The organism is Undibacterium sp. TJN25 (assembly GCF_049339885.1).
In the GTDB taxonomy this organism is placed as follows: domain Bacteria; phylum Pseudomonadota; class Gammaproteobacteria; order Burkholderiales; family Burkholderiaceae_D; genus Undibacterium.
The window spans coordinates 456167-798823 of the sequence record NZ_JBMPPM010000001.1 but is presented as its reverse complement, the minus strand read 5'-3'; the positions used below and the strand labels follow the sequence as shown (position 1 = coordinate 798823).

Genomic DNA, 342657 nt, shown 5'->3' with positions numbered 1-342657 from the left:
CCGAAATCTGCACCAGCACGCCGGACGCAAAGTTCTGCAGGCCCTGCAGCGCCATCAGCTCGGTGCTGGCATTGATGATCAGTTCCAGGCCGCGGCGGCTGGCCGAGATGGCGCAGATCTGCTCATACGAGCGGATGGCTGAGGTGACGGCGGTATAGAGTTTGGTGCGGGTCAGTTCCGACTTGGTCTTGTAGTCGTTGATGTCGTAATCACGGATGGCGTCGATTTCCGGCGCATAACCGGGCTGGCCGGTGCGCAGGATGATGCGCACGTCCGACATGCCCAGGGTTTTGCGGATATGGCTGACCAGTTGCAGGCCGGCGTCTTCCTGTTCCATGACCACGTCCAGCAGGATGATGGCGATGTCGGTTTCCTGCTGCAGGATGTCGCGCGCTTCGGCGGCGGAGTAGGCGTGCAGGAAACTTAAGGCGCGGTGCTGGATTTCCAGGCTGCCCAGCGCAAAGGTCGTCGCCGAATGCACGTCGGGATCGTCGTCTATTATCATGATCCGCCATGTGAGCTGTGGCTTTGCGGCTACCGTAAGATCACTTGCTTCCGGTTCGTCCAGGAAAACGAGATCGTCTTCCGAAGAGTGGATCATTGCGTTCATCTGATGTACGACTCCATAAATGGACTTATCTTTCTTTTCACAGATGCTGACGAAAAATTAATGAGCATTCATTTTTTTATTTGGCGCAGCTAGGCGCGCGCAGCTTTGCCTGACTCCATCGGCATATAGCTGGTACGGAAGAGTATAAAACAAGATTACCAAAAGAAAACACCAGAAAACAAACGTTACACAGATAAATAGGGAATTAATCCCTTATTTCCCCGGCTTTGTTGGATTGCTGTATTGTCTTTGGCGTATCGGCCCTCCCATCGCTGTTAGAATTGTGGGAATCCTGCTAATTTTGGCTGTCTTCTATACTTATTTTATGTCCGGCAATACTTTTGGAACCCTTTTTACCGTAACGACCTTTGGCGAATCGCACGGCCCTGCCATCGGCTGCGTTGTTGATGGCTGCCCTCCGGGAATGGAATTGTCCGCAGCAGATATCCAGGCTGATCTGGACCGGCGCAAGCCCGGCACGTCGCGCCATGTGACGCAACGCCAGGAGCCCGATGCAGTGGAAATCCTCTCCGGGATTTATGAGGGGAAGACCACCGGCACGCCAATCGCCCTGCTGATTCGCAATACCGACCAGCGCAGTAAAGACTATGGAAACATTGTAGAAACTTTCCGTCCGGGACATGCCGACTATACGTACTGGCATAAATACGGCATCCGCGATCCACGCGGCGGCGGACGTTCTTCGGCACGGCTGACGGCGCCAGTGGTAGGCGCGGCGGCGATTGCGAAGAAGTGGCTGCACCAGCAATACGGCACCGTATTCACGGGCGGCATGAGCCAGTTGGGCGAGATAGCCATTCCTTTCCAGTCCTGGGATCACACCAAGGACAATCCTTTTTTTGCGCCTACCGCAGATGCTGCGCTGATTGCCGAGCTGGAAGCCTATATGGATGCGCTGCGCAAGGATGGCGATTCGATAGGTGCGAAGATCGATGTGGTCGCCAGCAATGTACCCGTCGGCCTGGGCGAGCCTATCTACGACAAACTGGATGCCGACATTGCGTATGCGATGATGGGCATCAATGCAGTAAAGGGCGTGGAGATCGGCGCCGGTTTCAAATCGGTCGTGCAGAGAGGATCCGAACACGGTGATGAAATTACGCCGGATGGTTTCATCGGAAACAACGCCGGCGGCGTGCTGGGTGGCATTTCAACCGGCCAGGACATTACGGTGTCGATTGCCATCAAGCCCACCTCGTCCATCCGCACGCCGCGCCGTTCCATCGACAAGAATGGCAATCCGGTCATGGTGGAAACTTTCGGCCGCCATGACCCTTGCGTCGGCATACGTGCCACACCCATCGCAGAGGCGATGCTGGCGCTGGTGCTGATGGACCACGCATTACGGCACCGCGCCCAATGCGGCGATGTCAAGCCGGGCTAGGCGCCGGAGTTGTCAGTATCGATGCAGGCCGGGTGACAGCAAGTTAACCCGGCACGCCTGCCCCATTTTGGTTCGGGCGGCACAAAATAGCGCAAATGCCCTCTGAATAAAAAGCGGCGAAAACGACATGCCGTTCCAATTTTCTGATGAAAATTTGGTATCTGATAGCCTTCCTGATTTTTTATCTTGAAAAAATGTGCAAGCACTTGGCGTTGATGCGTATTCCCGCGCCGCACAATTGTGGCATAATCAAATGCTAAATTCGAACTTATGCACTACTTACGCACTATTTCAGGCTGCAGATCATGCTTAAAACGCTTTACGACAAACTTTGGGAATCCCATGTAGTGCACGCCGATGAAGACGGCACTTCCATCCTGTATATAGACAGGCACCTGCTGCACGAAGTCACTAGCCCGCAAGCCTTCGAAGGCCTGAAGCTGGCTAACCGCATGCCATGGCGCAATTCGGCGAACCTGATGGTGGCCGATCACAATGTCCCTACCACCAATCGCATCAACGGCATTGAAGACGCGACCTCGCGCTTGCAAGTGGAAACGCTGGATGCCAATGCCAAAACCTACGACCTGACGTACTTCAGCATGGCCGACAAGCGCCAGGGCATCGTCCATGTGATTGGACCGGAACAGGGTGCGACTTTACCCGGCATGACCGTAGTGTGCGGCGATTCGCACACATCCACGCACGGCGCATTCGCGTGCCTGGCGCACGGTATAGGTACGTCGGAAGTGGAGCACGTGCTGGCAACGCAAACGCTGCTCGCGAAAAAATCCAAGGCAATGCTGGTGCAGGTGGATGGCGTAATGCCGGCTGGCGTAACGGCCAAAGATATCGTGCTGGCCATCATCGGCAAGATAGGCACTGCGGGCGGTACCGGATACGCGATTGAGTTTGCCGGCTCCACGATACGCAGCCTGTCCATGGAAGGCCGGATGACGGTCTGCAATATGGCGATTGAAGCCGGTGCTCGCGCCGGCATGATTGCCGTGGACCAGACCACGATAGATTATGTCAAAGGCCGCCCGTTCTCGCCTGTTGGCCCGCACTGGGACAGGGCAGTCGAATACTGGCGTACGCTGCATACCGATGCCGGCGCCAGGTTTGATATGGTTGTAACGCTGGATGCAGCCGAAATCACGCCGCAAGTCACCTGGGGCACATCACCAGAAATGGTGGTGTCCATTGACGGCCGCGTGCCCGATCCCGACAAGGAAAAGGATGCCGTCAAGCGCGATGCGATGGAAAAGGCGCTGGTCTACATGGCGCTGAAGCCGAATACCGCCATCTCCGATATCCGTATCGACAAGGTGTTCATCGGCTCCTGCACTAATTCACGCATAGAAGACTTGCGCGCCGCAGCCGCTGTCGTGCGCGGCAAGTTCCGCGCGTCCAACGTCAAGCTGGCGATGGTGGTGCCGGGCTCCGGCCTGGTCAAGGACCAGGCGGAGCGTGAAGGCCTGGACCGCATCTTCCGCGATGCCGGTTTCGAATGGCGCGAACCCGGCTGCTCAATGTGCCTGGCGATGAACGCCGACAGGCTGGAGCCTGGCGAGCGCTGTGCGTCCACGTCCAACCGCAATTTCGAGGGACGGCAAGGGCAGGGTGGACGCACGCACCTGGTGTCGCCGGCAATGGCAGCCGCTGCGGGCATCGCCGGCCACTTTGTGGACGTGCGCGGCCTGCGCTGATGTGCAAGCTGGAAGCGTAGCGTAAAGCAGCATAAAAACAGATTGATAAAAATAGGAATTAGCATGAAAAAGCTCTGGATTCTGGGATTGTGTGCATTTGTCCTGTCCGCCTGCAACACAGTGCAAGGCATAGGCAAGGACGTCAAACGTGCCGGCGAAGCGGTTGAGAACGTCGGCAAAAAATAAAGTGTGAGCATGGAAAAATTTACTGTACTTGATGGTCTCGTTGCCCCGATGGATCGGGCAAATGTGGATACAGACGCCATCATTCCCAAACAATTCCTGAAGTCGATACAGCGTTCCGGTTTCGGCCCCAATCTGTTCGACGAATGGCGCTATCTGGATCACGGCGAACCCGGCATAGACAACAGCAAGCGTCCGCTGAACCCGGATTTCGTGCTGAACCAGCCGCGCTATCAGGGGGCATCCATCCTGCTGGCGCGCAAGAATTTTGGCTGCGGCTCCTCGCGCGAACACGCGCCGTGGGCCTTGGACCAGTTCGGCTTTCGCTCGGTGATCGCCCCCAGTTTTGCGGATATCTTCTTCAATAACTGTTTCAAGAACGGCTTGCTGCCTATCGTGCTGACGGAACAGCAGATCGACAGCCTGTTCAACCAGGTAAAGGCTTTCCCAGGCTTCCGGCTGATCGTCGACCTGGAAAAACAGATTGTGACGACCACGGACGGCAGCGCTGCCTATCCGTTTGAGGTGGACACCTTCCGCAAATACTGTCTGCTCAACGGCCTGGACGATATTGGGCTGACGCTACGCCAGGCGGACAAGATACGCGCATTTGAAGAGCGCCACCTTGCGACGCAACCGTGGCTCGCCAATACGATCTGATGGTTCGGTTAGTTCTTTTCCCTGCAGTCTATATTTGAAGTCTACATAAATGAAAATCGCAATTTTGCCGGGCGACGGCATCGGTCCGGAAATTATCGAACAAGCCATCAAGGTATTGAATACCCTCGGCGAATCCTTTGAAATGGAAAGCGCGCCTGTCGGCGGAGCCGGCTATGCGGCACACGGACATCCTTTGCCGGAAGCCACGCTGAAGCTGGCGCAGCAGGCAGACGCCGTTCTGTTCGGCGCGGTGGGCGACTGGAAATACGATACGCTGGAGCGTTCTCTGCGTCCGGAGCAGGCTATCCTGGGTCTGCGCAAGAATCTGGGCCTGTTTGCCAACCTGCGCCCCGCGATCCTGTATCCGGAACTGGCCGGCGCTTCCACGCTGAAGCCGGAAGTGGTGTCCGGTCTCGACATTTTGATCATCCGCGAACTGACGGGCGATATCTATTTCGGCCAGCCTCGCGGCGTGCGCGAGGCACCGGATGGTCCTTTCAAGGGACAGCGCGAAGGCTTCGATACGATGCGTTATGCGGAGGGTGAAATCCGCCGCATCGCCCATGTGGCTTTCCAAGCCGCGCAAAAGCGCAGCAAGCGCCTGACCAGCGTCGACAAGGCCAATGTGCTGGAAACTTTCCAGTTCTGGAAAGATATCGTCACCGATGTGCACAAGGAATATCCGGATGTAGAACTGGACCACATGTATGTCGACAATGCGGCCATGCAGCTGGTGCGCGCGCCGAAGAAATTCGACGTCATGGTCACCGGCAATATGTTCGGTGACATCCTGTCCGATGCGGCAGCGATGCTGACTGGCTCTATCGGCATGCTGCCTTCGGCATCGCTGGATGCCAACAACAAAGGCTTGTACGAACCTTCGCACGGTTCGGCGCCTGATATTGCCGGCAAGGGCGTTGCCAACCCGCTGGCAACCATTCTGTCTGCCGCGATGATGCTGCGTTATTCTCTGGGCAAGGCAGAGCAGGCAGACCGCATAGAAAACGCGGTCAAGAAAGTATTGGCGCAAGGCCTGCGCACGCCGGACATCTATGAGGCGGGCACGACCAAGGTCGGCACTGCTGAAATGGGCGAGGCCGTTGTCCGGGCATTGAGTTAGATTTTATGGTGGGCAGGGCCGTCTTGCGAACGTTTAGGGAAAGATGATGAAACTAGTAGGTCTGGTAGGTTGGCGTGGAATGGTGGGTTCGGTACTGCTGCAGCGCATGCAGGAAGAAGGTGATTTCGATCATATTGAGCCCGTGTTTTTTTCAACTTCCAATACAGGCGGTACAGCGCCTGCAATGGCGAAGAATGAAAAGACATTGAAAGACGCGAATGATATTGATGCATTGAAGAAGTGCGACATTATTATTACCTGCCAGGGCGGCGACTACACGACGGAAATTTTCCCGAAATTGCGTGCAGCAGGCTGGAACGGCTACTGGATCGATGCCGCCTCCACGCTGCGCATGAAAGATGACGCCATCATCGTGCTGGACCCGGTCAACCTGGACGTGATCAAGACCGCGCTCAGCCGCGGCGTGAAGAACTACATCGGCGGGAATTGCACGGTGTCCTGCATGCTGATGGGCCTGGGCGGCCTGTTCCAGCACAATCTGGTGGACTGGATGTCTTCCATGACTTACCAGGCAGCGTCCGGCGGCGGTGCGCAGCACATGCGTGAGCTGCTGACTCAGTTCGGTAGCATCAATGCCGAAGTAAAGGCGCTGCTGGACAACCCGGCTGCCGCCATCCTGGAAATAGACCGCAAGGTGCTGGCAAAACAGCATGCACTAACTGCCGATGAAACCAAACAGTTCGGCGTGCCGCTGGCCGGCAACCTGATCCCATGGATAGACAAGGACCTGGGCAACGGCGTTTCCAAGGAAGAATGGAAAGCCGGCGCCGAAACCAACAAGATCCTGGGCAAGGGCGAAGGCTTCGGCAGTGCCGCGATTCCGGTGGACGGCTTGTGCATCCGTATCGGCGCGATGCGTTGCCATTCGCAGGCGTTGACCATCAAGCTGAAAAAAGATGTGCCGCTGGATGAAATCAACGACATTATCGCCAGCAACAACCAGTGGGTCAAAGTAGTGCCGAACGACCGTGAGTCGTCGATGAAAGACCTGACTCCGGCAGCGGTTACCGGCAGTCTGACCATACCGGTAGGGCGTTTGCGCAAGATGCAGATGGGCGGAGAATACCTGTCCGCCTTTACCGTGGGCGACCAGTTGCTGTGGGGCGCTGCTGAACCCCTGCGTCGTATGCTGCGTATTCTGATAGCAGATTAATAATCGGCAAGCGGGATATTTGTGTAGAAAGGAGTGATTCGTCACTCCTTTTTTGTTTTTAAGCACCGTTATTTACCGGAAATGCGACAAACAAGGGGCAGAAAGGCTTTTAGCCCTCTACTTTTCATTGTCAAACGGCAACAAGGATTTATACTATAGGCAGAACCCATTCCAACAATTGCCTTCAGCGGAAATTGTTGAAATGAGTTCACGCTGGCGGCGCCCTGGATAAGCAGGTCCTTAATCTATTTACCATAGTGGCAAATAGGGTTAAGCTTGCAGGGCTAAGTAGCTGATGTTATCTTGAAACAGGCGTTGCTTGGCCTTTCATGACAGTTGATGATCGGGCTTTCGCGGGTAACGTACGTCAAGAAGACGATAATGTAAGCGTGATGCATACGTGGGTAAGGACTCACATGGATATGCGACACATGACCCCGACGACGTTCACGAGACAGGTTTGGTGATAAATCTGGTATTAATGTGTGATGTGGTCGCCGTACTTAACAGGTATTCGAGTATCTCTATTTCCCAAACATGTCCTATAAAATGCATAACTATAAACGCTCGCCATCAATGTTGTCGGGGCGCAAAGCGCTGGGAGCCGCAGTCGCTTCCGCACTGTTGCTGCTCGCCACAGGCGCAAATGCTACTGGTCTAGGACGCCTGACGGTACTTTCTCCTCTTGGACAGCCCTTGCGCGCAGAGATAGAACTCACGTCGCCCAGCAAGGAAGATGTTGGTTCACTGGTTCCCAAGCTGGCTTCGGTGGAAGCGTTCCGCCAGGCCAATATCGACTTTAATCCTGCATTGACGTCGCTGCGTTTTGTGGTCGAGCAGCGTGGTTCTGGCTATGTGATCAGGGTCAGCTCTGCGCAAGCCATGAACGAGCCGTTTGTGGATTTGCTGTTGGAGCTCAATTCCAGCAACGGCAAACTGCTGCGCGAATATACCTTCTTGCTGGATCCTGCCGACCTGCGCAACAGCCAGTCGGCGCAGATTGCCAATCCGGTCAGCATTGCAAACAGCGGCAATAGCGGCAATAGTAACAACGCGCCTTCACAAGCGGCAATCTCCCAGGCCCAGGCCGCCCTGCAGGCAAGGTCGGCCACGCCGCCGCCCGCAGCAGCACCTGCTCCCGTGTCATCCAGAAGGCCTGCGACCAGAACGCAAGAAGCTGCACCAGCCAAAGCCGCCGGTGACTATCAGGTCAAGGGCGGCGATACCCTGAGCAAGATTGCCGGAAGCCACCGGCCGGAAGGCGTTTCGCTGGACCAGATGCTGGTCAGCCTGTACCGTGCCAATCCGCAGGCTTTTGCCGGCAATAACATGAACCGCCTGAAAGCAGGCCAGATCCTCAGCATGCCGGATACGGATACTGCCCGTTCTGCAGGTGCGGACGAAGCGCACTCTGTCGTGATGGCGCATGCTGCTGATTTCAGCGCCTACCGCAACAAGCTGGCAGGGCAGGTCGCCACTGCACCCGCAGAAAAAGCGACTGCCACGCGGCAGGGCGCAAGCGGCACCATTACCGCCAAGGTCAAGGAATTGCCGACGGCGACGAATGAAGCCGCCGACAAGCTGAAGCTGTCCAAAGCCAACCCCAATGCCACAGCCGCAGCAAAAGCAGGCACAGGCAAACCGCTGGCGGAAGAAGACAGACTGGCCAAGGACAAGGCCGTGGCCGATGCCAATGCCCGCGTGAAAGAACTGGAAAAGAACGTCGGCGATCTGCAAAAAATACTGGAAGTCAAAGACAAGGATCTGGCAGCCAAACAGGCGGCAGCCAATGCCAAGCCAGAGGCGAAGCCTGAAGCTAAGCCGGAACTTAAAGCCGATGCGAAAGTCGACGCCAAACCGGCGCCTGAAGCTGCTCCTGCATCCGCGCCTGCTACCGCTGCAGCCCCTGCAGCCGCTCCGGCGCCTGTTGCTGCCAGCGATGCAGCAGCGCCCGCAAAACCAAAACGCAAGGCCCTGCCGCCACCGCCGCCACCTGAGCCTGGCTTTTTTGACGGCCTGATGGACAATCCGCTGTTGCTGCCCCTGGGCGGCCTCGTGGTGGCGCTGTTGGGTGGCTACGGCATTTTCACCAGCCGCCGCAAGAAAAAACTGCAGCAGTTTGAAGACAGCATCCTCACTGGCTCCAGCATGAAGGCGAACTCCATGTTCGGCTCCACCGGCGGCCAGAGCGTGGACACCAACAATAGCGTCTTTAATTCCAATTTCGCGCCCTCAGCCAGCCAGCTGGATGCCAATGAAGTGGACCCAGTCGCCGAGGCGGATGTCTACATCGCTTACGGCCGGGATACGCAGGCAGAAGAAATCCTGAAAGAAGCGCTGCGTACCCAGCCGGACAGGCATGCGGTACGCGTCAAGCTGCTGGAGATTTATTCCAACCGCAAAGATACCAAATCGTTTGAACGCCTGGCCAGCGAGCTGTATGGCATGACAGGCGGCAAGGGTGAGGAATGGGCTCAGGCGGCGTCCATGGGCATCGCGCTGGAACCGGGCAATCCTCTGTATGCCGGCGGCAAGGCGCCTGATGCGCTGTCCACTGCGGCAGGCCTGGGTTCTTCCACCCAGCCGATAGACGACCTGGATCCGGAAGCCTTGCTGGCGAACTCGTTGTCGCAAGACATGCTGGAATCCATCAGCATCATCGATACGGCCGCCAAGGAAGACCATGGACATGGCCACTCCGGCGACGCCACCGGACATCTGGGCGCAGCGCCGGCGATGGATATCGGTCCGCTGGATTTCGATCTGGACATCCCGACTGAATCGGCCCCTGAGCATGCGCCGGTGATAGAGGATGCGCCACGCATTCCTGAACCCACCAGCGCGCCAGCCAAACTGGCGGACGAGCATGCAGCGCAGAACGCGCTGGTAGATTTCGAATCTATCGATTTCGATCTGGGCACGGAAGAGCCGCATGCGAAGGCCGAGTCTGCGCCAGCGCATCTGGACCTGCCGGAAAGCCATGCATTCAACCTTGACGCACCAAAGGCGGAGCATGGCAACTCGCTGGACATGGAGCCCTTTGACTTGGCTTTGCCAGCCGAACACGGCAATGAAATTGCCTTCGAGTCTTCGCATGTGCCGGCGGCAACTCCGGCGCCGCATATCGATGCAATGCCGGAAATCCCTGATCTGCCGGACCTGGATCATTCCATGTCCCATGCCCATCATGACGAAGCGCCAAAAGCGGAGCATGCTCCGGCCAATTATGATTTCGACTTGTCAGGCATCGACCTGAACCTGGATTCGGACGAGCACAAGCCCGCAGCGGGAGCCGAGTCCGACGGACAGGCTTATAATGCGGAAATGGCGACCAAGCTGGATCTGGCCGTGGCTTACCATGAAATCGGCGACAAGGAAGGTGCACGCGAATTGCTGGACGAGGTGCTGAAAGGCGGCACGTCCGATCAGGTGCATAAGGCGCAAACAATGCTGGCACAACTGGGATAATCCGACGATGTAGTGCCAACGGGCGCCGCTTTTGCAGGCGCCCGTTTTATTTGGCGCGCCCGCTATGGCGATATCCGTGCCGACCCGACTTACCGGCCCGATAACTGATTTTAATAATGGAATTGAATTGAAGCGTATTGTTTTAGGTGTCCAATACAACGGCAGCCCCTGGAGCGGCTGGCAGACCCAGCCCAGCGGCAATACCGTGCAGGATACGCTGGAGCGCGCGCTGGCGGCATTTGCCAAGATGCCGGTCGCGACGACCTGTGCCGGCCGCACCGACGCCGGCGTGCATGCGCTGGAGCAGGTCGTGCATTTTGATACGACGCTGGAACGGGAAATGTATTCCTGGGTGAATGGCGTCAATGCCTTCCTGCCGGCATCGATTGCAGTGCAATGGGCCAAGGAAGTACCGCATGAAGCAAAAGAGGATGGCGAACATGACAGCCATACCGATTTCCATGCCCGCTTCAGCGCCTTTGCCCGCACCTACCATTACGTGCTGCACAATGCCGCCGTCCGTTCGCCCGTCTGGGCCGAAAAAGCGGGCTGGGTATTCCGGCCGCTGGAGGTGGACAGGATGCGGGAGGGTGCAAGCCACCTGATAGGCGAGCACGATTTTACGGTATTCCGCGCCGCCTCCTGCCAGGCCAAGTCCCCGGTCAAGCACATGTACGACATCCGGATCCACCGGCGGGGCGACCTGATCGTGCTCAGCCTGAGCGCCAGCGCCTTCCTGCACCACATGGTGCGCAATATCGTCGGTTCCCTGATCTTTGTCGGTAGCGGACGCAGGGAGCCTGTGTGGATGCGGGAACTGCTGGAAAGCAAGGACCGCAGCCTGTCGGCCCCCACCTTCATGCCGGATGGCCTCTACCTTGCCAGCATAGGCTACGACAAGAAGTGGGCCTTGCCGCAGATGAACCCGGATCTGGGCTTCTTTCCCGGGTTTGCGGGGTTTACGGGATTTGCGGACGATCAGTAGGCTTGCAGAAGCTTTCGAACTCGCTGAAGTTCTATTAGTAGCCGTAAAGAAATATTTAAATGGCAAGCCCCAAATGTGGCCCTGCCGGAGTGTTGCTGATTTGCACAGGAAACAGCGAATAGTGCCGTTAATCCACGCTTATTGCCAAGCTGGCAAGCATGTTTTATCGGCTTTCCCCTCTGAAATCCGGTAAAATGACGCTTTTGCATAACCCAAAATGAGGCGCTCGCCTGGGGATGTCTGCCCGGCACGGAGCGCCTTTTTTGTAATTAAACTTTTCATCGCATTATTCTCGGTATTAATGAACAACATCCGCAACTTCTCGATTATTGCCCACATTGACCACGGTAAATCCACGCTCGCCGACCGCATCATTCAGCTGTGCGGCGGCCTCGCTGACCGCGAGATGGAAGCCCAGGTGCTGGATTCAATGGACATTGAGCGCGAGCGTGGCATTACGATCAAGGCGCAGACGGCAGCCCTGTCTTATAAGGCGCGCGATGGCCAGGTCTATAACCTGAACCTGATTGATACCCCCGGCCATGTCGACTTCAGCTATGAAGTCAGCCGTTCGCTGTCAGCCTGCGAAGGTGCGCTGCTGGTCGTGGATGCATCGCAAGGTGTGGAAGCGCAGACCGTGGCCAACTGCTATACGGCAATCGACCTCGGCGTGGAAGTGGTGCCGGTACTGAACAAGATCGACCTGCCGTCCGCCGATCCGGAAAATGCGATCAACGAGATTGAAGAAGTCATCGGCATCGATGCCGGCGACGCCGTGCACTGCTCCGCCAAAACCGGCCTGGGCGTGCAGGACGTGCTGGAATCGCTGATCCTCAAGGTGCCGCCTCCGCAGGGCGACCCGACGGCGCCGCTGCAGGCGCTGATCGTCGATTCCTGGTTTGATAACTATGTCGGCGTGGTCATGCTGGTGCGTATAAAGAACGGTACTTTGCGTCCCAAGGACAAGATACTGTTCATGGCGACCGGCGCCCAGCATCAGGTTGAAAGCGTCGGCGTATTCACGCCCAAGTCGCTGACCCGCGACGAACTTTCCGCCGGCCAGGTAGGCTTCATCATCGCTGGCATCAAGGAACTGAAGGCCGCCAAGGTAGGTGACACTATCACCATCGTCGGCAAGGCCGCTGCAGAACCCTTGCCCGGCTTCAAGGAAGTGCAGCCACAGGTGTTTGCGGGCCTGTTCCCGGTGGAAGCCAACCAATACGACGCGTTGCGCGACTCGCTGGAAAAACTGAAACTGAATGATGCCGCGCTGATGTATGAGCCGGAAGTGTCGCAGGCGCTGGGCTTCGGCTTCCGCTGTGGCTTCCTCGGACTGCTGCATATGGAGATCGTGCAGGAGCGCCTGGAGCGCGAGTTCGACATGGACCTGATCACCACTGCGCCTACGGTGATCTACGAAGTGGTCATGGCCGACGGCAGCATCCTGATGGTGGATAACCCCTCCAAGATGCCGGATCCTTCCAAGGTGCAAGAAATCCGCGAGCCTATCGTCACCGTTAACCTGTACATGCCGCAAGAGTATGTCGGCTCCGTCATCACGCTGTGTACCTCCAAGCGCGGCGTACAGCTGGACATGAACTACCACGGCAGGCAGGTCAAGCTGACCTATGAAATGCCGATGGCCGAGATCGTGCTGGATTTCTTTGACCGCCTCAAATCCACGTCGCGCGGCTATGCCTCGATGGACTATGAGTTCAAGGAATACCGTGCTGCCGACGTAGTCAAGGTCGACATGCTGATCAACAGCGAAAAAGTGGATGCGCTGGCGATCATCGTGCATCGGGCCAACAGCCAGTACCGCGGCCGCGCAGTGGCCGCCAAGATGCGTGAACTGATTCCGCGCCAGATGTTCGATGTGGCGATTCAGGCTGCAATTGGTGCGAACATTATCTCGCGTGAGAATGTCAAAGCATTGCGTAAGAACGTGTTGGCAAAATGTTATGGTGGCGATATCAGCCGTAAGCGCAAACTGCTGGAGAAGCAAAAGGCAGGTAAGAAGCGGATGAAGCAGGTCGGCTCGGTAGAGATTCCGCAAGAAGCGTTTCTGGCAATTTTACAAGTGGAAGATAAATGAATTTTCAGACAATTTTAGGCAATTTTGCATTAATCCTGTTTGTATTGACCGTTATTACCGGCGTCATCTGGTTCCTCGATACTTTTTTCCTGTCGAAGCAGCGCCGTCTGGCTGCCGACAAGGCCTTGGCGGATTTTGATGCGCGTAACGAGAAATTGACGTCCGAAGGCATCCGTTTGCAGCAGGGCGGCCGTGTCGAACTGGAAGCAACGATGCTGAAGCAGCCTGTATGGATAGAATACTCCGGCAGTTTCTTCCCGGTGATCGCGCTGGTGTTCTTCCTGCGTTCTTTCCTGTGGGAACCGTTCAAGATACCTTCCAGCTCCATGCTGCCGACTTTGTACGTCGGCGACCTGATCCTGGTCAACAAATACGCTTATGGCATCCGCCTGCCGGTATTGAACAAAAAGGTCATAGAAGTTGGTAATCCGCAACGTGGCGATGTGATGGTGTTCAAATACCCACGAAATCCAACGCTGGACTATATTAAGCGTGTTGTCGGTGTTCCAGGTGATAAAATAGTATATAAAAACAAGCGTTTAACCGTGAATGGTAAAGAGATTTCTTACCAGGCGATGCCGGACTTCCTGGATGATGAGCGTCTCAGCTATTCACAACAGTTCAAGGAAGACCTGACGGGTGTGCAGCACAGGATATTGAACAACGAGGCGGCGCCGACGTATGTGAATAATCCTTATGATTTCCCTCGCCGTGATTTGTGCAACTACAACGCGGAAGGGTTTGCATGTACCGTCCCTGAAGGCAATTACTTCATGATGGGCGATAACCGCGATAACAGCGAAGACAGCCGTTACTGGGGTTTCGTTCCTGACCAGAATATCGTAGGCAAGGCTTTCTTCATCTGGATGAATCTGGGTGATCTCAAACGCATAGGCAGTTTTCAATAATTCATCTTACAGGATCGTATATGTTGAAAAGCAGGTTGAACAATAATGCAGCACATCCGTCCCGCCAGCAGGGCATGTCCCTGATCGGCCTGATCCTGACGCTGGGCATACTCGGCGTGCTGGTCATGATAGGCGCCAAGGTAGCGCCGACCGTCATTGAATTCATCGGCATCAAAAAAGCGATCGTGACCGCCAAAGCCGCCGGAACCACGCCGCGCGAGATCATGGATTCTTTCGACAAGCAGGCCGATGTCGGCTACCTGGAGTCGATCAAGGGCAAAGACCTCGTCATTACCAAGGGCGACAGTGGCTTTGAGGTCAGCTTTGCGTACCAGAAAAAAATACCGCTGGTCGGCCCGGCAAGCCTGGTGATGGATTACGAAGGCACTACCGCAAAATCCGGCGTAGCTGCCAAAATGAAGGAGCAGTAAATCTTAGTTATGGATGATCAATTATTGCAAAAAAGGCTAGGCCATGTTTTCAAGGATGCTGCGTTACTGCAGCAGGCCCTGACGCATCGCAGTCACAGCGTTTTGCATAACGAACGCCTGGAATTTCTCGGCGATTCGATACTCAATTGTGTGGTCGCTTCTTTGTTGTTTGAAAGCTTTGCAACGATAGATGAAGGCGACCTGTCGCGCGTGCGCGCAAACCTGGTCAAGCAGCAGTCGCTATACGAAATCGCCCAGCGAATAGAATTGTCGCAATTCCTGCGCCTGGGCGAAGGGGAGCTGAAGTCCGGCGGCTTCCGCCGTCCTTCCATCCTGGCCGATACGCTGGAAGCGCTGTTTGGCGCAATCTTCCTGGATGCCGGCTTCGATGTGGCGCGCGAGGTGATACGCGGGCTGTATGCGCCGGTGCTGGTGTCGGTAGATCCTACCACGCTGGGCAAGGATGCCAAGACGCTGCTGCAGGAATTTCTGCAAAGTAAAAAAATCGCCTTGCCGCAATACAATGTTGTGGCGACCCATGGAGCGGCGCATAATCAGGAATTCGAGATCGAATGCCTGGTTCCCAAACTGGAAATCCAGGTCTTCGGCACCGGCGGCAGCCGCCGCGCAGGAGAGCAGGCCGCCGCCAAGCTGGCACTGGAAACCGCGCTGGCCATGCTGGCAAAAACGCCGGCTGCGGCACGCAAGAGCAAGCAGCGCACTGCCCAGCTGAAACTGGCCGGCATCGCCACCGTGCAGACGGATGCAGTAAAAGAGACATCGAAAGAATCAAAAGACACCGGCAAGGATGCCAAAGAGTCTAAAGACGCAGGCAAGGACGGCAAGGATAATAAGCCCGCCGGCCCGCCGAAGCAGAAATCCCTGCTGGAGCCAGCAGCATTGGCAACGTCGGCCACATCAGCCACATCGGCCCCCGCTGCTGCAACCGCAGGCAGCGACAACGCAACACAGCAGCACACTACGCATACAACGCAACCGAAGACAGCATGACCGAGCCAACAACAGCAGTAACAGATTCCAATGACGACTTCCGATGCGGCTATATTGCCATCGTAGGGCGGCCTAATGTTGGCAAGTCCACCTTGATGAACGCGCTGATCGGCGCCAAGGTCAGCATCACGTCGCGCAAGGCGCAGACCACGCGCCACCGCATCACCGGCATACAGACCAAGGACAACACGCAGTATGTGTATGTGGATACGCCTGGCTTCCAGACCCGCCATTCCAATCCGCTGAACCGCACGCTGAACCGCACGGTGACCAATACGCTGACGGCATCCGACGTCATCCTGTTCCTCATCGAAGCCGGTACCTTCGGCGCAGCCGACCAGCAGGTGATAGACTTGTTGCCCAAGGACGTTCCCTGCATCCTGGTCATCAACAAATCTGACCGCGTCAAGGACAAGGCCGTGATGATGCCGTTTGCGCAAAAGATCATGGACCTGTTTCCGTTCGCTGCCGTGGTGCCGGTGTCGGCAACACTGGGCTTCCAGCTGGATAGCCTGGAAGGCGAGATCAAGAAGTACTTGCCGAATAACCCACCCATCTTTGCCGAAGACGACATCACCGACCGCAGCGAAAAATTCCTGGCGGCGGAAATCGTGCGCGAGAAGCTGTTCCGCTTTGTCGGCGACGAGCTGCCTTACACCAGCACCGTGCTGATAGAAAAATTCGAGCAGGAAGGCAATCTGCGCCGTGTGTTTATTGCCATCCTGGTGGACCGCAGCACACATAAATCCATGGTTATCGGCAACAAGGGTGCGCGCCTGAAAGATATCTCCACGCAGTCGCGCCAGGATATGGAAAAGCTGTTCGGCGGACCCGTATACCTGGAAATCTGGGTCAAGGTAAAATCCGGCTGGGCAGACAATGAAGCCGGCCTGCGTGCCTACGGCTACGAATAGTACCAACAGTACCAACAGTACAAATAGCAAAAGAGGGATTCATACTCCACATGACTGAACATGCAGTCGAACTGGATACCAAAGAGCCGGCCTTGCCAGAAGAGAGCGTCAATGCGACGCTGACCCGGCTTTCTCCCGGCCTGCCCGAGAAGCTGGCAGGCAACCGCAAGCCCGCCGCCAAAAAAGCCACGAGGCCCGCAGCGCCAAGGCCTGCCAGGCCGCCGGCAAAAGAAATTCGCATCGCCGGCCAGCCCGGGTTTGTGCTGCACTCCTACCCGTATAAAGAAACCAGCCTGATCATCGACGTGTTCAGCCGCGACCACGGCCGTGTGGCACTGGTGGCCAAAGGCGCCAAGCGTCCGCATTCCAAGCTGCGCAGCGTGCTGCAAACCTTCCAGCCGCTGACACTGGGCTGGACCGGCAAATCCGAAGTGCGCACGTTGATCGACGCCGAATGGGTAGGCGGCATGCTGCCGCTGGAAAAATCCGCGCTGCTGTGCGGTTTCTACCTGAACGAGCTGCTGATCAAGTTCATGGTGCGCGACGACCCGCATCCGGCGCTGTTCGACCATTATGTTTCCACGCTGAACCAGCTCGCGCATAATGAACCGGCCTCTATCGTGCTACGCCAGTTCGAGCTGGCGCTGCTGCGCGAATCCGGCCTGGTCGGCAACCTGACGCTGTGTACGCTGACACGCAGGACCGTGTTTGCGCAAGAATACTACGTGATAGACCCGGAGCTGGGCGCGCGTCCGGCCCGCGCCGCAGATACAGCACCGCGCATACTTGGAAAAACCCTGACCGACATGCATATAGGGAATTACCAGGATGCCGTCACGCAGTCGCAGAGCAAGCTGCTGATGCGTTACCTGCTGGCGCACCATCTGCACGGCGCTCAGTTGAATACACGACAAATTCTGATCGATTTACAGAACCTATGAATATTCATCAGCAAAGCCAACTGATCGACCTTGGCGTCAATATCGACCACGTGGCAACGCTGCGCAATGCGCGCGGCACGTCTTATCCCGACCCGCTGCAAGCTGCATTGATGGCCGAAGAAGCAGGCGCCGACTGCATTACGCTGCACATGCGCGAAGACCGCCGCCATATCAAGGACGCTGACGTGGAGCGCATCCGTCCGCAGCTCGTCACCAGGATGAACCTGGAAGCCGCCGTCACCACCGAGATGGTCGATTTCGCCTGCAAGATCAGGCCACAGGATGTCTGCCTGGTGCCGGAGCGCCGTGAAGAAGTGACGACCGAAGGCGGGTTGGACGTGGTCAAGTATTTTGCGCAGGTGCAGTCCGCCGTGCGGCAATTGCAGGCACAGGGCATCAGGGTCAGCCTGTTCATTGATGCCGATGCGCAGCAGATCCAGGCCGCCGCCGAATCCGGCGCGCCGGTGATAGAAATCCACACCGGCCGCTATGCAGATGCCCATGATGCAGCAGAGCAGGCGCGTGAGCTGGAGCGGGTGAAGCAGGGCACGCTGGAAGGCGTGCGGCGCGGCCTGAAAGTCAATGCCGGCCACGGCCTGCATTACACCAACGTGCAGGCGATTGCCGCTATCCACGATATCGGCGAACTCAATATCGGCCACGCCATCGTCGCGCAGGCGGTGTTCGTCGGCTGGAAAAAAGCCGTCAGCGACATGAAGGCGCTGATGACGCATTCCCGCCTGCTGGCCGATGTAAGAGCGTGAAGGCCGCAGCATGATCTACGGCATAGGCACCGACATCATCCAGATCTCGCGCATAGAGGCAGCGCTGTCTCGCAACGGCGACCGCTTCGCCGCGAAGATACTCGGCGTGGAAGAACTGGCAAAATACCACAGCCGCAAGGCCAAGGTGGAAGCGCGGGGCATCCGCTTCCTGGCGACGCGCTTTGCGGCCAAGGAAGCCTTTTCCAAGGCCATAGGCATGGGTATGCGCATGCCCATGACATGGCGCGCAATGCAGACGCTGAACGCGCCCAGCGGCCAGCCCATTGCCGTCACCAGTGGCAAGCTGCAGGAGTGGATGACGGCGCAAGGCCTGAGCGCGCGCGTATCCATCACCGATGAGACTGACTATGCGGTGGCCTTCGTCATCGTTGAAAAAAACGTCGCCGGCGCCGCGGGATGATGTAAGCAGTGCGCAATCCGGATTTCTCAAGCCATGTCTGAACCAACTCAAGCCGACGCGCGCGCGGTGGTGCTGGAGACCGTCTCCAAGCTGCCCAACCTGCCCGGTGTCTACCGCTATTTCGATACCGACAACAATGTGCTGTATGTTGGCAAGGCACGCGACCTCAAGAAGCGCGTCTCCAGCTATTTCCAGAAAACCCTGACCAGCCCGCGCATCGCGATGATGGTGGAGCGCATTGCGCGCCTGGAAACCACGGTCACCCGCAGCGAAGCCGAAGCGCTGATCCTGGAAAACAACCTGATCAAGGCGCTGCGCCCGCGCTACAACATCCTGTTCCGCGACGACAAGTCCTACCCCTACCTGAAGATCACCGGCCAGGACGTGCCGCGCATGACCTATTACCGAGGCGCGGTAGACAAGAAGAACCAGTATTTCGGGCCTTTCCCCAGTGCCTGGGCGGTCAAGGAATCGATGCAGATTTTGCAGAAGGTCTTCCTGCTGCGCACCTGCGAAGACAGCGTATATTCCAACCGCACTCGGCCCTGCCTGCTGCACCAGATCCACCGCTGCAGCGCGCCCTGCGTGGGCATCATCTCGCAGGAAGACTACCGGGCAGACGTGGATAACGCCTCCAAATTCCTGCGCGGCCGCCAGTCTGAAGTCATGCAGGATCTGGAGAGCAAAATGCTGGCTTATGCCGGCGACCTCAAGTTTGAAAAAGCCGCGCTGGTGCGCAACCAGATGTCCGCGCTGTCGCGCGTGCTGCACCAGCAGAGCATGGAAACCGCAGGCGATGCCGATATCGACATCATCGCCGTCATCGTGGAGGGAGGGCGCGCCTGCGTCAACCTCGCCATGGTGCGCGGTGGCCGCCACCTGGGCGACCGCGCGTATTTTCCTACCCATGTGGACGACGCACAGCTGGCGGCCGAAGATTCCATCGAATCCGAAGTGCTGCAAGCTTTCCTGGCGCAGCACTACGCCGAGCAGTTCATCCCTTCCACGCTGGTGCTGAACGTAGAACTGGATGCACCGGACCTGATGCTGGCGCTGGCGGCCCAATGCGGCCACAGGATCAACCTTTCCTTCCAGCCGCAGGAGCAGCGCCGCGCCTGGCTGGAAATGGCAGTGAAGGGCGCGCAGATATCGCTGGCGCGCATGCAATCCGAGCAGGGTTCGCAGCAGGCCCGCACCCGCGCGCTGGTGAGCGTGCTGGAGCTCGATATCGAAGACATCGAGGCATTGCGCGTCGAATGCTTCGACATCAGCCACACGCAGGGCGAAGCCACGCAGGCATCCTGCGTCGTGTTCCACCACCACAGCATGCAGAACGGCGAATACCGCCGCTATAACATCAACGATATCACGCCCGGCGACGATTACGCCGCCATGCGCCAGGTGCTGTTCCGCCGCTACGAGAAAGTCGCCAATGGCGACGGCGTCATGCCTGACATCGTGCTCATCGACGGTGGCAAGGGCCAGGTGGAAATGGCGCGCCAGGTGTTTGTGGAACTGGGCCTGGACATCAGCCTCATCGTCGGCGTGGCCAAAGGGGAGGGCCGCAAGGTCGGCCTGGAAACCCTGGTCTTTGTGGATGGCCGCGCGGAGAAAGAACTGGGCAAGGAATCTGCCGCGCTGATGCTGATCGCGCAGATCCGCGATGAGGCCCACCGCTTTGCCATCACCGGCATGCGCGCCAAGCGCGCCAAGGCGCGCCAGACCTCGCAGCTGGAAGAGATAGAGGGCATAGGCCCCAAGCGCCGCCAGAGGCTGCTGGTGCGCTTTGGCGGCCTCAAAGGCGTGGCAGATGCCAGCGTGGAAGACCTGCTGTCGGTGGAGGGCATCTCGCGCCAGCTGGCCGAAGAAATCTACAAGCGGCTGCGCTAGCGTGGGCAGGTCGGCGGGCTTATGTCGGCTGATGCGGGCCTAAATCGGCGATACAGATTAAAATCCCGTGCTGCGGGCTTAGCAAATATAATGTGCGTAACCGATTTTAAATAAAAAAAATGCCTTTCAACTTCCCCATTCTGCTGACCTGGCTGCGCGTCGCGCTCATCCCCCTGGTAGTCGGCGTGTTCTACCTGCCCAGAGAATGGCTCAGCCCCTATGAGCAGGGAGTGGCATCCACCATCATCTTCATCGTCGCCGCCATCACCGACTGGTTCGACGGCTTCCTGGCCCGCCGCTGGAACCAGACATCGTCCTTCGGCGCCTTCCTGGACCCGGTGGCCGACAAGCTGATGGTGGCCGGCGCGCTATTGATCCTTACCGAGCTGGATCGCGTCAACGCCGTCGTCGCCTTCGTCATCATCGGCCGTGAAATCACCATCTCCGCGCTGCGCGAATGGATGGCGCAGATCGGCGCCTCCAAATCGGTGGCTGTCAATTCGCTCGGTAAAATCAAGACCGCTGCGCAAATGATCGCCATCCCCATGTTGCTCTACTACGACACGCTGTTCGGCGTCATCGACACCGCGTACTGGGGCGCTTGGCTGCTGCTGGTGGCCGCTGTGTTGACCGTGTGGTCCATGCTGTATTACCTGCGCAAGGCATGGCCGCTGATCAAGGAAATCACGGAAAAAAATAATTAGTACCAAATTCTTGACAACATAAACAGGTGTTATATAATGTGCGCCTGTTGTTGATGCGGGAGTAGCTCAGTTGGTAGAGCGCAACCTTGCCAAGGTTGAGGTCGAGAGTTCGAGACTCTTCTCCCGCTCCAGTTTTTTGGCGTAGTATGCAGGTCCAGTAGTAAAAATTGCGGGAGTAGCTCAGTTGGTAGAGCGCAACCTTGCCAAGGTTGAGGTCGAGAGTTCGAGACTCTTCTCCCGCTCCAGTTTTTGGCGTAGTATTGCAGGTCTAGCAGTAAAAAATGCGGGAGTAGCTCAGTTGGTAGAGCGCAACCTTGCCAAGGTTGAGGTCGAGAGTTCGAGACTCTTCTCCCGCTCCAGATTGCAAAGGGAAGCTGGTCGCTTCCCTTTTTATTTAGTTAAAATTTTTACCGCGTTTTAAGCGTAGAGGTTCCGGCTGTTTCAGCAAGAACAAATAATCTGCTTTAAAATAGCAACCCTTGGCGGGGTAGCAAAGCGGTTATGCAGCGGCCTGCAAAGCCGTGTAGATCGGTTCGACTCCGTTCCCCGCCTCCAGATTACAAAAAGCGCTACCGGCGCTTTTTTTCAGCTTCAACCGGCAGCGTTTATACAATGTCACCGGTCGTAGGCAAAGTGCCCGAGTGGTGAAACTGGTAGACACATCGGACTTAAAATCCGCCGCTTCGTTAATAGCGGGCGTGCCGGTTCGATTCCGGCCTCGGGCACCAGTTAAAAGTTTCTTTAGTATAAAATATTGAAAGCCGCGTTTCTCTTTGAGAGCGCGGCTTTTTGTTTGTGGGTATTTTGGCGTTGAGCAATGAAAAAAAATCATCGTTTTATAACTTACTATCTACGCTTAGCCTATTTTTCCTTCCTTCTCACTTAGTTCATAATAGCCATCCCATATACCAGGAGATACCTATGACAACAACCCCAGTCGATGCCTCAGCCATCACCACGCTGGACGTACGCGATTTTTTAATCGACAAGCAAACCTCCGAATTTTGCAGCGCCTGCGGCTCAGATCAACTAAGGCTGATGGACACGTGGCCTGATGTGATGGTGAGCCTGCGTATGGACCGGTTGCATACTTCCGCGCCGAAAGTGAAGGAAGAAGTGCTGCCGGTGGCGGTCGTCGCTTGCCAGAAGTGCGGCTGCTTCCGCCTGCACGCGGTGGCTGCGATTGTGGAGTGGAAGCGCAGCAGGCCTCGGTAGGAAATGATGTTGTATGCCTGGCCGCGATAGGCTGTGCGGCTTCCAAACGATGCTAGGATAGAGGCCTGCTTTAGTTAAAACAATAAAACGATATGGCCCGCCTCAATCTTAGCTTCCCGCCCGACCAGTTCTACTATTCCACCACGCTCACCGTCCGCGTGACCGACATCAACAGTGCCAACCATCTCGGCAATGACTCGATGATTTCGATGATCTCTGAAGCGCGTGCCTTGTTCATGTTTGAATTCGGCATCGGCGAAACCGCCAGCGGCGGGCGGCTGCCGGGCATTATCGTTACTGACCTGGCGACGATGTACAAGGCGGAGGCACATGCGCGCGACCAGCTGCTGTTTGAGGTCGGCGTGATGGACTTCAACAAGTACGGTGGCGACATCATCTTTCGCATCAGCCGCCCGGCGGACAATACGCTGGTGGCGATGGCAAAGTCCGGGTTTGTCTGCTACGCGTATAAAACCGGCAAGGTCGTGCCCATGCCGGAAGAAATCTACAATAAATTCCCCCGGTTGAATTGGGTGGAATGATAGTTGGTGGAGTGGCTACAGCTGGTTGTTGACCAATACCTCGTATTGTTTGACGATGGTGGAGTCGCCACCCCAGCCTACGCTGCAACCGCCAAAATTGGCGCGGATCTTCCCGGGATGCAGGCCGCTCTGGCCCGGTACCGCTGCTCTGCACATGAACAATTCCTCTTTCACTGGAGGGATGTCCATGCCACCGAGTACTGCTCCGCTGGGGATGGCGCCATTGATGGAGTTGGCCCATCTGTAGTTCGCGGCCATCAGCACCTGGTAAGTGGCAACCTGCCTTTCTTTGCCGCCGAAGGTGACGTCGCAGCCCTGGAAGCTGTTTCTGATTTTGCCTGGATGTATGCCGCCTTCCACTTCCGCGCGGCAAATATACAGCAGGTATTTGATGCCTTTTATCGTTTCTATGCCGGCCTGATAGGCGCCATCCGGAATTGCCCCATTCTTCGCATCCGTCCATGTTCCAGAGATCTGATGCGTGGGGTGAGGGCTGTTCATTGCGACCTGGTTTGTTTGCGTATACTTTCCTGTGAACCCATCGACGAATTGCTGCCAGCGACCGGTCGTCTGCACGGGAGTCTGCGTTGGTAATTCTTGTGCATGGGCTTCGCTGATAAAAAAGGATGCGATGGCGGCGATGGGGGCACTTGCCTTTTCCGGCAGCTTCTGGGGGCTGCCAGCCACCCAATACGCAATCAGCGCCGGTGCACCTATTCCCATCTGAAATAATTTGATGGCCTTGCTTTCGTCCGCATTGAGCCATCCAACAATGCCTCCCAAGATAAACAAGGCAACATACCGCACGGTTGCTCCAAAAATATTTGTGGGAGTCAAGGTAGAAATCGCACCGTCAAACGTGGTGAGTAACAATAAAATCGGCAATAGTGCTCCCGTGCCGGCGATCAAGAATCTTTGATGTGTCAACATACATTTCCCCTGAGAATGTGCAGCGCCTATACTGCTACCTGCCACCCTGCGAAAAGGCGATACAAGTCCCTGCCTTGTAAAAAGCATTTGTAACAGCGCTCGTTATTGATTTGGCCTGCCAGAATAGTGTAAATATTGTAATTATTATCGAAAGAATAATAGGTTAACTTTTTATCAAATACAAATCTAAAAGACGGTATTTTTTTGTTTTGTTGCACATCGCAACTTGATGTCGTCAGCCAAGTACGATTGCGACTATCATGGGTGCTTGTTTCAGCCTACTCAGCCCCCTCAGAATTGCCATGGACGCCAAGACCGCACAAGTTTTCAACGACACTTACTTTCCCAAGATCAAGCAGCTGATCCTCAACAAGCTGCCGGCGACAATCGTGGCGGAAGACCTGGACGGCAAGGCGCACGAAGCCAAGGTGGTGTACCTGCACGGCGGGCCGGCGGAAAACAGCAAATACGATTGCCCTATCGCGCTGACCATCTTTTGGAACCCGCATACCATACGCGAGCTGGTCAAACATCCGGGCAACCGCATGCGCCGCTTCGAGCGGCATATTGCGAAGTTCCTCAAAAACATAGAGACCTATACCGAGGTGGATTTTTCCACGGCATCGCAGCTGAGCCGCGAGACCCTGGGCCTTCCCGGCCCGGATTTCGACGACGAATAACACGCCGCTCAACAAGCCGCTTGCTGTCTGCGGCGGGAGCGACTGTACGCCAGCAAACAGAGCGGTTTCCCTGCCGGTGCTATCGTGGACGCTATTTCTTCAGGAGAAAAACCATGAGCAGACAGCCCGCCGAATCCTTCAAAGGCTACGACATTTTTACCATCGCCTTGCCCACCAGGGACGGCAGGTGGACGGCCACCACCGAAGTGCAGAAGCAAGGCGCAGACGGACTGGAAACCTGGCAGCACTTCACCGGCCCGTTTGAGGCCGCCACCGATGCCGATGCGCGCAATGCGGCCTTGCATGAGGCAGAGCGCAAGATTGTGGATATCATTGCCAACCCTGTTGGCGGTGACCGGTAAGACCTGCAACACCATCCCGGCAGCCATAAAAAAACCCGCGCGAGGCGGGTTAAAGAGGGTGCTGCAGGGGAATCAATATGAACTGTCGGGCTCAGGGTGGATGGCATGTTCCACCATCTCGGCATACAGGTTCAGCAACGCATCGTCTGCATAGGCTTCTTCAGAGTCGGGGTCCTTGGCAAGCGCCTCAGGAACGACGCTTTTTCTCCATGCGTCAGGGTCCGGCTTTTCGGTTTTTTCTGAGCTGGCCATAGTTGCGTTGCTTTCAAAATCAGTAGATCTATATTACTGCGCTACGGCAAAAAATTTAACGCCAGAAATTCCCGTTTGGATGTAGGAAGAATCTTACGTTTGTTGAATGGTGGCTGTCCTGGCCGATGAGCTGTTTCGCCTGTGTCCAATTGCCGGCAGGTATAATGCTGGGTTTGTGGATGCGGCGCTACGCACATCCACATGTCAGTTCAACAAGCTAACAAGAGAGTTCACGGTATGGTCGGGAAAGACTCGTTTGCTGCGACAATGATGTCGCTGCTGCAAGAGAAGTTAAAAACGCTGTTCGTCAGCCGCGCGCAACGCAAGAAAGAGGCGGACGAGTATGCCGCCGTATGCGTGGAAGCCTGGCGCATCGCGCGCGATACGGCGGCCGAACTCAGGCAGCTTGCCGGCCAGTGCCGCGCGGCGCTGGAGGGCGGCAGCTTTGCCTATGATTCCGCCAAGGTGGCGGCCATCCGCGACGCCATTACTACGCTGAAGGGTAAGAACTGCCCGCCGGAACTGAAGCTGACGATCAGTGACCTGGAGGCGATGATTGCGTGGAGCACTTTGTGCGAGCAGAAGATGTCTGCCCCGGCAGTCAGCGCAGCGGATCGCGGCGCCGCCGTTGCGGAAGCGGAAGAGAAACGCTCGCATGCCGAACAGGTAGAGGCGCAACTGGTAGTGAATGCACGTCTGGCTACCGCCGAGGCGGATAAGTTCGTCGGCTGGTAGATGCCGGCACACGCCGGCTTTACCGGCGCGTGCAAATGCGCGTGCTGCAAAACGAACTGTAAAAAATGCTGATGTTCGCTCCGTGATAAGATTTTCAAAACACTACGGAGGCGTTTATGCGGACAGAGCAGATCAAGGGGCATGATATCGAGGTGTCCGGCGTGCGGGTTGCCAACAGCCCGAACTGGACTGCGCATCTCACCATCTACGGCGCGGGCACCAATCCCATGCACCGCAATAATATCTTTCCTTGCCAGCAGGTGTGCGTGGAGGAAGTGTTCAACAGCGAGCAGGCAGCGCAGGAAGCGGCGCTAACGGTCGCAAAGGGCATGCTGAAGTCTTGATTGAAAAAGAGCCGGCATGCATGCCCGCTCTTTGTCCGGTGGCTGGAAACGCTATTTCTTTATCTTGCGGTGCCGGTCTGCCGATTCGCGCAATATTGTGTAATTCCAGTCGTAGATATTGGCATCGCCGCCGGTGGCGGTGGTCACGCGGAAAACATCCCGGTCTTCTTTTTGCCGCTGGCCCTTGGCTTCAAACTTCTGTGCCGCATCGCGGTGGTCGTAGACATCCAGATCAACTTCATTGCCTTCCAGTGCGGACGGGGACAATACCGCCAGAATGGTTTTCGGCGTGAACTCGACTACATAGGTCGGGGGTTTTAATAAGCTCATGATTTCCTCGTTCGCTGGTAATGCTTTTGGGAGGCATGGACAAGTGCAAGGCAAGGTACTCGTCCTGCTGAACTATTCTACGCCGCGCATGCCGGGCTGGAATAATTAATTGGACGCCTGTGGAAGCCGCGCCCGTTGAAGCGCCGAAGAAGCTTGATAATAAAATAACCGGGGCTTCCGGCGGATTGCGGCAGCAGGCCGATGGCCGCTGCCGCTCCCTTGCAAGACGCCCCTTGCGCAGTGCTTTCCCCGCTTAAGAAGCAGGGCGCTTCATCTGGCAGGACGTTGGCTGGCTTGCCACAAAGGCATCGATCTTTTGTGTTGTTTTCCAGCCATAGCCGGTGTTTTCCTGATCGTACTTCACGTCCTTGCCGTTGGTCTTGGTCCAGGTGGTGATGTAGATGGGCTGCTGCGCCTGGTGATCGGATTTGCGCATTTCCACTTCTCCGTTCAGGCTTTTCACTTTCATGCCTTCCATCGCAAACGCGGTTTTAACCGGATCGGTAGAGCCGGTATCCTTGATGGCCTTGGACAGCATGGCGATAACGCTGTGGCTGGACATCAGCCAGTAGTCTTCGTTGTATTTTTTCTTGAAGGCTTCAGCAATCTCGTGGCCGGCATAGGTCTCGTTGTTGATGTTCCAGTTGCTGACGTTTTTGACGCGGTCCACGCCGGCAGCGCCCATCGCGGTCGGTACGCCGGTGGTGTAGGCGGTATAGGTGTAGAAATTGGCCTTGAGGTCGGCATCCTTGGCCGCCTTGATCAGCAGCGCCAGGTCATTGCCCCAGTTGCCGGTGATGACGGAATCGGCGCCTGCCGCCTTGATTTTGGCAACGTAAGGCGAGAAGTCCTTGACGGTGGCGATAGGGTGCAGGTCATCGCCGACGATCTGGATATCAGGCCGTTTGCGCTTCAGGTAATCCTTGGCCGCGCGGCTGACCTGGTGGCCCAGTGCGTAATTCTGGCCGATGATATACACCTTCTTGATGCCCTGGTCTTTGGCCATGAAGCTGGTCAGCGCTTCCATGCGCATGTCGGAATTGGGTTCAAAGCGAAAGTGCCAGAAGCTGCACCTGGCATTGGTCAGGTCCGGGTCCAGCGCCGCAAAATCCAGGAACACCAGTTCCTTGCCGGGATTGCGTTCATTGTATTTGTTGATGCCTTCTATCAGCGCAAACGCCACGCCGGAACCACCGCCCTGGGTGACATAGCGGTAGCCCTGGTCGATGGCGTTCTTGAGCTGCGTGGCGGAATCCTGCGGGCTGCCCTTGCCGTCAAAGCCGACCACTTCTATGGTGTTGTTGCCGGCCCACTTTTGCTGGTTTGCCAGATCGGCAACCATCTGGAAGTTTTTAAGGGCCGTCTGGCCGGGTGGGGCAAATGCGCCGGACAGCGCATCGATAAACGCGATTTTGACAGTCTCGGCCTGTGCCTGGCCTGCAAGGCCCAGCGCAGTAAAGGACAGTACGGTGCTTATTTTTTTCAAACGATGTTTCATTCGGGTGTCTCCATTCATTTTATAAGATTTATAAACCGATAAACATATTCGACAGCATTGCCACATTTTTAAGCGACGTATTGAATATATCGCAAGGAAAGTGAATTCACTAGCAATTTCCTCCTGAGCGTGGCTGCTGTATCATCCTTGCCTGTGTATAAATAAAGCCTTGGCGCCGGCCAGCCCCTCTGTGAGGAAGCCTTAGCTGAGGTACACTTTCAGAACTTTAATTTTTTAGGCAACAAACGCCCGCATGCGCTGCAGATCCGGCAATCCATGCAAGCGAAGGGCGTTTAAGACCCCATAGAATCATGCAGACCGAAGCTACCAAAGTTGTAGAATTTGAACGCCCGCAAATGGACAGCGGCACCAGCTGCGTCGCCAATGCCTGGGCCAAGGTTCCCGTCGTTTCCACTGCGGTGGAAAAAGAAGCGCTGAAGCTGCGCATCAAGCAACTGCTGCGCGAACAGAATGCGGTGCTGGTGGCCCACTATTATGTGGATGCCGATATCCAGGACCTGGCGGAAGAAACCGGCGGCTGCGTTTCCGATTCGCTGGAAATGGCGCGCTTCGGCCGCGATCATCCGGCCAAGACGCTGGTCGTCGCCGGTGTGCGCTTCATGGGTGAGACGGCAAAAATCCTCAGCCCCGAAAAACGCATTCTTATGCCGGACCTGGACGCCACCTGTTCGCTGGACCTGGGCTGCCCGGCCGATGAATTCAGTGCGTTTTGCGATGCGCATCCTGACCGCACCGTGGTCGTGTATGCGAACACCAGCGCCGCCGTCAAGGCGCGCGCCGACTGGATGGTGACTTCCAGTATCGGCCTGGACATCGTCGCCGAACTGCATGCGCAAGGCAAAAAAATCCTGTGGGCGCCGGACAAGCACCTGGGCGCCTACATCCAGAAGCAGACCGGCGCCGATATGCTGCTGTGGCAGGGTTCCTGCCTCGTGCACGACGAATTCAAGTCGATAGAACTGGAAACGCTGAAGGAAGAATATCCGAACGCCAAGGTGCTGGTGCATCCGGAATCGCCGGCCTCGGTCGTCGCGCTGGCGGATGTGGTCGGTTCCACCACGCAGATGATCAACGCGGCCAAGAACATGGACGCGAAGGAATTCATCGTCGCAACCGATAACGGTATCCTGCACAAGATGCAGATGGCGGCGCCGGACAAGAAATTCATCGTCGCACCGACTGCCGGCAACAGCGCCACCTGCAAGAGCTGCGCGCATTGCCCATGGATGGCGATGAACAGCCTGGTCAATCTGGCGCAGGTGCTGGAGAGCGGCGCCAATGAAATCCATGTCGACCCTGAAACCGGCAAGAAGGCAACGGTCTGCATAGACCGCATGCTGGATTTTGCGGCACAGAAAAAAGCCAATGTGCGCCCCAGCGGCGACCTGGCGCAAGAACAAAAACTGTTTTCCGGTATAGGCCCTGCATGAGTACTAACAATCAAGATTTCACCTCCACGCTGACCAATCCGTTTGCTCCTTTCGATGCGCCGCTGGTTGCGGCGTTTGAACGCAATATTGCCGATGCGCTGGCGGAAGATGTGGGTAGCGGCGACCTCACCGGCAAGCTGGTGCCTGCGGACGAATGGGTGAACGCCCAGGTTATCGTGCGCGAGCAGGCCGTGCTGTGCGGCGCTCCGTGGTTCGAGGCGGTGATGAAGCGTATGGACTCCGGTATCCGTATCCACTGGCACTATGCAGAGGGCGCGCTGATGGCGGCCGACACGGTGGTGTGCAAGATAGAAGCGCCCGCGCGCGCCTTGCTGACCGCGGAACGCAATTCACTGAACTTCCTGCAACTGCTGTCCGGCGTCGCCAGCGCCACGCGCCGCTATGTGCAGATCATAGAAGGCACCCGCGCCGCCATCCTGGACACCCGCAAGACCATGCCGGGTTTGCGGCTGGCGCAAAAATACGCAGTGCGCGTAGGCGGCGGCAAGAACCAGCGCCTGGCCTTGTATGACGGCATCCTGATCAAGGAAAACCACATCGCCGCCGCGGGTGGCGTCACCGCCGCGATGCAGGCCGCGCTGGCCCTGAATGCCGGCGTCAGCATACAGATAGAGGTAGAGAATCTGAAAGAGCTGGACGACGCGCTGCAAGCCGGCGCTACTTCCGTGCTACTGGATAATTTCACGACGGACATGATGCGCGAAGCGGTAGCGCTGACCGCAGGGCGCGCGGTACTGGAAGCCTCGGGCGGCGTCGATGCGACAACGGTCAGGGCAATTGCCGAGACAGGCGTGGACAGGATATCGATAGGCAGCCTGACCAAGGATGTGAAGGCGACGGATTTTTCCTTGCGCATTGTGTAATGCTTACCTTGAGGCCCGTAGGGTGTGATAGCGAGGCGTATCGCACCATAGGCCCTCAAAAAATACGCTACTTGTTTCGACGAATATTGAAGATTCGTAGCTAGTGGTGCGATACGCTTCGCTACCACACCCTACGCATCGTTATGCCAATCGTTGATCGTCCCTGAAAAAAAGAGCGCCTCGAAAATTCCGGGCGCTCTTTTGTTTTTGTCTTGCCTTATTTCTTCCGCTTTGGCGACAGCACCGTTGCCAGTGCCTTGGGCAAGGTATCCGGGTAATCGCGGCTGAAGTGCAGGCCGCGGCTTTCGCGGCGGGACAGTGCACTGTTGACGATCAGCGATGCGACTTCCACCAGGTTGCGCAGTTCCAGCAGGTTGTTGGAAATGCGGAAATTGGCGTAGTACTCGTCTATCTCTTCCTTCAGCAGGCGTATGCGGTGCTTGGCCCTTTCCAGGCGTTTGGTCGTACGCACGATGCCGACGTAGTTCCACATGAAGCGGCGCAACTCATCCCAGTTGTGGGCGATGACGACTTCTTCATCCGCATCCGACACGCGGCTTTCATCCCAGGAGGGCAGCTTGCGGGATTCGACATGCGGCTGGCTCTCTATATGCTGTGCCGCAGCCTTGCCGACCACCAGGCATTCCAGCAGCGAATTGCTGGCCAGGCGGTTGGCGCCGTGCAGGCCGGTGTAGGCGGTTTCCCCTACCGCATACAGGCCGGGCAGATCGGTCCTGCCGGTGGTGTCGGTAACGATGCCGCCGCAGGTGAAATGCACCGCAGGCACCACAGGGATAGCCTGCTTGGTGATGTCTATGCCCAGCTCCAGGCATTTGGCGTAGATGGTGGGGAAATGCTCTTTCAGGAATTCCGGCGACTGGTGGCTGATGTCCAGTTCCACATAATCCAGGCCGCGTTTTTTCATTTCAAAGTCGATGGCGCGGGCGACCACATCGCGCGGCGCCAGTTCCATCCTGTCGTCATGCGCAGCCATGAAACGAGTGCCTGCCGCATTGCCTGCTTCGGCCGGCAATTTCAGCACGCCGCCTTCGCCGCGCACCGCTTCCGTGATCAGGAAGGATTTGGCGTAGGGATGATACAGGCAGGTAGGGTGGAACTGCATGAACTCCATGTTCGCTACGCGGCAACCTGCGCGCCACGCCATTGCAATGCCGTCGCCGGTGGCTGTGTCCGGGTTGGTGGTGTACAGGTACACCTTGCCGGCGCCGCCGGTGGCCATCACCGTATGCTGCGCAGCCACGGTATGCACCTTGCCGGTTTTGACGTCCTGTACATACAGGCCTTCGCAACGCGGTACGCTGGTCTGCTCGCCCAGTTTGGCGGACGTGATGACGTCGATGGCGTAGTGGTGTTCCAGCAGCGTGATGTTTGGATGCGAGCGTACTTTTTCTTCCAGCGTGACCTGCACCGCATGGCCGGTGGCGTCTGCTGCATGGATGATGCGGCGCTGGCTATGGCCGCCTTCGCGCGTCAGGTGGAAGCCCAGCTCCGCGCTGTCGTCGCGCGTGAAGGGCACGCCTTGCTCGATCAGCCAGTCTATCGCCTCGCGGCCGTGTTCGATGATGAAACGGGTAGCGCCTTCGTCGCACAATCCGCCGCCGGCGATCAGCGTGTCGGAGATATGCTGGTCATGGCTATCGCCGGAATCCAGCACCGCCGCAATCCCGCCCTGCGCCCAGTTGCTGGCGCCATCGAGCAATTCTTTCTTGGAGATGACGGCAACCTTGCGGGTCTTTGCCAGATGCAGCGCCACGGATAAACCAGCCAGGCCGCTACCTACTATTGCCACGTCGAATTTCATGTTCATATAATTTTTGATATGCATTGGCTATCGGGGACGGGGCGCTTGTTTTGTTAACATGAACGCATGTTTTTGCAGCCGTCCTGCGATGTGCCCACGGTGGGCTTGCCGAAATGATCCTAAACTATAGACTATTTTCAGCTCGGGCACTTTGATTGATATGTTTTGTCTCTTGCTTGATTGGAGCCGGGTGAGGGGTGTTTGATGATTTGCGTACGTGGAATTGCTTGGTTTTTTTGTATTTTTTAGATTGCTGACCGGGGGTAGCCCGGCGGCTACTCACTTTATTTTGCTTCGCCAAAATAAAGTAAGCAAACAAAAGGCGACCGCAAGCCTCGTCCCTTCGGGATTCCCGATTATGCGGTACAAAAAATGGGAAACGGGCGAAACTTACCTTCGGCTCAGACACACCCGTTTCTGATCCATTTTCTGTATCGCACAATCGGCGAGGCTCCAAGCGGTTTAACGTCAAGAGCAACTACAACGGCAACGTCAAAAACAGCAGCAACCAGATTCTCCTGTGTCGAATAGAACTTGTTCCGCAAAATTTGGCAGGCTTGGTGTGGATGTCGGGGGGATGTTCTTGATGCGGCGGCCGGGATTGTTGTTGACTTGCCTTTCGCTGGAGATGCAGCAAAATGTGATGGCGCTCAGCGCCATCACCCGAAGGGCAAGTCTGCGGTCGTCTTTTTTTTGCTTATTTATTCTTGGGACTGCCTAGGTGACAAAGCAAGAAAAAGTAAGTGACCGCCGCGGGCGGCCCCTGGCTTGCTTCCAAGAAGAGTAAACATGACTTTAGGGAAGACCGTGACGGCTACCCTAAAGCGTAGCCAAATTTATTTGGCTACCACCACCGGCTTCACAGTCGCCGCAGCCTGCTTGGCAATAACACGCGCAGCATCGGTATCCGCTGCCACCGCCAATGCCACCCCCATCCTGCGGCGCGCAAACGACTCAGGCTTGCCGAACAGGCGGATATCCACACCTGGGGTTTGCAGCGCTTCTGCGACGCCTTCAAAGGCAATTGCTTTCGCATCGTGCTGGCCGTAGATGACGGCGGAGGCTGCGGGGGTTTTCAGGGCGACATTGACGGGCAAGCCGAGGATGGCCTTGGCGTGCAGTTCGAATTCGTTCTGTACCTGGCTTGCCATTGTCACCATGCCGGTGTCGTGCGGGCGGGGGCTGACTTCGGAGAACCAGACCATGTCGTCCTTGACGAACAGTTCCACGCCGAACAGGCCGAGGCCGCCGAGGTCGTCGGTCACTTTCTTGGCGATGTCGCGTGCGCGTTCCAGCGCCTTGCTGTGCATTGCCTGCGGCTGCCAGGATTCTACGTAGTCGCCTTGCACCTGTACATGGCCTATCGGGTCGCAGAAATGGGTTTCCACCTGGCCGTCCTTGCCGATGGCGCGCACGGTCAATTGAGTGATTTCATAGTCGAAATCGATGAAGCCTTCGACGATGACGCGGCCGGAGTTGACGCGGCCGCCGGCAGCGGCGTAGTTCCACGCGGCTTCCACTTCGTCGGCGCTGTCGATCTTGGACTGGCCCTTGCCTGACGAGGACATCACCGGCTTGATGATGTTGGGGAAGCCGATTTCGGCGCAGGCAGTCTTCAGTTCGTCCAGGCTATCGGCAAAGCGGTAGGGGGAGGTCGGTAGCGACAGCGTTTCGGCGGCCAGGCGGCGGATTCCTTCCCGGTTCATCGTCAGCCAGGCGGCGCGTGCTGTAGGTATGACACGGACCTTGCCGGCATTTTCCAGCTCTACCAGCATCGGCGTGGCGATCGCTTCTATCTCGGGTACGACCAGGTCGGGCTGTTCCAGCTCGATCAGCTTTGCCAGTGCGGCGCCGTCCGTCATGTCGATGACATGGGCGCGGTGCGCTACCTGGTGGCCGGGGGCGTTTTCATAGCGGTCCACCGCGATGACTTCAACGCCCAGGCGCTGCAGTGAAATAATCACTTCCTTGCCTAATTCGCCGGAGCCCAGCAGCATTACCTTGGTGGCGGTATGGGATAGCGGCGTGCCGAGTCGTTTTATCGTATTCATGGTCATTAATTTGCGTGGTTTGATGAAATCGGGATGCGCCTGCGCGGGGAAGGCGGCTGCATGGGCGGTGCAATATTCTGGAAATGCTGTATTTCAGCGCGAGCCGGTACAGGATTTTACTTCAGTATCGAGCGGTATTGAGCCCGCAGCAGCTGGAAGTAGCCGGACGCAGGCGCTGAAATGGATAGGCGAAATTATACTTTCGATTTAATATGAAAAACCGGGATACATTGTAATGAAAGTGCGCAAAGCGCTTGACATGGGGCTTTGCCGCTTGATTTAATACTGGCTGCAGATTTTCTGCTTGCCGTGATGGATGCTCGACCAATAAAATAATCGGAAACATCGTCGCGAAGTCAAACTTGAGTGAGGGGGACGTAAGTGAATAAAACTGAATTGATCGATCACATTGCGAAAACTGCGGACATATCCAAAGCAGCATCGGCACGTGCGCTGGACGCGGTGATCGGTGCGGTAAAAACGACATTGAAGAAAAATGGCACCGTGACTTTGGTGGGTTTTGGCACCTTTTCCGTAGGTAAACGTGCCGCTCGTACAGGCCGTAATCCACGTACCGGCGATGCAATTAAGATCAAAGCCGCGAAAGTTCCTAAATTTAGGCCTGGCAAAGCTTTGAAAGATGCGGTAAACTAATGAACTTCGTGGTGCGGTGACAAGCACCACCTTGTTGTCAGTGGTATGAGTGGGGCGCTTAGCTCAGTTGGTAGAGCGGAGCCCTTACAAGGCTTAGGTCGGGAGTTCGAGCCTCTCAGCGCCCACCATTAAACTGGACAGCATAAATGCAGGATCTTAGGAGTGGTAGTTCAGCTGGTTAGAATACCGGCCTGTCACGCCGGGGGTCGCGGGTTCGAGTCCCGTCCACTCCGCCAAGAATACAAATGCCCGCGCAAGCGGGCGTTTTTATTTCAGCCCGAATAAATGCCCGCTCGCGGGCATCATGCTGCGGAGGGGAGAAAGCCGCCTGCGCGGCTTTCGGCGGGAGTCGAAGGGAATCGCTTGCAAGCGATTCAGCGGCCTGCAAAATGTAGGCGAGTCCCGTCCACTCCGCCAAGAATACAAATGCCCGCGCAAGCGGGCGTTTTTATTTCAACTCGAATAAATGCCCGGTGATGCGGGCATTTATGCTCCAGCCGGCTGAATTTTCTGCGAATCTAATTTAGTTGCGCCTTCAACTCGTCGGCAGCAGATTTCAGTATTTCCCGCGACAGCTTGTCGTCATTCACTGCACGCGCCATCGATACCGCCCCTACCAATGCGGACAGCGCGGCAATCGCCTTCATTCTTTTCGATTTTTCTTTTTCACCCGGGATCAGCGCGGTCAGCAGGTCCAGGTAAGTGCCTACCTGTTGCGTATAGGCGGTACGTGCGCGTTCACTGCTGCGTGCCACGTCGGCGGCCATGGTGGTGACGGCGCAACTGTTTGCGATGCCATCACGGTGCGCGAGGCTGAGGTAGCCGTCTATGACGGCATTTAATGGGGCTTGTTTGATTTGCGCGATGGCAGCAACGGCCTGGCTGCCGTCTTGCAGTGCGCGTTCCACGGCTTCGGCCACGAGTTCTTCGCGCGAATCGAAGTGGCGGTAGAAGCCGCCGTGCGTCAGGCCGGCATCCTTCATCAGGTCGGCGACGCCGATGCCATCTACGCCTGTTTCCCTGAAGCGGTCGGCGGCGACACGCACGATGCGTTCATGGCTCTTGGCTTTGTCTGCCTTGGAATGGCCCATGCAAAAATCCTCCATTTTTGGGCTTGACAATGAGGATTATATTCGACATCATCATTCATGTGGATGATGATCGTCATGCACGATTCCATAGAGTAATGCATCGTCGCACACTATAAAAATGCCGCAGCCCGAACTAGCTCCGCTGACGGCGACAGCAGGGGAGGCAGTCATGAACTTCACCCAGCTTAGCGCAGCGACCTTCTCAGTTTCATTCTTGTTTCACCACTTATTCCAAGGAGCTCTACCATGCCGATGATCGACGTCTATGCTGCTGCAGACCTGTTTCCAGCCGGGGCTGACCGGGAATTAGGAGAAGCCCTTACCTTGGCCGTGCTGCGCGCCGAGGGAGTTGCGACTCCCGGTCCCTTTCACTTGAACAATACGGCGGTCTATCTTCATCGCATGGATGCGGCCAGGGTGCAGACCGCATCGACGGCGCAAGCGAGAACCGTACGGATACAAATCATCACGCCGCCGGGCTCCCTCAACCGGGACGGCCAGAAGCAGATCGTCAAGGAAGCGACCGAGATTGTGACCAGGATATCCGGTGATGCAAGCCAGGCCGGCCGAACCTGGGTGTTGTTGACCGAGGCGGCTGAAGGCGGCTGGGGACTGGCGGGCACCGCTTTTGGGAAAGAGGAATTTGCGGCGCTGGCAGCGAAGGCAAAGGCCGCAAGCGCAAGCTAGGCAACATCTTCCTTTTGCCGTTGGGAGTGCGCATCCCTGACGTGTGTCGCCTTCATTTGATAAAAAAGCCTTCCATTGCTTGCAGTGGAAGGCTTTTTTTGAGAGATGGACGTCTACCTTTCGGTCATTTCCTTGACCAGGTCCTTGGCATTGTAGATATTATCCAGCGCCTCCAGGATGCCGTTGCTGTGTACCGCGACGGCGCGGTTGATGCTGGGGTCGAACCAGAATGCGCCTCCCAGCGAATGGATATTACCGTCGAAGATCAGGCCGACGATTTCACCATTTTTATTGATCATGGGGCTGCCGGAGTTGCCGCCTATGATGTCATTGTCCGTGACAAAATTCAGCCGCTGCGCCTGGTTGAGCTTGCCCTTGGCGGCATGCCAGGACGATGGCAGCGCAAAGGGCTCGGCCCCGGTCTCGCGTGCAAAGGCTCCCGCAAAGTCTGTGAAGGCAGGGATTTTGCGGCCGGCCTCATTCCATCCCTTGACCTGGCCGTAGGAGAGCCTGAGGCTGAAAGTGGCATCGGGGTAGGCGCCGGTTCCCGATTGGGCAAACAGTGCCTGCGCGATCAGCTCGGTATTTTTTTGCACGACGGATTCCACTTCCTGCTCGTATTGCTTGCGGATGGCTCTTGCCTGCGCGTCGATGGAGATGGCCAGCTTGATGAAGGGATCGTCCGATTTGGCAATGGCGTCCTTGCCACCTGTCCATAGCGCCTTGCGCACGGCGGGATCGTTCAGGGTCGAGCGCTTGATCAGGTCACTGGCAAGCTGTTCCGGCGATGCAGTGCCGAGTATCTGTTTGACGAAGGCGTCATCCGGTCCCAGTTTTTCACGCATCTTGGTCAGTGCAAAGACGAGTTTGACTTTTTCAAATTCGGGATAGATAGGCGCGGTCGATAAAATCTGTTCCTCCAGCTCCGGCAGCCGCGCGTCCGAGTATTCCGGCAGGCGTTCTGCATTCGGCTTGGCCTTCTCGTCTGCGGCGCGCACCAGGTCGCGCGCATGGTAGAAGTATTCGCTCATCAAGGCACGGCCGCCTTCGATATTGCTCATGCGGACGGTCAGGGCCCGGTATTTATTTTGCGCCTTTTCTATCGCCGTCCACGCGCCGCCTGTTTTGGATTGCAGCGCTGGCTTGGAGGTGATGAACTTGCGCAATGCGTTTTCTTCGTCCTGCTTCTTTTTCATGAAGGCGGGATCAAGCAGGGTCTGCAGTTGGCCGTACAGAGCCTTGTAGCTGTTCTCCACACTGAACAGCGTGCCTTCGGCCGTACGTGCCGCCTCCGGGCTGGAAGTGCGGTACTGTTCTATCACGCCGCGTAGTTCCGCCAGCCGCAGCAGCCCGTCCACCAGCCGGATGTCGCGCAGGCTCAGCAATTGGGCGACCGTCAATTGGCGCTGCGTGGAACCGGGGTGGCCGGTCACAAAAACCAGTTCGTTCTCCTCTGCGCCGTTTTTGCTGAACGGGAAAAAGTTCTTTACCTGGGCCGGCTTGCCGTTTTCATAAACGCGCACCAGGGACATATCGAGGTTGTAGCGCGGGAACATGAAATTGTCCGGATCGCCTCCGAAGAAGGCGGCCGCTCTTTCCGGCGCCCATACCAGGCGCACGTCGGCATAGCGATGGTATTTATAGATATGGTAGCGGCCGCCATGGTACAGGTCGACCAGGTCGCAGCGCGTGGCCGATTTGTCACCGCCCACGCAGGCGGAGGTGAGCTTGGCGCGCACCGCATTCTGCGCGTCTTTATAAGCATTACCATCCAGGCCGGCGGTGGCTTTCTTCACCTGCTCGGTAACGTCCTGTATGTCTTCCAGTCGATTGACTTCCATTGCGGGACACTGCACTTCCGTTTCCCTGCTTTTGCTCAGAAAGCCGTCTGCCATGTAGTTCTTCTGGGCCGTTGATATCTGTTCTATGCACTCGGAAGCGCAATGGTGATTTGTCATCACGAGCCCGTCCTTGGAAACGAAGGAACCGGAGCAGCCCAGGGCCAGCCGCGCAGAACCGAGCATCACATTCTTGACCCATTCGCCGGTAGGCTTGTAGGCATATTGCGATTGCAGCTTCGCAAGCGGTAAATTATCCAGCGTCCACATGCCTTCCGCGGCACTGGAAAAATGCGGCAGCGTGAAGGCGAGAAGCGCAAGCGAGGAAATGAGGGCAGCTTTGAAGGAGCGGTAGTTTTTCATGTTTTACCTGATGTAAAAATCGAAAACAGGGCGCAGCCGGAAGATCCGGCATGCTGTCGCTTGTGATGGGCGGAACTGGTGCTGAAGACGTCGGACGGGGGATTTTTGCTGGAATGATGTTGTTCCCGGCGCGGCACCTTGCATATTACAAGCTCATATTAAAAACGCAATATCGAAATGCATCCGGTGGCGAGTGTTTTGACAGGTGTTGCAGGGCACGCTGCAGAGTTCTAAAAAAGAGATGCAAGACGTTGCATAAAAGATATTCTTCGTGCTGCTTTTTTGCTTTTATCAGTGTAAGAAGGCAGGAAACACTGCTAAAATCGCTGATCGTTTAGCAGTGGTAACAGAATCAACAATAAATTTCTGTTGCTTTCAATTAGTAGTGCTACTAAGTCTTTGATTGTATTGATGATTTTTCGGAGGTGAAGGCGTTTCAGCATCTTCCAGGCTCATCAAAAAATCAAAAAGGCGAACGCGAGTTCGCCTTTTTTCATATTAAGTAGCCTGAGCTTTTCCTATTATAGTGATCGGTCGAACATGTTTGAGTATATCCGTACACACCAGCGCTTGATGCAGTTCCTGTTGCTGCTCATTATTTTCCCGTCTTTCGTGGCCGGCGGCGTATTCAGCTATAAATCCTTCCAGGATGACGGCGGCGTGGCATCGGTCGGCGGCAAATCCATCTCGCGGCAAGAGTTTGACAATGCCCAGCGCGAGCAGATAGACCGTCTGCGCCAGACGTATGGCCCGCAGTTTGATACCAAGATGCTCAATACGCCGGAAGCGCGCCGGAGCATCCTGGACAACCTGATTGCCCAGCGCGCCTTGAGCGCCGAAGTCGCCAAGAATCACCTGAGCGTCACCGACCAGGTGCTGCAGCAAAATATCCTGTCCACGCCCGGCCTGGTAAAAGCCGATGGCAGCTTCGATGCAGAACGCTACAGGAGCATCCTGGCGTCGCAAGGCATGAGCACTGCGGGTTACGAACAGCGCCTGCGCCAGGATCTCGTGTACCAGCAACTGGTGAATGCCGTGCAGGGCAGCGCCTTCGTGCCGAAAACCGTTGCCACGCAGCTGTCCGCGCTCAATGAACAGGAGCGTGACGTACAGGCACTGGTATTCAGGGCTGCCGACTATACTGCCAAGGTCAAAATCACCGACGACATGCTGAAGGCGTACTACGACAAAAACCCGGCGATGTTTGAAATTCCGGAATCCATCAAGGCTGAATATGTCGTACTGAGCAGCGATGCGCTGGCGGCCCAGACCGATGTCAGCGATGCGGACGTGCAGTCGTTTTATGAGCAGAACAAAAAGAACTACACGACGGACGAACTACGCCGCGCCAGCCATATCCTGATCGAAGTGAAAAAGGATGCCAGCGACAAGGACAAGGCCGCCGCCAAAGCCAAGGCAGAAAGCCTGCTGGCGGAAGTGCGTAAAAATCCTGCCTCGTTTGCCAAGCTTGCCAAGGAAAACTCTTCCGACACCGGCTCCGCAGAGCGCGGTGGCGACCTGGATTTCTTCGGCAAGGGCGCCATGGTCAAGCCGTTTGAAGAAGCGGTCAACAAATTGAAAACCGGTGAAATCAGCGATGTCGTGCAATCCGAATTCGGCTACCACATCATCCAGCTGACTGCGATCAAACCGGCCGGCACCAAATCGCTGGAAGAAGTGAAGCCTGCCATCGTCGCGGAAGTCAAAAAGCAGAAAGCGGCCAAAGCCTACGCCGAAGCCGCAGAGACTTTCACCAACACCGTGTATGAACAGGCGGACAGCCTGAAGCCGGTTGCCGACAAGCTGAAGCTGAAAGTGGAAACGGTTTCCGGCCTGACCCGCAAACCGAATCCGGCCATCCAGCCTACGGTGCCGACGAATAACCAGAAGTTCCTGACAGCAATTTTCGGCGACTCCGCAGTGAAGAAAAAGCTGAATACCGATGCAGTCGAAGTTGCGCCAGCAACGCTGATTTCCGGTCACGTGGTGGAATATAAAGCGGCTTCCAAGCGTCCATTTGAAGAAGTGAAGGCGATGATCACTGCCACCGTCACGCAGACCGAAGCGCTGGCGATGGCCAAGAAAGAAGGCGAAGCAAAACTGCAGGCATTGAAAGCCGCCGACAGCACTGCCGGTTTTTCTGAAGCCAAGACCATCTCCCGCCTGAAGACTCAGGAAGTGCCCGGCCCGGTGGCGACGGAACTGTTCAAGGCGGATGTGCAAAAACTGCCGGCCTTCGTCGGCATGGATGCGCCGGGCAACGGCTATGCGATCTACCGCATCGGCAAGGTGAGCCCAGGTACGCCTGACGACACGCGCCGCGCAGCGGAGCGCACGCAGCTGGACAATGCGCAGGCGCAGACCGAGATGTTCTCTTATGTGGAGAACCTGAAGAAAAAAGCCAAGGTCACGATCAACCAGGCTGCGGTAGAAGCAGCCCCGGCAACTGGAGCCGAGCAGTAATCGTCGTCTAAGTTCTGCCAGAACGGCACCGGTTTCCGGTGCCGTTTTTATTTTGGCGTTCCGCTTTGCTGCGGGCGCATGGCCCCTGCATTCCATCGACTCTTTCCGCTTCCTGTGCGGTGCTTTCTGCGCTTTGTCGCAAGCCGGATGCATCTCCAGGGCCGCCATATTACATTGCCAGCATCGCCTATCCGTTGACTCTTTTCAGGGAGACAAGATGCTTGAAATGCGCCATATAGTAAAAACATTTGGAAAAAATGTTACCGCGGTCGATGATGTGTCATTGAGCTTGTCGCAGGGGGTAGTCGGCCTGATCGGACATAATGGCGCAGGCAAGACCACGCTGATGCAGATGATTGCGACACTGACACGGCCTACCGGCGGCCAAATCCTGTTCCAGGGTGTCGATATCGTCAAAAAACCGGAGGCCATCCGTCGCCGTATCGGCTACCTGCCGCAGGATTTTGGCGTCTATCCTAACTTGAGCGCCATGGAGTTCATGCAGTATTTTGCCGCGCTCAAGCATGTGCGCGATCCGGCGCGAATCCGCCATCTGCTGGAAATGGTCAATTTGCATGAACAGGCCCACAGGCCAGCCTCGACGTTCTCCGGCGGTATGCGACGCCGTCTCGGCATTGCCCAGGCGCTGTTGAACGACCCTGATATCCTGATCGTGGATGAACCTACCGCAGGCCTGGATCCCGAGGAGCGCCTGCGTTTTCGCCACCTGCTGTCCGAACTGGGTTTCAGGAAACTCGTCATCATGTCCACGCATATCGTGTCGGACGTGGAAAGCATGGCCAGCCGGCTTGCCATCATGCGGCAAGGCAAGCTGATAGCATTTGAGACACCGGACGGCATCGTGCAGCAAGCGCGCGGCAGGATATGGGCAGCCCAGGTCGGCAACGACAATTATGATGCCTTGCGCGCCAGGGTGCACGTCTTGCACGCGCAGCGCCAGGGTGGGGTAGTGAACGTACGCATAGCGCATCCGCACCTACCCTGTGACGGTGCACAGCCGGCGGAGCCCAGCCTGGAAGAAGCGCTGATGGAGCAGCGTTATGCGTTGAATCAAACGCCGGAGCTGGCGGCATGAACCGCCATGCGATAGCGGTCCTGGCGATGAACGAGGCCAGGCTGAGGCTACGCCGCGTCAGCACGCTGCTGGTGCTGCTGACGGTCATTGTGATTTTCTGGAGTATCGCCCCCAACCCCGGCATCAGCAGGTTCACGCTGATATCGGTGGAGCATGCGCGCGTTTATTACACGAGCTCAGCTTTGGCGATGGCCACTGCGAAACTGTTCGCGGTGTTTTTCGGCCTGGCGGGGTTCTACCTGCTACGCGGCCGTATGACGGAAGACCTGCGCAGCGGTGTCGGCAGTGTCATCGCGGCCTCCCGGACCGGCAACGGCCTGTTCCTGTTTGGCCGCTGGCTGGGCGGTGTCATGTATCTAGGTGCCCTCGCTGCGGCCCTGCTGGTCAATATCCTGGTTTTCCATAGCTTGCGTGGCGATGGGCCTGTGCAGCCCTGGATTTATCTGCAGACTTACCTGCTCTTCCTGGTGCCGGTGATTTTTTTTGCCGCCAGTTGTTCCATCTTGTTTGACAGTGTTGCTGCATTGATGGGCAAGGCCGGCGACGTCATCTATTTTTTCCTCTGGACACTCCAGTTTCCCTTGCTGGATCACCTCCTGGCCACTGCCGATAGCCAATTTTCTTCATGGATGATCTTCGATATCTCCGGTGCCGGAATGTCGCTCGTCATGCTGAGCATGAAACTGGGCCTACCCATTTCCGCGATTTCCAAAGGCGTCACGACCTATTCGCGGGAACTGCAAGCCATATCCTTGCCTGCTGTTTTATGGGGCGGAGCCATGCGAATGAGCCGGTGCGCGACGGCTGCCCTGGCCTTGCTGCCGCTGTTGCCGGCTGTCGTCCTGTTTCACCGTTTTTCGCCAGACAGGGTGAAGGCCGGCAGCGCGCGGCATTGGGGATCGCCTTTACGGCACATCAACCGCTGGCTGCAGCCTTTATCGCGTCTTATCGGTTTTTGGCCAAGGCTGGCGGCATCGCTGCCGGGCATCTGGGGCCAGGCGGTTGCCGATGCTGCGTTATGCCTGCTTGGTTCACCTGTTGCCATCGCCGCTCTGCTTTTATCATTGGGAGCGTCGCTGACTGTCCGTGCGGACAGTTTACCGCAGGTGCTGGTGGCGTCGATTGCTGTCTGGGGAGTGTTGATCAGCGATATCAGTGCCCGCGATTTTCAAGCGAATACGGAAGGCCTCAGCGGTGTGGCCCCGGGCGGCATGCTGCAGAGGCATCTGCGGCATGTGATGGCAGCTTGCCTGCTGGGCTTGCTGTACACGGGAGTTATTGCCGTACGCTGGCTTTTCCTTGACCCTGTGCGTGCCGCCACACTGGCGGCTGGTATCCTGAGCATCAGCGCCCTGGCCACCTTGCTGGGATGCTGTTCCCGCAGCGCGCGCGTCTTCCTGCTATTGTTTTTATTCTGGCTGTATGTCGCAAACAATGCACCTGCGGCGCCGATGCTGGATGTGGTGGGATTTAACGGCTTCGCCAACGCCAGGTCCATATTCACGCAACTGGGTATTGCTGTCGCAGCGGGCAGCATGGGCTTGTATTGCAGCCGGATTCGCTCGGGCTGAGATCGCATTTCGGCTCCGGCAACAAAAAAACGGGCAACCAGGGTTGCCCGTTTTTGCTGCGGCAAAGATCAGGCCGCTTTACGGTCCAGCAATGGCAGGTTTTCTACGCCGTCGATCAGGATCTTGCGTGGTTTCAGTGCTTCAGGCACTTCACGCACGAGTTCGATATTCAACAGGCCGTTGTCGAGCTGGGCGGCGGTCACGCGCAGGTGGTCTGCCAGCTGGAAGCTGTGCTCGAAATCACGCGCTGCGATACCGCGGTGCAGGAAGTTGCGCTGGCCTTCTTCTTTTTGCTTGCGGCCCACAATTTTCAGTGTGCTGCGTTCGGTTTCGATTTCCAGTTCGGAACGGTCAAAGCCGGCTACTGCCATCGTGATGCGATACTTGTCTTCGCTGATCAGTTCGATGTTGTAAGGAGGGTAGCTGGGCTGTGCATCGGCGCGCTGTGCATCGTTGAACAATTGGGCCAGGCGATCAAAGCCGATAGCGGAGCGATAGAGTGGGGAAAAGTCATAAGTACGCATAGTAATATCCTCGTTCATTAAGCGATATGGTTAAGGGCATGCATTGGGGGTGAATCGCGCGATTCACGCCGTTGCGGCCGTCTGGCAGACCTCGTTGAGCATCTGCTGGTACCGATATACGATCATTGAATGGCTTTTCAAGGCTTTTTTTTAAAAGAAATTTGTCATTAAATTTTCATCGCATAGCTAGTAAAATGTCATCCTGACGCGATGGGGATGGTTCCCGGAAATACAAGCCGCTCAGGCCTTGATGGCAAAATAGTAAATAAAAAAGTAAATAAAAATAGTAAAAATAGCTTGAAGGAAACTTGGTGGCAAAACTTTATTTCAGGTATTCGGCGATGAATGCCGGCAAGTCGACAGCGATGCTGCAGGTGGCGCATAACTATGAAGAACAGGGGCAGACCGTCAAGCTGTACACCGCAGCAATCGACAACCGCTACGGCGGCGGCAAGGTAACGTCACGGCTGGGGCCGCAGCGTGATGCTGAAGTATTCGATGCTTCGTTCGATTTCCAGCAGGAAGTGCCCAAGGTCAGCTGCGTGCTGATCGATGAGGCGCAGTTCCTCACATCGGCCCAGGTCAAGCAGCTGCACCAACTGGCGCAGGTCAAGGGTGTGCCCGTCATCTGCTACGGGCTGCGCAGCGACTTCATGGGCGATCCGTTTGAAGGCGCGGCTTACCTGCTGGCGCTCGCGGACGACATAGAGGAATTGAAAAATATCTGCTCCTGCGGCAAGAAGGCGACGATGAATATCCGCGTCAATGCCGAAGGCAGGCGAGTCACCGTGGGCGAGCAGATCAGCATAGGCGGCAACGACCGTTACCGACATGTATGCGGCCGCTGTTTCTACTCTTCCTGATCCTTTCCATACTGCCGCACGCTCACACTGAATAACCACATGACAAAAAAAATCCTGTTATTGAGCGTATCGGCAGGCGCCGGCCACATGCGGGCCGCAGAAGCCATCCGCGCCAGCGCCGGCACTGCAGATGTGGAAATTACCCACCTTGATGCGATGGATTTTGTGACGGCAGCTTTCCGCAAGCTCTATACCGATTTCTATATCAAGCTGGTCAACAAGGCCCCGGGACTGTGGGGCTATCTGTACAACATGACGCACGAAGCCCAGGCCGACAGCACGCTGGAAAGGCTGCGCCGGCAGCTGGAGCGCATGAACGCCAGGGCACTGATGCGCGAGATCAAGGCTTTCCGGCCTGATGCCATCATCTGCACCCATTTCCTGCCCGCCGAGATGCTGTCCCGGCTGATACGTAAGGGCGAGCTGCATTGTCCGGTGTGGGTGCAGGTCACTGACTTCGATCTGCACAGGATGTGGGTACATGAGCACATGAGCGGCTATTTCGCCGCAAACGACGAGGTTGCTTTCCGCATGCGTTCGCAGGGCATCGCAGCGGACACGGTCCACGTCACCGGCATTCCCATCATGCCCGCGTTCGGGCTGGCGCCGGACCGCGCTGCCTGCGCGCGCGAGTTCGGGCTCGATCCCCAACGCCGCACTTTCCTGCTGATGGGCGGCGGCGCCGGTGTCGGCAGCATGGATACCATTGCCGCGCGCCTGCTGAGCATAGAGGGTGATTTCCAGCTGATCGTGCTGACCGGTAAAAACACGGCCTTGCTGGCCGATTTGGCAGAGATGGCAAAGGCCTGGCCGGGCCGCTTGTTCCCGCAGGGTTTTACACGGCAGGTGGAACGCCTGATGGCCTGCGCCGACCTGGTCGTCACCAAGCCCGGCGGGCTGACCAGCTCTGAATGCCTGGCGATGGGTTTGCCGATGATCGTCAATGCGCCCATTCCAGGCCAGGAAGAGCGCAACGCGGATTTTCTGCTGGAACAGGGCGTTGCGCTGAAAGCCTTTGACGAAGTGACGCTGGAATACCGCATCCGCTACCTGCTGCAGCATCCGGCCAAGCTGGACGACATGGCCGATAAGGCCCGGCAACTGGGCCGGGCGCATGCGGCAAAAGACGTACTGGACATCGTATTGACGGGATTGACGCCAGGACTGAGAGCGTCATCCCACCCACCCGTGTAGCCACATTGAACCGCTTCATCCGCCAGGAAACCCATGAATAAACCGCATCGCTTGTTGCCTCTTATGATGACCCTGGTATGGGTCATCCTGTTGGGACTGTTCTTTGCCCAGACGGAAATACAGATAGAAGGATCGTCGGGCTGGGCCACCAGCCTGCCCACCTGGCGCATAGAAAAACACTGGCTGCTGGACATGTTCTGGGGCGGCAGGGCCATGACCGGCTACCACGCCTGGGTATTTCCCTTCATCGCGATGTTTTTCCATTTTCCGTTTTTCTTCCTGCATCAATGGACATGGAAACTGCAGGCCCGCGCACTGGCCAGCATCATGCTTTTCTGGATTACAGAAGACTTCCTGTGGTTCGTCATGAACCCCGCCTTCGGCCTGGCGCGCTTCAATCCGGTGGATGCCAGTTGGCATAAGCATTGGCTGCTCTACGCGCCTACCGACTACTGGATATTCGGCGTTATGGCGGCACTGCTGTTCTGGTTTTCTTTTAGCGGAAACGACAGGGCGTCGAACCGTAATTTCATGCGGTAGCGGACAAGGGATCCGTAAACTGCAGGGTGCGATACGCTCTGCTATCAGACCCTGCATTTTGCATACACGATGTCCGGCATTCTCAATGCGACATCAGAATCGGCACGGTCATGCTCTCCATGACGGTCCGTGTCACGCCGCCCATGATCATCTCCCTGAAGCGGGAATGCCCATATCCGCCCATCACGATCAGATCGCTGTCCAGATCATGCGCCAGCGATAGTAAGGCGTTGCCGACGTCGGTAGAGGTCTTGTGCACCGATACCTGTACCTTGACGCCGTGGCGGCTCAGGAACAATGCGATGTCCGCGCCGGGTTGCTCGCCGTGTGCATCGGACGCGGCGTTTGGGTTAAAGATTGCCACCTGCACCAGCTCGGCGCGCTTCAGCAGTGGAATGGCATCGGTGACGGCGCGGGTGGATTCACGGCTGGCATCCCATGCAACCAGCGGGCGCCTGGCGACGGAGGTAAAGTCTTCTACATAGGGAACGATCAGCACCGGCCGGCCGGAGTGCATCACCAGGTACTCGGCAAAATCCGGCAACACCGAAGGGGAAGGTTCATTACGGCTGGCTTGCCCTACCACTACCAGGTCGCAATAACGGGCCAGCAGGCCTATGCCTCCGCCCGCTTCGTCATGTGCCACCATGCCTTCATACGAAGGAGCATCCAGCTCCTGCATGCGCTGCGTAAAACCGGTGACGGAGCGTGCGGCACGCTCGCTCAGGAACTGCAGGTGCGTCGCCAGGTTGGGGTCGGCGCTGCTGATATTGCCGTCCTGGTAGATGAAGCGCGATACGCCGGTGACGGCGGTACCGATCAAGTGGGCTCCCTCGTCCCTGGCAATGTCCGCTGCGATCCTGGCCCTGAAATCGGAGCGGATGGATTCATCTACATGCACGAGTACGGTCTTGTAAGACATGCTTGCCCCCTGAGGTTACGGTGTGTCTGATTTTCCTTAAGCCGCTGCCGATTTTCCTTACGCCGCTGCCTTGACGGCTTCTTTCTGCTCACTTTTCACACGATGTACCAGCACCGGGATATGGCAATTCGACAGTACCTTGGTAGTGACGCTGCCCAGCAGGAACTGGCCCAGCCCGCTGCGGCCATGCGAGCCCATGAAGATCAGGTCGCAACCGTATTCCTGCGCAGTGTGGACGATTTCCTTGGCCGGTGTGTCGTTAAACTGGATGACCTGCTGGAAGCCCACACCTTGCCGCGATGCGGCGTCCTGTATCGGATGCAGGTAGGTGTCGCCCAGCACGCGCATGGCGGCCTGGTATTCCTGCTCGCTTGGCGTGTTGGGCGGGATGATATCCACGTAAATCGGATACTGGTAATTGGCCGCGACAAATACACCGACGACATCGGCGTTGAGTTGTTTGGCAAAATCGATGCCGGCCTGCACGCAGCTGTTTGACAAGTCGGAACCATCAGTTGGAATGAGGATGCGTTTGTACATGATGCTTGCTCCTTCTCAAAGCGTAAAAAGAGGGCCGGCCCGGAGACTGCTTATGCGTGTGTTTGCAACAACGAAATCAATAACGGGAAAACACGTGTCAAAACTGGTATGGGGCCGGTGCCGCAACGCTGATAGTTTGCCAGGTAATAATAGGAAATATTGAGCAAAATGTCAGTGATTTCTGCGGCGAAAGTAAAACGGCGCAGCAAACGGAATTTGGCTACGCTATGGGCAGCATGCGCTGTATGGAGGGGGCGGTCTGTACGCTAGCCCGCATTAGTTGCGCAGCGAAAGCGAAAGGCGGCAGGAGTTGCCGCCGGAGGGGAAGGCCGATCAGCAGGCTGGATAATTGACGGTTACTACATGCACGGCCAGGCCGCCTAGCGAAGTTTCCTTGTACTTGTCCATCATGTCGGCGCCGGTCTGGCGCATGGTTTCGATTACCTGGTCCAGGCTGACATGGTGGGTGCCGTCGCTGCGCAGCGCCAGCGACGCCGCGGTAATCGCCTTTACGGCGCCCATGCCGTTGCGTTCTATGCAGGGTATCTGCACCAGCCCGCCTATCGGGTCGCAGGTCATGCCCAGATGGTGCTCTATGCCGATTTCGGCAGCGGATTCTATCTGTTCATTGCTGCCGCCCAGGGCCGCCGTCAGGCCGGCAGCGGCCATTGCGCAGGCAACGCCGACTTCGCCCTGGCATCCGATTTCAGCGCCGGAAATGGACGCATTACGCTTGCACAGCATGCCGATGGCGGACGCCACCAGCAGGAAGTCGCGTATGCCTTTTTCCGGGTCGCTGGGCTTGCAGTCTTCGGCGTAGTAACGCAGTACCGCCGGTATGATGCCCGCGGCGCCATTGGTGGGCGCGGTGACGACGCGGCCGCCGGCCGCATTTTCTTCATTGACGGCCATGGCATACAGGCTGACCCTGTGCATGCCGTCATGCGGCAGTTCATCCTTGTTTTCATTGGCGGTCTGCCACAGCTTGGCGGCGCGGCGCTTGACGTGCAGCCCGCCCGGCAATTCGCCCGATATTTGCAGGCCGCGTGCAATGCAACCCTTCATCACCGCCCAGAGCCGGTCCAGGCCGGCATCCAGTTCCGCATCGCTGCAATGCCTATTTTCATTCGCGCGCAGCATCTGCGCAATGCTGAGGCCGCTACGCTTGCCGTGCGCCAGCAGTTCTTCCATTTGGGCAAAAGGGTAGGGGACCTGGACTTGCGGCACTTCGGCGCCGGTTTTTGAGGTTTCCAGTTCTTCCTCGGCATAGATGAAGCCGCCGCCGGTGGAGTAGAACACGCGTTCACAGATGCTGCCGTCATTGCGGGTCAGCGTGAAACGCATGCCGTTTGGGTGACCCGGCAGCACTTCCTGCTTGTGCCACAGCAAGTCGGAGGCGATATTGAATTTGATGCTGTATTCGCCCAGCAAGTGCAGGATGCCGCTGTTTGCCAGCGCGGCCAGTTTGCCGTCCACGCTGTCGGGCACCAGGTCTTGCGGGGTTTCCCCCATCAGGCCGAGCAGGATGGCCTTGTCGGTGGCGTGGCCGTGGCCGGTCAGCGCCAGAGAACCGTAGAGTGCTACCTGCACCTTGTCTGCCTTGAAGAGCTCCGGGCATTCAAGCAGGAAGCGGCGTGCGGCCAGCATGGGGCCGACCGTATGAGAGCTGGAGGGACCTACGCCAATCTTGAATAAATCAAATACACGCATGTCCATACAGTTCTCGTCTCTAATAATAATGGTAAATCAGGCCGCCCGGTTCACTGCTCCTTGCTCCACCCTGATGTTGGCAAGCATGTCGGTCACCATCTGTTCCAGGCCTATCTGCGCCTGCCAGTTCCACTCGGCGCGGGCGACGCTGTCGTCCAGGCTGTCGGGCCAGCTGTCGGCGATATCCTGGCGGCTATCCGGCGAGTAGTGTATGTCAAAGGACGGCAAATTTTGTTTGATTGCAAGTGCCAATTCCCGTGGATTAAAGCTTAATCCGGCGACATTGTAGGCAGAACGTACCGTTAATTTGGCGGCAGGGGCGGCCATCAGCGAAATCGTTGCGCGGATCGCATCCGGCATGTAGATCATCGGCAGTGTGGTCTCTGCGTTCAGGAAGCAGGAATAGGCTTCACCCCGTAATGCAGCATGGAAAATCGCAATCGCATAATCGGTCGTGCCGCCGCCCGGAGGCGATTTGTAGCTGATGATGCCCGGGTAGCGGATGCTGCGCACATCCACGCCATATTTCTGGAAATAGTATTCGCACAGGCGCTCGCCGGCCAGCTTGCTGATGCCGTAGATGGTGTTCGGATCCATGACCGTCAGTTGCGGCGTTTGCTCGGCCGGCGTGCTCGGGCCGAAAGCGGCGATCGAAGAAGGCCAGAACACTTTCAGGGGTTTGCCTTCCAGGCCGCGTATCCGCGCAAGTTCCAGGATGTTGAGCAGGCCGTCCATGTTCAGCGTCCAGGCTTTCAGCGGCGCCTGTTCGCCAGTGGCCGACAGCATGGCCGCCAGCTGGTATACCTGCGTAATCTGATACTGCTCCGCGATCTGCGCCAGGCGGCTATTGTCCAGCACGTCTACCACTTCATAGATCTTCGCGCCGTACAGGCTGCGCGGGCTGATGTCGGCGGCGACGACATTGTCCGCGCCGTGTTGTGCGGCCAGTGCATCGACCAGTTCGCTGCCGATTTGGCCATTGGCGCCGATGACTAAAATACGTTCCATGCTGCTTTCCTTATTTCAACAAATTTAATTCGCGGCCGGCCTGCGCAAATGCGGCCAGTGCAGTATTCAATTGTTCAGTGCTGTGCGCGGCAGACAGCTGCACGCGTACGCGGGCCTGGCCCATTGGCACGACCGGGTAGAAGAAGCCGGTGACCAGCACGCCCAGTTCATACAGGCGGGCAGCAAATTTCTGCGCGACGGGTGCGTCGAACAGCATGACCGGCACCACCGGATGCGTGCCCGGCTTGATCGTAAACCCCAGCGCTTCAATTTCACGGCGGAAGTGCGCAGTGTTGGCATGCAGGCGGTCGCGCAATTCTGTCGATGAAGACAGGCGCTGCAAGACTGACAGCGAAGCGCCGGCGATGGAGGGCGCCAGCGTATTGGAGAACAGGTAAGGGCGGGACTTCTGGCGCAAGGTGTCGATGACTTCCTTGCGCGCCGCGGTAAACCCGCCCATTGCGCCGCCCAGGGCCTTGCCCAGCGTGCCGGTGATGATGTCGATGCGGCCCATCACTTGATGATGTTCGTGCGTGCCGCGGCCGGTGGCTCCCATGAAACCGGATGCGTGGCATTCGTCTATCATCACCAGCGCGCCGTATTTGTCGGCCAGGTCGCAGATCTTGTCCAGTTGGGCAATGGTGCCGTCCATCGAGAATACGCCATCAGTCACGATGACTTTATGGCGCTTGCCCGCGGCTGCCTGCAGCTGCACTTCCAGGTCGGCCATGTCGTTATGTACATAGCGGTAGCGCGCCGCCTTGCACAGGCGGATGCCATCGATGATGGAGGCATGGTTCAATGCGTCGGAGATGATGGCGTCCTGTTCGTCGAACAGTGGCTCGAAAACACCGCCGTTGGCATCGAATGCCGCTGCATACAGGATGGTGTCTTCCATGCCCAGGAATTCGGAAATCGCTTTTTCCAGTTGCTTGTGCACGGTTTGCGTGCCGCAGATAAAGCGCACCGACGACAGGCCGTAGCCGAATTCTTCCGTCGCCTTGATCGAGGCTTGCACCATCGATTCGTCGCCGGACAGGCCGAGATAGTTATTGGCGCACATATTGATCAGCTTGCGGCCGTCGTCACAGGTGACTTCCGCGCCCTGGCGGGAGGCAATGACGCGTTCCGGCTTGTACAGGCCCTGCTCGCGCAGGGTGTCGAGGTTGCCGGCCAGGCCGGAGAAAAATGCCTGCTTGGAATTGGGTGTGCTCATTACGTGCTCCTCCGTTGATGATTTGTGCAAATCCGCTCAGACATGCTACAACAATCTGGTAACATGGATTTTTTTACAAACCATTGAATAATTCGATATTGAGAACTAAAGTTCAATATATCGAATTTTATCTATGCTTATTAAACTATGCAAGGAAATTTATGAAGAAAGCGGTTGCCAACACCCCGCCTGAAGTCGGTGCAACCTTGCAGAGAATGCGGCTGGAACGCGGCTTGACGCTGGAAGACCTGTCGCGCACGGCGGGCGTGTCCAAGTCCATGCTGTCTCAGATTGAGAGGGAAAAAGCCAACCCGACGATTGCGGTGACCTGGCGGCTGGCCAATGCATTGGGCGTCAATATTGCAGAACTGCTGTCGTCGGAAGTGCGCAAGGTGGATGCCATACGTATGCTGGAGCCGCATGAAACGCCAACCTTGCCGGGCGGGCATTCCGGCTATGTGCTGCGCATCCTGGGGCCGATGGAGCTTGCCGGCAAATATGAGTGGTATGAGTTGACGCTGTCGCCGAACGGAGAACTGGTGTCCAGCCCGCATGACCCGGGGGCGACCGAGCACCTGACGCTGCTGCACGGCGCCATGGAAGTGGAAGTGGATGGCGTGAAAAAGAAACTGAAGGTCGGTGGCACTGCCCGTTATGAAGCTGACAAGAATCATGCGATTCGCAATACGGGCAAGACGGAAGCCCGCGCGCTGATGGTGGTGATTCACCGCTGAGTGGCAGTGGGCGCCTTGCCCTGTCAATTCTGTCGGGTTTTATTGTAGGCCTTGTCCGTGAACGCGGCCAAGGCCTTTGTTTTTTGCCGTTTGCCGGTTTTATTATTCGTTTCAAGATTGATTAGTATAACTACTTATTGCGGTTTAAATAACATTAAGAAATGTTGCCGCATGTGAAGAAAGTGGTTGTCAAGCGCGTTTTTCTCAAACACAATGCGATGAAATAATTCTTGAAAGCATTGCCCAGGCAAATAGTTTTGCGGGGATAGATGCTTGAATTCAGTTTTATTTGAACCAAGCCCGGCACGCAACCAGCATCCACAAGGCAGCGGCACGGCAGAACCATCCCAAAACTACACGAGGCATATTCCAATGTCACAGTCGCAATACTCCTTACTCTCGAAAGAGCGGACCATCGCTGGCGAAGGCTTCAACCGGTGGCTGGTGCCGCCTGCAGCGCTCGCCATTCACCTTTGCATCGGCATGGCCTACGGTTTTTCCGTATTCTGGCTGCCCTTATCCAAGGCCATAGGCCTGGACAAGCCCGTAGCATGTGCCAAGGAAATGGGTATCTTTGAAGAGCTGTTCGCTACCAATTGCGACTGGAAAGTTTCCACGCTGGGCCTGATGTACACGCTGTTCTTCATTTTCCTGGGCTGCTCCGCGGCCCTGTTCGGCGGCTGGCTGGAACGTGCGGGTCCACGTAAAGCCGGTTTCGTTTCGGCTTTGTGCTGGTGCGGCGGCCTGGTCATTTCCGCTTTGGGCGTGTATGTGCATCAGGCCTGGCTGTTGTGGGTCGGCGGCGGCGTGATCGGCGGCATAGGCTTGGGTCTCGGTTATATTTCGCCGGTATCGACACTGATCAAATGGTTCCCGGACAAGCGCGGCATGGCGACCGGCATGGCGATCATGGGTTTTGGCGGTGGCGCGATGATTGGTGCGCCATTGGCTGACTGGCTGATGCGCCACTTTGCAACGCCAACTTCTGTTGGTGTATGGGAAACTTTCCTGTGTATGGCGGCAATTTACTTCGTCTTCATGATGGCCGGCGCATTCGGTTACCGCGTTCCTGCTTCAGGCTGGAAACCAGCCGGCTGGACTCCTCCTGCTTCGCAAGGAAGCAATGCAATGATCACCAGCAGGCACGTGCATCTGAGCAAAGCCTGGAAAACACCTCAGTTCTGGCTGATCTGGTCTGTGCTGGTGCTGAACGTTTCGGCGGGTATCGGTATCCTGGGCATGGCTTCTCCTTTGTTGCAGGAAGTATTTGCAGGCAAACTGCTGGGCCTGAATATTGCCTTCAATGACCTGACGGCTGCGCAAAAAACACAGATCGCTACGATTGCTGCGGGTTTTACTGGTTTGCTGTCGTTGTTCAACATTGGTGGCCGTTTCTTCTGGGCGACTTGTTCCGACTACATTGGCCGCAAGGGAACCTACTTCATCTTTTTTGTGCTGGGCGCAATCCTGTACGCATCGATACCGTCAACGGCCCAATCAGGTAGCCAAGGCCTGTTCGTACTCTTCTTTTGCATTATCCTGTCGATGTATGGCGGCGGCTTCTCAACGGTGCCGGCTTACCTGGCAGATATGTTCGGTTCGCAGATGGTCGGTGCGATTCATGGCCGTCTGCTGACGGCATGGGCGACGGCAGGTATTCTCGGTCCTGTGCTGATTACCTACATCCGTGAATCCAAATTGGCGGCCGGTGTTGCCAAGGCAGATGTCTATAACGAAACCATGTATATCCTGGCCGGCATGCTGGTGCTGGGTTTTATCTGCAATCTGCTGGTGCGCCCCGTGAAAGACAGCGTGTTCATGACGGATGAAGAGCTGGCAGCAGAGCGTAAACTGGCGCATGACCGTGTTACAGCTTCGTCCACCGATGCTGCCGGTGTTGCCGTTGCAGGCACGCCTACCAGCCCGGTACTGGTCATGTTTGCCTGGTTGGCAGTAGGTATTCCGATGCTGATCGGTATCTCGATCACGCTGCAAAAAGCGGTGATCCTGTTTAAATAAAAACAGTGGTGCAGGCATCGCAAAGAGACCGCTTCGTGCGGTCTTTTTTTTTCGGCGATTTATTTTCCTGGCGGAATCAAATATGCTTTATTCAGCTTATTGAGCTCGCCTGTCCATGGTGTTAGGCTAGCGCGCATACAGGTATACGGGGCAATTCATCATGAGTAAAAAGACCATACAGATTTACGACCGGCCCGCAGGCGGCTGGGGTGCGCTGAAAAGCGTTGCGCAGCAGATTTTTGAACAGGGCATCCCCGGAAAAGGAGCGCGCACGCTGCTGTCGGCCAACCAGCCGGATGGCTTCGATTGTCCCGGCTGTGCCTGGCCAGACCAGGACCATACGTCCACTTTTGAATTTTGCGAGAACGGCGCCAAGGCCGTGGCGGCCGAGTCTACTGCCCGCCGCGCGACGCCGGACCTGATTTCGCAGCACACCGTCAAATACCTGGCCGAACAGCCAGACTACTGGCTGGAAAACCTGGGCCGCCTGACGCAGCCCATGCAGTACGACCAGACGACGGATAAATATAAAATTATCTCGTGGGAACAGGCGTTTGAACTGGTGGCAGACAAGCTGAATGCGCTGCCGTCGCCCAATGACGCCATTTTCTATACATCCGGCCGCACAAGCAATGAAGCGGCATTCCTGTACCAGTTGTTCGTGCGCGAATTCGGCACCAATAATTTTCCCGACTGCTCCAATATGTGCCATGAGCCTTCCGGCTTTGCGATGAAGCAGGCGGTCGGCATCGGCAAGGGTACGGTGCTGCTGTCGGATTTCCATATCGCCGAGGGCATATTCATTTTCGGCCAGAATCCCGGCACCAACCATCCGCGCATGCTGGGCGAACTGCGCGCAGCGTCCAAGCGCGGCGCATCGATTGTGTCGTTCAACCCGCTACGCGAGCGCGGCCTGGAAAAATTCCAGAACCCGCAAAACGCGATAGAGATGATCGCCGATACCGCGACGCCGATTTCTTCCGACTACTACCAGGTCAAAGTCGGCGGCGACCTGGCGACGGTCAAGGGCATCATCAAGTGCACGCTGGAAGCGGACCAGGCTGCGCAGATCGCCGGCCAGCCGCGCATTATCGACGTTGATTTCATCGCCGAACACACCGCCAATTTCGATGCTTTCGCGGCGGACGTGCTGGCGGAGTCGTGGGATGTGATCGTCACCGAATCCGGCCTGACACGCGAGCAGATCCAGCGCGCGGCCGACATCTACATGGAATCCAAGAGCGTCATCGCCTGCTGGGGCATGGGCATCACGCAGCACAAGCATTCCGTGGCCACGATACAGATGATCGTCAACATGCTGCTGCTGCGCGGCAATATCGGCCGTCCCGGCGCCGGGCCTTGCCCTGTGCGCGGCCACAGCAATGTGCAGGGCGACCGCACCATGGGCATCTACGAAAAACCCGCGCCGGCCTTTCTGGATCGGCTGGGTCAGGTCTTTGATTTTGCGCCGCCGCGCGATGACGGCTTTGATACCGTCGGCGCCATTGAGGCAATGCTGTTGGAATCGAACAAGGTGTTCTTTGCGATGGGCGGCAATTTTGCTACCGCGACGCCGGATACCGACGCCACCCACAGGGCGCTGCGCAACTGTGCATTGACCGTGCATGTTGCCACCAAGCTGAACCGCAGCCATCTGGTACACGGCCGCGAAGCGCTGATCCTGCCTTGCCTGGGCCGTACCGAAATCGACATGCAGGAAACCGGGCCGCAAGCGGTCAGCGTTGAAGACTCGATGAGCATGGTGCATCTGTCCTCCGGCATCAATGCGCCGGCGTCCAAGCACCTGCTGTCGGAACCGATGATCGTTGCGCGGCTGGCGGCGGCAACGCTAAAAAACCGCAGCAAGACGCAGTGGATGTGGCTGGTCGCCGATTACGACAGGATACGCGACAAGATTGCCGCGGTATTTGACGATTTTGCCGACTTCAACAAGCGCGTTAAAGTACCGGGCGGTTTCCACCTGCGCAATACCGCGGCGGAGCGCGTGTGGAATACAGCCACTAAAAAAGCCAATTTCAACGCACACCGCGTGCCTACCGATCTGCCCATCCATCTGGCCAGGCAAAAAAATACCCGTCCGGTATTCAACCTGTCGACGATGCGTTCGCACGACCAGTACAACACCACGATCTACGGCATGAACGACCGCTATCGCGGCGTGTTCGGTGAACGTCGTGTACTGTTCATCAACAAGGCGGATATCCAGACGCTAGGGTTGAGCGCGGGTAGCTGGGTGGACGTGCAGACGTTGAGCGATGACGGCATTCATCGCGAAGCCAAGCGTTTCATGCTGGTGGAATATAATATTCCGCAAGGATGCCTGGCATCTTATTTCCCTGAAACCAATAACCTGGTGCCGTTGTCCAGCTTTGCCGATTTTGCGCGCACGCCGACTTCCAAGTCGGTGCCCGTCGTATTGACCCCGCACAAGCAGGAAGAGCCGGCACTGGCAGTGCATTGAATACATGACGGCCCTGGATGAATGACAGCGTACAGTTGCTGGCGCAAGCCTTGCTGGAGGAGCTCGCAGGCCATGCCGAGCCGGTTTCCGCCGCGCGCGTGACAAAAAAGCTGGGCGTGCGCATGAGCAGCCTGCTACGCTGCCTTGCCTACCTGGGTGACGACCAGATAGGCGGGCAGGCCGGTCCGGGCTGGGTAAGCCTGGTGCAGGATGGCGACAGGGCCATGCTGGAGTTGACCGCAAAGGGCCGCGCAGCATACGGAGCGCCAACCGCTGGAGAGCAGCCATGACAATCACCGATAGCGATGCGCTTGAGCTTCCCGGCTACCGCGAGGTTGCCGTAGTACGCCATCAGTGGCCGGATGCAAATGTTGCTGGTACTGCTGCCGGCGTTTCTAATACCGGGCCGGTACAGGTCACTACCGATCAGGTGGCGGAGGAAGTGCCGGTGGCGCTGGTCTTCAACGGCATCTCGCACGCAGTGATGATGCTGACGCCGCAAAACCTGGAAGACTTTGCCACAGGCTTCAGCCTGTCCGAAAGCATTATCGACAACCCCTCCCAGATCTACGATATTGAATGCATCGCTGCGCCCGAGGCCGGCGGTATAGAAATACAGCTGACAATCGCGTCGGAATGTTTTGTCCGGCTCAAGGACAAGCGCCGGCAACTGGCGGGCCGCACCGGCTGTGGCGTCTGCGGGCTGGAAAGCCTGACAGCGCTGGATTTGTCGCTGCCGCATCAGGCAGGGCAGTTGCTGGTCACTCCGCAGGCATTGCAAAAAGCCTTCGCCGCGATGCAGGGCCTGCAGGAAATCAATGCGGTCACCGGCGCCACGCATGCGGCAGCCTGGGCCGACACCCAGGGCAATGTGCTGCTGCTGCGCGAGGATGTCGGCCGCCACAATGCGCTGGACAAGCTGATAGGCGCACTGGCCACGGCCAAGACGCCGCGGGTTCCAGGGTTTGCGATCATGAGCAGTCGCGCCAGCTATGAGCTGGTGCAAAAGGCAGCGCGCGCCAATATGAGCATGCTGGCAACGATTTCGGCGCCGACCAGCCTGGCCATCAGCATGGCGCAAGAGGCTGGCATCAGCCTGCTGGGGTTTGTCCGCCGCAGCAATTTTGTCATTTATACGCATCCCGAGCGCATTGCCGCCCATTAGGCTGGTGTGACGCTATCCTCAGGCGGTTTGCAGGTGCGCAAAATAAACACACCAAATAAACACACTAAATCAGTTTGTAAAAACCCAATTTTTACGGGTTTTGTGCGGGAAGGGCGATATATAATAAGGAACTACTCCTTACTTCCCTTGCTGATTTATCACCATGCACTATGTATCCACCCGCGGCCATACCGCAGAGCAAAATTTTTCCGAAATCCTGTTAGGCGGCCTGGCACCTGATGGCGGGCTGTACTTGCCGGCGCGTTATCCCCAGGTCAGCGCTGAAGAGCTGGATGCATGGCGCAAACTGCCGTATGCCGACCTGGCTTTTGCCGTGGTCAGCAAATTCGCGACCGATATTCCCGCCGCAGACTTGAAAGCGATCACCGACAAGACCTATACCGCCGACGTATATCGGAATACGCGTGCCGGTGAAGATGCCGCGCAAGTCACGCCGCTGCGCGTGCTGGAAGACGGGAAAAACGGCAAGCTGATACTGCAGGGCCTGTCCAACGGCCCCACACTGGCCTTCAAGGACATGGCGATGCAGTTGCTGGGCAACCTGTTTGAATACACGCTGGCCAGGCAACAGGCCGAACTGAATATCTTCGGCGCCACCTCCGGCGACACGGGCAGCGCCGCGGAATATGCAATGCGCGGCAAGAAGGGCATACGCGTCTTCATGCTGTCGCCGCACAAGAAGATGAGTGCTTTCCAGACCGCGCAGATGTTCAGCCTGCAAGACCCGAATATTTTCAATATTGCCGTCGATGGCGTCTTTGATGATTGCCAGGACATGGTGAAAGCGGTTTCCAATGACCTGGAATTCAAGGCCAGGCAAAAAATAGGCACCGTCAATTCCATCAACTGGGCGCGCGTAGTGGCGCAGGTCGTGTATTACTTCCGGGGTTACCTGAGTGCGACCACATCCAATGAACAGAAGGTGTCGTTCACCGTGCCTTCGGGGAATTTCGGCAATATCTGCGCCGGCCATATTGCTCGCATGATGGGCCTGCCCATCGACAAGCTGGTGGTGGCCACCAATGAAAACGATGTGCTGGACGAGTTTTTCAGCAGCGGTGTTTATCGGGTGCGCAAATCGGCCGAGACTTACCACACGACCAGCCCGTCCATGGATATTTCCAAGGCGTCCAACTTTGAGCGCTTCATCTATGATCTGCTGGACGGCGATGCGGCGCGGGTAGCGGCGCTGTTCAGGAAAGTGGAAACTGAAGGCGGCTTCGACCTGTCCGGCAAGGCCGGCAGCGATGGCGATGAATTTGCAAAAATAGGCCGCTTCGGTTTTATTTCCGGCAAGTCCGTGCATGCAGATCGCCTGGATACGATACGCCGGGTCAAGGCGGAATACGGCATCACGATTGATACCCACACGGCGGACGGCATCAAGGTCGCACAGGAACATCTGGTGCAGGGCGTGCCCATGATCGTGCTGGAAACGGCCTTGCCCGCCAAGTTTAATGAAACCATACGCGAGGCGCTGGGCCACGATGCCGAGCGTCCCGCAGGTTTTGAAAATATTGAGGCGCTGCCGCAGCGGTTTGAGGTGATGACAGCCGATGTGAGCAAGATGAAAGACTACATCAGCAGCCACACAGGCCTGTAGAAAAATGTGAGGCGGCCCGCGCCGGGCTGCCTCGCCTTATCTATATCTTGTCGCCTACGGACAGGATTTTCTCTGCATGGGGAAGTCCACCGCGCGTTCGCGGCCGTCCGACAGGCCCTCTATGCGCCCCAGCAGGCTGCCGTCCTCTTTCAGCTGGTAGATCACCCTTTGCGGAAAATCCTTTTGCGGATTTTCGAAGACCGCTTTTTTGCCTTGCAGTGAAATCATGGGAAAGCTGGCTTCGGGCTTGCGGGATGGCTTTGCAATAAACACCAGTGAGTCTCCTTGCTGCTGTATCCGCATGAATTCAAATGCTACGGTATTGCCCTGTGCCACTGTGCGTCCCACGCCCAGCAAACTGCCTCCCGCAGGCGCCAGCCAATGTTCTTCCGAGCCTGCTTCCCCACCGGTGCTTTGCCAGCAGCCGCTGAGCCAGTCCAGGTCTCCCACAGTTGCGGCGTGGGCGGCACGGGCGGCGTGGCATAAGGCAATGGCGCATAGCGATAGCACAATACAGAGGCGGCGCATGGGTGTCCTCGTTTTGTCATTAAAAGAATAAGGGAATTCTGCACCCGTTTGCCGGATTAGACAATTGCATCAGCTTGCTGCCGGGCTGTATCAGCCTTTTTTCAGCCAGGGGCCGAGTGTCTGTCCTAGCGCTTCTTCGCTGTAGCCGTGCAGCACCTGGTCGCCAACCACAATGATGGGTACGCCGCCGGCGCCGAGCTTTTTATAACCGTTATAGCCTTCGGTGGTTTTTTCCACGTCCAGTTCGGTATAGCGTATGCCGTTCTGTTCAAGGTATCTGCGCGTCGCGGCGCAATAGCCGCACCAGCTGGCGCCGTACAGGATCACCTCCGGCTGGACCGTATTCGCCGCAGTCATTTCCGATATTTCTGACGCATGCCGCAACGACCTGGCCTTGATGAGGGGCCTGGCAACCACGACCGTTACCGCCAGTATGCCCAGCAACACTGCCAGCTTCAGTTTTCCGCCGGATGTGCCTGCAGTGCCTGTAGAGATAGCCGGCTTGCCGTATTTGCCATAGCTGGCATCCGCTTCGCCGCCTGCCTTGCTATAGGCAACCTCGCAGGACGGGCATTGCCATTCAGGGGCGCTGTCTGTCGTCTTGCGGATATAGCTGCATTTAGGGCAAATTTGCGGCATGGGTTTTTATACAAATAAGGTGGTCAAACAATGATAGCGCACTTTTTTGGTAAAAATTACTGTACAGGAATTTTTATGGGGCTTAGTGCCGTGTCTGAGCCGGTGGCGCGCGGTAGGCCTTGGGCGGTTCTTCATGGAAATTGCCCCATACCCGGCGGAACTGCCGGGCAGAGCCGAAGCCGGATGCCTGCGCCACCCTGTCCATTGACCACCCGGTTTGCATCAGCAGTTTGCTGGCCAAGGACAGCCGCAGGCCGGTCAGGTACTCCTGCACCGAGATGCCGGCGTGCGTCTTGAACAGGCGCGTCAGGTGGCGTGAACTGGTGCAGGCGATGTCAGCCAGTTCTGGCAGGCTCCACGGGTGGGCAGGATCCTTGGTCACTGCATCCTGTACCCTGTGCACCACCGGGTGGATGTGGTTCCTGTGCATGACCCAGGGTGACAATTGCGGGTCCGAGCCGGCACGGCGCATATAGACCAGCATATTGCGCGCCACTGCGGCGGCAATTGCTGCGCCCGCCAGCTGGCTGATCAGGTGCAGCGCCAGGTCGATGCCGGCCGTGACGCCGGCACTGGTGCTGACCATGCCGTGCTCGACGAAGATGCGGTTTTCTTCGACGCGGATGGAGCTGTCTATCTGCGCCAAGTCTTTGCAGTGGTCATGGTGGGTCGTCGCTGAACGGCCGGAGAGCAGGCCGGCGTGCGCCGCCAGCAGTGCGCCGGAGCAGATGCAGACCAGCCGGTTGCCCGGGCCGACCTGCGCGCGCAGCCAGCGTATCGCCAGCAGGTCTTCCGGCTGGTCGTAAGGAAACTCCATGCCAACCAGCCCCGGTAGCACCAGGATCGCATCTGGCTCCAACTGCTGCGGCAAGGGCTGCAGATCGCCGAGCTGCAGGCCCACGGAAGTGCGTATCTGCGGCAACGGGCTGATGAATTTCAGGTCAAACTGGATCTCATGCTGGTAGCGATTGGCGAACAGCAGTGCATCCGCCGGACCTGCCATATCCAGCAGCAGCGTATTGGGCATCAGCAGGAAATAGACGGTATATCTTTTTGCGTCAGGCTTCATTGCACCTTGTTTCCGAGTAATCTCGTTCAGATTCAGGCTGGTGCGCGCCGCAGTTGCGCCAGTATTCTGGGGCCGAACACATTGATCAGCAGGCCGCCCATGACGACCGCTGCGCCTAGCAGTTGCAGCGGTTGCAGAGCCTCTCCCAGCAGTACCCAGGCGGCAGTCAGCCCGATCACGGGCACCAGCAGCGTCAACGGCGCCACCATGTGCGTGGGCAAGGTGGACAGCAGCTTGCCCCATAGCGTATAGCCGGTCAGCGTAGCGGCAAACGCCAGGTAAACAATGGCCAGCACCGACGGCAGGCTGATGTGAATTAAGCTGTCGGCAATCGTGGCCGCCCCTTCAAAATACAGGGACAGCAGAAAGAAAGGAATAATGGGAATCAGCGCGCTCCATGCGACCAGGCTTAGCAGCGAAGTAGCGCCTATCTTCTTGTTGACGACATTGCCGCAAGCCCAGGACGCTGCTGCCAGCAGCGTCAGGATAAAGCCGAGCAAAGTCACCTGGCCAGTTGAACTGCTGATGCTGGCGCTGCCCAGCAACAGCAACCCTAAGCTGGCCACCAGCATGCCCAGCAGGTTGGACGGCCTCAGCCTGTCGCCGAATGCCATCGCCGAAAAGCCGACTGTGAAGAATGCCTGCGCCTGCAATACGAGCGAAGCGAGGCCGGCGGGCATGCCCACCGCCATGGCTGAAAACAGAAAGGCAAACTGGCCCAGGCTGATCGTCAGTGCGTAGGCCATCAGCCATTTCAACTGTACCTTGGGGCGCGGCAAGAACAGGATCGCAGGAAATGCCACCATTGAAAAACGCAGCGCACCCAGCAGAAGGGGAGGAACTCCCTTCAGGCCGATCTTTATGACCACGAAATTCATGCCCCACAGAAAAATAACGATCAGCGCGGTCACCAGTTGGCGCGGCGACAGGGAGTGGGGGACATTTGTGGACATGGACAATATTCTGGCAAAGTAGCTCGGTGCAGAGCGGTAAAGTGTTTACCGGCTGGCCGGAAAGCAATCGGGATTGAATGTTCTTTTTTGCGACGGTGGGTTGTTCGTCAGCTTGGACGCCGGGCGTATCGGCCGCGGCGCAAAGTTGCCGCCGCAATTCGGGCAGACGCCCCGCAGTACATTATCCACGCAATCTACGCAGAACGTGCATTCAAACGTGCATATCCGCGCATCCGCGGAATCAGGCGGCAGGTCGCGGTCGCAGCATTCACATCCGGGTCGGAGTTCGAGCATGGTGATATCCTTATCAAGATCAAGAGAGGCTACATGGAGTTAGCTTAAAGGATACCAGTTCCGGAATGAGCAGGATGCCGCGCGGCGGACACGATGCGGTCATTTCAGGACATTATATAAGCTTCCGGAAGCCCACGCTGCAGCGCAAGGTGCGATTGCGTAATCAGTCTTATCTGCTGAGGGGCAGTGCGCTTGCTGCTGCCGATATACAATAAGCCACATAGTGTGAAAATATTGCAAAATACTGCCAAACCACGGATAGACCCAAACCATGAATGAAAAAAAGCCGATGCTGAGCGTCGCCGAAGCACTGGATACGCTGCTGGCAGCCGTGCGTCCTGTAACAGACACGGAAACCGTACCGACCCTCTCGGCCTTCGGCCGCATCCTGGCGCAAACGCAGGTATCGCAACTGCATGTGCCGCCTGCCGATAATACGCAGATGGACGGTTATGCCGTGCGCGCTGCCGATTGCGCCGGCGGCCAGGCGCGCCTGCGGGTATCGCAGCGCATCCCGGCCGGCTACGTAGGCCAGCCGCTGGAAGCAGGCACGGTGGCTCGCATCTTTACCGGCGCGATGATACCGGCAGGCGCTGATGCAGTAGTCATGCAGGAGCAATGCACGCTGGAAAAATCCGAAGGCGCCGACAGCGTCATCGTCAACCACGTACCGGAATCCGGTGAATGGATCCGCCGCCAGGGCGAGGACATCCGCGCGGGCGCGGCTATCCTGCCTGCGGGAACGCGTTTACGCGGGCAGGAGCTGGGCCTGGCGGCTTCCGTCGGTCTGGCGAGCCTGCCAGTGGTGCGCAAGCTGCGTGTCGCGGTATTTTTCACAGGCGACGAACTGGCCATGCCGGGCGACCCTTTAAAGCCTGGCGCCATCTATAATTCCAACCGGTTTACGCTGACGGGTTTGCTGCAGGGCATAGGCTGCGAGATCACCGACTACGGCATCGTGCCCGACAACCTGGAGGCCACGCGCGATACCTTGCGCCGCGCTGCGCAGCAGCATGACCTGATCATTACGTCGGGCGGCGTGTCGGTCGGCGAGGAAGACCACGTCAAACCCGCCGTGGAAGCGGAAGGCAGGCTGAACATGTGGCAGATCGCCGTCAAACCGGGCAAGCCGCTGGCTTTTGGCGAGGTCGGTTCAGCGTTCTTCCTGGGTTTGCCGGGCAACCCTGTGGCCAGCTTCGTCACTTTCCTGCTGTTCGTGCGGCCCTTCATCCTGCGCATGCAGGGCGTTGCCGGCGTGGCGCCGTTGTCCTATACCCTGAGGGCGGATTTCGACTGGAGCAAGCCGGACCGCCGCAATGAGTTCCTGCGGGCCAGGCTGAACAAGGACGGCGGCCTGGACCTGTTTCAAAACCAGAGTTCCGGCGTGCTGACCTCCACCGTATGGGGCGACGGCCTGATCGACCTGGCCCCGGGCAAGACCATTGTGTCAGGAGATATGGTGCGCTTCCTGCCTTTTGCAGAATTGCTGTCGTAGGTGCAGATTGAATTACAAGTATGGGTATTGGAAGAGTAAATGAAACTGGAATTGCGTTTTTTTGCCAGCGTGCGGGAAAAAGTTGGGACTTCGGCGGAACAGGCCAGCTTGTCTGCGCAGATAAAAACGGTCGGCGACGTGCGCGCCTGGCTGGTCGCGCGCGGCGGCGCCTGGGCCGAAGCGCTGGCGGAAGGCCGCGCGCTGCGCATGGCCTATAACCAGGAAATGTGCAGTGCCGATACGCCTGTCGCCGATGGCGGCGAACTCGCTTTTTTTCCACCGGTCACCGGCGGTTAGGAGCTATATGCCGATCTCCGTTCAGACTGAAGATTTCGATGTCAGCACAGAAATAGCCCGGCTGCGCGCCGGCAAGCCTGCCATAGGTGCGGTCGTCAGCTTTGTCGGCGTGGTGCGCGACATGAATGAAGGCCAGGATGTGCACGTAATGGAACTGGAACACTATCCTGGCATGACCGAAAAAGCGCTGGAAGGCATCGTGCAGCAGGCGCACGGGCGCTGGACATTGCAGGATTGCCTGGTGATCCACCGGGTAGGCGCCTTGCAACCGCTGGACCAGATCGTGCTGGTAGCGGTGGCATCCGCCCACCGCGGCGAGGCGTTCGCGGCGTGCGAATTCATCATGGATTACCTGAAGACGCAGGCGCCGTTCTGGAAGAAAGAACAGACGCCGCAAGGCGCGCGCTGGGTCGATGCCCGCGAACACGATGACAAGGCGCTGGCCAAATGGGGCATGACATCGGTCAATGCTGCCCAGGGCAAGAGCGTTCCTTAGCCGGCATTGCCATGCCCGCGCCGTAACCTATAACGATAGAAAGCCTGTTATGTCAGACCAACTCGACACCCCCCTGTTTCCTGCGATAGAGCCTTACCGCACAGGCACGCTGCAGGTGGATGATCTCCATACGCTGTACTGGGAAGAGTGCGGCAATCCGGATGGCGTGCCTGTACTGTTCCTGCACGGCGGCCCTGGTGGCGGCCTGTCGCCCAGCCACCGGCGCTTTTTTGATCCTCAGCATTACCGCATCGTGCTGTTCGACCAGCGCGGCGCAGGCAAGTCTACGCCGCTGGGCGAGTACCACAACAACACGACCGGCCTGCTGGTGTCCGATATAGAAAAAATCCGCGAGATGCTGGGTATTGCGCAATGGCTGGTGTTCGGCGGCTCCTGGGGCTCGACGCTGGCGCTGGCCTATGGCGAAGCACATGCGGAGCGTTGCCTGGGTTTCGTGTTGCGCGGTATCTTCCTGTGCACCAAGGCAGAGGTGGACTGGTTCGTCAACGGCATGGGCTGGTTTTACCCGGAGGTGCACCAGCGTTTTGCCGAAGCGATTCCTGCCGAAGAGCGCGGCGACCTGCTGCAGGCCTACGTCAAACGCCTGTTCTGCGACGATGCAGCGGTGTACACCGAAGCCGCGCGCAACTGGAGCCGTTATGAAGGCAGCTGCCTGTTCCTTAAGCCGCAGGCGCAGGCAATAGAGGATTTTGAATCAGATGCCGTCAGCCTCGGGCTGGGCCGGCTGGAAGCGCACTACATGGTGAATGCAGCCTTCATGGAAGAAGACCAACTGATCCGCAATATCGGCAAGATCAGGCACTTACCTGCTGTAATCGTGCAAGGCCGCTACGACGTGATCTGCCCGCCTGCCAGTGCCTACCGTCTGCACCAGGCGTGGCCGGAGGCGCGTTTTCACCTGATAGGCGACGCCGGCCATGCCGCGATGGAGCCTGGCATTGCCGCTGCGCTGGTGGCAGCGACCGAGCAGTTTAAAAAGAATACTGCCTTTGAATGAACGCGGTGCCTTATATACGCCAAAAAGCTTGCGATACTGTTCCGCAAGCTTTTTTTTTACGTTAATTCAGCATGTAGGAAGCCGTCGCGCTGCGCTCGCTTCCCGGTATGACCAGGTCTACGCCCCAGTCCGCTTCCCTGGCCGCGGCTTGCAACAGGCTGCAAAAACCGTGCATCAGGCTTTCCGGCAGCGTGATTTCAAAGGCGTCTTCTCCGGCAGGGAAGAATTGCAGGCAAATCGGCGCACCGGCAACTATATTGAAGTTGATGGTCTGGATCAGCAAGGGGGCTTCGCCGCGCGGGAAGGTTTGCGCGCCGGCTTCGTAGGGGTTGGCAAAGCCGCCGTCTTCCCGCATCTGTTTCAGCAGGGACTCGTGTTCCATCTGGACAATGTCGGCGCTGGCATGCGCTGCTTCCGGCTTGTTCAGCACGACCTGGGTCGCCAGCGCTTGCAGCGTGGTCGGCCATAGCTGGAGCAGCAGCCTCCGGGTGATGTGCGCCTGGATTTCCTGTTTTTCCTTGCCTTCGCCTGCTTCCCCAAAGGAAAACCGGGCGAGGATGCGGTCCTGTTCGGCCTGGTAGGTAACTTGTATTTGTAATAATTCCATCGTCATTGCCGGTAAACTTGATCTGGATCAGGTTTACCGCATGTCCTATTCTTGAAAATGTCGTTCACCGCCCCAATTTTCTGACGTAATAACCCATTCTTCAGGAGCATTTGATGCGTCTCGATAAGCTAACAACAAAATTGCAGGAAGCATTGGCCGATGCGCAAAGCTATGCGGTCGGCAATGATAACCAATACATAGAACCTGTGCACATTTTACTGGCTCTGCTGAACCAGGAAGATGGGGGCGCGCGGTCGATTTTACAGAGGGCCGGAGTGAATGTAGGCGGTCTTACGTCGGCATTAAAGCTGGCGCAGGAGCGCCTGCCCAAGGTCACCGGCACTGACGGCCAGGTGCAGGTAGGGCGCGAATTGAGCAATTTGCTCAATCTTGCTGACAAGGAAGCGCAAAAGCGCGGCGACGAGTTTCTCGCCAGCGAGATGCTGTTGCTGGCGCTGGCCGACGACAAATCCGATGCCGGCAAGCTGGCCAGGGAAAACGGCCTGACCCGTAAATCGCTGGAGGCGGCGATTTCCGCAGTGCGCGGTGGCGCCAGCGTCAATTCGCAGGAGGCTGAAGGCCAGCGCGAAGCATTGAAAAAATACACGCTGGACCTGACCGAGCGCGCCCGCCTGGGTAAGCTGGATCCGGTGATAGGCCGCGACGATGAAATCCGCCGCGCGATCCAGGTCTTGCAACGGCGCAGCAAAAACAACCCTGTGCTGATAGGCGAACCCGGCGTCGGCAAGACCGCAATCGTCGAGGGCCTGGCGCAACGTATCGTCAACGGCGAAGTGCCGGACAGCCTTAAATCCAAACGCGTGCTGTCGCTGGACATGGCGGCGCTGCTGGCCGGCGCCAAGTTCCGCGGCGAGTTTGAAGAGCGGCTGAAAGCAGTGCTGAAAGAAATTGCGCTGGACGAAGGACAGACCATCGTTTTCATCGACGAGCTGCACACGATGGTGGGTGCAGGTAAGGCCGAGGGCGCGATGGATGCCGGCAATATGCTCAAGCCTGCACTGGCGCGCGGCGAACTGCATTGCGTGGGCGCGACCACGCTGGACGAATACCGCAAGTACATAGAGAAAGACGCCGCACTGGAACGCCGCTTCCAGAAAATCATCGTGGACGAGCCGAGCGTGGAAGCCACGATTGCGATCCTGCGCGGCCTGCAGGAAAAATATGAGGTCCACCATGGCGTGGACATTACCGATCCGGCGATTATCGCAGCGGCGGAATTGTCGCATCGTTACATCACCGACCGTTTTCTGCCGGACAAGGCAATTGACCTGATCGATGAAGCCGCGTCCAAGATCAAGATAGAAATCGATTCCAAGCCTGAGGTAATGGATAAGCTGGACCGTCGCCTGATCCAGCTGAAAATCGAAAGGGAGGCCGTCAAGCGTGAAAAAGACGAAGGCTCAAAAAAACGCCTGGTGCTGATCGAGGAAGAAATCACACGCCTGTCGCGCGAGTATGCGGACCTGGAAGAAATCTGGAAATCGGAAAAAGCGACGGTGCAGGGCAGTGCGCATATCCGCGAGGAAATCGAAAAAATCCGCTTGCAGATGGACGACGCCAAACGCAAGGGCGACTGGCAGACCATGTCAGAGCTGCAGTACGGCCGCATGCCTGAACTGGAAGCCCAGTTGAAGCAGGCGGACGATACGCAACATAGCGGCGGCAAGATGAAGCTGCTGCGTACGCAGGTCGGTGCGGAAGAAATTGCCGAAATCGTCTCGCGCGCCACCGGCATACCCGTGTCGCGCATGATGCAGGGCGAGCGCGAGAAACTGCTGCAGATGGAAGATGCATTGCATAAGCGCGTCGTCGGCCAGCATGAAGCCATTGTTGCCGTGTCGGACGCCATCCGCCGTTCGCGCGCCGGCCTCAGCGACCCGGGCAGGCCTTACGGTTCCTTCCTGTTTTTGGGGCCGACCGGTGTGGGTAAAACCGAACTGACCAAGGCATTGGCAGGCTTCCTGTTCGATACTGAAGATGCGCTGATCCGTATCGACATGAGCGAGTTCATGGAGAAGCACTCGGTCGCCCGCCTGATCGGCGCGCCGCCCGGCTACGTTGGCTATGAAGAGGGCGGTTACCTGACGGAAGCGGTACGCCGCAAGCCTTATAGCGTGATCCTGCTGGACGAGGTGGAAAAAGCGCATCACGACGTGTTCAACGTACTGTTGCAGGTGCTGGACGATGGCCGCATGACGGACGGGCAAGGGCGCACGGTGGACTTCAAAAACACCGTGATCGTGATGACGTCCAATCTCGGTTCGCACCAGATCCAGGCAATGGAAGGCAGCGATCCGGCGGTGATCAAGATGGCGGTGATGGGAGAAGTGAAAAACCACTTCCGTCCCGAATTCATCAACCGTATCGACGAGATCGTCGTGTTCCATGCGCTGGATACGAAGAATATCGGCGCAATTGCCAGGATACAGCTGGATGTGCTGGGCAAACGCCTGGAGCAGATGGAAATGGGCTTGCAGGTATCGGATGCGGCGCTGCAAAAAATCGCAGAGGCGGGTTTCGATCCGGTCTATGGTGCGCGCCCCCTGAAACGCGCGATCCAGCAGGAAATCGAAAGTCCCTTGTCCAAACTGATCTTGCAAGGCAAGTTTGGTCCCAAGGATGTCATTTCGGTGAATGCATCCGGTGGCGAGCTGGTTTTCACCAAAGCCTAGTAGCAGCGGTAACGATAGTGGTAGTGCGGGAAGCCGGCCTCAGTGCCGGCTTCTTTGTTTATCTGCGCTTCATATTTATTTATTTTGGTAAAACGCCGACGGCGACTTGCCGAAGGTTTTCTTGAACATGGCTGAAAATGCCGATTGGCTGGTGTAGCCGAGTTCGCTGGCGACCCGTGACAACGGCAGGCCGCTGGCGATCAGCGAGGTTGCCCTGGTCAGCCGCATCTGCTGGCGCCACTGGCCGAAACTCAAGCCCAGGTCCTGTTCAAACAGCCGCGACAGCGTTCGTGCAGAAGCGCCAACCTGCTGCGCAAAATCTTCCAGCGTCAGTGTGGAGGATGGCTCGGCGATCAGGCTTTCGCACAGGCTTTTCAGGCGCTTGTCGCGCGGCATTGCCAGGTGCATGGGCAAGGTTTCCGCATGTACGAGCTCATCCAGGATGACCTGCACCAGATGATCCTCCCGAGGGCCCGGCTCATCCAGGCTTTCTACGCTATGTATCAGCTCCCGCAGCAGCGGCGAGACTTCCAGCACTATGCAATGTTCGATCGGAAAAGGGATGTAGCCGGCATAGGTGTATAGCGCGCGCAGCTGGGCAGTCTCCATCGTGCGGATCTCATGCACCATGTTCGGCGGTATCCATATCGCGCGCAGCGGCGGCACGAACCAGGTGCTGTTGTCGGCGATTACGTGCAGCATGCCGTCGCGTGCATAGGTCAGCTGGCCCCACGGATGGCTATGCGGCTTTAACACCTGATGGGCGATCAGGTCACGCGCCACCAGCCTCAGTTTGCGCTCTGCACTCGGCGTGGTATTGGACGGCGGCGGGTCGGTATGCTTGAGCGGAACGAGGGGCATGGCAGGTTTGCGATAAATGATATGCCTTTATCTTAAAACAGACGCGCGGAATTTGCTTGTTTCTTGTGAAAAGCTAAGAATTTATCTGCAAGGCGAGATTGCACTCCATACAGAAAATGTCTCTCTTACAGGCTCCATGGCTAAGTCAGCTGCCAATTTGATAATATAGAGCCAATGCTGTTTCATTCAAACTGTGCAAAGGCCTATCATGAGCTTCTTTACCTGCGATATTTGCGATGCCAACGAAGACAAGCTGGCAAGCGGCGAACTTAGAGCGCTACCGCCCATCTTCACGAAGTTCGGCCGGCAGCAAAAATTCTTTGGACCTGCCGTCACGCTGAAAGTATTTGAGGAAAATGCGTTGGTCAGGAGCAAGCTGGAAAGCCCGGGCAATGGCCAGGTGCTGGTTATCGACGGCGGCGGTAGTTTCCGCTGTGCGCTGGTGGGCGGCAATCTCGCGAGTCTGGCACAGCAGAACGGCTGGGCCGGGATTATCGTGAACGGTTGCGTGCGTGATACGGAAGAACTGAATGCCTGCAATATCGGCATCAGGGCACTGGCTTCCTTCCCCGTGCGCAGCGCCAAACGCGCCAGCGGCGAGCAAGATGTGCGCATCAGCATTGCCGGCGTAGCGATCAAACCAGGTGACTGGATTTATGCCGATGCCGACGGGGTGCTGGCGGCATCGGAAAACCTGCTGAAATAAAGCCTGTCAGCTGGTGCGCTGGCGTCAGATAAGTTCTATGCTCGGCAGGCTCAGATAGCTGCTTTCGCGTATCGTCCGCACAAAGTCCGTCAGATAGGATTTGCCTGACATCTCGCCCAGGCTGGCCGCATACAGCTTGCCGGTCAGGCCTTCCCGGGTAATACGTTTCTGCATTACATAATCACGGTTCACGTAGTTTTGCGCCGCCCAAACCGGCAAGGTGGCAATGCCGCGCCGGCTGGCGACCAGCTGCAGCATCGCCACCGTCAGTTCGGTTGTCCTGCGGGCAGCGGCATCCACGCCGGCCGGTTTCAGCACCTGCCGCACCACATCCAGCATATCGTCCGGCACCGGGTAGGTAATCAGCGTGTCGGTGGCAAAATCCTGCGCTTCCAGATAATCCCTCGCGGCCAGCGGATGGTCCTTGGCCAGCAACGCAACAATTTCAAAGCGAAACAGAGGATGGTAATCCACCGTTTCAGCATGGTCGATCTCGGACACGATCGCCACATCCGCCCGGTGCCCGTACAGCAGGCCCACGGGGTCGGCCTGGAAGCCGGACACTATGTCCAGTTCCACCTCCGGCCAGCGCTGGCGGAACACATCCATGGCTGGCATCAGCCAGTCAAAGCAGGTATGGCATTCCACCGCGATACGCAGTTGGCCGGCTTCTCCTTGCGCCATGCGCGCCAGGTCGCGCTCTGCATTGGCGATCTGCGGCAATATGCCATCTGCCAGTTGCAGCAGGCGTTCACCGGCTGGGGTAAAGCGTATCGGCGTGGATTTTCTTTCAAATAGCACCGTACCGTGGTGATCTTCCAGTAATTTGATCTGATGCGATAGCGCAGACTGGGTCACGTTCAGCAACGTGGCCGCGCGCAGCAGGTTGCCTGCCTCACGCAACGCGTGCAGGGTTTTCAGGTGGCGAAGCTCCAGGATGGAGTGCATGGAAATATCTCTATAATGACTATTAGTAAAATTCAAGTTGATTCTTAAAATTTATCGTTTGAATCATAGTGGATGATGACCGATGATGGCAAGCATTAAAAAGCACGCAATTATCAGAACCTGCAGACAGCCCGCAGGTCGTCAACATCGGAGAAAAGCATGGCATTGGCACATATATTGGGATTTCCGCGCATAGGCGCACAACGCGAGCTGAAATTTGCGCAAGAGGCGTTCTGGCGCGGCGACTTGACTGAAGCCGCACTGCGCGATGTAGGCGCCGACCTGCGCTCACGCCACTGGAGTTTGCAAAAAAAGGCTGGCCTGGATGCCGTCAGCGTTGGCGATTTTGCATGGTACGACCAGGTGTTGAACACGCTGGCCTTGCTGGGCGGCGTGCCTGCGCGCTTTGGATTTGATCCTAAAAACCTGTCGCTATCCGAGTATTTCACGCTGGCGCGCGGCAATCCCCAGCATTTCGCGATGGAAATGACCAAATGGTTCGATACCAACTATCACTACCTGGTGCCGGAATGGACTGCGGATACCCGTTTTGACGGCGGCGTGGACTGGCTGTTCGAAGAACTGGCCGAAGCACAGGCGCAGGGCCATAAGGCCAAGCTGACGCTGATCGGCCCGGTAAGCCTGCTTTATCTGGGCAAGATCAAGAGCGGCCTGGGTCATAAGCTGGACCTGCTTCCGCAACTCCTTCCCGCCTACCGTAAAGTGCTGGCCCGCCTGCAGGCCGCGGGTGTCGAATGGGTACAGATCGACGAACCCGTGCTGACGCTGGAACTGGATGCAAAATGGAAAACGGCGTTTACTCCTGCCTATGCAGAATTGGCGCAAGAGGCGCCCAAGATTTTGCTGGCGACCTATTTTGAATCGGTGGCCGGCCATGCAGAGCTGTTGCATCACCTGCCCGTGGACGGCGTGCACCTGGACCTGGTCAGGTCGCCGGCACAATTGGAGCCGCTGCTGGCGCACTGGCCGCAAGGACGGGTACTATCCGCCGGCGTGGTAGACGGGCGCAATATCTGGCGCACCGACCTGTCGGAAGTATTGAAACAATTGCAGCCGCTAAAGCAGCAACTGGGCGAGCAACTATGGATAGCATCCAGTTGCTCACTGCTGCATGTGCCTGTTGACCTGTCTTTCGAAACATCGCTGGATACAGAGGTAAAAAGCTGGCTGGCCTTTGCCACTCAAAAGCTGGATGAAATCGTTGCATTGAAACAGGCGCTGAACGGCCAGGCTGCGCAGGTGCTGCCGCAATTCACGGCATCGCAGGTAGCGACGCACAGCCGCAGCGTGTCCAGCCGCATCCACAATCCCTTGGTCAAAAAGAGGGTGGATGAGCTGACGCCGGCCGATGCACAGCGCAACAACGCCTTCAGCGAGCGTATCGCCAGGCAACAGGCACGCTTCAACCTGCCTTTGTTTCCTACCACAACCATAGGCTCCTTTCCGCAGACCAAGGCTATACGCCAGGCGCGCGCGGCGCACAAGCGTGGCGATCTCGGCTATTTGGATTACCTGGATGCGATGCGCGAAGAAATCCGCATTGTCGTCGAGAAGCAGGAGCAACTGGATATCGACGTGCTGGTCCACGGCGAACCGGAGCGCAACGACATGGTCGAGTATTTCGGCGAACAGCTGTGGGGTTATGGCTTTACGCTGAATGGCTGGGTGCAGAGCTATGGTTCACGTTGCGTGAAACCGCCGTTCATCTATGGCGACGTATACCGGCCGGAAGCCATGACGGTAGGCTGGAGCCAGTTTGCGCAAAGCCTGACCTCCAGGCCGATGAAGGGCATGCTGACCGGGCCGGTGACGATGCTGCAATGGTCGTTTGTGCGTGACGACCAGCCGCGCGAAACCACGGCGCTGCAAATTGCACTGGCGCTGCGTGACGAAGTCTGTGATCTGGAAAAGGCCGGCATAGGCATGATACAGATCGATGAACCGGCCTTTCGCGAGGGCCTGCCGCTGAAATCCGGCGACTGGCCGCATTACCTGGACTGGGCAGTGCGCGCGTTCAAGGTATGCGCTTCCGGCGTTGCGGATGAAACCCAGATCCATACCCACATGTGCTATTCCGAGTTCAACGACATCCTGCCGTGGATTGCGGCAATGGACGCCGATGTGATCACGATAGAGACGTCACGTTCGGACATGGAGCTGCTGGATGGTTTCGGCGAATTCGCTTACCCGAACGAGATCGGCCCCGGTGTCTACGATATCCACTCGCCACGCGTGCCGCGTGTGCCGGAAATGCAAAGGCTGCTGCAAAAGGCCAGGGGCGTCATACCAGACCGCCGCTTATGGGTGAACCCCGATTGCGGCCTGAAAACCCGCGATTGGCCGGAAACGATAGCAGCGCTGGAAAATATGGTGCAGGCAGCCAAGCTGCTGCGCGCATCTGTCAGCGAGCATGAGGAGCACGAGGGCAATTGCTGCTGAGCCTGACGAAGGAAAAATGTGGCCTGGATTGCGTCACACGCCATCCAGGCCGCACGATATCCAGGCCGCACGATAATATGCATGCTCCGGGAGGAGCGGTTGCCGGCCGGGTTCGTCTGAATGGTCCGGGCAAGAGGATTTGAACCTCCGACCCCCTGCTCCCGAAGCAGGTGCGCTACCAGGCTGCGCTATGCCCGGACTGGCTCGGCAATGAAACCAGACTTAGTGATTTATTAGTATATCTTTCTCTGCGGCGGCTTGCCAAGAGGCGGCTGATGGGGAGTGCCGGCAACAAGAAAGAGTGAAGCAGTGTAAGGCACGCAGTATAATTATTGCATGCCTAATTTTACACACTCCAGGTTCCCGCGACTTCCTTTGCAAGGGGGCCGGTCATGTGGATAGATACCCATTGCCATCTTGATGCGTCCGAGTTCGGCGGCAACTCGCTGGGCGTTGCTGACAATGCGGCGCAGAACGAGGTTTCTGCCATCGTGATACCGGCTGTTTCGCCGGCCAATTTTTTCACAGTGGCCGAACTGGCGCGGCAGCGCAGCAGCTGCTTCTACGCGCTGGGCATACATCCGATCTGCGTCCCCGCAGCCGTGGAAGCCGATCTGGATACCATGCGTACAGCCATCACTGCTGCGCTGGAGAATCCGCAGGCGCATCCCCGTTTTATCGGCATAGGCGAAATCGGCCTCGATTTTTTTCTGCCGGAGCTCACCACTGTCCCCATGCGGGAAAAGCAGGAGCATTTCTATACCGAGCAGCTGAAGATGGCGCGTGATTTCGATTTGCCGGTGCTGCTGCACGTACGCCGTTCCCAAGACATCATCCTCAAGTATCTGCGCCGCATCAAGGTGGCGGGCGGCATCGCGCATGCATTCAACGGCAGCGACCAGCAGGCGCAGACTTTTATCGATCTCGGTTTCAAACTCGGCTTTGGCGGTGCGATGACCTTTAGCCGCGCGCTGCAGATCAGGCGGCTCGCCACGCAACTGCCGCTGGAAGCCCTCGTGCTGGAAACCGATTCTCCCGACATATCTCCCAGCTGGCTGCATCCCGCCACCAATACGCCTGCCGAAATACCGCGCATAGGTGCCATACTTGCTGAATTGCGCGGCCTGACGGTGGAGCAGGTAGCCCGGCAGACCACCGCTAACGCGCACCGCATTTTGCCGCGCCTGCTGTCTGCGTGATGCGCGGGACCGATGCGTAGCGCCATTGTTGCCTTCGTGCTGGGCGTCGTGGTCTTGCAACAGCAGGCGGCGCTGCTGCAATGGCCCTGGCTGGGTTTGCTGCTGGTGCTGGCGCTAGTGCTTCTGGCCATCAGCATCAAGTATTTTCACCAAGGGTATTTTCATGGGCATATCAGGCTGGCGCTAAGGTTTGCCGGCGCCGGTATCGCCGGTTTTATCTGGGCCAGCGCCTTTGCGCATGCCTATCTGTCGCAGGAGTTGCCGGCCGAATGGGAAGGTCGCGATGTGACCGTCATCGGCACTGTCGATAGCTTGCCGCACCTGTTCCCACAGGGAGTGCGCTTCAATTTCGCCGTGGAGCAGGTGCTTGCCCAGGGACGCAGCCTGCCTGTGCTGCCACCCAAGCTGTCGCTCGCCTGGTATTCCAGCTTCGGCAGCCAGGAGTTCGGCCCCATCGGCAATGTGCAGCCCGGCGAGCGCTGGCAATTGACGGTGCGCCTGAAACGGCCGCATGGCAACGCGAATGCATACGGATTCGATTACGAAGCCTGGCTGCTGGAGCAGAATCTGCGTGCCACCGGCACAGTCCGTTCCGACGAGAATAATCCGCTGAAAAACCAGCGGTTGGCGGTCTTTGTATGGAGCTTTGGCAATACCGTGGAACGGAGCCGCGCGTGGCTGCGCCAGCGCATCAGCGCGGCGCTGCCGGACAAGCCTTATGCCGGCGTGCTGGTTGCGCTGGTGGTGGGGGACCAGCGCGATGTGTCTCAATCCGACTGGAAGGTATTCAATCGCACAGGCATAGGTCACCTGATTTCTATTTCAGGCCTCCACATTACGATGATCGCGGGCTTGTTTGCCGGCCTGGTGTACTGGCTATGGCGGCGTTCTTTTTTCACACGCGCGCAATTGCCCTTGCTGCTGCCTGCGCAAAAGGCGGCTGCCATTGCCGGCGCGCTGATGGCTTTTGTGTATGTCGCGCTGGCAGGTTTCGGCGTACCCGCGCAAAGGACGCTGTATATGCTGATCGTCATCGCTGTGGCACTGTGGTTTGGCCGTCTGACGAGCGTGTCGCATGTGCTGTGCCTGGCGCTGGGTATCGTTGTCCTGCTGGACCCCTGGGCGGTATTGTGGCCCGGTTTCTGGCTGTCTTTCGGCGCGGTGGGCGTCATCCTGTTTGCGGGGGTAGGGCGGGTTCAGTATTCTCACAAGCTTGCTCAGCGAAACAAATGGCGCACCGCCTGGAATGCCGCCAGCCACACGCAATATGTGGTGACACTGGGCCTGGTGCCGCTGACCTTGCTGCTGTTCGGCCAGATTTCGTTGATCAGCCCGATCGCCAATGCGATTGCGATACCGCTGGTCAGCTTTGTTGTCACGCCGCTGGCGCTGGCGGGTAGCTTTGCACCTGCGCCGCTGTCCGGCTGGCTGCTGCAACTGGCGCATGCCTGTGTTGCCGCACTGGCCGCCAGCCTGGAATATCTGAGCAAATTGGCCTACTCGGTATGGACGACGCCTATCCCGGCCACGTGGATGTTCTTGGTTGCGATGCTGGGCACCTTGTGGCTGCTGGCGCCGCGCGGCTGGCCGTCGCGCTGGATAGGGCTGCTGTGCTGGTTGCCTTTGCTGTGCAACCAGCCCACGCATCCTGGGCAAGGGCAGATGACGGTGACCGCCTTCGATGTCGGCCAGGGCATGGCGCTGCTGGTGGAGACCTCGCAGCACAGGCTGCTGTACGATACCGGCCCCTATTATTCGCCGGAGTCAGACGGCGGCAATCGCGTGATCCTGCCTTATCTGGATGCGCGCGGCATAGGCAGGCTGGACGCCATTGTGATTTCGCACAACGACAATGATCACTCGGGCGGCGCGTTGTCCATCTTCCAGCACCTGAAGGTCGACAAGGTGATGTCCTCGCTGGCGGCGGACAGCCCCATTGTTGCGGCTGCGCCCAGCCACCAGCGATGCGAATCTGGCCAGGCTTGGGAGTGGGATGGCGTGCATTTTGAGATATTGCATCCCGATGCCGCCGGTTACGACAATGAAAAACTGAAACCGAATGCGCGCAGCTGCACGCTAAAAATCACGCTGGGCACCCATTCCATGCTGCTGCCCGGCGACATAGAAGCGCCGCAGGAGCAGGCACTGTTGGGCAGCTCCGCAGATAAATTGCATGCCACCGTGCTGCTGGCGCCGCATCATGGCAGCGGCACTTCCTCCACCTTGCCTTTCCTGCAGGCGGTCCAGCCGGAGCTGGCGATATTTCAGGTCGGATACCGTAATCGTTTCCGGCACCCAAAAACCGAAATCTTCGCGCGCTACGGCGATTTGGGAATCAATCGCCTGAGAACCGACGAATCCGGTGCAATCACATTGCAATTCGGGTCCGGTCTGGAATTTTACGGATATCGCCAGGAGCATGCGCGGTATTGGTATGGACGTTAGCCGGCAATGGCGGCGTTGCCAGGCTCGGCAGGATGCAGGGTCGATGCGGCAAACAAGAAAATATCCGGAGAGATTGTTGTTACTGGCTCGCTCCGGCATCGGCGGATAAACTCTTCCAGATCGAGTTGGCGATCGGGTTCGTGCTGTTGCGCAGGCGGTAGAGGCAAATATCGAATCCGACGCGCATGCTGGCATCGCCAACCACCATCAAACGGCCTTGCTTCCATTCATCCTGTATCAGCCGCTGCGGCAGCCATGCCAGGCCGACGCCGCGCTTTGCCATTTCCAGTATCGATTCATAAGAGTCCGCCTGATAGACGCTGCGCAGCGACAATTTGCGGGGCAGTTCAGACAAATGCTTGGCGAGTACGCCGCGCAAGATCAGTGATGGCGCATAGGCGAGCCAGGGCGTGGGGATACCTCCGGCATGGGAAATGCGAAATTGTGGTTTCCCCTTGGAATCGGGCGCACTGACCGGCACCAGCACTTCTCGCTCAATGGTCAGGGATTCAAAGTGTTTCGGATCGATCAGCAGACGTATTGCCGGACTGGAGTAGCTGACCAGCAGGTCGACATCCCCGGCCGACAGGCGCATGATGGCTTCCTGGCCGCCGCTCGTGCTGACAGAGACTGAAAACGGCCCGAACCGTTTGTGGATGGATTCGTACCAGTCGGGAAGAAAGGTCGTTGCGAGCGTACGGCCTGTCGCGACCCTGAGAGTCTCTTCCTGCCGGAAGGAGGTCTCTTTCAATTGCGAGCGTGTTGCATTGAGAATGTCCAGCGAATGGACTGCTGCGTCGAGAAAAAGAGTGCCGGCAGAGGTCAGGGACACCGGTTGCTTGCGTTCTATCAGTGCAGTGCCTACCCATTCTTCCAGCGAGCGGATACGCCTCCCGAATGCCGGATGCGTGACAAAACGATTCTCCGCTGCACGGGAAAAGCTGCGTGTGCGGGCCAGTTCAACAAAATCTTCAAGCCATGACAGCTGCATTTTGACATCCTCTGGTTGAAATCATTTTATCAAGCAAATATTGTACCCTTTACTTTGGCTTATAAATCCCGGCCTCAAGAATCATGTCGCCGCTTCGCACAAAGTACGTGGCCTTATCCTCCAGTTCGTTTGAATCTGGATTGCTGTACCGATAGCTGACCCAGCCTTTCCCCTTGCTCTTCGCTATTTCTACAATCTCTTTTCGATAGTATTTTCCATCGGCGTCGGGGAATACCATCATGTTTTTTCCGACAACGCGCGGATTGATGGGATGTGCGAGCGTGGTTCCGTCCAAGGCTCGCAAAGCCAGATAGACATCTCCCCTGATAAAAGCGGGATTTTTGTTATTCACTTCCCTGATGAGGGCCTCTTTTCCGTTTTTTTGCAGGTAGGCCAGACCCTTGTCGACGATAGCAACTGCATCGTCAGCCTTACCCGCTGCAAGTGCGGATACGGAAAAAATAAAGCATGCAGCCGACAGCATCAGTTTGAAAAATTTCATGGGTGCGCTCTTTCTCAGTGAGGGGCAATCAATGCCCTGGCAAAGATATCTGGAATTCGCCGCATCCGGTCAATGGCAGACTTCCCGTGCACCGTGGCGGCGCAGGGGGCGTTTGCAAGGGTATTGCGATGCGGGATTTGTCGGTTTTAAAAGAAATGACGCACGCCGACGTCGAATACCTTGTCTGTCGCGCCGGCAGTTGCGACTTTATATTTTGCCGCGCCGTCATTACGCAACTGGCCGTAGCTTGTATATAAAGCCGTGCGTTTGGACAGGTCGTAGATGTAACCGACGGCGATCTGGGTGGCATCGGCATTCGCCAAAGCCTTGTCTGTTTTACGGATGTAGGAGAATACGATTGTTCCCGTGTCGCCGGCGCTTGCTGTCAGGCCCAGAAGGAGGTCGCGCTGGTTCAGTTTGCCTGTAGTGCCGAGTATGACTCCCTTTTCTTTCGCATAGGCTGCATACAGCCTGGCCCAGCCGAAATGGTAGTTCCCGCCCAGCAAAGTCATCTCGGTGCTGCCGGTATCGCCGGCATTTCTGATGTTCTGGTGCGTGACGACGACGTCGACAGGTCCTTGTTGGTACCCCAGGTATCCTGCCACCGTGCGGTTTGCAGCGGTATTTCCTGCGACTTCGCCAAAGCCATATTGCAATTCACTTCTGAAACCATTGGCAGCATAGCTGTAGGTCAGGAGATTGTCGGTGCGGCTGCCGTTGAAGCTGATCAGGCGTGAGGAGTCTCCGACCATGCCGATTTTGAACGGATCGAAAGTGGCATTATTTGCGTAAACCGGATTGACCTGGCGGCCCATCCGCACGGTCCCGAAAGAGCTGGACAAGCCGACGAAGGACTGGCGATTGAAAAATTTTGCAGCATCGGCCTGCGCGCCGCTGTCTACGCTAAACCCGCTTTCTATTTGAAACAGGGCGGCCATGCCGCCGCCCAGATCTTCCAAGCCCTTAAAGCCCAGCCTGCTACTGTTCAAAATGCCGCTATCCAGCCGGGTAACTGAGGTACTGCCGTTGTTCTCATGGCTTATTCCGGCGTCGACAACGCCGTAGATAGTGACGTTGGATTGGGCTTGGGCTGCACCTGCGGCGGAGCCCAGTATGGCTAATGCGATGAGGCGATTCTTCATTTTCCTTGGTCCTTGTTGAATTATTCTGATGGAGACTTTATGTGAATCATGCGAAGCGAACGGCCATGGTCCACGCTGCAGAGAGCGGCTGGATCGGCGAGAGGGAAGGGAATGTTTTCTAGGACATTTTCATATCTCCATCAGATTGAAAATCCAGGATTTTGGCCAGGCGCATGACGGTGACGCCCGGCGCAAGATGGCGCAAGGAAGGCTGGACAATGACGCAGTTGTCATAGGGAGAGGAAATTTCCACATCGCCATCTTTCGCAATGACGGTACCGGCCCGTTCTATCAGTTCAAGGCCATGAAAATTCCTGGCGAACTCAAAATTCATCGTCTGCGCGACGACAGGCTGTGTTACCTGAAGCAGGCGTTGCTTGACAGGGAAGGGTTGCGTGAGGAAGTGGGAGAGGCCCATGATGTCGGCAACCCCTGTAGCAGCGAGGAAGCGGCAAGCGGTGTCCAGTGCAACATCCCTGCTGCGCGACGAAAAATGCTGCCCAGTTTCGATCAGCAGCGAATTTTTGGGGCTGTCGATATCTCCGAAGCCGCCATAGTCGCGCATACGCTTTCCGTTGGGATGGCCCGCATCGGCGATGACATGGGCTGGCAGCCCAATCTGCGAGGCGAACCGGATTCCTTTTTCTAAAGGGCCGCACATCATCATCGGCGGAGATTCTTCATGCATGGAATGTATGTCCAGCAAATAATCGACGTCGTCGATGATTGGCCTCAATTCCCGCGCTCGCCGCAACTCCAGCGTTTCGTCTGAACTATCCAGCCGCGATTCCGACCACACGCGGTTCATGTCTTCGTCAATAAAGCGGGTCGCATCGACATTGTTCCTGTCAAACCTGCGGTACGCCTCCACATTGGAAAATCCAAGCGTAATGCGGCCTTTTAGCGGCCTCAGTTTCATGCGAAGCAGGGCATCGACGGCAATGGCGCCGCTTACTTCGTTTCCGTGCGAAAGTGCCATGACCATGACGTGGGGGCCGGCGATGCCGCTGTCAAAGGAATGGATATAGTCAACGCCTGTATTGCCATGCCGCCATAGCGTTATGTCGGGGAATGTTACTTCGATCGGATAAGCTTGCAATCCAGCGCGAATCTGTTCTAGATTTTTCATTGATACAACTCCAAAATTAAACCAAAGGAATGCCCGGCCCCGAGGACTGAGCGAGGTAAAATTTTTTTGGAAGCCAGGGCGAGGTGAAGCGAATTAAATCGGTGAGTTGCGCTTCATGCGTTGCCCCAGAATCAGCACAGCGGTGACACTGATGATGGATGTGCCTATGACATAAAAGCTGGGGGCCAGCTTGCTTTCCGTGGCAGCAATCATCCATGTGACCAGCAGGGGGGCAAAGCCGCCGAATAGCGTGACTGAAAAGTTATAGCTGAGCGCGAGCCCTGTCCCGCGTGTGCTGGTCGGGAAAATGTCGGACAGCATCGCCGGTATGGGGCCGAGACAGGCGGCAATGAGCAGGCCGACCAGACACTGCACGGCAATCAGCGTGGTGAACGTAGGCCATGTGTTCAATATCAGGAATAAGGGATATGAGGTGCAGCCGACAAGCAGCAAAGCGATGGACAATACTTTGAATCGTCCGTAGCGGTCAGACAGCATGCCGAAGAGCGGGGCGCTCAGCATCAAGATAACGCCGGTCATCATCGCACCCAGGAAAGAGGATGTGGCAGGGATATGCAACTGCTTCAAAGCATAGGTCGGCATATACAGTTTATGCACGTAGTTGAACGCAGTGGCGCCAGATACAACGCCTATGCCCAGCAGCAGATTGATGCCATCCCTTGCCAGCACAACGCGCAGCGGTGAATTTTCCAGTTTCCTGGTTTTTGTTTTCTGGAATTCAGGCGTCTCATCGATCTGATTGCGTATATACAGTCCCACGGGGCCTACGAGCAAACCGAAGCCGAAGGCAACGCGCCAGCCCCAGTCATTTAACTGGCTATCCGTTAACGCGTAGCTGAGCAGGGCGCTGATACCGGCTGCGAGTACGGTGGCCAGGCCTTGGGTTGAAAGCTGCCAGCTTGCGAAAAACCCTCGCCGCTTTCCGTCCGCATGTTCGACCATGAAGGCCGTCGCCGCGCCAAATTCACCTCCTGTAGAAAAACCCTGCAGCATTCGGGCGACGATAATAATCAGGGGGGATGCTATGCCGATTTGGGAATAGGTCGGTGCAAACGCGATCATTGCCGTTCCCAGCATCATGATGGAGATCGACAGGGTAAGGGAGGGCTTGCGCCCCGCGCGGTCGGCGTACGAGCCCAGGACGATGGCGCCCAGCGGCCGCATGACGAAAGAGATGCCGAATGTGCCAACACTCAGCAGTAGGGACGTGGTTTCATTTTCTACGGGAAAAAATAATTTTCCGATGACGACCGCAAAGTATCCGTATATGAGCAAGTCATAAAATTCAAGTGCATTGCCAATGCTGGCGGCGCAAATTTCCTTCCAGGGGTGGCGTGGTGCAGCAGCCGTTAAGCTGATTGATGCATCCAGTGATTGAAGCTGTGCTGACATGTAAATTCTCCAGTGTTTTTATTGCGTTCCGGTGGAACTGCGGCGGCGCATCGACGACGCGTTTGCTAAATTGCGGATTCTTTTTGGTGATCCTCACGGCGGAACTCATCTTTATTGCGGTCAGCCGCAAGCCGCTGTGCGAGATCGATATAAATGAATTCTGAAGCTCGGATCGAGTATAGATAGACGGAATTTTTGCCTTGTGCCGTTTCGGCACGAGCTGGTGCCATCTCGTGCCGGAAGCAGGCCTGGGACGTGGTGCGTGGGATGTTTTATGTGCTGTCTGGCATTCTCTCCACAGAGAGAACATCGTGTGGATACAGGCGTGGCAGAGCGAGGAGAGAGGGCCTCGCGCGGAGGACGGCGGCCGAGAGCCTTGTCCATGGAAAATCCGGATGTTTGTGGTTTTAAAACAAAATCCGAACGGTATTTGAAGAAGGTGACATCAAAAATGCCGCGCATTGCGCCACCCAAGGGAATCGACGAATGGATCAAAGCGTAAATTTGCCGTGCCGGTATTTTTGGAATAAATCACTTAAGGAGCGGCGAACCCGGTGCAATCACATTACAATTCGGGTCCGGTCTGGAGTTTTACGGATATCGCCAGGAGCATGCGCGGTATTGGTATGGCCGTTGACGGCGCCTGTTGCCGGACCCGAATGAACAGCTAGGCTACCCAAATTTATGTCATCAGATTCAGTCATACCCCCAGCGAGGCCCGTTCTGCACTTTGCACATGCCAACAGCTTTCCCGCCGGGACCTACCGCGTTTTCTTTGAACACCTGTCGCCTTACTACGATGTGCAGGCGCTGGAAATACATGGCCATAATCCAGCCTATCCGGTCACTGACGGCTGGCAGCACCTGGTGAAGGAGCTTATTGATACTCTGGCGGCACGCTATAGCGAACCCGTCATCCTGGTAGGGCATTCTTTGGGCGGCATCCTGTCGCTGATGGCCGCCAAGGCGCGGCCCGATTTGGTGCGTTGCGTGGTAATGCTGGATTCGCCGGTGGTCGGCGGCTGGAAGGCGCTGGCGCTGAGATTGTTCAAGCGACTGGGCCTTGACCAGAAGTTTTCACCGGCGCAGTTTTCGGTCAAGCGCAGGAATGTGTGGAAAAGCGCTGAGGCCGCGTTCGAGCATTTTGCGGCCAAGGAGATGTTTGCAATCTGGCCGCCGGAAGTGCTGCGCGACTATATCCATGCCGGCGTCGTGCCGCATCCCGAAGGCGTTACGCTGAAATTCACGCGCGAGATAGAGACGGCGATTTACCTTTGCCTGCCGGACACCCTGGGTGCTGTACTGCGCAAGCCGTTCCCTGTGCCGATAGGTTTTGTCGGAGGAATCGAGTCGGTGGAATGCCGGCAGGCGGGCCTGGAGGCAACAAAAAAACTGGTGGGCGATAATTTCGTCCAGATAACGGGTGGCCACCTGATACCGATGGAGGTGCCTGCGGCAACTGCCGCCGCTACCCACGCGATGATACAAAAGCTCATTTGAGGATTAAACCTATGCAAGCAAACAACCCAATTTTTTCAGCGGTATTGGCAGCCGCGCTGGCGCCGGCCAGTTTGCCGACTCTGGCGCAATCGGTTTTGCCGTCCGTGGAGGAATACCGGGATGTGCAGGCCAAGGGCATTTCAGTGTGGCAACTGACGGTGGAGAACGATAGCCTGCTGTTTAACGACAAGGATGGTTTCTATACCAGTGGCGTGCAGTTGGGGCAGCGTAGCGTGCTCAATACGCAGAGCAACTCCACCAGCTATGGCTGGCGCATAGGTCAGGAACTGTACACGGCATCCGACACCAAGCTGCTGCCGTCGCAGCTGTCGCCGCGCGACCATCCGTATGCCGGCTGGCTGTTCGGCGGCGTGTATAAGGAGATAGCGGATGCAAGCGGCAGCAGCACGCGCATTGGCCTGGACTTCGGCTGCCTGGGGCCTTGCGCCGGCGGCTACTGGGCGCAGACGCATTTGCACCGCCTGCTGCACCAGCCCCTGCCGCAGGGGTGGAGCACGCAGCTGGGCAATGAATGGGGCGCCGTACTGTCCGGCGAATGGTCACCGGTGCGTTGGGCTCCGGCCTCTTACCTGGACATTACGCCGCGCTTCAAGGGCCGTTTCGGCAATATCTTTACCGATGCCTCCTTCGGCCTGACCCTGCGGGCAGGAGCGCTGGACCGCCTGCCGGAGCAGCCGGCCAGCTACGCGTTTTTCCGGGCAGAGGCAAAGGCGGTAGCATATACCGCGACGATACAGGGTGGCTACTTCGCCAACGAGCATACCGGCGTAGACCCGAAAAGAGGTGTTGGCGAGCTGGAGCTGGGGTATGTGTGGCGCGGTGAACGTTTTGGTGCGAATGTGTCAGTCATCCGCCGGAGCGATGAAATCCGCCAGCTGACGAATGCAGAGGGAGCTCAAAATTTTGCCAAAATACAATTTTTCTATGCCATGTAAATAAATGGACAAGCAAGGCGCCGGAGCGGCGCTTTGCAATAAAAACGGGCAGGAAATCTGGAAAAAGGGTCGGAAAAATTGTGAGGGGGATACGCTTTGGTGTATAATTCGAATTTCCCGCTTGTGCCGTCTGGCACCTTCTGCAATGACTAAGTTTGTGTTCGTTACCGGGGGCGTAGTCTCCTCTCTGGGCAAAGGCATTGCCGCCGCCTCCCTCGCTGCGATTTTAGAGTCGCGCGGCCTTAAAGTCACCATGCTCAAGCTTGATCCCTATATCAATGTGGATCCCGGCACGATGAGTCCTTTCCAGCATGGTGAAGTATTCGTTACCGATGACGGCGCCGAGACTGACCTGGATCTGGGTCACTATGAGCGTTTCATCACGGCCAAAATGCGCAAGGTGAACAACTTCACCACCGGACAGATTTATGAGTCCGTGATCCGCAAGGAACGCCGTGGCGAATACCTGGGCAAGACCGTACAGGTCATCCCTCACATCACCAATGAAATCCAGGATTACATCCATCGCGGCGCCAACGGTTTTGACGTGGCGCTGGTGGAAATCGGCGGTACGGTCGGCGATATCGAATCCCTGCCTTTCCTGGAAGCGGCGCGCCAGCTGAGCCTGCGCGCGGGTCGCAATGCGGCGGCTTTCGTGCATCTGACGCTGGTGCCTTACCTGGCTTCTGCTGGCGAACTGAAAACCAAGCCTACCCAGCATAGTGTGCAGAAATTGCGTGAAATCGGCATTTCGCCGGATGCCTTGCTGTGTCGTGCTGACCGTCCTATCCCCGACGACGAGCGCGCGAAGATTTCACTGTTCTCCAATGTGCCTGAAGACGGCGTGATCTCGGTATGGGATGCGGATACTATCTACAAGATTCCGCAGATGCTGCATGACCAGGGCCTGGATGCGATCGTTTGCGACAAGCTCGGCCTGTCGCCGAAACCGGCGAACCTGGAAATGTGGGACAAGCTGATCTATGCACTGGAAAATCCGAAAGAAGAAGTGACGATAGGCATGGTCGGCAAATATGTCGATCTGACCGAATCCTACAAGTCGCTGACGGAAGCGCTGCGCCACGCCGGCATCCATACAGAAAGCCGCGTCAACATCGAGTACGTCGATTCCGAAGAGATCGAAGCGCACGGCACCAAGGCCTTGGAAAAGTACGATGCCATCCTGGTGCCTGGCGGTTTTGGCAAGCGCGGCGTGGAAGGCAAGATTGTTGCCGCCCGTTTTGCACGTGAAAACAAGATCCCTTACCTCGGCATCTGCCTGGGCATGCAGGTCGCGCTGATCGAATATGCGCGCAACAAGGCCAGGTTGACCGTGGCCAATTCCACCGAGTTCGACCAGGAAACCGAACAGCCCGTTGTCGCGCTGATCAACGAATGGCAAAACCATGACGGCAAGGTAGAAACCCGCGATGAGAATTCCGACCTGGGCGGCACCATGCGCCTGGGCGCGCAGACTTGCGCCGTCAAGCCGGGCACGCTGGCGTCTGAAATCTATGGCAACGTGGTAACCGAACGTCATCGTCACCGCTATGAAGCCAACAACCATTACCTCGGACGTGTCGAGCAGGCCGGCCTGATCGTGTCTGCGCGCACGCCGACAGAAGACTTGTGCGAAATCATGGAACTGCCGCGCGATGTACATCCATGGTACCTGGGTGTGCAATACCACCCGGAATTCAAGTCGACGCCACGTGACGGCCATCCGCTGTTTATCTCATTTGCCAAGGCCGCACTGGCGCACAAGCACGCAATCGCCGACGCCGCCGCAACCGGAAATAAATCATGAAACTTTGTGGATTCGAGGTTGGCCTGGACCAGCCCTTCTTCCTGATAGCAGGGCCTTGCGTGATCGAGTCGCGCCAGATGGCGCTCGACACGGCCGGCGTGCTGAAGGAAATGACCAGCGAACTGGGTATTCCTTTTATCTACAAATCTTCGTTCGACAAGGCCAACCGTTCTTCCGGTTCCTCTTTCCGCGGCCTCGGCATGGAAAAAGGATTGGAAATCCTGGCCGACGTCAAAAAACAAATCCAGGTGCCGGTACTGACCGATATCCATGAAATCGACGAGATCAAGCCGGTCGCCGCCGTAGTTGATGTATTGCAGACGCCGGCTTTCCTGTGCCGCCAGACCGATTTCATCAAGGCTTGCGCGCAGTCCGGCAAGCCGGTCAATATCAAGAAGGGCCAGTTCCTGGCGCCACACGACATGATCAATGTCATCGCCAAGGCGAGGGCGGCAGCGCAAGAAGTCGGCCTGCCGGAAGACTTGTTCATGGCGTGCGAGCGCGGCGTTTCCTTCGGCTACAACAATCTCGTGTCCGACATGCGTTCGCTGGCGATCATGCGTGAAACCAATTGCCCGGTTGTATTCGATGCGACGCATTCGGTGCAGTTGCCGGGCGGCCAAGGGACTTCCTCCGGCGGTCAGCGCGAGTTTGTGCCTGTGCTGGCACGCGCAGCGGTGGCGGTGGGTATTTCCGGCCTGTTCATGGAAACCCATCCGAATCCTGCCGAAGCCAAATCCGACGGTCCAAATGCGGTGCCGCTGGGCCGTATGAAAGAATTGCTATCCACGCTGATAGAGCTGGATCGCGTGGTAAAGAAAAACGGTTTCCTGGAATCCAGTTTCGCATAAGAACTGCAAGGACAGGCGGCCGGTATGCCGGCACACGCATGTCCGGTATTCGGTAGCGGATACGGTGGAACTGGCGCCGGATAGTAAGATGCCCGGATACGCTGCTGCTGACGTAGTGCCGCGTACGGAAAAACTGCAAGCAAGCGCCTGATCATCGCAGGCGCTGGTACAAACATAAGAATTTATTATTGCATTGTTTAGGAGAATTGAATGAGCGCTATCGTTGATATTATCGGCCGTGAAATTATTGATTCACGCGGCAATCCGACAGTCGAATGCGACGTCCTGCTGGAATCCGGTGTGATGGGACGCGCCTCCGTGCCTTCCGGCGCATCGACAGGCTCGCGCGAAGCGATCGAACTGCGCGACGGCGATAAGTCTCGTTACCTGGGCAAGGGCGTACTGAAAGCCTGTGAACACATCAACACCGAAATCGCTGAAGCCATCATGGGCCTGGATGCCAATGAACAGGCTTTCCTCGACCGCACGCTGATTGACCTGGACGGCACTGAAAACAAGAGCCGACTGGGCGCCAATGCCATGCTGGCAGTGTCGATGGCAGTTGCCAAGGCTGCGGCCGAAGAAGCCGGCCTGCCGCTGTACCGCTACTTCGGCGGCTCCGGTGCTATGCAGTTGCCTGTGCCGATGATGAACGTCATCAACGGCGGCGCCCATGCCGACAATAACCTGGATATCCAGGAATTCATGATCATCCCGGTCGGCGCACCGACTTTCCGCGAAGCAGTGCGTTACGGCGCTGAGGTATTCCACGCACTGAAAAAAATCCTGCATGACAAAGGCCTGACAACTGCCGTGGGCGACGAAGGCGGCTTTGCTCCTTCCGTGGAAAACCATGAAGAAGCGATCAAGCTGATCATCCAGGCGATAGAAGCCGCAGGCTACGAGCCAGGCACGCAGATTGCGCTGGGCCTGGATTGCGCCGCCAGCGAATTCTACAAAGACGGCAAATACCACCTGGAAGGCGAGGGCCTGACACTGTCATCCGCCGACTTCACCAACCTGCTGGCAACCTGGGTCGACAAATACCCCATCATCTCCATCGAAGATGCGATGGCGGAGAACGACTGGGACGGCTGGGCTACCTTGACTGAAGTGCTGGGCAAGAAGGTGCAGCTGGTCGGCGACGACCTGTTCGTCACCAATACCAAGATCCTGCGCGAAGGCATACAAAAAGGCGTTGCCAATTCCATCCTGATCAAGATCAACCAGATCGGCACGCTGACTGAAACATTCGCGGCCATCGAAATGGCCAAGCGTGCCGGCTACACTGCCGTGATTTCTCACCGTTCCGGCGAAACCGAAGACAGCACCATTGCCGACATCGCCGTGGGTACCAATGCGCTGCAGATCAAGACCGGCTCCTTGTCCCGTTCCGACCGTATGGCAAAATACAACCAATTATTGCGCATCGAAGAAGACCTGGGCGAAATCGCCAGCTACCCAGGACGCGAAGCGTTTTATAATTTGAAGTAAGTTTCATTCAAAAGGGGGAACGCAGTTCCCCCTTTTTTTGAGTTTCCTTGGTTTACTGCATACGTGGTTGTTGAATGCGTCTGATTGCGCTGGCACTTGCTACCTTGTTGTTGATGATTCAATACCCCCTCTGGCTGGGCAAGGGAGGGTGGCTGCGCGTATGGGAGCTGGACAAGCAGGTGTCGCAGGTGCAAAGCCATAACGAAGGCCTGAAAGACCGCAATAGCAAGCTCGAATCAGAAGTGGAAGACCTGAAGACCGGCACCGGCGCTGTAGAAGAGCGAGCGCGCTTTGAGCTCGGCATGATCAAGAAAGACGAAATTTTTGTGCAGATACTGGATGCCGGCACGGCATCGCAGGCCAGTGCTCCGGTTACTCCGCAAGCCGCTGGAAATGTACCCAAACCCATAAAAGAAAATGCCGCAAGGTGAACATTGCGGCATCTTGTCAATTTTCCGTATTTATTATTTAGTGCTTGCTGTCGCCCGGGGTCGTAGTCGCTTCGACTAGGGTTGTTGCCACAAACAGCTGCGCACAATCCACCTTGTCAAAGCCATAGTGCTTGCCGCAGAAGTCGCAGTTGATATCCAGCTTGCCGAGTTCATTGATGGCGGTATTGACTTCTTCCTCGCCCAGCATTTTCAGCATATTGCCGACTTTCTCGCGTGAGCAATTGCAGCGGAAGCTGGGGTGCTGGGGATCGAATACGCGTATGGTTTCTTCCCAGAACAGGCGGTGCAGCAAGGTGTCTATGTCTGTCTCCAGCAGCTCCGTCTGTTTCAAGGTGCTGCCCAGCGTTACTGCGCGGTTCCAGGCTTCGGTTTCGTCTTCCACTTTGGATTCGGTGCCGCCAGTTTTCGGCAACTTTTGCAGCAGCATGCCGCGCGAAATCTTGTCGTCCGATGCCAGCCACAGTTTGGTGTCCAGCTGTTCGGAGCGCATCATATAATTTTCGATGATGATCGCGATCGTATCGCCGTCCAGCGGCACAATGCCCTGGTAGGCTTGCTGTCCCGGCAGCTTGTTGTTCGGGTCCAGCGTAATGACAAAGCGGCCGTTACCGTGCGCATGCACCAGTTCCGACAGGCCCGCGTTATCCGGCACCACTGCATCCGGCGCCAGCTTTGCAGTAGCGCGTATGTGCAGTTCTGCATCGCATTCCACGACGAGCAGCTTGATAGGGCCATCGCCATGAATCTGCATGACCATGGTACCGTCGAACTTCAGGTTGGCGCTCAGCAGCGCCGAAGCAGCAACAAGCTCGCCCAGGATGGTTTTCACCGCCTGAGGATATTGTTGATGCGACAGTATCTGTTGCCAGGTGTCGGAAATTTCCACCAGCTCGCCGCGGACTCCTGCGTGTTCGAACATGAATTTTTGTAAGGTATCTGTCATTGTATATCTATCACTATCAGCCGATTTTCTTTAACTGGGTCTTGAATTCCTGACCGCGCCGTACGTAACTTTGGGTGTTTCCCCGAATTCGCAAGGCGTCTTCGTCAGTTAAAGTGCGTATGGCCTTGGCCGGAGAGCCGACAATCAGCGAATTATCTGGAAATTCCTTGCCCTCTGTCACCAATGCGCCGGCGCCGACCAGGCAATTCCGGCCGATTTTGGCGCCATTCAGGATGACAGCCTGAATACCTATCAGCGAACCTTCACCGATAGTGCAGCCGTGCAGCATGGCCTGGTGGCCCACGGTGACGTTTTTGCCGACCGTTAAAGGAAAGCCGGGGTCGGTATGCAATGTGCAACTTTCCTGCACATTGCTGTTCTCGCCGATGGTGATCAACTCATTATCGCCGCGCAAGGTCACACCGAACCAGATGCTGGCATTGGCCTCTATTTTGACCCTGCCGATAATGGTGGCGGAGTCGGTAATATAGGCCGTGGAGTCGATTTCCGGGACTAACTCGCCTAATTGGTATATGGCCATGGGTTTCTTCCGTAAAATAGGGGTCTCTGTATTAACCCCGTATTTTAACGCCCCTGGTATGAACGCACAGTCTTCCGTAGCAAATTCCTCATTCAACCTGGTTTCTGGTTCCGCCACGGCACCAAAGCCGGGTATGTCCGGCGAACTGCGCCAGATGGCGCTGCACTGGCTGGCGCAGCCGCTCGCCAGGGCCAAGGCTGACGGCGTGCGCGCGCTGAGTGAGAGCTGGCTGCGCGGCGAGCTCAGCCTGGAGGTAGAAGCCGTGATTGCAGAGCCTGAGGGCGTTCCCGGCAGGCCGGACAAGCCTGACTTGGTCGCGCCGCTGGATGTCAAGCGCAGGGCAATGAATACCGTGGAAGGGCGTGCCGCCCTGATCCACGCGCTGGCGCACATAGAATTCAATGCAATCAACTTGGCGCTGGATGCGCTGTGGCGCTTCCCCGGCATGCCGGCCGCCTATTACAGCGACTGGCTGCAGGTGGCACAGGAAGAGGCTTACCATTTCAGCTTGCTGGCCGAGCACCTTGTAGTACTGGGCTTCCAGTACGGCGATTTCTCAGCGCACAACAGCCTGTGGGAATTGACCGAGAGGACCTCCGCCGACGTATTGGCCAGAATGGCGCTGGTGCCGCGTACGATGGAGGCGCGCGGCCTGGATGCCACGCCTGCGGTGCGCGCCAAGCTGGCACAAGCCGGAGATGCCGCCGCCGCGGCAATACTGGATATCATCCTGCGCGACGAGATCGGCCATGTGGGCATCGGCAATCACTGGTTCGCCTGGCTGTGCGAACGGCGTTCGCTGGATCCGCTGGAGGCCTACGAGGCGTTGGCCAGGCAGTACAGGGCGCCGCAGATGCGGCCGCCGTTCAATATCGAGGCCAGGCGTGCCGCCGGGTTCAGCGAGGCGGAGCTGAAGGCGCTGCAGGCAGGTTAAGGCACAGAGTCGATCAGGGCATGGGGCATTTGCCTAAAGAAGCGAAAAATCCAGTCGTAACCAGAATGATAGTTCTAATGGCAGTTTTTATCCGGAGCAACGCATGAGTGGTCATTTGAAACGGAACGCGGCAGGTTTAATTGCCATACTTGCATTATCGCTCTCCTTACCGGCGAGTGCGCAGTATCAGGAGGCGATGCCGGCAGATACCGTCAAGCCTGCCGTGCCGGCTGTGCAGGTCATGCCCGAACCGGCAATGGAGCCCGAGCCGCCCAAGCCGGTGCTGCCGCCCTACAAAAAGAAAATAGTCGCCAGTGCGTTCAATATCGACGCACCGGGGCAGGTGGAGGACATCAACGACATCGCCAACGGCCTTCCGAGGGAGTTGCTGGACCGCTTGCAGCGCTCCGGAAAATTCCTGGTCAGGCGCGCTGATTCCTTTCTCGGGACCGGCGTGCGTGGGGAGACGCCATCGCTGAAAATGATACGCGAACTGGCCGATACCAACGACAGCCAGTTCGTGCTGTCGGGCACGATCAGGAATGCCGAACGCTCGGTGGAGAAAAAATACCTGGGATTGTGGAATACCAACCAGCGCGATATCGATATCGAGCTGACGCTGTACGACGGCGGTAGCGGTAGCCTGATCGCGACCCACAGGGTGGAAAAACGGGTGAAGGATGATGTGCTGGTCGGGCGCGAAAAAACTTTCGGCAGCAAGAATTTTTTTTCCACCAAACTGGGCAAGGCAATTGATGGCATGCTGGATGAATTGGCCGACGAAGTGGACATGGATCTGGGCCAGATTCCCTTATCGGCCAAGGTGCTGCGCGTCAATAACGGCCAGGTCATGCTGGATGCGGGGGCGAGTTCTGCGATAGCGGCCGGCGATGTGCTGGCGGTCTATCGCGTGAAGAATGAGATGCCGTTGACGACTGCGCAGCAAGCAGTGTTCGGCATGCCGGAAATGCGGGTCGGCACCGTTGCCATCGCCCAGGTGCAGCCACTGTTTTCTGTCGGCCAGCTGTCTGCGGATGCCCGGTCCGGCGACGTCAGGCCGGGTGACATTGTGCGTTCCGAGCCTCGCATGGAAGTGCAGGGGCAATAATAACAAGGAACTGCGAAGGGGCTGCGCCCCTTGCCGTCTCTTGCTGCGCTTTATTTGCCAGATCAGCCTGCTTCCCTGGCCCTTTCTTCTTCGCGCAGCCGTAATATCCGCCTTTGCACCTTGCCGGTGGTCGTCATCGGCAAGGCATCGATAAACTCAATTTCCTTCGGATACTCATAGGGCGCCAGCTTGCCGCGCACATGAGCCTGCAATTCAGCGATCAGTTGTTCGCTGCCCTGGTAGCCTGCGCTCAGTACCACATACGCTTTAACCAGGTTGCCGCGTTCCCTGTCCGGCTTGGGCACGACGGCGACATTGACGACGGCCGGATGCTTGACGAGGCAGTTTTCAATTTCAGAAGGGCCTATGCGATAGCCGGCTGCCTTGAACATATCGTCGGCGCGCCCCTGGTACCACAGGTAGCCGTCTTCATCGCGTACTGCCAGGTCGCCTGTGCGGCACCAGTCCCCGGTAAACTTGTTACGCGTGGCTTCCGGATTTTTCCAGTAGCCAAGGAAGAATACCGGGTCGGGCGTTCCGTGGATGTCCTTCATCTGCATGGCCACTTCGCCGCTCTCGCCGGGGCCGACTTCGTTACCGTCGTCGTCGATGACCGACACGCGATGACCGGGGTAGGGACGGCCCATGCTGCCCGGTTTTGCCGGCCATTGCTGCACGCTGTTGCCGACGATGTAGTTCATCTCGGTCTGGCCGAACATCTCATTCGGCGTAACGCCCAGCGCCGACTGGCACCAGCTGAATACCGCGTCGCCGACCGCTTCCCCGGCGCTCATGATTGCACGCAGGCTGAGCTTGTAGCTGCTGCGCGGTTCCGGACAAGCCTTCATCATCATCTTCAGCGCAGTGGGAAACAGGAAGGTATTGGTCACTGCATATTTCTGCATCAGGTAGAACGCGGTGTCGGCGGAAAACCTCCCTTGATAACCAACGATGGGTTTGCCGAAATATAGCGTCGGCAGCAGCGCATCCATCAAGCCGCCGGTCCATGCCCAGTCGGCCGGCGACCAGAACACGTCGTTCGCCTGCGGGAACCAGTTCTGCGAAGCGACGAAACCTGTGAGGTTGCCGATGACGGCTGATTGAGGCAGCAGCGCGCCCTTGGGAGCGCCCGTCGTACCGCTGGTGTAGATCAGGATGGCCGGGTCACTGCCTTTAGTTGCCACGGCTTCGAAGGCCGGCGGCATGCCATCCAGGCCTTGCCGCCAGTCCACTGCGTTTTCCAGCGTGCAATCCAGCGTGATGATGCTTGTTACCGTGGGACAGGCCGCACGAATTTGCCGGAAAGCTTCCACGCCGCTCTGGTCCACGATCAGCGCAACAGCTTCACTATGCTGCAGCCGGTATTCCAGCGCCTCCGGCCCAAACAGGAAAGACAGGGGCATCGCGATTGCGCCCAGTTGCAGGCAGGCCATCATCGCCACGGCGGTTTCCGGCCGCTGCGGCAAAATGCTGGCGACCACGTCGCCGCGTTTGACGCCTTGCTTGTGCAACAGGCCCGACAGGCGGTTTGCCTGCTGCTGCAATTGCGCATAGCTGAGGCTGGCGGTCTTGCCGTCTGCATCTTCGAAATAGACGGCGATGTTGGACGCCGTGGCGGGATCGTCTGCCCAGCGGTGGCAGCATACCTGCGCAATATTGAAGTCTGCCGGTACCTCCCACCGGAAGCCCTGGTACAAGGCATTGTAATTGTCAGTGGGTGCAGATATCTGTCTGGTCATCGTGTCTCCGGTATAATTATCGAACGGTCGTTCTATTGTCTGTGCAAAAAACTACAAATATAAAATAAAAATGCGGTGCCGCGCTTTGCCTTCCGCCGGGCTGCACCTGCCGTCTAACATGTCTAGCCTATTATGAAACCATCTCGCTCAGAATTTATCACGGTCCGCGGACTCCAATACCATATTCGTCACTGGGGTGATGAAAATTCACCGAAGATCTTCATGATGCACGGCTGGATGGATGTGTCGGCGTCGTTCCAGTTCGTCGTCGACTGCCTGAAAGGGGGCTGGCATGTAATTGCCGGCGACTGGCGCGGTTTCGGGTTGACCGACGTGCCGTCCGGCGATTGTTACTGGGCGCCCGATTACCTGGGCGACCTGGATGCCATCTTGCGGCATTTTTCACCGGACGAGCCGGTGAATTTGTTGGGTCACAGCATGGGTGGCAATGTTGTCAGCCTGTATGCTGGCATCAGGCCCGAGCGCATCAGCAAGCTGATCAACCTGGAGGGTTTCGGCATGCCGGGGACGCATCCCAAGCAGGCGCCGAACCGCTACCGAAAATGGCTGGACGAGTTGCGCGAGCAGCCTGCGCTGCGCACGTATCCGAACCAGGCCGCCGTTGCCGGACGCCTGCAAAAGACCAATCCACGCCTTTCCGATGAACGCGCAGCCTTTCTTTCTTCGCACTGGGCGCGCCAGAATGATGCCGGCGACTGGGAAATCCTGGGTGATCCGGCGCACAAGCTGTCCAATCCCTTGCTATACCAGGTGGACGAGACCACGGCTTGCTGGGCAAAAATCACGGCGCCGGTATTGTGGGTGGAGGCCAACGACACCGACGTGTGGCGCTGGATGGGACCCAAGGAAGAAGCGCGTATAGAAATAGACCGGCGCATCGCCTATCTCGCCAATGTCAAGACGGCAATGATCATGGAGGCAGGCCACATGCTGCACCACGACCAGCCCGAAGTGCTGGCGCAACTGGTGGAAGATTTCCTGACCGGCAAATAAGCACACGCGGCAGCCAGACACCGGGGGAGGGGCGTTTCTGGGGTACACTTGAGGGATCCGTTTCCTTCTTTCCCACAGACCATGAGTGACAAACCTTCCTACGGCTTTACCACCACCATCCTGCATAGCGACCGCCAGAAGAACATAGAGCACGGCTCGCTGCATAAACCCATCCACACCTCGGTTGCGTTCGGCTACAAGGATGCACGCGAACTGGCCGCGGTCTTCCAGGGCAAGCAGCCCGGCTACCGTTATGGCCGCCAGGGCAACCCTACCGTATCGGCGCTGGAAGACAAGATCACCAGAATGGAGGATGGCTACGCCACCATCTGTTTCGCCACCGGCATGGCGGCGATCGGCGCGATTTGCCAGGCATTGCTGCGCGCGGGCGATCATGTAGTGTCGTCTGCCTTCCTGTTCGGCAATACCAACAGCTTATGGCAGACCATGGGCAATGTCGGCGTTGACGTATCATTTGTCGATGCGACCGACGTTGCCAATGTAGAAGCTGCGATCACGCCGGCAACCCGCATCGTTTTTGTCGAAACCATCGCCAATCCGCGCACGCAGGTAGCAGACCTGAAGCGCATAGGCGAGCTGTGCCGCGCACGGGGTATCCTGTATGTGGTGGACAATACGATGACCTCGCCTTACCTGTTCCGCCCCAAGCAAGTAGGTGCTGGCCTGGTCGTCAATGCCTTGACCAAGTCGATTGCGGGCCACGGCAACGTGCTCGGCGGCGCGCTGACCGATACCGGTGTGTACGACTGGAACGCTTATCCGCATATTGTAGAAAACTACAAGAAATTTCCCGTCATCCAGTGGGGCATGGCACAGCTGCGTGCCAAGGCGCTGCGCGACTTCGGCGGCTCACTGGGGCCCGAAGCGGCACACCATATCGCCGTTGGGGCGGAAACCATGGCATTGCGCCTGCAACGCGAATGCACGAATGCACAGGCGGTAGCGGAACTGCTTCAGGCGGACGACAGGGTAGCAGCGGTGCACTACCCAGGCTTGCCGGGACATCCGCAGCACCACATCGCAAAAGAATTGTTCCGTTCCTATGGCGCTCTGCTCAGTTTTGAGCTGCGCGACGATATAGACTGCTTCGACTTCCTGAATCGCATGAAGCTTGCCATTCCCGCCAGCAACCTGGGCGACACGCGCACCCTTGTGATTCCGGTTGCACACACCATCTTCTATGAGATGGGCGCAGAGCGCCGTGCCAGCATGGGCATCGCCGAATCGCTGATACGGGTGTCGATCGGACTGGAAGATACCGAAGACCTGCTGGAAGATTTCCGCCAGGCGCTGGCCGGTTAGTGTAGATAACGGATTATTGAGCCGGAAGGGCGGAAATCTTGGGACTTTCCTTGGTGGTGTCTTGGCGCATGACGATGCGCGACTGGCGTGCGGGCGAACTGCGCTTCCTGCTGGTGGCGCTGATGATTGCGGTGGCGTCTCTGTCTTCCGTGGGTTTCTTCGTCGATCGCCTGCGCACGGGCTTGAATCGCGATGCGCACCAGCTGCTGGGTGCCGATCTTGTTATCAGTGCAGACCAGCCTGTCAATCCTGCATGGCGCGGCGAGGCGGAAAAGCGCGGCCTGTCGCTGGCGGAGACCGTGGTATTCCCCAGCATGGCGATTGCAGGCGAGGGCGAGGCATCGGCAACCAAGCTGGTGTCGATCAAGGCCGTCAGTTCCGGCTATCCCTTGCGCGGCAACCTGAAGCTGGACCAGGGCAATAAAGAAGTCAGCACCACGCAGACGCCCTCCACCGGTACCGTGTGGGTGGACCCCGCCATGCTGCCCGGCTTGAACTTGAAAGTCGGCGCGCAGCTGAAACTGGGCGACAAGCTGTTCAATGTTGCACAGGTGATTGCCAATGAGCCTGACCGCGGCGCATCCTTCATGAACTTCATGCCCCGCGTGATGATCTCCACGCAGGATCTGGCAGCCACCAACCTCATCCAGAACGGATCGCGCGTCACTTATCGCCTGCTGGTCGCCGGGCCTGCAAAGGCGGCACAGGATTTCCAGAAATGGCTGCAGGACACGATAGACAAGGATGATGTCAAAGGCGTGCGGCTGGAATCTCTGGATACCGGCCGCCCGGAAATGCGCGCAACGCTGGAAAGGGCAGAGCAGTTCCTGTCGCTGGTCAGCCTGTTGTCGGCCTTGCTGGCGGCGGTTGCCGTGGCAATGGCGGCGCGCCGTTTCATGCTGCGGCATCTGGATGCCTGCGCGATGCTGCGCTGCCTGGGCCTGACGCAAAACCAGGTGACCACGATGTACCTGGCTGAATTCTTCATGATAGGCATAGCCGGCAGCGTAGCCGGCGTAGTGCTGGGGTTTGCCGGACACTATGTGCTGCTGGAGTGGCTGGGCAAGCTGGTGTCCAACGATCTGCCTGGCGCCAGCTGGCTGCCTGCATGGCAGGGCATTGCCACCGGCCTGCTATTGCTGGTCGGCTTTGCGTTGCCGCCGATACTGCAGCTGCGCAATGTGCCGCATAACCGTGTGATACGGCGCGAGCAGGATGCGCCCAAACCGCTGACGCTGGCGACCTACGGTCTTGGCATGGTGATGTTTACCGGCTTGCTGTTATGGCAGGCAGGGGATATCAAGCTCGGTTTGCTGACCGCCGCGGGCTTCCTGCTGGGGCTCCTGGTTTTTGCCTTGATCTCCTGGGGCGCGGTGGCATCGCTGAAACGGCTGCGCAATCTATTCAGCCACGCGTCCTGGCGCTTTGCCGTCACGGCCTTGCAGCGCCGGCCTGGCGCTACCGTGATCCAGATCGTATCGCTGGCGCTGGGACTGATGGCCTTGCTGCTGCTGACGGTCGTGCGCTCCGACCTGGTGGCGGCATGGCAGCAGGCAACGCCCAAGGACGCGCCTAACCAGTTCGTCATCAATATCCAGCCGGACCAGAAGGACGATATCGCGGCGCGGCTGGCGCCGCTGGCCAAGCCCTTGCTGTTCCCGATGATACGCGGCAGGCTGGTGCAGGTGAATGACAAGCTCATCACCGGCGATACTTATGAAGAGGACCGCGCCAAGCGTTTGGTGGACCGGGAGTTCAACCTGTCCACGATGGCGGACATGCCGGCGTCGAATACGCTGGTCGCCGGTAAATGGTACAGCGACCGCGTCGGCGATGCGGAAGCCTCGGTAGAAGAGGGTATTGCCAAGACGCTCAAGCTGAAGCTGGGCGACAAGCTCAGTTTTGACGTAGCAGGTCAGAGCGTCAGCGCCACTGTCACCAGTTTGCGCAAGCTGGACTGGGGTTCGATGCGGGTGAATTTCTTCGTCATCATCAATCCGAAGGCCATGCGCGATATGCCGCAAACCTGGATTACCGCCTTCCGCCTGCCTGAAGGACAGATGAATTTCGTCAACCAGCTGACGCGCGATTATCCCAACCTGACCGTGGTTGATGTCGGTGCATTGCTCAAGCAGCTGCAAAGCGTGATGGATCAGGTGACGACTGCCGTGGAGTTCCTGTTCCTGTTTACGCTGGCATCCGGCGTACTGGTGCTGTATGCGGCGCTGGCCGGCTCACAGGACATACGGATGCGGGAAGCCGCATTGCTGCGTGCACTGGGCGCGACACGCAAACAGCTGTCGCAGGCGCAGTGGATAGAATTCCTGCTGGTGGGAGGCCTGGCCGGCATACTGGCTGCTGGCGGCGCATCGGCCATAGGCTGGGCGCTGGCGCAGTTCGTCTTCCATTTTGAATGGAGTTTCGGCGCGCTGGTATGGGTAGCCGGCCTAGCGGTTGGCGCCGGCTGTGCGTTGATCGGCGGTTGGGTAGGGCTGCGCAATGTGTTGAACCAGCCGCCCCTGCTGAGCCTGCGCGAGAATTAAAAAACAAAAAACTTTGGATATTTGCATGACCACGGAAAATACCCCGGAAACAAATGAAGCACAGGAAACCACGCTGTTCGAAGTGATAGGCGGCGCCGATAAATTGCGCGAGATGGTGGACAGGTTTTATGACCTGATGGAGCTGGAACCGGAGTTTGCCGGCATACGCGCGCTGCACCCGCCAACGATGGAGGGATCGCGTGACAAGCTGTACTGGTTCCTGTCCGGCTGGATGGGCGGCCCCAGCCTGTACATAGAAAAATTCGGTCATCCGCGCCTGCGTGCGCGGCATCTGCCTTATGCGATTGCCAGCAACGAGCGCGACCAGTGGCTGCGCTGCATGGCCTGGGCCATGCAGGATGTGAACATTGAGGCTGGGTTGCAGCAAAGGCTGCTGCAATCTTTCTATGAGACCGCCGACTGGATGCGCAACAAGCAGAGCTGAGGCACAGCAAAAATCATAATAAAAACGGATACCACGCCTATCATGAACACTATAGAAATTATCATCGTTGTGCTGTTGCTGGCGCTGCTGGTCATCGGCATCCTGCTGTTGCAGCGCAGCCGCGGTGGCGATAAGCAGGAGCAACTGCAGGCGCAGTTGCAGGGCCTGCAGGATTTCCTGAAGCAGGATCAGCAGTTGCAGCAGCAGGCGCAGGAGCGCTCCGAGAGATCGCTGCGCGAGCAGGTACAGACGACGGCGCAATCCACGCGCCAGGAACTGGGCGGAAATTTTTCCCAGCTACAGCAAAACCTGGCGGCCCAACTGACCAGCGTTGCGACCTTGCAGGGCAACCAGATCGAAGCCTTCTCGCAGCAACTGGTGAAGCTCAATGAAACCAACGCGCAGCAGCTTGAGCAGGTTCGGCAGGCGCTGATCCAGCAAAGCCAGAGCGCGCGCGAAGAGCAGGCGCTGAGCCTGAAGCGCTTTGCCGATACCATCAACCAGACGCTGGCAACGCTGACAGAATCGAATGCGCAACGTATGGGCGAGGTGCGCGCGACGCTGGAAGAAAAAATCCAGGCGCTGCAGGCAGACAATGCCAGCAAGCTGGAAGAGATGCGCAAGACGGTCGATGAGAAGCTGCATGCGACGCTGGAGCAGCGTCTGGGCGAATCCTTCAAGCAGGTGTCGGAGCGGCTGGAAAAAGTGCATCAGGGCCTGGGCGAGATGCAGCAGTTGGCGATTGGCGTCGGCGACCTGAAGCGGGTGCTGACCAACGTAAAAACCCGCGGCACCTGGGGCGAGGTGCAGCTGGAAATGGTGCTGGAACAGATGCTGACCCCGGAACAGTATGCCAAGAACGTAGAGACGATACCCGGCACCGGCGAGAGGGTGGAATTTGCGATCAAGCTGCCCGGCAAGGAAGACGGCAAGGCGCCGGTCTGGATGCCTATCGACGCCAAATTCCCCAAAGAACAATACGAGCGCCTGATGGACGCTGCCGAGCGCGCAGACGCAGACGGGGTGGCACTGGCCGGCAAGGAGCTGGAAAGGGCTGTCCGCGGCGAAGCCAAAACCATCTCCGAGAAATATATCTCGCCGCCGCTGACGACCGACTTTGCGATACTGTTCCTGCCGACCGAAGGCCTGTATGCCGAAGTCATGCGCCGTCCCGGCCTGGCCGATGACTTGCAGCGTAATTGCCGCGTCAGTATTGCCGGGCCGTCCACCCTGTCGGCCATCCTGAATAGCTTACAGATGGGTTTCCGCACACTGATACTGGAAAAGCGTTCTTCCGAAGTGTGGCAGGTGCTGGGGGCGGTAAAGACAGAATTCGGCAAATTCGGCGATGTACTGGCCGCCACCAAGGTGGCGCTGGAGCGTGCCGCCAAAAACATCGACAATGCCGAAGTGCGCACCCGCCAGATGACACGCAAGCTGAAGTCGGTGGAAGCGTTGCCGACGGAAGCGGCACAAAACCTGCTGGGCGTAGACCCCGCGGATTTGCTGGGGGATGCCGGCGAACCGGATCTGCTTAGCTGATATCTCAGGCATTAATAAAAAAAGGGCCGGTCGGCCCTTTTTTATACTTTCAGGAAGTATTCCTGAATTATTTTTTCTTGTCGGCTTTCGGTTTTTGCTTGGCAATGATCATGTCCTTGATGCCGTTGTAGACATCTTCAGGAATGATTTTTTTGTTCAGCAGGTCGTCCTTGCCATTGTACGGGCGGCCCTTGATGATAGCGTCGGAGCGCACGTCGCCGATCTTCGGCAGGCCTGACAATTCTTTCTTGCTGGCGCTGTTGATATCGAGCAGTTCCGTTTTTGCGGAAGCAGAGGCAGAGGCAGCTGGTGCTGCTGCTTTCTTGGCCGCATCGGCTGCATGGGCGGCGCCCGAGAATGTCAAGGACATCGCCAGAGCCAGCAGCATGGATTGTAATAGCCTGTTCATCTTTACTCCCTATGGTTTAACGCCCTGGCGGCAGCGCCGTTTGCCCAGTGCGGCAGTTCACAAAAATCCGGACTACTTCTGAATCTGAAAAACGATCAGCGCATACCATGCTGTTTCCTGGCTCCTGGCTGCGCTGATATGGAACCAGCGCAGCTACTGCCGGCAATTATTGCTCGGTAGCGGAGGTGATCAACACAGGGGTGACCGGTACATCGGTGAAGGTGCTTTGAGTCGATGTAGGGACTACGCGAATCTTGTCGACTACGTCCATACCGCTGGTGACCGTGCCAAAGACTGCATAGCCATCCACGCCTGCGTTGGTCGCATCCAGTGTCGGGTTATCGACTGTGTTGATGAAAAATTGCGATGTGGCCGAAATGATGACGCTGGTGCGTGCCATGGCCACCGAGCCGCGGACGTTTTTCAGGCCGTTGCCGGATTCCAGCACGATAGGGGCGAACAATACAGGTGTGGCTGGAATTGCCAGTGCCGAAGTGTAGCCGCCGCCCTGGATGACAAAATTGCTGATCACACGGTGGAAGATGGTATTCGGGTAGTAGTTGTTTTCCACATAGTCGAGGAAGTTATCTACCGAGATAGGCGCCTTGCTTGGGTCCAGCTGCATGACGATGGTGCCCATCGATGTGCCCATCGTGACTTGCGGTTGCTGTGCGGGTGCAGGGATAGTCAGCACGCCGGAATAGATGATGGAGTTATCGCTGGCCGTGATTTTCAATACGACGGTGCCTACGGCGATCATCTTGCACGTAAATACGCGCTGGGTATCGGTGGCGGTGCCGACTTCGGTCATGCCTGTGCAGCCGAAATTGAAGACGTTGATGCCTTTGGTCAGGTTTTGACCGGTAATCGTCAACTGGGTATTTTTGCGATAGACGATCTGGTCGGTTTTGATGCTCAGTACCGAAGCCAAGGGACCGGATGGCGTGGAATTACCGCCGCCGCCGCAACCAGCCAACAGGGCCGCCGCTGTTACCGCGCTTGCGAGCCAAACGAATGCTTTCAATATTTTCTCCTGAATACACATTGCAATTATTGCAAATGACATTGTTGAATAGATTACCCTACCCTGTACCGACAGAGCGGCCAGGGAGATACCTCTAGTATATCGTTACTGGAAGGTTTAGGGTCTTTGTATAGCCAAATTGAAATGTAAATTCGGATATCAGCTTTGTTTTCGCGGCAAGAGGCCGCTACGCAGTATCCGCAGGCTTACAGCAAGCCGTCAAACAGCACTACCTGGACCAGGTCGCCTGCAGCGACATCGGCCTGGGCATCTCCCAGTACAAGAATGCAATTGGCCTGCGTCATCGAGCGTAAGATGCCCGAACCTTGGGAGCCTGTGATACGGACTTCCAGATTGCCGTCCGCCGCTGTCGACAGTATGCCGCGCTGGTATTCCGTGCGGCCGGGACGCTTGCGTATCGCCGCTGCCGACCTGACGCCGACCAGCGGCAGTGGTGCAGGGCTGGCGCCGGCCATGTGTAGCAGTGCATCGCGCACAAAAAAATAAAAACTGATCATGACGGCGACGGGGTTGCCCGGCAGGCCGAACAGGTAGGCGCTTTTCCTGGCAGATCCGGCGCCGGCATTGACTTTACCGAATGCCATTGGTCTTCCGGGCCGCATATTGATGCCCCAGAACGCCACGTCCCCCATTTCCGCCATCATCGGCTTGGTGTAGTCTGCCATGCCTACCGATACGCCGCCCGACGTGATGACGGCATCGGCGCTCAGGCAGGCATTCTCGAAAGCGGCACGCAGCAAGACCGGATCATCCGGGATGACACCCATATCGATGATGTCGCATCCCAGCCGGCTCAGCATGCCGTACAGCGTGTAGCGGTTGCTGTCGTAGACGCAGCCTTCATCCAGCGTTTCGCCGACGGAGCGCAATTCATCGCCGGTCGAAAAAAAAGCAACACGCAGGCGGCGCTGCACAATGACCTCGGCAATGCCCAGCGAGGCAAGCAGCCCCAGTTCAGCGGCGCGCAGCATCTTGCCTTTGGCCAGTGCAATCTTGCCCATTGCCAGGTCTTCGCCTTTGAAACGGCGGTTAGCGCCGGGCCTGATCCTGCCTGGCAAAATAGTAATTGCCGCATCGCCGGCGTGCTGCACCAGTTCTTGCGGGATGACGGTATCCAGCCCCGCAGGCATCACTGCGCCTGTCATGATGTGCACGCATTCGCCGCGCTCCGCTATGCCCTGGAAGGCTTTTCCGGCAAGAGCGATGCCGGTTACGCTGAGCACCGCAGGCGCGTTATCCGGCAAATCCGCGCTGCGTAGTGCATAGCCGTCCATGGCAGAGTTGTCGTAGGCCGGGACGTCGATGCCGGAAACGACGTCCTCTGCCAGAATCCGGCCCAGAGCGTCGCGTACCGCCAGTTTTTCCGGCACATGTAACGGCTGGATGAATTGACGGATGATCTGTTGCGCCTGCTTCGCAGACAGCGCATCGGCGTCATAGCCGGGCAGGCCGGCGAGCAGCGTGGTCAAATCGGCGGGAGAGTGGGGAGCAGTTTCAGGCATCAGATTCAAGTTGGCGCAATTCTTCCAGGGTATTGATATTATAAAACGCCGTTTCATTCTTGAAGGCAACTTGTATTGTAGTGAGCGATGCATGCCAGGCGCCGACCTTCCTGCCACCTTGTGCGAGGAAAACATCAAGCGAGGGCAGCACGCTGCTTCTCATCAGCGAAATTACCCGGTGAACCTGGGCTTCCTTGCCGTCTCCGGTCATTGCCACGGCGATGTCGGCCTGCTGTTCCAGCAGCGCCTGCGCCAGTCTTTGAACAAGGTCTGAAGGCAGGAAAGGGGAGTCGCAGGGCGCGCTGAGCAGGAATTCGGTGGCGCATTGCCTGAGGCCGGTTTGCAGACCGGCCAGGGGGCCCTCGAAACCGGCAAGCTGGTCGGCGCACAAGACCGCTTCGCCGTGCCCCAGCCCATCACTGATAGCCTGATAGGCGGCCCCATTCCGGTTGGCGCTGATGACGAATGCGCCGACCTGCGGAGCAAGATTTTGCATCACATGGAAGGCCAGCGGTTCGCCGCGGAACAATTGCAGGCCCTTGTCCACGTCGCCCATGCGGGAGCCGCGGCCTCCGGCCAGTAGCAGTCCGGTAATCTGCCCTGAGAGGATTGCTGCCGGTTTATCCATGCAGTACGCCTCAGCCGCCTATGTACGACATTTCGACTTTTTTAAGACGCTCTGTCTGCTCGCCTGCCGCAGTGTGCGCGCTGCGCAATTCGGAGTAGCGGTCGCTGCGGGCGCGCCAGATCTGCGCGACGACGGTGGAAATGGCCTGGTCGGAATAGCTTGCATCCGGGCCGCGCAGCAGGCTGCGCAAATCGTGGCCGCCGGTGGCGAACAGGCAGGTATACAGTTTGCCTTCGGTGGATAGCCTGGCGCGTGTGCAGTCCTGGCAGAATGACTGCGTGACGCTGGAAATGACGCCGATCTCGCCGCCATCGGCATAACGCCAGCGCTCGGCAGTCTCGCCTGTGTAATTGGCCTCTACCCGTTGCAGACCCATGCCGGCAGCGTTCAGCCGGCGAATGATGTCGGCGGAAGGGATAACCTCATCCATTTTCCAGCCGTTGGATGCGCCCACGTCCATGTATTCGATAAAACGCAGGACGTGCGGCGTCTCTTTGAAATAACGCGCCATCGGCACGATTTCCTGGTCGTTCAGGCCGGCCTTGACGACCATGTTGATCTTGACCGGACCGAGACCCGCCTGCTGGGCTGCTGCGATGCCGTCCAAAACGTCATCCACCGGAAAATCAACATCGTTCATTTTGCGGAAGGTGGCGTCATCCAGAGAATCCAGCGACACCGTCACCCTTGTCAATCCGGCGTCTTTGAGTGACTGTGCTTTTCTCGCCAGCAGCGAGGCATTGGTGGTCAGCGTCAGGTCCAGGTCGTCGCCATCTGCGGTCTTGATGCGGCTCAACATGCCGACCAGCTTTTCGATGTTTTTGCGCAGCAGCGGCTCGCCGCCGGTCAGCCTGATCTTGGTAACGCCATGCGCGACGAAGATGTTGGCGATGCGCGTGATTTCCTCGAAAGACAATAGCGAATTGTGCGGAAGGAAATGGTAATCCTTGTCAAAAACAGACTTGGGCATGCAATACACGCAACGGAAGTTGCAGCGGTCGGTGACTGAGATGCGCAGATCGCGCAGGGGTCTCGCGCGGGTGTCCAGCAGCTTGCCGTCCGGCGTTTCCAGCATGCCGGGCAGCGCCAGACTTCGTTCCCGCTGCCGGTGATCTACCAGCGGGATGAATTTTTCACTCATGTTTTATCCAGGAAATAGCTTTTTTACAAATGCTATTTTAATTTTCTATGCGAATACGATACCACGAGACAGCTTGTTCCGCTGAAGGATGCCACGCACGGGAAGCCGGAAACTGCTCGTCGCCTTATGATAAAAAACCGGCTGCATCGCAAGGATGCAGCCGGTTTTGATGATGCCGTTTAGCGATGGATTAGTGCTTTGTTTCCACCAATACCAGCGGCTCATCGGATTGCGTCGGGACCGGCTTGCGTTCACGCGGCACGCGCTGTGATACAGGTGCAGTAGCAGCCGCTTCCTGCGCGGCACGCAGCTTGGCAGGATCGGTGCTGGCCAGCACCAGGCCTGCGGAGGCCAGCACGACGCTCAGGTCTTCAGCCGGCGCTGCCGGTTTTGCAGCAACAGGTGCTGCAGCATGCGCTTTTGCTTCCACTGCATCGAACAGGGTTGCCTGCGTAGGCGCCGCAACAGGCGCCGGCTCTGCGACTACCGGCGCAACTGGTGCAACTGGCGTAACAGACGCAGCTTGTGGAGCAGGTGCAGGCGTTTCAGCAGCGACGACATGCGCAGCGGCAGAGGCGGGAGCAGTTTCCGTTACAACCGGTACGGCTACCGCAGCTTCAGCATGCGGCGCTTCCGGTGCGGCAGTCGTTGGCGCTATCGCAGCCGCTTCGGCAACGACAACTTCAGTCACTTCTGCTGCAACTGGTTCCGCTACGTGGGCAACGACAGGAGCCGGCGCCGCAATTTCAGCAGCATGTGGAGCTGTTACCGGGGCGGCTGCTTCGGCAGGCGCTGCCGGTGCAGCCGGTGTAACCAAGGGAGCAGCTTGCACTGGAGCTGTAGGCGGCGTTGCCCATTCTGCAAACGTCAGAGGTGCAGGTTCTGCTGTGCCGGTTTGCGCAGGCGCATCCACCGGATTTGCCGTGAACTGTGCTGCTTCCGCTACAGGAACAAAGGCGGCTGCCTGTTCAGGCTGGTCCGAACCTTCTGTCGCTGCATCGCCGGTTTCCGTGCCGTCGCGGTCGCGACGGTTACGGTTGCGGCCACCACGGCGGCGGCGGCGGCGGCGTTCGTCGCCTCCTTCTCCACTGTCGTTGTCGGCGCCAACATTGAGGTTGTCGGCAATTTCAGCATCGTCGGTGCTAGTTTCGTCCGATGGCATTGTGTTTTTCAACAACGCATCTTCCGACTTGGCCTCTGCTGCTGTACCGGTGCCGTCCTTGCGCTCTTCGCGCTGGCGTTGCTGGCGTTCGCGGCGGCCTTCCTGCTGACCCTGGCCTTCACGCTCTTCACGCGGCGGGCGGGGTTGCTTAGGCTGGCGTGGCGCCTGCTCGGCTACCTGTGCGGGTTTGGCTTGATCTTCCTTGTCGGCGCGTTCTGTGCGTTCGCCACGTTCGGTGCGCTCACCGCGCTCCGCACGTTCGGTGCGTTCCGGGCGATTGCCGCTACCACTACCGCTGCCGGTAGCTGGGCGTTCTTCACGTTCCTCGCGTCCGCCGCGGCCGTTACGGCTGCGGTTACGCTGGCCACGGCCGTTTTTGTCGCTGCGCTCACGCGACTGGGCCGGTTTTTCTTCCTTGACAGGTTCTGCAACCGGCGCCGGTGCTGCCGGTGCGCCTTTGAAGAAGCCGAACAGCTTGGCGAAGAAGCCTTGCGATTCAGTCGTGACTACCGGGGCAGGAGTCGCCACTGGGGCTGGCACTTCCTTGCGCTCCACGATAGGAGCCTGGTCCGGAGTAATGCTCTTGACCATGGCTTCCTGGCGCGGCTTGACGTCTTCTTTCTGGCGCTTGCTGTAGCCAATGTCGGTATCAGCCTGCTCAGCCATTGCATAGCTGACGTGGGCTTCTTCCAGGCGTGGATCGTCGTGTTTCAGGCGTTCCAGTTTGTAGTGCGGTGTTTCCAGATGCTTGTTCGGGATCAGGATCACGGTCACGCGGTGGCGGTTTTCGATTTTCAGGATCTCGCCGCGTTTTTCGTTCAGCAGGAAAGCAGCAACATCCACCGGCACCTGCACGTGGATCGCGGCTGAATTTTCCTTCATGGCTTCTTCCTGGATGATGCGCAGGACTTGCAGTGCGGAGGATTCTGTATCGCGAATATGGCCGGTGCCGTTGCAGCGAGGGCAAGTCACGTGGCTGCCTTCGGACAGCGAAGGGCGCAGGCGCTGGCGCGACAATTCCATCAGGCCGAAACGGGAAATCTTGCCCATCTGTACACGTGCACGGTCGTAGCGCAGTGCATCTTTCAGGCGGGTTTCCACTTCGCGCTGGTTCTTGGCGTTTTCCATGTCGATGAAATCGATCACGATCAAACCGCCCAGATCGCGCAAGCGCAACTGGCGTGCCACTTCTTCAGCCGCTTCGCAATTGGTGTTGAAGGCCGTGGTTTCAATGTCAGAGCCGCGGGTCGCGCGCGCCGAGTTGACGTCCACGGACACCAGCGCTTCGGTATGGTCGATGACGATCGCGCCGCCGGAAGGCAAAGGCACCGTGCGTGAATACGCGGTTTCAATCTGATGTTCGATCTGGAAGCGGGAGAACAGCGGCACGTCGTCGCTGTAGCGCTTCACGCGGTGCACCATGTCCGGCATCACATGGCTCATGAACTGCTGGGCCTGTTCGTAGATGTCGTCGGTGTCGATCAGGATTTCGCCGATATCGGGCTGGAAGTAGTCGCGAATGGCGCGGATGACCAGTGAGGATTCCTGGTAGATCAGGAAAGCGCCTGCGGCAGACTTGCCGGCGCCTTCAATCGCGCGCCACAGTTGCATCAGGTAGTTCAGATCCCATTGTAATTCGTCAACATTGCGGCCTATGCCGGCAGTGCGGGCAATCACCGACATGCCGCCCGGCAGGTCCAGCTTGTCCATGGTTTCGCGCAGTTCCTGGCGGTCTTCGCCTTCCACACGGCGCGATACGCCGCCACCGCGTGGGTTATTCGGCATGAGCACGAGGTAACGGCCGGCCAGGGAGATAAACGAAGTCAGTGCGGCGCCTTTATTGCCGCGCTCTTCCTTCTCCACCTGGACCATGATTTCCTGGCCTTCGCGCAGCGCATCCTTGATGGAGGCATTGCGGACATCGATGCCTTCCTTGAAGTAGGTGCGGGCAACTTCCTTGAAAGGAAGGAAGCCGTGACGTTCTTCGCCGTAGTTGACGAAACAGGCTTCCAGCGAAGGTTCGATGCGGGTAATGACGCCTTTGTAGATATTGGATTTGCGCAGCTCGCGGCCGGCAGTTTCGATATCGATGTCGATGAGCTTTTGCCCATTGACGATGGCTACGCGCAGTTCTTCTTGCTGCGTAGCATTAAACAGCATACGTTTCATGTTTTACTCCGTGACCTTCTGGTCATCTTGTGCTGCCTTCTTTTAGACGGAAAGCAGCTGGCTTACGTGGGGATGTATGCGCGGACGGAGTGTTTGACGGGGCGGGAAATGCCTGAGGCGCAACAGGATGACATATAACGCTCTTATTTCAGTATGAGCGCCTCTGTATCCCTCAGTTGCAGCGCGGGGCGCGGATGGTTTTACGGTCTGCCGAGTGCACATGTCCCCCGCGTTGTACTGGTCCGATTATGCCGAACACAACGCCAGGCGATGCGCAACTTGTACGCTGGGTAACGCATATTTATTATATGAGCGTTCCCAGCTAAATCGATAAACCGCTTTAAAACCATCAACCGGCAAGCATACCTTTTGTTCCCGGTATCTCTTGCCAGACTTATCCTTACAATTCAAACATTCTGATCCAGCTTCCTTTGCACAGTCCGATAACGACATTTGGCCGCTACCTTGACGCGCATCAGGACGCTGCATACACATCTTTTCCATCGAATTTGCAAATTGGCGAGGCCGACAGATACGCCCCTGTGTAGAATAGACGTTTATTCATACACCTGCTCCAGCAAATTGCTGAAGCGAAAACGATTATATATTCAAAATGAAGGACTTAGCGATAAATAATGGGAAACCGGCTCAAAAGAACGCCCCCAGCCAGCCTTCACAAGTACAAGCCCAGGTTCAGTTAGTTACCATTTCAGAAGAAGAAGCCGGCCAGCGGATTGATAATTATTTACTACGTATCTGCAAAGGTGTTCCTAAAAGCCATATTTACCGCGTATTGCGCTCCGGCGAAGTGAGGGTCAACAAGGGCCGGATAGACCAGCTGTACCGGCTGGTGGAAGGCGACATCGTGCGTATTCCGCCTATCCGCATCGCCGAAAGTGCAAACCACAACGCTCCCGCCGCCGAATTTGCCATCCTGTTCGAGGATGCCCACCTGCTTGTCATTGACAAGCCTGCCGGCACCGCTGTACATGGCGGCTCCGGCGTCAGTTTCGGCGTCATCGAGCAGTTGCGCGCGTCCAGGCCGGACGCCAAGTTCCTGGAGCTGGTGCACAGGCTGGATCGCGAAACCTCCGGTGTTTTGTTGTTGGCCAAGAAACGTTCGGCGCTGACCAACCTGCATGAGCAGATGCGTGACGGCATCACCGACAAACGCTACCTGACGCTGGTGCACGGCGAATGGAACAATGCGCGCCAGCACGTCAAGCTGCCCCTGCATAAGTATACGACAGCGGACGGTGAGCGCAGGGTCAGGGTGCAGGCAGACGGTATGGCGTCGCACACCGTATTTACTCTGCAAAAGAAATACGGCGAGTTCGCCTTGCTGGAAGCCGAGCTGAAAACCGGCCGCACCCACCAGATTCGCGTGCACCTGTCCGCCAGCGGTTTCCCGATTGCCGGAGACGACAAATATGGCGACTTCGCGCTGAACCGCGCCTTGCTGAAACCCGGTTCGCACCGGGGAGCACTGAAACGGATGTTCCTGCATGCGCACCAGATCAGTTTTACCCATCCCGACTCGGGAAAAACCATTACCCTGAACGCGGCTTTGCCGGCAGATTGCGAGAAGTTTCTAATCAGCCTGCTGCCAACGTCAAAAACTTAATTTTTTGTTAATATTGCAAAATTAAGGGTAAAATAGATTCATTAAGGATAGTGGACAGCCTGCAGCGTGGCAAAACTGCCTTGCGGGACTGTGAAAACAATATATGGCAAAAAAACAATTTGATTTTATCGTTTTCGACTGGGACGGCACGCTGATGGACAGCACGGCCACCATCGTCAAGTGTATACAGGCGTCTGCCAGGGATCTGGGCCTGCCGGTACCGGACGATAAGGCAGCATCTTACGTCATCGGCCTGGGCCTCAGCGAGGCCTTGCAGATCGCGATGCCGGACCTGGATGCCAAATACTACCCGCGTATTGTGGAGCGTTATCGCTACCATTATCTTGCGAAAGACCACGAGTTGCCGCTTTTCCCCGGCGTACGCGAAATGCTGGAAGAACTCTCGCAGGAAGGTTATTTCCTTGCGGTGGCCACCGGCAAGAGCCGCGTGGGCCTGAACCGCGCGCTGCATTCGGCTAATCTGCTGTCGATGTTTGATGCGACACGCTGCGCCGATGAAACCTTTTCCAAGCCGCATCCCGCGATGCTGCAGGAGCTGACGCGCGAACTGGGGCAAGACATGCGCCGCACGGTGATGATAGGCGACACTACCCATGACTTGCAGATGGCGGTGAATGCCGGCGCGGCCGGAGTTGCGGTCGAGTATGGCGCGCACGACGTGCCTGCGCTGCAAGGGCTGAACCCGGTTTTTTCCGCGAAGACCGTGGCCGAGCTGCATGGCTGGCTGGCTGAAAACGCCTGATCGGAATCAAGAATGACAGAAATTTCTATTTGCGCATCGGTGGAAGTGGAAGAGGGAGGACGCGGCGTGCGTTTCCCTGTCACCGCCGGCAGCGACGATGCCACCGGTTTTGTCATCCGCTACGACGGCCAGGTGCATGGCTACCTGAACCGCTGTGCGCACGTGCCGGTGGAACTAGACTGGAATCCGGGCGAATTTTTCGAGTCCAGCGGCCTGTACATCATGTGCGCCACGCACGGCGCTATCTACATGCCGGACACCGGCTATTGCTCCGGCGGCCCCTGCCGCGGCGCCCGCCTGAGGAAGATCAGCATTATCGAGAAAGACGGCCAGGTGTCATGGCAGCCCGACGAATTTGTTAAACCCGTAATGGCGTAGGCCGCAAAGGCAAGCATGAACGACAACCACACTGAACAAGCTGCTACCTCCAAGCCGGGCTGGGAACGCGAGCTGCTGGAAAAGCTGGCGACCGACGCGCTGAAAGAACAAAAGCTGCGCCGTCGCTGGGGCATCTTTTTTAAAGGAGCCTTCCTGCTGCTGGTTCTGTTCGGCCTATATGAATTCAGCATATACGGCAATTCGGATACAGAAAACCTGGGGCGCCATACCGCATTGATAGAAATCAACGGGACGATAGACTCTGACAGCAGCGGCAGTTCCCGCGTCGTCGTGCCGGCGCTGGACCGTGCGTTTGCCGATGCAGGTTCGGTCGGCGTTGTCATGCACATTAATAGTCCCGGCGGCAGCCCGGTACAGGCCGGCATTATCAGCGATGAGATGTTGCGGTTACGCAAAGCCTATCCGCAGAAGAAGCTGTATGTCGTCGTCGATGAGATGTGCGCGTCCGGCGGATACTATATCGCTGCCTCGGCAGACCAGATCTATGTCAATAAGGCCAGTATCGTCGGCTCCATCGGCGTGCTGATGGACGGCTTCGGCTTCACCGGTCTGATGGACAAAGTTGGCGTCGAGCGCCGGCTGATGACGGCTGGGGAAAACAAGGGCTTCATGGATCCGTTTTCCCCGCAGTCGGACAAGCAGAAGGCTTTTTCGCAGGCCATGCTGAACGATATCCACCAGCAGTTCATAGAGACAGTGCGCAAGGGCCGCGGCCAGCGCCTGAAAGAAACGCCGGAAACCTTTACCGGCCTGTTCTGGATCGGTTCCAAAGCGGTTGACATGGGGCTGGCCGACGGCTTTGGCACGATAGATACGGTTGCCCGCGACATCGTCAAGGCGGAAGACATTGTTGACTATACGCAAAAGGAAGGCTTGCCTGAACGGGTACTGAAGAAGTTTGGCGCCTCCATCGGCAGTGGCGCCATCTCTTCCTTATGGAAGGGTAGTGCGCCGATATTGCGCTAAAGTTCTGCGGGATCCGGTGTAAATCATTAAGCACGGATCGCATTGATGCAGGGATATTATTTATTTAATTTTTTAAATCCCTAGCGGCTGATGGATAGTTATATTTATCTTCCTGTATCGTAGGCGTTGGCCTATATTGAACCCGTAACTGGTTCAAAAGAAGGAGGTTCATATACTGGAAATTCAAGCTCGTTATGACGAATTGAGTGAGCTGGTAGCGTCTGGTGTACCGGTTATTAGTGATGTGCGAAATTAAAATTCGAGCAGGATGCTTTCCGCGACTTAAGCCCGCGGACCCGAGGTCTCTTAGATGCCTCATCATGTCGCTAACACAAGGGCAAAAAAGACGGTGGTGCAATGCCACCGTCTTTTTATGGGTAAACGCTTTTCACATGGTCGGTGCGGGTTCTGCTGCGACGTATCCGTCTTCCATTTTGCACAGCGTTTTTGCGCTCAGTAAAAAATCCTCGTTTGCGATACCTGTCTGATCTAACAGTACTGCATGAGCGGACTGGATGAAATTTTTATGGATGGAGCGCAGGTAGGCCGGATCATAGTGTTTTTCCAAAAGCTCCCTGACCAGTTCATGCACGAGACCGTTATTGGCCAGCTGTTTCCAGCCCTGGATTTTTTCCTTGCCGTGCAGCGCCTGCAGGCAGTCCAGCTGCTGATTCAGGTCTTCGGTATCCTGCACAAAGTGGGCATAGTCTTCCATCAGCAATTGCACCCTCTGCTCCGTCGGCAGGCAAAGGGCGATGCAGGGAGACTTGCGCATTGCTTCCATGATGGCATCCGGCACCCTCAGCTTGCCAACCTTTTTGCTCTCTGCTTCCACAAATACAGGCTGCATGGCATCAAAGCCGCGCAGTGTCTGCCAGATGCCGCTTTCAAATTTCTTTTGTGATGGCTGCGGCTGGCTGGGCAGGCTGCCCAGCACCGAGCCGCGATGCGCCGCCAGTTGTTCCAGGTCCAGTACCTGTGCGCCTTGTGCGGCGAGCGTCTGCAACAGCCGGCTCTTGCCGCTGCCGGTGGGGCCGCAGATCACACGCCACCGAAAGCGTGCCGCCAGTTCCGGCAGCACATCATTGACGTGCGTGCGGAAATTTTTATAACCGCCTTCGAGCTGAGCCACCGGCCAGCCTATGCGCGCGAGGATCAGCGCCATCGCGCCACTGCGATTGCCGCCGCGCCAGCAATAGATCAGCGGGGTCCAGTCCTTGGGCTTGTCCAGAAACAGCGTTTCTATGTGCTGTGCGATATTCTTGGCAATCAGCGCTGCGCCGATTTTTTTTGCCTCAAATGAATTGACCTGCTTGTAGATCGTGCCGACGCGTACGCGCTGCTCATCATCCAGCACCGGGCAATTGATGGCGCCGGGGATGTGGTCTTCGGCATATTCGGCCGGACTGCGTACATCTATGATGCTGTCGAAATTCGCAAGACGCGGCAGCAACTCTTTAAAACCAAGTATTTCAGGGTATTTCATATTTGGAGCACTTCACATAAAACTCATTTCGATTTGTTCTGCAATAAGGTCTGCAGATGGGGCCAGACATTGTCCAGTATGCGTGGATGCGCCTGCGCCAGCATGTGGATGCGGTCAGCCTGGAACAGTTCCGGCTTGTCCGCGACACCCTCCAGCAGGAAGGGCACCAGCTCGGTTTTGGTTTCCCTGGCTACCCGTGCATAGATGGAAAAAAACTTTTCGGTATAGTCGCGACCGTAGTTCGGCGGAATCTGCATGCCGACCAGCAGGACCTTTGCCTTTGCCGCCTTGGACATGGCGATCATGTCGCGAAAATTGGTTTCCGATGCGCTCAGCGCCAGGCCGCGCAATGCGTCGTTGCCGCCGAGTTCAATGATGACGATGTCCGGATGCTGCTTGCTCAGCAGTGCCGGCAGTCTGGTTTTGCCGCCGCTGGTCGTCTCGCCGCTGATGCTCGCGTTAATGACGGAGGCGGCGATATTTTTCTGCTTCAGGCGCTGCTCAAGCAAAGCGACCCAGCCGGTGCCGCGCGCAAGCCCGTATTCAGCGGACAGGCTGTCGCCTAGCACAAGCACGGTTTTTGATGCAGAATGAGCGGCCGAACCGAATAAAACGATTGTGATTGACAGTATCAGCCCGCATATGCGCCTGACCACACTTTTTTGATTAAAGACCAGCATGAACCTTCCTTTGGAATCTTCAGAATTGAAACGCATTGCAATCGGGGTACAGCATTTATCCAAACGCGTCGCCGACGCCACCGGCGAACTGACGATTCTGCACGAGATCGATTTTACCGCGCAAGCCGGTGAAACGCTTGCGATAGTTGGCGCATCGGGGTCCGGCAAATCTACCTTGCTGGGTATACTGGCCGGCCTGGATACACCGAGCCATGGCAAGGTGTTGCTGGATGGAGTAGATATTTTTGCACTGGACGAGGACGGCAGGGCCATTTTTCGGAAGGAGAAGCTGGGCTTTGTATTTCAGTCCTTCCAGCTGCTGATGCACCTGAATGCGGTGGAAAACGTGATGCTGCCGCTGGAGCTGCGCGGCGACAAACAAGCCCGCGAGAAGGCGGAAGACATGCTGGACCGTGTTGGTTTGTCCAGCCGATTGAAGCATTATCCCAAATATTTATCCGGCGGCGAGCAGCAGAGGGTGGCGCTGGCGCGCGCTTTTGTTACTGAGCCGCCGCTGCTGTTTGCCGACGAGCCTACCGGCAGCCTGGATGCCGCCACCGGCGAATCCGTTATCCAATTGATGTTTGCACTCAATCGCGAGCGCGGTTCCACGCTGGTGCTGGTAACGCATGACCTGTCGATTGCAGCACGATGCGGGCGCACGCTGACGATCACGGCGGGGCGGCTGCACCAGGATTGAGGAAGCACCATCTGGCTGCATCAATTTGCATCAATAAACATCTGCCGCGCCAGAACTATCCGCCAGCATCTCATTCAGGCAATTTCTGACGGCCTGGATCAATTCCGCTGACGTAACCCCTATCGGGCCAATTCCATGAGCAACCAGCTTGTCTGCCGCCAGGCCGTGCAGGCAGACCGCCAGGGCTGCGACCTCCGCGGCGTTGGCGTTGCGTGCCAGCAGCGATCCGCAGATGCCTGCCAGTATATCGCCGGTACCTGCAGTCGCCAGCGCCGGATTGCCGGTATGGTTGATGACGACATTGCCATTTTCGTCTGCAATCACGCTGCCTGAGCCCTTCAGCACGACGGTAGCTTTGAAACGGCTGGCCAGCGTGCGTGCCGCATGCAGGCGGTCTGCCTGGATTTCGGCGCTGGTGCTGCCCAGCAGGCGGGCAGCTTCCAGCGGGTGAGGGGTCAGGATGGTCGAATGTGCCGCATCGGCGCGCGCGACCAGCAGGTCTTGCAAGCCGCTATCTGCCGCCACAAGGTTCAGCGCATCGGCATCGACAACCAGTTTTTTCGCTTGCCTTAGCGCTTTTTCGAGTACCTGTTTCGCCTCTGGCGATTGCCCCAGTCCAGGACCAATGACGACTGCTGCGGCGGAAAAGTCCGCGTCGCCTGCGCGGCGAAACATCAATTCAGGGTTCTGGCTATCATAAGCCGGAGGTTCCGCGACAAATCCGATAAAGGTGCGGCCGGCACCGCAATGCGCCGCGGCGCGTGCCGACAGCAGTACCGCACCGGCCATTCCTTCGGCGCCGCCGACGATCAGCACGTCGCCGAAACTACCCTTGTTGGAGTTGTGCAGGCGTGGCGCTAGCATCGCCGCAAACATCATTTGGTGGCTGAGTTGCGCCTTCGGCGCTTGCCGGAACTGCTTGTCTATCGCCAGGTCGGCGACCTCCACCAGGCCGGCATAGTCGCGCCCCGAACCCGTATGCAGCCCGGGTTTGTTACCGATGAAGGTCAGTGTATGGGTCGCCGAGACCGCGATGCCTTGCTGGCCGACGATCTGGCCGGTATCTGCGTTCAGGCCACTGGGCACGTCCAGTGACAGTACCGGGAAGCGGTATAGCGCGGACAATCTGTTCAATTGCTGCACCACGTCGTGCAAGGCGCCGCTGATTGGACGCGACAGGCCTATGCCAAACAGCCCGTCAATCGCCAGCGCCCATTGCTCCGGCCTGGCCTGTCCGAGATAGTCGGCGCCGAAGAACTGTACATTGCTGGACAGTGCGCGCTGGTGGCATTTTTGCGCATCGGCTGAAAAATTTCCTATATCTGCGCAGAGCATGACAGACACTGCGTAGCCGTCATCGGCCAGCAAGTGTGCCGTTTCCAGCGCATCTCCGCCATTGTCGCCGGGACCTGCCAGCACCAGTACGCTGGCCGGCAGCCTGTGCAGCAGGCTGCGTGCAAATACTGCCGCGGCAGCGCCGGCGCGGCGCATCAGTGTTTCAGGCGGCAGGCTCGCCGCTGCTGCTTTTTCCATCGCGCGAATCTGCTGGACGGAGTACAGCGCATTTTTCGACAGGAAGGATGTAGGTGCCATGAAACACTCCAGTAGAGGTCGGCGCTAACGCGGAGGAATGACTGCGTGAGGCGGCTGCAGCGAAAGCGACTGCATCGCCTCTATGCCTTGCCTGAACATGGTTTCTATCGGCAGCATCAGGTAGGGCAGCACCAGCCCCACCATCAGGAAACCCACGCCTATCGTGATAGGGAAACCGATGCCGAACAGGTTAAGCTGGGGAGCGGCACGGGTCAATATACCCAGTGCAATATTGGTGATCAGCAGTGCGGCAACGATGGGCAGCGACAGTTGCATGCCGTAGATGAAAATCTGTTCGCCCCAGATCGCCAGCCGCTGGAAGCTGAAGCCCATCGTCAGCGATGTGGAAATAGGGATGCTGGTAAAGCTTTCCACCAGTGCCGACAGCATGGATAGGTGCACGTTCATCGTGACGAACAGCAGCGTCGCCACGAGCACCAGGAACTGGCTGATCGCATTGGTACGGCCCTGGGTTTGTGGATCAAAGAAGCTGGCAAAGCCCAGGCCCATCGTGAGGCCTATTACTTCCCCCGCCATCTCCAGGCCGCCAAAGACGACGCGTATGACAAAACCCATGGCCACGCCGATTACAAGCTGCTGCCCCAGTATCATCATGCCGGTCAGCGACAAGGGATCTCCGGCAGCCAGCGGAGGCATGCTGGGCGCCACAATCAGCGCCAGCATGACGCCCAAGATCAGCTTGACCTCGACCGGCACCGTCGTATTGCCGAACGGCGGGGCGATTGCGATGAGCCCCAGTATCCTGGTCAGGGGCCAGATAAAGGACGATACCAGCCCGATCAGTTCATTGCTGGTGATGTTGATCATGATGAGCCCGGATGCATGGAGGCGCTATTGATCCGCCGCGTCCAGGCTAGCTGGCCAGCGTTGGGATACCGGCAAACACCTGCCGCATATAGTCGAGCAGGACGGTCAGCATCCATGGGCCGGCAATGATCAGTGTGATGAAAATACCCACCAGCTTGGGAATAAAGGACAGAGTGGTTTCATTGATCTGCGTTGCTGCCTGGAAGATGCTGACGATCAGGCCGATGCCCAGCGCCACCAGCAGTAAAGGAGCAGACACCATCAGGGTTACTTCCATGGCCTGGCGGCCAAGCGTCATTACGCTGTCGGGGGTCATTTTTTGATCTTTCTAATAAAAACTTTGTGCCAGTGAACCGATCAGCAGTTGCCAGCCGTCTACCAGCACAAACAGCATCAGCTTAAAGGGCAGCGAGACGGTAGCCGGCGACACCATCATCATCCCCATCGACATCAGCACACTGGCGACCACCATGTCGATGATCAGGAAGGGAATGAAAATGGCGAAGCTGATCTGGAATGCCGTCTTCAGCTCGCTGGTGATGAAAGCGGGAATCAGGATACGCAGCGGTATGGCTTCCGGCCCCTGCAGCTGCGGCGTATTGGACAGTTTCACGTACAGCGCCAGGTCGGTCTGCCGGGTCTGCTTGATCATGAACTGTTTCAACGGCTCAACACCTTTTTCCATGGCCTCCTGCATCGTTATCTTGTTGTCTGAAAACGGTTGATAGGCATCGGCATAAATCTTGTCGAATACCGGTCCCATGACAAACAGGGTCAGGAACAAGGCCAGTCCCACCAGCACCTGGTTGGGCGGCGCAGACTGCGTGCCCAGTGCCTGCCTCAGCAAGGACAATACGATGATGATGCGCGTGAAGCTGGTCATCATCATCAGCACTGCCGGGATAAAGGACAGGGACGTCAGGAACAGCAGCGTCTGTATCGTCAGCGAATAATTCTGTCCGCCGCCGGCTGCCGGCGTGCTGGTGATGGCAGACAAGCCGCCAGTCGCCTGTGCGAAAGCATGGCCGGGGAAGGCGAGTGCGGCCAGGACGATCATGCAAGCGAGGGACGGCAGCATGCCTTTAGCAAAAATGCGCGATGTTTTCATACTTGGTTTACTGCTGTGGCCCGTTGCGTTTATCCATCGTGCGCCGCAGCCAGGTGGAGAACTGGTTCACCGGCTGGGTATCATCCTGCTGGTCAGCCAGGCTCGCTTGCCGCGGCATGGTAGACAGGGTATTGATCTGGGTCGCAGTGACGCCGACAACAATCCACTGGTCCGCAACTTCCACGACCATGATGCGTTCGCGGTTGCCGACGCTGACGCCGCCGACCACCTTGACCGGCACCTTGTTGCCGGATACTGCGGGTCCGATTTTTTTGAATGACCAGGCAGCCACTGCCATCAATGCCAGTACGGCTATCAGGCCCAGGAAAATCTGCAACAGGCCGGTGGTCGGAGAGACCGCCGCCTGCGAGGCCGCCGCCTGTTCTGCTGCAAATGCCGTGCCGGTAGAAAAAATAAATAATGCAGGAAATAAAAGTCGCGTCATTTGTTCAGTTTGCGTATGCGTTCAGCCGGCGTGACGATATCTGTCAGGCGGATACCGAATTTATCGTTGACCACGACGACTTCGCCTTGGGCGATCAGGCAGCCGTTGACGAGAACGTCCATCGGTTCGCCTGCCAGCCCGTCCAGTTCAACAACGGAACCCTGCGCCAGTTGCAGCAGGTTCTTGATGGCGATCTTGGTCCGGCCGAGTTCCACCGTCAGCTGGACAGGGATGTCCAGGATGAAGTCAATATCGTTGTGCGTCTCGGTCGTGCTGCTCTTGCCGCTGAATTCCTTGAAGATGGTCGCAGCGGCAGGAGGCGGTGCTGCGATGGCAGCTTCCGCCTTGGCCTGTTCCGCGATGGCAGCACCCCAATCATCTTCGCTGATAGGTGCGTCGCTATTGTCATCCATGATTTTCTCCTTGTGCTATGTCCTGTACGCTGGAACTGATCAGTTTTTCCACGCGCAGTGCATATTGTCCGTTGAATACGCCGTATTTGCATTCCATCACCGGCGTGCCGTCCACCTTGGCAGAAACGATTTCCGGTATCGACATGGGGATGATATCGCCTTCCTTCATGTTCAGGATATCTCCCAGCGTCACCCTGGTCGTACCAAGGTCGGCGACGATTTCCACTTCGGCGATCTGTATCTGTTGCGTCATCAGGCGCACCCAGCGCTTGTCCACTTCCAGGGTTTCTCCCTGCAGGCTGGATGTCAGCAGATCCCTGATCGGTTCTATCATCGCATACGGCATGCAGATGTGCATTTCGCCGCTGACCGGGCCCAGTTCTATCGTGAACGTTGTCGATACCACGACCTCGTTCGGCGTTGCAATATTGGCGAACTGCGTGTTCATCTCGGAGCGTATGTATTCAAACTCGACCGGGTACACAGGTTCCCAGGATTTAGAGTACGTCTCAAAGATGATTTCCAGTATGCGCTGGATGATCCTCTGTTCCGTTTGCGTGAAATCACGGCCTTCGACGCGGGTATGGAAGCGGCCGTCGCCGCCGAACAGGTTATCCACCAGCAAAAACACCAGGCCCGGATCCATGACGATCAGCGCGGTGCCGCGCAGGGGCTTCATGTGCGCCAGATTCAGGTTGGTGGGGACTACCAGGTTGCGAATGAATTCGCTGTATTTGGACACGCGTACAGTGCCTACCGATACTTCAGCGCTGCGACGCAGGAAATTGAACAGGCCTATGCGCAGCAGCCTGGCAAAGCGTTCGTTGATGATCTCCAGCGTCGGCATGCGGCCACGGACGATACGCTCTTGCGTTGCAAGATTGTAGGGGCGGACGCCGGAAGTGTCTTCCGGTCCCGCCGAGTCGTCCTGGTCTCCCGTGACACCCTTTAAAAGGGCATCGACTTCTTCCTGGGAGAGAAAATTATCAGCCATGGTTTACTGTACTACAAACGAGGTAAAGAAGACGCCGGTGATCTTTTGCGGCTCGCCCTTGGGAATGAAGGGCAGGGAAGTCTGGTCCACGATCTCGTCGATCAGTTTCGCCTTGCCTTCGCTGGTCAGTATGTCCGTCGAATCCTTGCTGGACAGCAGCATCAGCAAACGGCTGCGGACCTGCGGCATATTCAATTTGATCAGGTTCGACGTTTCTTCATCCGGCACCTGCAGCGTCATTGTGACCTGCAGGTATTTGTCCCCGCCTTCGGACTGCAGGTTGACGGTAAATGGCTCCATCGGCAGGAATACCGGCGCTTTGGCGGGTTCTGCCTTGTGTTCTTTTTCTTTATGTTCGCCGCCGCCTTTTTTAGACAGGAACATGGCGGCGCCGCCACCCGCGCCAGCCAGCAGCACAACCACGGCGGCAATGATGATGATCAGCTTCTTTTTTGAACCGCCGGCAGGTGCATCTCCGGCCGCTGCTGCTTTTGCTGGTGCTTTTGACATAATCTTCCTTATTGCTTGGCACGGAAATACCTTGCTTCATATTACCGTTGATTGCCTTATATTATCTTTACAATCGCGCGCAACATCTGTGAAAAAGAAAGGTAAATGCAGTGTTTTTCCCCTGTTGCAGACGTCAGGCACAATCGGCGGGTCCGGAATCGCAAGGATTCCGGCAAATGCTGATGCGGTGAGCGTATTTTACATGCTACTCAGCCTGGCGAGCCAGGCTGGGCGCTGCTTATGCGCAATCAGGGCAGGGAATAGCAACAGCGGCCACAAAGGGCGGCCGCAGCCATCAGGCAAAAGTGTCCACCATCCCCAGTTTGCCGGTACGGACGGTTGTGCTTGCGGTTGTGCCGGAAACCGACGAGATCGGGCCTGTATCAGGTCCCGATAGGCCGTGGCTGGAGCGGCGAGAATTGGAAGGGGTATTGCCGGAGAACTGGCCACCCTGGTTGGAGGATTGCGTACTGACCGAGAAGCCGGACAATTGCACGCCAGCATCGCTCATCATTTGCCTCAGCTTGGGCATGGCGGATTCAAGCGCGTCCCTGACTTCCGGCTGCGCCGTGACAAAGGTGGCAGTGGCCTTGTCGTTATTGACGCTCAGTACTACCTGCATGGGCCCGAGGTCGGGCGGATTCAGCGTCAATTCGGCTGTCTGCTTGCCTCCGGCCACCATCCATACGACTTTTTGGCCCACGGCCTGGTCCCAGCCGGGACTGCCTACACGCGGCGACAGGTGTTCGGCATCGGCGGCCGAGTTGGCCTGGGTGGCGGTAGCCGCCAGTTGCTGCGCAAAGTTTTGCTGTACCGGGGCCACGGCAGCGGCGCCATCCTGCATCAGTGCCTTGGAGGCTGCCAGGTCTTGTGCGGCCTGCAATTTCTGGTCTGCGCCTGCTACTGCTTCTGCCGGGGCGCGCAGTTGCGCATCCTTGGCGGCGTTCGCACTGGCATCTTTTGCTGCGGCGACATCCACCGGTTTCGTGGTGTCGGCCTTGTCTTTCACATCGCCCTTGTCGGTGGGCAATGCGTTGGCCAGTTTCTTGCCGGCCAGGTCTGCATCGGTCTTGAAGTCGGGCGTTTTTGCCTTCAGTGTCTTGGCATCGGCGGCGTCTGCAGTTACGTCCGGGCCTATCTTGGCATCCAGCTGTTTGGACTTGTCCAGCATGGCGCTGTTGATTGCGCCGGCGACTGCAGATAGATCCACTTTCTTGTCATCGCCTTTACCCGCTGCGGCGGCATTGCCGGCCGTCAGTTTTCCTAGGTTTTCCACCAGTGCAATGATCTGGCCTGCTGGCGTCTGGTCGCCGGAGCCGGCGGCCTGAGTGCTGTCGGCATCGTCGTCCTTGTCCTTGGCATCCTTGGGCTTGTCGGTTTTGCTGCCGGTCGCTTGCGCCGGCTTGTCCGGCGCCTTGCTGTCTACCTGGTTGTTTGCGCTGTTGTCGTTATTGTTGTTAACATTATTGTTGTTATTGGCGCTGTTGTTAGCGCTGCTATTGTTGTTGACATTGTTCTGGTTGGAAGCGGGGGCCGGATTGTTTTTCGGGCTTGACACTTCATTGGACAGGAACTGGTTGAACGATGGTCCCGTCACGTCGCTGGAGGATGATTTAGAGGTGGCGGCGGCAGGCAGCAGGTCTGCTTGGGGGAGTAGAGGGTTAGCGCGCATGGTGTCACCAATTCATTTCTTCAGCGTTTATAAAAAAAAGACCGCGATGCATGTTCGTCCATCGCTTTTTGATCCCGTTTTGTTTCTTTGTTCTGTAAAGAGACTTCAGCCCTGGTTTGCAGCGTGCCGTAAGACAGCCTTTTTCTTTCATGGTCCTGCCACAGCTTGCGGGCCATCTGTATCCGGTTTTCTGCATCCTTGACGACCTGTTTCTGGCCATCAATGGCGCTATCCAGCTTTCTGATAAAAGACTGGAAATTATGATATTGCGTGATGCTCAGGCCTTTGGCAGCGCCGGCCTGGAAGCGTGCATCATAGTCATCCCGGTACTGCACCAGCAAAGCCAGTTTTTTTTGTGTTTCCTCATGCGCCCGGATGGCGTTGCCAAGTCGTTTGGCGGCGTCATCAGTATTCTTTTCTTCTATCTCAATCAGGGTATTGAGAGGGGATTTTTGCGTCATGATGGGTCAATTATAGTAAGTGGTGCCGATTTTCATCCGTTGAATAGAGCGGCAAGTCCCGCCAAGCTCTCCGGAATGGCCGATTTTTCCAATATGTCTTGTTGCAGGAAAGAAACGATGTTCGGGTGTAGGCGTATCGCTTCGTCGAGCAGGGGATCCGACCCCGGCGAATAGGCGCCGACGCTGATCAGGTCACGGCTGCGTTCATAGCGAGAATATAACTGCTTCAGGCGCCGCGACAACTGCTGGTGCTCGGGCGTCGTAATGCTGTGCATTGCGCGGCTGATGGATTGCTCTATGTCGATGGCAGGATAATGCCCGCTCTCGGCCAGATTGCGGTTCAGCACGATATGGCCGTCCAGGATCGCCCTGGCAGAATCGGCAATAGGATCCTGCTGATCATCACCTTCGGTCAGCACGGTATAAAACGCGGTGATCGAACCGCCGCCTTCTTTGCCGTTGCCGGCGCGCTCTACCAGAATAGGTAATTTAGCAAACACGGAAGGCGGATAACCTTTGGTGGCGGGAGGTTCGCCGATGGCGAGTGCAATTTCCCTTTGCGCCATCGCATAGCGGGTCAGCGAATCCATGATCAACAGCACGTTCTTGCCCTGGTCGCGGAAGTATTCCGCAATCGTCGTGGCGTAGGCGGCCCCCTGCAAACGCATCAGCGGCGGCGCATCGGCCGGGGCGGCTACCACCACCGACCGCGCCAGGCCTTCCTTGCCGAGAATCTGCTCGATAAACTCTTTCACCTCGCGGCCGCGTTCGCCAATCAGGCCCACCACGATCACGTCCGCCGTGGTATACCGCGCCATCATGCCCAGCAGCACGCTCTTGCCGACGCCGGAACCCGCAAACAGCCCCAGCCGCTGGCCGCGGCCAACGGTCAGCATGCTGTTGATGGCGCGCACGCCCACATCCAGCGTGTCAACGATAGGCGCGCGTTCCAGTGGATTGTAGACGCGGGCGCCCAGAGGCGCCGATTCAGTCGCGGTGATCGGCCCCAGCGTATCAAGGGGCCGGCCGTTACCGTCCAGCACGCGGCCCAGCAGCTCGTAGCCGACCGGTAGATGGCGGGTGCGGTCGCTCGGCCTGCGTTTTGGATGCTTGGGGTTTTCCAGTTGCACTACTTCGGCCGGGAACACCGGGGTGCCGGGGGTGACGCCCTCCAGGTCGCTATGCGGCATCAGGAACAGGCGGTCGCCGTCAAAGCCAACGACTTCCGCATCGATCTTCAGGCCGCTTTGCAAATGGACCGAGCAGGCGCTGCCGACTGGCAGCTTGAGTCCTACAGCCTCCATCACCAGCCCGGTCACCTTGGTGACACGGCCCGCCACCTGCAGCGACTGCACATGCGGCACCTGCTCTATGCCGAGCTTCAGCAATGATTTCCACGGGTGGATTGGGTCGGCCAGCATGGGCAGCTCAGGCTTTCGGGGCGAGGTGTTTTTTCATCGCGTCGCTCAGCCGGTGCCAGCGGGTAGAGAAGCTGGCGTCGACCAGGTTCTGCGCTGTTTCCAGCTTGCAGCCGCCGCGTTCCATGTGGCTGTCCGTCACGATGCGCCAGCCGTCCTTGTCCAGTTCATCGGCCATGCGGTTTCGGATAATGTCGGCGTCGTCGGGATGGAGGATAAGCTGGGCGGGGCGCTGCACCGAAGGCAGGCTTTCCACCGCTTCGCGCACGACAGGCAGGATCAGTTCTGGATCAAGTTCCAGGCTGGTTCGCAGCATGGCCTCGGACAGGTCCAGGGCCAATTTGAATACGTCCTGCGCCACCAGTGCATTGACGGAAGCGACCTGTTCCGCGAACTGGTGTGCAATGCCGCGCACGGTTTCAAGTTCCGCATTGATCAATTCCGTGCCGGAAGCGAGGCCTTCCCGGTGTCCGTCTTCCTGGCCCTGTTGCAGGCCCTGTGTATACGCTTCCTTGTAGCCCGCGGCATAGCCTTCCTTGCGCGCCTGCTCGCGAGCCTTGTGAATTTCTTCATGCTGTGTCTTGGCGGCCGTGGCGACCGCCAGCGTCCTTTCCGCTACCTGGGAAGGGCGCTCGTCTCCAAAAGACGCCATCTCCCAGCGTTGAAACGCCGACATCTGGCCTTTTGGAATGGTGCTATCAGACATAGGCATCTTCGCCTTTTGCTCCCAGCATGATCTGTCCTTCGTCGGCCAGCCTGCGCACGATCAGCAGAATCTGCTTTTGCTGCGCTTCCACTTCGGACAGTCGCACCGGCCCCTTGGATTCCAGGTCTTCGCGCATCATTTCTGCGGCACGCTGCGACATGTTCTTGAATATCTTGTCGCGCATGTCCTGGTTGGCGCCTTTCAGTGCAACAATCAGCGAATCGGACTGCACTTCGCGAAGCAGCAACTGTATGCCGCGGTCGTCGATTTCCAGAATATTGTCGAAGACGAACATTTCGTCCATGATTTTTTCTGCCATATCGCCATCGTACTTGCGCAGGTTTTCCATCACGGAAGCTTCGTTTTCGCCGCTCATGAAGTTCAGGATTTCCGCTGCCGCGCGCACGCCGCCTATGGTTTTCTTTTTCAGGCTTTCATTGCCGGTCAGCAGCTTGGTCAATACGTCATTCAGTTCACGCAGCGCGGTCGGCTGTATGCCGTCCAGCGTGGCAATACGCAATATCACGTCGTTGCGCAGGCGCTCGGTAAACTGGTTCAGGATTTCACACGCCTGATCCCGTTCCAGATGGACCAGGATGGTGGCGATAATCTGCGGGTGTTCATTCTTGATCAGCTCCGCCACGGAAGGGGAGTCCATCCATTTCAGGCTTTCTATGCCGCTGGCGTCCTTGCCGCCCAGAATGCGGTTCAGCAGCGATGCCGCCTTGTCGTCGCCCAGGGCCTTGGTCAATACGTTGCGGATGTATTCGTCGGAGTCCAGGCCTACCGACGAACTGAGGTTGGCTTCGGCCTTGAACTCTTCCAGCACCTTGGCGATGTTTTCGTGCGGGATGGCGCCGATCACGGCCATGGCTGCACCGATCTTCTGCACTTCGCGCGGGCCCAGGTATTTCATTACCTCCGCTGCGCCGTCCTCGCCGAGCGCAAGCATCAGGGTCGCTGCTTTTTGTACGCCATCGTCACTCATTGCTCACCCATTTCTTGATCACATTGGCCACGATCTTAGGATCATTCTTGGCCAGGTCTATCGCCATCTGCAGGTCGGTCTCATACGGCGACATATGTTTGACCAGGTTGCCGTCGGCGTCCCTGGTCAGGTTGACGACTGCGCCTTCTTCGTCTTCCTCGCCCATGATGCCGGAAGCGGCCCGTTCTGCCTGTTCCTCTTCCAGTCTGGCTTTTTCCGCGGCCGCCGCTTCTGCTTCGGCGGCCTTCCTGTCACGTTCTTCCCTGCCGGACAGTTTATACAATAATGGCTTCAGGTAAGCAAAGAATAAATACCCCAGGACAATAGCCACCAGCAGATACTTGCCCACTTCCTTCATCAGGTCCCAGAACCACACCTGTTTCCAGAATGGTAATTCCACTATAGAATCTTTTTCCGCGCTGGCAAATGGACTGTTGACAACATTTACCGTATCGCCGCGATCTTTATTGAATCCCATTGCCTCTTTAACAAGATCGGTGATTTCAGTTTTTTCTTGCTCGGTTAAAGGTATGTTGGTGACCTTGCCGTTTTTATCGACGTCGCGCTTGTAGTTGATGACCACGCCCACTGTCAGGCGCTTGATGCCGCCCATAGGCTGTTGCGTATAGCGTATGGTCTTGTCTACCTCATAATTCACCGTAGAATCTTTTTGCACCAATGCCGTATTGGAGGCGGCGGTTGCGCTGGCTGCTCCGCTGGCCGTGATCGGTGCGATGGCGGGCACCGGCGGCTGGTTGGACAAGGAACCGGGGATGCCGGACGGATTCTGGTTCTTGTTGAAGCTTTCGCTCGACTGCTGGCTGCGGATTGCCTGCGGTTCGGGCGGAGAATTGGGGCGGTAGCTTTCCGCTGCCTGCTCGCTGCGCGAAAAATCGACATCGGCAGTTGCCTCCGCGTGCACATTGTTCGGGCCGACGATGGGCGCGACGATGGATTCCACGCGCTTGATGATGTTCTGCTGTATATCCTGCACATATTTCAGCTGGGACGGGTCCAGGATGTTGGGGCCGTTCTGCTTGGCTGGATCGGACAGCAGGTTGCCATTCTGGTCGACGATGGTGACGTTCTTCGGCGTCAGTTCCGGCACGCTGCTGGCCACCAGGTGCACGATGGCGGAAACCTGCTGCTGGTCCATGATCCTGCCGGGGAACATGTTCAGCAATACGGAAGCAGTCGGCTTTTGCTGGTCGCGGATGAATACCGAAGATTTTGGAATCGCGAGATGCACGCGGGCAGACTGCACGGAGGACACGGATTCTATCGACCGCGCCAGTTCGCCTTCCAGTGCGCGCTGGAAATTGACCTGCTCAAGAAACTGGGAAATACCCAGTTTCTGGTTTTCCATCAACTCAAAGCCGACATTGCCGCCCTTGGGCAAGCCTATTGCCGCCAGTTTCAGCCTGGCGTCATGCACCTGGTTGGCCGGCACCAGAATTGCCGTGCCGCTTTCCGAATACTTGTATGGCACATTCATCGTTTGCAATTGCGCAACAATGGCGCCGCCATCACGGTCATTGAAGTTGGAAAACAGCACTTTGTAATCCGGTTGCTGTCCCCATAGCCATACTCCCACCATGGCGGCCACGACGAGGGCAGCGCCCAGCGACATCAGCGCTGTCCTGACGGCGGGCGTTTGCGGAATGCCCAGTATCCTCGGCGGCGCGGCCGGATCTTCCAGTACGGTTTCTTCAGCGATTGCCATGATTTGCCTCGTGCTTCATAGGGAGAGTGTGCTGCATTTGTGTGTCCAGTCCGGGGTTTTTTCCTTGATACGAATTGTGAAGTTTATTTGGAAAAATCAATTGCGAGAGCAAACTCGTTTTTGCCCTTCTTATCGGGGCTAGCCCCGCGGGAGCCGGTGCTAATGTGATGGCGTGGAGTAAACCGGTCGGATGTGTTGCCTGTTTGCCCGTCCGGCAAGCAGTAAAGACCGTAAAAGATGATCAAGAGGTAAGAAAATGGGTGGAATTGATACGAGCAGGATAGACGCCATGGTGGCCCAGCTAAGGGCTGCGTCGGCAAAAATGGAGGGCGGAATTCAGAATCCGGTCTCGCCCGCCACCGACGCCCCGGCAAAGCTGGATTTTGCCGATGCGCTGAAAGCTTCGCTGGACCAGGTCAACGGCATGGATGCCGAGGCCAGCAAGATAGGGCAAAAATTTACAATGGGCGACGACAAGGTCAGCCTGTCGGACGTGATGATTTCCATGCAAAAGGCCAGCATTGCATTCCAGACCACGGTACAGGTACGTAACAAGCTGGTGTCTGCTTATCACGACATCATGAATATGCAGATATGAGTTCGCAAGCCGGCCTTAGCGTATGCCGGTCATCTTCGCATTACGCTCGCGTTCCAGCTTCATGATATAGCGCTGTATGCTCGCCAGCATGGAGTTGGACAGATCGGTGAACTGGCAGCCCAGCCTGCGGTTCGTCTTGCCGTTCAGTAGAATCAGGTCCTGGGAGTTCCTCACCTGCAAGGTTACATCGATCAGGCCGATGGTGGGTAAATCGATCTTGCAGCTCTTGTATTCGGTGCCTATTGCGCAGTCGACTATCTTGCGGTCATCCAGAATCGCCACGCCGCCGCAGCTGATATCCACCAGCGACAGTTTCACCACCTCGGTATGATGCTCATCCTCTATCGTCATCTGGCAGCGTATCGGATTGGAAAGCGGCGTGTTGATGCGATAGTATTCACGCCTTTGCAGGCGGATCAGGCTGGTCGGTATGCCAAACTGCAGCGCTGGACGGTTTTCAAAATCGGTGCGCTGCACGCCGGTGGAGGAAAACTGGATGCTGATCCTGTCCAGCAAGCCTTCAAATGATACCCGCGGCGCTTCGACGATACGCTGATTGGCCAACTGGCCGGGGGCGCTATCGATGACGACGGTGTTGTTTCCGTCGTCCAGATCCAGGATGGACGTGATGAACACTTCCGAGCCGCCGTTGATCATCATGCTGATCAGCTGGTTGGCTTCTTTCAGGCCGCGCAATAGCGATATGATTTCACGCCGGGAATCGACCTGGAATGCACTTTGGTTCTCGGTACCCAGCACTGGAGGAGCAGATTGCATATACGTTTGTCGTGACCTGAAAATGGAATAAGAAGAAGAGGTTAGGGCCCCGGATTGCCGGAAATGCCAGATTTCTCTCTCTCAATATGGTATAGCCAAGCGAGCAGTTCTGCAACCGCGCGATACAGTGCCGGCGGAATATCCTTGTCCAGCTCTACCTGCATCAGCAGCGATACCAGTTCCTTGGACTGATGGACGAATACCCCGTGTTCCCTGGCCTTGGCAATGATGGTTTCTGCAATCAGGCCGCGCCCTTTCGCGACGACCTTGGGCGTGGTGGCGCCTCCCTGGTAGGCGAGGGCGACCGCGCTCTGCATTTTCTGCCTTTGCTCTGTCTCAGACTTAGGTTTGTTCATCCTTCTTCACCGAAAAGCTGTCCAGTTGCGCGCCCGCCTGTTTCAGCGCTTCCGCTAATGTTACAGCATGTTCCTGCAATGCGGCGGCAGAGGAGTCAGAATCGGTACGGACGAAGATCTGCACGTGTTCTCCGTGCAGGTTGATCGTGGCGGCGATGGCGCCCAGATGCGGCAATTCAAACCGGACAGTGCTTTGCCAGGATTGCTCGGCTTCCGCCTGCTCGGTTTTTTTGCCGGAATAATTGCGGCTCACTTCCCACTCCATGCGCTGTCCGGGCAGCAGGTTGCCCTGCCAGACGATGCGCTGCTGTTCCAGCGTGTTCAGTTGCTGGTTCACGATTTGCGTCATCTCGGTATTCTTGGTGAGGCCCGCAGAACTCAGGTCGGCATCGTTGCCAGAGGATTTGCCGATCTGGGCCTGCGGTTCGCGCATCAGGTCGCTGAGCGGGCGCTTGCCCTCTGCCCAGTCGGCGATGTGGGATTCGTAGAACAGGCCGCTGGAAGAAATCGTCTGTTTCAGCGTATCGGCCATTTTGTCGGGCTGCGCCATGGCCTCGGCTGTCGCGGCCAATGGTGTTTTGCCCACCAGAGAATTCGGCACGTTCTGCTGCTGTGCCGCATGCAGAATCTGGTCTATCAGTTTGCCGGCTGTGCTCAGGCTGGTGGGAGTACTGGTGCCGTGCCCGTCCGTGGAATTCTGGCCGGCCTCCGCCTTTGACTCTACAAGCTGGTTGGATTTGACTGCCTCTGTGCGTCCCTGCGCCGTTTCCAGCAGATAGCCGCCTACCGCGTTTTGCTTGGCTCCCGGCAGAGGGTTTGCGGCGTTGTCGGAATCGGAGGCATGCAGTGCAGCCTCCGGCACTTCCTGGCGTGTTAGTGCGACGGTGGTGCCGGCACCGTCGCCGGAATCCAGCAAGAAAGTAGGGCGGGGATTGGTGGTAATTAGCGTCAGCGGCACGGAGGTGCCGGGTTTGCTGTCACCAGGCAGCGCCATGCGCGCGGTGGCTCCGTTGAGGCGTACGACAAAGGTGCCGTCATTGAGGCGGGAGATAATATCGCCCTGTATCTGCTTTCCCACCACTAGCTGGGAAAGCCGGGAAACGACATCCTGCCGCGTTTCCCCTACTTGTGCTGCCGCGTTCGGAGCCTCAACCGAGGCCAGAGGTCTGACAGACGTGTCAACCCGGGGCAGCATGCCGGCTAGCCGATACGGTTGCTACCGTAGGCATTCGCGAGTTTGCGCGCGGTTCCGTTGGTGTGCATCATGGCGCTCAGCTGCTCCATCCAGGGTTCTGTTATAGTGCGGATTTCCCTGTCGTCAGCCAGTATTTTCTGGATGAGCTTGATCTTTTTTTCCTTGCTCTGCGGCGGCAGCGCTTCCTGCGTATCTTTCTGCTTCAGTGTCTGGATGTGCTCAGCGCAGTTAATTTCAAGATTGCTGAATCTTTCCCAGTCCTGCGATTTTGCTGCGACCAGCATCTGGTCGGTGATCATGGAGACGACTTCGTACACGGAAATGATTTGTTCGCTATTCATCATTGTCAAACACTCACAAAAGAATTTTTATTAGGGGCAAGTGCATCGTAAGCCGATAGTTTCGGCGCAGCAGGCGCATCGGTTGCCGCCGGAGTATTCGCCTCGCTGTTTCCGGCCGGGCCGGAGCCTATCGCATCCCACGCGGTTTTCAAGTCCAGCAAAAGGGTGTGCACCTCTTCCAGCATCTTGACGTTGTTTTTCAGATTGGCTTCAAGCAGGCGCTGGCTCATGTATTCATAGAGCGCGTCCAGGCTTTCGGCGATATTGCCGCCGGCCTTCTTGTCCAGGCTGGCACGCAGGCCGCCGTCAATGATCAGGATGGCCTTGGAAATGGCCATGCCTTTTTCCGGAATATTGCCGTCCGCCATATTCTGCATTGCTGTCTTGATCGCGACCAGCGCACCTTCAAACAGCATGACTATCAGCTTGTGCGGACTGGCAGAAGCAACGCCGGTCTCCATTCCCACTTTTGCATAAGCGTTCGCACCATTACGTACCGAACCAAACATCTAAATCTCCTTGTATACCCTGATAACTTACGCGCAGCCTAGTTTGCAGCGATCTTGGCCAGTTGCTGCGTTAAAAAGTTGGACGTTGTCTGCATGCTGCTCAGTGACACGTTCAGCGCCGTATATTGCGCCGTCAGGCGTTTCTGGGTTGCCGCCAGTTGCGTATTCAGATCGTCGCTGGCTTTGTTGATGGACTTGATCGACGCATTGATGGAATCGTTGGCCGATTTGATCGCCCCATTGGTGCCGATATAAGTGTCCATCAGCGAACTGAACATCGACGCATAGCCGGAAGAGTAATTCACTGTGCCGCGGTCACCGATCACGCCGCCGGTGATATCCACCTTGATGCCGGCCGCAGGTCCGCCGTCCGCACCGGTCAGCGTGGTGCCGCTGCCGGCGGCGGGCGCGCCGCCTATCGTTCCCTGCACATCGGTGCCGGCGGTTTCTGTTGTCGTTCCAAACAGGTTGGTAGCAGCGGAACCGGAGACGCTGACCTTGGAAGCCGATCCGTATTTATTGGACGTAATGGTAAATACGCCATTGTTTTGCGATACCGACACATTGATACCGGCGCCGGAGAAGGTGCTGTTGCCGTTGATCAGTGATTGCAGTTGTGTCGCCAGGCTGCTGGCCGTATACGGCGTGCCGGACGGCGTCAGATTAATGGATGCCGTGGTGCCGTTGATGGTCAGGTTCAGCGTATTGTTGCCGCTGTTGATACTCAATCCGGCGGCGGTGCTGCCCACGACAGAGCCCTGGGTCGCCAGCGCGGTGATGTTGATGGCATTGCTGCCGACAGGCGAGGTATTGCCCGCACTGACGAATTTTACCAGGCTGTCGGTGGTGCTGCCGGAGCTGGCCAGCAATTTTTGAACGTCGCCCGGTGTGTTTTTCAGTGCAGTAGCAAGTTTGCTTGAATCCAGTGCCAGTGTGCCATCATCCTGGAAAGTGATCCCAATCTGGCTCATATTGGTCAGGCTGCCGTTCAGGCCCGGAACATTCGTCGTAAATATTTTTCGGATGGAGTTCTGGATATTCCTGGTGGTGGCATCACCGACCAGAGGGCCGCCACCGGTCGGCGCGGTACCCAGGCCGCCGCTTTGCGTGCCGGGCTGCATCAGGCCGGTGATCGTGGTGTTCAGGTCATTGTATGCCTTCACAAAGGCGTTGACGCTAGTAGTCACGCTGCTGGTATCGGCCGACAAATTCAGCGAACTGGTGCCTATTTTTGTCGCAGTTACCGTCACACCCGGAATGCCGGTTATGTCATTGGTCGGGCTGGTAACATCGATGCCGCTGAGGTTGGCCTTGGCATCCTGCCCCACTATTTTTTGCGACAGGTTTTGTGTGCCGGTAGGGTCATAAGCCAGCAAGTTCTGGATGTCGGCGTCGCCTGACACCTGAATCTTCATGCTGGAAGTCTGGCCAGTGGTGGTAGACGTCAGCACCAGGCGATTCGGAGAGGTCGAGCCGTCGGAAACAATGGAGGCGGTGACGCCCAGGCCGGCCTTGTTGATGGCGTCCTTGATGCCTTGCAGCGAATTGTTTGAACTGTCGATGGTAATCGTGCCGGCACCCTTGGTGCCGTCTTCGGTAAAGCTGGCGCCGCTATATGTGCCGTCCGTGCCTAGCGTGCCGCCGGTGATGCTGCCGAACTCAAAGGTAACGGTGGTCGCGGCGCCTGACCCTATGGTCGCGGTCGTGCTTGCCCGCCCTGCAGCAGCCAGGCTCTGCGCCTGCGCCAGCTGCGAGATGCTGATATTGTAATTGCCCGCGCTTGCACCTGCACCTGCGGACGCCGACAGAACCGTTGAGTCTGAGGCCGTCGCGGACAGGGTATTGAACTTGGAAGAATCGCCCAAGCTGGTCAGCGTGCTCTGGAAGGCGCTCAAGGCGCCGCTCAAGCTGCCGTACGCAGTTAATTTGGCTGTATAGGATGCTTCTTTGATTTGCAGCAATTGCAATGGCTGCGCCTCGACAGTCATCAACTGACTGACGATGCTGTTGACATCAATAGCACCTGTGGTTGCGGTAACGCTCACGAAAGCCTCCGACTAAAACTGTACTGTATCTGATAGCGGGCTATTCCAAAGCGACCTTAAGAGGGGAGAATTACCTGCTATTTGTAGATTCAATAAATGAAAGGAATCAAGCTTTTTGCTTGATTAAAAGACCCTGCAATTTGTCCAGCGCCTTGGATATTTCCAATGCCTCTTTGCTCGGCATCTGGCGTATGACATCCCCGGTTTTTTGGTCGACTACCTTGACTATAGCCCGATCGGCATCCGAGTCAAATGAAAATTCGAGGTCCTGCGAGAAAGACGACTGCAGCATCGTATTGATGCTCTTGACCGCTTCGTTGACTTGCGCCGTGGAAGGGACAGGGGAGGGTTGCTGGATATTGGTGTCCGCTACCGCCGGCTCTGCTGCTGCCTTGACTGATACAGCCGGCGCAGAACTGTCCGCACCGTAAAGACCGAGGTTGGCGACGCGTGCCGCGACGGAGCCTGCTCCACCAGTAGATGATATATCCATGATTTCTCCTTCTATGGCAATAAGCCCGGCAGAAATAATTTCTGCCGGGACTTATTTTCCAGATAATACTCTTATTAACGCAACAGCGCCAATACACCGTTAGGCAGCGAGTTTGCCTGCGCCAACATGGCTGTACCAGCTTGTTGCAAGATCTGACCACGTGTCAGGTTGGCTGTTTCCGCTGCAAAATCTGTATCCTGAATACGGCTGCGGGAAGCAGACAAGTTTTCAGAAGTAGTTTGCAGGTTGGTAACAGCGCTACCGAAACGTGATTGCAACGCACCGAATGTCGCACGTTGACCATCAACTGCTGCCAGCGCGGAATCGATGACTTTCAGTGCATCGGTAGCGCCTTTGGCGGAGGTAACGTCGATGTTCGATACAGTATTCAATGTTGCAGAAGCAGCAGTGAAGTCGGTGGCACCGGTGATATTGCCGATTGTAAAGCCTTTGTCCGAATTCATTACGACGTGACCCAGCGATACAGAAGTGGTGCCGCCATTTGCTACCGCAGCGTCAGCAGCACCTTGCGCATTGCCGCTCGCATCCAGATTCTGGTTGTCGAATACGGCTGTTGCAGCAGTACTGTTATTAGTCAGTGAAATATTGTTACCGCTTGAGTTAGTCAGGATCAGCGCATTGTTTGCCGCATTCAATTTTGCAGTCACGCCAGTTTTGGAGGACGCATCATTGATTGCAGAAACTGCTGTTGCCAGACCACTTGCATCGGCATTTGCGCCAACGGTGAAAGTAACGTTGGCTGCAGTTGTATTGTCTGAAGTAATCGCCAGAGAATAAGATTGCGCTGCAGTAAATGTTACTTGTGTGTCGGTTTGTGCTGTTGCGCTTACACCAGTACTGTCGGAGACGCTGTTGATGGAGGTTGCAACGGATTTTGCTGTATCTGTCGCAGAAACAGCGATTGTTTTTGTCGCAAGGCCTTGAATATCGAAGCTACCCGGAGCAAATGCTGCGGTTGCGCTAGCAGCCACGCCGTCGGTGGAATACTCGTTGTTACCATAGCTGTTAGTACGGAAGTTGGCCGTAGTAGCAGTGATAGTCTGACCTGCATTGGCGCCAACCTGAAAGGATGTGGTGCCGAAGCTGCCGTCCAGCAGGTTCAAGCCGTTAAACTGTGTTGTCTGTGCAGTACGGTCCATTTCGGAGATCAGCTGGCCAACCTCTTTCTGGATCGCAGCGCGGTCAGTTGCAGTGTTGGAGCCGTTGGCGGATTGCACGGCCAGTTCACGGATACGCTGCAAGTTGTCGCCTGTTGTTGCCAACGCGCCCTCGGCGGTTTGCATCAGCGAGATACCGTCGTTTGCATTGCGGCTAGCCTGGGACAGGCCGTTGATCTGTGCTGTAAAGCGGTCGGCGATCGCCAAGCCTGCAGCATCGTCTTTCGCACTGTTAATACGCAGACCGGAAGACAGACGCTGGATCGATGTATTCAGCGACGCTTGGGATGTCGTCAAGTTACGTTGAGCATTGAGGGACGAGATATTGGTATTAATTACTGAAGCCATGTGATTCTCCTTACCGAAGTCATTAAATTTGGCGGAACACGCCTTAAACTTTGGTCTGCCTCATGAAGCTAAGACAATCGGACCGCCGTTGCTAAGTGATATCGGACGGTCTCAGAAAATGTTTAACTAGTTTCTATAGATAAATATTTTTTTTTGGCCTTCAATTTGGAATGATTACATCGTTCTACGGCGATAAAAAAAATTACTTTAGGGTGAATTTAACTATATTTTTTTCAGATTATTTTGTCAGTTTAGAAAGAAAAAACATAAAAAATTATTTAAGTATTTATTTATATCCATCAAAAATGATGTTTTTGTTTTTTTGGGCAAGCAACGTTGTGCCAAAAAATCTTAAATTATTTGATAATCAATCAACAAAATTTCAATGAGGCAATGTTTGTTAAAGATCTGAGATAAATGTAATGGGTAAATAGGCAAGGAATAGTCGGTCTTTTTAAAGTATTGCCTTTGGGAAAATAAAATATTGTTTACAGGCAATAAATTTAAGATTGTCAGAATAAATGAAAATGTTGTATCAAATTAACTTATTCCTAAGGCCTCCTATGTTACAAAATCTATCGCGACTTTTTCTCGTTGGTGCATTCGCTGTTGCCGGAAGTAGTCAGGCAACTGTTATCGACTTTAATGTAAATAAAACTTATCACGCCAGTGGTTCGTATCAAGAAGATGGATTTCAAATTTCTGCCACTGACAATGGCGCAAATAAGGACCAAACACTTGTTTTCTGGGGCAATATCGCAGCAGGCTACAACGCAGACCATGCTGGAAATACGCTGACCAACAACTATGCTGGGGCAACACTTGTACTCAGTAAGTCCGATGGAAGCAACTTCTCGTTTGGTTCCATCGATATAACTGATGGAACCAATTCAAATGCAACCGGAAACGTTATCTTTAATTTTTTATTTGGTGATGGATCGACTAGTCAATCAACTGTGGCATTGGACAACAATATAGGCCTTCAAACTTTCGTTTTTAATCTGACAAACTTGTCCGCAGTATCGTGGACTCCTTTGACTACGATTGCAAAACGGGCCCAAGTGGATAATATAGTTTTAGATACTGTGCCCCAAAATACTGTGCCCGAGCCTGCAACCGCCGCTCTTTTTGGGCTAGGTTTGCTAGGCGTTGGTGTGGCATCTCGCAAGTCAAAATCTATAATTTCGCAATAGCCGTAGCGGTTGGTGGTTAATGATTTACGGAAAATTTAAAACCTAAGTCTTTGTAATCACTTAGGTTTTTTTTATTTCTAGATACGTATATTTATCGCAGTACATCACGCACCTTATTAAACGCGGTCAGATAGTGCTCGACATTGGGGTTGTCATTGATAGCCATTTTCAAGGCATCGCTTACCACCGCTTCATGCTCGAACTGGTTCAGGCGCGTGGAAGACCAGGCGCAGGCGAAGGTGCTGTAGGCCCATACCTTCCAGTTGCTGTTGCTCTTCAGTAGCAGCGAGGCAATGCGTTCCATCAGGAATACCTTGCGTTCTATATCTTCGTAGTTAGTTTTGTGGCAAAGCAGCTGCTTCAACTCGCTGTCCGGCCCTTCGCAGATCTGGAACATCGGTTCGTTGATCGATAGCCAGTCGCGCCAGAACGCCGGGCGGGCGACGAAAAAATTGCTGAAGACGATATGCCGGGAATCCATGATGCTGCCAGCCAGCCTGTGGGGTTTGCCGATGGCTGCCAGGAAGACTTCGCCGGCCTTGGTGAAGCCGGGGTCGAATAGCTCATTCTGCTCAAATACATTCAGAAAAAAGGCGCCCATATCTGGCTGGGGGCTGAAAGTAATGACGTCGGTGCCGGCTGGCGCCGACTGGATGAAGCTGACCGTCTGCGCGTGGCTGAGCCCGGTTTTTGCGCGGAACTTGGGTGAGAAGAAGCCGTAATAGCATTCTTCATCCAGTGCTTCGCTCAGCAGGAAGTTCCTGATTGGATAGTATTCGCGCCAGTCGGCGCGTGGATTATCGGTGATGTTCAGCACGCCATAACCGGCCTCCATGTTGGCGAGGATCTGTTCGTTATAGGCGATCTGGTAAAGCTTGACTTGGCGCATGGATATGATCTGGTGATGACAGGTTGCCGGCCAGGGTTCAGGCCGGCTGTTTTAATTCGGCGACAAACTTGGCGATGACGGTATCAAAGTCGGCGACGAACTTGGGCGTGCTGAATGCGGCGCTGTTCTGTTTTGCCGCTTTCAGGATTTCGGCGCTCTTCAATTGCTGTGCCGCGCTGTTCGCAAAGGCAACCGCTTTCGCTTCATATTCTGCGGACGTATGGGCGATCAGGTCCGGCAGGCCTACCGAGCGCAGGATGCTGCCGGCCATGCGCGAGGTATAACTGCGTCCTGACAGTGTGACCAGGGGTAAGCCCACCCATAAGGCATCGTTGGCTGTAGTACCGGCATTGTACGGAAAGGTGTCGAGGAACAGGTCGGCGGAACAGAAGCGCGACAGGTAGTCGGTCGGAGCCACGCGGCCGGCGAAATACAGGCGATCCGGATCGATGCCATGCGCCTGTGCCGCATTGCGCATATTCTGTTCCGACCACTGGTTGTCTTTCAGCAGCCACAGCACACTGTCGGGCACCTGGCGCAGAATACGCATCCAGGATTCGAATATCTCCGGAATAATCTTGTAGTTATTGTTAAAGGCGCAGAAGACGAATTTATCTTCCGGCAGGCCATAGTGTGCCTTGCGTTTCTCACTCGAATATTCACGCTGGTCGTCGCTGACCTGGTAGCAATCCGGCATGTACAGAGGTTTTTCGGTGAAGTGCTGCGCCAGTTCGGGAGGATAGATGAAATCGTCGGCAATCACGTAATCCACATAGGGGAGGGCAGAGGTGCCCGGATAGCCGAGGTAGGCAATCTGCACGGGCGCCGCGCCGCGGGCCACGATATTCGGCCTGGTGCCGGCAGTCAGCCCCTGCAGGTCGAACAGGATATCGATTTCCTGGTTGCGGATCAGCTGGGCGGCATTTTCGTCGCTGACGGCAGCGATGTCGTAGTAGCGGTCAAACGCAGAAAAAATCCTTTGCTGGAAAGGTGTGCCGTCGCGGTTGCTCCAGCCGAAGCCGACCACTTCGTACTTGTTCCTGTCCAGCAGTTCAAAGAACCTGACGGTGAGCAGGGACAGCGCGTGCAGGCAAAAGTCGCCCGACAGGAAACCTATACGCAATTTTGGGTGGTGCGGATACAGCTGGCCGAAAGGCGCCATGCGCGGCACGTTGATGACGTTTTTGGCGACATAGCCGCGTGCGGTATCCAGCAGGCGCGCAGGATCGTCAGTCAGGCCCAGCAAGGCCAGTGGCGATGCGGCCTGCGACATCTCCTCAACGGAAATACCCGGCAGACGGCGCAGGCTCGGCCACTTGCATTGCTTTTGCCGCAGGTGTATCCAGTGGTATAGCGCGGCGGGTTGTTCCTGGTTCAGTTCCAGGCTGCGCCTCAGCACATCTTCACCTTCGTCGTATTCCTTGAACTTGTCCAGCAGCCTGCCCAGACCATTGAGCAGCATGATGTGGATCTGGTTGTTCTGCGCTTCTTTCAATGCTGGCTGCTCCAGCGATGCGCGCCATTGCTTGATGGTTTCCTGGAAATGCCCCTGGCGTTCCAGATGTACGCCGATGTTGTATTGCGCCTGGAAAAAATCGGGTTTCAAATGCGCTGCCTGGCGGAATGCGGCAACTGCTTCGGAAGAGCTGCCTACTTCGCCGAGCAACACGCCCAGGTTGAAATAAGCCGCGTGCTCCAGCGCACGGTCCGGATGTTTCAGCCACGCGCGATACAGGTCTATTGCCTTGACCTGCTGTTTTTGCTGGATCAGCTGTTCGGCCACCGGAATGATTTTGATGAGATCAAGCTTGCCTTGCAGGGCCAGCTCCATCATTTCGTCGTACGCAGTTTGTTCGGGATTGGACATTTTCTATTTTTCTGGCTGTTTTACCGGTTTACTGGCGGCATTGCTCCAGCGTCGCCAGTCGGTTCGGGCGTGCTGTGATTTTGCAAAATGGAAAGCCGAAACGCAAGCAGAAATATCGCTTTGTGCGATTTATTTACCCGTCTGCGGCAAAAAGGGGCATAAAAAAAGCGGCAAGACTTTTCAGTCTTGCCGCCTCTATCTGTAGTGCCGGATTACTTGACGTGGCTTGGCACCAGGATGCCGTGGTTAGCCGTATTCAAGATACCTTGCGCTGCGCCTGTCCCGCCTGCCAACAGTGCTGGCGTGCCGGATGCATTCACCTGGTTGCCATTGGCATCGAAGTTTTTCATCACATCGACGATCGTAGCGACGTTGGCTGCTGTGGAAGCATTGCTTCCTGTGCTGCCGCTGCCCAGGGAACCAACGCCTGGCAAGTTACCCGATGCTGCGGAGTCATCGAAGGAGCCGATGGCTTGCGACAGGCTGCTGACGTTGGACTTCAAGTCCGCAGGTTTCTGGTTCTTGTCTGCAACAAACCAGACGTCGCCCATTGCATGCGTTTTGCCGTCGGCTGTTTCGTAGCTCGATACCAGACCCAGCCAGTTGCCGTTATCCTTGACCGAGGTTTTGGATGCGTCAAGATTCAGCTTGGTGATGCCCAGGTCGGACAGGGAGGAAAGTTCCCCGGCTTCGCTGACGCCATCCGAATTCTTGTCTACCCATACCTTCAGTTCGCCGAATGCGGCATCCTTGCTGGAAATCACGTTGTCGTGGTTGCTGTCCAGTTCGCTCAGTGCTGCATAACCGTCTGCCGCCTTGCCGCCGGAAGCGGTGTTGGTTGCATTACCAAACAATTCCGAACCGTCGTTGATGACGCCGTCGTTGTTGCGATCCAGTACCAGCAGGCCGTCGCTGGAAGATACCCAGCCGGTGTTGACCTTGTTACCGCTTGCAAACAGGTCAAACTCCACACCGGACGCGATACTTTGCGTTTTGATGCCGTCGCCGTTCAGGTCCAGGATGATAGGCGATGTCACTTTCAGGTGAGAGATCTGGGCTGTCGTGAATGCCGGGATCTGGTCACTTGTCAGCGCCATGGTCTGAGTCGATGTCAGGGCTTCAACCTGTGCAGTCGTCAATGCAACGATCTGGTCGGTTGTCAGGTGGCTGACTTGCGATGTCGTCATGTGGTTGATGGCGCTGGTTGTCAATGCCTTGATGTCATTGGTTTCCATCGCTTGCAGCTGATCTGTCGTCAAGGCAGCAACCTGTGCAGTCCTCATCGCGGCAACTTGCGCAGTCGTCAATGCGACGATCTGGTCGGTTGACAGCGCTTTGGACACCTGGTCGGTCGTCAGTGCGCCGATTTCAGCAGTCGTCAACGCAGCGATTTGGGCCGTAGTGAAGCCTTTGGAAATCTGGTCAGTCGTCAACGCAGCCACGGCAACCGTGCTCAGCGCAGCCACATCGCGTGTTTCCAGTGCAGCGACCTGATCCGTGGTCAGAGCAACAACCTGGGCTGTTTTCAGCGCAGCAACCTGTGCTGTCGTCAAGGCAACAATCTGGTCGGTGGTCAGCGCTTTGGAGATCTGATCAGTCGACAAGGCGCCTACTTCGGCCGTTGTCAGCGCGGCGATTTGCGATGTTGTCAGGCCTTTCGAGATCTGGTCTGTCGTCAATGCGGCAACGTTGGCAGAACCCAGAGCAGCGACATCGCGTGTTTCCAGCGCAGCGACCTGGTCAGTCGTCAACGAGGCGACCTGGGCTGTCTTCAGCGCGCCGACCTGTGCTGTCGTTAGGGCGACAACCTGGTCGGTCGTCAGACCTTTGGATACCTGGTCGGTCGTCAATGCAGCAATCGCAGCAGTCGTCATCGCAGCCAGGTCACGTGTTTCCAGTGCGGCCACTTCGTCTGTTGTCAATGCTACGACCTGGGTTGTTTTCAGTCCTGCTACCTGTGCAGTAGTCAAAGCAACGATCTGATCCGTGGTCAGACCTTTGGAGATCTGGTCCGTGGTCATGGCGTTGATCTGGCCGGTGGTCATGGCAGCAACCTGTGCAGCGCTCAGACCTTTGGAGATCTGGTCGGTGGTCAAGGCAGCAACAGCGGCAGTGCTCAAGGCGGCAACATCGCGTGTTTCCAGTGCGGCGACCTGATCTGTCGTCAGCGAGGCAACCTGTGCTGTTTTCAGAGCAGCAACCTGGGTCGTGCTCAGGGCAACAACCTGGTCGGTAGTCAGACCTTTGGAAACCTGATCCGTCGTGAACGCGGCAACTTCAGCTGTCGTGAACGCGGCAACTTGCGCTGTGGTCAGACCGGCGGAAATCTGGTCGGTCGTCAGAGCAGCAACGTTGGCGGAGCCCAGGGCAGCGACGTCACGAGTTTCCAGCGCATGTACCTGGTCGGTGCTCAATGCAGCAACTTGCGCTGTTTTCAGCGCGCCGACCTGGCCGGTCGTCAAGGCAACAACCTGATCGGTTGTCAGGCCTTTGGAAACCTGGTCTGTGGTCAACGCGGCGATGGCAGCAGTGCTCAGGGAAGCCAGATCGCGTGTTTCGAGTGCAGCGACTTGATCCGTTGTCAGTGCAACGACCTGGCTGGTTTTGATGCCGGCTACTTGTGCAGTCGTCAACGCAACGATCTGGTCGGTGGTCAGGCCTTTGGATATCTGGTCTGTGGTCAGTGCGTTGATTTCACCCGTCGTCATCGCGGCGATTTGCGCAGCGCTCAGGCCTTGGGAAATCTGGTCTGTCGTCAGCGCGGCAACGTTAGCGGTGCCCAGAGCGGCAACGTCGCGTGTTTCCAGAGCGTGCACCTGGTCAGTCGTCAAGGCAGCAACCTGTGCTGTTTTCAACGCGCCGACTTGTGCTGTGCTCAGTGCAACGACTTGATCAGTGGTCAAACCTTTGGAGATCTGGTCTGTGGTCAACGCGGCGATGGCAGCTGTGCTCAGTACGGCCAGGTCGCGGGTTTCAAGCGCTGCGATCTGGTCGGTCGACAGGGCAACAACCTGGGCTGTTTTCAGTGCGCCGACTTGTGCTGTTGTCAGAGCAACAACCTGGTCAGTTGTCAGGCCTTTGGAGATCTGGTCTGTCGTCAGGGCGCCGATTTGCGCGCTTGTCATCGCAGCCACTTGCGCAGTGCTCAGACCTTTGGAGATCTGGTCTGTGGTCAGGGCAGCGACAGCGGCAGTGCTCAGTGCGGCAACGTCGCGAGTTTCCAGCGCGGCAACCTGGTCTGTCGACAATGCAACTACCTGGGCTGTTTTCAATGCGGCCACTTGTGCTGTGCTCAGTGCAACGACTTGATCTGTCGTCAGGCCTTTGGAAATCTGGTCAGTCGTCAGGGCAGCCACTTCAGCTGTCGTGAAGGCTGCGACTTGCGCTGCTGTCAAACCTTGTGAAATCTGGTCAGTGGACAGCGCCGCAACGTTGGCGGAACCCAGAGCGGCGACATCGCGTGTTTCCAAAGCATGAACCTGGTCTGTGCTCAACGCGGCAATCTGCGCGGTTTTCAGCGCGCCGACTTGTGCAGTGGACAGGGCGACAACCTGGTCGGTCGTCAGGCCTTTGGAGATCTGGTCTGTCGTCAACGCAGCGATGGCGGCTGTGCTCAGTACGGCCAGGTCGCGTGTTTCAATTGCAGCGATCTGGTCAGTGGACAAGGCAACAACCTGTGCAGTTTTCAGTGCGCCAACTTGTGCTGTTGTCAGGGCAACGATCTGGTCAGTGGTCAGGCCTTTGGAGATCTGGTCTGTGGTCAGCGCTGCGATTTCCGCGCTCGTCAGTGCGGCGACTTGCGCGGCGCTCAGGCCTTGAGAGATCTGGTCTGTGGTCAGCGCGGCGATGTTTGCAGTACCCAAAGCAGCCACATCACGTGTTTCCAGCGCATGGATTTGGTCAGTGGACAAGGCAGCGATTTGCAAGGTTTTCAGTGCGCTGACCTGGGCTGTAGACAAGGCAACAACTTGGTCTGTCGTCAGGCCTTTGGAGATCTGGTCAGTGGTCAGTGCTGCAATTGAGGCAGAACTCAGTGCAGCGATATCGCGAGTTTCCAGCGCAGCGATTTGGTCGGTAGACAGTGCAACTACCTGAGTTGTTTTCAGGCCGGCTACCTGTGCAGTTGTCAGGGCAACGATCTGGTCCGTGGTCAGACCTTTGGAAATCTGGTCTGTCGTCATTGCATTGATCTGGCCGGTTGTCATGGCAGCAACCTGTGCAGCGCTCAGACCTTTGGAGATCTGGTCGGTGGTCAGGGCAGCAACGGCGGCAGTGCTTAGCGCGGCAACATCGCGTGTTTCCAGTGCGGCAACCTGGTCGGTCGTCAGCGAAACAACTTGCGCGGTTTTCAGTGCAGCGACCTGGGCGCTACTCAAGGCAACGACCTGGTCTGTCGTCAAACCTTTGGATATCTGGTCTGTGCTCAGCGCAGCAACTTCAGCAGTTGTGAACGCGGCAACTTGCGCTGTGGTCAGACCGGCGGAAATCTGGTCGGTCGTCAGAGCAGCAACGTTGGCGGAGCCCAGGGCAGCGACGTCACGTGTTTCCAGCGCATGTACCTGGTCGGTGCTCAATGCAGCAACCTGCGCTGTTTTCAGTGCGCCGACCTGGCCGGTCGTCAAGGCAACAACCTGGTCGGTTGTCAGGCCTTTGGAAACCTGGTCTGTGGTCAATGCGGCGATGGCAGCAGTGCTCAGGGAAGCCAGATCGCGTGTTTCGAGTGCAGCAACTTGATCCGTTGTCAGGGCAACGACCTGGCTGGTTTTGATGCCGGCTACTTGTGCAGTCGTCAACGCAACGATCTGGTCGGTGGTCAGGCCTTTGGAGATCTGGTCTGTAGTCAGTGCATTGATTTCACCCGTCGTCATCGCGGCGATTTGCGCAGCGCTCAGGCCCTGGGAAATCTGGTCTGTCGTCAGCGCGGCAACGTTGACTGTGCCCAGAGCGGCAACGTCGCGCGTTTCCAGCGCGTGCACCTGGTCAGTCGTCAAGGCGGCAACCTGTGCTGTTTTCAGTGCGCCGACCTGGCCTGTCGTCAATGCGACGACCTGGTCTGTCGTCAGGCCTTTGGAAATCTGGTCAGTAGTCAGTGCGTTGATTGCGGCCGTGGTCAACGCGGCGAGGTCACGCGTTTCCAGTGCAGCGATCTGGTCAGTTGTCAGTGCGACGACCTGGCTGGTTTTGATGCCGGCTACTTGTGCAGTCGTCAATGCAACAACCTGATCAGTTGTCAGGCCTTTGGAGATCTGGTCTGTCGTCAGCGCATTGATTTCAGCGGTAGTCATTGCGGCGACTTGCGCAGTGCTCAGGCCTTTGGAAATCTGGTCCGTCGTCAGCGCAGCAACGTTGACTGTGCCCAGGGCGGCAACATCGCGAGTTTCCAGCGCGGCTATCTGGTCTGTTGTCAGTGCAATAATTTGCGCAGTTTTCAGTGCCGCGACTTGTGCCGTGGTCAGGCCAACAACCTGGTCGGTTGTCAGTCCTTTGGAAATCTGGTCGGAAGTCAGTGCCGAAATGGCAGAGGTAGAGAATGATGCGAGGTCGCGTGTTTCGAAGGCTGGAATCTGGTCGGTAGTAAAGGCAACGATCTGGCTCGTTTTGAATGCGCCTACCTGTGCAGTAGTCAGAGCGATGATCTGGTCGCTGGACAAGGCCACGATATCATCTGTGGACGCACCTGCAATCTGAGCTGTTGTGAGCGCAGCGATTTGCGCGGTGGTCAAGCTTGAAAAAATGGAACTCATATTACAACCTCCGAAGAGCTACCTGTTTAATTAATATTTCCAGACCAAACCGGCATCAGTACATCGATGTCGGATTAATACGGAATTTGAATTTATTTGCGACAGTAAAATAAGGCGACCGAAAATCTTTTTTTCTTAAATGAAATTACAGTAGTTTTTTTCTGAGATTTTCATCAAGAAAGCCGTCAAAATTTGTACTTTGATCGGCCTCTGGACATTTAACGGCAGGAAATTTTAAATGTTTAGGGCAATTGTAAAAAAAATTTCCGTATGGAATTATTAATTTACGCAGCAATTGCCCTGTTTTGATGCGGGGGAGGGGATTTAAGGCTCGCGCAGGCCTTCATCGAGGGCCTTGGTGAGGGGCCATAGCAGATAAGACAAGACTGAACGCTTGCCCACGACAATTTCTGCCGACAAGGTCATGCCGGGAAGCAGCCTCGCTTTTTCGGACATTTTTTTCAGACCCGTTTTTTCTATGCCGAGGCGACTTAAGTAATAAGCATCAAGGCCTTGCGCTTGCGTGCCCTCGCGCTTGAAGGCGTCCTGACTGATCGTGCGAACCTGCGCCGCCAGCGTGCCATGCTGCTGGAAAGGGAAGGCATCCAGCTTCAGATGTACCTGATCACTCAGTTTGACGTAGCCCACGTCGACCGAATCTATCTGGATTTCCGCTTCCAGCTCCGTGCCCAGGGGCACCAGCGTAAACAGCGGCTCTGCTTCCCTGATGACGGAACCTAAAGACAATTTGCCAATATCGAGTACGACGGCATCGGAAGGCGCAAGCAGTGTGATCAACTTGTTACGCCGGTCCGCTTTATTGAGCTGCTCGGTAACGGAACTGCGATCTCGGGTCGTGGTCAGCAGGTCTTCCATGGCTTTTTGCCGCCAGCTTTTTTCAAATGCAGCTTTTTCGGCGGTAGCGCCCGCCAGTTCGCTCTTGATTTCATTTTCGCGATTCTTGGTGTTGAGCATATCCCGCTCCACTTCCAGGCGCTTGTCCTGCGCCGCGAGGTAGTTGGCCCTTGCGCCATATTGTTGTTCAACCAGTTTTTGCTGCATGGCTTCCATCTCGCGCAGATATTGCACGCGGGATTCCAGTAGTTGCTGGTCTTTACGGTTGGTTTCCAGCGATGCGCGCAGGCGGGCGATGGTTTCTTCCTGCCTTGTCAGTTGCGCCTGGTAATTTGCCTGACGCTCTACCAGTAGACGTCCTTGCAGCTGGGTATCCGCATTTGCTCCATCCTTGTTTATATTCTTGGCGCCGCCGAGTTCCGCTTCCAAATTCCTGGACTGGGTATCCAGGCTGCTCAGGCGGTTGCGCAGTTCCGCCTGGTCGGCCCCGGAGAATGTGGAGTCCAGCACGGCCAGCACTTGGCCTTTCTTTACCACTTGTCCCACCTGTACATTGATGCTCTGGATGGTCGATGTTTCCAGCGGCTGCACGATGATATTGGAAGAGGGCGTGGTCAGGCGACCGCGCGCAACGATGACTTTCTCCACCTTGGCAAATGTCGCAAACAGCAGAAAGCTGATCAGTGCCGTTACCAGCACCAGCAGGGTCGAGCGCGCAAAGCGCGGCAAAGGGCGCCGTTCTATTTCATCGGCGTCAGGCAGAAATTCGACAATGGTGGGGTCGGCAGCCTTTTTGCCGGACGGCCCGGCTACAGGTGGCTTGTTTGTTGGTTCCATAGATGTGCGTAAGTAGAGCTACTGAGCAGCAATTCCGAGTGGCGGCCGCTGTCGACCAGTTTGCCTTGCTGCATGACCAGGATGGCATCGGCGTTGACCAGTGTGGACAGGCGGTGCGAAATCATGATGACGGTCCTGCCCACGGCAATGCGGGACAGGTTGTTGATAAAGATCGCTTCGCTTTCAGGATCCAGCGCGCTAGCTGCCTCATCCAGGATCAGCACCGGCGGGTTGGACAGCAGCGAGCGGGCAATGGACAGCCTTTGCTTCTGGCCGCCGCTCAGGTTGGCCGCGTTTTCTTCCAGCGGCGTATCGTAACCCTGCGGCATCCTTTCGATGAACTCGTCTGCGCCCGCGGCCTGCGCCACGGCGACGATTTCTTCAAATGTGGCGTCCGGCTTGGTGGCCGAAATGTTATCGCGGATTGTTCCTCGGAACAGGAAGTTTTCCTGTAATACCACGCCTACCTGCTTGCGCAGATGCGAGAGATCGATTTCACGGGAGTCGATACCGTCAAAGCGGATGATGCCTTCCTGTACAGGATACAAACCCTGGATCATCTTGGTCAGCGTGGTCTTGCCTGAGCCGCTGCGCCCCACGATACCGATCACCGTGCCGGCCTTGATGGTGAACCGGGTCCTGTCCAGTGCCGTATTGGTGGCGCCGGGATAGCGGAAGGTGACGTCGTCGAAGCTGATTTCCCCTTTGAATTGCGGCCGCAGGCCGCCGGCGCCGGCGCGTCCTTCCGGCGCGCGGTTCATCACCTCGCCCAGCATGCGTACCGACAGTGCAGTTTCCTGATATTCATTGACCACGCTGACAATCTGCACCAGCGGCGACACTACGCGGCCGGAGATCATCTGGAACGCGATCAGCGCGCCCACCGTCATCGTGCCGTCAAAGACCGCCTGCGCGCCGAGGATAATAATCAGTACCGGCAGCAGCTTGCCCAGGAAATCCGTAATGGCATTGGCGCTGATGGAAATCTGCCCTACCTTGAAGTGGCTGCTGATCGCATCCGCTGAACGCTGGTCCCAGTTACGCCTCTGGATAGGCTCGATGGCCAGCGATTTCACTGTGCGCATGCCGTGGATGGTTTCCACCAGCATGCCCTGGCGCCGGCCCTCCGCTGTATACATCTTGTTCAGGCGGCGCTGGTAGGTCGGCACCAGGATCGCCACCACGCCGCCTATCATGACGGTAAAAGCCAGCGTGATGCCGGCCAGCGGCACTGAATAGGTAAACAACAAGGGCAGGAACAGGAATAGCGCGGTTGCATCCAGCGCGATGAAGAACAGGCGACCGGTCAGGAACTGGCGGATACGCTCAAGTTGCTGCATGTGCCGGGTCACCACGCCTGCCGTGGTGGTTTCGAAATAATCAATGGGCAAGGAGAGCAGGTGGCCGAATACGCGCCGCGTCAGGTGCATATCTATCTTGTTGGTAGCGGCCAGGCTCAGATACTGCCGCAGGAAGCCGAAGGTGGCATCAAATACAAGCGCAATGATGATGCCCACGCCCAGTACCCACAGGGTGGAGTTGCTTTGGTGGACCAGCACCTTGTCCAGCACCAGCTGGAAGAAGATAGGGGAGGCCAGCGCCAGCACGTGCATGCACAGCGCGGCTATGATGATGTCCCTGAAGGCCGCTTTCTGCTTCAGGATTTCAGGAATGAACCAGCGCAGGCCGAACGGCTGCGTCGGATCCGTCAATGAATGTTGCCGCTTCATCAGCACTACTTCGCCGTTCCAGCGGCTACAGAACTGGGCTTTGTCGATCAGGATGACGGTCGCGCGGTCGGATTTGGGGTCGAGCAGAGCAACTTTACCGTCGTCTTCCTTGCGCACACCGACGATGATGACGCCTTCTCCGTTGGCCAGGCGGGCCAGAATGGGGAACACGCCCGTCTGGCCAATCAGGGTTTGCCAGCTGAATTGTTCCGTCCTGGCTTTCAGGCCGATGTCACTCGCAATGCGTTCCAGCATTGCCGCGGGCGGGTCCTCGGCCAGTGCGTAATCGTCTATTAGCCGCTCAGGGTTGATCTGCAAACCGTGATGCTGCGCAATCGCGGTCAGGCATTGGATTACCGTGTGAGGGAATTTTTCTTGCATCGATAGTGATAAAAATGGTGTAAGTAGAGATGCAGGCCCAAATGTCCGTGTTATCTATTTTGTCTATCTGGTCCGTTATGGTCGGCATTCAGGCAAATCAAGTCGAATAGTACAGCTTACGGCGCGCAATGTTATCGAAGAAAGCATGCAATATCAGGCTCTATTCGTTTTTCTCTGCGGTATCGGCAGGATTTGTTGTATTGCGTCGGGCGGGACTGTCGATTCTTATTCAAGCCTGATCATGGTTTTAGCTGGTGCAAGCATCTGCCGCTGTACGGTAGCCGCATCATAATGGCAAGTTTATTGGTATAGTTTCCTTGCGGTAATAAATTTTACCATGAGCAGTGCGTGTAACGCCACTGTGGAAGTCCAGCACATGATAACGGCATGATTCCGTGCAGCATTAATTGTTGGCGCATACGGTTGTTGCAGATGAGTCCCGGTCGTCCGCTATTCCGCCTTGACGACGCGGTTCTTGCCGGAGTTTTTGGCTTCGTACATTGCCTTGTCCGCGCGTTTGACGACAGATTCCTGGGTTTCCGATGGTTCCCGCAAGGCGACGCCTGCGCTGAAGGTAATCAGCAAGCGTTCATGGTTGACCATGAAAAAGTGCTTGGTCAGTTCGCGCTGCACCCTGGTCATGGCCTGTGCGGCCTCTTCCAGGTCGGTTTCCGGCATCACGATCAGGAACTCTTCGCCGCCGTAGCGGGCGATGACGTCGATGGAGCGCAAGGTCTGCTTGACGATGCGCACCAGATGCACAAGCGCCTCGTCCCCGGCGGTGTGGCCGTGGGTATCGTTGAGTTTCTTGAAGTTGTCCAGGTCCAGCATCGCGGCGCACAGCGGCGTGCCGCGACGGTCTGCGCGGTCGGCTTCGCGGTCGAAGACGTCATCCAGCCCACGCCGGTTCAGGCTGCCGGTCAGCTCGTCCTCGCGCACCAGCTCGCTCATGTGCGCCAGCTTGTCTTCCAGTTCCTTGATCCGGTCCTCGGCCTCTTTCACTTCTTTTTGCGCCGACAGCATCATGTCGCGCGAGCGTATTGCTTCCGACTGCACCAGCTTGGTCTCGTCCAGTATCGCTCCGACAAGCTTGCCGACTTCCGCGCCATCCCTGGCCTGGCTGATTTTTTGCGAAAGGCCATCCATCCTCGTGTGGTAATTGCCGGCGCTGTTGGCAATCACTTCCAGTCTGTCGATGAAAGTTGCCATCATGTTCTTGACGGAAGATTGTGACTCCGCAATGCTGTTTTTCAGCACACCCTGCTTGTAGATCACGTCTTTCAGGCTACGAGTGGCATCCTGCAGCGCGCGGTGGTCAATGGGGCCGGAAATCAGATTTTGCACGACCTCGATCTGTCCGCGCAGCCAGTTGTCGCGGTCCAGCAGTTCGTGCACATTGGACAGCAGCAGGCTGAACAGGCGCAGCAGCAATTCCTGCTGCTCGGCACTGTCGCCGCTTTTCAGTTCGATCTGGAAGCACAGCTGTTTCAGCCGCGATGCGACCTGGCTCATGCTGTTTTCGTTGGTCGCTTCCCTGACAGCGGTGCCCAGCGCTTCTGCATCTGCCGCCAGCTTCGGTGAACTTTGCAACAGCGACACCACTGCCAGCGATAGTGTGCGGTACAGCGAATCCTTCAGGATACGTACCAGCGGATCATCCTCGCCGAAACTGTCCACCAGCGAAATGCCGGAGCTCTGTGAAGGGGGGGGGGCCAGCGGCTCTATGTCGTCTACCAGGCTGCCTATCCTGGATACCGGTTTTGCGGAAAGTTTTTCCACCAGCTGGTTCAGCGCCTTACCATAATCTTCCCATTCCCGGGACTTGACGGCGCGGTTCAGGCGCTGGCTGAACATGGAAATTTCAGGCGGCGACTTTTGCAGGCTGGAGGCGAAGGCGCTCAGCATGGCTTCGGCTTCGGAAATCTGCAGTGCAGCGATCTGCGCTTTTTTTGCTTCTTCATCCGGTTCGCCGGAAATCTCCAGATAGAGCTTGCGGTAGGAGTCCGGCGTCGGCGCGATCCGATCAAGCGCCAGGCGACGGAAGGTTTCCCTTGCGATATCGGTAGGGCTTTTGAACTGCGGATTTGAATTATTTGACATGGTGCAGAAGGCTGATGTTAGGAGGCAGGAACTGGGGTTTGCCCATTTCATACAGGGAAGCATCCTTCCCGGCTGCGATCAGCGTGCACCCGGCGTGCCGGCACAGGATGAGGCTTGAAATCCCTGTGCCGTAACACGCCCTTACGCGCATCACGAATCAATTTTCGATTCTAGATGCTTTTCGTGGGGCAAGACAAACATTATTCGACCAATTGATTCTTTATTGCATAGTGTGTCAATTCCGCGTTGTGCCGTAGCTTCATCTTGAGCAGGACCCTAGCGCGGTACTCACTGACAGTTTTAACAGAAAGTGACAATTCCTTGGCAATATCGCTGACGGTTTTGCCGGACGCAATCATGGTCATCGTCTGAAATTCCCGGTCCGACAGGCTCTTGTGCAGCGCGCCTTCGTGGGGCTGGTTCAGGTTGTTGGCCAGTTCCTGCGCCAGCTGGGTGCTGACGTATTTGAGGCCGGCCGCCACCTGGCGTATTGCTTCCAGGATTTCCCCGGCGCTTGCCTGCTTGTTCAGATAGCCGGACGCGCCGGCCTTGTGAGAGCGTATTGCATACTGTTCTTCACTGTGGATGGAAAACATCAATACCGCGATGGCGGGGGCTTCCTTCTTGATCTGTTTCAGCACTTCAATGCCGTTGCGGTCGGGCAACGAGATGTCCAGCAATATCACGTCGCAATCGAGATGCCGTACGGCCTTGATTGCTTCCAGTCCGGTTTCCGCTTCGCCTGCCAGGATAACGTCCGTCGTGCTGCCAATGATTTGTTTGAGTCCTTCCCTCACTACCGCGTGATCGTCAACGATCAGCAGCTTGATTGCAGCGCTGTCAGTCATGCATATACCTTGAAAATAATGGGCGTTGTTGGTTGAATAGTATTTTGCCCTTGAGCCCCATATTCTATAAGGCTTTAGCACAGGAGCGGCGGGCAAAGTTGTTATTAACTGTTTAAGATGTTGCAAAACCCTACAGCGTAGCGCCGGCGGAGTATATTCCCCGCTCCAAGCATGTTTGCGACCAACAGCAACAGTTATTAAATCGCCACCCTCGTTGCAAAATATAGCCCGGCCTTAAAGTGCCGGCTCCGCTACAATACCGTGATGAATAAAGCATTTGTCAAGGAAACCGAGCAGGATGACGACGACCAGGATGCCGCCCTTCCTGAGATACCCGCCGGTGTTAAAAATTACATGACCCCCGAGGGTTACGACAGGATGAAGACCGAGCTGCTTCAACTGATCGACACCGACCGCCCTGAGGTCGTCAAGATCGTATCGTGGGCAGCCTCCAATGGCGACCGCTCCGAAAATGGCGACTATATCTACGGCAAGCGCCGCCTGCGCGAGATAGACCGGCGCATCCGCTTCCTCACCAAACGGCTGGACCTGGCTGAAGTGGTGGACCCGCGCGTACACCACGGCTCTGACCAGATTTTTTTTGGCGCCACCGTGCGCTATGAGAACCAGCAGGGTGAGGAAATGACGATCACGATTACCGGCGTGGACGAGTTCGATCCCCTCAAAGGCAAGATCAGCTGGATCTCGCCGGTGGCGCGTGCATTGACCAAGGCCAGAACGGGCGATACGGTGGTGTTGCAGACGCCTGCGGGTGAGGATGAGCTTTATATTCTTGACGTGACTTATCCGGAATAGGGCAGGCTTGACAGGCTTAAGCCGGCTTGCGTACCCAGCTTCAGGCTACAGGCAGTAGACGCTACAGGTTCAACTAAGCCGCACGCCGTGGTCGCGCACGATCTTGGATACGCCGGCCAGATGCTTGATGTTGCGCATCAACCGGGCCAGGTGCAGGCGGTCGTCTACCTGTATCGTGAAGTGGATATTGGTCATGTCGTTGGCGTCGCCGTCTTCCATGTTGACATGGCTGATATTGACATCCGATTCGCCGATCTCGGCGGCGATGCGCGCCAGCGCGCCGCGCTCATTGTTGACGGTGACGGTGATGCGGGTGTCGAAGCGGCGGTTCAGGTCCTCGCCCCAGCTGACATCGATCCAGCGGTCAGGCTCTTTGACTTGCAGGCGTTTTGCGTTTTCGCAGGTATCCACATGTACTACCAGGCCCTGGTCACGCTTCAGTTGGCCGATGATGCCGTCGCCGGGGATCGGCATGCAGCATGGCGCCAGCTGTACGGACACGCCTTCGCTGCCGTAGATAATGACCGGATCACGTTTTGCATATGCCTTGCTGTCGCCGCCGGTATGCTGGAAAGGGATGGATGGAGAATCGTCTTCCACCAGGTCCAGGATGTGGCGCGCCACCAGTGCCGCCATGCGCTTGCCTATGCCAATGTCGGTATGGATTTCCTCCAGCGATTTGGCGCTGGATTCATTGAGCAGCTTGTCCACCAGCGCTTCCGGCAATTCCGGATTCAGGTTCACGGCCACCAGCGCCTGTGCCAGCAGATGCTTGCCCAGTTCGGTGGACTCATTCAGGTTGATGGTGCGCAGGTAATGCCGTATCGCCGAGCGCGCCTTGCCGGTGCGTACATAGGTCAGCCAGTTCGGGGTAGGGCGCGAACTGGGCGACGTAATAATCTCGATGATGTCGCCGTTTTTCAACTCGGAGCGTAGCGGTACCGGCTCGTTGTTGATGCGTGTTGCAATGGCCTGGTCGCCGATATCGGTATGGATGGTATAGGCGAAATCAAGCGCCGTGGCGCCGCGCGGCAATGCAATGATTTTTGACTTGGGCGTGAACACATAGACCGAGTCCGGGAACAGGTCCACCTTCACGTGCTCCAGGAACTCAGCTGAATCGCCGGTCTGCTTTTGTATGTCCAGCAGCGATTGCAGCCATGCGTGCGTGCGCTGCTGCAGGTCGGTCAGGCTGCCTTCTTCGTTCTTGTAAAGCCAGTGCGCGGCAACGCCGGATTCGGCCACATGGTGCATGTCCTGTGTGCGGATCTGGAATTCCACCGGCGTGCCGTAAGGGCCGATCAGCGTCGTATGCAGCGACTGGTAGCCGTTGGTTTTCGGGATCGCGATATAGTCCTTGAACTTGCCCGGCATGGGCTTGTACAGCGCATGCAGCGTACCCAGCGCGTAATAGCTGTTCTGGAAGTTGTCGACCACGATACGGAAGCCGTACACGTCCAGCACCTGGGAAAAGCTCAGCTTCTTGTCGTGCATCTTGCGGTAGATGCCGTACAGCGTTTTTTCGCGGCCATAGACCTGTGCGCTCAGTCCGGCGCCTTCCAGCGCAGTCTTGACGGCATCCATGATCTTGTTGACTACTTCGCGCCGGTTGCCGCGCGCCGCTTTTACCGCCTTGGCAAGCGTACGGTAGCGCAGGGGATAGATATGCGAGAACGCCAGGTCCTGCAGTTCCCGGTAAATATTGTTCAGGCCCAGCCGGTGCGCAATGGGGACATACACTTCCATCGTTTCGCGCGAAATGCGGCGCTGCTTGTCTGGCGCCATTGCGCCCAGCGTGCGCATATTGTGCAGGCGGTCTGCCAGCTTGACGAGGATCACGCGCACGTCGCGCGCCATGGCCAGCAGCATCTTGCGGAAATTTTCCGCCTGCGCTTCGATCTGGCTCTGGAATTCGATTTTTTCCAGTTTGGAGAGGCCATCCACCAGCGTGGCGACAGGGGCGCCGAAACGCTCTATCAGCTCCTCTTTCTTCACATCCTGGTCTTCCATCACGTCATGCAGCAGCGCTGCCATGATGGCCTGGACATCCAGCTTCCATTCCGCGCAGATTTCAGCAACGGCGATTGGATGCGAGATATAGGGCTCGCCGGATTTGCGGACCTGCCCCAGATGCATTTCATCTGAGAAGCGATAGGCTTCCTTGACTAGTTTCAGGTCACCGGGGGAGAGGTACTCGGAAAGGCGGTTGGTCAGGTCAGTAATCGACGCGACGCAGGAATTGATCACGCGCGCATTGCCTGCTTCAGGGGCGGGCGGTGCTGCAGGAGGAAGTTTTTTTTTGCTTGCAGTAGGGCGCGAGGCTTGAGGCTCAGGAGCGGCTGTGAGAGAAGAATTGGTGTCTGTCATATTCATTCTGTCTGTTTCCCAGCCGCTTCACGGTAGTAAAGATACTCAGAATTAAACAGGAACTTTTTTCAGCATCTCAATACCGATTTTGCCTTCGGCGATCTCGCGCAGGGCTACTACAGTTGGTTTGTCTTTGGAATCAACCTTAGGAGTATGGCCTTGCAGCAGTTGCCGGGCGCGGTAAGTGGCGCACAAAGTGAGCTGGAAACGATTAGGGATTTGCTTCAAAGAATCTTCAATTGTAATGCGGGCCATGTGTTTTCCTTAGTACGATGCAGCGTTGCGGCTATAAAAATGCTTCAAAATGTTTGCGATGCAGTTTCCGTTCCAGCGCTGTTTCAGCGCGCTGTCGCGGCTTACTGGGGGTTGGCGTGGATGCCCAGTTGGGCAAACAGCTCGGCATTGCGGGTGGCTTGTTGCGTAAAACGGCAGCGAGTCGCCTTGACAACTGCATTCAATTCTGACAATGCAGTCGCAAACTCTTGATTAATAATAACATATTCGAACTCCGGCGCGTGCGCCATTTCACCGCCGGCCGCCAGAATGCGCCGGGTGATGACGTGCGGCTCATCCTGTCCGCGCTTTTTCAGCCTGTCTTCCAGTGCCGGGATAGACGGCGGTAAAATAAAAATGCCTACCGCGTTCGGGAACTGTTTCTTCACCTGCTGCGCGCCTTGCCAGTCTATCTCCAGCAGTATATCGGTACCGGCCTTCATCTGCTGCTCAATGATGATGCGCGAGGTGCCATAGTAGTTGCCGTGCACTTCGGCGGATTCCAGGAACTCGCCCTGCGTCTTGCGCGCCAAAAAATCGTCGACAGTCGTGAAATGGTACTCACGGCCGTTTTCCTCGCCCGGCCTTGGCGGACGGGTGGTGTAGGAAATGGACAGGCGTATCGCCGGTTCCTGCGCCAGCAGCGCGTTGACCAATGTCGATTTACCCGCACCGGATGGCGCAGCAACCATAAACAGGCTGCCGGCGGTAGGAGATGAAATCAGCATATATCCTCTAGGGTAGGGGTTGGTCGTATGTTGCGCTTGGCGCGGAGGAGATATTCTCCGCTGTCGCCGGACCTACCCTTATCGGGTATTTGTATCCGGCGATATAAAATGCAAGGGCGCGAGTATAAGGAAATGCGCGGTTTTATTCAAGATTTTGTACTTGCTCGCGCATCTGCTCTATCAGCAGCTTCAGTTCCATCGATGCGTCCGCCAGGTCTTTGGCGGCAGCCTTGGAGCCCAGCGTATTGGCCTCGCGGTTCAGTTCCTGCATCATGAAGTCCAGGCGTTTGCCTACCATGCCGCCTTTTTTCAGGATGTGGCGGGTCTCGGTCAGGTGGGCGGACAGGCGGGCCAGTTCTTCGGCCACGTCAATGCGGATGCCGTACATCGTCACTTCCTGGCGGATGCGGTCCAGCGCTTCTTCGCGCGTGATGGTCTGCGCTGCATTGCTGTTGGCGCCATTTTGCAGCGCCAGGCCCAGTGCTTCTTCCAGGCGGGAAGTGGCTTTTTGCTGAAACTGCTGTACCACCTGCGGCACCAGCGGCGTAATGCGCTGCACAATCGCTTCCATAGCGACGATGCGGCTGATCAGTGTCTGTTCCAGCGCGGCGCCTTCACGCTCGCGGCTGACGACAAAGGCATCCAGCGTGCTATTAATTGTCGAAGTGATGCTTGATTGCAACATTTCTTCATTTATTTCGGCTTCCTCGACGACACCGGGCCAGCGCAGCAGCTCATTGACCGATAATGGCGTTGCAGTCAGGAATTGCTTGGTCACATGGGCTTGCAGGTCAGCGATCTGCGCCAGCACCTCTGCATTGAGCGATTTCATGGCACCGCTATTATTTTTTTTGCCAAAACTGAAGCGGCATTCCACCTTGCCTCGGGTCAGCTTGCGTGAAATGGCCTCGCGAAACAGCGGCTCTATCGACCTGAAATCGTCATTGATGCGAAATTGCAGGTCCAGGAAGCGGGAATTGACGCTCTTGATCTCGATGGTGATCGTGCCTGCATCGGTTTCCTGGGTCGTGGCGGCATAGCCGGTCATGCTGTTAATGGTCAATTGAATTCCTTGTTGGGTCTATGTGCAAAGTGATAACCCCGAGGGTACGATAAGCTTTAAATCCGGCGCAAGTAGTTTCCGCAATTCCGGCGAATGTCGTAGGATCGCTCATCAGGGTGCGATGGGGTGGAAGAGATATCCTTTACAAACGCATCAATAATCAACACAATCCACTGTAAACGTGGATATAGGACGATATGGCTGCACAAAATAACGCTCCCTTGCCGGATGGCCTGGAAATCGCTGGATACCGCATTGTAAAGAAAATTGCATCCGGCGGGTTCAGTATTGTCTATCTTGCTTCGGATGAAGACGGCAATGCCGTCGCCATCAAGGAATATCTTCCCAGCTCCCTGGCCTTGCGCCAGCAGGGCGAGCTGGTGCCGGCAATTTCTCCCGAGAACCTGCCGGTATACCGCATCGGCCTGAAATGTTTTTTTGAAGAAGGCAGGGCGCTGGCCAGGATTTCGCATCCCAACGTCGTCAGCGTTATCAACTTCTTCCGCGCCAATGAAACGGTGTATATGGTCATGGCCTATGAATCCGGCCGTTCGCTGCAGGAGCATATCCTGCGCCGCCGCGATAAGGGCGAGAAGCCGCTGGTGTCGGAGCGCTTCATCCGCCGCATGTTTAACCAGGTGATGAACGGCCTGCGCGAAGTGCATACGAATAAACTGCTGCACCTGGACCTGAAGCCGGCCAATATCTACCTGCGCCTGGACGGCACGCCCATCCTGCTGGATTTCGGCGCGGCGCGGCAGACGTTGAAGACCGACCTGCCCAAGCTGTACCCCATGTATACCCCCGGTTTTGCCGCGCCGGAGCTATATGTGAAGAACGGCAACCTGGGCCCATGGACCGACATCTACAGCATAGGCGCCTCCATCTTTGCCTGCATGGTCGGCGCACCGCCGCAGCCTTCCGACCAGCGCAAGAATGGCGACAAGATGGACGTGCACTATCGCAAGCTGGAAGGCCTGTATTCTGAAGAGCTGATCGAAGTTGTGCGCTGGTGCCTGAAAATCGATCCGCTGGAACGCCCGCAAAGCGTATTCGCGCTGCAAAAGGCGCTGGTCACCGCGCAGCCGCAGCCGAAGAAGGAGCTGAGCCTGGTGGAAAAAGCGACACAAAAGATCAGTGCGCTGTTTGCCCGCAAGAAGGATCTCAAGGACAGCACGACCATACAAGAACATACGCTCAACTAGGCCGCTGCCTGCTGGGTTTTTCCGGAACTACTATTTTCAATGCGTTTCTCTGTCTATCAAGAAAGCCACATCGGCGGCCGCAAGGTCAACCAGGACCGCATGGGCTACAGCTTCACCCGTGACGCCATCCTGCTGTTGCTGGCCGACGGCATGGGCGGGCATATCATGGGTGAAATGGCTGCTGCGATTGCGATGCAGACCATAGGCAGCCTGTTCCAGCAGCAGGCGCAGCCGATGATAGGCCGCCCGGAACGCTTCATGGAAGACAGTTTCCTGTCCGCCCACCAGGAAATCCACCGTTACCGGCAGATGAACGGCTTGCCGGAAACGCCGCGCACCACCATCGTTGCCTGCCTGATCCAGAACGGCCATGCCTACTGGGCGCATTGCGGCGATTCGCGGCTGTATTGGATACGCAACGGCCAGATCCTGCTGCGCACCAAGGACCACTCGCGCATAGAAACCCTGATTGCGCAGGGCAAGGTGGACGCTTCCGAGCGCCATACCCATCCGGACCGCAACAAGCTGTTCAACTGCCTGGGCGCGCCGAATGCGCCTATCGTGGAGCTGTCGCGCCGCGCGACCTTGCAGCCGGGCGATGTCATCATGCTGTGTTCAGACGGACTGTGGGCCGTACTGCCCGACCACATGCTGGCACAGCGCCTGCACGACCACACAATAGTGCGCGCCGTGCCCGAACTGATACGCTCGGCGGCAGACATTGCCGGCAAGCAGAGCGACAACGTCACCGCGCTGGCGCTGATGTGGGAAGGCGATGACAATATCGACGATTCGTCGGTCATCTCCACGAACACACTGCCGATAGGCTCGGTCACCACCACCATACAGGCGCCGATGGCAGAGGGCGAAACAGCGGCCGCCGCTGCCGAAGCCGATATCTTCGACGACGCCGAAATAGAAAAAGCCATTGCGGAAATCCGCAGTGCAATCCATAAGTCATCCCGTATTACCACCACCAAGAGTTAGGCCCCATCATGTCTCACACCAACCGCCCCAGCGGGCGCGCCGCGGATGCGCTGCGCCCGGTCGTCATCAGCCGTCACTTCACCAAACACGCGGAAGGCTCGGTGCTGATAGAATTCGGCGACACGCAGGTGATCTGCACCGCCAGCATAGAAGAGAAAGTGCCCGGCTTCCTGAAGGGCAAGGGGCAGGGCTGGATGACGGCGGAATACGGCATGCTGCCGCGCTCCACGCATACCCGCATGGACAGGGAGGCGGCCAAGGGCAAGCAGTCCGGCCGCACACAGGAAATCCAGCGCCTGATAGGCCGCTCGCTGCGCGCTGCGTTTGACCTGGAAGCTTTCGGCGAACGCACGCTGCATATCGATTGCGACGTGATCCAGGCAGACGGCGGCACCCGTACGGCGTCCATTTCCGGTGCGATGGTCGCAGCCTATGACGCGTTTGCCCAGCTGGTGGCGCGCGGCGTGATCCCCGCTGTGCCGGTGCGCCATTTCGTGGCGGCGATTTCGGTCGGGGTGTATCAGGGCGAGCCTGTGCTGGATCTGGATTACCCGGAAGATTCCGCCTGCGATACCGACATGAACGTCGTGATGACCGAAGACGGCCATTTTGTCGAAGTGCAGGGCACCGCCGAAGGCGTCGCCTTCGACCGCGCGACGATGAACCGCCTGTTGGATCTGGCGCAGGAAGGCATTGCCGATATCATCGCCCTGCAGAAACAGGTGCTGGGCCTGTCGTAAGAAAAAAAGAGGAAAGTAGCCTGGATGGAGCGCAGCGCAATCCGGGATGTGTACCAATCACCCGATTGCCGCTGCAAAAACCGCAGCAGCTTCCCGGATTGCGCTGCGCTCCATCCAGGCTACGGAAACAGTAGCAGCAGTAATAACAGCCGTAAAACATCATGACCCAAAAAATAGTCCTCGCCTCCGGCAACCAGGGCAAGCTGAAAGAGTTTTTCCAGATATTGGCCCCGCTTGGTCTGGAAGTGCATTCGCAGGCCGAGTTCAATGTGCCTGAATGCCCGGAACCCCACATCACCTTTATTGAAAACGCGTTGGAAAAGGCGCGCCATGCGTCGCGGCTGACCGGCCTGCCGGCGCTCGCCGATGATTCCGGCGTCTGCGTCAATGCCTTGCAGGGCGCCCCCGGCGTATTTTCCGCGCGCTTTGCCGGCGAACCGAAGTCCGACGCCCGCAATAATGCACACATGATTGCCAGCCTGGCGACGCATAGCGACCGTTCGGCGTATTATTACTGCGTGCTGGTGTATGTGCGTTCCGCCAGCGACCCGCAGCCGGTCATCGCCGACGGCGTGTGGCGCGGTGAAATGATCGATACGCCGCGCGGTGCGGGCGGCTTCGGCTATGATCCGTATTTTTTGATACCGTCGCTGGGCAAGACCGCGGCGGAACTGACGCCGGAACAGAAGAACCAGATGTCGCACCGTGGCCAGGCGCTGCGCGCCTTAGTAGAAAAATTGAAATGATACCCATCAAACCGGTCGCCGATTTTGCGGCCAGCAGCAAATCCATCGACAGTATTGCGCAAGACGTCACCGCCAATTACCTGGGGCCGGGCAGCCTGAACCTGACGGCGCTGCCGCCGCTGTCGCTGTATATCCATTTTCCGTGGTGCGTTAAAAAATGCCCATATTGCGATTTCAATTCGCACGAAGTCAAAAGCAGTTTCGATGAAGATGCCTACTTGGCTGCCGTGCGCGCCGACCTGGAGCATGCCTTGCCGCTGGTATGGGGGCGCAAGATCTACACCATCTTTATCGGCGGCGGCACCCCCAGCCTGATGTCTGCCGCTGGCCTGGACCGGCTGCTGTCGGATGTGCGCACCTTGCTGCCCATCGATCTGGATGCAGAGATCACGATGGAAGCCAATCCCGGCACCTTCGAGACCGACAAGTTCCGCTCCTACCGCGATAGCGGCATCAACCGGCTGTCCATCGGCATACAAAGCTTCAACTCGACGCACCTGAGCGCGCTGGGCCGCATCCATAATGGCGACGAGGCGCTGAAGGCGATAGACATCGCCAAAAAATACTTTGACAACTTCAACCTGGACCTGATGTTTGCCTTGCCCGGCCAGACGCTGGAACAGGCGCAGCAGGACGTGGAGACGGCCATCTCGCTGCTGCCGCCGCACCTGTCGCTATACCACCTGACGCTGGAGCCGAATACCTACTTCGCCAAATACCCGCCGGTGATTCCCGATGACGACCTCAGCGCGGAAATGCAAGACCTGATCCAGAGCAAAATGTCCGCCGCCGGCTACGTCAACTATGAAGTGTCGGCCTACGCCAAGCCGGGCCGCGAATCGCGGCATAACCTCAATTACTGGAACTTCGGCGACTACCTCGGCATCGGCGCGGGCGCGCATTCCAAGCTGTCGTTCCCGCACCGTGTCATCCGCCAGGCGCGCTATAAACAGCCCAAGGCCTTTATCGATGCGGCAATGCTCGGCAATCCGGTGCAGGAATCGGTAGAGATCAGCCGCAGCGAAATGGGCTTTGAGTTCATGCTCAACGCGCTGCGCCTGAACGGCGGTTTCGCCGCCAACCTGTTCCATGAGCGCACCGGCCTGCTGCTTAATAATATCGAAAAAGAGCTGACGCTGGCCGAGCAGAAGGGCTTGCTCTACAGGGACTATCAGCGCATCCAGCCGACTGAACTGGGCCGCCGCTTTCTTAATGATTTACAGCAACTTTTCTTAAAAGCTGACTAGTTGGCATTAAGTGTCGCTATTTTCCCTCACAGTAAAAATTTGTTGAGTAATTCATGCAGGATTCGTTAATATAGTTCAAGTATTTCCTGAATTCATGTTGCAATTGAATAATTTTCAACATAACATCCTTGGGCGAAATCCAACTTACGCATCATATTAAAAAATGGATATCCTAGAATTGAGTAGTACAACGGTGCCGGTTGCTGCGTTATTGCCCGTAGTTAATATCAAGCAGCAGCTGGTCGCCTTATGTCCCAATCTGAACGTCAGCTCCACGGAAGAGATGCTGCAACTGCTGCAGCAATTTAAAGAGGTCGATTTTTTCGACAAGCTGTCCGACGTTTCCCTTTTGCTGTCCATCGCCGACCCGATGATTCTGCCGCCCGATCTGGACGGCCGCGTCTCCGCGTCGCGCCTGATGTTTTGCATTTCCGAACAAAGCTGCGCCAATCCCGAAGTGCAGGCCAAGCTCAAGTATTTGCTGAGCCTGGGTTACCGCATCCTGGTGGGCGACCTGGCTTCCAAGACCGAGCTGAGCTGGAACGGTTCCAAAACCGTTGCCGTCGATTGCAGCACCGGCGTGCCTTTTTACGTAAAGCCGCTGCTAAGTGGCCTCAACGGCGGCTTGCACTGGGCCAAACAGATTGCCAGCCCCGCGCAGTTGCAGGATGCGATCGGGGCAGGCTTCAAGATATTTTCCGGCGACTATGCATTTGCGCCGCCGCCCAAAGCCGCCAGCACGGATGCCGGCGCCCGCGCCAGGCTGCTGAAGCTGCTGGGCCTGGTGTCGCGCGATGCCGAGTCGCGCGAATTGGAAGAACTTTTCAAGCAGGATGCCAAACTGTCCTTCAGCCTGTTCAAGCTGGTCAGCTCCGCTGCATTTGCGCAGACCGTTAAGGTTTCCAGCTTCGGGCAGGCCATTAACCTGCTGGGCCGCCGCCAGTTGCAGCGCTGGCTGCAGCTGCTGCTGTATGCGCGCCAGAACGAGCAGGGGGTGGGGCTTAATCCGCTGATGCCGCGTGCGGCGTTTCGCGCCAGCCTGATGGAATCCATTTGCCAGAAAAATGGTTGCAGCAAAGATGAGCAGGACGCCGCCTTCATGGTCGGCATGTTCTCGCTCCTGCATGTATTGTTCGGCCTGCCTTTGCAGGAAGTGCTGCAGCCGCTGAACCTGATGGATGATGTGCTGAGTGCCTTGCTGGAACGAAGAGGCCAGCTGGGCGCCATCCTCAGCCTGGTGGAAGCTTCCGACACCGCCACGCCCAACGGCAGCATGCAGGAACGCCTGCACGATACCGGGCTGGATATTGAAGACTATTATCGCTGCGTGACCTCGGCCTACGAGTGGGTCAACCAGGTCTGCCAGGATATGTAACATGACATACCGTTCAGGAGTGTACGACCTTAGTCTGGGTGCAGAGCTTGGCGAGGCAATATTATGCCTGCAGGGCGATGCGCTGGATGCCGCCTTGAGCAGCATCGCCAGGAATGCGCTGAAAAGCCCGGAGGGCGGCTATTTCCGCCATTCCGATGAGGCACCGGGGCGGGGCGACGATAGCCAGCTGATCCGTTCAGTGCTGCCCAATACCTGCTTTGTGCTGTCCGGCAAAAAGGGCGGCTATACCGAGCAGGATCGCGCCAGGCTGGCAGTGCTGGCCGATCTTACGGTAAGATTGTTCGCCACCAAGGCAGAGCTGGGCAAGCGCCTGAACGAATCGGCGCAAACGCAACTGCAACAGCAGTCGCAGATACTGGAACAGATGCAGGATTCCGTCATCACCATGGACCTGGCTGGCTTCATCGTCAGCTGGAATCGCGGCGCCGAAAAGCTGTTTGGCTATTCGGCCGGCGAAGCCATTGGCAAGAACATTCTGTTCCTGTATGAAGACGAAGAGTTGGATGGCCTGAAGCTGTTCGACATGTTCCTGGAGCAGGGCGGGCGCGAGATGGAAGTGCGCCGCCGCAAAAAATCCGGCCAGATATTCTGGGCCAGCCTGACGTTGTCGCCGCTGTGCGATGCGCAGAAAGAACCGATAGGCATTATCGGCTATCTGCGCGACATCACCGAGCGCAAACAGGCAGAAGAACGCATCAACCACCTGGCCTACTACGACCTGCTGACTGGCCTGCCTAATCGAACGCTGTTCAAGAAGCTGGTGGACAAGGCCCTGGTGCAGTTTCAGCGCAACTCTTCGCTGGGCTCGCTGCTGTTCATCGACCTGAACCGCTTCAAGCCCATCAACGATACGCTGGGCCACCACATAGGCGACATGCTGCTCAAGCAGGTGGCAGAACGCCTGCGCAGCACGCTGCGCGAGAATGACGTGGTCGCCCGCCTGGGCAGCGACGAGTTCGCCATCGCGCTGCTGGACATTAACCAGCATTACCATGCAGGCCTGGTTGCACAGAAGCTGCTGTCCGCGCTGGATGAAGAATTCATTATCGAAGGCCACGAGCTGCGGATAGGCGCCAGCATAGGCATCAGCGTCTATCCGCAAGATGGCCAGGATGCAGACAATTTGATCCGCCGCGCCGATATCGCCATGTTCAAGGCCAAGCGCAGCGGCGAGGGCATAGGCGGCGGTTACGTTTTCTATAACCAGGAAATGAACCACACTATTGCCGGCCGCCTGCATACGGAATCTGCGCTGCGCCGCGCACTGGAACGCAAAGAATTTTCACTGGTGTACCAGCCCAAGATCGATATTGCCAGCGGCAGGATTATCGGCGCCGAAGCGCTGCTGCGCTGGCTGCATCCGGAGAAGGGCATGATTTCGCCGGCGGACTTCATCCCCATCGCCGAAGAAACCGGCCTCATCCTGCAAATAGACGCCTGGGTGCTGGAAACAGCCTGTGCGCAGGCGCGCAAGTGGCGCGATCTGGGCCAGGATGCTTTCCGCGTTGCCGTCAATGTCTCCGCCAAGGAATTCACCGCATCGCTGCCGGAGAGGGTAGGCGAGGTGCTGAGCCGCCATAACATCGGGCCGCAATGGCTGGAGCTGGAAATTACCGAAAGCATGCTGATGAACAGCGCACAGGGCGTGCTCGGCATCATGGATGAAATCACCAGCCTGGGCGTGACCCTGTCGCTGGACGACTTCGGCACCGGCTATTCCAGCCTGTCCTACCTGAAGCGCTTCCCGATAGATACGCTGAAGATAGACCGCTCTTTCATCCAGGGCATTCCCGAAGATGTCAATGATTGCGCCATCGCCAGTGCCATCATCAGCATGGCCAAGCAACTGAAACACAAGGTCATCGCCGAAGGCGTGGAAAACCCGGAACAGTTGACGTTCCTGAAAAACGCCGGCTGCGACGAAGTGCAGGGCTTCATGTTCTCGCACCCCGTCAGCGCCGCCAAGTTTGAGGAAATGCTGGTAAAAGACTACCGCTTTGCCTTGTAGGCCGTAGAGCCCAGGTAGCTATTCCCGTCGTCGTGGAATTTGCTGCGCGGAATGGATAGCAGCAAATTCCAGCCGCAAAAGTGCGCAGAAGCAGCAAATTTGCAGTATACTCATGGGCTCGGAAGCTGAAGCGATAGAAATATTGCTTCTACAACCGAAAAGGAAGTGTGGCCGAGTGGTTGAAGGCACCAGTCTTGAAAACTGGCGACGGTGTGAGCCGTTCGTGAGTTCGAATCTCACCGCTTCCGCCAAATTCCCAAATGCCCGCGTCGCGGGCATTTTCATTTCCGGAAGCAGAAAGCCACCTGCGCAGCTTTCGGGGGAGATTCGAAGGGAATCGCTTGCAAGCGATTCCGCGGCCTGCAGCATGTAGGCGAATCTCACCGCTTCCGCCATCAATTCTTAATTAAGCTATTGATATTCAAGGGCTTTTTTATTTTATGTGACGCTTTATGCGGCTGTCTTTTTTCTCGCAGGATTCGATAAAATCGTCATAGTTGCGGAGACGTCTCCGCAACTCGCCTGTTTTTCGTTAGCGAGTTGGGTTGACCTTTTCGCCAAAACGCCGGTAGACGAGCTTGGTGATTTGCTCTTTTGTGTGCCTTGGCAGCTTGCTTGCGTCGCTCAGATTGTCGATCCAGACTCCGCGATCACTTGATAGCTGACAATGTCTCATCCAGCCAGTCATATGCGCGAGCATAGGCAAGGCGGCTCGCACCCATTTGGCAATGCGCTCCCGCACCCTCGGCGTCAGTGAACTTGATCATGGCTTTAGGGCAGGTAAGATGATCATAGAGTTGTTGCGCTTGCCCCTGAAAGAACAGATCTTTCTCAGCCTGAAGCACCAGTGTCGGACACTGAATCTGCTCGGCAATCCCATCGCGCAGATGGTAATCCATGTTCGCAGCCATGAACGCACGCGGACTGTTCACGCCGAACGAGTACATGCCGTGCGTGAAGTACCATCGCGCGACACTATTGGTCTTCATTATCTGTTCCAATATTGCATCGAGCTCCGGCGCGTTCTGTGCGAAAAGCGTGGCTTGCGCAGCCTCGCGCTTCTCCGCTGGAATCAATTCAAGCATCGTGGCGCCCATATCGTAGACGCCGTCATCCGAGATGCACGCAGCCAGGCGATGCTCGAAAGCGGCCGCGCGCGGTGAGAAATAGCCGCCGAGGCTTTCGCAATGCAAGGCAATCCGCTTGGGGTCGACTTCCTTACGCGTGAGGGCATAGTCGACGACCGGCGTAACGACCGACTCCCAGTTGGGTCGAAAATGCAATCCCTGACTATGGACCGATGAATATTGCCCGGGCCCATCGACTACCAGGACGTTGAAGCCTCGCTCGACCGCTGCGCGGGCGCCGTTCCAGTGCATTTCTTCGGGAGATCCATCGAAGCCGTTAAACATCAGCAAGGTCTTGCGCGGCTTCTCCGAAGTGTCGGCGTTATGGAAATAGCCGGTCAAGGTCGTGCCCTCGAAAGGAATCTGCACGGGCTCTATCACGGGCGTGAAAAGGGCTGCTGCTTCGCGATAACAAGCGGTACTCCGCTCGAAGGCACGCTTCACACGCGGATCGTCGGCGTGGGCGTGCAGGAAGAATTCGGCGCTGCGATAGTAGCTACTGCAGCGCAGATAGTTGTCGCGGGCGCTGATCTTATGACCCTTCTTGAGTTGAGCTGCCGCTTCGTCCGCGAGGCGGTCGGCAAATGTGCTGTGCGCGTCATACCAGCTGTCGTAGTCACCCGATTTTATTTGCTTGGCGATGGCGATGACCTCCCCGAAGAGCGCGCCACCGTATTCTGCGGCGCCGAACAGTCGTTCGATCTCGAACCAGAATTGTGGATCGTCTTTGAACAGCAAAGCCTCAGTACCTGTGTTTGCGGGCGCCTCGGCTTGAGAGATTTCTTTGCGATTCATTTTGATGCTCCTTATTGAAGTTTGAACGTATGAGAAGTGGCGATGCATTGTGTATAGGCGTGCGTCAAACGCCCAACTGAACCCGATTCCATTCCTGGCGGATGATGCTGACGCTCATCGAAACGATTTGGCACACGATCTCTTGTCCTTCGTGCTGCAGATCGCGGTCGGGTGCCGCCGTGCGCAGGAGCACGAACATCCCGTCGATGATTTCGAGTAATTGCTGGTGCTGCGGCTCGGTGGGATTGGTCATGAGCCGTATCTTGTTCGCCGAATAAATGAGCTTCCCGTACACCTGCAGAAACTCTGATTCGGTCTTGATCACGATCCGGCCATCGTGAATGATCTTTTCCCGCCCTTGGCCTACGATCGCGACTTCTGAGCAGAAATGCGCGATGGCATCTCTGAACTCGTCGATCCACCGTTGCCGGTTGCCAGACCGAACCGTCGCGTTGATCTGGGAACGGGTGGCATAGATTGTCACCAATGGTCCGGCGACCGAAGCGATGAGTGCAGTTAGTGCGCTGACGAAGCTGATAAGATTGATGCCTGACATTGGTGCCTCCCTAAGTCGATGTATCCTGGGTCAGTTCTTCGCAAAATGGGCAATGTCGTTTGCAGTGTCACGCGCGATATCCGAACAAATGACCGGTAGAATTTCGATGCCGTGGCAGGCACCCATTACCTGGCGGCAGCGGGCCGACACGCCGTTATTCAAGAGCAGCCTGTAGAAAGCGATGCCTTCATCGCGGAAGGGATCGCACTCGTAGACGGTGATGATGACGGGCGGTAGCCCCTCGACATCGTCCCGCTGAGCGAAAGCAGGCCACGCGAGAGGGTTGCGCGCCTCGAAAGCTTCAATGCCGTAGGCCATAGTGGCGCGGTTGTTCTGCACTGAGATGAAGATCCCGTCATTCTCGGTCGAGGACGGATATTGCGGCAAGGGCCACGCCCCGGCGATAAAGGGACACATCGCATAGATGCCTTGGATCAGGGCAAGGTCGCCGTCGCGCTTGAGCTTCATGCCGAGAGCCAGGCCAAGATTAGCGCCTCCGCTTTCTCCAGCCACGGTAATACGGGTGGGGTCGATGCCGAGCGCCGCAGCATTGGCCTGGACCCACTTGAGACCCGAAACGCAGTCGTTCAGGCCAGCAGGAAAAGGCGCGATTTCAGGCGTGGCACCGGCATGCACCGAGTTGCGGAATTCCACCATGGCCACTGCCACGCCGCAAGCAGCGATCATGCGTCCCCAGGCCTTGTAATTACCTGTGTAGCAAGTGCTGAACGCCATGCGCCCGCCGTGAATGTAGTAGACGCAGGGCAGTGCTTCCTCACTATCCGGGCGGATAAGCTGGATTTGAACAATATTGCCGTCGGGTGTCGACGTGAAAGTCTCTGTATGCACGGTAAGACCGGAGGACGGGGCGAGTTCTTCGCTGTCCATGCTGTCGAAAAACGCGATCTGTTGGGCATAGATCGCGCGGCCCTTTTCGGAAAGTTCTTGTGCCAGCAGTTCCTCGCGGCTGCTGACATTGGGTTGCGGCATTCCGGTGGTTTGCCTGCAAAGAACGCCTTGATGCGAGGATCGAGGCGGAGGTCAGTGTCCATCTTTGAAGTCATTTGGAGCTCCAATCTTTGAATAGGGAGAAGTAGGTGATCGTTTGGTTAAGGGTACTTAGAGGGCGGGATCAACCAGCGCGCCATAGATGATTGAGCGCGAAATCCCGCGGATATCGGCGACGGGGTACGGGCGCCCCGTCATGGCGTTACCCGCACTTTCTTGTTGAACCATACCGACGACGATCATGTCGTTGACCGGATCGACCCAGAACCAGGTGCCATGGACGCCGCCCCAGTAGAAGCTGCCTTTTCCAATAGCGCCGCCGTTGAAATCCGCATGTGCCGGATCAAGCACGAGGCCTACGCCCATCCCGTAGCCGATGCCGGTGAATGGTTGGTCGAAATGCATTGATACACCCGCCGGCAGTAGATTGCTGATCATCAGCTTGACGGAGCTTGGCGAGAGAATACGGACGCCATCGAGTTGCCCGCCATTGGACAGCATCTGCGCGAAACGCATGTAGTCCTGGGCGGTGGAGTAAAGTCCGGCGATCGATAGCAGGTACTTTGGCTTAACCCCGGGGGCATTCCCGACGAGGGTAGGGAAGGCTGACTGGTCGGCGGCGAGTTTTAGGTTGAGGTTCTCGTCCAGCGTGTAGCGCGGCGCAATTCGCTCGCGCTGGCTCTCCGGGACGCCGAAGCCGGTGTCCTTCATGCCCAGCGGAATAAAGATGCGCCGCTCGAGAAACGTGTCTAGGTCTTCGCCGGCAATGCGGCGAATGATGGCACCCCATACCTCCTGTTGTAGACCGTAGCGGAATTCCGTACCTGGCTGGGACTCTAGAGGCAGCTTGGCCAACTTGGCGATCATGTCGTCGGCGGTGCCGCTCCAGAGCCCGGCGGCGGCATACAACTCATCCACCTTTATGTTGGTGCTGCCGACGGCGGGGCCAAAGGCGAATCCGGCAGAGGACGCCATCACATGACGCAAGGTCATCGGCCGATCAAGCGGTATCAGATCGTCGTTCTTCATCACCTTTAGGTCGGCGAACTCAGGAATGAACTTGGTGACCGGATCGTCGAGCTGCCACTTGCCCTCTTCATAGAGCAGCAGCATTGCCACGGCGATGATCGGCTTGGTCATTGAGGCGATGCGGAAGATCGCGTCTTCACGCAGCGGCTCCTTGCTTCCGAGCACCTGAAGGCCTGAGCGCTGGAACTTCACCAGCTTGCCATGGCGGGCGACCATGACACTGATTGCGGCATAATGGCCGGCGTCGATTTCCGCCTGCATTGCGGCGTCCAAGCGAGCCAGGCGTTCAGAGGAGAAGCCGACCGAGGTTGCAGTGGCCACCGGCAGTGGCGTCGCCATGCTGGCGCTGACGTCGGGGAAAAGCGAGCGGCCTTCCAATCCAGGTATTTCATTTGATTCGGTATTGTTCGTATTGCTCATGAGAGGCATCCTGGGGTTGATTTGCTTCATCGGCTTTCGCCGGGCAAGAGGGCCATCGACGCCCCGCTCGCGGCGAGTCCAGGATGGCTACATAAGGTGGATAATATTCGTACTACGTGGTACGATGTTATTTTGCAGTGCTAGGAAAGCGCTGTCAACAAAAATCGTACTAAGTGGTACGAATATTTTATGATAGAAAAAAAATTGCCCCCTTCCAGCCGCCGTGAGCAAAACAAAGCCGAACGGCGGGCCGCCATCGTCGAGATCGCGTCCCGCTGCTTTCGGGAGATTGGGTATGGAGGCACCACTATGTCGGCGATCGCCCAGGAGATGGGCGGCTCCAAGGGTACGCTCTGGAGCTACTTTAGTACAAAGGAGGAACTTTTGGCCGCAGTCATCGATAGTGCCACCGCCGCATTTCATTCTTTCCTGGCGACAGCATTGGACCCTGAGAAAGACATACGTGCAGTGCTGACCAGCTTTTGCGAGACCATGTTTGAAAGAATTTCCAGGCCGGAAGCTATCGGCTTGCAGCGCCTTGTCATATCTCAAGCGGAACGCTTTCCGGAGATCGGGCGCCTTTTTTACGAACGCGCGCCCGCTTTCAACCAGGCGGCGTTGACCCAGTTCTTCAGCCGCCACATGGAGAAAGGCAATATTCGACCTGACGATCCCAGTGACGCCTCGCGCATGCTGCTCGATATGTGCACCGCGGGCTATCACGACCGTGTGCTCTACGGCCTCGAGCCCCAGAATAAAGCGATAGAACAGAGAGAAGCGGCGCGCGTGGTCAAACAATTTCTGCGCTGCTACGCTTCAGAAAAGGTATAGCCTCAGAATTTTTCTGAATCAACGGACGCAATCTCAAGAACGTTTCACATGACAGGGCTGCAGAAAGACCGCGAATCTCGAGGAACTCATTGATGCGCGTTCCTGTAATTACGCACCATCTTGTCCGAGATGTCTTTTGGATAGCAGAGCGGAGAACGTTCTCTCGGCGGCCATATGCACTTCGGCCACCGAAAGAACGCCGTTCTTCATCGTGTTGTGGATTTGCGCTGAAATTTAATCCACTTACAGTCCGTGTTAGACCGAGTACTGAGCTAGTACAAGTACATATAAATGGAGAATATTTACTTGGAACGTAAGGCCACGTTAGATAGCTGGAAGACGCACGTCATTCATCGTAGCGAATTCTTTCACAATGTCAGCAATGCAACTTAAGAAAATCTCTTGAGTATCCGTTCTAATTGTTCTGGCATATTTGCCAAGTGCGTCTTTGGTTTTTGACTCCCGAAGCCACGCTAAGGTGGCACCCAATATGTCCGGCTCTTCCTGGGTTAAGGATTCAATTTCGAGTCAAGCTTTGCTTTAATCATGCGCCTTCCATGGCACCAGCCGGCGCTCCAGCCTGCGCATGAGCAGATCGAATAGATATGCGACGATGCCGATGAGGATGATGCCCATTACCACGATGTCGGTGCGCAAGAAGTTCGAGGCATTCAATACCAGTTGCCCGACGCCGGCCGTGGCCGCCACCATTTCAGCTGCGACCAAGGTGGTCCAGCCGAAGCCGATGGCAATCCTCAATCCGGTCAGGATATCTGGCAGTGCCGCCGGCAAGATCACATGGCGCAATAGTTGCCAGCGGCTGGCGCCCATTGACAGCGCCGCATGTAGCTGCTCGGATGGCACCTTGACGACGCCGGCACGGGTAGCTACTGCGATGGGCGCAAAACAGGCCAGGTAAATCAGCAAAATTTTAGCTGTCTCGTCGATGCCGAACCAGATCACGATCAAGGGCAGATAGGCTAGCGGCGGCAAGGGACGATAAAATTCGAGCAGCGGGTCGAAGATGCCTCGTACGACGCGGCTGGTGCCCATCAGCAAGCCCAGCGGCACGGCACTGATCGCGGCCAGCAGGAAAGCGCCAAACACGCGTGCCAGGCTCCAGGCGAGATGCTGGAGCAAGGGCAGGCCGCCTTGTATGTTGCCGGTCCAGGCTTGTACAGCGGCATCCCATACCGCCGCAGGAGAAGGCAAAAACAAGGGAGCCACCCAGGCTCGTGCAGTGATGGTCCACCAGCCTAGCAGCAGGATGATGATGGTAGCGACGGTGATGCCCAGGGTTTTGCCGCTGCCCGGGCGAGGATATACCCTGGCTGCCGGCAGAGGCAACTTAGGCGGCAGGGATGCGGGCGTTGCAGCTTCGGTCCAGGCGGTATCCGGGACAACAGGTAAGGATGGCGCAGAAGTCATTGTGGTGTTCAGTCAGGGTGGTGCACAAGCTGCAGCAGGCGTTCGCGCCAGGCAATGAAATCCGGAGATGACTTGACCGCGCGGGCATCGCCCGAGGTTAGATAGTCGCGTGAAAACGGCAGCTCGAACTGGTGGGCGATGCGGCCGGGACGCGGAGACATGACGATCACGCGCGAGCCCAGAAACAGCGCTTCTTCAACGCTATGGGTGATGAAGAAGATGGTTTTTTTGCTGCGTTGCCAGACGTTGACGAGGAGCTCCTGGATCGACTCGCGCGTCAGGGCATCCAGCGCACCCATCGGTTCATCCATGAGCAGCACACGCGGATCGTTGGCCAGTGCGCGGGCTATGCCGACTCGCTGCTGCATGCCGCCGGATAGCTGATATACCGGCGCGGAGGCAAATTGCTCCAGTCCGACCAGGCGCAGCTTGTCCAGGGCAATCGCGCTGCTCCGGTTGCGTGCCATACCGCGAAAGCGTAATCCCAGCGCGACATTGTCGACGACGTTCAACCACGGCAGCAGGGCATTTTTTTGAAAGACCACGCCCAGTTCAGGGCCGGGGCCGGTGATCGCCACATCGTCGAGCAAGACCTCGCCTTGCGACGCCTGTATGAAACCGGCCAGGCAATTGAGCAAGGTAGTCTTGCCGCAGCCGGATGGGCCGAGTGCGACCACGAACTCTCCCGGCACAATGCTCAAGTCAACATTGGACAAGGCTATCTCGTCATTGCTTGTGGCGCCGGCAAAACGGACAGACAGCCCGCGTATGTCGAGCCGGCCGCTGCTTTGCGCAGCCGACTCGCTTATTGTGCTGCGGCCTTGCGTACCCATGTTGCATTGACTCCTGTGCTGTAGTCCGGCAAGACCGTCTGGATGGTGCCCTGGGTTTTCAGGAAGGCTGCTGTCGCCGCCAGCGATTTGGCAGCACCACCACCCAGCCATTGCGCGGAAGCCTGCTGCTGCAGGGTTGGAAACTCATACAGTGCAAGGCTGGCGGGAACTTCGGCAGCTTCGGCGCCAGACCATTTTGCAACTGCTTTGATCTGCACTGAATCAGCCGTCCAGGCTACCTTGTGGCTGCGATAATCGTCGTCCGTGGCGGCCAGTAGCTTCACCAGTTCGGTCAGGAAGGCGTCGTTCTGGCGGGCGAAGTCCTGGCTCACGACAATGCCGTCGAAGGTTGCGGTACCGGTCTGTTTGGCGATTTCGCCGGAGGTGATCAAAACCTGTCCGCTTTTCTTCACTTTAGCCAGTACTGGATCCCAGATGAAGGTCGCATCAATGTCGCCGCGCTCCCATGCAGCGGCAATTTCGGGAGGGCGCAGATTAAGAATCTTGACGCCGCGAGGATCAACGTTGGCATGTTCCAGCGCCAGCAAAGCATGGAAATGCGAAGTCGAGACGAACGGCACGGCGATGCGTTTGCCTTTCAGGTCGGCCAGCGTTTTGATGCCGCTGCCATTGCGCACCACCAGCGCCTCGGCGTCATTGATATTGTCCAGAATCCAGAACAATTGGATGTTCAAACCTTGCGACAAGCCGGAGGCAATCGGCGCCGAACCTGCTTCACCTATCTGTACCGAACCGGATGCAAGTGCGCGAATAACGTCAGCGCCGCTGGCAAGTTTGCGGAAAGTCACCTTGTAGCCGGTCTTTTTTTCCAGGTTCTGTACCTCCTGGGCGTAGCGCCAAGGCACCACCATATCCTGATACGCGATCACGACTTCTTTGCTTGCGGCCATAGAGTTCCCCGTGAGGATAAGGCTGGCGGCGAGGGCAAGTGCATGCAGAGTTTTTTTCATATAGGTGATGACCAAGTGGATAGTCGGCCAAGTATAGAAGTCAACTTTGCATCACAAAACGAATTATTTCGACTATGCATATGCGTGTGTTGAGCGATTCGGCAAATGCGGTAGCGATTAAGAGTTTGCGGTAGGAGGGACGAGCGGCGGCGGTTGAGGGCGGCAAAGGTAAACCGCAGCGGTGTGCCATGCTGCGGACAGCAAGCATGCAGTGCTCATCGTTTTTGCAAAAAAATGCAGGGTGGCAGGAAGACACTCGCCGCCCTCTAAAAAAAACCTCAGACCGGATTTTTCGCCAGCAGTGACCAGGTATGAAGTGCAATCTGTTCATCTTCCTGCGAAGGAATGACCTGGACCGTGCAGCGAGGCAAAGAACCATTGGCGGGGCTGTTTTCCGCACCGCCGCGTGCTTCAGCCTTTTCAACCCCGGCCCAGGCCAGCGCTGCACATACAGTTTTGCGCACGGCGGCATCATGCTCGCCGATGCCGCCGGTAAAAACAAGCAACTCCACGCCGCCAAGCGCTGCCATCATGGCGGCGATCTGTTTTTGTACCGAATAGCAAAACATCTGTATCGCCAGCTGCGCATCGACGCTGGAGGTAGCGGCAAGATGCAGCTTTCGCATGTCGCTGCCGATGCCGGAAATTCCCAGCAGGCCGCTTTTGTGGTCGAGCAGGTCTTCCAGCTTCTCTGCATCGAATTTTTTCTCCCGCATCAGGTAAACCAGAATACCGGGATCGAGGTCGCCGCTGCGGGTGCCCATGATGATACCGCCTGTGGGTGTGAGCCCCATGCTGGTATCTACCGATTTTCCGTCTCTGACGGCGGTAATGCTGGCGCCGTTGCCGAGATGGGCGATGATCATGCGCTGCGGCAGTGCTTCTCCCAGCTGGCGTACGATAGATTCGCAGGAAAGGCCGTGGAACCCATAGCGCTGTATGCCTTCTTTGCCCAACTCGGCAGGGAGGGGCAGGGTTTTCGCCAGTTCCGGCATGTCTGCATGGAAGGCAGTATCGAAGCATGCTATTTGCGGTAGATCGCCGAAATAATCTTTTGCATGGCGGACGGCCGATAGCGCGGCCGGGGCGTGCAGCGGTGCAAAGGCGGCAGCGGTCTCCAGCTGCCGCAGGCTTGTTTCGTCGATGATGCAATGCTGCCGTAATGCCGGCCCGCCGTGGACGATACGGTGGCCTATAGCATCCGACGCCGGCAGGCCGGAGTCATTCATCAGTACCGCTATCCTGGCGATGGCTTCCAGCTGGCTGGCAAACGCGGCGCTTTCGGAAACGATTGCCTTGCCACGCGCATCGGTTGCGCTGAACTTGCCGTGCTGGCCGCCTATTTGTTCTGCGGTGCCGGAAATGAGCGCGGTGACGGCATGCTCTTGCACGCGGTACAGCCCGAACTTGAGCGACGATGAACCGCTATTTAGCGCCAGCACATGCAGTGCCTGGCCCGCTTGCTTTGCCGGCGTATGTCCACTCACGGCGTCCATCGCCAGTCCCGGACTTCCGGCATGTCTTCACCATGCTCACTGATATACAGCTTGTGCTGTTCCATGCTGGTCCAGTAGCGCGCTGTGGCTTTTTCTACTTCGCTGCTCAAACGCGGTATGCGCTGGATGGCGTCCAGCGCGAGCTGGTAGCGGTCCAGGTTATTCAGCACCACCATGTCGAAGGGTGTCGTGGTCGTTCCTTCCTCCTTGTAGCCGCGCACGTGGATGTTGTGATGGTTTCTTCTGCGGTAGGTCAGCTTGTGGATCATGCTGGGGTAGCCGTGGAAGGCAAAGATCACCGGTTTGTCGGTTGTGAACAGACTGTCGAAATCCTGCTCTTCCAGGCCGTGCGGATGTTCCTGCTGCGGTTGCAGCACCATCAGGTCCACGACATTGACGACGCGAATGCGGATGTCAGGCACGTAGCTGCGCAGCAGCGTCACCGCGGCCAGGGTTTCCAGCGTGGGGATGTCTCCTGCACAGGCCATCACCACGTCAGGGTCGCCGGCATCGTTGCTGGCCCAATCCCATGTACCGGCGCCTGCGGTGCAATGGCGGACGGCGGCATCCATGTCCAGCCATTGCCATTCCGGCTGCTTGCCGGCGACGATGACGTTGATGTAGTTGCGGCTGCGCAGGCAATGGTCCATGACGGACAGCAGGCAATTGGCATCCGGCGGAAGATAGATGCGTACGATTTCCGATTTTTTATTGGCGACGAGGTCGATAAAACCCGGGTCCTGGTGGGAGAAGCCGTTATGGTCCTGGCGCCAGACGTGCGACGTCAGCAGATAGTTCAATGAGGCGATGGGTTTGCGCCATGGAATGGTTTTGCTGGCCTTCAGCCATTTCGCATGCTGGTTGACCATGGAATCGACAATATGGATGAAGGCTTCGTAGCAGGAAAACAGTCCATGCCGCCCGGTCAGCAAATAACCTTCCAGCCAGCCTTCGCACAGGTGCTCGCTCAGCACTTCCATGACGCGGCCGTCGATGCTGAGGTTGACGTCTACGTCATTCACTTCGGCCATCCATTCCTTGCCGGTGACTTCAAACACTGCCTCCAGCCGGTTTGACGCAGTTTCATCCGGCCCGAACAGGCGGAAATTGTTTTTATGCAGATTGAGCTTCATCACGTCGCGCAGGAATTTGCCGGTGACGCGGGTAGCCTCTGCTTCCACAGTCCCCGGCTGCGGCACGGGAACGGCATAGTCGTGAAAACGCGGCATGGCCAGCGGCTGCAGCAAGGCGCCGCCGTTGGCATGCGGATTGGAGCCCATGCGGCGCTGGCCCGTGGGCGCGAGCTCTGCGAACTCTTCGCGGAACTTGCCGTGCTCGTCGAACAGTTCTTCGGGGCGGTAGCTCCTGAGCCAGTCATCCAGCAGCTGCAGATGTTCGGGTTTCTTAAAATCCGCAATCGGCACCTGGTGTGCGCGCCAGGTGCCTTCCACTGGCAAACCGTCGACAAACTTGGGGCCGGTCCATCCTTTGGGCGTCTGGAACACGATCATCGGCCAGCGCGGGCGTTCTATTGTCTCCGCGGCGCCGTGGCTGCGTGCCTGGCGCTGTATTTCGTGTATCTTTGCCAGGATGATATCGAGCGTGCCCGCGAGGGACTGATGCACGATATGGGGATCGCTGCCTTCGACAAAATGTGGCTCATAGCCGTACCCGCGCATCAGTTCCGTCAGTTCCTGGCGGCTGATACGCGCCAGCACGGTCGGGTTGGCGATCTTGAAACCGTTCAGGTGCAGGATGGGAAGCACAGCACCGTCGCGTGCCGGATTGAGAAACTTGTTTGAATGCCAGCTTGTGGCGAGTGCCCCTGTTTCTGCTTCGCCGTCGCCAATGACGCAGGCGACGATCAGGTCTGGATTGTCGAACGTGGCGCCGTATGCATGGGCGAGCGAATATCCAAGTTCGCCACCTTCATGGATGGAGCCGGGTGTCTCCGGCGCCACATGGCTGGGAATGCCGTAGGGCCAGGAAAACTGGCGGAAGAGCCTGCTCAGTCCATTGCGGCTGCGCTCTATTGCCGGGTAATGCTCGGTGTAGGAACCTTCCAGATACGTATGCGCAACGATGCCTGGGCCCCCGTGGCCCGGACCTATGACGTACATCATGTTCAGATCATTCTGTTTGATGAGCCTGTTCAGATGGACATACAAGAAGTTCAACCCCGGCGTGGTGCCCCAGTGTCCCAGCAGCCGGGTTTTGACATGCTCCAGCGTGAGCGGGCTCTCTAACAGCGGATTTGCCTGTAGGTAAATCTGGCCCACCGACAGGTAATTTGCTGCTCGCCAATAGGCGTTCATTTTTGACAGGAGGTCGGGCGACAGTGGCGTGGTCATGGGGGGGCTTTCCGGTTTTTGCAGTGCGGGGACGTTGCGGCGATTCCTGGATAATTCCTTATGATGGGTATAAGAAATTAAACAAAGCCGGCTGGGAGGGTTCAGGCGTCGAAAGTGAAATTTGCGCCGAAGTCGTGATTGATACTAACGCGGTACGTCAAATGCACTGTGCGTCAGCGCACATAGGGCGCTATATAAGTGCGTTGCATCAGCACGTTACATTTGCACGTTACATCAATGCAAGGCTTGAATGTTTAGCGAGATGCAGTCACCGGCACCGGGTTCGCCGGTTATAGAAGGATAATCTGAGTGGCCTTGTACGCCAGGGCGTACGTCACCGAACAGACCTTGGTCACATAGGAGCTCACCCTCGTCTGAAGCACACGCGATGCTTCGCACATTCCAAAACAAAGGCATGCAATGAATTCGGATCTATTACTGAAATTTCACCGGGGCCAGGAATTTACAAAGAAGGGGGCTGCCCACGTCCATTGCATCGTTCATGGATTTTTTCCTGAAGACCTTTGTTATCTGGTCGAGTACACCAACTCGGGAAACCAGAACAAGATCTCGGAGCATTTGCTGATGCAGCTTTATCATCCGTCAACTGCAGGAGAAAGGCTGAATGCCGCGGGCCACCTTTGCGAAAACATAGGCAAGAATGCCTATACAGAAGAGGATGGCGAACGTATCGTCAAGCTGGACGATCGCGGCAGGAAGGATGGCTGACTGAAAGCCAGCCCGGTTCAGCGGCTATGTTCAGTTCAGCAAGGTCTCAATCTGCGCTACCGGAATCGCGCCAGGCACGCGCTTGCCGCTTGCAAATACCAGTGTCGGCGTGCCGTTGATGCCGAGTTTTTTGCCAAGCTCCACAGTGCGGTCCACGGGAGTGGTGCAATTTGCGGCCGCCAGCTCTCCACCCTTCATGGCAGTATCCCAGGCTTTTGCGCGATTTGGCGCACACCAGATGCTGACGGAGCGCGTATAGGCATTCGGGTGCAGGGACACGATAGGGAACAGATAGGTATAGATGGTCACGTTATTGAGTGACGCCAGTTCATTTTCCAGGCGCTTGCAGTAAGGGCAGTCCGGGTCGGAAAATATCGCCAGCTTGCGCTTGCCGTTACCCTTGACAGTGACGATGGCGTCGCGCGTGGGCAGCGTGGAAAAATCGATCTTGTTCAGCTGTTCGGTACGTGCTTCGGTCAGGTTGAGTTTTTTGTCGATATCGACCAGATTGCCTTCCATCAGGTAGCGCATGGAGGAGTCCACATAGAGCACATTGCGCCCTGTGACAACTTCATAGATTTCCGACTGGTCTATCTTGGAAACGCTGTCTACTTTGATGCCTGGCGATAGTATCTGGAGCCGTGCGGTGATCTTGGCTGTTTCAGCGGGAGTGACGGCGGCTGCCCAACTATTTGTAGCCAACACCATGGATGCCAGGCTGAGGAGGATGCTTGCGGTTTTTTTTAACATGTCGTTCTTCATTTTCATTTAATGCCTGGCCGCTGTGGCTTCCGGCTTAGGTCTATTGATACTGTTTATCTTGTTTTGAATCTTGTGTCATTCTTTATCTAATCTGCGCATTCTTTTGCATCATGCCGGCAAACTTGTCCAGTGCATCGCTGAGCGACGCAATCGAGAACCCGCCTATATGCAGATCGACCATATGCTTGCCGCCGTCATAAAAGAGCGTGGTCGGCAGCGCTGACGAGCCTACTGCCCGCGGTATCTGCCCTGCCGGGTCAAGCACGACATTGTCGATGTCAAGGTGAGTATCGCTGATGAACTGCTTCGCTGCCGCGATATCCGTATCCTGATTGACGAAGATGAATACCATGTCCTTGTGCCGGCGCTGCGCTTCCGCCAGTGCGGGCATTTCGCGCCTGCACGGCGGGCACCAGCTGGCCCACAGGTTGACGATAACAGGTTTTCCGTTTGCTAGTGCGGCGAGTGTCGTGGCCTTGCCTTCCAGCGTGTTCAGGCTGAACGCCGACAGCTCCGTATCCTTGGAGACAGCGGGAATGCGCGATGCCCCTGCCATGTCCCACACTATGAAGGCAGCAAGCAGGCCAATGGCCAGCGGGGCGACGAGTTCATGGCGTTTCCAGCAACGCCAGGCGCCGAAGGCGAGGCCTGCGGCGACGCCTGCCCATGTGTGAAAGCCGCCGTCACGGATATCCAGCATTGATAGCGGAGAGGCAAGGTAGAGTGGAAACCAGATGGCAACGAACACGATACGCGCTGCTACCAGGCCGGCCAGCGTCATTTCCAGCAGCACGTCCAGGATGCCGATTTTTTTAGGCTTTCCCACAATGTGGCCGACGCCGGCTGCAAGCAGTAGTGATCCCAGCATCAGCAAATGGGTGGCAGAGACGGCGAAGAAACCTAAAGAGATGCTATGCATATTGATATCGTTGTTCCTGCTTGCCTGCATCCATCCTGTCGAGCAGGCAGGTGCGGTAACTTGGTCTTGTTTAGTTTTGCGTAATTTTATTGCAAGGCCTGGTTCACCAGGCCAGTGATTCCTTCGAGGGGTTTCGCCAGTTCATGCTGCAGGCGATGGCGCTCGATCAGATATTCCGGTGCGTTGTAGCTGACCCATACTTTTCCTTTTTCGTCTTGCCAGGCCAGCACTTTCAGAGGCAAGTCCAGTGCGGCGGTGGGCATGGCCTGCATAATAGGCGTTCCACCTTTTGGATTCCCGAACAGTAAATGCCGGGAATCCTATCCAGCCCGGCCTGCCGGGCATCGGCGGCAAAATCAATGTTTGCAAAAATCAGCATGCCTTTTGATCTCGTTGCTGCTTCCAGGCGCCGAATCGTTTCTTCCACCGAGAATCTGCTTTGAAAGCTCTCGATTCCGTTGTTTTGTGCATTTGAAAACATCGGTACTCCCAGAAGTAGCAAATCAATAAAATGCGCTTCATTTTTTGCGTCCCTCCTTTAGAGGGAGTTCAGGAGATAAGTTCCCTGAAAAAATGATCCTTAGCCTGATCTCATGCGCTGGTCACTGTCAGTTCATTGCAAAAAATGTCGAAAACCTTGCAGATCACAAAGACAAGGATACAATCGCTCACGGTATTTTTCCTGGCGGCGTCGCTACCTTGGCCCGCATGCCTTTCACCTGTAGCGCAATTTCACGGATGCGATGAAGGAGACGCAGAATGAAAAAAGTTCTTAGGCTGACGGTTTTGCTGGGCTTTGCAACTATCTGCATGGCGATATTTCCTTCCACCGCGCTGGCGACGTTTTCCATTGTCGCATGCAGCAAGGACGGCAGTTGTGGGGTGGCGGTAGCAACCAATAATCTCGCCGTTGGCGCCAGCGTCAGTTATGCCAGGGCGGGAGTCGGCGCAATGGTGACGCAGTTTGAAACCAATCCGGAATACGGGCCGAAAGGCTTGCAGTTGTTATCTGCAGGCGCATCGCCGGAGGATGCCGTCAAGACGCTGCTGGCGGGCGATGGCAATTTTGACGGGACGACGATAGCAGAGCGGCAGGTCGGCATGGCGGATGTCCGTGGGCGTTCTTTTGCATACACCGGCGAGCAAGCATCCAGGGCCCGTTGGGCCGGGGCGCGGCATGGAGACGGCTATTCCATACAGGGTAACGGCCTGACCTCTGAAAAAGTGATCTCCGCGATGGAGAAGGTATTCCTGGCTTCCGGCGGAACGCTTGCCGAGAGGCTGATGGCCAGCCTGGAAGCAGGGCAGGCTGCCGGTGGACAGACCATAGGCAAGCTGTCTGCGGCGCTGTTGCTGAAAACGCCCGACGGCGTCTGGCAGGACATCGACCTGCGCGTGGATGGCGCAGCAGAACCCATCAGGGATCTGCACCGGCTGATGGATCAGCATTACGCTTTCGACGCCATCCTCCGCGCGGAGCGACAGGTGAAAAAGGGCATGCTGCCAGAGGCCAGGCTGTCGATCGCAGAAGCACTGCACCGTAGCGGCCAATGGGACCGTATCTGGCGGCGCGCAGCGCGGCTCGCGATGGGCATGGGGGATACCGGCAGGGCCCTGGATTATCTGGGTGTGTTTACTGCCATTAACCCGGTCTGGGCAAAGGAAGAATTGCAGGACGAAATTTACAGGCCGCTTTACCAGAATGCCCTGTTTGCCTCATGGGCGGCAAAACTAGGCGCTGAAAAAGCGACTCCCACCCCCTAGACTGCATCCCGTTGTTCAAATAGCGTGGCCGGCGTTGAGGTATTTTGTTTCAAAAACAATTTTTAGTAAGATATTGTTAAAACAATAATCACGTTGTTGCACATCGACCCACATGCCATGATAATAAGACTTTCTGCATAAATTCTAAGTAAATCCTATGAGAATTGCCGTACTTGACGACGATAGCAGCATCCTGGAACTGGCTTGCAGCATCCTGAACAATGCCGGCCATACTGCGCATCCCTTCTCGCGCGGACAGGACATGCTGACTTCTTTGAAGCGGGAGAGCTACGACCTGCTGGTGCTTGATCTGCAAGTGCCGGATCTGAGCGGAGGGGAGATACTGCAATGGGTGAGGGAAAAGCTTTCCCCTACCTTGCCCATCCTGGTGCTGACCAACCGCTCCGCTGAGGAAGATGTCGTCGCCAACCTGGTGGCAGGTGCCGATGACTATATGATCAAGCCGATGCGTTCGCATGAACTTGTCGCGCGCGTGCAGGCCCTGCTGCGCCGCGCCTATCCGCGCAATACAATAGCGGAACGCACGGAATTCGGTATTTATCGTTTTGAGTCGGGTTCGGGCAAAATCAGCGTCAACGGCGTGCTAGTGGAAATGACGCAGAAGGAATACGATCTGACGCTGCTGTTCTTCCGCAACCTGGACCGTGCGCTGTCGCGTGCGTATATTCTTGAAGCAATCTGGTCACGGGAAGGTGATGTGCCCTCACGCACGCTGGATACGCATATCTCACGGATCCGCGGCAAACTGGAGCTGCGTCCGGAAAACGGCTACCGCCTGACCCCGGTCTATAGCTACGGCTATCGCCTGGAAGAAGTCAGCAAGGACTAGGTCACCGTAATAATCGCTTGTGTCTTTCGCATTGCCGCAATGCCGACGCAAGATGCGAATGCAAGTCTGGTATTGAAAAGCTTCCCAGCGACGCAGCGCGCAAGAGATCAGGTACGAATGCCAGCGTCTGTATTTGTTTCAGGAAGATGCACTACAGGACGCACAAACCTTACAAAAACTCTGATCGTGAAGATGCGGGTCTAGGCTGCTGTGGCTTACGCGGCCGGGTCAGCCAAGCCTGCTCGGGGATCATCGTCAGAGCCAGGAGGATTCTTCCACCGCACCTATCGCCCGGAAAGCGGGCTTGCAAAACAGATAGCCCTGCATCAGGCTGATGCCGGCCTGAAACAGGAAATCCCGTTCCGCTGTTGTTTCTATGCCTTCCGCCAGCACTTCCACGCCTAGTTCGCTGCAGATGGCCGCGATACCTTTGACGATGCTCTGCTTGGCTGCGTTCCGGTCTATACCGCGCACCAGTTGCATGTCCACCTTGATCACGTGAGGTCGGAATTCCGATAGCAAACTCAATCCCGCATAGCCGGCGCCAAAATCATCAATCGCCGTATGAAAACCCAGACGCTTATATTCTTGAAAAATTTCCACCAGGTGAGGCCTGTCTTCAATCTGCTCGCATTCATTGACTTCAAAGATTATTTTCTCGATGGGGAAATTCAGTTCCCTGGCGGCGTTCAGCGTGCTGCGGATACAGGTTTCCGGCCGGTATACCGCATTGGGCATGAAGTTGATCGACAGGCGTTCCTGCATCCCCAGTCTTGCAGCGCCCTGGATGGCCTTGATACGGCATGCCTGGTCAAAGCGGTAGAGATTGGCTTTTGTCAGATGCGCTAGGACGGAACTAGATGGTTCTCCATGCGGTCCGCGCACCAGCGCTTCGTGCGCATAGATACGACGGTTTTGCAGGTCCACAATGGGCTGATAGGCAAATTCAAAATCGAAGCCCAGTTCTTCACGCTGCCTGCATTGCACGCATCCTTCCGGAGTTTGCGTTTGCTCATGCTGGTTGCGCTTGATGGAATACATTCAGATTCCTTTGTCTGTTGTTGATTTATACGCCGCACGGTGCAGACCGGTTCTGCTGCGGTGCCAGGTGAATTGATGATAAGCGATTTAATTCGGGTGCCCAAGGCGCGGCTCGCGCTCTGCCTGTCCTCCTACGTTTTGCTGCAGCCCAGTCCTACGAAAATCCAACAGCGCTATCGTTTTTCAGCGATAGCATGGTGTTCCGGGCGAGAGCCAGGGTTGAGATAAATTATTTACTTCAAAGGAGAAGACCATGACCAGCCGCATAGGAAACAAGCATATAGCGCAGCACCGGGGCAAGCAGGAAAGAAAGGAAATCAGGAAAACCAATATTGCCAGCGAGGCAGTCAGAAGGGCGGCTGCTCAGCTTAAGTATCGCAACTCGGTAAAGGGGCAACCGCCCGTGTAGCGGTGACGCAAAACGATTAAGCGACGCTGACGAGGATGAACAAGCGGCATTGAACAATGCCGCGCCGTCTTTTTGTGGTGTTTCTGTATATCCACAATAGACTAAAAAAACGGGAATTTGCTCGATTTTTATCCTTATATCGGATCAGATTGAACGCACCTTCACAAAGGCGTGCGCGATGGTGTTCTAATGCGGTTTGTCCAGACAAATTCCCGCAAAATTTAAGAACCTATGCCATGAATGCCAAGCCACCCCGCGTTTCTTTCTTTCGACAACCCGGTCGTGTTATTGCGACGGTATTGCTGACGGTATTGCTTGTGCTGTCGGCGATGCTTGCATTTGCATCGATCTACAGCATGGCGTACCAGAGCGAGGACAGGCTGCAGGCTAAACCGGAGGGCGGCTCCTACGTGCCTGCCGGCGATACCCGCATATTTGTACAGAGCATGGGTGCAAGGGACGCGCCTGCCGTGGTGTTTATTCATGGCACCGGTGCGTGGAGCGAGATCTGGCGCTCATCGATGAAACTGGCCGCACAGCAGGGCTACCACGCGGTGGCCATCGACCTGCCGCCTTTCGGCTATTCGGTGCCGCCGGCTTCGGGTAAATACGACAAGGGCGCCCAGGCGCAACGCATCCTGGCGGCGCTGGACAGCATGGGTATCCAAAAAGCGGTATTCGTGTCGCATTCCATAGGCTCTGCACCGTTGATGGAGGCCTTGCTGCGCGAACCGCAGCGGGTGGACAAGCTGATCCTGGTATGCGCTGCATTGGGCCTGGACAGCCCGCAGACCGATGGTGCAGACACCGGCTTGCAGTCGGCGTTGCGCCGGCAATGGCTGGCGCAACCGCTGAGCGCGGCACTGCTGACCAATCCGGCTTTTACCAGTACGCTGATGAAATCCTTTGTGTCGGAAAAAGAAAAAGTCACGCCGGCATGGGTGGAAACTTACCAGAAGCCGCTGTCGCTATCCGGCACCTATCAGGCGGTTGCACTATGGCTGCCGGAGTTGCTGGCCGCACGCGGCACGTGGCGGAGCGACAGGCTGGAGTCTTACCTGGCCATTCGCTTCCCGGTGCAGTTGATCTGGGGGCAGGAGGATACGATCACCCCCTTGGCGCAGGCAGAGCATTTGCGCACGTTGATCCCCGGCGCCCAACTTTCAGTGATTCCCCGTTCTGGCCACGTGCCCATGGTGGAAGAGCCGGAAGCATTTCAAAAGGTGCTTGGTTTTTCGCTGGGCGAGCGCCGGTAAAATTTGCCGCAGATATTACGCACCCCCTGAGTTAGATTCTCCCCGGATATTGGCTATATCACAATATAAGAACAAGTCAGTAGAGTGTTGTATGATTTTTATGACATTCAAAAATAACAATGGTATCGTGGCTTTGCCTGTGCAACACTAGCTCAATGCTGCGCTGTAGGCCGGGCTGGACCTCGTCATTACATACAACAGGATCGCCTGCTCATCTGCGGGGCCGCAGGCAGAATCCCACAGAAATAAAACAAGACTTGTTGCACAGCGGATAGGTGCAAGTAGGGGAGAGGTCATGCAAGATAAACCAGGCGGCGGAGCCGCCGGCACGGCGCCCGGCGTGCGCGGCTGGCCGCTTAAAATTGAGCTCGCGCTATTCGGCACGCTGATTTTTGTGCTCGGCATCAGTATGCTGTCATGGTTTGTCGTTGACGGCTTGCGCAAGGATTTCGAGCATGTGGTGGCGGAGGAGCAGGGCACTGCCGCCAGCTACGTAGCGCGTACCATAGACCGCGAACTGGCCCAGAGGGTGAAGGCATTGCAAGTCATCGCCGACCACGCCGGCGGCATGCTGCGCGACAATCCACAATTGCTGTCCGCCTATCTGGATGACAAACCTGTGGCCAGGCAAATCTTCAGCCGCGATATGTATGCTATTTCCAGGGAAGGGATACGGGTAGCGGAAACGCCTGAACGCGGGTTTGTCGGCACCAGTTATGTCACCTCGGCTTATTTCAAGGAAGTGATGGCAACGGGCAAGCCGGTTGTCATGCCCATCGTCGGCCGTTTCTCCAAACGCCCTGTGCTGGTGGTGGCCGTACCGATTCTGGACCAGGACGGCGCCATCAGCGGCGTGCTGTGCGGCTCTGAATTGATCGATGCGGGCAGTCCGTTTTATTTTGCCGGTGAAGTACGCAATGGCGCAACGGGCGGCTTTCATGTGGTGTCGCTCAAGGAAGGGATCATCGTCACCAGCACGGATGCCGCCCGGGCTTTGCAGCCGGTGCCTGCCAAGGGAAAGAACCTCTTGTTCGACCGCCGCTTGCAAGGCTACATGGGACCCGGTGTCGTGGTGGACACCACGGGGCTGGAAATACTCAGCACGGCCAGCAGAACAGCGTCAGTGGACTGGCTGGTGATTGCCTACCTGCCCACGGCTGAGGCCTTCGTTCCATTGCGCGGGGTGGCCAGGCGTATCTATGGCGGGGCTGTGGCTGTGTCGCTGCTGGGCGGCCTGCTGATATGGCTGCTTGTCAGGCGCAAGCTGGCGCCGCTGGAATATGCGGCGGTACAGATGGGTATGCAGGGTGAGGAGGATGCCGCCATTCAGCCGCTGCCGGTGGCCGGCAGCAGTGAAGTCCGCTTGCTGCTCACTAATTTCAACCGCCTGCAGGCACATGTACAGTATCAACAGGACATTATCCGCCGTGAGCGCGACCAGCTGGAACAAACCATGGCGGAACGCGAAGAAGCGGTGGAGGCATTGCACCGCAGCGATTCCAGTTTTCGCAGCATGCTTGATTCCATGCTGGAAGGCTGCCAGATTGTCGGCTTCGACTGGCGCTACCGCTATATCAACGACGCGGCGCAAAAACAGAACGGCGTGCCTACCGGGCAATTGCTGGGCCGGGTTGTCATGGACTGCTGGCCGGGATTCAACGAGACCGAAATCTTTGCAATGGAAAAGAACTGCATGGACCAGCGCGTCATGCAGCGCGGGCAGTTCGAATTCACTTATCCTGATGGCCGCAAGGGCTGGTTCCGCGTCATTATCCAGCCTGTGCCTGAGGGTATCGTCATTTTTTCCGAGGACATTTCCGAGCGCATGCAGGCAGAGGATGACCTGCGCATTGCCGCTGCCGCATTTGAATCGCAGGAAGGCATGGTGGTTACTGACGCGAATAACGTGATCCTGCGGGTCAACAAAGCCTTTACCAAGATGACCGGTTATACCGCGGAAGACGTCGTCGGCAAGACGCCGGACATGTTCCAGTCTGACCGCTACAGCGACGATGCGCACTACCGCGCCAAATGGGAAATTATCCGCCGCACCGGAACCTGGCAGGGCGAAGCCTGGAACAGGCGCAAGAACGGCGAAGCCTATCCCCAGTGGCTGACGATTTCCGCGGTGAAGGACAGCCGCAACGTCGTCACCCATTATGTGCGTACGCAGTTCGACATTTCCGATAAAAAGAAAGCCGAAAACCGTATCCAGGAGCTGGCGTTTTTCGACCAGCTCACCGGCCTGCCCAACCGCACACTACTGATGGACAGGCTCAGGCAGGCAATGACAGCCGCACACCGCAACAACAGTTTCGGCGCACTGACCTTTATCGATCTGGACGATTTCAAGATGCTCAACGATACCTTCGGCCATGACATAGGCGACCTGCTGCTGAGGCAGGTGGCGCAGCGGCTGACGACGTGCGTGCGCGAGGGCGATACCGTGGCCAGGCTGGGCGGCGACGAATTCGTGGTGGTGTTGGCAGGGCTTGGAGAAAATGAAAAAGACGCTGCCGCCAGCACGGAAAAAATTATCGGCAAGATACTTGGCGTGCTACAGCAGACGTATGAACTGGGCGACGTGCTGCATCAGAATACCGCGAGCATAGGCGTAACGCTGTTCGGCGGCGAAATAGTCACGGTCGACAGCCTGATGAAACAAGCCGATCTGGCGATGTACCGGTCCAAAAATTCTGGACGCAACGCCTTCCGCTTTTTCAATCCGGGCATGCAGACTGCTGCGGTGGAGCGGTCCGCATTGGTGAGCGACCTGCGCAAGGCGATTGACGGCAAACAGTTTCTGCTGCATTACCAGGCCCAGGTGGTCAGCGGTAGCGGCATCATTGGTGCCGAGGCGCTGGTGCGCTGGATACATCCGCAGCGCGGATTGGTTCCTCCTGCTGAATTTATTCCTCTGGCCGAGGAAACCGGCCTGATACTTCCGCTGGGCCTGTGGGTGCTGGAAACAGCCTGTGTACAACTGGCTGTGTGGGGCCAGCGGGAAGACACGGCACACCTGAGCATTGCAGTGAACGTCAGTGCGCGCCAGTTCGGCAGGCCCGATTTTGTCGAGCAGGTGCTGGCGGTGCTAAGGGACACTGGCGCCAATCCGAAATGCCTGAAGCTGGAGCTGACGGAATCGCTGCTGGTGGAGAATGTTGAGGATACGATAGAGAAAATGTTTGCGCTGAAGGCCAAGGGGGTCGGTTTTTCCCTCGACGATTTCGGCACCGGCTATTCGTCGCTGTCTTATCTGAAAAAATTGCCGTTGGACCAGCTGAAAATCGACCAGTCGTTTGTGCGCGATGTGCTGATAGACCCCAACGATGCCGCCATTGCCAGGACCATCGTTGCGCTGGCCCAGAGCCTGGGACTGGGTGTCATTGCGGAAGGGGTTGAAACTGCAGCGCAGCGCGATTTCCTGGCGGCTGCAGGCTGCCATTGCTATCAGGGATACTTCTTTAGCCGACCTGTTCCGCTGGAAGAGTTTGAACAGCTGGCCCTGCTGAAAGAGCCTTACGCGGATGTGCAGGTGTAGTTCTGCTTGGCGGCTTTACTGAGCGAGGCCGCCATGCAGCGTGTGCTGCTGATCTTAAAACTCTTCCCATTGGCCGTTGTCGGCAGATGCCGCCATTGCGGCTGGCGCAGCTGCTACGCGGTGTATCGGCAACACTTTGGCAGGAGCACGCCTGACGGCGTTTTGCGGGGCTGCAACGCGTCTTGCTGCGGCTACCGGCGTAGTCCGGCCGGCTTGCCTGGCTGCTATTGGACTTGCCGCGGCCAGTCCGTCCATTTTAAACACGCTGACCAGCTCGGCCAGCTTGGCTGCCTGGTCCTGCAGCGACTCTGCCGCTGCGGCAGCTTCTTCCACCAGCGCAGCATTTTGCTGCGTGACCTGGTCCATCTGCAGGACAGCCTGATTGATTTGTTCTATGCCTGCCGTCTGCTCCTGGCCGGCGGCGGTAATCTCGGTGATGATGTCACTGACACGCTTGACGCTGTTCACGACTTCATTCATCGTGGCGCCCGCCTGGTCTACCAGCCTGGAGCCGGCATCTACTTTTTCGACGGAATCGTTGATCAGCAGCTTGATCTCTTTCGCTGCAGAAGCGGAACGCTGCGCCAAGTTGCGCACCTCGCTGGCCACGACAGCAAAGCCGCGGCCCTGTTCGCCGGCGCGGGCTGCTTCCACTGCCGCGTTCAACGCCAGGATATTGGTCTGGAAGGCGATGCCGTCAATGACGCTGATGATGTCGACGATTTTTTTGGACGATTCGTTGATGGAGCCCATGGTGTTGACCACTTCGCCGACTACCGAGCCGCCTTTGGAGGCGATGTCTGACGCATTGGATGCCAGCTGGTTGGCCTGGCGCGCATTGTCTGCGTTGTGTTTGACGGTGCTGGTCAGTTCTTCCATCGATGACGCGGTTTCTTCCAGCGAGCTCGCTTGTTCTTCCGTACGTGAAGACAGGTCGAGATTGCCGGCGGCGATTTCTTCCGAAGCGATTGCTATCGTGTCGGTGCCGGCGCGGACCTGGCTGACGATATTGACCAGGCTGGCGTTCATTTCCTTTAAAGCCTGCAATAACTGGCCAGTCTCGTCGGTCGAATCTATTTCTATCTTGCTGGTCAGGTCGCCGGATGCAACCGTTTGTGCGATCTTCACCGCACGGCCTATGGGGCGCGTAATGGAGCGGGTTGCCAGCCATGCAAGCAGGCCGCCGGCCGCAAGGGCTATCAAGGTGCATGTGGCCAGGAATTTGACAGCGAATTGGTATCCCTGGTTGACGTCATCCACGGCTGCCTGGTTTTGTTCCTCCTGCAGAGTAATCATGCCTTGTATGGTTTCAAACCACTTGTCCTGAACCGGCTGCACGGACTGGCGCAGGTATTCCGGCGCTTCTTCGGCCTTGCCGGAGTCGATAAGCTTGATCAGGTTGTCGAACAGGGGACGCACCTTTTCACGGTCTTGTTTAAGCTCTGTAAAAATTTGCCTGGCTTTGTCCGTGTGGACGAGAGCGCCGATCTTGTCAAATGATTCGTCGTAGTCTTTATTTGCCCCGGTAATCCGCCCCAGCATCTTCTGGCGCACGGCAGGGTCCTGGTAGATGATGTAATTACGCACGGACCTGGCAACCAGGTTGAGATCGCCGCGCAGATTATTGGCAAGCGCGATCTTGGTATTATTTTCTTTCGTAATGGCGTCGATATTTCTCTTTGCGTCCGCCAGTGAATGCCAGCCGGTGTAAGCAACCGCCAGCAACAGCACAAGGATTGCCCCGAAAGCCAGGCCCAGGCGCGGGCCGATCTTGATATTGTTGAGATTCATTTTTTTTCCTGGGTCTTGAATTGCGAAATCTGGATGTGCCTGGGACTAGGTCTTTGCCGCAAACTCGAATGGAGGGCATTTTTAGCGCATTCTTGCAAGGATACGCGCAAATTTCCCGATGGCAATTACTCTTTTGGGGAAATTAACTTTTCTCTACATTCCTGTGGCGTAGCGGTTGCACATACGGCAAATGCCATGTTGGAATTGCAAATTAATACGTAAAATTAAAGCACTTTTTAAGCAGCCAGACTTATGCATGCGCTTTGTCCACCAAGACCTCCCGCAATAAATTGAGGCAGCAGGGATTTAATCGGGCTGAATTTTCCAATATATTTCAATTCACTAAACAAATGCGGAGGCGTCAATGCAGATCAAATTTTCTAGCGTAACGGTTGCGGACCAAGAGCAGGCGCTGCAATTTTATACGATGGTCCTCGGTTTCCGAAAAATGGCTGACATCCCTATGGGTCCATACCGCTGGCTGACAGTAAGCTCGCCCGAGGGCGTTGACGAGGTTGAGCTGGTGCTTGAACCGATGGGATTCCCGCCTGCGCTTGACTATCAGAAGGCGCTGTTCGAGGCTGGAATTCCCGCAACGGCCTTTATCTCCAAAGATATCCACGCGGAATATCAGCGGCTCAAGAATGTGGGCGTCGTCTTTCGCGGTGAGCCTGTGAGCATGGGGCCGGTGACTGTAGTACTGTTCGAGGATACCTGCGGTAACCTGATCAGTCTGGTTCAGCCGAATGCCTAAATCTACAGGCTTTATGCTGATGCTCACATACATGAGTGCCTTCAGTTTTTCTTTGGAGGAGACTGTTGCCCGGCAGAATATTTGTTTCATTTTCTGATATCCGCAACAATTTGTTACCGCGATTTTTCAGCGCGATTTATTTGGTATAGTCGATTTCTTTTTACATGCCTATTGGATCGTGATGAACCCATTCGACAAGGCTAAAGCCAAATACGAAGAACAACAAAAGCAAAAAATTACGGAACGCCAGTCTGCTGCAAAAGCCGCCGAAGCAGCCAGCCAGGCCTTTGTGGAAAAATTTGAACCCGTGCTGGACAGACTGGAGAAGTTGTTTGAACCGTCAATGGAAGGATTGGTCAACGCGGGCTACCAGCCCGTTATAGAACGCAAGCTGAGCCCTACTACCATGGTGGAAACCGCGCTGGTATTTACATCCGGCGAGCCGGATCCGGTGTATGGTTATCCCAACCAGTACAGGATAGCGATTGCAGTGAGGGGCAATTATTCAACGCAGATTTCCTGCGAGATGGGGCGGGCAGAACCGGGAGAGCAGGATCCCCGGCTGGTAAAGCGCCATCTGGTGCGGCCGTCTGCGCTACCGCCTTTCAAACTGCCAGAGTTTGAGCCGAGCTTCATCGAAAAGCTGGAGCGAATTTTCAGCAAGATACTGCAACTGGAACCGCCGAAAAAAAAAGAGTACAGCTCAGGCTAGTGTTAAGCGCACGCGTTTCGGACAGTTAGATAATGCGGTGATGGCCGACTAATTTGGTGGGGGGCGTTTACAGGCGCCATACTTCGTAGACTTCTTTTTTGCCGGAGAGCCAGGCGCGGCGGAAGGGCCCCTGGATTGCGCTGAACCACGGCTGGATCGCGGCTAAGATGTCGTGGTCTGCGGTCTTGGTGCGGCCATTGGTATAGCAAACCAGTTCCACGGGGTAATCAGTGCGGTATTTTTTGCTGAGTTTTTTGCGGACTATCCTGATGGAAGGGTCGGAGGCGGCAGGTTCTGCGGAATCGCCGCCTGCAAGGGTATGGGCGATATTGGCGGCCAGCATGGGGTCGCATATTTCCACCAGCTCAAACGCCACCTTGCCTTCGCCGTCGAGGATGCACAGGATGTCCGGCTCGGAGTCGCCGCTGCGTTTTTCTATGCTGGCGCCGACGACGGGCAGACCGGCCCTTTGCGCAAAATCGCGGAACACCGTCAGCTCGACTACGCCCTTGTCTTGCTCTGTTCTCACATTGTCCCCTGAGTGAAATCCCAGTATATGGTGCGCCGGGGTAATACACAAAGGCTTGCTTCCCATTTATGGGGTTCAGTTCATGTGACGGGCTTTATTTGTTGGCCGGACCTAATCTCATTTTTCCTGCCGTCTGCGTACGGTGGCAATACACAAGATACCTAGGGCAAGCATGGCCAGTGATGTCGGCTCGGGAACGGTCGCGGTACTATTGCCTACGAAGACATTATCCAATATGGGAAAGCCTTGTGCGGTGGAGAAAGAAACACTTGAAAATGGAGTATCGGAAATAAAACCGTAGAAAGTCCAGTTAGCAAATGAGCCCGTGCCTAGGAGGAAAGACTGATCGTTAACGGTAACGATGATATCTTGCCCAAAATCATCGTCGGTTGGTCCCACCGTGCCAAAAAGGGCGCTGAATGCCGTAGTAGGGGCAAAAGAGAGAGTGGTATCAACGGTGGGGGAGTTGGCAAAATTCAGTACCGCCCCCGTGTTCCAGTTGTAACCGCCGCCGTCAAAATCCGGATCAACGATAAAGGTACTGGCGCCAAAGCTAAGATTGCCTAAGGTAGTATCTGATACATTGACAAAACTGGCAGGCGCTGCATAACCCTCAAATGTTTCCGTAGTTCCGGCGGGAGCCGCTGCCTGGAACTGGCCTGAGTCCTGATATAAGACAACAGAGGCATAAGACGGGTTCGTCAATATGGCTAGGCTTGTAAGTAATAGGCAGGCAAGGTGTTTCATATTGTATTCTCCCGGTAAACGCCTACAAAAAAGCAGCACTTATCGTGCCAGCATTTGCGAATCTCTGCCAAATCAAGGGCTTACAATCGCGTCGCAGCATTCTTTTATGGGCGTGTAAATTTGCTCGACATTTTTTGTTGCAAGTAGGATTTTTTACTCTGAAATTATGTCTATTTTGCAGCGTGAGCGACACCCGATCCCGTGAGGTTTCATGCTGTTAAAACAGGATATAATCTGGCGTTGCAGCAACGAATTTCGTCGTTGCGGATTGTTGGCAAGTCGTCCAGCGGAGCAGTTCTGGTTGCTCGCAATTTCACTATTGCCCTGTCTCCATACAGAATGTGTTCAAGCGTGTACTTTGGCGAATTTGCACGCGTGCGGTGTGCTCAATAAATACTGCAGATTATCAGTCAATCAAGGCGTCTATTCATGTCACCCGTTGGAAAAGCATTTCATTCCATTAAATATCTGTTTGCCTGCAGCCTGCTGCTGGCCGGCTGCAAAAGCGTGGAAACACCGCCGGTGCAAGTGGCCGCTGCGCCGCTGCCTGTGCCCGTTGTCAAGCAGGTGCGCAATGTCAGGATAGGTCTGGCGCTGGGTGGCGGTGCGGCGCGCGGGTTTGCGCATATCGGCGTGATCAAGGTGCTGGAAGCGCAGGGCATCGTACCCGATATCGTCGTCGGCACCAGTGCCGGCAGCCTGGTTGGCGCGCTCTATGCGGCCGGCAATAACGGCTTCGTGCTGCAGAAGATGGCACTGGACATGGATGAGGCAACAATCTCGGATTGGTCCGTGCCGCTGTTTTCCAAATCCAGCGGCGTGCTGAAGGGCGATGGTCTGCAGAATTACGTGAACAAGATGGTGGCAAATGCGCCGATAGAGAAATTAAAGAAACCTTTCGGCGCAGTGGCGACGGATCTGAACAGCGGCCAGCCCATCCTGTTCCGGCGCGGAAACACTGGCATTGCGGTGCGCGCTTCATCCGCGGTGCCGGGTGTATTCCAGCCGGTAAAAATAGGCGACAGGCAGTATGTGGATGGCGGCCTGGTATCGCCGGTGCCGGTGCGTTTTGCGCGCGAGATGGGGGCGGATTTTGTGATCGCCGTTAATATCTCGTCCCAGCCGGAAGGGCAGACTGCCGGCAGTTCCATGGATGTGCTGATGCAGACTTTTACCATCATGGGCCAGACGATGAACAATTTCGAACTGAAAAATGCCGACATTGTCATCAAGCCTGAACTTGCAGGTATGAAAGGCAGTGATTTTGCCGGGCGTAACCTGGCAATACTGGCAGGAGAAAAAGCGATGACAGCGGCCTTGCCCGAACTACGGCAAAAGATCAAGGCGATGCAGGAGCATTGAAGCGTTGCCGGCGCAGGCCGGCGGGAATGAGGTGGAGTATTGCCTACAGCTGAAAACGGTAGTGTGAGGAAGCCAATTCCTGCCTGACGCCTGCTTTTTACTTTTTATCCGTGTCGTTCTTGCCGTCGTCTTCGATCCGGCGGGCGCCGTTGAAGCGTTTCTTCCAGTAAGCGATATCCATGCTCTCTATGCGCACCTGGCCGCCGGCGGAAGGGGAGTGGATGAATTTATTGTCGCCGAGATAAATGCCGACATGCGAAAAGCCGCGCTTCAGCGTATTGTAAAAAACCAGGTCGCCGGGCTGCAGGTCTTTCTGTTCTATCTTCTCGCCGACCTTGCTGATCTCGGCCGAAGTCCTCGGCAATTCCGCCGCAATGACATCCTTGAATACATAACGCACGAAACCGCTGCAATCGAGGCCATTCTCAGGTGTATTACCGCCGCGCTTGTAGTTGATGCCCAGCAGGCCCATGGCTTTCGAGCTCAGTTCGGATGCGCGTTCTTTCAGTTCCTGGAGTTTGGTGTAGGCGGTGGAAGATTCGGGAAAGGGATTGTCGGCGCTCCAACTTGGGTTGCAAAAACCAATCTGCAATAGCGCAGCCAGAACAATAAGCCTGGCTTTCCGATGATGTCTGGAAACGGGTGTTAGCATCTTTGCACCTGGTTGGAAAAACTGGACCACTGTAAATGAACTTAAAATGAATGTCAAAACCTTGCTTGTAAAAAATTGTTCGTTTCATTAACGATTTTATATTTTCTCCTATGAAAAAACGGCGGCCTGATTTGATGGCAGATTTTTAATAAAAATGGATCTGCCATATCGTTATCTTTATCCGGTGAGGCCGCGCTTTTGAAAATACCGCTTTGCGATGTGCAAGAGTTGCAACGGTGGCCGGGAATGATATGCTGCGGGCTGTGATGAAATCAGGGAAATAGTGAATGGATGATTTATCTCCATGCATCGAAGCCACGGCGCTGCAAGACCAGACTGCCGAATTGATTGATGCCGGACGTTATGACGATGCGCTGCGCTCCATTGCGGTGGGCGTGGGCTCTTTTTATACCAGGCCTGATGTCATCGGCTATTCGCTATATTTGTTCGGCTACGACAAGCTGGTATTGCGGCTGGGCGAGGCAATGCGCGATACCAGTGTGTCCCCGGAGCCGGTGGCGCGTGGCGGCTACCTGGTGATCCTGAGCGAGTTCTACAATGCCGGCGGCCATTCTCGGGTGGCGGAAGACCTGGTGTCGGTGCTCGGTGGCGCAGTGGTCGTGCTGACCGACCTGTTCGGTTCTTATCAGAGCGGACGGCTGAAAGTTGCCGATGCGGCTGCGCGCATGCCCAAGGCGATGGTGCACCGGCTGGAGACCCCCAGCTTTGCCGGCAAGGTGAAAGAATTGCAAGCCGTATTCAATGCGGTGAGGCCGGAATGCGTGCTGATCCTGTCCCACCATCCGGACCCCTTGCCTTACGTGGCAGCGGCAAGCCTGCCGGAGACGGTACGCAAGGTATTCTTCCATCATTGCGACCATCAGCCCTCCGTCGGCTGTACGCTACCCGGATACGCGCATGTGGATTTTACCGAGCACCTGCAAGGGATCTGCCAAAGCAATCTGGGTCGTCCTACTGTGCACGTCCCTTTGTATGTAGCGGACCGCGGCGTCAAAACCTTCACTCGGCCCACGCTGGAAACCCTGACCGTGGTGTCCTCCGGCTCTGCCAATAAATACAAGCGGGATAGCGCTCTGGCCTACCAGCATGTCGTCGCCGAAATATTGTCGGTGACAGGTGGTAGCTACTGGCATATAGGCCATCTCGATGACGCCTGGCTGGGGCTGATCAGCCAGGCTCTGCTGGCGCGCGGCATTGCCGTCAGCAGGTTCTGCTATCTGCCGCATGTGCCTTCGCTGTGGGACAGCATGAAAGAAATAGACGGGCACGTGTTCCTGGGGTCGTTTCCGATACCGGGCGGGCGCGGTTCCATCGAAGCGCAGGGTTGCGGCTATCCGGCTATTTATTACGCCAACGACGACAGGGCGCCACTGCTGAGGCACGCGGATATTTTTGCCAACAAGGAGCTGGGCTGGAGCAATATCCCCGAGCTGGTGGCGGCATTGCGGAAGGTTGTTGACGACCATGAGGCTCAGGTAAGGCTGGCGCGCGATTATTATGAAAAGCAGTATGGCTACCCCGTATTCCTGCAAAGGCTGCATCTCGCATTGTCGGGTTCCTGATCCGTATTGCACGCCTGCCATGGCGGCGCGCGTAAATATAGTCAAAACACTTGTGATATCCAGGGCAACTGGCTTCACGTACAATTCATTCCTATTTATAACGAGGTCAAAATGCAAACAAAACCTGTCCTGACGCTGGAAGATGTCAAAAAAATCGCCGCCGCTGCGGAAGCTGAAGCCAAGGCCAATAACTGGGCAGTTGTGATTGCCGTGGTCGACGATGGCGGTCACCTGATGTGGTTGCAGCGCCTGGACGGCGTCGCGCCGATTTCCGCGCACATCGCGCCTGCCAAGGCGACGACAGCGGCGCTGGGCCGCCGTGAATCCAAGATCTATGAAGACGTCATCAATAACGGCCGTTTCTCTTTCCTGAGCGCTCCTTACCTGGAAGGCATGCTGGAAGGCGGCGTACCCATCGTCGTTGATGGCCAGTGCGTAGGCGCGGTCGGCGTTTCCGGCGTGAAATCGGCGGAAGACGCGCAGATTGCCAAAGCCGGCATCGCTGCACTGGGCCTGTAATATTTTAGTGGCTACCCTGGCAGGTATTTATCTATAAATATCTGCCGTCATACTATTAGCAGATATCTGCTGTCATAAAACCGCGCTCCTGCCCGCTATTGTTTATATTGTTTAGCAATATCGGGCATGCGCCGGAGCCGGTGTTTCTCCCCCGCTTCATCCCAGTAGGGCAGCACGGTTGTCAACGCCGCCACGCTCTCGTAAGAACTGCCTTGGAAAATGCTTTCCTCAGGCGATTGAGCGTCAATTTTCAGGCTCCAGAATTTGCCTGATGGGCCATTTTGCGCTACAATCTGAAGGTTTAACTAATTTACCTCCCGCCGTAGCGCATACACTATCCACATTGCCCCATAAAATCGTTTCTTCCTGCGCGGAGCCCGTTTGTTAAAACGCCGTGCATCAAGCACAACGATCATCTTGGTGCGACGCAGCGGCGGTAACAATACAGGAGTTACCCTTGCTGCCATTTCCGCAGTCTTTGCCCCATTCACTCCGGCTGGGGCAGGACACACCAGCCATCCTTGCTCTCGCTGACGGGACACTATTTTCCGGTTTTTCCATTGGCGCTACGGGCCATACGATAGGTGAGGTAGTTTTCAATACCTCCATGACCGGCTATCAGGAAATCCTGACCGATCCTAGTTACAGCTCCCAGATCGTCACACTGACTTATCCGCATATCGGCAATACCGGCGTCAATTCTGAAGACGTTGAATCCGACAAAATCCATGCAGCCGGCCTGATCATTAAAGACCTGCCGATGCTGGTATCGAATTTCCGCTCCGAACAATCCCTGTCCGATTACCTGATTTCGCAGAACATCGTCGCTATTGCCGGCATCGACACCCGCAAGCTGACGCGTATCCTGCGTGAAAAAGGCGCCCAGGGCGGCGCCATCCTGACAGGCGACGACGCCGACAAGGCGCTGGAACTGGCGAAATCCTTCCCCGGTTTGTCCGGCATGGATCTGGCGAAAGTGGTCTCTGCCAGCAAATCGTACGAGTGGACGGAAACGGAATGGGTATTGGGCCAGGGCTACGGCCAGCTTGGCGATCCGAAGTTCCACGTGGTGGCATTTGATTATGGCGTCAAGCGCAATATCCTGCGCATGCTGACGCAGCGCGGCTGCAAGGTAACCGTGTTGCCGGCGCAGGCCAGTGCGGCAGATGCGCTGGCGCTGAACCCGGACGGCATATTTTTGTCCAACGGCCCCGGCGATCCGGAGCCTTGCGACTACGCCATTGCCGCGACCAAAGAATTGATAGAAAAAGGCATCCCTACCTTCGGCATCTGCCTGGGTCACCAGATCATGGCGCTGGCCTCCGGCGCGAAGACCTTGAAAATGAAGTTCGGCCACCACGGCGCCAACCATCCGGTGCAAGACCTGGATACCAGGCAGGTGCTGATCACGTCGCAAAACCACGGTTTTGCGGTGGATGCCGCAACCCTGCCGGACAATTGCAGGGTGACGCATGTGTCGCTGTTCGATAATTCCCTGCAAGGCTTTGCCCGTACGGACAAGCCGGCATTCTGCTTCCAGGGTCACCCGGAAGCCTCGCCCGGTCCGCACGATATCGGTTACCTGTTTGACCGTTTCACAGGTTTGATGAATCAGGCAAAGTTGGAGAAAAATAAAAATGCCTAAGCGTAATGATATAAAAAGTATTCTGATTATTGGCGCAGGCCCGATCATCATCGGGCAGGCATGCGAATTCGACTATTCCGGCGCACAGGCCTGCAAGGCCCTGCGTGAAGAAGGTTATAAAGTCATCCTGGTCAACAGCAATCCGGCCACGATCATGACTGATCCTGAAATGGCCGATGTGACCTACATCGAACCGATTACCTGGCAAGTGGTGGAACGCATCATCGCCAAGGAAAAACCGGATGCTATTTTGCCGACGATGGGCGGCCAGACTGCGCTGAACTGCGCGCTGGACCTGCACCGCAACGGTGTGCTGGACAAGTACAAGGTGGAGCTGATCGGCGCGACGCCTGAGGCCATCGACAAGGCAGAAGACCGCTCCAAGTTCAAGGATGCGATGACCAAGATCGGCCTGGGTTCCGCGCGTTCCGGCGTAGCGCATACGCTGGACGAATCCTGGGTGGTGCAGAAAGAACTGGGCTTCCCGGTCATCATCCGTCCGTCGTTCACGATGGGTGGCACCGGCGGCGGGATTGCCTACAATGAAGAAGAGTTTGAAACCATCTGCAAACGCGGCCTGGAAGCATCGCCTACCAGCGAATTGCTGATCGAAGAATCTCTGCTGGGCTGGAAAGAGTATGAGATGGAAGTCGTGCGCGATAAGGCGGACAACTGCATCATCGTGTGCTCGATTGAGAATCTGGATCCGATGGGCGTGCACACCGGCGATTCGATCACGGTAGCGCCGGCGCAGACACTGACCGACAAGGAATACCAGATCATGCGCAACGCCTCGCTGGCGGTGCTGCGTGAAATCGGCGTGGATACGGGCGGCTCCAACGTGCAGTTCTCCGTCAATCCTGCCGATGGCCGCATGATCGTCATCGAGATGAATCCGCGTGTATCGCGTTCCTCGGCGCTGGCCTCCAAGGCGACCGGCTTCCCTATTGCCAAGATCGCGGCCAAGCTGGCAGTCGGCTTTACGCTGGACGAATTGCGCAACGAAATTACCGGCGGCGCGACACCGGCGTCGTTCGAACCTTCGATCGATTACGTCGTCACCAAGATCCCGCGTTTTGCATTTGAAAAATTCCCGCAGGCCGATAAGCACCTGACGACGCAGATGAAATCCGTCGGTGAAGTGATGGCTATCGGACGTACCTTCCAGGAATCCTTCCAGAAAGCCCTGCGCGGTCTGGAAGTGGGCGTGGACGGCATGAACCAGAAGACCACCGACCGCGAAACCATCGAAGCCGAACTCGGCGAGCCCGGACCGGACCGTATCTGGTATGTAGGCGATGCGTTCGGCCAGGGTTTCTCGCTGGAAGAAGTGCATCAGCTGACCAAGATCGATCCATGGTTCCTGGTGCAGATTAAGGACATCGTTGATATCGAACTGTGGCTGGATCACCAGAACCTGGACGCGCTGGACAAGAACCTGTTGCTGAAGCTGAAGCAAAAAGGCTTCTCCGACCGCCGCCTGGCCTATCTGCTGAAAACTACCGACAAGGCGGTGCGTGAACGTCGCCACCTGCTGAACGTCCGTCCGGTCTACAAGCGCGTGGACACCTGTGCCGGCGAGTTTGCAACCAACACTGCCTACATGTATTCGACGTATGAGGAAGAGTGCGAGTCCGCGCCGACCGACAAGAAGAAGATCATGGTTCTCGGTGGCGGCCCCAACCGTATCGGCCAGGGTATCGAGTTTGACTACTGCTGCGTGCACGCTGCGTTTGCGATGCGCGAAGACGGCTATGAAACCATCATGGTCAACTGCAATCCTGAAACCGTGTCCACCGACTACGATACGTCGGATCGCCTGTATTTTGAACCGCTGACGCTGGAAGACGTGCTGGAAATCGTTGCGCTGGAAAAACCGGTCGGCGTCATCGTCCAGTACGGCGGCCAGACACCGCTGAAACTGGCGCTGGACCTGGAAGCCAATGGCGTGCCCATCATCGGTACTTCGCCCGACATGATCGATGCAGCGGAAGACCGCGAACGCTTCCAGAAGCTGCTGCAGGACCTGGGCCTGCGCCAGCCGCCTAACCGTACTGCGCGTACCGAACAGCAGGCGCTGGAACTGGCGCAGGAGATCGGCTACCCGCTGGTGGTGCGCCCCTCTTATGTATTGGGTGGCCGCGCGATGGAAATCGTGCACGAGCAGCGCGACCTGGAGCGCTACATGCGCGAAGCGGTCAAGGTGTCACATGATTCCCCGGTGTTGCTGGACCGCTTCCTGAACGATGCGATTGAAGTGGACGTGGACTGTCTGTCCGATGGCCAGCGTACTTTCATCGGTGGTGTGATGGAGCATATTGAACAGGCCGGCGTGCACTCCGGTGATTCAGCCTGCTCATTGCCGCCGTATTCCTTGTCGCAGGAAACCATTGCCGAATTGAAGCGCCAGACCTCGCTGATGGCCAAGGGCCTGAACGTGGTTGGCCTGATGAACGTGCAGTTTGCGATCCAGCAGCAGGACGGCAAGGATGTCGTGTTCGTGCTGGAAGTGAATCCGCGTGCATCCCGTACCGTGCCTTACGTCTCCAAGGCGACCGGCTTGCAGCTGGCCAAGATTGCGGCGCGCTGCATGGCCGGCCAGTCGCTGGATTCGCAAGGTATCTTCGAAGAGGTTGTGCCGCCTTATTACAGCGTCAAGGAAGCTGTGTTCCCGTTCGTCAAGTTCCCGGGCGTGGATACCATCCTCGGGCCAGAGATGAAGTCCACCGGCGAAGTGATGGGCGTGGGCAAGACCTTCGGTGAAGCCTTCGTTAAATCGCAACTGGGTGCCAGCGTCAAACTGCCGCAGTCCGGCAAGGTATTTTTGAGCATCAAGGGCAGCGACAAGCCGCGTGCCGTCAAGGTTGCCAGGGATCTGGTAGCGCTCGGCTTCTCGGTGGTGGCTACTCGTGGCACGGCGTCAGCGATTGCGGCAGAGGGCATTCCTGTGTCGGTTGTTAACAAGGTCGTTGAAGGCCGGCCGCATATCGTGGACATGATCAAGAACCACGAAATTGCGCTGGTGATCAATACCGTGGAAGAAAAACGCAATGCGATCGTCGATTCGCGGGCAATCCGTGTTTCTTCGCTGGCAGCCCGCGTAACCACCTATACCACCATTGCCGGCGCGGAAGCGGCAGTGGAGGGGATGCGCCATCTGGACGAGTTACACGTCTATGATTTACAAGGACTGCATAAAACCTTACACTAACTGTTATAGTATGGCGTAAGCTGCCGTGGAGGTCGCCGGATTCTGTATCCGGTTCTTTGAGCGGCACTAGCCTTGCTGATATAAGTTACAGGTTTAATTCATACAGAGGTCACTGGCAACATCAGTCTTGCTGATGTCTAAAGTGGCCTCTGTATTTTTACTTTATAAGTGTTAATAATTGATATGAGTACAGTACCTCTCACCAAATTCGGCGCGGAATTGCTTAAGCAGGAATTGCATCAACTGAAGACCAAAGAGCGTCCTTCGGTCATCAATGCAATTTCAGAGGCGCGCGCACAAGGCGATTTGTCTGAAAACGCAGAGTACGATGCCGCCAAAGAGCGCCAGAGCTTTATCGAAGGCCGCATCGCGGATCTGGAGGGCAAGCTGAGCGCTGCGCAGATCATTGACCCGACCGAGCTGGAAGCGGAAGGCCGCGTGGTGTTTGGTTCCACCGTGCACCTGGAAGACCTGGAAAATGCGCAGAAGGTGACCTATCAGATCGTTGGCGAGGATGAAGCCGACATCAAGGAAAAGAAAGTCTCCATCACTTCGCCTATCGCGCGCGCGCTGATCGGCAAGTATGCCGGCGACGTGGTCGGTGTGCAGGCGCCTTCCGGCGTGCGCGAGTACGAAGTGCTGGACGTTTTGTATATCTGAAAATAAACTGCAGGCGGCAACCGGCTGGTTGCCCGCTATTTGCACGATATTGCTCTGCGCGCTGATGAATTAACTCAAGGCTCAGCCAATTGCGCGCATAATCACGAAATATTGCAGGATGTGCGGCAGACAGGATGGAGTGCCGGCAGGCAAGGGCACTGCCGCAAACACCCGGATACTACTGGCGCAGGCTTGCCTGAATGTACTCAGGCGTTGCCGAGAGCCGATTTCTTGGTACTGGACTGACGCGGTTTGGCGCGTTTGATATTGCCGCCCTGCGTTACCCGTTCATTGCCCTTGACCATCACTTTGGATACAGTAGGTTTCTTGGTGCCGCTGGGGCTTGGTTTGACGATAGTCACTTCCCGCAAACCGCCTGCTTTGCCTTTTCTCAATACCTTGGTGGTGCTTTCTTCCTGCTTGGGACGGTAGAGAACCAGCAGTTTGCCAATATGCTGGATAGGCGCCGCATCCAGGGTGCTGCAAATATTGTCATACATGGCGATGCGTGCTTCGCGGTCGTCGCCGAATACACGAACCTTGATCAGGCCGTGGGATTTAAGGCCGGCATCAATCTCTTTCATGACAGCAGGGGACAAGCCGGCTTCGCCTATCAGTACAATTGGCTTCAGGGCGTGAGCTGCGGAACGCAATTCGCTACGTTCAGCGGGCGTTAGTTTTAACATGTAAATTCCTTTAAAAGCAGTATTTTACGCGAATGGCAAAGAATAAATTCAATCAAAATTGGGTTCACGACCATATTAACGATCCTTATGTGAAACTTGCACAAAAGGAAGGCTATCGTGCCCGGGCTGTATACAAGCTCAAAGAGATTGATGAAAGTGAAAAACTGATCAAGCCCGGCCAGATTATTGTTGATCTTGGTGCAACTCCTGGCAGCTGGTCACAGTATGTGAGAAATAAGCTGGCCGGTAAAGACGGCGGCGGCATCCTGGGCGAAATCTTTGCGCTGGACCTGCTGCCCATGGATCCGATTGCCGACGTGCAATTCATTCAAGGCGATTTCCGTGAGGAAGAGGTGCTGAACCAGCTGGAAGCGCAGCTGAAAGGCCGCAAGGTAGACCTTGTGTTATCCGACATGGCGCCCAACCTGTCAGGCATACCCACCGCCGATGCGGCCAGGGTCGAATACATCATCGAGCTGGCAGTGGCCTTTGCCAATGCGCACCTGAAACCTTCCGGCGCCTTGCTGGTGAAATGTTTTCATGGCCCCAGTTATAACAGTATTGTCGATATGTTCAAGAATGAGTTTAAAACGGTGGCAAACAAGAAACCCAAGGCCAGCAAGGACAAGTCTTCCGAGATCTTTTTGCTAGGAAAAGGCCTGAAAAACCCTGGCTAAGCCTTTCTTCCCTTGATAAAAGGCGAAACTGCCCTATATGCCGTCTAGCAAGCCTAAGTTAATGGGGGTAGAATTAATGTTTGAGTGTGTGATGGCGTATGTTACGTCCAAGGAGTTCTCGTGAATAATATGTTTTCTAAAGCCGCCATCTGGGTTGTCATTGCCTTGGTGCTGTTCACTGTATTCAAGCAATTTGACGGCAAGGGCATCGCTTCCGGTGCGCAGCCAATGGCATATTCCGATTTCCTGGATGAAGTAAGGGCCAAGCACATCAAGGATGCCACGATCGATGAAGCCAGCCGCTCCATCGTCGCTACTACCGTAGACGGCAAAAAAATCAAATCGCAGGTGACCGTATTGGACAAGGGCCTCGTAGGCGACCTGGTCAACAACGGCATCAAATTCGACGTCAAGCAGCCGGAAGAACAATCCTTCCTGTCCCAGGTATTTATTTCCTGGTTCCCTATGCTGCTGCTGATCGGCGTCTGGGTATTCTTCATGCGCCAGATGCAGGGTGGCGGCAAGGGCGGTGCTTTCTCGTTTGGCAAATCCAAGGCACGCATGCTGGATGATGCCAACAACACGGTCACTTTCGCTGACGTCGCAGGCTGCGATGAAGCGAAAGAAGAAGTGACCGAGATTGTCGATTTCCTGCGCGACCCCACCAAATTCCAGAAACTCGGCGGCCGTATTCCTCGCGGCGTGCTGATGGTAGGTCCTCCAGGTACTGGTAAGACCTTGCTGGCCCGTGCGATTGCCGGTGAAGCCAAAGTACCTTTTTTCACGATTTCCGGTTCCGATTTCGTTGAAATGTTTGTCGGTGTCGGCGCATCCCGCGTGCGTGACATGTTTGAAAACGCCAAGAAACATTCCCCCTGCATTATCTTCATCGATGAGATCGATGCAGTAGGCCGCCATCGCGGCGCCGGCATGGGCGGCGGTAACGACGAACGCGAACAGACATTGAACCAGATGCTGGTGGAGATGGACGGCTTCGAAGCCAACTCCGGCGTCATCGTCATTGCGGCAACCAACCGTGCAGACGTACTGGATAAAGCGCTGCTGCGCCCAGGCCGTTTCGACCGTCAGGTGACTGTCGGCCTGCCGGATATCCGTGGCCGCGAACAAATCCTGAATGTGCACATGCGCAAGGTGCCTATCGCTCCCGACGTTCGTGCAGACATCCTGGCCCGCGGCACGCCTGGTTTCTCCGGTGCCGACCTGGCCAACCTGGTCAATGAATCCGCACTGTTTGCCGCGCGCCGCAACAAGCGCCTGGTGGAAATGCAGGATTTTGAAGATGCCAAAGACAAGATCTACATGGGCCCCGAGCGTAAATCCATGGTCATGCGTGAAGATGAACGCAGGAACACGGCCTACCATGAGTCCGGCCACGCAGTGGTCGCCAAACTGCTGCCCAAGGCAGATCCTGTGCATAAAGTCACGATCATGCCGCGCGGCTTTGCGCTGGGCCTGACATGGCAGTTGCCTGAGCATGACCAGATCAGCGGCTACAAGGACAAGATGCTGGAAGAAATTTCCATCCTGTTCGGCGGCCGTATCGCAGAAGAGATTTTTGTCGGCCAGATGTCTACCGGCGCATCGAATGATTTTTCACGCGCCACCAAACTGGCCCGTTCCATGGTGACTCGTTTCGGCATGTCTGACACGATGGGCGTGATGGTGTATGAAGATAGCCAGCAGGAAGGCTATTTCGGCATGGCTTCTAAAACCATCTCGGAAGCCACGCAGCAAAAAGTCGATGCTGAAATTCGCGTGATCCTGGATGCGCAATATGCATTGTCCCGCAAGCTGCTGGAAGAAAATCGCGACAAGGTAGAAGCAATGACCAAGGCGCTGATGGACTGGGAAACAATCGATGCCGACCAGATTGACGACATCATGAACGGCCTGGAACCGCGTCCGCCAAAACTGGGCACGACAATCCGCAAACATCCAACGGACAGCACGTCCGGCGGGGTGTCACCGAACGCGCCTGCACCGGCCGTATAAATCTACTAAACCGGCAGGCCACACGCTGCTGACGGAAATAGGGTGAGGAGTGATCCTCGCCCTTATTTTTTGCCTCCTTGCCTCCATACGCCCTATGCCGATGAACAGCTATTTTCAATGCGGAAGATACCGCTTTGCCATGCAGGGCAGGCAGTTCCGCCCGCTGGTGATGGGGGTGCTCAACGTCACACCTGATTCATTTTCCGACGGTGGCCAGTACGCCGCACTGGATAGCGCCATTACCCATGCGGAGCAGATGATAGAAGACGGCGTCGACATCATCGACATCGGCGGCGAATCCAGCCGCCCCGGCGCGCCTGCGCTGCCGCTGGAAGAAGAACTGCGCCGCGTGATGCCCATCATTTATGCACTGCGCGATTGCGGCAAGCCGCTCTCCATTGATACCTACAAGCCTGAAGTCATGCAGGAAGCGATCCTGGCCGGTGTGGACCTGGTCAATGACATCAACGGTTTCCGCGATCCGCGTGCCGTACAATTGGCAGCCAACAGCGATGTTGCTTTGTGCGTCATGCACATGCAAAATACGCCATCCGACATGCAATTGAAACCGGAATACGGGAATGTGAACGAAGAAGTCATGCGCTTCCTGCAAGATAGGGTAGAGGTGTTGACAGCCGCGGGGGTGGAGCGCGACAGGATCAGCATTGATCCGGGCTTCGGTTTTGGCAAGACGCTGCAGCACAATGTCGATATGCTCAAAAATATCGGCGATTTCCAGCAACAGCTTCAGTTGCCATTGCTGGCGGGCCTGTCGCGTAAATCCATGATAGGCGCGATCACCGGCAAGCCGGTGGAGCGCAGGATGGCAGGCAGCCTGGGCGCTGCCTTAGCGGCGGTGGCGCAGGGCGCAAAGATAGTACGCGTGCATGATGTGGCTGAGACGGTGGATGCGCTGAAAGTCTGGCAGGCAATGGCAGGCTGACATGGCTGGCGCAGCAGCAAAAGCGCGGGTAAAAGAATTAATAAAAGAATTGACAGAAAAATTAGCAAAGCAGATCTGGACAACAAAAAATAACGAGGGACGGGAAAAGATAATGACAAGGAAATATTTTGGCACCGACGGCATACGCGGCAAAGTAGGCGTTGCTCCGATTACCCCCGATTTTGTCATGCGCCTCGGCTATGCAGCCGGCAAGGTGCTTGCGCAGGCGGATGCTGCCGGCGGCAACAAGCCTGCGGTGCTGATAGGCAAGGACACCCGTATCTCCGGTTATATGCTGGAAGCCGCGCTGGAAGCAGGCTTTGCCGCTGCCGGGGTGGATGTGATGCTGGCGGGCCCTTTGCCTACGCCGGCCATCGCCTACCTGACCAGGGCCTTGCGCCTGTCCGCCGGTGTGGTTATTTCGGCGTCGCACAATCCTTATTACGACAACGGCATCAAGTTTTTTTCTGCATTGGGCAACAAGCTGCCGGATGATGTGGAGCTGGCGATTGAAGCCGAGCTGGAAAAAGAAATGTCCTGTGTATCGTCCGAAAGCCTCGGCAAGGCCCGTCGTCTGGAAGATGCTCGCGGACGCTACATCGAATTTTGCAAAAGCACCTATCCGAACGAGCTGGACCTGCGCGGCCTGAAGATCGTTGTCGATTGTGCGCATGGCGCTGCCTATCAGATTGCCCCGCATGTATTTCATGAACTCGGCGCGGAAGTGATTGCCATCGGCAACCAGCCCAACGGCCTCAACATCAACGACGGCTTTGGCGCCACGTCGCCGGATGCGCTGTCGCTGGCCGTGCGCGCCAACCATGCCGACATCGGCATCGCGCTGGATGGCGACGCCGACCGGCTGGTCATGGTGGACGCCGGCGGCAAGATCTATAACGGTGACCAGTTGCTGTACCTGATGGTGATGGACCGCATGGCCATCGGCCAGGTGCAGGGCGCGGTCGGCACGCTGATGACCAATATGGCGGTGGAGCTGGCGTTTAAAAAGATGGGCGTAGGCTTTTCCCGCGCCAAGGTCGGCGACCGCTATGTGCTGGAGCAGATGCAGGAAAAAGGCTGGCTGCTGGGCGGCGAAGGTTCCGGCCATCTGCTCTGCCTGGACAAGCACACCACGGGCGACGGCATCGTATCCGCGCTGCAAGTCTTGTCTGCGTTACGCCGTAACAAGAAGACCCTGGAGCAATGTTTTGACGACCTGACCTTGTTCCCGCAGGTGCTGATCAACGTGCGCGTCACTCCAGGCTTCGACTGGCAAAAAAATGCCGCTGCCGTGCAGGAAAAAGCGGCGGTGGAAAAAGAACTCGGCGACAAGGGCAGGGTGCTGATCCGCGCCTCCGGCACCGAACCGCTGATCCGCGTGATGGTGGAGGCCGAAGATGCCGATCTCGCCAATAAAATGGCGCGCCGCCTGGCAGACCAGATTACGCCTTGAGCCGGCAAGGCTAACTGCAGCAAAGGTTCGGGATGTGCCCTAAGGCATGATCAAGGTTGAATCCCGGGCCGATAAGAGGTACTATTCAGCCTTCTGTTTTTCCGCGTCATATAATGGTGTAACGCGTATGACGCCGGACACTCTCACGACCTGTCCATAGCTCAGTTGGATAGAGCACGAGCCTTCTAAGCTCGGGGTCGCAGGTTCGATTCCTGCTGGGCAGGCCAATACACGCTGAGACAACATCTCGCATCCATCATCCGCCATAAGCGTCATATACGGTATATAAGCCTATGAAAAATCGTTTTGCACATTGTATTTTTTGCGACGACATCTTCCAGGAAGAGGGCAACAAGTTTTCGTTCATCGGTGTATATGGACCTGACCTTTTTATTGATCAGGTGCCGACTTCCATTCCCCACCTATGTGCGATCGCGACCTTCAATACAGGTGTCGCCCATCCTGTAAAAAGCCTGAAGGTCATTGTGCGCCTGGGTGATCAGGTTTTGCAGGAGATCGAGCCCCCGGCCTCTTATCTGGAGGCGACGCACCAGACATTTGTGAACGCTGCCGATAAAGTGCAGGAAAACGATACCGTTTCCTATAGGATCCAGGCGGCTGTCTATCCAGTGAATTTTGACAAAGCCTCTGTGGTGGAGGTCGTGGCAATTGCCGATGGCGAAGAATATATTGCGGGCCGGCTGCAGGTCAAAATCGCGGTGCCACAAGGATAAATTCCGGGTTTCACCGGCTAACCCGCTTCGGCGGGTTTTTTATTGATGACCTACGATTATTATTTGGCACCGAAAAGCCGTTTCGCAGCATTACTGTAGTCCATAATCTCCGTATTTTGATTGCCATGAAGCCCGGATATTTTCGGATGCCGGTTATAGCAGTTTGCGCTTGGCGCGATCTCTGCTAAATTGTGGCGCTTCCATCACTTCCATACCGCAAACAATATGAATATTCATCTCATGCCGCTCGTCTCCCTGGCGGCAGGCATTCTTATCCTGGTCATGCCCAAGCTGCTGAACTACATCATTGCGTTTTATCTCATTGCGGTTGGCGTGATCGGCTTGTTCGGCACCGGGCATATCCACTTTTCCTGATGCCGTGACGGCTAGTTTTTCAGCGGAATCACGATAAGAACGCTGAAAAAAGAACCTGCCTGAAGCTGTCGATGGGCTCGGCGCTGTCCTGCGCCTTGGCCATCAGGATCGCGCCCTGCAACGATGACAAGATAAAGCCTGCAATCTTCCCGGAATCAAAATCCGGCGGCAGCTCGCCGGTTTTGATGGCTGCTGTAAGGCAATAGGCGATTGCCTGCTGTACTTCTGCATAGATTTGGGTCAGCCGCCGGCGTATCGGCTCGCTCTGGTCGCTGGCTTCCGCCGTCAAATTTCCAAATAGGCAGCCATTGCGCATGCCGTCGCGTATCAGGTGGGCCTTGTTGATGGCAATATAGTCGTCCAGCCTTTGCAGCGGGGGCCGTTCGTCGTTGAGCAGCGTGGCGTGCAAGACCTCCAGCGTATGGCTGAAATTGAGATCGAGCACTTCCAGTCCAAAGGCTTCTTTCGATCCAAAATGGTTGGTGAAAGAGCCCTGGGGAACACCCGCCGCCTGGACAATGTCGCGCACGCTGGCGCCGTGAAAGCCGCGCTCATGAACGACGCGCAGGCCTTCATGAAGGATCTTGTCGCGGTGGGACGGCTTTTTCATGATCTTAATTTACAGGCTAGCTTTGCGCATTCAGGCTGAATACCGCAAACTGCGGCGCATCGCTGATCCATTGGCGTTTTACCACCCAACCAGCCTGCGCAGCCAGCTCGGCGAATGACGCGACCGTGAACTTGTGCGAATTCTCGGTATGCAGGCTCTCACCGGCCATGAAGGCAAAGGTGTGACCTGCCGCATTGACGAGCTGGTCCGTACGGCTGACCAGATGCATTTCCATGCGCTTGTATTCGTCATTCCATACTGCGCGGTGGTCGAACGATTCCAGGTCAAAATTGCCGCCCAGTTCGCGGTTGATGCGCACCAGCAGGTTCTTGTTGAAACGGGCTGTGACACCTTGCGCATCGTCATAGGCGGCCACCAAGGTGGCTTCGTCCTTGACCATATCAGCGCCTATGACCAGGCTGGCGTTATTGCCCATCAGCGTACGGACAGAGCGCAAGAATTGCACTGCCTGCTCATGCGTAAAATTGCCTATCGTTGAACCGGGGAAGAAGCCGACCTTGGGCTTGCCCTGTGTAATCGGCGGCAATGTCAGTGCGGCGGTAAAGTCGCCTGCCAAAGGCACCACCGGTAGTACCGGATAATACTGTGTCAGCCTGGCGGCGGCTTTTTGCAGGGCGTCTTCACTGATGTCTATTGGCACATAGGCGGCGATCTGCGGTGCAGCGTCGATGATCAGCCTTGTCTTGTCGCTGGCGCCGCTGCCGAACTCGACCAGTACCGCGCCGGCGGGGATGTCCGCTGCGATTTCGCCGGCGATCTTGTGCAGCAAGGCAGTTTCCGTGCGGGTGGGGTAGTACTCCGGCGTCACACAGATTTCTTCAAACAGCTCAGAGCCCGCCGCATCGTAAAAATATTTGGGCGACAGGTTTTTTTTCCTGGCCGACAGTCCGGTAATCACATCGGCTGCAAATCCCGGGTCGATGCCGTCGATGGGGTTGGCTTGCGCCAGGTCGCGCGCCAGCCGCACTCCGGAAAACATCCAACGTTGGCCGGGTCGGTAAAAGTTGCGGTAGGTCGGCCGCACATGGCCAGCCGGCGTCACGCTGGCGCCTCCGCGCAGCACCATCTGGTTGACCATGAATTTACCATTGTATTCACCGACAGCGCTCGCTGCGGGCTTGAATCCCGGGTAAGCGTTATAGGCGCTCTGCGTCCATTGCCAAGCCGTATCCTGCAGCTGCTGCAGCAACCCTGTGCCCGCAGCATGCTCCCATTCCGCCTCGGTCGGCAGGCGTGCGCCCGACCATGCGGCAAACGCAGCAGCTTCGTAGTAGCTGACATGGATTACCGGCGCATCATGTACCAGCGGCTCCTTGCCGCGCAGGCTCATCTGGCTCCAGCCATCGGCTTCCTGCAGCCAGTACAGGGGGGCTTGCCAGGATTCAGCCTGCGCCAGCGCCCAGCCATCGGAAAGCCACAGTTCATGGCGGGTATAACCGCCGTCGGCGATGAATTCCAACCATTCACCGTTCGTCACCAGGCGATCGCTGATTTCGAAGGGGTGGAGCAAACTAGTATGGCGCGGGCCTTCGTTGTCGAAGAAAAATCCTGCCGGAGTGGCGCCAATATCCGCCACGGCGCCAGGGAACGGCAGATAGCGTCCCCGGCGTCCCGCTGGCAGCGACGGCCGGTTCGCGTCATAGACAGGCTTGACAGGGGACAGGCTGAACAGGTGCAAAATATCCATCAGCATCAGTTCCTGGTGCTGCTCTTCATGCGCAATTCCCAGTTCCACCAATGCCGCAGTCGCGGCGGGCAAATGAGATTGCAGCAGCACGTGCATGTGCTGCGTTACGTGGCGGCGGTAGTCCAGGATGTCTTGCAATGCAGGGCGCGTCATCATGCCCCTGCCGGCTCTGGCCTGGCGCGGGCCTACGGCTTCGTAATACGAATTGAACAGGTAGCCAAACGACGGGTGGTAAGCCTGGTAGTCCGGCACGTGCGCAGCCAGCAGAAAAGTCTCGAAGAACCAGCTGGTGTGCGCCAGATGCCATTTTGCAGGGCTGGCGTCGGGCATCGATTGCACAACCATATCTTCGGCGCTCAATGGCGCGGCCAGTGTTTCAGTATGCTCGCGTACGCGCAGGAAGCGATTCAGCAGGATAGTGCAGGTGGATGATTTCTGCATTTCATGCAGTTGCGGAGCGAGTGCGAGGGCAGGCGGGAGCGCTTCCGTCGAACGGTTTTTTACGTCTGCAGTCATTTCAGTATTCTTGGCATTGCTGGTGTTCATAGGCGATCCTGCAGACAAAAGTAATGATATTATTTATAAAAATACGGACGTACATATTGTTGGCGATTACCATTTTGCTGTCAAGTGAATTTTGTCATAAATTTATGCGCCAAATGAATAGTCGGACGAGTCTGGAAAAACTGTCTCAACGGACGAAAAAAAAGGCGCCAATGCGCCTTAGAAGGAGGGGGCTCGATGGGGCTATACAGCCCATGACTGAGGGTTCAGGCAGCGGCCAGCTGGTTTCGGGAGGCGATACGCTTGCCCACGGCAAGACTCAGCAGCAAGGCAGCTATTTCACATAATGCGCCGGCAAATCCCAGGTCGGCAACCGCGCCATAGGTCAGCGTCACCGAGCCCAGGCCTGCGCCCAGTGAGAAGCCCAGGTACATGAAAGAGGCATTCAGGGACAGCACCACAGGGGCGGCCTTGACCCCGGCAATGCCGACCAGGCCGGCTTGCTGGCCGGGGTAAAACGCCCAGTGCGCAATACCCCAGGCGACCACCGCGATAACGACAGGCACGATGGCAATGGATTGCGGCAGCAAATGCGCGCTGGCGGACAGCGTGACAAAGGCCGCAACCAATACGCCGAAGCTGGGGAGGATGACGGCGCGCGGGCCGTGCTTGTCCACAGCCCGGCCGCTGATGCGAAGGCCAATTGCTGCGGCCACGCCCCAGCTGAACAAGATGAAGCCGATCTGCGCGCCATGCAGCTGCGTGGCTTTGGAAATAAACAAGGCCAGGTAAGTGTAGATGGTGTAGCTGCCCATGGCCCATAGCGTCGTCACCAGCAGTGTCAGCAAAATCACGGGCTGACCGGCAGTGCGGATGCGTTCCTTCAGCGTCGCTGTTGACAAGCCTGTGCCTATGCTGCGGGGCAGTCCCGCTATCAGGCCGATGGTCGCAATGACGGCCAGCAGCGCCACGCCGGCGAAAGTAATACGCCATCCCAGCCGGTCGCCGATCAGTGCGCCCAGCGGCACGCCGAAAGCAATCGATACCGATAGTCCGCCGTTGACGATGGCAATCGCGGTGCCGCGCCGCTCAGGTGCTACTACGGCGCTGGCCAGTGCATTGGCGCCCGGCACGTATAATCCTGCCGCAAATGCCAGCAGGATGCGCGCACCCATCAGCGACCAGTAGCCTTGTGCTGCCCAGGCGACGACATTAGCCAGCGCAAATGCCGCCATTGCCCCTATCAGTAAAGTACGGCGGTTGAAATTGCCTGTCAGCGCCGTTAGCACCGGGGAACTCAGCGCATAGGCAAACGCGAATACGGTCACCAGCTGGCCCGCCGTAGCCACGCTGACGGAAAGGTCTGCCGCCATGCCCGGCAGCAGGCCGGCAATCATGAAGCTTTCTGTGCCAACGGCAAAAGCGCCTAGGGCAAGCCAGTACAGCGGTACGTTGCTGGTGATGAGGGAAGACGTTTGCGGTTTCATGGAAATTTCCTGTTAATGGCGAGTGCTGCCCCGGTAATTCCGGCCCTGTCAAAGCCGGTGGGCGACAGCGGGTTGTGCTCAGTGCAGTCACTTAGTGCAGTCACTCAGTGCAGTCAATATACGGCCACTCCGGTTTGGGATAAACGTGCTACATTTCCAAACATATGGGACACCAGTGTCCGCTATGGCCGGTGAGCAAGAGCAGGAGCAATAATGGATAATTTGGGCGCTTTGAATGTATTTGTCCGCGCGGCAGAGACACGCAGCTTCACGGAAGCAGGGCGTCAGCTGGGCGTGTCGTCGTCTGCTGTAGGCAAGGCCATTGCCCGGCTGGAAGAGCGGCTTGGCGTGCGCCTGTTCCACCGTAGCACGCGCAGCATTACCTTGACGCACGAAGGGACGGTATTCCTGGAAAGTTGCCGCCGCATATTTTCCGAAATCGAAGTGGCGGAGATGGAGCTGGCGCAGATCAAACGCGCCCCTAGCGGCCGTCTGCGCGTCAGCCTGCCACTGGTCGGCATGCTGCTGATGCCGGTGATGGGCCGCTTCATGGCGGCGTATCCCGATATTGAACTCGACCTGGATTTTACCGACCGCATGGTGAATGTGATCGACGACGGCTTTGATGTTGTCGTGCGTACCGGCGAAGTCAGCGACTCGCGCCTGATTGCGCATATCCTCGGTACGTTTTCGCTGCGACTGATAGGTTCGCGTGACTACTTTGCCCGCGCAGGCATTCCTGCAGTGCCGGCGGACCTGAAGAACCATGCATGCCTGCACCATAAATTTCCCAATACCGGCAAGCTGGAGCGCTGGCCACTGATACCGGACGCGGAGGGCAACGATGTAGAGCTGCCGACAACGATGGTTGCCAGCACAATGGAGCCGCTGATCCACCTGGCAGAGCAGGGGATGGGCATCGTCTGCGTACCGGATTTTTTTGTGCGCCAGCAACTGGCAGACGGATCGCTGCTCAGCGTGCTGGAAGAGCATATTGAGCATAAGGGCTGGTTTCGTGCAGTGTGGCCGTCCAGCCGCTACCTGTCGCCGAAGGTAAGGGTGTTCGTCGATTTTTTGGTGGAACACGTGTTTCCCAAGGATGCTGTTCTCTAGCTAGGCACAGCGGCTTTAGCGGGAAAAAGCACCCGGATGAAGCCGGTTGCGCAGCGATAGATCCATTTATACCAGGGATTTTATTCATGATATATAGTCTCTTATTCCTAACTTATCGGACATAAATGTCGGGCATTTTTGCTTGACCCGAAACTTGCTCCTGCCCAGAATACGACCGTACATCTTTTGGTGCGGTCGTAATTTTGAAAATGGAGCGTTAAATGGAAAATAGTCAGGCAACAATGGACGCCGATAGCGGCTTCAGTGGCCGGGCCGGGCTTGCCGGATCTGCCGATAAGGTCGATAGTGCCGCAACTTCTGGGCGCGGCTGGATGTCGGTAGCGTCAGTAGCAACAGGGGCTTTCGCCTTTGTCACCACGGAATTTCTGCCGGTAGGCCTGCTGCCGCAGATCGCCCATGACCTCGGGGTGTCCGTGGGGACGGCAGGGCTGATGGTCACCACGCCCGGCCTTATTTCCGCCATTTCCGCACCGGCAATGCTGCTGGCTGCCGGGCGCATCAACCGCCGCCTTATCCTGCTGATTCTGTCGGTGCTGCTGCTGGCATCCAACCTGGTTTCTGCCTTTGCGCCCAGTTTCGGAGTCATGCTGCTGGGCCGGGCTTTGCTGGGCACCTGCCTGGGAGGTTTCTGGACGGTTGCCCTCGCCGCATCCGGCCGGCTGGTGCAACAGCAACATGCCGCCAGGGCAACCGCGATGATCTTCGCCGGCATCACTTTTGCAACCGTTATCGGCGTACCGCTGGGAACATTCATCAGCAACCTGTTTTCATGGCGCGCTTCCTTCATGGTAACTGGCGTGCTGGTGGCCATTGCGCTGCTGGCGCAAACACTGTTGCTGCCTTCGCTGCCATCCGGCGCTGCCGTCCGGACCAGTGATTTTGCAGCCTTGCTACGCCGCGCCAATCCGCGCAAGAGCCTGCTGATGGTGGGGCTGCTGTTTGCAGCGCATCTGGCCGGCTATACGTATATTGCGCCGTTCATGGTGCAGGGCGGTACCTTTAGCCTGACTACCGTCTCCTCGGTATTATTGGGCTTCGGACTGGTAGGCTTCGTTTCCAATTTCCTCATGTCGGCCATCGCGGCGCGCCGTTTGCAGGCTTCGCTGTTTGCGATGGCGCTGATCATGATGGTGTGCCTGTTTGCACTGCCGCTGGTGCATGCATCGCAGGCCGGCGTGGTGGCTCTGGTGTTGGTGTGGGGTTTTGCTTACGGCGCCATTCCCTTGTGTCTCAGCATCTGGATGCAGCTGTCATCGCCGGACTTTCCCGAAGCGGGCTCTGCTCTATTCGTCAGCATGGTACAGCTGTCAATCGCGATAGGTTCGTTCACGGGGGGCATTGCTGTGAATACGCTGGGCATACCGGCCAATATGCTCCTGGGCGGAATACTGAGCTTGATTGGCCTGGGGCTGATTCTCAGTTTTAAATTCGGCTTTAGCGCTGATAATGGAAAATTGAGCGAGGGCCTGAGCAAAAAATAATGGCTTGCTGGATAAGTCAGAAGCCGCCGCTTGCACAGCCGGCGGCTTTTTTACGAGCAGGATGAGGCAGATTATTTGAAAGAGGGACGGTGGAATATCTGCGAAAACAATACGCGCTTGAAACGGTCCACCGGCTCGGCATCGCGATGCCCTTTGGCCATCAAATTTGCTCCCTGCAAGGACGACAAGATGAAACCTGCAATTTCTTCGCAATCGAAATCGGTCGGAAGCTCACCGGCCTTCACCGCCGCTTGCAGGCAGTAAGTCAGCGCGCTTCGGACCTCGGCAAAAATCTCTATCAGCCGCTTGCGGATAGGTTCGCTGTGGTCGCTTGCTTCCGCGGTGAAATTGCCGTATAGACAGCCGTTGCGCATATTGTCCCGGCTCAGGTGAGCTCTGTTCCTGTCCATGTAGTCGCTGAGCCTCTGTAGTGGAGGCAGCGCATCGTTGAGCAAAGTTTCGCTCATTACCTGCTGGCTGTTAGAGAAATAGAGGTCAATGATTTCCAGTCCAAAGGATTCCTTGGAGCCGAAATGATTGGTGAAAGAACCTTGCGGCACGCCGGCTGCCTGCACAATGTCGCGCACGCTGGCGCCGCCGAAGCCGTGTTGATGCACAACACGCAGTCCTTCGGTAAGTATCTTTTCTCTGTGGGATGGTTTAGCCATAGCCCCATAATATGATCATCCATATTGGATTGTCAAGGAAGAGCCTGAATACTTAATCGATTTTCATGATAGTTTAGCGAAGATGAGCGATGATGGCGCAAGCTCTTTCTTTATTTTAACTCTCCAAGATTTCCTTAAGCGATTCACAGACAAACTTGACTTCAAAATCTCAATCGAATTAATATGTACATGCGTATTATTTAAATTGTTGCTGCTATTCTTCCCAGGACGCTGACACTGTCAGCAAGGCGGCAAATCATATTGCAGGGCGATACTCTGTTAATCACCAAGAAGGAGTTCCATGATGGACGCGAAATCAGTCAAAATCCCCGGACCTGATCATCCGATTACGATTACTCCAAACCCCGCACGGATTACCGTGTCCCTGGGAGGCCGTGTAATCGCCGATACCCGCGCGGCGCTGAGCTTGCAGGAGGCATCGTATCCCGCGGTACATTACATTCCTCGCAAGGATGTGGATATGTCCTTGCTGGAGAGGACGGCGCATGCGACTTATTGTCCGTATAAAGGAAATTGTTCTTACTACAGCATTCCTGCGGGCGGTGAACGCTCCGTGAATGCCGTATGGACCTATGAGGAGCCCTACGATGCGGTGTCGGTAATCAAGGATTACGTTGCCTTTTATCCGGATCGCGTTGATTCCATTACGGTGCAGCCAGCAAGCTGAGACTGCCGGAGGCAGATGTGATTCGCCGTGCTGACTACTTCTTCATTGCTTGTAGTGATCTGTGGCGGCTACTGTTTATGTTGTAGCCATAACGAGCTGCCCGAAGGCGATTTGCTGATCAGTCACGGCGGTGAGGATTTTTCTGCTTGGGCCTGTGAAGACAACTAATTGCGAGTAACTGAGACAGGCGGCGCGCCGGTTTGCCGTAAAAGTCGGCGGCGAACCGGCGCGCGTGGCACAGACCCTTCCCTACGCTCTTCTGGGGAGGGAGCTCAGGCCCGGGATTTACCTTCTTTGTCCAGCGCCTGAAACTCCTCATCGGATAGCACAATGTCGGCTGCAGCCATATTTTCTTCCAGATGCGATACCTTGGAAGTGCCGGGTATCGGCAACACCACCGGGCTGCGCTTCAGCAGCCATGCCAGCGCTATCTGTCCCGGCGTGGCTTTATGCTGTTTGGCAATGGTGTCGAACAAGGATCCCGGTTGCGTCAGGTCGCCGGCGGCCAGCGGGAACCAGGGGATAAAGCCTATGCCATGTTCAGTGCAATAGTTGAGCACGTCTTCACTGCTGCGATCTACCAGGTTATACCGGTTCTGCACCGTGGCCACTTTAAAGTATTTGGATGCGGCCTTGATCTCTTCCACTGACACCTCGCTCAGACCCGCGTGGCGGATAAGGCCGGCGCCCAGCAATTGCTTCACCGCGCCGAACTGTTCTTCGCGCGGCGTTTTGGGATCAATGCGGTGCAGCTGCCACAGTGCTATTTGCTTGACGCCGAGGCGATGGCAACTGGCATGCGCCTGCTGGATCAGGTATTCGGCACGGCCCAGCGGCGTCCACTGATCGGGTCCGGTACGGGCCAGGCCAGCCTTGGTGGCAACGACCATGTTGCTACCGTAAGGTGCCAGTGCTTCGCGGATCAGTTCTTCGGAAATATTCGGGCCGTAGGAATCTGCGGTGTCGATGAAATTTACGCCCAGTTCCGGCAGGCGTTTCAATGTGCGGATTGACTCCGCGCGGTCGGAAGGTTCGCCCCAGATACCTTGGCCGGTGATACGCATTGCACCATAGCCAAGGCGGTTCACTTCTAAGTCGCCGCCTATCTTGAAGGTTTTCGGGTTTGCTGCAGATGCGTTCGCCATATATTTCTCCAATAGAATGGTTTCGTGAAAGATGAAAGCCCACGTCGCTAGATGAAAAAGAAAAACAAGCGGCAGGCCTTAGTTGGATGGACACGCGTGCCCGTATCCGTGCTGCGCGGTAATGGGTGGTATGTCGCCCGTACTTCTTCTTTACCTTAACCGATTTCCATTTTGCGTGCTGGAGGCAGGAAGGATGACAGCGCCTGTGATGAGTGCGGGAGTCCGCGGAGACAGTAGCGGAGCTTAGACAGTTTTTTTGGATGCGGCGGGAATGCGCTTGGCGGATCTGGTGGACGTGGGGGGATTGCTTGGCTCCGTTGCTGCACACTGGCGGAACGCCAGCCTCATGAAGGTATCGAGCGAATCGGCTGTCTTGTCGATCTTTGCGCGCATTACTGCGCCTTCCCAGGAGTTCAGCAAAAAAGCGGCCAGTTCGATAGCGCTGAATTCCTGCGACATTTCACCCGCTGCCTGCGCCTCTTCCACGACGGCTGCCACGTCCGCGGTCCAGCGTTCAAATGCTGCGACGGTATGTTCGCGGATCATCTCGCTCTGGTCCGCCAGTTCAACACCGAAATTGCCCAGCAGGCAACCGCGCACAAACCTGCCTTTGGAAAAACGCTGGTTAATAGTGGAAAAATAGTCGCGCAGCCTCTGCGTCGGTGGGCGGCTTTGGTCGGCAAGTATTTTGCCTGTTTCGCTATTGTCGCGGTAACGGTCGACAATCTCGGCCGCCAGCACTTCCTTGCTGGGGAAGTGGTTGTAGAAAGAACCCTTGGGAACCCCGGCAACTTCGGTGATGTCTTGCACCGAGCACGCATTGAATCCTTTTTTGTGGAAGGACTTCATGCCTGATTCAAAAATTAAATCATGGACGTTTGGCTTTTTCATCAGCGGATAATAGGACCGCCTGCAGTGCAGGTCAAGAAATATTCAGGTTGGGTGTGAGGAGCCTGCAAAGTCAAATTTTGCGGCGGCTTGCATACTGTTTCTCGGGCTTGTTCTTGCTGTTCTTATTGTGTCCGGCGGTTGCTGGCGACTACAGCAACTTGCACGAGGCTTGACGGTGGCGCCCCGTTTGGCGGATACTAAGATGACCGGTCATATTAAGGGCGCCATCTTTGGAAAAGCTCTGTCACGCCGGCCCGGCAACACTTCAGCTATGAACCATAGTTCCCAGAGGATGGAGCGCGCAAGCTCGTTCATCCGTCTATTGCAAGGTATGACATGAATTCCAGTTCCAACTTCGCCAGCGCGGCTGTTGCCGGTGCAACGGTGAATCTTGCCGAATCCGTTGAATCCGCTGGCACAGATGAGCCGCTTGTGATGATTCACACGGACGCCACCATATTGGCGCCTGAATCTGCCGCGGACAGGCACAAGATGGCGGCGCGGGCCGCCATGCTGAATGGACCGATTTTTCCTACGCTGCTGAAGCTTGCCATTCCCACCATGTCGGTATTGATTGCGCAGACTGCGGTCAATGTCGCAGAAGCCGCCTACGTCGGGCATCTGGGTTCTGCTCCGCTGGCCGGCGTGGCGCTGGTGTTTCCTGTTTTTATGCTGATGACGACGATGTCCAATGGCGGCATCGGCAGCGGCGTAGGTTCTGCGGTGTCGCGCGCGATAGGCGCCGGCCGCAAGCATGATGCCGATGCGCTGGTATTCCATGCGCTGGCGCTGGCCGTCATATTCGGGCTGGCGTTTACTGCCGGCGCATTGCTGCTGGGACCTTCGCTGTACCACGCAATGGGTGGTGAAAATGAAGCGCTGGAAGCGGCCGTGCATTATTCCGCATGGCTGTTTTCCGGCGCGATTCCCGCATGGATCGTCAACCTTATTGCATCTGCGCTGCGCGGTTCCGGCAACGTCAGGGTGCCTGCCATCGTCACCTTGGCGGGTGCAGTCATCCTGATTCCTACATCGCCGGCGCTGATCTTCGGGTTTGGGCCGATTCCTCGCCTGGGCATCGCGGGCGCCGGCATTGCATTCACGACCTACTACACCATTGCCGCGCTGTTGCTGTTGCGCTACATGATGTCGGGACGCGCAGGGCTGATCCTTAAGTTCGGCAGCCTGCATTCTTCCTATTTCAAGGACATCCTCAAGGTAGGCATTCCCTCGGCCATCGGCACGGTGATGACCAATTTCACCGTAATTGCGGTAACCGGAGCGGTGGGCCTTTTCGGCATCAATGCCATCGCCGGTTATGGTACGGCGGCGCGGCTGGATTACGTCATGATCCCGCTGTTGTTCGGCCTGGCGACAGCCGTGCTGACGATGGTGGGCGTCAATGTCGGCGCCGGTGACGTCGCTCGTGCCAAGCGTGTAGCCTGGATAGGCGGTTTCACCGGCGCTGCACTGACCGAGGTCATCGGGCTGGTGGTGGCGCTGTTTCCCGGCTTGTGGCTGCACATGTTCACTCGCGATCCGCTGGTGCTGCCGGTGGCAGAGACCTACCTGCATATCGTCGCGCCGTTTTATGGCGTATTCGGCCTGGGCCTGGTGCTGGGGTTTGCTGCGCAGGGAGCAGGGCAGGGCATCTGGCCGCTACTGGGCGCTACGGCGCGCATGCTCATAGCTGCCGGCATAGGATGGCTGGCGGTGGCCAAGTTCGGCGCCGGCATGCCGGTGCTGGCAGCCATTGTCGCTACGTCTTTCCTGGCCACTGCGGCGGTATCGGCCGGTGCGATGTTTTACAAGCCGTTATGGAAAGCGGCAGCCCGTCAGTAGCGCCACACCCTTATTGCAGTTCACCGCGCCAGCGTTGGCAAGGGCTGGCATCACAGGCTTGCCAATGCAGGGTAGAGTTCTTCATTCTCCCTTTGCGTTCTTTCAAACAGTGCTTTGAACGTTGTATTGGCTTCTTCCCGAAATTCCTCGGGTGCACCGGCAATTTTCAGCGGCGTATTCCACCTGCCCGCAAAGTTCATGTAACGTGCGGAGAGCTCGCCCATTTCCGCCTGGAATCGGGCGCCTTTTTCTGCCAGTGCCGGGTCTTTTGACGCTGCAAAGGCAGGATAGACGACCCTGTCTTCCACAGCCAGATGCAGCTTGATCGACGAACTGATGGTGACAATCATCCTGGCGATGGCCGTCGCATTCCCTGCAATGCCGAGTTTGACCAGCATCCTGAGCGCATGGATGTGCGCCAGGATGTCGCCATGGTCGTGCTTGAACTTCTTGGTATCCATTCATTTCCTCCTCATTTTGTAGTGCGGTGCGCTCGCCGGCAACGCCGGACAGAGGGCAATAAAAAAGCCGCAATCAGAGCGGCTTTCGATGCAGATAGTCCGGGTTTTACTTGCTCAGCGGCAGCTTCAGTTGCTCGCCATCGCCTACCAGCAGCCATACCAGAAGTTTGGCCGGCTTGGTTGCGCTGGCGTTCCTGGAGACGATATGCCCGATTTTCGGCGTTTCGTACCAATAGTCGCCTTGCTTGTAGGTCACCGGGGCTTGTCCCTCCAGCTGGGATATCACTTCACCTTCCAGTACGTACGCGAAAACAGAACCCGGATGTATGTGCGGATCGGATGCCTGTCCTGGTTCGTAGTTAACGGTTGCCATGATGACGTTTTTCCCCGGTATATCGGGAAGAGCCTGTTTCGTCAGCGGAATGACCTTTTCCTGGCCGGTACCGGTATCATGGGCAAATGCCATTGGCGCCAGCAGTGCAGCACCTGCGAGCAGGCTTGCAGTCAGTTGTCTCAGCATCATCGCGGCCTCACTTGGTGGGTGATTTGCGGAAACCAATTGCCAGGCGGTTCCAGCTATTGATGGTGGCGATGGCAACTGTCAGGTTGACCTGTTCGGCTTCGCTGAACTGGGCGCGCAGCGCTTCATAGTCGGCGTCCGGCGCGCGGGTTTCAGAAACCAGTGTAATGGTTTCTGTCCATGCCAGCGCAGCGCGTTCACGTTCTGTAAAGAACGGGGCTTCACGCCAGACGGCAACGGCATATACTCTGCGTTCGCTTTCACCGGCTTTGCGCAGGTCGGTGCTGTGCAGGTCCACGCAGAATGCACAGCCATTGATTTGCGAAGCGCGCAGTTTGATCAGGTCCAGCAACACAGGTTCCAGGCCGAGCTTATTGACGGCGCCTTCCAGCGCAATCATGGCCTTCAGTGCGTCGGGGGATGCTTTATAGAAGTCGGTACGTTGGTTCATGAAATTCTCCAGGATAGATAAATTAAAATATTGCTTTGGGCAGTATTGCCTTCCGGCTACCGCTACTGTTTCAGTAATTGCGCAACCGTGAATAAATGATATAGGCGCCGCTTGTTCCGTTGGGAGACCAATCCAGAGGAAAATGAGGAGTCCAAGAGACCACTGCTTTTTAGGCGCGTAGTACAAGACAGGACAATTCAGGACAATTATGGAAATGCACATCGTCATCGAGGGCGGCAAGGATCTGGCCGGCCAGTTGTACCAGCAGATGAGGGATGCGATTCAATCCGGGCGGCTGGCGGCAGGGACGCAGATTCCTCCATCGCGCCTGTTGGCAGAGCAGCTGGGGATATCGCGCAAGACCGTATCGACGGTGTATGCAAAATTGACGGATGAGCAGTTGCTGACGGGCCAGGTCGGCGTTGGCACCTTTGTCAACGTGCAGGCCGCGCCGCGGCTGCAGAATGCGGCGCGGCGCGAGCTTGCGGGCGCCGCCGTTGTCAGGCGCTGGAACGATATTTCCACACCGTTGCGCCATCCTGCGCCTGCCGGCGCGTCGCGTTATGAATACATAGGAGGAGGTTCTACCAAGAGCCAGTTCCCTGTGGATGAATGGCGCCGCTGTGTGCTGTTCGCGTTGCGGCAGGATATCGACGTGCGTGGCCTGTATCAGCAGGCGGAAGGTGCGGGCATGCTGCGCGATGCCATATCCCACCACATAGGTTTTTCGCGCGGCGTTAAATGTACGGCTTCCGATATTGTCGTGACCAATGGCGCCCAGCAGGCGCTGGACCTGATTGCCAGAGTCCTGGTCGAGCCAGGCAGCGTGGTGGCCGTGGAAGATCCGGGATACCCGCCAGCGCGCCTGCTGTTTGCCACCCAGGGTGCGAGCTTGTGCGGCGTGCCTGTTGATAGCGAGGGGATCATCGTGGAACGCATTCCGGCTGATGCCCGGCTGATCTATGTCACGCCTTCGCACCAGTTCCCACTGGGCATGCCGATGAGCATGCCGCGCCGGCAGGCCTTGCTGGACAAGGCCAGGGAGATTGGCGCCATCATCATCGAAGACGATTACGACAGCGAGTTCCGCTACGAAGGCCGCCCTGCTGATTCACTGCAGGGCATGGACGAACATGGCATCGTCGCGTATGTCGGCACCTTCTCCAAGATCATGCTGCCGGAACTGCGGTTGGGCTATGTGGTCGCGCCGGCGGGCATCTTGAATGCGATCGCCGTGGCAAAGCACCTGACCGACTGGCACACAGCCAGCATGCTGCAATATGCGGTTGCCAAATTCATTGATGACGGCTACCTGCAAAAGCATGTACGGCAGTGCCACGGCATCTATTCCAGGCGTCGCGAAAAAATCCTTGCGCGCTTTCAGGGCGATCTTGCCGAATGGTTTGAGATAGTGCCGTCGGTAGCGGGTTTCCACCTCGCAGCGCTATGCAGGAAGGAGGTTGATATTGACATGCTGATCAAGCTCGCCAGGCGCGTTGGCGTCGGCCTCTATCCACTGGGCGGCTTCTATCATTTCAGCCCGGTCCAGCAGGGCCTGATACTGGGCTTCGGGGGTATAGAAACGCTGGACATCGACTTCTCGCTGGATCTGGTGAGGGACATACTGCAGCAGATGGAGCAGTAAGCCTGCGTACCGGCCGAGGCCGGATTTGCCCGCGCGCTGTCTGCATATGAATTGAGGGATCGCATTGCAGGGGCAATGCTGAAATCTGCGTAATAACAAACCGTCTATAAAATTTCCATCGGGAAATTTTATGCGTAAAAATGGAGCAGAGGGAGACTAGCAAATTTTACAGGACTAACTGATGAAGTTCGGTAAATTTGGAGTATATCCGTATATTGTTGTGGTTTCTGTGCCATGCACCATGCCATACTGCAATTCTTTCTATATGTTACGTTGGTAGAGATAATAAAATCAGGCTTGAAATTCAAAATTAGCAGCCGAGGTGATACCATAGAGAAACTTTTTGATATAAAAATAGTTTTCTATACTCCAAGGCAAGAAGTTGTGGCGTGTGTGCGTTGATAGGTCTCGAGAAAAGTCTCGATAAAGACTATATATCGGCAGCACATCGCTGTTAAAGTCAGCGTTGCAAAGGGTCGTTCAACAAGAGCCCAATTCATTTCGCTACAATTTCCACGTTAATTATTGATGGGAAAGGAGGACGCTATGTCCACATCCACACAAACAGAAACAAACGACAATAAAATCGGTGATATCGCAGGGAACGAATTCCTGGCGTTTACCCTAGGCCAAGAAGAATACGGCATTGACATCCTGAAGGTGCAGGAGATCCGCGGTTACGAAGCGGTGACCCGCATTGCGAATGCGCCGGACTTCCTGAAAGGGGTGATCAACCTGCGCGGGATCATCGTGCCGGTGGTGGACATGCGCATCAAGTTCAACCTGGGTGAGCCGACGTACGACCAGTTCACGGTAGTGATTATTTTGAATATCGGCGGCAGGATAGTCGGAATGGTGGTGGACAGCGTATCGGACGTCACGACGCTGCTGCCGGAGCAGGTGAGGGCGGCGCCGGAAATGGGCACGACCTTCAGCACCGATTTTCTGATTGGGTTGGGCACGCTCGAAGAGCGCATGCTGATCCTGGTCGATATCGATAAATTGATGTCCAGCCCCGAAATGGGGCTCGTGGACCAGGCGGCTGCCTGATCCTATAATTTTACAGGAAGCCTATGAACCAGTTATCCAATATCAAAATCGGTACCCGCCTCGCTCTGGGGTTTGGTTTGGTACTTTTGTTTGCTACAGGTTTGCTGGTAATGGGCTTGTTCAGGATGAGCCAGCTGCAAGGCTCAACCGACTATATTTTCAATAACAAGGTTGCTGCACTGAATGCCGCAACCGACATGCGGGAGCAGGGCCGCGCGCTGGCGCTGGTGCTGCGCAAGATGACCTCACCCACCGATGTGGCCGAAGCAGAGCGTGAAACCAAGCGCCTGGTGGTGACGATGGACAGCTATTCCAAATCGGAGGCGCTGGCCAAAAGCCTGATCCAGGGTGACAAGGGCAAGTCCACGCTGAGCAATGCGCTGTCGCAAAAAGATGCGGTGATGGCTGTCGTGACCAAGATCAAGAGTTTTGTCGGAGAGGGCAATTATTTCGACGCGGCCTCGCTGCTGCAAACCGAATTCAATGCGCCGCATGAAAAATGGATGGTTGCGCTGACCGAACTGGCGCAGCAGCAGCACGAAGCGATGAAAGCCACTTTCGACGAATCGCAATCCAACTACAAAATCGCGATGACAGGCATGGTTGTCATCGGCATCGTTATTTTGGTGCTGGGGGCCGCGGCGGCATGGATCATTACCCGTACCATCTCCATCCCCATCAAGAGCGCCGGCCTGGCGGCCGACTATATCGCCAGCGGCGACCTGTCGCACGACATAGAAATCCATAGTTCGGACGAAGTAGGCGCCTTGCTGCAATCGTTGAAACTGATGCAGAGCAATCTGGTGAATACCGTTTCGCAAATCAAGCAGGGCACGGAAACCATTACCGTAGCCTCGCAGGAAATCGCCTCCGGCAATGCCGACCTGTCCGCTCGCACCGAATCGCAAGCCAGCTCGCTGGAAGAAACCGCAAGCTCGATGGAAGAGCTGACTTCCACCGTCAAGCAGAATGCCGACAATGCGCGCCAGGCCAACCAGCTGGTGGTATCGGCCAGCAGCGTGGCCGTCAAGGGCGGCGCCGTCGTCGGCCAGGTCGTGGAGACCATGGGCTCGATCAAGGACAGCTCGCGCAAGATCGTGGACATCATCGGCGTCATCGACGGCATCGCCTTCCAGACCAATATCCTGGCGCTGAATGCGGCAGTAGAAGCAGCGCGTGCCGGCGAGCAGGGCCGCGGCTTTGCGGTGGTTGCATCCGAAGTGCGCAACCTGGCGCAGCGCAGCGCCGGTGCGGCGAAAGAAATCAAGACGCTGATCAGCGACTCCGTTGACAAGGTGGACCAGGGCAGCAAGCTCGTGGATGAGGCCGGCAAGACCATGCATGAAATCGTCACCAGCGTACAGCACGTGGCCGACATCATGAGCGAGATCACTGCGGCCAGCCAAGAGCAGAGTTCCGGCATTGAACAGGTCAACCTGGCGATCACGCAGATGGATGAAATGACGCAGCAGAATGCCGCGCTGGTAGAGCAAGCGGCTGCGGCGGCGGAAAGCATGGAAGAGCAGGCCGTGGCCCTGGCGCAGACAGTGAGCGTCTTTAAAATGGCGGCACATGCAGGTGCCACCCTCCGGTCCGCTGCCGTGCCTGCTCCAAGGTTAGAACCCAAAGTCATGCCGCTTGCACCTCGTAAGGCAGCACCGGTAAAACTGGCGGCAAGCGGTATTTCGCAAAAAGCTTCTGCGGCTTCGGCTGCCGGCGCCAGGCAGGATGAGTGGGAAGAATTCTGATCTGATAGTTGAATCTGATAGTTAAGCTTCGAAAAAAATGGCCCCGCACTCCGGGGCCATTTTTTTTGCTGCACCTTGTCGCCGACTTAGTCGCATACACGTTGATTTGGTGAATTGAGGTGTTTATTGCCCTTTGTTCTGCGATTTGATTTTTTGCCTTGGAGCAGGCTTCAGAGTTAGCATTATGTACTTTCCTTGCGGACAATTTTTATGTGGGGAAGCGATTCTACGCAGCAGGTCTGTGTGCGATGTCTGTGTCATTACACAGAAAATGCTGCGTTACTTGATACTCCCCTGACCTACAAGGATTCACAATGAGCTCAATAACGCCTTTGCCACCATCCTATAATTCGCCTATTGCCAATGCGCTAGGCACTGCACGGCAAAAACGTGCCGCAGGCGCTGCCGATGCATCTTCTGACAGCTCTGCCACTACGGTTGCGCAAGCGCAGGCGCAATCCGCGGCGCAGGACCAGGAAGACGCAGCAGTCGCGGCAATGAATGCCGCTTCATTCCAGCAACTGGAGGACAAGGGCATCACCGTCAAGACGGTTTCTTTCGCCGGGATTTATAAAGACAAGCTGATGTCTGCGGTCGATACGGATGGCAACAAGAGCATTTCGCAATCCGAGCTGTATCAGCAAGTCCAGGCTGGCGGCGGCACACAGGCGCAGTCCGATGCCTTGTACAAGGCGATGGACATGAACGGTGACGGTACCGTGTCGGCAAAGGAGTTTGAAGACAGCATCCCCAATCCGTATGCCACTCCTGAATTTGAAAATAAACTGGACAACCTGATGTCGCAGATCCAGGCAGGAAACGCAGATCCTCATTCGTTGTTTCAAATGTATATGCAGCCCGATGTTGATGCCAGCGGCACGCTGGGTGGTCTCGCCAAGCAATTTCCCGCCTGAGAACGGGAAGCTGTACACCGTGTACGCGGGATAAACCGCATCTGTAAAAAAATAGCCCCGGATTTCCGGGGCTATTTCGTTGATGCGTGAGTTCATGCGATAGCACCATGAATCTGACACTGCTTTATGCACACACGCACACATGCAAGCCACGCGTACTTGCGTGGCTTGCATCGGCTTAGTTCTGCTTCTTGCCCAGTAGCAGCTGATACACCACTGCCACTACGATGTTCAGCGCCAGCGCCAGCAGGCCGGTATAAACGGTATAGCTGTCGCCGCCTACCACCATCGTATGCACGGGTTTGATGCCGTCGGCGAAGGCCAGCCAGCTGCCACCGACAATGCCGGCTGCCCAGCCTGCCAGCAAGGCAGCGGAACCAAACCAGCCGAAGAACAGGCCGAACACCACGGCGGGGAAGGTTTGCAGTATCCACACGCCGCCCAGCAGTTGCAGGTCAAGCGCAAACTTGGTCGGCAAGAACAGGATAAATATCAGCGCGCCTACCTTTACTACCAGCGATACGATCTTGGCCACCTTTGCTTCACCGGCTGGCGTTACCGACGGATTGACATAGGCTTTCCAGAAGTTACGCGTGAACAGGTTGGCGGCGCCGATCGACATTACCGCCGCCGGCACCAGCGCGCCGATCGCGATCGCCGCAAAAGCGAAGCCGCTGAACCAGGCCGGGAACAGTGCGTTGAACAGTGCAGGCACTACGTCGTTGTTCGTGGGGACGGTGATCTTGGCCGCATAGGCCATGAAGCCCAGCAGTGCAATCAATCCCAGCAGCACGGTGTAGGCAGGCAGGAAGATTGCATTCTTGCGTATCGTGTCAGCACTCTTCGCAGCAAAAATGCCGGTCAGCGTGTGCGGATACATGAAGGCTGCCAGCGCCGATCCCAGTGCCAGCGATGCAAACGGCAGCATCTGCTGCGGTTTCAGCGTAAGGCCGGTTGCGCCTCCCTTGGCGGCAAATGCATCCCTGGCGGAGGAAAACACAGCGCCGTAGCCGCCCAGTTTCATCGGTACCAGCACCACGGCCACCAGCACCACGATGTAGATCATGAGGTCTTTGACAAACGCAATCAGCGCCGGTGCGCGCAAGCCGGCCGAGTAGGTGTACAGCGCCAGGATCACGAAGGCAGCCGCCAGCGGCAGTTCTCCGGTCAGGCCGAGTGCCTTGATGACGACTTCCATGCCGATCAGCTGCAATGCAATATAGGGCATCGTGGCAACAACGCCGGTCAGCGAGATCGCCAGTTCCAGCGGCCGCGATTTATAGCGGCCGAATACGACGTCGCCTGCAGTAACATGGCCTGCCTTGGCGGCAGCATGCCACAGCTTGGGCATGATGACAAAGACGATGGGGTAAACCAGGATAGTGTATGGCAGCGCGAAGAAGCCATAGGCGCCGACTGCATATACCAGCGCAGGTACAGCGATAACGGTGTACGCGGTATAAAAATCGCCGCCGACCAGGAACCAGGTGATCCACGTGCCGAAGTTACGTCCGCCCAGGCCCCATTCATCCAGGTGCGCGCCCTTGTTGGATTTGCCGCTTTGCCAGCGCGATGCAGCAAAACCCATGACCGTCACCAAGACGAAGAAAAAAATAAAGACGGCCAGTGCCGTCCAGTTGATTTGGCTTTCCATTATTCGACTCCCTTTTTCAGTCCGTCGCGATAGACGATCCAGATGATCAAGGCTGTGAGGGGAACCCACGCAAACTGATACCAGTAAAAGAAGGGGAAACCAAACAGGGTGGGGAGTTCCTGATTATAAAAAGGAATCCACAATAGCCCGATGAAGGGTAGAGCTAGCAATAACTGCATGACATATCACCTAATGTTCTCATTATCTAATTAAACAGGACTGGAGCGTCCCGGCCGAATTATAAAAGCAATGCAGTATTCGTGCAGTCAGGTGTCATTTGGTGCGATGCAGCAAAAAGGTGCAGGCATTGCTTGATTCAGCCTAGCACGCATTTCGCAGAAGGGAAGGAGCAGCTTACAGCAGCTTGCCGGGATTCATCAGTTGCTGTGGGTCCAGCGCTACTTTGATGGAGCGCATCAATGTCATTTCCACCGGGGATTTATAGCGCAGGAGTTCTTCGCGCTTCAATGCGCCGAGGCCATGCTCGGCCGATATCGAACCGCCGAAGCGGTGCACGCTGTCATGCACGACGAGGTTCACTGCTTCTTGCTGCTCAATGAATTCAGTGTCCGGCATGTGCGCCGGAGGCGATACGTTATAGTGTAGATTGCCATCGCCCAAGTGGCCAAACGTCACCATGCGGCAGCCGGGGAAGCCCTGTTGCAGCAGCAGGTCGGTAGCGCTGATGAAATGGCCAATGTCGGAAATCGGGATGGAGATGTCATGCTTGATATTTTTACCCTCCGCTGCCTGCGCCATCGAGATATGCTCGCGCAGGTTCCATAGTGCCCTGGACTGTGCCAGCGAAGTCGCCACGACGGCATCCTGTATCAAATCCTTGTCCAGCGCTTCCGCCACCAGGCTTTCCAGCATGGCGCTTGCATGCTGTTCGGATTCGCTGTCTGACAATTCCAGCAGCACATACTGCGGATGGCGCGATGCAAAAGGCAGCTGCATCTGAGGGAAGTGGGTGCCGACCAGCTGGAGCGAAAAATCCGACATCAGTTCAAACGCCGTAAGCGAAGCGCCGCAATGCGCCTGCGCCAGCGACAGCATCTGCAGGGCGGCATCCGGCGTCTGCAGCGCAGCCAGCGCCGTCAACTGTGCTTTCGGCTGTGGAAACAGCTTGAGCACGGTAGCGGTAATGATGCCCAGCGTACCTTCTGCGCCGATGAACAGGTCGCGCAGGTCGTAGCCGGTATTGTCTTTGCGGAGGCCGCGCAGGCCGTCCCAGGTTTCGGCGCCGGCGGTAACGACTTCCAGGCCCAGGCACAATTCACGCGCATTGCCGTAACGCAGTACGGCTGTGCCGCCTGCATTGGTGGACAGGTTGCCGCCTACCGTGCAGCTGCCTTCCGATGCCAGCGACAGCGGATATAGCCGCTGCGCCTGCGCCGCCGCCGCCTGGACGTCGGCCAGGATGCAGCCTGCTTCTACCGTCATCGTATTATTGACGGGATCGACGTGACGTATCCTGTTCAGCCGCTTCAGCGATAGCACAACGGCCTTACCGCTGCTGTCCGGCACACTGCCCAGCACCAGGCCGGTGTTGCCTCCCTGCGGGACGATGGCAACATTGAATTGCATGCACAGTCGCACGAGTGCGGCGACTTCCTCGGTTGAGCCGGGCTTCAGTACAGCAAGCGCCTTGCCCTGGAATCGTTGTCGCCAGTCCACGACAAAGCCCAGCACGTCGGCATCCTGTGTCAGCACATAATCAGCGCCTATGGTTTCGCGGCAGGCATTCAGAAAGGCATCCATTGGCTTATCCGGCTAGTTGCCCGGCTGCTGCAGTTCAGCAGCCTTCTTGGCCGCCTTCGCTGCTTTTTTCAGCGGCCACAGGTACATTAACGCACCCAGGAAAAACAATATGGTCAGCGCCACTTCCGCCCAGCCGAGCATGGCAGACAGCCATAGCCTGTCGCTGGTGGCGCGGATAATGCCTTCGGCAAAATACAGCAGGATCAGCATTGACGACCATTGCATCGTAAAATTGTCGCGCTTAATCACGCCGCGCGAGATCCATAGCAAGGGCAGCACCTTCAGTACCATCCATGAGCCGCCGGGTCGCAATGGCGCGAGCACCATTTCCCACAGCACGTCCAGCAGGATTAGCGCGATCAGGCTGGCGCAGGCGAGCAGGTGGTATTTTTTTTGTGTATTGCCCGGGATAGTTTCCATGCTTGAATTCATTTTCCACCCTGAAGCTTGACGGCGGTTTCCGCCAGCCGTTTTCCGAGCGCAATCGCCAATGTGCGCGTGTCTCCGCTAAGGGGCTGCTTACCGTCCATGCCGGACCAGTGGGTGGCGCCATATGGGCTGCCGCCGCTGCTGGTAGTCATCAGCTCAGCATGCGTATAAGGCAGGCCCAGGAACAGCATGCCATGGTGGATCAGCGGCAGCATCATTGATAAAAGGGTGGATTCCTGGCCGCCGTGCAGGCTGCCGGTGGACGTGAATACGCAGGAGGGCTTGCCCGCAAGGCTGCCGGACAGCCAGTCTGCCGCGGTGCCGTCCCAAAAATATTTCATCGCCGATGACATATTGCCGAAGCGTGTGGGGGAGCCCAGTGCCAGGCCGGCGCATTGCTGCAGATCGGATAATTCCACGTAGGGGGCGCCATCTGCCGGTACTTCAGCCTCGGTCGCTTCTGTCACGGTGGAAACGGCCGGCACCGTGCGCAGGCGTGCATCGCAGCCGGGCACGCTTTCTATGCCTTGGGCAATCAGTTCTGCCATTTTGCGGGTTGCGCCGTGGCGCGAATAATATAAAACGAGTAGGGTGATCGGTTTGCTGTTCATGCTTGCTATTATATGGGCCTTTTGGGCCTTTTGGGCCTTATTGCGGTATCCGGGCACTTCGCCCGTTTGTGTGTGTTTATGCCCATCTGTGCCCGTGCTTTCAGTTTTTGATGCGCCGGTAGTTGAATTAGGTAGAATCAAGTATTGAAATTTGAATGTCTGAATGTCTTTATTAGAAAAATTTTTTATGCGCGGCCTGTCCTGGTCCCAGATCAGCGATCTTTTTGTGTTTGCCTACAAGCGCCTGCGCGAAGGACGGCTGCCGCAGGTAGCCGGCAGCCTGACTTTTACCACGGTGCTGGCGCTGGTGCCGGTACTGACGATTGCGCTGGCAATCTTTACCGCTTTTCCGCTGTTTAATACCTTCCGTACGTCGCTGGAGGCGTATTTTATCCAAAGCCTGATGCCGCAGGCGATTGCCAATAACATTCTCGGCTACCTGACCCAGTTCGCGACCAAGGCCACGCGCTTGTCCGCAGTCGGCGGCGTAGCGCTGATGATCACGGCGGTGACCACGCTGGGCATGATAGACCGGGCCTTCAATGAAATCTGGCATGTCAAGCGCGCGCGCCCCTGGACCCAGAGCATCCTGGTGTATTGGGCCATCATCACGCTGGGACCTTTGCTGATCGGCGTATCGATCACGGCCACGTCTTACCTGTTCACAGCCACCAGCGGCGTGGTCGGCAGCGTGCCTTTCATCGGCGGCGTATTTTATACGCTGGTGTCGGTGTTTTTTACCACCGGCGCATTTACGCTGCTGTACCTGGCGGTGCCCAACCGCAGCGTGGACTGGCGCGACGCCGCCTGGGGCGGATTGTTCGCGGCGATTGCATTTGAGATTGCCAAGCGTTTCTTCGCCATTTTCGTCATTCGCTTTCCGACGTACACGATCGTTTATGGCGCACTGGCGGCGGTGCCTATTTTTCTGATCTGGATATACCTGTCCTGGCTGATCACACTGATAGGCGCGGTTATCGCCGCAGCCTTGCCGGTAGTGAAGTTCGAGCGCTGGTGGCATGTATCCGCACCTGGCAGCAGCTTTGTCGATGCGCTGGCGGTGCTGAAAGTGCTGTTGTTTGCACGCGATGCCAGCGACGGTGCCGCTGTTGATGTGGCGGCAATACGGCTGCAAACGCATTTCGGCCTGGATGAGATAGACGGTTTGCTGGAACAGATGCTGGAAGCCGGCTGGGTTGCCCGCGTCAAGGATGACCTGCCGGTGAATGCCAAGTCCCGGCTGTGGAAAAAAATCGACCTCGGTTCTGAGCGCTGGGTCTTGCTGGCCAACCCTGACCAGCTGAAGCTGGCTGACATCTACCGGCTGTTTGTGTTCGACATGGCCGCGGACCCCGGTCTTGCCGCCAAAGTCGGCACCGCGATAGAACAATGCCTGCAAGAGTGCCTGAGCGCCTATTTCTCCAGGGAGCGGGCTGCTGAAATCGCCAAGGTGCAGGCAGCTGCCTGACAAGAGGGCATGTAAGAGCGCAGGCAGGGGAATGCAGGGCGGCGGGCTGCTTTCAAATTGCTCTGGACACTCGCTTTGACTGGGACCTGGGTAGCTTTCGGCAGGTCATGCCGTCTACTCATGGATGGAGACATTGGCCGGTGCCGGATAACAACAATCATCCTGATCCGTTCAGCTCATGCCCCAAAATAGGCCTGCTCCGGCAGCATCCTTCCTTTCGTGAAATTTTATAAAACAAAATTTTATATTTTGTGATGCTTTATATTCCAAATTTTGTGATGTGAAAACCTCATTTCATAATGTGAAAAATAAAACAGTCCATGCACAAATTATTTTTCTCATTCTGAGAAATTTCATTTCGTATCGCAAAATTACAAAATTAAGTCTTTGAATTTAAAGGTTTAAATATTTGTTATATGTCTTATATAAGACCTTGTTGCTTCGCAAAAAATGACCTAATATTTCTCTCAACGGACAACGCTTTTCAATTAATTTTTAGCCCACTGGAGAAATGACATGGCAACTCGCGAACAACAGGTAGCAGCAATCCAAAAAGACTGGGATACCAATCCTCGCTGGATCGGCATCAAGCGCAATTACACAGCGGAAGATGTGGTCCGCCTGCGCGGCTCTATTGCTGTCGAACATACACTGGCAAAAAACGGCGCCGAGAAATTGTGGAATCTGGTCAATAACGAGCCGTTCGTCAACGCACTGGGCGCTTTGACCGGTAACCAGGCCATGCAGCAAGTCAAGGCCGGCCTGAAAGCAATCTATCTGTCCGGCTGGCAAGTCGCAGGCGACGCCAACGTTGCCGGCGAAATGTATCCGGACCAATCGCTGTATCCAGCCAACTCGGTGCCGCTGGTTGTCAAGCGTATCAACAATACGCTGACTCGCGCCGACCAGATCCAATGGTCTGAAGGAAAAGACGATATCGATTATTTTGCGCCTATCGTGGCCGATGCAGAAGCCGGTTTCGGCGGCGTATTGAACGCATTTGAGCTGATGAAATCCATGATCGAAGCCGGCGCATCGGGCGTCCACTTTGAAGATCAGCTGGCTTCTGTTAAAAAATGCGGCCATATGGGCGGCAAGGTACTGGTTCCTACCCGTGAAGCGGTAGAGAAACTCAATGCAGCCCGTCTGGCCGCCGACGTCATGGGTGTACCTACCGTATTGCTGGCGCGTACTGACGCGGAAGCAGCCGATCTGCTGACTTCCGACGTGGATGCCAATGACCAGCCTTTCTGCACTGGCGAACGTACGGTAGAAGGTTTCTACAAAACTCGCCCCGGTATCGAGCAAGCCATTTCGCGTGGTCTGGCTTATGCAGAATATGCGGACATGATCTGGTGTGAAACAGGCAAGCCCGATCTGGAATTTGCACGTAAATTTGCAGAAGCGATCCATGCTAAATTCCCGGGTAAATTGCTGTCCTATAACTGCTCGCCCTCTTTCAACTGGAAGAAAAACCTGGACGATTCCACGATCGCCAAATTCCAGAAGGAACTGGGCGCGATGGGTTACAAGTTCCAATTCATCACACTGGCCGGTTTCCATGCATTAAACTATGGCATGTTCAACCTGGCGCACGGCTATGCCCGCCGCCAGATGTCCGCTTTCGTGGAACTGCAGGAAGCCGAATTCGCCGCAGCGGAAAAAGGTTTTACCGCAGTCAAGCATCAGCGTGAAGTCGGTACAGGTTACTTTGATGCGGTAACGCAGACTATCCAGCAAGGCAAGTCATCGACGACAGCCCTGCACGGTTCTACAGAGGATGAGCAATTCTTCGAAAAGAAAGTCGCGTAAGCCTGGTGGTTTTGGTGGGGTGAGGAGACAACGGGGCTCTAAAGTTCCGTGTTAAAAAAAAAGGAAAACCGCACGGTTGGCGCCGTGCGGTTTTTTATTGCGCGCGTGCAAACGATTCCGGCAAGGTGGTATCCTTGACAGTGCGTGCCTGTAACGACGCACTCCGGCGGATGACAATAAGGTTTGAACTGAAAAATGCTGCACAGAACCAGGATAAAGATATGTGGCCTGACACGGGCTGAGGACGTACAGGCTGTCGTTGCCTATGGCGCCGACGCGATGGGCTTCGTTTTTTATCCGCAAAGCCCGCGTTATGTGACGCCGCAACAGGCGGGCGCCTTGCTGGCCCATGTGCCGCCGTTCATTACGACCACCGGCCTGTTTGTGAATGCAAATATAGACGATGTTGTGAATACCCTTGCAGCGGCGCCGGTGGCCTTGCTGCAGTTCCACGGGGATGAGACGGCGGAGCAGTGTCACCAGCTGGCGAGCGCGGCTAACCGGCCTTTTATCCGGGCATTTCGTGTAAAAGCGGATACGTCCGCGACCGATTTGCTAGAATGTGAGAAAATATACCGTGCAGCGAGCCCGTACTTCAGCGGTTTGCTGCTGGATACTTTCGTGGAAAGTTTCGGTGGTAGCGGAAAGGTTTTTGATTGGTCTCTCATTCCAAAAGAACTCGCGCCTCGGGCCGTTTTAAGTGGTGGCTTGAGCGTACAAAACGCGACTGACGCGGTCAGCCGTGTGAGGCCTTTTGCCGTCGACATCAGTAGCGGTGTCGAACTGAGCAAAGGCATAAAGGATAATGCCAAGCTGCGCGCTTTCATACAAGCCGTACGCCTGGCCGACAGTCAAGGCTAGCCATCATGTACGGTCGTGCAGCTCTATTCTGCACATACATGCCGCGTGATGGCCTGCGATACGCCATAAGGAAACACCATGAAAGAATTCAACCCTCTGGACGAGCAATTCGAACGCCAGTCCATTCCCACTCAGGCGCTATACCAGTCGGCGCACTACAACCTGCCTGACGCGCGCGGCCATTTCGGCCAGTATGGCGGCACGTTCGTCTCTGAAACGCTGACGCACGCGCTCACCGAGCTCAAAGAGGCGTACGCCCGTTATCGTACCGATCCTGCTTTCCTGGCCGAGTTCAGGGATGAGCTGACCCACTTTGTCGGCCGTCCTTCACCGGTCTACCATGCCAAACGCTGGTCGGAAATGATGGGCGGCGCGCAAATCTATTTCAAGCGCGAAGACCTGAACCATACCGGCGCGCACAAGATCAACAACGTCATTGGCCAGGCCCTGCTGGCCAAGCGCATGGGCAAGCCCCGTGTGATCGCTGAAACCGGCGCTGGCCAGCATGGCGTGGCGACGGCGACCATTTGCGCCCGCTTCGGGCTGGAATGCGTGGTGTACATGGGCTCGGAAGATGTCAAGCGCCAGGCGCAGAACGTCTACCGCATGAAGCTGCTAGGCGCGACCGTCGTACCCGTGGAATCCGGCTCCAAGACGCTAAAGGATGCGTTGAACGAAGCGATGCGTGACTGGGTCACCAATGTGGAAAATACTTTCTACATCATCGGCACCGTTGCGGGCCCGCATCCTTATCCGATGATGGTGCGCGATTTCCAGTCCGTGATCGGCGAGGAATGCCTGTGGCAGATGCCCGCGATGACAGGCCGCCAGCCCGATGCGGTGGTTGCCTGCGTCGGTGGCGGTTCCAATGCAATGGGAATCTTTTACCCTTATATCGACCATAAGGATGTGGCCTTGCTCGGCGTGGAGGCGGCAGGCGAGGGCATGGAGTCCGGCAAGCATTCGGCTTCGCTGACAGCCGGCTCTCCAGGTGTGCTGCACGGCAACCGCACCTATCTGCTGCAGGATGCCAACGGCCAGGTCATAGAGACGCATTCAGTGTCGGCCGGGCTGGATTATCCCGGCGTGGGGCCGGAACATGCATGGCTGAAGGATTCCGGCCGCGCACAGTATGTCACCATCACCGACGATGAAGCGCTGCAGGCTTTTCATGACTGCTGCCGTATCGAAGGCATCATCCCGGCGCTGGAATCCAGCCATGCTCTGGCCTATGCAGCAAAGTTTGCCGCAACCTTGCCAAAAGATAAAATCGTATTGGCTAATTTGTCCGGCCGCGGTGATAAGGACATGCATACCGTCGCAGAAAAGGCCGGCTTGAAGTTTTATTAAGCCGAAAGAGGGCGGTCAAGGTGACTGCCCTAGCTGTTCTGCCAATGTTTGCCCAGATGCATGTCCTTTACTTCGATCTCATAAAATTATGTCAAAAATACAAGCAACAATGTCGGCACTGGCTGCCGCCAATAGAAAAGGCCTGATTCCTTTCATTACCGCCGGCGATCCCGCCGCCGATTTGACCGTGCCGCTAATGCACGCACTGGTAGAGGGGGGGGCGGATATTATCGAGCTGGGCGTGCCGTTTTCCGACCCTATGGCAGATGGCCCTGTCATACAGCGCGCATCCGAAAGGGCGCTGCTCAATGGTGTTGGCCTGCGCGATGTATTACAATTCGTCCGCGAATTCCGTTCCAGCAACCAAAGTACGCCGGTTGTGCTGATGGGCTATGCCAATCCGATAGAGCGCATGGGGGTGGACTTGTTCATAAAGCAAGCCGCTGGGGCGGGAGTAGATGGGGTGCTGGTAGTAGACTATCCGCCGGAGGAATGCGAGGAGTTTGCTGCGAAGCTGAAACAGCACGGCATGGACACCATATTCCTGCTGGCGCCGACTTCTACCGACGAGCGTATGGAGCTGGTTGGCAAAATTGCCAGTGGATACGTGTATTATGTGTCCTTAAAGGGCGTCACCGGATCCGGCAGCCTGGATCTGGATGCTGTGGCGGCGATGATGCCACGGATCAAAAAGCATGTGAAAGTCCCGGTAGGAGTCGGTTTCGGCATCCGGGACGGGGCTACCGCCAAGGCGATTTCCAGCGTATCGGACGCGGTTGTCATCGGTAGCCGGATTATCCAGGAACTTGAAAATACGCCGCGTGAAAACGCGGCGGCGGCAGTAAAAAGCTTTATTTCTGGTGTCAGGGAAGCGCTGGACGGGTAAAATACCGGCCAAAGCCCGCAGACCTGCACGATGGGACAGGGCAACGATGTGAAAATGGCTACCGTCATAAGCTGCCGGTGGCCAGAATTCAGGAGAATCAAATGAGTTGGCTAGAAAAATTACTTCCACCGCGCATACAACGCGCGGATTCCGCAAACCGTAAATCCATTCCGGAAGGCCTGTGGGTTAAATGCCCATCCTGCGAAGCGGTCCTGTACCGTTCCGACCTGGAAGCAAATATCCATGTATGCCCCAAGTGCAGCCACCATTTGCGCATAGGCGCCCGTGAGCGCCTGGATGCGTTCCTGGATGCCGGCGGACGTTATGAAATAGGCCAGGAAGTATTGCCGGTTGATACACTGAAATTCAAGGACAGCAAAAAATACCCGGACCGCCTGAAAGATGCACTGGAAACCACCGGTGAAACTGATGCGCTGGTTGTCATGGGCGGCTCCATCATGACCGTTCCTGTCGTTGCCGCCGCATTCGAATTCCAATTCATGGGCGGCTCCATGGGTTCCGTCGTCGGCGAGCGTTTTGTACGCGGCGTGCAAAATGCGCTGGAACAGAAAGTGCCTTTCGTCTGCTTTACCGCTACTGGCGGTGCGCGTATGCAAGAGGGCTTGCTGTCATTGATGCAGATGGCAAAAACAACCTCCATGCTGACCAAGCTGGCGGAAAAGAAACTGCCTTTCATCTCCGTGCTGACAGACCCGACCATGGGCGGCGTATCCGCTTCCTTCGCTTTCATGGGCGACGTGGTCGTGGCTGAACCGAAAGCCCTGATCGGCTTTGCGGGCCAGCGCGTGATTGAGAACACCGTGCGCGAGAAATTGCCGGAAGGTTTCCAGCGCGCCGAGTTCCTGATGCAAAAGGGGGCGATAGACATGATCGTCGATCGCCGCAAGATGCGTGAAGAAGTCGCCCGACTGCTGGCCTTGCTGCAAAATCAGCCAGCCGAAGCGGTTTCCTGATAGAAACGTATAGACAGAAATTAAAAAATAAAGCCCGAACAGTTTCGGGCTTTTTTATCTTATGCAAAAGTTACCTGAAACACTGGATGCCTGGCTCTCCTTGCTGGAGACGCGGCATTCCAGGGAAATCGACATGGGTCTGGACCGTGTCGCGGCTGTCAAAGAACGTCTTGCGATTCAGTACGACTGCCCGCTGATCGTCGTCGGCGGCACCAATGGCAAGGGCTCCACCTGCGCAATGATGGAGTCCATCCTGCTGCAGGCCGGCTACAAGGTGGGCCTGTATAGCAAGCCGCATTTCCTGGACTTTAACGAGCGTGCACGCATCAATGGCGAATCAGTCAAGGACCAGGTGTTCATTGACGTATTTGCCGAAGTGGAAGCAAAGCGCGGCGATATCTCGCTGACCTATTTTGAATTTACCACGCTGGCCATCGCCAAGCTGCTGGCGGATGCCAAACTCGACGCGGTAATCCTGGAGGTGGGCCTGGGCGGGCGCCTGGACGCCGTCAACGTCTTCGATGCTGATGTGGCGATCGTCACCAGCGTGGATATTGACCACGTCGATTATCTGGGCGACACGCGCGAAGCGATAGGGTTTGAAAAGGCCGGCATTTTCCGCAGCGGCCGCACGGCAATCTGCGGCGATCCGGTGCCGCCGAAATCGCTGGTGGAACATGCGGAAAAAATCGGCGCCGACCTGTGGCTGTTTGGTAAGGACTTCAATTATTCGGGCGACAAGCAGCAGTGGAACTTCGGCGGCCGCGTACAACGCCGCAATTCCTTGGGCTACCCCAGCCTGCGCGGCGCCAATCAGTTGCTGAATGCCTCCGCTGTGCTGGCGGCACTGGAAGCGCTGAGGGACCGTCTGCCGGTTGGCGCACAGGAAGTGCGCAGCGGCCTGGTCATGGTGGATCTGCCGGGCCGCTTCCAGGTGATGCCGGGCCGTCCTACCGTCGTGCTGGATGTGGCGCACAATCCGCACGCTGCCGCCACGCTGAGCCAGAACCTGGACAATATGGGCTTCCATGCCTATACCTACGCGGTGTTTGGTTCCATGCTGGACAAGGATATTGATGGCGTAATCGCCCAGCTGAAAGACAAGATAGACCACTGGTGTGTTACCGATTTGCCATTGCCGCGCGCCGCGACGGCGGAGCAGTTGACAGACAAATTGCTGGAGGCCGGCGTGTTGCGCGATGCCGATCACAGCATCCAGGCCTTTAAATCTCCGGAGCTTGCCTATACATACGCTATAAGCCAGGCTGCTGAAAATGATAGAATAGTGGTCTTCGGATCATTTCTTACGGTTGCAGGGGTCATGCGAGCCCGAAAACCTCAAATCCACTGAAAGGGCTTCCATGCTGTTGAATCACGGAACTCTCGCTAACCAAGATATTTGCACATGAGTTTGTTCTCGATGTTCAAAAACAAGCAGGAAACCTCTCCCGACGTTGATAGTGGCGAATTTCGCTCACGCGCAGAGACGGACACCAAGGCAACGCGCAGCCGCGGCAAGCGCAACGAGGGCACCAAGAAAAACCAGGCGGAAGATCCGCTATTGCCGGAAAAGAAACGCGCCCGGCGCCGCCTGATCGGTGCGGTTGCGCTGGTACTGGCGGCTGTCATCGGCCTGCCGATGATACTGGATTCAGAGCCCAAGCCTTTGGCTGACGACATCAGCATCCAGATACCGTCCAAAGACAAGCCGCTAAGCGGCGCCGCTGCCAGCAAGGAAAATAGCGATGCCCTGGCTGCGGCCAGTGCAGAACAGCAGGCGCCCCGTGCCGATGGCAAGGCTGTTGCCAATGCGACCAACGCCACCAGCGCCATGAATGCCGGATCAGGCAAATCCTCCAGGGCCGTGCAGCCGATCGATGCGCAGGAAGAAATCATTGATCCGGCCACCTTGGGCGGCAATAAGGCCAAGTCGACAGCGCCTGCGGTAGTAAAAGCACCTGCCGACAAGCCTGCAGTCCGCACCGACAAGGAAGCCAAGCCTGAACACAAGCCGGATGTCAAATCCGATATCAAGGCCGACACGAAGCCGACGGCTGCAAGCGAGCAGAAACCTGCGCCAGCCAAACCTGCGCTGAAGCCGGATTCCGGCGATGATGCGGCAAGGGCGCTGGCGATATTGGAAGGTAAAAATCCCGGCAAGCCTGCTGATGCGGCGAAAAGCGATAAGCCTGGTCATTTCGTCGTGCAAGTAGCCGCGCTGGCGTCGCAGGACAAGGTAGATGATTTGCAGGGCAAGCTGAAATCCTCTGGCATCAAGTCCTATACGCAAAAAGTGGCGACGTCTTCAGGCGATAAAATCCGCGTTCTGGTTGGTCCTTTTGACTCGAAAGACGATGCAGACAAGATGCATTCCCGCCTGGCGAAGCTGGGCCTGAACGGCACGGTGCGCAATTGAGGAAAACCGCGGCTGCGCGGTCTTGCTTATTGGGCTTGTGCGTGAGCGGGTGCCATGACGCTGTTTGACTATATTGTGCTGTTCATCCTGGTTTGTTCGGTGGTGATCAGTACGATGCGCGGCCTGGTGAAGGAAATATTGTCGCTGGCCGGCTGGGTCATTGCTTTTGTCGTGGCCAATGCCTTCAGCGCTACGCTGGCGGCATGGATGCCTGATGTATTGCCGGGCCAGATGGCACGGCTGATAGTTGCGTTTATCGCCTTGTTTATTGGCGTACGCTTGCTCATGTCCTTATTATCGATGGCGATCGATGCGATGATCAAAGCGGCCGGCCTGAGTCTGGCGGACCGTGGGCTGGGCGGCTTGTTCGGTCTGGCAAGGGGATGTGTGATTGTGATGGCGGCGGTGCTGTTGTGTGGCATGACTTCCATCCCAAGGCAGGATTTTTGGAAGCACGCGCTGCTGAGCCCGATTGCAGAGACTGCAGCACAGACCATCATGCCGTTTTTGCCGGATTCGATTTCCCGGCACGTAGAGTTTTAGGAAGCAGCCGGCTCAACAAGCAACAGGAACCGGCGTTCCACGCAAGTTTTCATTTGTTTTTTAGGAGTCCACCATGTGTGGCATCGTAGGCGTAGTCTCAAATAGTCCCGTCAACCAGCTTTTGTATGATGCCTTGTTGTTGTTGCAGCACCGTGGCCAGGATGCCGCAGGTATAGCAACCGGGCACGGCAACAAGTTTGCAATGCATAAGGCAAATGGTTTGGTGCGCGACGTATTCCGTACCCGCAATATGCGTTCACTGCCAGGCAACATCGGCATAGGCCAGGTACGCTATCCCACAGCAGGCTCCACCAGTGAAGAAGAGGCCCAGCCTTTTTACGTCAATGCGCCGTTCGGCATTGTGCTGGCTCACAACGGCAACCTGACTAATGCCGATGAGCTGAAAACAGAACTGTTTAAAAACGACCGCCGCCACCTGAACACCGATTCGGATTCGGAAGTGCTGCTGAACATCCTGGCCCACCAGATCCAGGAAGTCACGTCCGGCTATTCGCTTGACCCTGCTGCGCTGTTCCGCTCGGTAGCAATGCTGCACCGGCGCGTACGCGGTTCCTATGCAGTGATCGCACAGATCGCCGGCTACGGCTTGCTGGCTTTCCGCGATCCTTTCGGCATCCGTCCGCTGTGCATAGGCGTATCGCGCACCGACAAAGGCGTTGAATACATGATCGCCAGCGAGAATGTCGCGCTGGAAGGCCTGGGTTTCAGGTTTTTGCGCGACGTAGAACCCGGCGAGGCGATTTTCATCGACCTGGACGGCCAGATGTACAACGAGCAGTGCGCCGAAAATCCTTCGCTGAATCCCTGCGCATTCGAATTCGTTTACCTTGCCCGGCCCGACTCCATCCTGGACGGTGCATCGGTTTATCTGACCCGCCTGAAAATGGGTGAATACCTGGCGGAGAAAGTACGCAGCCAGTTCACTTCCGGGGATATCGACGTTGTGATGCCTATTCCCGATTCCTCCCGTCCTTCGGCGATGGAACTGGCGATGAAGCTGAACCTCGATTACCGCGAAGGCTTTATCAAGAACCGCTATATCGGCCGTACTTTCATGATGCCGGGCCAGGCGATACGCCGCAAGTCGGTGCGCCAGAAGCTGAATGCGATTTCCTCCGAGTTCAAAGGCAAGAGCGTGCTACTGGTGGATGATTCCATCGTGCGCGGCACGACCAGCCGCGAGATCGTGCAGATGGCGCGCGAATCCGGCGCCAAGCGCGTGATCTTCGCTTCCGCAGCGCCTCCGGTCAAATTCCCCAACGTATACGGCATCGATATGCCGACCCGCAGCGAATTGATCGCCTATGGCCGTTCGGAAGACGAAGTCTGCCGCGAAATCACGGCGGATGCGCTGGTGTACCAGGAAGTGGATGCCATGAAGCGTTCGATTTCCGACGTTAACCCGGTATTGCGCAGCATAGAAGCTTCGTGCTTCGACGGTAACTACATTACCGGCGACGTCAGCCGTGAATACCTGGACAGGCTGGAGTTTGCAAGAAACAGCCCGCGTCCGGATACGGAAGATATCCTGCGTTCACAACTGAACCTGAACCTGGCCGCACGCGCCGACTAGGTTTGCGCCGTAGCCGAAAGCCCGGACATGAAAGTGTCCGGGCTTTTTTTATGTCCGTCGTTCTGGCCCGATTGTTGATTACCCTTGCTGCAGTTAAAAGCGGATGCGCAAACAACAATTGTAAAGATTGCCCTTAACAATTAAAAAGCGGCTAGATAAGCGGCTTTCATTTTATTAAAGTTGTTAAAAATCAATGTGTTATGAATGTTTGCACTCGCTGTCATGTACTCGCGCCATGCAAGAAGCTCCGCTTAGGGTCACTCCGGCACTTGTGACTGTTTCAATTAAATACAAAAGGCGTGTGTTTAAGCTGGCAAGTCCCGGCGTTTAAAAATAGAATATCAGGCTGTCCCAAATGATTTTGATTCTCAATTACATTGGGTTTGCCAAACTATTATTATTTATGGAAATCGGCTTTACAACATGAGTAAGTTTCTTCCTGTCGCAACACTCGCATTTGTCGGCGCAACTTCTCTAGCTCATGCAGATGAGCCCGTGATAGCGCCCAGCGATCCCGCCAGCCAGAAAGCCAGCAAACCCGCCGATAAATCTACGCCTACGCCCGTGCCGGCCAAGGCACTTGCGCAAGCACGCAAGGATGGCCAACCCGCCAACGATAAAGCCCAGGACGTCGTCATCGACGGCAGCCGCCAGTCCGACATGGACCAGCGCCGCATGTCCACTGCCGCCAAGATGATCTATGGCCGCGAAGAACTGGATCGGAACGGCGACAGCACGATAGGCGAGATACTGAAACGGCTCCCCGGCGTGACGGTGGGCGGCCGCCCCGGCCGTGGCGGCGACATCCGCATGCGCGGCATGGGCAACGGCTACACGCAGATACTGCTGAACGGCGAACGCGCGCCGCGCGGCTTCTCAATGGATTCCCTGTCGCCCGACCAGGTCGAGCGCATCGAGATCATCCGAGGCCCGGTTGCGGAGTACAGCACACAGGCAATCGCCGGCACGATCAACATCGTGCTGCGCGAAGATTACCGCCAAAAAACCACCGACATCCGCGTCTCTGAAAGCATGGAGCAGGGGCGCAGTGCGCCTAACCTGTCGATTACCTATCCGGGCCAGCTCGGCGACCTGTCGTATGCACTGACTGCATCCGTGTCAAAAAACCGCCAGCACGATGACGTAACCACCGACACCGATGAAACCAATGCGCAGGGTGAAATGGTGCAGCACCAGCATGACCTCACCAGCCGCGAATCGAGAGGCTTGCAGCTGACGCCCCGCTTCAACTACCGGTTTGAAAACGGCGATACGCTGGCATTCCAGCCGTTGGTGACCAATTCCCGCAGCGATTCAAGAGGCAGCAGCAAGCTGGACCAGATAGGCGAGATACAGGAATATGCGCTGGCGACCTCGGTCGGCCACTCGGAAACGACCTTCCTACGCGGCTTCGGCACCTGGCAGCACAAGTTCGACGACAACGGCAAGCTGAACATCAAGTTCGGCGGCGGTTCCGGCAAGATAGACACCAATTCGCTGCGCAGCGAATATGGCACTGACGGCGGCTTCCTGAAAAGCATCACCGACACCGCGACCACCAAGGACACCACGCTCAATACCGGCGGCAAGTACACCAAGCCAATGGGCGATGGCCATACGCTGGCTGCGGGCGTGGATATAGAAACCGGCAAGCGCAATGAAACCAAGGTGACGGTCGATGACAAGGGGGTGCCGCAATTTGCCGACTCCGGCGACAACCTGACCGCCAGCACCCGTCGCTTCGCCGCGTTCGTTCAGGATGAGTTCGACATCAATGCGGAATTTTCTGCCTATGCCGGCCTGCGCTGGGAGGGCATACGCACCAAAAGCACGATTTCCACCGGTCCCATCGACAACACCAGCAGTGTGTGGAGCCCGGTATTGCACGGAGTATGGCGCATCCCCGGCGAGAAGAAAGACCAGATACGCCTGAGCGTAACCCATGCCTATCGCGCGCCCGCATTGAACGACCTGATCGCGGTGCCGTCGATTTCTCTGCTGAACGGCCCGACCAAGCCCGACCGCACCGGCAACCCTTTCCTGAAGCCCGAGCTGTCTAAAGGGCTGGATCTGGCGTACGAACATTACCTGACCAATGCCGGCATCATGAGCGCGAACTTTTTTGTGCGCGACATCAACGACCTGATACGCCGCAATACGGTGCTGACAGACACGGTGACCGGCCCGCGCTGGGTGTCCTCACCGGTCAACATCGGGCATGCCATTACCAAGGGCGTGGAACTGGAAGCCAAATTCCAGCTGCAGGAATTCCTGCCTGAAGGCCCGGCGATTGACCTGCGCAGCAACTACAGCCGCTTCTGGTCCAGCGTGGACGGCATACAGGGGCCGAACAACCGCCTGGACCAGCAACCCAAGGAAACCGCCAATTTCGGGCTTGATTACCGTCTCGCGCAATTACCGCTGACCTTGGGCGGCAATTACAACTGGACGCCGGCCTACGCGGTGCAGACCACTGAAACGCAGCTGAACAGCATCGGCATCAAGCGTCAGATCGACCTGTACGGTTTGTGGAAATTCAGCCCGACGACGCAACTCCGCATCGCCGCCAACAACCTTCAGGCAAACGACTACCTCACCGGCAGCTTTGTGACCACCGGCGGCATCAACCACGTGGACAACACGGTCGCCAAGACCTATACCACGTGGACCGTCAGGCTGGAAATGAAGATATAAGGCTGCATGTCCGGGCATCCATGCCTTGTGCGTGGATGCCCGGCATTGCCTGCCATTACCTGCCAATGATCGGCGACTTTGCGAGTAATGATGCTGCCGGCGTTAACGATGCATCAAGTGTTTGTAATTTTGTCTTTTCCTCTCTGCAAAAAACAGCGCTTTTAGTGCATTAAACTTGCCCGATATCATGTGCGGCGCAACACAAACACGTGAGGCGGAGTACAATAGTTCTTTCACTTCCTGAACCCGTACCATGTTTGCCCGACCATTGAACGTAGACCTGCATTGCCATTCCACCATTTCCGATGGTGTGCTGGCGCCTGCCGAAGTGGCGGCGAGGGCGAAGAAAAATGGGGTGGATGTATGGGCGCTGACAGATCACGATGAAATACGCGGCATCCCTGAAGCCAGGGCCGCTGCGAATGCGCTCGGCATGCGCTATATCACCGGCGTTGAAATTTCGGTGACCTGGGCCGGGCGGACCATCCACATCGTCGGCTTGAATTTCGATGAAACCTATCCCGAACTGGTACAGGGCCTGGAGGCAACACGCTCCGGCCGTGAATTGCGCGCGCGCGACATGGCGGCGGAACTGGCCAAGGTTGGCATAGAAGGCGCCTATGAAGGCGCGTTGAAATATGTCGGCAATCCCGACCTGATTTCCCGCTCCCATTTCGCCCGCTACATCGTCGAGACCGGCGAATGCGCGGACATCAATGAAGTTTTCAAACGTTACCTTGGTGACGGCAAGCCGGGTTTTGTGCCGCATCGCTGGGCGACGCTGGCCGAAGCCGTAGGCTGGATAAGCAGGGCAGGCGGCACCGCCGTGATTGCGCATCCGGGTCGCTATGAGTTCAGCCCTGTGGCATTCGATGCGCTGTTCCGCGAATTCAAGGCGCTGGGCGGGGCTGGCATAGAAGTGGTGACGGGCAGCCATACGGTAGACCAGTATTCCGAATATTCCAGGGTTGCCACGCGCTACGGCTTCCTGTCTTCCCGCGGTTCGGATTTCCACGGCCCGCACGATTCCGTCGTGGACCTGGGTAAGCTGCCGGCATTGGCGCCTATGCTGAAACCGGTATGGGAAGCCTGGCCTGAGCTGGCGCAGGTCTGATGCAAGTCCGACTGCGGTCGGAGGCTGGGTCGGTCGTGGGCACGTGATTTCGCTGACGCGTTTCAATATCTCAAGCGCGGCGTCTTGTTTTTTTCTACAATATCCCCAAATTCAGTAAGGTTTTACTCAACTTTGATGCTGGGACTGGGGATATATCTATGAAGCGTATTTTTCTCTTTGTTGCAACCAACCTTGCCGTCATGCTGGTCATGTCGGTGGTATTGTCATTGCTGGGCGTCAACCGCTACCTGAATGCCAATGGCCTGCAACTGGGTTCGCTGATGGTTTTTTCACTGGTAGTGGGCTTCACCGGTGCGATCTTTTCATTGCTGATCAGCAAGCCGATGGCGAAATGGTCGACAGGTGCGCAGGTGATCGATGCGCCTGCCTCTTCAACCGAACTATGGCTGGTCAATACCGTCAGGATGCTGGCGGAGCGGGCAAAGATAGGCATGCCGGAAGTTGCGGTCTATAACGGTGAACCGAATGCATTTGCCACCGGTGCCTTCCGCAATTCGGCACTGGTTGCGGTCTCCACCGGCCTGCTGGAAAGCATGACGAAAGAAGAAGTGGAAGCGGTATTGGGTCATGAGATTGCGCATATCGCCAACGGCGACATGGTGACGATGACCTTGATCCAGGGTGTGCTGAATACGTTTGTCGTCTTCCTGGCGCGCGTGGTCGGGTATGCGATCGACAAGGCTGTTTTTCGCAATAACAGCAATGACAACCGCCCGGGCATAGGCTATATGGTGACGGTATTCGTCTGCGAAATCATTTTTGGCCTGCTGGCTTCGCTGATCGTCGCATGGTTTTCGCGCCAGCGAGAATTCCGCGCCGACGCTGGCTCTGCTGTGCTGCTGGGCAGCGGCAGGCCGATGATCAATGCGCTGGCGCGTCTGGGTGGCATGGAGCCGGGCGAGCTGCCCAAATCCATGGCTGCGGCGGGCATCAACGACAAGCCTGGCTTCAGCGAACTGTTTTCCAGCCACCCTCCGATGCAGCAGCGTATCGCCGCATTGCAAAACATGAAGTAAAAACTGAACTTACCGGACTGATTGCGGCAGCGAGCCTGCCGCCCCTTATTTTGATGCGACAATGACGCAATATTTCCAGATCCATCCCGATAATCCGCAGCTGCGCCTGATCAAGCAGGCGGTGCAGATCATCAAGAGCGGCGGCATCGTAGCGGTGCCGACGGATTCTTGCTATGCGCTGGTATGCCAGCTGGATGACAAGGATGCCGTTACCCGCTTGCGCCGTATCCGCGGCGTGGACGACAAACATCACCTGACCCTGCTATGCCGTGATTTGTCCGAGATCGCGCTGTATGCGAAGGTGGACAACCGCCAGTACCGCATGCTGAAGGCTGCAACCCCGGGTCCCTACACGGTAATACTGGAGGCGACCAAGGAAGTGCCGCGCCGCCTCAGCCATCCTTCGCGCAAGACCATCGGCCTGCGTGTGCCCGAAAACTGCATCACCCATGCCTTGCTGGACGAACTGGGCCAGCCTCTGCTTGGCACCACACTGATCTTGCCGGACGACGAGGAGATTCAGACCGATCCGGAGGCTATCCGCGAAAAGCTGGAAAAGACAGTCGAGCTGGTCATCGACGGCGGCGCCTGCAGCCTGGTGCCCACGACCGTCATCGACATGACCGACGACATGCCGCAGCTGATACGGCAAGGGCGGGGCGATGCCTCGCTGTTTGGTTTATGATTCTTGCCCGGTGATTTCTGTTTGCCATTTTCCTTTAACAAAACTCTGCTGCGCGCCACTGCTTCCAGGCCGTTCAGGCCCCATTGTCTCCTCTGATAAAAACTTCGCATGAATGAACTCATACAAACGGTGGCCGTATACGCGCTGCCTGTCATCTTCGCCATTACCTTGCATGAAGCGGCGCATGCTTTTGCGGCCAAATATTTTGGCGATTTGACGGCCTATCAGCAAGGCCGCATGACACTTAATCCCATCAACCACATCGATCCGATGGGAACCATCGTGATCCCGGCTGTGCTTTATCTGGCCACCGGGGGTAATTTCCTGTTCGGTTATGCCAAGCCGGTTCCTGTTAATTTCGGCAACCTGCGCAAGCCTAAAAGAGACATGGCCTGGGTGGCGTTGGCGGGCCCGGGCGCCAATTTCATCATGGCGTTTTTATGGATAGTGTTTGGAATGTTGCTGCGTGTGTCCGGCCTGAGTGAAGATTTTTTCATGCGCATGGCGCAAGCAGGGGTGCTGACCAATCTGGTGATGCTGGCGTTTAACTTGTTCCCGATTCCGCCACTCGATGGTGGACGAATCCTGATCAGCCTGTTACCTTATAAATACGCCTACAAATTTGCCCAGATTGAACCCTACGGCTTTTTCATCGTGATGGGGCTGGTAATGATCCACGCATTGCAGTTCTGGATGTATCCAGTCATGGGAATTGCAAATGTGTTATTGAATTTGATGGCTTATCCTCTGACTCTTATTCTGAGCTGATTTCCTACTATGTATCCTGACCGTGTTGTTTCTGGTATGCGCCCCACGGGGGCGATGCATCTCGGCCACTATCACGGCGCCCTGAAAAACTGGGTGACGATGCAATCGGAACTGCCTTGCCTGTTCTTCGTAGCCGACTGGCACGCGCTGACCACGCATTACGACGACCCCAGCATTATCGAAACCAGTACCTGGGATATGCTGGTGGACTGGCTGGCCGCAGGCGTGGATCCATCGCAGGCCACATTGTTCATCCAGTCCAAGGTTCCTGAACATGCAGAGCTGCACCTGCTGATGTCAATGGCGACGCCATTGGGCTGGCTGGAGAGGGTGCCTACCTATAAGGATCAGCAGGAAAAACTGGCTGACCGGGACCTGTCCACCTACGGTTTCCTCGGCTATCCCTTGCTGCAGGCAGCGGACGTGCTGATCTACCGCGCCAGCATGGTGCCGGTAGGCGACGACCAGGTGCCGCACATAGAAATGATGCGGGAGCTGGCGCGCCGCTTCAACCACCTGTACGGCAAGGAAAAGGGCTTCGAGCAGAAGGCCCAGGCCGCGGTAAAGAAGCTCGGCAGCAAGCGCGCCAAGCTGTATGCGGAGTTGCGCAGCGAATACCAGGAGCAGGGCAAGGCAGAGGCGCTGGAGCAGGCCAAGGCCATGCTGGACGATATCCAGAACCTGAGCATGATAGACCGCGAGCGCCTGTTCGGCTACCTGGAGGGTAGCCGCAAGCTGATCCTGGTGGAGCCGCAGGTGCGTCTGACAGAGTCCTCCCGTCTGACGGGGCTGGACGGGCAGAAGATGTCCAAGAGTTATGGCAATTCAATTGCCCTGCGCGAAGAAAAGGATGTTCTGGTCAAGAAGATTCGCACTATGCCCACCGACCCCGCTCGGGTGCGCCGCACCGACGCTGGCGATCCCGGCAGGTGCCCGGTATGGCAGCTTCACCAGGTGTATTCGGATGACGCAACACGCGAGTGGGTAGCCAATGGCTGCCGTTCTGCCGGCATAGGCTGCCTGGAATGCAAACAGCCCGTCATCGACGGTATCCTGAAAGAGCAGGAACCCATGCGCGAGCGCGCGCAGCAATATCTGGACGACCCTTCGCTGGTGCGGGCGATCATTGCAGACGGCTGCGAAAAAGCCCGCAAGCTCGCGCAGGAAACCATGCGTGACGTGCGCGAGGCGATGGGGCTGAGCTACAGTTGAGCTCATCGATGAACGAACACATGATCAACTCTGTCGCGGATAGTCCGGCATCTGCGTGGGTGCGGCGTTTTGCCGGCCTCATCCCTGCCGGCGGCCGGGTGCTGGACCTTGCGTGCGGCGCCGGACGGCATAGCCGCCTGCTGCATGCGGCAGGCCTGGATGTTCTGGCCGTGGACCGCGATACAGACTCGTTGGCGGCACTCGCCGCACAGGGCATTGCTACCCTTCACCTGGACCTGGAAAGCGGCCCGCAAGGCTTTGACTGGCCTTTTGAGGCACAAAGTCTGGCTGCGGTCGTGGTGACCAATTATCTGCACCGTCCCTTGTTTCCTTCGATGCTGAACAGCCTGCAAGCGGGCGGCGTGCTGATCTACGAAACTTTTGCCGTCGGCAATGCAGCTTTCGGGCGGCCGGCAAACCCGGATTTTCTGCTGGCGGACGCAGAGTTGCTGCGGCAGATGCAGTCCAATCCCGGCGTCGGCATGCATATCGTGTCGTATGAGCAGGGCTATGCCGCGCATCCCAAGCCGGCGATGGTGCAGCGCATTTGCGCCCGCAGGGCAGCATCAGGCAGCGCTGATGACCGGCTATAGGCTGCCTGCCCGCATTTTGGCAGCTGATTCCAAGGTAATAACTCCCAAGCGGGCTTGCTATCCGCTACAATCAAGGTTTTACTTTTTTCCGCACTAACATGACTATGATCCAGGGAAGTCTGGTTGCTATTGTGACCCCCATGCACGCCGACGGCAGCCTTGATTTGCCTTGCCTGCGCAAACTGATAGATTGGCACATCGCGGAGGGTACGGATGGTATTGTCATCGTCGGCACCACCGGCGAATCGCCTACCGTGTCGGTAGAAGAACACCGCGAACTGATACGTGTTGCCGTAGAGCATACAAACAAGCGTATTCCCATCATCGCCGGTTCCGGCGGCAATTCCACTGCTGAAGCGATTGCGCTGACCACCTACGCGAAGGAAATCGGCGCCGATGCTTCGCTGCAGGTGGTTCCTTACTACAATCGCCCTACGCAAGAGGGCATGTACCAGCACTTCAAGAAGATTGCAGAGTCGGTCGACCTGCCGGTCATCCTGTATAACGTTCCCGGCCGCACCGTGGCCGATATGGCGAATGAAACCGTGCTGCGCCTGGCGCAGGTTCCCGGCATCATCGGCATCAAGGAAGCGACCGGCAATATCGGCCGCAATACCGACCTGATCCGCCAGGCGCCGTCTTCCTTCGCCGTCTATTCCGGCGACGATCCGACTGCGATGGCGCTGATGTTCTGCGGCGGCAAGGGCAATATCTCGGTAACCGCCAACGTCGCGCCGCGCGCCATGCACGAACTGTGCGTAGCGGCAATGCGCGGCGATACCGCTACTGCGATCGCGATCAACAACCGCATGCTTCCATTGCATAACAAGCTGTTTGTTGAGCCTAATCCCCTGCCTGTCAAATGGGCAATGGAAGAGATGGGCCTGATTCCGTCAGGCATCCGCCTGCCGCTGGTGCCGCTGGCGGCGCCTTATCATGAAACAGTGCGCGCAGCATTGCGCGAGTCGGGTGTATTACAATAGCGGCTTTGAAACGGTGCTATAGGGTAACTCGACACCCTGTGATATCCGTGGCGGCGCCCGGCCTGGCATGAGATGCCTGGCCATTTTGCAAACCATTATCAGTCGTTTTGATTTATAACAATTCGTAGGGACTTTCACATGGCAAAAAGCTTTGTTGCTAAAAATGGAATTATTGGGGTATTGGCTCTGGCCGGCCTGACTGGCTGTAGTTCCATCAGCAATCTTCTCGATCCAGACCGTATCGACTATAAAAGTGCTAGCAAGGCGCCAACCACTTCCCTGGAGGTCCCCCCTGATTTGACGCAAATTCGCCGCGACAGCCGCTTTGCGCTTCCGGAAAACCAGGGTAGTGCAACAGCATCCACATTCAACCTGCAGCAGGCCGCCAGCAAGAAGCCCGGCGCAGTGCCAGCCGGCGCCGCTGCCGTTGCGCCTACGCAGGTGCAGGACATGCATATCGAACGCGAAGGCACCCAGCGCTGGCTGGTCGTCAAGCAGTCGCCGGAAGTGCTGTGGCCGCAGATCAAGGATTTCTGGCAGGAGCTGGGTTTCCTGATCAGCAGCGAATCGCAGGAAACCGGCGTTATGGAAACCGACTGGGCGGAAGATCGCGCCAAGATCCCTCAGGACATCATCCGCAATACGCTGGGCAAGGTGCTGGATTCCCTTTATTCGACCGGGACCCGGGATAAATTCCGCACCCGTATCGAACGCGCTCCTAACGGCGATGTGGATATCTACATCAGCCACCGTGGCGCCGAGGAAGTCCTGACCGGTTCGCAGAAGGACCAGACAGTGTGGACGCCTCGTCCTAACGATCCTGGTCTGGAAGCTGAATTCCTGTCGCGCCTGATGGTGCGCCTGGGTTCCGACACAGAGCGTGCAAAAGCGGCCGTCAACTCGCCGACCGTCGTCAAGGCGCGCGCCAAGCTGGTGAAGGATGCCGCCGGCAACTATGTGGAAGTGGATGAAGGCTTTGACCGCTCATGGCGCCGTGTGGGCCTGGCGCTGGATCGCGTAGGCTTCACAGTGGAAGACAGGGATCGTTCCAAAGGCCTGTATTTTGTGCGTTATATCGACCAGGATATCGATGCCAAGACCAAGGGCGCAAGCGAAGGCTTCTTCTCCAAGCTGACCTCGTGGTGGGGTTCCGGCGACAAGAACAATACTACGCTGAAATACCGCGTATTCATCAAGGATGCAGCCGGCGATACCAGCCGGGTTACTGTGCAGAACAACGACGGCAAACCTGACTCTTCAGCCACTGCAGAGAAAATCCTGCAACTGATCAGCGAGCAATTGAAGTAAACTAGTCCTCCGGCGCGGACCGTTCTGGTCCGCGCCAGTTTCTCCGTTTTTCAGTCTTATCTTTTCAGTTTTTATTCTAGCGGTCCATCCTTTGAAATTTGCAAGTCTCGGCAGCGGCAGCGAAGGCAATTCGCTACTGGTTTCACCCGCAGCGGCAGAGCAGCAGCGCCGCATCGTCATGCTTGATTGCGGCTTTAGCGTGAAAGAAGCCGAGAGGCGGCTTGCCCGTCTGGAAGTGCTGCCGGGAGAGGTGGCCGGCATTATCGTGACGCACGAACATGGCGACCATATCCGAGGTGTTTTCAAATTTGCCCGCCGCTACGACACGCCGGTCTGGCTGAGCTATGGCACCTACCAGGCTGCCCGCGCCGACAGCGATGGCGTGGATGTCCGCTTCTGCCGTGATGACGAACCTTTCCAGATTGCCGGCCTGACGGTGCATCCTTATACGGTGCCGCACGATGCGCGTGAACCCCTGCAATATTGCATCAGCAGCGAACGTTGCAAGCTTGGCGTGCTGACCGATGTGGGCCATAAAACCGAACGGATATTATCCGCGCTGGCCGCCTGTGACGCGCTGGTACTGGAGTGGAACCACGACAGCGACATGCTGGCCAACTCCAGCTATCCTTATTCTCTGAAGCAGCGTATCGCCGGGCCGCATGGGCATTTGTCAAACGCGGTTGCTGAAGAAATATTGAGGGAAGTGGACAGGTCCAGGCTGAAGCTGGTCATTGCCGCGCATTTGAGCCAGCAGAATAACCGTGCCGAACTAGTGGAGCAGCGGATGGCCCACGTGCTGCAAGGGGAGTTGATTGCTGCCGAGATTGCCTGCCAGCACCAGGGATTCGGCTGGAAGATGCTGTAGGAAAAGAAGTGGGTGCGGTGTCAGGAATGTGTTGCCGCGCAAAGCTTTGCGCACATAAAAAAAGCCGACCCAAGAGTCGGCTTTTTCAAGCAATAAAAAAATTACTTGGAAGCAGAAGCTGCCGCTGCGTCAGCTGCTGGGGATGCAGGTGTTGCTGCTGCATCGGAAGCTGGAGCTGCTGCATCAGAAGCTGGAGCAGCTGCTGGTGCTGGTGTAGGAGCTACTGCGGAAGCTGCTGGTGCTGGTGCTGGAGCTTCTTCTTTTTTGCCGCAAGCAGCCAAAGCGATTGCCAACAGGGAAACGAGCAAGAGTGATTTTTTCATGTTTATACTTTCAATAAATAGATCAAAAAATAAGATCAAAATTTTGCGATGAATAATTACCGGTAATTATCGCTCTATAGGTTTATTCGAGGGCCTGATTCCAAAAAGGAATGTCGGCCCCTACGAAAGTTTCCTAACCCAGAATTATAATGATTTTTCTACTGGTGGAATAGATAAAGATGCACTTTTGTGCTTAATTTGTGCATTTTTTGCCAAGGAAAATAGTTTTTGGATGGAAATAAATCAATCTTTGATGCGTTGCACAAATATTTCCTCGAAAAAACGATTCTCCCGCCGCCATTTCAGCCTTTTGCCGGGTTTTATTTCGCTTTCAGTTGCACCCAGCCATCTTCGTACCAGGTGCACAAGGCTTCCTGTACATCCTCGGATGCTTCAGCCACGCCGTTCCCGTCCAGCTCGCGGTCATTGGCTAACTTCAAAATGGCAACTTTATCTTCCTTGCCGATGGCGAAGGATTCGCCATTGATAAAGACGTGTTTTCCTTTGTACAGCATCTGGGTTGCCAGCGACAGGCTGACGCCGTTCTTGATTGCCGCCTGCGTAAAACGTTTCGGCGTCAATGGCTTGTCGGGGCCGCTGAAAACGACATTGCGTTTCGGCTCGGAAAGATATTCGCCGAGGAAAATCGTCATGTCTTCTTCGCTGAAACGGATCTTCTCCAGTTGTTCGGCGATATTGGACAGCATTGCCGAGCTGATCTCCGCTGGGTTGGCCGCAGGCTTCAGCTCCGGATCGGCATAGCGGCCAGGCAGTTCTATCGTGTCGGACATAAAGTGCAGGAAGGCCTCACCCAATTCCTGATAGGAGGGGGCGCGGAAACCTATTGAATAGGTCATACATTCGCCTACAGCCTCGCCATCATGCGCGTAGTGAGGCGGCAGGTACAGCATGTCGCCCGGTTCCAGCAAAAACTCCTGTACGGCCTTGAAATTGCGCAATATCTTCAGCGGCATGCCTTCCACCAGCGACAGATCTTTTTGCGCGCTGATCTTCCAGCGGCGCTGGCCGTGCGCCTGCAGCAGAAACACATCATACGAATCAAAATGCGGCCCCACGCCGCCGCCGTCGGCTGCATAGCTGATCATCAGGTCATCCAGCCGCGCATCGGGAATGAAGCGGAACTGCCGCAGCAGCGCATCGGCTTCTTCGCGATGCAGGTTGACGCCTTGCACCAGCAGCGTCCAGTCTTTCTTTTCCTTGACCGGCAATTGCTCGAACGGGCCGTTCTGCATTTCCCAGTGCTTGCCGAAAAAGCTGATCAGCCTGGATTCCGCCTCTTCCTGCGCTGCAAGCTCGAAAAGTTCGTCTTTGTCCAGCAAGGGCGTAAAGCCTGGAATGGCCTGCCGTATCAGCAGGGGTTTCTTGTGCCAGTATTCACTGAGGAATTGTTCCGGCGTGATGCCGCCCAGCAGCGGCAATGCTTGAGATATTTTTTTCATGCACGCATTATAAGCACCCCGTCTGCATGTGGCTATATGCTGTCCTGCTGAGTGTTATGAATCTTGAATCCTGCACTGCGAGCGCGGGTATAATCTCGGTGCATATTATTTTTAAGGAATTATGATGAAGATTGTCAAAAATACAGTCGTGACCGTGGACTATAAACTGTCGGATGCCCAAGACAATCTGATCGAAGAAAGCCGCGAACCCATGGTGTACCTGCATGGCGGCTATGAAAACACCCTGCCGAAGATAGAAGAAGCGCTGGACGGCAAGGAAGTCGGTTTCAAGACAACCATCCAGGTTGAGCCGGAAGATGCCTTCGGTGAATATGACGCTGAACTGGTCAAGGTAGAGCCGCGCAACCGTCTGCCGAATCCGCTGGAAGTCGGCATGCAGTTTGAAGGCATGCCCGATGGCGACGAGCAAGATGACTCCATCATCTTTACCGTGACCGATATCGCGGACGACAAAGTCGTTTTGGACGGCAATCATCCGCTGGCGGGCATGGCGCTGCGCTTTACCCTGGCAGTGACCGAAGTGCGGGAAGCAACAGCCGAAGAAATTGCGCATGAGCACGTCCATGGCGCACACGGCCACGGACATGACGATGAGGATGATGACGGCTCTGCTGACGAATACCGCAGCCATCCGCTGCACTGATAGAATCCGGCGCTGCTTTAGTATAGATAGCGCAGGTAGTACAGGTAGCGCAAACAAAAACCGCAGAGGGCAGCCTCTGCGGTTTTTGTTTTATGGCGCCGCACAGTGGCCTTCGGTAGCTACTGCGCTTTTGCCAGATCCTTCAGGCGGTACAGGGCTTCCAGCGCCTCGCGCGGGGTCATCGCATCGGGATCGATGGCGTCGATGGCATCCAGCACAGGGGATTCCGCCGGCGCTGCGTCAAGGGCTTCCGGCTCAGGCGCCGGCGCTACAGCGTTGGCTGAAAACAGGTCAAATTGCGGCGTGGTTTGCAGCGAGTGGGCTTCCAGGTCGGCCAGGTGTTTTCTGGCCGAGCGTATCACTACCTGAGGGATGCCGGCCAGTTGCGCCACCTGCAAGCCGTAGCTTTGCGAAGCAGGCCCCGGCTGCACCGCATGCAGGAACACAATATTTTCCTTATGCTCGATTGCCGACAAATGTACGTTTTCTGCCGTCGGATGCACGTCCGGCAACTGCGTCAGTTCAAAGTAATGGGTGGCAAACAGCGTATAGCTTTTCGATACCTGGATCAGGTGGCGCGCAATGGCCCAGGCCAGCGCCAGGCCATCGAAGGTAGAAGTGCCGCGGCCTACTTCATCCATCAGCACCAGCGAATGCTCGGTGGCGCCGTTCAGGATGGCGGCCGATTCCGTCATTTCCACCATGAAGGTCGAGCGTCCGCCCGCAAGGTCGTCTGCTGCGCCGATACGGGTGAAGATGCGGTCTATAGGCCCGATACAGGCTTGCGTGGCCGGCACATAGCTGCCGACGTAGGCCAGCAGCGTGATCAGCGCCACCTGCCGCATGAAGGTCGATTTACCGCCCATGTTGGGGCCGGTGATCAGCAGCAGCTTGCGGTCGGCAGAGAAGTTGCAGTCATTGGCGATGAAGCGTTCTATCTGGTTTTCTACTACCGGGTGGCGGCCTTGCTGGATTTGCAGCATAGGCTCAGTGACCAGTTGCGGCGCGCACCAGCTGTTGCGGGTGGCGTGGTCCGCCAGGCTGACCAGCGTATCCAGCTGCGCGATGGCATGTGCAATTGCCTGCAGCGTGCTGATATGCGGCAGCAGGTCTTGCAGTATTTTCTCGTACAGCATCTTCTCACGTACCAGCGCGCGTTCCTGCGCCGACAGGGCCTTGTCTTCAAAGGCCTTCAGTTCGGGCGTGATGTAGCGTTCCGCGTTTTTCAGCGTCTGGCGGCGACGATAGTTGTCCGGCACCTTATCGGTCTGGCCGTTGGTGACTTCGATATAGAAGCCATGCACCTTATTGTATTCCACCCGCAGGTTGGCGATGCCGGTGCGGGCGCGCTCGGAGGTTTCCAGGTCGATCAGGAACTGGCCGGCGTTTTCGGACAGCGCGCGCAGTTCATCGAGTTCCGCATCGAAGCCCAGCGCGATCACGCCGCCGTCGCGTATCATCGTCGCCGGCTGCAGCATCAGGCCGCGCTCCAGCAGGTCCAGGCACTCTGCCGGCGTAGCCAGGTCGCCCAGGATACCGGTCAGCAGGCTGGTCTGGTTGTCGGCGATGCACATCTCCACGTAAGAGCGTACCGTGGGCAGGTGCTGCAAGCCGTCGCGCAGGCCGGACAGGTCGCGCGGACGCGCCGATTGCAGCGCAATACGGGTCGTGATCCTTTCTATGTCCGGTACCGACGTCAGCGTGGTTGACAGGCCTGCGGTGGAATCCGCCTGGATCAGCGCCTTGATCGCATCATGCCGCGCGCGCGCGATGGACTGGTCGCGTTTGGCGTGATGCAGCCAGTGGCGCAGCAGGCGTGAACCCATTGCGGTGCGGCAGTGGTCCAGCAGCGAGAACAGGGTCGGCGACTCCTGGCCGCGTATGGTTTCGGTCAGTTCCAGGTTGCGGCGGGTCGCGGTGTCCAGGCCGATGAACTCATTCTCGGTTTCCACCGTCAGCGTATTGATATGCTTCAAGCCACGGCCTTGCGTAGATTCCGCGTAGCGCAGCAATGCACCGGAGGCCCCCAGCGAAGCGCTCATGTTCTCGGCGCCAAAGCCGGTCAGCGACGATGTTGCCAGCTGGTCCTGCAGCAATTTCTGGCCTTGCTTTACGTCGAAATGCCAGTCCGGCACTTCAGAAAATTTACCTGGCAGCAGCGCATAGTGTTCATCCAGCAGGCGGGTGCCGGCCGACAGCAATATCTCTGCGGGGGAGATGCGTTCCAGCTCCTGCTGCAGCCGGTTGGCGACGGATTTTTCGTCGGTCGCAAACTCCATCAGTTTTAATGCGCCACTGGCCAGCGACAGCCATGCCAGGCCGACGGTAACCGTTTTGCGCTGCTGCAGCATGCACAGCGACAGCAGCGGACGTTCGGACTTTGCCGGCAGCAGGTCGGTATCGGTCAGCGTTCCGGGGGTGATCACGCGCATTACCTTGCGCTCCACCGGCCCCTTGCTGGTAGCCGGGTCGCCTATCTGTTCGCAGATGACGGCGGATTCGCCGAGCTTGACGAGCTTGGCCAGATAAGGCTCCAGCGAATGAAAGGGCACGCCCGCCATCTTGATCGGCACGCCGGCCGAGCTGCCGCGTTGGGTCAGCGTGATGCCGAGGATGCGCGATACCTTTTCAGCGTCTTCATAAAACAGTTCATAGAAATCCCCCATGCGGTAGAACACCAGAGTTTCAGGATGATCCGCCTTGATGCTTAAATATTGCGTCATCATTGGAGTATGTTTCTGAGCTTCAGACATATTTCTATTTTCTTTAATGATCAATTACCTGCGCTGCGCCCTTCGTTTTAAGGGCGCAAAACAAAGACGCTATTGTATGCGAAGGCCTTCGCTGATGAGAAATACATTCGCGGCAAGCGGCTGGTGGCGTACGACAGCAGCAGATTTACCATGATCGCGGCGGCTTCGCGAAAACAACAAAGAAAAGCGCTTTTGCCGTCATCAACGCTGATTTTTTTGGTTTTTGCTCACCCAACCCAAAAGAACAATGATATTGTTAAAAAATAAATATAAAAAATCACATTTTTATAAATCAGGCTTGGCCTCGAGCGCTTTTCATTCAGAGCTGATGGCGCACGCGATGCCAGGCACCCGTCAGGATGGGGAGGCAGAATGCAAGAACATCGGGAGCAGGGCGCTATCGCGCGCAGGAAAATTGCCGTCATCGGCATCCACGGTGTGGGCGAGCATCAATGCGGGGAGACTGTGGAGCTGATTTCTTGCCAGTTGCAAGCCATCAATCCTGCCGAATACCTGTCCTTTTCCCATGTGAACCTGAATATCGCGGTCGATACCAAAGGTCTGGTCCCGGGCAAGCCGGACGAGCAGGTGTCTGCGGATAAGCCCGAGGCCGGCATGCGTGCGCTGGTTGCCGGTTCCGGTTCCCGTTTCAAGAAGCAGGCGAGCAGATCCCAGGGGACGGCCGACCTGAATGTCGCCTTCACAGAGTCGTTGCTTGGCGAAGGCGGCGACTATCAATCCGAATACTCCACCGTCAGGCTGGATGCCCATTTCGAGCGCAGCGGCATCGCGCATACCGTGCATGTGCATGAAATGTTCTGGTCCGACCTGTCGCATGGTGGCGTGGGCAACAGCCTCAAGGTGTTTGGTCAGCTGATGCAGTTGCTGCTTCACGTTGCAAGCTTTGGGCGCACGACCATGTCAGCCGTGCTGAATGAAATTGGTATCAACGGCGCCAATTTCCGCGAATGGAGCCACTTATACAAGTTGAATGCGGCGCACTACTGGCTGCTGTCCATGCCCATCTTGCTGGGGAATGCCTTGTTCGTACTGCTGGCGTGTCTGCTGGTTCCGCTGATGCTTCCTGCTACGTATGTCCTGTATGCCGGGATAGGGGCGTGCCTGGTATTTGGCGTCGGCTGCGCCGTCGGATCGGCCTATTTTTTACTGGGTACCTTGCAAAACAAAGCGGAGCCGCATACGCCCGTGCTGGCGAACATCGTGACGCCGGTCGTCATTCTTGTTATTACCGCGGGCCTGCCGCTGTATTTTGTGCAAACCGGAGCGTGGGTGCCGGATACCACTTTCCTGATCTGGGCAGAACTTGCCTGCCTGGGTGCGATTGGTGTTGAATTGATGAGAAGGTATGCGCGTAGCAGGCCAGGGGCGCTGGCCTTGTGGCTGATCATGTGCGGTTTGCTCGCGGCTCTGGGGATCGGCACTTATCTGTTCTGTGCTGCGAGCCATCAGTGGAGCTCGCTGCAATGGATAGGCTATTTCGTCGAAAGCCTGTTTCTTGGGCTGCTCGCGATATGGGCACTACTGTATCTGAACAATATCGTGCTATTCATTTATAGCTTGCGCATGAACCTCGATAAAAGCATTAGTCCGACAAAAAAACAGGCCGTCAATACCGGCCTGGTTTCCGCCTCCATTCCAGCACCCTTATTACTCTCCGTCATACTCTTTTTATGGCTGGCTGTGTCGGCCGCTATCGGCAAGACCGAGTTCAGCCTGGAAAATTACGTTCCGCACTTTTCCAGCGTGTTCGGCGGGGCAAGCATGGTGGATGACTTTATTACCCGGCTGGTGGAATTTAGCGGTGGTTTCTGGCTATTGTTTTATTTCGGCACAATGATACTTGTCGGGCTGCTCATGGTTTGCGGATTCGGCCCTTCGATATTCAAAGAGCTGTTTCCACCCAAGGATGCACGCGATGCCGGGAAATCGAAGGCGCTGGGGGCATGGCTGGACGGCGGTTTTGTCGGCGCGGCGCTGGGCGCTTTTTTTGCCATTGTCGGCTTTGTCATTCTGCTGCCGGGCGGCACGCTGATGCAATATATATGCGGCTCCAGTTCCCGCGGATACGGATTGGGTTTGCTGATCCAGTACGCCGGCGCCATCATTGGCGGCTCTACACTCAGCTTTGTCGCCGCGACCAAATGGTTCTCCGATGTGTTTTCAGGATTTTTTCAAAAAATCCGCGTTGTGGTGGACACGGCAATCGATGTCGACAACTGGCTACGCGAGAGGCCCGTAGGCCTGACGCCGAGGCTGAAAATCATGGCGCGCTACCATTCGCTGCTCAAATACCTGGAGACGCAGGAGTATGATGAAATCATCATCATTGCCCATAGCCAGGGCACAGTCGTGACAGCCGACCTGTTTCGCTATTACCAGCGTAAATTCCCTGCATTTATAGGGCGGTTGAAGCATCCGAAGTTCTTCTCGATGGGATGCCCGTTGCGCCAGCTTTACGCGCTGCGCTTTCCTTCATTGTATGGATGGGCGGTGAGGCCGGACCTGCATGCGTCCGGATTCTCAGAGTGGGTCAACGCCTATGGCAGCGGCGATTACGTCGGACGTTTTCTGTGGACAGATGACAGCGATGAAAACCGCTGGAATCCGGGAAGGGCGGCCGGCCACAGCGAATTCTGCACAGGCCCGCACGCGCACACGCATTATTTCGATCCGTCGAACCGGCTGGTCGGCGATGAAATTAACCGTTTTATCCGCTAATGCCTGTCGGCGGTTCATTTTACCATCGGCGGCGATGGCAGGCGCTCCGCCAGCATTGCCTGGAGTGCCTTTTCGCAATGCCGCACGAATTCCCTATTTTCAAACAGCACGCCGCATGATGCCGCGATACGGGCCTGGCAGAGGCTACGAAACGCGGCATTGTTTGCCACGCGCAAGGCCAGTTCCACATAGTCTTTTTCCGTCCCGGCGACCAGATCGGTAAAATTCATTGCTTTGTACATGCCGTAGGTATGCCGCTCGCGCTGCATGCGACCGGGCAGTGTTATGACGGGAATGCCCATTGCAAAGGATTCTAGGCTGGTGTTCTGGCCGTTGAAATGCAGGGTATCCAGGATCACGTCGGCGCACTTCAGCAGGCCCAGATAATCCTCATAAGGCAGTGCGGGGATAAAACTCACCCTGTCCAGCAGGCCGGCTAGCGACGTGGAGAAGCGTTGTTCCAGTGCCGGGCGCAGGTCTTCATCGCCGGGAGCAATCAACACGATCCTGGCGGAAGCATCTTTTTCCAGGATGGAGCGGAAGATGCCGTCCATGTCGGGCTGTATCTTGAACAGGCTTTGCGGGCATAGGTAAATTCGTTCTTCTGTGCTGAGTCCGAAACTTTCCCGCGTGCGCGCAGAAGCCTGGGGAGGGCGGTAGTAGTAGGCCAGCGTGCCCGCATCGGGAAGCCGCACCAGGCGTTCCGAATAATGCTCGTCGGCGTCGTCCATTTCATAGTGTGCACTGGAAATGAAATAGTCCATGTTCGGTATGCCCGTTGTATCCGGGTGGCCGAATGAAGTGCACTGGACCGGGGCCAGCCTGCTGAAGGCCAGTAGATAACTCATGGGCTCCATGCCGATGTCCTGGTAAAACAAGATGTCCAGCGACAATGCCGATATAGCATTGCGCGCAGCCTGCAGATTGTCGTAGGGGACGGTGATGACGCTGTCCGCGCTTTTTTCGATCAGCTCGCTCGTGGCGTCCGGTTTGGAAGAGCCCAGCTTGACCAGCACCACTTCAAACAGTTTTCTATCCAGGTGCTGCACCAGGCCGCGCGACGTCTGGCCTATGCTGTGCGCGCGGAAAAAATGGGATGCGATGCCTATCTTGATGCGCTTGGCAGGGCCCTGCCAGGAAGCGATGTGCGGCGCCGTCCAGGCCAGCTTGGGCGCGGCTTTCAGGTGTAGGGAGGCAATGCGTTTTAACAGGTCCCGGTTGTTGATGCCGTGGTAGGACAAAGGAAAATAAGTGGACGAGAAGCGTAGCGGCGCATTCATGCGCGCATTGCCTGTTTCCAGGGCTGCCAGCTTTTCAATGATGCTTTCCCTGATTTGCACGGGATACTCGCTGTCGGGCACTACTTTATGGATCAGCAGCGCCTCGCGCAGCAGATAGGCTGCGGCGTTTGCCGGCACCAGTGCGGCGAGCTTGCGCAAGCTGGCAGAAGCATCTGTCAGCTTGCCGGCATGCTGCTGTGTTTTTGCCAGGTTTTCCAGCACGGGCACATTGGAAGGCTCTATTTTCAAGGCCCTGCGGTAGAGTGCAATGGCTTCTTCAGCCAGGTTCTCAAACTGCAGGCAGGCCCCCAGGCTGTTGAGTGCGTTCACGTGGTTGGGGTTGACGGCGAGCGCCGCGTTGAAATGAAATTTGGCGTCTTCCAGCCGCCCGCCGTACAGGCCTTGCATCGTCCCGAGATCGCACAGGCAGTTCGCCAGTATTTTCTTGGCAAGCGCGACATCCTTGCCGCGCTTGATTGCTTTCCTGCACAGATCGGCCGCATCTGCAAAACTACCGTTCCTGGCCAGGGACTGTGCCTCAATCAGGTATTTGTCCATCGTACTACTCGTTCTAGCGAAGCCGAGATGATACGCCGACGCGTAATATCTTGCTTACGACGAGCTTAAAGCGCCGTTCCTGCTAGCAGTGAAGTGCAGCGAAGGAACGGCGCCGTCAATCCAGCGGCGTGGATTTATGCGCCACCGCGTCCGCCGGAGCGGCGTGGCGTGGATTGCTTGACCGCCGGTTTTACCGATGTGCGGTGCGGGCTGCTGCCTTCGCGCGGTTGCCGTTGGCCACCGCCGCCGCCTGCACCCTGGCCCGAGCGTGGAGGACGGTTGCTGTTGCCGCCGCCGTTGCCGCCGCGTGGGTTGCCCTGGAAGCTACGCAGCTGTATAGGCTGGGCCTTGGCATTCGGATCCGGTTCAAAGCCTTCGATGAACTCTTTTGGCAACTGGCGTTTGATCAGTTTTTCAATATCCGCCAGCAGTTTGAATTCATCCACGCAGACCAGCGATACGGCTTCGCCGGTAGCGCCGGCGCGGCCTGTCCGGCCGATACGGTGCACATAGTCTTCGGGCACGTTGGGCAGGTCGTAGTTGACGACGTGTGGCAACTGGTCGATATCGATGCCGCGCGCAGCGATGTCGGTGGCGATCAGCACCTGCAGGCTGCCGTCCTTGAACTCGGCCAGTGCCTTGGTACGGGCAGACTGGCTCTTGTTGCCGTGGATCGCCATGCTGGTGATTTCGTCCTTGGCCAGCTGTTCTACCAGCTTGTTCGCGCCATGCTTGGTGCGTGTGAACACCAGTACCTGTTTCCAGTTATTGGCCTTGATCAAATGAGCCAGCAGCGGATGCTTTTTATCGCGGTCTACCGGATGTACTTTTTGCGCGATGACTTCGACGGTGGAGTTGCGGCGCGCCACTTCTATCATCGCAGGATTGTTCAGCAGCTTGTCAGCCAGCGTCTTGATTTCATCCGAGAAAGTAGCCGAGAACAGCAGGTTCTGGCGCTTCGGCGGCAACTTTGCCAGCACTTTCTTGATGTCGTGGATAAAGCCCATGTCCAGCATGCGGTCGGCTTCGTCCAGCACCAGGATTTCTATCTTGTCCAGGCTGACGGTGCCTTGCTGCATGTGGTCCAGCAGGCGGCCGGGTGTCGCCACCAGGATGTCCACGCCGTGCTTCAGCAGCTTGATTTGCGGGTTGATGCCCACGCCGCCAAAGATGACGCCCGAGGTCAGGTTCAGGTATTTGCCGTAGGTGCGGACGCTTTCTTCCACCTGGGCCGCGAGCTCGCGCGTCGGTGTCAGGATCAGCGTACGGATAGAACGGCGCGTCAGGTTGCTTTGCGGCGCGTTGGGGCCGGTGGACAGTCGCTGCAGGATAGGCAGCGTAAAACCTGCGGTCTTGCCGGTGCCGGTTTGCGCGCCGGCGAGCAGGTCGCCGCCGCTGAGGACTGCCGGTATCGCCTGTTTCTGGATAGGGGTAGGGGTGGTGTAGCCTTGTTCGGTGACTGCGCGAACGATAGGATCGGACAGGCCGAGTTCTGTGAATGACATAATCTATTTCTAATTTAATCCGAACGCGCAGCGGTGCATGTTTGCGTTGCTGCACATTTTTCTACTTTGCCGAATATCCGCGGCGTTGCCGTCGATATTCCAGGATGCTTCAAGTGGGAGAGTGTGCCAGGCGAACCGGGCTGCTCCCTTTTCTTATAGCTGGGAGGGTTTTGCTGCAAAAGGCTGTAAAGCCGCAACCATTTGGGCGAACACTTTTGGTGTGCCTGCCAGTACGTCGCCTTTATAAAGGTAATCGGAATCGCCGGAGAAATTGCCTACGATGCCGCCGGCTTCGGTAATCAGCAGCGAACCTGCTGCGATATCCCAGGGCTTCAGGCCTTTTTCAAAGTAGCCGTCCAGGCGGCCCATGGCCACGTAGGCGAGGTCCAGTGCGGCAGCGCCCGGGCGGCGCAGGCCCTGGCATTTGCCGGTCATGATCTTGAACATTTCCATGTATTCATCCAGTCCCGACAGGTCGCGGGAAGGAAAGCCGGTACCGATCAGCGCGTCGGCAATACGGTCTATCTTGGTGACGCGGATGCGTTTGTCGTTCAGGAAAGCGCCTGCACCCTTGCTGGCGGTGAACATTTCATTACGGGTCGGGTCATAGACAACGGATTGCGTGATGATGCCGCGTTGCTGTAATGCTATCGACACGCAATATTGAGGGAAACCGTGGATGAAATTGGTAGTGCCGTCCAGCGGGTCGATAACCCAGACGTTTTCATTGTCGTCATGCAGGTTGGCGGAGGCGCCGGATTCTTCGGCCAGAACAGCGTGGTCGGGGTAGGCGGAGGTCAGAACCTCTATGATCGCTGCTTCTGCGGCTTGATCAACTTCAGTGACAAAATCATTAAATTGTTTTTCGCTGACTTTGACACGATCCAGGTCGAACGACGCGCGATTGATGATGGTCGCGCCACGGCGAGCGGCCTTGATAGCCGTATTGAGCATTGGGTGCATAGAGGTTTCCGTTAAAATGGCGGCATTCCTGCTTCCAGGGATATCAATGAGACATCGCCTGGAGGCAATCGGTACCGCACAAAAATGAATTAAAGAGCGTCGCGCTAATTTGCTGCGGCTAAAATACTTATACAAATCAACGCGTAATAGCGCTATTTTAAATGATCTTGCCCCAAACCGACACTTCTCTTTTTAAACGCCTGCGTTTCGTGCTAGTAGAAACCAGTCATCCCGGCAATATCGGAGCGGTCGCGAGGGCGATGAAAACGATGGGTTTTGCCGAGCTGGTGCTGGTCAATCCGCGTTTTGGCGATGCGCTGACTAACCCTGAGGCGGTGGCTTTTGCCAGCGGCGCGCAGGACATTCTGGAGTCCGCCCGCATTGTCGGCTCCATTGATGAAGCGCTGGCCGGCTGCCATTTCGTTGCTGCCGTCAGCGCCCGGCTGCGCGAATTTTCGCCGCCGGTATTTACCCCCAGGGACATCGCCTACAACCTGGCAAAAGAGCAGGGCCAGCCGGTGGCGCTGGTATTCGGCAACGAGCGCTATGGGCTGCCGAATGAAATCGTGGTCAATTGCAATGCGCTTATCAATATTCCAGCCAATCCCGATTATTCGTCGCTGAACCTGGCGCAGGCAGTACAACTGCTCGCCTATGAGTGCCGTGTCGCCGAACTGGGCGAACAGCGGCCGGCGACCGATATCGGTTTTCACGGGGTCGCAGCATCGCTGAGCGATATTGATGGCATGTATGCGCATCTGGAGAAAGCCCTGGTCGCAATCCATTTCCTGGATCCGGACAATCCGAAAAAGCTGATGCCGCGTTTAAAGCGCCTGTTTTCACGCACGCAGCTGGAGCAGGAAGAAGTCAATATTTTGCGTGGTATTGCAAAAAAAATACTGGATGCGGATCCCAAAAAATAGCCGTGTATTGCACCGTCCTGCAGGCCGCAAAACAAGTGTGGGGAACATAAAATTTGCTTCATCGTGCAGTTAATTTCCATGTGGAAATTTATTGCCTGCCCGAATTGATAAATATGTTGAAATTCACACAGATAAATTTGTTTTTTAGGGGTATTGTCTTTTGTGTTTGTTATAAAGCAAGTAAGATTGCTGTAATACAGACATGTTCAGAAATTGTGGATCTGATCAACCACTGACAAGGACATCATTATTTTTTTTCGAATCAGCCGCCCATATCTTAATTCGGTTTTTGTTGCCATCCTTGCATTGTGTTCAGCATCATCGGCGCAGGCACTTGGATTGGGGGAGCTTCGCGTTCAATCTGCGCTCGGCCAACAGCTGAAAGCTAGTCTCACTCTGCTGGGTGTCCAGAACGATATAGCGCAATCCTGCATCAAGGCCAGGGTCGAAACGACTGATGGCGGCATGTTGGCGAATGTAATTGTCGCGCTGGCCCCAAGCGGTACTTCCAGGCTTATTTCATTGGCAACCAGGCAGAGCGTGCAGGAGCCTGCCGTCAAGCTGGTTGTGGATGTTGCCTGCGACGCCCAGATTCATCGCGAGTTCATGATCCTGCTGGATCCGCCGCTGTTTGCCGGCGCGCCTTCCCGGGCTGAATTGCCCCTTGCCCAGCCGGACACGGACAACAGCGGCCTCGCGGCTACGGCGGCGGCTCCCGATGTGCCGCGCGCTGCCGGCAGACGCCCAGCCCGTGCACCGGCTTCCGCTTCCATTGTTCCCCGGCTAAACCCGGATGAGTTACCGCCCAAACCCCAGCCCCAGCTTGCAAAAGCCCCGAAAGCGCTTGCCCCCGCAAAGCCGGGCAAGGCGCCGAAAGACGTGCTGAAGCTGTCGGACGATGCTGAAGTCATACCTCAGCACGGGCTGCGCCTGAGCGATACGCTGTCTGAACGTGCCGCCGGCGCCGACCAGCAGCAGAATATGGCCGAACTGCGGCTTGCCCAAGCCGAATTGGCAGCGTTGCTGCGCGGCGAAAATCCGGAAAAAACAAACAGCGACCAGTTGAAGGCAGGCCAGCAGAAGTTGCAGTCGCTACAGGCGGAGGCGAACCAGTTAAAACGCCAGGAACAGGCCGATAAGGCAGAACTGGAAGCTCTGCGGGAGAGCAGTTTCTCGCGTAACTGGATTGTCGCGCTGGCCGGCTTGCTGCTGCTGGGCCTGATCGCCATCGTGGTACTGGCGCTTCATCTGCGCCGCCTGACGAAAAGGAGTGAGTTTGCGTGGATGGCGCAGCATGCAGACAAACCTGACACCGACCGCAAGATGAGCGTCGAAGAGATCGTCAATAGCGTGCAGGCTTCCTATCAGAATCCCGCGACGGTGCCGGGCAAGACGGTGGAAGCGGCGATTCCCGCCTTCCTGCAAGACAAGGGCGGTATCGCGATGGCCGAGAATACCGCACCGGCTTCTTTGGGGAAAAACACATCTCCGGCGACAAAGCCGGCATCGGCCGCAGCACCCGCAGCATTGTCAAGGACGAGCCTGCCGTCGCTGGAGGACACCAATAGCAGCACCTTCAATTTCTTTGCCGCCAAAGGCAATTCCATGAAGGTGGAAGAAATATCCGATGTAACGCAGGAAGCAGAATTCTGGATGTCGGTCAACGATCCGCAAAGAGCGATCGAGATACTGGAGCCGCAAGGCGCCATCGAAGCGCCGGATTCGCCGGTGCCTTGGCTATATTTGCTGGATTTGTACCGGGTCACCAAGAACAAGGAAAAGTACGATGCACTGCGCGACAGGTTCGTGCTGATCTTCAATGCAAATATTCCTGACTTTGAGGTGGATCCGGCCGACTCCGTCAGCCGCCAGCTGGAAGATTTTGAACACCTGATGGCCAAGATCTGCGGCATGTGGGATACCAACGACATCCTTCCTTTCCTGCAAAGCTTGTTGGTGGATGACAGAGACGGCAAGCGCATGGGCTTTGAATTGCCAGTCTATCGTGACATCCTGCTGCTGATCGCGATTGCCAATGAACTGGAACGGGCGAAATCCCAAGGCGGCTTCGGCGGCAAATGGGTTGCTGAGGACGATGCGGTCACGATTCCGGATGTGGCAACGCTGAATAAGCCGGAAGAAGAAAAGGCTGATTTCAATGCCATCGATTTTGAAGTGATCGATTTCCCCAAGAGCGGGCCGTTTAATAAATGACAGTCTGCAGGCCGGCGAGATCATGAGACGGTCTTGAGCCAGCCTGTCTACTGGGCATCAGGAGCACCGCCGAACCGGGCGCAGCAGCGAGGCAGGCTGCACATATTCAGATTCCTATAAAAACAGTCGCAGGAGACAGCAATGATCAGATTATGCGGTTTTTCATCCAGCAATTACTACAACAAGGTCAAGCTGGCGATGCTGGAAAAAGGGCTGGCGTTTGACGAAGAGCTGGTCTGGACCGATCGCTCGCCGGCCTTGCTGGAAAAATCTCCGCTGGGCAAGATACCCTATCTGGAAACCGCGGATGGCGTGCTGATCGAATCCCAGGTGATTGTCGATTACATCGAATCCTCTTTCCCGGAACATCCGCTGTTTCCCGCCGACCCCGTCGCTGCCGCAAAAATCCGCGAACTGATTACCTTCATGGAGTTGCACCTGGAGCTGGTCGCGCGTGAACTGTATCCGCAGGCATTTTTCGGCGGCACCGTATCTGACGAGGTGAAGGCCAGGGCGGAAAAGCTTTTGCGGAGAAATACCAAGGCATTTGCCCGCTTCGTCAAATTTTCGCCGTATATAGGCGGTAGCGAATTCACGATGGCCGACTGCGTAGCGCTGGCGCATCTGCCGCTGGTGGGAATGGCAACCAAGATCATTTATGGCGAAGACCTGCTGGCGGATTTGCCGGTCAAGGAATACACGAAGATGCTGGCCGAACGGCCTGCGGTGCAAAAGGTGAATGCCGACCGCAAGGCCAACCAGGAGTTGATGATGAGCCGCAGCAAATAAAAACGGGGCTGGAAAGAGCACAGGCTGGGAAGCGCACGAGAGTAATACAGGGGAGGGCTTGCCTCCCCTTGACGTTTTAGTACGCTATACGGCCCTGCGCATTTTTTCGACGACGTAATTCTTTACTTCGGCCGGCGGCGTTACCAGTTTGACGATCGCAAAAGTACAATTGTCGCCGTGGTCCGTTCCGCGTTCACGTGCCTTGCGGATCAGCAGTTCCGATGCCTGCCGCGGTGTATTGGCTGCGATGGCGACGGACAGCTCCACATCGGTAAAGTAGTGCCACAGACCGTCAGAGCATAACAGGAAGGAATCTCCGGCCTTCAGGTCGTCGTGCTGGCCAAAGGTGATGTAGGGCGGCGTCGTGCTGGAGCCGAGCACGTTGACCAGGATGTTGGACATGCGGTGGGTCTTGGCTTCATCAGACGTGATTTTCCCTTCGCTGACGAGTTTTTCCACGTACGAGTGGTCGATAGTCCTGTCGGCAAAATTGGGGCCGCTGAAACGGTACAGGCGAGAGTCGCCGGCATGTGCCCAGATCGCCTGCTTTTGCGGCGTGATCACCAGGGCGACAAAGGTGCTGTGCGGTTCTTTTTCCGCGGAGACGCCAGTCAGTTTGATGACGGTGTGTGCTTCGGTAACAATGTTTTCCAGCAGTGCTTTGACATCGTTATCAGGAGAGAACTCGTCAAACAAATGCTTGGCCGTGCGAATGACTTGTTCGGCAGCCATCGCTCCGCCGCTTTTGCCGCCCATGCCGTCCGCCAGCACGGCCATCATGTAGCCGGGCGCGTGCGGTGCTGCAAACAGTCCCACGCGGTCTTGTTGTTCTTTCCTGTCACCGATATGTTGTCCGGTGCCTGCTTCGATCTTATATTGGCTCATACGTCTTGGTAGATTAAACTATAGGATGCATTTGTTTTACGTGAATCAACATATGAATATATGAAATGATGGTTAATTGCTATTTAAATAAAAACTTTTGCAATTAAGCAGCACTTTAATTCAATTAATGCAGTCGCTCTAATTAAATTTCATTTTACTGTAACCTGATGACTATGAGCCACCCTGAAGAAATACAGCAACGCATTATTGAATTGGAAGTTGAACATCGCGATCTTGATGTCGTTATTGAGACATTAGTGAAAGATCAGCATCACGATGAGTTGCAATTACGCAGGCTCAAGAAACGCAAGCTGCAGTTGAAAGATCACATCACCTTGCTAAAAATGCAAATGATGCCGGATGTTCCCGCCTGACCGGCCGTTGCGCATCCCGTCTCTATTTTGTTTTATTGTCGTCTTATTTTATTAGCAGCATATTTTGAGTGAATCCACACCAGAGTCGAACGCCGTCGGCAAGCATGACGACGAAGTCGAACAGATTTTCGGGCCGACAGGCGTACTAAGCGCATCGATCAAGGGCTACAAGTCTCGCCAGGCCCAGACAGAAATGGCCAAGGCCATTGCCGGCGCTATTGCCGGACAGACGACCTTGCTGGCCGAGGCCGGTACCGGCACAGGGAAAACATACGCCTACCTCACGCCTGCGCTGCTGTGGGGTGGCAAGGTCATCGTTTCCACCGGTACGAAGAACTTGCAGGACCAGCTGTTTCTGCGCGATATCCCGACCATCAAGAAAGTGCTGAATGCGCCGGTATCGGTGGCGCTGCTGAAAGGACGCGCAAACTATCTGTGCCATTTTCATCTGGAGCGCACGTTGCAGAACGGCCGCCTCAGCTCGCCGCAGGACGTCGGTTATTTGCGCGACATTTCACGTTTCATGAAAACCACCAGCAGCGGCGACAAAGCCGAACTGGCGCGCGTGCCGGAAACGGCGCCGGTGTGGAACCTGGTGACGTCGACGCGCGACAACTGCATGGGTGCAGAGTGCCAGTACTACCAGGATTGTTTTGTGATGAAGGCCCGCAAGGAGGCGCAGCAGGCCGATGTCGTTGTCGTCAACCACCATCTGTTCTTTGCCGACGTCGCGCTGAAGGATACCGGCGTGGCGGAACTGCTGCCGTCGGCGAATACCGTCATCTTCGATGAAGCGCACCAGTTGCCCGATACAGCGACCTTGTTTTTCGGCGATACCATTTCCACTTCGCAGGTGCTGGAACTGTGCCGCGACGTGCAGGCAGAGGGCTTGTCGCACGCCAGGGACGGCGCCGAATGGGCCAAGATCGTGGCGCCGGTGGAGCGCGCCACGCGCGACTTGCGCCTGACTTTCCCTCAGGATTCGGTGCGCCTGTCGCTACCGCAGATCGCACCTTCCAGCCCGTTTTTTTCGGCGCTGGAAACCCTGAAAGACAGCTTCGAAGGCATGATCGCCGTACTGGAAACGCAGGCCGAAAGGGCGGAAACGCTGGAGCAGTGCCGGGTACGGGCAATAGAGTTGCGCGACCGGCTGCATGACTGGAATAATGAGCCGCCGGCTAAAAATGCCGCCGACAAGGCTGACTATGTGTTGTGGGTAGAGGCATTTTCTACCTCGCTGCAACTGCATAAGACACCCTTGTCCATTGCGCCCATTTTCAACAAGCAGCGCGAAGGCACGCCGCGCACCTGGATTTTTACATCGGCGACGATGGCGGTGAAGAATGACTTCAGCCATTACGTGTCGCAGATGGGTTTGTGGAACGAGCCGGCCAAGACCTGGCCCAGTCCCTTTGATTACCAGAACCAGGGTTTGCTGTACGTGCCGGAAGGCATGCCGCAGCCCAACTCTTACGAATATATGGACGCGGTCGTCGATACCGCACTGCCGGTGATAGAAGCGGCTGGCGGCCGTACTTTCTTGCTGTGCACGACGATCAAGGCCGTCAAGCACAGTGCTGAACGCTTGCGCGACGAATTCCAGAAACGCAAACTACCTTTCCCGCTGTTCGTACAGGGCGATGCCGGCCGTACCGAGTTGCTGGATCGCTTCCGCGCATCCGGCAATGGCGTGCTGATCGGCAGCCAGAGCTTCTGGGAAGGAGTGGACGTACGCGGCGAAGCCTTGTCGCTGGTGATCATCGACAAGCTGCCGTTTTCGCCGCCGGACGATCCCGTATTGGCCGCGCGGATAGAGGCAATGGAAAAGAAGGGACTGAACGGTTTTGTCCACCATCAGTTGCCGGAAGCGATCATCAACCTGAAGCAGGGCGCCGGCCGCCTGATCCGGGACGAAACGGATCGTGGCGTGCTGATGATCTGCGATCCGCGTCTGATCTCCAAGCCTTATGGCAAACGCATCTGGCAAAGCCTGCCGGCATTTACCCGCACCCGCAAGGCGGAAGACGTAATTAATTTTTTTACAGGGGTTACGGTGGTTGAGCCGGACGCAGCCTGAAGAAAATAGGGACTGCAAAAAAAAAGGACCGCGATAAAAATCGCGGTCCTTTTTTTTGCAGCCTCATCCTGCCTCGCCATGCTTAAGTATGGCGAGGCAGGACAGCCGGATCAGCTTACCAGATCGATACGCGGTCGGAAGGCGCCAGGTACATCTTGTCGCCTTCCTTGACACCGAAAGAGCTGTAGAAGCCGGGCATATTGCGCAGCGTGCCGTTGGCGCGGAACTCAGGCGGGGAGTGCGGGTCTGTCTTGATGCGGACGATGGCTGCCTGGTCGCGCATCTTGCCGCGCCATACCTGCGCAAAGCCGGTAAAGAAACGCTGGTCGCCGGTCAGGCCGCCCAGTACCGGCGCCGGTTTGCCGTTCAGGGAGATCTTGTAGGCTTTATAGGCAATGGCCAGGCCGGAATTGTCGGCAATGTTTTCGCCCAGTGTCAATTCACCGTTGACGTTGTAGCCGGCCACAGGGCTGAAGGCGCTGTATTGCTTGATCAGCATGGCAGTCTTGGCCGCAAACTTCTCATGGTCTTCCTTGGTCCACCAGTCGCGCAAGTTGCCGGCGCCGTCATACTGTGCTCCCTGGTCATCGAAACCGTGGCTGATTTCATGGCCTATCACAGCGCCGATGCCGCCGTAGTTGACCGCATCGTCTGCCTTCGGATCAAAGAAAGGCGGTTGCAGTATTGCAGCCGGGAAAACGACTTCGTTCAGCTCCGGATTGTAGTAAGCATTCACGGTTTGCGGCGTCATGCCCCATTCGTCGCGGTCAATCGGCTTGCCCAGTTTATTCAACTCAACCTGCGAAGCGAAGATGGCGGAACGGCGTGCATTACCGACGGTGTCGCCCTTGGAAATCTGCAGGGCGGAGTAGTCGCGCCATTTTTTCGGATAGCCGATCTTCGGTGTAAATGCCGCCAGCTTGGCTTGCGCTTCCTTCTTCGTTTCAGGGCTCATCCAGTCCAGCGTGTCTATGCTTTGGCGATAGGCTGCCAGCAGGTTGGCAACCAGTTTTTCCATCCTGGCTTTGCTCGCTGCGGGAAAGTGTTTTTCCACATACAGCTTGCCCAGGCTTTCACCCATGCTGCCGTCCACCAGGTGTACGCCGCGCTTCCAGCGTTCTTCCTGCTTTGGAATGCCGTTCAATACCGTGGAATAGAAGGCGAAGTTTTCGTCAGCGAATTCCTTCGGCAACTGGCTCGCAGCCGAGCTCAGCATGCGCCATTTGAAATAGGTCTTCCATGTTTCCAGCGGCATGTCCTGCACCACTTTGCTGAAACCGGTCAGGTAGCTTGGCTGGCTTACGACGACATAGCTGACTTTGTCCTTGATGCCCAGTGAGGTCAGGTAGGCATTCATGTCGTAGCCTGGCGTCAGCGTGTCCAGCTTGCTGAGTTCGACCTTGTTGTAGGTCTTTACAGGATCACGGTTTTCCACCTTGGTCCATTGCACTTTTGCCAGCGCGGTTTCCAGCGCCAGGATATCTGCGGCGCTCTTGGCTGCATCCTTGTCGCCGGCCATGCCCAGCATCTTCTCGATGTGCGCGACATATTTGGCGCGGGCGTCCTTCAGCCTGGCGTCGTCATCCTTCAGGTAGTAGTCGCGGTCGGGCATGCCCAGGCCGCTCTGGACCAGGTCGGCAACGTAGATGGTGGAATCCTTGGCGTCCTGATGGATTGCGATTTCATAAGGCGCAGTGCCGCTGATCATGTTCAGGTAGGCAATCAGCGCAGGAAACTGTTTTTTGTCCGTAATTGCGGCGACTTGCGCAAAATCGGCTTGCAGCGGTTTCAGGCCCAGGGACTCGATATTTGCGGTGTCCATATAGCTCGCGTACATGTCGGCGATCTTGGCGGCTTCGGAACCGGGTTTTGTATTCTTGTCTTTTGTCAGGGATTCGATGATGGCGTGCAACTGGGGAACAGTCGCTTCGCGCAGGTCAAGGAAGGCGCCTGATCCGGACTTGTCAGATGGAATTTCGGAATTTTTCAGCCATTTGCCGTTCACGTGGCGGAAGAAATCGTCTTGCGCCTTGACGCTGGGGTCATTGTATTTGGTGTAGATGCCGGACAGCAAGACCGCTGGTGCGGATGCCGTTGCCGCTTTTGCCGGCTCGGCAGTTTGAGCGTGGACGCTGGTAGCGCCCGCGAACATGAGCGCGATAGCGCCTAAAACCTTGGAATTCACTAATATTCTCCCTAAAGTTGGAAATTTTGTTTTAAGAACTGGCCTGAAATCGATGTTTCCAGGCCGTCCACGATAGACTCGCGCCGTGCAAAATAGTTCTGCGCGGCTAGGCTATTTTTTGCGCAAATGCCGGGTTTTCTCGCAATGGATCGCAAGACTTGCATTCGCCTTATGCTTCAGCTTATTTCTTCTACCCTGTGACAGGCCAAGAGCCGGCCTTCAAACGGACGTAAAGGCGGTATCTGCAGGCGACAATGCTCGTTGGCGTGCGGACAACGGTTGTTAAAGGCGCAGCCGGGCGGTGGTGCCAGCGGTGATGGAAGTTCGCCGGGCAGCATCATTTTTTGTTGGCGCTGAGCAGGATCTATGCGGGGTGTACTGGCCAGTAATGCCCGGGTGTAGGGATGTAGCGGCCGGCTGAAAATATCCTTCTTCGGCGCCTGTTCCACGCATTTTCCCAGGTACATCACCAATACCTCGTCGGCAATATGTTCGACCACCGACAAATTGTGCGAAATAAACAGATAGGCAACGCCGCTGCTTTCCTGTAAATCCATCAGCAGGTTCAGCACCTGCGCCTGGATGGACACGTCCAGCGCCGATACCGGTTCATCGGCGACGATCACTTTCGGATCCAGCATCAGCGCGCGCGCAATGGCAATGCGCTGGCGCTGGCCGCCGGAAAACATGTGCGGAAAGCGGCTGTAATGTTCCGGCCGCAAACCGACCCTGGCCATCATCGCCTTCGCCTGCTCGGACCTTTCCGCCTTGTTGAGTTCAGTGTGGATGGCCAGCGGTTCTTCCAGCATCGCGCTGACCTTCTTGCGCGGGTTCAGGCTGGCGTAGGGGTTTTGGAACACCATTTGCACCAGAGGACGGACTTGCTTGAGCGTCGCGCGGCTGGCGTCGGCAATATTGATGCCGTCCATCCACAGTTCGCCCGAGGTCGGCGTTTCTATCATCGTGACCTGGCGCGCCAGCGTTGATTTTCCGCAGCCGGATTCACCGACCACGGCCAGGGTTTTCCCCGGAGTCAGCGTAAAGGAAACACCGTCCAGCGCACGCGCCATAGCCCTGGGTTTGAACCAGCCCTGGGATACCGGGTAATGCTTGGCGAGATTCCTGGCCTCGAGCAAGATGGGGGAGGGTATTGTCGTGTTCTGCGTCATGCCGGTGCCTGTGAAAATGTGACAGGCTGCCAGCCATTGCCGGGCTTGCCTTGCTGGTCTAGCGGAAAATGACAGCGCACTTGCGAGTCTGCGGGGCCGCTGAGCGCCGGCCGGACTTCGCGGCACTTGTCCAATGCGTAGCGGCAGCGCGGGCTCAGCAGACAGCCTGCCGGCCTGTCGTGCAGGCCGGGCACCACTCCCGGTATGGTCTGCAGCCGCGCGCGGCCCAGGTTGTGCTCGGGTAGTGCAGCCAGTAGCGCCTGCGTGTACGGATGTCGCGGTGCATCGAAAATATCCGGCACCGGCCCGGTTTCCATCACCTGGCCGGCGTACATGACTACCACCCTTTGCGCAGTTTGCGCGACGACACTCAGGTCGTGCGTAATCAGCATCAGCGCCATGCCGCGCTCGCGCTGCAACTGTAGCAGCAGGTCCAGCATCTGCGCCTGCACCGTCACGTCCAGCGCGGTGGTCGGCTCATCGGCGATCAGCAGCCGCGGATTGCAGGCGACGGCCATCGCCACCATCACACGCTGGCTCATACCGCCGGACAGCTGGTGCGGATAGGCGTCCAGGCGGCGCTCAGCGTCGGGAATATCCACCTGCTTCAGCAGCGCCAGCGCCTGTGCCCGCAAGGTCTTGCGGGAGCCGCCCTGGTGCAGCCGCAAGGTTTCCATCAACTGAAAGGCCACGGTGTAGCAGGGATTGAGACTGGTCATCGGGTCCTGGAATATCATCGCGATATCCTTGCCCAGCAGGCTGCGGCGCTCCCTGTCTTTCATCGCCAGCAGGTCGCGGCCGTCAAAGGCCATGCGAACGGCGCTGACCCGGCCCGGATAGTCGATCAGGCCCATCAGCGCCAGCGAAGTGACGCTTTTACCGGAACCCGATTCACCGACGATGCCTACCACTTCGCCCTGCCGTATCGTCAGGTCGAGGCCGTCCACGGCGATAAACGGAGATTTGTCGGAGCCGAAACGGACTTGCAAGTCCTGTATATCCAGCAGCGTGCTGGCGTCATCCCTTACTGGAAGATCCTTGTTCATCGGAGCCTACCTTTTCAGCTTGGGGTCGAGCGCATCGCGCAAACCGTCGCCCATCAGGTTGAACGCCAGCACGGAAACGACAATCGCCAGGCCAGGGAAGGTCACTACCCACCACGCGCTCTGGATGAATTCGGTGGCGCTGGCCAGCATCGATCCCCATTCCGGCGTCGGCGGCTGTGCTCCCAGACCCAGGAAACCCAGTGCGGCGGCGTCCAGTATTGCGGTCGATATGCCAAGCGTGGCCTGTACAATCAGCGGTGCGGTACAGTTAGGCAGTACGCAGTTGAACATCAGCCGTAGTGTACCCGCGCCGGCGATACGGGAAGCATTCACGTAGTCCTTGTTCAGCTCGCCGTTGACGGCAGCGCGGGTCAGTCGCGCGTAGGAGGGCATCAGCACGATGGCAATCGCATACATCGCATTGATGAGTCCGGGCCCGAGTATGGCCACCACCGCAATCGCCAGCAGCAGGCTGGGCAGCGATTGCAATATGTCCATTAGGCGCATGATCACGGTTTCCACAGCCCGCAGTGCAGGGTTGCTCCAGCTGCGGGCAAAACCTGCGACCAGGCCGAGGCAGACGCCGGCTGTCATTGACAGCACGACCGATACGATGCCGATGACCAGCGACAGGCGCGAACCATGGATCAGACGGGACAGTATGTCGCGCCCTACAGGATCGGTGCCCAGCAGGAACCGGCTGCTGCCGCCTGCCTGCCACGCCGGCGGCGTCAAGGTATTCTCCCGGAACTGCTCTATGGCTGAATGCGGGGCAACCATGTCGGCAAACAATGCACAGAATATCAGCACCAGCACGACTGCCAGGCCGATGACAGCGCCTCGGTTCTGGCGGAAATATCCCCAGAATTCAATCAGGCCGTGCGGCGGCACAGCGGCTTCAGGCGCCGTGCCGGATACCGTATGTTCAGTTGCGATAGAAGTCTCGTTCATGGATCAGTGACGAATGCGGGGATTGATGACGCCGTACAGCAGGTCCACCAGCAAATTGACGCTGATGACGATGGTGGCAATCAACAGGATGCCACCCTGTACGGTGGGATAGTCGCGCCGGTTGATCGCTTCTATCAGCCACTTGCCTATGCCCGGCCAGGAAAAGATGGTTTCAGTCAGGATGGCGCCGGCCAGCAGCGTGCCGACCTGCAGGCCGATGACGGTGACTACCGGTATCAGCGCGTTGCGCAATGCATGCACCCAGATCACGCGCATCCACGACATGCCCTTGGCGCGCGCGGTGCGCACATAGTCTTCTCGCAGCACCTCCAGCATGGCGGAGCGGGTCATGCGAGCGATAACTGCCAGCGGAATGGTGGCGAGCGCCACGGTCGGTAAAATCAGGTGCATGACGGCGGACTTGAATGCGCCGGGTTCGCCGGACAGCAGGCTGTCCACCAGCATCAGCCCGGTCACTGGCGGCAGGTCAAACAGGATGTCAATGCGGCCCGACACCGGCGTCCATCCCAGCGTGACGGAAAACAGCAGGATCAGCAGCAGCGCCCACCAGAAGATAGGCATGGAGTAGCCGGTCAGCGATACGCCCATCACTGAATAATCGAGAAAGGTATTGCGTCTGATGGCAGCCAGGATGCCGGCGGGCACGCCGATCAGGATAGCCAGCAGGATCGCACATAGCGACAGTTCCAGTGTGGCGGGGAATAGCGTGAAAAATTCCTTGCTGACCGATTCCTGGGTGACGATGGAGTGCCCCAGATCGCCACTTGCGAGCTTGCCCAGATAATCGAAATACTGGACATATAAAGGGCGGTCCAGCCCAAACTGGTGCATCAGCCTGGCATAACGCTCCGGCTCCATGCCGCGTTCGCCGGACATTGCTTCCACCACGTTGCCGGGGATCAGGTGGATCAGGGAAAAGACCAAGACTGTAATGCCCAGGAAGGTCGGAACGACCATGCCCAGGCGGCGCAAGACAAAACCAAACATCGGATACCCCGGTGCGACAGATTCACAGCTGCCCGCGCCCTTGTGAAGGCTGGCGCGGGCTGACTGTTTGATGCTGATCGTACTGTTAAAAAAAGAAGATGAAAAAATGCGTGCTGCGCAAACTGCATCATCCGGCTGACGCAGTTATTTGGGCCGCACACATACGCTAAGCAATTACTTTGCCAGATCTACTTTCTTGAAGTAATGGTGGGCAGTGGAATCCATCTTGAAGCCGATGACTTCCTTGCGCACCGGCGTCACGCGGATGGAGTGTGCAATGTCTATCCATGGCGCTTCTTCATGCAGGATTTCCTGTGCCTTTTCATACAGCTTGGCGCGGTCTTCCTGTTTCGACACTACTTTGGCTTTCTGGATCAGCTCTTCATACTCCTTATTGCACCAGCGCGCGGTATTGCCGCCGCCCTTGACGGCTTCGCAGCCCAGCAGTGCAGCAAAGAAGTTGTCCGGATCGCCGTTGTCACCGGACCAGCCAAACATGAACGCGCTTTGCTCGCCTGTCTTGCTGCGTTTTTTATATTCAGTCCATTCAAAGGTCACCAGTTTGGCCCGCACGCCGACCTTGGCCCAGTCTGCCTGTATGAGCTCGGCCATGCGCTTGCCGTCCGGGTTGTAAGGGCGGCTGACCGGCAGGTACCACAGGTCGATGTCGAAGCCGTTCGGGTAGCCTGCCTTTACCAGCAATTCCTTGGCCTTGGCCGGGTCATACGCATAGTCCTTGATCTTGTCGTTGTACGACCACAGAGTAGGCGGGATAATGTTTTTTGCGGCCTGGCCCGAGCCCTGGAACACCGATTTCAAAATCGATGCCTTGTCCACCGCCATGTTCAGCGCCTGCCTTACCTGCTTGCTGTCGAAGGGCTTTTTCTCCACATTGAACGATACGTAGCCGATGTTCAGGCCCGGCTGCTCCAGCAATTTGATGTTGGGGTCATTCCGCATCATTGCCACGTCGGCCGGTTTCGGCAACGCCATGACGTGACATTCACCGGCCTTCAGCTTGGCAAAGCGCACCGATGCGTCGGGCGTGATTGAATAGATCAGGTTGTCGATCTTGGGGCGTCCGTCCCAGTACTGGTCGAAAGCCTTATAGCGGATGATGGCATCCTTCTGGTAAGACACGAACTGGAAGGCGCCTGTGCCGATGACTTCACGGTCGATCACATCCACGGTGCCGGCGGCTTTCATCTTCTCCGCATACTCGGCGGACTGGATGGACATGAAATCCATGGTCAGCGTCGCAATGAACGGCGCTTCGGGATGCTTCAGCTTGAAACGCACCGTCATGTCATCGACCTTTTCTATCTTGTCGACTATGCCAGCCATGCCGGTGTCTTCAAAATAGGCAAAAGTCTGGTTGGGACTGGTCTTGTGGAAAGGATGGTTGGGGTCCGCCATGCGGTTATAGCTGTAGATCACGTCGTCAGCATTCAGGTCGCGGCTGGGTTTGAAGCGGGCGTTGCTATGGAATTTGACGCCTTTGCGCAGCTTGAAGGTGTAGACCAGGCCGTCAGGGGAGATGTCCCAGGATTCGGCGAGCGCAGGAGTGACCTTGGTCGTGCCGGTTTCCATTTCCACCAAACGGTTATACATGGGGACCGAGCCGGCATCTGCGGTGGTACCGGTGGTGAAAAACTGGGGATTGAAACCTTCGGGGCTGCCTTCCGAGCAGAACACCAGAGTCTTGGCTGCCATGGCCATGCCGGCGCTGGCGCCCAGCAAGGCAAGCAATCCGGCTTTCACTATCCATCGACCATTTTTCATGCGTGAATCTCCAATGAGCAACAATAAATAATACGCAATAAGGGGGAGTTTTCCGGCTTGGCTGTCCCCGAAAGCGGCTGTAAAGCCCGCCTTCAGTGTGTCACAGCTTTCTTATATTTATCGCATTATTGTGAGGCAAAAACCTCCAAATTGTGTTGCTCTTTGGCTCGCTTTGTTACATAACCGAATAAAATTGAGTAAATATTATTAATACCGTTGTTCGCATCAAAGTATTGAGATTTCTTTAATGAAAATTCAGTTTTTGTGGGGAAGTTGCGGAAAATTATATTCCCGCCAGCGTCGCCAGCATTGATGCATGCGCCCCTGGCGTTGCTGCCAGCAGGCTTGCCGATTGCGGGGAATAAGGCTGCCCGCCGGCGTCGCTGGCAGTGCCGCCGGCCTCGCGCACCAGCAGCGCCGCGCCTGCACAATTGAAACCGTCTTCACCGAACTCCCAGAAAGCATCCAGCCGTCCACAGGCAACGTAGGCCAGTTGCAGCGATGTTGGCCCCAGATTACGCACCGCCATTACTTCGGGCAATACCCTGGCCAGCGAGTTTGCCGCCTGCAGTATTTCAGCCGGCATGCGGCTGATGAATGGCGGCTGGCTGGTGGCCACCATGCCTTCGTAATGGCTGAGGCGCTGATTTACGCGAATGGGCTTGGCATTGAGGAAGGCGCCCCCGCCTTCGGTTGCGTGAAAAATTTCCCCGTTCATTGCATCGATAATGACGGCAAATACAGGCCGGCCCTTGCTCAGCAGCGTCAGCGTGGTGCACCAGCTGGGAATGCCCCTTACGTATTGGATTGCACCATCCAGCGCATCGCAGATCCAGTAATCGTCCTGGCTGATTTGCGCCCAGGCATCGGCGTTTTCCAGTTCGCCATCCAGCCAGCCTATGTGCGGATAGGCTTTTGCCAGTGCAGCCTGCAGTGTGGCCGCTGCCTGGCCGTCGATCTTTTTGAACACCTGGAACATCTGGTCCAGCGAAATGGCGGGCTCTATCTGGGCAAAGGTTTCTTTCAGTTGCGCGGCAATCTGATTCAACTGGTGAATGACGAAATCGATATCTATCGTAAGCATGGCGGTTCCTTGAGTGTATTGAGAAGGCTTCAGCTTGACATCGGTACAAATGTCCTGCTAACTGTCAAAAGACAATGAATAGTGCGATCGGGCCAATGACTGAACTGTTGAATGAGCCGTTGACTGCAACCTTGAGTGGGCCGTCAAAAAACATACCGCTGGAACGCAGGCTGGATGGAGACATACCTTTGCTGGTTCTGGAGCAGAGGGCCGCTCTCGGAGCCGGCAAGTTGGTCCATTCGCATCCTGAAGGGCAGATTTATGTCGCCATCCAGGGCCTGATTGTGGTGGACGCCGCCGGTACCCGCTGGATCATGCCGCCCGGCCGCATGGGCTGGATACCGCCGGGGATTGCGCATGGCGCCAGTATCTATGGAGCGCATTCCAATCCGATGATGGGCGGATTGACGATCTACCTGGAACCCGGGCTATGCAGCGCCTTGCCGGCTTCGCCCCTAGTGCTGCGGGTGACGGATCTGATGCGCGAGCTGCTGAAGCGCCTGCAGCAGTGGCCGGCGATGACTACGCTGGACCAGGCGCAGCGGCGCATGCTTGCGGTATTCATCGACGAACTGCGTTCCGCGCCGGCGGAACCGCTCAGCCTGACGATGCCGCGCGAACCGCGGCTATTGAAAATGGCTGCCGCCATTGCCGATGATCCCGCCGACGAGACACCGTTGGACGAATGGGCGGATAGGATAGGCCTGTCGCGGCGCAGTATCACCCGCCATTTCCGCAGAGAGACCGGCATGTCCATCATCGAATGGCGTCAGGTAGCCAGGCTGAGCCTGGGACTGCAGATGCTGGCTGAGGGCTTGCCGGTTACCACCGTATCGATCAACCTGGGTTACGATAGCGTCAGCAGCTTCATCAGCCTGTTCCGCAAGATGCTGGGGACCACGCCGGCCAGATTTGCAGAAGAATCGCGCTCACAAAAATAACCGGCCTGCCATGCCGCCATAAAAAGGATCGTTTTGCTTACACTTCGCCGCCTGTCTGTTTTTACCTCGCTGCTGTTTGCGTTCGGCATTCTTACCCCGGCCCGGCATGTGATGGCGGACGAGACGCTGCATGTGGGCTCCAAGCGTTTTACTGAATCCTATATCCTCGGCGAGATATTGACCCAGGTCGCGGCGCCGCATGCGCCGGTCGAACATCGCCAGGGACTGGGCAATACCGCCATCGTGTTTGAGGCGCTGAAGGCCGGCGCGATCGACCTGTACCCTGAATACATGGGAACGATAGAGCAGGAGATATTGAAGCATACGAGGCCCGCCACGCTGGAAACGACGCAGCGCGAGCTGGCGGCAATGGGCTTGGGCGTGGCGATAAAGTTCGGCTTCAACAATACCTATGCGCTGGCCATGCGAGACGCGGACAGCAAGCGGCTGGGCGTGCGGCGCATTGCGGATCTGCCGGTACACCGCGAACTGAAATTCGGCCTGTCTCATGAATTTCTGGGGCGCGCGGACGGCTGGCCAGGACTTGCTCAGCGTTACAGCCTGCCGCAGCAGGCGCAAGGGCTGGACCACGGCATTGCCTACGAGGCGCTGCGAAAATCGCAGATCGATGTAATCGACATCTACTCTACCGATGCCAAAATCAAACAGCTGGGTTTGCAGGTGCTGGACGATAATGCAGGATATTTCCCGCGCTATGATGCCGTGGTCCTGTACCGGCTTGACGCTGTGCAGCGTTTCCCCGCTGCTTGGCGCGCTCTACAGGGTTTGCAGGGGCGCATCAACGAAAACAGCATGATTGCGATGAATGCCGCGGCAGAACTGGACGGCAAGGGTTTCAGCGAGGTTGCTCACGATTACCTGAAGCAGCAGGGCAGCAGCGTGGCAACGGAGCCTGCGCGCAAGAATTTCTGGGACATCTTGTTCGGCAAGGACCTGGGGCGGCTTACCCGGCAGCATATTCTGCTGGTAGCAAGCTCCGTCATACTGGCGATACTGGCCGGCATTCCGCTGGGCGTGGCTGCCGCCTATTTCCGGCACTTGCGCTATCCGGTCATGGCCTTCGTCAGCATCACGCAAACTATTCCCTCATTGGCCTTGCTGGCAATACTGATTCCGGTGCTGGGCCGCATAGGTACCGTGCCGGCGCTGGTGGCGCTGTTCCTGTATGCCTTGCTGCCTATCGTATCGAATGCCTGCATAGGCATGGAGCAAGTGCCGCAGGGCTTGCGCATGGCGGCTACCGCGCTGGGCATGGAAACGAGGGACAGGATATTGCAGATAGAATTGCCGCTGGCGCTACCGGTCATACTGGCCGGCATCCGCACCGCAGCGGTCATTAGCGTAGGAACCGCGACGATAGCCGCATTTATAGGCGCTGGTGGCTATGGCGAGAGAATTGCTGTAGGCTTGGCGCTGAATGACTATAACATGCTGCTGGCGGGCGCCATTCCGTCTGCAGCACTTGCCTTACTGACCCAGGCTTTGTTTGAAGGCCTTGAATATCTGTTTTTTGCCAGGTTGCCTGGAAATAAGATGTCGAGATAGTTTTACGGTCCAAGCCGATTATCTGCTGAGCAAGCACTGCCCCTGATTGCGGGTCAATTCAAACTCTTCTGCCAAATATTTCTTCAGCCGAACTCCCCGCTATAGCGAGTGTTCGGTAACGCACGTTAATTTGTCAGCAACTTGGTTAGCATGAAAACGAAAGCATGTTGCTATTCATGCCCCTCATCAACCCTAATATCTATCCCGGCTGCTGAAAATTTACGGATTTTCTGCCTGGCCGCTGCTCAGGAATCTTGCTGCGCGCTAGCTCGGGAAGAAAGAGAAGTTTTCTTTGAAAACGCCAAGCAAAAAAATTGGACAGAGTATTGACGCCATTCTGGGCGCGATGAACGCGAATCACGTGAACGGATCGCCCCGGTTAAACGCCGAGGAAGAGTTGCCTTTGCGCGCGGAACTCTTCGGTGCGATACAGATGGAGCAGCACGGCAAATCGCTGGCCGGTTCGCACCAGCTCAGCACCGGGCGCACACGCGACCAGTTGCTGACGCGGCTCGCTGAAAACGACATCATCATCACCGAGACCTGTAATCTGCTGGCGGCTGCCGTCAAGGATGACAGGCAGATTACCCCGGCAGCAGAATGGTTGCTCGACAATTTTTATCTGATCGAAGAACAGATCCGCACTGCCAAAAAGCATTTGCCCAAAGGCTATAGCAAGGAGTTGCCGCGCCTGCAAAAAGGCGCATCGGCCGGATTACCCAGGGTATACGACATCGCGCTGGAAACCATCTCTCACGGCGATGGCCGCGTAGATCCGGAAAGCCTGAGCCGCTTCGTGGCAGCCTACCAGCAGGTTACTGCGCTGAAGCTGGGCGAGTTGTGGGCGATTCCCATCATGCTGCGGCTGGCGCTGATAGAAAATCTGCGCCGGGTCGCGGTGCGGGTGGCTATTGACAGGTATAACCGCGACCTGGCCAATTCCTGGGCCGACCAGATGATCGATACGGCGGACAAGGAGCCTAGCCGGCTGATCCTGCTGGTTGCCGACATGGCGCGCTCCGAGCCGCCGATGGTTGGTTCCTTCGTGGCGGAGATCGTGCGCAGGCTGCAAGGACAGACCCCGGGCTTAAGCCTGCCGCTGACCTGGATCGCGCAGCATCTGTCCGAATCCGGCATGACGGTAGAGCAGTTGATCCAGCTGGAAGCCCAGCAACAGGCCGCCGACCAGGTTTCCATCAGCAACAGCATAGGCAGCCTGCGTTTTCTCGGCAGCATGGACTGGCGCGAATTTGTCGAGACCATGAGCGCGGTGGAAAACGCGCTGTGGAACGACAGTGCCGACGTATATAACAGAATGGATTTTGCAACGCGTGACCGGTATCGCCACGTGGTGGAGCGGCTGGCCAAATACAGCTTGCTTTCGGAAGTGGAAATCGCCGAAAAAGCGATCCAGCTGGCCAGCCAGTCCGCGAACCGGCATGGACTGCATGACCGCAAGGCGCACGTCGGCTATTACCTGGTGGGACATGGTTTGCCGGAACTTGAACAGTCGATAGGCTTGCGCATGCCTTTGCTGGACCGGATCAGGATTTCCACCAAGCGTGCTCCGCTCTTGCTATATCTCGGCCCCGTCTTCGCATTGACCGCGATATTCAGCTATAGCCTGGCGGCCAGGGCTTATGACGACGGTGTGCAGGACTGGCTGCTGGCGCTGGTGATACTGGCGTCCGTGATTGCCACCAGCCAGCTTGCGGTGGCGGTGATCAACTGGGCCGCCACTTTGCTGGCAACGCCGCATTTGCTGCCGCGCATGGATTTTTCCAAAGGTATACCTGCCGCATACCGGACCATGGTGGTGGTGCCGACGATGATATCCAGCGAGGAGGGCGTAGATAGCCTGTGCGACGACCTGGAGGTGCGCTATCTCGCCAATGCGGATGAGCATCTGCACTTTTGCCTGCTGACCGACTTCAACGATGCCGCCACGGAAACCACGCCGCAGGATGAAGTTTTGCTGGACCGGCTGCAAAAAAACATCATCGAACTGAACCAGAAATATGCGGATGGCGGACACGAGGCGGAGGATTGCCGTGTTAGTAAATTTCTGGCATTCCACAGGCCGCGCCGTTGGAATGCGCGCGAGCATGCGTGGATGGGATACGAGCGCAAGCGCGGCAAGCTGGCCGATCTGAACGCCTTCTTGCGCGGCGCGGCGCTGAACCCGTTCTCGATGATCGTCGGCCAGACTGCGGAGCTGGTCAACGTCAAATACGTGATCACGCTGGATACCGATACCCAGCTCGCCCGGGATACGGCCAGGCAGTTCGTGGCTACCATGGCGCATCCGCTGAACCAGGGTAGCTATGACGAGGTAAAACAAAGGGTTACCGAAGGCTACGGCATATTGCAGCCTCGCGTGGCGATTAACCTGCCGCGTGCACATGCTTCCCGCTATGAGCGGCTGTGCAGCGGCGAATCGGGGATCGATCCCTATACCCGCACGGTATCCGACGTGTACCAGGACATGTTCCAGGAAGGCTCGTTCATCGGCAAGGGCATCTATGATGTAGACCTGTTTGAGCGGGCCATGTATAACCGTTTCCCGGAAAACCAGATCCTCAGCCACGATCTGCTGGAAGGCTGCTATATACGCTCAGGCCTGCTGTCCGATGTGCAGCTGCATGAAGACTATCCTTCACGCTACAGCGTGGATGTGAAGCGCCGGCATCGCTGGATACGCGGCGATTGGCAGATATTTTCCTGGCTGTTGCCCAAGGTACCCCTGCCGCGCGCTTCCAGCGGCACGCTGGCCGGCGCGCGCAGCCAGAAAAATCCGCTGTCGGCGCTGTCCCGCTGGAAATTGTTCGATAACCTGCGGCGCAGTATGGTGCCTGAAAGCCTGATGCTATTGCTGATTATCGGCTGGAGTGTGCTGCCGACGCCGTGGTTCTGGACCCGCGCGGTGCTCGGTGTACTGCTGATTCCTTCCATCATCAGCTCGGTGATGGATCTGCTGAACAAATCCAAGGACGTGCTGCTGAGCCAGCATCTGACGGCTTTCCTGCGTTCCAGCGGCCGCCATTTTTCACAGGCGCTGCTGAATATCATTTTCCTTCCGTATGAAGCATGGTTCACGCTGGATGCGATCAGCCGCACGGTATGGCGCATGCTGGTGACGCGTAAGAAAATGCTGGAATGGAGTCCTCACAGTGAAGTCAGCCGCAGCAACAATAACGGCCTGGCGGCGTCCTTCCGCACAATGTGGATTGGGCCTGTGTTCGCGCTGGCTGCAGGTGCGGGCATGCTCTACCTGAATCCGTCTGCGCTCTTTGAGGCAATCCCGTTGCTGTTTTTGTGGCTGGTGTCGCCGGCGGTCTCCTGGTGGATCAGCATACCCGCCAGCAAGACAGAAACCCAGTTGCAGCCGGAGCAGACTGTTTTTCTGCGCAAGCTGGCGCGCAAGACCTGGTCCTTTTTTGAAACTTATGTCGGTGCGGAAGATAACTGGCTTCCTCCCGATAATATGCAGGAGCAGCCGGTATATGCGCTGGCAAGGCGGACCTCGCCGACGAATATAGGCCTGGCGCTGCTGGCCAACCTGACCGCTTACGACTTCGGTTTCATCAGCGCCGGCCAATTGCTGGAGCGTACCGAAAATACCTTGCTGACGATGGGCAAGCTGGAACGCTATCAGGGGCACTTCTATAACTGGTACAACACTGAAACCTTGCAGCCCCTGCATCCTGTCTATATTTCCACTGTCGACAGCGGCAACCTGGCGGGGCATCTGCTGGTGCTGAGCCCCGGTTTGCTGCAGCTGGCGGACGCACCCATTGTGAATCCACGGCTGTTTTCAGGCATGTCGGATACCTGCAAGGTGCTGAAGGATTATGTGGATGCCGCGGAGCAGCCATCGCTATTGGAAGCGCTCGGCCAGTTCCAGGCGCTGCTGGAATCTTATGTCCAGCAAGCGCCGGATACGCTTGCTGCCGCCTGCGAATCGTTGGACCTGCTGGCGGCCCGTTCGGCAGAGTTTGTCGCCTTGCTGGATTCAGTGGCGGACGAACAGATCAACTGGTGGGCGCGTGCGTTGGCACGGCAGTGCCGCGATGCCTATGACGACCTGATCACGCTGGCGCCATGGTGCCGGCTGTCCACGTTCCGCTACTGGAACAACCATATTGTCGACATCAATGCGATACCAACGCTGGGCGCCCTGGCGGCGCTGGGGGACCGCCTGCAACTGGTGATTGACAACACCCCTGAAAACTCCATCCCGCCTGAAGAAGCGGAGCATTTCAATGCACTGCTGAGGCTGGTGCAGCAAGGTAGCCTCAATGCATCGAAACGCATTGCCGATACACGCCGGATGGCGCAGCAGGCCAGCGACTATGCGCAGAAAGAATATGACTTCCTGTATGACAAGGCGACCCATCTGCTGGCGATAGGCTATAACCTGACCGACCACAGGCGCGACAACAGCTACTACGATCTGCTGGCTTCCGAAGCCAGGCTGTGCACCTTCGTGGCCATTGCCCAAGGCAAGCTGCCACAGGAAAGCTGGTTTGCAATGGGACGGCAGATGACGCTGGCAGGCGGCGAACCGGTGCTGGTGTCGTGGAGCGGTTCCATGTTCGAATACCTGATGCCGCTGCTGGTGATGCCGAATTACGACAATACGCTGCTTGGGCAGACCTATGAATCGGTAGTGCAAAGGCAGATCGAATACGGCAAGCAGCGCAATGTGTGCTGGGGCATTTCGGAATCGGCGTATTACACCTTCGACTCCAGCCTCAACTACCAGTACCGCGCGTTCGGCGTACCTGGGCTGGGACTCAAGCGGGGCCTGGGCGACGATCTGGTTGTCGCGCCTTATGCATCGATGATGGGGCTGATGGTAGCGCCGGAAGACTCCTGCGCCAATCTGCAGAATTTGTCGTCTCAGGGCTTCGAAGGGCGTTTCGGCCTGTATGAAGCGATCGACCACACGCCTTCCAGGATGGTGCGCGGCCAGAATCACGTCGTGATCAAATCCTTCATGTCGCATCACCAGGGTATGGGTTTCCTGTCGCTGGCTTACCTGCTGCTGGACAAGCCCATGCAGAAACGCTTCGAATCCTATCCCTTGTTCCAGGCGACGATGCTGTTGCTGCAAGAAAAAATACCGAAAGCAACCGCCTATTATGCCAACACCACTGAACTGGCCGATATCCGCACCGCCACTGATGGACTTGATATGCCGGTACGCATCATGACGCGCAGCGATACCCGGGTGCCGGAGATCCAGTTGCTGTCCAATGGCCGTTACCACCTGATGCTGACCAATTCCGGCGGCGGCTACAGCCGCTGGAAAGACCTGGCGATCACTCGCTGGCGCGAAGACAGCACTCGCGATCACTGGGGTAGTTTCTGCTACGTGCGCGATCTGGCGGATGGCAGTTTCTGGTCCACCGCCTACCAGCCAACGCTGAAGCAGCCGGACAGCTATGAAGTTAATTTCTCCGAAGGCCGCGCTGAGTACCGCCGGCGTGATGGCGGCATAGAACTGCATACCGAGATCGTGGTGTCGCCGGAAGACGACATAGAACTGCGCCGCACCCACGTCACCAACCGTTCGCGCATGCGCAAGATCGTGGATGTGACCAGCTATTCGGAAGTGGTGCTGGCGCCGCCTACCGCTGATTCCGCGCATACAACGTTCAGCAACCTGTTCATACAGACTGAAATACTGCCGGATAAAAAAGCCATTTTGTGCACCAGGCGGCCGCGTTCCCTGGGGCAGCAGATGCCCTGGATGCTGAGCGTAATGTCCGTGCACGGGCTGGCAGATGGCGAAGTGGCGCCGGTTTCGTTTGAAACGGACCGCGCACGCTTTATCGGCAGGGGCAATACTGTCGCCGCGCCGCTGGCGATGCAGGAAGTGACCGCGCTGTCCGGCGGCCAGGGCTCGGTACTGGACCCTGTGGCGGCGATCCGCTGCCAGATTGCACTCGAACCGGGCCAGACCATCATTGTCGACATGGTGACCGGCGCCAGCGATACACGCGCCGACGCCTTGCATCTGGTGGATAAATACCGCGACAGGCATCTGGCGGACCGCGTCTTTGAACTGGCCTGGACACATAGCCACGTTGTGCTGCGCCAGCTAAATGCCAGCGAGGCGGATGCGCAATTGTTCGGCAGGCTGGCCAATTATGTAATCTATGCCAATGCGCTGTTGCGCGCGGATGCAAGCATCCTGATGAAGAACCGCCGCGGCCAGTCCGGCCTGTGGAGCTATGCGATCTCGGGTGACTTGCCTATCGTGCTGGTGCAGATCAAGAGTGCTGAAAACATCGACCTGGTGCGCCAGCTGGTGCAAGCGCACGCCTATTGGCGGTTGAAAGGCCTGGCCGTCGATCTGGTGATCTGGAACGAAGACCATGCGAGCTACCGCCAGATACTGCAGGATCAGATCATGGGAATGATCGCTTCTGGTACGGAGGCGCAATCCATAGACCGGCCGGGCGGCATCTTCGTGCGCTTTTCGGAGCAGATGTCGAACGAGGACAGGATATTGATGCAGTCGGTAGCCCGCGTGATACTCAGCGACAGCGGCGGCTCGCTGGCCGAACAGGTCAACCGCCGGCATGCGCCTGAAAGCAAGATACCGCTGCTGGTTGCGCAGCGCAAAGGCGATGACCGTACCCTTGAATATAAAGGCGCTGACGTCGCGCTGGCGCAGGACGCTACCAAAGAATTGATCCTGTTCAACGGCTTGGGCGGCTTTACGCCGGATGGACGCGAATATGTGATCGGCACTCAGCCGGGCAATGTGCACGCGGAAAACAAGGTAACGCCTGCGCCCTGGGTCAATGTGCTGGCCAATCCGCAGTTCGGTACCGTAGTGTCCGAAAGCGGGCAGTCTTATACCTGGGGCCAGAATGCGCATGAGTTCAGGCTGACGCCGTGGAATAACGACCCGGTATCGGACCCTAGCGGCGAGGTCTATTTTCTGCGGGATGAGGAAAGCGGCCACTTCTGGTCGCCCACGTCGCTGCCGTGCAAAGGGCAGGGCAGTTATATCACCCGCCACGGTTTCGGCTACAGCGTATTCGAGCACGTCGAAAACGGTATCCATTCCGAGCTGCTGATGTATGTGGCGCTGGATGCCTCGATCAAATATTCGGTGCTGAAAATACGCAATGTTTCCGAAGGTACGCGTAAATTGTCGGCGACCGGCTATGTGGAATGGGTGCTGGGCGACCTGCGGCCTAAATCCTTGATGCATGTTGTCACGGAAGTAGACGCCTCCACTGGTGCTTTGTTTGCCCGCAATTCCTATAATACCGAGTTTGCCGACCGCATTGCGTTTTTCGATGTCGATGCCGCTACCCGCAGCTTCACCTGCGACCGTACCGAATTCATCGGCCGCAACAACTCGCTGCAAAATCCGGCTGCAATGAGCCGGGTGCGCCTGTCTGGAAAAGCAGGAGCGGGGCTGGATCCCTGTTCTGCGCTACAGGTGCCTTTTGAACTGGCGCCGCAGCAGGAGCGCGAGATCGTGTTCATGCTGGGCGTCACCGGGCGCCGCAGCGAAGACGTCAGCAGTCTGGTGCACCGTTATCGCGGCGCAGCCGCCGCCCACGATGCGCTCGACAAGGTCAATACCCACTGGAAGCATGTGCTGGGCGCGGTACAGGTGCGCACTCCCGATCCGGCGCTGAACGTGCTGGCCAACGGCTGGCTGATGTATCAGACCATTGCCTGTCGCCTGTGGGCACGCAGCGGCTTCTACCAGTCTGGCGGCGCTTTCGGTTTCCGCGACCAGCTGCAGGACACCATGGCGCTTGTGCATTCGGAGCCGCATCTGATGCGCGACCACCTGCTACTGTGCGCCGCCCACCAGTTTGTCGATGGCGACGTGCAGCACTGGTGGCATCCGCCGATGGACCGCGGCGTGCGTACGCATTGTTCCGACGATTACCTGTGGCTGCCTCTGGCGACCCACCGTTACATCATCAGCACCGGCGACATTGGCGTACTCAAGGAGAATGCGCACTTCCTGGATGGCCGGCAGGTCAACCCGGATGAGGATTCCTACTACGACCTGCCGCTGCGTTCGTCCGAGACGGCCGATCTGTACCAGCATTGTGTGCGCGCCATCCAGCGCGGACTGCGCTTTGGTATTCACGGCTTGCCGCTAATTGGCTCCTGCGACTGGAACGACGGCATGGACAAGGTCGGTGAGCATGGCAAGGGCGAGAGCGTGTGGCTGGGCTTCTTCCTGTACGAGGTGCTGACGCTGTTTGCAGAAGTGGCCGACATGCGCCAGGATGCCGCGTTTGCGCAGCAATGCCGCAGCGAAGCCGAGACTTTGCGTCATAACCTGGAACAGCAGGCCTGGGATGGAGATTGGTACCGCCGTGCGTATTTTGATGACGGCACGCCGCTGGGATCATCGGAAAACCCGGAATGCCAGATAGATTCGATCTCGCAAAGCTGGGCTGTGCTGTCAGGCGCCGGCGAAGACAAACGGGTCAGGCATGCGATGGAAGCCGTCAACCAGAGGCTGGTGAAACGCGAACACGGGCTGGTGCAGCTGCTTGATCCGCCTTTCGACAAGTCCGACCTGAATCCGGGTTATATCCGCGGATACGTGCCCGGCGTGCGGGAAAACGGCGGCCAGTATACGCATGCGGCGGTATGGACGGCGATGGCCTTTGCCAAGCTGGGCGACCACGAGCGGGCCTGGGAACTGCTGAACATGATCAACCCTGTCAACCATGCGAAGACGGCAGCAGACGTAGTGCTGTACAAGGTGGAGCCGTATGTCGTGGCTGCCGATGTGTATGCGGTGGCGCCGCATATAGGCCGTGGCGGCTGGACCTGGTATACCGGTTCTTCCGGCTGGATGTACCGGCTGATCGTGGAATCGCTGCTGGGGCTGACGCTGAAGATCGACAGGCTGAGCATCAATCCCTGCCTGCCTGCCGACTGGACTTCGTTCAAGCTGGCTTACCGCTATCAGGATACGACCTACCAGATTGTGGTAGTTCAACTGGAGGCGGTTGATCCCGCGTCAGGCGAAGAGGCCGCGCTGGCGGGAGTCATCGTGGACGGTGTGATGCAGCCTACGTCGGAAATCACACTGGTGAACGACAGGGAAGAGCATCAGGTCGCCATCAGGATACCCGCTGCGCCTGCCACCCCGCCGGATGAACTGGCGAATGCAACGCCGGCAGCTGAAATGTCGGCCGCTCAAACGCCCGCGCCGGGCTGACAGGGCTGACAGTGGACTGAAGTGCCCATTTCGGGCGCCTGTACTTTTTTAGGCGCCCGGAACGGGGATTTCGGTTACTGCAGACAGCTTTCTTAACAATATGAAGGGGAAGTTTACATTCGTTTATTCAGGAGTTACTAGTCGTTACTAGCTGTTACGCAGTACACTTCACTTGCTGTCATAATTCTTGCCAGAACTCAATTTTCTGCTTTTTCAGCTATGCGGGTCCTTATATAAATAATAAAATTGGCAGCCATAGCATCGTCTGCTAGGATTCGCCAGCAGCCTTCCCCAGCGGGATCCGGAAATTTGGACCCGCCAGACCCCGGAAGCAGTATTTGCTGGACCGCTGTTTGCAAAGCTCTTGAGTAAACCGGGGCCGCAGGCCGGCTCCTGGCATGAAAATCTGACCCCTATTGCCCAAAATCTCGCCGGCATGATCCGGCATACAAGGATAACGATGGATTCGCATGATAACGCGCAAGGAGTATCACGTCCGGCAACCAACTCGCCGGCGGACTCCGCACCTTTGGCCAAAAAACGCGGCCGATCCTATAAAGGGATAGTGCTGGCCCTGGTCGGGCTGATCGCGCTGGGCGGTTTGACCTGGTATCTGACTCACCGCGACCAGACAGGCGGCGGTGCCGGACGTCCGGGTGCAGGCGGTCCGGGAGGGGCAGGCGGCAGGGGCGCTCCGCCGACCACGGTAGGCGTGGCCACGGCGGAACGCGCGGATATCCCAGTGGTGCTGGAGGCGCTCGGCACTGTCACCGCGGCCGCGACCGTTACCGTGACGCCGCAGGTCAGTGGCGTGCTACAGCAGGTGCTGTACCGCGAAGGCCAGATGGTCAAGGCGGGCCAGGTGCTGGCCGTCATCGATCCGCGCCAGTTTGAATTGTCGCTGATGCAGGCTACCGGCCAGCGCCAGCGCGACGAAGCCCAGCTGGAAAATGCCCGGCTGACACTGAAGCGTTACCGTACATTGCTGGAGCAGGACTCCATTGCGCGCCAGGATGTGGATACGCAGGATTCCCTGGTCAAGCAGCTGGAAGGCACGGTACTGACCGACAAGGCGGCGGAAGGCACGGCCCGCCTGAACCTTGGCTACACGAAGGTGATTGCACCGGTCAGCGGCAGGGTAGGCCTGCGTGTTGTGGACGTCGGCAACGTGGTCAGCAGCGGCGACGCCAACGGCGTGGCGGTAATTACCCAGATTTCTCCGATAGACGTGGAGTTTGCGATACCGCAGGACCAGGTGCCGGAAGTGCAGATGCGCAGCATGGGTGCGCATAACGATAGCGCGGATCAGCAGACAGCTCAGGTTGCGCAGACCTCCCGTGATCAGGGTAGCGGTGACAAAGCGTCCGGAAAACGTCGCGGCGGCGATGGCGGCAAGTTTGCAAAAGATGGCAAAGACGGTAAAGACGGTAAAGACAGCAAAGAAGGCAAGGACGGCAAGGACGGCAAGGACGGCAAGGACGGCAAGGACGGCGCCAGGGTAGCGCCGCTGCAAGTCACCGCACTGGACCGCAGCCGCATCAATCCGCTGGGGGACGGCCGTTTCCTGGCGATGGATAATCAGGTGGATACACAGACCGGCACTGTCAAGGCCAAGGCCCGTTTCCCGAATGAGAATTTCAAGCTGTTCCCTAGCCAGTTCGTGAATGTCAGGCTGCTGTTGCGCACGATCAAGGACACAATCGTTGTGCCTGTAACGGCGCTGCGTCATAGCGCCAAGGGTGATTTTGTGTATGTGCTGAATACGGAAGACCGCACAGTGGAATTGCGCACGGTGACGCGCGGCCAGGGCACGGTAGAAAAAATTGAAATCACATCCGGCCTGAAACTGGGTGAAAAAGTCATTACCGAGGGTGCGGACCGCCTGAAAGACGGCGCAAAAGTCACCCTGCCAGGCGATAGGCCGGCGGGCAAAGGCGGCGCAGCCGGTGCCGTTGAAAAAGGCAAGGGCAGGCATGGCAAGCCGGGCGCCGATGCTGCTTCCGCTTCTGCCCCTGCTGCGACACCTGCGGCAACCGCGGAGGCTGCAGGTGGTTCTTCGACCGCCGCTTCCAATGCAGATGCCACGGCAGCTTCGGGTGCGGCAAGCGGCGAGCATCGCCATCGCCGCCGCCAGGAGGCCAGTGCACAATGATCAGGCGTACGGATAAGCCAGTGGGCAGTACAGGGGACGCAAAGGGCCATTCATCATGAATCCATCACGTCCGTTTATCATGCGCCCGGTGGCGACGTCGCTGCTGATGGTGGCGATTGTGCTGGCCGGCTTCATGGGTTTCAAATTCATGCCGCTGTCGGCACTACCGCAGGTGGATTTCCCCACCATACAAGTACAAACTCTGTACCCGGGCGGTAGTCCGGAAGTCATGAGCCAGACGGTGACTGCGCCGCTGGAGCGCCAGTTCGGCCAGATGGCCGGCCTCGCCCGCATGAGTTCGACCAGTGCTGCCGGCGTATCCATTATTACCTTGCAATTCGGTCTGGGCCAGACGCTGGACGTGGCGGAGCAGGAAGTGCAGGCTGCGATCAATGCCGGTGGCTCGCTGCTGCCGGCCGATCTGCCGGCGCCGCCGGTGTATGCGAAGGTCAATCCGGCCGATGCGCCGGTAATGACGCTGGCCATCACTTCCGACACCTTGCCGCTGACTGAAGTACAGAATATCGTCAATACCCGGCTGGCGCTGAAAATGAGCCAGGTCAGCGGCGTTGGTCTGGTCAGCCTGAGCGGCGGCCAGAGACCGGCGGTGCGGATACAGGCGGATACCAGGGCGCTGGCTTCCTATGGGCTTGGGCTTGATACCTTGCGCACGGCAATTTCTTCAGCGAATGCCAATAGCGCCAAGGGCAGCTTCGATGGTCCCACGCGGCTCTACACCATCAATTCCAATGACCAGTTACTGGCCGCGGAGGAATACAAAAAACTGATCGTTGCTTACCGCAACGGCGCCCCCGTGCGTATGAAGGACGTGGCGCAGGTAGTGGACAGTGCCGAAAACGTCAAGCTCGGCGCGTGGTCCGGCCTTACACCCGCGATTATCCTGAACGTGCAGCGCCAGCCCGGCGCCAACGTGATTGCCACTGTGGACGCGATCAAGGCGCGCCTGCCGGAACTGACGTCCTCGCTGCCGGCAGGACTGAAGGTCGATATATTGAGCGACCGCACGACCGGCATACGCGCGTCGGTGGAACACGTGGAAATCGAATTGATACTGGCCGTGGTGCTGGTGGTGCTGGTGATTTTTGCCTTCCTGCATAGCGTGCGCGCTACGGTCATTGCCAGCCTGGCGGTGCCGATCTCGCTGATCGGTACTTGCGGTGTGATGTACCTGCTGGGGTATAGCCTGAACAATCTGAGCCTGATGGCGCTGACGATTGCAACCGGTTTCGTCGTCGATGATGCGATTGTGATGATAGAAAACATTGCGCGTTACGTGGAAGAGGGCGAATCGCCGATGGAGGCCGCCCTGAAAGGCGCTTCGCAGATCGGCTTCACCATCATATCGCTGACGGTATCGCTGATTGCGGTGTTGATACCGCTGCTGTTCATGGGCGACGTAGTGGGCCGGCTGTTCCGCGAATTTGCGATTACCTTGTCGATTACCATCCTGATTTCCGCTGTCGTTTCGCTGACGCTGGTGCCGATGATGTCCGGCCGCTGGCTGGAGAAACATGAAGGCCCGACAGAGAAAAAGCCTGCCAGCGACAAGAGCTTCGGCGCGCGCATGCAACGCTTTTTCGATGGCGTGATGGTCAAATACGACCACGCGCTGAACTGGGTGTTGGAACGGCAGGCACTGACACTGATGGTAGCGCTGGCGACATTGGTGCTGACGGCATTGCTCTATATGTGGATACCAAAAGGCCTGTTTCCGGTGCAGGACACCGGCCAGCTTCAGGCGCGCATAGAGACCGAGCAGTCGGTATCGTATGCACGCATGACCGAGTTGCAGCAGGCGGCGGCCAAGGAAATCCTGGGCGATCCCGATGTGGAGTCTCTGAGTTCCCTGGTCGGTGTGGATGCGGCCAATAATACGATGCTGCATACCGGCAGCATGCTGATCAACCTGAAGCGTAAACGCAGCGACAGCCAGGAAGAAACCATGGCGCGGCTGCGCGACCGCGTGCGCCAGGTCGCTGGTGTCACGCTGTATTTGCAGCCGACACAGGATCTGACCATCGATGCGGAAACCGGGCCTACGCAATACCGCGTATCGCTGACCGGCGCCGATACCGCCACCGTGACGGAATGGGCAACCAAGCTCAGCCAGCACCTGCAGAAGAATGTAAAGCAGGTGAGGAACGTGGTATCGGATGCGGGCGCTACCGGCGCTGCGGCATACATTAATATCGACCGGGATACCGCATCACGGCTGTCCATCACTGCATCGACGATTGACGACGCACTGTACAGCGCCTTTGGCCAGCGTATCGTTTCGACGATTTTTACCGAGACTGACCAGTACCGGGTCATTCTGGAGGCCAAGCCCGACCAGCTGACCACGCCGGAAAACCTGGGCACGCTGCAGTTGCGCACCGGCTCTGGCAAGGCAACGCCGCTGTCGGCGATTGCCACCATCACCGAACGTGCTTCGCCTTTGCAGATCACCCACGTCGCGCAATATCCTGCAACGACGATGGGCTTCGACACGGCATCGGGAGTATCTCTGGGCAATGCGGTGGATGCGATCAAGCAGGCTGCCTTGGATATCAACCTGCCGCCTAGCGTGACGCTGACTTTCCTCGGCGCCGCCGGCGCCTACCAGGCTTCGCTGACCAACCAGCTATGGCTGATCCTGGCGGCGGTGGTGTGCGTGTACATCGTGCTGGGCGTACTGTATGAAAGCTATATCCATCCGCTGACGATCCTGTCCACGCTGCCGTCCGCCGGTGTCGGCGCCTTGCTGGCGCTGATGATCAGTGGGCAGGACCTGGGCGTGATCGGTATTATCGGTATCATTTTGCTGATTGGCATCGTCAAGAAAAACGCGATCATGATGATTGACTTTGCCATCGATGCAGAGCGCAACGAGAAAAAATCTCCGCGCGAGGCGATCCACCAGGCGGCATTGCTGCGTTTCCGTCCTATCCTGATGACGACGCTGGCGGCGCTGTTCGCTGCTTTGCCGTTGATGTTCGGCTGGGGCGAGGGTGCTGAACTGCGCCGTCCGCTTGGCCTGGCGATTTTCGGCGGCCTGATCGTCAGCCAGATGCTGACGTTGTTTACGACGCCGGTTATCTACCTCGGCTTCGATAGCCTGGCGCAGCGCTGGTCCCGTTGGCGCGGCCAGGAGGCGCCGGCAGCACCGCAAAAGGCAGTACTGCTGTCCAGCCCGCCAGCCAATAGCGGGCTGAAGGGCAGGGACGCAGAGTGAACCTGTCCGGACCTTTTGTAAGGCGGCCGGTCGGCACGATATTGCTGACGATAGGGATAGCACTGGCAGGCATAGGCGGATTTTTCGTGCTGCCGGTGTCGCCCTTGCCGCAAGTGGATTTCCCGGTTGTTTCGGTCAGCGCCACCTTGCCCGGCGCCAGCCCCGATACGATGGCGACCAGCGTCGCCACGCCGCTGGAAAGGCGCCTGGGCGTAATCGCCGGCGTGAATGAGATGACTTCGTCCAGCGGTAACGGCTCGACGCGGATCAGCCTGCAGTTCGACCTGAATCGTCAGATTGATTCCGCCGCGCGCGAAGTGCAGGCGGCGATCAATGCCTCCCGGGTCGACCTGCCGGCGACGTTGCGCAGCAACCCTACCTACCGCAAGGCCAACCCGTCGGATGCGCCCGTCATCATCCTGGCGCTGACGTCGAAGACCCGCACACCGGGCCAGATCTATGAAGCCGTCTCCAACCTGGTGCAGCAGAAGCTGGCCCAGGTGCAGGGGGTAGGCGACGTGGAACTTGGCGGCGGCTCTTTGCCCGCAGTCAGGGTTGAACTGATTCCTTATGCGTTGAACCGCTATGGCCTCAGCATGGAAGACGTGCGCACAGCGATCCAGGCCAGCGCCGCCAACCGGCCCAAGGGGGCCATTGAGGGCGAGGGCCGCAGGCTGCAGCTGTATTCCCAAGCCAGCGATACTACCGGCGGCCGCAGTGCCGCGGATTACCGCGGTCTGGTCGTCGCCTGGCGGAATGGCTCGGCAATACGCCTGGACGACGTTGCACAGGTGATAGACGGTGTGGAGGATACGCATACGCTGGGTCTGTTCAATGGCGAGCCGGCAGTGATCGTATTGATTACCCGCCAGCCGGGCGCCAATGTCATCGAAACGGTGGACGGCGTGCGCGCCTTGCTGCCTAGCCTGCGCGCGCAGCTGCCGCAGGATATCGACATGCAGGTCGCCTCCGACAGCACCAATTCCATCCGCGCTTCGCTGAAAGAGATTGAGATCACACTGCTGATCTCGATAGCGCTGGTCGTCGTCGTCGTCAGCGCCTTTTTGCGCAGTGCGCGCGCCACGATCATCCCGGCGGTTGCCACCATCGTCTCACTGCTGGGCACATTCGGTGTGATGTACCTGCTGGGCTTCAGCCTGAACAACCTGAGTCTGATGGCGCTGACGGTCGCTACCGGTTTTGTCGTGGATGATGCCATCGTTGTATTGGAAAATACCAGCCGCCACATAGAGCAGGGCATGGACCGCATGGAGGCGGCATTGCTGGGCGCGCGCGAAGTCGGTTTCACGGTCTTGTCCATCAGCCTGTCGCTGGTGGCGGTATTCATCCCGCTGCTGTTCATGGGCGGCCAGGTAGGCCGGCTGTTCCGTGAGTTTGCGGTGACGCTGTCGGTATCGGTGATGATTTCACTGCTGATTTCATTGACCACGACGCCAATGATGTGCGCCTGGTTCCTGAAGTCGGAAAAGGACAGCCACAGCAAGCCGCCGGGACGGGTGGCGCGCTGGTTTGAATCGGGTTTCCAGCGCATTCACAATTCCTACCATACCAGCCTCGATTGGGCGCTGGACCATAAATGGCTGATGATGCTGATTCTGGCGGCGGTGGTCGGCATGAACGTCTACCTGTTTGCTGCGGCTCCCAAGGGGTTTTTCCCTCAGCAGGATACCGGCCAGCTGAACGGCGGCATGCGCGCGGACCAGAGCATTTCCTTCCAGGCGATGCAGGGCAAGCTGCGCCAGCTGGTTGATATCATCAAGAAAGATCCTGCGGTAGATACCGTGGTCGGATTTACCGGCGGCAGCCGTGCCGGCGGCGGCTTCATGTTCATCAACCTGAAGCCGGTATCCCAGCGCAAGGATGGCGGCCAGGCGGTGATTGCGCGTCTGCGGCCGCAACTGGCAAAGGTGACGGGTGTCAGCCTGTTCCTGAATCCTGTGCAGGATCTGCGCATGGGCGGCAGGCAAAGCAATTCGACCTACCAGTACACGCTGAAGAGCGACAATATTGCCGACCTGCGTAAATGGTCCGCCAGGCTGGCAGATTCGATGAAAGCGCAGCCGGCCTTGACCGATGTCGATACCGACCAGCAGGAAAACGGCGTGGAGACTTTCGTCACCGTGGACAAGGACAGTGCAGCCAAGCTGGGCCTGACCTCCAAGGACGTGGACAATGCGCTGTATGACGGCTTCGGCCAGCGCCAGGTGGCGACCGTGTATGACGAGCTGAACCAGTATCACGTCATCATGGAAGTCGACCCGCGCATGACCCGCAGCCCGGAATCGCTGAAAGACGTGTATGTGCCGGCCAGGGGCATCACCCCAGTCACCGTCACTACCTCCACCGGCGCCACCATTGCGCCGACGTCGGCCAACAGCACGTCGACTTCGGCGACATCTGGCGCATTGGGTACTTCGTCCACCTCTGCGGCGACGGGAACGACGGGTGCCTCCACTGCAAATTCGGCGGCAAATGCGACGATCTCCACCGCTGTCGCACCTTCCGTCAATCCCGGTCTGAAGGACCAGGGGACCGGGCAGGCCCTCAGCACGTCGCCAACGACAATGGTGCCGCTGTCGGCATTTGCCAAATTTGCGGAAAGCGCGACGGCGACTTCGGTCAACCACCAAGATGCCGAGCTGGCGACCACGGTATCGTTCAACCTTGCCGACGGCTACAAGCTGAGCGACGGGCAGGATGCGGTCAAGCAGGCGGAAGCCGATATCGGCATGCCGGTCAATGTGCGCGGCAGTTTCCAGGGCACGGCACGCAGCGCGCAGGATTCGCAGAATCAGCAGCCCTTGCTGATTTTGGCGGCGCTGGTGGTCATCTATATCGTGCTGGGCGTGCTGTATGAAAGCCTGGTGCATCCGATCACGGTGCTATCCACCTTGCCTTCGGCGGGTGTGGGCGCAGTGCTGGCCTTGCTGATGTTCAAGATGGAGTTTTCCATCATCGCGCTGATCGGCGTTTTCCTGCTGATCGGCATCGTGAAGAAGAATGCCATCCTGATCATCGACTTTGCGCTGGAAGCGGAACGTTCGCGCGGCCTGAACGCTACCGACGCGGTGCGCGAAGCCTGCCTGCTGCGTTTCCGTCCTATCCTGATGACCACGCTGGCGGCGATACTGGGCGCTTTGCCGCTGGCAATCGGCTTTGGCGAAGGCTCGGAATTGAGGCAGCCGCTGGGCATCGCCATCATAGGCGGGTTGATTGCCAGCCAGATACTGACACTGCTGACCACGCCGGTGGTGTATGTGCTGATGGATAAACTGCGCCGCCCCAGCCCCTCGGAACAGCATTTGAGCCGGACCGGCGGCGACGCCCCTCAGCAACTGCAAACGCAGCCTTAGCCAAAATTATTATGAGTCCTAGCATGCATAAAACGACCACAATCTCTTCGCTGTCCGGCTTGCCGTTGGCGTCCCGCACGACCAATGCAGCGCTGCTGGCGGCAATCGCGCTGATGCTGAGCGCCTGCGCGGTAGGACCCGACTACAAAAAGCCGGAGGCACCCGCGCCGGCAGCCTACAAAGAAAACCAGGACTGGGTGCCTGCAGCGCCCGCCGATGCACTGGACCGCGGAACATGGTGGACATTGTTCGACGACCCTGTCCTGAACCAGCTCGAAGCCTCGGTCGAGGTGTCCAACCAGAACGTTGCTGCAGCCGTTGCGGCGTACGAGCAGGCTCGCGCACTGGTGCGCGAACAGCGCGCGTCGCTGTTCCCTGTGGTCACGCTGGATGGCAGCGGCACCCGTTCAGGCAGCGGCGGCGGCAATGCTAGCGTCAATCCGACGACCGGCGCAGTTGTCAACAGCGGCTCCCGTGCCAGCAATAATTACCAGGTCAGCATAGGCGGCAGCTGGGAGCCAGACGTCTGGGGCAACCTGGGACGTACAGTAAGCGGCGCCAGCGCCAGCGCCCAGGCCAGCGCGGCAGACCTGGCCTCGGCCAAATTGTCGGCCCAGGGCGAACTGGCCACCAACTATATTTCGCTGCGCCAGACGGACGCACAGAAAGCGCTGCTGGCAGACACGATCGTCGCTTACCAGCGTTCTTTGCAGATCACCCAGAACCGTTACAACGCCGGGATCGCCACCAAGAGCGATGTATTGCAGGCGCAGACGCAGCTGGCCAATACCCAGGCGGATGAAGTCGGCCTGGTGCGCCAGCGCGCCCAGCTGGAACATGCGATTGCGGTACTGGTAGGCAAGGCGCCGGGCGACTTCACATTGACGCCGGCAGAGTGGAAGGCGACGATACCTGAAGTACCGGTCGGCATCCCTTCCGTGCTGCTGCAAAGACGTCCCGACATCGCCGCGGCGGAACGGCGGGTCGCCGCATCCAACGAACAGATCGGCATTGCGCAGTCTGCGTATTATCCCAATCTGAAGCTGGACGCTTCTTACGGCTACGGCGCCAGCCGCGTGGCCGACCTGTTCAGCACTGCATCGAATGTCTGGTCGCTGGGCCTGTCGGCAGCGCAGACCTTGTTCAATGCCGGCGCTACCCGCGCCCGGGTCGAAGGCGCGCAGGCCGCTTATCAACAGACGGTGGCGAATTACAGGCAGACCGTGCTGACCGCGTTCCAGGGCGTGGAAGACCAACTGGCCGCGACGCATGTACTGGCACAGCAGCAGGAATTGCGCCGCCAGGCATCTACCGCGGCAGACCAGGTGGAGCAGCAGGCGCTGAACCGCTACCGCCAGGGACAGATCAGCTATACCGATGTGGTCACCGCACAGGCTACCGCACTGAACGCGCGAAGCGCGCTGATACAAAGCCAGGCAGACCGGCAGACAACCGCGATCAGCCTGATACAGGCTTTAGGCGGCGGCTGGCATATTGAACCGCAGAACTGAGTCGGACTTGCACGGGCCGGCTATAGATGGCTAGTGGCCGTTCAGTGAGCCGCTGACGGCGTTGGTGAAGGTGTCCAGCGTATTGATGCCGCGGATCAGGTTCAGGCTGTTGGTGGTAGCGTTGATGACCGTGGTGCTCTTGATGTTTTGATTATTCAGCGTATTCTGGATCACGGTGCCGGGCAGCCCGGAATTGCCGGTCGTCAGCTGGAAGCTGTTGCCCGGGCCGTTCTGCACCAGCCCCATTGCAGCAGCCTGGGCGCTTAGTGTCTTCATCTGGTCGGTGCTGATCTTGCCGACATCGGACACATTGAAGGAGGTAGTGGTGACCAAGTTGCCGTTGATGTAGACGGCACGTTCTATACCGAAAGACATAACCAGGCCGCCCGCATCGAAACCGCCGCGCGATTCATCCAGCCGTTCTTCTCCAACTGCCGCCCAGGGCTTGTCCAGTAATGCCACCAGCCTTGGCGCTGCGGCCAGCTTCTGCTCAAAACGCGGCAGCAGGGCGATAAAGCTGAATCCGAAACTGGCATCCCGATACGAAATGCGCGCCCGCCGGTAGCTGTCATCCTGCTGTTTTGGATTGTCTGCCGGTTCAACCGCCTGCAGGGAAGAGGGCAGGTCGATGTCGCTGCCGTTGACGGCTGCCAAACCTGCGAGCTTGTCCTGCGCGTACACCAGGCTTGCCGGGCTTGCAAGCACCAGGGCAAGGCCCGCCGCCGCCAGAGCGCCCGCTACGCCGGTTCGCGCGCAAATACCTGCCGGCATGCCTCTGCAGCCGGTGGCAAGGATATTTACGGACAAGTGCCTATTCATTAAAAGTCTCCAGGGCCGAACTTCGGCAGCGCAATATTACGCAACTGGTCAACGATACCCATCAGCGGCGCCGGCGGCGCGCTCTTCCAGTCGGACGCTTCGTTGAACCTGGCGACTCCGGGTTTGTTGTGGATGACAAACAGCAGCCGGCTGCTCCACATCGCGTCGAACACAGCGCGAGGAATTGCCCGCGTGCCCCTGGCGGGATCGCCGATCAGAACACGATCGTCGCGGATGCCCTTGATCACGACGAAATGGTTATAGCCCTTGTCCTTGATCAGTACGATGGCCGGCAGCTTCGCCTCTTTCAGCGTGTCGAGCGGCTGTTCAAAGCCGTCCGCCTGGAAGCCGTGACGCTGCAGGAATAATTTCATGTCCAGTAGTGAAAACCCTTCCTTCCTGATTTTCTGCTGTTCGCCGTTGGCGTACATTTCTTCAAAGACCACCTGCTCGGAAACCTGGAAGCCGTACTGGTGCGACAACAGCGTCGCAATTGCGGCAGAACCGCAGCTGAAATCCGTCTGCTGGATGATGGTGGTCTTGTTCCTGACTTCCTTGATGCTGGCAACAGGAACGGTATAAGAACCGCCTATGCCCGCGATTTCCACCGCATGCGCCTGCAGCGCGGACGACAGCAGCGCAGGACCTGCAATGGCAAAAATTAGTTGTTTCATCATGTTGTCTACTGCCGGTGACATCTGATTCCGCGGAATGTCCGCCATGGAGCGGTATTGCCTCCATGGCGGTTCCCGTATTGCTTTTTACTGCATTTGCTACATTGCCTTACCTGGCGAGCGCCGACGAAGTAACTGCCGGCATGTTGCCCAGGCTCATATTGGACTGCACGTTGACGTTTTGCTGCACGAGGCTGGAAATGCCGCTTTGCTGTGCCGCTACCAGCACACCTGCCGCCGATTGTGCGGCGCTGTTCATGGTATTGGACATATTGAAGCTACCAGCATCGACACTGTTGCTGCCACCTGCCGCACCTGCGCCACCTGTGCCCGCGCCGCCGTTACCTGCTGCACCGGTATTGTTGCCGCCGGCTCCACCTGTGCCGCCAGTACCCGCTCCGCCTGTGCCTGCGCCAGATGTGGATGATGAGCTTCCTGCTGCTCCACTGGAGGTGCCGGATGCGCCTGCACCGCCGCTGCCTCCGGCGCCGCTGGTGGCGCTGCCGTTGCTTGCCGCACCACTGGTTGCCGTACCGCCTGTACCGCCTGCACCTGCGTTATTCTGCGCATCACCGCTACTGCCGCCTGCACCTCCTGTTGCACCGGTTGCTCCTGAACCGCCTGTGCTGTTGCCGGTGGCGCCTACCGCACCTGCACCGCCGGCTCCGCTGGAGGCCGCAGCACCTGCACCGCCTGTGCCGCCTGCGGCCGCTGCCGCGCCGCCGCTAGCTGCGGCACCCGCGCCGCCTGTACCACTGGTGGCACTGCCGCCTGCTGCACCGTTACCCGCAGTGTTGGTGCCTGCCGCTCCGCCTGCCCCTTCAGCGCCTGCAGCTCCGGCAGCGCCGGAACCTCCTGCGCCTGAACTGCCTGCCCCACCTGTGCTGCTGTTGGTTCCCGAGTTTCCTGCGCCGCCTGTGCTGCCGCCGCCAGCAGTGGTATTGATGCTGGCGTCACCACCGGATCCGGCATCGCCGATGGCGAATGTGCTGATCTGGGCAGGGGGCGTTGTTGTGCCGCCGGAGCCCGTGCCGCCCCTGGCGTTGCCCGAACTGGCCATTGCTCCACCGCCAGTGCTCCCGCCGCCGGTTGCGCCGTTGTTAGCGGTAGAGCCACCGCCTATGGCTTTGCCGCTGCTGCCGCCGTCACCGCCATAGCCGCCTGAACCTCCCGATCCGCCCGCGCCGCCGACGGCATTGCCGTTGCCGCCGCCATAACCGCCGCTGCCGCCAGATGCATTGCCTGTATTGCCGCCGGAGCCGCCATACGAACTACCGCCATTGCCGCCTTTTGAACCGCTGGCATTGCCACCTGCGCCACCATAGGTGGATCCGCTATTGCCGCCTGCGCCGCCTGCACCGCCAGTAGCAGTGCCGCCGTCTCCGCCTGCGCCGCCGGCTCCACCCGCACCGCCAGAGCCGCCACGGCCAGTTGATGCGTCGCTGGCATTGCCGCCACGGCCGCCGGAAGCGCCGTATGCGTCGCCGGAACTGGCATTGCCAACCTTGGCGCTGCCGCCGGAAGCGCCGTCACCGCCGCCGCCTGCTTTGGCTGAGCCGGTGCTGCCGCCAATGGAGACAGATTTGCCGCCATTGCCATCGCCGCCATATCCGGTGGCGCCGTCGCCGCCGTTACCGTTGGCGGTGCCGCCTATCCCTTTACCACCTATGCCCCGGGCGCCGGCAGCTCCGTTCGCATTGCCTGAGTTTGTGGGGTTATTGCCGACGTCGCGTACGCGATTGCCGCTGACTTCGCCGTTCAGGGTAGCAGTGGCAGTTGCATGCGCCGCATTGAATGCGTTGCTGAAATCGCCTGTCGAGCCGTTGTTGAGTGCGGAAGAACGTACAGCATCTGCTGTAGCGTCACCGCTGGTTGTGGCTGTTTGCGCAAATGCGGATGCGCTCAAGCCGAAGGCGGCAGCAACTGCCGTGGCCAATAAGGTCCTGTTCATAACCTCTCCTTGATGACATGTAGGTGGTGAGCCGGCAAGCAGCGCCTGCTCTCTTTTCAATCTGCTCAATTTTGCTACAGCCCTATGCATTTACAATTGCATGAGGCATTGCTTCAATATGTAAAAAGCGCTCCTGATACCCGCTTACAAGTGCAAGCACATGCAGGCAGGCATCAGCAGCGTGCTTCCTGACAGGACGGAAAATAGGCGTTCATCATTAATGCAGCTGCAGATTGATGATCGTCGAATTTTGTATCAATACATTGGTTCCCGAATTTTGGACGACGATCGGAATCCCGCTTACGTTCGCAAATGCTCCCGACGTAATGTTGTTGGAACCAGTTGCGACATTCGTAGCGCTGTTGTCTGCTACCGTGCCTTTCAACTTCTGGTCGTTGCTGATCACTACTTCAGCGCCGCCGCGCAGTTTGCCCAGGTCCTGGACATCAGCTGCCTTGCCGAATTTTTTGGCGAAAGCATTCTGCGTGTCCGGTTGTTGCGCAAGTTCCGCGCCGCTGTCTGCCGTGTCTGTCTTTGCTGCCGGCATTGCTGCTGCAGTTTCAACAGACTGCGCCTGGGAGAATGCCAGTGGCGGAGCCAGGGCGATCAGCAAAACTATCGTTTTTCCATACGTACAGTGTTGTAGAAACATGTTCGTTTCTCCTTACTGTCCAGCACAAATTTATTGAACCGGTGTGCAGGGTTTCAGCGGCCTGACGCATGCCACAGAAGCCCCGCGCCTTGCCAATTACCTGCCCAGACTCATGTTGGACTGCACGTTGACGCTTTGTTGCACCAGGCTGGAAATGCCGCTTTGCTGTGTCAGCACCATGATGCCGGCAGCAGATTGGGCTGCGCCTGTCATGTTGTTGGACATATCAAAGGTGCCTGCATTGACTGTGTTGGTGCCGCCCATGCCGCCTGCGCCGCCTGTGCCTGCTCCGCCATTGCCTACGCCGCCGGTATTGGTGCCGCCTGTGCCGCCTGCGCCGCCAGTACCTGCACCGCCTGAACCTGCGCCGGATGTGGAGGTCGAAGTACCGCCTGCACCGGTGGTGGTGCCGGTAGCGCCTGCGCCGCCGCTGCCGCCTGCACCGGAGGTGGAGCTGCCATTGGTTGCTGCGCCGCTGGTTGCTGTACCGCCTGCGCCGCCTGCACCGGCATTGTTTTGAGCGCTGCCGCTATTGCCGCCAGAGCCGCCGGTTGCACCGACAGCGCCAGTGCCGCCTGTGCTATTGCCCGACGCACCAACTGCGCCCGAGCCGCCGGTGCCGCTGGATGCTGCCGCACCTGCGCCGCCCGTGCCGCCTGCCGCTGCGCCTGCGCCGCCGCCTGCTGCCGCTCCTGCGCCGCCTGCACCGCTGGAGCCGGTTGCGCCTGCTGCACCGCTGCCTGCGGTATTAGTGCCTGCTGCGCCCGCTGCGCCCGCTGCGCCCGCCGCGCCTGTTGCACCCGAGCCGCCTGCACCCGATGCGCCTGCGCCGCCTGCGCCTGTATTGGATCCGGAAGTTGCTCCGCCGCCTGTGCTGCCGCCGCCGGAAGTTCCGGTGATGCTGGAGTTGCCGCCTGCGCCGCCTGGATTGCTGTCAGTGCCTGCGCCGCCCCTGGCATTGCCGGAAGTGGCTGTTGCGCCGCCGCCTGTACTGCCGCCGCCGGTTGCGCCGTTGTTGGCGGTAGATCCGCCACCTATGCCCCTACCGCTGCTGGCGCCGTCGCCGCCGCTACCGCCGCGGCCGCCTGCACCGCCCAGGCCGCCGATCGCATCGCCGTTGCTGCCGCCCGATCCACCGGAACCGCCCGATGCAGATCCTGTGCTGCCGCCGGAGCCGCCCGAGGAGCTGCCGCCACTGCCGCCGCGCGATCCGCTTGCGTTGCCGCCGGAGCCACCTGAGGTGTCGCCGCTATTACCGCCCATGCCGCCTGCTCCGCCGGTCGCAGTGCCGCCTGCGCCGCCTGCACCACCTGCACCACCTGCACCGCCTGAGCCGCCACGGCCGGTGGAAGCGTCACTGGCGTTGCCGCCTCTGCCGCCGGAAGCGCCGGTGGAGTCGCCTGTGCTGGCGTTGCCAACTCTGGCGCTGCCGCCGGAAGCGCCGTCGCCGCCGCCGCCTGCTTTGGCAGAGCCGCTATCGCCGCCGACTGCGACGGATTTGCCGCCATTGCCGTCGCCGCCTGATCCGCGGGCACCATCGCCGCCGTTGCCGTTGGCTGTGCCGCCTATGCCTTTACCGCCTATGCCGCTGGCTCCTGCTGCGCCGTTGGCGTTGCCTGAGTTACTCGGGTTGTTGCCGATGTCACGTACTCTGTTGCCGCTGACTGTGCCGTTCAATGTGCTTGTTGCTGTTGCTGTGTCCACATTGAAAGCGTTGGTGAAAGTCGCGGTAGAACCATTGTTCGTTGCTGCTGTCCGTGCTGCATCTGCTGTAGCGTCACCGCTGCTCGATGTTGGCGTTTCTTGCGCCATCGCCGGAACGCTCAGGCTGAAAGCGGCAGCAAGGGCCGAAGCCAATAAGGTCCTGTTCATAATCTCTCCTCGGTAATCACGTTGGGTAAGTGTGGAGTTGGCAACAAGAGCCAACTCCTTCGGTAACAGCAAGCTTGATGCCAGCGCTTTTTTTGTGGCCGGCGCATGGCCGGCTGCAGAGTGAAAACGCGTGGATGCAAGCCTCGCGCAAACGAATGCTTGTGGCGCGGCAAGCAAAAACAGCGGAGTTATTTGCAGCAATCTGTCACTTGCATGAGACAGCGATGCGGACATGATCTTTTTTAATTGAAACTGCTGCGAGCGATTAAGCTTGTTAATCAAGCCCTTAGCAATAATCAATCACTTATTAATGCTTGTGCTCCATGTATCGCTGAAGTGACAGCTGTAACAAAGCATTGCGCAAGTGTCACAATGTAACCGCGCGAGCATGGGCTGCAATAAAGAAATTGGGAAAGAACATGGAACGGAAACCGGGAACAAAAAATGAAAACGGGCCCATGCAGAACGATCTGCATGGGCCCGTGGAATAGGCGGTTAGCCGAGTTTTGGCGTTTTAACAGCGGCGCTATAGCGTATCTCGGTAGAGTGCGGATGAGAGATATCGTTATTTGCAGCAGGGGAGGTGCTGATGAGGTCGAGGTCGCTGCTGATGCCGTGTTTCTCCATCAGCCGGTACAAGGTCATGCGCGACACGCCAAGATCTTGCGCGGCGCGTGTCTTGTTTCTGCCGGTTCGTATCAGGCAATTGAAGATAGCCTCGCGCTCCGCGCTGATGCGCGCGTTTGCCAGATCGTCGTTCTTCAGCAGTATCTGCAGTTCCAGGTTGAGATCCTGCGCGGAAATCAGGCGTCCATCCGTTGTAACGATTGCGCGCCGTATGCGGTTGATCAATTCACGGACATTGCCCGGCCATGCATGCGACAGCATGGCCTGCACTGCATCCGCAGAGAAGCCGTTGAGCCTGGTCTTCCTTTCCTTACCGAATACTTCCAGGAAGTGATTGGACAGCAATTCTATGTCTTCCTTGCGCTCGCGCAACGGCGGAACAACAATGGGCAGCACGTTAAGCCGGTAGAAAAGATCCTGTCGAAATTTTCCGGCATCCACTGCTTGCTGCAGGTTGACATTCGAAGCCGCAATCACGCGCGTGTTCACCGGCACACTGGCCGCAGAACCCACACGGGTAATCGTCTTCTCCTGCAAAAAGCGCAGCAGGTTGGTTTGCAGATCCAGCGGCAGATCGGCGATCTCATCGAGAAAAATGGTTCCGCGGTCCGCACTTTCTATAAAGCCCGCCTTCTGCGCGGCCGCGCCGGTAAAGGCGCCACGCTCATAGCCGAACAATTCGGACTGTATCAGTTGCGAGGGGATGGATCCGCAGCTGACCGGAACAAACGGTCCGTTGCGCCTGGAGGAGCAGCGGTGGATGGCGAGCGCCGTCAATTCCTTGCCACTGCCGTTTTCACCGCCGATCAGCACGGTTGCCTCCGAATCGGCAATCTGCTTGATGTGCTTGAACAAAGATTTCATTGCCGGGCTTTCACCCACCATCGCCATATCCTTATTGTTGGCAAAGCGTCGCTTCGATTGCATGCGCATGATCGCGCGCCCATACGCATGGCCCACCGTCTGCGACAGGCGCTGCAAGTCTGCGGGCTGTGTATAGTAGTCGAACAGGTAGCCCAGTATCAGTTCGTGGCATTTCCATGACAGCAGCGAGTCTGCATGGAACACGCCTATCCATTCGCATTCGGGATGCGATTTCAATAGCTGGATCAATACCTCGTACTGAATCAGTTCAATATTATCGATGACGAGCAGGCAGACCATATAAGGGTCTTCCCGCATCATGCGCTCTGCTGCAAATATTTCTGCTGCGTAGTGTATTTCCCATTCTTCTTCCGGCAGATGGTATTCAAGGGATGCTGTGTTTTTTTGTAGCCTCAGGCAAAGGATTTTACGTTTTTTCATTTTTAATTTCCTGCTCTAGTATGTGCACGATTATCAAGTCCGGCGGCATTTTGCGCGAACTAGGACAAGCCGCATGCGCCACTTTGGCAGGCACGCGAGCGCCTGTCTCTTCGGGCAATACAGATTGATTTGAAACAAATGCCTTGAAGTACAAAAGCATTTTTAATCGTGAACATGTGCAACGATATTTCTCGGCAATGAAGACGATAGTGCAAACGACGTGTTTTTGTTTCGTATTACTTATGAGGAGGGAATCGCGACAAATAAATATCCTGTCTGCGTTATCCGCTGCCTGTCGTTTTGCAAATCGGGGACAATGCCGATTCTTTAGTTTCCTCCTTAAAATTGAATTGCATTTCAACAGTGTCGATAAAATTTACAAACACTTGCAATAACTATTGCGGACATGAAAGCTTCCGAAGTAAGCCTTTGATTGCAAGGGAATTTGATTTCTACGGCACGATTTGTGCTCTCCAATTTTTTACTATCTCAACCCCTTGAGAATAAAAAACAAGACAGCATTCCTTTTTCAAATCGACTTGTAAGACCCCGTTATATTTAACAGATATTTTGAGTTTTACAAGTCAATTCTGACAAGCGAAAAAAGACTGTCCTGCGTAAATGCAGAAATTGCAGGGAGCCAGTAGCGGCAGGGCTTCCTGTATTTTTTTGTTGCACAGGTCTTTAACAATATTTAAAACAAATTGACGAAAAATTTCTCTTAAAAAAACTGGAAAAGAAGTGGTCGAGTAAATCAAGAAACATAAAGCCGCTCCGCAACAGTTCAGGGCGGCACTAATTTCAATAAGGAGAAATTGATGAAACCGCAGCCCTTTTGCCATGTTGCCGTAGCCGCCTGCTGTTCAGCGCTATGTTTCACCAACACTGCAGTGCATGCCCAGGCAGTTCGCAGCGGCAATGTCGTCGATGATGTTTCGGTCGATACGCTGAAGCGGGATGTCACCGACCTTGCGCGGCAGCTGGATACCCTGAAGCGAGAACTGGAAGAAGAAAAAAGCAAACTCCGGGATCTCCGCAGGTCGGTAAGAAATGAATATCTTGCCAGCCAGCGCGGGGGCACTGCGCAGCCTTCAAGTACTTCACAGCAAGGGCCGCAGGGACAAGGCGGAACACAGGTGGCGATGGTGTCAAATCCCACTGCGCAGGACGGCACGCCGGCAACGGAACCGGTAGGCGTTGCACCGGAGCGCAACAGCAGGCAAAGGGAGGTAGCGCCTATTTTTGAACAGCCCGGCATCCTGACGCCAAAAGGGAAGTTCGCGCTGGAGCCTTCGATCCAGTACAGCTATTCGTCCAATAACCGCGTTGCGCTGGTCGGTTACACAGTGATCCCGGCGTTGCTCATCGGTCTGGTAGATGTCCGGCAAGTGAAGAGCAACACTGTCACCGGCGCATTGACCGGACGTTACGGCCTGACCAACAGGACGGAACTGGAACTACGCGTGCCTTACGTCTATCGCAGCGACTCCACTGTCAGCCGTGAGATATTCACCGGCAGCGCAACAGACAACGTGTTCCAGACCAGCGGCAAGGCTATCGGCGATGTCGAGGCATCGCTCCGTTATCAATTCAATGACGGTGGCGCGGACCGTCCTTATTTTATCGGCACAATGCGCGTGAAGTCGCGTACCGGCAAAGATCCGTTTGAAGTGGTCACCGATTGCGTGACGCGGTGCGTCGGTAACACTACCGGGACAGGCTTGCCGATGGAGTTGCCGACAGGCTCCGGGGCCTATTCCCTGCAGCCAGGCCTGACATGGCTGTTCCCCAGCGATCCTGCAGTATTCTTCGGCAGCTTCAGCTACCAGTACAACTTCAAGCGCAATAACGTGAGCCGGCGCGTGCTGAACGGGGAAAGCGAATTCCTGGGCGACATCAAGGCAGGCGACATACTGGGCGCCAATTTCGGCATGGGCCTTGCGTTGAACGACAAATCTTCTTTCAGCGTTGGCTTTGACCTGAACTCTGTCGGACGAACCAAACAGAACGATGTGACGGTACCGGGTTCCGTGCGGACAGTGCTTGCCAGTTTGCTATTGGGCTATTCGTACCGCTATTCCGACAAGACTTCATTCAGCATGTCCATCGGCGCCGGGCTGACGCGTGATACGCCAGATCTGACGCTGACGATGCGGGTGCCGATGTCATTCTGATGTTTTCCTATGTAAACCAAATGCGGGGTGGCTGCGTTAGATGCTTATGGAAAGCCCGCCATTTTCGGCGGGCTCTATGAGAAACCAGGGGTTTTGTATCAGTTGTAAGAGTCTGTGTCCGGATATCGTTTTTTGAGAGACAGACCCTATATTACTGTTATGCAATTGAAATTCCGCACTTGTTTTGCGGGTATCCCGGTTTGAAAGGACTACATCATGTTAAGCCACAAATTAAGCGCCGCTGCCGCAGTCTTGCTGATCGCTGCTGGTTCGTCTTCATTCGCGCAGGCCAGCGACCAGGGTGCTAACACCTTGCTGGGTGCTGCGGTCGGTGCCGCTATCGGCCATGGCGTCAATGGACGTGACGGTGCGATTGTCGGCGGTGTACTCGGTGCCGCTATCGGCGCAAGCGCAAATACCTACGACAGGCCACGTTACTATGGCCCTCCGCCTGCAACGACCTATTATGGCCCGCCGCCGGCCACTACTTATTACAGTGAGCCGACAACAACTTACTATTCGGCTCCCAGCACCGTATATTATTCACAGCCGCAAGTATATGTAGCTCCCGCGCCTGTCTATTACGGCCCCGGCCCGGTAGTAGTTGGTGGATATTATCGCGGTGGCGACCGTTATTATGGTCACGGAGGCTACTATGGCCGCCCCGGTCACTGGCATAGGTAATATCAAATAATCTGTGAGAGAGGGCGGGGCGGCTGCATGGCTGCGCCGCCCTGATTATTTGTACCGATAGGATGTAGATTTAGTGCGGTATCAGATTGCCATCTATCAGTAGCCTGATGGCGGCTTTTTGCAGACGGGTAAATTCCGGCATGCTTGCCGCCAGTTCGCGAAACTCCCTGATTTCGCCGCCGTCCGGATGCACGCCGCTGGGCGCCAGGTCATCGTTGAACAATTCCCCGTTGAATCCTTCCCGGCTGACCATAAAGCCGAGCATGAATGCCTCCGTAATCAGCGCTTCCTTTAAATCTTCTTGCGTCATGGCTTGCCTGTAAGTTGCCTGTGTATTTGCATAGTAGGATATTTACAGGCAGGGCACTGTTAAATAGCGAACTGACGAGGTGCTTGCAGGCACAATTTCTCACAAGATCATATTGGTAAGGGAAATCCTATAGCCCAGCAATTGCCTTGAATTGCCTTGATTTTAAGCAATCCTGGTTTTTCCTTAAAAATCATGGTCTTAGTTAGAGATTTTTGCGGTTATCCACAGGATTGTTAACATAAGGTGTGGGTAAGCTTGTAATTGACATTATCACGCTGTTTTGTTCTTTGGCCCGTTCTTCTGCCTGTTTTTCGGCTTACTCTTCGGCCGACAAAGCAGTCTTGATCGCCTGGTCGTAATCGCACTGCACGCGCAGCCAGAAACCGTGTTCCACACCGAAATGCCGGTCCAGCACCGCGCCTATATCGGCAGTGATTTCCACCTTGCCATCCAGGATGCCATCTATTATTTCCATTCCCAAGCCGGTCGCTTGCGCTACCTGTTCCTTTGGCCGCGTCAGTGGGATAAGAAAATCGTCCAGCAGAATCTTGCCCGGTCGTATGTCAGGGGGGATCAGGCCGGCACTGTCAAAATCATCATCGGTCTTGCTTGACTCCATATCGTCTTCCTTGACTCCTTCTTCTGGGAGGAATTGTCGCTGTAGTATGCCGTAACAAAGTGTACCAGCACCTTTATTTGCTTCTCTATTTATAACGCTCGCTGTTGCGCCGAAACCATTGCCGAATGGAAATCAAATAAATGGATTGCACTTTAGCTGCACCAATGGCGCTTGCAGCTTTTTAAGCGATGCATACCATGTAGCCAGTTCACACAAGACTGCTGTCATTAAAGACGCTAATTTCCGGATTGCGTTTCAGGGTGCCAAGCCTGCAAAATAAGCGGGCGTACCAGGAAAGCAGGCTAAGCCGGGCCGCGGAGGTGCTTGCCGCGGCTGACAGGTTTTGCCTCCTAAAAAATGAGGAGACCCATTTTGGATAAAAACGCAGTCAAGCCGGGCGCGAACGCCCTGCGGCGCATAGCACTTGGCGATACGCTTTACCGTACCGCGCGGCGGCGCGGAGACAAGCTCGCCGCGGTAGATCAGGGTGTGGAAACCAGCTACGCACAACTCGATGCAGACTCCAGCCGCTTTGCGCACTATCTGCTGTCGCGCGGGCTGAACAGCGGCGACAAGATCGCAATGATTTGCGCCAACTCCACGCAATTTCTCGTGGCCGCCTACGGCATCCTGAAAGCAGGCATGGTGTGGGTGCCCATCAATACGATGCTGGCCGTAAATGACATGCGCTACATCCTGGAGCATGCAGAGGCCAGGCTGATCGTGATGGATGACCTGTTCTTTGCCAACCCTGTGACGCGCGATCTGTGCGACAGTTTGAACCTGCCTGTAGTCCTGTCGGAGCTGGGACCAAAGCAGCCGCAGCCGCACGTGACATTATCTGCCGCGCTGGAGGCCATGCCGGCCACGCTGCCGGATGTCAATATCGACGACCAGGATCTGGCGCTGATCATGTACACCAGCGGCACCACCGGCCGTCAGAAGGGCGTGATGCATACACACTTGTCGGTGTATTCCGCGCTGATGTCCAATGTAGCTGAACTGGCCTACGACTATACCGATACGATCACCTGCATCCTGCCGCTATTCCATTGCGGCCAGTTCGCGCTGTCGGGCGCCGGCGTGCTCGCCGGGGCAACGCAGGTGATACACCGCGGCTTCGATCCGCTGGCGGTGCTGGACTCGATAGAGCAGAGGAAGATCACGACGGTATTGTGCCTGCCGCTGATGTATGCGGCAATCCTGAACCATCCGCAACGCGCCGTGCATGACCTGTCCAGCATCCGCGTCTGTACGTATGCGATGGCGCCTATGCCGCTAGTGCTGCTGGAACGGTTGACCAAGGAAATCTGTCCCAACTTCGGGCTCAACAGCGGGCAGACAGAAATTTTTCCTGCTACAACTTATTTCCGGCCGGAAGAACAGTTCAAGCGCTTCGGCTGCTACTGGGGCAACCCCACGCTGGTCAACGAAGTGGCGATCATGGATGACGACGGAACCCTGCTGGAGAACGGCAAGGTTGGGGAAATCGTGCACCGCGGCCCGAATGTGATGCTGGGTTATTACAAAGACCCGGAAGCCACGGCGGAGTCGCGCCGCTTCGGCTGGCACCATACCGGTGATCTTGGTTTATTGGATCAGGATGGCCAACTATTGTTTATCGACCGCAAGAAAGACATGATCAAGACCGGCGGCGAGAACGTGCCATCCATCAAGGTGGAGGAAGTGATATTGCGCCATCCTTCAGTTGCCAACGTGGCGGTGGTCGGGCTGCCGCATCCGCACTGGTCGGAAGCGGTCGCGGCGTTTGTCATCCTGAAGCCGGGCGCATCCTGCGACGAGGCCTTGCTGGCGGAGCACAGCCGGCAGCACCTGGCAGGTTTTGAAGTACCCAAGCATATCCATTTCGTCGATGCCTTCTCGATGACGCCAACCGGAAAAATCCAGAAGAACGTATTGCGCAGGGAATACGAAGGACTGTTCGCCAGCGCCGCGCCCTGATGTCACCTGCCCGGTGCGGGCAGCAGGCTAGTATTTATGCTGCTTCGAACGCGGGCAGGATGCTTCCATCCGCCGATTTCTCAAACACCAGCCTTACCGGCAGTCCTATATGCAATACGGCATGCGGCACCTGCCGCAAGGGTGCCGCCATGCGCACGCCTTCCGGCAGGTCCACCGTTGCAAATACATAGGGTACTTGCCCGGCAAAGCCGGGGATGGCGGTCTGGTGGGTGATGGTCCAGCTATGCACGGCGCCGCTGCCGGCAACTGTACGCCATTCCACCGCAGTGGAGTGGCAGTGGGCGCACATGGGCTGCGGGTAATGGCGGCAGATGCCGCAGTCGGCACACTGCTGGATGACCAGCTTTTGCTGCTGCAGTGCTTCCCAATAGGGCCGGGTGTCGATTGAATATTTATCCATGTCATTTCCCCTTGCGCATGATGGCGATGGAGCCATCGCCCATGTCGCCGTAACCGGTGACCAGGCCGGTCTCTGCTCCCGGAACCTGGTTGGCGCCGCCGTCGCCGCGCAATTGCCTTACCAGTTCCACCACATGGTTCATGCCGACCATGTGCGCCTGCGACAACAGGCCGCCATGGGTATTGACCGGCAGCCTGCCGCCGAGTGCGATGCCGCCGTCGCGCACGAACTGGCCGCCTTCGCCTTTTTTGCAAAACCCCAGGTCTTCCAGCTGGCACAGCACGATATAGGTAAAACAGTCGTATATTTCGGCAACGTCGATGTCTGCATGGGTGACGCCCGCAGCCTCAAAGGCGCGTGCAGCCGCCTTGGCAATGCCCAGTCGTGTCAACTCCGGTCTTTGCGTAATCGCCAGCGGCGAATCCGGATGCCCCTCGGCAGTGGCCAGGATGGTAATGGGTATGTGCCGCAGGTCACCCGCCGGGCCGGCCGCGCTGACAACGACCGCTGCGGCGCCATGGCTTTCCAGGCTGCAGTCCAGCAGACGGAAAGGGTCGGAGATCATACGCGACGCCTGATGCTCTTCAATGCTGAAAGGCTTGCGCATGATGGCATTGGCATTGTTCGCCGCATGGGCGCGGATGGCGACGGCAATCTCGGCAAAGTCACGGCTGGTAGTGCCGTACAGTTCCATGTGCCGACGCGCCATGGCGGCGTATAGCTGCACCGGCGCGAAGGCGCCCAGCGGCATTTCAAACTCGGCAACGGTGCGGAATTGCGGCGCCTGCTGCAACCGGTCGCTGGCCCGGCCGCCACGGCCGTCGCGGCCCACCGTCACAAGTACATGGCGGCAAATGCCGGCGGAAATAACGGCCTGCGCCATCTGCAATGATGAGACGGCGCTGGCGCCGCCCATGGGCACGGTACCGGAAAAGCGCAGGTCGCGTATGCCGAAATTGCTGATGAAATCTTCCGCGATGGCCGAACCGTTGGACATGGGGATAATGCCGTCGATATCGCCGGGCACAAGGCCGGCGTCGCGAATGGCCGCCAGGGAGGCTTCGAGTTGCAGCGACAGGCTGCTACGTTCAGAAATGCCTTTGCCGTACAGGGTTTCGGCAACGCCGGTGACGGCGGCGCAGGGCTTGATGCTGGAGGTAGTGCTGGTCATGTAGTTCCGTTTTTTGGAGGGGCAGTCGGCAGGGGATCAGGCGTCCGCCTTCAGTTTGGTTTCAAGCTCGTGCCGCTTTACCTTGCCTGTCGCGCTGCGCGGCACATCGTCTGCGCTGATGAAGACAACTTCCTTGGGCAGCTTGTAAGAGGCAATCTTGCCGCGGCATTGTGCAAGCACCTCTTCCGTGGTCAATGTCTGGTCGGCTTTGACGACAAAGGCGACCGGCACCTCACCCCAGCGGCTGTCCGGCTTGCGCACGACCACGGCATCCAGCACGCGCTCACAGGCCAGCAGCACGCGCTCGATTTCGGCGGGATAGATGTTCTCGCCGCCGGATTTGATCAGGTACTTGCGGCGGTCCACGAAATCCAGCGAGCCGTCCGGGTTGCGTACGAAGACGTCGCCCATGTGGAAGGCGCCATTCCTGAAATCCCTGGCATTGGCTTCCGGGTTGCCCCAGTAACCGCTGAACAGGCTGGGGCCACGAAAGGCGAGTTCACCCGGCATGCCGTCAGGCACTTCGTTGTCGTCTTCATCCACCAGGCGGACGGAGCAATAGGAATTCTGTAGTTTGGACAGGCGTTCCGGTATCACGCCTATGGCGATGGAGCCGCGGCTGGCAGGCGCGCTGCCGGTTTCAGTGGAACCAAAGGAATTGCGATAGGGCGCCTGGTAGAAACCGGTGATTTTCGCAATCTGGTCCAGCGGCACCAGGTCGGCCATGCAGCCGATCACGCGTGCGCCTTTCGGCTTCAGGCCGCTGCGGTTCAGTTCGTCGATCACGCGGTCTATCATGCCCGGCATCAGCGTCAGGTGGCCGACCTGCTCGCGCGCGGTAATTTCCACCAGGCGCTTGACGTCCAGGCCGTCCATCACAATCACCTTGCCGCCATGCGTCAGGGTGCCAAATACCGGGTCGGTAGAGACCATGTGGAATAGCGGCGCCCAGGCAATGAAGGTATCGCCGGGCTGCACCGGGCTGTCTATGCGCGAAATCATGCCGCGCGCCACCATGGCCCGTTGGCTGATCAGCGCGCCTTTCGGCATGCCGGTTGTGCCGCTGGTGTACAGAATGATCAGCCCGTCTTCCGGATCAAGCCCGCTGCTATCCGGCGCGGACGCTGCCGCATCGGCCAGCATGGTTTCGTATGCCGGGCCGAAATGCAGGCTGGCAGGAACGCCATGGCCTATGCGTGCGGCTACCTCAATGAAACGTTCAGAGGTAAACAGCAGCCTGGGCGAAACGAGCTGTATGCAATACCTCAGTTCCTCATCCGATTGCCGCCAATTCTGGCAGGCCAGGATGACGCCCAGCTTGGCTGCCGCCAGTTCCAGTTCGACGTATTCGGTGCGATTTTCCGATAGCACCGCAATGCGGTCGCCGCGCTCCATACCCAGTGCAAGCAGCGCGTTACTCAGCCTGTTTACCCTGTCGTCCAGCTGCGCATAGCTGATCTGCTTATGCTGGTCTTCCAGTGCTACCTGATCCTTGCTTTGGCGGACCTGTTGGGCGAACAAGTCGGCAATCGTCAGCCGGCCGGCGCTTGCGGTCAGCGATGCATGTGATTGCTGGTGTGGCATATTCTTCTCGCTTTCTGATTCGTCGTGCATCAGCTGCGGGCCGGGCGCACCATCTGGCAAGTGGTGGGCAGCGTCACTGCGGCTGCTTCTATCTTGCGATCTGTCCTCCAGCCGTAGCCGGTGGACTCTTCGTCATATTTGACATCCTTGCCGTTGACCTTGACCCAGGTCACCATATACAGCGGTTGCTGCAGCTGGTGGTCTGCCTTGCGCATTTCCACTTCACCGTTCAGGCTGTTGACCTTCATGCCTTCCATTGCAAATGCGACCTTTATCGGATCAGTCGACTTACTCTCTTTCATCGCCTTGGCCAGCAGTGCTATGCCGGTATAGGTCGCCGATGAAAAATAGTCGTCGTTGTATTTTTTCTTGAACGACTCCACGATTTCCTTGCCGGAAAAGGTTTCATTGTTCGGATGCCAGTAGGGGATAGACTTCACGCGGTCTTCGCCGGCAGAGCCTATCGCGCCTGCAATACCGGGGCTGCTGGCAAAGAAGGTGTAGAAAGTGCTGCGCAGATTGGCTTCCTTCGACGACTTGATCAGCATTGATAGATCGGATCCTGCATTGCCGGTAATGACTGTGTCCGCACCGGACGCTGCGATCTTGGCAATGTAGGGGGAATAGTCTTTTACCTGGCCAAAAGGCGGCAGGTCGTCGCCGACGATCTGTATGTCGGGGCGTTTGGCCTTCAGGCTTTCTTTAGCGGAGCGGCTTACCTGTTGCCCAAACGCGTAGTTGGGATTAATCAGATAAAGTTTTTTGATGCTTTTGTCTTTTTCGATGAAGGAGGTCAACGCCTCTATCCGCATGTCCACATTCGCATCCAGCCGGAAATGGTAGAAGCTGCATTTGCTGTTGGTCATGTCCGGATCGCCGGCAGACGTGTTCATGTAGATCACTTCCTTGCCCGGATTGCGCTGGTTATGCTTGTTGATGGCGTCGATCAGCGCCAGGCCCGCACCGGAGCCGAAGCCTTGCGCAATATAGCGGAAACCCTGGTCAGTCACGGTTTTCAAGGCCGTCAGCGTTTCCTGCGGGCTGCCCTTGTTGTCAAAACCGACGATCTCGAAGGTATTGTCGCCAGCCCATTTTTCCTTGTTGGCCAACTCGGCAATCGCCTGCCAGCTTTTCAGCACATTGTTACCGGTCACCGCAAACGGGCCGCTGAGCGGATCGATATAGGCAATGCGGATTTTTTCAGCAGAAGCAGCACCGGAATAAAAAAGGCCGGCGACAGTCAGGGCAAGCAGGGCGGGGCGCAAATGATAATTCATGTCTACATCCTTTTGAATTTTTAAAAATGGGCAATAAAGGCAAACTGGGCGTGCTGCTGTTGCTAGGCGTGTCCGGCTATCTCCGGACGCTGCTCCAGTTCATGCCGTTTGATTTTTCCGGTGGTGCTGCGCGGCAGCTCTTCATCCGGGACGAAGACCACCTGTTTCGGCAATTTATAATCCGCGATCTTGCCTTTGCATTCACGCATGACATCCTCCTGCGTCAGGGTCTGATCTGCCTTGACGACAAACACCACCGGTACCTCACCCCAGCGGCTGTCCTTGCGGCGCACCACGACGGCATCGGCGATACGGTCGCAGGCCAGCAGCACGCGCTCGATTTCCGCCGGATAAATGTTTTCACCGCCGGACTTGATCAGGTATTTGCGCCTGTCCACATAATCCAGCGTGCCGTCCGCATTGCGCACGAACATGTCGCCCATGTGGAACCAGCCGTTGCGGAAATCTTTTGCCGTCGCTTCCGGCGCCCCCCAGTAGCCGCTAAACAGGCTGGGGCCGCGCATGGCCAGTTCGCCGGGCAGGCCGTCTTCCACTTCATCGTCGTTTTCATCCACCAGGCGGATTTCGCAAAAGGAACTCTGTACCTTGGAGAGTTTGGGCGGCACGATGCCTATAGGTATCTGTCCCAGCGTGGCCGGCGGCGAACCGGTTTCAGTGGAGCCGAAAGAGTTGCGGAAGGGCGCCTGCAATAATTGCGTCACCTGGGCGATCTGGTCGCGCGGCACCAGGTCGGCCATGCAACCCAGGCCGCGTATACCCTTGGCCTTGGTGCCGGTACGCCGCACTTCTTCAATGATGCGGTCGACCATGCCGGGAATCAGCGTCAAATGGCCGATTTCTTCACGGGCGACGATGGCGACCAGCTTGGGCACGTCCAGGCCATCCATGACGATGACCTTGCCGCCGCTGGTCAATGTACCGTAGGCCTGGTCAGTTGAGACCATGTGGCACAGCGGCGCCCACGCGATGAAAGTATCACCTGCATCCAGCATGCCGTCCATGTGGCCGATGACGGCGCGCGCGACCATCGCCCTCTGGCTGATCAGCGCGCCCTTGGGCAGCCCTGTCGTGCCGCTGGTGTACAGGATAATCAGGCCTTCTTCCGGATCGAGATCGATGCCGCTGCCTGCTTCGTCGCTGCTGGAAGCTTTCAGCATTTCTTCATATTCAGATTCGATATGGATGACGGTATCCACGCCATGTGCGATGCGGGCCAATACATCCGCATAGCGTGCCGACACGAAGACCGCGCGCGGCGACACCAGCCGTATGCAGTGTTCCAGCTCACCGTCCGATTGCCGCCAGTTCTGGCAGGCCAGGATTACGCCCAGCTTGGCAACCGCCAGCTCCAACTCTATGTATTCAAGCCGGTTTTCCGCCAGAATGGTGATCCGGTCGCCGCGCTGGATACCGCGTGCGCTCAGCGCATTCGCCAGCCGGTTGACGCGTTCATCCAGTTCGCCGTAGCTGAAGCGGCGGACTTCATCTTCCAGTGCGGTCTTGTGCCTGGTCCGTTTTACCTGCTGGCGGAATAGGCCGGCAACGGTCAGGCGGGCAGCGTGTTGCGTCAGCTGCATCGCGGCGTCGGCCGTGTCAGCAGAGGCTTTGTTTGTCTCCATATCTACCTTTTCTTATCTGTGTACGCCAACGCGCATGCCTGAGACTGCACGGGCGGTGCAGCAAAGAAATCAGCAAATAGGGTGCGGATCGGCCTGGCTCCGTTTATCGTCCAGTGGCCGTACGTTAACAGCTTGCGGCTGCTGAAACTTGCGTCAAGTAGCTATGGTTTGCGCGCACCTTATTTGCCGGGTTGTGCGTCCAGTCGTTAATATTTTTTACAACCAATCACTTGCTTTGTCGTAAATGCCATGGCATGCTGTTCTGCACATAATTCAAATTCTGGCAGCCCTGCTCGCCGAATCCCATGGAGACAAACGCATCGCTGCTGCGCCTGCACATTCTGCAAATGCGCTGCACTGCGTCATAGGAGATGTGTGATGGAATGGAAGGACGGAGTATCCGCCAGGGCTTTGGTTGCGGCGGAAGGGCGGGATGGCAAAGTCATGCTGATCACACCCGACAGGGTTGCCTACGCCGGCCTGCTGGGCCGGCCGCAGACTCGCGAATTCGGTTCGCTCACTGTGTATGTGTCATTGGGCAGCCCGTTCCAGCTGCAGGTGGGGAACGGTGAATGGGAAAGCGCTGAGATCCGCGTCGTTGCGGCTGATACGCCGCACCAGATCAGGACGACGGACCGCCTCATAGGGTCGATCATGATAGAGACGGAAAGTGTCTGCATGGACAAGCTGCCCAGCTTTTTGCAGGCATCGTCTGCTCCAGACAATTTAGCCCTCATTGCTGCCACGCTGCGCGATGCATTTGCCGGCCTGATGGATGGTAGTGCGCCGGTGGAATTGATACGCGCAAACTTTGACCGGTTTTTCTTTGGCGAAACCCTGGAGCCACGCAGCATGGAGCCGCGCATGGCAAAGGTTGTCAACGCCATCAAGAGCCAGCCTTGCGACACGCAGGGGGCGGAAGAGTTTGCATCGCTGGTGGATTTGTCTTTTTCCCGCTTCCTGCACCTGTTCAAGAACGAGGTCGGTACGACCTTCCGCCGTTTTCGCGCATGGAAGAGGGCTCGCAGCTTCCTGTCCTATGTCAATACCGAATTGAACCTGACCGATATAGCACTGGAGACAGGCTACCCGGATTCCTCGCATTTCAGCCATTCCATCCGCCGTGTCTGGGGGCTGACGCCGAAGAATATCGTTGCCGGCTCGCGCCGGCTTGCGGTCATCCTGGATGGTGATAGTTTTGTGCCCGCAAAATACTGGCGGCATCAGCTCCCGCTTTCCTGATTGTTACGGTTTTACGGCCGATGCAGCTACTTAACGCAAGCTGCTCCGAGGCGTACCTGTTAGCCTGAGGCTTTACAGTCCGCAATATGGGAGCGCAATCAATGAGCAGTCTCGTCACACTGGAGCGGCACGGCAACGTCGGCGTGCTCCGCATCAATAATCCGCCGGTCAATGCGCTGGGCCCCGAGCTGGTTGCCGGCCTGATTGAGCTGGTGGGCCAGTTTGAGGCGGATCAAAGCTACAGGGCGCTAGTGGTCTGTGCAGAAGGCCGCACTTTTGTCGCCGGCGGTGATATTGCCCAGTTCTCCATGCCCGGATTCAGTACTGCCCCCTTCAACCGTATGCTTGCCCGTCTGGAAAAATTGGACAGGCCGGTGCTTGCCGTTCTGCACGGCACGGTGCTGGGTGGCGGCCTTGAACTTGCAATGGCCTGCCATTACCGCGTGGCGGCGGCAACGACAAGGCTTGGCCTGCCGGAAGTTTTGCTCGGTATTCTGCCAGGCTCACTCGGCACGCAGCGGCTGCCGCGGCTGGTGGGCGTCAGTCTGGCGCTTGACATGATACTGAGCGGCCGCCCCATAGATGCTGCAAAGGCGCTGCAGGCGGGGCTGGTAGACCGACTCATCGACGGCGATCTCACTGCGGCGGGCATCGCCTATGCTGAAGAATTGCTTGCCCAGCGCACAGGCCCGCGCCGCACCAGCGACCGCACTGCATCGGTGGAAGGTCTTGCAGCGGATTTTTTTGAGAAAGCGCTTGCGGAAGCGGTGAGTAAAAAAGCTGCTTATCCGGCGCCGCAGCGCATCGTGCGCTGCGTGGAAGCGGCGGCCACGCTGGATTTTAATGCCGGCGAAGAAGTCGAGGCAAGACTGTTCGAAGAATGCCGCATATCGCCTCAGTCTGCCGCGATGCGCAAGCTGTTCTTCGCAGAGCGTCAGGCGACCAAGATTCCCGGCTTGCCGGGCGGCCTGAAGGAGCGCGCGATTGCCAGCGTCGGCATACTCGGCGCCGGCACCATGGGCGGCGGCATCGCAATGAATTTCGCCAATGCCGGCATCCCGGTCGTGATCGTAGAAAGTTCACAGGAAGCGCTGGACCGCGGCCTTGCCCTGGTACGCAAAAATTATGACGCCAGCGCCGCCAAAGGAAAAATGAAGGCAGAAGAGCCACCCCGCCGCATGGCGCTGCTGACCCCATCGCTGCGCTATGAAGACCTGGCCGGCTGCGACCTCGTGATAGAAGCCGTTTTTGAAAACCTGGATATCAAAAAAGAAGTCGCCGCCCGCCTGGGCAAGGTATGCAAGCCGGGTGCCATCATTGCCAGCAATACTTCCACGCTGGATGTGGATGTACTGGCGCAGGCCAGCGGACGGCCGCAAGATTTCCTGGGCATGCATTTTTTCAGCCCGGCCAATGTGATGCGCCTGCTGGAAATTGTGCGTGGCGCGCAGACCGCGCCGGACGTGCTGGCGACCGTCGTAAAATTAGCGAAAACCATAGGCAAGGTACCTGTTGTTTCCGGCGTGTGCTATGGGTTTATCGGCAACCGCATGCTGGAGCCTTACCTGCGTGAGTCGGAATTTTTACTGATGGAGGGCGCGACACCGACGCAGATCGACAACGCGATCCAGTCGCTGGGTCTGCCCATGGGGCCATGTCGCATGCTGGACATGGCCGGGCTGGACGTTGCCGCCAAAGTAGTAGTGGAGCGCGGCAAGGCCGGTGGCTTGCCAACTGATGCGGGCTATCGCGCAGTCGTGCAAAAAATGCTGGTCTTGGGCCGTTTCGGGCAAAAGACCGGTGCCGGCTATTACCGTTATGAAGGACGCAATGCGGTTGCCGATCCGGAGGTCGGCAAGATATGCGCGGCACTGGCTACGCAGTTCGGCATCCGCCGCCGAGACGACATCAGCGATCAAGAAATCATAGAGCGCTGCCTGTTCCCGTTGATGAATGAAGGTGCAAAGATACTGGAAGAGGGCATTTCCTATCGTCCCGGTGATATCGACCTGGTCTGGGTCAATGGCTACGGCTTTCCGGATTATAGGGGCGGGCCTATGCACATGGCGGATGAAACAGGGCTGGACAAGATAGCGCAAAGGCTGGATCACTACGCGCAGCTTCGCGGCAATGCATACGGCTACTGGGACAAGGCAAAGCTGCTGGCCGACATGTCTGCGAAAGGACAACAATTCGCAGACTGGCCGCTGAAATGAGTTCATACGGCGCTGCATAGCTGCACCGCAGCAGGAAACGCAGGACAGAAATAGATAAAAGGCCGTCAAGGCCGGCCATGTTGATCCAAATAACACCACTACACTTAAAAAATATGGCAACCATTGAAACCAGTATTTTGACCGGTAATGACACCTACAAGGCCAATCACGCCGGCATGACGGCGCTGCTGCAGCGCGTTCGCATGCTGGAAGAGCGTACACGCCTGGCCTCTGCTGCCTCCAAGGCCCGCTTTGAGAAACGCGACCAGTTGTTGCCGCGCGAACGGATTTCGCTATTGCTGGACCACGGCACGCCGTTCCTGGAAATATCCACGCTGACAGGCTATTGCATGGACGTGGCCGATCCCGACCGCAGCGTGCCCGGCGGCGGCATCATTGCAGGAATCGGCTACGTGTCCGGCGTGCGTTGCATGATCAGTGCATCCGATTCCGGCATAGATGCCGGTGCAATGCAGCCGCGCGGCCTGGACAAGCAGCTGCGGGTGCAGGAACTGGCACTGGAAAACAAGCTGCCCTATATCCAGCTGGTGGAAAGCGCGGGCGCCAACCTGATGACCTATCGCGTGGAGGAATTCGTCAAGGGCGGCAACCTGTTCCGTAACCTGGCGCTGATGTCGGCGGCGGGCCTGCCGGTCGTCACGATTACACATGGCTCTTCCACTGCGGGCGGCGCCTACCAGACCGGTTTGTCGGACTACATCATCATGGTGCGCGGACGCTCGCGCGCTTTCCTCGCAGGCCCGCCTTTACTCAAGGCAGCCACCGGCGAGATCGCCACCGAGGAAGAACTCGGTGGTGCAGAAATGCACACCGGTATTTCCGGCTTGGGTGATTACCTGGCCGAAGACGACCGCGACGCGTTGCGCATCGCGCGCGACGTGCTGGCCAAGCTGGAATGGAACCGTGGCATTGCCGTACCGGCACAGCCGCGTGCCATCAGGCCGCCGCGCTATGATGCGGAAGAACTGATGGGCATCATGCCGATGGACCATAAACGGCCGGTAGACATGAAAGAAGTCATCGCCCGCATCGTCGATGATTCCGATTTCCTGGAGTTCGGCGCACTGTATGGTTCGGCAACCGTATGTGGCCATGCGATGCTGGATGGTTTTCCCATCGGTATCGTTACCAATAACGGCCCGATAGATCCGGCCGGCGCGACCAAGGCCACGCACTTCATCCAGTCCTGTTGCCAGGCGCAGATACCTATCCTGTATCTCAACAACACCACGGGTTTCATGGTAGGCCGCCTGTACGAGGAGGCTGGCATCATCAAGCATGGCTCAAAGATGATACAGGCGGTGACCAACGCCACCGTGCCTCAGATTACGATTTATTGCGGAGCCTCATTCGGCGCCGGCAACTACGGCATGTGCGGGCGCGGCTTCCATCCGCGATTCTGCTTTTCCTGGCCGAATGCCAAGACTGCCGTCATGGGGGGCGAGCAGGCAGCCAAGACGATGGCTATCGTTACTGAAGCGGCAATGAAGCGCAAAGGAAGCGAAGTGGACCAGGCCAAGCTGGATGAACTGCAACGCAAGATCGTCGACAACTTCGACCGCCAGATGGACGTGTTCACCACCAGCGCGCTGGTACTGGACGACGGCGTCATCGATCCGCGTGACACGCGCTCAGTGCTGTCTTATGTGCTGTCGGTCTGCCGCGAAGCGGAAGAGCGCAAGCCGAACAAGATGCAGTTTTCCGTTGCCCGGCCTTAGCAGACTCCATTATGACGATATCCACTCCATTCCATAAAATACTGATAGCCAACCGCGGCGAGATCGCGCTGCGCGTCATGCGCACCGCGCGCGCGCTCGGCTTCCGCACGGTAGCCGTTTTTTCCAGCGCGGACCGCGATGCACTGCACGTACGCGAAGCTGACCAGGCCGTGCACATCGGCGAGGCTTTGCCGGCACAGTCTTACCTGAACATTCCCGCCATCATCCATGCCGCACGGCTTAGCGGCGCGGATGCAGTGCATCCCGGTTACGGCTTCCTTGCCGAGAACGCCGCGTTTGCGCAGGCTTGCCGCGATGCGGGGCTGGTATTCATCGGCCCTTCACCGGAAGCAATTATCGCAATGGGCAACAAGGCCGGCGCCAAGCGTCTGATGATGGACGCTGGCGTGCCGTGCATTCCCGGCTATCAGGGAGAAGACCAGGACGAAGCGCGCCTGCACGAAGAAGCCGGCAAGATAGGCTATCCGGTCATGATCAAGGCCACGGCCGGCGGCGGAGGGCGCGGCATGCGCCTGGTCAGCTCTTCGGAACAGTTTCCAGATGCGTTGCGCAGCGCGAAGTCGGAAGCGCAAAGCGCATTCGGCAACCCCGAGGTGATCCTGGAGCGGGCCATCATGGAGCCGCGGCATATAGAGATCCAGGTATTTGCCGACCGTTACGGCAACGCCATCCATCTGGGGGAGCGCGATTGTTCCGTGCAGCGCCGCCACCAGAAAGTGGTGGAAGAAGCGCCGTCTCCAGCCGTCGATGAGGATCTGCGGCAACGCATGGGCGCTACTGCAGTGGCTGCAGTCAAGGCCATCCGCTATGAGGGTGCCGGCACGCTGGAATTTCTGCTGGACTCTGAAGGTCGCTACTATTTCATGGAAATGAACACACGGCTGCAGGTTGAGCATCCGGTGACCGAAGCCATTACCGGGCTGGACCTGGTGGAGTTGCAATTGCGGGTCGCCGGCGGCGAAGTTCTGCCGCTCGCGCAGCAGGACGTGCGTTTTCATGGACATGCAATCGAAGTGCGCCTGTGCGCGGAAGACGCAGAGGCCTCCTTCATGCCGCAAAGCGGCACGATGGCACTGTGGCAGATGCCGGCTGGAATCCGCGTGGAGGCCGCGCTGGAATCGGGCGCGGTGATACCGCCGTACTACGATTCAATGATTGCCAAGCTGATCGGCTACGGCGCATCGCGCGATGAAGCGCGCCGCAAGCTGGGCGCTGCGCTGGAGGATGCTGTGGCGCTAGGCGTGAAGACCAACCAGCAATTCCTGGCAAGCTGCCTCCGGCATCCGGTCTTTGCCGCCGGCGGCGCGACGACTGCTTTCATCGGCACGCATGCAGAGGAATTACTGAAACCGGATGGCGACAGCGAGGCGCGCGCGCAAGCGCTGGCGGCAATGCTGCTGTATGCGGTACCGGCCGATGGCGGTGGGACCGGGCAGCTCGGCAATTCCAGTATCGCGCACCGCTTGCCGATAGGCTTCCGCTTTGACATCAATGCCAGAGCCTGCGTGGCGAGCCTTGCGTATGGTGGCGACAGCCGGTACCAGGCCAGTATAGAGAAACGCAGTTTCGCGTTGCAGTTGCTGGAGTTGGGGCCGCATAGCGTGCGCTTCTCCTGCGACGGGCTGGTCGAGAGCGCCGCTCTGGTGCGTGACGGCAGTGAATTGCTGTTGCAGTATCGTGGTGCATCCTACCGCATCGCAGACCGGTCGCATGTTGCGCAAACGAAGCAGCGTGAGCCCGGTGGCGACGGCAAGATACGCGCGTCGATGAATGCCAGGGTGGTGGCCGTGCACGTCGCTGTTGGCGAAATGGTCAAGGCCGGCCAGCCGGTGCTGACGCTGGAGGCAATGAAGATGGAGCATGTGCACGCGGCCCCGGTAGGCGGCCGGGTGACGGCATTAAACGCGGCAATGGGTGACCAGGTGACGGTGTATAGGGTGATCGCCGAAATTGCCAGGGACGAAGCCACGACGGCAGTTTGAACCTATAAAATATTGTGCACGCAAGGAGCAACATGGACGGGATACCACAAATATTGCTGGAAAAGCGCGGCGCGAGTTTTTGGATCACCATCAACCGACCGGAGAAACGCAATGCCATCAACAAGGAGGTCATTGACGGCATCAGCGAAGGCTACCGCCAGGCGCATGCAAATCCCGAGGTGCGCGCCATCGTATTGACAGCGGCCGGTGATAAGGCCTTTTGTGCCGGCGCCGACCTGCAGCCCGGTAAAGGTTTTGTATTCGACTATGCGAGGCCGAATAGCGACTACGCCGATTTGCTGCGCCTGTCTCAAGATGCGACCCTGCCGGTTGTGGCCCGCGTCAACGGCGTGTGCATGGCCGGCGGCATGGGGCTGCTGTGCATGGCCGACATGGCGGTGGCGGCGGACCATGCGCTGTTCGGTCTGCCTGAAGTAAAGGTCGGCGTATTTCCGATGCAGGTGATGAGCTTGCTGCAAAACCTGGTGTTGCCGCGCGTGCTGCGCGAATGGTGTCTCAGCGGCGAGCCTTTCGACGCCGCATCGGCAATGGCGCACGGTTTGCTCAATTACGTCGTGCCGGCGGCGGAACTGGACCAGAAGACAGACTGGCTACTGGCGCGCATCACCGATAAATCACCGACGGCAATACGGCGCGGCAAGTATGCAATGCGGGCGATGGAAGCAATGTCTTTCGACCAGGGCATCGCCTACACCGAAAGCCAGATCACCTTGCTGGCGTTGACTGAAGACGCCAGGGAAGGCCTGGCTGCCTTCAATGAAAAACGCAAACCTGTCTGGACCGGACGTTGACAGCATGCAGAAAGACATCATGACCCAGTCTCAAATTCAGCAGTCCCAAATCAACTCGCAATCCAAGATCATCCGCATAGGCGGCGCTTCCGGCTTTTGGGGCGACAGTTCGGTTGCGGCGGAACAGCTGGTGACCGGTGCGCCGATCAACTACCTGGTATTCGACTATCTGGCCGAACTGACGATGGCCATTCTCGCCTCCGCGCGCAGCAAGAAGCAGGAGATGGGCTATGCGACCGACTTTGTCGATATTGCGATGAAAAGCGTGTTGCCGGACATCGCCCGGCGCGGCATCAAGGTAGTGGCCAATGCGGGCGGGATCAACCCCAGAGGCTGCGCCGATGCGCTGGCCGCGCTGGCGCAGGAAATGGGTATCAGCCTGAAGATCGCCGTAGTGGAAGGCGACGATGTCAGTGCCCAGCTGCCGGCTTTGCGCGAGGCAGGTCAGCGAGACATGTTCAGCGGCGAGGCCTTGCCTGCAAAGGTGCTGAGCGCCAACGCCTACCTCGGCGCCTTGCCGATTGCGCAGGCTTTGCAGGCCGGCGCCGACATTGTCATTACCGGGCGCTGCGTGGACAGCGCTGTCACGCTGGGTGTGCTGATGCATGAGTTCGGCTGGAAAGCGGACGACTACGGCCTGCTCGCCGCAGGCAGCCTGGCCGGCCATATCATCGAATGCGGCTGCCAGGCCACCGGCGGCCTACATACCGACTGGGAGCAGGTGCCGGACTGGGCCAACATCGGTTATCCGGTGATTGAATGCCATGCAGACGGCAGCTTCATCGTTACCAAGCCTGAAGGCACGGGCGGTAGCGTGCTGGCGGCCGCAGTCGCCGAGCAGATGCTATATGAGATCGGCGATCCTGCTGCGTACATGCTGCCGGACGTGGTGTGCGATTTTCGCGATGTGCAGATAGAACAGCAGGGCGCAGACCGGGTGCGCGTGCACGGCGCACGCGGCATGCCGCCCACTGGCAGCTACAAGGTATCCGCTACGTGGATGGATGGCTACCGCTGCGCCGGCACCATGGTCATCATCGGCATCGATGCGGTGGCCAAGGCACGCCGTACCGGCGAGGCAATTTTGGAGCGAACCCGCGGCATCTTCCGCAAGCTGGGCTTGCCGGATTACAGCGCCAGTTATGTCGAAGTGATAGGCGCCGAAACCCAGTATGGCCCGCACTCGCGCACCATACACGCGCGCGAAGTCATGATGCGTGTGGTCGTCAACCATACGATGAAGCAGGCGCTGGACATTTTTGCCCGTGAGATTGCGCCGGCAGGCACGTCCTGGTCGCCGGGCACGACCGGCCCGGCTTTGTCGCGGCCCTCCGCATCGCCGCTGATCAAGCAGTTCTCCTTTACCTTGCCGAAACAGGCGGTATCGATACAGCTCATGCTGGATGGACAGTCCCAGACAGTACAGGTACCGCTGGACGGCGGCTATTTGCCATCGGCCGTTGCTGAAGAGCCTTCCCATGCGTCATCGCTGGACGCTGCCACCGTGGAAGTGCCGTTGCTGCAACTGGCCTATGCACGCAGCGGCGACAAAGGCAACTTGTCCAATATCGGCGTGATTGCGCGCAAGCCCGAATACCTGCCTCTACTCACCGCAGCGCTGACGCCAGCTGCCGTCAAAAAATATTTTGCACACCTGGTTCATGGAGAGGTCCGGCGCTATCTGCTGCCCGGCATACACGCCTATAATTTCCTGCTGGAAGACGCGCTGGATGGCGGCGGCACTGCGTCCATGCGTATGGATCCGCTAGGCAAGGGCATGGGACAGATGTTGCTGGATATGCCGGTTAGCGTTCCTGAAAGCATTGCAAAGGAACTATAGGCCTGGACAAGGGCGAAATTGCTTTGCAACACCGTTTCATCTCCTGAAGTCTTACAAGGATTTGGCTTGGCTGCTTATGCATGGATTTGATGCTAATCCCTACCATGATTCAATACTCCACAAGAGCAAGAGGTGGCAATCATGTTTTGCGGATTTTCACAAACCAAGTCCTTATCCTTTTATGCTGATCAGCTTGATACTGATTTGATCGCCGTAGAAGGCATACAGGCAAATCACCCCATCAATAAAAGCGTCGCCGCTCCGGGCACCAGGCACTGGCTGCTGCAGATGATTGATGCAAAGCATCTGGCAGCGGTTAATGTGAAGTGGTGCTGGCAGTCCGGCATAGACCGGGATAAAGGCGAGGAGGCATCCATTACTGCGGACCGTAGCCAGCTGCAGGACCGTTTTTATTCAGGCCTGATGCGGAGCGGCAGGGTAGTGGTGCCCGCAGACGGCTGGTTCGATTCCAGCCTGCATGAAGGTTTCCAGCCAGCACTCAATTGCAAGCGCGGAGGACACGCCATGTTCCTGCCCGCATTGAGTAACCATGTGTTCGGCGACCCCAACAGCGACAGGGATGGCTTCATCATTATCGTCAGCGCTCCCGGTAAATTGAAAAAGTCAGAATCCGAGCGTCCGTTACTCTTCAACAGAGCCGAGGCGCTCTCGTGGATGAGCCGCAATGTTTCTCATCAGCAGGCCTTGCGGCTGGTACAGGAGCACTCCCTGGATTTGCCGGTGATGATGCGCAAGGAAGCGGCACAGCATGGCGAGCGCCGTCTTGGCTTGCATGCGGAATTATAGGGGCAGCGGCGCTAGCCGGCATCGGCTGGGGCCTGCTGAACTCTGAACGCTATTTTGCACCCGGCTTGCTGCGTGTCATGTCCGTTGCCGGCTTCATCCTTATTTTGTTGTTCGCCACTGCCGATGTCAGGTTCGCGCAGCTGCTGAACAGGTTCTTCACCCGCGGCACGGCCAGGAATACTTTTTCGCCTTTACCGTCTCCCTTTGCTTCGTTTACCGTAGTTCGGTCCTCACATTGTTTCAAGCCTATAAAAAATGCAGTCAATGCAGATGTGGCGCGGCCGCTTCCGCGCACTCGTCGCCTGCCTGCAAGGCAGCATCTTCAGTGACGTAAATATCGGTGTCCTCATCATGCACGGTCTCGCCATCCACTTCCACCTTCACTGTCCAGCCATTGCCATATTCAGCGGTGGTGAGCCTGACGATACTGTTTCTCAGGTTTTTGGTGACTATCATCTTCACTCCCGGTGTTGAGTTGCGGATGCCCGGCAAGCCGCCAGCAGTTCCTGTATGGATTTTA

The 342657-nt window shown here is 57.1% G+C and carries 281 protein-coding genes, 10 tRNA genes and 2 pseudogenes; 159 read left to right on the top strand and 134 right to left on the bottom strand.

The features are described 5' to 3' along the window. Positions 1–610: DUF3369 domain-containing protein (locus ACO0LO_RS03605; RefSeq protein ID WP_422962799.1), on the bottom strand; the 610-nt coding region annotated here is incomplete at its 3' end. Positions 611–935: 325 nt separating this feature from the next. Between ACO0LO_RS03605 and aroC the strand changes: the two genes are divergently transcribed. The 25 genes from aroC (at position 936) to ACO0LO_RS03480 (ending at position 23150) form a co-directional block, all read left to right on the top strand. Then, on the top strand, positions 936–2015 hold the full coding sequence (gene aroC, locus ACO0LO_RS03600; protein ID WP_422962798.1) for a chorismate synthase: 1080 nt from the start codon (positions 936–938) through the stop codon (positions 2013–2015). Between the two features lie 305 nt (positions 2016–2320). Then, a complete protein-coding gene (leuC, locus tag ACO0LO_RS03595; protein ID WP_422962797.1) occupies positions 2321–3724 on the top strand; it encodes a 3-isopropylmalate dehydratase large subunit in 1404 nt (467 codons plus the stop codon). A 63-nt stretch (positions 3725–3787) separates the two neighbouring features. After that, positions 3788–3910 (top strand): entericidin A/B family lipoprotein, encoded by a 123-nt coding sequence (locus tag ACO0LO_RS03590; protein WP_394779217.1) that lies wholly within the window; start codon positions 3788–3790, stop codon positions 3908–3910. A 9-nt stretch (positions 3911–3919) separates the two neighbouring features. Next, on the top strand, positions 3920–4567 hold the full coding sequence (gene leuD, locus ACO0LO_RS03585; RefSeq protein ID WP_422962796.1) for a 3-isopropylmalate dehydratase small subunit: 648 nt from the start codon (positions 3920–3922) through the stop codon (positions 4565–4567). A gap of 49 nt (positions 4568–4616) precedes the next feature. After that, positions 4617–5687, top strand: coding sequence for a 3-isopropylmalate dehydrogenase (gene leuB, locus ACO0LO_RS03580; protein WP_422962795.1), 1071 nt, complete (start codon positions 4617–4619; stop codon positions 5685–5687). 46 nt (positions 5688–5733) lie between these two features. Continuing rightward, on the top strand, positions 5734–6861 hold the full coding sequence (gene asd / locus ACO0LO_RS03575; protein WP_422962829.1) for an aspartate-semialdehyde dehydrogenase: 1128 nt from the start codon (positions 5734–5736) through the stop codon (positions 6859–6861). Between the two features lie 549 nt (positions 6862–7410). Further along, entirely contained in the window at positions 7411–10329 is a 2919-nt protein-coding gene (locus ACO0LO_RS03570; RefSeq protein ID WP_422962794.1) for a FimV/HubP family polar landmark protein, read from the top strand. Positions 10330–10393: 64 nt separating this feature from the next. Next, the gene (truA, locus tag ACO0LO_RS03565) at positions 10394–11314 is read left to right on the top strand and encodes a tRNA pseudouridine(38-40) synthase TruA (protein WP_422962793.1); all 921 of its coding nucleotides are present in this window, start codon (positions 10394–10396) and stop codon (positions 11312–11314) included. 301 nt (positions 11315–11615) lie between these two features. Next, entirely contained in the window at positions 11616–13409 is a 1794-nt protein-coding gene (lepA, locus tag ACO0LO_RS03560) for a translation elongation factor 4 (protein ID WP_422962792.1), read from the top strand. Next, complete coding sequence (lepB, locus tag ACO0LO_RS03555) at positions 13406–14317, top strand: signal peptidase I (protein WP_422962791.1); 912 nt, start codon at positions 13406–13408, stop codon at positions 14315–14317. Before lepA ends, lepB begins: the two co-directional genes overlap by 4 nt. A 20-nt stretch (positions 14318–14337) precedes the next feature. Further along, positions 14338–14748 (top strand): DUF4845 domain-containing protein, encoded by a 411-nt coding sequence (locus tag ACO0LO_RS03550; protein WP_422962790.1) that lies wholly within the window; start codon positions 14338–14340, stop codon positions 14746–14748. 9 nt (positions 14749–14757) lie between these two features. Further along, positions 14758–15759 (top strand): ribonuclease III, encoded by a 1002-nt coding sequence (gene rnc / locus ACO0LO_RS03545; protein WP_422962789.1) that lies wholly within the window; start codon positions 14758–14760, stop codon positions 15757–15759. Continuing rightward, positions 15756–16673 (top strand): GTPase Era, encoded by a 918-nt coding sequence (gene era, locus ACO0LO_RS03540; protein WP_422962788.1) that lies wholly within the window; start codon positions 15756–15758, stop codon positions 16671–16673. Before rnc ends, era begins: the two co-directional genes overlap by 4 nt. Before the next feature lie 50 nt (positions 16674–16723). Next, complete coding sequence (recO, locus tag ACO0LO_RS03535) at positions 16724–17614, top strand: DNA repair protein RecO (RefSeq protein WP_422962787.1); 891 nt, start codon at positions 16724–16726, stop codon at positions 17612–17614. Then, a complete protein-coding gene (gene pdxJ / locus ACO0LO_RS03530; RefSeq protein WP_422962786.1) occupies positions 17611–18378 on the top strand; it encodes a pyridoxine 5'-phosphate synthase in 768 nt (255 codons plus the stop codon). Before recO ends, pdxJ begins: the two co-directional genes overlap by 4 nt. Before the next feature lie 10 nt (positions 18379–18388). Continuing rightward, positions 18389–18799 carry a holo-ACP synthase gene (gene acpS, locus ACO0LO_RS03525; protein ID WP_422962785.1) on the top strand — a complete coding sequence of 137 codons (411 nt, stop codon included), beginning with the start codon at positions 18389–18391 and terminating at the stop codon, positions 18797–18799. 33 nt (positions 18800–18832) lie between these two features. After that, positions 18833–20689, top strand: coding sequence for an excinuclease ABC subunit UvrC (uvrC, locus tag ACO0LO_RS03520; protein WP_422962784.1), 1857 nt, complete (start codon positions 18833–18835; stop codon positions 20687–20689). A gap of 119 nt (positions 20690–20808) precedes the next feature. Beyond that, complete coding sequence (gene pgsA, locus ACO0LO_RS03515) at positions 20809–21393, top strand: CDP-diacylglycerol--glycerol-3-phosphate 3-phosphatidyltransferase (protein ID WP_422962783.1); 585 nt, start codon at positions 20809–20811, stop codon at positions 21391–21393. Between the two features lie 55 nt (positions 21394–21448). Further along, positions 21449–21524, top strand: a tRNA-Gly gene (locus tag ACO0LO_RS03510). A gap of 38 nt (positions 21525–21562) precedes the next feature. Further along, positions 21563–21638 (top strand) — tRNA-Gly (locus ACO0LO_RS03505). 38 nt (positions 21639–21676) lie between these two features. After that, positions 21677–21752 (top strand) — tRNA-Gly (locus tag ACO0LO_RS03500). A 122-nt stretch (positions 21753–21874) separates the two neighbouring features. Beyond that, positions 21875–21948, top strand: a tRNA-Cys gene (locus tag ACO0LO_RS03495). 80 nt (positions 21949–22028) lie between these two features. Beyond that, positions 22029–22121 (top strand) — tRNA-Leu (locus ACO0LO_RS03490). A gap of 193 nt (positions 22122–22314) precedes the next feature. Then, positions 22315–22608: a hypothetical protein gene (locus ACO0LO_RS03485; RefSeq protein ID WP_422962782.1), complete on the top strand. Its 294-nt coding sequence runs from the start codon at positions 22315–22317 to the stop codon at positions 22606–22608. Positions 22609–22700: 92 nt separating this feature from the next. Further along, the gene (locus tag ACO0LO_RS03480; protein WP_422962781.1) at positions 22701–23150 is read left to right on the top strand and encodes a thioesterase family protein; all 450 of its coding nucleotides are present in this window, start codon (positions 22701–22703) and stop codon (positions 23148–23150) included. A gap of 15 nt (positions 23151–23165) precedes the next feature. Here the strand turns inward: ACO0LO_RS03480 and ACO0LO_RS03475 are convergent, their stop codons facing one another. Then, positions 23166–24059 carry a DUF3421 domain-containing protein gene (locus ACO0LO_RS03475; protein WP_422962780.1) on the bottom strand — a complete coding sequence of 298 codons (894 nt, stop codon included), beginning with the start codon at positions 24057–24059 and terminating at the stop codon, positions 23166–23168. A 323-nt stretch (positions 24060–24382) separates the two neighbouring features. Here ACO0LO_RS03475 and ACO0LO_RS03470 point away from each other — a divergent pair, with 323 nt between their 5' ends. Further along, positions 24383–24760, top strand: a complete 378-nt coding sequence (locus ACO0LO_RS03470) for a hypothetical protein (RefSeq protein ID WP_422962779.1) — start codon at positions 24383–24385, stop codon at positions 24758–24760. A gap of 113 nt (positions 24761–24873) precedes the next feature. Then, positions 24874–25122, top strand: a complete 249-nt coding sequence (locus tag ACO0LO_RS03465) for a hypothetical protein (RefSeq protein ID WP_422962778.1) — start codon at positions 24874–24876, stop codon at positions 25120–25122. A 72-nt stretch (positions 25123–25194) separates the two neighbouring features. Here ACO0LO_RS03465 and ACO0LO_RS03460 read toward each other — a convergent pair whose 3' ends face one another. Continuing rightward, positions 25195–25374 carry a hypothetical protein gene (locus ACO0LO_RS03460; RefSeq protein WP_422962777.1) on the bottom strand — a complete coding sequence of 60 codons (180 nt, stop codon included), beginning with the start codon at positions 25372–25374 and terminating at the stop codon, positions 25195–25197. A 237-nt stretch (positions 25375–25611) separates the two neighbouring features. On the opposite strand from ACO0LO_RS03460, the gene ACO0LO_RS03455 reads away from it, so the two are divergent. Together ACO0LO_RS03455 and ACO0LO_RS03450 are read left to right on the top strand one after the other, a co-directional pair. After that, positions 25612–26109 (top strand): hypothetical protein, encoded by a 498-nt coding sequence (locus tag ACO0LO_RS03455; RefSeq protein ID WP_422962776.1) that lies wholly within the window; start codon positions 25612–25614, stop codon positions 26107–26109. A 116-nt stretch (positions 26110–26225) separates the two neighbouring features. After that, positions 26226–26453: a hypothetical protein gene (locus ACO0LO_RS03450; RefSeq protein WP_422962775.1), complete on the top strand. Its 228-nt coding sequence runs from the start codon at positions 26226–26228 to the stop codon at positions 26451–26453. A gap of 51 nt (positions 26454–26504) precedes the next feature. On the opposite strand, the gene ACO0LO_RS03445 is transcribed toward ACO0LO_RS03450, so the two are convergent. Both ACO0LO_RS03445 and ACO0LO_RS03440 read right to left on the bottom strand, forming a co-directional pair. Next, positions 26505–26783 carry a hypothetical protein gene (locus tag ACO0LO_RS03445; protein WP_422962774.1) on the bottom strand — a complete coding sequence of 93 codons (279 nt, stop codon included), beginning with the start codon at positions 26781–26783 and terminating at the stop codon, positions 26505–26507. Between the two features lie 253 nt (positions 26784–27036). After that, positions 27037–28281, bottom strand: coding sequence for a branched-chain amino acid ABC transporter substrate-binding protein (locus tag ACO0LO_RS03440; protein WP_422962773.1), 1245 nt, complete (start codon positions 28279–28281; stop codon positions 27037–27039). Positions 28282–28592: 311 nt separating this feature from the next. Here ACO0LO_RS03440 and nadA point away from each other — a divergent pair, with 311 nt between their 5' ends. Both nadA and nadC read left to right on the top strand, forming a co-directional pair. Beyond that, complete coding sequence (gene nadA / locus ACO0LO_RS03435; protein WP_422962772.1) at positions 28593–29732, top strand: quinolinate synthase NadA; 1140 nt, start codon at positions 28593–28595, stop codon at positions 29730–29732. After that, a complete protein-coding gene (gene nadC / locus ACO0LO_RS03430; protein ID WP_422962771.1) occupies positions 29729–30616 on the top strand; it encodes a carboxylating nicotinate-nucleotide diphosphorylase in 888 nt (295 codons plus the stop codon). The genes nadA and nadC overlap by 4 nt, the downstream gene beginning before the upstream one ends. A gap of 217 nt (positions 30617–30833) precedes the next feature. On the opposite strand, the gene nadB is transcribed toward nadC, so the two are convergent. Together nadB and purT are read right to left on the bottom strand one after the other, a co-directional pair. After that, positions 30834–32438: an L-aspartate oxidase gene (gene nadB, locus ACO0LO_RS03425; protein WP_422962828.1), complete on the bottom strand. Its 1605-nt coding sequence runs from the start codon at positions 32436–32438 to the stop codon at positions 30834–30836. Between the two features lie 836 nt (positions 32439–33274). Beyond that, a complete protein-coding gene (gene purT / locus ACO0LO_RS03420; protein WP_422962770.1) occupies positions 33275–34489 on the bottom strand; it encodes a formate-dependent phosphoribosylglycinamide formyltransferase in 1215 nt (404 codons plus the stop codon). Positions 34490–34870: 381 nt separating this feature from the next. Between purT and ACO0LO_RS03415 the strand changes: the two genes are divergently transcribed. From ACO0LO_RS03415 to ACO0LO_RS03405, 3 genes are all read left to right on the top strand, one after another. Beyond that, positions 34871–35143, top strand: a complete 273-nt coding sequence (locus ACO0LO_RS03415; RefSeq protein ID WP_422962769.1) for an HU family DNA-binding protein — start codon at positions 34871–34873, stop codon at positions 35141–35143. Between the two features lie 52 nt (positions 35144–35195). Beyond that, a tRNA-Val gene (locus ACO0LO_RS03410) sits at positions 35196–35271 on the top strand. 31 nt (positions 35272–35302) lie between these two features. Next, positions 35303–35379 (top strand) — tRNA-Asp (locus ACO0LO_RS03405). Positions 35380–35661: 282 nt separating this feature from the next. On the opposite strand, the gene ACO0LO_RS03400 is transcribed toward ACO0LO_RS03405, so the two are convergent. Beyond that, positions 35662–36234 carry a TetR/AcrR family transcriptional regulator gene (locus ACO0LO_RS03400; protein ID WP_422962768.1) on the bottom strand — a complete coding sequence of 191 codons (573 nt, stop codon included), beginning with the start codon at positions 36232–36234 and terminating at the stop codon, positions 35662–35664. Positions 36235–36480: 246 nt separating this feature from the next. On the opposite strand from ACO0LO_RS03400, the gene ACO0LO_RS03395 reads away from it, so the two are divergent. Continuing rightward, entirely contained in the window at positions 36481–36921 is a 441-nt protein-coding gene (locus tag ACO0LO_RS03395) for a tautomerase family protein (protein WP_422962767.1), read from the top strand. Between the two features lie 113 nt (positions 36922–37034). On the opposite strand, the gene ACO0LO_RS03390 is transcribed toward ACO0LO_RS03395, so the two are convergent. Next, positions 37035–39122: a S46 family peptidase gene (locus tag ACO0LO_RS03390; protein ID WP_422962766.1), complete on the bottom strand. Its 2088-nt coding sequence runs from the start codon at positions 39120–39122 to the stop codon at positions 37035–37037. A gap of 540 nt (positions 39123–39662) precedes the next feature. Between ACO0LO_RS03390 and ACO0LO_RS03385 the strand changes: the two genes are divergently transcribed. The 3 genes from ACO0LO_RS03385 (at position 39663) to ACO0LO_RS03375 (ending at position 44252) form a co-directional block, all read left to right on the top strand. Continuing rightward, positions 39663–41585: a SurA N-terminal domain-containing protein gene (locus ACO0LO_RS03385; protein ID WP_422962765.1), complete on the top strand. Its 1923-nt coding sequence runs from the start codon at positions 39663–39665 to the stop codon at positions 41583–41585. A gap of 217 nt (positions 41586–41802) precedes the next feature. Beyond that, a complete protein-coding gene (locus ACO0LO_RS03380) occupies positions 41803–42681 on the top strand; it encodes an ABC transporter ATP-binding protein (RefSeq protein ID WP_422962764.1) in 879 nt (292 codons plus the stop codon). Continuing rightward, a complete protein-coding gene (locus ACO0LO_RS03375; RefSeq protein ID WP_422962763.1) occupies positions 42678–44252 on the top strand; it encodes a hypothetical protein in 1575 nt (524 codons plus the stop codon). Before ACO0LO_RS03380 ends, ACO0LO_RS03375 begins: the two co-directional genes overlap by 4 nt. A 68-nt stretch (positions 44253–44320) precedes the next feature. Here the strand turns inward: ACO0LO_RS03375 and ACO0LO_RS03370 are convergent, their stop codons facing one another. Continuing rightward, on the bottom strand, positions 44321–44776 hold the full coding sequence (locus ACO0LO_RS03370; RefSeq protein WP_422962762.1) for an Hsp20 family protein: 456 nt from the start codon (positions 44774–44776) through the stop codon (positions 44321–44323). Between the two features lie 311 nt (positions 44777–45087). Here ACO0LO_RS03370 and ACO0LO_RS03365 point away from each other — a divergent pair, with 311 nt between their 5' ends. Genes ACO0LO_RS03365 through ACO0LO_RS03355 form a run of 3 tightly spaced genes read left to right on the top strand, consistent with a single transcriptional unit; the run spans position 45088 to position 47373 of the window. Continuing rightward, positions 45088–45639 (top strand): thymidine kinase, encoded by a 552-nt coding sequence (locus ACO0LO_RS03365; protein ID WP_422962761.1) that lies wholly within the window; start codon positions 45088–45090, stop codon positions 45637–45639. A gap of 39 nt (positions 45640–45678) precedes the next feature. Beyond that, positions 45679–46833: an MGDG synthase family glycosyltransferase gene (locus tag ACO0LO_RS03360; RefSeq protein WP_422962760.1), complete on the top strand. Its 1155-nt coding sequence runs from the start codon at positions 45679–45681 to the stop codon at positions 46831–46833. A gap of 33 nt (positions 46834–46866) precedes the next feature. Then, entirely contained in the window at positions 46867–47373 is a 507-nt protein-coding gene (locus ACO0LO_RS03355; RefSeq protein ID WP_422962759.1) for a hypothetical protein, read from the top strand. Between the two features lie 82 nt (positions 47374–47455). Here ACO0LO_RS03355 and ACO0LO_RS03350 read toward each other — a convergent pair whose 3' ends face one another. The 5 genes from ACO0LO_RS03350 to kbl form a co-directional block, all read right to left on the bottom strand. Next, positions 47456–48295 (bottom strand): universal stress protein, encoded by an 840-nt coding sequence (locus tag ACO0LO_RS03350; protein WP_422962758.1) that lies wholly within the window; start codon positions 48293–48295, stop codon positions 47456–47458. A gap of 57 nt (positions 48296–48352) precedes the next feature. Continuing rightward, entirely contained in the window at positions 48353–48835 is a 483-nt protein-coding gene (locus ACO0LO_RS03345) for a universal stress protein (protein WP_422962757.1), read from the bottom strand. Positions 48836–49168: 333 nt separating this feature from the next. Further along, complete coding sequence (locus ACO0LO_RS03340; RefSeq protein WP_422962756.1) at positions 49169–50551, bottom strand: L-serine ammonia-lyase; 1383 nt, start codon at positions 50549–50551, stop codon at positions 49169–49171. A gap of 30 nt (positions 50552–50581) precedes the next feature. Next, entirely contained in the window at positions 50582–51553 is a 972-nt protein-coding gene (locus ACO0LO_RS03335) for an NAD-dependent epimerase/dehydratase family protein (protein WP_422962755.1), read from the bottom strand. A gap of 10 nt (positions 51554–51563) precedes the next feature. Continuing rightward, the gene (gene kbl, locus ACO0LO_RS03330) at positions 51564–52769 is read right to left on the bottom strand and encodes a glycine C-acetyltransferase (RefSeq protein ID WP_422962754.1); all 1206 of its coding nucleotides are present in this window, start codon (positions 52767–52769) and stop codon (positions 51564–51566) included. A 161-nt stretch (positions 52770–52930) separates the two neighbouring features. Between kbl and ACO0LO_RS03325 the strand changes: the two genes are divergently transcribed. The 6 genes from ACO0LO_RS03325 (at position 52931) to thrC (ending at position 60793) form a co-directional block, all read left to right on the top strand. Then, the gene (locus ACO0LO_RS03325) at positions 52931–53503 is read left to right on the top strand and encodes a helix-turn-helix domain-containing protein (protein WP_394777340.1); all 573 of its coding nucleotides are present in this window, start codon (positions 52931–52933) and stop codon (positions 53501–53503) included. 372 nt (positions 53504–53875) lie between these two features. Beyond that, complete coding sequence (locus tag ACO0LO_RS03320) at positions 53876–55522, top strand: OFA family MFS transporter (protein ID WP_422962753.1); 1647 nt, start codon at positions 53876–53878, stop codon at positions 55520–55522. Positions 55523–55682: 160 nt separating this feature from the next. Next, a complete protein-coding gene (locus tag ACO0LO_RS03315; RefSeq protein WP_422962752.1) occupies positions 55683–58004 on the top strand; it encodes an FdhF/YdeP family oxidoreductase in 2322 nt (773 codons plus the stop codon). 17 nt (positions 58005–58021) lie between these two features. After that, complete coding sequence (locus ACO0LO_RS03310) at positions 58022–58294, top strand: hypothetical protein (protein ID WP_422962751.1); 273 nt, start codon at positions 58022–58024, stop codon at positions 58292–58294. After that, positions 58291–59169, top strand: a complete 879-nt coding sequence (gene fdhD, locus ACO0LO_RS03305; protein ID WP_422962750.1) for a formate dehydrogenase accessory sulfurtransferase FdhD — start codon at positions 58291–58293, stop codon at positions 59167–59169. Before ACO0LO_RS03310 ends, fdhD begins: the two co-directional genes overlap by 4 nt. Before the next feature lie 163 nt (positions 59170–59332). Continuing rightward, a complete protein-coding gene (thrC, locus tag ACO0LO_RS03300; protein ID WP_422962749.1) occupies positions 59333–60793 on the top strand; it encodes a threonine synthase in 1461 nt (486 codons plus the stop codon). Positions 60794–60847: 54 nt separating this feature from the next. Here thrC and ACO0LO_RS03295 read toward each other — a convergent pair whose 3' ends face one another. From ACO0LO_RS03295 to ACO0LO_RS03275, 5 genes are all read right to left on the bottom strand, one after another. After that, positions 60848–61321 carry a DUF6265 family protein gene (locus tag ACO0LO_RS03295; RefSeq protein ID WP_422962748.1) on the bottom strand — a complete coding sequence of 158 codons (474 nt, stop codon included), beginning with the start codon at positions 61319–61321 and terminating at the stop codon, positions 60848–60850. 90 nt (positions 61322–61411) lie between these two features. Continuing rightward, entirely contained in the window at positions 61412–61960 is a 549-nt protein-coding gene (locus ACO0LO_RS03290) for a glutaredoxin family protein (RefSeq protein WP_422962747.1), read from the bottom strand. A gap of 82 nt (positions 61961–62042) precedes the next feature. Further along, positions 62043–63029, bottom strand: a complete 987-nt coding sequence (locus ACO0LO_RS03285; protein ID WP_422962746.1) for a GlxA family transcriptional regulator — start codon at positions 63027–63029, stop codon at positions 62043–62045. Positions 63030–63061: 32 nt separating this feature from the next. Further along, the gene (locus tag ACO0LO_RS03280) at positions 63062–63958 is read right to left on the bottom strand and encodes an EamA family transporter (protein WP_422962827.1); all 897 of its coding nucleotides are present in this window, start codon (positions 63956–63958) and stop codon (positions 63062–63064) included. Between the two features lie 69 nt (positions 63959–64027). Then, positions 64028–64276, bottom strand: a complete 249-nt coding sequence (locus tag ACO0LO_RS03275; RefSeq protein ID WP_422962745.1) for a DUF1272 domain-containing protein — start codon at positions 64274–64276, stop codon at positions 64028–64030. Positions 64277–64547: 271 nt separating this feature from the next. On the opposite strand from ACO0LO_RS03275, the gene glp (ACO0LO_RS03270) reads away from it, so the two are divergent. Genes glp (ACO0LO_RS03270) through pip form a run of 4 tightly spaced genes read left to right on the top strand, consistent with a single transcriptional unit; the run spans position 64548 to position 67582 of the window. Next, the gene (glp, locus tag ACO0LO_RS03270) at positions 64548–65771 is read left to right on the top strand and encodes a gephyrin-like molybdotransferase Glp (protein ID WP_422962744.1); all 1224 of its coding nucleotides are present in this window, start codon (positions 64548–64550) and stop codon (positions 65769–65771) included. A 39-nt stretch (positions 65772–65810) separates the two neighbouring features. Then, positions 65811–66068, top strand: coding sequence for a molybdopterin converting factor subunit 1 (gene moaD, locus ACO0LO_RS03265; RefSeq protein ID WP_422962743.1), 258 nt, complete (start codon positions 65811–65813; stop codon positions 66066–66068). 7 nt (positions 66069–66075) lie between these two features. Continuing rightward, positions 66076–66564, top strand: a complete 489-nt coding sequence (moaE, locus tag ACO0LO_RS03260; RefSeq protein WP_422962742.1) for a molybdopterin synthase catalytic subunit MoaE — start codon at positions 66076–66078, stop codon at positions 66562–66564. A 49-nt stretch (positions 66565–66613) separates the two neighbouring features. Next, the gene (gene pip, locus ACO0LO_RS03255; RefSeq protein ID WP_422962741.1) at positions 66614–67582 is read left to right on the top strand and encodes a prolyl aminopeptidase; all 969 of its coding nucleotides are present in this window, start codon (positions 66614–66616) and stop codon (positions 67580–67582) included. Positions 67583–67643: 61 nt separating this feature from the next. On the opposite strand, the gene ACO0LO_RS03250 is transcribed toward pip, so the two are convergent. Further along, a complete protein-coding gene (locus ACO0LO_RS03250; protein ID WP_422962740.1) occupies positions 67644–68189 on the bottom strand; it encodes a hypothetical protein in 546 nt (181 codons plus the stop codon). 113 nt (positions 68190–68302) lie between these two features. Here ACO0LO_RS03250 and clpB point away from each other — a divergent pair, with 113 nt between their 5' ends. Beyond that, complete coding sequence (gene clpB, locus ACO0LO_RS03245) at positions 68303–70882, top strand: ATP-dependent chaperone ClpB (RefSeq protein WP_422962739.1); 2580 nt, start codon at positions 68303–68305, stop codon at positions 70880–70882. Positions 70883–70957: 75 nt separating this feature from the next. On the opposite strand, the gene ACO0LO_RS03240 is transcribed toward clpB, so the two are convergent. After that, positions 70958–71743 (bottom strand): AraC family transcriptional regulator, encoded by a 786-nt coding sequence (locus ACO0LO_RS03240; protein ID WP_422962738.1) that lies wholly within the window; start codon positions 71741–71743, stop codon positions 70958–70960. Between the two features lie 208 nt (positions 71744–71951). Here ACO0LO_RS03240 and rraA point away from each other — a divergent pair, with 208 nt between their 5' ends. Beyond that, a complete protein-coding gene (rraA, locus tag ACO0LO_RS03235; RefSeq protein ID WP_422962737.1) occupies positions 71952–72449 on the top strand; it encodes a ribonuclease E activity regulator RraA in 498 nt (165 codons plus the stop codon). 24 nt (positions 72450–72473) lie between these two features. Here rraA and ACO0LO_RS03230 read toward each other — a convergent pair whose 3' ends face one another. Continuing rightward, positions 72474–73397 carry a LysR substrate-binding domain-containing protein gene (locus ACO0LO_RS03230; protein ID WP_422962736.1) on the bottom strand — a complete coding sequence of 308 codons (924 nt, stop codon included), beginning with the start codon at positions 73395–73397 and terminating at the stop codon, positions 72474–72476. A gap of 159 nt (positions 73398–73556) precedes the next feature. Between ACO0LO_RS03230 and metE the strand changes: the two genes are divergently transcribed. Continuing rightward, on the top strand, positions 73557–75857 hold the full coding sequence (gene metE, locus ACO0LO_RS03225) for a 5-methyltetrahydropteroyltriglutamate--homocysteine S-methyltransferase (RefSeq protein ID WP_422962735.1): 2301 nt from the start codon (positions 73557–73559) through the stop codon (positions 75855–75857). Between the two features lie 121 nt (positions 75858–75978). On the opposite strand, the gene ACO0LO_RS03220 is transcribed toward metE, so the two are convergent. Next, positions 75979–76055 (bottom strand) — tRNA-Pro (locus ACO0LO_RS03220). Between the two features lie 194 nt (positions 76056–76249). Between ACO0LO_RS03220 and ACO0LO_RS03215 the strand changes: the two genes are divergently transcribed. Together ACO0LO_RS03215 and ACO0LO_RS03210 are read left to right on the top strand one after the other, a co-directional pair. After that, a complete protein-coding gene (locus tag ACO0LO_RS03215) occupies positions 76250–77056 on the top strand; it encodes a TatD family hydrolase (RefSeq protein WP_422962734.1) in 807 nt (268 codons plus the stop codon). Positions 77057–77068: 12 nt separating this feature from the next. Further along, positions 77069–79501 carry a DNA internalization-related competence protein ComEC/Rec2 gene (locus tag ACO0LO_RS03210; RefSeq protein WP_422962733.1) on the top strand — a complete coding sequence of 811 codons (2433 nt, stop codon included), beginning with the start codon at positions 77069–77071 and terminating at the stop codon, positions 79499–79501. Positions 79502–79580: 79 nt separating this feature from the next. On the opposite strand, the gene ACO0LO_RS03205 is transcribed toward ACO0LO_RS03210, so the two are convergent. From ACO0LO_RS03205 to ACO0LO_RS03185, 5 genes are all read right to left on the bottom strand, one after another. Next, the gene (locus tag ACO0LO_RS03205; protein ID WP_422962732.1) at positions 79581–80492 is read right to left on the bottom strand and encodes a LysR family transcriptional regulator; all 912 of its coding nucleotides are present in this window, start codon (positions 80490–80492) and stop codon (positions 79581–79583) included. A 49-nt stretch (positions 80493–80541) separates the two neighbouring features. Beyond that, entirely contained in the window at positions 80542–80994 is a 453-nt protein-coding gene (locus ACO0LO_RS03200) for a cache domain-containing protein (RefSeq protein ID WP_422962731.1), read from the bottom strand. 146 nt (positions 80995–81140) lie between these two features. Next, positions 81141–82136, bottom strand: a complete 996-nt coding sequence (locus ACO0LO_RS03195; RefSeq protein ID WP_422962730.1) for a porin — start codon at positions 82134–82136, stop codon at positions 81141–81143. A 118-nt stretch (positions 82137–82254) separates the two neighbouring features. Beyond that, positions 82255–83265 carry a M14 family metallopeptidase gene (locus tag ACO0LO_RS03190; protein ID WP_422962729.1) on the bottom strand — a complete coding sequence of 337 codons (1011 nt, stop codon included), beginning with the start codon at positions 83263–83265 and terminating at the stop codon, positions 82255–82257. A 93-nt stretch (positions 83266–83358) separates the two neighbouring features. Beyond that, on the bottom strand, positions 83359–84678 hold the full coding sequence (locus tag ACO0LO_RS03185) for an MFS transporter (protein ID WP_422962728.1): 1320 nt from the start codon (positions 84676–84678) through the stop codon (positions 83359–83361). A gap of 684 nt (positions 84679–85362) precedes the next feature. On the opposite strand from ACO0LO_RS03185, the gene ACO0LO_RS03180 reads away from it, so the two are divergent. From ACO0LO_RS03180 to ftsB, 6 genes are all read left to right on the top strand, one after another. Beyond that, the gene (locus ACO0LO_RS03180) at positions 85363–86178 is read left to right on the top strand and encodes an alpha/beta fold hydrolase (protein ID WP_422962727.1); all 816 of its coding nucleotides are present in this window, start codon (positions 85363–85365) and stop codon (positions 86176–86178) included. A gap of 11 nt (positions 86179–86189) precedes the next feature. Next, complete coding sequence (locus ACO0LO_RS03175) at positions 86190–87134, top strand: lipid A deacylase LpxR family protein (protein WP_422962726.1); 945 nt, start codon at positions 86190–86192, stop codon at positions 87132–87134. 145 nt (positions 87135–87279) lie between these two features. Further along, positions 87280–88941 carry a CTP synthase gene (locus tag ACO0LO_RS03170; protein WP_422962725.1) on the top strand — a complete coding sequence of 554 codons (1662 nt, stop codon included), beginning with the start codon at positions 87280–87282 and terminating at the stop codon, positions 88939–88941. Continuing rightward, complete coding sequence (gene kdsA, locus ACO0LO_RS03165) at positions 88938–89792, top strand: 3-deoxy-8-phosphooctulonate synthase (protein WP_422962724.1); 855 nt, start codon at positions 88938–88940, stop codon at positions 89790–89792. The genes ACO0LO_RS03170 and kdsA overlap by 4 nt, the downstream gene beginning before the upstream one ends. 210 nt (positions 89793–90002) lie before the next feature. Then, positions 90003–91286: a phosphopyruvate hydratase gene (gene eno / locus ACO0LO_RS03160; protein WP_422962723.1), complete on the top strand. Its 1284-nt coding sequence runs from the start codon at positions 90003–90005 to the stop codon at positions 91284–91286. 74 nt (positions 91287–91360) lie between these two features. Beyond that, on the top strand, positions 91361–91717 hold the full coding sequence (ftsB, locus tag ACO0LO_RS03155) for a cell division protein FtsB (RefSeq protein WP_422962722.1): 357 nt from the start codon (positions 91361–91363) through the stop codon (positions 91715–91717). A 37-nt stretch (positions 91718–91754) separates the two neighbouring features. On the opposite strand, the gene hslO is transcribed toward ftsB, so the two are convergent. Both hslO and ACO0LO_RS03145 read right to left on the bottom strand, forming a co-directional pair. Further along, complete coding sequence (gene hslO / locus ACO0LO_RS03150) at positions 91755–92681, bottom strand: Hsp33 family molecular chaperone HslO (RefSeq protein WP_422962721.1); 927 nt, start codon at positions 92679–92681, stop codon at positions 91755–91757. 16 nt (positions 92682–92697) lie between these two features. Next, on the bottom strand, positions 92698–93222 hold the full coding sequence (locus ACO0LO_RS03145) for a gamma carbonic anhydrase family protein (RefSeq protein WP_422962720.1): 525 nt from the start codon (positions 93220–93222) through the stop codon (positions 92698–92700). A 133-nt stretch (positions 93223–93355) separates the two neighbouring features. Between ACO0LO_RS03145 and ACO0LO_RS03140 the strand changes: the two genes are divergently transcribed. Further along, positions 93356–94156 (top strand): ferritin-like domain-containing protein, encoded by an 801-nt coding sequence (locus ACO0LO_RS03140; RefSeq protein WP_422962826.1) that lies wholly within the window; start codon positions 93356–93358, stop codon positions 94154–94156. Between the two features lie 196 nt (positions 94157–94352). Continuing rightward, positions 94353–95264: a flagella assembly protein FlgT middle domain-containing protein gene (locus tag ACO0LO_RS03135; RefSeq protein WP_422962719.1), complete on the top strand. Its 912-nt coding sequence runs from the start codon at positions 94353–94355 to the stop codon at positions 95262–95264. Positions 95265–95326: 62 nt separating this feature from the next. Here ACO0LO_RS03135 and ACO0LO_RS03130 read toward each other — a convergent pair whose 3' ends face one another. After that, a complete protein-coding gene (locus ACO0LO_RS03130; RefSeq protein ID WP_422962718.1) occupies positions 95327–97003 on the bottom strand; it encodes an acyl-CoA synthetase in 1677 nt (558 codons plus the stop codon). A gap of 132 nt (positions 97004–97135) precedes the next feature. Between ACO0LO_RS03130 and ACO0LO_RS03125 the strand changes: the two genes are divergently transcribed. The 5 genes from ACO0LO_RS03125 to rmuC all read left to right on the top strand — a co-directional run bounded on the left by ACO0LO_RS03125 (position 97136) and on the right by rmuC (position 103870). Further along, complete coding sequence (locus ACO0LO_RS03125; protein ID WP_422962717.1) at positions 97136–98017, top strand: alpha/beta fold hydrolase; 882 nt, start codon at positions 97136–97138, stop codon at positions 98015–98017. 81 nt (positions 98018–98098) lie between these two features. After that, positions 98099–99340: a cystathionine gamma-synthase family protein gene (locus tag ACO0LO_RS03120; RefSeq protein ID WP_422962716.1), complete on the top strand. Its 1242-nt coding sequence runs from the start codon at positions 98099–98101 to the stop codon at positions 99338–99340. 68 nt (positions 99341–99408) lie between these two features. Further along, complete coding sequence (locus ACO0LO_RS03115; RefSeq protein ID WP_422962825.1) at positions 99409–101883, top strand: ABC transporter permease; 2475 nt, start codon at positions 99409–99411, stop codon at positions 101881–101883. A 25-nt stretch (positions 101884–101908) separates the two neighbouring features. After that, a complete protein-coding gene (locus ACO0LO_RS03110) occupies positions 101909–102328 on the top strand; it encodes a group II truncated hemoglobin (protein ID WP_422962715.1) in 420 nt (139 codons plus the stop codon). Positions 102329–102370: 42 nt separating this feature from the next. Beyond that, positions 102371–103870, top strand: coding sequence for a DNA recombination protein RmuC (gene rmuC, locus ACO0LO_RS03105; RefSeq protein ID WP_422962714.1), 1500 nt, complete (start codon positions 102371–102373; stop codon positions 103868–103870). 67 nt (positions 103871–103937) lie between these two features. Here the strand turns inward: rmuC and ACO0LO_RS03100 are convergent, their stop codons facing one another. The 6 genes from ACO0LO_RS03100 to ACO0LO_RS03075 form a co-directional block, all read right to left on the bottom strand. Next, positions 103938–104279: a ComEA family DNA-binding protein gene (locus ACO0LO_RS03100; RefSeq protein WP_422962713.1), complete on the bottom strand. Its 342-nt coding sequence runs from the start codon at positions 104277–104279 to the stop codon at positions 103938–103940. A gap of 166 nt (positions 104280–104445) precedes the next feature. Then, positions 104446–105039, bottom strand: a complete 594-nt coding sequence (locus ACO0LO_RS03095; protein ID WP_422962824.1) for a peptidylprolyl isomerase — start codon at positions 105037–105039, stop codon at positions 104446–104448. A 470-nt stretch (positions 105040–105509) separates the two neighbouring features. Then, positions 105510–106826 carry a gephyrin-like molybdotransferase Glp gene (gene glp / locus ACO0LO_RS03090; protein WP_422962712.1) on the bottom strand — a complete coding sequence of 439 codons (1317 nt, stop codon included), beginning with the start codon at positions 106824–106826 and terminating at the stop codon, positions 105510–105512. After that, entirely contained in the window at positions 106819–107454 is a 636-nt protein-coding gene (mobA, locus tag ACO0LO_RS03085) for a molybdenum cofactor guanylyltransferase MobA (RefSeq protein ID WP_422962711.1), read from the bottom strand. Before mobA ends, glp (ACO0LO_RS03090) begins: the two co-directional genes overlap by 8 nt. 10 nt (positions 107455–107464) lie before the next feature. After that, positions 107465–108595 carry a GTP 3',8-cyclase MoaA gene (gene moaA / locus ACO0LO_RS03080; protein ID WP_422962710.1) on the bottom strand — a complete coding sequence of 377 codons (1131 nt, stop codon included), beginning with the start codon at positions 108593–108595 and terminating at the stop codon, positions 107465–107467. Positions 108596–108785: 190 nt separating this feature from the next. Then, on the bottom strand, positions 108786–111926 hold the full coding sequence (locus ACO0LO_RS03075) for an Rne/Rng family ribonuclease (RefSeq protein ID WP_422962709.1): 3141 nt from the start codon (positions 111924–111926) through the stop codon (positions 108786–108788). Positions 111927–112539: 613 nt separating this feature from the next. Between ACO0LO_RS03075 and ACO0LO_RS03070 the strand changes: the two genes are divergently transcribed. The 4 genes from ACO0LO_RS03070 (at position 112540) to ACO0LO_RS03055 (ending at position 115678) form a co-directional block, all read left to right on the top strand. After that, positions 112540–113550 (top strand): RluA family pseudouridine synthase, encoded by a 1011-nt coding sequence (locus tag ACO0LO_RS03070; RefSeq protein WP_422962708.1) that lies wholly within the window; start codon positions 112540–112542, stop codon positions 113548–113550. Positions 113551–113653: 103 nt separating this feature from the next. Further along, positions 113654–114313 (top strand): HAD-IIIA family hydrolase, encoded by a 660-nt coding sequence (locus ACO0LO_RS03065; RefSeq protein WP_422962707.1) that lies wholly within the window; start codon positions 113654–113656, stop codon positions 114311–114313. Between the two features lie 12 nt (positions 114314–114325). Further along, entirely contained in the window at positions 114326–114691 is a 366-nt protein-coding gene (locus tag ACO0LO_RS03060) for a Rieske (2Fe-2S) protein (protein ID WP_422962706.1), read from the top strand. A gap of 15 nt (positions 114692–114706) precedes the next feature. After that, positions 114707–115678, top strand: a complete 972-nt coding sequence (locus ACO0LO_RS03055; RefSeq protein WP_422962705.1) for a S49 family peptidase — start codon at positions 114707–114709, stop codon at positions 115676–115678. A 388-nt stretch (positions 115679–116066) separates the two neighbouring features. Here ACO0LO_RS03055 and mnmH read toward each other — a convergent pair whose 3' ends face one another. Then, on the bottom strand, positions 116067–117164 hold the full coding sequence (gene mnmH / locus ACO0LO_RS03050; protein ID WP_422962704.1) for a tRNA 2-selenouridine(34) synthase MnmH: 1098 nt from the start codon (positions 117162–117164) through the stop codon (positions 116067–116069). Positions 117165–117187: 23 nt separating this feature from the next. Beyond that, a complete protein-coding gene (locus tag ACO0LO_RS03045; protein ID WP_422962703.1) occupies positions 117188–117739 on the bottom strand; it encodes an arylesterase in 552 nt (183 codons plus the stop codon). 103 nt (positions 117740–117842) lie between these two features. Between ACO0LO_RS03045 and ACO0LO_RS03040 the strand changes: the two genes are divergently transcribed. Then, positions 117843–118544, top strand: a complete 702-nt coding sequence (locus ACO0LO_RS03040) for an ABC transporter ATP-binding protein (protein WP_422962702.1) — start codon at positions 117843–117845, stop codon at positions 118542–118544. Between the two features lie 30 nt (positions 118545–118574). Here ACO0LO_RS03040 and ACO0LO_RS03035 read toward each other — a convergent pair whose 3' ends face one another. The 14 genes from ACO0LO_RS03035 to fliF all read right to left on the bottom strand — a co-directional run bounded on the left by ACO0LO_RS03035 (position 118575) and on the right by fliF (position 131403). Further along, positions 118575–120137 (bottom strand): NAD(P)H-hydrate dehydratase, encoded by a 1563-nt coding sequence (locus ACO0LO_RS03035; RefSeq protein WP_422962701.1) that lies wholly within the window; start codon positions 120135–120137, stop codon positions 118575–118577. 24 nt (positions 120138–120161) lie between these two features. Next, entirely contained in the window at positions 120162–120965 is an 804-nt protein-coding gene (gene fliR, locus ACO0LO_RS03030) for a flagellar biosynthetic protein FliR (RefSeq protein WP_422962700.1), read from the bottom strand. Positions 120966–121011: 46 nt separating this feature from the next. Beyond that, a complete protein-coding gene (fliQ, locus tag ACO0LO_RS03025; RefSeq protein WP_422962699.1) occupies positions 121012–121281 on the bottom strand; it encodes a flagellar biosynthesis protein FliQ in 270 nt (89 codons plus the stop codon). A 12-nt stretch (positions 121282–121293) separates the two neighbouring features. Continuing rightward, positions 121294–122022 (bottom strand): flagellar type III secretion system pore protein FliP, encoded by a 729-nt coding sequence (fliP, locus tag ACO0LO_RS03020; RefSeq protein WP_422962823.1) that lies wholly within the window; start codon positions 122020–122022, stop codon positions 121294–121296. A 58-nt stretch (positions 122023–122080) separates the two neighbouring features. Then, the gene (fliO, locus tag ACO0LO_RS03015) at positions 122081–122518 is read right to left on the bottom strand and encodes a flagellar biosynthetic protein FliO (RefSeq protein ID WP_422962698.1); all 438 of its coding nucleotides are present in this window, start codon (positions 122516–122518) and stop codon (positions 122081–122083) included. Continuing rightward, the gene (fliN, locus tag ACO0LO_RS03010) at positions 122515–122931 is read right to left on the bottom strand and encodes a flagellar motor switch protein FliN (RefSeq protein WP_422962697.1); all 417 of its coding nucleotides are present in this window, start codon (positions 122929–122931) and stop codon (positions 122515–122517) included. The genes fliO and fliN overlap by 4 nt, the downstream gene beginning before the upstream one ends. Next, positions 122924–123925, bottom strand: coding sequence for a flagellar motor switch protein FliM (gene fliM, locus ACO0LO_RS03005; protein WP_422962696.1), 1002 nt, complete (start codon positions 123923–123925; stop codon positions 122924–122926). The genes fliN and fliM overlap by 8 nt, the downstream gene beginning before the upstream one ends. Before the next feature lie 3 nt (positions 123926–123928). Then, on the bottom strand, positions 123929–124435 hold the full coding sequence (gene fliL / locus ACO0LO_RS03000) for a flagellar basal body-associated protein FliL (RefSeq protein ID WP_422962695.1): 507 nt from the start codon (positions 124433–124435) through the stop codon (positions 123929–123931). 295 nt (positions 124436–124730) lie between these two features. Then, a complete protein-coding gene (locus tag ACO0LO_RS02995) occupies positions 124731–126107 on the bottom strand; it encodes a flagellar hook-length control protein FliK (RefSeq protein ID WP_422962694.1) in 1377 nt (458 codons plus the stop codon). Positions 126108–126127: 20 nt separating this feature from the next. After that, complete coding sequence (fliJ, locus tag ACO0LO_RS02990) at positions 126128–126568, bottom strand: flagellar export protein FliJ (protein WP_422962693.1); 441 nt, start codon at positions 126566–126568, stop codon at positions 126128–126130. A gap of 32 nt (positions 126569–126600) precedes the next feature. Beyond that, the gene (gene fliI / locus ACO0LO_RS02985; RefSeq protein WP_422962692.1) at positions 126601–127989 is read right to left on the bottom strand and encodes a flagellar protein export ATPase FliI; all 1389 of its coding nucleotides are present in this window, start codon (positions 127987–127989) and stop codon (positions 126601–126603) included. A gap of 7 nt (positions 127990–127996) precedes the next feature. Continuing rightward, positions 127997–128692, bottom strand: a complete 696-nt coding sequence (fliH, locus tag ACO0LO_RS02980; RefSeq protein ID WP_422962691.1) for a flagellar assembly protein FliH — start codon at positions 128690–128692, stop codon at positions 127997–127999. Continuing rightward, the gene (gene fliG / locus ACO0LO_RS02975) at positions 128685–129680 is read right to left on the bottom strand and encodes a flagellar motor switch protein FliG (RefSeq protein ID WP_422962690.1); all 996 of its coding nucleotides are present in this window, start codon (positions 129678–129680) and stop codon (positions 128685–128687) included. Before fliG ends, fliH begins: the two co-directional genes overlap by 8 nt. Next, positions 129673–131403: a flagellar basal-body MS-ring/collar protein FliF gene (fliF, locus tag ACO0LO_RS02970; protein WP_422962689.1), complete on the bottom strand. Its 1731-nt coding sequence runs from the start codon at positions 131401–131403 to the stop codon at positions 129673–129675. The genes fliG and fliF overlap by 8 nt, the downstream gene beginning before the upstream one ends. A gap of 256 nt (positions 131404–131659) precedes the next feature. Here fliF and fliE point away from each other — a divergent pair, with 256 nt between their 5' ends. Next, positions 131660–132001 (top strand): flagellar hook-basal body complex protein FliE, encoded by a 342-nt coding sequence (gene fliE / locus ACO0LO_RS02965; protein ID WP_422962688.1) that lies wholly within the window; start codon positions 131660–131662, stop codon positions 131999–132001. A 15-nt stretch (positions 132002–132016) separates the two neighbouring features. Here the strand turns inward: fliE and ACO0LO_RS02960 are convergent, their stop codons facing one another. From ACO0LO_RS02960 to ACO0LO_RS02925, 8 genes are all read right to left on the bottom strand, one after another. Beyond that, positions 132017–132778, bottom strand: a complete 762-nt coding sequence (locus ACO0LO_RS02960) for a flagellar brake protein (RefSeq protein WP_422962687.1) — start codon at positions 132776–132778, stop codon at positions 132017–132019. 41 nt (positions 132779–132819) lie between these two features. After that, a complete protein-coding gene (locus tag ACO0LO_RS02955; protein WP_422962686.1) occupies positions 132820–133134 on the bottom strand; it encodes an EscU/YscU/HrcU family type III secretion system export apparatus switch protein in 315 nt (104 codons plus the stop codon). Continuing rightward, a complete protein-coding gene (locus ACO0LO_RS02950) occupies positions 133121–134329 on the bottom strand; it encodes a flagellar hook-length control protein FliK (RefSeq protein WP_422962685.1) in 1209 nt (402 codons plus the stop codon). The genes ACO0LO_RS02955 and ACO0LO_RS02950 overlap by 14 nt, the downstream gene beginning before the upstream one ends. 5 nt (positions 134330–134334) lie before the next feature. Beyond that, positions 134335–134673, bottom strand: coding sequence for a flagellar protein FliT (locus ACO0LO_RS02945; protein ID WP_422962684.1), 339 nt, complete (start codon positions 134671–134673; stop codon positions 134335–134337). A 2-nt stretch (positions 134674–134675) separates the two neighbouring features. Continuing rightward, positions 134676–135179 (bottom strand): flagellar export chaperone FliS, encoded by a 504-nt coding sequence (gene fliS / locus ACO0LO_RS02940; RefSeq protein ID WP_422962683.1) that lies wholly within the window; start codon positions 135177–135179, stop codon positions 134676–134678. A gap of 38 nt (positions 135180–135217) precedes the next feature. Continuing rightward, positions 135218–137224, bottom strand: a complete 2007-nt coding sequence (gene fliD, locus ACO0LO_RS02935; RefSeq protein WP_422962682.1) for a flagellar filament capping protein FliD — start codon at positions 137222–137224, stop codon at positions 135218–135220. A 106-nt stretch (positions 137225–137330) separates the two neighbouring features. Then, positions 137331–137717 (bottom strand): flagellar protein FlaG, encoded by a 387-nt coding sequence (locus ACO0LO_RS02930; protein ID WP_422962681.1) that lies wholly within the window; start codon positions 137715–137717, stop codon positions 137331–137333. Between the two features lie 74 nt (positions 137718–137791). Continuing rightward, entirely contained in the window at positions 137792–139243 is a 1452-nt protein-coding gene (locus ACO0LO_RS02925) for a flagellin (protein ID WP_422962680.1), read from the bottom strand. Positions 139244–139806: 563 nt separating this feature from the next. Between ACO0LO_RS02925 and ACO0LO_RS02920 the strand changes: the two genes are divergently transcribed. Beyond that, a complete protein-coding gene (locus tag ACO0LO_RS02920; RefSeq protein WP_422962679.1) occupies positions 139807–140436 on the top strand; it encodes a PEP-CTERM sorting domain-containing protein in 630 nt (209 codons plus the stop codon). Between the two features lie 91 nt (positions 140437–140527). Here the strand turns inward: ACO0LO_RS02920 and ACO0LO_RS02915 are convergent, their stop codons facing one another. From ACO0LO_RS02915 to ACO0LO_RS02885, 7 genes are all read right to left on the bottom strand, one after another. Beyond that, complete coding sequence (locus tag ACO0LO_RS02915; protein WP_422962678.1) at positions 140528–141325, bottom strand: hypothetical protein; 798 nt, start codon at positions 141323–141325, stop codon at positions 140528–140530. Positions 141326–141362: 37 nt separating this feature from the next. Then, complete coding sequence (locus tag ACO0LO_RS02910; RefSeq protein WP_422962677.1) at positions 141363–143192, bottom strand: acetylglucosamine transferase; 1830 nt, start codon at positions 143190–143192, stop codon at positions 141363–141365. Between the two features lie 212 nt (positions 143193–143404). Continuing rightward, positions 143405–148936 (bottom strand): heme utilization protein, encoded by a 5532-nt coding sequence (locus ACO0LO_RS02905; protein WP_422962676.1) that lies wholly within the window; start codon positions 148934–148936, stop codon positions 143405–143407. Positions 148937–149260: 324 nt separating this feature from the next. Continuing rightward, positions 149261–150628 (bottom strand): HlyD family type I secretion periplasmic adaptor subunit, encoded by a 1368-nt coding sequence (locus ACO0LO_RS02900; RefSeq protein WP_422962675.1) that lies wholly within the window; start codon positions 150626–150628, stop codon positions 149261–149263. Further along, complete coding sequence (locus ACO0LO_RS02895; RefSeq protein WP_422962674.1) at positions 150601–152739, bottom strand: peptidase domain-containing ABC transporter; 2139 nt, start codon at positions 152737–152739, stop codon at positions 150601–150603. The genes ACO0LO_RS02900 and ACO0LO_RS02895 overlap by 28 nt, the downstream gene beginning before the upstream one ends. 450 nt (positions 152740–153189) lie before the next feature. Further along, on the bottom strand, positions 153190–154839 hold the full coding sequence (locus ACO0LO_RS02890; protein WP_422962673.1) for a GGDEF domain-containing protein: 1650 nt from the start codon (positions 154837–154839) through the stop codon (positions 153190–153192). Positions 154840–155039: 200 nt separating this feature from the next. Then, entirely contained in the window at positions 155040–155687 is a 648-nt protein-coding gene (locus tag ACO0LO_RS02885) for a response regulator (RefSeq protein WP_422962672.1), read from the bottom strand. Positions 155688–155951: 264 nt separating this feature from the next. Here ACO0LO_RS02885 and greB point away from each other — a divergent pair, with 264 nt between their 5' ends. Beyond that, positions 155952–156503: a transcription elongation factor GreB gene (gene greB / locus ACO0LO_RS02880; protein WP_422962671.1), complete on the top strand. Its 552-nt coding sequence runs from the start codon at positions 155952–155954 to the stop codon at positions 156501–156503. Between the two features lie 69 nt (positions 156504–156572). Here greB and ACO0LO_RS02875 read toward each other — a convergent pair whose 3' ends face one another. The 4 genes from ACO0LO_RS02875 to ACO0LO_RS02860 all read right to left on the bottom strand — a co-directional run bounded on the left by ACO0LO_RS02875 (position 156573) and on the right by ACO0LO_RS02860 (position 160919). After that, positions 156573–158876: a RelA/SpoT family protein gene (locus tag ACO0LO_RS02875; RefSeq protein ID WP_422962670.1), complete on the bottom strand. Its 2304-nt coding sequence runs from the start codon at positions 158874–158876 to the stop codon at positions 156573–156575. A 45-nt stretch (positions 158877–158921) separates the two neighbouring features. After that, positions 158922–159125, bottom strand: a complete 204-nt coding sequence (gene rpoZ / locus ACO0LO_RS02870; RefSeq protein WP_188569304.1) for a DNA-directed RNA polymerase subunit omega — start codon at positions 159123–159125, stop codon at positions 158922–158924. Positions 159126–159226: 101 nt separating this feature from the next. Continuing rightward, a complete protein-coding gene (gene gmk, locus ACO0LO_RS02865) occupies positions 159227–159871 on the bottom strand; it encodes a guanylate kinase (protein ID WP_422962669.1) in 645 nt (214 codons plus the stop codon). Between the two features lie 142 nt (positions 159872–160013). Continuing rightward, positions 160014–160919 (bottom strand): YicC/YloC family endoribonuclease, encoded by a 906-nt coding sequence (locus tag ACO0LO_RS02860; protein WP_422962822.1) that lies wholly within the window; start codon positions 160917–160919, stop codon positions 160014–160016. A gap of 212 nt (positions 160920–161131) precedes the next feature. Here ACO0LO_RS02860 and ACO0LO_RS02855 point away from each other — a divergent pair, with 212 nt between their 5' ends. From ACO0LO_RS02855 to ACO0LO_RS02820, 8 genes are all read left to right on the top strand, one after another. After that, the gene (locus tag ACO0LO_RS02855) at positions 161132–162139 is read left to right on the top strand and encodes a serine/threonine protein kinase (protein ID WP_422962668.1); all 1008 of its coding nucleotides are present in this window, start codon (positions 161132–161134) and stop codon (positions 162137–162139) included. 39 nt (positions 162140–162178) lie between these two features. Continuing rightward, a complete protein-coding gene (locus tag ACO0LO_RS02850) occupies positions 162179–163126 on the top strand; it encodes a PP2C family protein-serine/threonine phosphatase (RefSeq protein WP_394778822.1) in 948 nt (315 codons plus the stop codon). Between the two features lie 8 nt (positions 163127–163134). Beyond that, positions 163135–163866: a ribonuclease PH gene (gene rph / locus ACO0LO_RS02845; protein WP_422962667.1), complete on the top strand. Its 732-nt coding sequence runs from the start codon at positions 163135–163137 to the stop codon at positions 163864–163866. Between the two features lie 161 nt (positions 163867–164027). After that, entirely contained in the window at positions 164028–164612 is a 585-nt protein-coding gene (gene rdgB / locus ACO0LO_RS02840) for an RdgB/HAM1 family non-canonical purine NTP pyrophosphatase (RefSeq protein WP_422962666.1), read from the top strand. After that, positions 164609–165859 carry a radical SAM family heme chaperone HemW gene (hemW, locus tag ACO0LO_RS02835; RefSeq protein ID WP_422962665.1) on the top strand — a complete coding sequence of 417 codons (1251 nt, stop codon included), beginning with the start codon at positions 164609–164611 and terminating at the stop codon, positions 165857–165859. Before rdgB ends, hemW begins: the two co-directional genes overlap by 4 nt. Positions 165860–166022: 163 nt before the next feature. After that, positions 166023–167234 (top strand): EAL and HDOD domain-containing protein, encoded by a 1212-nt coding sequence (locus ACO0LO_RS02830; RefSeq protein ID WP_422962664.1) that lies wholly within the window; start codon positions 166023–166025, stop codon positions 167232–167234. Position 167235: 1 nt separating this feature from the next. Further along, positions 167236–169263 (top strand): putative bifunctional diguanylate cyclase/phosphodiesterase, encoded by a 2028-nt coding sequence (locus ACO0LO_RS02825; RefSeq protein ID WP_422962663.1) that lies wholly within the window; start codon positions 167236–167238, stop codon positions 169261–169263. A 161-nt stretch (positions 169264–169424) separates the two neighbouring features. Continuing rightward, positions 169425–169514, top strand: a tRNA-Ser gene (locus tag ACO0LO_RS02820). A 399-nt stretch (positions 169515–169913) separates the two neighbouring features. Here ACO0LO_RS02820 and ACO0LO_RS02815 read toward each other — a convergent pair. The 4 genes from ACO0LO_RS02815 to ACO0LO_RS02800 all read right to left on the bottom strand — a co-directional run bounded on the left by ACO0LO_RS02815 (position 169914) and on the right by ACO0LO_RS02800 (position 174198). After that, entirely contained in the window at positions 169914–171185 is a 1272-nt protein-coding gene (locus tag ACO0LO_RS02815) for an alpha/beta hydrolase family protein (RefSeq protein WP_422962662.1), read from the bottom strand. Positions 171186–171249: 64 nt separating this feature from the next. Further along, positions 171250–171741: a hypothetical protein gene (locus ACO0LO_RS02810; RefSeq protein ID WP_422962661.1), complete on the bottom strand. Its 492-nt coding sequence runs from the start codon at positions 171739–171741 to the stop codon at positions 171250–171252. A gap of 30 nt (positions 171742–171771) precedes the next feature. Next, a complete protein-coding gene (locus ACO0LO_RS02805; protein ID WP_422962660.1) occupies positions 171772–172731 on the bottom strand; it encodes an alpha/beta hydrolase fold domain-containing protein in 960 nt (319 codons plus the stop codon). 129 nt (positions 172732–172860) lie between these two features. Beyond that, entirely contained in the window at positions 172861–174198 is a 1338-nt protein-coding gene (locus ACO0LO_RS02800) for a serine hydrolase domain-containing protein (protein WP_422962659.1), read from the bottom strand. A gap of 189 nt (positions 174199–174387) precedes the next feature. Between ACO0LO_RS02800 and ACO0LO_RS02795 the strand changes: the two genes are divergently transcribed. Continuing rightward, positions 174388–175029: a TetR/AcrR family transcriptional regulator gene (locus ACO0LO_RS02795; RefSeq protein WP_422962658.1), complete on the top strand. Its 642-nt coding sequence runs from the start codon at positions 174388–174390 to the stop codon at positions 175027–175029. A gap of 540 nt (positions 175030–175569) precedes the next feature. On the opposite strand, the gene ACO0LO_RS02790 is transcribed toward ACO0LO_RS02795, so the two are convergent. From ACO0LO_RS02790 to ACO0LO_RS02770, 5 genes are all read right to left on the bottom strand, one after another. Further along, positions 175570–176457, bottom strand: coding sequence for an ABC transporter permease subunit (locus ACO0LO_RS02790; protein WP_422962657.1), 888 nt, complete (start codon positions 176455–176457; stop codon positions 175570–175572). An 8-nt stretch (positions 176458–176465) separates the two neighbouring features. Further along, a complete protein-coding gene (locus ACO0LO_RS02785; RefSeq protein ID WP_422962656.1) occupies positions 176466–177290 on the bottom strand; it encodes a taurine ABC transporter ATP-binding protein in 825 nt (274 codons plus the stop codon). Then, complete coding sequence (gene tauA, locus ACO0LO_RS02780; protein WP_422962655.1) at positions 177263–178261, bottom strand: taurine ABC transporter substrate-binding protein; 999 nt, start codon at positions 178259–178261, stop codon at positions 177263–177265. The genes ACO0LO_RS02785 and tauA overlap by 28 nt, the downstream gene beginning before the upstream one ends. A 278-nt stretch (positions 178262–178539) precedes the next feature. Beyond that, complete coding sequence (locus ACO0LO_RS02775; RefSeq protein WP_422962654.1) at positions 178540–179757, bottom strand: acetate/propionate family kinase; 1218 nt, start codon at positions 179755–179757, stop codon at positions 178540–178542. After that, a complete protein-coding gene (locus tag ACO0LO_RS02770) occupies positions 179745–182108 on the bottom strand; it encodes a phosphoketolase family protein (RefSeq protein ID WP_422962653.1) in 2364 nt (787 codons plus the stop codon). The genes ACO0LO_RS02775 and ACO0LO_RS02770 overlap by 13 nt, the downstream gene beginning before the upstream one ends. Positions 182109–182528: 420 nt before the next feature. Here ACO0LO_RS02770 and ACO0LO_RS02765 point away from each other — a divergent pair, with 420 nt between their 5' ends. Continuing rightward, the gene (locus ACO0LO_RS02765) at positions 182529–182837 is read left to right on the top strand and encodes a hypothetical protein (protein WP_422962652.1); all 309 of its coding nucleotides are present in this window, start codon (positions 182529–182531) and stop codon (positions 182835–182837) included. Positions 182838–182867: 30 nt separating this feature from the next. Here ACO0LO_RS02765 and ACO0LO_RS02760 read toward each other — a convergent pair whose 3' ends face one another. The 3 genes from ACO0LO_RS02760 to ACO0LO_RS02750 all read right to left on the bottom strand — a co-directional run bounded on the left by ACO0LO_RS02760 (position 182868) and on the right by ACO0LO_RS02750 (position 184790). Next, positions 182868–183587 carry a DsbC family protein gene (locus ACO0LO_RS02760; protein WP_422962651.1) on the bottom strand — a complete coding sequence of 240 codons (720 nt, stop codon included), beginning with the start codon at positions 183585–183587 and terminating at the stop codon, positions 182868–182870. Positions 183588–183681: 94 nt separating this feature from the next. Beyond that, positions 183682–184518 carry a redoxin family protein gene (locus tag ACO0LO_RS02755; protein ID WP_422962650.1) on the bottom strand — a complete coding sequence of 279 codons (837 nt, stop codon included), beginning with the start codon at positions 184516–184518 and terminating at the stop codon, positions 183682–183684. An 86-nt stretch (positions 184519–184604) separates the two neighbouring features. After that, positions 184605–184790, bottom strand: coding sequence for a DUF302 domain-containing protein (locus ACO0LO_RS02750; RefSeq protein WP_422962649.1), 186 nt, complete (start codon positions 184788–184790; stop codon positions 184605–184607). A 487-nt stretch (positions 184791–185277) separates the two neighbouring features. On the opposite strand from ACO0LO_RS02750, the gene ACO0LO_RS02745 reads away from it, so the two are divergent. Beyond that, positions 185278–186282, top strand: a complete 1005-nt coding sequence (locus ACO0LO_RS02745; RefSeq protein ID WP_422962648.1) for a DUF1028 domain-containing protein — start codon at positions 185278–185280, stop codon at positions 186280–186282. Positions 186283–186439: 157 nt separating this feature from the next. Next, positions 186440–187132 (top strand): response regulator transcription factor, encoded by a 693-nt coding sequence (locus ACO0LO_RS02740; RefSeq protein WP_422962647.1) that lies wholly within the window; start codon positions 186440–186442, stop codon positions 187130–187132. Positions 187133–187387: 255 nt separating this feature from the next. Here ACO0LO_RS02740 and ACO0LO_RS02735 read toward each other — a convergent pair whose 3' ends face one another. Continuing rightward, positions 187388–188173 (bottom strand): EAL domain-containing protein, encoded by a 786-nt coding sequence (locus tag ACO0LO_RS02735; protein WP_422962646.1) that lies wholly within the window; start codon positions 188171–188173, stop codon positions 187388–187390. 645 nt (positions 188174–188818) lie between these two features. On the opposite strand from ACO0LO_RS02735, the gene ACO0LO_RS02730 reads away from it, so the two are divergent. Beyond that, positions 188819–189838, top strand: coding sequence for an alpha/beta fold hydrolase (locus tag ACO0LO_RS02730; RefSeq protein WP_422962645.1), 1020 nt, complete (start codon positions 188819–188821; stop codon positions 189836–189838). Between the two features lie 295 nt (positions 189839–190133). Beyond that, positions 190134–193379 (top strand): EAL domain-containing protein, encoded by a 3246-nt coding sequence (locus ACO0LO_RS02725; RefSeq protein ID WP_422962644.1) that lies wholly within the window; start codon positions 190134–190136, stop codon positions 193377–193379. Positions 193380–193433: 54 nt separating this feature from the next. Here the strand turns inward: ACO0LO_RS02725 and ACO0LO_RS02720 are convergent, their stop codons facing one another. Next, entirely contained in the window at positions 193434–195170 is a 1737-nt protein-coding gene (locus ACO0LO_RS02720; protein WP_422962643.1) for a methyl-accepting chemotaxis protein, read from the bottom strand. 364 nt (positions 195171–195534) lie between these two features. Between ACO0LO_RS02720 and ACO0LO_RS02715 the strand changes: the two genes are divergently transcribed. Both ACO0LO_RS02715 and ACO0LO_RS02710 read left to right on the top strand, forming a co-directional pair. Next, a complete protein-coding gene (locus ACO0LO_RS02715) occupies positions 195535–195924 on the top strand; it encodes a VOC family protein (RefSeq protein ID WP_422962642.1) in 390 nt (129 codons plus the stop codon). Between the two features lie 181 nt (positions 195925–196105). Further along, the gene (locus ACO0LO_RS02710) at positions 196106–196636 is read left to right on the top strand and encodes a hypothetical protein (protein ID WP_422962641.1); all 531 of its coding nucleotides are present in this window, start codon (positions 196106–196108) and stop codon (positions 196634–196636) included. Positions 196637–196703: 67 nt separating this feature from the next. Here ACO0LO_RS02710 and ACO0LO_RS02705 read toward each other — a convergent pair whose 3' ends face one another. Together ACO0LO_RS02705 and ACO0LO_RS02700 are read right to left on the bottom strand one after the other, a co-directional pair. Continuing rightward, entirely contained in the window at positions 196704–197165 is a 462-nt protein-coding gene (locus tag ACO0LO_RS02705; protein WP_422962640.1) for a hypothetical protein, read from the bottom strand. Between the two features lie 117 nt (positions 197166–197282). After that, complete coding sequence (locus ACO0LO_RS02700; RefSeq protein WP_422962639.1) at positions 197283–197912, bottom strand: PEP-CTERM sorting domain-containing protein; 630 nt, start codon at positions 197910–197912, stop codon at positions 197283–197285. Positions 197913–198341: 429 nt separating this feature from the next. Between ACO0LO_RS02700 and ACO0LO_RS02695 the strand changes: the two genes are divergently transcribed. Beyond that, positions 198342–199274: a patatin-like phospholipase family protein gene (locus ACO0LO_RS02695; protein ID WP_422962638.1), complete on the top strand. Its 933-nt coding sequence runs from the start codon at positions 198342–198344 to the stop codon at positions 199272–199274. A gap of 97 nt (positions 199275–199371) precedes the next feature. Here the strand turns inward: ACO0LO_RS02695 and ACO0LO_RS02690 are convergent, their stop codons facing one another. Then, positions 199372–199926, bottom strand: coding sequence for a C40 family peptidase (locus tag ACO0LO_RS02690; protein WP_422962637.1), 555 nt, complete (start codon positions 199924–199926; stop codon positions 199372–199374). 287 nt (positions 199927–200213) lie between these two features. Between ACO0LO_RS02690 and ACO0LO_RS02685 the strand changes: the two genes are divergently transcribed. From ACO0LO_RS02685 to greA, 5 genes are all read left to right on the top strand, one after another. Beyond that, positions 200214–201509 carry a hypothetical protein gene (locus ACO0LO_RS02685; protein ID WP_422962636.1) on the top strand — a complete coding sequence of 432 codons (1296 nt, stop codon included), beginning with the start codon at positions 200214–200216 and terminating at the stop codon, positions 201507–201509. A 111-nt stretch (positions 201510–201620) separates the two neighbouring features. Further along, positions 201621–202028 carry a GlcG/HbpS family heme-binding protein gene (locus ACO0LO_RS02680; RefSeq protein WP_422962635.1) on the top strand — a complete coding sequence of 136 codons (408 nt, stop codon included), beginning with the start codon at positions 201621–201623 and terminating at the stop codon, positions 202026–202028. A gap of 460 nt (positions 202029–202488) precedes the next feature. Further along, positions 202489–203673, top strand: a complete 1185-nt coding sequence (gene carA / locus ACO0LO_RS02675) for a glutamine-hydrolyzing carbamoyl-phosphate synthase small subunit (protein ID WP_422962821.1) — start codon at positions 202489–202491, stop codon at positions 203671–203673. Next, positions 203666–206884 (top strand): carbamoyl-phosphate synthase large subunit, encoded by a 3219-nt coding sequence (carB, locus tag ACO0LO_RS02670; RefSeq protein WP_422962634.1) that lies wholly within the window; start codon positions 203666–203668, stop codon positions 206882–206884. Before carA ends, carB begins: the two co-directional genes overlap by 8 nt. Before the next feature lie 183 nt (positions 206885–207067). After that, on the top strand, positions 207068–207544 hold the full coding sequence (gene greA / locus ACO0LO_RS02665) for a transcription elongation factor GreA (RefSeq protein WP_422962633.1): 477 nt from the start codon (positions 207068–207070) through the stop codon (positions 207542–207544). 206 nt (positions 207545–207750) lie between these two features. Here the strand turns inward: greA and ACO0LO_RS02660 are convergent, their stop codons facing one another. After that, complete coding sequence (locus ACO0LO_RS02660; RefSeq protein WP_422962632.1) at positions 207751–208230, bottom strand: YhbY family RNA-binding protein; 480 nt, start codon at positions 208228–208230, stop codon at positions 207751–207753. Positions 208231–208262: 32 nt separating this feature from the next. Here ACO0LO_RS02660 and ACO0LO_RS02655 point away from each other — a divergent pair, with 32 nt between their 5' ends. The 7 genes from ACO0LO_RS02655 (at position 208263) to ACO0LO_RS02625 (ending at position 214425) form a co-directional block, all read left to right on the top strand. Beyond that, positions 208263–208907, top strand: a complete 645-nt coding sequence (locus ACO0LO_RS02655) for an RlmE family RNA methyltransferase (protein ID WP_422962631.1) — start codon at positions 208263–208265, stop codon at positions 208905–208907. Between the two features lie 120 nt (positions 208908–209027). Then, positions 209028–210920 carry an ATP-dependent zinc metalloprotease FtsH gene (ftsH, locus tag ACO0LO_RS02650; protein ID WP_422962630.1) on the top strand — a complete coding sequence of 631 codons (1893 nt, stop codon included), beginning with the start codon at positions 209028–209030 and terminating at the stop codon, positions 210918–210920. Positions 210921–211020: 100 nt separating this feature from the next. Beyond that, positions 211021–211863 (top strand): dihydropteroate synthase, encoded by an 843-nt coding sequence (folP, locus tag ACO0LO_RS02645; protein ID WP_422962629.1) that lies wholly within the window; start codon positions 211021–211023, stop codon positions 211861–211863. Between the two features lie 112 nt (positions 211864–211975). Further along, the gene (glmM, locus tag ACO0LO_RS02640) at positions 211976–213316 is read left to right on the top strand and encodes a phosphoglucosamine mutase (RefSeq protein ID WP_422962628.1); all 1341 of its coding nucleotides are present in this window, start codon (positions 211976–211978) and stop codon (positions 213314–213316) included. Positions 213317–213466: 150 nt separating this feature from the next. Then, positions 213467–213543, top strand: a tRNA-Arg gene (locus ACO0LO_RS02635). A gap of 66 nt (positions 213544–213609) precedes the next feature. Further along, positions 213610–214050, top strand: a complete 441-nt coding sequence (locus ACO0LO_RS02630) for a hypothetical protein (protein WP_422962627.1) — start codon at positions 213610–213612, stop codon at positions 214048–214050. 225 nt (positions 214051–214275) lie between these two features. Then, entirely contained in the window at positions 214276–214425 is a 150-nt protein-coding gene (locus ACO0LO_RS02625; protein WP_394779308.1) for a DUF3096 domain-containing protein, read from the top strand. 28 nt (positions 214426–214453) lie between these two features. Here the strand turns inward: ACO0LO_RS02625 and ACO0LO_RS02620 are convergent, their stop codons facing one another. The 4 genes and pseudogenes from ACO0LO_RS02620 to ACO0LO_RS02605 form a co-directional block, all read right to left on the bottom strand. After that, positions 214454–215035, bottom strand: a complete 582-nt coding sequence (locus tag ACO0LO_RS02620) for a TetR family transcriptional regulator C-terminal domain-containing protein (protein ID WP_422962626.1) — start codon at positions 215033–215035, stop codon at positions 214454–214456. Positions 215036–215051: 16 nt separating this feature from the next. Then, positions 215052–215954 (bottom strand): annotated as a pseudogene (egtD, locus tag ACO0LO_RS02615) (L-histidine N(alpha)-methyltransferase); the annotation flags it as partial. A gap of 48 nt (positions 215955–216002) precedes the next feature. After that, a pseudogene (egtB, locus tag ACO0LO_RS02610) lies at positions 216003–217184 on the bottom strand (ergothioneine biosynthesis protein EgtB); the annotation flags it as partial. A 329-nt stretch (positions 217185–217513) separates the two neighbouring features. After that, on the bottom strand, positions 217514–218734 hold the full coding sequence (locus ACO0LO_RS02605; RefSeq protein ID WP_422962625.1) for an MFS transporter: 1221 nt from the start codon (positions 218732–218734) through the stop codon (positions 217514–217516). A gap of 213 nt (positions 218735–218947) precedes the next feature. On the opposite strand from ACO0LO_RS02605, the gene ACO0LO_RS02600 reads away from it, so the two are divergent. Continuing rightward, entirely contained in the window at positions 218948–219847 is a 900-nt protein-coding gene (locus ACO0LO_RS02600; RefSeq protein WP_422962624.1) for a LysR family transcriptional regulator, read from the top strand. Positions 219848–220068: 221 nt separating this feature from the next. After that, on the top strand, positions 220069–221349 hold the full coding sequence (locus ACO0LO_RS02595) for an MFS transporter (RefSeq protein ID WP_422962623.1): 1281 nt from the start codon (positions 220069–220071) through the stop codon (positions 221347–221349). Positions 221350–221420: 71 nt separating this feature from the next. Here the strand turns inward: ACO0LO_RS02595 and ACO0LO_RS02590 are convergent, their stop codons facing one another. Continuing rightward, positions 221421–222017 carry a TetR family transcriptional regulator C-terminal domain-containing protein gene (locus ACO0LO_RS02590; protein ID WP_422962622.1) on the bottom strand — a complete coding sequence of 199 codons (597 nt, stop codon included), beginning with the start codon at positions 222015–222017 and terminating at the stop codon, positions 221421–221423. A 304-nt stretch (positions 222018–222321) separates the two neighbouring features. On the opposite strand from ACO0LO_RS02590, the gene ACO0LO_RS02585 reads away from it, so the two are divergent. Further along, positions 222322–222705, top strand: coding sequence for a DUF427 domain-containing protein (locus ACO0LO_RS02585; protein WP_422962820.1), 384 nt, complete (start codon positions 222322–222324; stop codon positions 222703–222705). A gap of 272 nt (positions 222706–222977) precedes the next feature. Here the strand turns inward: ACO0LO_RS02585 and ACO0LO_RS02580 are convergent, their stop codons facing one another. Then, complete coding sequence (locus tag ACO0LO_RS02580; RefSeq protein WP_422962621.1) at positions 222978–223850, bottom strand: aldo/keto reductase; 873 nt, start codon at positions 223848–223850, stop codon at positions 222978–222980. A gap of 243 nt (positions 223851–224093) precedes the next feature. Next, positions 224094–224741, bottom strand: a complete 648-nt coding sequence (locus ACO0LO_RS02575) for a TetR family transcriptional regulator C-terminal domain-containing protein (RefSeq protein ID WP_422962620.1) — start codon at positions 224739–224741, stop codon at positions 224094–224096. Positions 224742–225077: 336 nt separating this feature from the next. Here ACO0LO_RS02575 and ACO0LO_RS02570 point away from each other — a divergent pair, with 336 nt between their 5' ends. After that, positions 225078–226583: an MATE family efflux transporter gene (locus tag ACO0LO_RS02570; protein WP_422962619.1), complete on the top strand. Its 1506-nt coding sequence runs from the start codon at positions 225078–225080 to the stop codon at positions 226581–226583. A gap of 50 nt (positions 226584–226633) precedes the next feature. On the opposite strand, the gene ACO0LO_RS02565 is transcribed toward ACO0LO_RS02570, so the two are convergent. The 3 genes from ACO0LO_RS02565 to ACO0LO_RS02555 all read right to left on the bottom strand — a co-directional run bounded on the left by ACO0LO_RS02565 (position 226634) and on the right by ACO0LO_RS02555 (position 228015). After that, positions 226634–227044: a hemerythrin domain-containing protein gene (locus tag ACO0LO_RS02565; RefSeq protein ID WP_422962618.1), complete on the bottom strand. Its 411-nt coding sequence runs from the start codon at positions 227042–227044 to the stop codon at positions 226634–226636. 106 nt (positions 227045–227150) lie between these two features. Continuing rightward, complete coding sequence (locus ACO0LO_RS02560; RefSeq protein WP_422962617.1) at positions 227151–227567, bottom strand: cupin domain-containing protein; 417 nt, start codon at positions 227565–227567, stop codon at positions 227151–227153. Between the two features lie 7 nt (positions 227568–227574). Continuing rightward, positions 227575–228015, bottom strand: a complete 441-nt coding sequence (locus ACO0LO_RS02555; protein WP_422962616.1) for a carboxymuconolactone decarboxylase family protein — start codon at positions 228013–228015, stop codon at positions 227575–227577. 208 nt (positions 228016–228223) lie between these two features. Between ACO0LO_RS02555 and ACO0LO_RS02550 the strand changes: the two genes are divergently transcribed. The 4 genes from ACO0LO_RS02550 to ACO0LO_RS02535 all read left to right on the top strand — a co-directional run bounded on the left by ACO0LO_RS02550 (position 228224) and on the right by ACO0LO_RS02535 (position 233372). Further along, positions 228224–229660: a PLP-dependent aminotransferase family protein gene (locus ACO0LO_RS02550; RefSeq protein WP_422962615.1), complete on the top strand. Its 1437-nt coding sequence runs from the start codon at positions 228224–228226 to the stop codon at positions 229658–229660. A gap of 546 nt (positions 229661–230206) precedes the next feature. Further along, positions 230207–230710 (top strand): chemotaxis protein CheW, encoded by a 504-nt coding sequence (locus ACO0LO_RS02545; protein WP_422962614.1) that lies wholly within the window; start codon positions 230207–230209, stop codon positions 230708–230710. A gap of 23 nt (positions 230711–230733) precedes the next feature. After that, positions 230734–232458, top strand: coding sequence for a methyl-accepting chemotaxis protein (locus tag ACO0LO_RS02540; protein ID WP_422962613.1), 1725 nt, complete (start codon positions 230734–230736; stop codon positions 232456–232458). A 314-nt stretch (positions 232459–232772) separates the two neighbouring features. After that, on the top strand, positions 232773–233372 hold the full coding sequence (locus ACO0LO_RS02535) for a hypothetical protein (RefSeq protein ID WP_422962612.1): 600 nt from the start codon (positions 232773–232775) through the stop codon (positions 233370–233372). A gap of 178 nt (positions 233373–233550) precedes the next feature. On the opposite strand, the gene mctP is transcribed toward ACO0LO_RS02535, so the two are convergent. The 5 genes from mctP to wrbA all read right to left on the bottom strand — a co-directional run bounded on the left by mctP (position 233551) and on the right by wrbA (position 237764). Then, complete coding sequence (mctP, locus tag ACO0LO_RS02530; RefSeq protein WP_422962611.1) at positions 233551–235026, bottom strand: monocarboxylate uptake permease MctP; 1476 nt, start codon at positions 235024–235026, stop codon at positions 233551–233553. After that, positions 235026–235205, bottom strand: coding sequence for a DUF3311 domain-containing protein (locus ACO0LO_RS02525; RefSeq protein ID WP_422962610.1), 180 nt, complete (start codon positions 235203–235205; stop codon positions 235026–235028). The genes mctP and ACO0LO_RS02525 overlap by 1 nt, the downstream gene beginning before the upstream one ends. 175 nt (positions 235206–235380) lie before the next feature. Next, positions 235381–236787 (bottom strand): FAD-binding oxidoreductase, encoded by a 1407-nt coding sequence (locus tag ACO0LO_RS02520; protein WP_422962609.1) that lies wholly within the window; start codon positions 236785–236787, stop codon positions 235381–235383. A 12-nt stretch (positions 236788–236799) separates the two neighbouring features. After that, complete coding sequence (locus ACO0LO_RS02515) at positions 236800–237207, bottom strand: DUF2069 domain-containing protein (RefSeq protein WP_422962608.1); 408 nt, start codon at positions 237205–237207, stop codon at positions 236800–236802. An 8-nt stretch (positions 237208–237215) separates the two neighbouring features. Next, complete coding sequence (gene wrbA / locus ACO0LO_RS02510) at positions 237216–237764, bottom strand: NAD(P)H:quinone oxidoreductase (RefSeq protein ID WP_422962607.1); 549 nt, start codon at positions 237762–237764, stop codon at positions 237216–237218. A 226-nt stretch (positions 237765–237990) separates the two neighbouring features. On the opposite strand from wrbA, the gene ACO0LO_RS02505 reads away from it, so the two are divergent. The 20 genes from ACO0LO_RS02505 to ACO0LO_RS02410 all read left to right on the top strand — a co-directional run bounded on the left by ACO0LO_RS02505 (position 237991) and on the right by ACO0LO_RS02410 (position 260993). Then, on the top strand, positions 237991–239295 hold the full coding sequence (locus ACO0LO_RS02505) for a YihY family inner membrane protein (RefSeq protein ID WP_422962606.1): 1305 nt from the start codon (positions 237991–237993) through the stop codon (positions 239293–239295). 516 nt (positions 239296–239811) lie between these two features. Next, positions 239812–241107 (top strand): isocitrate lyase, encoded by a 1296-nt coding sequence (aceA, locus tag ACO0LO_RS02500; RefSeq protein ID WP_422962605.1) that lies wholly within the window; start codon positions 239812–239814, stop codon positions 241105–241107. A 195-nt stretch (positions 241108–241302) separates the two neighbouring features. Continuing rightward, on the top strand, positions 241303–241968 hold the full coding sequence (locus ACO0LO_RS02495; protein ID WP_422962604.1) for a phosphoribosylanthranilate isomerase: 666 nt from the start codon (positions 241303–241305) through the stop codon (positions 241966–241968). Between the two features lie 78 nt (positions 241969–242046). Beyond that, a complete protein-coding gene (gene trpB, locus ACO0LO_RS02490; RefSeq protein ID WP_422962603.1) occupies positions 242047–243318 on the top strand; it encodes a tryptophan synthase subunit beta in 1272 nt (423 codons plus the stop codon). Between the two features lie 88 nt (positions 243319–243406). Continuing rightward, the gene (trpA, locus tag ACO0LO_RS02485; protein WP_422962602.1) at positions 243407–244204 is read left to right on the top strand and encodes a tryptophan synthase subunit alpha; all 798 of its coding nucleotides are present in this window, start codon (positions 243407–243409) and stop codon (positions 244202–244204) included. A 101-nt stretch (positions 244205–244305) separates the two neighbouring features. Further along, positions 244306–245178, top strand: a complete 873-nt coding sequence (gene accD / locus ACO0LO_RS02480) for an acetyl-CoA carboxylase, carboxyltransferase subunit beta (protein WP_422962601.1) — start codon at positions 244306–244308, stop codon at positions 245176–245178. 61 nt (positions 245179–245239) lie between these two features. Further along, entirely contained in the window at positions 245240–246529 is a 1290-nt protein-coding gene (gene folC, locus ACO0LO_RS02475) for a bifunctional tetrahydrofolate synthase/dihydrofolate synthase (protein ID WP_422962600.1), read from the top strand. A gap of 54 nt (positions 246530–246583) precedes the next feature. Then, the gene (locus ACO0LO_RS02470; protein WP_422962599.1) at positions 246584–247594 is read left to right on the top strand and encodes an SPOR domain-containing protein; all 1011 of its coding nucleotides are present in this window, start codon (positions 246584–246586) and stop codon (positions 247592–247594) included. A gap of 54 nt (positions 247595–247648) precedes the next feature. Further along, complete coding sequence (locus tag ACO0LO_RS02465; protein WP_422962598.1) at positions 247649–248137, top strand: CvpA family protein; 489 nt, start codon at positions 247649–247651, stop codon at positions 248135–248137. A 73-nt stretch (positions 248138–248210) separates the two neighbouring features. Beyond that, a complete protein-coding gene (gene purF / locus ACO0LO_RS02460; protein ID WP_422962597.1) occupies positions 248211–249731 on the top strand; it encodes an amidophosphoribosyltransferase in 1521 nt (506 codons plus the stop codon). Between the two features lie 495 nt (positions 249732–250226). Beyond that, on the top strand, positions 250227–252425 hold the full coding sequence (locus ACO0LO_RS02455) for a TonB-dependent receptor plug domain-containing protein (protein ID WP_422962596.1): 2199 nt from the start codon (positions 250227–250229) through the stop codon (positions 252423–252425). A gap of 253 nt (positions 252426–252678) precedes the next feature. Continuing rightward, positions 252679–253539 (top strand): 3',5'-nucleoside bisphosphate phosphatase, encoded by an 861-nt coding sequence (locus ACO0LO_RS02450; protein WP_422962595.1) that lies wholly within the window; start codon positions 252679–252681, stop codon positions 253537–253539. Between the two features lie 158 nt (positions 253540–253697). Beyond that, on the top strand, positions 253698–254576 hold the full coding sequence (gene htpX / locus ACO0LO_RS02445) for a protease HtpX (RefSeq protein ID WP_422962594.1): 879 nt from the start codon (positions 253698–253700) through the stop codon (positions 254574–254576). 61 nt (positions 254577–254637) lie between these two features. Continuing rightward, positions 254638–255261, top strand: coding sequence for an L-threonylcarbamoyladenylate synthase (locus tag ACO0LO_RS02440; RefSeq protein ID WP_422962593.1), 624 nt, complete (start codon positions 254638–254640; stop codon positions 255259–255261). Positions 255262–255369: 108 nt separating this feature from the next. Beyond that, positions 255370–256029 (top strand): site-2 protease family protein, encoded by a 660-nt coding sequence (locus ACO0LO_RS02435; protein WP_422962592.1) that lies wholly within the window; start codon positions 255370–255372, stop codon positions 256027–256029. A gap of 9 nt (positions 256030–256038) precedes the next feature. Continuing rightward, entirely contained in the window at positions 256039–257241 is a 1203-nt protein-coding gene (locus ACO0LO_RS02430; protein WP_422962591.1) for a tryptophan--tRNA ligase, read from the top strand. A gap of 20 nt (positions 257242–257261) precedes the next feature. Further along, entirely contained in the window at positions 257262–257834 is a 573-nt protein-coding gene (locus ACO0LO_RS02425; RefSeq protein ID WP_422962590.1) for a class I SAM-dependent methyltransferase, read from the top strand. Positions 257835–257938: 104 nt separating this feature from the next. Continuing rightward, positions 257939–258817 carry a 4-hydroxy-tetrahydrodipicolinate synthase gene (dapA, locus tag ACO0LO_RS02420; protein WP_422962819.1) on the top strand — a complete coding sequence of 293 codons (879 nt, stop codon included), beginning with the start codon at positions 257939–257941 and terminating at the stop codon, positions 258815–258817. A gap of 138 nt (positions 258818–258955) precedes the next feature. Further along, a complete protein-coding gene (gene bamC / locus ACO0LO_RS02415) occupies positions 258956–260125 on the top strand; it encodes an outer membrane protein assembly factor BamC (protein WP_422962589.1) in 1170 nt (389 codons plus the stop codon). Between the two features lie 91 nt (positions 260126–260216). Next, positions 260217–260993: an MBL fold metallo-hydrolase gene (locus ACO0LO_RS02410; protein WP_422962588.1), complete on the top strand. Its 777-nt coding sequence runs from the start codon at positions 260217–260219 to the stop codon at positions 260991–260993. A 101-nt stretch (positions 260994–261094) separates the two neighbouring features. Here ACO0LO_RS02410 and ACO0LO_RS02405 read toward each other — a convergent pair whose 3' ends face one another. Both ACO0LO_RS02405 and ACO0LO_RS02400 read right to left on the bottom strand, forming a co-directional pair. Continuing rightward, positions 261095–261316 (bottom strand): hypothetical protein, encoded by a 222-nt coding sequence (locus ACO0LO_RS02405; protein WP_422962818.1) that lies wholly within the window; start codon positions 261314–261316, stop codon positions 261095–261097. A gap of 320 nt (positions 261317–261636) precedes the next feature. Next, positions 261637–262776, bottom strand: coding sequence for a JmjC domain-containing protein (locus tag ACO0LO_RS02400; protein ID WP_422962587.1), 1140 nt, complete (start codon positions 262774–262776; stop codon positions 261637–261639). A 124-nt stretch (positions 262777–262900) separates the two neighbouring features. Between ACO0LO_RS02400 and ACO0LO_RS02395 the strand changes: the two genes are divergently transcribed. Beyond that, a complete protein-coding gene (locus ACO0LO_RS02395; protein WP_422962817.1) occupies positions 262901–263440 on the top strand; it encodes an FKBP-type peptidyl-prolyl cis-trans isomerase in 540 nt (179 codons plus the stop codon). 119 nt (positions 263441–263559) lie between these two features. On the opposite strand, the gene mutS is transcribed toward ACO0LO_RS02395, so the two are convergent. Next, a complete protein-coding gene (gene mutS / locus ACO0LO_RS02390) occupies positions 263560–266166 on the bottom strand; it encodes a DNA mismatch repair protein MutS (RefSeq protein ID WP_422962586.1) in 2607 nt (868 codons plus the stop codon). A gap of 99 nt (positions 266167–266265) precedes the next feature. On the opposite strand from mutS, the gene ACO0LO_RS02385 reads away from it, so the two are divergent. Together ACO0LO_RS02385 and ACO0LO_RS02380 are read left to right on the top strand one after the other, a co-directional pair. Then, positions 266266–266460 (top strand): hypothetical protein, encoded by a 195-nt coding sequence (locus ACO0LO_RS02385; protein ID WP_422962585.1) that lies wholly within the window; start codon positions 266266–266268, stop codon positions 266458–266460. Positions 266461–266565: 105 nt separating this feature from the next. Continuing rightward, positions 266566–268932, top strand: coding sequence for a hypothetical protein (locus tag ACO0LO_RS02380; protein ID WP_422962584.1), 2367 nt, complete (start codon positions 266566–266568; stop codon positions 268930–268932). A 14-nt stretch (positions 268933–268946) separates the two neighbouring features. Here ACO0LO_RS02380 and ACO0LO_RS02375 read toward each other — a convergent pair whose 3' ends face one another. The 3 genes from ACO0LO_RS02375 to ACO0LO_RS02365 all read right to left on the bottom strand — a co-directional run bounded on the left by ACO0LO_RS02375 (position 268947) and on the right by ACO0LO_RS02365 (position 273238). Continuing rightward, positions 268947–270770 (bottom strand): tetratricopeptide repeat protein, encoded by a 1824-nt coding sequence (locus tag ACO0LO_RS02375; RefSeq protein ID WP_422962583.1) that lies wholly within the window; start codon positions 270768–270770, stop codon positions 268947–268949. 134 nt (positions 270771–270904) lie between these two features. Then, on the bottom strand, positions 270905–272275 hold the full coding sequence (locus tag ACO0LO_RS02370) for a DEAD/DEAH box helicase (RefSeq protein WP_422962582.1): 1371 nt from the start codon (positions 272273–272275) through the stop codon (positions 270905–270907). Positions 272276–272428: 153 nt separating this feature from the next. Beyond that, complete coding sequence (locus tag ACO0LO_RS02365; RefSeq protein WP_422962581.1) at positions 272429–273238, bottom strand: inositol monophosphatase family protein; 810 nt, start codon at positions 273236–273238, stop codon at positions 272429–272431. A gap of 161 nt (positions 273239–273399) precedes the next feature. On the opposite strand from ACO0LO_RS02365, the gene ACO0LO_RS02360 reads away from it, so the two are divergent. The 3 genes from ACO0LO_RS02360 to ACO0LO_RS02350 all read left to right on the top strand — a co-directional run bounded on the left by ACO0LO_RS02360 (position 273400) and on the right by ACO0LO_RS02350 (position 277164). Next, positions 273400–274161, top strand: a complete 762-nt coding sequence (locus ACO0LO_RS02360; protein ID WP_422962580.1) for an RNA methyltransferase — start codon at positions 273400–273402, stop codon at positions 274159–274161. Between the two features lie 465 nt (positions 274162–274626). Further along, the gene (locus ACO0LO_RS02355; RefSeq protein WP_422962579.1) at positions 274627–276375 is read left to right on the top strand and encodes a hypothetical protein; all 1749 of its coding nucleotides are present in this window, start codon (positions 274627–274629) and stop codon (positions 276373–276375) included. Positions 276376–276516: 141 nt separating this feature from the next. Then, positions 276517–277164, top strand: a complete 648-nt coding sequence (locus tag ACO0LO_RS02350) for a glutathione S-transferase (RefSeq protein ID WP_422962578.1) — start codon at positions 276517–276519, stop codon at positions 277162–277164. Between the two features lie 84 nt (positions 277165–277248). Here ACO0LO_RS02350 and ACO0LO_RS02345 read toward each other — a convergent pair whose 3' ends face one another. Further along, positions 277249–278049, bottom strand: a complete 801-nt coding sequence (locus ACO0LO_RS02345) for a PP2C family protein-serine/threonine phosphatase (RefSeq protein WP_422962577.1) — start codon at positions 278047–278049, stop codon at positions 277249–277251. A 167-nt stretch (positions 278050–278216) separates the two neighbouring features. Here ACO0LO_RS02345 and ACO0LO_RS02340 point away from each other — a divergent pair, with 167 nt between their 5' ends. Next, positions 278217–278423, top strand: coding sequence for a YdcH family protein (locus tag ACO0LO_RS02340; RefSeq protein ID WP_371874562.1), 207 nt, complete (start codon positions 278217–278219; stop codon positions 278421–278423). 64 nt (positions 278424–278487) lie between these two features. After that, positions 278488–280500 carry an ATP-dependent DNA helicase gene (locus ACO0LO_RS02335; RefSeq protein WP_422962576.1) on the top strand — a complete coding sequence of 671 codons (2013 nt, stop codon included), beginning with the start codon at positions 278488–278490 and terminating at the stop codon, positions 280498–280500. Positions 280501–280615: 115 nt separating this feature from the next. On the opposite strand, the gene ACO0LO_RS02330 is transcribed toward ACO0LO_RS02335, so the two are convergent. The 7 genes from ACO0LO_RS02330 to ACO0LO_RS02300 all read right to left on the bottom strand — a co-directional run bounded on the left by ACO0LO_RS02330 (position 280616) and on the right by ACO0LO_RS02300 (position 289725). Continuing rightward, on the bottom strand, positions 280616–282652 hold the full coding sequence (locus ACO0LO_RS02330; RefSeq protein ID WP_422962816.1) for a M13 family metallopeptidase: 2037 nt from the start codon (positions 282650–282652) through the stop codon (positions 280616–280618). A gap of 209 nt (positions 282653–282861) precedes the next feature. Then, positions 282862–283854 carry a peptide ABC transporter ATP-binding protein gene (locus ACO0LO_RS02325; RefSeq protein WP_422962575.1) on the bottom strand — a complete coding sequence of 331 codons (993 nt, stop codon included), beginning with the start codon at positions 283852–283854 and terminating at the stop codon, positions 282862–282864. After that, a complete protein-coding gene (locus tag ACO0LO_RS02320) occupies positions 283851–284900 on the bottom strand; it encodes an oligopeptide/dipeptide ABC transporter ATP-binding protein (RefSeq protein ID WP_422962574.1) in 1050 nt (349 codons plus the stop codon). Before ACO0LO_RS02320 ends, ACO0LO_RS02325 begins: the two co-directional genes overlap by 4 nt. Positions 284901–284906: 6 nt before the next feature. Continuing rightward, complete coding sequence (locus ACO0LO_RS02315; protein WP_422962573.1) at positions 284907–285851, bottom strand: ABC transporter permease subunit; 945 nt, start codon at positions 285849–285851, stop codon at positions 284907–284909. Positions 285852–285854: 3 nt separating this feature from the next. Continuing rightward, a complete protein-coding gene (locus ACO0LO_RS02310) occupies positions 285855–286859 on the bottom strand; it encodes an ABC transporter permease subunit (RefSeq protein WP_422962572.1) in 1005 nt (334 codons plus the stop codon). A 174-nt stretch (positions 286860–287033) separates the two neighbouring features. Next, positions 287034–288641, bottom strand: a complete 1608-nt coding sequence (locus ACO0LO_RS02305; protein WP_422962571.1) for an ABC transporter substrate-binding protein — start codon at positions 288639–288641, stop codon at positions 287034–287036. 283 nt (positions 288642–288924) lie between these two features. Continuing rightward, positions 288925–289725, bottom strand: coding sequence for an inositol monophosphatase family protein (locus ACO0LO_RS02300; RefSeq protein ID WP_422962570.1), 801 nt, complete (start codon positions 289723–289725; stop codon positions 288925–288927). Positions 289726–289820: 95 nt separating this feature from the next. Between ACO0LO_RS02300 and ACO0LO_RS02295 the strand changes: the two genes are divergently transcribed. The 7 genes from ACO0LO_RS02295 to ACO0LO_RS02265 all read left to right on the top strand — a co-directional run bounded on the left by ACO0LO_RS02295 (position 289821) and on the right by ACO0LO_RS02265 (position 311727). After that, positions 289821–290666: an AraC family transcriptional regulator gene (locus tag ACO0LO_RS02295; RefSeq protein WP_422962569.1), complete on the top strand. Its 846-nt coding sequence runs from the start codon at positions 289821–289823 to the stop codon at positions 290664–290666. A gap of 111 nt (positions 290667–290777) precedes the next feature. Beyond that, positions 290778–292232 carry a glycine betaine ABC transporter substrate-binding protein gene (locus ACO0LO_RS02290; protein WP_422962815.1) on the top strand — a complete coding sequence of 485 codons (1455 nt, stop codon included), beginning with the start codon at positions 290778–290780 and terminating at the stop codon, positions 292230–292232. Positions 292233–292593: 361 nt separating this feature from the next. Next, positions 292594–301455: a GH36-type glycosyl hydrolase domain-containing protein gene (locus tag ACO0LO_RS02285; protein ID WP_422962568.1), complete on the top strand. Its 8862-nt coding sequence runs from the start codon at positions 292594–292596 to the stop codon at positions 301453–301455. Between the two features lie 460 nt (positions 301456–301915). Then, positions 301916–303607, top strand: coding sequence for an efflux RND transporter periplasmic adaptor subunit (locus ACO0LO_RS02280; RefSeq protein WP_422962567.1), 1692 nt, complete (start codon positions 301916–301918; stop codon positions 303605–303607). Between the two features lie 55 nt (positions 303608–303662). Continuing rightward, complete coding sequence (locus tag ACO0LO_RS02275) at positions 303663–306842, top strand: efflux RND transporter permease subunit (RefSeq protein WP_422962566.1); 3180 nt, start codon at positions 303663–303665, stop codon at positions 306840–306842. After that, positions 306839–310216 carry an efflux RND transporter permease subunit gene (locus ACO0LO_RS02270; protein ID WP_422962565.1) on the top strand — a complete coding sequence of 1126 codons (3378 nt, stop codon included), beginning with the start codon at positions 306839–306841 and terminating at the stop codon, positions 310214–310216. Before ACO0LO_RS02275 ends, ACO0LO_RS02270 begins: the two co-directional genes overlap by 4 nt. 23 nt (positions 310217–310239) lie before the next feature. Continuing rightward, positions 310240–311727, top strand: a complete 1488-nt coding sequence (locus ACO0LO_RS02265; RefSeq protein WP_422962564.1) for an efflux transporter outer membrane subunit — start codon at positions 310240–310242, stop codon at positions 311725–311727. A gap of 30 nt (positions 311728–311757) precedes the next feature. On the opposite strand, the gene ACO0LO_RS02260 is transcribed toward ACO0LO_RS02265, so the two are convergent. The 6 genes from ACO0LO_RS02260 to ACO0LO_RS02235 all read right to left on the bottom strand — a co-directional run bounded on the left by ACO0LO_RS02260 (position 311758) and on the right by ACO0LO_RS02235 (position 319627). Then, positions 311758–312498: a hypothetical protein gene (locus ACO0LO_RS02260; RefSeq protein ID WP_422962563.1), complete on the bottom strand. Its 741-nt coding sequence runs from the start codon at positions 312496–312498 to the stop codon at positions 311758–311760. A gap of 47 nt (positions 312499–312545) precedes the next feature. After that, a complete protein-coding gene (locus ACO0LO_RS02255; RefSeq protein WP_422962562.1) occupies positions 312546–313223 on the bottom strand; it encodes a C39 family peptidase in 678 nt (225 codons plus the stop codon). Positions 313224–313329: 106 nt separating this feature from the next. Then, positions 313330–315171, bottom strand: coding sequence for a hypothetical protein (locus ACO0LO_RS02250; protein WP_422962561.1), 1842 nt, complete (start codon positions 315169–315171; stop codon positions 313330–313332). A gap of 217 nt (positions 315172–315388) precedes the next feature. Beyond that, positions 315389–315823, bottom strand: coding sequence for a hypothetical protein (locus ACO0LO_RS02245; RefSeq protein WP_422962560.1), 435 nt, complete (start codon positions 315821–315823; stop codon positions 315389–315391). A gap of 96 nt (positions 315824–315919) precedes the next feature. Then, positions 315920–317695, bottom strand: a complete 1776-nt coding sequence (locus ACO0LO_RS02240) for a hypothetical protein (RefSeq protein WP_422962559.1) — start codon at positions 317693–317695, stop codon at positions 315920–315922. 495 nt (positions 317696–318190) lie between these two features. Then, positions 318191–319627: a sigma 54-interacting transcriptional regulator gene (locus ACO0LO_RS02235; protein ID WP_422962558.1), complete on the bottom strand. Its 1437-nt coding sequence runs from the start codon at positions 319625–319627 to the stop codon at positions 318191–318193. Between the two features lie 818 nt (positions 319628–320445). Here ACO0LO_RS02235 and ACO0LO_RS02230 point away from each other — a divergent pair. Both ACO0LO_RS02230 and ACO0LO_RS02225 read left to right on the top strand, forming a co-directional pair. Next, a complete protein-coding gene (locus tag ACO0LO_RS02230) occupies positions 320446–321801 on the top strand; it encodes an acetate kinase (protein ID WP_422962557.1) in 1356 nt (451 codons plus the stop codon). 216 nt (positions 321802–322017) lie between these two features. Beyond that, positions 322018–322485, top strand: coding sequence for a hypothetical protein (locus ACO0LO_RS02225; protein WP_422962556.1), 468 nt, complete (start codon positions 322018–322020; stop codon positions 322483–322485). Between the two features lie 79 nt (positions 322486–322564). Here the strand turns inward: ACO0LO_RS02225 and ACO0LO_RS02220 are convergent, their stop codons facing one another. Together ACO0LO_RS02220 and ACO0LO_RS02215 are read right to left on the bottom strand one after the other, a co-directional pair. Continuing rightward, a complete protein-coding gene (locus ACO0LO_RS02220) occupies positions 322565–322804 on the bottom strand; it encodes a hypothetical protein (protein WP_422962555.1) in 240 nt (79 codons plus the stop codon). A 316-nt stretch (positions 322805–323120) separates the two neighbouring features. Beyond that, a complete protein-coding gene (locus ACO0LO_RS02215) occupies positions 323121–323423 on the bottom strand; it encodes a helix-turn-helix transcriptional regulator (RefSeq protein WP_422962554.1) in 303 nt (100 codons plus the stop codon). Between the two features lie 372 nt (positions 323424–323795). On the opposite strand from ACO0LO_RS02215, the gene ACO0LO_RS02210 reads away from it, so the two are divergent. Further along, positions 323796–325385 (top strand): class I adenylate-forming enzyme family protein, encoded by a 1590-nt coding sequence (locus ACO0LO_RS02210; RefSeq protein WP_422962553.1) that lies wholly within the window; start codon positions 323796–323798, stop codon positions 325383–325385. 34 nt (positions 325386–325419) lie between these two features. Here ACO0LO_RS02210 and ACO0LO_RS02205 read toward each other — a convergent pair whose 3' ends face one another. The 5 genes from ACO0LO_RS02205 to ACO0LO_RS02185 all read right to left on the bottom strand — a co-directional run bounded on the left by ACO0LO_RS02205 (position 325420) and on the right by ACO0LO_RS02185 (position 331478). Then, positions 325420–325806, bottom strand: coding sequence for a Zn-ribbon domain-containing OB-fold protein (locus ACO0LO_RS02205; RefSeq protein ID WP_422962552.1), 387 nt, complete (start codon positions 325804–325806; stop codon positions 325420–325422). Between the two features lies 1 nt (position 325807). Continuing rightward, a complete protein-coding gene (locus ACO0LO_RS02200; protein ID WP_422962551.1) occupies positions 325808–326977 on the bottom strand; it encodes a thiolase C-terminal domain-containing protein in 1170 nt (389 codons plus the stop codon). A gap of 36 nt (positions 326978–327013) precedes the next feature. After that, positions 327014–328561 (bottom strand): class I adenylate-forming enzyme family protein, encoded by a 1548-nt coding sequence (locus ACO0LO_RS02195; protein ID WP_422962550.1) that lies wholly within the window; start codon positions 328559–328561, stop codon positions 327014–327016. A gap of 29 nt (positions 328562–328590) precedes the next feature. Beyond that, the gene (locus ACO0LO_RS02190) at positions 328591–329838 is read right to left on the bottom strand and encodes a branched-chain amino acid ABC transporter substrate-binding protein (protein WP_422962549.1); all 1248 of its coding nucleotides are present in this window, start codon (positions 329836–329838) and stop codon (positions 328591–328593) included. A 62-nt stretch (positions 329839–329900) separates the two neighbouring features. Next, positions 329901–331478, bottom strand: a complete 1578-nt coding sequence (locus ACO0LO_RS02185; RefSeq protein WP_422962548.1) for a class I adenylate-forming enzyme family protein — start codon at positions 331476–331478, stop codon at positions 329901–329903. 378 nt (positions 331479–331856) lie between these two features. Between ACO0LO_RS02185 and ACO0LO_RS02180 the strand changes: the two genes are divergently transcribed. From ACO0LO_RS02180 to ACO0LO_RS02150, 7 genes are all read left to right on the top strand, one after another. Beyond that, positions 331857–332720, top strand: coding sequence for a helix-turn-helix transcriptional regulator (locus ACO0LO_RS02180; protein ID WP_422962547.1), 864 nt, complete (start codon positions 331857–331859; stop codon positions 332718–332720). A gap of 101 nt (positions 332721–332821) precedes the next feature. Further along, on the top strand, positions 332822–334936 hold the full coding sequence (locus ACO0LO_RS02175) for a 3-hydroxyacyl-CoA dehydrogenase NAD-binding domain-containing protein (protein ID WP_422962546.1): 2115 nt from the start codon (positions 332822–332824) through the stop codon (positions 334934–334936). A 113-nt stretch (positions 334937–335049) separates the two neighbouring features. Next, on the top strand, positions 335050–336675 hold the full coding sequence (locus ACO0LO_RS02170) for an acyl-CoA carboxylase subunit beta (RefSeq protein WP_422962545.1): 1626 nt from the start codon (positions 335050–335052) through the stop codon (positions 336673–336675). Between the two features lie 11 nt (positions 336676–336686). Beyond that, positions 336687–338678: an acetyl/propionyl/methylcrotonyl-CoA carboxylase subunit alpha gene (locus tag ACO0LO_RS02165; protein ID WP_422962544.1), complete on the top strand. Its 1992-nt coding sequence runs from the start codon at positions 336687–336689 to the stop codon at positions 338676–338678. Between the two features lie 32 nt (positions 338679–338710). Further along, entirely contained in the window at positions 338711–339490 is a 780-nt protein-coding gene (locus ACO0LO_RS02160) for an enoyl-CoA hydratase/isomerase family protein (RefSeq protein ID WP_422962543.1), read from the top strand. 19 nt (positions 339491–339509) lie between these two features. Continuing rightward, on the top strand, positions 339510–341330 hold the full coding sequence (locus ACO0LO_RS02155) for an acyclic terpene utilization AtuA family protein (protein ID WP_422962814.1): 1821 nt from the start codon (positions 339510–339512) through the stop codon (positions 341328–341330). A 204-nt stretch (positions 341331–341534) separates the two neighbouring features. Then, entirely contained in the window at positions 341535–342137 is a 603-nt protein-coding gene (locus tag ACO0LO_RS02150; RefSeq protein WP_422962542.1) for an SOS response-associated peptidase family protein, read from the top strand. A gap of 261 nt (positions 342138–342398) precedes the next feature. Here ACO0LO_RS02150 and ACO0LO_RS02145 read toward each other — a convergent pair whose 3' ends face one another. Then, complete coding sequence (locus tag ACO0LO_RS02145) at positions 342399–342593, bottom strand: hypothetical protein (protein ID WP_422962541.1); 195 nt, start codon at positions 342591–342593, stop codon at positions 342399–342401. Positions 342594–342657 lie beyond the last annotated feature (64 nt).

Coding starts and splice junctions, on each gene's coding strand:
- ACO0LO_RS02950 (WP_422962685.1), bottom strand. CDS start 134,329: ATGCTGCCCCGGGTTGACACGTCTGTCAGACCTCTGGCCTCGGTTGAG.
- ACO0LO_RS02400 (WP_422962587.1), bottom strand. CDS start 262,776: ATGAAAAAAATATCTCAAGCATTGCCGCTGCTGGGCGGCATCACGCCG.
- ACO0LO_RS02660 (WP_422962632.1), bottom strand. CDS start 208,230: ATGTTAAAACTAACGCCCGCTGAACGTAGCGAATTGCGTTCCGCAGCT.
- ACO0LO_RS02765 (WP_422962652.1), top strand. CDS start 182,529: ATGAATTCGGATCTATTACTGAAATTTCACCGGGGCCAGGAATTTACA.
- ACO0LO_RS02600 (WP_422962624.1), top strand. CDS start 218,948: ATGGATAATTTGGGCGCTTTGAATGTATTTGTCCGCGCGGCAGAGACA.
- ACO0LO_RS03135 (WP_422962719.1), top strand. CDS start 94,353: ATGCCGGCAGATACCGTCAAGCCTGCCGTGCCGGCTGTGCAGGTCATG.
- ACO0LO_RS02545 (WP_422962614.1), top strand. CDS start 230,207: ATGTCCACATCCACACAAACAGAAACAAACGACAATAAAATCGGTGAT.
- lepA (WP_422962792.1), top strand. CDS start 11,616: ATGAACAACATCCGCAACTTCTCGATTATTGCCCACATTGACCACGGT.
- ACO0LO_RS03125 (WP_422962717.1), top strand. CDS start 97,136: ATGAAACCATCTCGCTCAGAATTTATCACGGTCCGCGGACTCCAATAC.
- ACO0LO_RS02905 (WP_422962676.1), bottom strand. CDS start 148,936: ATGAGTTCCATTTTTTCAAGCTTGACCACCGCGCAAATCGCTGCGCTC.
- ACO0LO_RS03250 (WP_422962740.1), bottom strand. CDS start 68,189: ATGGAATTATTACAAATACAAGTTACCTACCAGGCCGAACAGGACCGC.
- ACO0LO_RS03590 (WP_394779217.1), top strand. CDS start 3,788: ATGAAAAAGCTCTGGATTCTGGGATTGTGTGCATTTGTCCTGTCCGCC.
- ACO0LO_RS02265 (WP_422962564.1), top strand. CDS start 310,240: ATGCATAAAACGACCACAATCTCTTCGCTGTCCGGCTTGCCGTTGGCG.
- ACO0LO_RS03215 (WP_422962734.1), top strand. CDS start 76,250: ATGTGGATAGATACCCATTGCCATCTTGATGCGTCCGAGTTCGGCGGC.
- ACO0LO_RS02700 (WP_422962639.1), bottom strand. CDS start 197,912: ATGAAACACCTTGCCTGCCTATTACTTACAAGCCTAGCCATATTGACG.
- ACO0LO_RS03335 (WP_422962755.1), bottom strand. CDS start 51,553: ATGGAACGTATTTTAGTCATCGGCGCCAATGGCCAAATCGGCAGCGAA.
- ACO0LO_RS03570 (WP_422962794.1), top strand. CDS start 7,411: ATGCATAACTATAAACGCTCGCCATCAATGTTGTCGGGGCGCAAAGCG.
- hemW (WP_422962665.1), top strand. CDS start 164,609: ATGATACCCATCAAACCGGTCGCCGATTTTGCGGCCAGCAGCAAATCC.
- rpoZ (WP_188569304.1), bottom strand. CDS start 159,125: ATGGCCCGCATTACAATTGAAGATTCTTTGAAGCAAATCCCTAATCGT.
- ACO0LO_RS03055 (WP_422962705.1), top strand. CDS start 114,707: ATGAACGACAACCACACTGAACAAGCTGCTACCTCCAAGCCGGGCTGG.
- ACO0LO_RS02365 (WP_422962581.1), bottom strand. CDS start 273,238: ATGCACCCAATGCTCAATACGGCTATCAAGGCCGCTCGCCGTGGCGCG.
- mctP (WP_422962611.1), bottom strand. CDS start 235,026: ATGGAAAGCCAAATCAACTGGACGGCACTGGCCGTCTTTATTTTTTTC.
- ACO0LO_RS02355 (WP_422962579.1), top strand. CDS start 274,627: ATGTTGGCGAATGTAATTGTCGCGCTGGCCCCAAGCGGTACTTCCAGG.
- ACO0LO_RS03035 (WP_422962701.1), bottom strand. CDS start 120,137: ATGGCACCTACATCCTTCCTGTCGAAAAATGCGCTGTACTCCGTCCAG.
- fliG (WP_422962690.1), bottom strand. CDS start 129,680: ATGAGTGACGATGGCGTACAAAAAGCAGCGACCCTGATGCTTGCGCTC.
- ACO0LO_RS02345 (WP_422962577.1), bottom strand. CDS start 278,049: ATGAGCCAATATAAGATCGAAGCAGGCACCGGACAACATATCGGTGAC.
- fliP (WP_422962823.1), bottom strand. CDS start 122,022: ATGATCGTCCTGGCCGCACTCGCCTTCCCCGGCCATGCTTTCGCACAG.
- ACO0LO_RS02605 (WP_422962625.1), bottom strand. CDS start 218,734: ATGAAACCGCAAACGTCTTCCCTCATCACCAGCAACGTACCGCTGTAC.
- fliR (WP_422962700.1), bottom strand. CDS start 120,965: ATGATCAACATCACCAGCAATGAACTGATCGGGCTGGTATCGTCCTTT.
- ACO0LO_RS02565 (WP_422962618.1), bottom strand. CDS start 227,044: ATGGATACCAAGAAGTTCAAGCACGACCATGGCGACATCCTGGCGCAC.
- ACO0LO_RS02320 (WP_422962574.1), bottom strand. CDS start 284,900: ATGAACAAGGATCTTCCAGTAAGGGATGACGCCAGCACGCTGCTGGAT.
- ftsB (WP_422962722.1), top strand. CDS start 91,361: ATGCGTCTGATTGCGCTGGCACTTGCTACCTTGTTGTTGATGATTCAA.
- ACO0LO_RS02750 (WP_422962649.1), bottom strand. CDS start 184,790: ATGCAGGCCATGCCCACCGCCGCACTGGACTTGCCTCTGAAAGTGCTG.
- ACO0LO_RS02245 (WP_422962560.1), bottom strand. CDS start 315,823: ATGTTTCTACAACACTGTACGTATGGAAAAACGATAGTTTTGCTGATC.
- ACO0LO_RS02225 (WP_422962556.1), top strand. CDS start 322,018: ATGTTAAGCCACAAATTAAGCGCCGCTGCCGCAGTCTTGCTGATCGCT.
- ACO0LO_RS02745 (WP_422962648.1), top strand. CDS start 185,278: ATGAAAAAAGTTCTTAGGCTGACGGTTTTGCTGGGCTTTGCAACTATC.
- ACO0LO_RS03390 (WP_422962766.1), bottom strand. CDS start 39,122: ATGAAAAACTACCGCTCCTTCAAAGCTGCCCTCATTTCCTCGCTTGCG.
- ACO0LO_RS03200 (WP_422962731.1), bottom strand. CDS start 80,994: ATGAAATTTTTCAAACTGATGCTGTCGGCTGCATGCTTTATTTTTTCC.
- ACO0LO_RS02370 (WP_422962582.1), bottom strand. CDS start 272,275: ATGTCATTCACAGAACTCGGCCTGTCCGATCCTATCGTTCGCGCAGTC.
- ACO0LO_RS03400 (WP_422962768.1), bottom strand. CDS start 36,234: ATGGGCCATTCCAAGGCAGACAAAGCCAAGAGCCATGAACGCATCGTG.
- ACO0LO_RS02585 (WP_422962820.1), top strand. CDS start 222,322: ATGGACGCGAAATCAGTCAAAATCCCCGGACCTGATCATCCGATTACG.
- ACO0LO_RS03040 (WP_422962702.1), top strand. CDS start 117,843: ATGAACCTTCCTTTGGAATCTTCAGAATTGAAACGCATTGCAATCGGG.
- eno (WP_422962723.1), top strand. CDS start 90,003: ATGAGCGCTATCGTTGATATTATCGGCCGTGAAATTATTGATTCACGC.
- ACO0LO_RS03075 (WP_422962709.1), bottom strand. CDS start 111,926: ATGAAACGTATGCTGTTTAATGCTACGCAGCAAGAAGAACTGCGCGTA.
- ACO0LO_RS02725 (WP_422962644.1), top strand. CDS start 190,134: ATGCAAGATAAACCAGGCGGCGGAGCCGCCGGCACGGCGCCCGGCGTG.
- pip (WP_422962741.1), top strand. CDS start 66,614: ATGTCAGACCAACTCGACACCCCCCTGTTTCCTGCGATAGAGCCTTAC.
- rnc (WP_422962789.1), top strand. CDS start 14,758: ATGGATGATCAATTATTGCAAAAAAGGCTAGGCCATGTTTTCAAGGAT.
- ACO0LO_RS02315 (WP_422962573.1), bottom strand. CDS start 285,851: ATGAACGAGACTTCTATCGCAACTGAACATACGGTATCCGGCACGGCG.
- fliH (WP_422962691.1), bottom strand. CDS start 128,692: ATGTCTGATAGCACCATTCCAAAAGGCCAGATGTCGGCGTTTCAACGC.
- ACO0LO_RS02440 (WP_422962593.1), top strand. CDS start 254,638: ATGACGCAATATTTCCAGATCCATCCCGATAATCCGCAGCTGCGCCTG.
- ACO0LO_RS03450 (WP_422962775.1), top strand. CDS start 26,226: ATGCGGACAGAGCAGATCAAGGGGCATGATATCGAGGTGTCCGGCGTG.
- ACO0LO_RS02170 (WP_422962545.1), top strand. CDS start 335,050: ATGGCAACCATTGAAACCAGTATTTTGACCGGTAATGACACCTACAAG.
- ACO0LO_RS03240 (WP_422962738.1), bottom strand. CDS start 71,743: ATGCCCCTCGTTCCGCTCAAGCATACCGACCCGCCGCCGTCCAATACC.
- ACO0LO_RS02470 (WP_422962599.1), top strand. CDS start 246,584: ATGAGTTTGTTCTCGATGTTCAAAAACAAGCAGGAAACCTCTCCCGAC.
- ACO0LO_RS02260 (WP_422962563.1), bottom strand. CDS start 312,498: ATGCCGGCAGGTATTTGCGCGCGAACCGGCGTAGCGGGCGCTCTGGCG.
- ACO0LO_RS02730 (WP_422962645.1), top strand. CDS start 188,819: ATGAATGCCAAGCCACCCCGCGTTTCTTTCTTTCGACAACCCGGTCGT.
- ACO0LO_RS03175 (WP_422962726.1), top strand. CDS start 86,190: ATGCAAGCAAACAACCCAATTTTTTCAGCGGTATTGGCAGCCGCGCTG.
- nadB (WP_422962828.1), bottom strand. CDS start 32,438: ATGAAATTCGACGTGGCAATAGTAGGTAGCGGCCTGGCTGGTTTATCC.
- mobA (WP_422962711.1), bottom strand. CDS start 107,454: ATGGATAAACCGGCAGCAATCCTCTCAGGGCAGATTACCGGACTGCTA.
- ACO0LO_RS02505 (WP_422962606.1), top strand. CDS start 237,991: ATGTCTTTATTAGAAAAATTTTTTATGCGCGGCCTGTCCTGGTCCCAG.
- ACO0LO_RS02825 (WP_422962663.1), top strand. CDS start 167,236: ATGACATACCGTTCAGGAGTGTACGACCTTAGTCTGGGTGCAGAGCTT.
- ACO0LO_RS02255 (WP_422962562.1), bottom strand. CDS start 313,223: ATGATGAAACAACTAATTTTTGCCATTGCAGGTCCTGCGCTGCTGTCG.
- ACO0LO_RS02690 (WP_422962637.1), bottom strand. CDS start 199,926: ATGCTAACACCCGTTTCCAGACATCATCGGAAAGCCAGGCTTATTGTT.
- era (WP_422962788.1), top strand. CDS start 15,756: ATGACCGAGCCAACAACAGCAGTAACAGATTCCAATGACGACTTCCGA.
- ACO0LO_RS02590 (WP_422962622.1), bottom strand. CDS start 222,017: ATGGCTAAACCATCCCACAGAGAAAAGATACTTACCGAAGGACTGCGT.
- ACO0LO_RS03355 (WP_422962759.1), top strand. CDS start 46,867: ATGAATAAACCGCATCGCTTGTTGCCTCTTATGATGACCCTGGTATGG.
- ACO0LO_RS03370 (WP_422962762.1), bottom strand. CDS start 44,776: ATGCGTACTTATGACTTTTCCCCACTCTATCGCTCCGCTATCGGCTTT.
- ACO0LO_RS03120 (WP_422962716.1), top strand. CDS start 98,099: ATGAGTGACAAACCTTCCTACGGCTTTACCACCACCATCCTGCATAGC.
- greA (WP_422962633.1), top strand. CDS start 207,068: ATGAGTACAGTACCTCTCACCAAATTCGGCGCGGAATTGCTTAAGCAG.
- ACO0LO_RS02620 (WP_422962626.1), bottom strand. CDS start 215,035: ATGAAAAAGCCGTCCCACCGCGACAAGATCCTTCATGAAGGCCTGCGC.
- kdsA (WP_422962724.1), top strand. CDS start 88,938: ATGAAACTTTGTGGATTCGAGGTTGGCCTGGACCAGCCCTTCTTCCTG.
- fliN (WP_422962697.1), bottom strand. CDS start 122,931: ATGGATGACAATAGCGACGCACCTATCAGCGAAGATGATTGGGGTGCT.
- ACO0LO_RS03060 (WP_422962706.1), top strand. CDS start 114,326: ATGACAGAAATTTCTATTTGCGCATCGGTGGAAGTGGAAGAGGGAGGA.
- ACO0LO_RS02830 (WP_422962664.1), top strand. CDS start 166,023: ATGGATATCCTAGAATTGAGTAGTACAACGGTGCCGGTTGCTGCGTTA.
- ACO0LO_RS02680 (WP_422962635.1), top strand. CDS start 201,621: ATGCAAACAAAACCTGTCCTGACGCTGGAAGATGTCAAAAAAATCGCC.
- ACO0LO_RS03440 (WP_422962773.1), bottom strand. CDS start 28,281: ATGAAACATCGTTTGAAAAAAATAAGCACCGTACTGTCCTTTACTGCG.
- glp (WP_422962712.1), bottom strand. CDS start 106,826: ATGCCTGAAACTGCTCCCCACTCTCCCGCCGATTTGACCACGCTGCTC.
- ACO0LO_RS02955 (WP_422962686.1), bottom strand. CDS start 133,134: ATGAACAAACCTAAGTCTGAGACAGAGCAAAGGCAGAAAATGCAGAGC.
- ACO0LO_RS02380 (WP_422962584.1), top strand. CDS start 266,566: ATGCAAGAACATCGGGAGCAGGGCGCTATCGCGCGCAGGAAAATTGCC.
- ACO0LO_RS02720 (WP_422962643.1), bottom strand. CDS start 195,170: ATGAATCTCAACAATATCAAGATCGGCCCGCGCCTGGGCCTGGCTTTC.
- ACO0LO_RS03230 (WP_422962736.1), bottom strand. CDS start 73,397: ATGCACTCCATCCTGGAGCTTCGCCACCTGAAAACCCTGCACGCGTTG.
- ACO0LO_RS03320 (WP_422962753.1), top strand. CDS start 53,876: ATGTCACAGTCGCAATACTCCTTACTCTCGAAAGAGCGGACCATCGCT.
- truA (WP_422962793.1), top strand. CDS start 10,394: ATGGCGATATCCGTGCCGACCCGACTTACCGGCCCGATAACTGATTTT.
- ACO0LO_RS02405 (WP_422962818.1), bottom strand. CDS start 261,316: ATGAAAAAATCACTCTTGCTCGTTTCCCTGTTGGCAATCGCTTTGGCT.
- ACO0LO_RS02305 (WP_422962571.1), bottom strand. CDS start 288,641: ATGAAAAATGGTCGATGGATAGTGAAAGCCGGATTGCTTGCCTTGCTG.
- ACO0LO_RS03140 (WP_422962826.1), top strand. CDS start 93,356: ATGTCCGGCGAACTGCGCCAGATGGCGCTGCACTGGCTGGCGCAGCCG.
- ACO0LO_RS03180 (WP_422962727.1), top strand. CDS start 85,363: ATGTCATCAGATTCAGTCATACCCCCAGCGAGGCCCGTTCTGCACTTT.
- ACO0LO_RS03395 (WP_422962767.1), top strand. CDS start 36,481: ATGCCGATGATCGACGTCTATGCTGCTGCAGACCTGTTTCCAGCCGGG.
- leuC (WP_422962797.1), top strand. CDS start 2,321: ATGCTTAAAACGCTTTACGACAAACTTTGGGAATCCCATGTAGTGCAC.
- ACO0LO_RS03345 (WP_422962757.1), bottom strand. CDS start 48,835: ATGTACAAACGCATCCTCATTCCAACTGATGGTTCCGACTTGTCAAAC.
- ACO0LO_RS02165 (WP_422962544.1), top strand. CDS start 336,687: ATGACGATATCCACTCCATTCCATAAAATACTGATAGCCAACCGCGGC.
- ACO0LO_RS03470 (WP_422962779.1), top strand. CDS start 24,383: ATGGACGCCAAGACCGCACAAGTTTTCAACGACACTTACTTTCCCAAG.
- ACO0LO_RS02910 (WP_422962677.1), bottom strand. CDS start 143,192: ATGTCCAATCCCGAACAAACTGCGTACGACGAAATGATGGAGCTGGCC.
- rraA (WP_422962737.1), top strand. CDS start 71,952: ATGAGCTTCTTTACCTGCGATATTTGCGATGCCAACGAAGACAAGCTG.
- ACO0LO_RS03460 (WP_422962777.1), bottom strand. CDS start 25,374: ATGGCCAGCTCAGAAAAAACCGAAAAGCCGGACCCTGACGCATGGAGA.
- fliL (WP_422962695.1), bottom strand. CDS start 124,435: ATGTCAAAAGCACCAGCAAAAGCAGCAGCGGCCGGAGATGCACCTGCC.
- ACO0LO_RS03170 (WP_422962725.1), top strand. CDS start 87,280: ATGACTAAGTTTGTGTTCGTTACCGGGGGCGTAGTCTCCTCTCTGGGC.
- ACO0LO_RS02310 (WP_422962572.1), bottom strand. CDS start 286,859: ATGTTTGGTTTTGTCTTGCGCCGCCTGGGCATGGTCGTTCCGACCTTC.
- ACO0LO_RS02145 (WP_422962541.1), bottom strand. CDS start 342,593: ATGATAGTCACCAAAAACCTGAGAAACAGTATCGTCAGGCTCACCACC.
- ACO0LO_RS02960 (WP_422962687.1), bottom strand. CDS start 132,778: ATGCAATCTGCTCCTCCAGTGCTGGGTACCGAGAACCAAAGTGCATTC.
- fliS (WP_422962683.1), bottom strand. CDS start 135,179: ATGTTTGGTTCGGTACGTAATGGTGCGAACGCTTATGCAAAAGTGGGA.
- ACO0LO_RS02425 (WP_422962590.1), top strand. CDS start 257,262: ATGATCAACTCTGTCGCGGATAGTCCGGCATCTGCGTGGGTGCGGCGT.
- ACO0LO_RS03190 (WP_422962729.1), bottom strand. CDS start 83,265: ATGAAAAATCTAGAACAGATTCGCGCTGGATTGCAAGCTTATCCGATC.
- ACO0LO_RS02180 (WP_422962547.1), top strand. CDS start 331,857: ATGGAATGGAAGGACGGAGTATCCGCCAGGGCTTTGGTTGCGGCGGAA.
- ACO0LO_RS02710 (WP_422962641.1), top strand. CDS start 196,106: ATGAACCCATTCGACAAGGCTAAAGCCAAATACGAAGAACAACAAAAG.
- ACO0LO_RS02540 (WP_422962613.1), top strand. CDS start 230,734: ATGAACCAGTTATCCAATATCAAAATCGGTACCCGCCTCGCTCTGGGG.
- dapA (WP_422962819.1), top strand. CDS start 257,939: ATGATCCAGGGAAGTCTGGTTGCTATTGTGACCCCCATGCACGCCGAC.
- fliJ (WP_422962693.1), bottom strand. CDS start 126,568: ATGACGCAAAAATCCCCTCTCAATACCCTGATTGAGATAGAAGAAAAG.
- ACO0LO_RS02340 (WP_371874562.1), top strand. CDS start 278,217: ATGACTATGAGCCACCCTGAAGAAATACAGCAACGCATTATTGAATTG.
- ACO0LO_RS03325 (WP_394777340.1), top strand. CDS start 52,931: ATGAAGAAAGCGGTTGCCAACACCCCGCCTGAAGTCGGTGCAACCTTG.
- hslO (WP_422962721.1), bottom strand. CDS start 92,681: ATGACAGATACCTTACAAAAATTCATGTTCGAACACGCAGGAGTCCGC.
- lepB (WP_422962791.1), top strand. CDS start 13,406: ATGAATTTTCAGACAATTTTAGGCAATTTTGCATTAATCCTGTTTGTA.
- ACO0LO_RS03340 (WP_422962756.1), bottom strand. CDS start 50,551: ATGGACATGCGTGTATTTGATTTATTCAAGATTGGCGTAGGTCCCTCC.
- ACO0LO_RS02535 (WP_422962612.1), top strand. CDS start 232,773: ATGAGCTCAATAACGCCTTTGCCACCATCCTATAATTCGCCTATTGCC.
- ACO0LO_RS02215 (WP_422962554.1), bottom strand. CDS start 323,423: ATGGAGTCAAGCAAGACCGATGATGATTTTGACAGTGCCGGCCTGATC.
- ACO0LO_RS02375 (WP_422962583.1), bottom strand. CDS start 270,770: ATGGACAAATACCTGATTGAGGCACAGTCCCTGGCCAGGAACGGTAGT.
- fliO (WP_422962698.1), bottom strand. CDS start 122,518: ATGACGCGACTTTTATTTCCTGCATTATTTATTTTTTCTACCGGCACG.
- ACO0LO_RS02860 (WP_422962822.1), bottom strand. CDS start 160,919: ATGACCGGCTATGCCGCCACGACCCAGGAAACCGATGCAGGCACGATC.
- metE (WP_422962735.1), top strand. CDS start 73,557: ATGGCATTGGCACATATATTGGGATTTCCGCGCATAGGCGCACAACGC.
- glp (WP_422962744.1), top strand. CDS start 64,548: ATGAATGAAAAAAAGCCGATGCTGAGCGTCGCCGAAGCACTGGATACG.
- ACO0LO_RS02740 (WP_422962647.1), top strand. CDS start 186,440: ATGAGAATTGCCGTACTTGACGACGATAGCAGCATCCTGGAACTGGCT.
- folP (WP_422962629.1), top strand. CDS start 211,021: ATGAACAGCTATTTTCAATGCGGAAGATACCGCTTTGCCATGCAGGGC.
- ACO0LO_RS02930 (WP_422962681.1), bottom strand. CDS start 137,717: ATGGATATATCATCTACTGGTGGAGCAGGCTCCGTCGCGGCACGCGTC.
- ACO0LO_RS02275 (WP_422962566.1), top strand. CDS start 303,663: ATGAATCCATCACGTCCGTTTATCATGCGCCCGGTGGCGACGTCGCTG.
- ACO0LO_RS02655 (WP_422962631.1), top strand. CDS start 208,263: ATGGCAAAGAATAAATTCAATCAAAATTGGGTTCACGACCATATTAAC.
- mnmH (WP_422962704.1), bottom strand. CDS start 117,164: ATGAAATACCCTGAAATACTTGGTTTTAAAGAGTTGCTGCCGCGTCTT.
- uvrC (WP_422962784.1), top strand. CDS start 18,833: ATGTCTGAACCAACTCAAGCCGACGCGCGCGCGGTGGTGCTGGAGACC.
- ACO0LO_RS03360 (WP_422962760.1), top strand. CDS start 45,679: ATGACAAAAAAAATCCTGTTATTGAGCGTATCGGCAGGCGCCGGCCAC.
- ACO0LO_RS02580 (WP_422962621.1), bottom strand. CDS start 223,850: ATGGCGAACGCATCTGCAGCAAACCCGAAAACCTTCAAGATAGGCGGC.
- ACO0LO_RS02155 (WP_422962814.1), top strand. CDS start 339,510: ATGACCCAGTCTCAAATTCAGCAGTCCCAAATCAACTCGCAATCCAAG.
- glmM (WP_422962628.1), top strand. CDS start 211,976: ATGACAAGGAAATATTTTGGCACCGACGGCATACGCGGCAAAGTAGGC.
- ACO0LO_RS02325 (WP_422962575.1), bottom strand. CDS start 283,854: ATGACGCAGAACACGACAATACCCTCCCCCATCTTGCTCGAGGCCAGG.
- ACO0LO_RS02200 (WP_422962551.1), bottom strand. CDS start 326,977: ATGACCAGCACTACCTCCAGCATCAAGCCCTGCGCCGCCGTCACCGGC.
- ACO0LO_RS02715 (WP_422962642.1), top strand. CDS start 195,535: ATGCAGATCAAATTTTCTAGCGTAACGGTTGCGGACCAAGAGCAGGCG.
- ACO0LO_RS02235 (WP_422962558.1), bottom strand. CDS start 319,627: ATGAAAAAACGTAAAATCCTTTGCCTGAGGCTACAAAAAAACACAGCA.
- ACO0LO_RS03310 (WP_422962751.1), top strand. CDS start 58,022: ATGAATGACAGCGTACAGTTGCTGGCGCAAGCCTTGCTGGAGGAGCTC.
- ACO0LO_RS02190 (WP_422962549.1), bottom strand. CDS start 329,838: ATGAATTATCATTTGCGCCCCGCCCTGCTTGCCCTGACTGTCGCCGGC.
- acpS (WP_422962785.1), top strand. CDS start 18,389: ATGATCTACGGCATAGGCACCGACATCATCCAGATCTCGCGCATAGAG.
- asd (WP_422962829.1), top strand. CDS start 5,734: ATGAAACTAGTAGGTCTGGTAGGTTGGCGTGGAATGGTGGGTTCGGTA.
- ACO0LO_RS02855 (WP_422962668.1), top strand. CDS start 161,132: ATGGCTGCACAAAATAACGCTCCCTTGCCGGATGGCCTGGAAATCGCT.
- htpX (WP_422962594.1), top strand. CDS start 253,698: ATGAAGCGTATTTTTCTCTTTGTTGCAACCAACCTTGCCGTCATGCTG.
- ACO0LO_RS02280 (WP_422962567.1), top strand. CDS start 301,916: ATGGATTCGCATGATAACGCGCAAGGAGTATCACGTCCGGCAACCAAC.
- ACO0LO_RS02995 (WP_422962694.1), bottom strand. CDS start 126,107: ATGCGCGCTAACCCTCTACTCCCCCAAGCAGACCTGCTGCCTGCCGCC.
- ACO0LO_RS03095 (WP_422962824.1), bottom strand. CDS start 105,039: ATGATCGCCGTAGGCACCGTCGTATTGAAAATCACGGCCAGCGATAAC.
- ACO0LO_RS03110 (WP_422962715.1), top strand. CDS start 101,909: ATGACCACGGAAAATACCCCGGAAACAAATGAAGCACAGGAAACCACG.
- ACO0LO_RS02430 (WP_422962591.1), top strand. CDS start 256,039: ATGTATCCTGACCGTGTTGTTTCTGGTATGCGCCCCACGGGGGCGATG.
- pgsA (WP_422962783.1), top strand. CDS start 20,809: ATGCCTTTCAACTTCCCCATTCTGCTGACCTGGCTGCGCGTCGCGCTC.
- ACO0LO_RS02885 (WP_422962672.1), bottom strand. CDS start 155,687: ATGACTGACAGCGCTGCAATCAAGCTGCTGATCGTTGACGATCACGCG.
- accD (WP_422962601.1), top strand. CDS start 244,306: ATGAGTTGGCTAGAAAAATTACTTCCACCGCGCATACAACGCGCGGAT.
- ACO0LO_RS02810 (WP_422962661.1), bottom strand. CDS start 171,741: ATGTCAGGCATCAATCTTATCAGCTTCGTCAGCGCACTAACTGCACTC.
- ACO0LO_RS02240 (WP_422962559.1), bottom strand. CDS start 317,695: ATGAACAGGACCTTATTGGCTTCGGCCCTTGCTGCCGCTTTCAGCCTG.
- ACO0LO_RS03130 (WP_422962718.1), bottom strand. CDS start 97,003: ATGACCAGACAGATATCTGCACCCACTGACAATTACAATGCCTTGTAC.
- ACO0LO_RS03295 (WP_422962748.1), bottom strand. CDS start 61,321: ATGCGCCGCCTCTGTATTGTGCTATCGCTATGCGCCATTGCCTTATGC.
- ACO0LO_RS03315 (WP_422962752.1), top strand. CDS start 55,683: ATGAGTAAAAAGACCATACAGATTTACGACCGGCCCGCAGGCGGCTGG.
- ACO0LO_RS02900 (WP_422962675.1), bottom strand. CDS start 150,628: ATGGAACCAACAAACAAGCCACCTGTAGCCGGGCCGTCCGGCAAAAAG.
- ACO0LO_RS02495 (WP_422962604.1), top strand. CDS start 241,303: ATGCTGCACAGAACCAGGATAAAGATATGTGGCCTGACACGGGCTGAG.
- ACO0LO_RS03290 (WP_422962747.1), bottom strand. CDS start 61,960: ATGCCGCAAATTTGCCCTAAATGCAGCTATATCCGCAAGACGACAGAC.
- ACO0LO_RS02735 (WP_422962646.1), bottom strand. CDS start 188,173: ATGTATTCCATCAAGCGCAACCAGCATGAGCAAACGCAAACTCCGGAA.
- ACO0LO_RS03185 (WP_422962728.1), bottom strand. CDS start 84,678: ATGTCAGCACAGCTTCAATCACTGGATGCATCAATCAGCTTAACGGCT.
- aceA (WP_422962605.1), top strand. CDS start 239,812: ATGGCAACTCGCGAACAACAGGTAGCAGCAATCCAAAAAGACTGGGAT.
- ACO0LO_RS03145 (WP_422962720.1), bottom strand. CDS start 93,222: ATGGCCATATACCAATTAGGCGAGTTAGTCCCGGAAATCGACTCCACG.
- mutS (WP_422962586.1), bottom strand. CDS start 266,166: ATGATGACGCAATATTTAAGCATCAAGGCGGATCATCCTGAAACTCTG.
- folC (WP_422962600.1), top strand. CDS start 245,240: ATGCAAAAGTTACCTGAAACACTGGATGCCTGGCTCTCCTTGCTGGAG.
- ACO0LO_RS02695 (WP_422962638.1), top strand. CDS start 198,342: ATGTCACCCGTTGGAAAAGCATTTCATTCCATTAAATATCTGTTTGCC.
- ACO0LO_RS03350 (WP_422962758.1), bottom strand. CDS start 48,295: ATGTCTTACAAGACCGTACTCGTGCATGTAGATGAATCCATCCGCTCC.
- ACO0LO_RS02770 (WP_422962653.1), bottom strand. CDS start 182,108: ATGACCACGCCACTGTCGCCCGACCTCCTGTCAAAAATGAACGCCTAT.
- ACO0LO_RS02925 (WP_422962680.1), bottom strand. CDS start 139,243: ATGGCTTCAGTAATTAATACCAATATCTCGTCCCTCAATGCTCAACGT.
- ACO0LO_RS03485 (WP_422962782.1), top strand. CDS start 22,315: ATGACAACAACCCCAGTCGATGCCTCAGCCATCACCACGCTGGACGTA.
- ACO0LO_RS02895 (WP_422962674.1), bottom strand. CDS start 152,739: ATGCAAGAAAAATTCCCTCACACGGTAATCCAATGCCTGACCGCGATT.
- trpA (WP_422962602.1), top strand. CDS start 243,407: ATGTCAAAAATACAAGCAACAATGTCGGCACTGGCTGCCGCCAATAGA.
- ACO0LO_RS03275 (WP_422962745.1), bottom strand. CDS start 64,276: ATGCTCGAACTCCGACCCGGATGTGAATGCTGCGACCGCGACCTGCCG.
- ACO0LO_RS02920 (WP_422962679.1), top strand. CDS start 139,807: ATGTTACAAAATCTATCGCGACTTTTTCTCGTTGGTGCATTCGCTGTT.
- ACO0LO_RS02250 (WP_422962561.1), bottom strand. CDS start 315,171: ATGAACAGGACCTTATTGGCCACGGCAGTTGCTGCCGCCTTCGGCTTG.
- recO (WP_422962787.1), top strand. CDS start 16,724: ATGACTGAACATGCAGTCGAACTGGATACCAAAGAGCCGGCCTTGCCA.
- nadA (WP_422962772.1), top strand. CDS start 28,593: ATGCAGACCGAAGCTACCAAAGTTGTAGAATTTGAACGCCCGCAAATG.
- ACO0LO_RS02755 (WP_422962650.1), bottom strand. CDS start 184,518: ATGCATAGCATCTCTTTAGGTTTCTTCGCCGTCTCTGCCACCCATTTG.
- ACO0LO_RS02785 (WP_422962656.1), bottom strand. CDS start 177,290: ATGGGTACGCAAGGCCGCAGCACAATAAGCGAGTCGGCTGCGCAAAGC.
- ACO0LO_RS02945 (WP_422962684.1), bottom strand. CDS start 134,673: ATGATGAATAGCGAACAAATCATTTCCGTGTACGAAGTCGTCTCCATG.
- ACO0LO_RS03455 (WP_422962776.1), top strand. CDS start 25,612: ATGGTCGGGAAAGACTCGTTTGCTGCGACAATGATGTCGCTGCTGCAA.
- ACO0LO_RS03550 (WP_422962790.1), top strand. CDS start 14,338: ATGTTGAAAAGCAGGTTGAACAATAATGCAGCACATCCGTCCCGCCAG.
- nadC (WP_422962771.1), top strand. CDS start 29,729: ATGAGTACTAACAATCAAGATTTCACCTCCACGCTGACCAATCCGTTT.
- ACO0LO_RS03100 (WP_422962713.1), bottom strand. CDS start 104,279: ATGAACAGGCTATTACAATCCATGCTGCTGGCTCTGGCGATGTCCTTG.
- ACO0LO_RS02175 (WP_422962546.1), top strand. CDS start 332,822: ATGAGCAGTCTCGTCACACTGGAGCGGCACGGCAACGTCGGCGTGCTC.
- ACO0LO_RS02555 (WP_422962616.1), bottom strand. CDS start 228,015: ATGAACCAACGTACCGACTTCTATAAAGCATCCCCCGACGCACTGAAG.
- ACO0LO_RS03465 (WP_422962778.1), top strand. CDS start 24,874: ATGAGCAGACAGCCCGCCGAATCCTTCAAAGGCTACGACATTTTTACC.
- ACO0LO_RS02560 (WP_422962617.1), bottom strand. CDS start 227,567: ATGATGCTGAGACAACTGACTGCAAGCCTGCTCGCAGGTGCTGCACTG.
- trpB (WP_422962603.1), top strand. CDS start 242,047: ATGAAAGAATTCAACCCTCTGGACGAGCAATTCGAACGCCAGTCCATT.
- ACO0LO_RS02550 (WP_422962615.1), top strand. CDS start 228,224: ATGGAAATGCACATCGTCATCGAGGGCGGCAAGGATCTGGCCGGCCAG.
- ACO0LO_RS03445 (WP_422962774.1), bottom strand. CDS start 26,783: ATGAGCTTATTAAAACCCCCGACCTATGTAGTCGAGTTCACGCCGAAA.
- fdhD (WP_422962750.1), top strand. CDS start 58,291: ATGACAATCACCGATAGCGATGCGCTTGAGCTTCCCGGCTACCGCGAG.
- ACO0LO_RS02850 (WP_394778822.1), top strand. CDS start 162,179: ATGCGTTTCTCTGTCTATCAAGAAAGCCACATCGGCGGCCGCAAGGTC.
- purF (WP_422962597.1), top strand. CDS start 248,211: ATGTGTGGCATCGTAGGCGTAGTCTCAAATAGTCCCGTCAACCAGCTT.
- leuD (WP_422962796.1), top strand. CDS start 3,920: ATGGAAAAATTTACTGTACTTGATGGTCTCGTTGCCCCGATGGATCGG.
- clpB (WP_422962739.1), top strand. CDS start 68,303: ATGCGTCTCGATAAGCTAACAACAAAATTGCAGGAAGCATTGGCCGAT.
- ACO0LO_RS02685 (WP_422962636.1), top strand. CDS start 200,214: ATGGATGATTTATCTCCATGCATCGAAGCCACGGCGCTGCAAGACCAG.
- ACO0LO_RS02630 (WP_422962627.1), top strand. CDS start 213,610: ATGAAAAATCGTTTTGCACATTGTATTTTTTGCGACGACATCTTCCAG.
- moaA (WP_422962710.1), bottom strand. CDS start 108,595: ATGAGTGAAAAATTCATCCCGCTGGTAGATCACCGGCAGCGGGAACGA.
- ACO0LO_RS03285 (WP_422962746.1), bottom strand. CDS start 63,029: ATGAAGCCTGACGCAAAAAGATATACCGTCTATTTCCTGCTGATGCCC.
- ACO0LO_RS03195 (WP_422962730.1), bottom strand. CDS start 82,136: ATGAAGAATCGCCTCATCGCATTAGCCATACTGGGCTCCGCCGCAGGT.
- ACO0LO_RS03065 (WP_422962707.1), top strand. CDS start 113,654: ATGGCAAAAAAACAATTTGATTTTATCGTTTTCGACTGGGACGGCACG.
- ACO0LO_RS02185 (WP_422962548.1), bottom strand. CDS start 331,478: ATGGAGACAAACAAAGCCTCTGCTGACACGGCCGACGCCGCGATGCAG.
- ACO0LO_RS02875 (WP_422962670.1), bottom strand. CDS start 158,876: ATGAATATGACAGACACCAATTCTTCTCTCACAGCCGCTCCTGAGCCT.
- fliE (WP_422962688.1), top strand. CDS start 131,660: ATGGGTGGAATTGATACGAGCAGGATAGACGCCATGGTGGCCCAGCTA.
- thrC (WP_422962749.1), top strand. CDS start 59,333: ATGCACTATGTATCCACCCGCGGCCATACCGCAGAGCAAAATTTTTCC.
- ACO0LO_RS02795 (WP_422962658.1), top strand. CDS start 174,388: ATGATAGAAAAAAAATTGCCCCCTTCCAGCCGCCGTGAGCAAAACAAA.
- ACO0LO_RS02300 (WP_422962570.1), bottom strand. CDS start 289,725: ATGCTTACGATAGATATCGATTTCGTCATTCACCAGTTGAATCAGATT.
- ACO0LO_RS02160 (WP_422962543.1), top strand. CDS start 338,711: ATGGACGGGATACCACAAATATTGCTGGAAAAGCGCGGCGCGAGTTTT.
- fliI (WP_422962692.1), bottom strand. CDS start 127,989: ATGCTGGCCGACCCAATCCACCCGTGGAAATCATTGCTGAAGCTCGGC.
- ACO0LO_RS02205 (WP_422962552.1), bottom strand. CDS start 325,806: ATGGATAAATATTCAATCGACACCCGGCCCTATTGGGAAGCACTGCAG.
- ACO0LO_RS03375 (WP_422962763.1), top strand. CDS start 42,678: ATGAACCGCCATGCGATAGCGGTCCTGGCGATGAACGAGGCCAGGCTG.
- ACO0LO_RS03380 (WP_422962764.1), top strand. CDS start 41,803: ATGCTTGAAATGCGCCATATAGTAAAAACATTTGGAAAAAATGTTACC.
- leuB (WP_422962795.1), top strand. CDS start 4,617: ATGAAAATCGCAATTTTGCCGGGCGACGGCATCGGTCCGGAAATTATC.
- kbl (WP_422962754.1), bottom strand. CDS start 52,769: ATGAGCACACCCAATTCCAAGCAGGCATTTTTCTCCGGCCTGGCCGGC.
- fliQ (WP_422962699.1), bottom strand. CDS start 121,281: ATGACCCCCGACAGCGTAATGACGCTTGGCCGCCAGGCCATGGAAGTA.
- rph (WP_422962667.1), top strand. CDS start 163,135: ATGTCTCACACCAACCGCCCCAGCGGGCGCGCCGCGGATGCGCTGCGC.
- gmk (WP_422962669.1), bottom strand. CDS start 159,871: ATGCTGATTTCATCTCCTACCGCCGGCAGCCTGTTTATGGTTGCTGCG.
- bamC (WP_422962589.1), top strand. CDS start 258,956: ATGGCAAAAAGCTTTGTTGCTAAAAATGGAATTATTGGGGTATTGGCT.
- ACO0LO_RS02520 (WP_422962609.1), bottom strand. CDS start 236,787: ATGGATGCCTTTCTGAATGCCTGCCGCGAAACCATAGGCGCTGATTAT.
- ACO0LO_RS02290 (WP_422962815.1), top strand. CDS start 290,778: ATGGCGGACGAGACGCTGCATGTGGGCTCCAAGCGTTTTACTGAATCC.
- ACO0LO_RS02625 (WP_394779308.1), top strand. CDS start 214,276: ATGAATATTCATCTCATGCCGCTCGTCTCCCTGGCGGCAGGCATTCTT.
- ACO0LO_RS02330 (WP_422962816.1), bottom strand. CDS start 282,652: ATGTTCGCGGGCGCTACCAGCGTCCACGCTCAAACTGCCGAGCCGGCA.
- ACO0LO_RS02595 (WP_422962623.1), top strand. CDS start 220,069: ATGGAAAATAGTCAGGCAACAATGGACGCCGATAGCGGCTTCAGTGGC.
- ACO0LO_RS02195 (WP_422962550.1), bottom strand. CDS start 328,561: ATGCCACACCAGCAATCACATGCATCGCTGACCGCAAGCGCCGGCCGG.
- ACO0LO_RS02435 (WP_422962592.1), top strand. CDS start 255,370: ATGAATGAACTCATACAAACGGTGGCCGTATACGCGCTGCCTGTCATC.
- ACO0LO_RS02450 (WP_422962595.1), top strand. CDS start 252,679: ATGTTTGCCCGACCATTGAACGTAGACCTGCATTGCCATTCCACCATT.
- ACO0LO_RS02295 (WP_422962569.1), top strand. CDS start 289,821: ATGACTGAACTGTTGAATGAGCCGTTGACTGCAACCTTGAGTGGGCCG.
- ACO0LO_RS02760 (WP_422962651.1), bottom strand. CDS start 183,587: ATGTTAAAAAAAACCGCAAGCATCCTCCTCAGCCTGGCATCCATGGTG.
- ACO0LO_RS02815 (WP_422962662.1), bottom strand. CDS start 171,185: ATGAATCGCAAAGAAATCTCTCAAGCCGAGGCGCCCGCAAACACAGGT.
- ACO0LO_RS02515 (WP_422962608.1), bottom strand. CDS start 237,207: ATGGAAACTATCCCGGGCAATACACAAAAAAAATACCACCTGCTCGCC.
- fliM (WP_422962696.1), bottom strand. CDS start 123,925: ATGGCTGATAATTTTCTCTCCCAGGAAGAAGTCGATGCCCTTTTAAAG.
- ACO0LO_RS02575 (WP_422962620.1), bottom strand. CDS start 224,741: ATGAAAAAGCCAAACGTCCATGATTTAATTTTTGAATCAGGCATGAAG.
- greB (WP_422962671.1), top strand. CDS start 155,952: ATGAATAAAGCATTTGTCAAGGAAACCGAGCAGGATGACGACGACCAG.
- wrbA (WP_422962607.1), bottom strand. CDS start 237,764: ATGGCAGAACTGATTGCCCAAGGCATAGAAAGCGTGCCCGGCTGCGAT.
- ACO0LO_RS03385 (WP_422962765.1), top strand. CDS start 39,663: ATGTTTGAGTATATCCGTACACACCAGCGCTTGATGCAGTTCCTGTTG.
- carB (WP_422962634.1), top strand. CDS start 203,666: ATGCCTAAGCGTAATGATATAAAAAGTATTCTGATTATTGGCGCAGGC.
- ACO0LO_RS03210 (WP_422962733.1), top strand. CDS start 77,069: ATGCGTAGCGCCATTGTTGCCTTCGTGCTGGGCGTCGTGGTCTTGCAA.
- ACO0LO_RS02775 (WP_422962654.1), bottom strand. CDS start 179,757: ATGGACGCCGTGAGTGGACATACGCCGGCAAAGCAAGCGGGCCAGGCA.
- ACO0LO_RS03115 (WP_422962825.1), top strand. CDS start 99,409: ATGACGATGCGCGACTGGCGTGCGGGCGAACTGCGCTTCCTGCTGGTG.
- ACO0LO_RS02805 (WP_422962660.1), bottom strand. CDS start 172,731: ATGCCGCAACCCAATGTCAGCAGCCGCGAGGAACTGCTGGCACAAGAA.
- ACO0LO_RS02230 (WP_422962557.1), top strand. CDS start 320,446: ATGAAACCGCAGCCCTTTTGCCATGTTGCCGTAGCCGCCTGCTGTTCA.
- rmuC (WP_422962714.1), top strand. CDS start 102,371: ATGAACACTATAGAAATTATCATCGTTGTGCTGTTGCTGGCGCTGCTG.
- rdgB (WP_422962666.1), top strand. CDS start 164,028: ATGACCCAAAAAATAGTCCTCGCCTCCGGCAACCAGGGCAAGCTGAAA.
- ACO0LO_RS03480 (WP_422962781.1), top strand. CDS start 22,701: ATGGCCCGCCTCAATCTTAGCTTCCCGCCCGACCAGTTCTACTATTCC.
- ACO0LO_RS03205 (WP_422962732.1), bottom strand. CDS start 80,492: ATGCAGCTGTCATGGCTTGAAGATTTTGTTGAACTGGCCCGCACACGC.
- pdxJ (WP_422962786.1), top strand. CDS start 17,611: ATGAATATTCATCAGCAAAGCCAACTGATCGACCTTGGCGTCAATATC.
- aroC (WP_422962798.1), top strand. CDS start 936: ATGTCCGGCAATACTTTTGGAACCCTTTTTACCGTAACGACCTTTGGC.
- ACO0LO_RS02790 (WP_422962657.1), bottom strand. CDS start 176,457: ATGACTTCTGCGCCATCCTTACCTGTTGTCCCGGATACCGCCTGGACC.
- ACO0LO_RS02890 (WP_422962673.1), bottom strand. CDS start 154,839: ATGTCAAATAATTCAAATCCGCAGTTCAAAAGCCCTACCGATATCGCA.
- ACO0LO_RS02465 (WP_422962598.1), top strand. CDS start 247,649: ATGACGCTGTTTGACTATATTGTGCTGTTCATCCTGGTTTGTTCGGTG.
- tauA (WP_422962655.1), bottom strand. CDS start 178,261: ATGAAAAAAACTCTGCATGCACTTGCCCTCGCCGCCAGCCTTATCCTC.
- ACO0LO_RS02915 (WP_422962678.1), bottom strand. CDS start 141,325: ATGCGCCAAGTCAAGCTTTACCAGATCGCCTATAACGAACAGATCCTC.
- ACO0LO_RS02395 (WP_422962817.1), top strand. CDS start 262,901: ATGAAGATTGTCAAAAATACAGTCGTGACCGTGGACTATAAACTGTCG.
- purT (WP_422962770.1), bottom strand. CDS start 34,489: ATGAATACGATAAAACGACTCGGCACGCCGCTATCCCATACCGCCACC.
- ACO0LO_RS02360 (WP_422962580.1), top strand. CDS start 273,400: ATGATCTTGCCCCAAACCGACACTTCTCTTTTTAAACGCCTGCGTTTC.
- moaE (WP_422962742.1), top strand. CDS start 66,076: ATGCCGATCTCCGTTCAGACTGAAGATTTCGATGTCAGCACAGAAATA.
- ACO0LO_RS03070 (WP_422962708.1), top strand. CDS start 112,540: ATGAAGGACTTAGCGATAAATAATGGGAAACCGGCTCAAAAGAACGCC.
- ACO0LO_RS02220 (WP_422962555.1), bottom strand. CDS start 322,804: ATGACGCAAGAAGATTTAAAGGAAGCGCTGATTACGGAGGCATTCATG.
- ACO0LO_RS02570 (WP_422962619.1), top strand. CDS start 225,078: ATGAATTCCAGTTCCAACTTCGCCAGCGCGGCTGTTGCCGGTGCAACG.
- moaD (WP_422962743.1), top strand. CDS start 65,811: ATGAAACTGGAATTGCGTTTTTTTGCCAGCGTGCGGGAAAAAGTTGGG.
- ACO0LO_RS02800 (WP_422962659.1), bottom strand. CDS start 174,198: ATGAGCAATACGAACAATACCGAATCAAATGAAATACCTGGATTGGAA.
- ACO0LO_RS02525 (WP_422962610.1), bottom strand. CDS start 235,205: ATGCAGTTATTGCTAGCTCTACCCTTCATCGGGCTATTGTGGATTCCT.
- fliF (WP_422962689.1), bottom strand. CDS start 131,403: ATGGCAATCGCTGAAGAAACCGTACTGGAAGATCCGGCCGCGCCGCCG.
- ACO0LO_RS02350 (WP_422962578.1), top strand. CDS start 276,517: ATGATCAGATTATGCGGTTTTTCATCCAGCAATTACTACAACAAGGTC.